This is a genomic window from Lentzea sp. NPDC003310 (assembly GCF_040610935.1).
Taxonomy (GTDB): domain Bacteria; phylum Actinomycetota; class Actinomycetes; order Mycobacteriales; family Pseudonocardiaceae; genus Lentzea.
Genome location: NZ_JBEXNC010000005.1, coordinates 1 through 418,983, shown reverse-complemented (window position 1 = coordinate 418,983; position 418,983 = coordinate 1). Strand labels below are relative to the sequence as shown.

General features: G+C 70.7%; 386 protein-coding genes and 2 pseudogenes. 192 read left to right on the top strand and 196 right to left on the bottom strand.

What is annotated here, in order from left to right:
• Positions 1-92: 92 nt before the first annotated feature.
• From ABZX02_RS12045 to ABZX02_RS12010, 8 genes are all read right to left on the bottom strand, one after another.
• On the bottom strand, positions 93-1,700 hold the full coding sequence (locus ABZX02_RS12045) for an alpha/beta hydrolase (RefSeq protein ID WP_355297427.1): 1,608 nt from the start codon (positions 1,698-1,700) through the stop codon (positions 93-95).
• A gap of 84 nt (positions 1,701-1,784) precedes the next feature.
• Positions 1,785-3,386 carry an alpha/beta hydrolase gene (locus ABZX02_RS12040; RefSeq protein WP_355297425.1) on the bottom strand — a complete coding sequence of 534 codons (1,602 nt, stop codon included), beginning with the start codon at positions 3,384-3,386 and terminating at the stop codon, positions 1,785-1,787.
• Between the two features lie 63 nt (positions 3,387-3,449).
• Positions 3,450-4,421: an L-histidine N(alpha)-methyltransferase gene (egtD, locus tag ABZX02_RS12035; RefSeq protein WP_355297423.1), complete on the bottom strand. Its 972-nt coding sequence runs from the start codon at positions 4,419-4,421 to the stop codon at positions 3,450-3,452.
• Positions 4,418-5,143, bottom strand: coding sequence for an ergothioneine biosynthesis protein EgtC (gene egtC / locus ABZX02_RS12030; protein ID WP_355297421.1), 726 nt, complete (start codon positions 5,141-5,143; stop codon positions 4,418-4,420). Before egtC ends, egtD begins: the two co-directional genes overlap by 4 nt.
• Positions 5,144-5,146: 3 nt before the next feature.
• On the bottom strand, positions 5,147-6,436 hold the full coding sequence (gene egtB, locus ABZX02_RS12025) for an ergothioneine biosynthesis protein EgtB (RefSeq protein ID WP_355297419.1): 1,290 nt from the start codon (positions 6,434-6,436) through the stop codon (positions 5,147-5,149).
• Positions 6,433-7,632, bottom strand: a complete 1,200-nt coding sequence (locus ABZX02_RS12020) for a glutamate-cysteine ligase family protein (RefSeq protein WP_355297417.1) — start codon at positions 7,630-7,632, stop codon at positions 6,433-6,435. The genes egtB and ABZX02_RS12020 overlap by 4 nt, the downstream gene beginning before the upstream one ends.
• A 137-nt stretch (positions 7,633-7,769) precedes the next feature.
• Positions 7,770-10,643 carry a PQQ-dependent sugar dehydrogenase gene (locus ABZX02_RS12015; RefSeq protein WP_355297416.1) on the bottom strand — a complete coding sequence of 958 codons (2,874 nt, stop codon included), beginning with the start codon at positions 10,641-10,643 and terminating at the stop codon, positions 7,770-7,772.
• A 223-nt stretch (positions 10,644-10,866) separates the two neighbouring features.
• Positions 10,867-11,019 carry a hypothetical protein gene (locus ABZX02_RS12010; protein ID WP_355297414.1) on the bottom strand — a complete coding sequence of 51 codons (153 nt, stop codon included), beginning with the start codon at positions 11,017-11,019 and terminating at the stop codon, positions 10,867-10,869.
• A gap of 154 nt (positions 11,020-11,173) precedes the next feature.
• On the opposite strand from ABZX02_RS12010, the gene ABZX02_RS12005 reads away from it, so the two are divergent.
• Complete coding sequence (locus ABZX02_RS12005) at positions 11,174-11,767, top strand: helix-turn-helix domain-containing protein (protein ID WP_355297412.1); 594 nt, start codon at positions 11,174-11,176, stop codon at positions 11,765-11,767.
• A gap of 31 nt (positions 11,768-11,798) precedes the next feature.
• Positions 11,799-13,079 carry a cytochrome P450 gene (locus ABZX02_RS12000; protein WP_355297410.1) on the top strand — a complete coding sequence of 427 codons (1,281 nt, stop codon included), beginning with the start codon at positions 11,799-11,801 and terminating at the stop codon, positions 13,077-13,079.
• Positions 13,080-14,078: 999 nt separating this feature from the next.
• Here ABZX02_RS12000 and ABZX02_RS11995 read toward each other — a convergent pair.
• Positions 14,079-15,548 (bottom strand): peptide MFS transporter, encoded by a 1,470-nt coding sequence (locus ABZX02_RS11995; RefSeq protein WP_355297408.1) that lies wholly within the window; start codon positions 15,546-15,548, stop codon positions 14,079-14,081.
• Positions 15,549-15,698: 150 nt separating this feature from the next.
• On the opposite strand from ABZX02_RS11995, the gene ABZX02_RS11990 reads away from it, so the two are divergent.
• Entirely contained in the window at positions 15,699-16,262 is a 564-nt protein-coding gene (locus tag ABZX02_RS11990) for a TIGR03086 family metal-binding protein (protein ID WP_355297406.1), read from the top strand.
• 147 nt (positions 16,263-16,409) lie between these two features.
• On the opposite strand, the gene ABZX02_RS11985 is transcribed toward ABZX02_RS11990, so the two are convergent.
• The gene (locus ABZX02_RS11985) at positions 16,410-16,895 is read right to left on the bottom strand and encodes a GNAT family N-acetyltransferase (RefSeq protein WP_355297404.1); all 486 of its coding nucleotides are present in this window, start codon (positions 16,893-16,895) and stop codon (positions 16,410-16,412) included.
• A complete protein-coding gene (locus ABZX02_RS11980; protein ID WP_355297402.1) occupies positions 16,892-17,392 on the bottom strand; it encodes a DUF4262 domain-containing protein in 501 nt (166 codons plus the stop codon). Before ABZX02_RS11980 ends, ABZX02_RS11985 begins: the two co-directional genes overlap by 4 nt.
• Positions 17,393-17,519: 127 nt before the next feature.
• On the opposite strand from ABZX02_RS11980, the gene ABZX02_RS11975 reads away from it, so the two are divergent.
• Both ABZX02_RS11975 and ABZX02_RS11970 read left to right on the top strand, forming a co-directional pair.
• A complete protein-coding gene (locus tag ABZX02_RS11975; protein WP_355297400.1) occupies positions 17,520-18,356 on the top strand; it encodes a helix-turn-helix transcriptional regulator in 837 nt (278 codons plus the stop codon).
• The gene (locus ABZX02_RS11970) at positions 18,353-18,532 is read left to right on the top strand and encodes a DUF397 domain-containing protein (protein WP_355297398.1); all 180 of its coding nucleotides are present in this window, start codon (positions 18,353-18,355) and stop codon (positions 18,530-18,532) included. The genes ABZX02_RS11975 and ABZX02_RS11970 overlap by 4 nt, the downstream gene beginning before the upstream one ends.
• On the opposite strand, the gene ABZX02_RS11965 is transcribed toward ABZX02_RS11970, so the two are convergent.
• Positions 18,500-19,078, bottom strand: coding sequence for a TetR/AcrR family transcriptional regulator (locus ABZX02_RS11965; RefSeq protein ID WP_355297396.1), 579 nt, complete (start codon positions 19,076-19,078; stop codon positions 18,500-18,502). The two genes, ABZX02_RS11970 and ABZX02_RS11965, sit on opposite strands and share 33 nt — an antisense overlap.
• A gap of 116 nt (positions 19,079-19,194) precedes the next feature.
• Here ABZX02_RS11965 and ABZX02_RS11960 point away from each other — a divergent pair, with 116 nt between their 5' ends.
• A complete protein-coding gene (locus ABZX02_RS11960) occupies positions 19,195-20,076 on the top strand; it encodes a chlorophyllase (protein ID WP_355297394.1) in 882 nt (293 codons plus the stop codon).
• A gap of 53 nt (positions 20,077-20,129) precedes the next feature.
• Here the strand turns inward: ABZX02_RS11960 and ABZX02_RS11955 are convergent, their stop codons facing one another.
• From ABZX02_RS11955 to ABZX02_RS11940, 4 genes are all read right to left on the bottom strand, one after another.
• Positions 20,130-20,879: a YebC/PmpR family DNA-binding transcriptional regulator gene (locus tag ABZX02_RS11955; RefSeq protein ID WP_355297392.1), complete on the bottom strand. Its 750-nt coding sequence runs from the start codon at positions 20,877-20,879 to the stop codon at positions 20,130-20,132.
• Positions 20,876-21,499: a pyridoxal 5'-phosphate synthase glutaminase subunit PdxT gene (pdxT, locus tag ABZX02_RS11950; protein WP_355297390.1), complete on the bottom strand. Its 624-nt coding sequence runs from the start codon at positions 21,497-21,499 to the stop codon at positions 20,876-20,878. The genes ABZX02_RS11955 and pdxT overlap by 4 nt, the downstream gene beginning before the upstream one ends.
• A 50-nt stretch (positions 21,500-21,549) precedes the next feature.
• Positions 21,550-22,893 carry an amino acid permease gene (locus ABZX02_RS11945; RefSeq protein WP_355297598.1) on the bottom strand — a complete coding sequence of 448 codons (1,344 nt, stop codon included), beginning with the start codon at positions 22,891-22,893 and terminating at the stop codon, positions 21,550-21,552.
• 140 nt (positions 22,894-23,033) lie between these two features.
• The gene (locus ABZX02_RS11940) at positions 23,034-24,221 is read right to left on the bottom strand and encodes a PLP-dependent transferase (protein WP_355297388.1); all 1,188 of its coding nucleotides are present in this window, start codon (positions 24,219-24,221) and stop codon (positions 23,034-23,036) included.
• 74 nt (positions 24,222-24,295) lie between these two features.
• On the opposite strand from ABZX02_RS11940, the gene ABZX02_RS11935 reads away from it, so the two are divergent.
• Entirely contained in the window at positions 24,296-24,736 is a 441-nt protein-coding gene (locus ABZX02_RS11935; RefSeq protein ID WP_355297386.1) for an Lrp/AsnC family transcriptional regulator, read from the top strand.
• Here the strand turns inward: ABZX02_RS11935 and ABZX02_RS11930 are convergent.
• Together ABZX02_RS11930 and ABZX02_RS11925 are read right to left on the bottom strand one after the other, a co-directional pair.
• Entirely contained in the window at positions 24,733-25,041 is a 309-nt protein-coding gene (locus ABZX02_RS11930) for an AzlD domain-containing protein (RefSeq protein ID WP_355297384.1), read from the bottom strand. The two genes, ABZX02_RS11935 and ABZX02_RS11930, sit on opposite strands and share 4 nt — an antisense overlap.
• The gene (locus ABZX02_RS11925) at positions 25,020-25,721 is read right to left on the bottom strand and encodes an AzlC family ABC transporter permease (protein WP_355297382.1); all 702 of its coding nucleotides are present in this window, start codon (positions 25,719-25,721) and stop codon (positions 25,020-25,022) included. The genes ABZX02_RS11930 and ABZX02_RS11925 overlap by 22 nt, the downstream gene beginning before the upstream one ends.
• Before the next feature lie 58 nt (positions 25,722-25,779).
• On the opposite strand from ABZX02_RS11925, the gene ABZX02_RS11920 reads away from it, so the two are divergent.
• From ABZX02_RS11920 to ABZX02_RS11910, 3 genes are all read left to right on the top strand, one after another.
• Positions 25,780-26,334, top strand: coding sequence for an XRE family transcriptional regulator (locus tag ABZX02_RS11920; RefSeq protein ID WP_355297380.1), 555 nt, complete (start codon positions 25,780-25,782; stop codon positions 26,332-26,334).
• Positions 26,335-26,491: 157 nt separating this feature from the next.
• Positions 26,492-28,675: an RNA polymerase recycling motor ATPase HelR gene (gene helR / locus ABZX02_RS11915; protein WP_355297378.1), complete on the top strand. Its 2,184-nt coding sequence runs from the start codon at positions 26,492-26,494 to the stop codon at positions 28,673-28,675.
• Positions 28,672-29,256: a hypothetical protein gene (locus ABZX02_RS11910; RefSeq protein WP_355297376.1), complete on the top strand. Its 585-nt coding sequence runs from the start codon at positions 28,672-28,674 to the stop codon at positions 29,254-29,256. Before helR ends, ABZX02_RS11910 begins: the two co-directional genes overlap by 4 nt.
• Positions 29,257-29,310: 54 nt before the next feature.
• Here ABZX02_RS11910 and pdxS read toward each other — a convergent pair whose 3' ends face one another.
• Positions 29,311-30,204, bottom strand: coding sequence for a pyridoxal 5'-phosphate synthase lyase subunit PdxS (gene pdxS / locus ABZX02_RS11905; RefSeq protein ID WP_355297374.1), 894 nt, complete (start codon positions 30,202-30,204; stop codon positions 29,311-29,313).
• A 237-nt stretch (positions 30,205-30,441) separates the two neighbouring features.
• Here pdxS and ABZX02_RS11900 point away from each other — a divergent pair, with 237 nt between their 5' ends.
• The gene (locus ABZX02_RS11900) at positions 30,442-32,496 is read left to right on the top strand and encodes an elongation factor G-like protein EF-G2 (RefSeq protein ID WP_355297372.1); all 2,055 of its coding nucleotides are present in this window, start codon (positions 30,442-30,444) and stop codon (positions 32,494-32,496) included.
• 34 nt (positions 32,497-32,530) lie between these two features.
• On the opposite strand, the gene ABZX02_RS11895 is transcribed toward ABZX02_RS11900, so the two are convergent.
• A complete protein-coding gene (locus ABZX02_RS11895) occupies positions 32,531-34,012 on the bottom strand; it encodes a CoA-acylating methylmalonate-semialdehyde dehydrogenase (protein ID WP_355297370.1) in 1,482 nt (493 codons plus the stop codon).
• The gene (locus ABZX02_RS11890; RefSeq protein ID WP_355297368.1) at positions 34,009-35,292 is read right to left on the bottom strand and encodes an aspartate aminotransferase family protein; all 1,284 of its coding nucleotides are present in this window, start codon (positions 35,290-35,292) and stop codon (positions 34,009-34,011) included. Before ABZX02_RS11890 ends, ABZX02_RS11895 begins: the two co-directional genes overlap by 4 nt.
• Positions 35,293-35,399: 107 nt before the next feature.
• On the opposite strand from ABZX02_RS11890, the gene ABZX02_RS11885 reads away from it, so the two are divergent.
• A complete protein-coding gene (locus ABZX02_RS11885; protein ID WP_355297366.1) occupies positions 35,400-36,992 on the top strand; it encodes a PucR family transcriptional regulator ligand-binding domain-containing protein in 1,593 nt (530 codons plus the stop codon).
• Positions 36,993-37,023: 31 nt separating this feature from the next.
• Here the strand turns inward: ABZX02_RS11885 and ABZX02_RS11880 are convergent, their stop codons facing one another.
• Entirely contained in the window at positions 37,024-37,467 is a 444-nt protein-coding gene (locus tag ABZX02_RS11880) for a hypothetical protein (RefSeq protein ID WP_355297364.1), read from the bottom strand.
• A gap of 127 nt (positions 37,468-37,594) precedes the next feature.
• On the opposite strand from ABZX02_RS11880, the gene ABZX02_RS11875 reads away from it, so the two are divergent.
• Genes ABZX02_RS11875 through ABZX02_RS11860 form a run of 4 tightly spaced genes read left to right on the top strand, consistent with a single transcriptional unit; the run spans position 37,595 to position 41,238 of the window.
• On the top strand, positions 37,595-38,302 hold the full coding sequence (locus ABZX02_RS11875) for a MerR family transcriptional regulator (RefSeq protein WP_355297363.1): 708 nt from the start codon (positions 37,595-37,597) through the stop codon (positions 38,300-38,302).
• Positions 38,303-38,319: 17 nt separating this feature from the next.
• Positions 38,320-38,928 carry a class I SAM-dependent methyltransferase gene (locus ABZX02_RS11870; RefSeq protein WP_355297361.1) on the top strand — a complete coding sequence of 203 codons (609 nt, stop codon included), beginning with the start codon at positions 38,320-38,322 and terminating at the stop codon, positions 38,926-38,928.
• 52 nt (positions 38,929-38,980) lie between these two features.
• Complete coding sequence (locus ABZX02_RS11865; RefSeq protein ID WP_355297359.1) at positions 38,981-39,490, top strand: hypothetical protein; 510 nt, start codon at positions 38,981-38,983, stop codon at positions 39,488-39,490.
• Positions 39,487-41,238, top strand: a complete 1,752-nt coding sequence (locus tag ABZX02_RS11860) for a hypothetical protein (RefSeq protein ID WP_355297357.1) — start codon at positions 39,487-39,489, stop codon at positions 41,236-41,238. Before ABZX02_RS11865 ends, ABZX02_RS11860 begins: the two co-directional genes overlap by 4 nt.
• Here the strand turns inward: ABZX02_RS11860 and ABZX02_RS11855 are convergent.
• Positions 41,235-41,930, bottom strand: coding sequence for a hypothetical protein (locus tag ABZX02_RS11855; RefSeq protein ID WP_355297356.1), 696 nt, complete (start codon positions 41,928-41,930; stop codon positions 41,235-41,237). The two genes, ABZX02_RS11860 and ABZX02_RS11855, sit on opposite strands and share 4 nt — an antisense overlap.
• Before the next feature lie 150 nt (positions 41,931-42,080).
• Here ABZX02_RS11855 and ABZX02_RS11850 point away from each other — a divergent pair, with 150 nt between their 5' ends.
• The 7 genes from ABZX02_RS11850 to ABZX02_RS11820 all read left to right on the top strand — a co-directional run bounded on the left by ABZX02_RS11850 (position 42,081) and on the right by ABZX02_RS11820 (position 50,292).
• Entirely contained in the window at positions 42,081-43,589 is a 1,509-nt protein-coding gene (locus ABZX02_RS11850; RefSeq protein WP_355297354.1) for an NCS1 family nucleobase:cation symporter-1, read from the top strand.
• A complete protein-coding gene (locus ABZX02_RS11845) occupies positions 43,586-44,428 on the top strand; it encodes a nitrilase-related carbon-nitrogen hydrolase (RefSeq protein ID WP_355297353.1) in 843 nt (280 codons plus the stop codon). Before ABZX02_RS11850 ends, ABZX02_RS11845 begins: the two co-directional genes overlap by 4 nt.
• Complete coding sequence (hydA, locus tag ABZX02_RS11840; protein WP_355297351.1) at positions 44,425-45,810, top strand: dihydropyrimidinase; 1,386 nt, start codon at positions 44,425-44,427, stop codon at positions 45,808-45,810. The genes ABZX02_RS11845 and hydA overlap by 4 nt, the downstream gene beginning before the upstream one ends.
• 15 nt (positions 45,811-45,825) lie before the next feature.
• Positions 45,826-46,818: a TIGR03842 family LLM class F420-dependent oxidoreductase gene (locus ABZX02_RS11835; protein WP_355297349.1), complete on the top strand. Its 993-nt coding sequence runs from the start codon at positions 45,826-45,828 to the stop codon at positions 46,816-46,818.
• A 44-nt stretch (positions 46,819-46,862) separates the two neighbouring features.
• Positions 46,863-47,075, top strand: coding sequence for a hypothetical protein (locus tag ABZX02_RS11830; RefSeq protein WP_355297347.1), 213 nt, complete (start codon positions 46,863-46,865; stop codon positions 47,073-47,075).
• Positions 47,076-47,084: 9 nt separating this feature from the next.
• Entirely contained in the window at positions 47,085-48,074 is a 990-nt protein-coding gene (locus ABZX02_RS11825; RefSeq protein WP_355297345.1) for a DUF4241 domain-containing protein, read from the top strand.
• A 73-nt stretch (positions 48,075-48,147) separates the two neighbouring features.
• The gene (locus ABZX02_RS11820) at positions 48,148-50,292 is read left to right on the top strand and encodes a tetratricopeptide repeat protein (protein ID WP_355297343.1); all 2,145 of its coding nucleotides are present in this window, start codon (positions 48,148-48,150) and stop codon (positions 50,290-50,292) included.
• 3 nt (positions 50,293-50,295) lie between these two features.
• Here ABZX02_RS11820 and ABZX02_RS11815 read toward each other — a convergent pair whose 3' ends face one another.
• The 8 genes from ABZX02_RS11815 to ABZX02_RS11780 all read right to left on the bottom strand — a co-directional run bounded on the left by ABZX02_RS11815 (position 50,296) and on the right by ABZX02_RS11780 (position 58,411).
• Positions 50,296-51,246 (bottom strand): NUDIX domain-containing protein, encoded by a 951-nt coding sequence (locus ABZX02_RS11815; protein ID WP_355297341.1) that lies wholly within the window; start codon positions 51,244-51,246, stop codon positions 50,296-50,298.
• A complete protein-coding gene (locus ABZX02_RS11810; RefSeq protein WP_355297340.1) occupies positions 51,243-52,355 on the bottom strand; it encodes a glycosyltransferase family 4 protein in 1,113 nt (370 codons plus the stop codon). The genes ABZX02_RS11815 and ABZX02_RS11810 overlap by 4 nt, the downstream gene beginning before the upstream one ends.
• Positions 52,352-53,254, bottom strand: a complete 903-nt coding sequence (locus tag ABZX02_RS11805) for a phosphatidylinositol mannoside acyltransferase (protein WP_355297338.1) — start codon at positions 53,252-53,254, stop codon at positions 52,352-52,354. Before ABZX02_RS11805 ends, ABZX02_RS11810 begins: the two co-directional genes overlap by 4 nt.
• A complete protein-coding gene (gene pgsA, locus ABZX02_RS11800; protein WP_355297337.1) occupies positions 53,251-53,853 on the bottom strand; it encodes a phosphatidylinositol phosphate synthase in 603 nt (200 codons plus the stop codon). Before pgsA ends, ABZX02_RS11805 begins: the two co-directional genes overlap by 4 nt.
• An 83-nt stretch (positions 53,854-53,936) precedes the next feature.
• The gene (locus ABZX02_RS11795) at positions 53,937-54,776 is read right to left on the bottom strand and encodes a helix-turn-helix transcriptional regulator (protein ID WP_355297336.1); all 840 of its coding nucleotides are present in this window, start codon (positions 54,774-54,776) and stop codon (positions 53,937-53,939) included.
• Between the two features lie 515 nt (positions 54,777-55,291).
• On the bottom strand, positions 55,292-55,840 hold the full coding sequence (locus ABZX02_RS11790; protein ID WP_355297335.1) for an HIT domain-containing protein: 549 nt from the start codon (positions 55,838-55,840) through the stop codon (positions 55,292-55,294).
• Positions 55,837-57,843, bottom strand: coding sequence for a threonine--tRNA ligase (gene thrS / locus ABZX02_RS11785; RefSeq protein WP_355297597.1), 2,007 nt, complete (start codon positions 57,841-57,843; stop codon positions 55,837-55,839). The genes ABZX02_RS11790 and thrS overlap by 4 nt, the downstream gene beginning before the upstream one ends.
• A gap of 76 nt (positions 57,844-57,919) precedes the next feature.
• Positions 57,920-58,411, bottom strand: a complete 492-nt coding sequence (locus ABZX02_RS11780; protein ID WP_355297333.1) for a GNAT family protein — start codon at positions 58,409-58,411, stop codon at positions 57,920-57,922.
• Positions 58,412-58,554: 143 nt separating this feature from the next.
• Between ABZX02_RS11780 and ABZX02_RS11775 the strand changes: the two genes are divergently transcribed.
• Entirely contained in the window at positions 58,555-58,869 is a 315-nt protein-coding gene (locus ABZX02_RS11775; RefSeq protein WP_355297331.1) for a hypothetical protein, read from the top strand.
• Positions 58,866-59,411: a hypothetical protein gene (locus ABZX02_RS11770; protein WP_355297330.1), complete on the top strand. Its 546-nt coding sequence runs from the start codon at positions 58,866-58,868 to the stop codon at positions 59,409-59,411. The genes ABZX02_RS11775 and ABZX02_RS11770 overlap by 4 nt, the downstream gene beginning before the upstream one ends.
• 137 nt (positions 59,412-59,548) lie before the next feature.
• Here the strand turns inward: ABZX02_RS11770 and ABZX02_RS11765 are convergent, their stop codons facing one another.
• From ABZX02_RS11765 to ABZX02_RS11740, 6 genes are all read right to left on the bottom strand, one after another.
• The gene (locus ABZX02_RS11765) at positions 59,549-61,192 is read right to left on the bottom strand and encodes an AMP-binding protein (RefSeq protein ID WP_355297328.1); all 1,644 of its coding nucleotides are present in this window, start codon (positions 61,190-61,192) and stop codon (positions 59,549-59,551) included.
• Between the two features lie 185 nt (positions 61,193-61,377).
• Positions 61,378-62,076, bottom strand: a complete 699-nt coding sequence (locus ABZX02_RS11760) for a GntR family transcriptional regulator (protein ID WP_355297326.1) — start codon at positions 62,074-62,076, stop codon at positions 61,378-61,380.
• A 2-nt stretch (positions 62,077-62,078) separates the two neighbouring features.
• A complete protein-coding gene (locus tag ABZX02_RS11755) occupies positions 62,079-62,846 on the bottom strand; it encodes a 3-oxoacyl-ACP reductase (RefSeq protein WP_355297324.1) in 768 nt (255 codons plus the stop codon).
• 27 nt (positions 62,847-62,873) lie between these two features.
• Entirely contained in the window at positions 62,874-64,226 is a 1,353-nt protein-coding gene (locus ABZX02_RS11750) for an aldehyde dehydrogenase family protein (protein ID WP_355297322.1), read from the bottom strand.
• Positions 64,223-64,918 carry a gamma-glutamyl-gamma-aminobutyrate hydrolase family protein gene (locus tag ABZX02_RS11745; protein ID WP_355297320.1) on the bottom strand — a complete coding sequence of 232 codons (696 nt, stop codon included), beginning with the start codon at positions 64,916-64,918 and terminating at the stop codon, positions 64,223-64,225. Before ABZX02_RS11745 ends, ABZX02_RS11750 begins: the two co-directional genes overlap by 4 nt.
• A complete protein-coding gene (locus ABZX02_RS11740) occupies positions 64,905-66,245 on the bottom strand; it encodes a glutamine synthetase family protein (protein ID WP_355297318.1) in 1,341 nt (446 codons plus the stop codon). The genes ABZX02_RS11745 and ABZX02_RS11740 overlap by 14 nt, the downstream gene beginning before the upstream one ends.
• A gap of 111 nt (positions 66,246-66,356) precedes the next feature.
• Between ABZX02_RS11740 and eat the strand changes: the two genes are divergently transcribed.
• The 4 genes from eat to ABZX02_RS11720 all read left to right on the top strand — a co-directional run bounded on the left by eat (position 66,357) and on the right by ABZX02_RS11720 (position 70,500).
• Positions 66,357-67,781: an ethanolamine permease gene (eat, locus tag ABZX02_RS11735; protein WP_355297316.1), complete on the top strand. Its 1,425-nt coding sequence runs from the start codon at positions 66,357-66,359 to the stop codon at positions 67,779-67,781.
• Between the two features lie 206 nt (positions 67,782-67,987).
• The gene (locus ABZX02_RS11730; RefSeq protein ID WP_355297314.1) at positions 67,988-68,737 is read left to right on the top strand and encodes an IniB N-terminal domain-containing protein; all 750 of its coding nucleotides are present in this window, start codon (positions 67,988-67,990) and stop codon (positions 68,735-68,737) included.
• Between the two features lie 13 nt (positions 68,738-68,750).
• The gene (locus ABZX02_RS11725; RefSeq protein WP_355297313.1) at positions 68,751-69,644 is read left to right on the top strand and encodes an NAD-dependent epimerase/dehydratase family protein; all 894 of its coding nucleotides are present in this window, start codon (positions 68,751-68,753) and stop codon (positions 69,642-69,644) included.
• A complete protein-coding gene (locus ABZX02_RS11720; protein WP_355297311.1) occupies positions 69,637-70,500 on the top strand; it encodes a 3-hydroxybutyryl-CoA dehydrogenase in 864 nt (287 codons plus the stop codon). Before ABZX02_RS11725 ends, ABZX02_RS11720 begins: the two co-directional genes overlap by 8 nt.
• A 46-nt stretch (positions 70,501-70,546) precedes the next feature.
• Here the strand turns inward: ABZX02_RS11720 and ABZX02_RS11715 are convergent, their stop codons facing one another.
• The 10 genes and pseudogenes from ABZX02_RS11715 to ABZX02_RS11670 form a co-directional block, all read right to left on the bottom strand.
• The gene (locus ABZX02_RS11715) at positions 70,547-71,122 is read right to left on the bottom strand and encodes an ATP/GTP-binding protein (protein ID WP_355297308.1); all 576 of its coding nucleotides are present in this window, start codon (positions 71,120-71,122) and stop codon (positions 70,547-70,549) included.
• Complete coding sequence (locus tag ABZX02_RS11710; RefSeq protein ID WP_189155883.1) at positions 71,103-71,468, bottom strand: DUF742 domain-containing protein; 366 nt, start codon at positions 71,466-71,468, stop codon at positions 71,103-71,105. The genes ABZX02_RS11715 and ABZX02_RS11710 overlap by 20 nt, the downstream gene beginning before the upstream one ends.
• Entirely contained in the window at positions 71,468-71,902 is a 435-nt protein-coding gene (locus ABZX02_RS11705; protein WP_090066952.1) for a roadblock/LC7 domain-containing protein, read from the bottom strand. The genes ABZX02_RS11710 and ABZX02_RS11705 overlap by 1 nt, the downstream gene beginning before the upstream one ends.
• Complete coding sequence (locus ABZX02_RS11700; protein WP_355297305.1) at positions 71,899-74,256, bottom strand: nitrate- and nitrite sensing domain-containing protein; 2,358 nt, start codon at positions 74,254-74,256, stop codon at positions 71,899-71,901. The genes ABZX02_RS11705 and ABZX02_RS11700 overlap by 4 nt, the downstream gene beginning before the upstream one ends.
• 214 nt (positions 74,257-74,470) lie before the next feature.
• Complete coding sequence (locus tag ABZX02_RS11695) at positions 74,471-75,370, bottom strand: superoxide dismutase (RefSeq protein WP_355297303.1); 900 nt, start codon at positions 75,368-75,370, stop codon at positions 74,471-74,473.
• Positions 75,371-75,467: 97 nt separating this feature from the next.
• Positions 75,468-76,310 (bottom strand): helix-turn-helix transcriptional regulator, encoded by an 843-nt coding sequence (locus tag ABZX02_RS11690; RefSeq protein ID WP_355297301.1) that lies wholly within the window; start codon positions 76,308-76,310, stop codon positions 75,468-75,470.
• Between the two features lie 122 nt (positions 76,311-76,432).
• Entirely contained in the window at positions 76,433-77,167 is a 735-nt protein-coding gene (locus tag ABZX02_RS11685) for a hypothetical protein (protein ID WP_355297299.1), read from the bottom strand.
• A gap of 50 nt (positions 77,168-77,217) precedes the next feature.
• Positions 77,218-77,541: a hypothetical protein gene (locus ABZX02_RS11680; protein ID WP_355297297.1), complete on the bottom strand. Its 324-nt coding sequence runs from the start codon at positions 77,539-77,541 to the stop codon at positions 77,218-77,220.
• Positions 77,542-77,607: 66 nt separating this feature from the next.
• Positions 77,608-77,847 (bottom strand): annotated as a pseudogene (locus ABZX02_RS11675) (hypothetical protein); the annotation flags it as partial.
• A gap of 24 nt (positions 77,848-77,871) precedes the next feature.
• A complete protein-coding gene (locus tag ABZX02_RS11670) occupies positions 77,872-79,311 on the bottom strand; it encodes a PucR family transcriptional regulator ligand-binding domain-containing protein (protein WP_355297295.1) in 1,440 nt (479 codons plus the stop codon).
• Positions 79,312-79,439: 128 nt separating this feature from the next.
• Here ABZX02_RS11670 and uraH point away from each other — a divergent pair, with 128 nt between their 5' ends.
• From uraH to ABZX02_RS11615, 11 genes are all read left to right on the top strand, one after another.
• A complete protein-coding gene (gene uraH / locus ABZX02_RS11665; RefSeq protein WP_355297293.1) occupies positions 79,440-79,754 on the top strand; it encodes a hydroxyisourate hydrolase in 315 nt (104 codons plus the stop codon).
• 2 nt (positions 79,755-79,756) lie between these two features.
• Entirely contained in the window at positions 79,757-80,617 is an 861-nt protein-coding gene (locus tag ABZX02_RS11660; RefSeq protein ID WP_355297291.1) for a xanthine dehydrogenase family protein subunit M, read from the top strand.
• Positions 80,608-81,069, top strand: coding sequence for a (2Fe-2S)-binding protein (locus ABZX02_RS11655; protein ID WP_355297289.1), 462 nt, complete (start codon positions 80,608-80,610; stop codon positions 81,067-81,069). Before ABZX02_RS11660 ends, ABZX02_RS11655 begins: the two co-directional genes overlap by 10 nt.
• Positions 81,066-82,418, top strand: coding sequence for an 8-oxoguanine deaminase (locus ABZX02_RS11650; RefSeq protein ID WP_355297287.1), 1,353 nt, complete (start codon positions 81,066-81,068; stop codon positions 82,416-82,418). Before ABZX02_RS11655 ends, ABZX02_RS11650 begins: the two co-directional genes overlap by 4 nt.
• On the top strand, positions 82,415-84,601 hold the full coding sequence (locus tag ABZX02_RS11645) for a molybdopterin cofactor-binding domain-containing protein (protein ID WP_355297285.1): 2,187 nt from the start codon (positions 82,415-82,417) through the stop codon (positions 84,599-84,601). The genes ABZX02_RS11650 and ABZX02_RS11645 overlap by 4 nt, the downstream gene beginning before the upstream one ends.
• Positions 84,602-84,620: 19 nt before the next feature.
• Complete coding sequence (locus ABZX02_RS11640) at positions 84,621-85,082, top strand: nucleoside deaminase (protein ID WP_355297283.1); 462 nt, start codon at positions 84,621-84,623, stop codon at positions 85,080-85,082.
• A 91-nt stretch (positions 85,083-85,173) separates the two neighbouring features.
• Positions 85,174-86,580, top strand: coding sequence for an NCS2 family permease (locus ABZX02_RS11635; protein ID WP_355297281.1), 1,407 nt, complete (start codon positions 85,174-85,176; stop codon positions 86,578-86,580).
• Between the two features lie 54 nt (positions 86,581-86,634).
• Positions 86,635-87,717 carry an XdhC family protein gene (locus tag ABZX02_RS11630; protein ID WP_355297280.1) on the top strand — a complete coding sequence of 361 codons (1,083 nt, stop codon included), beginning with the start codon at positions 86,635-86,637 and terminating at the stop codon, positions 87,715-87,717.
• Entirely contained in the window at positions 87,683-87,931 is a 249-nt protein-coding gene (locus ABZX02_RS11625; RefSeq protein ID WP_355297278.1) for a hypothetical protein, read from the top strand. The genes ABZX02_RS11630 and ABZX02_RS11625 overlap by 35 nt, the downstream gene beginning before the upstream one ends.
• 4 nt (positions 87,932-87,935) lie before the next feature.
• The gene (locus tag ABZX02_RS11620) at positions 87,936-91,364 is read left to right on the top strand and encodes a S8 family serine peptidase (protein ID WP_355297276.1); all 3,429 of its coding nucleotides are present in this window, start codon (positions 87,936-87,938) and stop codon (positions 91,362-91,364) included.
• 216 nt (positions 91,365-91,580) lie between these two features.
• The gene (locus ABZX02_RS11615; protein ID WP_355297274.1) at positions 91,581-92,318 is read left to right on the top strand and encodes a methyltransferase domain-containing protein; all 738 of its coding nucleotides are present in this window, start codon (positions 91,581-91,583) and stop codon (positions 92,316-92,318) included.
• 1 nt (position 92,319) lies between these two features.
• On the opposite strand, the gene ABZX02_RS11610 is transcribed toward ABZX02_RS11615, so the two are convergent.
• From ABZX02_RS11610 to ABZX02_RS11600, 3 genes are all read right to left on the bottom strand, one after another.
• Positions 92,320-92,829: a hypothetical protein gene (locus tag ABZX02_RS11610; RefSeq protein ID WP_355297272.1), complete on the bottom strand. Its 510-nt coding sequence runs from the start codon at positions 92,827-92,829 to the stop codon at positions 92,320-92,322.
• 76 nt (positions 92,830-92,905) lie between these two features.
• Complete coding sequence (locus tag ABZX02_RS11605) at positions 92,906-97,255, bottom strand: hypothetical protein (RefSeq protein ID WP_355297271.1); 4,350 nt, start codon at positions 97,253-97,255, stop codon at positions 92,906-92,908.
• A gap of 345 nt (positions 97,256-97,600) precedes the next feature.
• Entirely contained in the window at positions 97,601-98,674 is a 1,074-nt protein-coding gene (locus ABZX02_RS11600) for a hypothetical protein (RefSeq protein ID WP_355297269.1), read from the bottom strand.
• A gap of 212 nt (positions 98,675-98,886) precedes the next feature.
• On the opposite strand from ABZX02_RS11600, the gene ABZX02_RS11595 reads away from it, so the two are divergent.
• Positions 98,887-100,914, top strand: coding sequence for an RICIN domain-containing protein (locus ABZX02_RS11595; RefSeq protein WP_355297267.1), 2,028 nt, complete (start codon positions 98,887-98,889; stop codon positions 100,912-100,914).
• Between the two features lie 103 nt (positions 100,915-101,017).
• Positions 101,018-101,665: a hypothetical protein gene (locus tag ABZX02_RS11590; protein WP_355297266.1), complete on the top strand. Its 648-nt coding sequence runs from the start codon at positions 101,018-101,020 to the stop codon at positions 101,663-101,665.
• A gap of 108 nt (positions 101,666-101,773) precedes the next feature.
• Here the strand turns inward: ABZX02_RS11590 and ABZX02_RS11585 are convergent, their stop codons facing one another.
• Positions 101,774-103,435, bottom strand: coding sequence for a DEAD/DEAH box helicase (locus ABZX02_RS11585; protein WP_355297264.1), 1,662 nt, complete (start codon positions 103,433-103,435; stop codon positions 101,774-101,776).
• A gap of 440 nt (positions 103,436-103,875) precedes the next feature.
• Here ABZX02_RS11585 and ABZX02_RS11580 point away from each other — a divergent pair, with 440 nt between their 5' ends.
• Positions 103,876-104,724 (top strand): hypothetical protein, encoded by an 849-nt coding sequence (locus ABZX02_RS11580; RefSeq protein ID WP_355297262.1) that lies wholly within the window; start codon positions 103,876-103,878, stop codon positions 104,722-104,724.
• A gap of 215 nt (positions 104,725-104,939) precedes the next feature.
• On the opposite strand, the gene ABZX02_RS11575 is transcribed toward ABZX02_RS11580, so the two are convergent.
• On the bottom strand, positions 104,940-105,242 hold the full coding sequence (locus tag ABZX02_RS11575; RefSeq protein ID WP_355297609.1) for a hypothetical protein: 303 nt from the start codon (positions 105,240-105,242) through the stop codon (positions 104,940-104,942).
• Positions 105,167-105,484, bottom strand: coding sequence for a zinc finger protein (locus tag ABZX02_RS11570; RefSeq protein WP_355297260.1), 318 nt, complete (start codon positions 105,482-105,484; stop codon positions 105,167-105,169). The genes ABZX02_RS11575 and ABZX02_RS11570 overlap by 76 nt, the downstream gene beginning before the upstream one ends.
• A gap of 19 nt (positions 105,485-105,503) precedes the next feature.
• On the opposite strand from ABZX02_RS11570, the gene ABZX02_RS11565 reads away from it, so the two are divergent.
• The 3 genes from ABZX02_RS11565 to ABZX02_RS11555 are packed head-to-tail and all read left to right on the top strand — an operon-like array spanning position 105,504 to position 107,368.
• A complete protein-coding gene (locus tag ABZX02_RS11565; RefSeq protein WP_355297258.1) occupies positions 105,504-106,313 on the top strand; it encodes a helix-turn-helix transcriptional regulator in 810 nt (269 codons plus the stop codon).
• A 10-nt stretch (positions 106,314-106,323) separates the two neighbouring features.
• Entirely contained in the window at positions 106,324-106,485 is a 162-nt protein-coding gene (locus ABZX02_RS11560; protein WP_355297257.1) for a DUF397 domain-containing protein, read from the top strand.
• Between the two features lie 25 nt (positions 106,486-106,510).
• Positions 106,511-107,368 carry an ornithine cyclodeaminase family protein gene (locus ABZX02_RS11555; RefSeq protein WP_355297255.1) on the top strand — a complete coding sequence of 286 codons (858 nt, stop codon included), beginning with the start codon at positions 106,511-106,513 and terminating at the stop codon, positions 107,366-107,368.
• A 98-nt stretch (positions 107,369-107,466) separates the two neighbouring features.
• Here ABZX02_RS11555 and ABZX02_RS11550 read toward each other — a convergent pair whose 3' ends face one another.
• Both ABZX02_RS11550 and ABZX02_RS11545 read right to left on the bottom strand, forming a co-directional pair.
• On the bottom strand, positions 107,467-108,651 hold the full coding sequence (locus tag ABZX02_RS11550) for a family 16 glycosylhydrolase (RefSeq protein WP_355297595.1): 1,185 nt from the start codon (positions 108,649-108,651) through the stop codon (positions 107,467-107,469).
• Between the two features lie 251 nt (positions 108,652-108,902).
• Positions 108,903-110,345 (bottom strand): trypsin-like serine protease, encoded by a 1,443-nt coding sequence (locus ABZX02_RS11545; RefSeq protein ID WP_355297253.1) that lies wholly within the window; start codon positions 110,343-110,345, stop codon positions 108,903-108,905.
• A 135-nt stretch (positions 110,346-110,480) separates the two neighbouring features.
• Here ABZX02_RS11545 and ABZX02_RS11540 point away from each other — a divergent pair, with 135 nt between their 5' ends.
• Both ABZX02_RS11540 and ABZX02_RS11535 read left to right on the top strand, forming a co-directional pair.
• A complete protein-coding gene (locus tag ABZX02_RS11540) occupies positions 110,481-111,044 on the top strand; it encodes a WHG domain-containing protein (RefSeq protein WP_355297252.1) in 564 nt (187 codons plus the stop codon).
• A complete protein-coding gene (locus ABZX02_RS11535; protein WP_355297250.1) occupies positions 111,041-111,604 on the top strand; it encodes a hypothetical protein in 564 nt (187 codons plus the stop codon). Before ABZX02_RS11540 ends, ABZX02_RS11535 begins: the two co-directional genes overlap by 4 nt.
• Here ABZX02_RS11535 and ABZX02_RS11530 read toward each other — a convergent pair.
• Together ABZX02_RS11530 and ABZX02_RS11525 are read right to left on the bottom strand one after the other, a co-directional pair.
• Positions 111,560-111,982, bottom strand: coding sequence for a nitroreductase family deazaflavin-dependent oxidoreductase (locus ABZX02_RS11530; RefSeq protein ID WP_355297248.1), 423 nt, complete (start codon positions 111,980-111,982; stop codon positions 111,560-111,562). The genes ABZX02_RS11535 and ABZX02_RS11530 overlap by 45 nt on opposite strands.
• On the bottom strand, positions 111,983-112,744 hold the full coding sequence (locus tag ABZX02_RS11525) for a LuxR C-terminal-related transcriptional regulator (RefSeq protein WP_355297247.1): 762 nt from the start codon (positions 112,742-112,744) through the stop codon (positions 111,983-111,985).
• Positions 112,745-112,839: 95 nt separating this feature from the next.
• Between ABZX02_RS11525 and ABZX02_RS11520 the strand changes: the two genes are divergently transcribed.
• From ABZX02_RS11520 to ABZX02_RS11510, 3 genes are read left to right on the top strand one after another with little or no spacing between them, the layout of a single operon-like run.
• Complete coding sequence (locus ABZX02_RS11520; protein ID WP_355297245.1) at positions 112,840-114,495, top strand: AMP-binding protein; 1,656 nt, start codon at positions 112,840-112,842, stop codon at positions 114,493-114,495.
• A 37-nt stretch (positions 114,496-114,532) separates the two neighbouring features.
• A complete protein-coding gene (locus ABZX02_RS11515; protein ID WP_355297243.1) occupies positions 114,533-115,348 on the top strand; it encodes an SDR family NAD(P)-dependent oxidoreductase in 816 nt (271 codons plus the stop codon).
• Positions 115,349-115,351: 3 nt separating this feature from the next.
• A complete protein-coding gene (locus ABZX02_RS11510; RefSeq protein ID WP_355297241.1) occupies positions 115,352-116,530 on the top strand; it encodes a hypothetical protein in 1,179 nt (392 codons plus the stop codon).
• On the opposite strand, the gene ABZX02_RS11505 is transcribed toward ABZX02_RS11510, so the two are convergent.
• Together ABZX02_RS11505 and ABZX02_RS11500 are read right to left on the bottom strand one after the other, a co-directional pair.
• Positions 116,508-117,371: an AraC family transcriptional regulator gene (locus tag ABZX02_RS11505; RefSeq protein WP_355297239.1), complete on the bottom strand. Its 864-nt coding sequence runs from the start codon at positions 117,369-117,371 to the stop codon at positions 116,508-116,510. The two genes, ABZX02_RS11510 and ABZX02_RS11505, sit on opposite strands and share 23 nt — an antisense overlap.
• Before the next feature lie 29 nt (positions 117,372-117,400).
• A complete protein-coding gene (locus ABZX02_RS11500; RefSeq protein WP_355297237.1) occupies positions 117,401-118,069 on the bottom strand; it encodes a nitroreductase family protein in 669 nt (222 codons plus the stop codon).
• 71 nt (positions 118,070-118,140) lie between these two features.
• On the opposite strand from ABZX02_RS11500, the gene ABZX02_RS11495 reads away from it, so the two are divergent.
• Positions 118,141-119,046: a LysR family transcriptional regulator gene (locus tag ABZX02_RS11495; protein ID WP_355297235.1), complete on the top strand. Its 906-nt coding sequence runs from the start codon at positions 118,141-118,143 to the stop codon at positions 119,044-119,046.
• Here the strand turns inward: ABZX02_RS11495 and ABZX02_RS11490 are convergent.
• Positions 119,043-120,023 carry a hypothetical protein gene (locus tag ABZX02_RS11490; protein WP_355297233.1) on the bottom strand — a complete coding sequence of 327 codons (981 nt, stop codon included), beginning with the start codon at positions 120,021-120,023 and terminating at the stop codon, positions 119,043-119,045. The genes ABZX02_RS11495 and ABZX02_RS11490 overlap by 4 nt on opposite strands.
• 319 nt (positions 120,024-120,342) lie before the next feature.
• Here ABZX02_RS11490 and ABZX02_RS11485 point away from each other — a divergent pair, with 319 nt between their 5' ends.
• From ABZX02_RS11485 to paaZ, 6 genes are all read left to right on the top strand, one after another.
• Positions 120,343-121,626 (top strand): LuxR C-terminal-related transcriptional regulator, encoded by a 1,284-nt coding sequence (locus ABZX02_RS11485; protein ID WP_355297231.1) that lies wholly within the window; start codon positions 120,343-120,345, stop codon positions 121,624-121,626.
• Positions 121,626-122,810, top strand: coding sequence for a LuxR C-terminal-related transcriptional regulator (locus ABZX02_RS11480; protein WP_355297230.1), 1,185 nt, complete (start codon positions 121,626-121,628; stop codon positions 122,808-122,810). The genes ABZX02_RS11485 and ABZX02_RS11480 overlap by 1 nt, the downstream gene beginning before the upstream one ends.
• Positions 122,811-122,841: 31 nt before the next feature.
• Entirely contained in the window at positions 122,842-123,594 is a 753-nt protein-coding gene (locus ABZX02_RS11475; RefSeq protein ID WP_355297228.1) for a thaumatin family protein, read from the top strand.
• A 28-nt stretch (positions 123,595-123,622) separates the two neighbouring features.
• The gene (locus ABZX02_RS11470) at positions 123,623-124,006 is read left to right on the top strand and encodes a cysteine/serine endopeptidase inhibitor (RefSeq protein ID WP_355297226.1); all 384 of its coding nucleotides are present in this window, start codon (positions 123,623-123,625) and stop codon (positions 124,004-124,006) included.
• A 161-nt stretch (positions 124,007-124,167) separates the two neighbouring features.
• Complete coding sequence (locus ABZX02_RS11465; RefSeq protein WP_355297224.1) at positions 124,168-124,638, top strand: CAP domain-containing protein; 471 nt, start codon at positions 124,168-124,170, stop codon at positions 124,636-124,638.
• Between the two features lie 194 nt (positions 124,639-124,832).
• On the top strand, positions 124,833-126,854 hold the full coding sequence (gene paaZ, locus ABZX02_RS11460) for a phenylacetic acid degradation bifunctional protein PaaZ (RefSeq protein ID WP_355297222.1): 2,022 nt from the start codon (positions 124,833-124,835) through the stop codon (positions 126,852-126,854).
• A gap of 45 nt (positions 126,855-126,899) precedes the next feature.
• Here the strand turns inward: paaZ and ABZX02_RS11455 are convergent, their stop codons facing one another.
• Positions 126,900-128,372, bottom strand: a complete 1,473-nt coding sequence (locus ABZX02_RS11455) for an FAD-dependent oxidoreductase (protein WP_355297220.1) — start codon at positions 128,370-128,372, stop codon at positions 126,900-126,902.
• A gap of 78 nt (positions 128,373-128,450) precedes the next feature.
• Between ABZX02_RS11455 and ABZX02_RS11450 the strand changes: the two genes are divergently transcribed.
• The 4 genes from ABZX02_RS11450 (at position 128,451) to ABZX02_RS11435 (ending at position 132,325) form a co-directional block, all read left to right on the top strand.
• Positions 128,451-129,710: an NAD(P)/FAD-dependent oxidoreductase gene (locus ABZX02_RS11450; protein ID WP_355297218.1), complete on the top strand. Its 1,260-nt coding sequence runs from the start codon at positions 128,451-128,453 to the stop codon at positions 129,708-129,710.
• 26 nt (positions 129,711-129,736) lie between these two features.
• The gene (locus ABZX02_RS11445) at positions 129,737-130,648 is read left to right on the top strand and encodes an SRPBCC family protein (RefSeq protein ID WP_355297216.1); all 912 of its coding nucleotides are present in this window, start codon (positions 129,737-129,739) and stop codon (positions 130,646-130,648) included.
• A 130-nt stretch (positions 130,649-130,778) separates the two neighbouring features.
• Positions 130,779-131,606, top strand: coding sequence for an extensin family protein (locus tag ABZX02_RS11440; RefSeq protein WP_355297214.1), 828 nt, complete (start codon positions 130,779-130,781; stop codon positions 131,604-131,606).
• Positions 131,607-131,776: 170 nt separating this feature from the next.
• Positions 131,777-132,325, top strand: coding sequence for a hypothetical protein (locus ABZX02_RS11435; protein ID WP_355297212.1), 549 nt, complete (start codon positions 131,777-131,779; stop codon positions 132,323-132,325).
• A gap of 86 nt (positions 132,326-132,411) precedes the next feature.
• Here the strand turns inward: ABZX02_RS11435 and ABZX02_RS11430 are convergent, their stop codons facing one another.
• The 4 genes from ABZX02_RS11430 to ABZX02_RS11415 form a co-directional block, all read right to left on the bottom strand.
• Complete coding sequence (locus ABZX02_RS11430) at positions 132,412-133,038, bottom strand: DUF4360 domain-containing protein (RefSeq protein WP_355297210.1); 627 nt, start codon at positions 133,036-133,038, stop codon at positions 132,412-132,414.
• A gap of 273 nt (positions 133,039-133,311) precedes the next feature.
• Positions 133,312-133,824: an ATP-binding protein gene (locus tag ABZX02_RS11425; protein WP_355297208.1), complete on the bottom strand. Its 513-nt coding sequence runs from the start codon at positions 133,822-133,824 to the stop codon at positions 133,312-133,314.
• Between the two features lie 814 nt (positions 133,825-134,638).
• Positions 134,639-135,919, bottom strand: coding sequence for an ATP-binding protein (locus ABZX02_RS11420; RefSeq protein WP_355297206.1), 1,281 nt, complete (start codon positions 135,917-135,919; stop codon positions 134,639-134,641).
• Positions 135,916-136,581 (bottom strand): response regulator transcription factor, encoded by a 666-nt coding sequence (locus ABZX02_RS11415; protein WP_355297204.1) that lies wholly within the window; start codon positions 136,579-136,581, stop codon positions 135,916-135,918. The genes ABZX02_RS11420 and ABZX02_RS11415 overlap by 4 nt, the downstream gene beginning before the upstream one ends.
• Positions 136,582-136,606: 25 nt before the next feature.
• Between ABZX02_RS11415 and ABZX02_RS11410 the strand changes: the two genes are divergently transcribed.
• The gene (locus tag ABZX02_RS11410) at positions 136,607-137,167 is read left to right on the top strand and encodes a hypothetical protein (protein WP_355297202.1); all 561 of its coding nucleotides are present in this window, start codon (positions 136,607-136,609) and stop codon (positions 137,165-137,167) included.
• Here the strand turns inward: ABZX02_RS11410 and ABZX02_RS11405 are convergent, their stop codons facing one another.
• The 3 genes from ABZX02_RS11405 to ABZX02_RS11395 form a co-directional block, all read right to left on the bottom strand.
• The gene (locus tag ABZX02_RS11405; RefSeq protein WP_355297201.1) at positions 137,168-138,307 is read right to left on the bottom strand and encodes a glycoside hydrolase family 88 protein; all 1,140 of its coding nucleotides are present in this window, start codon (positions 138,305-138,307) and stop codon (positions 137,168-137,170) included. It abuts the gene before it with no gap.
• A 270-nt stretch (positions 138,308-138,577) separates the two neighbouring features.
• The gene (locus ABZX02_RS11400; protein WP_355297200.1) at positions 138,578-139,489 is read right to left on the bottom strand and encodes a GNAT family N-acetyltransferase; all 912 of its coding nucleotides are present in this window, start codon (positions 139,487-139,489) and stop codon (positions 138,578-138,580) included.
• Between the two features lie 85 nt (positions 139,490-139,574).
• Positions 139,575-140,558: an alkaline phosphatase family protein gene (locus ABZX02_RS11395; protein ID WP_355297198.1), complete on the bottom strand. Its 984-nt coding sequence runs from the start codon at positions 140,556-140,558 to the stop codon at positions 139,575-139,577.
• A gap of 109 nt (positions 140,559-140,667) precedes the next feature.
• Between ABZX02_RS11395 and ABZX02_RS11390 the strand changes: the two genes are divergently transcribed.
• Complete coding sequence (locus ABZX02_RS11390) at positions 140,668-141,552, top strand: exopolyphosphatase (protein ID WP_355297196.1); 885 nt, start codon at positions 140,668-140,670, stop codon at positions 141,550-141,552.
• Here ABZX02_RS11390 and ABZX02_RS11385 read toward each other — a convergent pair.
• The 3 genes from ABZX02_RS11385 to ABZX02_RS11375 all read right to left on the bottom strand — a co-directional run bounded on the left by ABZX02_RS11385 (position 141,541) and on the right by ABZX02_RS11375 (position 142,607).
• Positions 141,541-141,888 (bottom strand): STAS domain-containing protein, encoded by a 348-nt coding sequence (locus ABZX02_RS11385; protein WP_355297194.1) that lies wholly within the window; start codon positions 141,886-141,888, stop codon positions 141,541-141,543. The two genes, ABZX02_RS11390 and ABZX02_RS11385, sit on opposite strands and share 12 nt — an antisense overlap.
• A gap of 72 nt (positions 141,889-141,960) precedes the next feature.
• A complete protein-coding gene (locus tag ABZX02_RS11380; protein ID WP_355297192.1) occupies positions 141,961-142,191 on the bottom strand; it encodes a DUF6480 family protein in 231 nt (76 codons plus the stop codon).
• 29 nt (positions 142,192-142,220) lie between these two features.
• A complete protein-coding gene (locus tag ABZX02_RS11375; RefSeq protein WP_355297190.1) occupies positions 142,221-142,607 on the bottom strand; it encodes an ATP-binding protein in 387 nt (128 codons plus the stop codon).
• Positions 142,608-142,733: 126 nt separating this feature from the next.
• Here ABZX02_RS11375 and ABZX02_RS11370 point away from each other — a divergent pair, with 126 nt between their 5' ends.
• Positions 142,734-143,081, top strand: a complete 348-nt coding sequence (locus tag ABZX02_RS11370) for an STAS domain-containing protein (RefSeq protein ID WP_355297188.1) — start codon at positions 142,734-142,736, stop codon at positions 143,079-143,081.
• A gap of 520 nt (positions 143,082-143,601) precedes the next feature.
• Here ABZX02_RS11370 and ABZX02_RS11365 read toward each other — a convergent pair.
• Complete coding sequence (locus ABZX02_RS11365) at positions 143,602-147,747, bottom strand: HAMP domain-containing protein (RefSeq protein ID WP_355297187.1); 4,146 nt, start codon at positions 147,745-147,747, stop codon at positions 143,602-143,604.
• Positions 147,748-147,884: 137 nt separating this feature from the next.
• On the opposite strand from ABZX02_RS11365, the gene ABZX02_RS11360 reads away from it, so the two are divergent.
• Positions 147,885-149,270 carry a PP2C family protein-serine/threonine phosphatase gene (locus tag ABZX02_RS11360; RefSeq protein ID WP_355297185.1) on the top strand — a complete coding sequence of 462 codons (1,386 nt, stop codon included), beginning with the start codon at positions 147,885-147,887 and terminating at the stop codon, positions 149,268-149,270.
• 71 nt (positions 149,271-149,341) lie between these two features.
• A complete protein-coding gene (locus ABZX02_RS11355; RefSeq protein WP_355297183.1) occupies positions 149,342-150,967 on the top strand; it encodes a PHP domain-containing protein in 1,626 nt (541 codons plus the stop codon).
• On the opposite strand, the gene ABZX02_RS11350 is transcribed toward ABZX02_RS11355, so the two are convergent.
• Positions 150,934-151,791 carry a helix-turn-helix transcriptional regulator gene (locus ABZX02_RS11350; protein WP_355297181.1) on the bottom strand — a complete coding sequence of 286 codons (858 nt, stop codon included), beginning with the start codon at positions 151,789-151,791 and terminating at the stop codon, positions 150,934-150,936. The two genes, ABZX02_RS11355 and ABZX02_RS11350, sit on opposite strands and share 34 nt — an antisense overlap.
• 133 nt (positions 151,792-151,924) lie before the next feature.
• Between ABZX02_RS11350 and ABZX02_RS11345 the strand changes: the two genes are divergently transcribed.
• Entirely contained in the window at positions 151,925-152,869 is a 945-nt protein-coding gene (locus tag ABZX02_RS11345; protein WP_355297179.1) for an SDR family oxidoreductase, read from the top strand.
• Here the strand turns inward: ABZX02_RS11345 and ABZX02_RS11340 are convergent.
• Both ABZX02_RS11340 and ABZX02_RS11335 read right to left on the bottom strand, forming a co-directional pair.
• Complete coding sequence (locus tag ABZX02_RS11340; RefSeq protein WP_355297177.1) at positions 152,835-153,443, bottom strand: alpha-ketoglutarate-dependent dioxygenase AlkB; 609 nt, start codon at positions 153,441-153,443, stop codon at positions 152,835-152,837. The genes ABZX02_RS11345 and ABZX02_RS11340 overlap by 35 nt on opposite strands.
• A 37-nt stretch (positions 153,444-153,480) precedes the next feature.
• Entirely contained in the window at positions 153,481-154,020 is a 540-nt protein-coding gene (locus ABZX02_RS11335) for a TetR/AcrR family transcriptional regulator (RefSeq protein ID WP_355297175.1), read from the bottom strand.
• A gap of 48 nt (positions 154,021-154,068) precedes the next feature.
• Here ABZX02_RS11335 and ABZX02_RS11330 point away from each other — a divergent pair, with 48 nt between their 5' ends.
• A complete protein-coding gene (locus ABZX02_RS11330) occupies positions 154,069-155,667 on the top strand; it encodes a long-chain fatty acid--CoA ligase (RefSeq protein WP_355297173.1) in 1,599 nt (532 codons plus the stop codon).
• 99 nt (positions 155,668-155,766) lie between these two features.
• Here ABZX02_RS11330 and ABZX02_RS11325 read toward each other — a convergent pair whose 3' ends face one another.
• The 3 genes from ABZX02_RS11325 to ABZX02_RS11315 all read right to left on the bottom strand — a co-directional run bounded on the left by ABZX02_RS11325 (position 155,767) and on the right by ABZX02_RS11315 (position 159,569).
• A complete protein-coding gene (locus tag ABZX02_RS11325; RefSeq protein ID WP_355297171.1) occupies positions 155,767-156,564 on the bottom strand; it encodes a PRC and DUF2382 domain-containing protein in 798 nt (265 codons plus the stop codon).
• 127 nt (positions 156,565-156,691) lie between these two features.
• Positions 156,692-158,380, bottom strand: a complete 1,689-nt coding sequence (gene ilvD / locus ABZX02_RS11320; RefSeq protein WP_355297169.1) for a dihydroxy-acid dehydratase — start codon at positions 158,378-158,380, stop codon at positions 156,692-156,694.
• Positions 158,381-158,399: 19 nt separating this feature from the next.
• Complete coding sequence (locus tag ABZX02_RS11315; RefSeq protein WP_355297167.1) at positions 158,400-159,569, bottom strand: alginate lyase family protein; 1,170 nt, start codon at positions 159,567-159,569, stop codon at positions 158,400-158,402.
• A gap of 135 nt (positions 159,570-159,704) precedes the next feature.
• On the opposite strand from ABZX02_RS11315, the gene ABZX02_RS11310 reads away from it, so the two are divergent.
• On the top strand, positions 159,705-160,154 hold the full coding sequence (locus tag ABZX02_RS11310; RefSeq protein ID WP_355297165.1) for a DUF6210 family protein: 450 nt from the start codon (positions 159,705-159,707) through the stop codon (positions 160,152-160,154).
• Between the two features lie 72 nt (positions 160,155-160,226).
• Here the strand turns inward: ABZX02_RS11310 and ABZX02_RS11305 are convergent, their stop codons facing one another.
• Both ABZX02_RS11305 and ABZX02_RS11300 read right to left on the bottom strand, forming a co-directional pair.
• On the bottom strand, positions 160,227-161,717 hold the full coding sequence (locus ABZX02_RS11305; protein WP_355297163.1) for a DUF1996 domain-containing protein: 1,491 nt from the start codon (positions 161,715-161,717) through the stop codon (positions 160,227-160,229).
• A gap of 107 nt (positions 161,718-161,824) precedes the next feature.
• The gene (locus ABZX02_RS11300) at positions 161,825-162,721 is read right to left on the bottom strand and encodes a DUF4142 domain-containing protein (RefSeq protein WP_355297161.1); all 897 of its coding nucleotides are present in this window, start codon (positions 162,719-162,721) and stop codon (positions 161,825-161,827) included.
• A 137-nt stretch (positions 162,722-162,858) separates the two neighbouring features.
• Here ABZX02_RS11300 and ABZX02_RS11295 point away from each other — a divergent pair, with 137 nt between their 5' ends.
• The 7 genes from ABZX02_RS11295 (at position 162,859) to ABZX02_RS11265 (ending at position 169,892) form a co-directional block, all read left to right on the top strand.
• Positions 162,859-163,617: an SGNH/GDSL hydrolase family protein gene (locus tag ABZX02_RS11295; RefSeq protein ID WP_355297159.1), complete on the top strand. Its 759-nt coding sequence runs from the start codon at positions 162,859-162,861 to the stop codon at positions 163,615-163,617.
• Positions 163,618-163,757: 140 nt separating this feature from the next.
• Positions 163,758-165,149 (top strand): ABC transporter substrate-binding protein, encoded by a 1,392-nt coding sequence (locus ABZX02_RS11290; RefSeq protein ID WP_355297157.1) that lies wholly within the window; start codon positions 163,758-163,760, stop codon positions 165,147-165,149.
• A 28-nt stretch (positions 165,150-165,177) separates the two neighbouring features.
• Positions 165,178-166,992, top strand: coding sequence for an ABC transporter permease (locus tag ABZX02_RS11285; protein ID WP_355297155.1), 1,815 nt, complete (start codon positions 165,178-165,180; stop codon positions 166,990-166,992).
• On the top strand, positions 166,989-167,681 hold the full coding sequence (locus tag ABZX02_RS11280; protein ID WP_355297153.1) for an ABC transporter ATP-binding protein: 693 nt from the start codon (positions 166,989-166,991) through the stop codon (positions 167,679-167,681). The genes ABZX02_RS11285 and ABZX02_RS11280 overlap by 4 nt, the downstream gene beginning before the upstream one ends.
• The gene (locus ABZX02_RS11275; RefSeq protein WP_355297151.1) at positions 167,678-168,331 is read left to right on the top strand and encodes an ABC transporter ATP-binding protein; all 654 of its coding nucleotides are present in this window, start codon (positions 167,678-167,680) and stop codon (positions 168,329-168,331) included. The genes ABZX02_RS11280 and ABZX02_RS11275 overlap by 4 nt, the downstream gene beginning before the upstream one ends.
• Positions 168,328-169,578 (top strand): choice-of-anchor P family protein, encoded by a 1,251-nt coding sequence (locus tag ABZX02_RS11270; RefSeq protein ID WP_355297149.1) that lies wholly within the window; start codon positions 168,328-168,330, stop codon positions 169,576-169,578. Before ABZX02_RS11275 ends, ABZX02_RS11270 begins: the two co-directional genes overlap by 4 nt.
• Entirely contained in the window at positions 169,575-169,892 is a 318-nt protein-coding gene (locus tag ABZX02_RS11265) for a hypothetical protein (RefSeq protein WP_355297147.1), read from the top strand. Before ABZX02_RS11270 ends, ABZX02_RS11265 begins: the two co-directional genes overlap by 4 nt.
• Here ABZX02_RS11265 and ABZX02_RS11260 read toward each other — a convergent pair.
• Positions 169,879-170,622 (bottom strand): methyltransferase domain-containing protein, encoded by a 744-nt coding sequence (locus tag ABZX02_RS11260; protein WP_355297593.1) that lies wholly within the window; start codon positions 170,620-170,622, stop codon positions 169,879-169,881. The genes ABZX02_RS11265 and ABZX02_RS11260 overlap by 14 nt on opposite strands.
• 299 nt (positions 170,623-170,921) lie before the next feature.
• On the opposite strand from ABZX02_RS11260, the gene ABZX02_RS11255 reads away from it, so the two are divergent.
• Both ABZX02_RS11255 and ABZX02_RS11250 read left to right on the top strand, forming a co-directional pair.
• Positions 170,922-172,217 (top strand): cellulose binding domain-containing protein, encoded by a 1,296-nt coding sequence (locus ABZX02_RS11255; RefSeq protein WP_355297591.1) that lies wholly within the window; start codon positions 170,922-170,924, stop codon positions 172,215-172,217.
• 171 nt (positions 172,218-172,388) lie between these two features.
• Positions 172,389-173,408, top strand: a complete 1,020-nt coding sequence (locus ABZX02_RS11250) for an MFS transporter (protein ID WP_355297145.1) — start codon at positions 172,389-172,391, stop codon at positions 173,406-173,408.
• Here the strand turns inward: ABZX02_RS11250 and ABZX02_RS11245 are convergent.
• Genes ABZX02_RS11245 through ABZX02_RS11235 form a run of 3 tightly spaced genes read right to left on the bottom strand, consistent with a single transcriptional unit; the run spans position 173,402 to position 176,087 of the window.
• Positions 173,402-174,346, bottom strand: coding sequence for a DUF1152 domain-containing protein (locus tag ABZX02_RS11245; protein WP_355297144.1), 945 nt, complete (start codon positions 174,344-174,346; stop codon positions 173,402-173,404). The two genes, ABZX02_RS11250 and ABZX02_RS11245, sit on opposite strands and share 7 nt — an antisense overlap.
• Positions 174,286-175,011, bottom strand: coding sequence for an LLM class flavin-dependent oxidoreductase (locus ABZX02_RS11240; RefSeq protein WP_355297142.1), 726 nt, complete (start codon positions 175,009-175,011; stop codon positions 174,286-174,288). Before ABZX02_RS11240 ends, ABZX02_RS11245 begins: the two co-directional genes overlap by 61 nt.
• Positions 174,987-176,087 (bottom strand): MFS transporter, encoded by a 1,101-nt coding sequence (locus tag ABZX02_RS11235; RefSeq protein ID WP_355297140.1) that lies wholly within the window; start codon positions 176,085-176,087, stop codon positions 174,987-174,989. Before ABZX02_RS11235 ends, ABZX02_RS11240 begins: the two co-directional genes overlap by 25 nt.
• A gap of 210 nt (positions 176,088-176,297) precedes the next feature.
• Between ABZX02_RS11235 and ABZX02_RS11230 the strand changes: the two genes are divergently transcribed.
• Together ABZX02_RS11230 and ABZX02_RS11225 are read left to right on the top strand one after the other, a co-directional pair.
• Entirely contained in the window at positions 176,298-177,155 is an 858-nt protein-coding gene (locus ABZX02_RS11230; RefSeq protein ID WP_355297138.1) for a bile acid:sodium symporter family protein, read from the top strand.
• Positions 177,156-177,188: 33 nt separating this feature from the next.
• Positions 177,189-178,619: a carboxylesterase family protein gene (locus tag ABZX02_RS11225; protein ID WP_355297136.1), complete on the top strand. Its 1,431-nt coding sequence runs from the start codon at positions 177,189-177,191 to the stop codon at positions 178,617-178,619.
• 131 nt (positions 178,620-178,750) lie between these two features.
• Here the strand turns inward: ABZX02_RS11225 and ABZX02_RS11220 are convergent, their stop codons facing one another.
• The gene (locus ABZX02_RS11220) at positions 178,751-180,262 is read right to left on the bottom strand and encodes a M28 family peptidase (protein ID WP_355297134.1); all 1,512 of its coding nucleotides are present in this window, start codon (positions 180,260-180,262) and stop codon (positions 178,751-178,753) included.
• 102 nt (positions 180,263-180,364) lie between these two features.
• On the opposite strand from ABZX02_RS11220, the gene ABZX02_RS11215 reads away from it, so the two are divergent.
• Complete coding sequence (locus tag ABZX02_RS11215) at positions 180,365-181,108, top strand: lipopolysaccharide kinase InaA family protein (RefSeq protein WP_355297133.1); 744 nt, start codon at positions 180,365-180,367, stop codon at positions 181,106-181,108.
• On the opposite strand, the gene ABZX02_RS11210 is transcribed toward ABZX02_RS11215, so the two are convergent.
• On the bottom strand, positions 181,025-181,804 hold the full coding sequence (locus ABZX02_RS11210) for an ABC transporter permease (RefSeq protein WP_355297131.1): 780 nt from the start codon (positions 181,802-181,804) through the stop codon (positions 181,025-181,027). The genes ABZX02_RS11215 and ABZX02_RS11210 overlap by 84 nt on opposite strands.
• Positions 181,801-182,754 carry an ATP-binding cassette domain-containing protein gene (locus tag ABZX02_RS11205; protein WP_355297129.1) on the bottom strand — a complete coding sequence of 318 codons (954 nt, stop codon included), beginning with the start codon at positions 182,752-182,754 and terminating at the stop codon, positions 181,801-181,803. The genes ABZX02_RS11210 and ABZX02_RS11205 overlap by 4 nt, the downstream gene beginning before the upstream one ends.
• Before the next feature lie 100 nt (positions 182,755-182,854).
• On the opposite strand from ABZX02_RS11205, the gene ABZX02_RS11200 reads away from it, so the two are divergent.
• Both ABZX02_RS11200 and ABZX02_RS11195 read left to right on the top strand, forming a co-directional pair.
• A complete protein-coding gene (locus ABZX02_RS11200) occupies positions 182,855-183,604 on the top strand; it encodes a TetR/AcrR family transcriptional regulator (protein ID WP_355297127.1) in 750 nt (249 codons plus the stop codon).
• A gap of 207 nt (positions 183,605-183,811) precedes the next feature.
• On the top strand, positions 183,812-184,570 hold the full coding sequence (locus tag ABZX02_RS11195; protein ID WP_355297124.1) for a zf-HC2 domain-containing protein: 759 nt from the start codon (positions 183,812-183,814) through the stop codon (positions 184,568-184,570).
• A 66-nt stretch (positions 184,571-184,636) separates the two neighbouring features.
• Here ABZX02_RS11195 and ABZX02_RS11190 read toward each other — a convergent pair whose 3' ends face one another.
• Genes ABZX02_RS11190 through ABZX02_RS11175 form a run of 4 tightly spaced genes read right to left on the bottom strand, consistent with a single transcriptional unit; the run spans position 184,637 to position 190,154 of the window.
• Positions 184,637-186,046: a High-affinity nickel-transporter gene (locus ABZX02_RS11190; protein ID WP_355297122.1), complete on the bottom strand. Its 1,410-nt coding sequence runs from the start codon at positions 186,044-186,046 to the stop codon at positions 184,637-184,639.
• Positions 186,043-187,344, bottom strand: coding sequence for a tetratricopeptide repeat protein (locus tag ABZX02_RS11185; protein ID WP_355297121.1), 1,302 nt, complete (start codon positions 187,342-187,344; stop codon positions 186,043-186,045). The genes ABZX02_RS11190 and ABZX02_RS11185 overlap by 4 nt, the downstream gene beginning before the upstream one ends.
• Entirely contained in the window at positions 187,341-188,939 is a 1,599-nt protein-coding gene (locus ABZX02_RS11180; RefSeq protein WP_355297119.1) for a DUF4331 domain-containing protein, read from the bottom strand. Before ABZX02_RS11180 ends, ABZX02_RS11185 begins: the two co-directional genes overlap by 4 nt.
• 39 nt (positions 188,940-188,978) lie before the next feature.
• A complete protein-coding gene (locus ABZX02_RS11175) occupies positions 188,979-190,154 on the bottom strand; it encodes a histidinol-phosphate transaminase (RefSeq protein WP_355297117.1) in 1,176 nt (391 codons plus the stop codon).
• Between the two features lie 442 nt (positions 190,155-190,596).
• Here ABZX02_RS11175 and ABZX02_RS11170 point away from each other — a divergent pair, with 442 nt between their 5' ends.
• Positions 190,597-194,103, top strand: coding sequence for an ATP-binding protein (locus tag ABZX02_RS11170; RefSeq protein WP_355297116.1), 3,507 nt, complete (start codon positions 190,597-190,599; stop codon positions 194,101-194,103).
• 21 nt (positions 194,104-194,124) lie between these two features.
• The gene (locus ABZX02_RS11165) at positions 194,125-196,605 is read left to right on the top strand and encodes a DNA topoisomerase (ATP-hydrolyzing) (RefSeq protein WP_355297114.1); all 2,481 of its coding nucleotides are present in this window, start codon (positions 194,125-194,127) and stop codon (positions 196,603-196,605) included.
• Positions 196,606-196,632: 27 nt separating this feature from the next.
• On the opposite strand, the gene ABZX02_RS11160 is transcribed toward ABZX02_RS11165, so the two are convergent.
• Entirely contained in the window at positions 196,633-200,340 is a 3,708-nt protein-coding gene (locus ABZX02_RS11160; protein ID WP_355297112.1) for a patatin-like protein, read from the bottom strand.
• 105 nt (positions 200,341-200,445) lie between these two features.
• Here ABZX02_RS11160 and ABZX02_RS11155 point away from each other — a divergent pair, with 105 nt between their 5' ends.
• From ABZX02_RS11155 to ABZX02_RS11140, 4 genes are all read left to right on the top strand, one after another.
• Positions 200,446-201,435 (top strand): hypothetical protein, encoded by a 990-nt coding sequence (locus tag ABZX02_RS11155; protein ID WP_355297110.1) that lies wholly within the window; start codon positions 200,446-200,448, stop codon positions 201,433-201,435.
• A gap of 44 nt (positions 201,436-201,479) precedes the next feature.
• A complete protein-coding gene (locus ABZX02_RS11150; RefSeq protein ID WP_355297108.1) occupies positions 201,480-201,968 on the top strand; it encodes a MarR family transcriptional regulator in 489 nt (162 codons plus the stop codon).
• A gap of 102 nt (positions 201,969-202,070) precedes the next feature.
• On the top strand, positions 202,071-202,403 hold the full coding sequence (locus ABZX02_RS11145) for a hypothetical protein (RefSeq protein ID WP_355297106.1): 333 nt from the start codon (positions 202,071-202,073) through the stop codon (positions 202,401-202,403).
• Complete coding sequence (locus tag ABZX02_RS11140; RefSeq protein ID WP_355297104.1) at positions 202,393-203,406, top strand: methyltransferase; 1,014 nt, start codon at positions 202,393-202,395, stop codon at positions 203,404-203,406. The genes ABZX02_RS11145 and ABZX02_RS11140 overlap by 11 nt, the downstream gene beginning before the upstream one ends.
• Here the strand turns inward: ABZX02_RS11140 and ABZX02_RS11135 are convergent.
• The gene (locus ABZX02_RS11135; RefSeq protein ID WP_355297102.1) at positions 203,390-205,717 is read right to left on the bottom strand and encodes a pyruvate dehydrogenase; all 2,328 of its coding nucleotides are present in this window, start codon (positions 205,715-205,717) and stop codon (positions 203,390-203,392) included. The two genes, ABZX02_RS11140 and ABZX02_RS11135, sit on opposite strands and share 17 nt — an antisense overlap.
• Before the next feature lie 130 nt (positions 205,718-205,847).
• Here ABZX02_RS11135 and ABZX02_RS11130 point away from each other — a divergent pair, with 130 nt between their 5' ends.
• The 3 genes from ABZX02_RS11130 (at position 205,848) to ABZX02_RS11120 (ending at position 208,447) form a co-directional block, all read left to right on the top strand.
• Positions 205,848-206,291: an Lrp/AsnC family transcriptional regulator gene (locus ABZX02_RS11130; RefSeq protein WP_355297101.1), complete on the top strand. Its 444-nt coding sequence runs from the start codon at positions 205,848-205,850 to the stop codon at positions 206,289-206,291.
• Between the two features lie 201 nt (positions 206,292-206,492).
• Positions 206,493-208,193, top strand: a complete 1,701-nt coding sequence (locus ABZX02_RS11125; protein ID WP_355297099.1) for a diguanylate cyclase — start codon at positions 206,493-206,495, stop codon at positions 208,191-208,193.
• Positions 208,190-208,447 carry a hypothetical protein gene (locus tag ABZX02_RS11120; protein WP_355297097.1) on the top strand — a complete coding sequence of 86 codons (258 nt, stop codon included), beginning with the start codon at positions 208,190-208,192 and terminating at the stop codon, positions 208,445-208,447. The genes ABZX02_RS11125 and ABZX02_RS11120 overlap by 4 nt, the downstream gene beginning before the upstream one ends.
• Here ABZX02_RS11120 and ABZX02_RS11115 read toward each other — a convergent pair.
• Complete coding sequence (locus ABZX02_RS11115; protein ID WP_355297096.1) at positions 208,444-209,190, bottom strand: SDR family oxidoreductase; 747 nt, start codon at positions 209,188-209,190, stop codon at positions 208,444-208,446. The two genes, ABZX02_RS11120 and ABZX02_RS11115, sit on opposite strands and share 4 nt — an antisense overlap.
• Before the next feature lie 154 nt (positions 209,191-209,344).
• Positions 209,345-209,896: a DivIVA domain-containing protein gene (locus ABZX02_RS11110; RefSeq protein WP_355297094.1), complete on the bottom strand. Its 552-nt coding sequence runs from the start codon at positions 209,894-209,896 to the stop codon at positions 209,345-209,347.
• A gap of 95 nt (positions 209,897-209,991) precedes the next feature.
• Between ABZX02_RS11110 and ABZX02_RS11105 the strand changes: the two genes are divergently transcribed.
• The 4 genes from ABZX02_RS11105 to ABZX02_RS11090 all read left to right on the top strand — a co-directional run bounded on the left by ABZX02_RS11105 (position 209,992) and on the right by ABZX02_RS11090 (position 214,399).
• A complete protein-coding gene (locus ABZX02_RS11105; protein WP_355297092.1) occupies positions 209,992-210,360 on the top strand; it encodes a YchJ family metal-binding protein in 369 nt (122 codons plus the stop codon).
• A complete protein-coding gene (locus ABZX02_RS11100; RefSeq protein ID WP_355297091.1) occupies positions 210,357-211,025 on the top strand; it encodes a hypothetical protein in 669 nt (222 codons plus the stop codon). The genes ABZX02_RS11105 and ABZX02_RS11100 overlap by 4 nt, the downstream gene beginning before the upstream one ends.
• A 117-nt stretch (positions 211,026-211,142) precedes the next feature.
• Positions 211,143-213,551, top strand: coding sequence for a hypothetical protein (locus ABZX02_RS11095; protein ID WP_355297089.1), 2,409 nt, complete (start codon positions 211,143-211,145; stop codon positions 213,549-213,551).
• A gap of 59 nt (positions 213,552-213,610) precedes the next feature.
• Positions 213,611-214,399, top strand: coding sequence for a carboxylesterase family protein (locus ABZX02_RS11090; RefSeq protein ID WP_355297087.1), 789 nt, complete (start codon positions 213,611-213,613; stop codon positions 214,397-214,399).
• Here the strand turns inward: ABZX02_RS11090 and ABZX02_RS11085 are convergent.
• From ABZX02_RS11085 to ABZX02_RS11075, 3 genes are read right to left on the bottom strand one after another with little or no spacing between them, the layout of a single operon-like run.
• Positions 214,396-215,592: a hypothetical protein gene (locus ABZX02_RS11085; protein ID WP_355297085.1), complete on the bottom strand. Its 1,197-nt coding sequence runs from the start codon at positions 215,590-215,592 to the stop codon at positions 214,396-214,398. The genes ABZX02_RS11090 and ABZX02_RS11085 overlap by 4 nt on opposite strands.
• The gene (locus ABZX02_RS11080) at positions 215,589-216,014 is read right to left on the bottom strand and encodes a cupin domain-containing protein (protein WP_355297084.1); all 426 of its coding nucleotides are present in this window, start codon (positions 216,012-216,014) and stop codon (positions 215,589-215,591) included. The genes ABZX02_RS11085 and ABZX02_RS11080 overlap by 4 nt, the downstream gene beginning before the upstream one ends.
• 45 nt (positions 216,015-216,059) lie before the next feature.
• Positions 216,060-217,064, bottom strand: coding sequence for a GDSL-type esterase/lipase family protein (locus ABZX02_RS11075; protein ID WP_355297082.1), 1,005 nt, complete (start codon positions 217,062-217,064; stop codon positions 216,060-216,062).
• 105 nt (positions 217,065-217,169) lie between these two features.
• Between ABZX02_RS11075 and ABZX02_RS11070 the strand changes: the two genes are divergently transcribed.
• The gene (locus ABZX02_RS11070; protein WP_355297080.1) at positions 217,170-218,108 is read left to right on the top strand and encodes a DJ-1/PfpI family protein; all 939 of its coding nucleotides are present in this window, start codon (positions 217,170-217,172) and stop codon (positions 218,106-218,108) included.
• Positions 218,108-218,728: a DJ-1/PfpI family protein gene (locus tag ABZX02_RS11065; protein WP_355297078.1), complete on the top strand. Its 621-nt coding sequence runs from the start codon at positions 218,108-218,110 to the stop codon at positions 218,726-218,728. The genes ABZX02_RS11070 and ABZX02_RS11065 overlap by 1 nt, the downstream gene beginning before the upstream one ends.
• Here the strand turns inward: ABZX02_RS11065 and ABZX02_RS11060 are convergent.
• The gene (locus ABZX02_RS11060) at positions 218,714-219,358 is read right to left on the bottom strand and encodes a response regulator transcription factor (protein WP_355297076.1); all 645 of its coding nucleotides are present in this window, start codon (positions 219,356-219,358) and stop codon (positions 218,714-218,716) included. The genes ABZX02_RS11065 and ABZX02_RS11060 overlap by 15 nt on opposite strands.
• The gene (locus tag ABZX02_RS11055) at positions 219,355-220,404 is read right to left on the bottom strand and encodes a histidine kinase (RefSeq protein ID WP_355297074.1); all 1,050 of its coding nucleotides are present in this window, start codon (positions 220,402-220,404) and stop codon (positions 219,355-219,357) included. Before ABZX02_RS11055 ends, ABZX02_RS11060 begins: the two co-directional genes overlap by 4 nt.
• A 99-nt stretch (positions 220,405-220,503) precedes the next feature.
• On the opposite strand from ABZX02_RS11055, the gene ABZX02_RS11050 reads away from it, so the two are divergent.
• Positions 220,504-221,364 (top strand): ABC transporter ATP-binding protein, encoded by an 861-nt coding sequence (locus ABZX02_RS11050; RefSeq protein WP_355297073.1) that lies wholly within the window; start codon positions 220,504-220,506, stop codon positions 221,362-221,364.
• Positions 221,364-222,179, top strand: a complete 816-nt coding sequence (locus tag ABZX02_RS11045) for a hypothetical protein (protein ID WP_355297071.1) — start codon at positions 221,364-221,366, stop codon at positions 222,177-222,179. Before ABZX02_RS11050 ends, ABZX02_RS11045 begins: the two co-directional genes overlap by 1 nt.
• Before the next feature lie 428 nt (positions 222,180-222,607).
• On the opposite strand, the gene ABZX02_RS11040 is transcribed toward ABZX02_RS11045, so the two are convergent.
• From ABZX02_RS11040 to ABZX02_RS11025, 4 genes are read right to left on the bottom strand one after another with little or no spacing between them, the layout of a single operon-like run.
• Positions 222,608-223,645: a molybdopterin-dependent oxidoreductase gene (locus tag ABZX02_RS11040; protein WP_355297069.1), complete on the bottom strand. Its 1,038-nt coding sequence runs from the start codon at positions 223,643-223,645 to the stop codon at positions 222,608-222,610.
• Positions 223,642-224,241 carry a methyltransferase domain-containing protein gene (locus ABZX02_RS11035; protein WP_355297067.1) on the bottom strand — a complete coding sequence of 200 codons (600 nt, stop codon included), beginning with the start codon at positions 224,239-224,241 and terminating at the stop codon, positions 223,642-223,644. Before ABZX02_RS11035 ends, ABZX02_RS11040 begins: the two co-directional genes overlap by 4 nt.
• Positions 224,238-224,873, bottom strand: a complete 636-nt coding sequence (locus ABZX02_RS11030) for a DUF2064 domain-containing protein (RefSeq protein WP_355297065.1) — start codon at positions 224,871-224,873, stop codon at positions 224,238-224,240. The genes ABZX02_RS11035 and ABZX02_RS11030 overlap by 4 nt, the downstream gene beginning before the upstream one ends.
• Complete coding sequence (locus ABZX02_RS11025) at positions 224,870-225,508, bottom strand: glycosyltransferase family 2 protein (protein ID WP_355297063.1); 639 nt, start codon at positions 225,506-225,508, stop codon at positions 224,870-224,872. The genes ABZX02_RS11030 and ABZX02_RS11025 overlap by 4 nt, the downstream gene beginning before the upstream one ends.
• Positions 225,509-225,629: 121 nt before the next feature.
• Between ABZX02_RS11025 and ABZX02_RS11020 the strand changes: the two genes are divergently transcribed.
• The gene (locus tag ABZX02_RS11020; RefSeq protein ID WP_355297061.1) at positions 225,630-226,811 is read left to right on the top strand and encodes a hypothetical protein; all 1,182 of its coding nucleotides are present in this window, start codon (positions 225,630-225,632) and stop codon (positions 226,809-226,811) included.
• On the opposite strand, the gene ABZX02_RS11015 is transcribed toward ABZX02_RS11020, so the two are convergent.
• The 4 genes from ABZX02_RS11015 to ABZX02_RS11000 all read right to left on the bottom strand — a co-directional run bounded on the left by ABZX02_RS11015 (position 226,798) and on the right by ABZX02_RS11000 (position 231,135).
• Complete coding sequence (locus ABZX02_RS11015) at positions 226,798-227,838, bottom strand: NAD-dependent epimerase/dehydratase family protein (protein ID WP_355297060.1); 1,041 nt, start codon at positions 227,836-227,838, stop codon at positions 226,798-226,800. The two genes, ABZX02_RS11020 and ABZX02_RS11015, sit on opposite strands and share 14 nt — an antisense overlap.
• A gap of 54 nt (positions 227,839-227,892) precedes the next feature.
• Positions 227,893-229,218, bottom strand: coding sequence for an ATP-binding protein (locus ABZX02_RS11010; protein ID WP_355297058.1), 1,326 nt, complete (start codon positions 229,216-229,218; stop codon positions 227,893-227,895).
• Positions 229,215-229,871: a response regulator transcription factor gene (locus ABZX02_RS11005; protein WP_355297056.1), complete on the bottom strand. Its 657-nt coding sequence runs from the start codon at positions 229,869-229,871 to the stop codon at positions 229,215-229,217. Before ABZX02_RS11005 ends, ABZX02_RS11010 begins: the two co-directional genes overlap by 4 nt.
• A gap of 97 nt (positions 229,872-229,968) precedes the next feature.
• A complete protein-coding gene (locus tag ABZX02_RS11000; protein WP_355297055.1) occupies positions 229,969-231,135 on the bottom strand; it encodes a beta-1,3-glucanase family protein in 1,167 nt (388 codons plus the stop codon).
• A gap of 83 nt (positions 231,136-231,218) precedes the next feature.
• Between ABZX02_RS11000 and ABZX02_RS10995 the strand changes: the two genes are divergently transcribed.
• Positions 231,219-232,190 carry an alcohol dehydrogenase catalytic domain-containing protein gene (locus ABZX02_RS10995; protein ID WP_355297054.1) on the top strand — a complete coding sequence of 324 codons (972 nt, stop codon included), beginning with the start codon at positions 231,219-231,221 and terminating at the stop codon, positions 232,188-232,190.
• Here ABZX02_RS10995 and ABZX02_RS10990 read toward each other — a convergent pair.
• Both ABZX02_RS10990 and ABZX02_RS10985 read right to left on the bottom strand, forming a co-directional pair.
• On the bottom strand, positions 232,108-233,370 hold the full coding sequence (locus ABZX02_RS10990) for a YbfB/YjiJ family MFS transporter (RefSeq protein WP_355297052.1): 1,263 nt from the start codon (positions 233,368-233,370) through the stop codon (positions 232,108-232,110). The genes ABZX02_RS10995 and ABZX02_RS10990 overlap by 83 nt on opposite strands.
• On the bottom strand, positions 233,310-233,597 hold the full coding sequence (locus ABZX02_RS10985) for a muconolactone Delta-isomerase family protein (protein WP_355297050.1): 288 nt from the start codon (positions 233,595-233,597) through the stop codon (positions 233,310-233,312). The genes ABZX02_RS10990 and ABZX02_RS10985 overlap by 61 nt, the downstream gene beginning before the upstream one ends.
• A gap of 85 nt (positions 233,598-233,682) precedes the next feature.
• Between ABZX02_RS10985 and ABZX02_RS10980 the strand changes: the two genes are divergently transcribed.
• The 3 genes from ABZX02_RS10980 (at position 233,683) to ABZX02_RS10970 (ending at position 235,751) form a co-directional block, all read left to right on the top strand.
• The gene (locus tag ABZX02_RS10980) at positions 233,683-234,600 is read left to right on the top strand and encodes a LysR family transcriptional regulator (RefSeq protein WP_355297048.1); all 918 of its coding nucleotides are present in this window, start codon (positions 233,683-233,685) and stop codon (positions 234,598-234,600) included.
• A gap of 108 nt (positions 234,601-234,708) precedes the next feature.
• Positions 234,709-235,413, top strand: coding sequence for an SDR family oxidoreductase (locus ABZX02_RS10975; protein ID WP_355297046.1), 705 nt, complete (start codon positions 234,709-234,711; stop codon positions 235,411-235,413).
• Positions 235,414-235,415: 2 nt separating this feature from the next.
• Complete coding sequence (locus ABZX02_RS10970; protein WP_355297044.1) at positions 235,416-235,751, top strand: hypothetical protein; 336 nt, start codon at positions 235,416-235,418, stop codon at positions 235,749-235,751.
• On the opposite strand, the gene ABZX02_RS10965 is transcribed toward ABZX02_RS10970, so the two are convergent.
• From ABZX02_RS10965 to ABZX02_RS10950, 4 genes are read right to left on the bottom strand one after another with little or no spacing between them, the layout of a single operon-like run.
• On the bottom strand, positions 235,748-238,081 hold the full coding sequence (locus tag ABZX02_RS10965) for a glycosyl hydrolase family 65 protein (protein ID WP_355297042.1): 2,334 nt from the start codon (positions 238,079-238,081) through the stop codon (positions 235,748-235,750). The genes ABZX02_RS10970 and ABZX02_RS10965 overlap by 4 nt on opposite strands.
• Positions 238,078-238,755: a beta-phosphoglucomutase family hydrolase gene (locus tag ABZX02_RS10960; protein ID WP_355297040.1), complete on the bottom strand. Its 678-nt coding sequence runs from the start codon at positions 238,753-238,755 to the stop codon at positions 238,078-238,080. The genes ABZX02_RS10965 and ABZX02_RS10960 overlap by 4 nt, the downstream gene beginning before the upstream one ends.
• 7 nt (positions 238,756-238,762) lie before the next feature.
• On the bottom strand, positions 238,763-238,984 hold the full coding sequence (locus ABZX02_RS10955; protein ID WP_355297038.1) for a hypothetical protein: 222 nt from the start codon (positions 238,982-238,984) through the stop codon (positions 238,763-238,765).
• Positions 238,985-239,009: 25 nt separating this feature from the next.
• A complete protein-coding gene (locus tag ABZX02_RS10950; protein ID WP_355297036.1) occupies positions 239,010-239,711 on the bottom strand; it encodes a VIT family protein in 702 nt (233 codons plus the stop codon).
• A gap of 167 nt (positions 239,712-239,878) precedes the next feature.
• Between ABZX02_RS10950 and ABZX02_RS10945 the strand changes: the two genes are divergently transcribed.
• Positions 239,879-240,523, top strand: coding sequence for a hypothetical protein (locus ABZX02_RS10945; RefSeq protein WP_355297034.1), 645 nt, complete (start codon positions 239,879-239,881; stop codon positions 240,521-240,523).
• Between the two features lie 433 nt (positions 240,524-240,956).
• On the top strand, positions 240,957-241,259 hold the full coding sequence (locus ABZX02_RS10940) for an iron-sulfur cluster biosynthesis protein (RefSeq protein ID WP_355297033.1): 303 nt from the start codon (positions 240,957-240,959) through the stop codon (positions 241,257-241,259).
• A gap of 78 nt (positions 241,260-241,337) precedes the next feature.
• Here ABZX02_RS10940 and ABZX02_RS10935 read toward each other — a convergent pair whose 3' ends face one another.
• From ABZX02_RS10935 to ABZX02_RS10900, 8 genes are all read right to left on the bottom strand, one after another.
• Complete coding sequence (locus ABZX02_RS10935; protein WP_355297032.1) at positions 241,338-241,898, bottom strand: LysM peptidoglycan-binding domain-containing protein; 561 nt, start codon at positions 241,896-241,898, stop codon at positions 241,338-241,340.
• Between the two features lie 161 nt (positions 241,899-242,059).
• Positions 242,060-243,004: a C40 family peptidase gene (locus tag ABZX02_RS10930; protein ID WP_355297030.1), complete on the bottom strand. Its 945-nt coding sequence runs from the start codon at positions 243,002-243,004 to the stop codon at positions 242,060-242,062.
• Positions 243,005-243,268: 264 nt separating this feature from the next.
• Positions 243,269-244,237, bottom strand: coding sequence for a C40 family peptidase (locus ABZX02_RS10925; protein WP_355297028.1), 969 nt, complete (start codon positions 244,235-244,237; stop codon positions 243,269-243,271).
• A gap of 63 nt (positions 244,238-244,300) precedes the next feature.
• Positions 244,301-244,453, bottom strand: coding sequence for a hypothetical protein (locus tag ABZX02_RS10920; RefSeq protein WP_355297026.1), 153 nt, complete (start codon positions 244,451-244,453; stop codon positions 244,301-244,303).
• A 50-nt stretch (positions 244,454-244,503) separates the two neighbouring features.
• Positions 244,504-244,821, bottom strand: a complete 318-nt coding sequence (locus ABZX02_RS10915) for a hypothetical protein (protein WP_355297024.1) — start codon at positions 244,819-244,821, stop codon at positions 244,504-244,506.
• A 31-nt stretch (positions 244,822-244,852) separates the two neighbouring features.
• Complete coding sequence (locus ABZX02_RS10910) at positions 244,853-246,037, bottom strand: MFS transporter (protein ID WP_355297022.1); 1,185 nt, start codon at positions 246,035-246,037, stop codon at positions 244,853-244,855.
• Positions 246,034-247,077 (bottom strand): PLP-dependent cysteine synthase family protein, encoded by a 1,044-nt coding sequence (locus ABZX02_RS10905; RefSeq protein WP_355297020.1) that lies wholly within the window; start codon positions 247,075-247,077, stop codon positions 246,034-246,036. The genes ABZX02_RS10910 and ABZX02_RS10905 overlap by 4 nt, the downstream gene beginning before the upstream one ends.
• 53 nt (positions 247,078-247,130) lie before the next feature.
• Positions 247,131-247,466: a hypothetical protein gene (locus ABZX02_RS10900; protein ID WP_355297018.1), complete on the bottom strand. Its 336-nt coding sequence runs from the start codon at positions 247,464-247,466 to the stop codon at positions 247,131-247,133.
• Positions 247,467-247,542: 76 nt separating this feature from the next.
• Between ABZX02_RS10900 and ABZX02_RS10895 the strand changes: the two genes are divergently transcribed.
• Genes ABZX02_RS10895 through ABZX02_RS10880 form a run of 4 tightly spaced genes read left to right on the top strand, consistent with a single transcriptional unit; the run spans position 247,543 to position 251,114 of the window.
• On the top strand, positions 247,543-248,538 hold the full coding sequence (locus ABZX02_RS10895) for an ABC transporter substrate-binding protein (protein ID WP_355297016.1): 996 nt from the start codon (positions 247,543-247,545) through the stop codon (positions 248,536-248,538).
• Positions 248,539-248,542: 4 nt separating this feature from the next.
• Positions 248,543-249,742, top strand: coding sequence for an MFS transporter (locus ABZX02_RS10890; protein ID WP_355297015.1), 1,200 nt, complete (start codon positions 248,543-248,545; stop codon positions 249,740-249,742).
• 50 nt (positions 249,743-249,792) lie between these two features.
• Positions 249,793-250,710: a prolyl aminopeptidase gene (gene pip / locus ABZX02_RS10885; RefSeq protein ID WP_355297014.1), complete on the top strand. Its 918-nt coding sequence runs from the start codon at positions 249,793-249,795 to the stop codon at positions 250,708-250,710.
• Positions 250,707-251,114, top strand: coding sequence for a DUF1992 domain-containing protein (locus tag ABZX02_RS10880; RefSeq protein ID WP_355297013.1), 408 nt, complete (start codon positions 250,707-250,709; stop codon positions 251,112-251,114). Before pip ends, ABZX02_RS10880 begins: the two co-directional genes overlap by 4 nt.
• Here ABZX02_RS10880 and ABZX02_RS10875 read toward each other — a convergent pair whose 3' ends face one another.
• Positions 251,115-251,630 (bottom strand): lytic polysaccharide monooxygenase auxiliary activity family 9 protein, encoded by a 516-nt coding sequence (locus tag ABZX02_RS10875; protein WP_355297011.1) that lies wholly within the window; start codon positions 251,628-251,630, stop codon positions 251,115-251,117.
• A 416-nt stretch (positions 251,631-252,046) separates the two neighbouring features.
• On the opposite strand from ABZX02_RS10875, the gene ABZX02_RS10870 reads away from it, so the two are divergent.
• Positions 252,047-254,068, top strand: coding sequence for a LuxR C-terminal-related transcriptional regulator (locus tag ABZX02_RS10870; protein WP_355297009.1), 2,022 nt, complete (start codon positions 252,047-252,049; stop codon positions 254,066-254,068).
• A 297-nt stretch (positions 254,069-254,365) separates the two neighbouring features.
• Complete coding sequence (locus ABZX02_RS10865) at positions 254,366-255,487, top strand: LuxR C-terminal-related transcriptional regulator (protein ID WP_355297007.1); 1,122 nt, start codon at positions 254,366-254,368, stop codon at positions 255,485-255,487.
• On the opposite strand, the gene ABZX02_RS10860 is transcribed toward ABZX02_RS10865, so the two are convergent.
• Positions 255,474-256,103 (bottom strand): DedA family protein, encoded by a 630-nt coding sequence (locus ABZX02_RS10860; RefSeq protein WP_355297005.1) that lies wholly within the window; start codon positions 256,101-256,103, stop codon positions 255,474-255,476. The two genes, ABZX02_RS10865 and ABZX02_RS10860, sit on opposite strands and share 14 nt — an antisense overlap.
• 23 nt (positions 256,104-256,126) lie before the next feature.
• Between ABZX02_RS10860 and ABZX02_RS10855 the strand changes: the two genes are divergently transcribed.
• The 3 genes from ABZX02_RS10855 to ABZX02_RS10845 all read left to right on the top strand — a co-directional run bounded on the left by ABZX02_RS10855 (position 256,127) and on the right by ABZX02_RS10845 (position 257,809).
• The gene (locus ABZX02_RS10855; RefSeq protein ID WP_355297003.1) at positions 256,127-256,918 is read left to right on the top strand and encodes a cytochrome c biogenesis protein CcdA; all 792 of its coding nucleotides are present in this window, start codon (positions 256,127-256,129) and stop codon (positions 256,916-256,918) included.
• 8 nt (positions 256,919-256,926) lie between these two features.
• The gene (locus ABZX02_RS10850; RefSeq protein ID WP_355297001.1) at positions 256,927-257,400 is read left to right on the top strand and encodes a redoxin domain-containing protein; all 474 of its coding nucleotides are present in this window, start codon (positions 256,927-256,929) and stop codon (positions 257,398-257,400) included.
• A 118-nt stretch (positions 257,401-257,518) separates the two neighbouring features.
• On the top strand, positions 257,519-257,809 hold the full coding sequence (locus tag ABZX02_RS10845; RefSeq protein ID WP_355296999.1) for an HPF/RaiA family ribosome-associated protein: 291 nt from the start codon (positions 257,519-257,521) through the stop codon (positions 257,807-257,809).
• Positions 257,810-257,837: 28 nt separating this feature from the next.
• On the opposite strand, the gene ABZX02_RS10840 is transcribed toward ABZX02_RS10845, so the two are convergent.
• A complete protein-coding gene (locus ABZX02_RS10840) occupies positions 257,838-260,066 on the bottom strand; it encodes a PEP/pyruvate-binding domain-containing protein (RefSeq protein WP_355296998.1) in 2,229 nt (742 codons plus the stop codon).
• Positions 260,067-260,126: 60 nt separating this feature from the next.
• Here ABZX02_RS10840 and ABZX02_RS10835 point away from each other — a divergent pair, with 60 nt between their 5' ends.
• Together ABZX02_RS10835 and ABZX02_RS10830 are read left to right on the top strand one after the other, a co-directional pair.
• Positions 260,127-260,477, top strand: a complete 351-nt coding sequence (locus ABZX02_RS10835) for a YciI family protein (protein WP_355296996.1) — start codon at positions 260,127-260,129, stop codon at positions 260,475-260,477.
• A complete protein-coding gene (locus ABZX02_RS10830; RefSeq protein ID WP_355296995.1) occupies positions 260,474-261,670 on the top strand; it encodes a DUF6596 domain-containing protein in 1,197 nt (398 codons plus the stop codon). Before ABZX02_RS10835 ends, ABZX02_RS10830 begins: the two co-directional genes overlap by 4 nt.
• Here the strand turns inward: ABZX02_RS10830 and ABZX02_RS10825 are convergent.
• Both ABZX02_RS10825 and ABZX02_RS10820 read right to left on the bottom strand, forming a co-directional pair.
• On the bottom strand, positions 261,611-262,171 hold the full coding sequence (locus ABZX02_RS10825) for a copper resistance CopC family protein (RefSeq protein WP_355296993.1): 561 nt from the start codon (positions 262,169-262,171) through the stop codon (positions 261,611-261,613). The genes ABZX02_RS10830 and ABZX02_RS10825 overlap by 60 nt on opposite strands.
• Positions 262,172-262,210: 39 nt before the next feature.
• Complete coding sequence (locus tag ABZX02_RS10820) at positions 262,211-263,404, bottom strand: MFS transporter (protein WP_355296991.1); 1,194 nt, start codon at positions 263,402-263,404, stop codon at positions 262,211-262,213.
• Positions 263,405-263,532: 128 nt separating this feature from the next.
• Here ABZX02_RS10820 and ABZX02_RS10815 point away from each other — a divergent pair, with 128 nt between their 5' ends.
• Both ABZX02_RS10815 and ABZX02_RS10810 read left to right on the top strand, forming a co-directional pair.
• A complete protein-coding gene (locus tag ABZX02_RS10815; RefSeq protein WP_355296989.1) occupies positions 263,533-263,928 on the top strand; it encodes an ATP-binding protein in 396 nt (131 codons plus the stop codon).
• An 82-nt stretch (positions 263,929-264,010) separates the two neighbouring features.
• On the top strand, positions 264,011-264,412 hold the full coding sequence (locus ABZX02_RS10810; RefSeq protein WP_355296988.1) for an ATP-binding protein: 402 nt from the start codon (positions 264,011-264,013) through the stop codon (positions 264,410-264,412).
• Here the strand turns inward: ABZX02_RS10810 and bla are convergent.
• Positions 264,405-265,307 carry a class A beta-lactamase gene (gene bla, locus ABZX02_RS10805; protein WP_355296986.1) on the bottom strand — a complete coding sequence of 301 codons (903 nt, stop codon included), beginning with the start codon at positions 265,305-265,307 and terminating at the stop codon, positions 264,405-264,407. The two genes, ABZX02_RS10810 and bla, sit on opposite strands and share 8 nt — an antisense overlap.
• Before the next feature lie 67 nt (positions 265,308-265,374).
• On the opposite strand from bla, the gene pdxY reads away from it, so the two are divergent.
• Positions 265,375-266,226, top strand: coding sequence for a pyridoxal kinase PdxY (gene pdxY, locus ABZX02_RS10800; RefSeq protein ID WP_355296984.1), 852 nt, complete (start codon positions 265,375-265,377; stop codon positions 266,224-266,226).
• Here pdxY and ABZX02_RS10795 read toward each other — a convergent pair.
• Together ABZX02_RS10795 and ABZX02_RS10790 are read right to left on the bottom strand one after the other, a co-directional pair.
• Positions 266,204-266,845: a GntR family transcriptional regulator gene (locus tag ABZX02_RS10795; protein ID WP_355296982.1), complete on the bottom strand. Its 642-nt coding sequence runs from the start codon at positions 266,843-266,845 to the stop codon at positions 266,204-266,206. The genes pdxY and ABZX02_RS10795 overlap by 23 nt on opposite strands.
• A gap of 10 nt (positions 266,846-266,855) precedes the next feature.
• Entirely contained in the window at positions 266,856-270,299 is a 3,444-nt protein-coding gene (locus ABZX02_RS10790; RefSeq protein WP_355296980.1) for a BTAD domain-containing putative transcriptional regulator, read from the bottom strand.
• A gap of 114 nt (positions 270,300-270,413) precedes the next feature.
• Here ABZX02_RS10790 and ABZX02_RS10785 point away from each other — a divergent pair, with 114 nt between their 5' ends.
• Genes ABZX02_RS10785 through ABZX02_RS10765 form a run of 5 tightly spaced genes read left to right on the top strand, consistent with a single transcriptional unit; the run spans position 270,414 to position 275,132 of the window.
• Positions 270,414-271,775, top strand: coding sequence for an extracellular solute-binding protein (locus ABZX02_RS10785; RefSeq protein ID WP_355296978.1), 1,362 nt, complete (start codon positions 270,414-270,416; stop codon positions 271,773-271,775).
• Positions 271,768-272,634 (top strand): sugar ABC transporter permease, encoded by an 867-nt coding sequence (locus ABZX02_RS10780; RefSeq protein WP_355296976.1) that lies wholly within the window; start codon positions 271,768-271,770, stop codon positions 272,632-272,634. The genes ABZX02_RS10785 and ABZX02_RS10780 overlap by 8 nt, the downstream gene beginning before the upstream one ends.
• On the top strand, positions 272,631-273,452 hold the full coding sequence (locus ABZX02_RS10775) for a carbohydrate ABC transporter permease (protein ID WP_355296974.1): 822 nt from the start codon (positions 272,631-272,633) through the stop codon (positions 273,450-273,452). Before ABZX02_RS10780 ends, ABZX02_RS10775 begins: the two co-directional genes overlap by 4 nt.
• The gene (locus ABZX02_RS10770; RefSeq protein ID WP_355296972.1) at positions 273,452-274,435 is read left to right on the top strand and encodes an ABC transporter ATP-binding protein; all 984 of its coding nucleotides are present in this window, start codon (positions 273,452-273,454) and stop codon (positions 274,433-274,435) included. Before ABZX02_RS10775 ends, ABZX02_RS10770 begins: the two co-directional genes overlap by 1 nt.
• A 4-nt stretch (positions 274,436-274,439) precedes the next feature.
• On the top strand, positions 274,440-275,132 hold the full coding sequence (locus tag ABZX02_RS10765; protein WP_355296970.1) for a phytanoyl-CoA dioxygenase family protein: 693 nt from the start codon (positions 274,440-274,442) through the stop codon (positions 275,130-275,132).
• Here ABZX02_RS10765 and ABZX02_RS10760 read toward each other — a convergent pair.
• The gene (locus tag ABZX02_RS10760) at positions 275,108-276,241 is read right to left on the bottom strand and encodes an enolase C-terminal domain-like protein (RefSeq protein ID WP_355296968.1); all 1,134 of its coding nucleotides are present in this window, start codon (positions 276,239-276,241) and stop codon (positions 275,108-275,110) included. The genes ABZX02_RS10765 and ABZX02_RS10760 overlap by 25 nt on opposite strands.
• Before the next feature lie 75 nt (positions 276,242-276,316).
• On the opposite strand from ABZX02_RS10760, the gene ABZX02_RS10755 reads away from it, so the two are divergent.
• From ABZX02_RS10755 to ABZX02_RS10735, 5 genes are all read left to right on the top strand, one after another.
• Positions 276,317-277,132, top strand: a complete 816-nt coding sequence (locus ABZX02_RS10755) for an ABC transporter permease (protein WP_355296967.1) — start codon at positions 276,317-276,319, stop codon at positions 277,130-277,132.
• 2 nt (positions 277,133-277,134) lie between these two features.
• Positions 277,135-278,142: an ABC transporter substrate-binding protein gene (locus tag ABZX02_RS10750; protein ID WP_355297589.1), complete on the top strand. Its 1,008-nt coding sequence runs from the start codon at positions 277,135-277,137 to the stop codon at positions 278,140-278,142.
• Positions 278,139-278,933 carry an ABC transporter ATP-binding protein gene (locus ABZX02_RS10745; RefSeq protein ID WP_355296966.1) on the top strand — a complete coding sequence of 265 codons (795 nt, stop codon included), beginning with the start codon at positions 278,139-278,141 and terminating at the stop codon, positions 278,931-278,933. The genes ABZX02_RS10750 and ABZX02_RS10745 overlap by 4 nt, the downstream gene beginning before the upstream one ends.
• A gap of 337 nt (positions 278,934-279,270) precedes the next feature.
• Positions 279,271-281,307 (top strand): PQQ-dependent sugar dehydrogenase, encoded by a 2,037-nt coding sequence (locus tag ABZX02_RS10740; RefSeq protein ID WP_355296964.1) that lies wholly within the window; start codon positions 279,271-279,273, stop codon positions 281,305-281,307.
• Positions 281,304-282,233 (top strand): hypothetical protein, encoded by a 930-nt coding sequence (locus tag ABZX02_RS10735; RefSeq protein WP_355296963.1) that lies wholly within the window; start codon positions 281,304-281,306, stop codon positions 282,231-282,233. Before ABZX02_RS10740 ends, ABZX02_RS10735 begins: the two co-directional genes overlap by 4 nt.
• Before the next feature lie 15 nt (positions 282,234-282,248).
• Here the strand turns inward: ABZX02_RS10735 and ABZX02_RS10730 are convergent, their stop codons facing one another.
• The 5 genes from ABZX02_RS10730 to ABZX02_RS10710 all read right to left on the bottom strand — a co-directional run bounded on the left by ABZX02_RS10730 (position 282,249) and on the right by ABZX02_RS10710 (position 288,797).
• Positions 282,249-282,818, bottom strand: a complete 570-nt coding sequence (locus tag ABZX02_RS10730; RefSeq protein WP_355296961.1) for a hypothetical protein — start codon at positions 282,816-282,818, stop codon at positions 282,249-282,251.
• Positions 282,815-286,033 carry a CHAT domain-containing protein gene (locus ABZX02_RS10725; RefSeq protein ID WP_355296960.1) on the bottom strand — a complete coding sequence of 1,073 codons (3,219 nt, stop codon included), beginning with the start codon at positions 286,031-286,033 and terminating at the stop codon, positions 282,815-282,817. The genes ABZX02_RS10730 and ABZX02_RS10725 overlap by 4 nt, the downstream gene beginning before the upstream one ends.
• A gap of 1 nt (position 286,034) precedes the next feature.
• Entirely contained in the window at positions 286,035-286,826 is a 792-nt protein-coding gene (locus ABZX02_RS10720) for a hypothetical protein (protein WP_355296959.1), read from the bottom strand.
• Between the two features lie 88 nt (positions 286,827-286,914).
• Positions 286,915-287,478: a DUF4232 domain-containing protein gene (locus ABZX02_RS10715; RefSeq protein WP_355296958.1), complete on the bottom strand. Its 564-nt coding sequence runs from the start codon at positions 287,476-287,478 to the stop codon at positions 286,915-286,917.
• 143 nt (positions 287,479-287,621) lie between these two features.
• The gene (locus ABZX02_RS10710) at positions 287,622-288,797 is read right to left on the bottom strand and encodes an SGNH/GDSL hydrolase family protein (protein ID WP_355296956.1); all 1,176 of its coding nucleotides are present in this window, start codon (positions 288,795-288,797) and stop codon (positions 287,622-287,624) included.
• A gap of 58 nt (positions 288,798-288,855) precedes the next feature.
• On the opposite strand from ABZX02_RS10710, the gene ABZX02_RS10705 reads away from it, so the two are divergent.
• Positions 288,856-289,404, top strand: coding sequence for a class I SAM-dependent methyltransferase (locus ABZX02_RS10705; RefSeq protein WP_355297587.1), 549 nt, complete (start codon positions 288,856-288,858; stop codon positions 289,402-289,404).
• A gap of 3 nt (positions 289,405-289,407) precedes the next feature.
• Here the strand turns inward: ABZX02_RS10705 and ABZX02_RS10700 are convergent, their stop codons facing one another.
• The gene (locus ABZX02_RS10700) at positions 289,408-289,791 is read right to left on the bottom strand and encodes an STAS domain-containing protein (protein WP_355296954.1); all 384 of its coding nucleotides are present in this window, start codon (positions 289,789-289,791) and stop codon (positions 289,408-289,410) included.
• A 190-nt stretch (positions 289,792-289,981) separates the two neighbouring features.
• On the opposite strand from ABZX02_RS10700, the gene ABZX02_RS10695 reads away from it, so the two are divergent.
• A complete protein-coding gene (locus ABZX02_RS10695; protein WP_355296953.1) occupies positions 289,982-290,311 on the top strand; it encodes a hypothetical protein in 330 nt (109 codons plus the stop codon).
• A 17-nt stretch (positions 290,312-290,328) separates the two neighbouring features.
• Here the strand turns inward: ABZX02_RS10695 and ABZX02_RS10690 are convergent, their stop codons facing one another.
• A complete protein-coding gene (locus tag ABZX02_RS10690; protein ID WP_355296951.1) occupies positions 290,329-291,165 on the bottom strand; it encodes a LysR substrate-binding domain-containing protein in 837 nt (278 codons plus the stop codon).
• An 82-nt stretch (positions 291,166-291,247) separates the two neighbouring features.
• Here ABZX02_RS10690 and ABZX02_RS10685 point away from each other — a divergent pair, with 82 nt between their 5' ends.
• Positions 291,248-292,117, top strand: a complete 870-nt coding sequence (locus tag ABZX02_RS10685) for an MBL fold metallo-hydrolase (protein WP_355296949.1) — start codon at positions 291,248-291,250, stop codon at positions 292,115-292,117.
• Positions 292,118-292,127: 10 nt separating this feature from the next.
• Entirely contained in the window at positions 292,128-293,288 is a 1,161-nt protein-coding gene (locus tag ABZX02_RS10680) for a hypothetical protein (RefSeq protein ID WP_355296948.1), read from the top strand.
• Here ABZX02_RS10680 and ABZX02_RS10675 read toward each other — a convergent pair.
• Positions 293,285-293,635: an MmcQ/YjbR family DNA-binding protein gene (locus ABZX02_RS10675; protein WP_355296946.1), complete on the bottom strand. Its 351-nt coding sequence runs from the start codon at positions 293,633-293,635 to the stop codon at positions 293,285-293,287. The genes ABZX02_RS10680 and ABZX02_RS10675 overlap by 4 nt on opposite strands.
• A gap of 335 nt (positions 293,636-293,970) precedes the next feature.
• On the opposite strand from ABZX02_RS10675, the gene ABZX02_RS10670 reads away from it, so the two are divergent.
• The 3 genes from ABZX02_RS10670 to ABZX02_RS10660 all read left to right on the top strand — a co-directional run bounded on the left by ABZX02_RS10670 (position 293,971) and on the right by ABZX02_RS10660 (position 297,333).
• Positions 293,971-294,705 (top strand): carbonic anhydrase family protein, encoded by a 735-nt coding sequence (locus ABZX02_RS10670; RefSeq protein WP_355296944.1) that lies wholly within the window; start codon positions 293,971-293,973, stop codon positions 294,703-294,705.
• A gap of 157 nt (positions 294,706-294,862) precedes the next feature.
• Entirely contained in the window at positions 294,863-296,074 is a 1,212-nt protein-coding gene (locus ABZX02_RS10665) for an MFS transporter (protein WP_355296942.1), read from the top strand.
• 32 nt (positions 296,075-296,106) lie between these two features.
• On the top strand, positions 296,107-297,333 hold the full coding sequence (locus ABZX02_RS10660) for an MFS transporter (RefSeq protein WP_355296940.1): 1,227 nt from the start codon (positions 296,107-296,109) through the stop codon (positions 297,331-297,333).
• Here ABZX02_RS10660 and ABZX02_RS10655 read toward each other — a convergent pair.
• A complete protein-coding gene (locus tag ABZX02_RS10655; protein ID WP_355296939.1) occupies positions 297,240-297,833 on the bottom strand; it encodes a DedA family protein in 594 nt (197 codons plus the stop codon). The genes ABZX02_RS10660 and ABZX02_RS10655 overlap by 94 nt on opposite strands.
• Before the next feature lie 131 nt (positions 297,834-297,964).
• On the opposite strand from ABZX02_RS10655, the gene ABZX02_RS10650 reads away from it, so the two are divergent.
• Together ABZX02_RS10650 and ABZX02_RS10645 are read left to right on the top strand one after the other, a co-directional pair.
• On the top strand, positions 297,965-299,317 hold the full coding sequence (locus ABZX02_RS10650; protein WP_355296937.1) for a gamma-glutamyltransferase: 1,353 nt from the start codon (positions 297,965-297,967) through the stop codon (positions 299,315-299,317).
• 64 nt (positions 299,318-299,381) lie between these two features.
• Positions 299,382-300,584 carry a sugar efflux transporter gene (locus ABZX02_RS10645; protein WP_355296936.1) on the top strand — a complete coding sequence of 401 codons (1,203 nt, stop codon included), beginning with the start codon at positions 299,382-299,384 and terminating at the stop codon, positions 300,582-300,584.
• Here ABZX02_RS10645 and ABZX02_RS10640 read toward each other — a convergent pair.
• Positions 300,537-301,652, bottom strand: a complete 1,116-nt coding sequence (locus tag ABZX02_RS10640) for a hypothetical protein (RefSeq protein WP_355296934.1) — start codon at positions 301,650-301,652, stop codon at positions 300,537-300,539. The genes ABZX02_RS10645 and ABZX02_RS10640 overlap by 48 nt on opposite strands.
• 438 nt (positions 301,653-302,090) lie before the next feature.
• On the opposite strand from ABZX02_RS10640, the gene ABZX02_RS10635 reads away from it, so the two are divergent.
• Both ABZX02_RS10635 and ABZX02_RS10630 read left to right on the top strand, forming a co-directional pair.
• The gene (locus ABZX02_RS10635) at positions 302,091-302,999 is read left to right on the top strand and encodes a hypothetical protein (protein WP_355296932.1); all 909 of its coding nucleotides are present in this window, start codon (positions 302,091-302,093) and stop codon (positions 302,997-302,999) included.
• Positions 302,996-303,526, top strand: a complete 531-nt coding sequence (locus ABZX02_RS10630; protein ID WP_355296930.1) for a histidine phosphatase family protein — start codon at positions 302,996-302,998, stop codon at positions 303,524-303,526. Before ABZX02_RS10635 ends, ABZX02_RS10630 begins: the two co-directional genes overlap by 4 nt.
• Here ABZX02_RS10630 and ABZX02_RS10625 read toward each other — a convergent pair.
• A complete protein-coding gene (locus ABZX02_RS10625) occupies positions 303,513-304,667 on the bottom strand; it encodes a metallophosphoesterase (RefSeq protein ID WP_355296928.1) in 1,155 nt (384 codons plus the stop codon). The two genes, ABZX02_RS10630 and ABZX02_RS10625, sit on opposite strands and share 14 nt — an antisense overlap.
• A 187-nt stretch (positions 304,668-304,854) precedes the next feature.
• Between ABZX02_RS10625 and ABZX02_RS10620 the strand changes: the two genes are divergently transcribed.
• Complete coding sequence (locus tag ABZX02_RS10620) at positions 304,855-305,244, top strand: hypothetical protein (RefSeq protein WP_355296926.1); 390 nt, start codon at positions 304,855-304,857, stop codon at positions 305,242-305,244.
• 310 nt (positions 305,245-305,554) lie between these two features.
• A complete protein-coding gene (locus tag ABZX02_RS10615; protein ID WP_355296924.1) occupies positions 305,555-308,563 on the top strand; it encodes an amidohydrolase family protein in 3,009 nt (1,002 codons plus the stop codon).
• 45 nt (positions 308,564-308,608) lie between these two features.
• Here ABZX02_RS10615 and ABZX02_RS10610 read toward each other — a convergent pair whose 3' ends face one another.
• Entirely contained in the window at positions 308,609-309,046 is a 438-nt protein-coding gene (locus ABZX02_RS10610; protein ID WP_355296922.1) for an NUDIX domain-containing protein, read from the bottom strand.
• Between the two features lie 54 nt (positions 309,047-309,100).
• Between ABZX02_RS10610 and ABZX02_RS10605 the strand changes: the two genes are divergently transcribed.
• Positions 309,101-310,036, top strand: coding sequence for an aminoglycoside phosphotransferase family protein (locus ABZX02_RS10605; protein WP_355296920.1), 936 nt, complete (start codon positions 309,101-309,103; stop codon positions 310,034-310,036).
• Here ABZX02_RS10605 and ABZX02_RS10600 read toward each other — a convergent pair.
• The 3 genes from ABZX02_RS10600 to metH form a co-directional block, all read right to left on the bottom strand.
• On the bottom strand, positions 310,027-311,949 hold the full coding sequence (locus ABZX02_RS10600; protein WP_355296918.1) for a bifunctional diguanylate cyclase/phosphodiesterase: 1,923 nt from the start codon (positions 311,947-311,949) through the stop codon (positions 310,027-310,029). The genes ABZX02_RS10605 and ABZX02_RS10600 overlap by 10 nt on opposite strands.
• Positions 311,946-312,980: a sugar ABC transporter substrate-binding protein gene (locus ABZX02_RS10595; RefSeq protein ID WP_355296916.1), complete on the bottom strand. Its 1,035-nt coding sequence runs from the start codon at positions 312,978-312,980 to the stop codon at positions 311,946-311,948. The genes ABZX02_RS10600 and ABZX02_RS10595 overlap by 4 nt, the downstream gene beginning before the upstream one ends.
• 128 nt (positions 312,981-313,108) lie before the next feature.
• Complete coding sequence (metH, locus tag ABZX02_RS10590) at positions 313,109-316,681, bottom strand: methionine synthase (RefSeq protein ID WP_355296914.1); 3,573 nt, start codon at positions 316,679-316,681, stop codon at positions 313,109-313,111.
• Positions 316,682-316,838: 157 nt separating this feature from the next.
• Between metH and ABZX02_RS10585 the strand changes: the two genes are divergently transcribed.
• From ABZX02_RS10585 to ABZX02_RS10570, 4 genes are all read left to right on the top strand, one after another.
• On the top strand, positions 316,839-317,669 hold the full coding sequence (locus ABZX02_RS10585) for a patatin-like phospholipase family protein (protein WP_355296912.1): 831 nt from the start codon (positions 316,839-316,841) through the stop codon (positions 317,667-317,669).
• Between the two features lie 123 nt (positions 317,670-317,792).
• On the top strand, positions 317,793-319,472 hold the full coding sequence (locus tag ABZX02_RS10580; protein ID WP_355296910.1) for a glycosyl hydrolase family 8: 1,680 nt from the start codon (positions 317,793-317,795) through the stop codon (positions 319,470-319,472).
• Positions 319,473-319,634: 162 nt separating this feature from the next.
• On the top strand, positions 319,635-321,323 hold the full coding sequence (locus tag ABZX02_RS10575) for a glycosyl hydrolase family 8 (protein ID WP_355296908.1): 1,689 nt from the start codon (positions 319,635-319,637) through the stop codon (positions 321,321-321,323).
• Between the two features lie 80 nt (positions 321,324-321,403).
• Positions 321,404-322,708, top strand: a complete 1,305-nt coding sequence (locus tag ABZX02_RS10570) for a serine hydrolase domain-containing protein (protein ID WP_355296906.1) — start codon at positions 321,404-321,406, stop codon at positions 322,706-322,708.
• Here the strand turns inward: ABZX02_RS10570 and ABZX02_RS10565 are convergent.
• Positions 322,705-323,400, bottom strand: a complete 696-nt coding sequence (locus ABZX02_RS10565) for a MerR family transcriptional regulator (protein ID WP_355296904.1) — start codon at positions 323,398-323,400, stop codon at positions 322,705-322,707. The two genes, ABZX02_RS10570 and ABZX02_RS10565, sit on opposite strands and share 4 nt — an antisense overlap.
• A 12-nt stretch (positions 323,401-323,412) precedes the next feature.
• A complete protein-coding gene (locus ABZX02_RS10560; protein WP_355296903.1) occupies positions 323,413-324,477 on the bottom strand; it encodes a class I SAM-dependent methyltransferase in 1,065 nt (354 codons plus the stop codon).
• Between the two features lie 59 nt (positions 324,478-324,536).
• Between ABZX02_RS10560 and ABZX02_RS10555 the strand changes: the two genes are divergently transcribed.
• The 3 genes from ABZX02_RS10555 to ABZX02_RS10545 all read left to right on the top strand — a co-directional run bounded on the left by ABZX02_RS10555 (position 324,537) and on the right by ABZX02_RS10545 (position 329,364).
• Positions 324,537-325,421 (top strand): DUF5829 family protein, encoded by an 885-nt coding sequence (locus tag ABZX02_RS10555; RefSeq protein WP_355296901.1) that lies wholly within the window; start codon positions 324,537-324,539, stop codon positions 325,419-325,421.
• Positions 325,422-325,458: 37 nt separating this feature from the next.
• Positions 325,459-327,945 (top strand): AAA family ATPase, encoded by a 2,487-nt coding sequence (locus ABZX02_RS10550; protein ID WP_355296899.1) that lies wholly within the window; start codon positions 325,459-325,461, stop codon positions 327,943-327,945.
• Between the two features lie 438 nt (positions 327,946-328,383).
• Positions 328,384-329,364, top strand: a complete 981-nt coding sequence (locus ABZX02_RS10545; RefSeq protein WP_355296897.1) for an alpha/beta hydrolase — start codon at positions 328,384-328,386, stop codon at positions 329,362-329,364.
• A gap of 13 nt (positions 329,365-329,377) precedes the next feature.
• Here ABZX02_RS10545 and ABZX02_RS10540 read toward each other — a convergent pair whose 3' ends face one another.
• Entirely contained in the window at positions 329,378-330,451 is a 1,074-nt protein-coding gene (locus tag ABZX02_RS10540) for a sugar ABC transporter substrate-binding protein (protein WP_355296895.1), read from the bottom strand.
• Between the two features lie 109 nt (positions 330,452-330,560).
• Here ABZX02_RS10540 and ABZX02_RS10535 point away from each other — a divergent pair, with 109 nt between their 5' ends.
• Complete coding sequence (locus ABZX02_RS10535) at positions 330,561-332,516, top strand: EAL domain-containing protein (protein ID WP_355296894.1); 1,956 nt, start codon at positions 330,561-330,563, stop codon at positions 332,514-332,516.
• Here the strand turns inward: ABZX02_RS10535 and ABZX02_RS10530 are convergent.
• From ABZX02_RS10530 to ABZX02_RS10515, 4 genes are all read right to left on the bottom strand, one after another.
• Positions 332,503-333,834: a M28 family peptidase gene (locus ABZX02_RS10530; protein ID WP_355296892.1), complete on the bottom strand. Its 1,332-nt coding sequence runs from the start codon at positions 333,832-333,834 to the stop codon at positions 332,503-332,505. The genes ABZX02_RS10535 and ABZX02_RS10530 overlap by 14 nt on opposite strands.
• 55 nt (positions 333,835-333,889) lie before the next feature.
• Positions 333,890-334,909, bottom strand: a complete 1,020-nt coding sequence (locus tag ABZX02_RS10525) for a YbaB/EbfC family nucleoid-associated protein (protein ID WP_355296890.1) — start codon at positions 334,907-334,909, stop codon at positions 333,890-333,892.
• Positions 334,910-335,039: 130 nt separating this feature from the next.
• Entirely contained in the window at positions 335,040-336,335 is a 1,296-nt protein-coding gene (locus tag ABZX02_RS10520) for a PepSY domain-containing protein (protein ID WP_355296888.1), read from the bottom strand.
• A gap of 62 nt (positions 336,336-336,397) precedes the next feature.
• Positions 336,398-336,910 carry a hypothetical protein gene (locus ABZX02_RS10515; protein WP_355296886.1) on the bottom strand — a complete coding sequence of 171 codons (513 nt, stop codon included), beginning with the start codon at positions 336,908-336,910 and terminating at the stop codon, positions 336,398-336,400.
• 72 nt (positions 336,911-336,982) lie between these two features.
• Here ABZX02_RS10515 and ABZX02_RS10510 point away from each other — a divergent pair, with 72 nt between their 5' ends.
• A complete protein-coding gene (locus ABZX02_RS10510; protein WP_355296884.1) occupies positions 336,983-337,375 on the top strand; it encodes a GNAT family N-acetyltransferase in 393 nt (130 codons plus the stop codon).
• Here ABZX02_RS10510 and ABZX02_RS10505 read toward each other — a convergent pair.
• Both ABZX02_RS10505 and ABZX02_RS10500 read right to left on the bottom strand, forming a co-directional pair.
• Positions 337,372-337,680 carry a hypothetical protein gene (locus ABZX02_RS10505; protein ID WP_355296883.1) on the bottom strand — a complete coding sequence of 103 codons (309 nt, stop codon included), beginning with the start codon at positions 337,678-337,680 and terminating at the stop codon, positions 337,372-337,374. The two genes, ABZX02_RS10510 and ABZX02_RS10505, sit on opposite strands and share 4 nt — an antisense overlap.
• Positions 337,681-337,695: 15 nt before the next feature.
• Positions 337,696-338,268 carry a PadR family transcriptional regulator gene (locus ABZX02_RS10500; RefSeq protein WP_355296881.1) on the bottom strand — a complete coding sequence of 191 codons (573 nt, stop codon included), beginning with the start codon at positions 338,266-338,268 and terminating at the stop codon, positions 337,696-337,698.
• A gap of 57 nt (positions 338,269-338,325) precedes the next feature.
• On the opposite strand from ABZX02_RS10500, the gene ABZX02_RS10495 reads away from it, so the two are divergent.
• Positions 338,326-338,721, top strand: a complete 396-nt coding sequence (locus ABZX02_RS10495; RefSeq protein WP_355296879.1) for a nuclear transport factor 2 family protein — start codon at positions 338,326-338,328, stop codon at positions 338,719-338,721.
• Here ABZX02_RS10495 and ABZX02_RS10490 read toward each other — a convergent pair.
• The 3 genes from ABZX02_RS10490 to ABZX02_RS10480 are packed head-to-tail and all read right to left on the bottom strand — an operon-like array spanning position 338,701 to position 341,716.
• Positions 338,701-340,440 carry a hypothetical protein gene (locus ABZX02_RS10490; RefSeq protein WP_355296877.1) on the bottom strand — a complete coding sequence of 580 codons (1,740 nt, stop codon included), beginning with the start codon at positions 340,438-340,440 and terminating at the stop codon, positions 338,701-338,703. The genes ABZX02_RS10495 and ABZX02_RS10490 overlap by 21 nt on opposite strands.
• Positions 340,441-340,500: 60 nt before the next feature.
• A complete protein-coding gene (locus ABZX02_RS10485; protein WP_355296875.1) occupies positions 340,501-341,223 on the bottom strand; it encodes a class I SAM-dependent methyltransferase in 723 nt (240 codons plus the stop codon).
• A gap of 10 nt (positions 341,224-341,233) precedes the next feature.
• Positions 341,234-341,716 carry a hypothetical protein gene (locus tag ABZX02_RS10480; protein ID WP_355296873.1) on the bottom strand — a complete coding sequence of 161 codons (483 nt, stop codon included), beginning with the start codon at positions 341,714-341,716 and terminating at the stop codon, positions 341,234-341,236.
• A gap of 163 nt (positions 341,717-341,879) precedes the next feature.
• Between ABZX02_RS10480 and ABZX02_RS10475 the strand changes: the two genes are divergently transcribed.
• From ABZX02_RS10475 to ABZX02_RS10460, 4 genes and pseudogenes are all read left to right on the top strand, one after another.
• Positions 341,880-342,782, top strand: a complete 903-nt coding sequence (locus ABZX02_RS10475; RefSeq protein ID WP_355296871.1) for an AraC family transcriptional regulator — start codon at positions 341,880-341,882, stop codon at positions 342,780-342,782.
• A 71-nt stretch (positions 342,783-342,853) separates the two neighbouring features.
• Complete coding sequence (locus ABZX02_RS10470; protein ID WP_355296869.1) at positions 342,854-343,222, top strand: STAS domain-containing protein; 369 nt, start codon at positions 342,854-342,856, stop codon at positions 343,220-343,222.
• An 11-nt stretch (positions 343,223-343,233) separates the two neighbouring features.
• Positions 343,234-344,499 (top strand): tannase/feruloyl esterase family alpha/beta hydrolase, encoded by a 1,266-nt coding sequence (locus tag ABZX02_RS10465; protein WP_355296867.1) that lies wholly within the window; start codon positions 343,234-343,236, stop codon positions 344,497-344,499.
• Positions 344,500-344,811: 312 nt separating this feature from the next.
• A pseudogene (locus tag ABZX02_RS10460) lies at positions 344,812-345,075 on the top strand (macro domain-containing protein); the annotation flags it as partial.
• Here ABZX02_RS10460 and ABZX02_RS10455 read toward each other — a convergent pair.
• Positions 345,051-345,605, bottom strand: coding sequence for a hypothetical protein (locus ABZX02_RS10455; RefSeq protein WP_355296865.1), 555 nt, complete (start codon positions 345,603-345,605; stop codon positions 345,051-345,053). The pseudogene ABZX02_RS10460 and the gene ABZX02_RS10455 sit on opposite strands and share 25 nt — an antisense overlap.
• Positions 345,602-346,591: a LacI family DNA-binding transcriptional regulator gene (locus tag ABZX02_RS10450; RefSeq protein WP_355297585.1), complete on the bottom strand. Its 990-nt coding sequence runs from the start codon at positions 346,589-346,591 to the stop codon at positions 345,602-345,604. Before ABZX02_RS10450 ends, ABZX02_RS10455 begins: the two co-directional genes overlap by 4 nt.
• Before the next feature lie 125 nt (positions 346,592-346,716).
• Between ABZX02_RS10450 and ABZX02_RS10445 the strand changes: the two genes are divergently transcribed.
• The 6 genes from ABZX02_RS10445 to ABZX02_RS10420 are packed head-to-tail and all read left to right on the top strand — an operon-like array spanning position 346,717 to position 354,967.
• The gene (locus ABZX02_RS10445; protein WP_355296864.1) at positions 346,717-347,757 is read left to right on the top strand and encodes an ABC transporter substrate-binding protein; all 1,041 of its coding nucleotides are present in this window, start codon (positions 346,717-346,719) and stop codon (positions 347,755-347,757) included.
• The gene (locus ABZX02_RS10440) at positions 347,747-349,273 is read left to right on the top strand and encodes a sugar ABC transporter ATP-binding protein (RefSeq protein ID WP_355296862.1); all 1,527 of its coding nucleotides are present in this window, start codon (positions 347,747-347,749) and stop codon (positions 349,271-349,273) included. The genes ABZX02_RS10445 and ABZX02_RS10440 overlap by 11 nt, the downstream gene beginning before the upstream one ends.
• Positions 349,218-350,195 (top strand): ABC transporter permease, encoded by a 978-nt coding sequence (locus ABZX02_RS10435; RefSeq protein ID WP_355296860.1) that lies wholly within the window; start codon positions 349,218-349,220, stop codon positions 350,193-350,195. The genes ABZX02_RS10440 and ABZX02_RS10435 overlap by 56 nt, the downstream gene beginning before the upstream one ends.
• Complete coding sequence (locus tag ABZX02_RS10430) at positions 350,192-351,160, top strand: ABC transporter permease (RefSeq protein WP_355296858.1); 969 nt, start codon at positions 350,192-350,194, stop codon at positions 351,158-351,160. The genes ABZX02_RS10435 and ABZX02_RS10430 overlap by 4 nt, the downstream gene beginning before the upstream one ends.
• A 7-nt stretch (positions 351,161-351,167) precedes the next feature.
• Positions 351,168-353,885 (top strand): AbfB domain-containing protein, encoded by a 2,718-nt coding sequence (locus ABZX02_RS10425; protein ID WP_355296856.1) that lies wholly within the window; start codon positions 351,168-351,170, stop codon positions 353,883-353,885.
• Positions 353,886-353,893: 8 nt separating this feature from the next.
• Positions 353,894-354,967, top strand: coding sequence for a S1 family peptidase (locus ABZX02_RS10420; RefSeq protein ID WP_355296854.1), 1,074 nt, complete (start codon positions 353,894-353,896; stop codon positions 354,965-354,967).
• Positions 354,968-355,014: 47 nt separating this feature from the next.
• Here ABZX02_RS10420 and ABZX02_RS10415 read toward each other — a convergent pair whose 3' ends face one another.
• Entirely contained in the window at positions 355,015-356,301 is a 1,287-nt protein-coding gene (locus ABZX02_RS10415) for an ABC transporter substrate-binding protein (protein WP_355296853.1), read from the bottom strand.
• Between the two features lie 358 nt (positions 356,302-356,659).
• On the opposite strand from ABZX02_RS10415, the gene ABZX02_RS10410 reads away from it, so the two are divergent.
• Positions 356,660-357,079 carry a hypothetical protein gene (locus ABZX02_RS10410; RefSeq protein ID WP_355296851.1) on the top strand — a complete coding sequence of 140 codons (420 nt, stop codon included), beginning with the start codon at positions 356,660-356,662 and terminating at the stop codon, positions 357,077-357,079.
• Here the strand turns inward: ABZX02_RS10410 and ABZX02_RS10405 are convergent.
• Positions 357,072-358,103, bottom strand: a complete 1,032-nt coding sequence (locus tag ABZX02_RS10405) for an NAD(P)/FAD-dependent oxidoreductase (RefSeq protein ID WP_355296849.1) — start codon at positions 358,101-358,103, stop codon at positions 357,072-357,074. The two genes, ABZX02_RS10410 and ABZX02_RS10405, sit on opposite strands and share 8 nt — an antisense overlap.
• A gap of 138 nt (positions 358,104-358,241) precedes the next feature.
• Between ABZX02_RS10405 and ABZX02_RS10400 the strand changes: the two genes are divergently transcribed.
• From ABZX02_RS10400 to ABZX02_RS10390, 3 genes are read left to right on the top strand one after another with little or no spacing between them, the layout of a single operon-like run.
• A complete protein-coding gene (locus ABZX02_RS10400) occupies positions 358,242-359,018 on the top strand; it encodes a Tat pathway signal sequence domain protein (protein ID WP_355296847.1) in 777 nt (258 codons plus the stop codon).
• A gap of 41 nt (positions 359,019-359,059) precedes the next feature.
• Complete coding sequence (locus tag ABZX02_RS10395; protein ID WP_355296845.1) at positions 359,060-359,425, top strand: hypothetical protein; 366 nt, start codon at positions 359,060-359,062, stop codon at positions 359,423-359,425.
• On the top strand, positions 359,422-359,853 hold the full coding sequence (locus ABZX02_RS10390; protein WP_355296844.1) for a hypothetical protein: 432 nt from the start codon (positions 359,422-359,424) through the stop codon (positions 359,851-359,853). Before ABZX02_RS10395 ends, ABZX02_RS10390 begins: the two co-directional genes overlap by 4 nt.
• Here ABZX02_RS10390 and ABZX02_RS10385 read toward each other — a convergent pair.
• Entirely contained in the window at positions 359,850-360,236 is a 387-nt protein-coding gene (locus ABZX02_RS10385) for a RidA family protein (protein WP_355296842.1), read from the bottom strand. The genes ABZX02_RS10390 and ABZX02_RS10385 overlap by 4 nt on opposite strands.
• A gap of 85 nt (positions 360,237-360,321) precedes the next feature.
• On the opposite strand from ABZX02_RS10385, the gene ABZX02_RS10380 reads away from it, so the two are divergent.
• On the top strand, positions 360,322-360,699 hold the full coding sequence (locus tag ABZX02_RS10380; RefSeq protein ID WP_355296840.1) for a helix-turn-helix domain-containing protein: 378 nt from the start codon (positions 360,322-360,324) through the stop codon (positions 360,697-360,699).
• Here the strand turns inward: ABZX02_RS10380 and ABZX02_RS10375 are convergent.
• A complete protein-coding gene (locus ABZX02_RS10375; RefSeq protein ID WP_355296838.1) occupies positions 360,681-364,148 on the bottom strand; it encodes an ATP-binding protein in 3,468 nt (1,155 codons plus the stop codon). The two genes, ABZX02_RS10380 and ABZX02_RS10375, sit on opposite strands and share 19 nt — an antisense overlap.
• A gap of 121 nt (positions 364,149-364,269) precedes the next feature.
• Between ABZX02_RS10375 and ABZX02_RS10370 the strand changes: the two genes are divergently transcribed.
• Positions 364,270-365,208: an NmrA/HSCARG family protein gene (locus ABZX02_RS10370; RefSeq protein WP_355296837.1), complete on the top strand. Its 939-nt coding sequence runs from the start codon at positions 364,270-364,272 to the stop codon at positions 365,206-365,208.
• On the opposite strand, the gene ABZX02_RS10365 is transcribed toward ABZX02_RS10370, so the two are convergent.
• The 5 genes from ABZX02_RS10365 to ABZX02_RS10345 form a co-directional block, all read right to left on the bottom strand.
• A complete protein-coding gene (locus tag ABZX02_RS10365) occupies positions 365,205-365,618 on the bottom strand; it encodes a MarR family winged helix-turn-helix transcriptional regulator (RefSeq protein ID WP_355296835.1) in 414 nt (137 codons plus the stop codon). The two genes, ABZX02_RS10370 and ABZX02_RS10365, sit on opposite strands and share 4 nt — an antisense overlap.
• 85 nt (positions 365,619-365,703) lie before the next feature.
• A complete protein-coding gene (locus ABZX02_RS10360; RefSeq protein ID WP_355296834.1) occupies positions 365,704-366,039 on the bottom strand; it encodes a VOC family protein in 336 nt (111 codons plus the stop codon).
• 67 nt (positions 366,040-366,106) lie between these two features.
• On the bottom strand, positions 366,107-367,327 hold the full coding sequence (locus tag ABZX02_RS10355; protein ID WP_355296832.1) for a sigma-70 family RNA polymerase sigma factor: 1,221 nt from the start codon (positions 367,325-367,327) through the stop codon (positions 366,107-366,109).
• Positions 367,324-367,695, bottom strand: coding sequence for a YciI family protein (locus ABZX02_RS10350; protein WP_355296830.1), 372 nt, complete (start codon positions 367,693-367,695; stop codon positions 367,324-367,326). The genes ABZX02_RS10355 and ABZX02_RS10350 overlap by 4 nt, the downstream gene beginning before the upstream one ends.
• Positions 367,696-367,767: 72 nt before the next feature.
• On the bottom strand, positions 367,768-368,613 hold the full coding sequence (locus ABZX02_RS10345) for a YhjD/YihY/BrkB family envelope integrity protein (RefSeq protein ID WP_355296828.1): 846 nt from the start codon (positions 368,611-368,613) through the stop codon (positions 367,768-367,770).
• Positions 368,614-368,630: 17 nt separating this feature from the next.
• On the opposite strand from ABZX02_RS10345, the gene ABZX02_RS10340 reads away from it, so the two are divergent.
• Complete coding sequence (locus ABZX02_RS10340; protein WP_355296826.1) at positions 368,631-369,353, top strand: CDP-alcohol phosphatidyltransferase family protein; 723 nt, start codon at positions 368,631-368,633, stop codon at positions 369,351-369,353.
• On the opposite strand, the gene crtI is transcribed toward ABZX02_RS10340, so the two are convergent.
• The 5 genes from crtI to ABZX02_RS10315 form a co-directional block, all read right to left on the bottom strand.
• Positions 369,315-370,787 (bottom strand): phytoene desaturase family protein, encoded by a 1,473-nt coding sequence (gene crtI / locus ABZX02_RS10335; RefSeq protein WP_355296824.1) that lies wholly within the window; start codon positions 370,785-370,787, stop codon positions 369,315-369,317. The genes ABZX02_RS10340 and crtI overlap by 39 nt on opposite strands.
• A 1-nt stretch (position 370,788) precedes the next feature.
• Positions 370,789-371,907, bottom strand: a complete 1,119-nt coding sequence (locus tag ABZX02_RS10330) for a glycosyltransferase family 2 protein (protein WP_355296822.1) — start codon at positions 371,905-371,907, stop codon at positions 370,789-370,791.
• Positions 371,904-372,749, bottom strand: coding sequence for a carotenoid biosynthesis protein (locus ABZX02_RS10325; RefSeq protein ID WP_355296821.1), 846 nt, complete (start codon positions 372,747-372,749; stop codon positions 371,904-371,906). The genes ABZX02_RS10330 and ABZX02_RS10325 overlap by 4 nt, the downstream gene beginning before the upstream one ends.
• Positions 372,746-374,263 (bottom strand): NAD(P)/FAD-dependent oxidoreductase, encoded by a 1,518-nt coding sequence (locus ABZX02_RS10320; RefSeq protein WP_355296819.1) that lies wholly within the window; start codon positions 374,261-374,263, stop codon positions 372,746-372,748. The genes ABZX02_RS10325 and ABZX02_RS10320 overlap by 4 nt, the downstream gene beginning before the upstream one ends.
• A gap of 200 nt (positions 374,264-374,463) precedes the next feature.
• Entirely contained in the window at positions 374,464-374,673 is a 210-nt protein-coding gene (locus ABZX02_RS10315; protein ID WP_355296817.1) for a DUF2795 domain-containing protein, read from the bottom strand.
• Positions 374,674-374,868: 195 nt separating this feature from the next.
• Between ABZX02_RS10315 and ABZX02_RS10310 the strand changes: the two genes are divergently transcribed.
• Positions 374,869-375,375, top strand: a complete 507-nt coding sequence (locus tag ABZX02_RS10310; protein ID WP_355296815.1) for a MarR family winged helix-turn-helix transcriptional regulator — start codon at positions 374,869-374,871, stop codon at positions 375,373-375,375.
• 147 nt (positions 375,376-375,522) lie between these two features.
• The gene (locus ABZX02_RS10305) at positions 375,523-376,269 is read left to right on the top strand and encodes an SDR family oxidoreductase (protein ID WP_355296813.1); all 747 of its coding nucleotides are present in this window, start codon (positions 375,523-375,525) and stop codon (positions 376,267-376,269) included.
• An 8-nt stretch (positions 376,270-376,277) separates the two neighbouring features.
• Here the strand turns inward: ABZX02_RS10305 and ABZX02_RS10300 are convergent, their stop codons facing one another.
• Both ABZX02_RS10300 and ABZX02_RS10295 read right to left on the bottom strand, forming a co-directional pair.
• Positions 376,278-378,278, bottom strand: coding sequence for an ATP-dependent Clp protease ATP-binding subunit (locus ABZX02_RS10300; protein ID WP_355296811.1), 2,001 nt, complete (start codon positions 378,276-378,278; stop codon positions 376,278-376,280).
• A gap of 70 nt (positions 378,279-378,348) precedes the next feature.
• On the bottom strand, positions 378,349-379,689 hold the full coding sequence (locus ABZX02_RS10295; RefSeq protein ID WP_355296810.1) for a deoxyribodipyrimidine photo-lyase: 1,341 nt from the start codon (positions 379,687-379,689) through the stop codon (positions 378,349-378,351).
• Between the two features lie 89 nt (positions 379,690-379,778).
• Between ABZX02_RS10295 and ABZX02_RS10290 the strand changes: the two genes are divergently transcribed.
• Positions 379,779-380,351 carry a hypothetical protein gene (locus ABZX02_RS10290; protein WP_355296808.1) on the top strand — a complete coding sequence of 191 codons (573 nt, stop codon included), beginning with the start codon at positions 379,779-379,781 and terminating at the stop codon, positions 380,349-380,351.
• Between the two features lie 11 nt (positions 380,352-380,362).
• Positions 380,363-381,712, top strand: a complete 1,350-nt coding sequence (locus tag ABZX02_RS10285) for a DUF2867 domain-containing protein (protein WP_355296807.1) — start codon at positions 380,363-380,365, stop codon at positions 381,710-381,712.
• Here ABZX02_RS10285 and ABZX02_RS10280 read toward each other — a convergent pair.
• From ABZX02_RS10280 to ABZX02_RS10255, 6 genes are read right to left on the bottom strand one after another with little or no spacing between them, the layout of a single operon-like run.
• Complete coding sequence (locus ABZX02_RS10280) at positions 381,693-382,445, bottom strand: adenylyltransferase/cytidyltransferase family protein (RefSeq protein WP_355296805.1); 753 nt, start codon at positions 382,443-382,445, stop codon at positions 381,693-381,695. The genes ABZX02_RS10285 and ABZX02_RS10280 overlap by 20 nt on opposite strands.
• Entirely contained in the window at positions 382,442-382,729 is a 288-nt protein-coding gene (catC, locus tag ABZX02_RS10275; RefSeq protein ID WP_355296803.1) for a muconolactone Delta-isomerase, read from the bottom strand. Before catC ends, ABZX02_RS10280 begins: the two co-directional genes overlap by 4 nt.
• A 2-nt stretch (positions 382,730-382,731) precedes the next feature.
• Positions 382,732-383,850: a muconate/chloromuconate family cycloisomerase gene (locus tag ABZX02_RS10270; protein WP_355296801.1), complete on the bottom strand. Its 1,119-nt coding sequence runs from the start codon at positions 383,848-383,850 to the stop codon at positions 382,732-382,734.
• Positions 383,847-384,674 carry a dioxygenase gene (locus tag ABZX02_RS10265; RefSeq protein ID WP_355296800.1) on the bottom strand — a complete coding sequence of 276 codons (828 nt, stop codon included), beginning with the start codon at positions 384,672-384,674 and terminating at the stop codon, positions 383,847-383,849. Before ABZX02_RS10265 ends, ABZX02_RS10270 begins: the two co-directional genes overlap by 4 nt.
• 8 nt (positions 384,675-384,682) lie before the next feature.
• Entirely contained in the window at positions 384,683-386,227 is a 1,545-nt protein-coding gene (locus ABZX02_RS10260; RefSeq protein ID WP_355296798.1) for a 4-hydroxyphenylacetate 3-hydroxylase N-terminal domain-containing protein, read from the bottom strand.
• Between the two features lie 2 nt (positions 386,228-386,229).
• Entirely contained in the window at positions 386,230-386,796 is a 567-nt protein-coding gene (locus ABZX02_RS10255) for a flavin reductase family protein (protein WP_355296796.1), read from the bottom strand.
• Positions 386,797-386,906: 110 nt separating this feature from the next.
• On the opposite strand from ABZX02_RS10255, the gene ABZX02_RS10250 reads away from it, so the two are divergent.
• The 5 genes from ABZX02_RS10250 to ABZX02_RS10230 are packed head-to-tail and all read left to right on the top strand — an operon-like array spanning position 386,907 to position 391,153.
• Entirely contained in the window at positions 386,907-387,704 is a 798-nt protein-coding gene (locus ABZX02_RS10250) for an IclR family transcriptional regulator C-terminal domain-containing protein (RefSeq protein WP_355296795.1), read from the top strand.
• 20 nt (positions 387,705-387,724) lie between these two features.
• Complete coding sequence (locus ABZX02_RS10245; protein ID WP_355296793.1) at positions 387,725-389,029, top strand: NAD(P)/FAD-dependent oxidoreductase; 1,305 nt, start codon at positions 387,725-387,727, stop codon at positions 389,027-389,029.
• A 25-nt stretch (positions 389,030-389,054) separates the two neighbouring features.
• Positions 389,055-389,486 (top strand): XRE family transcriptional regulator, encoded by a 432-nt coding sequence (locus ABZX02_RS10240; protein WP_355296791.1) that lies wholly within the window; start codon positions 389,055-389,057, stop codon positions 389,484-389,486.
• A complete protein-coding gene (locus tag ABZX02_RS10235) occupies positions 389,483-389,983 on the top strand; it encodes a hypothetical protein (RefSeq protein WP_355296790.1) in 501 nt (166 codons plus the stop codon). The genes ABZX02_RS10240 and ABZX02_RS10235 overlap by 4 nt, the downstream gene beginning before the upstream one ends.
• The gene (locus ABZX02_RS10230; RefSeq protein WP_355296788.1) at positions 389,984-391,153 is read left to right on the top strand and encodes an MAB_1171c family putative transporter; all 1,170 of its coding nucleotides are present in this window, start codon (positions 389,984-389,986) and stop codon (positions 391,151-391,153) included.
• On the opposite strand, the gene ABZX02_RS10225 is transcribed toward ABZX02_RS10230, so the two are convergent.
• A complete protein-coding gene (locus ABZX02_RS10225; RefSeq protein WP_355296786.1) occupies positions 391,140-391,646 on the bottom strand; it encodes a DinB family protein in 507 nt (168 codons plus the stop codon). The two genes, ABZX02_RS10230 and ABZX02_RS10225, sit on opposite strands and share 14 nt — an antisense overlap.
• Before the next feature lie 85 nt (positions 391,647-391,731).
• Here ABZX02_RS10225 and ABZX02_RS10220 point away from each other — a divergent pair, with 85 nt between their 5' ends.
• Together ABZX02_RS10220 and ABZX02_RS10215 are read left to right on the top strand one after the other, a co-directional pair.
• Positions 391,732-392,598, top strand: coding sequence for an RNA polymerase sigma-70 factor (locus tag ABZX02_RS10220; protein ID WP_355296784.1), 867 nt, complete (start codon positions 391,732-391,734; stop codon positions 392,596-392,598).
• A 66-nt stretch (positions 392,599-392,664) separates the two neighbouring features.
• Positions 392,665-393,411: an SDR family oxidoreductase gene (locus ABZX02_RS10215; RefSeq protein ID WP_355296782.1), complete on the top strand. Its 747-nt coding sequence runs from the start codon at positions 392,665-392,667 to the stop codon at positions 393,409-393,411.
• A 355-nt stretch (positions 393,412-393,766) separates the two neighbouring features.
• Here ABZX02_RS10215 and ABZX02_RS10210 read toward each other — a convergent pair whose 3' ends face one another.
• Complete coding sequence (locus tag ABZX02_RS10210; RefSeq protein WP_355296780.1) at positions 393,767-396,718, bottom strand: hypothetical protein; 2,952 nt, start codon at positions 396,716-396,718, stop codon at positions 393,767-393,769.
• A 105-nt stretch (positions 396,719-396,823) separates the two neighbouring features.
• Entirely contained in the window at positions 396,824-399,496 is a 2,673-nt protein-coding gene (locus tag ABZX02_RS10205) for an AAA family ATPase (protein WP_355296779.1), read from the bottom strand.
• A 107-nt stretch (positions 399,497-399,603) separates the two neighbouring features.
• Between ABZX02_RS10205 and ABZX02_RS10200 the strand changes: the two genes are divergently transcribed.
• From ABZX02_RS10200 to ABZX02_RS10175, 6 genes are all read left to right on the top strand, one after another.
• Entirely contained in the window at positions 399,604-400,050 is a 447-nt protein-coding gene (locus ABZX02_RS10200; RefSeq protein WP_355296777.1) for a VOC family protein, read from the top strand.
• Entirely contained in the window at positions 400,047-401,393 is a 1,347-nt protein-coding gene (locus ABZX02_RS10195; protein ID WP_355296775.1) for an NAD(P)/FAD-dependent oxidoreductase, read from the top strand. The genes ABZX02_RS10200 and ABZX02_RS10195 overlap by 4 nt, the downstream gene beginning before the upstream one ends.
• Positions 401,390-401,986 (top strand): VOC family protein, encoded by a 597-nt coding sequence (locus tag ABZX02_RS10190; RefSeq protein WP_355296773.1) that lies wholly within the window; start codon positions 401,390-401,392, stop codon positions 401,984-401,986. Before ABZX02_RS10195 ends, ABZX02_RS10190 begins: the two co-directional genes overlap by 4 nt.
• Positions 401,987-402,164: 178 nt before the next feature.
• Positions 402,165-403,133, top strand: coding sequence for an NAD(P)-dependent alcohol dehydrogenase (locus ABZX02_RS10185; RefSeq protein WP_355296771.1), 969 nt, complete (start codon positions 402,165-402,167; stop codon positions 403,131-403,133).
• A 65-nt stretch (positions 403,134-403,198) separates the two neighbouring features.
• On the top strand, positions 403,199-404,659 hold the full coding sequence (locus tag ABZX02_RS10180) for a carboxylesterase family protein (RefSeq protein WP_355296769.1): 1,461 nt from the start codon (positions 403,199-403,201) through the stop codon (positions 404,657-404,659).
• A gap of 54 nt (positions 404,660-404,713) precedes the next feature.
• Positions 404,714-405,151, top strand: coding sequence for a tetratricopeptide repeat protein (locus ABZX02_RS10175; protein WP_355296768.1), 438 nt, complete (start codon positions 404,714-404,716; stop codon positions 405,149-405,151).
• A gap of 43 nt (positions 405,152-405,194) precedes the next feature.
• On the opposite strand, the gene ABZX02_RS10170 is transcribed toward ABZX02_RS10175, so the two are convergent.
• Genes ABZX02_RS10170 through ABZX02_RS10160 form a run of 3 tightly spaced genes read right to left on the bottom strand, consistent with a single transcriptional unit; the run spans position 405,195 to position 408,564 of the window.
• Complete coding sequence (locus ABZX02_RS10170; protein WP_355296766.1) at positions 405,195-406,808, bottom strand: SDR family oxidoreductase; 1,614 nt, start codon at positions 406,806-406,808, stop codon at positions 405,195-405,197.
• Positions 406,809-406,810: 2 nt separating this feature from the next.
• Positions 406,811-407,707 carry a PDR/VanB family oxidoreductase gene (locus ABZX02_RS10165; protein ID WP_355296764.1) on the bottom strand — a complete coding sequence of 299 codons (897 nt, stop codon included), beginning with the start codon at positions 407,705-407,707 and terminating at the stop codon, positions 406,811-406,813.
• Positions 407,707-408,564 carry a metal-dependent hydrolase gene (locus ABZX02_RS10160; RefSeq protein ID WP_355296763.1) on the bottom strand — a complete coding sequence of 286 codons (858 nt, stop codon included), beginning with the start codon at positions 408,562-408,564 and terminating at the stop codon, positions 407,707-407,709. Before ABZX02_RS10160 ends, ABZX02_RS10165 begins: the two co-directional genes overlap by 1 nt.
• Before the next feature lie 72 nt (positions 408,565-408,636).
• On the opposite strand from ABZX02_RS10160, the gene ABZX02_RS10155 reads away from it, so the two are divergent.
• Complete coding sequence (locus ABZX02_RS10155) at positions 408,637-409,248, top strand: TetR/AcrR family transcriptional regulator (RefSeq protein ID WP_355296761.1); 612 nt, start codon at positions 408,637-408,639, stop codon at positions 409,246-409,248.
• On the opposite strand, the gene ABZX02_RS10150 is transcribed toward ABZX02_RS10155, so the two are convergent.
• Complete coding sequence (locus tag ABZX02_RS10150) at positions 409,193-411,817, bottom strand: BTAD domain-containing putative transcriptional regulator (RefSeq protein WP_355296759.1); 2,625 nt, start codon at positions 411,815-411,817, stop codon at positions 409,193-409,195. The genes ABZX02_RS10155 and ABZX02_RS10150 overlap by 56 nt on opposite strands.
• Before the next feature lie 63 nt (positions 411,818-411,880).
• On the opposite strand from ABZX02_RS10150, the gene ABZX02_RS10145 reads away from it, so the two are divergent.
• On the top strand, positions 411,881-412,444 hold the full coding sequence (locus tag ABZX02_RS10145) for a DUF4386 domain-containing protein (protein WP_355296758.1): 564 nt from the start codon (positions 411,881-411,883) through the stop codon (positions 412,442-412,444).
• Here ABZX02_RS10145 and ABZX02_RS10140 read toward each other — a convergent pair.
• From ABZX02_RS10140 to ABZX02_RS10110, 7 genes are all read right to left on the bottom strand, one after another.
• Positions 412,385-413,338, bottom strand: coding sequence for a class I SAM-dependent methyltransferase (locus tag ABZX02_RS10140; RefSeq protein WP_355296756.1), 954 nt, complete (start codon positions 413,336-413,338; stop codon positions 412,385-412,387). The two genes, ABZX02_RS10145 and ABZX02_RS10140, sit on opposite strands and share 60 nt — an antisense overlap.
• A 113-nt stretch (positions 413,339-413,451) precedes the next feature.
• Complete coding sequence (locus ABZX02_RS10135) at positions 413,452-414,288, bottom strand: GDSL-type esterase/lipase family protein (protein WP_355296754.1); 837 nt, start codon at positions 414,286-414,288, stop codon at positions 413,452-413,454.
• Between the two features lie 7 nt (positions 414,289-414,295).
• Complete coding sequence (locus tag ABZX02_RS10130; RefSeq protein WP_355296753.1) at positions 414,296-415,138, bottom strand: GDSL-type esterase/lipase family protein; 843 nt, start codon at positions 415,136-415,138, stop codon at positions 414,296-414,298.
• A 63-nt stretch (positions 415,139-415,201) separates the two neighbouring features.
• Positions 415,202-417,394 (bottom strand): heavy metal translocating P-type ATPase, encoded by a 2,193-nt coding sequence (locus tag ABZX02_RS10125; RefSeq protein ID WP_355296751.1) that lies wholly within the window; start codon positions 417,392-417,394, stop codon positions 415,202-415,204.
• A complete protein-coding gene (locus ABZX02_RS10120) occupies positions 417,384-418,217 on the bottom strand; it encodes a hypothetical protein (RefSeq protein ID WP_355296749.1) in 834 nt (277 codons plus the stop codon). Before ABZX02_RS10120 ends, ABZX02_RS10125 begins: the two co-directional genes overlap by 11 nt.
• Positions 418,218-418,219: 2 nt before the next feature.
• Positions 418,220-418,426 (bottom strand): heavy-metal-associated domain-containing protein, encoded by a 207-nt coding sequence (locus ABZX02_RS10115; RefSeq protein ID WP_355296747.1) that lies wholly within the window; start codon positions 418,424-418,426, stop codon positions 418,220-418,222.
• 18 nt (positions 418,427-418,444) lie between these two features.
• Positions 418,445-418,726, bottom strand: a complete 282-nt coding sequence (locus ABZX02_RS10110) for a metal-sensitive transcriptional regulator (protein WP_355296745.1) — start codon at positions 418,724-418,726, stop codon at positions 418,445-418,447.
• Positions 418,727-418,983: the final 257 nt, after the last annotated feature.

Here is a 418,983-nt window from a genome sequence, read left to right as displayed (position 1 = left end):
TTTTGTTTGTGGGGGGTGTGCACCCGGGCGGTGTTGTCGGGCCCCCCGGGGGGGGCGGTGCTGCACGAGCACCGCCACCGCTTCCGGCGAGGTCAGGCGAACGGCTGAACGTTCGGCTGGAACACCTGGCCGTTCTCCGGTGCGACGAGGTCCACCAGGTACTTCGCGACCGCCGCGTCCGTGCCCGCCGAGCGGCCCAGGATGCAGTGGCCGAACGCGTCCACGCTGATCAGCCGCGCGTTGCCGAGCTGCTTGGCCATGCGCTGCGCGAACAGGTACTGCGTGGCCGGGTCGTAGTAGTTGCCCACGACGACGATCGGGTTCTTCGTCTTGCGGTTCCACGGGCCGATCCAGCGGTCCGGGTGGCGCGTCGGCCACGTCGCGCAGGTCAGCAGGTCCGACGCCGCCTGGTAGCGGCCGAACGTCGGCGACTCCTTCTCCCACTTCGCCGCCGTGGCCGCCCACGTGCGGGTGGTGCGGGCGAACGGCTTGTCGATGCAGTTGACGCCGTAGTACGAGTCGTCCGCGGTGTACGGGGTGTCGCCCAGCGGGTCGACGTCCCAGCGACCGCCCGCGTTGTTCAGCGGCGCTTCGAGCTCCACAGTGGACTGGATGCTCATGGTGGTCGCCACCGACGGGTTCAGCGCCACGTGGATCGACTGCAGCCACGCGGCCAGCGGCGCGATGCGGGCGATCGAGTACAGGTCACCGGCCACACGGCCGACCACGTCCGACAGCGTCACCTTCGTGCCGTTCGGCAACGTCGCCGGTCCCTTGGCCAGCGCGGCCTTGAGAGCCTCGAACTTGCCGCGGGCGTCCCCGGCGAACGCGCACTTCTCCGCACCGACGGAGTCGCAGCGCTTCAGCATCGCGTCGAGCGCGATCTCGAACCCGCGGGCGCGCTCGCGGTCGTACTGCGCGCCGTCGGTCAGGCGCAGGCGCGGGTCGACGTTGCCGTCGATCACCATCGCGCGCGTCTTCTGCGGGAAGATGTTCGCGTACGTCGAGCCGAGCAGCGTGCCGTACGAGAAGCCGACGAAGTTGAGCTGCTTGTCCCCCACGGCTTCGCGCATGACGTCGAGGTCGCGGGCGACGGCCTCGGTCGACATGTGGTCGAGCAACGGGCCGGCGTTGATCTTGCAGTAGTCCGTGTAGGCCTTGGACTGCCGGATCGAGCTGGAGATCTCGTCCGCGGTGATCGGCAGCGAGTACCAGCCCTCGTTGACCGCGTCCGCTTCCTCCTGGGTGCGGAAGCAGCGCATCGGCGCGCTGCGGGCCACGCCGCGCGGGTCGAAGCCGATGACGTCGAAGCGGTCGAGCACCGACGGCTGGAAGTAGTTCTTCGACACGGCGCCGCGCAGCAGGCCGGAGCCGCCGGGGCCACCGGGGTTGAGGAAGATCGACCCGATCTTGCGCGACGGGTCGTTCGCGGGCCGCTTCATCATGGCGATGCCCGTCTTCTCCCCGCGCGGGCGCGAGTGGTCGACGGGCACCTCCTGAACGGCGCAGGTGAGCCTGGCGCGCTCCTCGGGCGTCACGGTGGCGGGCAGACCGGCGAGCACGTCCGCCGCGCACGGGCCCCAGGCGGCGGGTCTGACAGACGGGTCGGCCTGGGCGGTGGACGCGCCCAGGCCGGAGGCGATGGTGCCGAGCACGAGCGCGCTCGCGAGCAAGGCACGCACGGAAGAGGATGACGTCACGGAAGCACCCCATCACCGACCGTGCACCGTTTGTACCCGCCTATCGTCGGGTTGTGCGCTGACGACAGGCGGGCACGGCACGCGTCAGAACGGCTGCGTGTTCGGCTGGAAGACCTGGCCGTCGGCCGGAGCGGTGAGGTCGACGAGGTACCTCGTCACCGCCGCGTCGGCACCGGCCGAGTCGCCGAGGATGCAGTGCCCGAACGCGTCCACGCTGATCAGCCGCGCGTTGCCGAGCTGCTTCGCCATTCGTTCCGAGAACAGGTACTGCGTCGCCGGGTCGTAGTAGTTGCCCACCACGACGACCGGGTTCTTGGTGTGGCGGTTCCACGGCCCGATCCAGCGGTCCGGGTTGCGGGTCGGCCACGTCGGGCACGTCAGCAGGTCGGACGCGGCCTGGTAGCGGCCGAACGTCGGCGACTCGTTCTCCCACTTCTGCGCCGTCGCGGCCCAGTTCTTGTTGCTGCGGGAGAACGGCTTGTCGGTGCAGTTGACGGCGTAGTACGAGTCGTCGCTCGTGTACGGCGTCTCCGGCAGCGCGCGGACGTCCGCGCGACCACCCAGGTTGTTCAGCGCCGGAACGTCCACAACGGACTGCACGCCCAGCGCGGCGGCCGAGGGGTTCTGCGCGGCGTGGATCGACTGCAGCCACGCCGTCAGGGCCTTGAACGTGGACGGGCTGTAGAGGTTGCTCGCCGTGCGGCCGACGACGTCGGTCAGCGTCACCTGCGCGCCACCGGGCAGCGTCGTGGGGCCGTTCTTGCGCAGGTTGTCGCGGATCTTGTCGAACTTGCCGCGCGCACCACCGGCGAACGCGCACTTCTCCACACCGACGGAGTCGCAGCGCTTCAGCATGGCGTCGAGGGCGATCTCGAACCCGCGGGCGCGTTCGCGGTCGTACTGCGCGCCGTTGGTCAGGCGCAGCTGCGGGTCGACGTTGCCGTCGAGCACCAGCGCGCGGGACCGGTGCGGGAAGATGTTCGCGTAGGTGGCGCCGAGCAGCGTGCCGTACGAGAAGCCGACGTACGTGAGCTGCCTGTCCCCCACCGCTTCGCGCATGATGTCGAGGTCGCGGGCGACGGCCTCGGTCGACATGTGGTTGAGCAGCGGGCCGGCGTTGATCTTGCAGTAGTCCGTGTAGGCCTTGGACTGCCGGATCGAGCTGGAGATCTCGTCCTTGGTGATCGGCAGCGCGTACCAGCCGACGTTGACCGCCTCGGCCTCCTCCTGGGTGCGGAAGCAGCGCAGCGGCGCGCTGCGGCCGACACCGCGCGGGTCGAAGCCGATGAGGTCGAACTTCTCGAGGATCTCCGGGGTGAAGAAGCTTCCGCCGTAGGCGCTGTAGATCAGGCCGGCGCCACCGGGGCCGCCGGGGTTGATGAACAGCGAGCCGATCTTCTTCGCCGGGTCGCCGGCGGGGCGCTTCATCATGATCACGCCGGTCGAGTCCCCGCGCGGCCGCGAGTGGTCGACGGGCACCGCCTGGACGGCACAGCTGACCTTCGTGCGTTCGGCGGCGGGGATCTCGGCGAGCACGTCCGCCGCGCACGGGCCCCAGGCGGCGGGTCTGACGGCGGAGGCGGCTTCGGGCTGGGCGGACGCGCTGCCGAGGCCGGTGATGACGGTGCCGAGCGCGAGAGCGCTGACGAGCGCCACGCGCACGGCACGCGTTGATGCAGGAGTCATCGACCCAGCCCACCACTCGCGGTGAGCCGCCAGTACCCGCCTTTCGTCGGGTCGTGACCTGGGTTACACCGCTCGGGCCAGCGAGAGGGCGAACCGCCCGGCCTCGTCGGTCCACCACCGGTGCAGCGAAAATCCGGCATCGTCCAGCTCGCGCCGCACGCCGTCCTCGCGGAACTTCGCCGACACCTCGGTCCGCAGCTCCTCGCCCTCGGCGAACTCCACCGTCAGCCCGAGGTCCGCGATCGTCACGGTCATCGCCCGCGTGGCCCGCAGGCGCATCTCGATCCACTCCTGCTCGGCGTTCCACAGCGCCACGTGCTCGAACGCCTCGACGTCGAAGTCGCCGCCGACCTCGCGGTTGAGCACGTTCAGCACGTTGCGGTTGAACTGCGCCGTCACGCCCTGCGCGTCGTCGTACGCCCGCACCAGCGTCTGCTCGTCCTTGACCAGGTCGGTGCCGAGCAGCAGCCACTCCCCCGGCTCCAGCACGTCGCGCACGGTCCGGAAGAACTTCTCGCGCTCCTCGGGGATCAGGTTGCCGATCGTGCCGCCGAGGAACGCGACCACGCGCGGCGAGTCACCGGGCAGCAGGCTCAGGTGCTGGGTGAAGTCGCCGACCACGCCGTGCACCCGCAGGCCCGGGTAGTCCGCCAGGATCGCGTGCGCGGCCTCGGTCAGCGCTGTCACCGACACGTCCTGCGGCACGAACTGCTCCAGCGTCCCGTGCTCGCGGAACGCGCTGAGCAGCAGCCTCGTCTTCTCCGACGACCCGGACCCGAGCTCCACCAGCGACCGCGCGCCCGTCGTGGCCGCGATCTCGCTCGCCCGTTCGGCGAGCACCTCCCGTTCGGCGCGGGTCGGGTAGTACTCGGGCAACCGGGTGATGTCCTCGAACAGCGCGCTGCCGACGGCGTCGTAGAAGTACTTGGGCGACACCCACTTCGGGTCCGCGGTCAGCCCGGCCCGCACGTCGGCGCGCAGCGCGTGTGCGGCGTCCTCGGGCTCGAGATGAACGTCCAGCACCGGCTCGGTCATAGCGGTCGAACCTCCACAGTGGATGGAACAGCGGTGACCACGTGCCGGTCGGGGATCTCCCGCCAGGCAGGGTCGTCGTCGAGCGGCTCGGACGCGAGTGTCACGCCCTCGCCTTTCTGCAGCACCCACAGGGCGTGTGTCCACGTGGTCCCCACGAGCACTTCTCCGTTGGTCAGCAAGAAGTTCAGGCGCGACCTCGGCGCCGCGTCCGCCACCTCGTGCACCAGTTCAACGAGGACCTGCGCCGGATCCTTCCCGGTCTCCAGGCGGCGCCGGAGCACCGTCCACAAGAGTGCGGAGTCGGTCGGCGCGTCCATCGTGAGCAGGTCGGTCACGTCGAGGGTCTTCGCGAGGCCCGCGACGGTGTGCGGCCAGCCGTCCACGCGGCCGTTGTGGCTGAACAACCACGTGCCGTCGGTGAACGGCGCGCACGCGGCGTCGCTCACCGGCATGCCTGTGGTGGCCGACCGCACCGCCGCGAGGAACGCCGTGGACTCGACCGCGGCCAGCTGGCGCAGGTTCGGGTCGCTCCACAACGTGCCGGCACGCCGGTACCGCACCGGGCCGGGGAACCAGCCGACGCCGTAGCCGTCGACGTTCACGGTTCCCCCGGCCCGCATGTCGCCGGGCGCGTACGACTGGTGCTCCAGCGAGTGCGGCGCGTCGTAGAGCGGTCCGGCGACGGGCACGGCGGTGCCCAGGTAAGCCAGGTGGCGGCACACCGCTCAGGCGTCCCTGGCGCAGCGGAAGCCGGAGAAGATCTGCCTCCGGATCGGGTAGTCCCAGTTGCGGAACGTCGACCGGACCGCCGAGCGGTCGGTGCCGAACGAGCCGCCGCGCAGCACCTTGTAGTCCGGTCCGAAGAAGACCTCGGAGTACTCCTTGTACGGGAACACCTCGAAGCCCGGGTACGGCCCGAAGTCGCTCGACGTCCACTCCCACACGTCACCGATCAGCTGGTGCACGCCGCTCGGCGTCGCCCCCGCCGGGTACGCGCCGACCGGGGCCGGGCGCAGGTGCCGCTGGTCGAGGTTCGCGTGCTCCTCAGTCGGTTCCTCGTCACCCCAGGGGTAACGCCGGGTCTTGCCGGTCGCGGTGTCGAAGCGGGCCGCCTTCTCCCACTCCGCCTCGGTCGGCAGGCGCTTGCCCGCCCACGTCGCGTACGCCTGGGCCTCGTGGAACGACACGTGCACCACGGGTTCGTCGGCGACCACCGGCTCGGTGACGCCGAACGCCGTGCGCACGAACGAGTTCTCCTCGCGCTGCCAAAACCTCGGCGCCACGAGCTTCGCGGTCGTCCGGTGCTCCCAGCCCTCGTCCGTCCACAGGCGACGGTCATCGTACCCGCCCGCCAGGATGAACTGCGCGTACTCGCCGTTCGTCACGGGCGTGGTGTCGATGAAGAACGAGTCGACGTGCACGGCGTGCGCGGGCCGTTCGTTGTCGAGCGCCCACGGTTCGTCCGACGTGCCCATCTCGAACGGGCCGCCGGGGACGAACACCTCCGTCGTGGGCACCAGGTTCCCGGACGGCGGTGGCGGCGCGTGCAGCACCGGTTCGCCCTTGCGCAGCTGGTGCGTGGCCAGCATCGTCTCGTCGTGCTGCTGCTCGTGCTGCACGATCATGCCGAACGCGAACCCGTTCTCGACGAGCCGGCGGCCTTCCAGCGGCACCTTCTCCAGCACGTCGAACACCTTGCCGCGCACGTCCCCGACGTACTGCCGGGCCTCGCGCGGGTTCAGCAGCGGCAGCTCGGGCCGGACGGACCGGCTGAACTTGAACGCGTCGTAGTACTCGTCGATGTCGCTGCGCACCGGTTCGCGTCCGCCGACGTCGCGAACGAGCCACAGCTCTTCCTGGTTGCCGATGTGCGCCAGGTCCCAGACCAGGGGCGACATCAGTTTCGAGTGCTGCCGGACGAGGTCGTGCTCGTCGACGGCGTCGGTCAGGGCGGTGGAACGCGCGCGCGAGCGCAACAGTTCCCCCGCCACCTGCTCGCGGAGTTCTTCGGTCACAGCTTCCCCTCAAGCTCCCGGCTGATGGCGCCGATCTGGTCGTGGGAGAGTCCGGTGCGGGGCAACGCCTCGATGCCCAGCGCCACTACGTCCTTCGCGGCACGCGCGATGCGTTCGTCCGCCAATCCGTGCCGCGCGGCGACGAGCCACCGCCCGGCGGCCCGTTCGGTCGCCGCCAGCACACCGTCCACAACGGACGGGTCGCTGAACAGCGCGACGAGCAGTGCGCTCGGCGCGATCCACCCGCCCGGCGCGGGTGTGTCGAGGTAGCGGATCTCGATGTACCCGCGTGGCCGGACCGGCGGGAACATCAACGACATGTGGTAGTCCAGGTCATCGCTCGTCGGGACGCGGTCGTGCGCCCCTTCGATCCAGTCCGCGAACGTGAAGCGGCGCTCGGGAATCCAGTTGGGACCTGGACCGCGCACGACGATGACTGGGGTGTCGAGGACTCTTCGCGCGTAGGCGGCGGCCGGATCGGCGCACACGGCACTGGGTCTGGTGCGCACGGGATCACAGCCGTACAGCGCTCTCATCCGCGCCGAGGCCCAGCCCTCGTGCAGGCCGCCGATGCTCGGCGAGTTCGCGAACAACGCGATCATCACCGGCCCGAGCCAGTGCACGGCCGCCCACCTGTCCTGCAGGTGCTTGGCCTCGCCGAAGTCGAGGCAGACCTGCAGGCCCGCGGTGTTGCACATCATCGAGATGCCGTCTTCGCCGAGCTCGCCGAACGCGTGCTCCATCGCGGCGTAGCGCGGGACCCGCAGCAGGCGCGCGGGACGGCGGTGCTGGTCGGCACCCCGATCGCCGAGCACGAGGCCGTGGTCCGCCAGCATGGCGGTGAGCTGGGAGATGTCCTGGGTGACCGTGCGGAAGAGGTCCGGGAGGCTGGTGCAGGGAGGAGTGGAGATCTCGACCTGCCCGCCCGGTTCGACGGTCAGAGGGGTGCCGCTGGGAAGCGGCCGCTGGGGGCTGTCCGGAACGAGTGTGGGTGGTGCGTGGTCACCGAGTGCCGCGGCGAGGCGGTGGCGATCGAGGACCCTCGACGGATCGTCGGCGTGGTGGACGGTCCACTCCAGCTCCACGCCGAAGAGCCTCGGAGGTCCGTGTTTGAAGCAGACCGAGGCCACATATGCCTCGGCCTCGGCGCGGTCGGCGAACCTCGCCGGCGCCGGTTGATTACGCAACGCAGTCACGCTGCCACACTCCCCGTGATCGTCTGGCCCGTTCGACGCTACACGCGGGGTCTGACAGTTGCAGTACTCAAATCCTTACGAAACAAGTGAAGCGCCCGTGCGCACGCGTGCGCACGGGCACCTTTTCCGTCAGGCCGTCACGAACGGCGAGCGTTGGAACGGCCGCGCAACACCGTGTTGGCGGTTGACGCGTTCTTGATGGCCGTCTCGATCTGCGCCATCGACGACCCGGAGGTGATTCCCGGCACCGTCGCGGTGTTCAACGCGTACAACGTGAACGTGTACGGGTTGGTCGATCCGCCAGGGCACGGCCCGAAGTACTTGAGCGAGTTCGCGCCCGATTCCATCGCCTTCTGCTTCGCCGCCCCCTGGCCGGGAACCGCGAAGCCCGAACCGAGGTTCTCCGGCAACGCACGCGCGTTGCCCGGAATGTCCCAGATCGCCCAATGCAACTTATTGCCATTGTTCACACGGTCCGCGAAAACGATCGCGTACGCCTGGGCACCGGCCGACTCACCCCACGCGAACGGCGGCGACGGGTCCTGGCCGGGCACGCCGTCCCCGGCGCACGTGTGCCGGGCCGGGATCATCGCGTCGTCCGCGAAGGCGGTGGACGAGAGCGTGAAGGCGCTCCCGCCCTCGTAGACGACGTCGATGTGCAGGATCCGGTCGTTGCCCGCCGACCCGTCCTTGTCGGTGGTGGTCGTCAGCCAGATGTCGCCCTCGGCGTCCACCTCGACCGTGCGCAGCCGGTTGTAGGTGCCCTGGAAGTAGATCTGCTGGTCGACGAGGTTGCCGTTCGCGTCGATGCGCATCCGGTAGATCCGCTGGCCGACGGTCGTGGCCACGAAGACGTGGTCGTTGATGATCGTCAGGCCCGACGGTGAGGCCTGCGACGTCGACCAGGTCTTCTTCGGCGGCACGGTGCCGGCGCAGTTGCCGATCGTGCCCTCGCAGGGCTCCCAGCCGTAGTTGCCGCCCTTGGTGATCAGATTGACCTCGTCCTGCTGCGAGTTGCCGAACTCCGAGGCCCACAGGCGGCCCTGCGAGTCGAAGTCGAGGCCCTGCACGTTGCGGTGGCCGTAGCTCCAGATCGCCTTGCCGGGGAACGGGTTGTCGGACGGGATGGAGCCGTCCGCGTTGAGGCGCAGGATCTTGCCGGCGTTGGTGTTGAGGTTCTGCGCGTTGTTGCCGTTCTGCGCGTCCCCGGTCGAGACGAACAGGTACCGGCCGTCCGGGCTGAACCGCAGGCGCCCGCCGTTGTGGTAGCGGTTCTTCGGCACGCCGTCGAGCAACGTGGTCCAGCCGGAAAGCTGCGAGCCGTCGAACACGGCCCTGACCAGCCGGTTTCCGCCGCTGTAGGTGTGGTAGACGTAGACGAACCGGTCGGTGGCGAAGTTCTTCGACACCTCGATGCCGAGCGCGCCGCCCTCGCCGTTCGTGCCCATCGCGCCGGGCACCTTGCCGATCACGGTCTTCGCGCCGGCCTCGGTCACCCGCAGGACGTTGAACGTCTCGCGCTCGGTCACGAGCCCCGAGCCGTCCGGCAGGAACGCGAGGCCCCACGCCACGTCGACTCCGGACGCGATCTGCTTCACCGTGCCGGGGTTGGGCACGCCGGTGCCGCCGCCCGCGGTGGGCTTCACGGAGATCTCGTTCGAGAACGACGACAGGTTGCCCGCCGCGTCCTTGGCCCGCACCTTCACCGCGTACGTCTGGCCGGTGACGAGGCCCGCAACGGTCGCGCTCGTGGCCGAGCCGTCCGCGGTCTGCTTCAGCGCGCCGTCGAAGTGGATCTCGTAGCCGGTCACGGCCACGTTGTCCGTCGAGGCGCCCCACGCGATCGACACGCTGGTCGAGGTGGCACCAGTGGAGCGCAGCGTGCCCGGGGTGGTGGGCGCCTGGCCGTCGACGGGGGCGGGCTTGGTGCGGCCGGGGACGTTGTTCGAGGCCTGCGAGACGTTGCCCGCGCGGTCCTTGGCGAACACGGTCCAGTCGTACTCGGTGTCGGCGCGCAGACCGGTTGCCGTGGCCTCCAGGACGTTGCCGACGCTCGTGACGAGCTGGCCGTGCTGGTAGACGTCGTACCCGGTGACGCCCACGTTGTCCGTGGCCTCCTCCCACCTCAGCGTCACCGAGTTGTGCGTGGAGCTCACGAACTGCAGGTTGCGCGGGGGCGTCGGCGCCTCGTTGTCCGGCGGGCCGACCAGCACGGCGGAGAGCTTGTCGGCGTTCGGGCCGCCGTTCGCGGTCGTCGCGGTCGCCTTGATCCGGTTCGCGCCCGCGTGCAGCACGACCCGCAGCGTGCGCGTCTGCCACGTCGTCCACGCGCCCGTGCCGGGGAACGAGACGGTTTGGGCGTTCGCGCCGTCGACGGTCACCGAGACCGGGCGGTCGGCGGTCGTGCCGTTGGCGTAGCGGAACGTCAGCTCGTGCTCGCCGCCGGACTCGGCGTTGATCGTGTACTCGACCGACGAGCCGATGACGTTGTCGTAGTTGACGAAGCCGCGGCCGGAGAAGCCCGTCCAGTTCGACTCGACGACGCCCTGGCTGATCGTCGCGTCCTCGGCCTCCTGCTCCAGGGCCGGGACGGACGCGATCTCCTCGACCTCCAGGTAGTCGAGGTTGGGGCCGCCGGTGGCGCCGGTGGACGTGAGCTTGATCTTGTTCGAGCCCGCGTTCAGAGTCACCGTGTTCTCGGCTGACACCCACGTCGTCCAGGCGCCCGTGCCGGCGAACGCGCGTTCGTCGACGGCCAGGGCGTTGTTAACGCTCACGTCGACCGGCCGGTTGTCGGCGGTCCCGTTGGCGTAGCGGAAGACCAGCTTCGCCTGGCCCGCCCTGGTGGCGTTCACCGCGAACTCGACGGACGAGCCCACCACATTGTCGACGTTCACGAACCCGGCCCCGGAGAACCCGGCGTGGTTCGACTCCACCACGCCCTGCGAGATCGTCGCGCTCTCCGCTTCGTACCGCACCGGCGCCGCGAGGGCCGACTCCGGGACTGACATCACTGCGACGGCTGTTGTGCAGGCAACACCCATCGTGCCGAACGCGCGCAACGCCCGGCTTCTGCTCGGTGCCACTGTTGTGCCTCCCACGGGGGACCACGACGGAGCGGCGGCGGGGTATTCAGACTAGAAACTTTCCTGACTGTCGCGCAGATCACACCACTGCGCGGCAGATGAGTCAACCCCGTCCAGGACGTGCCGGAAAGCGCTTACCAGAAACCCGTTACCTATCCCGGTTCTCGGCCAGTGCGGCGATGAGGTCCGTGACGCTCCGGCTGAGTAGCAGGTCGACGACGTGGACGCCGGTGGACTCGCGCCGCTGCCACCCAAGGCGCTCGGCGAGCACCGACAGCTTGACGATCTCCTGGGTGTCCATGGCGGCAGAGGATATGGCCGGCGCCCCGCCCGTTCGCGCAGGCTCGGCCGATGATCCACACGAATGGGGGCGAGGTCGAAGATCACACCGATGGACGTGTCCAATCCGTACGTACGGATTGGATTTCCCACCCCCACCCTGCGACCATCTACAGGTGCCCAGGGTGAGTCAGGACCACCTCGACGCCCGCCGCCGTCAGATCCTCGACGGCGCGCGTGCCTGTTTCGCGCGACACGGCTACGAGGGTGCCACGGTACGCCGTCTGGAAGAGGCGACGGGACTCTCCCGCGGCGCCATCTTCCACCACTTCCGCGACAAGGAGTCGCTCTTCCTCGCGCTGGCCGAGGACGACGCGCTGCGGATGGCGGACGTCGTCGCCGAACAGGGTCTCGTGCAGGTGATGCGCGACCTCCTCGACGAGCCGGAGAAGCGCACCGAGGAGCACGCCGCCGACTGGCTCGGCACCCGCCTCGAGGTCTCCCGCCGCCTGCGCACCGACCCGGACTTCCGCGCGCGGTGGGCGGAGCGGTCCGAGCAGCTGACGGCCGCGACCCGGCAGCGCCTCATCCGCCAGCGCGAGGCCGGCAACCTGCGCGACGACGTCGACGTGACGGTGCTGACCAACTTCCTGGAACTGGTCCTCGAAGGTCTCGTCTCACACCTCGCGATGGGCCTCCCGGCCGACGACATGGAACCAGTACTCGATCTAGTGGAGGAAACCGTGCGCCGGCACCGCCGGAGCTCTTGAGTCTTCCCCGCTTTCACCTCACTGTGGACGCATGTCCCAGCTGAAGACCGCCGCCCAGTTCTTCGCGCTGCGCACGCTCGTCCGCGGCTATGCCCTGCTCGGCGACCCGTACGCGGGCGTGATGGCCTCGCCGCCGAACCGCGACCCGTACCCGATGTACGAGAAGGTGCGCGCCAAGGGCGACATGGTGCGCAGCCGCATGGGCGCGTACGTCACGGGTTCGCGCGAGATCTGCGACTCGGTGCTGCGCGACAACAGGTTCATCACCGCGACGTTCGACGAGGCGTCGATGGTGCCGATCACGCTGGTGCGCGACGGAGAGAAGATCGTCAACCCCGTGCAGGACTCGTTCCTGATGAAGAACCCGCCCGACCACACCCGCCTGCGCAAGCTCGTCCAGCCGTTCTTCACGCCCCGCGCCCTGAAGGACCGCGCGGAGTCCATCCAGAAGATCGTCACGCGGTACCTCGACGGCCTCGACGACCACTTCGACGTCGTCACGGACTTCGCCTCGCAGGTGCCGATCCAGGTGATCGCCGACCTGCTCGGCGTGCCCGACGACCACAAGGACGTCTTCGCCCGCTGGGGCTCCGCCCTCGCCGAGACCTTGGACGGCGTGTGGTCGTACAAGCAGCTGAAGAACCTGCACGCCACGATCGTCGAGTACAACGACTTCATCGACGGCCTGATCGCCGAGCGCCGACGCCACCCGCAGGACGACATCGTCAGCCACCTCGTGACGCAGCACGAGGACCTCAGCCGCGAGGACCTCGTCGCCACCACGGGCCTGCTGCTCTTCGCGGGCTTCGAGACGACCGTGAACCTGATCAGCAACGGCGTCCTGAAGGCGTTCGAGAACCCGCACACCGTCGCACCGCTGTCCCAGAGCCCGGAGTACGCCGAGGGTTTCGTGGAGGAGGTGCTGCGCCTCGACCCACCCGTGCAGTACACGATCCGCTGGCCGCGGGAGCGGGTTGAGCTGGCCGGCGTCTCGCTGCCGAAGGGCATGCCAGTGATGCTGATGCTGGCCGCCGCGAACCGCGACCCGCGCGTGTTCGCCGACCCAACCCGCTTCGACCCGACCCGGTCCAACGCCCGCGAGCACCTCGCGTTCAGCGCCGGAATCCACTACTGCATCGGCGCGGGCCTGAGCCGGATCGAGGGCGCGCTGGCGTTGCACGGCCTCTTCAAGCGCTTCCCGGGGCTGGCGGCGGATGGCCCGGTGACCCGTCGTCGTTCGAAGCTGATCCGCGGCGCGTTGCGACTTCCGGTGCGGACCAACGAAACCAAACGGTCACTGGCAGTGAAGTAACGCTGACCTGGGGCTAGATTTGTTGCGTCGAGTGCTCGACTTCACCCGCGTGGAGCAATGTTCGTACCCCAATGACGTTTCTCCGTAGTGCATCCTTAGGGACGAGAGGGAGACCCGCCGCACCGCCGCCGCGACGGGCCTCCCTCTCACCTTGTCTCTGGAGCCTGGGTGGGGGTTCGGGGCGGGAGGCGACGCGCGCACGGTGCTTCTCGCGCACACGGCAGGCCACGCGCGCTCGGTGAGCCACGCGCACAGCGGGCTTCTCGCGCACAGCAAGCCACGCACGCATAGCAGGCCACGCGCGCACGTTGGGCCAAGCGCGGAAGGTAGGCCACGCACGCACAGCGGGCTTCGCGCACAGCGGGCCACGCGCAGATAGCGGGCTTCTCGCGCACGGCAAGCCTCTCGCGCACGGCGGGCCTCGCACGCACAACGGGCCACGCGTGCATAGCGGGCCTCTCGCGCACAGCAGGCCACGCGCACACGGCAAGCCACGCACGCATGGCGGGCCTCGCGCGCATGGCGGGCCTCGCGCGCACGGCGGACCACGCGCGCACGGCGGGCCACGCAAGCACGGTGAGCCACGTGGGCACCCCACCAACTCAATCACCGTGCGGCTAAGCGCATAGTCGCCCAACGCGCGCACGCCCGCCCTCCGAGCCCGCAGCCAACGCGCGCACGGCAGGCCTCGCGCGCACGGCCCGCCTCACACACACGGACAATCTCTCGCGCACGGCCCCCGCCTCACACGGCGCCCGCCTCACACACGGCGAATGCTTCGCCCCACAGGCCCCACGCATGCCCCGCGCGTATGCACCACCATCCCGCGCACCCTGGCCACCACCATCGCGCGCACCCCGGACATCCCCAGCGCCCCGCGCCCACCCGAGCACCCGGCCCTCACCCCGGCCGCACCTCAACGAAAACGGCCCCGACCCCCAGCCCCGCATCACCGATGCGGAGCCGCGGAGGCCGAGGCCGCCAACCGAACCCGAGCGCTTACTCCACCCCGGCCATCAGCTTCCGAATAGCCGGCGCAGCCACCGCCAGCCCCAACCCGAGCACCACAGCCGCCCCACCCAGCGTGAAGAAGTAGGCCGAAGGACTGGTCGTGTAGAACTTCACGAGCTGCGCCGCCACACCCGTACCGGCCGACACCGCCAGGAACCACAGGCTCATCGTCTGCGAGGCGAACGCCTTGGGCGCGAGCTTCGTCGTCACCGACAGACCGACCGGCGACAGCATGAGCTCACCGCAGGTCATGATCAGGAACATCACCACGAGCCACAGCGGCGTCACCTTGCCGTCGGCCGCCGAGTTGCTCGCGAAGTACATGAGCACGAACGACAGGCCGACCAGCACCAGCGAGCCCGCGAACTTGCGCGGGGTCGAGGGGGCGCGGGAGCCCAGCTTCAGCCACAGCCAGGCGAAGACCGGGGCCAGGGCGATGATCATGATGGGGTTGATCGACTGGAACCAGGCGACCGGGAACTCCCAGCCGAACACGTGGTTGTCGACGTGCGAGTCCGCGAACTCCGCGATGACCGACGCGCTCTGCTCGAAGATCAGCCAGAACATCGCCGCCGCGATGAACAGCGGGATGTACGCGAGGACGCGCGGCTTCTCCTCCGGCAGCGTCTTCTTGCTGCGGTACATGACGGTGAAGTAGATGATCGGCAGGACGATCGACATGATGCTGATCATCAGGATGACGCCGTCGACGTCGTCGAGGACGTACGCCAGCACGCCGAGCGCGGCGATCGCGAGGGCCACCACGGCGATGAGGCCGTAGACGCGGCCCTTCTCCTGGTGCGGCAACGGGTTCGGCGCCACTGCGGCCGAGCCCTTCAGGTACTTGCGGCCGAGGCGGTACTGGACCAGGCCGAGGGCCATGCCCACCGCGGCGACCGCGAAGCCCGCGTGGAAGCCCGCGCCGTCGGCGAGGGCGCCGGTGATCAGCGGGGAGATGAAGCCACCGATGTTGATCGCCATGTAGAAGACCGTGAAGCCGGCGTCACGGCGCTGGTCGTCGCGGCTGTAGAGGCCGCCTACGACGGTCGAGATGTTCGGCTTGAGCAGGCCCGTGCCGAGCACGATCAGGATCAGGCCGAGGTACACGCCCGCGATGCCGATCGGCAGGGCCAGTGCGATGTGACCGCACATGATCAGCACGCCGCCGATGAACGTCGCGCGCTGGCCGCCCCAGACGCGGTCGGCGAGCCAGCCGCCCGCCACGCCGGACATGTAGACCGCTGTGCCGTAGATGGCGACGATCGACAGGGCGAGCGCCTTGTCGACGCCGAGGCCGCCCTCGGACACGGCTGTCCACAGGTAGAGGCCGAGGATGGCCTTCATCCCGTAGAACGAGAACCGTTCCCAGAGTTCGGTGAAGAACAGCGTGGACAGGCCTCGGGGGTGCCCGAAGAATCCCTTGTCCTGCTCGGAGATGCTGGCGCTGGGTGCGCTCACAGTCATCGTCCTCTCGTGTCAACGATGTCACGGCGGAGATCGGTCGAGATTACGCCGAACGCGTGTACGGCTGGCAAATCGGGTTGCGCCCAAGTGGCCCAGCTCTCACGTCGGGGTGCGCACCTGGGCGGAATTTGATGCACTGCTGGGATGGAGTTGATCCAGGCGCACGGCGTGGCGATGACGGAGTTCGACCGGCGAGTGCGGCAGATCGCGCCCGACCAGTGGTCGCTCGGCACCCCCTGCCGGGAGTGGTCGGTCAGAGACCTCGTCGGTCACCTCGTGTACGAACAGCTCTGGGCCCCAGAATTGCTCGCCGGCTGCACGGTCAAACAGGTCGGCGACCGGTTCGACCACGACAACCTGGGTGACGACCCGCTCGTGTCCTGGGTCGTGGCGGCCGCGGCGGCGCGCGAGGCCTGGCTCGGGCCGCACGCGCTGGCGAAACCCGTGAGCGCGTCGTCGGGCAAGCTCGACGCCGAGGAGTACTGCTGGCAGATGACCACGGATCTCGCGGTCCACGCCTGGGACCTCGCCCGCTCGATCGGTGCGGACGAGCGGATCGATCCCGGACTCGCGTCGGCGGTGCTGGCGTACGTCGAGCGCAGCATCGACGACTGGAGCGGGTCGCCGATGTTCGACTCGCCCGTGCCGGTCGCGGGCGACGCGGACGACCAGACGCGGCTGATCGGGCTCCTGGGGCGCAAGCCCTGACCGGTTCCGAAGCGCCCCGAAGCGCCACCCCCTGTGCCTCCCTGCGTTGCGGGGCGCTCCTCCCCCCTCCGGCCTCCCGGGTCCCCCCGGACCGGTCGGCCGCACGGCAGTTCTACACGGAGATCGTTGTCCGGTGTCGGTGGCTGATCAGCGGACAACGTCCAGCGGACAACGTTTCCGCTCCAGGGTCACGCACCGGATGCCGACCGCGTCGAGGTGCTCGTGGACCCGGACGAAACCGGCGCTCTCGTAGAACCCGATGTTGCCGTCGCTCTCGGCCCCGGTGAACAGCCAGACGACGCTCACGCTCTCGGGCGCCCGTTCGCCGATCGCCTCCAGCAGCCGGCGCCCGACTCCCCCGCCCTGCACGTCCGGCGCCACGGCCAGCCGGGCGACCTCCATCCGTTCCCCCTCGACGCGGCTGCGCACCGACCCGACGAGCCGCGTCCCGTCGAACGCCCCGAGCGCGGGCGTGCCGTCGGACAGGTGCGCTTGGATCGCCTCCAAGGTCTCGACGAGCGGCGGCAGGTCCCACGCGCCGTAGCGCCGGGCCTCCGCCAGGTACGCGGCGCGCTGGACCGTCATGACCTCGCCGGCGTGCGCGGGCGTCAACGGTCCGATGTGGACGTTCACGGCCCCGTGACCCCCGGCGTCCAACTCTCCGGCAGACCGCTCTCGGTGAGGATCATCTGGTGGTCGTGGAACCCCTCCGGCGCGTCCGGCTGCCACGGCCAGTGCCCCTGCGGCGTCGCCACGATGATCTGCACGGCCGCGAACTCCGACCCGTCGTAGAGCAGGTACGCGCTCCCGAAGAACTCCGGGTAGAACCCCTTGTAGACCCGCTCGAACGTGACCGGCACCCCGTCGAAGAAGTCGTCGTAGAGCTTGCCCGGCTGGAACCGCTCGCCGCCGCTGGCCCGCGCCACGTACATGTTGATCAGGTTCTCGCCCATGCCCTGCGGCAGCCCGATCACCACCGCCTCGGCCACGCCGAACCGCCGCCAGGCCCCCACCGAGAACACGTACCCGGGCCCCTCGGCGTCCGGGTTCACAACGATGTTGGTGTGGCCGAACCGGTCGGCCGCGGACAGCAGCCGCGCCCGCAGTTCGATGTCTTCGTCGGAAAGCACGACACCCACCCTACGGCACTCCCGAAGCGCCTTATCCCAGCTTGGAGCTGGTCCAAGGCTCCCACCTTCAGGCAGATTTGACCGGAAACGATAGGGGTTTCGCGGACGTCGGCCCTACCGTCCGTCCATGCCCAAGAGATCGTCCAGCGTGGTGGGCCGCGAGTTCGGCGGAGGCGTCCGCGCCGCCGTCGAGAGCACCGGCATGACCCAGCGCCAACTCGCCGAGGCACTCGGCTGGCAAGAGGCCAAGCTGTCGGACATGCTCGCCGGCAAGGGCGGCGTGAACGAACTGGAAGTCGCCACCCTGCTCGCCTACTGCCGCGTGCCGCTCGCCGAACGCGACCGCCTCCTGGACCTGTTCCACGAGTCGGGCAGCTTCTACGCGCAGTTCACCGACGACGGCGTGCCGGACCAGGTGCGCACGCTGATCAACCAGGAGAAGGAAGCCACCGAGATCATCGACTGGTCGATGATCCTCGTGCCAGGGCTGCTCCAGATCCACGAGTACATCGAGGCCGTCACCGCCCAAGCCCAGACCGTCTCCGCCGAGAACGTCCCGAAAACCGTCGCCGCACGAGCCGCCAGGGCCGAGATCCTCGAATACAGCCGGTCGTTCACCTTCTACATCCACGAGCAGGCGCTGTGGCTGCCGGTCGGCGGCGAGGAGGTGTGGCGCGAGCAGCTCGCCCACCTGCTGCGGTTGTCGGTGCGGAAGTACATCAGCATCCGCGTTGTCCCGCGATCGATTGGCGTACACGCAGGCGTTACCGGCGACTTCCGGCTGATGAGGTTCCCGAAGTACCCGCCGGTCGTCTACATCGACAGCGTCAGGTGCAGCTTGTTCTTCGACGACAAGGAAACCGTCGAGACCTACGAGAACATCCTTAAGGGCCTCGCTGCTGTCGCCTTGGATGAGGAAGAATCGAGGGCGGTGATCAACAGCATCTTGGAGGGTCTCCAATGACCAACTGGCGCAAGAGCAGCTACAGCGGAGACAGCAACAACTGCGTCGAAATCGGCCGTGGCGTGGGCATCCGCGACAGCAAGGCGCCGTCGACCCACCTGCCGGTCTCCGCCGCCGCCTGGTCCGCGTTCCTGCACCTCGCCTCAGCCGGGGTAACGGCACCCGTCGAGCAGTAGTCCGATGGTGATCTTCGGGTCGTAGCCGGGGTCGGTCCGCTCCGCCCCGGCCGCGATGTCCCCGATCGCGCGGAGCAGTTGCAGGGGCGTGACGTCGACCGTGATCTCGCCTGCTCCGCGCGCCGCCGCGAGGATCTCGTCGAGCACCGGCAGCAGCCGGTCCAGGAAGAGCCCGTGCAACGCGCCGAAGCCCTCGGGGTCGTTGCGCGAGGCGGCGGCCAGGCCGTGCTTGGTCACGAGGAAGTTCACGAAGAGGTCCACCCAGTCCCGCAGCGCGGCGAACGGCGACTCCGCCGACGCGAGCAGCGCGGGTCCTGCCTCGGCGCACGCGTCGACCTGGTGCCGGTAGACGGCCACGACCAGGTCCGCGCGGGTCGGGAAGTGCCGGTAGATCGTCCCCATGCCCACGCCCGCCTCGGCGGCGATGCGGCGCACCGGCGCGTCCACGCCGTCGGTCACGAACACCGCCGCGGCGGCGTCGAGCAGCGCTTTCTCGTTGCGCCGCGCGTCCGCGCGCTTCGCGGTCGCCGACTCCCCTGCACCCACGCGGGCACTCCTCTCCACCTGCACGCTTGCCAAGCGGAACGCTGCTCCGTATATTCGGAACTGCGCTCCGGTTAGGAGCTTATCAGCCTCTCCTCGCCTCCCAGGAGGACTTTGTCATGCCCGGAATCATCAGCGTCAAGCCGGTCGTGCTGCCCGCGCCCGACCGCGGCGACGACCTCCAGGTGCGCGTCTCCGCGCCTCTGACCGGCACGAACCTGCCGATCGTCGTGCTGGCCCACGGGTTCGGCGGGTCGATGAGGTACTACGACCCGCTCGTCGACCACTGGGCCGCCAACGGGTTGGTGGTCGTGCAGCCGACGTTCCTCGACTCGCGCACCCTCGACGTCACGCCGGCGGACCCCCGCTACCCGGACATCTGGCGGTTCCGCGTCCGGGACGTCACGCGGGTGCTCGACGACCTCGACGTGCTGCTGGCCGCCGTACCAGGGCTTTCCGAGCGCGTCGACCGCGACCGCCTCGCCGTCGCGGGCCACTCGTGGGGCGCGCAGACCGTCGGCATGCTGCTCGGCGCGGGGCTCGCCGGGGTCGAGGGGGCGGCGCCCGACCCGCGGGTGAAGGCCGGGGTGCTGTTCGCGGCAACGGGGTTCGGCGGCGACGACCTGACTCCGTTCGCGCAGGAGAACTTCGGCTCGTTCATGTCCCCGGACTTCGCGGGGCTGACCACGCCGTTCCTCGCGGTCGCGGGCGACGCGGACCAGTCGCTGCTCGGCAAGCGCGGCCCGGACTGGTTCACGGACGTGTACCACCACGGACCTGGTGCGCGCGCTCTGCTCACGTTGTTCGGCGGGGAGCACTCCCTCGGTGGCATCCACGGCTACAACGCCGCGGACACGACCGACGAGAACCCCGAGCGCGTGGCGTTGATCCGCCGCACGGCCTGGGCGTTCCTGCTGGACGCGCTCGGCGTCGACGACGTGCCGTGGAAGCAGGTGCGGGACGAGGACCTCGCCCCTGTCGGGCGCCTCGACCTCAAGTAACGCGAAGACGCCGGTCACGAACTCGTGACCGGCGTCTTCGGGCGTTGCGAGGGTCAGCCGACCTCGGCCATGACCTCGTCCGACACGTCGAAGTTCGCGAAGACGTTCTGCACGTCGTCGCAGTCCTCCAGCGCGTCGATCAGCTTGAAGATCTTCTTGGCGCCCTCGGCCTCGAGCTGCACCGAGACGGACGGCAGGAAGCTCGACTCGGCCGACTCGTAGTCGATGCCCGCGTCCTGCAGCGCCTTGCGGACCGGGATGAGGTCACCGGCCTCGGAGACGACCTCGAAGGCCTCGCCCAGGTCGTTGACCTCCTCGGCACCGGCCTCGAGCACCGCCAGCATGACGTCGTCCTCGCTCGTGCCCGCCTTCGGCACGATCACGACGCCCTTGCGGCTGAACATGTACGACACCGAGCCGGGGTCGGCCATCGAACCGCCGTTGCGGGTCATCGCCGTGCGGACCTCGGTGGCGGCGCGGTTGCGGTTGTCCGTGAGGCACTCGATGAGCACCGCGACACCGTTGGGGCCGTAGCCCTCGTACATGATGGTCTGCCAGTCGGCGCCGCCCGCCTCCTCGCCACCGCCGCGCTTGCGGGCGCGCTCGATGTTGTCCAGCGGCACCGAGTTCTTGCGGGCCTTCTGGATCGCGTCGAACAGCGTCGGGTTGCCGTCGGGGTCGCCGCCGCCCGTGCGGGCCGCCACCTCGATGTTCTTGATCAGCCGCGCGAAGAGCTTGCCGCGCTTGGCGTCAATGGCGGCCTTCTTGTGCTTGGTGGTCGCCCACTTGGAGTGGCCGCTCATTTCTCCTCCGTCGAACCGCGAACCATGTCAACGAACAGGCGGTGAACACGTTCGTCACCCGTGAGCTCCGGGTGGAACGCCGTCGCCAGCACGTTGCCCTGCCTGACCGCGACGATCCTACCGGCGGCGTCTCCCGCCTCAGCCGTAACAGGCACCGTAGCGAGGACCTCCACCTCGTCGCTCACCGCCTCCACCCAAGGTGCCCGGATGAACACGGCGTGAATCGACTCGCCGGCGAGGTCGAGGTCGGTCTCGAACGAGTCGATCTGCCGCCCGAACGCGTTGCGGCGCACGGTGACCTGCAGCCCGCCGAGCTGCTCCTGGTCGTCCCGGCCGTCCAGCACGGTCTCGGCCAGCAGGATCATGCCCGCGCACGACCCGTAGGCGGGAAAACCGGCCTTGATCTTGGCGCGGAGCGGTTCGAGCAGCTCGAAGTTGACGAGCAGCTTGCTCATGGTCGTCGACTCGCCGCCGGGGATGACGATGCCGTCCAGCTCGTCCAGCTCTTCGACCCGGCGCACGGGCCGTGCGGTGACATCGCACTTGGCGAGCGACACGAGGTGTTCCTGAACGTCGCCCTGAAGGGCGAGCACGCCGATGACGGGTGGGGCAGCAACCATGCCCACCAGCATATTCAAGGCTGGTGGGCACGGTTGACCAGGGCCGGGCGTCAGTCGACCGGGACGAGCTTTTCCCGCGCCGGTTCGACGGGCTGCCGCGACTTCACGAACTTCCAGCCGAGGAACAGCACCAGCGCGACCACCGGAATCGACCAGAACGCAATCTTCTCGGCGGTTCCGGCAAATGCCATTTGTCCGATCACCAGCGCGAGGAACGCCAGCGTTCCGTACGAGGTGTAAGGCGCACCGGGCATCCGATAAGAGGGCCGCTCGATCTCACCGGCCAATGCCTTCTTACGCAATCGGAGCTGGCAGATGATCAGCGTGGCCCACGTGGACACGACGCCCAGGGAAGCGACGGCGATCGCGATGTCGAACGCTTCCTTCGGCACGGTGTAGTTGAGCACCACGCCGAACAGGTAGGCGACACCGGTGAACAGAATGCCGCCGTACGGCACGTGGCGGGAGTTCATCTTGGCGGTGATGGCCGGGGCCTCGCCCTTCTGCGCCAGCGACCGCAGGATGCGGCCGGTGGAGTAGAGGCCCGAGTTGCACGAGGAGAGCGCGGCCGTCAGCACCACGGCGTTCATGATGTCGCCGACGACGGGGATGCCCAGCGCGGAGAACACCGTGACGAACGGCGACTCGGTGCCGGTGAAGTGGTCCCACGGCAAGAGCATCGTCAGCAGCAGCACGGAGCCGACGTAGAAGACGGCGATGCGGTAGACCACGCCGTTGATGGCGCGCGGCATGACCTTCTCGGGGTCCTTGGTCTCGCCCGCGGCGATGCCGACGAGCTCGATGGCCGAGTAGGCGAAGACCACTGCCTGCAACGTCATCAGCGCGATGCCGATGCCCGCCGGGAACAGGCCGCCATGGCCCAGGGTGTTCGACACGGACGCCGTGCTGCCGCCGATGTCGGCGTTGCCGATGACCAGGCCGGTGCCGACCACCAGGAAGACCACGATCGCGGTCACCTTGATGACGGAGAACCAGAACTCCAGCTCGCCGAAGAGCTTGACCGACAGCATGTTGATCGCGACGAGCACGACCAGGGCGACGAGCGCGGTGATCCACTGCGGCAGGTCCGGGAACCACTTGTGCATGTAGATCGCGACCGCGGTGATCTCGGCGATGCCCGTCATGGCCCAGTTGAGCCAGTAGAGCCAGCCCGACGTGAAGCCGGCCCACGGGCCGATGAACTCGCGGGCGTACTCGACGAAGCTGCCCGACACGGGGCGGTGGAGCACGAGTTCACCCAACGCGCGCATGACGAAGAACGCCGCGAGACCGCACACCGCGTAGGACAGGATCAGCGACGGCCCCGCTGTGGCGAGGCGTCCGCCCGCACCCAGGAAGAGGCCGACGCCGATCGCGCCACCGATTGCGATCATCTGCACCTGGCGCTTGCTCAGCCCCTTGGCGTAGCCGTCCGCATCAGTTTCTGCAGAACTCACGAGGAGGTTCCTTCCGAAAACGGAAAAATGCTCGCGTCGGAACCTCCCGCGCCCCGACGCGCCGATGTCGGGGAACCCTAGCGAGTGGCGGTCATCACCAAGAAATCACCTGGGGAAGACTTAACGTAAGCGACGTCACAGAGCGCCGCGTTCAGGTCGGACCAAATGTCCTCGACGTGCTCCAGACCCACGGAAATGCGCAGCAAATTGTCCGGAACGCCAGAGGCGCGCAGTTCTTCGCCCGGAACGAGTCGGTGCGTCAAAGCCGAGGGGTGCTCGATAAGCGTGTCGACCGAACCCAATGAGACGGCCGGCGTGATGAGCTTCAAACGCCGCACGACCTCGACAGGGTCGCCGTGCACGCCGAACGCGATCATGGCTCCCGTGCCGCGCATCTGCCGTGAGGCGTTCGGGTAGCGCACGAACTCCACGGCGTCGTGCTCGGCCAGCCGCGCCGCCAGCGTCGCCGCCGACTTCGAGGCCGCCTCGACGCGCAACGGCAGCGTGGCGAGCCCGCGGTGCAGCAGGTAGCCGCCGAGCGGGTGCAGCACGGCGCCGGTGATGATCCGGACCTGCCGCAGCGCCGCCGCCCGTTCCTCGGAGCAGGCCACGACACCGCCGAGCACGTCACCGTGCCCGCCCAGGTACTTGGTGCCGGAGTGCAGGACGTACTCGGCGCCGTGCAGCGCCGGGTTCTGCAGGACCGGCGTGGCGAAGGTGTTGTCGACCATGACCGGCACTCCCCCGGCCTGGCGCACGACGTGCTCGATGTCGACGAGGTCGAGGTTGGGGTTGGCCGGGGTCTCGACGACCACGAGCCCGGTGTCCGGCCGGATCGCGGAGGACACCAGACCCGCTTCCACGTACGTGGTCGTGACGCCCAGCAGACCGGACGACAGCAGGTGGTCGGTGCCGCCGTACAACGGTCGCACGGCTACGACGTGCGGTTTCCCCGCCATCACGCAGGCGGCCTGGACGACGGCGGTCACCGCTGCCATGCCGCTGCCGAACGCCACGGACGTCTCGGTGTGCTCGAGAGCCGCGAGTCCCTGCTCGAAACGGGCCACGGTCGGGTTGTGCAGCCGCGCGTAGACGGGCGAAGTGGCCCGCGCGGCCCCCGTGGCCCACTCACCCAGCGCTTCCCCGCCGAGCGCCTGGTCGGGCACGGGGTAGGTGGTGGACAGGTCGATGGGAGGAGCGTGCACGCCGAGTTCCGCGAGGTCGTCGCGGCCGCCGTGCACTGCGATGGTCTCGATGCGCGTCATGGCCCGAATGGTGGAGACTTCATCGGGAGAGCGGGCGACGAACCGCAGGCGATTCGGTGGAACGGAGAAGAGCCGTGCTGGATTCGATCGACGAGGCCATCGTGCGGGAGTTGCGGAAGGACGCGCGGCTGCAGAACAAGGACCTGGCCGACCGCGTCAACGTCGCGCAGTCCACGGCGGTCGTCCGGCACCGTGCGCTGCGGGAACGCGGCGTGATCACCGGCTACCACGCCGAGATCGATCCAGCCGCGCTCGGGCAGCACGTGCAGGCGATGCTCGCGGTGAAGATCCGGCCGCACACCAAGGAGATCGTCGACCCGTTCATGGCGTACGTCCTGAGCCTGCCGGAGACCCTCGCGCTGTCACACGTGACGGGTCCGGAGGACTTCCTCGTGCACGTGGCGGTGTCCGACGTAGGTCATCTCCAACGGCTCGTGCTCGACAAGTTCACCTCACGGCGCGAGGTGACCGAAGTGCACACGAACCTGCTCTTCTCTCACGTGCGCAAGCACTAAGCGACGCCGAGGAACCTCAAACCCGCCGTAGTGGCCGCAGCGAGTGCGATGACCGCCACGAACGGCAGCTTCCGCCACGCCGCGAGCCCGCCGACGGCCACCCCGGCCGCCAGCGCCCAGCCGCCGAACTGCTTGCCGTTCGTCAGCGCCGACACCGCCACCAGGGCGACCAGCAGCACGGTCGCACTGGCGGACATCAGTTCGTTGACCTTGTCCGGCAGGGTGACGCGGTCGCGCAGCAACGGTCCGGCGATGCGGATCGCGAAGGTGCCGGCGGCCAGGATCAGGACTGCGGTGACGGGCACGGCTCCTCCTTCTTCTTAGTGGTGCGGAACGCGAACAGTCCGGCCAACGCGAGCAGCACGGGCACACCGGCGGGCAGGAACGGCGTCGTCGCGAGGGCGATCACGGCACCGGCGAGGGCCGCGTTGCGCGTCGCCGCGTCCTTCAGCGCGGGCAGCGTGAGCGCCAGCATCGCCGCGGGGAACGCCGCGTCGAGCCCGAACGTCATCGGATCGCCGATGGCCTGTCCCACGAGCGCACCGATGAGCACGCCCGTGTTCCAGCTGAAGAACAACGCGACGCCGCACGCCCAGTAGGCGGCACGCGCTCTCGCGGGATCCTTCTGCGACATGGCGAACGCGGTCGACTCGTCGATCAGCAGGTGGCTGCCGACAACCCGTGCGAGAGGGCTCTTGCCCAGCACGTCCCCGATCGCGAGCCCGAACGGCAGGTGCCGGGCGTTGAGCACCAGCCCGGCCACCACCGCGGCGGCGGGGCTGCCCCCGGCCGCGACGATCCCGACCGCCATGAACTGCGAGCCGCCCGCGAAGATCAGCAGCGACATCAGCACCGGCATCCACCACGGCAGCCCGGAGCCGACCGAGATCGCACCGAAGGAGGCACCGGTCACCGCGGCACCGAGGGCCACCGCCGCCACGTCGCGCAGCAGAGCCGCGTCAAGAGTTCGCCATATCGAACGCACCACCCATTAAGATGAACACTTCGGATCGGTGTTCGTCAAGACGAACGGATGGACTTCTGTGTCGAACGCACCACTCGACCTGATCGCGGCCAACCTCCGCCGCGAGCGGGAGCGCACCGGCATGTCGCTGAGCGAGGTCGCCAAGAAGGCCGGCGTGGCGAAGTCGACGCTCTCGCAGCTGGAGTCCGGCGCCGGGAACCCCAGCGTGGAGACCCTGTGGGCACTGGGCGTGGCCCTCGGCGTCCCGTTCAGCCGGCTCGTCGAACCGGCCGTGCCGCGCGTGCAGGTGATCCGCGCGGGCGAGGGCCCGGTCATCCACTCCGAGCTCGCGCACTACTCGGCCACGCTGCTGGCCGCGTGCCGTCCGGGCACCAAGCACGACCTCTACTGGGTGTCCCTCGAACCGGGCGGCGCGCGCGAGTCGCTGCCGCACGTGCCGGGCAGCGTCGAGCACATGATCGTGGCGACGGGCCGCTGCCTGGCGGGGCTCGCGGAGGACCCGATCGAGCTCGGGCCCGGTGACTACATCGTGTACCCCGGCGACGTGCCGCACATCTGCAAGGCGCTGGAGCCGGGGACGACGGCCGTGATGGTCATGGAGCACACCGTCTAGGTGAGTGGAGATCCACAATGCCTGTCGCACGGAAAAGGGAGCGGAACACCGCTCCCTGCCACAACAACCATATAGCAGACGGGGGGCCTTGCCACAAGACCCCGTCCATCGTTCACACTCATCGCCTCAGCGAGAACACAGGGGCACTGGGGAGCACGTGGGTTACGAAGAAGAACTGCAGTCCGAGCGTGATTACGTGGCCGGTCTCTACGCACGGCTCGATGGCGAACGTGCGCGTGTGAAGGCCGCGTACCAGTCAGCGCTGGGTGGCACCGGCGAGACCGCGATGGACCGCGACAACGAGGTGCGTGCCCGCCACCGCGAGATGAAGCGCCTGAACGTGGCCGACTACGGCCTGTGCTTCGGCCGGCTCGACGGCGTCGACGGTGCCATCTCCTACATCGGCCGCATCGGCCTGTTCGACGAGTTCGACGACTTCGAGCCGTTGCTGCTCGACTGGCGTGCGCCGGCCGCGCGTCCGTTCTACACCGCTACCGGTGCCACGCCCGAGGGGCAGCGTCGGCGCCGTCAGTTCCTCACGCGCCGTCGCTCCGTGGCCGGGTTCACGGACGAGGTGTTCGGTCAGCTCGGTGAGGAGCAGGGCGACGTGGCCCTGCTGGAGGCGTTGAACGCGCCGCGCGGCGAGGGCATGCGCGACATCGTGGCGACGATCCAGTCCGAACAGGACGCGATCATCCGGCTCGACCACCCCGGCGTGCTGGTGATCGAGGGCGGTCCGGGTACGGGTAAGACGGTCGTGGCGCTGCACCGCGTCGCATACCTCATGTACACGCAACGAGAGCGCATGGAACGCCACGGCGTGCTCGTCGTCGGTCCCAACCCCGCGTTCCTCAACCACATCAGCCGTGTACTGCCCTCGCTCGGCGAGTCGGACGTGGTGTTCGCGACCGCCGGCACTCTGCTGCCCGGTCTGCGCGCCACCGCCGAGGACACGCCGGAGGTCGCGAAGCTCAAGGGCTCGCGCACGATGGTCGACGTGTTGAAGGCGGCCGTCGCGTCGCGCCAGCGCGTGCCGGAGGACCCGATCCCGATCGGCATGAAGGACGTCGTCGTCGGGATCGGCGCGGACGTCGCCGAGTGGGCCCGGCAGGAGGCGCGCGACAGCGGCCTGCCTCACAACGAGGCCCGCGCGGTGTTCCGCGAGATCGTCACGTACGTGCTGACCGAGCGGGCGATCGGCCGGATCGGCAAGGGCTGGATGTCCCGGTCGGACAAGCAGGCCTGGGAGGACATGCGGGCGGGTCTCGTGAAGGACCTCGCCGACGACGACAACTTCATCGCAGCCCTCGACGCGCTGTGGCCGATCATGACGCCGTACGAGCTGCTGAGCGGGCTGTACTCGTCGGCGGAGGAACTGGCCGCGGCGGGCGCGGACCCGGCGCTGTTCCGCGCCGATGGCGAGGCGTGGACGGTGTCGGACGTGCCGCTGCTCGACGAGCTGCACGACCTGCTCGGCAAGGACGGCACCGAGCAGGCGCAGGACCAGGCCGCCGCGGCCGAACGCGCCGCCGAGGCCCGGTACGCGTCCGAGGTGCTCGACGGCATGATCGGCCGCACCGACCACATGGACGACGAGGACCACCTGTTCGCGTCGGACATGCTGTTCGCCGAGGACCTGGCCGAGCGCTTCGAGGAGCACGACCAGCGCACGCTCGTCGAACGCGCGATGGCCGACCGAGGCTGGACCTACCGGCACGTGGTCGTGGACGAGGCGCAGGAGCTGTCCGAAATGGACTGGCGCGTGCTCATGCGCCGCTGCCCCGGCCGTTCCTTCACCGTGGTGGGCGACCTGGCGCAGCGCCGCGCCCCGGCCGGTGCCACGTCGTGGGGCCAGATGCTCGACCCGTACGTGCCGGACCGCTGGGAGTACCGCTCCCTGACGGTCAACTACCGCACGCCCGCCGAGATCATGGCCGTCGCCGCGCAGGTGCTGGCCGAGTTCGCCCCGGACGTCCGCGCGCCGGAGTCGGTGCGCGCCAACGGGGTGCAGCCCTGGGCGCGCCAGGTGACGGCCGACGAGCTGCCGGCCGCCATCGAGGAGTTCACGTTGCGGGAGAAGGAGTTCGAGGGCACGAGCGTGGTCATCGGACCGCCCGGCGTCCCCGGCACCGTGCCCGCCTCGGAGACCAAGGGCCTCGAGTACGACTCGGTGCTCGTCGTGGCGCCGGAACGCATCCTCGCCGACGGGCCGCGCGGCGCGGCGGAGCTCTACGTGGCGCTCACCCGTGCCACGCAACGGCTCGGCGTGCTGCACCACGACCCGTTGCCCGCGGCGCTGTCCGGCCTCGCCGAACCGGCCCCCACCGGGCACACCTCGTGACGACCCCGCTCGAACCGCGGGACGAGCCGGCCAACCCGTGGGCACCGTCCACCCACGGGTTGCCGCCCGGCCCTCCGCTCAAGAAGTCGCGGGCAGGCCTCGTCGTCGCGTCCGTCTTCGGCGTCCTATTGCTCGTGGCCGTGTCCACGGCCGTCTACCTCACCAAGGACTCAGGCACGGCGGTGGGCGATTGCCTGCAGCTGACCGGCACCGAGGCCCGCATGAGGTACGAGGAGGTGCCCTGCGGGGACGGACGGCACAACTACACGGTCAGCAAGGTCCTGAGCTCGGAGACCGAGCTCTGCGGCACCTACCACGGTGACTACGCGACCTACAGCGGCGGCTGGTTCAGCGACGAGAACCTGTGCCTGATCCCGGTCTACGTCGACGGCCAGTGCTACGACTTCACCGGCGGTGAGCTGCACATCGACAACAGGACCGTCGACTGCGGCGCGCCCGAGGCGATCAAGGTGCGCGTCGTGCCGGACACCTCGGACGCGTCGGTCTGCGGCATAACGGCCGAGGTGGCGCTGGGTTACCCGGAGACGAACACCTCGTACTGCTTCACGCCCGGCTCCTGACAACGCGAAAGGCGCGTCCCCCGGCGTGGGGACGCGCCTTTCGCATGGGGAGGCCTACCAGCCGCGCTCGGCGAGGCGGTGCGGCTCCGGGATGTCGTCCACGTTGATGCCGACCATGGCCTCGCCCAGGCCGCGCGAGACCTTGGCGATGACGTCGGGGTCGTCGTGGAACGTCGTGGCCTTCACGATGGCCTCGGCGCGCTGGGCCGGGTTGCCCGACTTGAAGATGCCGGAGCCGACGAACACGCCCTCGGCGCCGAGCTGCATCATCATCGCGGCGTCGGCCGGGGTCGCGATGCCGCCCGCGGTGAACAGCACGACGGGGAGCTTGCCGTTCTGCGCGACCTCCTTGACCAGCTCGTACGGCGCCTGGAGCTCCTTGGCGGCGACGTAGAGCTCGTCCTCGGGGAGGTTCTGCAGGCGGCGGATCTCCTGGCGGATCTTGCGCATGTGCGTGGTGGCGTTCGAGACGTCACCGGTGCCGGCCTCGCCCTTGGAGCGGATCATGGCCGCGCCCTCGGTGATGCGGCGCAGGGCCTCGCCCAGGTTCGTGGCACCGCAGACGAAGGGGACCGTGAAGGCCCACTTGTCGATGTGGTTCGCGTAGTCGGCCGGGGTGAGCACCTCGGACTCGTCGATGTAGTCGACGCCGAGCGACGCGAGGACCTGGGCCTCGACGAAGTGGCCGATGCGGGCCTTCGCCATGACCGGGATGGAGACGGCGTCGATGATCCCGTCGATCAGGTCGGGGTCGCTCATGCGCGCGACGCCGCCCTGGGCGCGGATGTCGGCGGGCACGCGCTCGAGGGCCATGACGGCGACGGCGCCCGCGTCCTCCGCGATCTTCGCCTGGGTGGCGTCGACCACGTCCATGATCACGCCGCCCTTGAGCATCTCGGCCATGCCGCGCTTGACGCGGGCGGTGCCCGTGACCTGATCAGTGCTCACCGGGGCAACCTTTCACGAGGGGAAGTTCTGGTGAACTCACGGTACGACCGCTGTGGCCCCCTCGCCCAAGCCACTGGCGCGCCGTTTCGGAAGGCCACTTTCACGATCAACGCAGGTCGGTGATGTGGGTCACCCAGAAGTGGTGTGAACACCGGTCGGCGACCAGACGGGTCTGCGGGGTTGTGACGAGCCGTCAACGGGTGTGAGATCGAACACTACGACTTGACGGAGGTCGCCATGGGAAGCAAGCACTCCGACAACGGGTCATCGGCAGGCGCGGTCGCTGTGGACGACCCGGCCAAGGTCCGCAACGTCGTGCTCGTCGGGCCGTCCGGCGCGGGCAAGACGACGCTCACCGAGGCCCTGCTCGCCGCCACGGGCGTCGTGACCCGGGCGGGATCGGTCACCGAAGGCACCACGGTCTGCGACCACGACCCGGCCGCCGTGCGACAACAACGGTCGGTAGGCCTCGCCGTGGCCCCGGTCCAGCACGGGGACATCAAGATCAACCTGATCGACACCCCCGGCTACGTCGACTTCGTGGGTGAGCTCAGGGCAGGACTTCGGGCCGCGGACGCGGCCCTTTTTGTTGTCAACGCTTTCGAGGGCGTCGACGCGGCCACCATCGCGTTGTGGGAGGAGTGCGCTCTCGTCGGCATGCCTCGCGCCGTGGTCATCACACGCACCGATCACCACCGCGCGAACTTCGGCAACGAGGTCATCGAGTGCCAGGCCGCGTTCGGCGCGGGCGTCGTGCCGTTGTACATGCAGGAAGGCGACTCTCTCGTTGGCCTCCTCACGTCCGGGGACAACTACCCGGACGAACGCGCGGCGTTGATCGAGGGGATCATCGCCGAGAGCGAGGACGAGACCCTCATGGACCGCTACCTGGCGGGCGAGGAGATCGACCAGGACACGCTGATCACCGATCTGGAGACCGCCGTCTCGCGCGGCGCGTTCCACCCCGTGATGCCCGTGTGCGCCGCAACGGGCATGGGCCTCAATGAACTGTTGGACGGCATCGCGCGCGCGTTCCCGTCACCGCTGGAGCACCAGGTTCCCGACGTGACGTCCGTGGAGGGCATTCCGCAGCCCCGCATGGCCGCCGACCCGGACGGGCCACTCGTCGCCGAGGTGGTCCGCACCGCCGTGGACTCCTACGTCGGCCGCGTGTCGCTGGTCCGCGTCTTCTCCGGCACCCTGCGCCCCGAACGCCCCGTGCACGTCTCCGGTCACGGCATGGCAGACCGCGGCCACGAGGACCACGACGCCGATGAGCGCGTGGCCCACATCTACTCGCCGTTGGGCTCCTCACTCCGTGAGGTCCCGTACTGCGTCGCGGGTGACCTGTGTGCGCTCACCAAACTCACCACAGCCGAGACCGGTGACACCGTGTCCGCGCCCGAGCAGCCGTTGCTCATGGCGCCGTGGGACATGCCAGAACCGTTGCTGCCCATCGCCGTCGTGCCCCGCACACGCAGCGATGAGGACAACCTGGCCCGCAACCTCAACCGCCTCGTCGCCAGCGACCCGACCCTCCGCCTGGACCGCAACGCCGAGACGCACCAGATGGTCCTGTGGTGCATGGGCGAGGCGCACGCCGACGTCGTGCTGGCCCGGCTGCGCGCGGGCGGTGCGGAGATCGACACCGAACCGGTGCGCGTCCCGTTCCGCGAGACGTTCGCGGGCACGGCGAAGGGCCACGGACGGCACGTCAAGCAGTCCGGCGGCCACGGCCAGTACGCCGTGTGCGACATCGTCGTCGAACCGCTCCCCCGCGGCTCCGGCTTCGAGTTCGTGGACAAGGTGGTCGGCGGCTCGGTCCCCCACCAGTTCATCCCCTCCGTCGAGAAGGGCGTGCGCGCCCAGCTGGAACGAGGCCTGCGCGACGGCACACCGGTGGTCGACGTCCGCGTGACGCTCGTGGACGGCAAGGCCCACTCGGTCGACTCGTCCGACGCGGCTTTCCAGACAGCGGGCGCGCTCGCCTTGAAGGAAGCCGCGTCCGCCGCGCGCACCCAACTGCTGGAACCGATGGACGAGGTCGCGATCCGGCTGCCCGACGAGCACCTGGGCACGGTGCTGGGCGACCTGTCCGGCCGCCGCGGGCGCGTGCTCGGCACGGAGGCGGACGAGGGCGGGCGCACGGTGATCCGCGCCGAGGTGCCGTCGTCGGAACTGCTGAGGTACGCGATCGAGCTGCGGTCGCTGACGTCGGGCACCGGCACGTTCACGCGCCGCTTCTCCCGGTACGACCCGGTGCCGGAGGCGTTGGCGGCACGGGCGAAATGAGGGCGGGGGCGGGCCGTCTCCGGCCCGCCCTGCTCTACGTGTTCTGCGGGAACCCTAGGTTCACGCCACCGTGCGATGGGTCGAGCCAGCGCGAGGTGACGACCTTGGACCGTGTGAAGAAGTGCACGCCGTGCGGGCCGTACGCGTGTGCGTCGCCGAACAGCGATTCCTTCCAGCCGCCGAACGAGTAGTAGGCGACGGGCACGGGGATCGGCACGTTCACGCCGACCATGCCCACCTCGATCTCGTTCTGGAACCGGCGGGCCGCTCCCCCGTCGTTGGTGAAGATCGCGGTGCCGTTGCCGTACCGGTTGGAGTTCACCATCTCCACGGCGTCCTCGTACGTCGAGGCGCGCACGACCGAGAGCACCGGGCCGAAGATCTCGTCGGTGTAGACCGTCATGTCCGTGCCGACGTGGTCGAAGAGGGTCGGGCCGAGCCAGAACCCGCCGTCGTCGCCGTCGATCGGGTGGTCGCGGCCGTCGACCGCGAGCACGGCGCCCTGCTCGACACCGGCGTCGAGGTAGGACGTCACCTTGTCCCGGTGCACGCCGGTGACCAGTGGTCCCATCTCGCAGGACGAGCTGGAGCCGACCTTCACGTCCGCGATCCGCGACTTGATCCGCTCGATGAGCGAGTCGCCGACGTCGCCGACGGCCACGACGACGGAGATCGCCATGCAGCGTTCGCCGGCCGAGCCGAAGCCCGCCGAGACGGCGGCGTCCGCGGCCAGGTCGAGGTCGGCGTCGGGCAGCACGACCATGTGGTTCTTGGCGCCGCCGAGGGCCTGCACGCGCTTGCCGTGCGCGGTGCCCGTCTCGTAGACGTAGCGGGCGATCGGGGTGGAGCCGACGAACGAGATCGCCTTCACGGTCGGGTGTTCGAGCAGCCGGTCGACGGCCACCTTGTCGCCGTGCACGACGTTCAGCACGCCGTCGGGCAGTCCTGCCTCGGCGAACAGCTCGGCGATGAAGTTCGACGACGACGGGTCCTTTTCGGACGGTTTGAGCACCACCGTGTTGCCGCAGGCGATCGCCGTCGGCACGAACCACAGCGGCACCATCGCCGGGAAGTTGAACGGCGAGATCACGCCGACGACGCCGACCGGTTGCTGGATCGAGTAGACGTCGACGCGGGTCGAGGCGTTCTCGCTGAACCCGCCCTTGAGCAGCTGCGGGATCCCGCACGCGTACTCGACCGACTCCAGCGCGCGCTGGATCTCGCCGCCGGCGTCGGACACGACCTTGCCGTGCTCCGCCGAGACGATCTTCGCCAGGTCGCCCTTGCGGTCGTTGAGCAGCTCGCGGAACTTGAACATCACCGTCGTGCGCTGGGCCAGGGACGCGTTGCGCCAGGACGCAAACGCTTCCGCGGCGGACGACACGGCCGCGTCCACTTCGGACACCGACGCGAACGCGACCTGCTGGGCCACCTTGCCGGTCGTCGGGTCGTAGACGTCGCCGGCGCGTTCCGGGGTCTCGTCCCAGGGCTTGCCGTTGATCCAGTGTTTGATCACGCCTTCTCCACCGCCTGCGCCAGGATTCCCAACGCCTCTTCGAGCTCGTCCTCGGTCAGGGTCATCGGCGGGGCCAGGCGGATCACGTTGCCGTAGAGGCCGCCCTTGCCGACGAGCAGGCCGCGGGCCTTCGCCTCGGCGAGCACGGTCGTGGCCGCGGCGCCGTTCGGCTCGCCCTCGGGGCCGACGAACTCGACGCCGACCATCAGGCCCTTGCCGCGCACGTCGCCGATCACCGGGTGCTTCTCGGCGAGCTCGCGCAGGCCGCTCAGCAGTCGCGAGCCGAGCTTGGCCGCGTTGGCCTGCAGGTCGTGGTCGAGCAGGTAGTCGACGGTCGCGAGCGCGCCGGCCGTGGAGATCGGGTTGCCGCCGAACGTGGAGATCGAGTTGGCGGTGATGGTGTCCATCAGGTCGCCGCGGGCCACGACGCCGCCGATCGCGAGGCCGTTGCCGAGGCCCTTGGCGAACGTCATCGCGTCCGGCACCACGTCGTGCGCCTGGATGCCCCAGAAGTGCTCTCCGGTGCGGCCCCAGCCGGTCTGCACCTCGTCGGAGATGAAGAGGATGCCGTACTCGTCGAGTACGTCCTTGAACGCGCGGAACAGGCCGTCGGGCGGGGAGGTGAAGCCGCCGACGCCCTGGATCGGCTCGGCGATCATGCACGCGACGTCGCCGGACGTGGTGGTCTCGATGATCTCGCGCAGGTCGTCGACGCAGGCCTTGATGTAGTCCTTGTCGTCCATCGCCCGGAATGGGCTGCGATAGCGGTAGCCGCCGTGCACCCAGCTGACCTTGATCGGCGACAGCGCGGAGGCCGACCAGCCGCGGTTGCCGGTGATGGCGATCGTGGCGAACGCACGGCCGTGGTAGCTGTTGCGCAGTGCGAGAACCTGTTCGCTGCGGCGCGCCTGAGTGGCGAGCATGAGCGCCGTCTCGTTGGCCTCGGTGCCGGAGTTGGTGAAGAACACCTTGGCGTCCGGGATGCCGGACAGCTCCGCGATCTTCTCCGCGAGCTCGACCTGCGACCGGATCAGGTAGAGCGTCGAGCTGTGCAGCACGCCGGTGTCGAGCTGCGAGCGGATCGCGTCGCTGATCTCCGCGACGTCGTAGCCGATGGCGTTGGTCAGGATGCCCGCGAAGAAGTCCAGGTAGGTCGTGCCCTCGCGGTCGGTCACCCGGCGCCCGCTCGCGCTCGCGATCTCGATGGGCTCGTCGTAGTAGAGGGCCAGCCACTTCGGCATCACCGCGCGGTGACGTGCCAGCAGCTCCTTGTGGGCCATCTCGCCTCCAGGGGTTCTACTCCTGACCTGGGAGTCTGCTGGCGCGCGAGGTCCGCCGCCATGCACAACCTGTACCCGGATCGGCTGGTTGGCATTACGTTGTGTCCATGTACCCGACGGTCGCCGAAGTCGTCGCTCTGCCGGTGATCCGGCAGGGGAAACCTCGTCTCGTGGCGGGCTCGGCGGGGCTGTCGCGCCGTGTGCGGTGGGTGCACGTGGCGGAGATCGCGGACATCGCGCCGTTGCTGCGCGGCGGCGAACTCGTGCTCACGACCGGTGTGATGCTTCCGGAGTCCGGGCTCGCACGGTACGTGGAGGAGCTTGCCGCCGTGGGGTGCGCCGGACTGGTTGTCGAGTTGGGCAGGCGGTGGCGCGACGACGTGCCGGCCGCGCTGGTCACCGAGGCGGAGCGGCACGGGTTGCCACTGGTCACGCTGACCGAGGAGACCAAGTACGTGGCCGTGACCGAGGCGGTCGTGGGGCTGATCGTCGACGCCCAGCTGGCCGAGCTGCGGGCCGCGGAGCAGGTGCACGAGACGTTCACGGCGCTGACGGTCGCGGGGGCCGAACCCTCCGAGGTGCTGCGCGAGGTCGCGCGGACGTCCGGGCTGGCGGTCGTGCTGGAGACGCTCGGCCACGACGTGCTGGCCTACGACGCGGCCGGGCACGACCCCGTGACGTTGCTGGACGACTGGGCGGCGCGCTCGCGGGCGGTCACGGTCACCGAGCGGACCGCCTACGACACGGCGTCGGGCTGGTTGATCACGATCGTCGGCGCGCGGGGTGCGGACTGGGGGCGGCTCGTGATGGTCTCCCCTGAGCCACCACCGCACCGGCACGTCGTGGTCGCGGAACGCGCCGCGTCGGCGTTGGCGGTGCACAGGCTCGTGGCGCGCGACCGGGAGTCGTTGGAACGGCAGACGCACCGGACTCTGCTGGCGCAGTTGCTCGGCCAGGCCCCGCAGTCACCGGACCTGGGTGCGCGGGCGGCGGCCTTGGGCGTGCCGCTCGAACGGCGTCAGCTGATCGGTGTGGCGGTGCGGCCGGTGTCCGTGCTGCAGGGGCAAACGCTTGCCACCCAAGAGGTCCTGCGCGATCTCGCCGAGGCAACGGCACTGGCCGCACGGCGCGTGACGGTCGCCGCGCTGGTCGGCGTCGTGGACGACACCTCGGTCCGTGCGCTGCTATCGGTGCCGATGACCATTGGTGTGGAAGGGGTTCTGCGCAAGGTCGCGCGCGAGGTCCACCGGACGGCGGCCTCGTCGGTGGTCATCGCCGTCGGCACGACCGTGTCGTCCACAACGGACGTTCGCCGCTCCCTGGGCGAGGCCGCGCACGTGGCCGGGGCGGCGTTGCGCGCGCCCGGAACCCAGCTCTACCACCGGCTCGACGACGTGCGGCTGCGCGGACTGCTGCACCTGCTGCGCGAGGACGAACGGGTGCGCGCGTTCGCCGACCGCGAGCTCGGGCCGTTGCTGGCGAGGGACACCGCGCAGGGCTCCCGGCTCGTGGAGCTGCTGCGGTGCCTGTGCGAGAACGGCGGCAACAAGTCGGCGGCGGCCGCGGCGGCACACCTGTCGCGGACGGCCTACTACCAGCAGCTCGGGCGGATCGAACAGGTCCTCGGCGTCTCGCTGGAGGACCCGGAGTCCGTGCTGTCTCTTTATGTCGCCCTGCTGGTGCACGAAATGGGCCCGTGAGCGCGCACGGGCCCATTGTCGACGTGGGAACTCAGCCGTTGATCGTCGGGTGAACACCCGAGAGCACAGCCGGGTTCGGCACGACGCCGTTGGTCGGCAGGTCCTGCAGGCTCGGGGCCTGGAGGTCGCCGACGTGCGCGTTGCTCGTGATGTCCTGCGTGTGCGGCAGCGACGGCAGGGTGCCGAGCTGCGGCGCGACGGGCGCGGGGATGGTGCGCTCCTGCGCGGCACCGGGCAGCGCGGGAACCGGCAGGTCGGAGGCGACGGGCGCGCCGACGTGCGGCAGCTGCACCGCGCCGGCGGACTCGAGCGGGTTCGCGAGCTGCGAGGCGTCGGCGACCAGCTTGTCCGCACCGACCTCGGGAACGCCCGCGCCGACCTGCGGGAGCTCGGCGGCGCTGGCCGAACCCGCGAGGAGCGGGGCGGCGCTGGCGGCGAGCAGAGCGGCGGCGCGGAACAGTCCGGAACGAGACACAGTTTTCCTCAATCTGGTTTGGGGACCGATCTTCGATTTCATCGGCGCGTTCGGTTCGCGAATTAACCCGCTCGATCGGGTGTTCAGGGCTTGAACCTCACGCCACGGGAGGTCCTACGGTCGTGGAGTGACCCGTTGGAGCATCGGTGACCTGGCCAAAGCGAGTGGACTGACCGTCCGCACGCTGCACCACTACGACGAGATCGGGTTGGTCGTCGCATCGGAGCGCACGACCGCCGGTCACCGTCGGTACACACCGGACGATGTCCGGCGCCTCTATCAGGTGAGATCGCTGCGCCAGCTCGGCCTGTCGCTGGAGGAGGTCCGATCGGCACTGTCCCGTTCGGACTCGCTGCGCCCGCTCTTCGAGGCCCAGCTCGCCGCGCTGACCGCGCAGGCCCGGCAGGTGGAGGCGCTCCGGTCCCGGCTCACCGCCCTGCTCGACGGCCACACCACCGAATCCCTTCTGTCCACTTTGGAGATGATGTCCGTGCACGAGAGCTACTTCACCGCGGACCAGCTGTCCGACCTGCGCTCGCGGGCCGCCGCGCTGGGCCCGGAGGCCGTGGAGTCGCTGAAGGCCTCCTGGCTCCAGCTCGTCGGGCAACTGCGGCAGCACATGGCCGACGGCACCCCGCCCTCCGACCCGCGCGTGGTCGACCTGGCGCGCCAGTGGGACGAGGTCGGCGCGAAGTTCACCGGCGGCGACCCGGCGGTGCAGGCCGCGGCGCAACGGTCGTGGAACGAGAACAAGGCGACGATCAGCACGCAGATCGGCTGGCCCGCCGACGACGGCCTGGTGGATTACGTAACTCGGGCGCGCGCCGCCCGCTGAGCTGAAAAGGTGTCGTCATGTCCGCAGATGACGACGCCCGCCGCCTGCAGGCGGCAGACCCCACCGGTTGGTTCGAGAAGCTCTACGCGGAGGCCGACGCCGGCACGGCCTCCGTCCCGTGGGACATCCCGACCCCGCAACCGCATCTCGTCGACTGGGCCGCCGGAGTGGACGGCACCGGCCGGCGCGCGCTGGTCGTGGGCTGCGGCTACGGCCGCGACTCCGAGTTCCTCGCCACCCTCGGCTTCGAGGTGACGGCGTTCGACATCTCCCCCACCGCCGTGGCGGCCGTCCGGCAGCGCCACCCGGACTCGTCCGTCGACTACGTGGTGGCCGACCTGCTCGACCCGCCCGCCGAGTGGCACCACGCGTTCGACCTGGTCGTGGAGAACATGACGGTCCAGGCCCTGCCCGTGGACCTGCACGCCGACGCCATCGCGCGCGTGGCGTGGCTGACGGGCTCGACGCTGCTGGTCCTCGCCGTGGCGCGCGAGGACGGCTCGGACGTGACCGGACCGCCCTGGCCGCTGACGCCGTCCGAGATCAGGGCCTTCGAGACCGACGGCCTGACCGCGCTGAAGGTGGCCCGCGACGGGGCCCGCTGGACCGCGGAGTTCGTGCGGTGAACTGACCATGAACTGACCACTTATCACGGTCTTCCGCCGCTTAGCGTGAATCATGCTCGTTCGTCGGCTGATGGCCCGCCTGCTCGACTGGCTCCTGGTGCTGGTCGTGTCGTGGCCGTTGGTCCACGAACCCGTGCTGGTGGTGCTGTGCGCGGTGGTCTACGACGCCCTGCTGCTGCGCCTGAACACCCTCGGCAAGGTCCTGACGGGCCTGCGGGTCGTGGGTCCGGCGTCCGGCCTGACCACGCGGCGGGTGCTGACGCGCACGCTCGTCACGACCGCGCTGCCCGGCGCGGGCGTGGTGCTGGTGATGACGGGGCTGGGGTGGCGGGAGCCGTCGCTGATGGCGGGCCTCGGGTGGCAGCAGCCGTGGGTCGTCGTCGGGGAGCACATCGGGGCGGGGTCGGCCGGGTGGTTGTCGTCGCTGCTGCTGGTGGGCGGGTTCGTGCTGCTGGTGTTGTCCGTGGTGGAGGCGTTGGACCTGCGGGGGACGCGGACGTGGCACGACCGCAAGGCGGGGACGGCCGTGGTGAGGCTGAAGGTGGCACACTTGCAGCGGTGAACGAGTCGACCGGCGACGTCCAGAACCTCCTCCAGGTCGGCACGGCTCAGACCGTCAACGTGTCCATGCCCTCCGCACCGGTGTCGGCGCTGCGCGGGACGCGTTCGTCGACACCGTCGTTCACCGGACGCGAAGCCGAGCTGGGTGAGCTGGGAGCCGCGGAGTTCGTGGTCGTCTCCGGCATGGCGGGCGTGGGCAAGACCGAGCTCGCGCTGCGGTTCGCCGAGGGGTTCGCGGGCGATCGCCTGTTCTGCGACTTCCACGGCTACGACAGCCGCAGCCGTACCGCCGGTGAGGCGCTGGAGAAGCTGCTGGTCGACCTCGGGGTGCGGGAGGTTCCGGCGGACGAGGGCAACCGGGAGGCGTTGTTCCGCACGTGCCTCGCCGACCGCGACCCCGTGCTCGTCGTTCTCGACAACGTCTCCAGCGCGGCCCAGGTCCGCCCGCTGCTCGTGCCGGGCCACCGGATCGTGGTCACGAGCAGGCACCGGCTCACCGGGCTCGACGGCGCGCACCACCTGACGCTGCCGGTGCTGCCGGCCGAGGAGGCCGCCGAGCTCGTCGGGTCGGAGGAACTGGCGTCGCTGTGCGGGAACCTGCCGCTGGCGTTGCAGATCATGGCCGCGTTGCGGCGGTCCGATCCGGACAACGACTGGACAGCCGATCTCCGCGACACCCAGCTCGGCACGCTGGACCACGACGGCGAGACCGTGCGCGCCGCGTTCGACCTGTCGTGCCGGGCGTTGCCCGCCGCGCACCGCAAGGCGTTCCCGTACCTGGTGGTCCTGCCGGACGAGGCGCGGACGGCGGAGGTGGTGTCGGCTCTGCTGGACCGCTCCCCCGCCGAGACGCGGAAGCTGCTGCGCGACCTGCGCACCGCGCACCTGCTGGAGTCCGGCAACGCGATCCACGACCTGGTGCGGTGCTATGCGCAGGAGCTGCTCGCGGAGGAACCCGAGGCGAGGGTGGACGCGGCGTTCGACCGCGCGCTGCGCCACTTCGCCACGCGTTCGGGCACGGACGCCGACGCGTACACCGCGTCCTTCTCCGACCTCGTCGACGCCATCGAGGGAGGCGGCGAGACGAGGCTGGAGGCCCGCGCTCTCGCCCTGAGACTCGCGGCGGCGGGTGCTCTGCTCGACCAGCAGGACGCCGCGTCGATCACCATCGAGGTCGGCGGCGACCAGAGCCCGCGCGTGGTCATCGAAGAAGCGCTCGCGGCCGTCGCCGAGGCCGAGGAGTCCGACGTGCGCGCCCACGACGCGATCATCCGGGCCGAGGAGCTGATGAACCTCGGCCGGGCGGGCGAGGCGGTACCGCTGCTGGTGGAGGAGATCGACAGGGCCGAGCAGCGCGGACACAGGCCGATCGTGTTGTCGCTGACGGTGTGCCTGGGCGTGGCTCTGGTGGACGACGAGCGGTTCGGCGAGGCGATCGCCTGTCTCACGCGGGTGGTGGACGAGTCGGAGGACGCCGCGGACGTCCACTACAACCTGGGCAAGGCCCACTTCCACACGGACGCCCTGCCGGACAGTGCGCACCACTTCGCCCGAGCGGCCGCGTTGATGCGCGCCGGGAACCGGCTCGACGGTGAGGCGGTCTCGCTGGCCCTTCTCGGGAACACCCTCCACCTGCTGGGGCGGTTCGACGAACGCGACCACGCCTGGCGCGACGGGCTGACGGCGGCCGAGGCGTGCGGCCTGGACGACCTGGTCGTGATACTGCGAGAAAACCTGGACGACCTCTAGACCCTGTCCCCGATGAACCTCAACGCCTCCGGCAGCACCCTGCGCCAATAGCCGTCGCTGTGTTCCCCGTGCTCGAACGACCCCACGGCGCCCACGGCCCGTGCGAGCTCCACGGCCGGATCGTGGAACGGGTCCTCTCGCCCGCACCACACCCCCACGGGTGACGTGATCCTCTCCCTGTGCCGCAACGGTTCGTGCGCCTCCCACACCTCACGCGACGCGAACCCGTCGATCCGCTCGGCGTCCTCCCAGCTCGGGAACAACGCCGGACTGATCGCGGCCACGGCCTTCAACGACCGCCTCGTGGCCAGGTCCAGCACCCCGAAGCCACCCATCGAGATCCCGAGAGCGGCCTCGAACGGCACCGGCGGGTCGAGGTTCACCCAGTAGTCCTCACCGCCGTTGACCACCGCGCACCGGAACCCGTGCCCGTTGAGGAACCGCGGCAGCCCGAGCTCCTCCCACCACCGCACGCTGCCGCCCCGCCCGTGCAGCACGAGCACGACCGGCCCGGCCACACCCGTCCACGCACCCCACGGCATGGGCTGAACGGGTACAGGTTCGACGGCGGGCACCACCCCGTCGGGCCCGGTCCACCCCAGCAGCCGACGCCCGCGCGGACTCAGCGCGCCGTACGTCCCCGCTGCTCCCGCCAGCCCCAGGCCGCCCAGCACGACGGCTCGCCGTGACATCCCCACGTCCACCAGTGGAACACAATGTGCGCCGATCATGACAAGCGTGGACACTCTGACACTGCCACACCTGCGGCGGCGGACCCAGGATTCCGGGATGGAATCCGACCGGGTTGGCGTTGTTTCAGCAGCGTAACAGGGGGTTGAACGATGGCAGTCGAGTCCTCACCGCCCCAGGTCACACCTGATGGCCGCGTCGAACTGAGCGACGCAGGTCCCATCAAGGACAGCAGGTTCTTCAACCCCGAACTCGCCCCCGTGCCCGTCGAGCAGCGGACGTGGACGACGTACAACTTCTTCGCGCTGTGGATGGGCATGGCGCACAACATCCCCAGTTACACGCTGGCCGCGTCGTTGATCGCGATCGGCATGGACTGGGTGCAGGCTTTCCTCACCATCACCCTCGGCAACCTGATCGTGCTCGTCCCCATGCTGCTCAACAGCCACGCGGGCACGAAGTACGGCATCCCGTTCCCCGTGTTCGCCCGCGCGTTCTACGGCATCCGGGGCGCCAACCTCGTCGCGCTGCTGCGGGCGTTCATCGCGTGCGCCTGGTTCGGCATCCAGACGTGGGTCGGCGGCAAGGCGCTGCACGTGATCATCGGCCGGCTGGCGGGCGACGGGTGGACCAAGGCGTCGTCCGTCGCGGGTCAGCCGTGGACGTTGTGGTTGTGCTTCTTCGGTTTCTGGGTCGTGCAGATGCTGGTGATCTGGCGCGGCATGGAGGCCATCCGGCGGTTCGAGAACTGGACGGCGCCGCTCGTCAGCGTCGGGTTCCTGATCCTGCTGGGCTACGTGGCGGTGAAGGCCGGCGGGTTCGGGCCGATCCTGCACCAGCCCAGCAGCCTCGGCTGGGGTGCCGACTTCTGGAAGGTCTTCTTCCCCGCGCTGATGGGCATGATCGCGTTCTGGTCGACGCTGTCGTTGAACATGCCGGACTTCACGCGGTTCGGCGGCAGCCAGAAGAAGCAGGTGACCGGGCAGATCCTCGGCCTGCCGACCACCATGTCGTTCATCGCGATCGTCGCGATCCTGACGACGTCGGGCGCGCAGGCCCTGTACGGCGAGGCGATCTGGGACCCGGCGGACCTCGCGTCGCGGTTCGACAGCACGCTGCTGGTGATCGTCGCGCTGATCTCGCTGGTGCTCGCCACGATCTCGGCGAACCTCGCGGCGAACGTCGTCAGCCCGTCCTACGACTTCTCCAACGCCTTCCCGAAGCGCATCACGTTCGCGGTCGGCGGCCTGATCACCGGCGTGATCGGCATCGTGATCCAGCCGTGGCGGCTGATCTCCGACCCGAACATCTACATCTTCGCGTGGCTGGGCTTCTACGGCGGTCTGCTGGCATCGGTGGCCGGTGTGTTCGTCGCCGGGTACTGGGTGATCAAGAAGACGCACCTGGAGCTCACCGACCTCTACCTCGACGGCCGGGGCGCGTACTGGTTCAACGGCGGCTGGAACTGGCGCGCGGTCGTGGCGACGCTCGTGGGCTCGCTGCTCGCGGTCGGCGGCGCGCACGGCGGGCCGTTCCCCGAGGGCGGGCTGATCCCGTTCCTCAAGCCCCTCTACGACTACAACTGGGTCGTCGGCTTCGCGGCCGGCTTCCTGGTCTTCCTCGCTCTGAAGGACAACTCGGCAAAGGAGACGACCAGGTGAGCAACATCATCCGGGCGGCGCTCGTCCAGCAGAAGTGGACGGGCGACAAGGAGTCGATGATCGCGAACGCGGTCGAGCACATCCGCACTGCCGCCTCCCAGGGCGCGCAGGTGCTGTGCCTGCAGGAGCTCTTCTACGGCCCGTACTTCTGCCAGGTCCAGGACGCCGACTTCTACTCCTACACCGAGTCCATTCCGGACGGTCCGACCACCCGGCTGATGCAGGAGGTGGCCGCGCAGAACAACATCGTGCTGATCGTGCCGATGTACGAGGTCGAGCAGCCGGGCGTCTACTACAACACCGCGGCTGTGATCGACGCGGACGGCACGTACCTCGGCAAGTACCGCAAGAACCACATCCCGCAGGTCAAGGGCTTCTGGGAGAAGTTCTACTTCAAGCCCGGCAACCTCGGGTACCCGACGTTCGACACGGCGGTGGGGCGCATCGGCGTCTACATCTGCTACGAGCGCCACTTCCCCGAGGGCTGGCGCGCGCTGGGCCTCGCGGGCGCGAAGATCGTGTTCAACCCGTCGGCGACCTCCCGTTCGCTGTCCGAGTACCTGTGGAAGCTGGAGCAGCCGGCCGCGGCCGTCGCGAACGAGTACTTCGTCGGCGCGATCAACCGCGTCGGTGTGGAGCCGTTGGGGGACAACGAGTTCTACGGTCAGACGTACTTCGTGTCGCCGCGCGGCCAGCTCGTCAGCGACGCGGCGTCCGACACCGAGGAGGAGCTCGTCGTGCGCGACCTCGACCTCGACCTGCTCACCGAGGTCCGCGACACGTGGGCGTTCTACCGCGACCGCCGCCCCGACACCTACGAGGGCCTGGTGACGCCGTGAGCACGCTGATCAAGAACGGCCTGGTGATCAACGCGACGGGCTCGCACGCCGCCGACGTGCTGATCGACGGTGAGCACATCGCCGCCCTCGTCACGCCGGGCTTCGAGGTGCAGGCCGACGAGGTGATCGACGCGGCCGGCAAGTACGTCATCCCCGGCGGCATCGACGCGCACACGCACATGGAGATGCCGTTCGGCGGCACCCAGTCCGCGGACACCTTCGAGACCGGCACGACCGCCGCGGCGTGGGGCGGCACCACCACGATCGTCGACTTCGCCGTGCAGCCCAAGGGCTCCTCGCTGCTGTCCACACTGGACAAGTGGCACGCCAAGGCGGACGGCAACTGCGCCGTGGACTACGGCTTCCACATGATCATCTCCGACGTGACCGACGAGTCGCTCAAGGAGATGGAGTCGTGCATCGCGGCCGGCGTGAACAGCTTCAAGATGTTCATGGCCTACCCCGGCGTCTTCTACGCGACGGACGGCGAGATCCTGCGCGCCATGCAGAAGGCGCGCGAGACCGGCGCCACGATCATGATGCACGCGGAGAACGGCATCGCGATCGACCAGCTCGTCGCGCAGGCACTGGCTTCCGGTCTGGGCGATCCCGTGCAGCACGGCCTGACCCGCCCGCCGGAGCTGGAGGGCGAGGCCACCTCCCGCGCGATCCAGCTGGCGAAGGTCACCGGCTCGCCGCTCTACATCGTGCACCTGTCGGCCGCGCAGGCGCTCGACGCCGTCACGGCCGCGCGGGACACGGGCCAGAACGTGTTCGCCGAGACGTGCCCGCAGTACCTCTACCTGTCGCTGGAGGACCTGGCCAAGCCCGGTTTCGAGGGCGCGAAGTACGTGGCCTCGCCTCCGTTGCGCCCCAAGGAACACCAGTCGTCGCTGTGGCGCGGCCTGCGGACGAACGACCTGTCCGTCGTGAGCACCGACCACTGCCCGTTCTGCTTCAAGGACCAGAAGCAGCTCGGCCTGGGCGACTTCTCGAAGATCCCGAACGGCATGCCCGGCGTCGAGCACCGCGTCGACCTGCTGCACCAGGGCGTGGTGAAGGGCGAGATCACCCGCGAGCGCTGGGTCGAGATCGTCTCCACCACCCCGGCGCGCATGTTCGGCATGTACCCGCGCAAGGGCGTGATCGCACCGGGAGCCGACGCCGACGTGGTCGTCTACGACCCCACGGCCACCCAGACGATCTCCGCCGAGACGCACCACATGGCCGTGGACTACTCGGCCTACGAGGGCTTCGAGGTCACCGGTCGGGTCGACACGGTGTTCTCCCGCGGCCGCAAGGTGATCGCGGACGGCGCCTACCACGGCTCGACGGGCCACGGCCGCTTCGTGACCCGCGACCTCAACCAGTACCTCGTCTGAGAAAGGAGGTCCACTGTGGACTTCGGCGTTGTGCTCCAGACCGACCCGCCCGCGAGGGACGTGGTCGAGGGCCTCCGCGCGGCCGAGGACTGCGGCTTCCGCTACGGCTGGACGTTCGACTCCTGCGTGCTCTGGCAGGAACCGTTCGTCATCTACTCGCAGGTCCTCTCCGCCACCCGCGACCTGGTGGTCGGCCCGATGGTCACCAACCCGTCGACGCGGGACTGGTCCGTCACGGCCTCGCTCTTCGCGACGCTGAACGACATGTTCGGCAACCGCACCGTCTGCGGCATCGGCCGAGGCGACTCGGCCCGCCGCGTCATCGGCCAGAAACCCGCCTCACTGGCGACCCTGGGCTCCGCGATGCACGTCATCAAGGAGCTGGCCGAGGGCCGTTCCGTGGAACACCACGGCACACCCGTGCAGATCCCGTGGGTGCGCAACGGAAAGCTCGAGATGTGGATGGCCGCCTACGGCCCGCGCGCGTTGAAGATGGTCGGTGAACAGGCCGACGGCTTCATCCTGCAGACCGCCGACCCGGACATCGCGCGCTGGACGATCGGCTCGGTCCGCGAGGCCGCGGTGGCCGCCGGCCGCGACCCGTCGGCGATCACGATGTGCGTGGCCGCGCCCGCGTACGTGGGCACGGACCTGGCCCACCAACGCGACCAGCTGCGGTGGTTCGGCGGCATGGTCGGCAACCACGTGGCGGACCTCGTCGCGCGGTACGGGGACTCGGGCGTGGTGCCCAAGGCGCTGACCGACTACATCAAGGACCGCGAGGGCTACGACTACTCGCACCACGGCAAGGCGGGCAACCGGTCGACCGACTTCGTGCCGGACGCGATCGTGGACCGGTTCTGCCTGGTCGGGCCGGAGTCGGCGCACGTCGAGCGGTTGCAGGAGCTGAAGGAGATCGGGGTCGACAACTTCGCGCTGTACCTGATGCACGACGAGAAGGACAAGACGCGGGACGCGTACGGGTCGGCGGTGATCCCGGCGGTCTGAGCGACCGCCGAAAACTGTCAGACCCCGTCAGTAGCGTGTCGGACATGACGGATTCTCTGACGGTGGTCCACTGCGAGGGCTGGGATCCGGCCCGGCGGGCGATCGCGGGCAGGCTGCCGGTGGCGGTCGCGCAGGAGCGCGACCGCGCCGGCGAGCAGTACGCGTTCTGCCTGGTCGACGGGTCCGGCCGGGTGGTGCGGGTCGGTGAGATCGCGTGGTCGGCGGGCTTCGCCCGCCTGTGGTTCCTCGACGACTAGGGCCGCCGGGTGAGGTCGCTCGAATACCGCGTGCTCGACGACCGGCTGTTCCTGCTGAACAGTCGCGAGTGGACGTACTTCTCGGCGGACCAGCCCGAGTTCGACGAGAACGCGGGCCTCGCCAAGCGGTCGTACTCCCCGGACGGCACCACGGTCCTGTCCGACGAGCCGCAGGGCCGCAGAGGTGGTTCGTCCCGCGAGCACACGACGACGGACGTCAGCGGGCTGTACCGCGCCTTACCGAGCTTCCCCGACTGGGCCGAGTTCGCCGAGGTCTCCGCCACCCTGGTGCTGGAGGACCCGCCCCAGGAGTCCGCCGAACCGCCGTGGCGTCCCAGCGCGCCCCTGGCGGCCGAGGGCATCGAGTCCGCGTTCACCTCGGGCACCCGCTGGAAGCTCCACGACAGGGTGGTCACCACCGAGGTGGTGGAGGCGGGCACGCTCAGGATGCCGAGCGGCCAGGTCGCCGTCTCCGACCCCGGCTGGCTGGACGGCCACGTCAAGCCGTTCACCGTCACCGTCGCGCCCGGCGAGTACCGGGTGGACCTGGGCCTCGTCCGCTTCGAGGCGAACCCTGAGCACGTCCGCGTCACGGCGGCGAAGCTGGTGGTCTCCAACGCCCAGGTCGTGTCGTGGGAACCGGCCCTGACAGCGGGCCAGGACGCCCGCGTCCTCGGCGCGGACGAGTACTACGGCTTCGGGGTGGACGCCGGCGCCGGCTGCTTCTTCGACGCCGCGGCCCTGGGCGCGTTCGAGCAGCTCCTGGACGAGGACGGCTTCGAGGACCTCCTGATCGATCCCCTCGGTGACGACGACCTGGCCGTGGTGACCGATCCGGAGTCGGGAGCGACGCTGGTCGCGTACTCGTCGGGCTGGGGCGACGGCTCCTACCCGACCTGGATCGGCCGCACGGCGACGGGCGAGGTCGCCTGCTTCGTCTCGGACATGCTGATCCTGCGCTACGCCACGCCGGCAGACGAGGAGGTGCTGATGAGCTGACGCACTGCTCCGTCCGGGGCATGTCGGCGTTGCACTCACGCCCAGCCACCTGTCGCGAACCGATACTGCTTTGATGCCGCACGACGACGTGTCCAACAAGGTCGACCAAGCCTCCGGGCAGGTCGTGCAGGCGGGCACGGTCAACGAACTGCACTTCCACCAGTCGTCGGCAGCGCAGCCGGGAGCGGTGCTTCCTCTTCGGGTCGGCCTGGTGCCGCAGCTGGCGGCGTCCTTCCAGACACGGGCGACCAGCGATCTGGTGACGAGCGCGCTGGATGGTGGTGGTACCGCGGTCCTGACGTCCGACGGTGCTCACGCCGCCGTGCTGTCCGGCATGGGTGGCGTGGGCAAGACCCAGATCGCAGCCGAGTTCGCCGAACGCACCTGGGCGTCCGGTGAGATCCGTCTGCTGGTCTGGATCACAGCAGGGTCCCGCGAGGCGATCGTGGCGGGCTACGCGAACGCATCCGCCAAGCTCACCGGCAGAGAGGATCCGGATCCGGAACGCGGCGCGACGACTCTGCTGGAGTGGCTGGCGCAGACCACCGAACCCTGGCTGGTGCTGCTCGACGACCTCCAGGCCCCGGCTGACCTGGCCGGACTGTGGCCACCGTCGACGGCACACGGCCGGACGGTCGTGACCACCCGACGACGCGACGCCGCACTCCGAGGTCATCGCAGGAACATGGTCGAAGTGGGGGTCTTCAGCGAAGCCGAGGCCCTGACCTACCTGCGGACGGTGCTCGCCGATCACCCGCTCGCGGCGGACGGTGCCGAAGACCTGGTGCGAGACCTCGGACGGTTACCGCTGGCGCTTGCCCAGGCGGGCGCCTACATCAGGGACCGGCACCTGTCGTGCGCCGAGTACCGCAAGCGTCTCGTGGACCGCCGCCTCGCGACCGTACTGCCGGATCCGGCCGAACTGCCGGACGAACACCGGGCGACGGTCGCCGCGACCTGGTCCCTGTCCGTGGAGCAGGCCAACCGGCTGGAGCCGCGCGGCGCCGCGCGGCCGCTGCTCGACATCGCGAGCACTCTGGACGCGAACGGCATTCCAATCGGAGTCTTCACCTCCCCGGCGGTGCTGGTGTACCTCTCGCACGTGACAGAGCGGGAGTTCACCGCCGACGATGCGCGGGACGGACTTGCTTGCCTGCACAGGCTGAACCTCCTCACGCTCACGACGACGTCGGTGTCGCGCGAAGTTCGTGTGCACGCACTGGTGCAGCGCGCCACCCGTGATGTCTGGTCAGACACGCAGCTGAGACTCATAACGCACCTGGCAGCTGAGGCTCTGGGGGAGATCTGGCCTGCCAGAGGTGCAAACCGGTTGCTGGGTCAGGTCCTGCGCGCCAACGTCGACGCGATCATGGGGATCGGCGCGGAGCACTTCTGGACACCGGGATGTCACGTGGTGCTGTTCCTCGTGGGCCAAAGCCTTGGCGAAAGCGGGTTCGCCACCGAAGCCAGGAACTACTTCAAAGATCTGCACGAGGCCACCGCCAGGCGGTTGGGACCTGATGACTACTACACGCTGTCCACCCGGTACAACCTCGGGATCTGGCTCGACGCGACCGGTGACCGGGCCGGCGCGATCGCGGAGTACGAACAGTTGCTGGCCGACCGGATTCGAGTATTCGGTCCAGACCACCGAGACACGCTCGTCACGCGCAGCCGGTTGCTCGGGTGGCGAGCGGAATCCGGTGATCTGCCCGAGGCACCCTCCGAACTCGATCGGCTCGTCAAGGACTTCACGCGGGTGCTCGGAGCGGACGACTCCGACACGTTGGTCGCTCGCAACCGCCTCGCCGCATCACTGGTCGACGACGCCGGGCGGGCGTTGGCCGCGTTCGAGTCGCTTCTCGCCGATCGACTACGTGTACTCGGTGCAGACCATTACGACACGCTGGTGACGCGTGGGCACCTCGCTGCCACGCGTAGCCGGGCAGGAGACCCGAACCGCGCAGTCGCGGATCTCGAGCGGCTCGTCGCCGACGACATCCGCGTGCTCGGGCCTGATCACCCCAACACCCTCATGGACCGCAACAACCTAGCGTTCCACAGCCACATGGCGGGCGACTCCGAGGGGGCGCTCAGCCTCTTGGAGGCCCTACAACCCGATCTGATGCGAGTTCTCGGCCCCGATCACCCGTATACGGGACTCGCGCTCTCAAATCTCGAGTACCTGCGCAAACAGATATCCGACGCCGGGTCCTGAGGGTCAGCGGACCGTACGGGTCTCGCCGTCCCACCCAGCGCTCAGCGTCGGGAGGAGTTCGGCGAGCTGCACCGGGTAGACGGTGTCCTCGGCGGCCTCGAGCTCCGCCGCGCTCCACCACCGGTGTGCGGTGATGGAGGACTCTTCGACGTCGTTGAACCCCGAGGTGTCGATGGTCAGCTCACCGTCCACGGTGGCGTGGAAGAACCACTCCTCCGCGTCGAAGGTCTCGCCGTCGAAGGAGAACACCGCACGGCGACGCCAGATCGGGCCGACCAACGAGTCCGGCGGCAGCTTCAGTCCGGTCTCCTCAAAGGCCTCGCGCACGGCCGCGTCGACCAACTCCTCGCCGTCCTCGACACCGCCACCGACGGTGAACCAGAACGACTCTTGAGGCCGAGCGGGGTCGAAGCCCTGGAACAGCAGCACACGACCCGAAGCATCGGTCAGCACCACACGGGCGGACGGACGAGGTCGCAGCATCACGGCGTCGGACGGCGCGGCCGGCTCGGCGATCTCGAAGTACGACGGTTGCGGGGCGGTGCCGGCCAGCCGCAACCACCGCGCCACCCGGCGGCGGCGCTGGAGCAGGGTGTCGCGGACCGCGTCGTTGTGGACTCGGCGGGCCAGGACCACGCGTTCCTCGGCGTCGGCGAGCTCGAAAGCCAGTGCCGGGGCCAGAGTGGAACGGTCCAGGGCTCCCAGCAGACTCGACAGTTCGTTCTCCGCCAGTTCGCGGTCCGCACGCGAGGCGGACTCGGCGCGGGAGGCCGCGGCGGACAGGGCCGGGTCGAGCAACGCACGCACGACCACTGCTCGGCGGGCCAGGGCCGCGTCGAGGGCTGCCCAGGCCGCGTCGGTGCGGACGTGGAGGCGGTCCAGGCGGTTCGCGATGGAGAGGATCCAGGCGGCCAGCAGCAGGGCGACCACGACTACGACCAGGACCGTGGTCATGCCTCGCTCACCCGGCGGGGGTCGGCGGCGATCGCGGTCTCGTAGACGCGCAGCACCTGCGAGGCGACCACGGACCAGTCGAAGGTCTGGACTCGTTGCGAGGCAACGGTGACGTACTCGGCGCGCAGGGCCGAGTCGCGGAGCACGGAACGCAGGGCGTCGGCCAGGGCGGCGGCGTCGCCCACCGGGAACAGGACGCCTGCCTTGCCGTCGTCGAGGACTCGGCGGAAGGCGTCCAGGTCGGAGGCGACCACGGCGGTGCCGGCGGACATCGCCTCGGTCAGGATGATGCCGAACGACTCGCCGCCGGTGTTCGGGGCGACGTAGACGTCCAGGGAGCGGAGCATGCGGGCCTTGTCCTCGTCGCTGACCTGGCCGAGCAGGTCCACGCGATCGGAGAACCTGCCCTCGAACGGGTTCTCGCCACGGCCCACGACCAGCAGGCGGAGGTCGGGGAACTCGTCGGCGATCAGGCCGAACGCCTCCCACAGCAGGGGCATGCCCTTGCGGGGCTCGTCGTAGCGGCCGACGAAGCCGATGGTGCCGCCGGGACGGGGGTAGCCGTCCAAAGTGGACGCGGAGGCGAAGAAGTCGACGTCCACGCCGTTCGGGATCTCCACGGCGTCGCCGCCGAGGTGCTCGACCTGGACCCGGCGGGCCAGGGCCGAGACGGCGATGCGGGCGGTGACCTTCTCCAGGAACGGTTGCAGGACGCCCTGGAACGCCGCGAGCATCTTCGAGCGCGGGGTCGAGGTGTGGAACGTGGCGACGATCGGGCCGTCGGCGACCATCAGGGCCAGCATCGACAGGGACGGCGCGGTCGGTTCGTGCAGGTGCAGGACGTCGAACTGGTGCTCGTCGATCCAGCGGCGGACCCGCGCGTACGAGACGGGGCCGAAGGACAGGCGCGCCACCGAGCCGTTGTACGGGATGCCGACAGCGCGGCCCGCCGACGTGACGAACGGCGGTAGTTCCTGGTCGTCGTCGGCCGGGGCCAGGACGTTCACGGTGTGGCCCAGGGAGATCAGGGCGCGCGCCAGGTCGACGACGTGCGCCTGCACTCCCCCTGGCACGTCGAAGGAGTACGGGCAGACGATGCCTACCTTCACCGCGCGAGCCTCCTGGCGAGGGCGGCGCGGCGCTTCTCCGGCAGGTCGGCGAGCCAGAGCTGCTGCAGCATGTGCCAGTCGGCCGGGTGGGCGGCGATGTCGGCGGCGAAGACGTCCGCGACGGCCTGGGTGGCGGCCTGGACGGTGCTCACCTTGATCGGCGGGTGGATGCGGAAGTGCCAGCCGTCCCCGGTGAACCAGCAGCCGACCGGGAGCAGGGCGGCGCCCGTCGTCGCGGCCAGGTGGGCCGGGCCCGCGGGCATCAGGGTCTGCTCGCCGAAGAACGTCACGGGCACGCCGGACGACGTCAGGTCGCGGTCGGCGAGCAGGCACACGACCTTGTTGTCGCGCAGGCGTTCGGCCAGCACCGTCGCGGGTGGACGGTCGCCGCCGTTGAGCGGCAGCACCTCGAAGCCGAGCGTCTCGCGGAAGTCCAGGAACTTGCGGTACAGCGACTCGGGCTTCAGGCGTTCGGCGACCGTCGTGAACGTGCCGGAGTGCCCGACGAGCCACACGCCCGCCATGTCCCAGTTGCCGCTGTGCGGCAGCGCCACGACGGCGCCGGTGCCGGCGGCCAGGGCGGCGTCGAGGTTCTCCACGCCGGACACCTGCGAGTCGCACTTCTCGTAGGCCGCGCGCAGGTCCATCGACGGCAGCCGGAAAGCCTCGCACCAGTAGCGCGCGTAGGAGCGCAGCGAGTCGCGGACCAGGTCGTCGAGCTCGTCGTCGCCCGCCTGGGGCACGACCCGGCGCAGGTTGCGGCGCAACTGCTCCACCCCGGCGCCGCCGCGGCGGGCCGCGTAGTCGGCGCCCGCGCGGAACAGGCCGCGCGCCCACGACTCCGGCAGCAGGCGGATCAGCCGCCACCCGGCGGTGTAGCCGAGGGTCGCGAGGTTCACGCGGCCTCCCGCGCCGAGCGGGCGACCGCGAAGATCCGCTGCAGCACCGTCACCACGGTCATGGCCGCGAGCAGCCACAGCGAGATGTCCATCAGGTGCGGCACGCCGAGACCCTGCACGCCCGCGCCGATCAGCGCGACGATGAACCGCTCCGCCCGCTCGGCCAGGCCGCCGTCGGCGGACAGGCCCGACGCGTCGGCCCGGGCCTTCACGTAGGAGATCACCTGCGAGGCCACCAGGCAGATGAACCCCGCCGCCGCCGTCCACCGGTTGCCGGTGTCGAACGCGTACCAGGTGAGCGCCGCGAACAACGCCCCGTCCGCGATGCGGTCGCAGGTGGCGTCGAGGACGGCGCCGAACTTCGTGGGGCCCTGCGCGCGGGCCATGGCGCCGTCGATCAGGTCGAGCAGCACGAAGACCGTCACCAGCGCGCAGCCCAGGAACAGCTGCCCGCGGGGGATGAACCACAACGCGCTCGCCACGGCGCCGATCGTGCCGACGACGGTCACGGCGTTGGGGGTGAGGCCACGCGCCAGCAGCCACGCCCCGATCGGATCGGTGACGCGCGAGACGGACGCGCGAGCGAAGATGTTCAGCATGGCAGTCGCAGCCTAGCTGGACTGGTGAAACACCCGGCTCGCGGGTGACACGGCACCCGCGAACCCCCCTCGGTGAACCCTCTCTAGCCGAGCCGGCGGTGGTCTTCGGCGATGCGCTTGAGCAACCCCTGCAACTCCTCCCCCCGCACCGCCAGCCGCTCCAGCCGGCCGAACAGCGCGAGGTACTCGCGCACGTCGAGCGGGTCGGTGATGGTGGCGTTGCCGGTCAGCACGCTGACCGTGACGACGCGCTCGTCGTAGATGTGGAAGCCGTGCAGCGCGACCACGTTCGCGTCCGCCGACCACGGCACCACGCCGAGCCGCACGTTCGGCCGGCGCTGGATCGCGGCCAGATGCTCGACCTGTTCCGCCATCAGCTCCGCCGAGCCCATCCGCCAGCGCAGCGCGCTCTCGGAGAGCACGAACACGAACTGCTTCGCCAGGTCGTCCATCCGGGCACGGCGGGTGCGCAGGGCGGCCACCGCGGCCTCCTGCTCGGCGTGCGGCATCGTCCCCAGCACGATCCGCAGGTAGGACTCGGACTGCAACAGCGAGGGCACCAGGTTGACCTGGAAGAACCTCGATGTCGCGGCGCGGGCCTCCACGCGGCTGATCGTCTGCTGGTGGCGGTGCGCTCCTCGGTGCAGCACGACGCGACGGGTCTCCGCCTCGGCGTGCAACGACTTGGCGAGTTCGACCAGTTCGATGCGCGTCTCCCTCGCGGCGGCCAGTTCCGCCACGAGTCGCTCCACGTCCGTCACGGACGGGAGCAGCATGCCGTTCTCGATCTTCGACAGCTTTGATTGGCTCATCCCGGTGGCACGGGCGGTGGCCGTGCCGGTCATCTTCGCCTCGGTGCGCAACCGGCGTAGTTCACGCGAAAGCCGCTCTCTCGCTAATCGCGAACGCTCAGGTGCGGTCATGTTCGCACCGTAACCATTCGCGCACAGTGAGACGATCGGCCATAGGCGGGGACTTGACTCGCAGTTGACACCTCCAGGTGGGTGATCTCACCTACCTGGAATCGCTTTGTGCTGGCGTTACGTCTCGATCGAAGGGTGAAATGCACCCAAAAGAAGTAACCCAAAACCTATTCCGCACCACGTGGAAACCAGGTCGATTGTCCACCCCGGACAAGCTGAGTGGTTTTTGTCACTCTTTTGTCCAAGAATTAGTACGGACTTCAATCACAGTGAGGTCGACTAAACGCCTCGTTTAGCGTGCAAAACCGACCGAACAGCTAGTCCGATGGCGCCGAAAATCAGCACGAACGCGATGAGTCCCAGTCCGGGCGCGTCGTCGTGCTGGGCGTACATCAGAGCGCCCACTCCGAGCGCGGCGAGCAGGACACAGCCCAGCAGGGGCAGCAGAAGTCGAGGCACAGATCGACTATCGCTCGCGATCTATCGAAAGTCAACAGATAGGCATCGTGCAGCGATCAGTCGACGGCCTTCCACCCGTCCGCCAGCAGCTGCCGGGTCTCCCCCAGCAGCTGCGGGAGCACCTTGGTGTGCCCGATGACCGGCATGAAGTTCGCGTCCCCGCCCCACCGCGGCACCAGGTGCTGGTGCAGGTGGGCGGCGATGCCGGCGCCCGCGACGACGCCCTGGTTCATGCCGATGTTGAACCCGTGCGGCGCCGCCACGTGCCGCGCGACCCGCATGGCCTTCTGCGTGAACGCGGCCAGCTCGGCGGTCTCGGGGACCGTCAGCTCGGTGTAGTCCGCCACGTGCCGGTACGGCAGCACCATCAGGTGGCCGGGGTTGTACGGGTACAGGTTCAGCAGCGCGAACACCTCGGCCCCGCGCGCGACGATCAGACCGTCCTCGTCGGACAGTTCGACCACGCGGCAGAACGGGCAGCCGGCGGGCTCGTCGCCGTCGGCCTTGCCCGCGCCCTGCACGTACGACAGGCGGTGCGGGGTCCACAGACGCTGCAACGCGTCCGGGACCCCGACACCGGCCTGTTCGGAGAACTCAGGCGTCACGAGAGCAGTTCCGCCGTGGGCGAGGCGTTCTCGCGACGGCCGACCCACTCCACGATCTGCTCGACGGCCCGCTCCACCGGCACGCCGTTGATCTGCGTGCCGTCGCGGAACCGGAACGACACCGCGTTCGCCTCCACGTCCTTGGCACCGGCCAGGAGCATGAACGGCACCTTCTGCATGGTGTGGTTGCGGATCTTCTTCTGCATGCGGTCGTCGGAGGCGTCGACCTCGACGCGGATGCCGGCCTTCTTCAGCGTCTCGCGGACCGCGAACAGGTGGTCGGCGTTCTCCGAGGTGACCGGGATGCCCATGACCTGCACCGGCGCGAGCCACGCCGGGAACGCGCCCGCGTAGTGCTCGGTCAGCACGCCGAAGAAGCGCTCGACCGTGCCGAACAGGGCGCGGTGGATCATGACCGGGCGCTGGCGGGAACCGTCCGGACCGGTGTACTCCAGTTCGAACTTCTCCGGCAGCATGAAGTCGAGCTGGATGGTCGACATCTGCCAGGTGCGGCCCAGCGCGTCCTTCGCCTGCACGGAGATCTTCGGGCCGTAGAACGCGGCGCCACCGGGGTCGGGCACGAGGTCCAGGCCGGACTCCTCGGCCACCGAGGCGAGCGTCGCGGTCGCCTCCTCCCAGATGTCGTCCGGTCCGACGAACTTCTCCGGGTTCTTGGTCGACAGCTCCAGGTAGAAGTCGTCGAGGCCGTAGTCGCGCAGCAGGTCGAGCACGAAGTTCAGCAACGACTTCAGCTCGTCGCGGATCTGGTCGCGGGTGCAGAAGATGTGCGCGTCGTCCTGCGTCATGCCGCGCACGCGGGTGAGGCCGTGCACCACGCCGGACTTCTCGTAGCGGTAGACCGAGCCGAACTCGAACATGCGCAGCGGCAGCTCGCGGTAGGACCGGCCGCGCGACTTGAAGATCAGGTCGTGGAACGGGCAGTTCATCGGCTTGAGGTAGTAGTCCTGGCCCGGCTTGCGGACCGTGCCGTCCTCGTCGACCTCGGCGTCGAGGTGCATCGCCGGGTACATGCCGTCCTTGTACCAGTCCAGGTGACCGGAGACCTCGAACAGCTTGCCCTTGGTGATGTGCGGCGAGTAGACGAACTCGTAGCCCGCCTCGGTGTGCCGCTGGCGGGAGTAGTCCTCCATCGCCTTGCGGATGATGCCGCCCTTGGGGTGGAACACCGCGAGGCCGGAGCCGATCTCGTCCGGGAACGAGAACAGGTCGAGCTCGACGCCCAGCTTGCGGTGGTCGCGGCGCTCGGCCTCGGCCAGGCGCTCCAGGTACGCGTCCTGCGCCTCGGCGGACTCCCACGCGGTGCCGTAGATGCGCTGCAGCTGCGGGTTGTTCTCGTTGCCGCGCCAGTACGCGGCGGCCACGCGGGTGAGCTTGAACGCCGGGATGTGCTTGGTGGTCGGCACGTGCGGGCCGCGGCACAGGTCGCCCCAGACCTGCTCGCCGGAGCGCGGGTCGACGTTGTCGTAGATCGTCAGCTCGCCGCCGCCGACCTCCATGACCTCGCTGGTGTCGACGTCGCTCTTGATGTCGACGAGCTCCAGCTTGAACGGCTCGGACGCGAGCTCGGCCTTCGCGGAGTCGATCGACTCGACGACACGGCGGGAGAACCGCTGCGAGGACTTGATGATCTGCTTCATGCGCTTCTCGAGCGCCTGCAGGTCCTCGGGCGTGAAAGGCTTCTCGACCTGGAAGTCGTAGTAGAAGCCGTCCTTCACGGGCGGGCCGATGCCGAGCTTGGCCTCGGGGAACTGCTGCTGCACGGCCTGCGCCAGCACGTGCGCGGCCGAGTGCCGGATCACGCTGCGGCCGTCCTCGGTGTCCGCGGCGACGGCCTCGACCTCGACGTCGACCTGCGGGGTCCACGACAGGTCGCGCAGGTGGCCCTCGGCGTCGCGCACGACGATGACCGCGTCGGGGCCCTTGCCCGGCAGACCCGCCTCGCGCACGGCCGTGCCCGCCGTCGTCCCAGCCGGAACCACCACGCGTGGCGGGTTCTGGGCGACTGCTGGGCGCGACTCGGACACGGTGACTCCTACGTTCGAAGATGGTGGTTGCGGATCAGATGTTATCGGTGCTCAAGATGGACATGACGATCGCGTCGTGGAAGACGCCGTCCCAGAGCAGGGCGTCGCGCAGGCGGCCCTCCTCCTGGAAGCCGAGCTTCTTGTAGACGTGGATGGCCCGCTCGTTGAAGTCGTACACCTCCAGGTCCACCCGGTGCAGGCCGCGCTCGTGGAACGCGTGGTCGAGGACGTGCCGGAGGGCGGCCGTGCCGTAGCCCTTGCCGAACCCGTCCCACAGCGCGATCCGCACCCCCGCGGACCTGTTGTGCGGGTTGATCGTGAGCACGACCTCGCCGAGGAACCTGCCGTCCTCGGTGATGGCACGGGTGTAGCGGTTCGGGTCGCTCAGCGTCCGCTCGATGTACGCCTCGTAGTCCGCGAGCTCGAACGTCCCGTGGGTGCCCGTGAGCCGGTCGACCTCGGCGTCGTTCGGCCGGGACGCGGCCATCTCGGCGGCGAACTCCTTGCGCAACGGTACGAGTTCCATACCCCCGATTGAAGCCGGTCGCCGCAACCGGATTCCCGGTCGCGGCACCTACGTACACGCTTCTGAGTGGTTTTTCGGATGCGGTCACGCCCGCGGGGCGAGCACCCTGGTCCTCTCCCGGCCCGCCGAACGGAGCCACCGCCATGCCCGACCTGGTCGTCGAATGCCCGGTCCGCCTCACCGAGTCCAACCGGGACGAACTCCGCCTCCTCTACGCCGACCTGCGCGACCACTACGCCCGCCGCGACGCGCGCGACGGCACGCGCACGACCCTGCACTTCCTGTGGACCGGCACCCTCGACGCCGAGCTCTTCGGCGCGACCTACGCCGACCAGAGGCACGTTTTCGCTGGTTCCAGGCCTGTGATGAACTCCAGCCGCGATCCCGGCGGGCTTCAGGAAACGAACAGGTGGCTGTCAGCCCCACCTCAGCCGAACGGCGCATCGTTGAGGACATGAGCGAGCAGGGACAGACGCCTCCACCGCGGGAGCCGTCGCAGAACGAGCCGCGGGCCGCCCAGCCCGCACCGGACCAGGCCACGACCCCGCTGCCGGCCGAAGCACCGGCCACGCCTGGTCAGCAGTCCACCGCCGAGCTCCCGGCCCAGCCGGCGGCGGCCCCCACACCCCAGCAACCCGCACCCCCGCACCCCGCACCGGCCGACACACCCGCGGCCACCTCGGCCGAGGCACCCGCGGGACCACCTCCGCCCCCACCGGCGGCGACCCCTTCGGCTGCTGTGCCGACACCTCCTGGCCGTGGGAGGCGTTTCGTGCGGCACCGCGCCACCCAGCTGGTCGCGGTGGGTCTGCTGGGGCTCGTCCTCGGCGGCGGCATCGTGGGAGCGATCGCGGCTAACCGGTTCGACCACCGCGGCGGTCCCGGCCACGTGCGGATGTACGACCGAGGCGAGCGCGGCCCCGACCGCGGCGGCGACCGCTTCGAGCAGCGCGGCCCGTTCGGTGAACGCGGCGACAGGAGTGACCGCTTCGAGCGGTGACCGACCGAGCGCACGACCCGTGTCATCCGAATCCCCGACGACCGACACGGGCCGTGCGCTCCCCACAGCCAGGAACGCGCGGCACGGCCGGATTAGTCCCCCTCGTTCTGCCGTGCCGTGCGTTCCGCCCTAAAGCACTAGTGCGGCTGCGGTCCGAGCCGGATCGCCAGCAGCTGACGCCGCAGCACCTTGCCCGTAGCGTTGCGCGGCAGCTGCGGCACGACCACGACCTCGCGCGGGACCTTGTGCCGTGCGAGCCTCGTGCGCACGAACTCGCGCAGCTCCCGCACGTCGATCCGCGTGCCCGCCACCGGCACCACGAACGCGCGCAACCGTTGCCCGTACTCGGCGTCCGGCACGCCGAGCACCGCCGCGTCGCGCACCCGGTAGTGCGTCATGAGCAGGTTCTCGACCTCGACGGGGTACACGTTCTCGCCGCCGGACACGATCATGTCGTCCTCGCGGCCGTCGAAGTACAGCCGGCCGCTCGGGTCGAAGTGGCCGAGGTCGCCGGTCGCGACGAGCCCGTCGATCGACTCCTTCTGCGTGCCGTCGGTGTACAGGTCGACGGTCAGCGAGCCGCGCACGTAGATCCGGCCCGTCACGAACGAGCGCGTGACGCGGTTGCCGTTGTCGTCGTAGATGCGCACGAGGCAGTTGTGCGGCGGCAGGCCCACGCTGGACGGCGCCGCGGCCAGGTCCTCCGGCGTCGCGACGGTGGCGACGGCGACTTCCGTCGAGCCGTAGAGGTTGTAGAGCACGGGGCCGAGGACGGCCTGGGTGCGCTCGACGAGGTCCGGGGAGATCGGGGCGCCGGAGGAGAACACGACGCCGAGGTGCGAGAGGTCGAACGAGTCGATCACGTGCCTGTCGAGCTCCATGATCCGCTGCAGCATCGTCGGCACCAGGACGAGCGTCGTGCAGCGCTGGCCCTGCACCGACCACAGCGTCTTGCGCGGGTCGAAGCGGCGGTGCAGCACCGCGCGCGAGCCCAGCGACATCGCGAGCGTCAGGTGCGAGTAGCCGACGGAGTGGAAGATCGGCGCGGCGATGAACGTCGACTCGCCCGAGCGCATCGGGATGCGGTCGAGGAAGTCCGACGCGGTGAGCACCGACTTGATCTCGCGGGCCGTGCCCTTGGGCGTCCCGGTCGTGCCGGACGTCAGCTGGATGACGACGCCCGGTTCGCGCGGCGGTTCCAGTTCGCCGCGCGGGGCCTTGGCCACCAGCTGGTCGAGCGTCGGGGTGCGGCGGTCGAGGCCGTCGCGCGACCAGCCGAGGTACCGCGGGATCGACGGCGGCAGCTGGTGGAACAGCGGGGTGAACTCCTCGTCGTGGATGACGAGGGACGCGCGTTCGCGTTGCAGGAGGTCGAGGATGACCGGGGCGCCGAAGCCGGTGTTCACCAGCAGCACGCGCACGCCGAGCTTGGCGCACGCCAGCAGCGACTCGACCATGCCGCGGTGGTTGCGGCACATCAGCGCGACGACGTGCATGTGCTGCACGCCGAGCGCGCGCAGGCCCTGCGCGATCGCGTTGGAGCGCCGGTCGAGCTGCCGGTAGGTGACCGAGCCCCGTTCGTCGACGATCGCGACGCCGTCGGGGTTCAGCCGGACGGAACGGCGCAGCGCCGTCACGTTCGGCCCCCAGATCTTGACCTCTCTGAGCGCCTCCACGGACATCTTGAAGTTCGTGAGGCTCACCATGCCCGCGGCGGACAGAACACGGAGTGAGTGCACCCGGCCCATGGCGTCGCGAAACACCTTGCGCAACCCTGGCATCAACAGCTCCTCGCGCTGCAAGTCCCCGAGGTATTCGGACGGTAACTGTCCGCAAGGCTCACGCCAAGGGTTGTTCCATGCGGAATGTGCATGACAACACGACATTCTACCTTGCAAACGTTTACAGCTCGACCGCTTCACAACCGTGACCATTCCCACTGGGCCACCTGCGGGAGTCTGACCGGTCAGACCAGGAATCCGCGCAACAACGACGCCGTGCCGTCGAGGTGCTCGGCCATCGCCTGCCGGGCCGCGGCGGGGTCTCCGTCCAAAATGGAGGCGATGACGCGCTCGTGCTGGGCGTTGGAGTGCGCGAGGTTCGGTTCGAGCAGGGGGATGTGGTCCAGCAGCTCGTTGGCGCGCATCCGCGACTCCGCGACGGCGGCGGTCAGCGCGGCGGACCCGGTGGCCTCCGCGATCGCGAGGTGCAGCCGCGAGTCCTTGCGGCGGTATTCCGCGAGCGTGGAAGTGGACGCCTCCTCCAGGCGGGCGCGCAGACCGCGCCGTTCGGCGGGGCCGAGCGACCGACCCGCCGCCGTCTCCGCGGCGCCGGTCTCCAGCACCCTGCGCAGCGTCAGCACGTCGTGGAGGTCGCCGAACTCCTTGCCCGGCGCGGGCTTGGGCAGCACCTCGTTGACGAACGTGCCGCCGTACCGTCCCCTTCGGGACTCCACGAAGTGGTTCTCCTGCAACGACCTGATGGCCTCGCGCACGGTCACCCGGCTCACGCCGAGCCGGGTGGCGAGCTCCCGTTCGGACGGCAGCTTCTCCCCCGGCGCGACGACGCCGAGCCGGATGGACTGCATGAGCCGTTCGACGGTCTCCTCGAAGGCGTTGCCCGCCCGCACCGGGCGGAACAACGCCTCCTGCGCGTGCTCCACCATCCCTAGAGCGGTGTCACGTACGCGCCGGCGATGCCGCCGTCCACGAGGAAGTTCGACGCGGTCATGAAGGACGAGTCGTCGGACGCCAGGAACGCGACAGCCGCAGCGATTTCCTCGGGTTCGGCGAACCGACCGAGCGGTACGTGGACGAGACGCCGTGCCGCGCGCTCCGGGTCCTTGGCGAACAACTCCTGCAGCAACGGGGTGTTGACCGGGCCGGGAGACAGGGCGTTGACGCGGATGCCCTCACGCGCGAACTGCACGCCGAGCTCGCGCGACATCGCGAGCACGCCGCCCTTCGACGCCGTGTAGGAGATCTGCGACGTCGCCGCGCCCATCGTCGCCACGAACGACGCCGTGTTGATGATGGAGCCCTTGCCGTTCGCCTGCATGTGCGGGATGGCGTACTTGCAACACAAATAAACCGACGTGAGGTTCACCTTCTGCACGCGGTCCCACGCCTCGATGCCCGTGGTGAGGATCGAGTCGTCGTCGGGCGGCGAGATGCCCGCGTTGTTGAACGCGACGTCCAGCTTGCCGTAAGTGTCCACAGTGGTCTGGAAAAGCGCTTTGACCTGTTCCTCGTCGGTCACGTCGACCTGGACGAACAGCCCGCCCACCTCGTCCGCGGCGGCCTTGCCGGTGGCCGGGTCGAGGTCGGCGACGACGACCTTCGCGCCCTCGCTCGCGAACCTGCGCACGGTCGCGAGTCCGATGCCGCTGCCGCCACCCGTCACGACGGCCACGCGGCCCTCGAGTCGCTGCACCATCTTTGTTCTCCTCGGTTTCAGACTTGCTCAGGTCGCGATGAAGACGTTCTTGACTTCGGTGAAGGCGTCGAGCGCGTCGGGGCCGAGCTCGCGCCCGAGCCCGGACTGCTTCACGCCGCCGAACGGCGTCCAGTAGCGGACGGACGAGTGCGAGTTCACCGACAGGTTCCCGGCCTCGACGGCACGGGAGACGCGGATCGCGCGGCCCACGTCGTTCGTCCAGATGGAACCGGACAGGCCGTACTCCGAGTCGTTCGCGATCCGGATCGCGTCGGCCTCGTCGGTGAACGGCAGCACGACGACGACCGGGCCGAAGATCTCCTCGGTGACCGTCGCGTGGTCCGCGGGCGGCGTCAGGACCGTGGGCGGGAACCAGAAACCGGGACCGTCCGGCGCCGAACCGCGGAAGGCGACGTGCTCGTCGTCTGGGACGTAAGACGCCACCTTGCCGAGGTGCGCGGCCGTGATGAGCGGCCCCATCTCGGTCGCCTCGTCGCCGGGCTCGCCGACCTTGACGCCCCGGACGGCGGGCTCCAGCAGTTCCATGAACCGGTCGTAGACGCTCGCCTGGACCAGGATGCGCGACCGCGCGCAGCAGTCCTGCCCGGCGTTGTCGAACACCCCGTACGGCGCGGTCGCGGCGGCCTTCTCCAGGTCGGAGTCGGCGAAGACGATGTTCGCGGACTTGCCGCCGAGCTCCAGCGTCACCCGCTTCACCTGGTTCGCGCAGCCCGCCATGATCTGCTTGCCGACCTCGGTCGAGCCGGTGAAGACGACCTTGCGCACCAACGGGTGCGTGACGAACCGGTTGCCGACGACGCTGCCCTTGCCCGGCAGCACCTGGAACACGCCCTCGGGGATGCCCGCCTCCAGCGCGAGCTCGCCGAGGCGGATCGCGGTCAGCGGCGTCACCTCGGCGGGCTTGAGCACGACCGTGTTGCCGGCCGCGAGCGCGGGCGCGAAGCCCCAGCCCGCGATGGGCATCGGGAAGTTCCACGGCACGATCACGCCGACGACGCCGAGCGGTTCGTGGAACGTGACGTCGAGTCCGCCCGCGACCGGGATCTGCTTGCCGAACAGGCGTTCCGGCGCGGCGGCGTAGTACTGCAGGACGTCGCGGACGTTGCCCGCCTCCCACCGCGCGTTGCCGATGGTGTGGCCGGAGTTCTCGACCTCCAGCAGGGCGAGTTCCTCGATGTGGGCGTCGACGACCTCCGCGAACTTCCGCAGCAACCGGGCGCGATCGCCGGGGGCGACGTGGCGCCAGCTCTCGAACGCCTTCTGCGCCCGGCCGATCGCCGCGTCCGTGTCGCCGAGGGTGGTGTGCGGGACGGACCGCACGACCTTCTCGGTGGCCGGGTTGATGACGTCAAAGGTCACAGCGCTTTGCTCCTTGCCACGTCCACGAGTGCTTCGAACAGCCTCAGGTCCTCGATGTCCTGCTCCGGGTGCGACTGCACGCCGACGACGAACCGCGCGCCCTCCAGTTCGACGGCCTCGACCGTGCCGTCCGGCGCCCGGGCGGTGACGCGGAGCCCGTCCGCGACCCGGTCCAGGGACTGGTGGTGGTGGCACTGAACGGTCGTTCGACCGCCGAGGACCCGGTGCAGCGCGGAGCCTTCCGCGACGGCGATCTCGGTGTGCTCGAACACGGCCGGCGCGGGGTTGTGGCCCTCGACGTGCTGGTGCAGCGTGCCGCCGAGCGCCACGTTGAGCACCTGCATGCCCCGGCACACCCCGAGCAGCGGCAGGTCGAGCTTGAGCGCGGCCTCGACCAGCGCGAACTCGGCCTCGTCGCGGGCGGGGTGCGCCTCCCCGGTCTTCTCGTGCCGCTCGGCGCCGTAGGCGGCGGGGTCGATGTCCGCGCCGCCCGCGATCACCAGTCCGTCCAGGAACGCGATGGTCTCGGCGTTCCAGGCGCCGACCGGCGGCAGCATGACGGGGTTGCCGCCCGCCTGCACCACGCAGTCGAGGTAGCCGCGGTAGAGCACCGCGGCCTCCACGTCCCAGTGCCCGAAGCGCGTGCGCTCCAGGTACGTGCTGATGCCGATGAGTGGCTTAGAGGCGCTCAAACCCGCGCACCTTCTCCCAGTCCGTGACCGCCGCGTCGAACGCCGCCAGCTCGACCTTGGCCGCGTTCAGGTAGTGGTCGACGACGTCCTTGCCGAACGCCTCCTGCGCGATCTTGCTGCCCGCCAGCAGGTCCGCGGCCTCGCGCAGCGTCGTCGGCACGGTCGGCCGGTCGGACGCGTAGGCGTTGCCCACGAACTCGTCCTCCAGCTCCAGCTTCTGCTCGACGCCGTGCAGGCCGGCCGCGATCAGCGCCGCCACCGCGAGGTACGGGTTGACGTCGCCGCCGGGCACCCGGTTCTCGAACCGCAGCGACTGGCCGTGGCCGACGACCCGCAGCGCGCACGTGCGGTTGTCCCGTCCCCACGCGACGGCGGTCGGCGCGAACGAGCCCTGCACGTAGCGCTTGTAGGAGTTGATGTTCGGGGCGAGGAAGTAGGTGAGCTCGCGCAGCCCGGCGAGCTGTCCGGCGAGGAAGTGCTTCATCAGGTCGGACATGCCGTGGCCCTCGGCGAAGACCGGCTCGCCGTCCTTGGAGCGCAACGAGAGGTGGATGTGGCAGGAGTTGCCCTCGCGTTCGTTGTACTTCGCCATGAACGTGAGCGACTTGCCCTGCTGCGACGCGATCTCCTTCGAACCGTTCTTGTAGATCGCGTGCTGGTCGCACGTGCGCAACGCCGTCGTGTAGCGGAAGGCGATCTCGTGCTGGCCGGGGTTGCACTCCCCCTTGGCCGACTCGACGACCATGCCGGCGCCCGTCATGCCGTTGCGGATGGCGCGCAGCAGCGGTTCCACGCGCGCGGTGCCGAGCAACGAGTAGTCGACGTTGTACTGGTTGGACGGCGTGAGGTTGCGGTAGCCCGCGTTCCAGGCCTGTTCGAAGGTGTCGTCGAAGACGATGAACTCGAGCTCGGTGCCGACGTAGCAGTCGAGGCCGAGCGCTTCGAGGCGGTCGAGCTGCTTGCGCAGGACCTGCCGCGGCGAGGCGACGACGGGGTCGCCGTTCTCCCAGACGACGTCGCACATGATCAGCGCGGTGCCCTCCTGCCACGGCACCCGGCGCAGGGTCTCGACGTCCGGCTTCATCACGAAGTCGCCGTACCCGCGCTCCCAGCTCGACATCTCGAAGCCGCTGACGGGGTTCATCTCGACGTCGACGGCGAGCAGGTAGTTGCAGCCCTCGGCGGAGTGGCCGAGGACCTCGTCGAGGAAGTACTGCGCGGCACAGCGCTTGCCCTGCAGGCGGCCCTGCATGTCCACGATCGCGACCAGGACGGTGTCGATCTCACCGGTCTCCACGGCCTCGCGCAACTCCTCGACGGTCAGCATCTCCGCGTTCCTCCAAAGGTATGTCTGCGAGCCATTGGCGGCACCATCTTGACACCACCGGGTGACGAGCGCCACCCTCAACCACCGCTTAAAGGACTATTAGGAGTCCATATGGCCAAGCACGTCGAGTACGAGAAGGTGAGCAGCGACTACCTGGAGCACCGACAGCTCAAACGTGGCGCGGCGGGGTGGGTCCTGCTGGCCGGGCTGGGAGTCTCGTACGTGATCTCCGGCGACTTCGCCGGGTGGAACTTCGGCCTCGCCCAGGGTGGCTGGGGCGGGTTGCTGATCGCCACGATCCTGATGGCGACGATGTACACGTGCATGGTGTTCGGTCTGGCGGAACTGGCGTCGGCACTGCCCGTGGCGGGCGCCGGCTACGGCTTCGCGAGGCGCGCGCTCGGCCCGTTGGGCGGGTACGCGACAGGAATCGCGATCCTCATCGAGTACGCCATCGCTCCCGCGGCGATCTCGGTGTTCATCGGCGACTACGTCAAAGCTCTCGGCCTGCTCGACGCGACGTGGCCCGTGTACCTGGCGTGCTACATCGTCTTCGTCGGCATCCACCTCTACGGCGTCGGCGAGGCGCTGCGGGTGATGTTCGTGATCACCGGTGTCGCGGTCGTGGCACTGGTGGCGTTCGTGGCGGGCATGATCCCGAAGTTCGACTCCGCCAAGCTGTTCGACATCGGCGACGGCTCGTTCCTGCCGATGGGCGTGACCGGGGCGTGGGGCGCGATCGTGTTCGCGATCTGGTTCTTCCTCGCGGTGGAGGGCGTGCCGCTGGCCGCCGAGGAGGCACGGGATCCCAAGCGGGACATGCCTCGCGGCATCATCGGCGCGATGGTGGTGCTGCTGGTGTTCGCGGCGGCGATCCTGCTCGTGGCGCCCGGCGGCGCGGGGTCGAAGGCGCTGGAGGCGTCCGGCAACCCGTTGCCCGAGGCGGTGCGCGCGGCCTACGGCGGGGACACGTTCCTGGCGCAGCTCGTGAACTACGTCGGCCTCGCGGGTCTGGTGGCGTCGTTCTTCTCGATCATCTACGCGTACTCGCGGCAGCTGTTCGCGTTGTCGCGCGCGGGATATCTACCGCGCTGGCTGTCGAAGACCGGCAAGCGCAAGACGCCGTACCTCGCGTTGATCGTGCCCGGCACCATCGGGTTCGCGCTGGCGACGATCATGAAGTCGGTCGACCCGGTGACCGGTGGCGCACGGCTCATCAACATCGCCGTGTTCGGTGCGGCGTTGTCGTACGTGCTGATGATGGTGTCGCACATCGTGTTGCGGAAGACGGCGCCGGACCTGCCGCGTCCGTACCGGACCCCGGGCGGTGTGGTGACCACGAGCGTGGCGCTCGTCCTCGCCGTCGCGGCGGTCATCGCGACGTTCTTCGTGGACGAGATCGCGGCCGCCGTCACGGCCGGGATCGTGGTCGTCGCCGTGGCGTACTACTGGTTCTACAGCCGTCATCACCTGGTGGCGAACGCTCCGGAGGAGGAGTTCGCCGCGATCGCGAAGGCGGAGGCGGAGCTCGACTGAGCGGACGTTCTGGCGGCGGCACGGTCCTCGCGGACCGTGCCGCCGCCGTCCCCTAACGACGTGGGGCATCCCCCTAACGGGTGACCCTCGGCCCCTAGGGTGCCCGGCCGGCCGAAACCTAGGGTTCGGACCCGATGCCGGGGGGATGTTGATCTCACTACGGTTCCGGGAACATTCCCCCGACCCGCCGTAGGAGCGCCACTCCCATGATGCAGCAGGACATCCAGCCGGCCACCCCGCAGCAGACCGCGCAGCCCGCCGCGCCCGAGGCGACCGCCCCGGTCACCCCGGCCGCCGTGCCGCAGGAGGCCCAGCCGGCCACGCTGCAGGAGTTCGCCCTGAACCTCCTGAACGACCCGGCGGCCCTGTCGGCGTTCACCCTCGACCCCGAGGGCGTGCTGAGCTCGTGCGGCCTGAGCGACATCACCCCCGGTGACGTGCAGGAGATCCTGCCGCTGGTGCTCGACGCCGCCTCGATCGCGGACGTCGACGGCCTCGCGAACCTCGACTCCGTCGCCGGCCTCGCGGGCGACCTGGGCGGTCACTGCGACGTGTCGGGCACCCTCGACGGCGTCACCGGCTCCGTCCACGGCCTCGGCGACGTGGCCGGTCTGGGCAACGTGGCCGGTCTGGGCGGCATCGCGGACCTCGGTTCCGTCACCGACCTCGGCGGCGTCACCGACCTGTCCGGTGTCACGGGTCTCGCCGGCACCGGCGACGTGCTCGGCACGGTCACCGGCGTGACCGAGGTCGTCTCCGTCACGACGGTCACCGACGTGGTGCACGAGACCGTCCCGGACGTCGCCCCGGTCAGCGACGTGCACGACACGGTCCACAGCGTCGTCGACGGCACGGTCGGCAACGTGCTCGGCGGCGACGTCCTCGGTGGCGTCACCGACCTCGACGTGCTCGACGGCGTCGGCGGTCTGACCGAGGGCCTCGGCCTCGGTCTCTGATCTGATAGCTCGTGTGAGCAAGCGAGCGTTGATCCTCGGCGGCACGGGCCTCATCGGCCGTGCCGCCGCTCGGCGTCTGCGGCAGGCGGGCTGGACCGTCGACGCCCCCGGCCGCGAGGTAGACCGCGGTGATCCCGAGGCCCTGGCCACCGCGATGGGCGACGGCGCCGACCTGCTGGTCGACACCCTCTGCTACTCGGCCGACGACGCCCGCACGCTGCTCCCGTTGGCGCGCAAGGCCGTCTCGACCGTGATGATCTCGGCCAAGGCGGTCTACGCGGACGCGCACGGCCGCCACGCCAACTCGGCCGAGCCGCCCCGGTTCGACGGCCCGGTCACCGAGGACCAGCCGACGCTGGCGCCCCTCGACTCGGACCCGTTCACCCGCGAGGGGTATGGGCCGAACAAGGTCGCGGCGGAACGGACGTTGCTCGACAGCGGCCTGCCGATCACCGTCCTGCGACCGTCCAAAGTGCACGGTCCGGGCAACAAACGCCCGCTGGAGCGGTACTTCGTCGACCGGATCCTCGCGGGCAACAAGGTCGTCGTGCTCGCGGCACGCGGCGAAGGCGTCGACCACCCGACCGCCACCGCGAACCTGGCCGCACTGATCGAGACCGCCGCGGAGCACCCCGGCGCGCGCGTCCTGAACGCCGCCGACCCGGACGCCCCGAACGGCCTTGCGATCTCCCGGATCATCGCGGGCTCGCTCGGCTGGTCGTGGCACGAGATCCTGCTGGACCACTCCGAGGCGGGCCTGCACCCGTGGCACCGCGGCTTCGTCCTGGACACCTCGGCCGCCCTCGCCCTGGGCTACCGCCCGGTAGGCGACTACGCCTCCACCGTGCAGGAGACGCTGCGCGACCTCGTTCCGAGCGGCTCGTGGCAGGATCGGTCGCGTGAGTGACATTCAACGTGTGGGAGTCGTCGGTTCCGGCCTCATGGGCTCCGGGATCGCCGAGGTGAGCGCCCGTGCCGGCCTCGACGTCATCGTCGTCGAGGTCAACGCGGGCGCGGCCGAGGCAGCGCAGGGGCGGATCGCCACCTCGCTCGCCAGGGGCGTCAAGTCGGGCAAGCTGAGCGAGGAGGACCGCGACGGCGCGCTGGGCCGCATCCGGTTCACCACCGACATCGGCGAGTTCGCCGACCGCCAGTTCGTGGTCGAGGCGGTCGCCGAGAACGAGCAGGTCAAGACCGAGATCTTCGCCTCGCTCGACAAGGTCGTGACCGACGAGGACGCCATCTTCGCGTCCAACACGTCGTCCATCCCGATCATGAAGCTCGGCATGGCCACCACCCGGCCCGAGCAGGTCATCGGCGTGCACTTCTTCAACCCGGTCCCCGTGCTCAAGCTCGTGGAGATCGTGCCGTCGCTGCTGACGGGCGCCGCCACGCAGGACCGCGCCGAGGCGTTCGTGACGGAGACCCTGCACAAGGAGGTCATCCGCTCGCAGGACCGCGCCGGCTTCGTGGTCAACGCGCTGCTGATCCCCTACCTGCTCTCCTCGATCCGCATGCTCGAGTCCGGCTTCGCGTCGGCCGACGACATCGACAACGGCATGGTGCTCGGCTGCGCGCACCCGATGGGCCCGCTGCGCCTCACCGACCTGATCGGCCTCGACACCACGAAGGCGATCGCCGAGTCGATGTACGACGAGTTCAAGGAGCCGCTGTACTCGCCGCCGCCGCTGCTGCTGCGCATGGTGGACGCGGGGCTGCTGGGCAAGAAGTCGGGGCGCGGGTTCCACAACTACGCCAAGTGACCTGACGCGGAAGGCCCGCTCCGAGGAGCGGGCCCTCTCCATGCGGCTAGACCGCTGCCAGCCGGTTCATCGAGTGCTGGATCAGCTCCACCAGCACCGCCTTCGACGACTCCCGGTCCCGCGCGTCGCACAGGATCACCGGGATCGCCTCGTCGATGTCGAGGGCGTGCCGCACCTCGTCCACCGTGTACAGCTGCGCCCCGTCGAAGCAGTTCACCGCGACGATGAACGGGATCTGGCGGTGCTCGAAGAAGTCGATCGACGGGAACGACGAGTCGAGCCGGCGCGTGTCCACGAGCACCACGGCGCCGATCGCGCCGGTGGCCAGCTCGTCCCACATGAACCAGAACCTGTTCTGGCCCGGCGTGCCGAACAGGTACAGCACCACCTTGGTGTTGATGGTGATGCGGCCGAAGTCGAGGGCGACGGTGGTGGTGTCCTTGCCCTCGATGCCCGCGAGGTCGTCGACGTGCACGCCGGCCTCGGTGAGCAGTTCCTCGGTCCGCAGCGGCGGGATCTCGGACACCGACGCGACCATCGTGGTCTTGCCGGTGCCGAACCCGCCCGCGACGACGATCTTGACCGCGGTCGGCACGGTCAGCTCAGATCCCACGAACACCATCCAGTACGGCCTGCAGGAGATCCCTGTCCGGGATCTTGGGGGTGGAGGTCTGCACGAGCACGTCACCCCGCTCGATGAGGTCCGACAGCAGGACCTTCACCACGACGAGGGGCACGTCGAGGTAGGCGGCGACCTCGGCGACGGAGAGCGGGCGTGCGCACAGGGCCATGATCTCGCGATGTTCGACCGTCAGCGACGTCTGGTCGGACGCAAACGAGGAGGCCCGCACCTGCGTCACGAGGTGTAGGTCAGGCGCGTTCGGCCGGGTGCGGCCGCGCACCATCGCGTAGGGCCGCACCAGCGGCCCCGCGGCCTCGTCGTACCACCAGTCCTCGCGCGAGGTCATCAGCGTGACTCACGCGCCGAGGGCACAGTCGCGGTCTCCGCGCGCGGAGCCGACGAGAGGTACGTGCCGACTCGCTTGACCAGCATGTTCATCTCGTACGCAATCATGCCCATGTCAGCATCTTCCTCGCCCAGCACGGCAAGGCAAGCCCCGTGACCCGCTGCGGTGACGAAGAGGTACGCGTGCTCCATCTCCACGATGGTCTGCCGGACGGCCCCGCCGCCGAAGTGCCGTCCGGTGCCGCGGGCGAGCGACTGGAACGCCGACGCCATGGCGGACAGGTGCTCCGAGTCGTCGCGGGACAGCCCGGCGGAGCGGCCGAGCAGGAGCCCGTCCGCCGACAGCACGACCGCGTGGCGGGCGCCGACCACTCGCTGGATCAGGTCCTCCAGCAACCAGTTCAGTTCGCCGTGCTGGCTTGCGTTGTCCTTCATGACGAGGGGGCTCCTTCTGATCTCCAGTCGTCGGTCAGCCGGGCGTCACGGGTACCGCGCTGGAACGCGGCGAAACCGTCACGGGTCCGTTCGGCCGACCGATCGCCGGTCACCGGCTCGGCGTGGTGCGGCTCCTCCGAGGGCTGCATGAGCTGCGGCGCGAGGTTCTGCCGCCGCTTCCTGCGGGGAAGAGGGGTCTTCCCGTCCTGGGCCGGAGGTGCCACGGGGGTCGGTTCGTCCACCGATGCCTCTGCTGCGGGTGCGGTTGCGCTCATATCAGGATCTACGAGCGCTCTGAGCCCCGCGTTCACGGCGTCCAGCACTTCGGGATTCACCTTCACGGGGAAGCTCGGGTGGTCCTCGACGTGCCCGTGGTGCGTGTCGTGGAACGACCGCACCGGCATCTGGGTGGTCTCGGTGATGTCGCCCGCGTCGTTGTGCGGGGCGACGATGGCCGGCGGCAGCACGCACAGCGCGACCGTGCCGCCGTAGGGCGAGTCGCGCAGCTCCACCTTGATGCCCCGCCGTGCGGCGAGCCTCGCGACGACGAACAGCCCGAGGCGGGACTCGCCCCGGAACGCCATCGTCTCGAAGTCCGGTGGGTTGGAGAGCTTCGCGTTGGCCTGCAGACGCTCTTCCTGCGTCATGCCGAGGCCGTGGTCCTCGATCTCCACCACGAGGCCGTGCGGCGCGGCGCTCGAGTGGACGATCACCTCCGAACGCGGCGAGGAGAACGCCGTCGCGTTGTCGACGAGCTCCGCGAGCAGGTGGATGGTGTCGGCGACGGCCACCCCCACGAGCGCGCGGTCGGGCACCGGGTTGACCCTCACCCGGACGTACTGCTCGGTCTCGGCGACGGCGGAGCGGATCACGTCGCTCAGCCGCACCGGCTTGCGCCACTGCCGGCCGGGCTGCTCGCCGGCCAGGATGATCAGGTTCTCCGCGTTGCGGCGGGCGCGGGTGGCCAGGTGGTCGAGCTGGAACAGGGAGTCGAGCCGCTCGGGGTGCTCCTCCTCGCGCTCCAGCTTGTCGAGGATCTTGATCTGCCGGTGGACGAGCCCCTGGTTGCGGTGCGCGATGTCGAGGAAGACCCGGTTCACGCCCTCGCGCGCCTGCGTCTCCTTCACCGCCGCCGCGACCGCCGTGTACTGGGCGGCGTTGAACGCGTCGGCGACCTGCCCGATCTCGTCGTTGCCGTAGTCGAGTGGCGGCATGTCGCGGTGCACGTCCACCTGCTCGCCGCCGCGCAGCCTCGCGACGATGTGCGGCAGCCGTTCCTGGGCGAGCCGCAGGGTGTCCTCCCGCAGCGACGCGAGACGCGTGACCAGCGCCTTCGACACGAGCCGGTTCGAGATCCGCAGGGCGAGGACGATGCCGACGACGACCGCGAGCAACGCGATCAGGCTGCCGATCAGGACCGCGGCCACCCGGCTGTCGGCCTTGTCGAGGCCGAGGTCGGTGGCGTTGCGGGCCTGTGTGACGGCGAGCCCGACGAGGTTGTCGTGCACGGGGCTCGCGACGCCGCGCCACTGCGCGTCGGTGACGCCCGACTCGCCGTTGACCAGCTTGCCCTCGAGGTCGAGCAGCGACCGGTACTCGGTGCTGCCGCGCAGCTCGTCGTACTGCAGGCGCGGCTGCTCCAGCGCGAACGGGATGGTGGCGTCGAGGCTCGAGTGGTAGGCGCCGGTCAGACGGGCGAACTCGACCCGTTCGGGCGCGGTGAAGCCACCGTTCATCAGCCCGCGCGAGCCGATCGTGGCGGCCCGGGAGAGCCAGTCGGAGGTCTGGAAGATCGTGACGGCCTGGACGTTCGCCTGGCTCGCCTCCGAGTCGGGCACGAGGCGCGCCTGCCGGCCGAGCAGGCCGACGCCCGAGTCGAGCAGGCCGTTGTAGTAGTCGTAGACCGCCTGGGGGTTCGCCGAACCCGCGTCCACGCCCGACCGCTGCTTCGGCAGCTCGTCCAGCACGGAGTTGAGCGCGTTGATCCGGTCGACGGTGTCCTGGGGCGCGTTCTCGGACAGCTCCGCGAACGCGTCGCGCATCTTGCTCACGGCCTCGTCGGTGACGCCCTGCTGCCGCTTCAGCCCGGCCTTGTCGACGCCCTCGGCACCGCCGAGGACCTCGAGGGTCATCTGTCGTTCTTTCTGCAGTCCGGCGAGCGCCTCGACGGACGGGATCGTCGCGCCCTTCACCCCGGCCGCGACCGACCGCATGTAGAAACCGTCGAAAAGGGTGTACGAGGAGAAAACGGCCCACATGACCAGCAGCACCACGCTGGGAACGACCACGACACCGGCCAGCCGCGACCGAATGGTCCGGTAGTTGGTCGGTGTGTACCCGCTCTTCTCGTTCACAGCGCTCTCACGGTCTCCTGTGTCCCACGGCTAGCGCTGCGGGTTACCTGAGTAACTCCTTCGGCTGTAATTAGGTTACGGCGAGAGATCATCGTTACCCAATGACAGCGATCACACGCTCTACGCGGTTGGCAGGCTACCCAGTCGAGTGACCGGAGCAACACCCGGTACGGGGGTTCTTGCGTGGTGAGAACCCCCGTACGGGCTAGTTCTCCTACGGTCGTTCCACCGCCACGACGGTGTAGGTCGTCTCCGGCGTCGGCGGCGTGCTGAACCGGGCATTCGGCAGGTAGAGGCGCTTGCCGAACGCGGCGACCGTCGTCGGGACGTCGAACCGCGCGTCCGTGCGTTCCGCCGCGAGCGTCGCGCCGTCACGACTCAGCGTGTAGCGCGCGACTTTGTTGAGGCGGTTTTGCACCACGTACAACTGCCGCCCCTCACGCAACAGTCCGTCGCCATTGGTGAGTGTTTGACCGCTCAAATTGATCTCGGCCGTTTTTCCGCTCCGCGGATCGATCCCGAACAACTTTCCGGTGTTGCTCTGCACGGCGATCAGACCGCCGTCGAGCCCGGTGACGATCCCGTTGAGGTTGACCGCGCCGGGGGTGATGACGAGATCGCCGGTCAGCTGCAGCGTGCGGTGCGGTTTGAGGCTGAGCGGCACCTCGTAGAGCACCGCCTTGCGCGAGTCGGTGAACCACGCGGACTTCTCGGTCAGCACGACGTCGTTGACGAACGTGTCCGCCGTGGCGAACTGGAACTTCGCCAGCAGCGCCCCCGACCGCGTGTCGTAGACCCGCGCGTCGCCGCCCGTGCCGCCCGCGACCCACAGCCGCTTGCGGCTGTCGACCTTCAGGCCCAGCGAGGGCGTGCCCGGCCCCTTGGCCAGCACCTTGCCGGCACCGGTGCGCAGATCGGCCGCGTAGATCGACCCGTCGGCGCGCGACCCGAAGTAGGCCGTCTTGCCGGAGATCGCGATGCCCTCCGGCTGCCAGCCGTTCGGCAGGGAGAACTCGGTCGGGAAACTCTTCGAACCGTCTGCGGTGGCCGGCGCCGCGGCGACGAGCGTGACGCCCAGGACCGCCGCGAGCAGGACACCGGATCTGCGGTACATGCCGCCTCCTAACCAGGGGAACTGTTTCGGTCGGGTGCGTCCCCGATCCTTCTCCACGTGGCGGCCGAACAGGAGTTTTCTCAGGAATCCGACATCTCTACAGGTCAGCGGCGGCCTCGGCGATGAGCTCCAGCGACTCCCCCGCTCCCAGCGCCGCCGCCTGCAGGCCCGCGAACCGCTGCGCGCACCGTTCGGTCAGCCCCGGCTCCTCGACGTACTCGCCCTTGACGAACGTCTCCAGGTACGCCACGTCGTTGTGCTGCCGGTGCGGGAACCCGAGCAGCGTGAACGGCGATCCCATCGCCGGGTAGGCGCCCGCCGAGCGCGGCACCACCTGCACGGTCACCGTCTCGTGCTCGCTGACCTCCATCAGGTGCAGCAGCTGCGCCTTCATCGCCCGTGGCCCGCCGATCACGTGCCGCAGCACCGCCTCCGGGAACACCGCGTGCACCGCCGGCGGGTCCCGGTCCTTCAGCCGCGCCGACCACGCCTCGCGCACCATCGCGAGCCGCGCCGTGCGCACCGGGTCGTCCGACCGCATCACCTCGGCCGTGTAGCCGGGCAGCTGGAAGACCGGCGGCACCAGGTCGGTCGTGAACACCTTCAGCACCGTCGCCTCGAACACCAGGTTCGCGAAGTCCGCCGCCGCGTCGAAACGCACGCCGTGGTGCGCCGCGCGCGCCCGGACCCGTTCCGCGTGCTGCGCGCGCAACACCACGGCCTGCCACTCCGGGGTGGGCACCTTGTAGACGTACCCCAGCGCCATGACGTCGACCGGCGCCGACGGCTGCACGGCGTTCTCCATCATGGAGAGCTTGGCGCTGCTGAAGCCCACGCGCTGACCGGCCTCGGTGAGGCTCAGCTCGCGCTCGCCGCGCCACCCGGCCAGCTGCCGCCCGATGGCGCGTTCGAGCGTCGTGGCCCGGAAATCCTTCGGCATGGACCGAAGGATAGGACCGATTCGGATTCCCGAAAGGGACGGGTCGGTGTGGATAACCCTTTACTGGCAAGGAAGTTCGTTAGACGGAGTGCATCGCGTTAAACAGCCGTGCACACATTCCGCTACTGATAACGCTTCGCGCGCGCATGCGCTCGCACGAGCTCATGGAACCGAAACGCGTCGTCCCCCACCTCGGTCAGCAACGCCTTCTCCACCAGGTCGTCCAGCGCGTCCTCGACGTCGCACTCGGGCTCCCCCGCGATCGCCGCGGCCACCGGTACGCCGAACGCGTCCGGCTCCCACGCGCACAGCCGGTAGAGCCGCGCCTGCCGTTCCGGAAGCTCCACATAGGACCGGTCGAGCAACGGCCCGAGCCGCTCGTCGTCGGGCAGCGGGCCGACCGCGATCTCCCGCGCCTGCGGCAGGTCGAGCCTCGACCGGCTGGTCACGAGCACGGTCCCGGACGCGGGCAGCAGCGGCGTCACCTGCTCGGCCGAGGCCGCGTTGTCCAGCAACAGGGTGAACTGCCGCCGCGCGACGAGCGCGCGGAACACGGCCTGCTCGTCCTCCGGCTCGGTGCGCAGCCCGAACGCCCGCAGCACCCGCCCCAGGTCGTGCGCCGCCAGGTCCACGCAGAGCTGGTCCCCGGACCCCTTCTCCCGCAACCACTCGAGCGCCAGCGCGGTCTTGCCCACCCCGCCCGGCCCGTGCAGCACCGTCACCCCGGCCCTGATCCGCGCGAGCTCGGTGTCGCGCCCCACGAAGTGCCTCGGCGGCAACGGCGGCCGGAAGCGCGGCGGCACGTCGCCGCGACCCCTGATCCCCCCGGCGGCCCTGGCGGCCAGTACTTCTCGCATCACCCGCACCTCCCCGACACGTCGAAGCTACGGGCTTTCCCCCACTTTCATCAGACGGCCATCGAGTGATCGCACGTGAGCGCCACTCCGGTCTTCGAGGTTGAAGAGCGCACCTGCCGGCCGTTGACGATGATCTTGCACGTCAGCTCGCCGTGCACGCCCTCCAGCCGCACGACGACCCGTCCCTTGCGCTTGCCCACGCGCTCGAACGGCAGGTCGGGGTTGCGCAGCGTGCGTTCCTCCTCGCCGGGGAAGGTGTAGGTGAGGCGGTCGGTCGTGCCCGTTCCCTCGACCACGACCTGGATGCTGGGCGCCACCGCGCAGCCGGTGGTCCCGGCCAGCAGCACGCCCACGAGTAAAGCGGCGGTTCTCACGTGAGGAACGGTAGGAAGCGGGGTCGTGTGGATACATCAGCCTGAAGGCCCAAGAGGTATCAGCCATCAGAATGACAACCCGAAATCCCTCAGCCGCTCCTCGACCCGCAGCCGCTCGATCTCGCGGTCCATCCCCTCGGGCAGCGAGAGCAACCGGTGCTCGACCTCCAGCGCCGCACACGCCTGCACGAGCAACGCGTCGTACGCCTGCCGGGCACCGATCTTCTTGGCCGCCGACGCGCCGGGCGCGAACCCCGCCCGAACCCGGCGCACGCGACGGAGGTCGGCCGCGATCCGTTCGATCGGCCGGTGGTCGGGCACCAGCCCAAGCTACCCCGCCTGCAACGCCAGGAAGAGGTCCACGCGCGCCTCGAACTCCGCCAGGTCCGTGCCGAGCAGTTCCTCGACGCGGCCCACCCGGTAGCGCAACGTGTTCACGTGGACGTGCAGGCGGGCGGCGGCCGCGGTCCACGAACCCGAGCAGTCCAGGAACACCTTCAGCGTGCCGACGAGGTCCGAGCCGTGCTCGGCGTCGTAGTCGAGGACGGGGCCGAGCAGGCGGCGGCGCAACGAGGTGCGCAGCTCCTCCGGCACGCCCGCGAGGAGCAGTTGGTGCAGCGCGATCTCCTCGCCCGCCACCACGCACGTGCGGCCACCGCGGCGTTCTCCGAGACGACGCGCGTGCGTGGCCTCCTCCAGGGCGCCGCGCAGGCCCCGGGACGTGACGGGTGAGCTGATGCCGACGAGCACGCGGGACGAGCCGAGGCCCGGTTCCATCACGCGCATCGCCTCGCGGAGGTCGTCGGGCCGGGCGTCGCCCGCCTTGGCGACGGCGTAGACGGTGTCGCCGACCGGGGTCACGAGGGCCTGCGGCAGGGCCTCCTCCAGCACGGCGGCGGCCAGGTCGGTGCGCTGGTCGGAGGTGACGGCGCTGATGACGCGGAGCTGCGCGTGCTCCAGACCGGCGGCGGCGAGCCGGGACTCGAGGTCGGGCGAGCCGCTCAGGACGGCCGACACCAGCGGGGCGGCGGTGCGGTTCTCGATCTGGCGGCCCTGGGCCTCGCGCAGTCGTTCCAGTGCCACGAGGGACGCGAGCTCGGCGGCGGCCTCGGGGGGCACGGAGCCGCCGACGACGAGGACCCAGCTGGTGAGCCTGGTGCCGCCGCGTTCGGAGACGGGCACGAGGGTGACGCCCTTGACCGTCTTCGGCAGGCGGTCGGCCTGCAGGAACTCCTTGACCAGCGAGAGCCGGTCGGGCAGTTCGCCGCCTGCGACGACGCGGCCCGCGGTGGAGAGGACCCAGCAGGACGCGCCGAGTTCGTGGCCGCCGGCGAGCAGCAGCGCGGGCAGGCCGGAGCCCTCGGCGACGACGTTCAGCAGGCGGCGGTGACGGGACAGGCCGACCAGTTCCATCGAGACGCGTTCGGTGATGGTCGCGAACGAGAGGTCGACGGGGACCTCGAGCAACGGGACGTGGTGGCGCTCGCAGGCGTCGACGAGGTCCGGTGGCAGGTCCTGGTGCCCGGTGTCGCTGGCGGCCAGCCCGGCCACGTGCGCCGTGGCGAGCGAGCGGACGAACGTCTCGGAGTCCTGCGGGCCGTGGTGCCAGAGCAGGCCGGACAGCACGAGCTCCCCGCCGGACAGGTACCGGCTGGGGTCGGGCAGCTCCGTTCCGTACACGCGGGTGACCGTGCGGTCGAGCTGGTCCTCACCGGTGTGCAGGCTCAGGCGCAGTTCCGGCATCTGCAGCAACGTCCGCAGCAGCAACATGACAGGTCACTTTCGTCCATTCGTGTTTGTAGGAAAGCACAAATCCTCGTCGTGCAGGGGCCTGGCGATTCATGTACTTCTGCCGTAGAGGAACACAGCCGTGTCTCTGTGTACTGGCTCACAACCAGATGGGAGGGCGAGTGACGATCTCCACGCACGTGCTGGACGCGGCGCGAGGCAAACCGTTCGCGGGCATCGCCGTGTCGCTGCAACGCCGCGACGGGACCGAGGTGGCGAACGCCGAGACGAACACCGACGGCCGGATCACCGGATGGGGTGAGGGCCTTCCGGCCGGGGTGTACCGGCTGGTGTTCGACACGGCGCAGGCCGCGCCGTTCTTCCCCGAGGTCGTGCTCACCTTCGACTACTCCGATCCGGCGCAGCACTACCACGTGCCGCTGCTGCTGTCGCCGTTCGCCTACTCCACCTACCGAGGTAGCTGACGATGGACTTCCTTCGACCGGAAACGCTTGCGGAGGCGTTGGAGCTCAAGGCCCAGCGCCCTGACGCCGTGCCGATCGCCGGCGGCACGGACGTCATGGTGGAGCTGAACTACGACCACCGCCGGCCCTCCGCGCTGCTCGACCTGACCCGGATCCCCGAGCTGCGGCAGTGGTCCGACGGCCTGCGGGTCGGCGCGGGCGTGCCGTACGCGCGGATCATCGCCGAGCTGGGCGCCGAGCTGCCCGGCCTCGCGATGGCGTCCCGCACGGTCGGATCGCCGCAGATCCGCAACCGCGGCACGGTCGGCGGCAACCTCGGCGCCGCCTCCCCCGCCGGGGACACGCACCCGGTGTTGCTCGCGTCGGACGCGGTCGTCGAGGTGGCCTCCACGCGCGGCACGCGGATGATCCCCGCCGCCGAGTTCTACCTGGGGGTGAAGCGCAACGCGCTGGAGCCCGACGAACTGATCGTGGCGGTGCACCTGACACCTGCCAAGGGGCCACAGCAGTTCTCCAAGGTCGGCACGCGCAACGCGATGGTGATCGCGGTGTGCTCGTTCGCGATCTCGTTGTTCCCCGAGGAGAACCGGGTGGGCGCGGCGGTCGGGTCGGCGGCTCCCACGCCGCGGCGGGCGCCCGAGGCGGAGGCGTACCTGGCCGCGGAGCTCGACTTCCGCGACCCGAAGCCGTTGCTCGACTCGGTGAAGCGCGAGTTCGGCGAGCTGGTCTCGCGGGCCGCGTCGCCGATCGACGACGTGCGCGGGTCGGCGGCGTACCGCAAGCACGCCCTCGCCGTGATGGCACGCAGGACTCTGGGCTGGGCCTGGCAGGAACTTCTGGACGGGGAAAAGCAATGCGCGTGAACGTGACGGTCAACGGCGAGCAGCGGCAGGCCGACGACGTGTGGGAGGGCGAGTCACTGCTCTTCCTGCTGCGCGAGCGGCTCGGGCTGCCCGGCTCGAAGAACGCCTGCGAGCAGGGCGAGTGCGGTTCGTGCACGGTGTACCTCGACGACGTGCCGGTGTGCGCGTGCCTGGTCGCGGCCGGGCAGGTGCAGGACCGCGAGGTGCGCACGGTCGAGGGGCTCGCGGACGGGGACGCGCTGGACCCCGTGCAGGAGGCGTTCGTCGAGGCGGGCGCGGTGCAGTGCGGCTTCTGCACGCCCGGTCTCGTGGTGCAGGCGCACGACCTGCTCGACCGCGTGCCGAACCCGTCCGACCCGGAGATCCGCGAGGCGCTCGCCGGGAACCTGTGCCGCTGCACGGGGTACGAGAAGATCCTGGACGCCGTGCGATTGGCGGCGTCGCGCCGATGATCGTCCTCGACCGCTGCGCGGTGTCCACTGTGGACGATGCTGGGACGGAGCACGCGTCCGGGCACGTCGTGGTCGAGAACGGGCGGATCTCCTCCGTCGCCTCCGGCCCTGCGCCCCGCCCGTACGAGTCGCACACCTACGTCGACGCGTCCTCGTGCCTGGTCACGCCCGGCCTGATCAACACGCACCACCACCTCTACCAGTGGGCGACGCGCGGGCTCGCGACCGACGCCACGCTGTTCGAGTGGCTGACGACGCTGTACCCGGTGTGGCGCGGGCTGGACGACACCGTGACGCACGCGGCGGCGTCGGCCGGCCTCGCGAAGCTCGCGCTGACCGGCTGCACGCTGGCCGCCGACCACCACTACGTCTTCCCGTCCGGGGGCGGCGACGTGTTCGACGCGCTGGTGTCGGCGGGGCGGCGCGTCGGCATCCGGCTGGAGGCGATCCGCGGGTCGATGGACCGCGGCCAGTCGCACGGCGGGCTGCCGCCGGACAACCTGGTCGAGGACACCGAGGCCGCGTTGATCGCGACCGAGCGGGCGATCGGCGACTACCACTCGACGGCGGACGACGCGCTGGTCCGGGTCGCGGTCGGGCCGTGCTCGCCGTTCTCGGTGTCGCGCGAGCTCATGACCGGCGCGGCCGCGCTGGCCCGCCGCCACGACGTGCGGCTGCACACGCACCTCGCCGAGACGCTGGACGAGGAGGAGCAGTGCCTGGCGGAGAACGGGTGCACGCCGACCGAGTACGCCGAACAGCTCGGCTGGCTCGGCCCGGACGTGTGGCTCGCGCACACCGTGCACCTCAACGGGGACGCGGTGAAGCGGCTCGGCGCCACGGCCACGGGCTCGGCGCACTGCCCGACGTCGAACGGGCGGCTGGGCACCGGGATCGCCCCGGTGCGCGACCTGCTCGACGCCGGCGCGCCGGTCGGCCTCGGGGTCGACGGCGCCGCGTCCAACGAGGACGGTGGCCTGGTCGTCGAGCTGCGGTCGGCGCTCTACCAGGCCCGGCAGCGCGGCGGCCCGGCGGCGATGACGGCCCGCGAGGCGTTGCGGATGGGCACGATGGGCGGCGCGCGGGTGCTGGGCCGAGCCGACTCGCTCGGTTCGATCGAACCGGGCAAGGTCGCGGACCTCGCCGTGTGGGACCTGACCGGTTTGGACTACGCGGGGATCGCGGACCCGGTGGCGGCACTGGTGATGGGCACTCCCCCGCCGTTGAAACTGTTGATCGTGGGCGGTGAGGTCGTGGTGCGGGACGGGGTCCTGCTCACGGCGTCCACCGACGAACTGGCGCGGGACCTCTCCGCCGCCAGCGCCAAGCTCCAGGAGGCTGCGCGATGACCCTCACTCCCGCCGAGCTCACGTCCGCGGTGTCGGGTGGCATCGGGACGTCGCCGCAGCGACCGGACGGCAACCTGAAGGTGCGCGGCGAGTTCGCCTACGCGTCCGACCTGTGGCACGAGGACATGATCTGGGGCGCGACGCTGCGCTCGCCGCACCCGTACGCCCGCATCACGTCGGTGGACATCACCGAGGCGTTGAAGGTGCCCGGCGTGTACGCGGTGCTGACGCACTCCGACGTACCAGGCCGCAACCTGTACGGGCTGGAGCACAAGGACCAGCCGGTGCTGGCCGTGGACGTCGTGCGCTACCAGGGCGAGCCGATCGCGCTGGTCGGCGCGGACCACCCGGAGACCGCGCAGCGGGCGATGAAGAAGATCGTCGTCACCTACGACGTGCTGGACCCCGTGGTGGACATGGAGACCGCGGTCGACGACACCCCGTTGCACCCCGGTGGGAACCTGGTGCGGCACGTGCCGATCCGGCGCGGCTCGCAGGACGTGACCGCCGACGTCGTGGTGACCGGGCGGTACGAGGTCGGCATGCAGGACCAGGCGTTCCTCGGGCCGGAGTCCGGGCTCGCGGTGCCGGCGACCGACGGGTCGGTGGACCTCTACATCGCGACGCAGTGGCTGCACGTCGACCGCGACCAGATCGCGGCCGCATTGGGTCTGCCGCAGGAGCAGGTGCGGCTGACGCTGTCCGGCGTCGGTGGCGCGTTCGGCGGCCGCGAAGACCTGTCGATGCAGGTGCACGCGTGCCTGCTGGCGCTGCACACGGGCAAGCCCGTGAAGATGGTCTACAACCGCGAAGAGTCGTTCTACGGTCACGTGCACCGGCATCCGGCCGTGCTGTACTACGAGCACGGTGCCGATCACACGGGCAAGCTCGTGTACGTCCGGACTCGCATGTACCTGGACGGTGGCGCGTACGCGTCGTCCACGCCCGCTGTCGTGGCCAACGCGGCTACGTTGGGCGTCGGTCCGTACGAGGTCGACAACGTCACGGTGGACGCGTACGGCGTCTACACGAACAACCCACCGTGCGGTGCGATGCGCGGATTCGGTGCCGTGCAGGCGGGATTCGCGTACGAGTCCCAAATGGACAAGCTCGCCGAGGCGCTCGGCATGTCGCCGGTCGACGTGCGGGTCCGCAACGCGATGACCGAGGGCTCCGTGATGCCGACCGGTCAGGTCGTCGACTCGGCCGCGCCCGTCGCGCAGTTGCTGAAGCTGGTGCAGGACAAGCCGTTGCCCGCCGGCACGTCGGCCGACATCCGCGAGCTCCCCGGTGGCGTCTCGAACACCACGCACGGCGAGGGCGTCGTCCGCGGCGTCGGCTACGCGGTCGGCATCAAGAACATCTGCTTCTCCGAGGGCTACGACGACTACTCGACGGCCCGCGTGCGGGTGTCGATGGTCAACGGCGAGCTGGCCGCCGCGGTGCACACCGCCGCGTGCGAGGTCGGCCAGGGCCTGGTGACGATCATGCAGCAGATCGTGCGGACCGAGCTCGGCATCGAGCGCGTGACCGTGCTGCCGATGGACACCACGATCGGCAACGGCGGCTCGACGTCCGCCTCACGTCAGACGTACGTCACCGGTGGCGCCGTGAAGGCCGCGTGCGCGTTGGTGAAGGCGAAGCTGGACGGCCGCGCCGACATCGGCGACGAGGTGATCGACGAGACGACCGAGTGGCGGCACCGCGCGACTGAGGCCCTCGACCCCGAGACCGGCCAAGGAAACGCGCACGTCCAGTACGGGTTCGCTGCCCACCGCGCCGTCGTCGACGTGGACGTCGACCTCGGCCTGGTGCGCGTGGTGGCCCTGGACTGCGCGCAGGACGTGGGGCGCGCGCTCAACCCGCAGGCCGTGGTGGGTCAGATCCAGGGCGGCTCCGCCCAGGGCCTCGGCCTCGCGGTGATGGAGGAGATCCAGACCTCCGGCGGCAAGGTGCGCAACCCGTCCTTCACCGACTACCTCATTCCCACCGTGCTCGACATGCCGCCGATGAGCATCGACGTGCTCGAGCTCGCCGACCCGCACGCCCCGTACGGGATCCGCGGCGTCGGCGAACCGCCCACCATCTCGTCGACCCCGGCGATCGTGGCGGCGATCCGCGCGGCGACCGGCCTGGCGCTCACCCGCGTCCCGGTCCGCCCGGAACACCTCACCGGTACCTGAGTTTCTGGAGTTTGTTGCTGTGAACGCACATCTGCTCGCCACCATCGACCTCGCCACCCGCAACGTGGCCTCCGGTGGAGGCCCGTTCGGCGCGATGATCGTCCGTGATGGCGAGGTCGTCGCCACCGGCGTGAACCAGGTGACGCCGACCCTCGACCCGACCGCCCACGCCGAGGTCGTCGCGATCCGCGCGGCCTGCCAGGCGCTCGGTGATTTCCGCCTGACCGGCTGCACGCTGATCTCGTCGTGTGAGCCGTGTCCCCTCTGCCTGTCCGCCGCGCTCTGGGCGCGCGTGGACAAGGTGATCTACGCCGCCGACCGCCACGACGCGGCGGCGGCAGGGTTCGACGACCGGGAGTTCTACGAGCTGTTCAGCAAGTCGCGCGACGACTGGGAACTGCCCGTGCGCCAGATCTCCACGGGCGAGGACAACGCCCCGTTCACCGCGTGGATGTCCCTCGCGACCCGTATCGACTACTAGGCCACAAGCCTTCTTGCTGACCGGAGCTCGCATCGCATAAACGCGTTCCGGCGTTGGAACGCGCCCACCGGCATGGGAAAGGCCGTCCTCCATGACCCAGTTACGGAGCCGACAACCGACGTCGGCCCTCGACCAGTTCTTCCGCATCACCGAACGCGGCAGCTCGCTCGGCCGTGAGGTGCGCGGTGGCATCACGACGTTCGTCGCGATGTCGTACATCGTGCTGCTGAACCCGTTGATCCTCGGCGCGTCCGCGGACATCACCGGCGCGAAGCTCACCATCGCCGAGATCACCACCGCCACGGCGCTGGCGGCCGGCGTGATGACCGTCCTCATGGGACTGGTCGGCAACGCTCCTCTCGCGATCGCCGCGGGTCTCGGCGTGAACGGCGTGGTGGCCTTCCAGATGGCACCGGAGATGACGTGGGCGCAGGCCTTCGGTCTCGTGGTGCTGGAGGGCGTCTGCATCGTGATCATGGCCGCGTCCGGCGTTCGCGAGCGGATCATCAACGCGATCCCGGAGCCGTTGAAGATCGCGATCACCGTGGGCATCGGGCTCTACATCGCGCTGGTGGGACTGGTCTCGGCCGGTTTCGTGACCCGCACGCCGGACGCGGCAGGGTCGACCGTGCCGGTGCGGATGGGGATCGACGGCCACCTGAGCGGCTGGCCGATCGCGATCTTCTGCCTCGGGCTGCTGCTGATGATCGTGCTGCTGGCGCGGGGCGTGCCCGGTGCCGTGCTGATCAGCATCGTGGTGGCGACCGTCGTCGCGATCGTCGTGAACGCGGTGTTCGACGTCGAGGGCTGGGGCCTCGTGACCCCGTCCCTGCCGTCGTCGGTGGTGAGCTCACCGGACTTCGGGTTGTTCGGGCGGGTGGACCTGTTCGGCGGCTTCGTGTCGGCGGGCGTGATCGCGGCGACGATCTTCCTATTCACGCTGGTGCTGTCCGGCTTCTTCGACGCCATGGGCACGATCACGTCGGTCGCCGACGAGGCCGGTCTGAAGAAGGACGGCAAGGTCGAGGGGATGGGCAAGATCCTCGTGGTGGACGGTGCCGGCGCGATCGCCGGTGGTGTCACGGGGTCCGCCCCGAACACGGTGTTCCTGGAGTCGGCCGCGGGCGTTGGCGAAGGCGCCCGGACCGGCCTGGCCTCGGTGGTGACCGGCGGACTGTTCCTCGTCGCGCTGCTCTTCACTCCACTCGCGACGGTCGTGCCCGCCCAGGCGGCGGCGCCGGCACTGGTGGTGATCGGCGGCCTGATGATGACGCAGATCCGCCGGATCCCCTGGCAGGACACGGACTTCACGATCCCCGTGTTCCTGACCGTGTCGATCATCCCGTTCACCTACTCGATCACCAACGGCATCGGCGCGGGCCTCGTGTCCTTCGTCGTGCTGCGCGTCTGCAAGGGCCAGTGGCCCGGCTGGCTGATGACCGGCCTCGCGCTGATGTTCGCCGTGTACTTCGGCGTGGACCTGATCAGCGGCAAGTGACGTGCGCCCGGCCGGGCGGCCACCCGGCCGGGCCACCTTCTCCCTGGAGGCTCGATGCGTGACCTCGCTTCGACTTTGCTGTCGTGGGACCGGTTCGCGGTCGCCTCGGTGGTGGGAGTGCGCGGCAGCGCGCCCCGCCCGGTCGGCGCCGCGATGGCGGTCGGCCCGTCCGGCGAGGTGATCGGCAGCGTGTCCGGCGGTTGCGTGGAGGCCGAGGTGTACGACCTGGCGTGCCAGGTGCTGGAGTCCGGCGTCCCGGCGCTGGCGTCGTTCGGCTACTCCGACGACACGGCGTTCGCGGTCGGCCTCACCTGCGGCGGCTCGCTGGACGTGCTGGTGCAGCGCGACAGCCCACCGCTGCGGGCTGCCCTGTCCGCGTCTCTCGACGGCGTCCCGGTGTCGGTGCGCTTCGAGGCCGAGGGCCGCGTGTTCACCGAGTCATGGCTGCCGCCGCCACGCCTGCTCGTGTTCGGCGCCATCGACCACGCCACCGCGGTGGCCGAGATCGGACGCTTCCTCGGCTACCACGTGACCGTGTGCGACGCACGCCCCGTGTTCGCCACTCCAGCTCGTTTCCCAGCGGCGCACTCAGTGGTCGTCGACTGGCCGCACCGCTACCTCGCGTCGACCCACACCGACGACTCCACCGCCGTCGTGGTGCTGACCCACGACCCGAAGTTCGACATCCCAGTGCTCGTGGAGGCCCTGTCCCGCCCACTGGCGTTCGTGGGCGCGCTCGGCTCCCGCCGCACCCACGCGGAACGCCTCGCCCGCCTGCGCGCCGAGGGCGTCCCGGAGTCGTCGCTGGCCCGGCTCCGCTCCCCCGTCGGCCTCGACCTCGGCGGCCGCAGCCCGGCCGAGACGGCCGTGTCGATCGCGGCCGAGCTCGTGGCCGTCCGGCACGGCGGGTCGGGACTCCCGCTGACCGCCCTGTCGACCCCCATCCACCGAACCCTGGAGAGTCATGGCACTGATCTTCCTCAACGGCGGCGGCATGAAGGGCGGACCGCTGCACGCGCAGCTGCAGGGCACGCCGATGGTGTGCAAGGCGCGCAGTGCGGCCAGGTACCGGTACTTCTCGGTGCGCGGGAGGTTCCCCGCGATGCACGAGTCGGGCTCGGCCTCGGTGGTCGGTGAGCTCTACGACCTGCCGCTGAAGATCCTGCGCGACCACCTCGTCCCCGCCGAACCGGCGGAGCTCGAGATCGGCGTCATCGAGCTGGAGGACGGCAGCGCGGCTCTGGCGACCGTCCTGCGCGACGCGATGGTCGACCCGTTGCTCCGATCGGGTGACATCCGGGACATCTCGTATCTCGGGGACTGGCGGGAGTTCCTTCATCGCGAGGGGTGAGGGAGTGGCATCGGGGGGTGCCACCGGCAAGGGGGAGTTGCCGCAGGCGGCGGGGGCCGGTGGGGGCGGGCCCCCCCCGGGGGGGCGCGGGCGCCGGGGGGCGGCCGCGGCGGAACCGGCCGGCCCGCCGCGGACGTCGGCCATCACGCTGATCAGCGGGGACAGGGTCGTCGTCGGCGAGCGGGGAGAGCTCGTCCGGGTCGAGGGACGGCCCGGCGCGCAGTTCGCCCAGTACGTGGAGAACGGCCACCAGTACGTGGTGCCGGCGGACGCCGTCGAGGCGGTGGTGCGGGACCGCGTCGACAAGCGCTTCTTCGACGTCACCTCGTTGCACGCCTACGGCTACACCGATGACGAGATCGACCGGATTCCGTTGCTGAGCAGCGGTTTCCGGGCAGCGGGGGCCGTGGCGAAGAAGGACGCCGCCCAGCAGTGGACGGCGCGGCGGATGAGCGCCCTGAGGTCCGAGAAGCTCTGGCTCGACGGGAAGTCGCGGCTCTCGCTGGCCGAGAGCGTGCCCATGGTCGGCGCGCCGGCGGCGTGGGAGGCCGGGTTCGACGGCACCGGCGTCACGGTCGCCGTGCTCGACACCGGCTACGACCAGAACCACCCGGAGCTCAAGGGTGTCGTCTCGGTGGCGAAGGACTTCACGCCGTCCGGCATCCAGGACGACATCGGGCACGGCACGCACGTCGCGTCCACCGTCGCCGGGCGGGGCAGCCGGTACACCGGCGTCGCGAAGGGCGCCTCCCTCGCGGTGGGCCGGGTCTGCGAGGCCTCGTACTGCTACGACAGCGCGGTGATCGCCGGCATGGAGTGGGCGGCACGCGAGGTCGGCGCGAAGGTCGTCAACCTGTCGCTGGGCGGCGACCAGTCCGACGGCACGGACCCGTTGTCGCTCAAGGTGAACGAGCTGACCGCCGAGACCGGCGCGCTGTTCGTCGTCGCCGCGGGCAACGCGGGCACGTTCCGGCAGGTGTCCTCGCCGGCCGTCGCGGACTCCGCGCTCGCCGTCGCGAACCTGACCAAGCAGGGCGCGGTCGAGGAGATGTCGTCGCGCGGCCCGCGGCTCGGCGACTTCGCGGTGAAGCCGGACATCGGCGCACCGGGCACGGACATCGTGGCCGCCCGCGCCGAGAACACGTTGTGGGACAACGTGGTCGACGACCTGCACGCGCGGCTGACGGGCACCTCGATGGCCGCGCCGCACGTCGCGGGAGCGGCCGCGGTGCTGGCGCAGCGCCACCCGTCCTGGACCGCCGCCGAGCTCAAGGCGCACCTGATGGCGACGGTGCGGCCGGTCGCGGACTCGCCCGTGAACACCGGCACCGGCCTGCTCGACGTCGGCCGCGCGGTGACGCAGCAGGTGCGGGCGTCGACCGGCAGCCTGTCGTTCGGGTTGCTGGAATGGCCGCACACCAGGACGTCCACGAAGACGATCACCTACTCGAACGCGGGCACCGGCCCCGTGACGCTCGCCCTGCGGCACGACCTCGGCGCGGACTTCGAGGTGCCGGCGTCGGTGACCGTGCCGGCCGGGGGCAGCGCCGCCGTCGACGTCGTCCTCGACCCGCGCAAGGGACTGGGCAAGTTCTTCGGGCACGTCAAGGCTTCCGGGCCGGGCGTCGAGCTGACGACCTCCGTCGGCGCGTACGTGCAGGAGGAACGGCACGAGCTCAAGCTGTCGATGACCGGTCGCGACGGCAGGCCCGTGCCGAACGAGTTCGCCGTCGTGGTCGACCTGACGACGAAGCAGGCGTCGGTGGTCGTGCTCGGCCCGGACGGCACCGGCTCCGCGCGGCTGCCGGTGGCGGACTACGCGGTGCTGGCCCGCATCGACGAGCTGACGCCGAACTACGACTGGTTCGTGCCGGTCGCCGCGACCGAGGTGGCGGGCCGCGTCTCGCTCACCGAGGACGTGTCCGTCGCACTGGACGCGAGGCAGGGCAAGGAGATCCGCGTCGACCTGCCCGACCGCGACGCGGTGGTCTGGTACCGCGACGCCCAGCTGCGCGTGCCGTTCGCGCCGGGCAAGGTCAGCGGTGTCGCGAGCATCATCGACGGCCGCGTCCCGCTGCACGGCCTGTCCTTCGGCGCGCCGCTGCCCGAGCTCACCTACGACTCCGGGCTCAAGGGCGGGCAGCCGCTGGTGTCGGTGCCCGGCGGGTTCCCGGTGCGGTACTACGAGAGCAGCAAGTACCTCCCGTCCGGCGTGCACGAACTCGACGTGGCCGAACGCGGTGCCGACGTCCGCGGCAAGCTCGCTCTCGTCCGGCCGGTAGGCGAGGACATCTACGTGGTCGCGCAGGCGATGGCGGACGCCGGGGCCGCCGCCGTGCTGTGGGCGGGACCGGTGCCGTTCGGGTACGAGGAGCAGACGGCGATCCCGGTGGTCGCCGTGGCCGAGCACCACGTCGCCGTCACGCCGGCGAAGCTCACGTTGCGCGCCATCGCGGGCTCCCCGGTCTCGTACACGTTGTTCCTGCCGCACAAGGGTTCGCTCCCGTCCGGCGTCAAGAGGTTCCGGCACGCGGAGCTCGCCTCGGTCAAGGCGCGCTACCACTCCTCCGGCGGCGACGGTTCGGTCAACCAGCGCAACTACCCGGTCGTCGGCGGCGTGGTCGGCATGACCCTCGACGAACGACTCGCCGCGCCGGCCGAGCGCACCGAGTACTTCACGCCCGGCACCTGGTTCCAGGAGGGCTTCGACGGCCGCGCGAACGGCGCCGGCGACGACCCGATCACGACCTCGTGGGCACACGTCGCCCCGGTGACGCTGCAGGCGGGCAAGAAGTACGAGCGGGCGAACCTGCGCGCCGTCACCTCGCCCCGCCTCACCGGCGCCTCCCTGGTGCAGTGGGCCGACGGCGGCGGCGTCGAACGGGCGGGCGACCTGATCAACGCCCGCATCTCGCCGTTCGGCGGCTCCGGCTGGGTCGAGAACTGGCGGCAGACCGGCGGCGGACAGTTGGAGCTGTTCCACGACGGCGTCTCGCAGGGCTTCACCGACGTCCGGCGGGGCACGTTCCACGCCCCGGCGCGCGACGGCCGCTACAAGCTCGTGCTCGACGCCTCCCGCGACACGCTCGCGTTGTCCACCAACGTGAAAACCACGTGGGAGTTCTCAGGTTCCGCAGACGGCAAGCTGCCGTTGCTGGAAGTCGACTACGCGCTGCCGCTCGACCTGCGCAACAGCGCACGGGCGGGAGCACCGCTGCCGGCGAAGTTCACCGCGCAGCGCCAGGACGGCAAGACGGCCCGCTCGCTGCGGGCGTACGCGTCGTTCGACGACGGCGCGACGTGGGTGCCGGTGAACTCGGTCGTGCCACCCGGCGGCAAGGCGGGCGGCTTCGTGTCGTTGCGCGTGGTGGCGTCCGACGCGGACGGCAACACCGTCGACCAGACCGTCCTGAGGGCTTACCGGCTGCGATGAGTTCCCTCTAGCGAGTGACAGTTCCCCACTGGGCCGAACGGTCGTGCTTGTGTTGCGTCTTAGGGCGTAACCGCGCGACCGTTCGGTCGTTGTAAACCCCTGCGGCACCTGCCCCGCCGTGCGCGAGACGAACTAGGGACGCGGCGTCTCAGCGCCCGGGGCAGGTGCCGCATTCTCAGTGGCCGCACCGCCGCGTCTGTGGTGGCATTCCCGACCATGGGGACTTTCGAGGAACTGGTGGCCGAGGGCGCCGCCGTGCCGCTGGAGGGCTGGGACTTCTCCTGGTTCAAGGGCAGGGCCACCGAGGAACGCCCGCCGTGGGGCTACGCCTCGCAGATCGCCTCGCGGCTCGCGACCGTGTCGTCCGCGCTGGACCTGCAGACGGGCGGGGGAGAGGTGACGGCGTCGGCCCCGGCGCTGCCACCGCTGATGGCCGCGACCGAGTCGTGGCCGCCGAACGCCCTGGTGGCGTCGTCGAACCTGCCGTTCGTGGTGCGCGCGCCGGACGAGGGCCCGCTGCCGTTCCGCGCGTCGTCGTTCGACCTGGTGATCTCGCGCCATCCTGTCGTGACGCCGTGGGAGGAGATCGCGCGGGTGCTGCGGCCCGGCGGGACGTACTTCTCGCAGCAGATCGGGGCGGGGACCAACCGGGAGCTGACCGACTTCATGATGGGGCCGCAGCCGGTGAGCCCCGAACGCGGTGTCGAGGTGGCCCGTGCGCGGGCGCGGGCGGCCGGGTTGGAGGTGCTGCGGCTGGAGTCGGTGTCGCTGCGGGTGGCGTTCTTCGACGTGGGGGCGGTGGTGCACTTCCTGCGGAAGGTGCTGTGGACCGTGCCGGGGTTCACCGTGCGGGGGTACCGGGACCGGCTCCTGGACCTGCACGCGCACATCCAGGAGCACGGGGAGTTCGTCAGCACCTCGACGCGGTTCCTGGTGGAGGCGCGCAAACCCTGACTCAGCCGCGGGCCTCGATGAGCCGCAGGGCGGCTTCCTCGGTGATCGGCACCAGTTCGCCGCGCTCGCGGCCGTCGAACATGTCCATCTGCAGGTGGCTCGTCTTCCAGCCGTAGCCGGGCCCGCCGATGTGCTGCTGTTCCATGCTGTTGCCGTTCGGTGCGGTCCACGTGCGGACCACCGATGTCGGGTTGTCGACCGAGGCGTCGCCTTCCACCTGGGCGAAGTAGGAGTACCGGCCGTCCGCCGGGTCGTTGGCGTGGACGCGGGCACGGGTCGACGCCTCGTACGCCGCGACAGCCTCCGCTGAGATCGGGTGCGCCTTCGCCCTCCACTCGCCGCTCTCGATCATGGCGAGGTCACGGGTGCTTTCCCAGACAAGCCGTTGCGAGTAGCACTCGTCGTGGACGTGACCGGCCTCGTCGGTCCACCGGCGCACGACTCCGCCCGGCTCGTCGAGCTGCGGGTGGAAGTCCGTCAGCAGGGCGTAGTACTCGTACTGCGGGCTCAATCCGATCCTCGTTCCGCTGGAGAAGGGCCGTGCTTCCGGATCGTGATCCCGGAAGCACGGCCGACCTGTGTCACGACTACTTCTTGTACTTCTTGCCGACCTCGTGGGCCCTCGACGGAAGGGTCACGGCCTTGTAGAGCCGTTCGGCATCCGCTTTCCTGGCGAGGAGCTCGAGTTCGAGGAGTTCGGCCATCGCCTTGCGAGCTTCCGGGGTGATGTCGTCTCGCATGAGGTTGTAGGCCTCGGCGGCCCGGGCCTTGCGCCTCTTGTCGTAGTTCTTGTCCTCGTCGACCTTGACGCTGAGGCTGTGTTCCGTGTGGAACTGCACCTCGAAGACAACCCCGTTCGGGGCTTTGAACGACACGTTGACGCCGGCGAACGTCCCGGTGCCCTGCGTCTGCGGCCAGAAGTTGTTGACCTTCACCGGCTCGCCGTACTCCTTCACCAGTCTCTCGATCGCGGCGTCCGCCTTGGACGAGTAACCGTCCTCCGGGTAAACGATCGTGTACCGGAGTGCGTCGTTCATCTTCGCGTGCACTTCCTCCGGAGTCTTCCACCTTTCGCCCGGCTTCGTCGGCATGCGCTCCTCGTAGAACTTGCGCAGCGTGGACGCGGAGGGTGTGCCCTCGCCTCCGACGGCGCGCTTGTCCTTGAGCCTCTCCTCGAACTTCTCCGTGCGGCCTCCGTCGTGCGCGATCTCCTGGATGACGGAAGAGACTTCGGGCTCGGCTTCCCTGGCCTTCTTCACCAGGTTCTCCATGACCCACTCGACGTCGGTCTTGGACGCGGTGATCCGGAACATGCCGAGGTCGTGCCACTTGCCACGTTCGTCCTGGACGAACCTGAGGTCGACCGTCTCCTCGTAGTTGCCGCCCTGCTTGATCTCGCCCTTGATCCCGCGTTGCGGGGTGGTCTCGTTCGGGTCGCCCTCGACGCCGCTGTCGCCACAACCAGGGTCCGCCGCCGCGCGCGACAGGACACCGGCCACACACGTCTTCGGAGGAACGACCTTCACCTGGACGTCGTCGAGCTTCGCCACGCCGTTCTCGAGGCGGAGCGTGCCGCCCTCCAGCCTGATCGTGGCACCGTTGGGCAGGCCGGCACCGCCGGGCACGTTCACCGTGAACGAGTCGACGCGGTAGAGCTTGCCGTCGACCAGGGCGATCGAGCCGTCGAACTTCGCCTGGTCGCCCTCGAACCTGGTGCGCAGGTTGAGGATCTCGCCCAGCGCGTTCGGCAGGACGTCGCGGAAGGAGTTGTGCAGCTTGACCGCGATGGCGTCCAGCTCGGCGATCTTGTCCGTCAGCGTGCCGCGCCCGCCGTCGATCTTGCGGGCGAGGGTCCTGATCGACTTCCAGGCCGCACCGCCGACACCGCCCGTCTCGAACGTCAGCGCCGTGACACCGATGTCGAAGAGGGTGCCGCCCAGCGCCTTGCCCGGCCGGGTCTGCCACTCCTCCAGGTTGATCCAGGTGTACGGGTTCTGGAGGTTGAACTTGACCGCGTTGTACATGTCCCAGCACTTGGACCAGTCGCTGTCGGCAACGCCCTTGTAGGCGCACTTGGCGACCTCGATGCCCGACATGATCGGGCTGATCGCGGCCTCACCGATGCCGATGGCGATGTCGAGCTGGAACTGGAACAGCTTCTCGGAGGTGGCGATGTACCGCTCGCAGGCCTCCTTGTTGCCGTTGGCCACGCACTCGTAGGCATCACCGAGGTGCTCGGTGGCCGCGTCGATCCCGGCACCGATCTTGTCCATGGCCCAGTTGCGCAGCTTCGTGCAATAAGGCCCGTTGAGGCGGTCCGTGCACTCCAGCAGGCCCATGATGCCCTCGAGGGTCTGCCGGTTCATCTCGTCGCGCTTGGCCTGCGCCTCCGCCGCGAGACGCCGCGCTTCCTGGTACCGGTCGTTGATGTCGGTGACCTGGACGAGTCGTTCGGCGATCTTGTCCTTGAACTCGGTGAGCTTCGTCGCCGTGTCGTGCGCCCACGCACGAATGCTCTCGGCCTGGTCCGCCGCGGCGCGGGCGGTCGAGGCGGCCGCGGTGGCCGCGTTCGCCGCGTCTCCGGCCTGGGCCGCGTCCGAACGCGCCGAGCTCGCCCATTGCGACGCGGTGGCGGCCGACTGCGACGCCTGGCCCGCGTACTGGGCGGCCGCGTTCGCCGCGTCGTTGGCCGAGACCGCGAGACCCGCGGCCCGGTTCGCCGCGTCGGCCGCCTTCGACGCCGCCTCGTAGGCGGGCTTCACGGCTGCCTCGGCGGCGTCGGCGTTCTGGCGCGCGCGGATCGCCGCCGCCGCGGCCTCCGCGGCCTTCTCCCGTGCCGACCGTGACTGCTCCTCACCGATGAGCAGCGCCTCGGACGTCGCCTGGAGAGCCCGGCGGGCATCGGCGTTGATCGCCGCGAGAGGCTTGAGCACCGCCTCCGCCGTGCTCGCCGAGTCGACGATCAGCTCGGCGGACGCGCCGGCGGCCGATGCCGCACGGTCCGCGACCACGGACTGGTAGACGGCCTCGTTGGCCTCCGCCATGGCGGCTTCCGCTTCGTTGCGGACCATGTCGGCCGCGTCCTTGGAGGAGATCGCCGCGTTGGCGGACTCCACCGCGAGACGATGCGTGTCGTCAGCCGCACGGCGTGCTTCGGTCGCCGCCTTGCCCGCCTGCACCGCCGCCGCGTTGGCATCGCTGGCCGCCTTCGTCGCGGCCGCCGCCTCGGCCTGCGCGGCCGCGGCCGAGGCACGTGCCCGGCTCGCCCAGCCCTCGGCCTGGTCGGCGGACGCCTTGGCGGCATTGGTCTGCCGCTCGATCGCGTAGTACTCGTCCCAGGCCGCGCCGCCGTTCTCCTCGGCCTTCTTCTTGGCCGCGGTCAGCTCCCGCTGGAGCTGGTTGTAAGCGGTGACGTGCTTGCCGAAGACGTACTCGGCGCGTTGCACGTCCTTGCCGATCGCCTCCGCCTTGGCGATCGCCGCGTCCATGGTGAGCTTGTGCTTCAACGCGTTGTTGTTCGCGTTGATGGCGTTCTGCGCCGCGGCGTTCGCGTTGTTCGCGGCGCCCTGCGCGTTCACTCGGTGGTTGCGGGCGGCGGCGGCGTGGTTGCGTGCCGCAGCCGCCTTCGCCGCGGCGAGGTCCTTCTGCGCCTTCGCCCGGTCACGCGCCGCGATCGCGATGTCGTGCTGCACCTGAGCCGCGTCGGCGAGCGCCTCTGCCCTCGCCTGCTGACGTTTGGCCTCTTCCAGGTACTTCTTCGCGTTCTCGGCGTGTTCCTGCGCGTTGCGGTCGGCGTCGAGCGCGCGGCTGTCGGCCAGCGTGGCCTCGGCGGCGTGCTGCGACGTCTTGGCCGCCTGCGCCATGGCCTCGACCGCTTCGGAGATGCCGAAGGCGACCCTCGCCCAGTCACGGCCGTTCGTCATGCCGGTCTCGACGAGCCTGACGGCGGCGTTGAGCGCACGGCCCGAGGCCTCCTGGGCGCGCTGCGAGATCTGAGCGGCCTTGACGGCCTCCTCCTCGGCGCGGGCCCGCTGGACGTCGATGTCGCCGTTGCGGCCCATCTGGCCGTGCTCGCGGCCAGGCTTGTCCTCGCGGTAGATCTCGTCCGCGCGGTGAGCGGCCTTGACCGCGCGGTGCATGGCGTAGACGCCGTCCTCGAGCGTCTGGACCGCGTCGATGTTCGCGCGCATGATCTCCGCGCGAGCCTTGGCGGCCGCCTCGGACTTCCTGGCCAGCTGGTCGAGTTCGGTGATCGCCCTGTTGCGGTCCTCCAACGCCTTCAGGATGACCGCTTCCAGTTCGTGGTCGCGCTGGTTGGCCGTGTGGTAGCCGGTCAGGTAGAACTCGCGGATCAGCGGGTAGTCGCGGGTGGCGAGGGCCGCCTCGCCCTCGACCTTCACCTGTGGGCCGCCCGCCGCGACCATGTCGCGTACGCGGGCGATGATGCGGTCCTGCTCGGCCTTGTCGTCCTCGGCCTGCTGCTTGTCCTTCTTCAACGCGATCTCGTAGCCGTAGGCGACGAAGTCGCGGATCGCGCGGTCGCCGGCGGCGAGCGCGGCCTCCGCGCCGGCCTTGACGTTCGGGCCGCCGGTGCGCGCCCACTCGGTGACCTTGCGGCGGTTCTCCGCGTTCTCCGCGGCCTTGCGCTGGTCGGCACGTGCCTGCGCCTCGGCCTGGCCGTGGTCGAGGAACCAGATCAGCTTCTCTTTCGTGCCGACGGCGAGCGCGGCCTTCGCGGCGTCACGGACCTCGACGTCCTCCGCGTGGTCGGCGATGTCCTGCACGAACTGCCGGTAGAACTCCAGTTCCTCGTCGACCGGGTCGGACGGAGGCGGGTCGTTCGCGGCGAGCAACTGCGGCGAGAGCGGTGGTGGTGCCGCGATCGCCGGTGCGGTGCTGCCCAGCAGCGCCAGCACCACCGTGATGATGACGGCCATCACTGACCGGTGCCGCACGGAGGCGGCACTGGATGGTGATCTTCTCATTTGGTTGTACTTCCCCCAGGTCGCGAGCGGCCGTGACGACCGCCCGCTCATGTCGGCGATTGCCTGTCAGCAGGCGGTCTGCCCGGCCGGTGCCGCACTAACCGACAGTCCACTGTGGACTTGACGGGTCCGGGCCGGCTCGCTCGGGCGCGGTGACTTCGACGCTCCACGACGTTCCCCCCAGGAAGTGCGATGGCAGCCGGGCTCGTGCGCCCACGGCTTTCTAGCACGGATTTCACATCTGCTCGCGAGAACCGGACGCAGTTGCCGGAACCGTGCGCCGTCCGGGTGAACCGGTCAGCTGGTGCGTTCCTTGGCCTCGTCGGCCTTCTTGCGCATCTCGGCGGCCATCGCCTTCCAGGTGTCCGCCCACCGCAGAGCCTCGGCGGCCTCTTCCTGCCAGGACGCGTTGCCCTCCCCGGCGCGCCTGATCACCTCGTTCCAGTCCTGTTCGGACTGTGCGGTGCGGGCGTACTCGGCCACGCGCAGCCAGGCGGCCGCGTTCTCGTCGGACCTGGCCTTCTCCGCGAGCCAGTCGACGGAGTTCCCCTCGGCGGCCCGGTCGGCGGCCTCCCAGTTGGCGATCGCATCCTGGCGGTGCTTGCGCGCCAGTTCGCCGCTCGCCTCGCGTTCGGCGGCCTCGGCGGCGAGCGCGGCCTGGCGCAGCGCCTCGACGTCGAGCAGGAACGCCTGGTTGAGCTCCTGCGTGCGGGTGCGGAAGCGCTCGTCGTCGAGCTTCGCGCCGATGGCCCAGTAGTACTTGAAGAACAGGCCGATCGAGGCGTCGTCCCCGCCCTCGAGCGCTCGCCGGGCGGACACCTTCACCTGCAGGCCCGGATCGTGCTCCGCCAGGTAGGTGACGTAGTCCCTGTCCTCATTGGACAGACGGGCCAGCCGCTCGTCGCGCTTGTTGTCGTTGATCCGGTCGAGCTCCTTGGCCTTCTCGTAGGCGACCCGGACGAAGTGGTCCTTCTCGTTGTCGCCGCCCTCGACAGCGATCTTCGCCTCGTGGTGCACGTTGCTGCCGGGGATCGCGAACCGGTAGATGTCGTTGACGTACCAGTTGTTCATGTCGATCCGCTGCTGCGCGCGCTTCAGCGCCTTGGCCCAGCCCCCGTCCTTGACGAGGAACTCGTTGATCGCCTCGTCGCCGCGGTTGCTCAGCAGGGCGCTCCACGCGTCCGCGCTCACCTCCGGAACCGGGTTCTCGAGCGCAAGCCGGCGAACCATGTCGCGCTTGATGGTGGCCAGGTCCGTCGCGGCGGCGGTGATGCTCGCCTCGGCCATCGCGGGTGTCGCGCCGGATGCGAGAACCGCTCCGAAAGCGAGTGCCGCGGCCAAAATCGCGCGCAGCAAACTATGACGCCCCATGTGACTTCCCCCAGGAAAACAGCTGATGGTGGCGGGCAGAACTGCCCAACCGGTTCTAGCACGGTGCCGCCACGCCACCCAATGTGATCCAGATCACCAGCCTTGCGGGCGGTGATCTGGCCGTGGGACAGTCCTGCTCGGCATCCGGCAGGCTGGGGGGTCTGGCCACAAACACCGTTGTGATGCCCTACAAGTCCTGGGGGATTTGAAACTTGTCCAGATCCAGTCTGGGCGGCCGCTGCATGCGCGCAATCGCCGCCCTCGCGGTCGTTTCCACTTTCGTGTCAGGGCCGGGCGTCGGCAGCGCGTCGGCCGATCCACGCCTCGCGCTCGCCGTGCAGGCGGCGCCGGAGACGAGCGTCGAGCAGAAGGCCGCCGCCGCCCGCCTGCTGAAGATCCAGGTGACGCCCGAGATCGCGCGGATGACGGACCAAGACTTCGTCATCCTGTTGTGGGACACCGCACAGGAGCCCGACAACTCCAGGGTGAAGGCCGCCGCGGCGGCCGCGTTCACGGCCCAGTCCCGTGACAACACCTCCTGCTACCGCTTCATCACCGAGGGGATCTTCGCCGCTCATCAGGCCGACAACATCGACCGGCTCAACCGGGCCGAGCGCATCAAGGAACGGCGTGCCGCGGCCCAGTTCGTGAGCTGGACCCTGGACGCGACCGACGAGCAGGTCTCCCTCAAGGACTTCGTCTTCCGCCTGTGGACGAAGGCCAAGGAAGACGTCAACCCGGAGATCCGGTCCGCCGCGCTCGCGATGCTGGCACCGGAGGCCACCGACGAGCAGCGCCAGGAGTTCGTCGCCACCGGCGTCAAGGCCGCGAACGACCGCGACATCGTCCTGCGCACCGAAAAGGCAAGGCTGGAAAGGGAAGCGGCCGAGCGCAAGAGGATCGACGAGGCGAGGCGCGCCGACGCGTGGAGCGTCGTCACCAGGGGCGAGGCGTTGCCGCCGAACAAGCTGAACATCACCTACCGCGAGTTCACCTACGAGCTCGTCGGCAAGGCGGCGACCGGCAGCATCGTCAAGGCCGACGCCCAGACCGCGGTGGACACCTGCGGTGCCGACGCGGCGCAGCAAGCCTGCAAGGACTTCATCTACACCGGCGTGCACCGCTCGCACCAGCTCGACCTGGAGGAGCGCGACCGCCTGGCCGCGATCCAGACCGAGAAGGACATCAAGCGGATCCTCGCCGAGGCCGAGAAGGACGGCTACCTGCCGTTCCTGGTGGTGGCGGCCAAGACCGCGCTCGCGGGTGACCTGGTGGCACGCAACAGGTTCCTCAACACCGGTCAGTTCGAGGCCCGCAAGCGCGACCGGATCAAGCCCGAGAACCGCCGCGTGATCGAGCTGAAGGGCGCGGCGTCCGGTCTCTGCATCCAGACCGTTGGCCTGGCCGACTCCGACGCGCACCAGGCCAACCAGGTCATGGAGCTGTGGGAGTGCCTGCGCGGCGGCAAGCAGGTCTGGGAGCTCTACGACCTGGGCGATGGGCACTACCTGCTGCAGAACCTGAACTCCAAGAAGTGCCTGACGGTCGTCAACGACAGCAACCTCGCGCAGAACAACTGCGACGCGAACGTGCAGTCGATGCGGTGGAAGTTCATCGAGAACGAGTCCGACGGCACGTACCAGCTGCAGAACATCGGCACGGGCAGGTTCGCGGCGGTCGCGGGCGGCGGTCTCGAGAACGCCGCGCTCGTCGTCCTCGCGGGCAACACCAACGACGGTCACCAGCGCTGGCGGATCATCGACCCGAGCCACCGCTCGGGCATCGCGACCGTGAACGCGGGTGTCGCGCTCGTCAAGGGCGTCGAGTCCGGCCGCTGCATGCAGACCGCCGGTTACTGGGACACGCCGGGTGAGGGCGCGCTGGCCGACCTCGCCGCGCAGGAGCTCTGGGACTGCGTCGGCGGCGGCAAGATGTCCTGGACGATCGAACCGCTGGGCAACAACAAGTACGCGCTCAAGAACGTCATGTCCGGCAAGTGCCTCGACGTGAAGTGGGGCGAGTTCGCCAACGGCACCCAGCTCGTCCAGTTCAGCTGCCACTACGGCGGTACGCAGCAGTTCGTGTTCACCGACGCGGGCAACGGCCAGTACGGCCTGCAGAGCGTGCTGACCGCGCAGTACGCCGACGCGGAGGGCCACGCCGTCCACAACGGCGCGCTCGTGAAGCAGTGGGACTACACGGGTCTGTCGAACCAGAAGTGGACCCTGCACTACGCGTGACCCGATCGGCCTTCGGCGCTGAACGGTGAACCCGGCCTCCTCCGGTGAGCCTCACCGGAGGAGGCTTTTCTCTGCTGTCCAACAGATTCTGGGGGAATCTCACATGTCCGGTTCCGGCCTGAACACCCGCGGTGCGGGCGCCTTCGCCGCTGTGGTCGTCGCGTCCGCCGTCATCACAGGGCCTTTCGCGCCGGCGGCGTCCGCCGAACGCGCCACAGCGGTCGTCCAGCAGCAGGGCACGGTGTCGACGGCCGAGGAGAAGACCGCGGCACTGCGCGTGATCGGCCTGCAGCTCTCGCCCGACGTGGCGGCGTTCTCGGATCAGGACTTCGTCATCCACCTGTGGGAGAGGTCGGACAGTCCACAGCTCGGCCGGGTGCGCGCCGCGGCGGCCCGTGCCTTCACCCGCCAGAGCACGGATCCGAACGCCTGCTACGAGTTCATCGTCCGCGGTGTCTTCGAGGCTCACCGCGCGGACCTCGAGGACGCGCTGAAGAAGGCCGAGCGCGACCGCCAGAGGACGGCGGCCGCCGCGGTCGTCGGCTGGACGGAGCTCTCGGCGGAGGACCTCGGCGTCGACGTCAAGGAGTTCGTGTTCCGCATCTGGCACCGTTCCGCCGCCGACACCCGCGTGCGGGCGGAGGCGGAGGCCCTGCTGGCTCCCGAGGCCACCGACGAGCAGCGCCTGGCGTTCATCGTCACCGGGATCTTCGTCGCTCGTGACGCGGACCGGCAGGACCCACCGCGCTAGGCGCGGACCGGCGAGTCCGCTAGACGTCCCTCGCGCAACACGACCTGGGCTCCGACGCCGAACGGCCCCCTCCGGAAGTTCCGGAGGGGGCCGTTCGGCGTGCGGGGACTAGCGGGGCTGGCGCTCGCGGCGGATCGTCACGCGCTTGCCCTTGATCGTGGCGTCGCGCAGCTGCTCGATCACGTCGTTCGCGGCCGGGCCGGGCACCTCGACCAGCGAGAAGCGGTCGGCGATCTCGATCGCGCCGATGTCGCGACCCTTCAGCTGGGTCTCGCCGGTGATCGCGCCGACGATGTCCTGCGGGCGGATGCCCGAGGAGCGGCCCGCGCCCAGGAACAGCCTGGTCATGCCTTCCGACGGGCCGCGGCGCTCGCGGCGGGGGCCCGCGGGCGCGCCGTCGCGCCTTGGGCGGTCCTCGCGTGGGCGGACCTCCGGGATCTCCTCCTCGTCGGCGGCGGCGCCGGAGGCCTCGTGCGCGAGCTTGACGGCGGCGAGGGCGATGTCCATGACGTCGAACTCGTCGGCCAGCGTCTCGACGACGACGCGGAAGCGCGAGAGGTCGTCCTCCATCAGCGACTCCTGCAGCGAGGAGCGGGTCAGCTCCAGCTGCCGGGCGCGCAGGTCGGCGACCGTCGGGACCTTCTCCATCGGGATCTTGGTCTTGGTGACGCGCTCGATCGTCTTGAGCATCGAGTTCTCGCGCGGCTCGACCAGGGTGATCGCGACGCCCTCGCGGCCGGCGCGGCCCACGCGGCCGATGCGGTGCGTGTACGCCTCGGGGGCGGACGGCACGTTGTAGTTCACGACGTGCGTGAGCTGCTCGATGTCGAGGCCGCGGGCGGCGACGTCGGTCGCGACCAGCAGGTCGGCCGTGCCGGAGCGCAGGCGGGACATGACGCGGTCGCGCTGCTCCTGGCTGATGCCGCCGTGCAGCGACTCGGCGCGGTAGCCGCGGCCGTTCAGCGTCTCGGTGAGCTGGTCGACCTCGTCGCGGGTGCGGCAGAAGACGACGGCGGCCGTGGGCGACTCGACGTCGAGCACGCGGCCGAGGGCGGCGGGCTTGTGCTCGCGGCGCACCAGGTAGGCGGTCTGCCGCACGCGCGGCGCCTCGCCCGGCTCGGTCTTCTCGCGCTCGATCTGGATCAGCGTGGGGGTGCGCAGGTGGCTCTTGGCCATGCGGTCGATGCGCGGCGGCATCGTGGCCGAGAACAGCACCGTCTGCCGTTCCGCCGGCGCCTCGGCGAGGATCGCGTCGATGTCCTCCGCGAAGCCCATGTCGAGCATCTCGTCGGCCTCGTCGAGCACGACGACCTGCAGCTCGCTCAGCTGCAGCGTGCCGCGCTGGAGGTGGTCGATGGCGCGGCCCGGGGTCGCGACCACCACGTCGACGCCGCGGGACAGCTCGCGCAGCTGGCGGCCGATCGGCTGGCCGCCGTAGATCGGCAGGACGCGGGCACCCATGTGGCGGCCGTACCGGTGCACCGCCTCGGACACCTGCACGGCCAGTTCACGGGTCGGCGCGAGGACGAGGGCCAGCGGCTTCTCCTCCTTGCCGATCCGGTCGGCGATGCGCTCGAGCAGCGGCAGCGCGAACGCCGCCGTCTTGCCCGTGCCCGTCGCCGCCTGGCCCAGCAGGTCGTTGCCCGCGAGCAGGGGCGGGATCGCTTCGCTCTGGATCGGCGTCGGCTCCTCGTAGCCCAGCGTGGTGAGTGCGTTGAGGATGTCGGGCCGCAGCCCCAGGTCGGCGAAACCGTTGTCGGCGGTGGTCATGGCGAGTATCTTCCCCCACCGCCTCACATCGCACTCACCCAGACCAGCCCAGGCGGTCCCTTCCGCCTCCGCACGCACGTCCGTGCTGCTCGGGGCACCGCCGACCGTGCTCGAGATCTTCGCCTGACCAGGCCTGATCCGCTGAGGACACCGCTGTCCGGTTCAGACCGTCCGACGCACGCACCACGTGACCCTCCCCACACCCCCGGCCGCCGCGATCCCTGTTTCACCGTCGCCGCAACTGTTTCCGCCGAGCCGGACCTGGAGCCGCTCCACATGGGTCGGAGCCGTCCACAGTGGACGGATTGGTGCGGCGGGTCCGTCTCGTTCGGACGGCGGGCGACAGGGCTTCGTGCGCGTCGAAACCGTTGACGCGCAACGGGTGTCGGCGATGACGACGAGCACCGCGCGTCCGTGCCCCGAGAACCTAGACTGGCCCGATGGACACCCGTCTCACGGTCTGCGCCTCGCACCTGATCACCCTGCCCAGCGCGCCCCACGGCCCGGTCCGGGAGGCGATCGGCACCGCCCGCGACGCCGTGACCGCGTTCGACCCGGACCTGGTCGTCTTCTTCGGCACCGACCACCGCCGTGCCTTCCGCGCCGTGGTCCCGACCTTCGCGGTGGTGCTGTCGGCCACCGCCCAGGGCGACGTCGCCGGCCCGGTCGGCGCGTACGACGTGCCGTCCGACCTGGGACGTGCGCTGGTCGCCGACCTGGTGGCGGCGGAGTTCGACATCGCCACGGCTTACGAGGCGGCGCTGGACCACGCGTTCGGCCACACGGCACGCGACCTGCTGGGCTCGATCTCGGCCAAACCGGTCCTGCCGGTCTTCGTCAACTGCGCCTCGCCGCCGCACGCGACCTTCCGCCGCGCGGCGGCGCTGGGACGCCGGGTGGGGGAGTTCTTCGCCGACCGCCGGGTGCTGTACGTCGGGTCAGGCGGGCTGGCGCACGACCTGCCGGGGTTCCGCGAGCCGGAGACCGGGGTGGTGCTGTCGGAGGAGGAGCGGCAGGCGTGGATCCGGTCGGTGAACGAGCGGGCCAGGGCCGAGGGGACCGTGCGCGACCTGGTGCGCGCCTGGGACGAGGCGTTCCTGGCCGGGATCGGCGGGACCTCGTGGGAGTGGCTCGACTCGATCGGGGTGGACCTGGTGGAGCGCGGGGGGAACGGGGCGGCGGAGTGCCTGACGTGGACCGCGGCGTGGGCGGCCGGGGGACGGCCGCTCACGACGGTGGCGCACGAGTTCGACACCAGCGGGCGGGCGGTGGCGATGTCCGGGGTGTGAGTGGTGGGACGGGCTCGGGTGTGGGGGAAATGAGGGGCAGGGGATGTGAGGGTTCGCGGGCGGCGTCGGCGGGTCGGGTGCGGTGGGCGTGGTGGCGTGCGGCGGGTGAGGCTCGCGGGGCGGGCGCGTGAGGGTCTCGGGTGTGAGGTCTCGCTGAGCGGCGGCGTGTGAGGTCTCGCGGGACGGCCACGGTGGCGTGAGGGTCGCGCCCCGGCTCAGTGAGGCATCTCGACCGTCGTCAGCTCGTCCGCCTCCGCCAGGTACAGCCGCCCCAGGTCGATCAGCAGCGTCCCCAGTTCCCGGTAGTGCGCCGCCCGCTCCGGATCCGGAATGAGCCCGCACGTCCGCAACATATTCTGCGCGAGCAGCTCACCGAACTGTGGATAAGTCTTCACCACCTCACGCGAGAGGCGTTGAAGAGATATCCTCAGCAGGTCTTCGGTCAGAATTTCCGCGGCCACGGCCTGATCCCCTCGGTCTCGCGCCAGATGCCGTCGCAGTCCCAGCAGGTCGGCCACACCACCTTGTCCCGCCACAGGTCAAGCTCTTGTGGCACGAAGGGGTCGCCGCATAGAGTTTCGATGAGTCCTTCTTTCACGGGTTCGTCGTGGATGGCGTGTCGTCGGCCCTCGTGGGCTGTCCAGCGAAATCTCACAGCATTATTGTGTGTCTTGGAAAGGCTCCAAGCCACCGCCCTTTTGGGTTGTGTTGCGGGCGGGTGTCCGGGAATGCGCGGAAATGGGGCTACGGTCCTCGCCATGCCTAAAAGATTTTCCACTGTGAGGGGCCGTGAGTTCGGGGAAGGCCTGCGCGCGGCCATCACCGCCACGGGCATGACGTCGCGCGCCGTCGCGGAGCTCGTCGGGTGGCAGGAGGCCAAGGTCTCCGACTTCGTCAACGGCAAGGGCGGCGCCACCGAGATGGAACTCGCTTTGCTGCTCGGGGTCCTCCGCACGCCGCCGCAGGAGCGCGACCACCTGCTGTCGCTCTACAGCGGCACCGGTGTGCGCGGGTGGTGGCAGGAGCACGGGACGTGCGCGCCCATCAGCCCGCGCACGCTGGTCGAGCACGAGCGGCTGGCCGACAAGCTGGTCAGCTGGCAGACGATGTTGTTGCACGGCACGCTCCAGACGCCGGACTACGGGCGTGCGGTGATCACGGCCTGCGTCAACGCGCCGGCGGACGAGCTCGAGGAACGGGTCGAGGCACGCGCGCAGCGGCGCGAGGTGCTGGGCAGCGGGATGAAGGCCGTGTTCTTCGTGCCCGAGGCGGTGCTGCTGAACCAGGTCGGCGGGGCCGAGGTGATGCGGGAGCAGCTCGCGCACCTGGACAGGCTCGCCGGACGGCCCAGCGTCGTGGTGCGGGTGGTGCCGCTCGGCGCCGGCGCGCACGCCGGGATGGCCGGGTCGTTCGACCTGATGACGTTCGACCGGTACGAGGACGTCGTGTTCCTGGAGGCCGAGAACTCCAGCCTGGTCATCGAGGCGCCGGAGGCGGTCAGGGCGTACGCGCGGATCGCCAAGGCACTAGAAAACACCGCGTTGGATGCGGAACAATCGCGTGAGCTGATCAAGAAGCTGCTGACGTGAGGAGTTCTCGATGGCCGCGTGGCGCAAGAGCACCCACAGCGCGAACGCCAGCGCGTGCGTCGAGGTGGCCGCGGGGGTCGGCATCCGGGACACCAAGTCGCCCGCCGTCCACGTCGAGGTGGGTGCGGCGGCCTGGTCCTCCTTCCTCGCCACCGTCAAGCGGTCGGGCTGATCCGCCGGTCGTTACGATCCCGGGCATGACGATGCCCGCAGCGATCGAGGCAGTGCGAGAAGCGTTCGTCGGGCTCGCCGCGGAGGAGTTCGAGCTCCCGCCGCGGCAGGCGTTCAGCGACAGCCGCTCGCTCGTCATGGCCGCGCACCACCTGCCCACGCGGTCCACCGCGGTCAAGGTCGTCAGCATCGAGGTCGAACGCGACCCGGTGATCACGGGCACCCTCGTGTACTCCCACCCGGACGGCCAGTTCGTGACCGACGCGGTGTCGCTCACGACCCTGCGCACGGGCGCTGTCGTCGGCGTGGCAACGGATCTGCTCGCCGACGAGCACGCCTCGCACCTCGCGCTCCTCGGTGCCGGGGCGCAGGCCGCGGACCAGGTCCGGGCCGTGCACGCCGTGCGGCCGTTGAAGAAGCTCGTCGTGTTCAACCGCAACGCCGAGAAGGCCGAGGCGTTGCTGGAGAGCCTGAAGGACGAGCTGCCGGACACGGTGATGGACGTGGCGGCCACCGCGGACGAGGCCGTCGAGGGCGCGGACGTCGTGTGCTGCGCGACGGCGTCGACCGTGCCGCTGTTCCGCTGCGACGCGCTCGAGGAACGGGTGCACGTCAACGCCATCGGGTCGTACCGGCCGGTGATGCGCGAGCTGCCGCAGGAACTGCTGGAGACCGCCGGAGTCGTGGTGGTGGACCAGGTCGAGGCGGCGCTGAGCGAGGCGGGCGAGATCATCCGCGCCGTGCAGTCGGGGGTGCTCAGACTGGAGTCGCTCGTCGAACTCGGTGCGGCGCTGGGGAACCCGCCGCTGCGCGAGGGCCGCACCGTGTTCAAGTCGGTCGGCGTCGCGGTTCAGGACTGGGCCGTGGCAAGGCTTCTGGCGTGAAAAGCGCTGGACGTGAACCCATCCGCCGCGGGGGTTCACGTCCAGCGCTTTCGCTTCTCCCCGTCAGGTCGTGCGCGACCCGGCGGGGAGAGACCTCATCAGACCTGCCACTTCTGGCTGGCGACGCCGAGGCATTCCCAGATGTGGGTTCTCGTGCCGTCGGCCGAGGAGCCGCCGATGGTGTCCAGGCACTTGTTGGCCTGCGGGTTCACGATGTCCTGTGCCCCGCTGACGGCCCACTGCTGGGCCGGAGAGCCGTTGCAGTCCCAGAGCTGGACCACTGTGCCGTTCGCCGTTCCTCCACCGCTGACGTCGAGGCACTTGCCCAGCGCGCGGATCGTGCCGTCTCCTGGACGGCTCCACTTCTGGGCCGCGTTGCCGTTGCAGCCGACGACCTGGATGGGCGTGCCGTTGGCCGTGTTGGCCCAGGGCACGTCGAGGCACTTGCCGCCGATGCCGCGGATCTCCGAACCACCGCTGGGAGGCGGGGTGTCGGTGGTCGACGCGCGGACCCAGTCGATCACGAGCTGCTGCGGGAACGTCGTGCTGGCGTCCGGGTAGCCGGGCCACTCACCACCGACCGCGAGGTTGATGATGATGAAGAACGGCTTGTTGAACACCCACGGGTTGCCGTTGACGTCGGTGGGGGTGTTGCGGGCGTAGACGTTGCCGTCCACCGACCACGTGATCTCGCCCGGCTTCCAGTCCACGGCGAAGTTGTGGAAACCGTCCGAGAAGTTCGGGCCGTTGTAGGCGTGGGACTTGCCGCCCGCGCCCGAGTAGCCCGGTCCGTGGATCGTGCCGTACACGGTGTTCGTCTGGTGTCCCAGGAACTCCATGATGTCGATCTCGCCGGAGCCCGGCCACGGGTTGCCGGTGTTGATGTCAGCGCCGAGCATCCAGAACGCGGGCCAGATCCCCTTGCCGCGCGGCATCTTCATGCGCGCTTCGAACCGGCCGTAGGTCTGGGTGAACTTGTTCGCGGTGTTGATGCGCGCGGACGTGTACTGACACCTGCCGTACCAGCAGTTGTAGTTGCCGGGGTTCTCCTTCTTGGCGGTGATGACGAGGTTGCCCTGGCCGTCGTGCGCCGCGTTGGAGGTACCGGCCTGGTACCACTGGTGTTCCCTGTTGTTGCCGTTGTTGTTGCCCACTTCCATGTTCCACTTGCCACCGTCGACGCCTGCGCCGGCGGGAGCGTTGAACTCGTCGGCCCAGGTCACCGCCGCGTTGGCAGGGGGAGCTTGGCTGGTGGTGGCGACGGTGATCCCTGCGGCCACCATCAAGGCGGCGGCAAGGGCCGTCCCGATGCGTCGCTGCATCGAACCGACCTTTCCGGGTGTTGAGTTGTGCGCCCAGTGGTTCGGAAGTGTTGTCGCGCCGTGACCCTCGGTCAACGTGTAAAGGTTTTCACGAATTTGTCAGATGAGAGCGCTCTCAAGTGATCGAGCTCGCTACCAGTGGATTTAAGGCTGGTTAACTCGAACTGCGTCGCTGGAGAGGTCTGGACGACCCCTCCAGTGACACGGGAACGTCAGCCCTGCGGCGTCGTGATCACGGAGAAGACCGAGCCGCCACTGGCCTGGCGGGCGCTGAGGTCCTCGAGGATCGTCGAGAGCGGGGCGTAGTTGTTCAGCTCGCCGAGCTGGCAGGCGCCGCTGCGGGCCTGCTGGCTGCCCTCGAGGATGCCGAGCCCGGCCTTGGTGACCTGGCTGAACAACGGGCTGCCGCTGTCGCCCGCGCGGGCGCAGATGTCGGTGTTGATGCCGACGTCGGTCGACAGCACGCGGCCGCACCGGGTGCCGACGAGGTAGCCCTCACCGGCGCCGCTGTCGTAGGAGTCCGGGTAGTTCACCGCGCTCGACCCGGATCCCGTGGCGCAGACGACCGCGCCCGCGAGGATGCCGGACAGCGGCGTGACCGAGGTGATCTCCTGGTTCTGGGAGGTCGCCTGCGGGCCGCACGGGGTGTCGCCGTTGCTGTCCAGACCGCCGTTGCGGCAGTACTTCAGCACCGTGTTGCGGTTGGTCTGGCCCTCCAGCCACGTGGTGGCGGTGGCCGCGTCGACGTACCGCACGGCGGCGTAGTCGTAGGGGTAGAAGTTCTTCTCGATGCCGTGCTGGTTCAGGATCGCCTGGCGGTTGTGCTCGGTCGGCACGTTGTTGGTCTTGGTCGCCATGCAGTGGCCCGCTGTGAGCACCCACGGCACACCGGGGAACGCGCCGCCGGTCGTGCGCAGGTTGAAGCCGCTCGTGCAGCCACCGGTGGTGCCGTTGTCGCGCCTCATGTCCAGGCGCAGGCCGCCGCGCATGGGGCCGTAGTTCGTGCAGTAGAGCGGGTGGCAGAAGCCCCAGTCGACCGGGTCGGCCGAGTACGGCGTCGGCTTCTGCAGCACGCGAGCCGTGACCACGTTCGGGTCGGCGTCGAACGCGCGCTGCTCCTGTGCCTGCGCGGACGCGCCGGGCTGCCTGAGCCAGGAGCGTTCCCAGACGACGACCTTGTTCTCGGTCTGGCTGACGGCCGGCAGGTACACCGACTCGGCGCCCGCGCCGACCTGCTGCCGGATCCGGTCGTAGGTCGTCTGGAGCGACGCCAGGGAGTTCTTCACCGTGCGCACGGTGACGTTGGCGCGGTCGGGCAGTGCGGCGACATGTCGTTGCGCGGCAACGGGTCGCGTCATGGCGACGACGAGCTTGCCGCCCGCCTGCTGGTCGATCCACATGCCGCCGTACTCGCCGGCGGCCTCCTTCTTCAACGTCGCGTCGAGTCTCGCCGCGTCGTCCTGGAGCTGGAGTCTGCGCAGTGCCTCGCGTTCGCTGACGCGGTAGGTCTGCTTCAGGTAGTCGATCGACTCGCGGACCGAGGCCGGGTCGATCGTGATCTGGAGAGTCGGGCCGGCCGTGGCCGGTGCGGTCGTGATGGTCGACGCGAACAGCGTGCCCGCGGCGACCACCCCCAGGATCTTGACTAATCGCAATGGATTCCCCTTGTCCTGTGCGAATGACCTGACCTTCATAGCCGTGCGCGGACCGCCTCCGCCGGGAAATCCGCAAGATCTTCACAGAATCTCCGCGCTTGACGTTGCCGGGCTAATAGCGTTAGCTTTTGAGCTATGGCTGTTCGTCCTCGTCTCACCACCGCCAAGGTCGTCGACGCCGCACTGGAGCTGCTCGACGAGCAGGGCGCCGACGCGCTCACGCTCGCCGCCGTCGCCGCGCGGACCGGTGTCGCCACCCCGTCGCTGTACAAGCACGTCGCGAGCCTCGGCGAACTGCGCGCACACGTCGGCGTGCGCGTGCTGGAGGACATGACCGAGCGGTTCACGGCCACGGTCCTGGGCCGGTCGGGCGACGAGGCGGTGGCCGCGCTCCTGCACGCGTACCGCGCGTACGTCCGCGAGCACCCGCACCGCTACGCGGCCGCGCCGATGGACCCGTTGCACGACGAGCTGCAGCAGGCGGCCGGGCAGAAGCTCATGGAGGTCCTGTTCGCCACCCTGCGCGGCTACGGCCTGGAGGGCTCCGCCGCGGTGCACGCCACCAGGAGGCTGCGGGTGATCGCGCACGGCTTCGCGTCGATCGAGTCGAGCGGCGGGTTCGGCCTGCCCGAGGGCCTCGACGACACCTACGACCAGCTGGTCCGGATGTTCCTGGACGATCTCAGGGGGAAATCGTGAAGTGGACGCTCACCGCGGCAGGCCTGCTCTTCCTGCTGTACCCGGCGTGGAGACCGTGGCACGACGAGACGACGGCCGCGGGCGCGGCGGCCTCGATGGGCTCGACCGCGTGGGTGCTGTCGCACCTGTTCGCGATGATCGGCTTCATCCTCGTGCCGATCGCGCTGCTGGAGGTCCACCGCACCGCCGCGATCACGTTCTGGGTCGGCGCGGGCCTCACGCTGCCGTACTACGGCGCCGAGGACTTCGGCCTGCACGCCGTCGCGGGGCAGCCGAACGTCCTCGAGCTCGCCGAAGCCGTGCGCTACAACCCGTTCGCCGTCACGATGTTCGGCATCGGACTGGTCACCATGGGCGTCGCGGCGGTCTTGGTCGCGCTGAGGCTGCGCACGCCGGCGGCGATCGTGTTCGCCGCCGGGTTCGCGTTGTTCCTGCCGCAGTTCTTCACGCCGCCCGCGGTGCGGATCGCCCACGGCGTGCTGGTGATCGTGGGCTGCGTGTGGCTGGCGTGGGCGTCAGCGCGCCGTGAGGCGGAAGACCCGCAGCTCGCGGCCGCCTGACCGTTCGACGTAGTCCTGGAACGCGGGCCAGGCCGCCACCATTCGCGACCAGGCGGCCTCCCGCTCCGCGCCTTCCAGCAACGTGCCGCGCACGTTCCGGACGTCGCCGCGCACGTTCACCTGGATGTCCGGGTTCTTCAGCAGGTTCGCGGTCCAGGCGGGGTGGTTCGGCTTGCCCCAGTTGGACCCCACGACGAGCATCGAGTCGCCGTCGGCCACGTACTGGACCTGGTTCTCGCGCTTCTCACCGCTGCGGGCGCCGGTGGTGATCAGGGTCAGGCCGGTCTGCCTCGACAACGACACGAGGGTGAACTTGCCGCCGGTCAGCTTGTAGAGCAGGCGATCGGTCCCGATCACGGCCTTCTCCAGCAAGGACATTCAGAGCGCTCCCGTCGACCTCGCCGCGTGGACCGCGGCGGTTCTGTTGTGCACCCCCAGCTTGCGCATCGCGCCCCGGAGGTAGGCCTTGACGGTCTCGGTGCTCAACCCGAGCTCGGCGGCGATCTCCCGGTTCGAGGCCCCGACCGCGGCCAGCCGCAGCGTATCGAGTTCGCGCGGGGTCAGGCCGCTCGGGACGCTGACGGGGGTCTCGCCACCGAGGTTCTGGTGCACCTTGCGGAGTCGTTCGCGCAACACGGGGTCGCCGACGAGCTTGGTGACCTCCGCCAGTTCGCGGAGCGCGGCCTGCATGTGAATGGAAGGCATGTCCAGGTCCTGTGCGAATCCCTGCGCGATGGCGCCGGCCATCCTGATCGCCCGGTCGCCCACGGTCGCCTGCCCGCGCACGGCCCCGTAGAGGACGCCGCGCACGGTGCCGCGCACCGTCACCGGGTAGGCGAACACCGAGGTCAGGCGTTCGTCAACGACCACCATCTGGTCGAACTCGTGGGTGATCGCCTTGGTCGTGGCGTAGTCGTTGACGCGGACCGCGGTGCCCATCGCGATCGCCGTGCCGCCGAGGCCGCGGCCGGCGCCGATGCGCAGGCCGTGCAACGACGTGCCGTGCGTGCCCTGGAAGCTGCTCAGCAGCAGGTCGCGGCCGGGCGTGACGGCGCCGCCGAACACGACGGGCAACCCGGTGGCTCGGCGGAGCATGTCCAGGCGCTGCGGCAACAGTGCCTGGAATCGGTCTGGCAGCACATCCAGCAGTCTCGCTGACGGTCGCACCCCCGAAAAGGGGTGCACCCCCGTCCGGGGGTATACCGGCGGCCCCCGGCGCTCGCACCCTCTGCCCCATGTCCAGTCACGACACCTACCGCGCGGCCCGCGACCTGATGCTCGCGGATCCCGAGTCGTTCGCCTGGCCGAGCTTCGGCAGCAGCTTCAACTGGGCGCACGACTGGTTCGACGTCATCGCCGAAGGCAACACCGCGACGGCGTTGCACCTCGTCGAGGAGGACGGGTCCGAGCGCGCCTACTCGTTCGACGACCTGCGGCGCCGGTCCAACAGCGTCGCGCGCTGGCTCGCGTGGCACGGGGTGGGCAAGGGCGACAGCGTGATGATCATGCTGGGCAACCAGGTCGAGCTGTGGGAGTCGATGCTCGCGGTGATGAAGCTCGGCGCGGTGATCATGCCGACCACCACCGCGCTGGGACCGGCCGACCTCGCCGACCGACTGCGACGGGGCGCCGTGCGGCACGTCGTCGCGCGGGTCCAGGACGCGGACAAGTTCGAGGACGGACCCGTGCTGATCTCCGTCGGCGGTACCGCGGCGGGCTGGCTGGACTACGCGGAGACGGCCGAGGCGCCCGACAACCCGGTGCCGCACCCGAGGACGCGGGCCGACGACCGGCTGCTGCTCTACTTCACCTCCGGCACGACCAGCCGCCCCAAGCTCGTCGAGCACACCCAGACCTCGTACCCGGTCGGGCACCTGACGACGATGCGCTGGATCGGCGTGCGGCCCGGCGACGTGCACCTCAACATCAGCTCGCCCGGCTGGGCCAAGCACGCGTGGAGCTGCTTCTTCGCGCCGTGGATCGCCGAGGCGACGATCTTCGTCTACAACTACTCCCGCTTCGACGCGGCCGCGTTGCTCGGCCAGGTCCGCGCGAAGGGCGTCACCACGTTCTGCGCGCCGCCGACCGTGTGGCGGATGCTGATCAAGGCCGACCTCAGCGGCGGGCCCGGTGCGCTGCGCGAGGTCGTGGCCGCGGGGGAGCCGCTGAACCCCGAGGTGGTCGAGCAGGTCCAGCGGCAGTGGGGCCTCACGATCCGCGACGGCTTCGGCCAGACCGAGACCACGCTGTCGGTCGGCAACGTGCCGGGCGTGCCGGTGAAGCCCGGTTCGATGGGACGGCCGCTGCACGGCGTCCCGGTCGTGCTGGTCGACCCGATCACCGGCGAGCAGGCCGACGAGGGCGAGATCTGCGTCGACCTGGGGCAGCGGCCGATGTCGCTGATGGTCGGCTACCACGGCGACGAGGAGCGCAATGCCGAGGCGATGGCCGGCGGTTACTACCACACGGGCGACATCGCGAGCCGCGACGAGGACGGCTACCTGTTCTACGTGGGGCGCACCGACGACGTGTTCAAGGCGTCGGACTACAAGATCTCGCCGTTCGAGCTGGAGAGCGTGCTGATCGAGCACCCGGCCGTCACCGAGGCCGCCGTCGTGCCCGCGCCGGACGCGGTCCGGCTCGCCGTGCCCAAGGCGTACGTGGCGCTGAGCCCCGGCTGGGCACCGGACCGCGAGACCGCGTTGCAGATCCTGCGGCACGCGCGCGAGAACCTGGCGCCCTACCAGCGGATCCGCCGCCTGGAGTTCTACGAGCTGCCGAAGACCGTGTCGGGCAAGATCCGCCGCGTCGACCTGCGCGAGCGCGAGGAGGCGGGTGTCGAAAGTTCCGTCGAGTGGCGGGACGACCAGTTCCCCGAACTCCGCCGCTAACGTGGAGGCTCCGCCGTCCTCGACGACAGGAGCAGACATGGTCCGCAGGATCTCCGGACGTCCGGCGGTGATCACCGGGGCGGCCTCGGGGATCGGCCGCAGCCTCGCGCAGCGGTTGTCCCGCCACGGTTCTCCCGTGGTCATCGCCGACGTCAACGAGATCGAGCTGGAGAAGACCGCCGCGTCGCTGCAGGGCCCCGTGCTCAGCCGGGTGCTCGACGTGCGCGACGCGGAGGACGTGCGGCGGTTCGTGGGCGAGGTGAAGGACTGGCTCGACCTGCCGATCGCGGCGGTGTTCAACAACGCGGGCGTCGCCACGTCCACCAGCGTGCTGAACACCGTGGCGGAGGACGACTCCTGGCTGTTCGACATCAACTACTGGGGCGTCGTGAACGGCACGCGCGCGTTCCTGCCGTTGCTGGTCGCGCAGAACTACGGCGTCGTCGTGAACACCTCCAGCGTCTTCGGCCTGTGCGGCATGCCGAACCAGAGCGCCTACTGCGCCGCCAAGTTCGCCGTCCGCGGGTTCACCGACTCGCTGCGCCAGGAGCTGCGCGGCACCGGCGTCTCGGCCGTCGCCGTGCACCCCGGCGGCATCAAGACCAACATCGTGCGCAACGGCCGCATCCACGCCGAGCTCGACGAGCGGGGCCGGTCGGCGGACCAGATCGCCGCGGACTTCGACAGGATCGCCCTGACCACGCCCGACAAGGCCGCCGAGGTCATCCACCGCGGCGTCGAGAAGGGCAAGGCGCGCATCCTCGTCGGACCGGACGCCTACGTGTTCGACGCGCTCGCCCGCATCACGCCGACGCACTACTACTCCGTGATGGCGCGCCTGTTCGAACGGTGAGGCATGATCCTCGCCGTGGCTTCGGAGACGGTCCTGCGGCGGACCGAGCAGTGGTTCGTGCGGCAGGGCGCGCCGACGATGATCGAGGGCTACGGCTTCCGGTCGCACGTGCTGCCGCGGATGCTGCCCGCGCTGACGTTCGTGGCGGTCGGCAGCCTCGCCTGGCTCGTGCTGCTCCGGTCCGCCGGGCTGTCCAAGTGGGTGCTGCTGGGCGTGATCGTCGCGGTGATGGTGACCGCGTGGGTCCTGCTCTCGGTGCTCGGGCGGAGGCTGCCCGAGTTCTCGCGGGGGTCGACCCTGCTGGTGCTGGTCGCCTACGCGGCGATGCCGGTGATCGTACCGTTGCTGCAGCTCGCGATCGATGACGAGGTGACCACGCCGGGTGCGGAGGGCGCCGAGACGCCGTGGTGGGTGACGGCGCTGTGGTTCGTCGTCTTCTTCGGGGTCGCGTTCGTGGCGACGATGCTCGCCACGACGTACGGGCTGGGGTCGTTGCTGCGCGCGGCCATCCGCCACGTGATCGCCGACCTGGGCAACAGCGTGCACCTGATCGGCCGGGCGTTGCCGCCCATGCTGTTCGTGACGCTGTTCCTGTTCTTCACCGGCGAGCTGTGGCAGGCGATGGACAAGCTGCCGTGGCCGCGGGTGAGCCTGATCGTGCTGCTGTTCGCCGCGATCACGGTGCTGGCGGCCGCGGCCCGGCTGCGCGACGAGATCGGCCGCGTCGAGCAGGACCTGCGCCCGGAGATCCTGAGCGTCGCCTGCAAGGGCACGCCCCTGTCGGGCGTCGAGATCACCGAACCGTTGCCGCCCAAGCGGTTGAACGGCCGCCAGACGCGCAACCTGCTGGTGATGCTCGCGATCCGCCAGCTCGTGCAGGCCGCGGTGGTCGGCCTCGCGCTGTTCGCGTTCTTCGTGGTGCTCGGCCTGATCGTCGTGACGCCCGCGATCGCCGAGCAGTGGATCGGGGAGCCTCCGAAGCTGTCGTGGCTCGGCGTCCCGCAGGCGATGCTGCGCAACGCCACGCTGTTCGCGGCGTTCGGCAGCATGTACTTCTCGGTGATCTCGATGAGCGACGCCGAGCACCGCCGCCAGTTCTTCGCGCCGGTCATCGAGAAGGTCGAGCGGACGCTGGAGGTCCGCGCCGTGTACCTGAACGTCAGAGAGCGGGCTGGGGTGTGAGCTTCGCGTCCTGGCTCGGCGGCGCGCCGAACTGGCGGCGGTACTCGCGGCTGAACTGCGACGGGCTGTCGTAGCCGACCCGGTGGCTCACGCTCGTCACGTCCCGGGTGGTCGCGAGCAGCAACCGGGCCTCCTGCAGGCGGATCTGCTTCTGGAACTGGATCGGGCTCATCGCCGTGACGGCCTGGAAGTTGCGGTAGAACGCAGACTCGCTCATGCCCGCGATCCGCGCGACGTTCTCGACCTTGAACGACTCGGCGTAGTTCTCCCGGATCCACCGCACGGCCCGCGCGATGTGGCTCAGGCCGCTGTCCTGCGTGCCGAGGTGGCGCACGGCCGCGCCCTGCTCGCCGGTCATGACCCGCCAGAGGATCTCCTGCTTGACCAGCGGGGCGAGCGCCCGTGCCTCCGCCGGCCGGTCGAGCAGCCGGGCGAGCCGCGTCACGGCGTCGACCAGCTCGGGGGAGGCGTCGCTGACGGCGAGGCCCTCCGGGATGCCTGCGGGTTTCGGGAAGTCGTGCGCCAGCAGGAGGTCCGCGACCGCCGGGGGATCGAGGACCAGGCCGAGCCCGAGCGCGGGTTCGGACGGGCTGATGTCCACGTAGTTGCCGGTGATCGGCATGTCGATCGAGGCCACCAGGTACTGGCCGGCGCGGTAGTCGTAGACGCGCTCGCCCAGCGCGATGCGCTTACGACCCTGGGCGACGAACGCGAGGATCGTGCCGGTCATCGACGGGGCGGGCGGGCCGCCGGCGGTGGTCCGGGACACCAGCACGCCCGGGATGGCCGTGGTCAGGTCCGGGCGGGCGTGCTTGGCGATCAGCGCGCGTAGTTCGTCCACGGCCTCGATGCTCCCCGGTGGTGGGACGATCAGGCAAGCCCGCCCTCGAACGTGAGCGCCTCCTCCAGCGTCTTGCGGCGCAGGTCCGGCACCTCGCAGTCGTCCGCCGGATACCCGATCGGGAACAGGATGTACGGCCGTTCGCCGGGGCGGCCCAGGAGGTCGGTCAGGAACGTCATCGGGTTCGGCGTGTGCGTCAGGGTCGCGAGGCCCATCGAGTGCAGTGCCGCGATGAAGAACCCGCAGGCGATGCCGACGCTTTCGCTGGTGTAGTAGGTCTTCCGGCCGTCTTGCTGCTTCTGCGCGAACGCGACCACGAGCCACGGCGCGACCTCGAGGAATTCCTTGTGGGCGTCGGTCTCCAACCGTGCCAACGCTTCACGCCACTCCGGGATCTCGCGCTCGTGGTAGAAGCGGTGTTCCTCCTCCTCGGCCGCCACGCGGATGCGCCGCTTGAGGTCCGGGTCCCGCGTCGCCACGAACCGCCACGGCTGCTGGTGCGCGCCGCTCGGGGCGGTGTTCGCGGCCCTGACCGCGAGCTCGATCGCCTCGGCCGGCACGGGATCGGGGGAGAACCAGCGCACGGAACGGCGTTCGTCGAGCAGCTCGCACCACGCCCTGCCGCGGGCGAGCCCGTCCTCGATCGGCAGGCGCGGCGGCGTGTACGGGACGAACGGGTGCGTGTGCTTCCTGGTCACCGTCCGGACGATGCCGGGAAACAATTGTTTTGGCCAGTTCACGTTTCTGCTGCGAGTTATAAGCTCGACTCATGAATCTGCCGAACGTGACGCTGCGGCAGCTGGAATATCTGATCGCGGTGGCCGAAACGGGATCGCTCACCTCGGCCGCCGCGCGGTGCCACGTCTCGCAGGGCGCGATCTCGCTGGCGCTGACCGAACTGGAACGGGCGCTGGACCTGAGGCTCGTCGTGCGCTCACCGCGCCGGGGCGCGGCGCTGACGGCGGCGGGCACGCGGGTGCTGGCGGACGCGCGCCGCGTGGTCGGGGCGATGGGCGACCTCGGCGCCGAGGCGCGCGGGCTGAGCAACCAGGTCGGCGGCGTGCTGACGGTCGGCTGCTACGCGCCGATCGCGCCGTTCCACCTGCCCGCGGCGATCGCGACGTTCGAGCGCGCGCACCCGGAGGTGTCGGTGCGGTTCGTGGAGGGGAGCCTGCCGGAGATCGGGGAGGACCTGCTCGCCGGGCGGTGCGAGATCGCGTTCCTCTACGACCAGGACCTCGCACCCGGCATCGCCACGGCGACGCTGTACGACCTGCCGCCGAAGGTGCTGCTGCCCGCCGGGCACCGGTTGCGCCGGCGCCGGGCGGTGTCGCTGGCCGAGCTGTCGGGCGATCCGTTCGTGCTGCTGGACGTCCCGCCGAGCGAGCGCTACTTCCGGTCGGTGTTCGCGGCGGCGGGCGTCGAGATGGTCGTGACGCACCGGGCCCGCAGCTTCGAGCTGGCGCGCTCGCTCGTGGCCCGCGGCATCGGGTACTCGATGACCGTGCAGCAGCCGGTTGTGACGTCGTCGTACGAGGGGCTGGAGGTCGTGGCGGTGGGGGTGCGCGACGCCGTGCCCACCACACCCGTGGTGCTCGGCTGGGCGGCCGGCGGCCCGCTCACGCGCCGCGCGCAAGCGTTCGCCGAGCACTGCGTCGCGCTGTTCGCCGCCTAGATCGCCTGGGCGATGGCGATGTTGCCCGCCAACCGGTCCCCGGCCTCGTAGATCATGTACTCGCGGCCCTGGTACGTGCCGAACGACGGCGCGGCCGCCCTGCCGTTGTCCGGCGACCCGGACAGCGAGTCGTGGAAGACGCCGAGGTGGTTGCGCTTGCTGAAGTCGAGGCCCACCTCGGTGATGAGGATGTTGCCGCCGCTGCCCTTGTCGGTGTTGTAGACGACGTAGACGCTGTTGTTGCGGAACAGCAGGTGCGGGCCGCCGATGTTGACCGCGCCCACGTCCTGGTGCCGCACGAGCGGGGTCTGCGCGAACGTCCAGTCGCGGGCGTTGGCCGACCAGCCCCAGCCGATGTCGCGGTGGTTCGTGGTGTTGTTGATCATGAAGACCATCACGTACCGGGCGCCACGCGAGGGCAGGTCGTGCCGGAACACCCTGGCGTAGGAGGTCTCGGTGGTGCCGGCGGGCATCAGGCGCGTGGAGAGCACCTCCTTCTCGTAGGAGAAGTGGATGCCGTCGGCGGAGCTGGCCAGCCGCGTCACGGTGTTCTCGCCGTGGAAGTACAGGTACATGCGCTTGGCGTCGTCGTTCCACATCGCGTGCGGCGACGACACGTGGGACACGCTGTACTCGCCGGGCCAGCTGCGCGTGATGATCGGGTTGCCGGCGTACTCGGTGAACTCCTCGTCGAGCGAGTTCGCGTACGCCAGGCAGATGCCGCCGGGCGCGTCGTGCGGCGCGTAGTAGAGGTAGTACGCGGCGAGCGCGCCGGGGATGCGGTTCTTCGTGCCGCGGATGGTGGGGAAGATCAGTTCGCCGGTCGGGTTGTAGCGCAGCTTGCTCTTGACCAGTGCGAGCCTGCGGTACCGGTAGTCGGGGAATCCCGCGGGCGCGGCGGCGGCCTCCGTCGCCCCCGCGCTCGTCGCCAGCAGGGCCGCGGTTCCGAGCAGCAGCTGTCGGCGGTTCGGTGCCATGGGAACGCTCCTTTGCGTCGTGGTCTCCGCGTTGGGCGACGGTAGGGGCTGTCCCGGCGGCGGAACAAGGCTGTAATACGAATTATCAACTTGATGTTCGTCGATCGGCGGGAGTGGGAGCGGCCTTCGACTACTCCTGTCGCGGTGATTTGCCAAGTGTCGAAAGAAAAAGAATTCGCGATTCTGTCGAAAGGCATTCAGCGGTAAGGTCCAGACCAGCTGGCAGTCCAATTGAGACAGTGTCGCGAGGAGTCGGCCATGTCCCTTCTCCCGCTGTGAACGTGTCGCACCGCGTATCGATTGGAAGGACGTCGTCGACATGATGGAGGAACTGTCCCGCGCGGTGGCGGCGGCCGAGCGCGGTGCCGGACGGGCCGAGGCGGTGAGCGTCGCCCGGCGTGTGCTGGAGGGGGCGTGCGGCGACGACGCGTTCTGGCGGGCGTCGCTGGTGCTGGTGCACGCTGGTGAGATCGCTCTCGCGCATCGTCACTGGGGTGCGGCGGTGGGGGTCGACCGCGACGTGCACGCGGTGCTGGGTGGGCGGATCATGCTGCTGCGCGGTGAGGTGTGTGCGGCGGTGCGGTTGCTGGACGGCGCGGTGAGCCGTGGTGTGCGGCCCGCGCTGCGGACGAATGCCGTCGCGTGGCTGGCCCGCGCGCTCGTCGAGGCGGGCGAACTGGGTGGGGCGCGCGCCGTGCTGGAGGACGGGCACCCGCGCGGTGCCGTGCTCAGGAGCAGGCACCCGGACAACGCCAGGCTCGACAACGCGCACCCGCATGCTGCCGTGCTCGGGAAACGCCGCCCGGACAGCGCCAAGCTCGACACCGGTCGCCCCGATGGCGCCACGTTCGACACCGGTCGCCCCGATGGCGCCAGGCTCGGCACCGGTCGCCCCGACGGTGCCACTCCCGGAAGCAAGCACCTGGCCGGCGCCGAGCTCTGCTTCGCGCGCGGGTGGCTGCTCCTCGCGGAAGGGCAGGGCGCGGCGGCGCTGGACGAGTTCCTCGACTGCGGCCGGCTGTTGGAGGCCGGCGGCGTCGTCAACCCCGCGGTGCTGCCCTGGCGCTCCGCCGCCGCCCTGGCCGCCGCCGACCGCGGCGACCTCGTGCTCGCCCGCATCTGCGCCGACAAGGAACTGGTGGCGGCACGACGCTGGGGTGCGCCGCGGGCCGTCGGACTCGCCCTGCACGCCTCGGCACTGGCGCGCGGCGGTGACGTCGTGCTGCTCGAACAGGCGATCGCCTGCCTGGGGCACGCCCCGGAGGCGCTGAGAGCGCGCCACGACCTCGCCCAGGTCCTGCTCGCCCGCGGCGAGGTCGACCGCGCCCGCCGGCACACCCGGCAGCTGCGCGACCATCCACAGTGGACGAGAGCGGCGGACGTGCTGGCGTCGCGGCTGCTGCGCAACGACGGCGAGTCCGCGCTCAGCGGACGGCAGCGCCGGATCGCCCTGCTGGCGAGGGCGGGGCGGTCGAACCGCGAGATCGCCGCCGAGCTGAGCCTGACGCTGCGCACCGTCGAGTTCCACCTCACCGCCGTCTACCGCAAGATGGGGGTGGCGGGACGGGCCGGTCTGCGCCGGGCGTTCGTCCCCACCTCCTGATGGGCGGATGGGCGGCCGACCCCGGCCACGAGTGCCCGGCGGCCCTCGCGTCGGGCCTGCTCGCGGCGGGGGAGAGCTGGACCGAGGCCGTCGAGGCGGCGGAACGGGCGCTGGCGTCCCCGGTCTGCCGGGAGAACCCCTGGTGCGTCTCGTGGGCGTTGGTGACGCTGGTGTGCGCGGGGGAACTGGTCGCCGCCGACGAGCACAGCCTCGCCCTGCTGGAGTCGCACCCCGGTGACCACGTCCTGCTCGCCCGCGCCTGCCTCGCCCGGTGCACCGGCGACCTGGTCACGTGCTCGGCGCTGCTGGACCTGGTGCGGCACAACGGGACCGTGGAGATCCGCTCGGCGGTGCTGTACTGGACGGTGGAGCTGCTGGTGGCCCGCGACGAGCTGGACGCCGCCGGGGCCGTGCTGCTCGACGACGGCCTCACCGGACCGCTCCTGCTCGCCGCCGAGGCCGTCGTGGCGATGGCGGCGGGCCGTCCCCGCGACGCGCTCGCCGGCCACCTCGCGTGCGGCGAGGCGCTCACCGCGAGCGGGGTGCTCAACCCCGCCGTGCTGCCCTGGCGGTCGTCGGCCTCCCGCGCGGCGCTGGCGTGCGGGGACACCGAGCAGGCGCTGCGCCTGGCGCTGGAGGAGCACACCGCCGCGGCCCGCTGGGGTGAGCCCCGCGCGCTGGGCCGGTGCCTGGCCGCCGTCGCCGGCGCGAGCCCGCCCCACGGCGAGGACCTCCTGATCTACGAACGCGCGATCCGCCTGCTGGACATGGCACACGCCAGGTGGGAACTCGCGGAGGTGCTCTGCGACTACGGCGACCGCCTCACCGCGCACCGCAAGCAGGCGGCGGCGGGGGAGATGTACGCGCGCGCCGCGGCCGTCGAGATCGGCGACACCGTGCTGCGACGGCGGATCGACGCCGCCACGAGCGGTGCCGCCGCCCGCGAACCGGTGCTGACCCCCGTCGAGGCCGAGGTAGCGCGACTCGTGTGCGCCGGCCTGAACAACCGGGAGATCGCGGCCCGGCTGGCGATGGCGACGCGGACCGTCGAGCTCCACCTCACGCGGGTCTACCGCAAGCTCGGGCTGGCGGGCCGCCGCGAGCTGCGGGCCACCCGGTGGGCCTGGCTGCACCGGGAAACCTTGCGGACCGACCGTGAAGCCACCGGGGGAGGGCGCGGGTGATCGTGGAGCTCTGAGGGAAAGGAGCCCGCAGATGCCCACACGATCACCCGTCCGCTGGATCGCGGCCCTGTTCGCGCTCGCGTTCGCCCTCGCCGGCGTGCAGACGGCGAACGCCGCGGTCGACCACACGGTCACCCTGGTCAACAACACCGGCCAGACGATCTGGGTCGGCAGCACCGTCAACGCGGACGGGTCGCGTGCCCTGACGAACCTGCCGAGGCTGACCAACGGCCAGTCGGCCACCATCACGATCCCCGAGACCGCGTCGCCCGGTCACTGGCGCGGCACGTTCTTCGCCCGCCAGGGGTGCACCGGCACCTCGGGCGTGGACTTCCGGTGTGCCGTCGGCGACTGCGGCGTCCAGGCCGCCCGGTGCGTCACCGGCGAGCAACCGGCGAGCCTCGCGGAGTTCAACTTCGACACCCGCGACCGGCTGGCGCCCTGGTACAACGTCAGCTACGTCAACGCCTTCTCCGTTCCGGTGAGCATCGCCGCGGTGAACGCGAGCCCGCCACCGGGGTCCACCTCCTGCGCCACCGCCGGGTGCACGCAGAACCTGTTGCCCTACTGCAACCCCGCCTACGTCAAGTACGGCGCGAACGGTCAGCGCGTCAACTGCGTCAACCCGAACAGGGACGCGCCGACCGACTACAGCAACACCATCAAGTCCCGCTGCCCCAAGGCCTACGCGTGGTCCAAACAGGACACGGAACCCGGCAACCAGACCGTGTTCCAGTGCGCGAACTGCAGCGGTTTCCGGGTCACCTTCCACTCCGTGGCCTGAAGCGGTCCCCACCCGTGAAAGGAAGCACATGAAGTCCACCGCCAAGGTGCTCGGCGCCGTCGCGTCGGCCGCGGTCCTGTCGTTCGTCTTCTCCGGCACCGCGGCCGCGGTGAGCGGCACCGCCAGCTGGTACAACGACGCCGGCTACGGCGCGTGCGGCACGCAGATCAACGCGGCGACGCAGATGCTGGTCGCGGCTCCCGCCGCACTGTGGACCACGCCCAACCCGAACAACGACCCGTTGTGCCGCAAGTCGATCCGGGTCACCCACAACGGCAGGACCATCACGGTGCCGATCAGGGACAAGTGCCCGAGCTGCCCGAGCAACAAGATCGACCTCAGCCAGCCCGCGTTCTCGAGCCTCGCCAACACCTCGGTGGGCATCATCAACGTGACATGGCAGATCGTCTGAGCCACGGCACGCGAGGGGGAGCCGGAGCACCGGCTCCCCCTTTTCTGTCCGGTGGACAAGGCGTCTCAAAAGGACTGGGGCCGAACCCCGTCCCGCTCGCACCACGTTTGCCTCAAGAGGGGCCCTGCAGACCCCTTCCCCGCACGCACAGGAGATCACCGATGCTCGCGTTACGCGCCACCCTGCTCACCGCCACGACCCTCGCGCTGGCGGCCACCCTCGCACCCCAGGCCTCGGCGGCCACGGTGCAGGAGGACGTCATCGCCCTCACGAACGCCGAACGCGCCAAGGCGGGCTGCCCGGCCCTGCGCGCCAACTCGGCGCTCAACACCGCCGCCCAGCGCCACTCGGCCGACATGGCCTCGCACAACTTCATGGGCCACACCGGCTCCGACGGCAGCACGATGGTCGTCCGGATCGAACGCGTGGGCTACCGCGGCTGGACGCGCGCCGCGGAGAACGTGGCCGCCGGGTACGCGACCCCGGCCGCCGTGGTGAAGGGGTGGATGAACAGCTCCGGGCACCGGGCCAACATCCTGAACTGCGCGCTGAAGGAGATCGGGGTCGGCCACCAGCACCGGTCGGGCACGACCTACGGCCACTACTGGACGCAGAACTTCGGCACGCGCTGACGAGCGCGCCGCGGTGGCCCCGCCGAACAGCGCGGCCACCGCGGTCGGCGCCCTGACCTGCGGCTTCGCTCGCCGACCCGTCCAGGGTCGCTCCACCTCCGCTCAGCTCTGCGCCACCCCCGCCCGCCCCTGATACGTTGCCTGGTGGTCGGGTCGCTGAGGATCCAGCGCCCCCAGCGAGAAGGGTTGGCTCGATGAGCTTGCTGCGCAGCTACGTGTCGGGTGGGTGGCACACGCCGACGGCGGAGGGCGCTCCGCTGCACGACGCCGTGACGGGCGAGGAGATCGCCCGGATCTCGTCCGCGGGCGTCGACATGGGGGCGGCGCTGCGGTACGGCCGCGAGGTCGGCGGACCCGCGCTGCGCGAGCTCACGTTCCACCAGCGCGCGCAGCTGCTCAAGGGCGTCGGGCTCTACCTCAAGGAGCACAAGGCCGAGCTGTACGCGCTGTCCGCGCGCTCCGGCGCGACCCGGTCCGACTCGTGGATCGACATCGACGGCGGCTTCGGCGTGCTGCTCGGGTACGCGTCCAAGGCCAAGCGCGAGCTGCCCAACGACAAGGTCTACGTCGAGGGCGCCGTCGAGCCGCTCGGCCGCGGCGGCACGTTCGTCGGCCAGCACATCTGCACGCCCCTGCGCGGCGTCGCGGTGCAGATCAACGCCTACAACTTCCCCATGTGGGGCCCGCTCGAGAAGTTCGCGCCCGCGTTCATCGCCGGCGTGCCGTCGCTGATCAAGCCCGCGTCGCAGACCGCGTACGTGACCGAGAAGATGGTCGAGCTGATGCTCGCCTCCGGGTTGCTGCCGGAGGGGTCGCTGCAGCTCGTCTGCGGGTCGGCGGGCGACCTGCTCGACCACCTGACCGAGCAGGACCTCGTCGGGTTCACCGGCTCCGCGTCCACCGCCCAGCACCTGCGCACGCACCAGGCCGTGATCCGGTCGTCGGTGCGGTTCAACGCCGAGGCCGACTCGCTGAACTGCTCGATCCTCGGTCCGGACGCGGTCGCCGGCACGCCCGAGTTCGACCTGTTCGTCGGGCAGCTGGTGGCCGAGATGACGACCAAGGCCGGCCAGAAGTGCACGGCGATCCGGCGCGCGCTGGTGCCCGCGAACCTGATCGACGAGGTCGGCGAGGCCGTGTCCGCGAAGCTCGCCGAGGTCGTGATCGGCAACCCCGCCGACAAGTCCGTGAAGATGGGCGCGCTGGCCGGGCTGGAGCAGCGCGAGGAGGTCCAGCGGTCGCTGAAGGCGTTGCGGGAGAGCGCGTCCGTCGTCTACGGCGACGGTGCTCTGTCCCTTGTGGACGCCGACGCCGAGCGCGGCGCGTTCATGTCGCCGATGCTGCTGCGCGCCGCCGCCGACGCCGTGCAGCCGCACGAGGTCGAGGCGTTCGGGCCGGTCTCGACGCTGATGCCGTACGACTCGGTGGACGACGCCGTGGCGCTGGCCGCGCGCGGCGCCGGGTCGCTGGTGGGCTCGATCGTCTCCGCCGACACCGACTTCGTGCGCGACGTCGTGATCGGTGCCGCGCCGTGGCACGGCCGGTTGCTGGTGCTCGACCGCGACGACGCCGCCGAGTCGACGGGCCACGGCTCGCCGCTGCCGATGCTCGTGCACGGAGGTCCCGGCCGGGCCGGCGGCGGTGAGGAGATGGGCGGCATGCGCGGCGTGCTGCACCACATGCAGCGCACGGCCGTGCAGGGCAGCCCGCGCGCGTTGGGCGCCATCACGAACCGCTGGGTCACCGGTGCTCCGCGCCGCGACGACGCCGTGCACCCGTTCCGCAAGACGCTGGCCGAACTGCGGATCGGCGACACGGTCACCGCCGGCCCGCGCGAGGTGACGCTGGAGGACATCGAGCACTTCGCGTCCTTCACCGGCGACACGTTCTACGCGCACATGGACGAGGAGGCGGCCGCCGCGAACCCGTTCTTCGGCGGCAGGGTCGCGCACGGCTACCTGGTGGTCTCGTTCGCGGCGGGACTCTTCGTCTCGCCGGAGCCCGGCCCGGTGCTCGCGAACTACGGCTTGGAGAACCTGCGGTTCGTCACGCCCACGTTCCCCGGCGACCAGCTCACGGTGACGCTGACCGTCAAGCAGATCACGCCGCGTGAGGACCAGGAGTACGGCGAGGTCCGCTGGGACGCGGACGTGACGAACCAGAAGGGCGAGTCGGTCGCGAAGTACGACGTGCTCACCCTGGTCGCCAAGAGCTAGTGGCGCGGCTAGCGACGGCGTCCGGCGTCGTCGCGAGCCCCACCGCTAACGGGGTTCCTTGCGGGGGAGGGGCCGGGTCGCCGGTCCCTCCAGCACGCTGCCGTCCACGTCGAACCGCGACCCGTGGCACGGGCAGTCCCAGCTGCGCTCGGCCGCGTTGAACCGCACCAGGCACCCGAGGTGCGTGCAGCGCAACGACACCCCGTGCAGCTGTCCGTCGTCGTCGCGGTAGACGCCGGTCTTGCCCAGGCCGTCCCGGACGACGTGGGCCTGGCCGCGCGGCAGGTTCTCGCTGGACGTCGCGTCGGCCGGCACGATCCGGTCGCCGACCATCTCCACCGCGACCTCGGCGTTCTTGCGCACGAGCGTGGGCAGCGACTTCAGCGACATGCGGTGCGGGCTGAACCGGTCGGCCAGCTCGTTCGGCTTGCCGGTCACCAGGTCCGCGAGCAGGGTGGCGGCGAACGTGCCGCTGGTCAGGCCCCACTTCATGTACCCGGTGGCGGTGAGGATCGTGTCGTTGCCCGGCAGGTAGGTGCCGATCATCGGCAGGTGGTCGTAGGAGGTCGGGTCCTGCGCCGACCAGCGGTGCGTGATCTCCTCGACCTTCCAGTGCTTGCGGGCGAAGTCCTCCAGGCGGCGGAACGGTTCCACGGCGGGCTTGCCGGTCTGGTGGCTCTGACCGGCGAGGATCAGCTTGTCCCGGTGCGCGGAGATCGACCACGACGGGCTGCCGGTGCTGATCGCGAGCGCCTGCGTCGGCGCGTGGACGCGGGCAGCGATGCAGTAGGCGCGGGTCAGTTCGAGGCGCGGGAAGTACAGGCCCCGGTCCAGCGTCGGGTAGTGCGTGGCGATCACGATCTTGTCGGCGCGCACCCGGCCGTCCGCTGTGGACACCTGGTTCCCGCTGACGTCCAGCACGCGGCTGTGCTCGCACACGAGGCTTCCGTCGCCGTCGACCTCGTCGGCGAGGCCCCGCAGGTACTTGACCGGGTGCAGCGCGATCTGGTCGTCGAGCCAGACCGCCGCGTGCACCTCGAACGGCAGGTCGACGTTCTTGGCGTCACGCACCGGCAGGCCGACCTGGCGCGCCACGATCAGCTCGTTGGCGACGTCGCGCACCTCGTCCTCGGTGTACGCGTAGGTGACGGCCGGGGAACGGCGCAGGTCGCAGTCGATGCCCTCGGCCAGCGCGGCGACCTGGGCCACGGCCGCGACGGACGCGGCGGCGTAGTCGGTGGCGGCGGCCAGGCCGTGCCTGCTCCGGATCTGCGAGTACACAGTGGACTGCAGCGCCGTTACCTTGGCGGTGTTGTTGCCCGACACGCCGGACGCCACCCGGTCGGCCTCCAGGACCACGACCTTCAGCCCGCGGCGCTTGAGCAGCACCGCGGTGGTCAGGCCGGTGATGCCGCCGCCGACCACGGCCACGTCGTACGTGTGCTCGCCCGTCAGCGGGGGACGTACCTGATCGGGCAGTGCGGCGAGCCAGAGGGACTGGTCAGCGGTGGTGGTCATGGGCGGCGGTTACCCCGGTTCGGGTCGGGTATGCGACGCGCCGGATACGTGCCGCCCGCAGTGGGTATGCGTCAGGGCATGAGCAAGCACCGGGTAGTCGTCGTCGGAGGCGGGTTCGGCGGACTGGGTGTCGTGCGCGGCCTGAAGCGCGCGGACGCCGAGGTCACGTTGATCGACCGCACGAACCACCACCTGTTCCAGCCGCTGCTCTACCAGGTGGCGACCGCGTTGCTGCCCGCCGGGGACATCGCGCCCGCGTTCCGGGCGATCCTGCGCAGGCAGCGCAACGCGCACGTGCTGCTGGGTGAGGTGACCGGCTTCGACACGGCCGCCAAGCGCGTGCACGTCGACCTGCCGGACGGGAGGTCGACCCAGGTCGAGTACGACACCCTGGTCGTGGCGGCCGGATCGCGCGACAGCTACTTCGGCCACGACGAGTGGGCCGAGTCCGCGCCGCCGATGAAGACCCTCGAACAGGCCGTGGACCTGCGGTCGAACCTGCTGCGGGCGTTCGAGACGGCCGTGGCGGCGGACGACCCGAAGCAGTGGCTGTCGTTCGCGGTCGTGGGCGCGGGACCGACCGGCGTGGAGCTCGCGGGCCAGCTCGCGGACCTCGCCCGGCGCGCGCTGAAGGGCCAGTTCCGCGAGATCGACCCGCGCGACGTCCGGATCACGCTGATGGACGCGGTGCCGCACGTGCTGCCGCCGTTCTCGCCGGAACTGCGCGAGCACGCGAGGGTGAAGCTCGAGAAGCTCGGCGTCACGGTGATGACGAACGCGATGGTCGAGTCCATCGACGCGGAGGGCCTCACCACCAAGGACGGCGACCGGGTCGAGGCGCGGACGATCATCTGGGCGGCCGGGGTCCAGGCCTCGCCGCTCGCGCGCGAGCTCGCCGAGGCGACCGGCACCGAGACCGACCGCAAGGGCCGGATCCGGGTCAGCCCCGTCGACTGCTCGGTCACGGACGACATCTTCGCCATCGGCGACATGGTGAACCTCGACGACCTGCCGGGCATCGCCGAGCCGGCGCTGCAGGAGGGCCACCACGTCGCCCGCGTCATCAAGGCGCGCCTGAACGGCCGCCGGGCCAAGCCGTTCCGCTACCTCGACCTCGGCACGATGGCCACGATCTCGCCCGGCGACGCCGTCGCGGACATCAAGAAGCTGCGGCTCAAGGGCCTGATCGGCAAGGCGGCGTGGGCGGGCGTGCACATCGCGTTCCTCGTCGGGTGGCGCAACCGGGTCGCGGTGCTCGCGCAGTGGGCGTGGAACCTCGTCACCGGCCGCCGCGCGCAGCCGATCATCCTGCAGCCGGTGCGGGCGCACCGCCGCTGAGGTTTGGCCACGGGTAACCGGACCACGTGAACACCGAGCTGCTGGGCATCTACCTCAACGACCACCTGGCCGGGGCGATGGCGGGCACGGAGCTCGCTCGTCGCATCAGCCGCACGCACCCCGAGCTGCGCGTCCTCGCGGACGACATCGAGGCCGACCGCAAGGAGCTGCTCGACTTCATGCGGGAGGTCGGCGTCGAGTCGCGCCCGCACAAGGAGGCGATCGGCTGGCTCACCGAGAAGGCGGGCAGGCTCAAGCTCAACGGCAGGGTGCTCGGCCGGTCCCCGCTGAGCGACGTGCTGGAGCTGGAGACCCTGCGCGTCGGCATCGAGGGCAAGGCCGCGCTCTGGCGGACGTTGCGCGCGCTGGGGAGCTTCGACGAGACGCGCCTGGAACGGCTGCAGCGCCGCGCCGAGAGCCAGGCCGAGCTCGTCGACTCCTACCGGCTCGGCCTCGCGTCGCGGGCGTTCCACTCGCCGCACGTGTCCGGCGTCGACGTCGAGCGCACGTTCACCGTCGCCTCCACGCCCGAGGGCGTCGTGGAGTACCTGCGCGACTTCTCCCGCGCCGAGCAGTGGGACCCCGGCACCGTGTCGTGCACACGCCTTGACGACGGCCCGGTCGCGGTCGGCTCGCGCTGGCGCAACGTGTCGCAGTTCCTCGGCCGCAAGACCGAGCTCGTCTACGAGCTGACCCGCGACGACGCGACCGGGCTGCAGTTCGTGGGCCGCAACGACACCGCCACCTCGACCGACGACATCTCGATCACGCCGGGCGACGCGCCGGGCACCGCCCGCATCGCCTACCACGCGCACGTCGAGTTCAACGGCCTCGCGAAACTGGGTGCGCCGGTCGCGAAGCTCGCGCTGGAGAAGCTCGGCACGGACACCGAGAAGAACCTGGTCCGCGTCCTCGGCCCCGTACCGGCAGCCCGGTAAAGGCAAAGGAAAAACGCAGGTCAGACGCGATTCCGCCGTTCGGACGAGATCCCTAGACTCCCTCGGGCCGGTGGGTGAGACAGGCCCTTCCTCCTGCCGCCGCCGGCTTGGACGCAGAGGGAGTACTGGGGTGTTCGAGAACAACGTCACCAGGCGCGGCTTCGTCACGGGCGCGGCGGCCGTCGCCGGTCTCGCCGGTCTGTCCGCCGTCGCGCCGGGGCTGGCCGGTGCCGCCCCCACGCCCACCGACCAGCACACGCCCGCCGAGATCGAGGCCGCCGAGGTCGGCGCGCTCGCGATGATGACGTTCCAGAAGATCGACGGCACCCCCGTCTACTACTGGCGTTCGAACCGCGGCAACACCACCGCGCGCAACTGGCAGGCCACCGACGCGTTCTACAACGCGCTCGTCGCCTGGATCCGCGACCTGCGCTCGCTGTCGTCGAGCTACGGCTCGATCAGCTACATCGTGTCCGCGGGCTTCTACGTCAACAAGGCGGGCCAGCACGGCGCCGGCACCGCGATGGACCTCGACCACGTCCGCTGGTCCGGCGGCAACACCATCTCGCCGCTCGACAAGGCCCACGCCTCCGGCACCGCCTCCGTCCGCAAGCGCTACCTCGCCACGGAAGCCGTGTGCCGCCGCCGGTTCCGCTACGTGCTCGACGGCTGGTACAACGCCGACCACGCCGACCACATCCACGCGGACTTCGGCGGCATGCCGGTGCGCGCGGTCAAGGACTCCGAGTCCGACACCAAGTTCGTCCAGGCGGTGTGCAACAACTTCCGCGGGTCCGGTCTCGCCATCGACGGGATCTGGGGGCCGGCGACGACGAGCGCGTTCAACGGGCTCAAGTCGGCGCTCGCGGTGACCGGCGACCCGCACACCAGCTCGTCGGTGTGGCAGGGGATGTTGTCGAAGATCGCGACGAAGGGGTTCGCCAACCAGAACATCTGAGCCGGCGGTCCGTTCCGACCGGCGAAGGCCGGAGCCCATGCCTCCTGGGCTCCGGCCTTCGCCGTGCGAGTGGACAGATCGTGGTCAACTCGTCGGCTCGGCTAACAGCCTGTTGTTTCGACGCGACAAGCGGGTCTGATCGCTGAAAGCCGATGTTGAGGACCTTCCAGATGAACCGCTTTGTCGCCGGCGTTGTCGCCACCTTGCTGCTGGTGCCCGTCGCAGCGTGCAGCTCGTCGCCTTCGACCGACACCGATCCGTCCGCCGGCAGCACGACTGCCGCCGATCTCCGGTCGCAGGCCGAACCCCAGGTCTCGACGCCGCGGACCGCGGAGGAGGTGACCACCGCGCTCGCCGCGAAGATCCCGAGCTTGAAGCTGACGAAGGTGTTCAGCGCCGAGGACGACCCGAACAAGCAGCTCGGCCGCCCCAACGGCTACACGTCGAAGTCCGCGTTCACCGACACGCGCATCGCGGTCGAGGGTGCGGTCGCGATCACCAAGGAGAACGACACCCTGCGTGGTGGAGGCGTCGAGGTGTTCCCCGACGAGGCTGGGGCCAAGGCCCGCATGGAGTACATCCAGCAGTTCGGCAAGCAGACGCCGATGCTGGCCGAGTACGACTACGTCGTGGGTGGTGTCCTGCTGCGGGTGTCCAAGGAACTGACCCCGACGCAGGCGAAGGAGTACGAAACCGCCCTCAGCGACGTCCTCGGCTGAGCCGGCGGTCCGTTCTGACCGGCGAAGGCCGGAGCCCATGCCTCCTGGGCTCCGGCCTTCGCCGTGCGAGGGCGCGTCCTACTTGCCTACTTCGGGCACTTCTTCCAGGCGAAGTGGTAGATGGTCTCGATCGACCCGTCCGTCGAGTCCATCGCCATGAAGCTGGTCTTCTTCGGGTCGGACGTGCCCTTGTCGACCCGCAGCTCCGTGTTGATGTTGAAGTTCCGCTTCGCCCCGCACGGGTGGTAGATGATCGAGGCGACGTCGGTCTTGTGCGTGACCTGCCAGTCGTCGCTCAGCGCGCCGCTCCAGGTCTTGGACCTCTGGTCGTTGTCCGACATCCCCTGGAAGTAGTAGCTCGCCCTCTGCGTGCCCTTGGCGCCCCTTTCCAGGTGTGCGAAACCTCTGTAGTCGGCCTGGGCGATGCCGTAGGTGAATCCGCCTGGCACGTTCACCTTCAGGTTGAGCTGGCAGTTCTTGCGGAAATCGGTCGGCGCGGACGACGGACCGACCTGGGCCAGGTAGTCGCTGTAGGTGACCGTGAACGCCTTGTTGTCGGGGGAGACTGCGACGGCGGCGGTGCCGATGCGGCAGCCCGATCCGTTGACCGTCACGACGTCGATGGTGATCTGGCCCGTCGGGGGCGGGTCCGCGACCGGGGGAACCACAATGGTGGACAGGGCCAGGCCGGCTGCGGCCAGCGTGCTGATCATCGGTACACCTCTCCGAATGTGCTGGACAGTTCGGGCGGCGTGGTACGAGACCGTATCGGAAAGGCGTTTGACGAACCGTCCGCCAACCAGAGCAACATTTCGGACTGTGGCGTCGAGAATGCATTCAGGACTGGTGAGTTAATCGCAGTCCAGGCCCATGGAGAAATGGTTATTCCTGCGTGCGGAACCCTATCCGTGAAGCGTCCACCGGGTGGGAGCGCGCACACGACGAAGGCGCACCCCGGCAAAGGGATGCGCCTTCGAAGGAAAGAGCTAGCGCTGGTGTCCGCTGCCCATCGAGCCGCCGAGACCGAACAGGATGCGCTGGATGAGCTCGGGATCGACGTCCGGCTCGTCGCCCAGCGCCTCGGCTGCGGGGGAGCGGCGCTTCTCGCGCCGGGGGAGCGGCACGGCGTTCGCGTTCACGCCGGTCGGCAGGGCGAGCTCGCACCAGATCAGCTTGATGCCACCGGCGAGCTGGAGCTCGCCCGTGCGCAGGTCGGGCGAGGTCGGCGGCATGATGAACCTGGCTGCCTCCAGTTCGACGACCAGGTAGTCGCCGCTCAGTCGCAGTCGCAGCGTGATGAGCCGCGAGGTCTTGGGGTCGGCTGACTCGATGGCGGCTTCGACCAGCGCGCATGCGACGGCCGAGCACTCCGCGGTCATGTTGCGCAGGCGCCATTCACCAAGGGTGAAGCGCACGAACAGATCCGCGCAGTTCACCGCGGTGGGCAGCGCGATGAGTGTCAGGTCGTCGACCTGGGCGGTCTGGGCGTTCGCCTGCATGCTGCCTCCGTTTCGCGTGCGGCGCGCGAGCCGCGGCGGTCACCCGAATGGCCGTCGCGGTGAGCGGGAATCTACATGGGTATACGCGGGAAGCAATGGCCTGGTTGACTCGCCCGTCAAAAGTCACGTCAGTGTCACGACGAGAGGGCCCGACGCTCACTGTGAGTATAGCGTCCGGCCCCCTGTGTGATCGTTCTGGGTCTGCATCGCTTCCGGGCGAACTGGTGGCGGGTGTCGATGTCTCGGCCCGTGGAATCGGCACGGACGCCGGCTGGAGCCGAGTTCGTGAAAGCCTGCGCCTCCGCGTTCACGTTCAGGTGTCAGACGGCCCTCGCACGGCACGAGCGCGATCTTCCCGTGTGAGATCGCGGTTGTCGGCTTTCGTGAACCGGAATTCGAATTGTGCGAGTAAGGCGCACTGCGGGCGCCAGCTTAAATCGAATTAAGTCGCGGACGATCGACCGGCGCGAACTTAAGCGAATTTAAAACCGATTAATCGTCTGAACGGGGGATGGGCGGCGATCAGTGGTCGGCTAACTTCATGTCAGATCGCACGAACCGAGACCCACTGAATACGCCGGTCCCCACACCTGGCGCCGAGAGCCCCGGCTGAGATCCACCTCGTAACACCGGTGTGGGAAGGCGAGCGCGCACTGCTCATCGGGTTCCTCCCTCCTGCTCGGAACTCGGTGGTGCGGCAGCGGTGCCGCGCAGCCGGCCGGTGCCCGCCGGCGGCGCAGGACCCGTCCCACGGTCCGCGCCGCCGGCGGTGCTCGTTCCCGGGCCCCGAACCCGTGGACGCCGGCCCAGCCCCCTAGACCCTGCGGAGCCTCAATTGCACGCGTGCACCGCCCAGCGGACCGCGGTCGACGTGGAGAGACCCTCCCGTGCTCTCCGCAGCACGGCGGGCGATGTCGAGCCCCAGCCCGGTGGAACCACCACCGCTGGCGCCACGCCGCACCGCCGCGGCACTGTCCGCGATGCCCGGTCCGGCGTCCTCGACCACCAGCGCCACCAGGTCGGCCTGGTGCACCAGCGTCACGGCGAACCGCGTGCCCTCCGGCGTGTAGCGGAAGACGTTGCCCAGCAACGCGTCCAGCGCCGCGGCGAGGTCGGAGCGGGACAGCGGCACGGGAGCCGGCCGGTCGGCGCCGCGGACGGTCCAGGGGCGTTCCTGGTCGTCGGCGAGCGCGGACCAGAACACCAGCCGGTCACGCACGACCTCCGCCGCGTCCGCGCCGCTGTCGTCGGGCTGCAGACCGGAGCGGGCCACCTTGATGATCTCGTCCACCTCCCTCTCGAGGCCCTGGACGGCCTCCCGGACGCGGTCCGCCCCCGGACCCCGTCCGAGGGTGTCCGCGTCCAGGAGAAGGGCCGTGAGGGGCGTTCTGAGGCGGTGCGAGAGGTCGGCGACCACCTCGCGTTCGGCGGCGAGCAGGTGCCGGACGCGTTCGGCCATCGCGTTGAACGCCTTGGCGGCCTCCTTGAGCTCCGGAGGTCCCTTCAGCGGCACGCGGGCGGTGAGGTCGCCCTGGCCCATCCGGCGGGCGCTCTCGGCCAGCGTCCTCGTGGCCTGGACGGCCCGCGCGCCCAGCCGGTCGGCGACCAGCACCGACCCGGCGACCAGGCCGACCGCGACGCCCGCCAGCACCCACCAGGTGCCGACGACGCCGTGGGTCAGCTGCTCGTTCGGCACGAACGCCTCGACGATCACGACCCCGCTCTCGCTGGTGGCGAGCGGTTGCAGGTACGCCACGCCGTCCGGGCGTTCGATCGTGGACGCCGTGGCGAGCTTCTGCGCCTCCTGCAGGTCCGCGGCGGTGATGTGCGAGTAGCCGAACGTGCCCGCCGGGGCGGCGAGGTGCACGGCCAGCCGCTGCTGGCCGCCGTAGCGGGTGCTCCGGATCGCCTGCCGGATCTCCTGCGGCTTGCGGGTGATCAGCAACGCCGGCGTCATCGCGTTGGCCTGCTTCTCGGCCTCGCTCAGCGCGCGGGTGTACGCGGAGTCCTTCACGACGATCGCCAGCGGGACGAGGAAGGCCAGCGCCACCATGCTGGTCGCCGCGAGAGCGACCAGCACGAGTGAACGCCTCACCTCGGGTCGACCAGACGCACGCCCACGCCCCGCACCGTGTGCAGGTACCGGGGCTGCGCCGCCCGCTCGCCGAGCTTGCGGCGCAACCACGACAGGTGGACGTCGAGCGTCTGGTCGTCGCGGTTGGACGGCCAGAGGCTCGCCAGGATCTCCGCTCGCGGCACCACTTCCCCCTGCCGTGCCGCGAGGTAGGAGAGCAGCTCGAACTCCTTGTGGGTCAGCGAGAGCTCCTGGCCGTCCACTGTGGCCCTGCGGAGGTTCACGTCGATCTCCAGGCCGCCGATGACGAGCTGCCGCTTGTCGCGGGCGCGCCGCAGCACCGCCTGCAGGCGGGCCTCCAGGATCGCGCCGGAGAACGGTTTGACGAGGTAGTCGTCGGCGCCCGCGTTGAGCAGCCGGACGATCCCGGCCTCGTCGTCGCGGGCGGTCGCGATGACCACCGGGGTGTTCGTGACGCCTCGGATCATCCGCAGCGCGTCACCGCCGTCGAGGTCGGGGAGCCCGAGATCGAGCACCACGACGTCGTAGTCGTTCGCGGTGACTTCGCGCAAAGCCTCGATCGCGAGCGCGACACCGTGCACGATGTGGCCCTGGCCGGTGAGGGCGCGCGTGACCGCCGCCCGCACCACCGGGTCGTCTTCGACCAGCAGAACTGATGCCATGAGCCGCTACGGGAGGATTGCCGCAGTGAGACGGTCCGTCGGATACCTGGTCGCCTGGGCACTGGTGACCACGGTCGCCATCGGCCTGTCCTGGTTCGGCATCCGGTGGGCGATGGAACCCGCGCCGGTCGCCGCCGTGGGGGACTCCACGACCAGCTCGGCCGTGCTGCCCATGCCGACCATCACCTCGATGACGGTCCCGGTACCCGAGCCGGGCGCCTCCGTCGACACCACCGCGCCACCTGTCACCACTACTTCCACCAGGCCTCCTGTCGTCACCACGTCCGCACCCGCTCCTCCCAGTAGTACGGATGCGCGTCCCACCTCGGCTCAATCGCCGCAGGGAGAATGGCAGGCGGACGGGTCCTATGTGCACGCTTTCCACCTGCGGGGCGGCGATGTGGTGGTGCGCTACCGGCCGCAGGGCGTGCAGGCGCTGTCGGCCACGCCCGCGGACGGGTACTCGGTGAGGGTGGAACAGCCGGGCGGGCCGCTGGTGGTGAACTTCCAGAACGCCGCCGGCCGGTTGTCCAGGCTGGAGGCCACCTGGGACAACGGGCCGACGGCGAAGGTGGTCGAGCAGTGACTACAGGCCGATGGCCTTCGCGATCTGCGTGGGCTTGAGCACCCGCAGGACCGCCTCGTACAGGTAGTAGTCGCCGTAGGGCAGCGAGACCTCGACGCCGTCCTCGGCCGGGCGGTTGCGCGTGCCGCGGGCCAGGATCGCCTCGGCACGCGTCGACCTCGTGGTCAGGCACGTGGCGACCAGGCCGTCGAGGATCCGCAGCGCCCGTTCCCGGTAGCGGTCGGTGCCGGTCGCCTTCGCGAGGTCCAGCAGGCCGCACGCCATGATCGCGCCCGCCGACGAGTCCTTGATGTCGTTGGCCCCCAGCGGGGAGCGGTAGTCCCACACCGGCACGCTGTCCGGCGTGAGCACCGACAGCGCGTAGTCGGAGAGCTTGCGCGCGGTGTCGCGGAACTCGCGCAGGCCCGTGCGGCGGTACATGGTCGTGAAGCCGTAGATGCCCCAGGCCTGGCCCCGAGCCCAGCACGACGTCGGGCTGTAGCCCTGGACCGTGTTCGGTCCGATCGCCGCGCCGGTGTCCGGGTTGAAGTCGAACACGTGCGGGGTCGAGCCGTCCGGGCGCACGAAGTGCGTCTGGGTGGTCCGCGCGTGGGCGATCGCGATGTCGAGGTACTTGCGGTCACCGGTCTGCTCGGTCGCGAACGCGAGCAGGTCCAGGTTCATCATCGTGTCGATGATCACGCGGCCCGCGTTGCCGGGAGTGCCGAGCGCACCCCAGGCCCGGATGAACCTGCCGACCGGGTTCCAGCGCTGGATCAGCGTGTTCGCGGCGTCGATCGCGCCGTCGCGCCACTTCGTGCCGCCGGTGAGCCGGTACGCCGTGACCCAGGACGGGTAGAAGAGGAAGCCCAGGTCGTGGTCGCGCGGCTGGAGCCGGCGCGGGGCCAGCCGGTCGTTGGCCGCCTCGGCGAGCGAGCGGAACCGGTCGTCGCCGCTGTCGAGGTGGGCGAGCCAGAGCGTGCCCGGCCAGAAGCCGCCGATCCAGCCGCCGTCGGCGACGTAGGTCCACTTCTCGGCCCTGGTGATCTCGGGGAACGAGGTGATGCCGGGCGCGACGGCTTTCAACTTGGCGTTGCCGTAGTCGAGGGCCGCGCGGAGGGTCGCGGGTGAAGCGGCGGCTTCTCCCGCACCGATGGTCACGCCTGCTCCGGTGAGCAGGGGAGTGGCCGCTGCGGACGCCAGAAGGGTGCGTCGAGACAGATTCACGAGACCGTCCAGTCCCTTTCTTGTGCCTTGCGCCCGGCGCCACCCTGCCAGATCGGATCGCGGCGTGTAAAGGTGCGTTGAAAATTGATTCCTGCACCTTGCTTCGGGGGCGCTGACCGGCTTAAAGGGGATGATCACGTACGTGAATCCGCTGGAATCCGACGTTGTAAAGAGCATTGTTCACAAGGATGAACAATGCGCGGTTCAGGTGCGGAGCAGAACTGCGTCCAAATGGCGGGGGCCGAGTCCGTGCCGGCGTTTGAAGGCGGCGTTGCCCCGGCCTCCCTCGAGGGTGGACTTGCCCAGGCGGGCCGCGACCCGGACCGACTCGGCGAACAGCACGCCGTACGGGCTGTAGTTGCCGTCCACGGCGTAGTCGACGCCGCAGGTCCAGGTGTGGAAGCGGGTGCTGTCGGTGAGGCAGACGCCGGCCGCGACGAGCCTGCCGTGCTGGCGGACCTCGATCACCCGCGCCAGGTCGCCGAGCGCCGTCACGAACCGGCCGAAGGTGGGACCGGGGTGGTACCCGGTGTTCTCGAAGCGGCTGGCGGTCTTGACGCACAGCAGGGTGATCTCGTCGAGCGCGGCCTGGTCGGCCGGGAGGGTCTCGGTGGTGACGCCGGCCTCGGCCGATCTTCGTTCGTTGCGGCGCAGGTTCGCCCTGGCGCGCGGGCTCAGCCCGGCCAGGTAGTGCTCGTAGGTGGTGATGCCGGCGGCCCACCGGTCGGTCAGGTGGCGCGCGGGCAGGCCGGCGGCCCGCAGCGCCGACGAGAGGGCACCGCCGCGCTGGACGTTCGTGAAGCCGCACCAGCGCGCGCCGAGGATCGACGCCGTGCGGATCATCGCGTCCAGCACCCGCGGCAGCACCTCCGCCGTGGCGGGCACGTGCGCGTCGTAGCAGTGCCAGGTGTGGCTGAGCAGCGCGCGTTCGCCGGCGGCCTCCGGGTAGACCTGGTGCAGGCGGCGCACCGGGGGCGGGGCCTGCTGGAGGTAGGCGGGCAGCACGGCGATCGCCTCGCCGGCGAGCTTCTCGCGCACCACGAAGTACGCGAAAGCCTCCACGGCCGTCAGCGGCGTCTGTTCGTACGCGCTGACGTACGCGTGTCGGTAGAACACCGGTGCACCTGCTCGGTGCACCACCGCGTCCCAATCGGCAGAATCGATTTCCCTTATGGTGTTTGAGAATTCGACGTGCACGCACTCACTGTACGGCGTGCCAGACGGCGAAGGGGACGTCGATCTCGTCGCGGCTCAGACCGCCGTGCTCGTAGCGCGCCGACGGGTCCGGCACGGGGAAGCGCGGCGACGCGGCCACGGCGACGACCGGACCGGCCTCCGGCTGCGGCAGGCCGAGGTCGGTGGCGTGGTGCACGGTCGCCGAGTCGCCCAGAGTCGTTGCCACGCGGTCGAAAACCGCCTCCAGCCGGTCGGGCTTCGGGTAGAGCCACCGCAGCCGTCCGGCGCCACCGGAGGGGATCACGCACTCCTCGCGCACGATCGCGTCCCAGGCCTCCACGAGCGCGGGGTCGGGGTCGACCGGGACCATGCCGTGGTCGGAGTGGGCCACGACGGTCCACCCCGCTGCGGCCCAACGGGAAGCGTGCGCGTCCAGGCGGAGCATCGCCTCGTGCACCGACTCGTCGTACCCGTGGCGGTGCACGTGGTCGTCGAGGTTGACGTACGTCCAGAGGAACCGCGCGTCCGGCAGCGCCTTGTCGAGGTCGGCCACGACGTTGGCGACGAGCAGCGGCGGATCCTCCGACTGCGCCGCCAGTTTGTGCGCGGCGGGCGCGGGTATCCGGGTGCACCCCCGGAGCAGTGCCCGGGCCCAGGTGCCTTCGAGGTGGTCGAGTTCGCGGGCCAGCACGGTCGCGCCGTGGCGTTCGAGCACGGTCGGCAGCGCGGGGATGGCGGGCGTGCCCTTGACGGCGTGCACGAGCCCGGATCCGTTGCGGTACACCGTTCCCGGCACGCGGTGGACGTCGGCGGGCACCCCGGTGAGCGCCGTCAGCAACGCCGTCGCGGATGTGGACGGCACCGTCGAGGAGAGCGTGGAGACGGAGGCCGACAGCCACGACTGTTTGGCCACGTCCGAGGAGAGACCGTCGACCGACAGCACGATCACGCCGGAATGTGCCTTGCTGAAGGCGTGTTCGAGCCGGGAAGGTATCTCCGCCAGTGACATTCGGTGACTGTAACGCATCTCATCGGGTCAAGATTGCCCGATCGGGGGCTGAGTTCCGCACAATGACGGCCGATGGGGTAAAGAAGACTTGGTAGAAGGAAGGTGGCGGATGTCGGTCGGTGTTCTGGACGTCGGGTGCTTCAGCGCACACCTGGTGGTCGTGGAACGAGACCTGATGCGTCCGCTGGTGTCCCACAAGGTCCGCCTGCGGCTGGACCGGGAGCTCGACGCGGACGGTGCCATCAGCCGCGCCGGCGTCGAGTCGCTCTGCGCCGCCGTCCTCACCGCCCGCAAGAAGGCGGGCGACGTTCCGTTCCTGCCCTTCGCCACCTCCTCCGTGCGGGACGCGTCGAACGCCGCCGAGGTCATGCGCAAGGTCGCCCGCCGCACCGGCGTCGAGCTGAAGGTGTTGTCCGGCAAGGAGGAGGCCCGCCTCTCCTACGCCGCGGCGCGGCACTGGTTCGGCTGGAGCGCGGGCCCCATGGTCGTGCTGGACGTGGGCGGCGGCACCGTCGAGCTGGCCGCCGGCTCCGGCACCGAACCGGAGCGCGCCGTGTCGTTGCCTTTGGGGGCAAGGACTCTGACGCGCACCGGTCTCACCGTCGCGGACATGCGGGCCGAGGTGGCGCAGCGGCTCGCCACGGCGTTCCCCTGGGATGAGAGCGCTCGCGCGGTGGGGTGCTCGAAGGTGTTCGAACAGCTTGCCCGCCTCGCCGGCTCGCGCAGCGGTACCTATGCGCCGCGCCAGTTGCGGCTCAAGGACCTGGAGAAGTGGATTCCGCGCCTCGCGAAGCTCTCGGTGCGCGAGCGGGCGGCGTTGCCGGGGATCTCGCGCCACCGGGCCCAGCAGTCGCTGGCGGGCGCGGTGGTCGCGGAGGGTCTGATGCGGGTCTCGGGGCACGACGTCGTGGACATCTCCCCGTGGTCCACCAAGGAGGGCCTGCTGCTCTCGCTGGTGGAGCGCTCCCGTGCGCGGAGCTCGTCAGCCGCTTAGGGCGGTGACGGCGTCGTCGACGTCGGCGAACACCAGCAGCAGCTGGTCGACGGCCGTCATCTCCAGTGGGCGCAGGACGATCCTGCTGTCGCTCACGACGCCGAGCTTGATGCCGAGTTCGTCGGCCTGGTGCTGCGCCTCCACGAGCGCGCGGATGCCCTCGGACCCGAAGAAGCGCACCTCGCGCAGGTCGACGACCAGGGCGGGCGGCTTGCGGTCGAGCAGCTCGGCGAGCCTGCTGGTCACCGGTGCCGAAGACATCATGTCGATCTCACCCGTGAGGGCGACGATCGGGATGGACTGGACGTAGGTAGTTCTCTGTCGAAGTTGGTTCATAAGGACTCCCGTCCGCACCGACCGTACGCGCCATCGGCGGACGACCACAACCTGACGGGGCCCGCGGCGCGGCTAGACGAGCAGGAAAGCTCTGGTCAGCAGCATCGCCGCGACGAGCACGGCGAAGAGCACGATGAGCCCGATCACGATGCGCGCGGCGGTCAGCGACGGCGGCTTGGGCTCGTGGTGCGACAGCCCCGAGGTCTGCCCGGAGTCCGGCGGCGTGTCACCCGGCTGCACGCCGCCACCGGGTTCGAGGCCGGGTGTGCGCAGCGGGTCGGGGTCGGGCGGTGTGGCGGTCATACGGGGTGAGGTACCCCGTTCGCCGCTTTCTAACTTTCGAGCTGCGCCCAGACGACCTTGCCGTCCCGCTGCGGCTTCGTGCCCCACCGGACGCTCAACGCCTGCACGAGCTGCATGCCCCGGCCCCGCGCGCTGTTCGGATCCACCGGTCTGAGCTGCGGCGTCCGCGACGACTCGTCGTGGACCTCGACCAGCATGCCGGCCGGCGTCCTGCTCACCGTGAGTGTGATCGGTCCCTCACCGTGGTCGATGCCGTTGGAGACCAGTTCGGTGACCACGAGCTGGGCGTCGTCGGTGAGATCCTCGGACAGCTCCCAGGAGGCCGCGGCCTCGCGCACCACCTGACGTGCACGAGCACACGACCCGCCCTCGGGGGTCAGGGTCACCCGCACCTCTGCCAGTGGGTCGTTCAACACAAGGCGCATCGTCGCACATCCGGCGCGTCGTTCGGATCTTTCAGCCCCCCGGTGGTCGCATGGTCAGACGTCGTGCTGCACGATTTGGGTCGCACGAGTCGGGCGTGGCGGAAGGAAACGGCGACGATGGAGCTCAACGTCGGCAGCGAGGTCCAGCAGGGGTGGCGTGTGCTCGCCGTCGCCGGTGAGCTGGACATCGACACCGTCCCCGTGTTGTCTGCGCGGCTGGACGCGGACGTGACCGGTGCGCATGCCGTGCTGGACCTGGCGGAGTTGGCCTTCATGGATTCGACCGGGCTGGCGTTGGTGCTGGACTGGCACCGGCGGCTGGCGGAGGCTGGGGGGCAGTTGCGGATCGCTGCTGCTCAGGGGCCGGTTCGGCGGTTGTTCGAGTTGGCTGACGTGGCTCAGGTGCTGAGTTTGCACGGGTCTGTGGAGGAAGCCGTGTCCGAGGCGGCCGGGTCTGCTCGGTAGCGTTTGGCGCGGGTCGGCTTGCGTTGTCGCGTTGCGTTCCAGCGGGGTGGGCGAGTGCCTTGCGTCCTGTCACCTTGCGAGGGTGGGCGCCTTGGGCCATATCGAGCCGGGTCGTTTCATCGCCGCTGACGCGTCGATAGCGATTGGGGCTTGACTTCGGGGCCCTTGCGAGACGCTGGTCGGCCTTGAAAAGCCGGGCTGAAAAGAGCCCGGCCGATCCGTGCGAGGGTAGCGTCTCGCACCCAAAGTCAAGCCCCAATCGCCATCGTGCGTGGTTGCGTTGGCGGGGCACGTCACCGTTACCGCTGACTAGGGCCGCAGAGGTAGGTACGCCTCGGCTTCGCCATTGCGTTGGGGCTCGGGGTGGCTCGCCTTCGGCTTTGCCGTTGCGTTGGCTTGGGGGCGCTCGCTCACATGTCGTGCGGCCTGCCTCTGCCCGTTCTGCCCTGCCCCACCCCTTCTGTGGGCGGGTCAGGTTCTGCCGACACCCCAGGTCTGCCCCACCCCCTGCTGTGGCGCGTCAGGCCTCCGCCGACACCCCCAGGTAGTACGCGATCAGCCGGATCAGGTGTTCGGTGTCCACCGGCTTGGTCACGTAGTCGGTCGCGCCCGACGCCAGCGACTTCTCGCGGTCGCCCTTCATCGCCTTCGCCGTCACGGCGATGACCGGGAGGTCGGCGTAGCGTTCCATCGCTCGGATGGCGGAGATCGTCGCGTTGCCGTCCAGCTCCGGCATCATGATGTCCATCAGGACGATCGCCACGTCGTCGTACTGCTCCAGGGCGCGCACGCCCGTGATGCCGTTGTCGGCGTAGATGGCTTCCAGGCCTACCAGTTCGAGGACGCTGGTCAGGGCGAAGACGTTGCGCAGGTCGTCGTCGACGACCAGGACCTTTTCGCCGTGGAAGCGGATCGAGCCCGAGTTCGCCGTGACCGGGGCCGGGGTGACGATCGGGGTCGGTTCGGGGAGGACCACCGCGTCGGAGACGACCTTGCCCAGGGGGAGGCAGAGGGTGAACGTCGAGCCGATGCCCGGTTCGGAGCGGACCCGGAGGGCGCCGTTGAGGAGTTGTGCCAGCTCACGGCTGATGGACAGGCCCAGGCCCGTGCCGCCGTACTTGCGGGAGGTGGTGCCGTCTGCCTGTTGGAACGCCTCGAAGATGACGGCGAGTTTCTCGGCCGGGATGCCGATGCCCGTGTCGTGCACGTCGAACGCGACGGTGGACGGGTCGTCCATGCGGACGTGCAGGCGGATGCCGCCGTCGTGGGTGAACTTGACGGCGTTCGAGAGCAGGTTCCTGAGGATCTGCTGAAGCCTGTGCTCGTCGGTGTGGAGGGTTTCCGGCACGTTCGGGTCGACCCGGACGGAGAACTCCAGGTTCTTCTCGGCTGTCAGGGGGAGGCAGAGGGTCTCGACGTAGCGGACCAGCTCGTCCAGGCGGACCGGGTCCTCGTGCAGCGTCATGTGGCCCGCCTCGACCTTGGTGAGGTCGAGGATGTCGTTGATGAGCTGCAGGAGGTCGGAGCCGGACGAGTGGATCGTGCGGGCGAACTCGACCTGCTTCGCGTTGAGGTTGCCGTCGAGGTTGTCGGCGAGCAGTTTGGCGAGGATCAGCAACGAGTTGAGGGGGGTCCTCAGTTCGTGCGACATGTTCGCCATGAACTCGGACTTGTACTTCGACGCCGTCTGCAGCTGGCGGGCGCGGTCCTCCAGTTCCTCGGAACCGGCCCTCAGCTCCGTCGTGAGGCGCTGGGACTCGACGAGGAGGGCGTCGGTACGGGAGTTGGCCAGGAGCGTGTTGACGTTGACGCCGATGGCCTCCTTCAGCTGGTCCAGGAGGTCGAGGTGGACCTCGGTGAACTCGTTGAGGGAGGCGAGCTCGATCACGCCCAGGGTCTCGCCCTGGAACAGCACCGGGAGGATCACGAGGTTGACCGGGGCCGACTCGCCCAGGGCGGACGACACGGTCAGGTAGGTGCCCGGCACCTCCTTGACCAGGATCGTCTTCTTCTCGAGCGCGGACTGGCCGACCAGCGACTCGCCCATCGCCACGTGCGTGGTGCGGGCGGCGTCCAGGCGGAAGCCGTACGTCGCGGTCAGCTCCAGCGTCTGCTTGGAGTCGTCCTCCTCGATCTGGAAGAACGCGCCGTGGTGGGCGCTGACCAGCGGCGTCAGCTCGCTCATGATCAACGACGCCAGCGCGCGCAGGTCGCGGTGGCCCTGCATCAGGCCGGACAGGCGAGCGAGGTTCGTCTTGAGCCAGTACTGCTCGCGGTTGGCCCTGGTGGTTTCTTTCAAGTTCGCGATCATCTGGTTGACGTTGTCCTTGAGCTCCGCTAGCTCGCCGGACGCGTCGACGGTGATCTGCCTGGTCAGGTCGCCCGCGGTCACGGCGGTGGCGACCGCGGCGATCGCGCGGACCTGGGTCGTGAGGTTCGAGGCGAGCTGGTTCACGTTGTCGGTCAGCTTCGACCACGTGCCGGCCACACCGTCCACTTCGGCCTGACCGCCGAGCTTGCCCTCGGTGCCGACCTCGCGGGCGACGCGGGTGACCTCGTCGGCGAACGAGCTGAGCTGGTCGACCATCGTGTTGATCGTGGTCTTGAGCTCCAGGATCTCGCCGCGCGCCGAGACGTCGATCTTCTTCGTCAGGTCGCCCTGCGCCACGGCGGTGGTGACCTGGGCGATGTTGCGGACCTGGTTCGTCAGGTTGTCCGCCATGAAGTTCACCGAGTCGGTGAGGTCCTTCCACGTGCCGGCCACGCCGGACACGCGCGCCTGACCGCCCAGGATGCCCTCGGTGCCGACCTCGCGGGCGACGCGGGTGACCTCGTCGCCGAACGCGCGCAGCGTGTCGACCATGCCGTTGAGGGTGTCGGCGAGGGTCGCGACCTCGCCCTTCGCGTCGACGGTGATCTTCTTCGAGAGGTCGCCGTTCGCGACGGCGGTGGCGACGGCGGCGATGTTGCGGACCTGGTCGGTCAGGTTGTCCGCCATCAGGTTGACGTTGTCGGTCAGGTCCTTCCACGTGCCGGCGACGCCCTGCACGCGGGCCTGGCCGCCGAGGCGGCCGTCGGTGCCGACCTCGCGGGCGACGCGGGTGACCTCCTCGGCGAACGACGACAGCTGGTCGACCATCGTGTTCAAAGTGGACTTGAGCTCGAGGATCTCGCCGCGCGCGTCGACCGTGATCTTCTGCGACAGGTCGCCGTTCGCGACCGCCGTGGCGACGTGCGCGATGTTGCGGACCTGGTTGGTCAGGTTGTTCGCCATGAAGTTGACGTTGTCGGTGAGGTCGCGCCACGTGCCCGCGACGCCCGGCACCGTCGCCTGACCGCCCAGCCGGCCCTCGGTGCCGACCTCGCGGGCCACGCGCGTGGCCTCGTCGGCGAACGAGCTGAGCTGGTCGACCATCGTGTTGATCGTGGTCTTGAGCTCGAGGATCTCGCCGCGGGCGTCGATGGTGATCTTCTGCGTCAGGTCGCCGCGCGCGATGGCGGTGGTGACCGAGGCGATGTTGCGGACCTGGGTCGTCAGGTTGTTCGCCATGACGTTCACCGACTCGGTGAGGTCGCGCCACGTGCCCGCGACGCCCGGCACCTGCGCCTGACCGCCGAGGCGGCCGTCCGAGCCGACCTCGCGGGCGACGCGGGTGACCTCGTCACCGAACGACGAGAGCTGGTCGACCATCGTGTTGATCGTGGTCTTGAGCTCGAGGATCTCGCCGCGGGCGTCGACGGTGATCTTCTGGGTCAGGTCGCCCTGCGCGACCGCGGTCGTGACCTGGGCGATGTTGCGGACCTGGGTGGTCAGGTTCTCCGCCATGAAGTTCACGTTGTCGGTCAGGTCGCGCCAGGTGCCGGCGACGCCGGGCACCTTCGCCTGACCGCCGAGCTTGCCGTCCGTGCCGACCTCGCGGGCGACGCGGGTGACCTCGTCGGCGAACGAGCTGAGCTGGTCGACCATCGTGTTCAGCGTGTTCTTGAGCTCCAGCATCTCGCCGGAGACGTCGACCGTGATCTTCTGGGTCAGGTCGCCGTTCGCGACGGCGGTGGCGACCGAGGCGATGTTGCGGACCTGGTTGGTCAGGTTGTTCGCCATCGAGTTGACGTTGTCGGTCAGGTCGCGCCAGGTGCCGGCGACGCCGGGCACCTTCGCCTGACCGCCGAGACGGCCCTCCGTGCCGACCTCGCGGGCCACGCGGGTGACCTCGTCGGCGAACGACGACAGCTGGTCCACCAGGCCGTTCACCGTCGAGCCGAGCGTGGCGAACTCGCCGCGCAGGGTCTGGTCGGACATGCGCTTGGTCAGGTCGCCCTCGGCGACGGCGGCGAGCACGCGGCTCAGCTCGGTCGTCGGCCGCATCAGGTCCTCGACCAGCCCGTTCACCGAGTCGGCGATCAGCGACCAGCCGCCGGCGGTGCCCGCGGGCGCCACCCGTTCGGTCAGCCGGCCCTCCTGGCCCACCGCCTGGCGGACCCGGCCCAGCTCACCGGCGAGCCACTGGTTGCGTTCGGCGATCTCGTTGAACACGTCGGCGAGTGCGGAGACGGGCCCGTTCCCCGGCACGACGAGCCTGCGGCGGAAGTTGCCGTCCCGCAGGTCGCGCATGGCGGAGAGAACCCGTTCGAGGGTCGCGTCCGTCTCTTCGTTGGCCGTGGTCACTCCAAGCCTCCGTGCCTCGGTGGTCGCAGCCAAGACTGCCACGTTAGGTTGGGAGCGAGGTAACTTGATGCCGCGATGCACGCAAACGACCCGCAGGAGGCCGTGATGATCCGGCCGAATGCGCAGGACAAGAGCGGATGAGCAGCGTCGTGGGCATCGACCTCGACGGCTGGCAGCGCCTGGTGGACGGGCTGCGCGAAGCCGTCTTCGTCGTGGACCCGGCCGGAGTGGTGCGCGTGCGCAACGCCGCGGCCGCCGCCCGGTTCCCCCGCCTCGGCGTCGGCGGGCAGTTCGACGTGCACGTCGCGGGCCGCCAGCACGACCTCGGCGAGGGCTGGAGCGCCTGGTACTTCACCGATTCCACGCTCGACCACGCACACCTGCGGCTGGCCGGCGGCACGTCGCGCGAACTGACGCTGAAGACGATCGTGCAGCTCGCGGCGGAACTGCTGGGGGAGCACTGCGTCGCCGTGGTGCCCGCCACGCGCGACCGGCTGGAGTGGTGGCGGTGCGGGGGCGGCGAGCCGACGGTCACGCGGACGCCGCGCCGGGCCTCGGCGATCTCCGAGGTGCTGACCGGCACGTCCACGTTCGCCAAGATCACCTCTTTGGGTGAAGGCGCCTGGGACGTGCCCGACGACTTCGGCTGCGCGCTGGCCGTGCCGCTCGGTGTCGGCGGCGCGCTGGTCGTGGTGCGCAAGGGCGACTTCGCGCCGAACGACGTGGAACGCGTGCGGCTGTTCGGCAAGCACGCGGCGGTGGCGCTGGAGTCGTCGTCGAAGCTCACCGAGCAGCAGCGCACGATCGAGGTGCTGCGGTCGGCGCTGCTGCCGTCCCCGCTGCCCGAGGTGCGCGGTGTGACGCTCGCCTCGGTGTTCATCCCCGCGCACCAGCGGGCGCTGGTCGGCGGCGACTTCTACGACGTGCACCCGCGCACCGACGGCTCGGCGACGTTCGCGCTGGGCGACGTCTGCGGCCACGGCCTGGAGGCCGCGGTCCACAGTGGACGGGTCCGGCAGTCGCTGCAGGCCCTGTCGCTCGTCGAGACGAACCCGGTGCGGCTGCTGCACCTGCTGAACACCTCGTTGCGCGCCACCGGGTCGAAGCTCTTCACCACGCTCGTCGTCGGTGAGCTCGTGCCGCTGGCCACCGGGGGAGCGCGGCTGTCGCTCGCGTCCGGCGGCCACCCCGTGCCGCTGGTGCTGCGGGCGGACGGCACCGTGCACGAGGTGAGCACGACCGGTGCGATCGTCGGCATCCTCGCGGACGTCCGGTTCTCCGGCGAGCAGGTCACGCTCGCGCCGGGCGACACGCTGGTGCTCTACAGCGACGGGTTCACCGAGGCCCGCGCGCACACCGACCGCACGGAGCTGTTCGGCGAGCAACGCCTGCGGGCCGTGCTGAAGGAGTGCAAGGGGCTCTCGGCCGAGGAGATCGCGCGGCACTGCGAGCGGGCCGTGCTGAAGTGGCTCGACCGCGACGACCACGACGACCTGGCGCTGCTGGCCGTCCAGGCCGTGTGAACGAATTTCCCGGTACAAGGGTTCACCGGCCGTTCGTTTGCCAGGACAGCTTCACGGGCTGAGATCGGCGCATGTCCCACTCCCACGATCACCCGCACGGTGATCACACGCACCACGAGGTCGAGCCGGTCGAAGGCAGCTGGCTCGACCCCGAGGACGACCGCCCGTCGTCGGTCGAGCGCCGCAGGTTCCTGGCGGGCCTCGGCATCGCGGCCGGAGCCGCGGGCGCCGTCGCCGTCGGCACGGGCCAGGCGCGGGCGCACGTGCCGGTCAACCCCTGGGGCGGCGGCGAGCGCTACTACGCCGGTGACCACCACATCCACACCCAGTACTCCGACGACGGCCAGTACACGATCGCGCAGCAGGTCGCGAAGGCGCACGAGTTCGGCCTCGACTGGGTCGTGATCACCGACCACGGCGGCCCCGCGCACCAGAAGTTCTCGATCGACCAGGTGACGCCCGACATCGAACGCGTCCGCCGCTCCCAGCGCGACGTGCTGGTCTACCAGGGCCTCGAGTGGAACATCCCCGGCGCCGAGCACGCCACCGTGTTCCTGCCGCCCGGCAAGCACACCGTCGACATCCTCAAGGCGTTCGAGCTCGCCTACGACGGCCGCGTCGCGGGCAACGGCGAGCCGCTCGCCCTGGCCGCGCTGCGGTACCTGGAGGCGCAGGTCCTCTCCGGACGGACCGAGATCGCGCTGATGTTCGCGAACCACCCGTCCCGGCGCGGTGTCGACAGCCCCCACGAGATCCGCGGCTGGCGCGACGCGGCCCCCGGCGTCGCGGTCGGCATGGAGGGCGCTCCCGGCCACCAGGCCGCCGGCATCCCGAAGTCCGCGGGCGGTCCCGGCCGGGCGCGCGGCTACTACGACACCGCCGCCCCGCTGCCCGAGTCGTTCCCCGGCTACCCGGCCGAGTCCTACCGCACGCACGGCGGCTTCGACTGGATGACCGCGACGGTCGGCGGCCTGTGGGACTCGCTGCTCGCCGAGGGACGCCCGTGGTGGATCACCGCGAACTCGGACGTGCACCAGGTCTTCCAGGACACTTTCACGCCCGGCAAGCAGGACTACGCCACGACGGGCTCCAAGGGCGCGCCGATCGACTCGGGCGTGCGGCAGACCGGGTACGGCGACTTCTTCCCCGGCCAGTACGGCGCGAACCTCGTCGGCTCCCGGTCGAAGTCCTATGTGGACGTCATGCGCGGCCTGCAGGCGGGCAAGGTGGTGACCGTGCACGGCCGGCTGATCGACGGCCTGGAGGTGCGCGTGCGCTCCCGCGACGACCTGCGCGGCGTGACGCTCGGCGGGCGGACGTTCGTGCGCAGGGGTGGCGACGTCGAGGTCACGATCGAGATCGACCGCACGGACGGCCCGAACTTCTCCGGTGCCGTGCCGGTGCTCGCGAAGGTCGACCTGATCTCCGGGCCGGTGACGGGTCCGTCCGCCGACCGGGACCTGTTCGTGGCGCCCGGGACGGCCGTCGCGAAGACGTTCGAGGTGCCGCGCAAGGGCAAGATCCGGTTCACGCACACGTTCACCAACGTCGAGCGGTCGTTCTACCTGCGGCTGCGGGGCAGCGACGGCAAGCGGCTCACGTCGTCGGGCGACCCGGTGATCGACGAGATCGCGAACTCGGACCCGTGGGGCGACCTCTGGTTCTACGCCAACCCGGTGTTCGTGGACGTGATCTGAGTGCCGACGACGGACAGCAGCCGCAGCTTCTCGTAGCTCTCACTGCCCGGCGTCGCCGTGTAGACGAGCAGGAAGTGGTGCTGGTCGGGGTCGAGCAACGTCTGGCACTGCAGCTCGAGCGCGCCGACGCTCGGGTGGACGTACCGCTTGACCTCGCGCGGGCGCAGGCCGATCTCCTGCCGGGCCCAGACGGTCCGGAACTCCTCGCTGGTCGCCAGCAGGAGGTCGGCGTAGTGCGCGGCCCGCGAGCCCGGTCCGCGCCGGGTCAGGGCCTCGCGCAGGCCCGAGGCGAACATGCGGCCCAGGAACTCGTGGTCTGCGGGCTCGTACAGCGCCCGTGACGAAGGGTCGCTGAACCAGCGGAAGCCGAGGCTGCGTTCCGGACCGGTGTAGGTGGCCGAGTCCCCGGTGAGCGCGACGCCGAGCGGGGTCTGCCGCAGGGTTTCACCCAGTTCGGTGACGACCTCGGCCGGGGTGTCCTGCAACCGGTCGAAGATCCGCGCGAGACCCGGGCTGACGTGGTCGCTGATGCCGCCGCGGCCCGGCGGGGTGTGGCCCGCGAGGCGGAACAGGTGGTCGCGCTCGTCGAGGCTCAGGTGCAGGCCCTGCGCGATCGCCGCGATCATCTGCTCGGACGGGTGCGGGCCGCGTTCCTGTTCCAGGCGTGCGTAGTAGTCGGCGGACATGCTGCACCGGGCGGCGACCTCCTCGCGGCGCAGGCCGCTGGTCCGCCGCCGCTGCCCGCGCGGCAGGCCGATGTCCTCCGGTTGCAGGGCCTCCCTGCGGTGCCGCAGGAACGCGGCCAGCCCGGCTCGGTCGATCACGGTGACTCCTCTCGCCACCCCATTTCTAACGCCCGCGCCCCGCGGTAGCCACGGACTGTCAGGTCCTGGATGTGCGCGCGCCGTCCGTCCACGGTGGAATCGAGAAGGCACGGACGAGCCAGGGGAGTGTGCGATGAGCGGGAAGTACGACGTCGAGGTGCCGGACCTGACCGGGAAGCGGGCGGTCGTCACCGGCGGCAGCGACGGGGTCGGGCTCGGCATCGCCGGGCGGCTCGCGGCGGCGGGGGCCGAGGTCGTCCTGCCCGTCCGCAACCCGCGCAAGGGCGAGGCCGCGATCGCCGCGATCCGGCGGCGGACGCCCGGCGCGGACGTGTCGCTGCGCTCGCTCGACCTGTCCTCGCTGAGCTCGGTCGCCGCGGTGAGCGCCGAGCTGCTGGAGGAGGGCAAGCCCGTGCACATCCTCGTGAACAACGCGGGCGTCATGACCCCGCCCGAACGGCAGACGACCGCCGACGGGTTCGAGCTCCAGTGGGGCACCAACCACCTCGGCCACTTCGCGCTCGTGACGGCGCTGCTGCCGCTGCTGAAGGCCGGCCGTGCCCGCGTCACCTCGCAGGTCAGCATCGCCGCGAACGAGGGCGCCATCAACTGGGACGACCTCAACTGGGAGCGCTCCTACAGCGGGCGCAAGGCGTACAGCCAGTCGAAGATCGCCTTCGGCCTGTTCGGGCTGGAGCTCGCGCGGCGCAGCGAGGCGGGCGGCTGGGGGATCACGAGCAACCTGGCCCACCCCGGCGTGGCGCCGACGAACCTGCTCGCCGCCCGTCCGGAGGTCGGGCGCTCCAGCGACACCCTCGGCGTGCGCCTGATCCGGGTCGCGTCCGCGATCGGCGTCCTCGGCACCGTGGAGTCCGCGCAGCTGCCGGCCCTGCTGGCCGCCACCGCGCCGCACCCCGCGCCGTTCTACGGCCCGAGCCGCTTCCGGCACCTCAGCGGCCCGCCCGCCGAGCAGGCGCTCTACAGCCGCCTGCGGTCCGCCGACGAGGCCCGGCGCGTCTGGGAGGTGTCGGAGGAGATGGTGGCTAGCGGACTCCGTGCGGGCGGAACTGGACGCTGATCCGCGGCCCGACGACCTTCGTGGTCTTCGGCACGGCGTGCTCCCAGGTGCGCTGGCACGAGCCGCCCATCACCAGCAGGTCGCCGTGGCCCAGCGCGTACTTGTGCGTCTCGCCGCCCCCGCGCGGCCGCAGCAGCAGGGCGCGCGGGGTGCCCACGCTCAGGATGGCGACCATCGTGTCCTCGGTCTGGCCGCGGCCGATCGTGTCGCCGTGCCAGGCCACGCTGTCGCGGCCGTCGCGGTAGTAGCAGAGGCCGGCCGTGGTGAACGGCTCGCCCAGCTCGGCCCGGTAGTGGTGGGACAGCGCCTCGCGGGCCGTGGTGAGTACGTCGAACGGCAGGGCGCCGCCGTAGAAGCAGAGCAGGCGCGGCACGTCGACCACCGAGTCGTACATCTGGCGGCGTTCGGCGCGCCACGGCACCTCGGCGACGAGCCGGTCGAACAGCGCGTCGGCGCCCGCGAGCCAGCCCGGCTGGACGTCGATCCACGCACCGTGGTCCAGCTCGGTGCGGCGTGGGGCGAGCGGAGCCAGGTCCGGCTCCGCCGCCAGGTCGAACAGCGATCCCTGGCGCATGGACCGCAGCATAATCGAACACGTGTTCTAGGGCGACCTAAGGCTTGAGCACGGCCCACACGGCGTCGGCGACCAGGTCACGCGCCTGCGTCAGGTCGAACACCCCGAGCAGGAACCGGCGCACCGACTCGTGCGCCGGACCCATCGCGACGGTCTCCAGCGCCCACGGCGGCACCGCGCGCAGTTCGCCCGCCGCCATCCGGTCGAGGAACCAGGCGAGCACGGGCGCGAACTCCGCGGTCTTGACCGCCGGGTCGGCGTGGTCGGGGGCGGCGTAGAGGAAGCGCGCCCGGCTCGGGTTCGCGGCGACCCAGTCGAGGTAGCTCAGCGTCAGGCCGCGCACGCCCTGCTCCGCCGACTCCGCTTGCAGCGCGGGCAGCATCGCGGCGACGCACCGGCCGTAGCTGTCGGCGTAGAGCTGGGCGAACACGCCCGCGCGGCTGCCGAAGTGGTGGTAGATGCTGCCGTTCGACATGCCCGACCGCTCGGTCAGGGCCGCGATCGTCACGGCGTCCAGCCCTCCCTCCTCGACGAGCCGCAGCGCCGCGGAGAGGAGAGACTGTCGTCGGTCGGCCATGCGGGTTAGAGTACCGCTCTGGAGCGACGCTCTAGAGGAGGACGAGCAATGGCGCTGTCGATTCCCGGCCTGCTGCGCGATCGGGTCGCGCGCACCCCCGACGCCGAGGCGATGCGGTACCGCGACGGCGGTGGCTGGGTCTCGCTCACGTGGTCCGAACTGCAGGAACGCGTTGCGGCGGAAGCGTTCGGACTCGCGCGGCTCGGCCTGCGCAAGGGCGACCGCGTGGCGTTGATGGGCCGCACGAGCATCGAGTGGATCGTCACCGACCTCGCCGTGCTCGCCGCCGGTGGCGCCACCACGACGATCTACCCGAACAGCACGCCCGAGGAGGTCGCGCACATCCTGGGCGACTCGGGCAGCCGGCTCGTGGTCGTGGAGACCGACGAGCACGCCGCGATGGTGCCGGACGGCGTCGAGGTGCTGCGGTTCGGCGCGGTGCCCCGCGACTCGGGCGACTACGAGGCGTTGATCGGCGACCTGGCCCCGGACGACCTGGCGACGTTGATCTACACGTCGGGCACGACCGGCACGCCGAAGGGCGTCGAGCTGACCCACGAGAACTGGCTGACGACCGCGGAAGCCATTGCCTCCCTGGGCATCCTGCGACCGAGCGACCTGCACTTCCTGTGGCTGCCGCTGTCCCACGCCTTCGGCAAGGTGCTCACGATGGCGATGATCGCCGCGGGCGTCCCGACCGCCGTCGACGGCAGCGTGGAGCGGATCGTCGACAACCTGGGCGAGCTGCGCCCGTCGATCGTGGCCGCCGCACCGCGCATCTTCGAGAAGATCCACGGCCGCGTCGTCGCGGGCGCCAGGGAGAAGGGCGGCGTCACCGAGAAGATCTTCAGGTGGGCCGACCGCGACCACGGCCCGGCGACGCGCTGGCTGGCGGACCGCCTGGTGTACCGCAAGCTGCGCGACCGAGTAGGCGGCCGCATCCGCTACTTCGTCTCGGGCTCAGCCCCACTGGCCCCGGAGATCGCCGAGTTCTTCGACCGCGCGGGCATCACGATCCTGGAGGGCTACGGCCTCACCGAGTCCTCCGCGGCCACGTTCTTCAACCGCCCGGGCATGATCAGGATCGGCACGGTCGGCCCGCCGATCCCAGGCATGGAGGTCAAGATCGCCGAGGACGGCGAAGTACTCCTGCGCGGCCCCGGCGTCATGCGCGGCTACCACAACCGCCCGGACGCGACCGCCGAGTCGCTGGTCGACGGCTGGCTGCACACCGGCGACATCGGCGAGCTCGACGACGCGGGCCGGTTGATGATCACCGACCGCAAGAAGGAGCTCATCAAGACGTCGGGCGGCAAGTACGTGGCACCGACCAGGATCGAGAGCATGATCAACGCCGCGTCGCCGTACATCAGCAACGTGATCGTGCACGGCGACCGCCGCAAGTACTGCGTGGCCCTCGTGACGCTCGACCCGGACACGGCCTCGGGCCTCGCGGACGCCGAGTCCGAAGTGGACGGCGCGATCAAGGCGGTCAACGCCCAGCTGGCCCGGCACGAGACGATCAAGCGGTTCGCGGTGCTGGAGCACGACTTCAGCGTGGAGGACGGTTTGTTGACCACGTCGCTGAAGCCGCGCCGGCGGGCGATCGAGAAGCGCTACGCGGACGTCCTCGACAGCCTTTACTAGACCGGTCGCACGCAGCCGGACACTCCGCTTCCCACGCGTGCCGACTCAAAGCAAACCGCCCGCCGACGGAAGTGGGCGGGCGGTTCACCGGACCTTCGATCAGCGGCGCCCACGCGGTTCGTCGTCGCGCTCCACCTCGACGCGCTCCTTGCGCACCTGCCCCTTGACGTCCCGCTGCTCGGTCACGGCCTCCTTCTCCAGCCGGACCCGCTCGACCGCCTCGGTCCGCTTCTGCACGACCGGTTCCTCGCGGTGCAGCGTGACCTCGGCCTGCTCGTCGGCGAACGCCTCGCCGGCCTCGCCCCGAGCCGGCTCGCGGACCACGCGGACCTCCTCGTGCGTCACGGGCACGGTGATGTTGCGCTGCTCGGTGACCGTGTGCTTGACCAGCCGCACCCGCCCGGTCTCGACGTTGCGCGTACCGACGTCGAGCTTCTCCTCGGAGAGCGTGACCTCGGCCGCGTCGTCCCGCTTGCCACCCCGCATCCCGGCACCGTCCCGCATGCCGGCACCGTCCTGCGCCGCGGCCCGCTTGCGGTCCTGCCGCCCGTCGATCCGGTCGTGCTCGCCGGTCTTGGCGTGGGGGATCATCCCGTAGTGCCGGTAGAGCGCCTCCTGCTCCTCGTCCGACATGCGGTTGTCGTCGGTGTGCACGCTCGGCGCGTCCTTCACCTGCTCCTTGGACACCGGGACGGTGATCCCGCCGCCCGCCACCTCGCCCTGCTGGATCGGGACGAAGCTCTGCCGCATGCCGAACAGTCCGGTGTGGACCTCGGCCCACATCGGCTTGCCGGTGCCGTCCTCCAGCCAGATCTGCTTGACCGAACCGATCTTCTCGCCCCTCTTGTCGATCACGTCGCAGTCGTACAGAGCCTCAACGTGCGTCTGATCGATCATTGTGCCGTCCCTCCGCCTTGGCCTGGTTGCCTGTGCAGGCGAGGTACCCGGCACGGCGGGCGGATCGCGGGTCACCCACCGACCGGGTGACCCGCTCCCGCCTGGCAGTTCAGCCGTGTGGGCGACGTCAGTCGCAGACGGCGCCGCGTGAGGCCGAGCCGACCAGCTTCGCGTACTTGGCGAGCACGCCGCGTTCGTAGCGCGGGGGCAGCGGTGCCCAGCCCTCGCGGCGGCCCTCCAGGTCCGCGTCGACGTCGAGCGTGCCTTCGGCGACGTTCAGCGTGATCTGGTCGCCGTCGCGCACGAACGCGATCGGGCCGCCGTCGACCGCCTCCGGTGCCACGTGCCCGACGCACAGGCCGGTGGTGCCGCCGGAGAACCGGCCGTCGGTGAGCAGCAGGACGTCCTTGCCGAGACCCGCGCCCTTGATGGCGGCGGTGATGGCGAGCATCTCGCGCATGCCCGGTCCGCCCTTGGGGCCCTCGTAGCGGATGACGACCACGTCGCCCGCGGTGATGGTGCCGTCCTCCAGGGCGTCCATCGCGGCGCGTTCGCGGTCGAAGACGCGGGCGGTGCCGGTGAAGACGTCCGAGTCGAAGCCCGCGGACTTGACCACGGCGCCCTCCGGGGCGAGCGAGCCCTTCAGGATCGTGATGCCGCCGGTGTGGTGGATGGGCTTGTCCAACGCGCGCAGCACGAGACCGTCAGGGTCGGGCGGGGCGATGTCGGCGAGGTTCTCCGCGACCGTGCGGCCGGTGACGGTGAGGCAGTCGCCGTGCAGCAGACCGGCGTCCAGCAGCGCCTTCATCACCACGGGCACGCCGCCGATGCGGTCGACGTCGGTCATGACGTGCCGGCCGAACGGCTTCACGTCGGCCAGGTGCGGCACGCGCGCGCCGATGCGGCTGAAGTCGTCCAGTGACAGCTCGACGCCGGCCTCGTGCGCGATGGCGAGCAGGTGCAGCACCGCGTTGGTGGAGCCGCCGAACGCCATGACGACGGCGATGGCGTTCTCGAACGCCTCGCGCGTCATGATCTGCCGCGCCGTGATGCCGCGCCGCAGCATCTCGACCACGGCCTGGCCGGAGCGGCGCGCGAACCCGTCGCGGCGCCGGTCGGTGGCCGGGGGAGCGGCACTGCCGGGCAGCGACATGCCCAGCGCCTCGGCCGCGCTCGCCATCGTGTTCGCGGTGTACATGCCACCACACGCGCCCTCACCGGGGCAGATCGCGCGTTCGATCAGGTCGACGTCCTCACGGCTCATCAGCCCCCGCGAACAGGCCCCGACGGCCTCGAACGCGTCGATGATCGTGACTTCCTTCTCCGTGCCGTCGGTCAGCGTGACCCGGCCGGGCAGGATCGACCCGGCGTAGAGGAACACGCTCGCGAGGTCGAGCCGCGCCGCCGCCATCAGCATGCCGGGCAACGACTTGTCGCACCCCGCCAGCAGCACGGAGCCGTCGAGGCGCTCGGCCTGCATGACGGTCTCGACGCTGTCCGCGATCACCTCGCGCGAGACCAGCGAGAAGTGCATGCCCTCGTGGCCCATCGAGATGCCGTCCGACACGGAGATCGTGCCGAACTCGAGCGGGTACCCGCCCGCCGCGTGCACGCCGTCCTTGGAGGCCTTGGCGAGGCGGTCCAGCGACAGGTTGCACGGCGTGATCTCGTTCCACGAGGAGGCGACGCCGATCTGCGGCTTCTCCCAGTCCTCGTCCCCCATGCCGACGGCCCGGAGCATGCCGCGCGCGGCGGTGCGCTCCAGGCCGTCGGTCACGTCGCGGCTGCGTGGCTTCACGTCCGGTGTCTCGGTCATGGAGGCACGCTAGTACGACTTACGAGGGATTGGCTGCGTGAGTCAGCGTCTCCCACGCGATGAACAGGTTGTCGGTCCCGTGTGGACGCTTGGACTCCGTGTAGATCTTGGTGTTCGCCATCGCGATGCCCATGCGGTTGCCCAGCGCGTTGTAGCTGACCTCCGGCGTCGGCCCGAGCTCCCGGCTGAACGAGCCACCGCAGAACCACGACGGCACCGGCTCGCCGTTCTGGTACTTGGCGTGCAGGCCCCACGCGTGCCGCATCCGGTCCTTGATCTCGCTCCAGATGTCCTGGCCCTGGATCCACGCGGTCTCGGCGAGGTGCGAGGCTGCGGAGAGTCCGTAGGCCGTGTGGGCGAAGTCGCGGCAGGTCTCCTGGGTGATCCCGTCGACGAACGTGGACTGGTTGTGCCAGTAGGAGATGATCTCGGCCCTGGTGTCGATGCCGCTGCCCGGTGGCGTCTTCGGCAGCGCGCCGTCGGTGGTCAGGTAGATGAAGGCCTGGATGCGCGTCCGGAAGATGCTCACGGCCTTGTCGTAGGCCGCTCGGTCCTCCAGGAACACCGCGATGCCGATGGACGCCTCCATCATGCTGAGCTCCCAGTTGCCGTTGGTGTTCGCGCGGCCGTTCTGGATCTCGGGCAGGTAGACGGTGCGCAGCATCGTGCCGAACCGGGCGCTGTTCGGCCAGTTGCCGTAGACGTGCTTCATGATCTCGGCGGCCTTGGGCCAGCTGCTCGCCGACCACGCGGTCTGCAACGGGGCGTTCGAGTTGGTGTGGTCGCGGATGGTGTTCGACCAGGCGTCCATGATCTGGATCGCCTTGGTGGCGTACCGGGCGTCGCGGGTGACGTACCAGGCGAGGGACAGGGTGTAGGCGGCGATCGCGTCTTCGCGTTCGTCGGTGCAGCCGTTGTTGGGGTTGCTGACCGGGCCGCACTCCACGACGGCCCGCGGCTTCGGGGTGCGGTTCAGGTCGGCGTACTTCGACGCCATCATGCGGTCGTAGGCGGTCTTCCACGGCTGGGCGCCCGCGAGGACCTTGGTGCGCATGAAGTCCAGCTGTGGCTTGGAGACCACTACTCCGGGGTGGACGAACGTGGCGGGGGCGGCGTGGGCCGAGCCGGCGACCGGCACCAGGAGCGATGCCAGCAGGGCGATCAGAACCGCGCAGGAACGGGTGACCATTTGGCCAGTGTTAGTGGTCTATACCTATGCGTCAAACATTCCGGAACAAGGTTCATGCTGGTGAAACGGTTCATCGTTGTGAACGGCGGTGGGCGATGGGTTGGTCTCGGGCTCGCGGCGGGCAAGACTGCCGCCATGACCTCGAAGCGGTACGTCTCACTGAACCTCGACGACACGAGCGGCGACTGGCTGTACGTAGTGATCGAGGCGGAGACCGGGGTCCACTACCTGCTGCAGTACGGCGGAACCGCCTGTCGCCAGGGCGATGTGCAGGGATACCTGGTTCCGCTGGAAGAGGTGAGCGCGGAACTGCAGGCGCTGTGCACGCTGTTCGAAGTGGACTACGGCGGCGCCGGGAAGTGGAACCACGGTTGGCCCGAAGAAGAACGGGTCAAGCTGCGTGAGATCGTCGACACCATCGAATACAACCAGGTCGTCCGGTACGGGGCGGCGCCGCACGAGTACCACGAGGAGCAGCACCCTCTGCGGCTCGACGAGAGCCGGATGCGGGAGGCCGACGAGGCGTGGATCCCGGTGATCACGCCGGACGGCCCCGGAATCCTCGTGTGGTGCAACTCCGACTGACCGTCCCAGGACAGCGAGAAGCCCCGGTGCGCGGGAGGTGCACCGGGGCTTCTCGGTCCTGCGGTCAGAGCGTCACTCGCGGCACTTCTTGCCGGAGTTCACGCAGTTGACCAGGCGGTTCATGATCTTCTGCGACATCACGTTGGCGAAGTCGTCGTGGTCGGTGAGCGGGTTGTGCTCCTCCTCCGGGAAGGAGTCGACCAGGTAGCGGCCTTCCTGCTGGACCTGCCTCGGGATGTTGTAGGTCAGCGAGATGCGCAGCTGCGGCACGGCCTTGAAGCCCTGCTTGCACTTGCCGTTGGCGTCGGGGAACACGATGTGGTCGCGGTGGTTCGCGGAGTCGATGTTCTTGCCGTCCCAGCAGCTCGGGAAGTCGTGCACGCGCTTGACCTTCGAGCCCTGCGGGCAGATCGGGTACTTGTCCATCAGGACCTTGTCCTCGAAGCCCGTGCAGGTCCAGGAGGCCTTGGCGTTCTTCGGGCCGTTCTGGCCGGCCTTGGCGTCGCCGTAGAGCACGCGGAGGAACTTGGGCATCGCGACGACCTTGCCGGTCGGGCTGCCGCGGAACGTCAGGTCGACGACGGCGGGACGCTGGATCTCGCCCTCGTTGCCCTCGAGCTCGTTCTCGGCGTTCTCCTCGGCGTTGTTCTGGTTCTGCTTGTCCTCGGTGCCCTCGGCCTGGGCGGCGTCGCTGTTCTCGCCACCGTTGTCGAGGCCTTCCTCGCCCGCGGCCTTGTCCTTGACCGCGCAGGCGGCGGCCGGGTTCAGGTCGGGGGCCTGCTGGCCCTGGCGGCTGAACGCCAGCATCATCCGGTTGAGGATGGCGGCGCGCTTCTCGCGCGTCGGGCCGACGATGACGTTGTCACGGTCCTGGGCCTTGGTCGAGGCGACCTTCTTCGCGGCCTCGTCGGTCACCTTCTCGATGTTCTCGAGCTCGCGGTCGATCTCCGCCTGGGCCGCGTCCGGCACGTCCTCGGGCAGCAGCGACGCGACGTCGGGGCACTCGAGCTGCGGCGCGTTCTTGGCGGCCTTGTCCTTGTCCTGCTGCGCCTTGTCGTCCTTCTTCGGCGGGGCCTGCTCGCCGGCCTCGGCGCCGCCTTCCTCGGCTGCGCCCTCTTCCTCGGCCGCCTCGTCGGTGATGCGCACGACGGGCCAGAAGTAGGCGGACTTGTCGCCGTTCTTGCAGGTGGTGCCGGCGGCCTGGAGCGACTGGTTGTTCGAGTCGGCGTTGGTGGAGAGGTTGCCGACGTAGTCGTGCAGGTGCTGGGCGCCGTTGCGCACGCCGGGCTGCGCGATGAAGTTGTCGGGGTTGAAGTGCCCGTTCTCGTTCCGCCCGCAGTCGACGGTGAACGTGCCTGTGGTGGCATCGTTTTCCGGCCTGGGTTTCTTGACGTTCGGCTTCACCTTGGTGATGTCGACGAACAAGCTCTTGTCCGGCCCGTCGGCGAGCGCGGCGCCATCAGAAGAACTGATGGCCACCACCGCGGCACCGCCCGCGACCACGGCCATCGCCGCAGCGGCGGCGGTGAGCCAGATCGTGGATTTCCTCCGGTGAATAGCCATTTGCCACCTCGTGGTAGTCCGGTAAAACGGCATGGCGAAGCTGACGGCGGTATGGGGCCGCTATCTTCGGGATGAACCTGGGTGTGTTGTTTTGCGCTGTGTGTCAGCTAGAACGAACGGGATTTCCGTCGTGACTTCTTCGATCTGGAGATGAAGCGCATGCCCACCAGCGCGAGCGCGAGCACCGCGATGGCGCCGAAGAAGACACCGTTGTTCTCACCGAACACGCCTTGCTCGGCGGTGCGGGTGAACCGGGTGCCCTCCGGCACGGTCGGGATGACGCCGTCGGTCGGGTTCGTGGACTCCTCGGTGACCGCCGGGTCCGCGGTGCCGGTGTTGCCGTCGGCAGGAGGCGGAGGCGCGAGCGGCTGCGGTGACTCGAGTCCGGCGAAGTCGACGCGACCCGTGTCCTCGAGGACCTTCATGTGGTCGAAGACGGTGATCATCGCCTGCGTGGACAGGATGCGGACGAGCTCGTTCTTGGTGCCGGCCCTGATCTGCGCGGCGTACGCGTAGACCTTGCCGTGGGCCGCGCGGAGCCGGTTGGCGAAGACGGCGTCGAACTCGTCGCCGTTCGCCGCGTCCATCTCGGCGAGCCAGCCCTTCTGCTCGTCCGAGGCCTCCGTCGGCAACGTGTGGCCGAGCAGCAGTCCCGCCCGGTTCACCACGTTGTCGAGGAGGGTGTGCCCCTCGATGAGGTGCTTGCAGGCCTCTTGGATCTTGGGCTGGTCGGCGCGCTTGGCCTTGCCCTTCTCGCCCGCGGGCTTCTCCCACAGCCCGGCCTGCTTGACCCTGTTGAGGAAGTCGCGGTCAGCCGGTCCGAGCGGGCCCCACTGCGTCTGGACGACCTCGTCGCCCTTGCCGCCGCTGTCGGGCGGCGGCGTCGAGATGGGGGCGGACGGCGTCGTGCTGGGCTGGCCGATCGCACTCCCGGTGTTCAGGAAGACGGCCAACGCGCAGCCGGCCAGCGCGACCATCAGTCGCGTCGGCCGGGCCAAGTCCATGGGGAGTCGCACGAACGGGGATACGGCCAGGAATGGGCAGCCGCCTCAGTTCGAGACGTCGCCGTTACCGAAACGTTATCGTCGTGGCCGCAACCCCGGGAGAACTTGCACCAAATGCTCGACATAGGGTCGTGAGCATGAGCAAGCGTTTTGTGGCGTTGGGGGACTCGTTCACCGAAGGGGTGGGCGACGAGGACGCCGGCCGTCCCAACGGCGTGCGGGGCTGGGCGGACCGCGTGGCCGACGTGCTGGGCGCCGTCGATCCCGAGTTCACCTACGCCAACCTGGCCGTGCGCGGCCGGTTGCTGCCGCAGGTGCTCGGCGGGCAGCTCGAACCCGCGCTCGCGATGAAGCCCGACCTCGTCTCGCTGTACGCGGGCGGCAACGACCTCATGCGGCCCAAAGTGGACATCGACGCGTTGATGCGCCGCTACCGCGCGGCCGTCGCGCGCGTGTCCAACGCGGGCGCGCGCGTGATCCTGTTCACCGGCGTCGACGGCGCGGACGACCCGGTGTTCCGCAGGATGCGCGGCCGGGTGGCCATCTACAACGAGCACGTGCGCGCGATCGCGGCCGAGCACTCGTGCCTGCTCGTCGACATGTGGAACATGCGGCAGCTGCGCGACCGTCGCATGTGGTCGGCCGACCGGCTGCACCTCAACTCGCTCGGGCACACCGAGGTCGCCATCTCCGTGCTGGAGGCGCTGGAGGTGCCGCACGCGCTGGAGCGGACGCTGCTGGGCGTCGCCCCGCTCGTCGACCGCCGGGTCCGGCGCGCGGAGGACTGGAGGTGGGCGCGCGAGCACGTCGTGCCGTGGGTGGTGCGCCGGGTGCGCGGCGAGTCGTCCGGCGACGTCATCAGCGCGCGCCGCCCGGAACCCCTCCCGCCGTCGTAAAGTAGAACGTGTTCCTTGCAGGGCGCGTTAACGACCGGGCAGCGAATAGGTGACGCGTTTCCGCGTGATTCTTTGCATGTAGAACGCGTTCTAGAAACAGCCTGGACCTGGATGGATGCAGAGCCCTAGCGTCCAGACGCATGCGCCGCACCGCACTGATCGCACTGACGATCTGCGCGTTGATCGCCGGATGTGGGAGCAGGCTCACCGACGAGCAACGCGCGGCACTCGTCGTGCCGCAGGGAGCGTCCGCCGGCACCCAGGACGGGGCGGTGACCGGTGAGGACCCCGCCGCGTCCGAGGGCACCGCGCAGCAGCCCGGTGCCGCGAACCCGCAGGAGGCGGTGAAGCAGCCGAACCCGCCCGGCAGCATCGCGGGCGGGTGCCAGGGCACCGGTGGCGCCACGGACAAGGGCGTCACCGCGGGCGAGATCACGATCGCCAACATCTCCGACATCAGCGGCCCGGTGCCCGGCATCTTCCAGTCCGCGCAGCAGGCCACCAAGGCGTTCGTCGAGTACTTCAACGCCACGCAGGGCTCGGTGTGCGGCCGCAAGCTCAAGCTCGTCTCGTTCGACTCGCGCACCGACAGCGGCGGCGACCAGCAGGCCACCTCCCAGGCCTGCGAACAGGCCTTCGCGCTCGTCGGCTCGATGTCGGCGTTCGACCAGGGCGGCGGCCCCGCGGCAGCCGGCTGCGGCATCCCCGACCTGCGCGCCTCGACCGTCACCGCGCAACGCCAGCGCACGCCGGTGAGCTTCGGCGTCGCGTCGAACGTCGTGAACCTCGTGTCGTCGGCCGGCCCGGACCTGGTGAAGTCGAGCTTCCCCGGCGGCGTCGGCGCCGCGGCCTACCTCTACCTCAACGCGGACGCGAGCGCGCAGAACGCGAAGAGCATGCAGAAGGCGGCCGAGGCGCGCGGCATCAAGTTCGTGTACTCGCAGGCCATCGACATCACCGACGTGAACTACGCGCCGTACGTGGCGAAGCTGAAGGAGACCGGAGCCAAGATCGTGTACTGGATCGGCTCGGCCCAGTACGCGGTGCGGCTGCAGCAGGCGATGCGGCAGCAGGGGTACACGCCGGAGGCGTTCATCACCGACCCGTCCGCCTACGACCCGGCGTACGTGCGGCAGGGCGGCGCCGCGGTGGACGGGACCGTCGTCTACACCAACGGCGCGCTGTTCGAGGAGTCCAACGCCCAGGTGGCGCTGTACAAGCAGTGGCTCGGGCGGGTGGCACCGGGCGCGGCGCCGTCGTACTTCGGGATGTTCGCGTGGTCGGCGGCACGGCTGTTCGTGACCACCGCGGCGAAGGTCGGGCCGCAGCTGACGCGCAAGGCGATGCTCGACGCGGTGCGGCAGGTGCACGACTTCACGGCCGAGGGGATGGTGGCGCCGCAGGACGTCGGCGGGAAGCGGACGTCGGCGTGCATGACGCTGGTGAAGCTGAAGGGTGGGGCGTGGTCGCGGCTGGCGCCGGCATCGGGGTACTCGTGCGGGCAGCTGATCGACACGGGGGTGGGCGGATGACCCGGACGTTCGCCACCGGGAGCGGCGCATGACCGCCCTCCTCGCCTACACCATCTTCGGCCTCGTGACCGGCGGTGCCTACGCCGTCGTCGCCGGCGGCCTCGTGCTGACCTACAGCACCTCCAAGGTGTTCAACGTCGGCCACGGCGCGATCGGCATGGTCATGGCGTTCCTCTACTGGGAGCTCGCCGAGAACCGCGGCCTCCCGCAGTGGCTCGCCCTGCTGCTCGTCGTCGGGGTGTGCGCGCCGCTGTTCGGCCTGGTCGTCGAACGCTTCATCATGCGCCGCCTGGTGGGCGCACCGGTCGGGATCACGCTCGTGGCCGGGGTCGGCGTGCTCGTGGGGCTCATCGGGGTGGCCCAGGTGATCTGGCCTCCGCAGGCGCGTCCGGTGCGGCCCTTCCTCGACCAGCTGGGCGTCCACATCGGACAGTCATTCGTCAGCGGGCACGACCTGGTGACGCTGGTCTGCGCGGTGCTGGTGGCGGGCGGGCTCTACGTGCTGCTCAACCGGACGCGCACCGGGCTCGCGATGCGGGCCTGCGTGGACGCGCCGGAGCTGGCCTCGTTGTACGGCACGCGGCCGCACCGGCTGTCGGCGCTGAGCTGGGCGATCGGGTCGGCGCTGGCGGCGCTGGGCGGGATCCTGCTGACGCCGGTGGTGCAGCTCGACTACGTGACGATGACGTTGCTCGTGATCACCGCGTACACGGCCGCGCTGGTCGGGCGGTTGCGGAGTCTGCCGTGGACGTTCGCCGGGGCGCTCGGGCTCGGGCTGGTGCAGTCGTACGCGGTGGCGTACCTGCCGTCGTCGCCGTTCTGGATCTCGTTCCGGGCGGCGATCCCGGCACTGCTGCTGTTCGTGGTGTTGCTCGCGATGCCGCAGTCGCCGTTGCGCATCGGCGGGGTGCGGGGGCAGCGCGGGGTGGCCACCCCGACCGCGCTCACGACCGGTGTCGCGGCCGGGTTGTTCGGGGCCGTGGTCGTGGTGCTGGCGCTGCTGGTCGACCCCGTGGTGGCCGGGCAGCTGGCGCTCGCGCTGGTGTTCGGGATCGTGCTGCTGTCGATGGTGCTGCTCACCGGGTACGGCGGGGTGGTGTCGCTGGGGCAGTTCACGTTCGTCGGCGTGGGCGCGGTGACGGTCGCGCGGCTCGGTGGATCGCCGGTCACGCTGCTGATCGGTGCGGTGGTGTCGGCGGCGGTCGGAGCGCTGATCGCGTTGACGGTGCTGCGGGTCAGCGGGCTGTACCTCGCGCTCGCGACGCTGGGGTTCGCGCAGCTCATGGACAAGCTCGTGCTGCAGTCGCCGGTCGCGTTCGGCGTGCGGGGCAGCCTGCAGGTGCCGAAGCTGGTCGACTCCGGTGCCGCGCAACTGGTGCTGGCCGCCGTCGTGTTCGCCGCCGTCGGGATCGGGGTGCTGGCGATCCGGCGCGGCCGGCTGGGGCGCAGGATGATCGCGGTCAAGGACAGCTCGGCGGCGTGCGCCACCCTCGGCCTCAACGTCCGGTGGATCCGGGTCTGGGTGTTCTCGCTGTCGGCGGCGATCGCGGGGCTCGCGGGCGGGATGTTCGCGCAGCTGCGGGAGACCGTGGCGGCGAGCGACTTCCAGCTGTTCAACAACCTGCCGCTGCTGCTGTTCGCGGTGATCGCGGGCGTCACGTCGGTGTCCGGCGCGCTGCTCGGCGGGGTGCTGCTGATGCTGCTCCCCGTGCTGCAGAGCGGTTTCCCGGCGTTCGCGGGCGTGGCGGTCGTGCTGCTCGGCGTGGCCGCGGCCGGGCTCGCGCGCGATCCGAACGGACTGGTCAGCTGGGGTTTTCGGGCCTGGTCCTGGCGGCGCGCATGAGCACCGTGCGGGTGGAGGGCGTGACGGTCCGCTTCGGCGAGGTGGTCGCCGTCAACGACGTCTCGCTCGTCGTCGAACCCGGTGTCACCGGGCTGATCGGGCCGAACGGCGCGGGCAAGACCACGTTGTTCGACGTCGTCAGCGGGTTGCGCAGGCCCACCGCCGGCCGGGTCGTGCTGGACGGCGAGGACGTCACCGCCAAGGGACCGCACCAGCGGTCGAGGCTCGGCATCGCCCGCACGTTCCAGCGGCTCGAGGTGTTCGGGTCGCTGACGGTCTGGGAGAACGTCGTGGTGGCACTGGAAAGCCGCCGCCGGTCGCCGAAACTCGCGGGCGAACTCCTGGAACGCGTCGGCATCGCGGAGTTCGCGGGCAACCAGGCCGACACCGTGCCGACCGGCGCCGCGCGGCTGCTCGAACTGGCCCGCGCGCTCGCCACCGACCCGTCGGTGCTGCTGCTCGACGAACCGTCGTCCGGCCTCGACCGCGCCGAGACCGACGCGTTCGGCGAACTGCTGCGGCAGCTGAGCGCCGAGGGCCGCGCGGTCGTGCTGGTCGAGCACGACATGGACCTCGTCATGGGCTACTGCGACCACGTGCACGTGCTGAACCTCGGACGGCTGCTGGTGTCCGGCACCCCGGACGTCGTCCGTGCCGACGAAGGTGTCCGGGAGGCGTACCTCGGATGATCGACCTGGTGGACGTCCACGCCGGCTACGGCCGGATCGAGGTGCTGCGCGGAGTCTCGCTGAACGTCCCGCGCGGCACCGTCACGGCGTTGCTCGGCCCGAACGGAGCCGGCAAGTCCACGCTCGTCAAAGTCCTCAGTGGACAGATCAGGGCCACCTCCGGCCACGTCCACCTCGGCGGCGTGCACGTCAACGACGCCCCGCCCGACGAACTCGCCCGCGCCGGCCTCTGCACGATCCCGGAGGGCAGGGCGATCTTCCCGAACCTGACCGTCGCGGAGAACCTGCGGCTGATGCGCGGCGACGCCGAGATCGTCTACGAGCGGTTCCCGAAGCTCAAGGCGCGGCAGAAGCAGCTCGCGGGCTCCATGTCCGGCGGGGAGCAGCAGATGCTCGCGTTCGCCCGCGCGCTGATCACCGACCCGGCCGTGCTGGTGGTCGACGAGCTGTCGATGGGCCTCGCGCCGGTGATCGTCGCCGAGCTGTACGAGGTCGTGGGGGAGCTCGCGCGCTCCGGCGTCACGATGCTGATCGTCGAGCAGTTCGCCGAGACCGCCTCGGCCGTCGCCGACCAGGTCGTCGTGATGACGCACGGCGAGATCTCCGCCGGTGAGGACCTGGCCACCGTCTACTTCGGAGGGACGTCATGAGGTACGCGCTCGTCCTGCTGCTCCTCCTGCTGTCCCCGGCCCCCGCGCGGGCGGCCGACATCGGCGGCTTCACGCTCTCCGCGCACGCCGCGCCGGTGTCCGTGCTGCTGCACTCCGACCTGATCCCGGTGCCCGCCGAGCCGCAGGGCGAGGTGCACCTGTCCTACACGCAGACGGAGCTGGGCTCGGGCCCGATCGGCCGGTCGGTCGCGAGTTCGCTCTGGCCGGGCGCGGCCGTCGGCACCGGTCTGCCGCAGCTGGTCGGGTTCGCCTACCCGGTGCAGGCCAACGCCGCGCACCCCGGCGGCCCGGCCGAGCAGTCCCAGCCGGGCATGAAGGCCGCCGCGGGGGCGTCGAAGGCCGAGTCGTACGCCGGCGCCAAGCAGGAGGTGCCGTTCCTGCTGACCGTCGACGGGCTGTCGTCGAGCAGCGTCAGCTCGGTCAGCGCGTCCGAGGCGAGGTCCACCGCCGTCACGTCCGCGCAGACGATCTCACTGCTGGCGGGCCTGGTCGTCGTGTCCGGGGTGAAGTTCGAGTCCGTGGCCGTGAGCGACGGCGGCAAGGGGAGCGGCACCAGCACGTTCGCGGTCGCCGAGTTCACCGTGCTGGGCCAGAAGTTCCCCGTCAAGGCCCCGGACGCGCCACCGGACGGACTGCTGAAAGCGTTGGCGCCACTGGGCATCACCGTCGACTGGCCGACGTCGTCGACGAAGCTCGAAGGCACGCAGGCGACCTCCACGAGCCGTGGCCTCACCCTGACGGTGGACGTGCTGACGTTGCGCACCAAGCTCGGCCTCGGCGGCATTCTGGACGGCATCGTCGCTCCGTTGCTGCCCAAGGAGCTCGTGCCACTGCTCAACCCGCTGCGCAAGATGGTCGTGGTCGTCGGCGACACGGAGGCCGTCGCGAACGCCTCGGTCGCCGAGCCCCTGACCCCGCCGGACGCACCGGCACCCGTCGCACCGCCGCCACCCGTCGCCGACGCGCCACCGCCCGCGCTGGGCGCCCCGCCGGTGGCGGGCGTGACCCCGCCGTCGAAGGGCGTCACGCCGGTCGCGTCCGCCCGCACCAGGCCCCGCTCGCTGCTGGACTTCCCCGGCGTCCCGGCACTGCTGGTGCTCACCGGCCTCGGGGTCGCCGCGGCCGGGGCGTTCGGCATGAGGTCGTTCGGCGCGTTCCTGCTGGGCGGCGCCCCCTGTCCCTCCGGACACCCGACCGGTGTCCCCGACCTGAGGGTGAACCCATGACGATCCAGGACCGGCGCCGCGCCCGGATGCGCAGCGGACTGGGGCTCGTCGGCACGATGCTGATGACGGCGGGCATCGCGGCGATCCTGTTCGCCTGGTGGGGCGTCGCGCACACCGGGTACACGTTCGAGCAGATCCCGTACGTGGTGTCCGGCGGCATCCTGGGCGTCGGGCTGATCGGAGTCGGCGGTTTCCTCTACTTCGGCTCGTGGCTCACGAAGCTGCTGGAGGAGCAACGCCAGACCACCTACGCGCTCCTCCAACTGCTGGAGGAGCGCGACAGGGAACGGGCGGAGCGCACTAGCGTGCTGTGAGCGCGTACGCCGGCAACGGCACGTTGCCGCGCTCCCGTGCGACCTGGCGCAGCAGGTCCTTGGCCAGGCCGTCCGGCGCGTCCTGCAACGCGATCGCGATCTCCCAGTCGGCATCCTGCAACGAGTTGGTGTCCACAGTGGACACCGACTCGACCTCCCAGCCCGCCCGGCCGAGCGCGTCGAGCAGCGTCGTCCTGGTGAGCGGGGACCGCACGTTGAGCTCCGTGTCGCCGGCGATCCGGTCCTGCGCGAGCACGGCCAGCAGGTGCGGGACCTGGTCCGGATGGGCGGGCTCCGGGTCCCACTCCGCGAAGCACAGCCGCGAGCCGAGCTCCCGCGCCTTCGCCAGCGTCCGCTCCAGCAGACCCGCGGACGCGAAGTACCAGGAGCAGTGGGCGAGCACGACGACGTCGTACCCGGTGCCGACGTCGTCGGTGAGCACGTCCGTGCCGAAGCGGATGCTGATGCGGGAGCCCAGGGGACCGTCGAGCAGGTGACGCGCGGACTCGCCGAGGGTGACCGGGGAGCCGTAGCCGGGCTGGGCGACGTCCGTGCCGACGACCGTCCCGTGAGGACCGACCTCGGCGGCGAGCACCGCCGTCATGTCCCCTTGGCCGCACCCGATCTCCAGGACTCCTGCGCCCTGGGGGATCTTCCAGGTACGGGCCAATTGGGAGCGATAGGCGGTCTGCGTTACCTGAATGTCCAGATCCAGACTGGAACTCGCCATGAGGCGGGCGATCTCTAGTGCGTTCATATGCTGCGCAGAGTAGGAGAGCGCGGCACGGTCGCGGTACCGGTTTCAGCCACGTCACCGACTTCCATCGGTGGTCAACTGACAACCATGTCAAGTGGACTGGACGTGAGAGCGTTCTCGCGCAATGCTCTGACGAGCACGAACGATGTCCGGTTCATCCCCTTGAACGGGTGGTTTAGACCAGTTAACGTCGGCTTCATCACGTACCCCCTGCACGTGAATGGAGCACCATGAAGAAGTTTCGCTGGCAGATCCTGACCCTCGGGCTGGCGATGGCCACCGTGGTCGGAGGCGTCGTGGCCGCGCCCGCGAGTGGCGCGTCGGGCGTGACGGCGGCGTTCACGAAGACGTCGGACTGGGGCAGCGGCTACGAGGCCAAGTACACCATCTCCAACAGCGGCGGGTCCGCGCTCACGTCGTGGACCGTCGAGTTCACGCTGCCGGGCGGGCAGTCGATCGCGTCGCTGTGGGACGGCAGCTACGCCGCCAACGGCCAGAACATCACCGTCCGCAGCACCTGGAACGGCAGCGTCCCGGTGGGTGGCAGCACGAGCTTCGGCTTCACCGTCAAGGGTTCCGGCGGCACCCCGTCGAACTGCAAGGTGAACGGCGGTTCGTGCGACGGCACCGGCAACCCGCCGACGTCGACCACGACCACCACCACGACGACCACGACGTCGAACCCGCCGCTGCCCGGCACCGGTCGCGGCGCGCCCTACCTGTACCTGGGCTGGGGCAACCCGCAGAACGCCACGCAGGTCATGAGCCAGACCGGCGTCAAGTGGTTCACGCTCGCGTTCGTGCTGTCGAGCGGCGGCTGCAACCCGGCCTGGGACGGCACCCGTCCGCTGACCGGCGGCGTCGACCAGCAGACGATCAACGCCATCCGCGCGGCCGGTGGTGACATCGTCCCGTCGTTCGGTGGCTGGAGCGGCAACAAGCTCGGCCCGAACTGCTCGACCCCCGAGGCGCTGGCCGGCGCGTACCAGCAGGTCATCAACGCCTACGGGCTCAAGGCGATCGACATCGACATCGAGAACACCGACGAGTTCGAGAACGCCGAGGTCGCCGACCGGATCCTCAACGCCCTGCGGATCGTGAAGCAGAACAACCCGGGCATCCAGACGATCGTCACCTTCGGCACCGCGACCACCGGCCCGAACTTCCACGGCAACCGGCTGATCGACCGGGCCAAGGCGCTGAACGCGAACATCGACGTGTTCACGATCATGCCGTTCGACTTCGGCAGCTCCAACGTCCGCCAGGACACCATCAACGCGGCGACGGGGCTCAAGGACAAGCTCAAGTCGACATTCGGCTGGAGCGACGCCGAGGCGTTCAAGCACGTCGGCATCTCGGGCATGAACGGCCTGTCGGACCAGCGCGAGCTGACCTCCGTCGACGACTGGACCGCGATCCGCGACTGGTCGAAGAGCAACGGCCTCGGGCGACTGGCCTTCTGGTCGGTCAACCGCGACCGCGGTGGCTGCGACGGCCAGGTCTCCGCGAGCTGCTCCGGCATCCAGCAGTCCGAGCTGGCGTTCACGAAGATCACCGCCGGCTTCTGATCACGAGCGGTACCCGCACGACCACGAGCCGTCAGCGCCATTTATTCGGTGGCGCTGGCGGCTTAGTCTTGTGCCATGCGTCGACGACATTGATCTTCAACCGATCTCTCCCGAACCGCGACGGCGTGGGCGTGGTGTTCGCACCTGGTCCCGATCTACGCGCTGTACGCGTTGCTCTTCGCCGACAGCGGGCTGTCGGACGCCTCCATCTCGGTGCTGCTCGCGATCTGGTCGCTGACCTCGGTCGTGTTCGAGGTGCCGTCGGGTGCGCTCGCGGACCGGTTCTCGCGGCGGAGCTGTCTGGTCGCCTCCGGTGTGCTGCAGGCGCTCGGCCACGCGGCGTGGGTGGTCTTCCCGTCGTTCTGGGGCTTCGCGGCCGGCTTCGTGCTGTGGGGTCTCGGCGGCACGCTGCAGTCGGGCTCGTTCGAGGCGCTGCTCTACGACGGACTCGCGGCCAACGGTGACGAGGACCGGTACGGGCAGCTCAACGCGCGGGTCGACACCATCGAGCTGATCTCCCAGGTGCCGGTCGCGGTCATCGCCACGGTGCTGTTCTCGCACGGCGGCTACGAGCTGGCCGGCTGGATCTCGGTCGTGATGTGCCTCGGCGCGTCGGTGATCGCCCTGTGGTTCCCCGAACCCGAGCGCGGCGGCGACGAGGACGACGGCGAGCTCGGCTACCTCGCGACGCTCAAGGAGGGCCTGCGGGCCTCCGTGCCGATCAAACGCGCCGTGCTCGCGGTCGCGCTGGTGTATGCCATCGACGCGTTCGAGGAGTACTTCACGCTGCTCGCGCAGGACTGGCACGTGCCGACGGTGTGGGTGCCGATGGCGACGATCGGCGTGCCGTTGATGGGCGCGGCCGGTGCCTCGCTCGGCGGCCGGCTGCCGTTCCGCGGTTGGGTGCTGTTCGCCTCGGGCGCGTTGCTGATCGTGGCGGCGTGGCTGGCCGTCCCGCTCGCGATCGTCCTGTTGGGACTGTTCTACGGCCTCTACCGGTTCGTGCTGGTGCACGTGGAGACCGAGCTCCAGCACCGGATCTCCTCGGACGCGCGCGCCACGGTCACGTCCGTGGCCGCGATCGGCTCGGAGTTCGTGGCGTTCGCGGTCTACGGGCTCTGGGTGCTGGGCTCGGCCTTCGCGGTCGGCGTGCTGGTCCTGGTGGTGGCTTTCGTGGTCCGGCGTCAGTGAGGAAGAGCGCGCGCCGGACGGCGGTCGTCCACGCTCTCGCGGTACTCCTCGATCGCGAGCGCCACGTCGAACGCCGTCCGCGTGTTCTCCAGCGCCGGCAGGTAGTGCACGCTGCGGGCCAGCGCGTCGAGGTCGACGCTGAAGTACACGCCCATCAACGGGTTCACGAACAGCTCGCTGCCCTGCGTGCGCGTGGTGAACTGCACGTCCCCGAACTCGCCGCGCAACGAGGCCGCGATCTGGCCGTTCACGATGCTCGGCGACAACGGCGTCGCGTCCTGCGCCTGCTGCACCGCGGTCGTGTACGCGCGGGCCTCGAAGCTGTCCGACGGGATCGACAGCGCGCCGAGGTACGCGCCCTGCTTGTCCAGTGCCGCCAGGTTCTCCAGCACGTGCGCGTGGCACACGCCGTGGTGGGCGTCGACGCCGAAGCCGAGGCTGGTCACGATCTTCACCACGCCGTCGAGTCCCGCGGCGGCGGCGAGGCTCGTCATGTCCTCGGTCGGGGTGCCGAGGTGCTGTTCGTCGCCGCGCAGCAGGATGTCCGTGCCGCCGTCGACGAGCACGACCGCGTCGACCGCGTGCTTCTCGATGATCCGGCGGTACGCGCCGCGCAACGGCCGCACACCCGTGCGCGGGAACGCGTAGACGGTGTCACCGAGGAACCGCGCGAGTTCGCGTTCGGGGAAGTACGCGTCCTCGCCGGAGGTCTCCGGTTCGACGGCGGCGAGGCCCGGTTCGAGCCACGCGTCGAGGTCGAGGCGTTCCAGGTCGCTGAAGCTGAGGCTCGCGTAGTGCACGCGCTTGCCCTGCTCGCGCAACGCGACCCCGAGCGGGATGCCCGCGAACACGTCGAAGCCGCCACCGGCTCCGGCGATCAGGACGGTGCGGGCGTCGCGGAGCCGTGCGAAGAGCGGCGGTGTGGCAAGGCTGAACACACCGCCGACCCTAGCTCTCGGACGTCGGCGGGGCTGCCGACTTTCACCAGCAGGCGGTCGGGCTCGTGCGCGAGGCCCTCGTCGAGGTGCTCGGCCAGCACGCCGAGCCGGGGACGCGCGGCCTGCTCGCGGTACCGGCGCACGTGCCCGGCCTGCCCGGCGAACACGAACAGCCCGTCGCCGTGCTCCGCGGCCAGGTCGGCGATCTCGGGAGAGCGCGTGCAGGCGTGCCAGACGTCCGCGCCGGGCGACAGGGCGCGGAACGCGGCGTAGTTCTCGATCGTCAGCGGCAGCCCGTACTCGATCTCCTTGCCGAACCAGCCGAACACCCGCGCGGTGGTGCCGCGCCCCAGCACGAGGTCGGTCCGGCAGGGGGCGAGCAGGGCGAGGGTGCCGTACTCGGCGGCGAGCCGCACCGGGTCGTTCGTGGTGATGAGCGTGGTGGCGGTCGACAGCCGCAACGACGTCCGCGCCGCGATGTGCGCGAGCAGCGTGGCGGGACTGGACGAGCAGTAGGGCGGATTGTGGTGCTCGCCGACCGCGAAGACGTCGAAACCCGCCTCGTCGGCCGCGAGCGCCAGCGCGACGATCCCGGCCGGATCGCCCTCGCCCGCGGTGAAGACGCCGATCTGCACGACGATCAGTGTCGCAGCCGCAGCGTCCACAGGCAGCCGAGCACCGCGACGAGGCCCGCCGCGGCCAGGGCGGCGGAGGTGGAGATCGTCGCGACGAGGCCGAGCAGGATCGGCCCGCCCCCGATCCCGACGTCGAGGAACGCGCTGGCCGTCCCGGACGCCGCCCCGCGCTGGTGCGGCTGGGCGGTCGCGAAGACGGCGGCGAAGAACGCGGGCGTGCTGAACGTGACGCCCAGCGCGAGCACCACGCTGCCGGCGAGCAGGCTGACCGGCGTGAGGAACAGGCCCGCCGCGATCACCGCCAGCGCCAGCGCGCCGAGCCGCAACGGAGGCAGGCGGTCCGGCACCTTCGCGAAGACCACCCGCGCCACGACGACCGTCGCCCCGTAGAGGAAGAGGGGCAGGCTCGCGTTGCCCATGCCGGTCTCCTGCGCGCGCAGGGCGGCGAACGCGAGGAAGCCGCCGCTCGCCGCGACCGCGGCACAGAGCGCGATGCCAGGCCCGATCGCGGGCCGGTGGATCAGCGCGGTGCTCCTCTGCTCGGCGTGCGCGCCGGTCTCGCCGACGAACGCGATGACGACCCCGGACGCGACGCAGAGCGCGGCGGCGGCGAGCCAGGCCGCGGGGAACGACCGCTGCGCGAGCACCTCGCCCAGCGGCGGTCCGAAGGCCAGGCCGAGGTAGAGGCCGAGGGAGTTGAAGCTCAGCGCCTCGCCGAGGCGGTCCGGCGGGGCGATGTCGACCAGGGCGGCGAACGCGGCCACGAAGAACGCGGCCTCGGCGACGCCGAGTAGCAGGCGCAGCGCGAGCAGCGCGGGCAGGTCGGGCCCCAGCGCGGTGAGCGCGAAGCTGAGGGCGGCGCCCGCGGCACCGCCGACGAACAGGGGCCGCCGGCCGAGGCGGTCGGTGAGGCGGCCCGCGACGGGGCGCAGCAGCAGCGCGGAGACCGCGAACGCGCCGAACGCGAGGCCCGCGGCGGCCTCGGACCCGTGCAGCGGGCCGGTGACGTAGAAGGGGACCGCGTAGACGGAGATGCCCGCCGCGGTGAAGTAGCTCAGCTCGGCGGCGGTGAGGAGGGCGAAGCGCGGGGTGAGCAGGCGCGCCATCGCACCAGGGTGCGCCGGCCGCGCGCGTCGGACAAGAAGTGCGCGCCTCGATGCCGACGGTGCGCGACTCGGGGTGGTCCACTTGGAACTGTCCGTGCGCGACGGCGGGTCCGCGGTACCGCCACCTGGCCGATTCCCTCGGCGCGGGCGTAACGCCAGGATCTTCCGAACAGATCAAACTGCACAAGCTGGACATCCGCGGAGGCCGCCGTGCTCGTCGTACAGATCTTCCTGCCGCTGGCGCTGGGCCTCGTCATGTTCGGCCTCGGCCTGACCCTCACGGTCGACGACTTCGCGCGTGTCGCGAAGTACCCCAAGGCCGCGGTGATCGCGTTGGTCTGCCAGGTGGTCGTGCTGCCCGCGATCTGCCTCGGCCTCGTGCTCGCGTTCGGGCTCAAGGGGGTGCTGGCGGTCGGCATGATGCTGCTCGTCGCGTCACCGGGCGGCACGTCGGCGAACCTCTTCAGCCACCTCGCGGGCGGCGACGTCGCGCTCAACATCACGCTCACCGCGATCAACTCGGTGCTGGCGGTCTTCACGCTGCCGCTCGTGGTGGGCCTGAGCATGGCGCACTTCATGGCCGACAACGCCGAGGTCGGGCTGCAGCCGGCGAAGTTCGTGCAGGTCTTCGCGATCGTGCTGGTGCCGGTGGCGATCGGCATGCTGGTGCGCCGGAGGTTCGAGGCCTTCGCGCTGCGCATGAACGACCCGGTGCGCATCGCGTCCGTCGTGGTGCTGGTGCTCGTCATCATCGCCGCGATCGCGCAGGCCTACGAGCAGCTGATCGACAACATCGGCACGCTCGGCCCGGTCGCGTTGCTGCTGAGCATCCTCAGCCTGCTGATCGGCTACTACGTGCCCAGGGCGTTCCACGTCGAGCGCAAGCAGGCGATCGCGAGCGCGATGGAGATCGGCATCCACAACGCCACCATCGCGATCACGCTGGCGCTGACGGTCCTCAACGACGAGACGATGGCGATCCCGCCCGCCGTCTACGGTGTGCTCATGTACGTGCCGGCGGCGGTGGCGGCGCGGCTGCTGTCGCGGGACAGGACCGCTGCTGTGTAAAGCGTTTGCGGCCGGGGTTAGGTTGATCGTGACATGCGTTCAACCTCAACCATCGTGCTCGCGGCCGCACTGATCGCCGCCACCGCCGTTCCCGCCCACGCCGCGGGAATCGTCCGCACCGACACCGGATTCGTGTCGGGAACCGCCACCTCGTCCCTGCGCTCGTTCCAGGGCATCCCGTTCGCCGCCCCGCCCGTCGGGGAGAACCGCTGGCGCGATCCGCAGCCCGCGCAGCCGTGGCGCGGCGTCCTGCGCGCGGACCGGCCCGGTCCTCGGTGCGAGGACTCGGAAGACTGCCTGTACCTCGACGTGACCGCGCCGGAACGTGCTGCCGACCGCCCGGTCCTGGTCTGGCTGCACGGCGGCGGCTTCACCAGCGGCGCCGGTTCCGACTACGGCGCGCAACGACTGGCGCGCAACGGTTCCGTGGTCGTCACGATCAACTACCGGCTCGGCGCCTTCGGCTACTTCGGCTTCCCGGGGCTCGCCGGCTCCGGCGCGTTCGGGCTGCGCGACCAGCAGGCCGCGCTCGAGTGGGTCCAGCGCAACATCCGCTCCTTCGGCGGCGATCCGCGCTCCGTCACGCTGTTCGGGGCGTCGGCCGGCGGCCTGTCGACGTGCGCGCAGCTGACCTCGCCGCGCACGCGGGGCCTGTTCCAGCGAGCGATCATCCACAGTGGACCCTGCCAGTTCGGCACGCCGGCGGGGGAGGCCCGGGTCCAGCACGCCTGGGCTGCGCGCGAGGACGTCGAACGGGCCGGAGCCCAGGCGACCTCCTGCACGGACGTGGACTGCCTGCGCCGCCTCGCCTTCGCGGAGATCGCCGCGCTGACACCGCGGTTCGCGTCGCCCGCGTACGGCACGGAGGCGTTGCCGGAGAACCCGATCACGGTGGTCCGAGAAGGCCGCCACCACCGCGTTCCGATCCTCGCGGGCACCGCGCGCGACGAGTTCTCGGTGTTCGCCGCGATGTTCTACCCGGTCCTCGACGCCGCCGGCTACGAGCAGGCGCTGACCGAGGGCTTCGGTGCCGCCAAGGCACAGCGGATCCTCGCCGCCCACCCGCCGCGCGGCGGTGACGAACGGGTCGCGCTGTCGGCCGCGCTCTCGGACATGACCTCGTACTGCCCGAACGCCGAACTGCGCGCGCAGACCCGCGCGTTCGGCTACGAGTTCGCCGAACCCGAGCCGCCGATGATCTTCCCGGGAATGCCGGAGTTCCCGTACGGCGCCTACCACGGCTCGGAGCTGCCGTTCCTGTTCTCCTACGGCGGCGTCGAGCTCACCGCGGAGCAGCAGCGGCTGTCGGACGAGATGGTCGGCGCGTGGACCCGGTTCGCGCGGACCGGACATCCCGGCTGGGCACGCCAGGACGTCCGGCTCTTCGCGACCGTCGAGGTCGCACCGGCCGATCACCGGTGCGACCTCTGGGCCAGCGATGTGGAGCGGCCCGCGGGCAGGTGAGTTCACGCTCAGCAGGGCGCCTCGCGGCACCGCCCCCACACCCCCGTACAACCAGTACGAGGGTGTGGGGGCGGCACCACGACGCACCCGTCTGACCGCGAACTCACCGGCTCACGGTCCGCACCACACCGCTAGCTAGCGGAACCCTGCGGCGCGCGTCCGTGCGACTTGCCGGGCGCGCGCACGCCGTTCACCGTCGACGTGTCGAACGCGAACGTGATCACCGCGGTGGCGATGGCGTCGGCGTTGACGTCCAGCGCGGTCAGGTTCAGGTTCGACCTGTCGTCGCACGGCTGGTGGTAGCACGGGTCGAACGCGATCCCGGCCGTGCCGCCGTACAACGCCGCCTGCTGGGCGGTCTTCACCCCTTCCGCGCCGGTGAACAGGCCACCGGCCGGGATGTTGACCGCGATGAACGGCCCGTAGTCCGACCGGCCGGAGAAGTCCGTGTCCTCCGACGGCAGGCCTCGGCCGGCGTAGAACTTCTCGAACACGTCCTCGATCTCCGCCGAACCGGGCGGGATCGGGACCGGTGCCGTACCGCTCGAGTCGTCACCGTCGTAGATGCCGAAGAAGTGGTTCGGCGAGCCGACCATGTCGAAGTTCAGGTACAGCGCGATCTTGTCCTGCTCGGCCTGCGGCAGCGTGGCGACGTAGTGCTCGGACCCGAGCAGGCCCTCCTCCTCGGCGCCCCACCAGGCGAAGCGGACCTTGGCGTTGGGCTTGACCCCGCTCATCTGGATCGCGGTCTCGAGCAACGCGGCCGTGCCGCTGCCGTTGTCGTTGATGCCCGGCCCGTCCTGGACGCTGTCGAGGTGCGCGCCGGCCATGACGACGTTGTTCGCGTTGCCGGACTTGGTCTCGGCGAACACGTTCCACGCCTTGCGCGTCTCCTCGGTGAAGTCGACCTTCACCGTCACGGTGGCGCCGGGCAGGAGCGACAGGTCCACACCGGCGGCGAAGGTCGCGAACACGACGGGGATCGCGAGGCCCGGCGTGTCACCGATCGGCGTGGACAGCCCGGTGCGGCCGGGCTGGCCCTCGTTGAACAGCACGACGGCTGCCGCGCCCGCGGCCTGCGCGTTGAGCGCCTTCACGTTGAACCCGCACGTGCCGCGCTGGATCAGCGCGACCGAGCCCGGCAGGAACCCGGCGAAGTCGGCGGCCTCGCAGCCGCTGGTGCTGGAGTTCGCCACCGGGCCGGGCGGGATCATCACGTCGACCGGGCGCAGCGGGCCCGTGGCGGTCCCCTCGTACGTCGGCGTGAAGTTGTTGCGGGTGAACTCGGAGTCGCGGACGTAGGAGCGCGGGACCGGCGAGACCCGCAGGAGCTCCGAGTTGTCCTCCACGTACGGGAAGTCGAACTCCTGCACGGTCGGTGAGTAGCCGGCCGCGTTCAGCCGCGAGACCACGTAGTTCACCGAGGCCTGGTATCCAGGACGTCCGGCCGCGCGGTCGCCGTAGGTGTCCGCGATGGACTGGAACGCGTCGAGATGTCGGAGAACCCCGTTCAGGGTCACGGCTCTGGTGAGCTTCGCCGGGGAGTTGTTGTTGGGATCAGCGAGTGCCTGTCCGGTCACGGCCAGTGGTAGAACCAGTGCCAGGACCGACAACAGCGCCAAGCGCCGGGGACGTTGGACCATCGGTGTGCCTCCATGCGTGCTTCGCCGCCGAATGCATCCCCCGACGTTCCTTATCTGTCCGATGTGTCCCGCGTTACACCGATCGCCACTGGAGGTAGGTGTTTGTTCCGCCTGCTGGAGACCGCCGTCCGCGTCGAACCGCTGGAAGGGGACGGTCTGACCAACGTCCTGCACCTCGTGACGCTGGCCGACGGGCGCAAGGCCGTGCTGCGGCAGCCCAAGGTGGCGCGCGACCTGCCGAAGTTCGTCGTGCCCGGTGCGCCGGAGGTCCTCGCGCAGAACGGGCGCGGCGACGTGCTGGTCGAGTACGTCGAGGGACGGACGCTCGCGGACGCGCTGCCGGTGTCCGACGAGGTGTGGCGCAGCATCGGCCGGGCGTTCCGCAAGATCCACCGCGTCGGCCTGCTGCACAACGACGTGAACCTCTACAACATCATCGTCGGGCGGGGGAAGGCCACGCTGATCGACTGGGACAACCCCGGCCAGGGCAACCCGCTCGACGAGCTGGCGGCGTTCGAGGAACACCTCTACCTGCACGGAACCGCGCTGCCGCAGGAGTTCTGGATCGGTTACGGCACCAGGCCGGACGCGGAACTGCTGCGGGTGCACCGGATCGCGGGCTGCATCGGCTGGCTCGCGAGCGAGGACTGGCGGGAGTGGGAGGACGACCCGACGCTGCGGCCCGAGCTGCTGGCCCGGGTCCGGAACTGGCGGCGGCTGCTCGCGCGGTGGCTCGCCGACCAGCTCCGGACCGATCTGGCGCTAGCGGCTCAGGTTGCGGTACTTCAGGACCGACAGCGGCCAGAAGATCGCCACGAACACCGCGGGCCACAGCACGGCCAGTAGCAGCGAGTGCTGCGCCGCCCACGAATCGCCGCCGACCCCGGGGTTGCCGAAGAGCTCACGCGCGGCCGCCACGGTGGACGACAGCGGGTTCCACTCCGCGACGAACCGCAGCCAGCCCGGCATCAGCTCCGGCGAGACGAACGTGTTCGCGAACATCGTCAGCGGGAACAGGAACATCCAGGACGCCTGCGCCGCCTCGGGCTTCACCAGCAGGCCGAGGTAGATGCCGACCCACACGAGCGCGAACCGCAGCCACAGCAGCAAAGCGAACGCCACCAGCGCGTTGAGCAGCCCGTCGTGGAACGACCAGCCGATCACCAGCCCGCACAGCGCGAGCACCAGCAGCTCGAGCGACGAGTTCACCAGGTCCGCGATGCTCCGCCCGGCCACGACGCCGGTCTGCGACATCGGCGAGGCCCGGAACCGGTCCGTCACGCCGCGGTCGGCGTCCATCGACACCATCATCAGCGTGGTGCCGACGCCGAACGCGATGGTCTGGCCGAACATGCCCGGCAGCAGGAACTCGATGTACTCGCCGCCGCCGAAGACGTTCATGGCGCTGCCGAACACCAGGCCGAAGATCAGCACCGAGATGATCGGGTAGGCGAGGTTCGCGAACACCCTGACCGGCTCGCGCACCCAGTGGATCAGGTCCCTCTTCGCGACGACCCACGAGTCGACGACCGCGTACCTCATGCCCGTCCCCCAGAAGAAGTCTCGACCGCCTTGTGTCCCGTGATCGCCAGGAAGACCTCGTCGAGCGTCGGCCGCCGCAGCGCGATGTCCTCGGCCTCCACGCCCTTCGCGGCGAGCGCCGACGTCACCCGCGTCAGCGCCGCCACCCGGTCGGTCACCGCCGCGCTCACCCGGAACGAGTCCTGGTCCACCTCGGCGTCCGGCCCGAGCACGTCCGCCACGACCGGCAGCGCGTCGGCGGTGCGCACCACGACCTCGATCCGGTCGCCGCCGAGCTTGGACTTGAGCTGGTCCGGCGTGCCCTGCGCGGCCACCCGGCCGGTGTCGAGCACGACGATCTGGTCCGCGAGCTGGTCGGCCTCGTCCAGGTACTGCGTGGTCAGCAGCACCGTCGTTCCCTCCGCGACGACCCGCTTCACCTCCCGCCAGACCTCACCGCGGTTGCGCGGGTCGAGGCCGGTCGTCGGTTCGTCGAGGAACAGCACCGACGGCCGCATGATGAAGCTCGACGCGAGGTCCAGGCGCCGCCGCATGCCGCCCGAGTAGTGCTTGGCGCGCTTGTCCGCCGCGTCGGTGAGCCCGAACTGCTCCAGCAGCTCGTCGGCCCGTTGTCCCGCCTGCCGCTTCGACAGGTGGTAGAGCCGCCCCCACATGACCAGGTTCTCCCTGCCGGTCAGCACGTCGTCGACCGTCGACTGCTGGCCGTTGAGCGCCACCTGCCGCCGCACGGCCGGTGCCTCCCGCGCCACGTCGTGCCCCGCGACCTCGGCCCGCCCGCCGTCCAGGCGCAGCAACGTGGCCAGGATGCGCACGGCCGTGGTCTTGCCGGCGCCGTTCGGACCGAGCAGCCCGCACACCGTTCCGGCGGGCACCGCCAGGTCGAACCCGTCGAGCGCCCAGTTCTTGTCGAACCTCTTGCGCAGGCCTTCCGCGAACACCGCGTGTCCCACGACTTCACCCCCGTGGCTTAACTGCTTACGTCGTACACAGGGTGTACGTTGTACACGGTTCTAAGATTCACAGCAAGCAGGTTGTGAAAGAGGGGGCTCGGTGAAGAGCGATCGTGATCGGAGCGTCCGGCTGCTGTGGGAGCCGCCGGCCGAGCCGACCAGGGGACCCAAGGCGGCGCTGAGCCAGTCGCGGGTGGTCGAGGCGGCGATCAAGGTGGCCGACGCCGAGGGTGTCGACGCGCTGACCATGCGCCGGGTCGCCGAGACCCTGGGCAACACCGCGATGTCGCTCTACCGGCACGTGCCGGGCAAGTCCGAGCTGCTGGACCTGATGGTCGACGCGGTGTGGGGCGAGACCGAGCACACGCCCAAGGGGGAGTGGCGGGCCGGGCTGGAGTTCTACGCCCGGCAGGTGTGGGCGATGTACCGCGCGCACCCGTGGATGCTGCAGCTGACGACCTCGCGCCGGATGCCCGGCCCGCAGGCGATGACCCGCACCGACGCCGCCTACGCCGTCGTGTCCGAGCTCGGGCTCTCGGGCGAGGAGATCGTGGCCGTGGTGACGACGGTGGGCCACTTCGTCGACGGCGTCGGCCGCACGATGGCGGACCGCGTGCAGGCCGAGCGGGAGACCGGGGTGTCCGAGGAGGAGTGGTGGAACGGCCGCGACGCCCTCTGGGAGCACTTCACGCCGGACCGGCTGCCGATGATGACCCACCTCTGGAACTCGGGCTCCTTCGAACGCCCGCTCGACGAGTTCGAGTTCGGTCTCGCACGCGTGCTGGACGGCCTCGCGGCGTTCATCGAATCCGAGGAACGACCGCTGGTTCGTACACGGACGTGCTTGTAGTCGTGCGGGCCGACTTGAGTCGTCCGATCGAGTGAAAAGGGCAGCTCAGGACCGCGGTGAAGGGTAGTTGAGCGGTTACGTAATGCCATTGTTATGCGATATCAGAATGAACTCGTTCGAACGCTGAACCGACCACTCCTATCTGCCCGTTTTCCTTCGTGACACCGTTTCGCCGCGGGGGTCGAATCGGGACGACGAGGAGGTCGTATGACAGCTGGCGCGCACGACGCGGTCACCCTTGGCTGCTACGCGCTCGGCGTTCTGGACGCGAACGAGAGCTTTGGCGTGGAGCAGCACCTCCGGGGCTGTCCGTCCTGCCGTGCGCAGGTCGCCGACTTCCATCGGATCCGAACAGCACTTGACGACGTGCCTCGTGAGGCATTTCTGCACGAGCTCGAGGACGACCTGCCCATGCCGTCGGACCTGCTGCTGCAACGCACGTTGCGGCAGATCAGGCAGGAGTCGGTCATCCCGCAGCAGCGGGAGGCCACACCCCGCCCGAGACCCGGTCCGCTGCCGGTGGAGGACCTTCCCGAACCGCAGCACGCCAAGCCCCGGCGCTGGCCGGGCTATCTCGCCGCCGCGGCAGTAGCCGCGGTGGTCGCGTTCGGGGGTGCGGCGGCGTTGATGCAGAACCAGGCGCCGGGCACGTCGGTCGCCAGCTCTCTCACGGGAGAGGGCACGGCGGCCGGTGGGATCAGGATGGTCGCCGAGGTCAAGCAGTCGTCGCAGGACCGCTACCAGGTCACCGCGAAGATCAACGGCCTGCCGGCGGCGCAGAAGTGCAAGCTGGTCGTGATCGGCAAGGACGGCACCAAGACCGAGGCCTTCGCGTGGACGTCCACCGAGAAGGCCAGGGTCGAGGGCGGCGAGGTGACCGGCATGGTCAGCGTCCCGCTGGACGCCGTGAAGTCGGTCGCGGTCGAGAACGCCGAAGGCAAGGCGTTCGTGGTGGCGAACCTGTAGGCACGAAAACAGTCGAAGGGCCCGGATTCCGAGAGAATCCGGGCCCTTCGACTTACAGGGGTGTAATTAAACGGCCTGCAATGCGAGCCAGGCGCCGACGACCACGACCATCGCGGCCGTGCCGACGGGTGCGTAATGGGACAGCAGGCGGGTGGCGCGGCCGTCGAGGATTTTCTCCACGCGGTCGCGGGCCTTCACGAGCAGCAGCCCGACCGCGGTGAGCGTGCCGGCCATGCCGACGCCGTAGCCGACGACCAGCAGGACGCCGAACCACGTGCGGCCCAGCGCCATCGCGCCCAGCAGGACCACGAGCGCGGACGGCGAGGGGACCAGGCCGTTGGCCGCGCCCATGCCGACGAGGCTCGCGCGGCTGTAGCCGTGGCCGTGCCCATGTCCGTGGCCGTGCCCATGACCGTGCCCGTGGCCATGCCCGTGACCGTGTCCGTGTCCCGTGGTGGCTCCGGCGAGCGCGGGTTCGCGGGTCGTCGACAGGGCCGACCGCAGCAGCATCACCCCGATCATCGTGATCAGCACACCGCTGACCAGTCCGAGCCAGCGCAGCACCTGCTCGCCGGCCAGCGCGCTGGAGGCGCTGATGACCAGACCGAGGACCAGCACGCCACCGGTGTGCGTGGCCGTGACCGACGCACCGACGATGAACGCGTCTCGCGGCGTGCCCTGCCGTCCCGCGAGATAGGCCGCGATGAGCGTCTTGCCGTGACCGGGCAACGCGGCGTGCGAGGCGCCGAGCACCAGCGACAGCAACAGGGCCAGGAACCCGAGCCACGGCGTGAGGTCGTCGCTGCCCAGGATGTCGTTGAGCTTGGCCGCCGTGACGCTGAACGACTGCACGGGGGAGCCGGATGCCTGCTTGGGTTCGGACCCGCTGCCCGGTTCGGCGGTGAAGGCGACGGCCCGCACGTCGAGGGGGCTGCTGAGCAGGTCCTCGGGGTAGGTCCGCAACTCGTCGCTGATGCTCTGCGTCGGCACCGGCGAGTCGGTGATCCGCACGCCGGTGCCGGCGGCGGTGATCTCGCGCCAGCCGACCCGGTCGGCGTTCGACTGGTCGGAGAACTCGAGCCGCGCGGGCCGGTCCAGGTCCACCTTGGCGGTGAACTCGCAGACCAGCCGGGTCGTGCTCAGCTCGGCCTGGCCGAGCGGGTGGTCCTTGGTCGAACTGGAGAGCGTCCACGAGATCCGCCGTCCGTCCACAGTGGAACGATCGGTGCGGGACACCTCGTCGCACCACTGCCGCGCGTCCCGGGTCTTCAGGTTCTCCTGCAGCGTCGGGATCTCCGCCACGTCGACCACGGACCTGAGGTCGATCCGGTCGGGGTGCAGGTGCAGCCCGTGGTAGTGGTTGACGCTGAAGTTGCCGAGCGGGTGGGCGGACGCCTCGCCGTTGATGAAGAAGATGCCGGCGAGCAGCAGGGCGACCACCAGCAGGGGCCGCACCACCCAGCTCGACAGGCTCACCTGCCGCCTCGGAGCTCCGCGAGCTTGCGGCCCGCCTTCAGCGCCTGCAGCGGGGAGAAGTTCGCGTTCAGCCGCAACGCCTGCACCAGCGCCTCCTGGGCCTCGACGACCCGGCCGAGCGCGGCGAGGATCATGCCGCGGTGGTAGGAGAACGTGGCGTTCTGCCAGCCCAGCGCCACCGCGCGGTCGGAGTAGCTCAACGCCTCCGCGTCCCTTCCGTTGACGTGCAGTGCCCACGCCATGGCGTCGGCGACGAAGACGCTCTGCCGGCGTCCCCACTCGGCTTCCGCACGGCGCAGCGCCTGCATGCCATCACCGCGGTCCGCGGCGACGAGGGCCGCGGCCAGATCGTCGGAAGCACCCTGGGACTCCATCAGTCGTTGCTGCTCGGTGAGCACGGCGTACTGCCGGCCGGCCTCCTCCGTCCTGCCGGAGGCCTCCAGCATCTCCGCGTACTCCTGCAGGTACTGGGGCAGGGGAGCGCGTGCCACGAGCCTGCGGTAGGACTCCAGCGCCACCGGGACGTCGCCCCGTGCCGCCGCGACCTTCGCCATGCCTTGGGTGAGAGTCATGTCGTCTCCTCTCGCCGCCAGTCCCTGCTCGTAGTGCCCGGCGGCAACGTCCAACTGGTTGTGGTCGAACGCGAGTTCGCCCAGCCGGTAACGGCAGAACGCGATCTCCTCGGGCGTCGTGGAGGACTTCAGCGCGCGCTGCATCGCGTCGCGGGCGCCGTCGACGTCGCCGTGGAGCTCGAAGTGGAAGGAGGCGCGGGCGAACGATGCCGTGTTCGGCTTGAGGTCCAGCATCTTCTGCACCGCCTCCTGCGCGCCCGCGTCGTCGCCGAGCTGCGTCAACGCGTCCGCCAGCACGCCGTGGGCCTCCGCGGAGGACGGCAGCGCGGCGATCGCCTTCAGCGCCCAGTCGCGGGCCGCGTGGAAGTCGTGGCGGGCGTTGGCCAGCGTGCCCATGCCGATGGCGGCGAGGCCCGTGTCACCCGCGTTCTTCAAAGCACCTTCGGCCTTCGCGTAGTACGCCGGGTCGGCCGTGACCCGGGCCAGCTCCACGTAGGACGAGCCGAGCCGAGCCCAGGAAGCCTTGTCCTGCGGGAGTTCGTGCAACCGCCGCTGCAGCTGGTGGACCACCTTGTGCATCTGGTTCTGCTGCGCCACGGCGGGAACGACGGGTTCGAGGGGCGCGCCCCCGGCCCTGCTGTCGGCAGGACCGGAGGCGGCTAGGTGGGCAAGCGCCGCGGTGACCAGGAGAACCACCGCGACGGCCTGCCGTTGTTGGTACTTCACTTCGAGTGCGATCCGTACTTGCGGATCTGCTGCTGACGCTTGCGCCAGATGAGGAATCCGGCGCCGAACACGACCGCCGAGCCGACCGCGGTGGTCATGGCCATCGGGTCGATGTTCCCGATCTTGCCGACCGGGTTGACCGCGACCTCGGCGGTGGTGCCCGAGGCGTTGACCGCCGTGCCGTTGCGGGGCAGGCCCACGTACGGGAAGGCGGCCTCGAACGGCTGGTCGTTCGCGTCGACCTTGTCGCCGGTGGCGAGCGCCTCCACGAGCTTGCCGGACGCCGCGGCGCCCTCCATCGCCTGCACGGCGATGTCCACGACGTCGTCGGTGAGGCGGCGGCCGTTCGGGAAGCCCTGCGTGTCGCCGGCGAGCAGGCCCAGGCGGTTCGGGTTGGGGTTCGGGGCGATCATCATGTTCAGCCGCAGCATCTCGGACGGCCGGAACCGGTTCTTGTCCGCGTCCTGGTTGTCGACCTGCGAGTTCAGGTCGGCGTTGATCTGCGCGCCGAGCTTCTTCGTGATGCCCGTCAGGAAGATCTCCGCCAGGTCGTCGCGCTGGCCCTGCGGCGCCGGGATCTTGTAGATCGCCTCGACGAGCTTCGGCAGCTCCGGGTTCACGACCCGGTCGACGAGCTCCTTCACGCCGGCGTCCTGGTCGGGGCGCAGGCCGTTGAACGCGTCCTTGAGGCCCGCGGGCGCCACGACCTCGTTCACCAGCGGGTTGCCCAGGCGCGAGACCTGCACGAAGTCACCGACCGGCTGCGCCTTGCCCGGCGAGAGCTGCAGCGACCGGCGCTGCGTGGTGCTCCAGATGCCGATGTTCGGGTTGCGGTGCATGTCGTTCTTGAGCGCCAGCGCGTTCTTGGGCAGCTGGATCGCGATCGTGTTGACGTTGTAGCCGCGCAGCGTGTCCTGGCCGACCTCGCTCAGGTTGCCGCCGTAGAGCAGGTCGAACACCCGCAGGTCGGCGAAGAACGCGTCCTCGGACGGGCCGACGTAGACCTTGCCGCCGCCGGGGATCGCGACGACCGCCTGGTCGCGCAGCTTCTTGAAGTCGGGCATCGACGCCGGGCCGTTCGGGGACGGCGCGACCGGCGCGTTGCTGGCCAGCTTGACCTTCTGGCCGTTCTCGTAGATGGCTTCGAGGTCGTAGCGCTGCCGGAACAGCAGGTTCTCGTCGTCGAGCGAGTCCACCACGCCGTTGGTGTAGAGGAACGTGTTGTTCTTGCGGCGGTCGTCGTCGCGGAACTGCCAGCGCAGCGTGATGTCCGGCTTCGCGTCGCCGTCGTTGTCGATGTTGAAGTCGTACTGGGCGTCCTCGGCGAACGGGAAGAAGTTGGGGCCGCCGTTGGGCTCCTGGAAGCCGGACCAGTTGCCGACCAGCGTCACGGTGTCCTTGTGGTCGGGACTCACGAACGCGTACAGGTCCGTGTTGTCCACGGCCGGGTCACCCGCGATCAGCGGAGCCTCGCGGTGAGACGACGCCGTGGCGCCGGTACCGCCGAACATGGCCGCGTTCAGCAGTGTGGCGGCCACCAGCGCGGCCGCAGCCACCTGGCCGCGCCGACCGCTGAGGGCGTGCGGTGATGACATCTCTGGGCAACCTTTCGGAGAGGTGGAACGGGTGCGCTGTCAGGCGCTGTGCATCAGCAGCGACGGTTCGCTGGAATGGCTGGAATGGCTTGCGTGGTCGTTCGTCCACCTCGCTTGGGTGAAGTCGCGGATGCCCTCGACGAGCCGGTCCACGTCGTGTTCCGGCCGCACCACCAGGCGCGCGAACTTGCTGCTCATGCCGAGCTTGTTGCCGCACTCGCGGATGAAGACCTGGTGACGGGACAGCAGGTGGTCCCGCAACTCGCGGCCGTCGATGCCGCCGCCGAGCTTGACCAGCAGGAAGTTGGCCTGCGAGGAGTAGACCGTGAGGTCCGGGATCCGCGAGAGCTCCATGCCCATCCGGTACCGGTCCCGGGACAGCAGCCGCAGGCTTTCGGCGTACTCGGCCTCGTGCTCGGCCAGCATGAACACGACCGTCTCGGCCAGGGAGTTGAGGTTCCACTTCGGCAGGATCTGGCGCATCTTCCCGGCGAGGCCGGGGTTCGCGACCAGGTAGCCGAAGCGGATGCCGTGCAGGCCGAAGTTCTTGCCGAGGCTCTTCAGCACGACCACGTTGGGCCGGATGGAGGCCTCGGCCGCGACCGACGGAACCCGTTCGACCTCGACGAAGTCGATGAACGACTCGTCGATCACGATGAGGTCGAGGTCGGCGAGCTCGTCCATGAAGCGGACGATCTCCCGGCGCGGCAGGTAGCCGCCGTCGGGGTTGTTGGGGTTGCAGATCACGGCGACCTTGCTGCCCCTGGCCCGGATGAACTTGATGTACTCGTCGACGTCCAGCTCGAAGTTGGTGCTCTCCTGGAGCAGGAACATGTCGACGCGCTTGTTGCTCTCCATCGGCTGGTCGGTCCAGCGGCCGAAGGTCGGGATCGGGATCGCGACGCTCTCGTGGATCCACATGTGGTCCATCCACGTGATCAGCTCGGTCGACCCGTTCGACATCGCGATCGTCGCCGGGTTGAGGCCGAGCACGCTGGAGAGCTGGGCCGCGATCTTCGAGGAGTCGCTGGGGTAGAACTTCAGGACCGCCTCGAGGTTCTTCGAGAGCTCCTCGAACATCTGCGGCGTCGGGAAGTACGGGTTGCACGGGATGCAGAAGTCGACGAGCTCGCCCGCACCCGTCCGCGACAGCTCGAAGTAGGACGGGCTGTGCGCGGTCTGCTGGAAGAGACCCGAGTCCACACCATGCCGCACGCGATCACTCCGTCCCTCGGTCCGTTTCCGACACCGGGGCATACGTGCCGTTGTTCACCACGGTTCACGGGTCCGTTTCGGGAAGGTCTCGGAAAGGTCTCGCGCGCAACCCGGGCCCCTCCCGCCGCCGACCTGCTGCCGAGGTGGCCTGCGGTCCACATAGGACAGACCAATCACGCAGATCGGGACCTCGGGTTGCGGTCGCACGTGCTCGGGTATCCGGCCTCGAGGCCCACTCGCGCGCGTGACGTTCGCCAAACGGTCTCGTTTGGGCCTGATTTGGCACAAATAGCAGGTCAGAACGGCTGCGGTGGTGGTTTTCGACGTGGTGCGCCGCGCCTTTCGAAGCGATTTCCACTTCCGTGACGGGCGTCCTGCGAAAAATTGTCAGAGCAGGCGGATACCCTCCTGGTAGTCCGCACACGACCAGGGAGCAGTACCCGTGACCGCAGAGACCCTGTACGGGGCCGACGACCTCACCCACCTGGAAGGTCTGGAGGCCGTCCGCAAACGGCCAGGCATGTACATCGGGTCGACCGACAGCCGGGGCATCAACCACCTCTTCAGCGAGATCGTCGACAACTCGACCGACGAGGGCGTGGCGGGCCACGCGACCAAGATCGTCGTCACGCTGCACGCCGACGGCAGCGTCCAGGTCGACGACGACGGCCGCGGCATCCCGACCGACGTGCACGCGAAGTCCGGTCTGTCCGGTGTGGAACTGGTCCTCACGAAGCTGCACGCCGGCGGCAAGTTCGGCGGCTCCGGCTACAAGACCTCCGGCGGCCTGCACGGCGTCGGCGCCTCCGCCGTCAACGCGCTGTCACACCGCTACGACGTCACGGTCCGCCGCGGCGGCAAGGTCCACCAGATGTCGTTCGCGCACGGCGTCCCCGGCGTCTTCGACGGACCCGGCCCCAAGGCGAAGTTCACCCGCCAGGCGGGCCTGCAGGTCGTCGGCAAGATGAAGCGCAGCGAGTCGACCGGCACCTCGACCCGCTACTGGCACGACGCGCGGTACTTCGAGAACGGCGCGGCCCTCGACGTCGAGGTGGTGCGCCAGAAGCTGCGCAACACCGCGTTCCTCGTCCCCGGCGTCACCTACGTGCTGCGCACGGCGCTGGAAGACGCGATCTCCGAAGAGGTCTTCCACTACCCGCACGGCCTCACCGACATGGTCGACTTCCTGGCCCCGTCCGGCGACCGCGCCGTCTCCGGCACCCTGGTCATCACCGGCAGCGGCACCTACTTCGAGAACGCCGCCGACGAGAACGGCGTGATGCGGTCCAAAGTGGAGCGTCAGGCCGAGATCGAGGTCGCGCTGCGCTGGGGCACCGGCTACGAGCGCACCGTCGAGTGCTTCACCAACACCATCCGCAACATGCACGGCGGCACCCACCGCCGCGGCTTCGACCGCGCCGTGCTGAAGTCAGTCCAGGACGCCATCTCCAAGACCCGGGGCCTGCTCAAGCCCAAGGAGGAGATGCCGACCCTCGACGACGTGCTCGAGGGCATGACGGCCGTCATCCACGTCCGCATCCCCGAGCCGCAGTTCACCTCGCAGACCAAGGACGAGCTGTCCACCGCGGGCATCACCAAGGTGCTGCAGGGCATCGTCGACCAGCAGGTCCGCGCGTGGACCGAGGACCGCAAGTCCAAGGTGGAGGCCAAGACCGTCCTGCAGAAGGTCGTCGACGCCTCCCGCGTCCGGCTCACGCAGAAGCAGCAGAAGGACGCGGCCCGCCGCAAGACGGCGCTCGAGGGCGCGGCGATGCCCGCGAAGCTCGTCGACTGCCGCACCACGGGTGTTTCGCGGTCCGAGCTGTTCCTGGTCGAGGGGGACAGCGCATTGGGCTGTTTCGTGAAGGAAACTCGCGTTTCGCTCGCGTCTGGCAAGTCGTTGTCGTTCGGGGAGCTGGTCGACGACTGGAGTCGTGGCGTCACGCACTTCGGTTACGCCACCAACAAGGCGGGCAGGGTCGTCGTCGTCCCTCTGGTCGAGCCCCGGCTGACCAAGAAGAACGCGTCGCTGGTCCGCGTCACGCTGGACAACGGCGAGTCCGTGCGGTGCACGCCGGACCACCTGTTCCGGCTGCGCGACGGTTCCTACCGGCGGGCCGACGCGCTGGAGCCCGGCGACTCGCTGATGCCGCTGTACCGGTCGGTGTCCTCGAAGGCCGGGGGCGACAAGCTCGACGGCTACGAGCGGGTCTGGATGAACGACCGGCAGGAGTGGGTCTACACCCATTACCTGGCCGACTCGTACAACCTGCGCCACGGCTTCGACAGCGCCGAGAACGGCAACGTCCGCCACCACGTCGACGTCGACAAGCGCAACAACGACCCGCGCAACCTCAAGCGGATGACGTGGGAGGACCACGCCGCTCTGCACGCCGCGATGATGGGCGAGCACGTGCACGAGGGGTACCGCGCGTGGCTGGCGGCGGGCGGCACCGAGTTCAAGTCCGCGATGCTGTCCGAGCAGTGGAAGAACCCGGAGTTCCGCGCCTCCTGCCTCGCCCGTCTCGCCGAGCGCAACCAGGACCCGCAGTTCCGCGCCCGCATCGAGCAGGGTTTCCGCGACTGGTACTCGGCTCTGAGCGCTCAGGAGAAGGTCGCCTACGCCGAGCGCCTGCGTGCGGTGCAGGCCGAGTACTGGGCCGAGCCCGGACACCGCGCCGCGGCGGCCGAGCGGGTGCGCGCGTTCTTCGCCCAGCCGGGTAAGCGCGAGGAGTGGCGCGAGCGCGCGCTGGCGCAGTGGCAGGACGAGGAACTGCTGGCATGGCGCTCCCTCTCGACCGCCGAGCAGTTCTCCGACCCCGCCGAACGGCAGCGCCAGCGCGACGCGGTCGTCGCCTGGCACGAGGCCAACCCCGCGTTCGGCCGCGAGCATTCGGCTCGGATGAAGCAGCGGATGGCCGACCCCGCCACCGGCCACCTGGAGAAGATCCAGGACGGGCGTCGCCGGTACGTCGAGTCCGTCTCCCGTGACGAGAAGGTCGCGCGGCAGAACGAGGGGCGCAGGATCGCCGCGCTCAAGCGCATGGCTCCGATGCTGTCCACGCCGTCGAACTTCGAGCTGGCGCTGGCCTACGAGCTCGACCGCAGGCAGAACGCGAAGACAGGGCTGAAGTTCGCGAAGGTGCTGGCGCACTACGACGACGACTTCGCGCGGCTGCGCGAGGCGGCGTCGATGGTGAACCACTCGGTCGCGTCCGTCGAGGCGTTGCCCGAGCGCGAAGACGTCTACGACCTGACCGTCGACGGCTACCACAACTTCGCCCTCGAAGCCGGGGTGTTCGTCCACAACAGCGCCCGCATGGCCCGCGTCTCCGAGTACCAGGCGCTGCTCCCGTTGCGCGGCAAGATCCTCAACGTGCAGAAGGCCTCCCTCGCCGACACCCTGCGCAACGCCGAGATCGCCTCCATCGTGCAGGTGCTCGGCGCCGGCACCGGCCGCACCTTCGAGCTGTCCCAGATGCGGTACGGCCGGGTGATCCTGATGGCCGACGCGGACGTCGACGGCAGCCACATCCGCACGCTGCTGATCACCCTGTTCGCCAAGTACATGCGCCCGGTGATCGAGGACGGCCGCCTCTTCGCGGCCATGCCCCCGCTGCACAAGGTCATGACCCGCGGCCGCAACGCCGAGACGCACTTCACCTTCACCCAGCGCCAGATGGAGCAGACCGTCGCGCGGCTGGAGAAGGCCGGCAAGACGGTCGTCACGCCGGTGCCGCGGTTCAAGGGCCTGGGCGAGATGGACGCGGACGAGCTGTGGGAGACCACGATGAACCCGTCCACCCGGTCCGTCCGGCGCATCACCATGGACGACGCCGAAGCCGCCGAAGGCGCGCTCGAACTCCTGATGGGCGAGAAGGTCGAGCCGCGTCGCAACTGGCTCATCGAGTCGTCCGCACGGGTCGACCAGTCGGCCATCGACCTCTAACGAGAAAGACCAACAAGACTCATGGCACGCCGCAAGGGATCCACGACCAAGGTCGACCCCGCCGCGTTCGACCGGGCCGGCGCCACGGTGCTCGACAACTCGCTGCAGACCGAGATCGAGGACTCCTACCTGGAGTACGCGTACTCGGTCATCCACTCGCGGGCACTGCCGGACGCGCGGGACGGCTTGAAGCCGGTGCACCGCCGCATCCTGTTCTCGATGCACGAGCAGGGGTACCGGCCGACCCACGCGTACGTGAAGTCGGCGCGCGTGACAGGCGACTGCATGGGCAAGTACCACCCGCACGGTGACACGGCGATCTACGACGCGTTGGTGCGTCTCGCGCAGGACTTCAGCCTCAACGAGCCGCTCATCGACGGTCACGGCAACTTCGGTTCGCCGGACGACGGGCCGGCCGCGGCGAGGTACACCGAGTGCCGCATGTCGCCGGTCGCCATGCAGCTGGTCGGTGAGCTCAACGAGGAGACCGTCGACTTCCGGCCGAACTACGACGGGTCGCTGGAGGAGCCGTCCGTGCTCCCGGCGGCGTTCCCGAACCTGCTGGTCAACGGCACGTCCGGGATCGCGGTCGGCATGGCCACGAACATGATCCCGCACAACCTCCGCGAGGTGGTCGGGGCGGCGCGGTGGCTGATCACGCACCCGGACGCGAGCCTCGACAAGCTGATGGAGTTCGTGCCGGGCCCCGACCTGCCGACCGGAGGCATGCTGCTGGGCCTCGACGAGGTGCGGAAGGCCTACGAGACCGGGCGCGGTGTGGTCCGGATGCGCGCGAAGGTCGAGATCGGCCTGCTCGAGGGCAGCCGGGGCCGTCAGGCGATCACCGTCACGCAGCTCCCGTACGGCGTCGGCTCGGAGCGGATCGTCGAGAAGATCACCGACGAGGTCAACAAGTCCAAGCGCCTCACCGGCATCGCGGACGTCAAGGACCTGACCGACCGCGAGAACGGCATCCGCCTCGTCATCGAGTGCAAGGTGGGCGTCAACCCGCAGGCGCTGCTCGCCGACCTCTACCGGCTCACGCCGATGGAGCAGTCGTTCGGCATCAACAACCTGGTGCTGGTCGACGGCCAGCCCCAGACGCTCGGCCTGAAGCAGCTGCTGGAGGTCTTCCTCCAGCACCGCTACGAGGTCGTCACGCGCCGCACGAAGTTCCGCCGCCGCAAGCGCGAGGAACGCCTGCACCTGGTCGACGGCCTGCTGATCGCGCTGCTCGACATCGACAAGGTCATCAAGCTGATCCGGGGCAGCGAGAACGCCGCCGCCGCCAAGGACGGCCTGATGAAGCAGTTCAAGCTGTCGGAGATCCAGGCTTCCTACATCCTCGACACTCCGCTGCGCCGCCTCACCCGCTACGACAAGCTCGAGCTCGAGAACGAGCAGGAGAAGCTGCGGGGCGAGATCGCGGAGCTCACCGCGATCCTCGACGACGAGGGCGTGCTGAAGAAGCTCGTCTCGTCCGAGCTCGCGACCGTCGCGAAGGAGCTCGGCGGCGACCGCCGCACCAGCCTCATCGACGGTGACCTCAAGGAGGTGCTGGCGGCGTCGAAGCCCGCCGGCCCGCTGGAGGTCGCGGACGACCCGTGCCAGGTGATCCTGAGCGCCTCCGGGCTGGTCGCGCGCACCGCGGCCGAGTCGGAGGAGGCGTCCGAGGGCAAGCGCCGCGCGGGCCGCGTGAAGCACGACGCGGTGTCCGCGGTCGTGCACTCCACGGCCCGCGGCCAGGTCGTCCTGATCACGAACCTGGGCCGTGCCTTCAAGACCGACGTGCTGCCGCTCCCGGTGCTGCCGGAGCAGAGCGGCACGGTCTCGTTGCGGGGAGGCATGGCCGCCTCGGAACTGGTGCCGCTGGAGAAGGGGGAGCGGGTCGTCGGCATCGCGCCGCTCGACCCGAAGGACTCACCCGGCATCGCGCTGGGCACGAAGCTCGGCACGGTGAAGGTGTGCGTGCCGGAGTGGCCGGTCCGCTCCGACGAGTTCGAGGTCATCACCCTCAAGGACGGCGACGAGATCGTCGGCTGCACCTGGCTCACCGACGGCAGCGAGACGCTGGCGTTCGTCAGCTCCGACTCGTCCCTGCTGCGCTACGACGCGAAGCTGGTCCGCCCGCAGGGCCTCAAGGGCGGCGGCATGGCGGGCATCAACCTGAGCGGTGACGCCCACGTGGTCTTCTTCGGCGCGATCCGCACCGACGACGCCGAACACGGCGAGCCGATGGTCGTCACCTCGTCCGGCCAGAGCGTGAAGGTCACCCCGTTCAGCGAGTACCCGCCGAAGGGCCGCGCCACCGGCGGCGTGCGCTCGCAGCGCTTCCTCAAGGGGGAGACCCACCTGGTCCTCGCGTGGATCGGCTCCCGCCCGGCGGGCGCCGACGACAAGGGCTCGCCGGTGGAGCTGCCGGACATCGACCCGCGCCGCGACGGCTCGGGCCACGCCCACCCCGGCCCGGACGTGATCGGCCACCTGATCGAACGCGACTAGGTCGTGCTGTGGCGCCAGGCCTGGACCTCAGGCCTGGCGCTGGGCGAGCCGCGCCTCGATCCGCCGCACGAGCCGGCGTGCCCGCCGTCGCGGGACGAGGGTGGTCCCGTCGAGCTTCAGCAGGTAGCTGTAGGTCATGCCCTTGTGCCGCAGGCGATCGACGAACCCCGCCGACACCTGCCCTGGGTAGACGATGCGGTCGGCCTCGTCGACCAGGACCCGTTCGATCCGGCGGCGGGCCTGGCGGGGCACCCACCACGGCGTCACCAGCAGCAGGACCGCGGCGAACACCCAGGCGGTGATCAGCGCCGCGGTCAGCACCGGGTCGCCTTGCCACGGCAGCGCGAGTCCGGCCGTGCCGGCCGCGAGGAACACGACGCCGTAGGCGACGGCCCAGCCCGCCGTCGCGGCCGCCGGGTGGTCGGTGCGCGTCAGCTCCCACCTCGTGGTGGTGCGCTGCCAGCGCTTGAGACCGCGGCCCTGCCGGTGTGCGGTGGGGATGGCGACGACCGCCAGCGCCACCGCCACCAGGACGGCGGAGAGGGTGCGGTGCTCCCGCACGAACTCGACGGCCCTGGCCGCGGGGTCGGCGAGCAGCAGTCCGATCTGGGCGGCCGGCAGGGCGAGGAACAGCGCGGCGAACAGCCAGCCGAGCAGCTTCGGCAGCACGTCCGCGAGCAGGGCGAACGGCGTCCGGCGGATCACCGGGATGCTGCCCAGGACCATCAGCACCACGACGACGGCGGCGACGCCGGCCAGGGAGACGACGCCGGCCTTCTGCTCCGGATCATCGGGGTCCACCCTCGTGACGGCGTGGGTCACCAGCGGTATGACCGGGCTCAGGAGCACGAGGCCGTGCAGCATCGTCCGGGAGCGCAGGGCGGCGTAGCCGAACGCGGTCAGCACCATGCCGGCGCCGAGTGCGGCGGCGGGGGCGAGCAGTCCGTCGGGCAGCAGGTCGAACAGCGAGAGCATCAGCAGCGCGGCGCCGAGGACGACGGCCAGCAGGCCGCCCGCCTGGGCGATGCGGTTGCCGCGGGTGAGGCCGTTGACGGCCCAGTAGGGCAGCAGTGACGCGCCGCGCAGGGTCCGGGTGACCGGTTTGGCGACGCCGAGGCCCGACCTGTCGCTGTCGAGGACGCTCACCGCGACGGCGGCCGCGGTGGCGGCGGTGCGGATCATCTGGTCGCCCGCCAGTTCCTCGCCCAGCGGTTCGCGGCCGATCCTCGCCTGGTCGAACGCGTCCAGCGCGGCGAACGCCCGCTCGACCTTCTCCGGGGTGGTGTCGAAGCCGCCCTGGCGTTCGAGGTCGTCCAGGAGCGTCCGGTGCTGGATGACGAACAGCGCGCCGGCCGACCGCCGGTTCGCGCCGTCGAGGGTGTCGGCCTCGATCGCGTCGCGCAGCGCGCCGAGCTCCTCGGTGACGATGCGCAGGTGCAGCCCCCATGCGACGAGCCTCGCCAACGCGGGCGCGGTGGCGGGCACGTCGTCCGGGGACTTGCTGGTGTAGATGCGCACGAGGTCGTTCGTCGCGGCGGCGGCGAGGCCGCTCAGCCGCTCGGGCTCGGTGCCGAACAGGGTGCGCACGAGGTCGTCGACCTTGCGCTGGGCGCACTCGCGCACGCTGCCCGCGGCCTGGTCCTCGATCTTGCACTGGCGGTACAGGCGTTCCGGGGAGAGCACGACCTGGCTCAGCGTGGTGGCGGCGTCGAGCCTGCCCCAGATCCAGTCGTTGACCCGCCAGGACCGCTTGAGGAAGCCCGAGAACCGCCCGAGCGACGCGCCCGCGGCCTTGTCGTCCGGGGTGCGGGACTGGCGGGCGAACGGGTTCTCGGCGCGCAGGCTCACCTGCATGAGCTCCACGGGCTGGTCGAGTCCTGTCGGCGCGACCTCGCTGACGCACGTCGCGGAGATCTCCAGCGCCAGCAGGCGGGACAGCAGGAAGTCGGCGCCGGACCGGAGGTGTTTCTGCTCGGTGCAGGTGAGCGGGGCGGTGAGCAGGGCGCGCCAGGCCGCGAGCTCGGACATGTCGTCGTGTTCCGGGCCGACGGCGGGCAGCACCTCCTCCGTGATCCGCCGCAGGATCACGCCGATCTCGACGACCTGCTCCCGCACGGCGGCACCGATCTCGTTGCCGGGCACCGTCAACGCGGCGTGGTAGTCGCGCAGGCGGCCGGCCCAGTGCCGCTGGTTCGGCGGTCCGGGGTCGACGCCCTCGTCGAGCCGCCTGCGCTGCTTGCGGATCGCCGCCCGGCATTTGTGGAGCTGCTTGCGAAGTGCGGCCAGCTCCTGCGCGTGCGGGTCGGCGTCCGGCACCACCCAGATCAGCCGCTTGAGCAGGTCGAGGGTGGCCGCGGCGAGCCGTTCGGCCATGGTGAAGCCCCACGGCCAGCAGCCTTCCTGGCCGAGCACGGTCTGGGGCGGCGGCGCGGAGGGGACGTAGGGGAGCGGCTGGTCCGCGGGCCACGCGCGCTGGGCTGCCTCGGCGGCGGCGCGCACCCGTTCGAACGTCATGCCGCGCGCGTCCGCTTCCGGCGCGTCGAACAGCCGCCCGGCCAGTTGGGTTGCGGCATAACGGATCCGGACGTCGCGGTACTGCCCGTACAACGTCCGGGAGAGCCGGTACAGCTGCGGTACCAACGACTTCCGGTCCTGCCCGTACAGCTGGTTGAGCATCGCGTTGCGCCCGCTGCGCCGGGACGCGGCGGCGCGGTTGTGCGCCTCGACCCTGTCCACGTAGGTCCGGCCGCTCTGGCTGTACAGCGCGCCGAGCAGCTTGCCGCCGAGGCCCGCCACCGTCGGTCCGCCGCCGAGCTCGTCCTGGACGTCCTCGCCGGACCCGCCCGGCGCGTGCGGGAACACCAGCAGCATGACCCGCCGCACCCGTGCCTCGGCGGGCATCCGGTCGATGGCCTCCAGTGCCTCCTTGGTCGGGGTGTTGACCAGCACGCCGCCGTCGACGGCGAACCGGGACCGCTGCCTGCCGTCGCGGTACCAGCTGGCGCCCTTGCCCATGCCCGACTCGTCGTCGCCCGCCACCGGCACGTAGGAGGGTTCGAAGGCGAACGGGAACGAGGCCGTGGAGCGGGCCGCCAGCGCGAGCCGTTCGACCAGGTTCGCCTTGACCTGCTTGTCCCGCACAAAGTCGTCGCGCTCGTCGCCGCACGAGGAGGGGTCGCGCCGGAAGGAGAAGCTGCCCTGGTGGACCGTCTGCGGCAGCTGCTGGCCGAGGTCGTCGTAGCTCACCTTCGGCACGCCGTTGAGCAACGTCGTGGTGATCCGCAGGTCGATCGGCGCCTCGTCCGCCGGCACCTCCTCGAAGTCGGCGGTGAGCCCGCTCAGGGCCTCCTCCAGCTTCGGCAGGAAGTACTCGTCGCCCTGCAGCAACGACTGGGGCTGCCCGCTGAACGGCTGCCGCAGCAACTGGTCGATCCGCCCGTGCTCGACCCACAGCCCGCGCAGTGCGCTCAGCCGCGCCGCCCTGTTCACCTGGGACAGTGCCAGCGCGGCCCCGTTGATGCCGCCCGCGGACGTGCCGGTGATGACGTCGGCCCGTGCGGTACCGCCCACCAGGTCGAGCACGGCGCGGTAGGCCGCGTCGCCGTCCTCGCCCCTCGCGCGGGTGAGGCGGTCGAGCTCGAGCACCACGCCGCCCATCCACACCGCGAGGCTGACCCCGCCGTTGAGGACGACGGCGAAGCGGATCTCCTCGGGATGGGCGCTGTCAGTGGTCATGCACGGGAGTCGCGTTCGGCCCAGCGCGGGTTACGCTTTCCGCCTACATCGATCGGGTGAAACCCCCACCTCACGGGCGAAGACGCGGGTTCCTACGATGCCGCCATGGTCCGCACGACTCCGCCGCGCCCGGTCGACCTCACCGCCCACCTGCCCGAACTGGCACCGCTGGCCCGCACCGCCGTGCGCCTGCACCCCAGGCCGGGCAATCCGTCCACCGCGGACAGCTCGTTCGGCGGCCCGCTGCTGTGGCCGGCCGCCGAGCCGTGGCCGACGTGCGCCGAGCACGTCGACTCCTTTGTGGACGGTGCCAGCCCCGCGAACGTCGTCGCGCGGCGCCGGATCCTGACCGCGGCGTGGGCGCGGCCGCGCGAGGAAGGCGCGGACCTGTTGACGGCGGCCGAGAAGGTCGTCCTCGACAGCGTGTCGGAGGAGGAGCGGATCTTCCAGGAAGAGCCGCTGCCGCTGGTGCCCGTCGCACAGCTGTACGCGCGGGACGTGCCGGGGCTGCCCTGTCCCGGGGGCGCGGACCTGCTGCAGGTGCTGTGGTGCCCGTTCGACCACGAGGACGAGGGGTGTGTGCCGCGCACGTCGCTGCACTGGCGCGTCGCCGCCGACGTGACGGATGCGTCGGCCGGCGCTCCACATCCCGCGCTGGTCGACGAGAACTACCTCCCCGAAGCCTGCGTGCTGCACCCGGAAGAGGTGACGGAGTACCCGGCACCCCTCGAGCTGCCTCGGGATCTGGCCGCGCGGGTGCGGGGGTGGGAGGAACGGGAGGGCGCGCAGTACCAGTACGACCTGTCTGTCGCGCCGGGGTGCAAGGTCGGCGGGTACGGGCCGTGGAGCTTCTCCGACCCGTTTCCCCTGTCCTGTCCCGATTGCGGCGCTGCGGTGGGGCCGTTGCTCACCATCGCCAGCGGGGAGTGGGACGGCAACAGGAGTTGGCGGCCGGTCGAGGAAACCGATGGCGCGTCGACGATCTACCCGTCGCCGTCCGAGCCCACGATGGTGTCGATCGGGCGCGGTTACAACCTCCAGCTCTACACCTGCGTTGCCGCGCCGGGGCACCGGCACGTCGCGAACATGCAGTGACGCGACCGGTGATTGAAAGTTCAACGCGCCCGTAGGATGGCGCCATGGCGAAGACCCGGTGGCTGGACGACGAGGAACAGGCGACCTGGCGGAGTTTCCTGCTGGCCAGCAGGATGCTGATGGACCGGGTCGAGCGTGATCTGAAGCAGGACGCGGGCCTGTCCTTCGCCTACTACGACGTGCTGTCGCGCTTATCCGAGGCGCCGGGCAGGTCGATGCGGATGGCCGACCTGGCGGCGGCCTGCGTGTTCGACCGGAGCAGGACGAGCCACGCCGTCGACCGGCTGGTCCGGGACGGCTGGGTGCGCCGGGAGGAGGCGGCCGGCGACGCCAGGGGGCAGTTCGCCGTGCTCACCCCGGAGGGCGTGAAAGAGGTGCGGCGGATTGCTCGCAGGCACGTCGAGCAGGTCCGTTCGCTGGTGTTCGACCGGCTGAGCCCGGCGCAGCGGGACTCCCTGCGGGAGATCAGCGGTGTGCTCGCGGAGGGGATGGCCGACGACGCCGCCCTGGCCCGGATGGGCTGGCCCGGCTGAGCTGCTCGTACGGCCCCAGATAGTTGAAACTTCAGCGCACTGCTATCGTCGCGCTCCGCGCTGAAACTTCAACTACTTCCCGTGTTCTGGAGGCATGCCTTGATGAAGCACGCTCTGGCCACCGTCCTCTCGCTGACGTTGTGCGGGGCGACCGCCACGCCCGCGGTGGCCGGGCCGCCGATCGCCACGGGGTGCAGACTCGGGCTCGCGTGCTTCTACGACAGCGTCTGGGCCAACACCAGACCGCAGAGCTACGAGGACCCCGCCACGTCGTGCACGGCCCTGCCGTTCATCGCCAAGGCGCTCATCAACAACACCAGCCGCCCGATCGCGCTTTACAGCGACCCGCACTGCCGGCACTTCCTGCTCGTGGAGCCGTCGCTCGAGTTCCACAGCTACCCGGTCCACGACGTGCGAGCGTTCCGTGCGCGCTGAGCCGATCACCCCCGAGGCTTCCGCGGTGCACCTGATCTCGGAGGCGCACGCGTACCTGAAGTCCGCCGCGTTGCGCGCCGTGGCACGCCTCGGCGTCGCCGACCACCTCGGCGACGGGCCGCGGCCCGCACGGGAGCTCGCCGCTGCGGTCGGTGCCGACGCGGACTACCTGAGCCGGGCGTTGCGCCTGTTGTGCACCAACGGGATCTTCCGGCAGGACGCCGACGGCGCGTTCGCGCTGACGCCGCTCGGGCAGGGGCTGCGCACGGACTCGCCGTACTCCGCGCGGTGGGGCGTGGTCATGAGCACCATGCACACGCACTGGTCCAGCGCCTTCGAGCTGGAGCAGTGCCTGCGCACCGGCACGCCGTCGTTCCCCGCGCTCTTCGGCAAGCCGTTCTTCGACTACGTCGCGGGGGACGCGCGCGCCGAGTTCCACGGCGGGATGGGCAGCTTCTCCGGGGCCGCCCGCAGGCTCGCGCTGGACGCGTACGACTTCCCCGCCACCGGCACGGTCGTGGACGTCGGCGGAGGGGCCGGCGGCTTCCTCCGGGACGTGCTGCACGCCCACCCCGGTCTGCGCGGCGTCCTCTTCGACCAGGAGCACGTGCTGCCCGGCGAGGTCCCGCCCGGCATCGCGCCCGGACGGTGGACCGAGGTCGCGGGCGACTTCTTCGACGAGGTGCCGCCCGGCGACCTGCACGTGCTCTCGTACGTGCTGCACGACTGGAACGACGACGAGTGCGTGCGCATCCTGCGCAACTGCCGTGCGGCGATGCGACCGGGCGGGAAGATCGCGGTGGTCGACGCGGTCGTGCGGCCGGGCGACGAGCCGGACGACGCCAAGCTGCTCGACCTCGTGATGATGATGCTGGTCAGCGGCAGGGAACGCACGCGAGAGGAGTTCGCGCGCGTATTCGCGAGAGCGGGACTGCGGCTCGGCCGGGTCGTGCCTTCGGCCGGGCCGCTGTCCGTCGTCGAGGCGGTCACGGACGAACGGTGACGTCCAGTGCCGCGCCGACGATGCTGTCCGTGTCGATCCCGTGGTGCCGGTAGACGCTGTCGAGGTCGCCGGACTGCCCGAACGCGCTGACCCCGAGGTGCGCCGCGCCGTGCCGGGTGAGGCCCGCCAGGAACGCGAGGGTGTGCGGGTGGCCGTCGAGCACCGTGACCAGGGGCGCGGTGCGGGCCGCGGGGAACAGGGTGTCGAGGATCCACGTCGGCGCGTTGCCGCGGCCGGCACGAGCCTGGACCGCGCGGAACACCAGGTCCGGGCTTGTGAGGCAGACGACGTCGGCGGCCACGCCGAGCGCGTCGAGCCGTGTGGCGGCTTGCAGTGCTTCGGGCACGAGGGCCCCCATCGCGACGAGGGTGACGTCCGGAGTGCCTGAAGCACGTCGCAGCGCGTAGCCGCCGGCGACGACCTGGCGGCGCCGGCGTTCGCGGGCGGCCGGGTCCGCGGGCACGGCGGCGAGGGTCTGGTCGACCGGGCGGGTCGACAGGCGCAGGTACGCGGACGAGCCGTCCGGAAGGCCCAGCTGCCCCAGCGCGGCCAGCAGGCACCACTCGGTGTCGAGCGCGAAGGCGGGCTCCCACGTCGTGCAGCCCGGTTGTTCCAGGCCGATCGACGGCGTGCCGATCGACTGGTGCGCGCCGCCCTCGGGGGCCAGCGTGACCCCGGACGGCGTGCCGACGAGGATCGACTGCCCGCCCGCGTAGAGACCGAACGACCACGGCTCGAGAGCCCGCGAGACGAACGGGTCGTAGAGCACGCCGATCGGCAGGAGCGGTTCGCCCCACCGGCTCCAGGTCGCGCCCAGCTCGCCCAGCAGGCCCACGAGGTTGGTCTCGGCGATGCCGAGCTCCACGTGGCGCCCGGTCGGGCGTTCGCGCCAGTGCAGGATCGTCTCGGCGTCGTCGGCGAACCAGTCGACGCCCTCGGCGGTGGACCAGATGCCGACCTTGTTGACCCAGCCGCCCAGGTTGGTGCTGGAGCTGACGTCCGGCGAGACGGTGACGACCCGCGCGCCCGCCTCCGGTGCGACGCGGTTCAGGTCGAGCAGGGTGCGGCCGAGCGCCGACTGCGTGGTCGCGGTGCCGGACGGGGTGCGGCCGAGATCCGCCGGCACGGCCGGGGGCGCCGCGAGCCGGACGGGGTCGCGGCGCAGCCTCGCGGCGGCGCGCCCGCACGCCTCGTGCGCGGGCGTGCCCGGCTCGAACCGTTGCCAGGGCTCGGAGGACGACGTGCCGCAGCGGGCCGCCAGCTCCTCGAACTGGCCGGCGGTCAGCAGCGCCGAGTGGTTCTGCGGGTGGCCTTCGGTCGGCAGGCCGTGGCCCTTCACGGTGTAGGCGATGACCACCGTGGGACGGGAGTCGTCGATCTCGTGGAACGCGGCCCGCAGCGCGGCGTGGTCGTGCCCGCCGAGGTCGCGCAGCGCGGTCGTCAGCGCCACGTCGTCGAGTGGGTCGATCAGCGCCGCGATGCGCGCGGCGTCCTCGCCGGTGCCGGGCAGCAGCGCGCGCAGCTTCTCCGGCGTGTGCCGCAGCAGGCGCTGGTACTCGGCGTTGGTCATCGAGTCGATCCGGTTGCGCAGGGCCTCGCCGCCGGGGCGGCGGAAGAGCTCCTCCAGCGCGGCGCCGTACTTGACGGTGATCACCTGCCAGCCGGCGGCGGTGAACAGCGCGCGCAACCGGTCCGCGCCGAGCACCGGCACGACGCGGTCGAGCGACTGGCGGTTGAAGTCGACGATCCACACGATCTCGCCCAGGTTCTGCACCATCGGGTCGAGGACGGCCTCCCAGACCGCGCCCTCGTCCAGCTCGGCGTCGCCCACCAGCGAGTACTGGCGCCCCTGCGGCTGCTCGCCGAAGTGACCGCCGACGTACCGCCGCGACAGCGCTCCCCAGATCGGCGCGGTCGCCCCGATGCCGACCGAGCCCGTGGAGTAGTCGGCGGGCACCGGGTCCTTGGTGCGCGACGGGTAGCTCTGCAGGCCGCCGAACGAGCGCAGCGTCGTCAGGTGCTCCTCGCCGAGCTGCCCCAGCAGGAACTCGATCGCGTGCAGCACGGGGGAGGCGTGCGGCTTGACCGACACCCGGTCCTGCGGCCGCAGGTGCTCGAACCACAGCGCGGTCATGATCGAGGTGATCGACGCGCTGGACGCCTGGTGCCCGCCGACCTTGAGGCCGGACGGGTTAGGCCGCACCCGGTTGGCGTGGTCCACGACCGCCGTCGACAGCCACAGCACCCGCTGCTCCACCGCTTTCAGCACGTCGAGCCCGACCGTCGTGCCGCTCTCGTTCAGCGTCGTCATGGGAGGCAGTGGAACGAACGGCCGTTCGGGCGCGCAACTATCACGCGTGGAACCGCACCGCCTGAGCAGCTTTCGTTCGCTGAGCGCCTCTGCAACGGCGGAAAAGTGCGCGGAGGTCTACAGTTCCGGCGTGGCCGACACTGGGACGATCGACGACCTGGACCGCCGGATCCTCGCGCTGCTGATCGAGGACGGACGCCGTTCCCTCGTGGACATCGCCGAGCGCGTCAGCCTCTCGCCCGCGCCCGTGAAACGGCGGATCGAACGCCTCGAACGGCTCGGCGTGATCACCGGCTACACCGCGCTGGTCGACCACGGCAAGCTCGGCGCGGGCCTGGAGGCGTTCGTGGAGCTGCGGTTCGCGGGCGACATCAGCGTCGAGGAGGTCACCGACTCGATGATGCGCATCCCGGAGGTGCAGGAGATCGTCACCGTCGCGGGTGATCCGGACGCGCTCGCCAGGGTGCGCCTGCACGACGTCGCGCAGGTGCGGGACGTGATCGACCGGATGCGCGAGGGCGGCCGCGTGATCGGCACGAAGACGTTGATGGTGCTCGGCCGCAAACGGCGCTGAGAAGACCGAACCGGTAGTCTTTCCGTCCCGAACGTCCAGTGGGGAACAGCGGGAAAATTCCTCCTGACCTGGTAAATCTGGCCGGTGGACACGCGAGCGGGCGGTGGTGGCGGTGGACTTGGGCATCGATGTCACCCCATCGGCGCAACGGGCCCGGAATCGCTCTTGTGCCGCCGGAACGCGCTGGTGTGAGGTGTCGCAGTGACGACCGACGCCCAGCGGTTCGACGTGTTCTTCCGCGCCTGCCCGGCCGCAGCCGTGATCACCGATCCCGAGGGGGTCGTGCGGGGGACGAACCCGGCGTTCGCGGAGCTCGTCGAGGGCACCGAGTTCGAGGTGAAGGCCGGCTTCGGCATCGGCGACGTCGCGGCCACGAGCACGAGCGAGCTGTTCCTGGCCGACGCGGTGACGAAGCTGCGCCGCGACCGCGACCTGGTCGTGCGCGGCGAGGTCGAGGTCGTCTCGGGCGAGGCGCAGAGCAGGTTCGCGCGGGTGTCGGCGACGGTGCTGCCCGGAACCGAGGACGGCCTGCTGTTCCTGCTGGAGGACGAGCAGGAGCTGCGGCAGCTGCGCGAGACGTTCCGGCACCAGACGCTGCACGACGCCCTCACCGGCCTGCCCAACGACGCGTACTTCCGGTCGAAGCTCGAGGGCATGGTCGCCACGGCCGCCGCCGGGGACCGCATCGCCGTGCTGTTCCTCGACGTCGACGGGTTCGGCGTGATCAACGACGGGCTCGGAGCGGATCTCGCGAACCGCGTGCTGCGCGCGACCGCCGGCACGTTGCGCGAGGTGTTCACCCGCGACAACGCCTTCATCGCACGCCTGTTCCGCGACGAGTTCGCCGTGGCGCTGTGCGGCGACCTCACCCGCCAGACCGTGGTGTCCCAGGTCGAGGAGATGATCGAGAGGCTCGCGCAGCCCGTCTACCACGACGGCGGCGTCGGGGTCGGCGTGAGCGCCAGTGTGGGCGTCGTGGTCGCGGACGCGGCCACCGCCGAGCACCACGCGCTGGCCCGTTCCGCCGAGGTCGCGCTGCACCGGGCCAAGGAGCTCGGCAAGTCCCAGTGGGTGCTCTACGACCCGGAGACCGACCGCGCGGCGCGCGACCGGTACTACCTTGCGGCCTCGCTCGCGGGCGCGATCGAGACGGGCGAGGTCGGGTTCGTCTACCAGCCGCAGGTCGTGCTGCCCGACGCCCCGGTCGTGACGTCGCTCAAGGCGAGCCTGTGCTGGCGGCACCCGTCGCTCGGCCGGCTGCGCGCGGACGACGTGTACGCGCTGGCCGAGCTCACGGGCATGACGATGCCGCTGGGCAGGCACCTGCTCGCGGAGGCGGTGGAGACCGCCGCCGACTGGCACGCCCGGCTCGCCGACGGAGCACCGACCGTGTGCTTGAACCTGCCCCAGCGCATGGCGATCGACGCCGACCTCGTCAGCATCGTCCGCACCGAGCTGGAGCGGCACGCCCTGGAACCCGGCCGACTCATGCTGTGCATGAACAGCGCGTCGCTGCTGGACGCCCGCGGTGACCTCCAAGAGGCCATGGGGGTGCTCGCGCGGCTCGGCATCGTGTTCGTGATGGACGTGGCCGGCCTGCCCGACCTCGAACTGGTCGCCGCCCGCGGCCTGCCGGTCCCCGGCGTCATGCTGTTCGGCCCGATCGTGGCCGCCCTGAGCACCGGGGACGCCCCCGAGTGGGCCCGCCGCCAGGTCCGGTACCTGGTCGAACGGGCACAGGAGCTCGGCATCGTGGTGGGCGCGCACGGCCTGGTCACGCAGGCGCACGCCGACCTGCTGCACTCGCTCGGCGTGCTGGTCGGGGCCGGGCCGTACCTGCCCGAGTACGAGAGCAGGGAGGCCGCCGAGGTGTGGGCGGGCCGCGTGTGGTCGGCGGGATGAGCGCCCCCGAGTGCGACCTGTGCTCCGGCTCGGGCGAGATGACCTGGCGCCAGCCGACGGCGGGCCCCGACGGCGTGTTCCGGCTGGTCGAGATGAGCCACCCGTGCGTCAACGGGTGCTCGGGCTGGTACCGCCTGCCCGCCGCCGAACGCGCGGACGTCGTGGACGGCCCGTCCGGGGAGATCGGGAACGTCGCGCGGGCCAACGCCGAGCACCGCACGGAGTGGTTCCTCCCGCCCGGCGTGGCCGACTAGAGCCCGAACCCGCCGGACACCTCGACGTCCTGCGCGGTGATCCACCGCCCGTCCGCACCCGCCAGCGCCGCGATCGCCACGGCCACGTCGTCCGGCTCGCCGACCCGTCCCAGCGCGGTCTGCGCGGCGAGCGCGGGGATCACCTCGGGGAACTTCTCGAACGCGTCGCCGCCCAGCCTGGTCCGGGTGGCGCCGGGGGAGACGGAGTTGACGCGGATGCGGCGCGGGCTCAGCTCCTTGGCGAGGTACCGCGTCAGCACCACGAGCGCGCCCTTCATGCTGGCGTAGCCGGAGTAGCCGGGTTCGGCGCTCTCCGTGGAGCTGCTGGTGGTGTTGATGACCGCGCCGCCGTCGGCGAGCAGCGGGAGCAGCGTCTGGGTGAGGAAGAACGGGCCCTTGAGCAGGACGCGGTAGAACCGGTCGAAGAGGTCCTCGGTGGTGTCCTGGAAGAGGGCGGTCTGGGCGAAGCCCGCGTTGTTGACGAGGACGTGGAGCTCGTCGTCCCACGCGCGCAGGGTGTCGGCGACCCGGGTCTTGAACGCCTCGAAGGTGTCGCTGCGGCCGAGGTCCAGGTGGAGGGCGGTGGCCCGGCCACCGTTCTGCTCGATGGTCGCGACCGCCTGCTTGGCCCCGGCCTCGTTGGAGCCGTAGGTGAGGATCACGGACGCGCCGCGCCGGGCCAGTTCGACGGCCGTGCTCCAGCCGATGCCGGAGCTGGCACCGGTGACGAGTGCGACTGACATGTTCCTACCGCCTTCGTGGTCTCGTGGTTTCTCGATGAACCAATGAGACCAGTGGTGGCAGGGTGTTCAGGAGATCGAAGCTCTCGACTTCTTGCCTGATCCTCCCGCGTGCCGGACGGGCCCGGCCTGACTCCTCAGACCGGGCCCGCCGCTCTCACTCGATGTGCAGGTTCTGGATCTTCGCCTCCGCCACGATGCGCTCCGCCTCGTCCTTGGCCACGGTGCGCAGCTCGGCCAGCGCCCGCATCGCCTCGGCCCGGCGGGCCGACATCGCGAGCCGGAAGTCCTCGCGGATGCCCTCGCGCTTCTCGGCCGCCTCCTCGTCGAGGCGGCGGGCGCGCTGCTCGGCCTCTCCCACGATCATCAGCGCCTTGAGCTGGGCGTCCCGCACGACGTCGCGGCGTTCCTCCTCGGCCAGGGCGACCATGCGGGCGAGTCTCTCCGGCAGGCCCTTGGGGTCGATCGGGGTCAGGCAGATGCGGTGCAGGCCGTCCTGCAGGGCGGCGTTCTCCTCCTGGACGGTCACCAGTCTGGTGGCCAGGGCCTCCGCGCGGGCCTCCGAGGCGTCCCGGTCTGCCGTGACCAGGCGGAGCTCGGCTTCCAGCTCGGCGACGTAGTCGTCCACCTCGTCGCGGTCGTAGCCGCGCCATCGGAGCCCGAACCACGTGCGCAGCGGTACGAGCTCGGTCCTGCTGTCGACACTCACTGCCGTCTCCTCTGCCTCCCGCGAGTCAGTCTTGACAAGGGGTACGTACGGGGCGCGGCATCGGTTCTAACGGGTTCACCAGGCACAATGTCGGCGTGACCAACAAACTGTGCCCCTGCGGTACCGGCCAGTCCTATGTGGACTGTTGCGGAGCGCTGCACTCCGGGGCCCGCAAGGCGGCCACCGCGGAGCAGCTGATGCGTTCTCGCTACAGCGCTTTCGCCGTGTCCGACGAGGACTACCTGCTGCGCACGTGGGCCGCGAAGCACCGCCCGTCGAGCGCCGGGATCGACTCGACCGACCGGTGGCTGAAGCTCGAGATCCTGGCCACCGAGAACGGCGGGATGTTCGCGAACGAGGGCGTGGTGGAGTTCCGGGCGCACTACGTCGGGGGCGTGGTGCACGAGCGGAGCCGGTTCGTCCGGGAGAACGGCCAGTGGGTGTACGCGGAGGGCCTCGAATGATCGTCGCGAGCAGGTTCAACGGCCCTCCGGGGATGGGCAACGGCGGGTACTCGGCCGGGTTGCTGGCCGCGCACGTCGGCAGCGCCGCGGTGAGCGTGCGGCTGCGCAAGCCGGTGCCGCTCGACCGCGAGATGCGCGTCGAGGACGGGCAGCTGCTCGACGGTGACGTCGTCATCGCGTCGGCCGAGGCCGCGGAGCTCGACCTCGACGTGCCCGCGGCGCCGACCCTGGACGAGGCGCTGAAGGCCTCGGCGAAGGTGCCGTGGCGCGACCGGCACCCGTTTCCCACCTGCTTCGGGTGCGGTCCCGGTCGCGAGGACGGCATCGCCGCGCTGCTCGGGCCGCTCGACGGCCGTGCCGAGTGGGCGGGCGTCTGGACGCCGGCGGACGTGCTGCCGAACGACGGTGACGCCGTCCTGCCCGAGATCGTGTGGGCCGCGCTCGACTGCCCGTCCGCGCAACCCGTCGCGCCCGACGGCGGGCCGGCGTTCGTGCTCGGCACGTTCGTCGCGCAGGTGGAACGGCCGGTCCGGCTCGGCGTCGACCACGTGCTGCTGGCCTGGGAGCTCGGCAAGGAAGGGCGCAAGGCGTACTCGGCGTCCGCGATCATCGGGCCGGACGGGGTGTGCGGGCGAGCGCGGGCCGTGTGGGTCTCGATCGGATGACGTCAAAAGAACCCGACTGGGTGACGGAAGTGCGGAGCGTCTTGATAGCGTGCACGACCGTTGCCCGATTAAGCCGAAAGGGCGAGTGACCGGGATGGCACGGAGGTGATCAGGCGCTTGTTGGGCCGACGTGCCGCCGCCCAAGGCGAGCAGCAACCACAGATCCAGCAGACCCAGCAGAGTTCTGGCCAGAGCAGTTTCGGAGTTCAGACCATCACGAGCACCGACCAGGACCTGGATCTGTACCCCGTCGAGCAGCCCCCGGCAGCAGCGCCGCAGCCGGAGCCCGCACCCCAGCGGACGCCCTTCGCGGCGAACACCGTGGGGTCGACGCTCGTCGTCTCCGCCCCCGAGGGCCCGAGCCAGGGTGCCGCGGGACTCGCCCGCGCGCTGCCGGCCGACGCCGGCCGCACCGTGGTCGTGGTCGACTTCCCGAGCGGGGACCAGAGCACCTTCTGGCCGCACGTCGTGACGGCGCTGCACGGCCGCGGGCCCATCCGGCTCGCGGTCTCGCACGCCGGCTCGATGCGGCCGACCGCGCCCGCGCAGTGGCTCGCCGAGCAGCTGCAGGCCGAGGTCGTCGCGCCGGACGGCGTGCTGACCACCGTGCCCGGTGCCGCGTTCGTCGTCGGCACCCAGGGTTACGGCAGCTGGCTGCGGTTCCAGCCGAACGCGTCGCCGATGCCGTACGGCCGCCGCTTCCCGGTGCCGCAGTGGGAGGCCATGGACCCGAACTCGCCGTGGCCGACGGGCGAGATCGGCATCTCCGAACCCATCCCGTCCGGGCTCTGGCTGCGCGCGCAGAACCCGCCGTTCGACCCGGCCGCGCCGGACTCGCGGCCGATCGTCGCGCTGCCGTGCCGCGACAACGTGCTGACGGTCGTCGTCGGCGGTCCCGGCCAGTCCTCGATCCCGATCGAGGAGGTCTGCCGCCTGCTCACGGCGCTGCCCCAGGCGGCCCGCTCGCGCGTGCGGCTCGTCCCGTACGGCATCGACGCGGGCATCGGCAGCCTCGTGGCGGACCAGATCGGCGAGCCGATCGCGATGTTCACCGGCATCCCGGTGGGCAACGTGCGTGGCGGCGGTCCCGCGGTCGTCGCGGTCGACCCGCGCGGCCAGCAGACGTGGCGCCCGTTCGTCACCGAGGTGACGTGCGTGCCCAACGAGTCGGTGCCCGTCGTCTCGGGCTACCGGACGCCGGTGCCGGGTCTCTCCGAGGTCGCGCCCGGTGTCTTCTCCCTCGGGGACGGCGTCGTGCTGGAGGTCGTGCCCTCAGGCCTGTGGGTGCGCGAGCAGGACGAGCCGTACAACGCCGCAGAGGTGCGCACGCTGCCGTTGGACCCGGAGTGGGCCCGTCTGACCGTGGGCACGCCCGGACGCACCACGCCCGGCGCGGTCGCGGTGCACGGCGCTGCTCTCGTGGAACGCCTCGAGCCCGAGGTCCGCAAGCTCCTGCGCCTGGTGTTCTGCGACTCCAAGGTGATCGCGCCACCCCCTCCGCCTCCGCCCGCGCCTCCGTCGACGAGCTCGTCGCAGATCTCCTCGGCCCTCAGCACGGCCGCACACGCGCTCTCGACCCGTGACTCCTCGGACAACGGCACGGGCTTCTTCACCGCCGTGACGCCTGCGGAGCCCGAACAGCCCGCGTACGCGAGCATGGGTTCCGCGCCGGCGCACGCGCTGGACGACCCGGACGAGGCCGCGTTCCCGTCCGACGACCCGGACTCCGCCCCCGTGCGGTTCCGCGTCGACGGCCCGCTGCCGCTGCAGCCACTCGCGATGTGGGAGGCCCCGCCGGAGAACACCGGCGAACGCGAGTTCGTCGACGCCGACCACACCAGCTCCGACGCGGAACGCGACACGGTCCGCCGCGCCCTCGGCGAGCGCTACGGCGTGCACGCGGCGACGGTCTGCCGCCTGCTCGCCCAGCGCCCGGACGCGGAGGAGGACCCGGCCGCGTTCGAGGCCATGGTCACCGACCTGACGGCGTTGCTGGCGTGCGTGTCGCAGGACGAGGAGATGGTCGTCGAGACGCTGCGCATGGGACGCCTGGGCCGCCTGCGCCCGTACGTCGCGTGCATCGTCTCTGGCCTGAACCGCCTGCCCGTGCACAGCGGCGTGGCGACGGTGTGGGGCGTCAGCGGCCAGACCGGCCCGCGCCGCTACCGCAGCGGCGACGTCCTGGTCGAGCACGGCCTGCTGGACGCCGTCGCGAACCCGTCGCAGCGCATCGACGGCGTCACCGAGTACCTGATCTGGTCGGTCACCGGCCGCCGGGTCGAGGTGGCCGACCGGGTCGCCGTGTCCACCGAGGAACGCGTGCTCTTCGCGCCCGGCACGCCGTTCCGCGTGCTGGCCGTGGCCGAGGCCGAGGGCGACCACCCGCAGCAGGTGCTGCTGCAGGAGATGGCCGGCCCGGCGTCGGACCAGGAGATCGCGAACCTGCGCCCGAGCGCGCTGTCCCAGCTCGAACGGGCGGCGGCGAACCTGCGCGTCCTCCCGGTCTCGCACCAGGTGACCGCCTGAAGCACCTGGGCATCCCGTACGCGTACCCCGCGGCCGGCCCGCTGCGCCTCCACCCGCCGGTGGACCGCGACGGCGAGCCGGCCGGCGCGTTCGGTGACAGCCACACGCTGAACGTCTGGTCCACAGTGGACGCGGACGCGCCGGTGCTGCTGTGGGTGCACGGCGGCGCGAACACCGTCGGCTCGTCGTCGCAGCCCGAGTACGCGGGCGACGTCCTCGCGTCGCACGGGATCGTGTTCGTCAGCTGCAACTACCGGCTCGCCGTCGACGGATACGGTGCCCTGGAAGGGGTTGCGCACAACCGGGGGCTGCTCGACGTCGTCTCCGCGCTGAGGTGGGTCCACCGCAACATCGGGCGCTACGGCGGAGACCGCTACAACGTCACCGTCGCCGGCCAGTCCTCCGGCGCGCAGACCGTGGCGAGCCTGATGGTGATGCCGTCGGCCGCGGGCCTGTTTCACCGGGCGATCGTGCACAGCCTCGCCGGACGGTTCTTCACCCCGGCCGAAGCAGCCGAGGTGCAGCGCGCCGCGGACCCGGACGTCGTGCGGTACCAGCCGATCGTCGACGGCGACACGCTGCCGCGCAGCCCGTTGGAGGGTCCGTACGACGTCGAGCTGATGGTGTGCCACACGGCCGACGAGGACGTGGAGCTGTTCCAGCGCCCCACGGCGAGGCTCGCCGACGAGCACGGCGGGGCGTTCCGGTCGATCTACGCCAGGGAGCCCGCGCACCACGGCGCGGACGTGCCGGACATGTTCCGCGGCGACATCGCGCGGGCGTGGGCGGAGTTCGCGCGCACGGGCGATCCCGGCTGGCCGCGCGACGAGCTCAAGCTCTGGACCTAGTCGGCGGTGCCGAGGTTGTCGAGGCTCAGCTGCAGCCTCGCATGCCTGCGACCCGAGGCACGACGTCCGAACGCGTAGAGGAACGGCCACTGCGGGCCGGCGTAGGGCACCGCGACGTACCCCAGTCGCTGGGCCAGGCTCTTCCCGATCGCGTACGCGCCGGCGGCGAGCCCTACCGCGCCGTAGACCGTCAGCTCGGAGACCACGGCTTCGGTGACCCCCGCCGAGGTGCCGATCGACCCGATCATCGAGTCCGGGGTGCCGAACGTCCGCGGCCAGCTGTTCTCCAGCCGGTTGCTCTCGAACTCCTGCTGCAGCCGGGCGATCACCTCGCCGCGGACGCTCGTCGCGCTCGTGCGCCCGATCGACTCGCAGCTGTTCCGCATCCACGTGGCCAGGAGCCGGTGTCCGTCGCCCTTCACGAACTTCGCGACACCGGTGGTGGACCCGTTCTCCAGATGCGCGAGCACCTTCAGCACCTCGGAGGTGAGCTCGGCCATGTCGGAGGGGGACAGCGCGGCGGCGGGAACCGGGGCAGGGAACTCGACGTCCGACGCGTCGCGCACCGATCGCAGCAGTTCGTTGAACCGGCTTTCCCGACGCTCCAGCAGGAAGGGCGTCCTGCTTCCTGCCTGCGCGATGGCGGCGTCGTGGTTGTAGGCGTCGCGGGTGATCTGTTCGGCGAGTTCGACCGGATCCTCGGAGAGCCGCTGCGCCTTCTCGACCACGCCGACCGGAAAGTGGTGTGTGGCGTTCGGCGCCAGGAGCGTGTCTCGCAGGAGAGCGGCCAGCGCGGGGTTTTGCGCCACATACGCGCGTCCCCACGTGTCTCCCCGTTCGTCCTCGGCGATCAGGACGCGTCTCGAGTTTCGCGGCAGGCCGGCGTCCTGCAAGGCCATCGCCCTGATCGCGTCGTCGACCGGCGGTGTCCAGGCCGCGCCCTCCCACGAGTGGCCGTCGCGGCTCGCGCGGTCGGTCAGCCACCACTCCCGGCCGATGATCCGCACCGTGCCGCGTTCGACCAGCGAGACGAACTCCCGCTCGGTCACGCGGCACTCCGGTGAGCCGAGCAGTCTGCTCGACGGCGCCCAGAGCACCAGCGGCGAACTCGTCGCGATCATCCGGTGCAGGTTCGCGTACCCCGCCTCGCCGTACTCGCTGATGTGGCAGAACGTGCGGAAGACGTCGGTCACGGCCGCACGACCACTCTTCGCACCGCGTCGCGGGCGACGGGATCCGGGTCGTGCCGGTCGTAGGTGGCGTCGCTCGCGGCGTAGATCCACATGCTTTCGTCGCCGTCGTTCTTCACGGCGTGCGACCAGCCCCGAGGAGGTACGACGGCCACCGCGCCGTTCCCGTCGAACGAACGGCTGTGCACCTCCGTGCCCTCGCCGGTGTCCCAGTGGACCGACCACCTGCCGGTGGCGACCACGGCGATCAGCTCACCCCGATGCGCGTGGAAGTGGTTGCCGCGGACAGCGCCTGGCCGTATCTCGGCGATGTGCACGTCCTGGATCGGGCCGATCAGTCCGAGCTGGTCCCGCAGGACCGAGAAGCTGAACCCGCGGTCGTCGGTCGAGCAGTCGAGCTCGACGATCTGCATCCGGTCGACCATCCGTGCTGCCTCCTGAAACGAACGCGACGAACAGTGAACGCGCGACTAGCCCTCCGTGTTGAGTCCGAGCGTCCCGTCCAGCTTCGGCAGGCACGCGCCGTCGCGCTTGTCCGACGCCAGGAACTCGCTCAGACACCGCGCGACCTGCGCGTGCCCGCGCGCGTTGGGGTGGAACGACTCCTGCAACGCGTGCGACGCCCGCCGCTGGTCCCGCAGCCCGTCCCAGTCGACCGACAGCCGCGTGAACCACTCGGTCTCCGGCTTCGACCCGCCGACGCACGCCTCGTGCCCCTCACCGGCCCGCGCCAGGTCGAGGAACCGCGCGTTCACCTTGCCGGCGGCGGCGCGCAGGCCGTTGGACAGCTCCGGCACGGCCTCCTCGACGACCCACTCCAGGTCGGCGGTGCGCAGCGGGCAGCCGGACAGGTTCTGCAGCGACTGCGGCATCTTCGGCGACACCGGGGCGGCGTAGGACTGCACGACGAGCTGGTAGGAGGAGTCGAGGTAGCCGGAGTCGCGCAGGGTCTGGCGGATGGCGTTCAGCGTGTTCTCGACCTTCGGGACCATCCGCCGCACGCGCTTGGTCCACTCGGGAGCGACGGACGACGTGCAGTCGCTGCGCTTGCCCCAGCCCTCGAAGCACTTGTTGAGGATCTCGGAGAACCTCGGGTCGTCGTTCGCGCCGATGGCCACGACGACGGCGGTGACCTGGTGCGAGCCGGCGATCTCGCGCAGGCGCGGGAGCTGCTCGGTGCGCAGCTTGTCCGAGTTCGCGCCCGAGCACGCCAGGTTGAACCGGAAGTCGGCCTGGAAGGAGATCTTCATGATCTCCGCGTCGCGCGAGCGGTGGCACCAGTTGCCGCCCTCTTCGCCGTCGGTGCCGTCCTCGTAGCGGCCGGCGCCCTCGCCGGACATCGTGCTGTCGCCCAGCGCGACGACCGCGGTCCTGGTCTCGCGGTCGGGGGCCGAGGGAGGCGGGAACACGTGGTCGCTCATGACCAGCACGATCGTGAGCAGGCCGATCGCCGCGAGGAAGAGCACTTTGCGCATCGCGGACCAGTTTACGGGGGTGGCCGAATCCGAGGGGGACATGTCGTTGCCGCCGCACCCTCGGATCGGGACAGTGGAGGAGTGGGGAATCCGAGGGAAGTTGTCGTGGTGGGGTACGACCGCACGGCGTTGCTGGACCTGGCGGGTCCGATCGAGGTGTTCCAGGCGGCGAACTACGGGCAGCAGCGCTACGACGTCACCGTCGCCACGCTCGGGGGAGGGTCGTTCACCGCCACGGCGGGGGTGCGCGTCGAGGCGGGGGCGGACCTGCGCACGCTCGACCGCCCGATCGACACGCTGCTCGTCGTCGGCGGCTGGGGGTACGACGAGGCCGCGGCCGACCCGGTGCTGACGACGCACCTGCGGCGGCTCGCGCTGCGGTCGCGGCGGGTCGCGGGCGTCTGCACGGGCGCCGTGGTGCTGGCCGGGGCCGGGCTGCTCGACGGCAAGAAGGCGACGACGCACTGGGCGTTCACCGGCGAGCTGGAGAACCGGGGCGTCGAGGTCGAGCCGGACGCGATCTTCGTCTGCGACGGCCAGGTCGCCACGTCGGCGGGGGTGACGGCGGGCATCGACCTCGCGCTCGCCATGGTGGAGCAGGACCACGGTCCGGCGCTCGCCCGCCGGATCGCGCAGTACCTGGTCGTGTTCCTGCAGCGCTCCGGCGGACAGTCGCAGTTCAGCGTCCACACCCGCGCGAAGCCGGTGAAGGACGGCTCGCTGCGCGCGCTGCTGGACGACATCCACGCCGATCCGACGCGGGAGTGGACGGTGCCGGTCATGGCGCGCAAGGCCATGATGAGCGTGCGGCACTTCGCGCGCGTCTTCTCCCGCAGCGTGGGCGTCTCGCCCGCGCAGTACGTCGAACGAGCCCGCGTCGAGGCCGCCGCCGACCGGCTGGCCAGCAGCGGCGACTCGCTCGACCTCGTCGCCCGCCAGTCGGGGTTCGGCTCGGCCGAGACCCTGCGCCGGGCCTTCCTGCGCGTGCTCGGCGTGTCGCCGGGCAGCTACCGCGCCCGTTTCAAGACCACTGGGGTTGCCTGATGGACGCCACTTTCGTGCTCTACCCGAACATGACCGCGCTCGACTTCGTCGGCCCGTTCGAGGTGATCGCCAGCGTGCCGGTCGTCTCCGCGCGGTTCGTCGCCGCGACGCTCGACCCGGTGAAGTCCGACAACGGGCTGGTCGTCACGCCCACGGACACGTTCTCCAGTCTCAAGTCCACCGACATCGTCGTGGTGCCGGGATCGGGGCACTGGAAGGAGCTGCTGAAGGACTCCGGTGGCGTCGTCGAGTGGCTGCGCGAGGTGCACCCGACGACGAAGTGGACCACGTCGGTGTGCACGGGCTCGACGCTGCTCGCCGAGGCCGGGCTGGTCTCGAAGGCCACCACGCACTGGGCCGCGCGGGAGGACCTGGAGGCGCGCGGCGTCGAGGTCAGCACCGACCGGGTCGTGTTCGACGGCAAGGTCGTCAGCGGCGCGGGCGTGTCCGCGGGCATCGACATGGCGTTGCGGCTGGTCGAGGCCGAGTTCGGCGAGGTGGTGGCGCAGGCCGTGCAGGTCGGCATCGAGTACGACCCGCAGCCGCCGCGCTCGTACGACTCGATCCCGCCGGAGATCGCGCAGGGCCTCAAGGCCGCGTTCGACTCACGTCAGGCCTGACTGGACGGCGAACACCACGAGCTGGGCGCGGTCGCGCGCGCCCAGCTTCACCATCGCCCGCGACACGTGCGTGCGCACCGTCGCGGGCGAGATCACCAGCACGGCGGCGATCTCGTCGTTGGACGCGCCGGACGCCACGTGCCGCATGATCTCCCGCTCGCGCTCGGTCAGCTTGTCGAGGTGCGGCACGGGCCGCGCGGACGCTCCGGACGCGAACCGGTCGATCACCCGCCGCGTCACGGACGGCGAGAGCAGCGACCCGCCGTCGGCCACCACGTGCACGGCGCGCAGCAGGTCCGTCGGGTCGGAGTCCTTGACCAGGAACCCGGACGCGCCCGTGCGCAACGCCTCGAACACGTACTCGTCGAGGTCGAACGTCGTGAGCATGACGATCTTCACCTCGGCGCACGCCGGGTCGGCGCTGACGCGGCGCAGCACCTCCAGGCCGTCGAGCAGCGGCATGCGGATGTCGAGGAACACCACGTCCGGCCTGGTGGCCTGGATCAGCGCCAGCGCCTCACGTCCGTCGGCGGCCTCCCCGGCGAGCTGGACGCCGTCCTCGGTCTCGATCAACGTCCGCAGTCCCATCCGGACCAGCGGCTGGTCGTCCGCCACCACCACGCGAATCATGACGGCAACGGTATCCGGGCGAGCACCGAGAACCCGTGCGCGCCGCTGACCTCCAGCGTGCCGCCCAGCGCCTCCGCCCGCGACCGCATGCCCGTGATGCCGTGGCCCTCGACGAACGCCGCGGGCGTGCCGGTGTCGGTGACGTGCACGACCAGGTCGCCGCGCACGGTGTAGACCTGCACCGACGCCGTGACGCCGGGCGAGGAGTGCCGCAGGACGTTGGTCAGCGACTCCTGCACGATCCGGTAGGCCGCGAGCTGGTACGTCCCGGGCAGCTCGACCTCGGCCACCTCGACCGACACATCGAGGCCCGCCTCGCCCATCCGCGCGGCCAGCGCGGGGAGGTCGGCGAGGGTGATCGTCGGGGTCAGGGGTGCGCTGCCGCGCAGTGTGTCCAATTCGGACCGCAGCCCGTCCAGTGCTTCCTTCGACGTGTCGCGGATCGCTTCGAGCGACGCGCGCGCCTTCGCCGGGTCCTTGTCCAGCACGTAGAGCGCGACCCCGGCCTGCATGGCGATCACGGACAGGCCGTGCCCGACGACGTCGTGCACCTCCTGGGCGAGCCGCAGCCGTTCGGAGATCACCGCCCGCTCGCGGGTGTCCACAGCGGACTTGCGGCGCAGCCTCATCAGCACGCCCGCCGCGGCGGGCAGCAGGATCCAGCCCGCGGACCAGGTGATCCACGACGTGAGCGAGTCGTTCCACCACGGCAGGATCGCCAGCGCGTAGATCAGCGCGGACGCGGCGGCGAGCTCGATGCGCGCGTACAGCGCCACCGCGTACACCGCCGCCACACCGCTCATCAGGATCGGCCCGAACGGGTAGCCCTGCGCCAGGTAGGCGGCGATGGCGGCGGTCGTGACACCGACCGTCCACAGCGGACGCACCGAGCGGAGGAGCAGGCCCACCGCCGCCACCGTGATGAGCAGGTAGGCGAGGACGTCGAGCTGCTCGGCACCCTGCAACCGGGCCGCGAACCGCGTGCCGCCCAGTCCGAAGAACACCAGCGCCACTGCCAGCGCGATGTCCTGCCACTTGATCCGCATGGTCCCGACCATACGACCGGCGGCGTACGCAGATGTGCGTATCTTCATGACGCTCCGGAGCGGACGCCCCGGCGCCCTCGCGGGAACACGATGGTCGCCATGATCGTGACGACGGAGAAGCTGACGAAGCGCTACGGCGACCGCGCCGTGGTGGACGAGGTCAGTCTGTCCGTGCGGCGGGGCGAGGTCTACGGGTTCCTCGGTCCGAACGGCGCGGGCAAGACGACCACGATCCGCATGCTGCTGGGGCTCGTGCGGCCGACCAGCGGTTCCGCCTCCGTGCTCGGCGAGGCGCCGGGCACCCCGAAGGCGTTGCTCAGGGTCGGGTCGCTGATCGAGGGGCCCGGCTTCTACCCGTACCTCTCCGGCCGCGACAACCTGCGCGTGCACGCCCATCGGCGGGGCGTCGGCAAGGGGGAGGTCGAGGCGGCGCTGCAGCAGGTCGACCTCGTGGGCGCCGCCGGCGAGAAGTTCCGCCGGTACTCGCTCGGCATGAAGCAGCGGCTCGGCGTCGCCGCGGCCCTGCTCGGCCGGCCGGAGCTGTTGATCCTCGACGAGCCGACCAACGGCCTCGACCCGGCGGGCATGGCCGACATGCGCGACCTGGTGCGGGCGCTCGCGGCCCAGGGCCAGACGGTGCTGCTGTCGAGCCACCTGCTGGGCGAGGTCGAGGAGATCTGCGACCGGGTGGGCGTGATCTCGCAGGGCCGGCTGGTCGCGGAGAGCACGGTCGAGCAGCTGCGCGGCGACAGCGTGCTGCTGATCCGGGCGGACCCGGTAGAGAAGGCGCACGTGCTGATCGAGGGCAGCACCCTGCACGGCGACGTGCTGCACGTGCGCGAGACGGACGCGGGCGCGCTGGTGCGGCTGCTGGTGGCGGCCGACGTGGACGTGCAGGAGGTCCGGCCGCTGCGCCGGACGCTGGAAGAGGTCTTCTTCGAGATGACGGGAGCGGCGTGATGGGCAGCGTGAAGGCGGAGCTGCTGCGGCTGTGGAAGTGGCCCGCGACCTGGGTGCTGATCGGCGTGTGGCTGGTGATGACGCTGACGTTCGGCTACGTGTTCAACTACCTGGCGCTCGAGGGCGGCACGAACACGCGCGGCATGTCCGAGCAGCAGCTGATCGGTGCGATGCAGCCGGAGAACGTCGGCGCGGCCGTCGTGCGCGGCCTGCCGATGTTCGGCGGCGCGATCATCCTGGTGCTCGCCGCGCTCGCGGTCGGCAGCGGCTACGGCTGGGGCACCTGGAAGACGACCCTGACGGCCGGCCCTCGCCGGGTCGCGGCGATGGCCGGCACGCTCGGGGCGCTCGGGATCATCGTGGTGCTGCTGGTGGCGCTGACGTTCGCCGTGGACCTCGGCGCGGCCGTGACCATCGCGTCCCTCGAAGGCTGGGACTGGAGCCTGCCCGGCTCGGGCGTGTGGAAGCCGCTGGTCGCCTCACTGCTGATCGCCGCGATGTGGACGGGGTTCGGGGTGTTCCTCGGCGTCGTGACCAAGGGCCCCGCCCTGGCCGTCGGCCTGGGCCTGATGTGGGCGATCGTCACCGAGAACCTGTTGCGGGGCGTGGGTTCCCTGCTCGGCCCGGTCGAGTCGCTGACCGAGGTCCTGCCGGGCGGCTCCGCCGGCAACCTCGCCGGTGCCGTCGGCGGCTCGGGCGCCCCCGGCGTCCTGACGTCGGTGAGCGGCACCACCTCGGCCCTGTTCCTCGTGGGCTACGTCGTGGTGTTCGTGGGCACGGCGACGCTGCTGAAGGCGCGCCGCGACCTCGTGTAGGGCCACGCCGGCCCAGACCAGCCCCAGCACGACCGCGACTCCGGTGGGGTAGTCGCGGTCGTGCAGGCCGGGGTTGACCGGGCCGCTGTGCTCGCGCCACAGGAGCGGCACCGCCAGCAGGCTGACGACGCCGGTGGTGGCGAGGCCGATGGCGACGGACGGGCGTTTCACCGCGAAGCCGGTCACGCCGACCAGCGGGGCGATGAGGAAGTCGTGCAGGACCACGCCGCCGCCGAGCCAGAGGAGGAGCTCGAGGGTGACCTGGGGGAGGAGCAGCCAGGCGCCCCACGCGCCGAGGCCGACACCGGCGGCGCCGAGGACGAGCCGCGCGACGAACGAACCGCGCCCGCCCACCACCGCGCTTCCGGCGTCACCGAGGCCGTTCACGCCACCGCCCACTTCCGCGCTACCAGCACCACCGAGGCCGCTCACCCCATCACCTCCAACGACGTGACCCACTTCGTCTGCAGCACACCCGGCCGGTTCGGCGCGATCAGCCGGCACGGGTACCCGTGGTCCGGGCTGAGCTCCTCCCCGTCGAGCCGCAACGCCAGCAGCGTCAACGGGTCCCGCGCGAACGCCTCCGGCAACGTCGAGGCCCGGTACAACCCGTTCTCCTCCAGCGACGAGACCCGCACGTCCCCGCCGCTCACGAGCTCCGACACCCGGACCCCGGTCCACGTCGCGGTCTGGCTCCACCCCTCGACGCACGCGATCGGCAGCTCCACGGTGGTCTGCGGCATCGCCTGCAACTCGGCCAGCGAGTAGCTCCTCGCACCCGCGCGCAGCCGCCAGTCCGGCGGCACCACGATCCCGGCCGCCTGGGCAGTGCGGTTGACCGGCAGCGCGCCGTCCGACCGCCAGGCCAGCACCGAGATCTTGCGCAGCCACGGCACCGTCACGCCCGCCGTCGCCACCACCGCGACGCCGGTCGTCAGCGCGGTCGTGCGCAGGAAAGCCCTGCGGGACAACAGGGGCTGGTCAGGCGAAGCCGGTTCCAGCGAGCGGCGGATCACCGGGATCTTCACCGCGATGTGCACGAGCAGGGCACCGGTCACGATCCACGCCACCGCGTAGTGGGCGGTGGGGAAGTAGAACGACCACGGGTAGTTCTGCGCCGCGTTGAACAGGCCGGTGACGAGCTCGAAGAACGACGCCGCGACCAGCACCAGGATCGAGCCGCGTTCCAGGGCGTGCGGTACCGACTTCACCAGCGGCCGCTCGAACAGCTTCGGGTAGACGCTCCACAACTTGGCCAGCAGCAACGGGATCGAGGCGACGCCGGAGATCACGTGCACGCCCTGGGTGACGCGGTAGAGGTCGACCGGGCGGGTCGGCCACGCCCAGTCGTGCTGCACGCCGTGGCTGAGCAGGCCGGTGACGAAGCACAGCCCGAACGTGATGCCGAGCCACGTGCCGAGCCGGCTGGTGACGCCCGGGTGGTGGGCGGGGGAGCGGAACCTCACAGCTTCTCCCAGCACGCGAACCAGCGACCGGCGCGTTCTCGCTGCCACAGCAGGAAGAACCCGTCGGCCTCGACGGACTCGGCGTCGCTCCACGCCCACGGGAACCAGTGGCTCTCGGTGCCGGCGGCCCGCACCCTCGCCTGGCCGACCGACAGCCCGGCACCCGGCGGCTCGACCTCGACCACGACGGTGCCGCTGGGCCGCAGCAGTTGCCGCACGCGCCGCAGCAGGGCGGCGGGGTCGCCGCCGATGCCGATGTTGCCGTCGGCGAGCAGCACGTGCTGCCAGCGGCCCTCGCCGGGCAGCAGGTCGAAGACGTCCCGGCGGATCGCGACGCCGCCGCGTTCGGTGGTCCGCCGCACCGCCTCCGGTGACACGTCGACGCCGAGAGCCCGGACCCGCCGGGCCAGCAGGGCGGCCACGAGCCGGCCGGGACCGCAGCCCACGTCGAGGGTGGGGCCGGTGCAGGAGTCGAGGAGGACGTCGTCGCCCCCGCCGGCGTCGGCGTGCCAGCGGGCGACGGAGAGCTCGCGGGCCTCGGTGCCGGAGAGGTCGAGCCAGCTCGGCCGGCCCTGGAGAGCGAGGTCGAACATCATCGCGTCACCGCCGCGATGTCCAGCAACGCCGCGGCGAACCGGCTGCCGGGAACCTGCGCGGCCACCGCACGCGCGTCCGCCATCGTGTCCACATCGGACAGGACGGGGAGCGGGCGTACCCGCAGCCCTTCCAGCGCCTCCGACGTCCGCGCCCCGGTGTCGGCGCGCGACATCGGCACTTCTCGCAAAACGCTCGCCCGCAACGGGTCCCGCAGCCCGAGTGCCCACCAGCCGCCGTCCTCCGCGAGCCCGAGCGCCGCCTCGTCGAACTCGGCGCACGACCGCAGCAGCTCCGGAGTCACCTGCGGCGTGTCCATCCCGATCTGCAGCACCGGCAGCCGGAACCGCGCGATGTCGGCGTGCGCGTGCACCAGCCGTTCGGCGAACGTCTCGCCGCGCTGCGGGATCACCACGCACTGCGCCAGCGCGTCCCGCACGTCCTCGCGCCGCACCACCCCGGCCAGCGCCACCACGGGCACGGCACCGGGCGTGTCCAGCGCGGCCGACAGCGTGTCGAGCAACGCCGCCGCCGCCACGTCCGCCGCCTCCTCGGCCGACAACGGCGGGCACAGGCGCGTCTTCACCTGTCCCGGCACCGGTGACTTCGCCATGACCAGCAGGCAGAACCTCATCGCAGCACCCCCGCCATGTCCCGCGCCGCGCGCAGCGTGCCGCGCACCGACCCCGACACCTTCGACCTCGTCCCCGCCGCACGGGGCCGGTAGGCCACGTCGACCTCGCGCACCCGCCAGCCCGCCTCGGCCGCGCGCACCAGCAGCTCCAGCGGGTAGCCGAACGCGCGGTCCCGGACGTCCAGCGCCAGCAACGCCTCCCGCCGGCACACCCGCAGCGGCGCGATGTCGTGCACGGCCAGCCCCCTGCGCCGCAACAGGGACGAGATCACGGCGTTGCCCGCCCGCGCGTGCCACGGCCACACCCCCGCCCGCACGGGACGGCGCCGCCCCACCACGAGATCGGCGTCGGCGAGCAATGCCGCCATCGCGGGAAGTTCGGCCAGGTCGAGCGATCCGTCCGCGTCGGCGAACGCCACGAGGTCCGAGGTGGCCGCGAGCAGACCGGTGTGCACGGCGGCGCCGTACCCGCGCGCGGGTTCGTGCACGACGAGCGCGCCGCACGCGGCGGCCACCTCCGGCGAGCCGTCGGAGGACCCGTTGTCCACGACCACGGCGCGGTATCCGGGAGGCAGGGAGGCGAGGACCGCGGGCAGTGCGGCGGCCTCGTCCAGGCAGGGCAACACGACATCCATGCGTCCACCCTGGACCATCGGAAAATGTTGTGGTGCTTACGGAATTGTGACGCACGAAAGAGTTCTTACGATTGTCTTGCAGGGCGCGCGGGCACCTCCCCGACCCCCTAGGTTGGGCGCGGTGCGTCTGGTCATCGCAGGGCTGCTCGTCGCGGCCGCCGTCCTCACCGGGATCGTCCTCAACCTCCGCGATCCCGGCCTGCTCGTCGCCGCCGCGGCGCCGCTCTTCGGCGACTGGCAGCCCCACGTGGGTCCCGGCACGCCCGCGGCGGTCCTGATCGCGTTCCTCGTGGTGGCCAAGGGACCCGAGCTCGCCGAGCACCGGTTCGCGCTGCCGATCGCCTACGCGGCGTCGGTGGCGTTCACCTTCTCGCTGGCGATGGTGGACGGCTGGCAGAGGTTCGTCACCCGGCTCACGACCGAGGACGAGTACCTGCACGAGGTCCCCGGTGTCACCGACATCCCCGCGATGCTGCGCGGGTTCGCCGCCCGCATCCAGGACTTCCAGCCCGACTCGTGGACCACGCACGTCTCCGGACACCCGCCGGGCGCGCTGCTCACGTTCGTCGCGCTCGACCGCGTGGGGCTCGGCGGGGGAGCGGCCGCGTCGCTCTTCTGCGTCCTGGTCGGCTCGCTCGCCGTCGTGGCGATCCCCAAGGCGATCGGCACCAACGCCGTGCTGCCGTTCCTGGTGCTGTTCCCCGGCGCGGTGTGGGTCGGGGCGTCGGCGGACGGCATGTTCATGGGCGTCGCGGCCGTAGGGATCTACCTGCTCACCCGGAAACCGTTGCTGGGCGGGATCGTGCTGGGCTGGTGCCTGTTCCTGTCCTACGGCCTGGTGCTGCTGGCACCGCTCGCGCTCGTCGCGGTCGGCAGGAGGTTCGGCTGGGCGAGGATCGGCTGGGCGCTCGCGGGCGTGCTCGCGGTCGTGGCGGCGTTCGCGCTGAGCGGGTTCTGGTGGCTCGACGGCTACGAACTCGTGAAACTCCGCTACTACCAGGGCATCGGCGACAGCAGGCCGTACTGGTACTGGGTGTGGGCGAACCTCGCGGCGCTCGCGTTGGTCATCGGCCCCGCCGGGATCAAGGGGCTGCGCCGGGACAGGTGGGTCCTCGCCGCCGGTCTCGCGGTCCTCGCGGCGGACCTGTCGGGCTTGAGCAAGGCCGAGACGGAACGGATCTGGCTGCCGTTCGCGATCTGGCTGCTCGCCGGCACCGCGCGGCTCGACCACCGCAGGAGGTGGCTCACCGCCCAGGCCGTCACGGCCCTGGCGGTGAACCACCTCGTGCTCACGAACTGGTGACCGGCTCCCGCTGAGCAGCGGAGGCGAACTCCCGCACACCCTCCTCGAAGCCCACCCGTGCCTCGAAACCCAGCACCTCCAACGCCTTCGCGGGCGACGCCACGACGTGCCGGACGTCGCCCGGCCGCGCGCCGCCGACGATCTCGGGCGTCGGCCCGTCGCACGCGTCGGCCAGCGCGAACGCGAGGTCGCCGATCGTGTGCGGGGTTCCGGAGCAGACGTTCACGGCCTCGAACCCCGGCCGTGGCGACGCGAGCGCCAGCGCGTTCGCCCGGGCCACGTCGGTGACGTGCACGAAGTCGCGCCGCTGCCGCCCGTCCTCCATCACGCGCGGCGCGAGGCCGTTCTGCAGCGCGGACCGGAAGATCGACGCCACCCCGGCGTACGGGGTGTCGCGCGGCATCCGCGGGCCGTAGACGTTGTGGTAGCGCAACGCCCACACGCTGCCGCCGGTCTGCCGCGCCCACGCCAGCGCGAGGTGCTCCTGCGCCAGTTTCGTCGCCGCGTACGTGCTGCGCGGTTCCAGCGGCGCGTCCTCCGGCACGAGCTCGGACACCACGAAGTCGCCGCACGGGCAGCGCGGCTCGTACAGGCCGCGGGCCAGGTCGGCGGCGGTCCGCTCGGCCTTGACGATCCCGTGCGACAGGCAGCGGTACCGCCCCTCGCCGTAGACGACCATCGACGACGCCAGCACCAGCCGCGACACCCCGGCCCGGTGCATCTCGGCGAGCAGCACCGCCGTGCCCAGGTCGTTGTGGCGCGCGTAGGACGGCGCGTCCGACGGGTCGACACCGTGCCCGACCATCGCGGCCTGGTGGCAGACGGCGTCCACTGTGGACAGCAGAGGTCGCAGCGCCTCGGCGTCGGTCACGTCCCCGACGACGAGCTCGTGCTCCAGCTCCGGAACCCCGCCGTGCGCTTCGGGCAGCAACGCGTCGAGGACCACGCAGTCGTGGCCCTGGGAGGTCAGCTCGTCCGCGACGTGCGACCCGATGAACCCGGCCCCGCCGGTGATCAGTACTCGCATGCACCCGACCGTAGGACCGCGACGGCGGGCCGCGCGCGGTCGGACGGCATCACGTCACGACTTCGTAAGGGCCGGGAGCTCGACCACGAACCGCGCGCCGCGGGGGAAGCGGTCCTCGACCCAGACGCGGCCGTGGTGGCGGTGCACGTGCTCGCGGACGAGCGCGAGCCCCAGCCCGCTGCCGGAGTCGTCGCCGCGACTGCCCGGCCTGCCCCGCGCGAACCGCTCGAAGACCTGGTCCCGCAACGCCTCCGGCACGCCGGGACCGTCGTCCTCGACCTCGATCCGTGCCCGCGAGCCGTGCCGCGACAACGCCACGGAGATCGCGCCACCCGCGTGCCGTTCGGCGTTCTCCAGCAGGTTCGCGAGCACGCGGTCGAGCCGTCGCCGGTCGCCGAGCACGCGCACCGGCCCCGCCTCGACCGGAACAGCGCTCCAGCGCGTCGCGACCACGTTGCGCACCAACGCGCCCAGGTCGAGCTCCTCCGGCTCGCAGTCGTCGGTCTGGTCCGCGCGCGAGATCTCCAGCAGGTCCACGACCATCCGGGCGAACCGGTCGACCTCCGAGGTGAGCAGCTCGAGCGCGGTGCCCGCCGTGCCGGGCAGGTGCTCCCGCCGCCGGCGCAGCACCGCGCCCGCGTTCACCATCGTCGTCAGCGGCGACCGCAGCTCGTGCGAGACGTCCGAGGCGAACCGGGCGTCCCGCAACGCCCTCTGCTCCAGCGCGTGCGCCGTCGAGTTGAACTTCGCCGCCAGCGCGGCGAGATCGGGGTCGTCCTGGTCGGGCAGCCGGGCGTGCAGGTCCCCGCCCGCGATGCGGCCGGCCGCGCAGCTGAGCTCCGCCAGCGGTCTCAGCGCCCGCTTCGACGCCCACGAGCCCAGCGCCGCCCCGAGCAGCGCCGACCCGATCGTGCCCGCGATCAGCACGGCGCTCAGGACCGCGAACGTGCGCTCCAGCTGCTGCAGCCCGACTAGTTCGACGTAGACGGCGTCACCGGCCACCGGCCGCGCCACGGCGAGCATCGGCAGCCCGTCGACGGTGACCCGTTCGGTGCCCGGCGGGTGCCGCACCAGCCCGGCGGGCAGCTGTGACGGCTCGACCTCGCGGCCCGCCCGCACCAGCCCGTGCGGGCTCAGCAGCAGGATCGACGAGTCGGGCCCGGTGACGAGACCCGTGAGCAGCTCGCCGAGCGCGGGGGAGGAGAGCGACCTCTCGACCAGCCGCACGTTGACCTCGGCCTGCCGCGACGCGCTCGCCTCCCGCTGCCGCAGCATCGAGCCGGAGGCGAGGTTCCAGGTGGCGAACGCCAGCACGCTCGTCACGACCAGCAGGCCCAGGCCGAACGAGAGGGTGAGCCGGCAGCGCAGCGTGAGCCTCACGAGCGGATCCGGTAGCCGGAACCGCGCACGGTCAGCAGCAGGTCCGGCTCGTCCGGATTCGCCTCGATCTTGCGCCGGAGCCTTCTTATGTGCACGTCGAGCAGCCGCGTGTCACCGAAGTAGTCATATCCCCAAACCTTTTGCAGCAACTGTTCCCTGGTGACGATTCGGCCGCCCGCACCAGCGAGTTCCAGCAACAGCCGGAATTCGGTCCTGGTGAGGTGAACGCGTTCCCCCGCCCGGTGCACGACCCCTTCCTGCGGACGGATTTCCAGTTCCCCTATCCGCACGGCTTCGCGACCCGGTCCGCGGCGGCGCAACAACGCGCGGACGCGCGCGGCGAGAACGCCCGCGAGTGGCGGTTTCGTGACGTAGTCGTCCGCTCCCGCCTCGAGTCCGGCGATCACGTCCCGCGCGTCCGTCCGCGCCGTGACCACGATGATGGGCAGGTCACCGCGTGATCGGAGGGTCCGCACGACCTCCAGCCCGTCCACCCCGGGCAACGTGAGGTCGACCAGCACCACGTCGAACGATTCCTTCTCCAAACGGTGCAACGCCACTTCGCCCGAACCCGCCTCGTCCACCGAGAAACCCTCGTCGGACAAGGCGAGGCTCAACGCCTGCCGGATTCGCTCGTCGTCTTCGACCAGCATCACCCGTACGCACACAACGACTCCACTGTGTGAGAGCCGCGGCGACGGCGCCTCACACAGTGGAGTGAAAGTCGATCAAAATCAAGATTGCTTCGGTTTAAAATCCGGTCAGCGTGATTTTTGCCGAACGCGGGTTCGGTTCGTGGACAAGTGACTCGAAGCCGCCGACGTCGTCGAAGGCGAACCCGTAGGCCCGTCCGTCGACCATGTTGGCGTGCACGATCTTCGAGAAGTGGTTGGTCGTCGCGCGCGTGTAGAACTGGCTCGCGTTGTACGTCGGCTGGGTGTGCAGGAAGCCGAGCGTCGACCGGTTGAGCGCCGCGCACAGCGAGCGGGAGATCGCGCCGAGCTCGTTGTTCGGCGCCGCGAGCCGGCCGTCGCAGTTCAGCACGTCCCGGGTGGACGGCTGCTGGAACTCCGCCACCTGCTGGCCCGCCGTGTTGGTGAACCGCATGACGCCACCGCTCACGCGGCCGGTGAACTTGCGGTTCGGCTCGGCCTGGAACGGCACGACCGTCAGCGGCGTGCTCTGGTAGGTCGACCAGACGGTGTTGACGTAGCTCTGGAAGTACGTGCTGGAGAACAGGCCCGCGTCGAGGCCCTTGCTCGGGTTGAGCACGCGCAGCCGGGTGCCGTCCGAGCGGCTGTGCGCGAGCCGTGCCCAGTCACCGCCCATCTGCTGGTGCTGGTCGAAGATCCGGTTGCGCCCGTTCGCGACGAGCTGGCCCGCCTTCTTCGTGGCGCCGCCCTGCGACGTCGCCTCGACCGCGTGCGGGACCGCGAACATGTCCACCTGGGAGCTGTTGAGCCACAGACCGCCGCCGTCGTAGCTGAACTCGCTCCAGTCGAACAGGATGTCGCGGTTCGGGTCGCCGCCCGCCCACGGCGCCGGCTGCACGAGCCCGCCGGGCACCAGACCGAACTTGAGCTTGTCCCGGAACGACATGTAGATCCGGCCACCCGCGAAGTTGAGCGGGATGTTCACGGTCCGGCTGGCGCCGTTGGCGGGACCGGGGATCGAGAAGTCCGGCGCGGGCACGGGCGGGACACCGCCGCCCGTCCACGGCGTGAACTGGCCGCTGCCGTTCAGGTAGCCGAGGCGGCCGTTCATGATCCCGGTGATGTAGAGGTGCACCGCGTCGCCGCGGCCGGAGTTGTTGGTGACGGTGAGCGGGAGTTGGCTCGGGGGAGCCGCTTGTACCGGTGCGGACATCGTTGTCAGCCCTAGCAGGGCCGATGTCGCGAGCAGCAGGAGCTTGCGCATCGACTATCTCCTCACTGAGACAGGGTTGCGTGAGAGCGCTCTCATACCAGCGCGTCGCTGTTGATATGTCAAGAATGGTTCCCATGCGCGCACTGACGGTGGATCTTGCCCGGGCCGGGTCCCTGACGTTGTCCGACCTGCCCGATCCCGTACCGGGCCCGGAGGACCTGCTGGTCGAGGGGGTGGCGATCGGCATCTGCGGGACGGACCGCGAGATCGTGCGCGGCGAGTTCGGCGTCGGCGGCACCCTCGTGATCGGCCACGAGTCGCTGGGCCGCGTCGTCAGCGGCCCGGGCTTCGCGCCGGGCACGCTGGTAGCCGGGGTCGTCCGCCGGCCCGACCCGGTCCCGTGCGAGGCGTGCGCGCGCGGCGAGTTCGACATGTGCCGCAACGGCCGCTACACCGAACGCGGCATCACCGGCCTGGACGGCTACGGCTCGACGCTGTGGACCGTGCCGGCTCATTACGCCGTGGAGGTCGGCTCGGAAACGGGCGTGCTCGTCGAACCCGCCTCCGTGGTGGTGAAGGCGTGGGAGCGGATCGACCGCCTCGCGCCGTACCCGTTCGAGAGCGTGCTGGTGACCGGCGCGGGCCCGATCGGCCTGCTGGCGGCGTTGATCGGCGTGCAGCGAGGCCTCGACGTGCACGTGCACGACCTGGCGTCCACCGGCCCGAAACCCGCCCTGGTCGAGTCGCTGGGCGCGACCTACCACCGCACCCTGCCCGACATCCCGGTGGTGATCGAGGCGACCGGTGCGCCGGGCTTGGTCGCCCGCCTGCTCGGCCGGGACCTCGTCTGCCTGACCGGCGTGCCGTCCACCGAGGTGATCCCGGCCGACATCGGCCAGATCAACCGCGACCTGGTGCTGCGCAACGGAATCGTGTTCGGCACGGTCAACTCGAACCCGCGCCACTACCGCGAGGCCGCCGCCGTGCTGGACCGGGCCGACGACGCCTGGCTGTCCGCGATGATCACCCGGCGCGTGCCGCTCGACGACTTCGCCGCGGCGTTCGAGGTGCGGCCCGACGACGTGAAAGTGGTGCTGCAGCTGTGATCGCTGCCAGCGCGACGATGCCGGCTGCGAGTAGTAGGGCGTGGTGGTAGCCGTTGTGCAGCAGTGGGGCGGCTAGTAGGGGGCCGGCGATCTGGCCTGCGGAGTAGCCGGCGGTGAGTATTGCGGCGGCGTTGGGGATGCCCAGGTCGGTGCCTTGTTTGAGGGCGGTGGCGGCTATGCCTATGAAGGTGCCGCCGAACAGGAGGGTGGCGGGGAGGGCGGTGTTGTCGATCAGGGTGGGGAGGGCTATGCCTGCGGCTTGGACCGCCAGCGCTGCGGGGAGGGTGTGGCGGGCTGGTTTGAGGAGGATGGGGGAGAGGGCTGCCGAGGCGCCCACGAGGATCCAGGCTGTGTTGCCTTGGGGGCCGGGGATGGCGGCCACCAGGAAGGTGGCGGCGATGATGTAGCCGACGCCTTCGAGGGTGTAGGCGGTGAAGAGCAGAGCGAAGGCGCGACGGCCCTGGTGCGGGTCGCGCTGGTCTTGGAGCGGGTCGCGCTGGTTCTGACCCGGGCCGGGCCGTTCCTGACCTGGGCCGGGCCATTCCTGTTCGTGCCCGCGGCGGCCCTGGACCGATTCCGACTCACCGGCCCCCAGGGGGCGTCGAGTCCCCACTCCTATCGTCCCAGGCAGGTCTGACACTCCCGGCGCGTCCAGCCCCCACCCGACGGCCGCGAGCACCGCGCAGACCACAGCCGCCGCCCACCACGCCGCCTGCCACTGCCCCCACCCCAGCACCAGCAGCCCCGACAGCGCGATCCCCACCCCGACCCCGCTCATCCCCCACCCCGGCCGCGCGTTCACCGCCGCCACGAACACCACGGCGCTAGCAACCCCAGCCACCGCCCGCAGCACGAACCACGCCACCACACCGTGCGCCAACGGCATCCCGACGAGCGTCACCACCAGCAGCACGAGCGAGACCCGCCACCCCAACCGCGACGGCGGCCGGACGACCGTGGCCAGCGCCCCGGCGAAGTAGCCCAGGTAGTTCGCGGTGGCCAGCGACGCTCCCGCCGCGGGGGACAGGCCCGCCTGCGCCGTCATCAGCGGCAGGATCGGCGTGTACGCGAAGCGGCCCACGCCCATCGCCGCCGCCAGTGCCGCCGCGGCCCGGAGCTTCACGAGCGGCCGGGGTCGTTCGGGTGGGGCTGCACGGCCGTGACGGTGAACGTCATCCACGGGCTGAGCGGAAGCGTGCCGAGCACGGTCGCGTGCAGGTCGGTCTCGTCACCAGCGCGCCACAGGCCGATGCTGCGCATCGAGCCGACCGGGCGCCAAAGGCGGACCAGGTTGCCGCTTGCCGCCAGTTCACGAGCGCGCAAGGCTTCCGCTGCCCGCAGGGAGTCCACTTCGGACTCGGGAAGGCCGGCGAGGTCGGTCGTGATCTCGACGATGAACTCTCTCATGGCCTCATCGTGCGACCGCGGAGCCGAGCGGCGCCACGACCGGCTTGCTCCTGCGTGGGAGGTTCAGGCTCCTAGGATGCGGGGTGTGGAACTGCGTCAACTCCGGTACTTCCTCGCGGTCGCCGAGGAGCTGCACTTCGGGCGGGCGGCGGCGCGGCTGCTGATCGCGGGACCGTCGTTGTCCCAGCAGATCAAGGCGCTGGAGAAGGACCTCGGCGTGGCGTTGTTCGAGCGGGACCGGCGCTCGGTCGCGCTCACGTCCGCCGGGGCCGCGCTGGTGCCCGAGGTGCGGGCGTTGCTGGAACGGGCCGACGAGTTGCAGCGGCACGCGCGCCAGCTGTCCGGGTCGCGGCCGGTGCGGATCGGGTACGTCAACTGGCTGCCGCCGGACCTGACGAAGCGCACGGCCGGCGTCGCGCAGCTCTACGTCGACGCGTGGGTCGTGCCGTCGCACCAGCAGGCGGCACGGGTGGCGGACGGCAGTCTCGACCTCGCCGTGTGCTGGATCCGCAAGACCGAGGCCGCCGCGCTCGGGTTGCGGGCACAGCTGCTGGGCGCGGACCGGCTCTACGCGGTGGCGGTGGGCACCGACTCCAGCCCCGTCAAAGCGCAGGACATCGCGGTGCTCGTGGACGACGACGTGACGTCGTGGCAGTCCTGGAACGACTACGCCGAGGAGTTCGCGCGCGACACCGGCTGCAAGGTCCGGCGCATCCACAACGGCGCGATCACCGGGCCGGCGTTCTTCGACCACGTCCGGGTGTGCACGACGCCGGTGCTGAACTCGCCCAAGGGGCAGACCACGCCGTTGCCGCCGGACCTGGTGGCACGGCCCGTCGTCGACCCCGAGGTGCTCTGGACGTGGTCGCTGGTGCGCCGCGCGGACGAGGAGCGCGCCGACGTCGTGGCGGCGGCCGACGCCATCGTGCGGAGCGTGGGCGACCTCGGCCTGGGCGGCGCGTGGCTGCCCGCCGACGACCCCTACCGCGCACTGGGAGGCTGAGCCTCTCACGAGGGAGGAAACGGGTCGCAATTCCGCGAAATGAAATCTCGGGCGCGGGTCGTTGTGGCTGTCAGTTCCACTTCTCCTCCTTCGAAAGCGAGCAGGACAATGACCAGCAAGGTGGCAATCGTCACGGGAGCGTCGCAGGGAATCGGTGCGGCACTCGTGCCCGCGTACCGCAAGCTCGGCTATTCGGTCGTCGCGGTGTCGCGGTCCGTCGAGGACTCCGGCGACCCCGAGGTGCTCGCGATCCGCGCCGACCTCTCCGTGCCCGGCGAGGGCGCCCGCGTCGTCCGGGAGGCGCTGGCGCGGTTCGGTCGCGTCGACGCGCTCGTGAACAACGCCGGCGTCTTCGTCGCCAAGCCGTTCACCGAGTACACCGACGAGGACTACGCGGCCGTCACCGGCACCAACCTCGTCGGCTTCTTCGACATCACCCGCAGCGCCGTCGCGGCCATGGAGCAGGTCGGCTCCGGCCACGTCGTGAACGTGTCCACCACCCTCGTCGAGCACGCGCTGTCCGCGGTGCCGTCCGCACTCGCGTCGCTGACCAAGGGTGGTCTGACCGCCGTCACGAAGTCGCTGGCCGTCGAGTACGCGGCCAGGGACATCCGCTTCAACACCGTCGCGCTCGGCATCATCAAGACGCCGATGCACGCCCCGGAGACGCACGACGCGCTGGCCGGGCTGCACCCCGTCGGCCGCATCGGCGAGATCTCCGACGTCGTCGACGCGATCACGTTCCTCGAGCAGGCCGGCTTCGTGACGGGCGAGGTCCTGCACGTCGACGGCGGCCAGAGCGCGGGGCACTGATCATGGTCCTCGAAGACGTCATGGACCGGTGGAAGGCCGCCGTGGACGCGCACGACCCCGAGGGCGTCGCGGCCGTCTTCACCGAGGACGCCATTTTCCAGGGCCTCAAGCCGTACGGGGTGGGAAAGGCCGCTGTCGCCGCCTATTACGATTCTCAGCCCCTCGGTCTGAAAGCCGAGTACAAGGTTCTGGAAACGCGTCGGCTGGCCGAAGAAATCACCCTCGGTTATCTGAGCGTCGATTTCTCGTTCGTCGACCGGCCCCCGATCACCGTCACTCTCGGCGTGATCGTGCGGGGAGACCTGATCGCGCACTACCAGGTCTCCCGGCTCGACTAGTGCCTGCGCGGCTCCCGGCCGAAGGGCGACTTCGGTCGCTCCAGGTCGGGGGCCTTCGGGATCGGCCTGGTCACCGGCGCGTCCGCGGTGATGGTGATCGCCTCACCGTGGTGCCTCGTGGTCAGCTCGGTGCCGTCCACGACCCGATAGGTCGCCTCGCCCTCCCGCACGTCCACGGCGATCCTCGTGCCCTGGAACACCATCCGGAACGAGAAGCGTGTCAACGCGTCCGGCAGCCGTGGCGCGAACGTGAGCTCACCGCCGTGGTCGCGCATGCCGCCGAAGCCCGCCACGAGCGCCGTCCACGCACCGGCCAGCGACGCCATGTGCAGGCCGTTGTTGACGTTCCCGTGCAGGTCGTGCAGGTCGGTGAACGCCGCCTCGACCAGGTAGTCGAACGCCAGCCCGAGGTGCCCGACCTCGGCCGCGAGCACCGCCTGCGTCCCCGCCGACAACGACGAGTCCCGCACCGTCCTCGCCTCGTAGTAGGCGAAGTTGCGGGCCTTCTCCTCGTCGGTGAACGCGTCACCGCGCACGTGCATCGCCAGCACCAGGTCCGCCTGCTTGATGACCTGCTTGCGGTAGAGGTCGAAGTACGGGAAGTGCAGCAGCAGCGGGTACTTCTCCTCCGGCGTGTTCTCGAAGTCCCACTCCGCGTGCTTGGTGAAGTTGTCCGACTGCGGGTGCACCCGCAACATCTCGTCGTACGGGACCGACATCGCGTCCGCGGCCCTGCGCCACGTCGCGATCTCCTCCTCCGTCGCGTCACACGGGTTGCGCTCGGCGGCGTCGGCGGCGGCCCACAGGTTCTGCTGGGCGATCAGGTTCGTGTAGACGTTGTTGTCGACGATCGCCGAGTACTCGTCCGGCCCCGTCACGCCGTCGATGCGGAACCCGTCGTGCGGGTCGTGGTGCCCGAGAGAGGTCCACAACCGTGCTGTCTCCACGAGGATCGACGTCGCCTCGTCGCGGTCGAAGTCCTCGTCCCCGGTCGCGTTGAGGTACTGCTGGACGGCGTACGCGACGTCGCCCGACACGTGGAACGCGGCTGTGCCCGCCGGCCAGTACGCGCTGCACTCGGCGCCGTTGATCGAGCGCCACGGGAAGGCGGCGCCCTCGAGCCCCAGGACCTTCGCGCGTTCGCGAGCCTTGTCCAAAGTGGAGTAACGCCAGCTCAGCGCGTCCCTGGCGGCGTCCGGGACCGTGTAGGTGAGCACCGGCAGCACGAACATCTCGGTGTCCCAGAACGCGTGCCCGTCGTAGCCGGGTCCGGTGAGGCCCTTGCCGGGGATGGCCCGGGTCTCGCCGCGGGCACCGGCCTGCAGGATGTGGAACAGCGCGAACCTGATCGCCTGCTGGAGCTCGTCGTCGCCCTCGATCTCGATGTCGGCGACGGTCCAGAAGTCGTCCAGGAACGCCTTCTGCTCGGCGAGGAGCCCGTCCCAGCCGGTCTGGCAGGCACCCGCCAGCGCCGCCTCGACCTGGGCGCGCAGCGCCGGCGTCGAGCGCTGCCCGGACCAGCCGTAGGCGAGGTACTTGGTGAGCCGCAGGCGCCCGCCCGCCGGCACGTCCACGGCCGCGGTGAACCGCGCCAGGTCGTCCTCCGCGCGGATCTCGGTGCGCGGCTCGTCGTGCAGCTCGTTCTCCGAGCGGCTGACGGCCACCTCGTGGTCCATCGCGGCGGCCATCCGCAGGCCCGACACCTTGGTGTGGTGGCACAGCACGGCCCGGCTCTTCTCGGCCATCGTGAAGTCGGTGACCAGCGGGGCGTCGAGCGCGGCGGCGACGCGCGGGTCGTTGCTGCGGCTCTTGACCGGTTCGTTGGCGAGCAGGTCCGACTGCACGACCAGCTGCAGGTCGTCCTCCGGCTCCACCTCGTACCGGATCGCCGCGACCGCGCGCTGCGTGAACGACACGAGCCGTTCGCTGCGCACGGTCACCCGGCGTCCGGTCGGCGACTCCCAGACCGTGCGGCGGCGCAACGTGCCCGTGCGGAAGTCGAGGGTGCGCTCGTGCTCGATCGCGGTGCCGTACCGCATGTCGAGCGGCTCGTCCTCGACCAGCAACCGGATGATCTTGCCGTCGGTGACGTTGACGACGGTCTGGCCCGCCTCGGGGTAGCCGTAGCCGCCCTCGCCGTACGGGAGCTGGTGCTCCTCGTAGAAGCCGTTGAGGTACGTGCCGGGCAGCCCGCGCGGCTCGCCCTCGTCGAGCGTGCCACGCAGCCCGATGTGGCCGTTGGCCAGCGCGAACGTCGATTCGGTCTGGTGCAGGTCGTCCACGGACAGGCCCTGCCAGGTCAGCTGCCACGGCTGCACGGTGTAGCTCATGAGAGCAGCTCGTCGAGCTCGTCGACGACCACGTCGGCGCCGTGGGCCCGCAACGCGTCCCGCTGGTCGCCGCGGTCGACGCCGACGACGAACCCGAACCCGCCGTCGCGCCCCGCCTGCACGCCCGCCAGCGCGTCCTCGTAGACAGCCGCGTTCTCCGGGGCCGTCTTGAGCCGGCGCGCGCCCTCGACGAACGAGTCCGGCGCGGGCTTGCCCTTCAGGTTCGACGCGGTGATCACGTTGCCGTCGACCAGCGCGTCCACGAAGTCGAGCAGGTTGCCCGCGCGCAGCACGCGCAGGGCGTTGGCCGAGGACGTGACGACGCCGATCGGCATCCCCGCCGCCCTGGCGGCCTTCAGGTAGTCGACCGAGGCGGGGTACGGCGTGATGCCCTGCTCGTCGATGATCGAGTTGACCAGGTCGTTCTTCTGGTCGCCGATGCGCCGGACCTCGTCCTCGGACGGCGTGAGGCCGCGCGAGGTGAGGAAGCTGCGGACGCCGTCGTAACGCGGCTTTCCGTCCACGTAGGCGAGGTAGTCCTGTTCGCTGAACGGCTGGCCCATGGCTTCGAACGTCTGCCGCCACGCCTGCCGGTGCAGCACGGCGGTGCTGGTGAGCACGCCGTCGAGGTCGAACAGCAACGCGGTGATCTTCTCCGGGATGCCGAGGCTCATAGGTCGATCATGCACCCGTCTCGTCGGCCTCGCCGCGTTCTTCGGCGAGACGTTCGTCGAGGGGACGCGGGTGGGCCTGCTCGTACTCGGTCATCCCGTACTTGGTGGCCTCCGACCAGCCCTCCGGCGGGTCCATGCCCTCCTCCAGCGGGTCCTTCTGGAGGTTGTCCTCGTCGAGGCCCTCGAAGTCCAGGTCTTCGGGGACGTAACCGCTGCGTTCTTCGCTCATGTCCGACGCAATACCCAGTTCGGCCCTATCCGATGCTTTGACCCACCAGTGAACCGATCGCGTAGGTGACGCCCATGGCGATCAAGCCGCCCGCGACGTTGCGGACGACGGCCCTGCGCTTGCCCGCGCCGCTGAGTCGCGCGCTGATGAACCCCGTGAGCGCGAGAGTGAGGATGGCGGCCACGACTGTGATCGGCACACGAAGCGTGGTCGGCGTCAGCGCTATCGCGGCGAGGGGCAGCAACGCGCCGATGGTGAACGAGATGAAGCTCGCGATGGCGGCGCCCCACGGGTTCGTGAGCTCGTCGGGGTCGATGTGCAGCTCGGCGTCGGCGTGCGCGGCCAGGGCGTCGTGCTCCGTGAGCTGCTTCGCGACCTCTCCGGCCGTCTGCTCGTCGAGGCCCTTGTTCTCGTAGATCTCCTTGAGCTCTTCGAGCTCCTCTTCGGGGGTGTCCCTGAGTTCCTGGCGTTCCTTGGCGAGCAGGGCGCGTTCGGCGTCGCGCTGGCTGCTGACGGACACGTACTCGCCGCTCGCCATGGACATCGCGCCCGCGAACAGGCCGGCGAGGCCCGCGACGAGGATCTGGGCCCGGTCCGTGGTGGCGCCCGCGACGCCGACCACGAGGCTGGCGGTCGACACGATGCCGTCGTTGGCCCCGAGGACGCCGGCGCGCAGCCAGTTCATCTTGTCGCCGGTGACCTCGTCGTGGGGCTCCTGGTGGCTCATCAGCGCAGGTTAGCGCCGTGATCGCGGCTGCGCGCGGACGTGCGGGTGATGCTGCTGAACGGGTGAGTTCTGCCTGGTCAACCGCTGGAGGCTCATTTTTTGTCAGACCCCCGTGGCAGCATGTCGAACAGGTGTTCGTGTACGTGCTGAGAGGAGGTCAGTTCCCGATGCAGATCGAACCCAACCGCTGGCCAGGCCGCGTGGTGCCGTCCACCGACTCGGACGTGGACGTCGCCGTGGAGTCCCTGTGCGTGCGCGCGTCGTGGGCCGACGCCGACCGCCGCTGGGTGCGGCGCCTGCTCGAACCGTGGTTCCGCGCGGGCTGGAGCGTCGACGCCCTGCTCGTCGCCATCGACAAGAAGCCGGACGGCACCAGCCAGGGCCGCCCCCGCTCGCGAGCGCAGGTGGCGCACGAGTTCCTGCGGGCCCGCCTGCGCACCTGGACCGCGGATGGCGCCGGCCTCACCAAGCCGCCGCTGCCCGGCGTCACCCTGGGCGAGTGGTACCGCGTCAACCGCCGCAACGCCGCCCTGAACGCCCCGCGCCGGGGCCGCGGCCTCACGGCGGAGGGCCGTCAGGCCCGCGCGGAGACCCGAGCGCTCGCGCACCGGCGCGACCCGGTGGAGCGCAGCCGGGAGAAGGGGCGCCGGCGGCAGGAGGTGCTCGACAGCCTGCTGGTGCCGGGGCAGGAGGTGCCGTCGTTCGCCGACTCGTGGCGGCTGGTGGCGGAGCTCGTGCCGGTGCCGCGGGTGTGTTCGGCCTGCGGGCACGTGCGGAACGAGGTGTCGCGGCCGGCGCACCGGGTGGCCTGAGGCCGAGCCTTGAGGGCGGGGCGCCGAGCTGGGGTGCGGCGACCCTGGGGGCGGAGGGAATTTCGCCCTGCCCGCAGGAGCGAGCCTCCCGCGGCCCGGCACGAGCGCGCGAACCCGCAGCGTGCCTCGGAGCGCCCGGCAGGCATAGGCCAGCGGAAGCGCTCTTTGTTCCCCAGAGGGCCTGGGAGGCGCGGGCCGGCGGAAGCGCTCTTCGTGTCTCGGAGGCCTGGCAGGCGCGTCCGAAGGGAGCGGTCGTCCTGCCTGCCACCCATAAGCGATCCGCATACCTCGGCGATCTCCGCGGCCGCGTGCCACACCAGCCCGCGAGCCCCCGAAAAGGGCCATTCACCTGCGACTTCCGCGAGCGGTGGTTGAAACCGGGCCACCCCGGGAACTCGGAACGAGTTTCTTGTTTCCGATGTAAGGGGCCGACATGCTCGAAGTGACGCCGATGGCCGCCGAGGTCATCAACGAACTGACGTCACAGTCAGAGGGCACCACAGACGACATCGGCCTGCGTTTCGCCCTGGCCGCCGAGCAGAACAGCCAGGCGGCGCTGGAGCTGTCGCTCAGCGAGGCCGTCGACGGCGACCAGGTGGTGGCCGCCCCCGCGGGTGCCAAGGTCATCATGGAGCCGGCGGCCGCCCAGTACCTGGACGACAAGGTCCTCGACGTGCGCCAGGACGACGAGGGCAACCCCGCGTTCGCCATCGCGCGCCAGGACCAGCCCGGCTGAGCGCCAGGCCTGGACACGCGGATCGGGCCGGACCCCTGAGCAGAGGGTGTCCGGCCCGATTCGTGAGAAGTCCCCAGGTCAGGGGATGGTCAGCACCTGACCCGGCTGGATGAGGTCCGGGTTCGCGATGCCGTTGGCGGAGGCGATCTCGCCGTAGCGGTTGCCGTCGCCGTAGAAACGCTCGGCGATCGCCCAGAGCGAGTCGCCGCCCTCGACGGTGTAGGTCTGCACGGCCGGGGCGGCGGGCGCGGCCGGCGCCTGCTCGACGACCGCGGGCTCCTCGGCCGCGGGGGCCGCTTGCGGCGAGTCGGTGTTGGTGTTCGAGGCCCAGCGGGCGCCGCCGTCGGCGCCGAAGACGACCAGGTTCCGGTCGTCCTGCAGGACCAGGCGCGAACCCTCGTTGCCCTGGGTGCCGGTGGACCACACGGCGCTGTCCTCGCTCGTGTAGAGCACGAAGTTGCCGTCGTCCTGCAGCGTGGCGCGCACCGCGCCCTTGCCGTCGGTGCCGCTGGCCCAGACGGTGCCGGTGTTCTCCGACAGGACCAGGTTGCCGTCGGACTGCAGAGTCAGCACGTACCCGTTGGCACTGGTGAGCTGCTGGCCGCGGGTGAGTTCCTGCCCGGCTTGCAAGGTGTCCACAGAACGCTCCACTTCGCACGATGACGACCGCCGGACCGGCGGCGCCCGAAGCGGAACGTAGTGAAGGCCGGGCGGTGGCGCCGGGTCAGCGGCGCACGTGCACCCGAAGGAGCGAAAAACGCCCCCGGCCCGGAGGCCAGGGGCGTTTCACGGAGAGACGGTCAGCCCTCGATGCGGCGGATCACGGAGATCGGGCCGATCGAGTCGATGTCGGCGATCTTCACCGGCACGCCCTCGGTCGACGCGTGCACGGCGCGGATGCCGTCCACCGCCATCGCCACGTGGGACTGGCTCGAGTAGTAGACGATGATGTCGCCGGCGCGGACCTCGCCACGACCCACGGAGCGGCCGGCGGCCGCCTGGGCGTAGCTGGTGCGGCCGATGGTCACGCCCGCCGAGCGGTACGCGGCCTGGATCAGCGACGAGCAGTCCCACGAGTCCGGGCCGTTCGAGCCGTAGACGTAGGGCTTGCCGCGCTGGTTGAGCGCGAACTGCAGGGCCTGGCCCGCGGCGCCGGCCGGAACCGAGATGTTCGACATGTCACCGGACTGCGCGAGCTGGTTCTTCACCGTGGTGCTCAGCGACCGGTACTGGTTCTGCGCCTCGGTGAGCTGCTTGTCGAGATCGGCCTTCTTCTGGTCCATCTCGGCGAGGAGCTTCTTCGACGCCTCGGTGGCGTCCGTGGCGGTCTTCGTCGCCGCGTCGGCCGCGTTGACGGCGTCGGTCAGCTTCTGCAGCGCCTCCGCGTTGTCGGCCGCGAGGATGTTGATGGCCGACATGCGGTTGAGGAAGTCCTGCTGCGAGTCGCTCACCAGCAGCGCGGAGATCTGGCTGAAGTTCGCGCCCGAGTTGGTGGCCTCGGTGAGGAGGTCGACCTGACCGCGCAGCGCCTCCTCGGCCTTCTGGGCGTTGGCCAGGTCGCCCTTGGCCTTGTCCAGCTCACCCTGCTTGGCCTTCAGGTCGTCCTGGGCCTTGAGGTGGTCCTGGTTGAGCTTCGACGCCTGCTCGGACAGCTCGTTGTACTTCTTGAGCGCGTCCGCGGCGTTCGGCTGTGCGGTGGCCGGAGCCGTGGGGAGAGCGGCCGCGACGACGGCAGCCGTCGCCACGAGAGCTCCACGCACGATGCGGCGTGAGGGTTGCGACACCACGTCGCGGTTCCTCCTTTTTCCTGGCAGTCGCCCACACGAGAACTACTCCGCGTGAGGCGACAACCTTGGCGTGTGCCCCGACTGGGTTAACTGCTGGGCCGAAGGTCTCGGACAGGTTACGGAATGACCTTGTCCTCGTCCAGCACCGGGTCCCGGCAAGTCACCGGCCAGCACGCTCTCACAGTCGTCTACGTCGGTGTATCGCGGGGTAGGAGAGACGCGTCACCCGACCACGCGGCGAATCACCGAAATGGGTCCGATGGAGTCGATGTTCGCGACCTTCACGGGCACGCCCTCGGTCGACGCGTGCACCGCGCGGGTGCCGTCGATGGCCATCGCGACGTGCGACTGACCGGAGTAGTAGATGATCAGGTCGCCCGCCGTGACCTCGCCGCGGCCGACCCCGCGGCCGACCTTCGCCTGGTCGTACGTCGTGCGCGGGATGGACACCCCGGCGGCCCGGTAGGACGCCTGCATCAGCGACGAGCAGTCCCACGAGTTCGGTCCGTTCGACCCGAACACGTACGGCTTGCCCTGCTGGCTCATCGCGAAGTTGAGAGCCGTGCCCGCCGCACCGGCCGGCGCCGTCACCGTCACCTTGGGGCCGGTGCTCGCGAGCGTCTGCTGCTGCGGCCGCGACAGCGACTGGTACTTGGCGCGCGCGGTCGACACCTGCGCGTCCATCGCCACCTTGCGCGTCGACACGTCCGCGGCGATCTTCTCGGCGGCGGCAGCGGCGTTCGTGGCGTCGCCACGGGCCTTCTGCGCGGCCTCGAGCGTGGCGCTCATCCGCGCCACCGCCTCGTTCTGGTCGGCGGCGATGATGTTCATCGCCTGCATCCGCTCGAGGAAGTCCTGCTGGGACGACGACGTGAGCAGCGCCGAGATGTTGTTGAACCGGGCGCCCTCGAACGAGGCCTCGGTCAGCACGTCGACCTGGCCGCGGAACTGCTCCGACTCGGCCAGCGCCTTCTTCTCGGCCTCGGTGGCGGCCGCGACGACCCCGTTCGCGGTGGACAGGTCGCCCTGCGCCTTGAGGTGGTCCTGGCTGAGCTTCTCCGCCTCCCGCGTCAGGTCGTTGTAGGCCTTCAGCGCGTCTTCGGCGGGCTGTGCATGCGCCGAGGGCATCGACACCACCGTCGCGGCGATCACGGCGGCGAGAGCGGTGGTCCTTGCAGCACGGCCGGGCACGCGGCCTCCTCAGGAGTCGGAATCGGCTTCTGAGGAGGCGTACGGCCTAACGGGTGAAGAGGTTCAGTCGAACTCGACGAGCGGTCCCTCGACGACGACCAGGGGAGCGTCGACCTCGACGTCCACGAGCTCGTCGGCGAGCACGGGCGACGCCGTGACGAGGGCGATTCCGGCCGCGGCGGCCAGGGTGGTGGCGATGCGTGAAGAAAGGGACACGCACAGCAACCTAACGAACCAAATGCCGCAAATCGGGCGAACTCACTCGATCAGGCGGCCCGGTGTGCCTCGATCGAGGCACGGCACGCGGCGATCAGGCGGGCGGTGGCGGTGCTGCCCCCGCGCCCGCAGCGGGGGCAGCACATCGCGACGTCCCCGGCGAACTCGTCCACCACGACGCCGAGCGGCGTGTCGCAGCCCCGGCACCAGCGGTGCCGCGTCACGGGGTTGACGTGCACCGGCGACGAGACGCACTGGTGGATCCACCTGCCGTGCACGTGGCAGGTCAGCCGGTCGTCGGGCGCCAGGAAGCCGTCGTCCTCCGCGTGGTCCTCCTCGGCCAGTGTGGCGATGAGCATGGCGATCATGGCGACCCTCCGATCCGGAACCTGCCTTCTGCTAGGACGTCGAACCGGCCGCCACGGAATCGACACGGGCCGCCAGCTTCTTCAGCGCCCACGCGCAACCGAGCCCCACGGCCACGAGAACGAGCCACGGCGCCCACGGCACACCCGCGCGCGCTGCGGCGTCGAACCCGACTCCGGTGAGCAGGTTGCCGAGCAGGATCCCCACGCCCACGACCGTGTTGTAGAGGCCGTAGTGCGTCGCCACCAGGTGATCGCCCGACAACGCCACGATCTTGTCCATCTCGAACGGGAACACGACCATCGTGCCGAGAGCGAGCAACGCCGCGCACAGCACGAGGCCGGGCCATCCGCCGTAGATCGCCGGGAGGAACGCGAGGCCCAGCACCGCCATCCCGGCGACCAGTGACCGGTCGGGTCCGAACCGGGCGCGGGCGAACGCTGTCACCCGCAGCTGGCCCACGACCGCGAGCACCCCCGACACGGCGAACAGCACCGCGGTCAGCACCGCCGACCCCGAGGCCAGCGGCAGCGCCAGGTAGACCTGGAACGAGAGCACGTACGAGCCGGTCATCGCGAGCGCGAACAGCACGAACCGCCGGTTCGAGAACACCCGCCGCCAGTCGGCGAGCACCGAGTCGCCCGACGGCGTCCCGGCGCGCGCGGGCAGCGACCGCCACTGCAGCACCGTGAGCACCAGGAACACGCACGCCGCCACCAGGCAGGTCAGCCGGAAGTCCACCGCTGTCAGCGCCAGTCCGAGCAGCGGACCCACCAGGATCCCGGTCTGGTAGAAGACGTTGAACAGCGCGAACGCCTCCACGCGCCGTGGACCGGCATCGGCGGCGACGTAGGCCCGTACCGCCGGGTTGAACAACGCCCCGGCGAACCCGGTGGCCGCCGACGCGAGCACCAGCGCCGGCACGCCGTCCACGAACCCGAGCAGCGCGAACCCGCCGGTCCGCAGCGCGCAGCCCGCCACGATCAACGGCTTGTACCCCAGCCGGTCCGCGAGCGTGCCGCCGATCAGGAACATGCCCTGCTGCGCGAAGTTCCGCACGCCCAGAACGAGTCCCACGGCCCATCCGGCCAGTGCGAGCGTCACGGACAGATGCGCGGCGAGGTACGGCATCAGCATGTAGAAGCCGACGTTGATGCTGAACTGGTTGAGCAGCAACAACTGCACGCTGCGGTCGAACGAACGGAAACGTGCGATCACACCGTCACCGCCATGGGGTCCACAACGGACCGGCACATGCTCCACGACAGCACTTCCCGCTCTCCGGGCGAAGAGATCTCCTCGGGGTCCACGGCGGGAACGACGTCCAACAGCCCGTGCGCGGCGCAGTACTCGTCGCTGTACACGGTGTCGAAGTACCGCTGTGGCCCGTCCGGGAACACGGCGGCGATCCGCGTGCCGGGCGGCGACGTCCGCGCCAGCCACGACGCCACCAGCGCGACCGCACCCACGCTCCAGCCACCGCTCGCGTAGTGCCGCGCGGCCAGCGTCCGGCACGCCCACACGGCCTCGCCGGGGTTCACCCAGTGCACCTGGTCGAACGCCGCGTAGTCGACGTTGCGCGGGAAGATGCTCGACCCGAGCCCGCGCATCAGCCGCGGCCGCGCGGGCTGGCCGAAGATGGTCGAGCCGATCGTGTCGACCCCGGCGAGCCGCAACGCCGGGAAGTGCCGGCGCAGCACCCGCGACACGCCCGCGCTGTGCCCGCCGGTGCCGACGGCGCAGACGAGCACGTCCACGTGGTCGAGCTGGGCGGCGAGCTCGTGGGCCAGCGAGGCGTAGGCCGAGACGTTGTCGGGGTTGCCGTACTGGTCGGGGCAGTACGCGCCGGGCAGGGCCGTCACCAGCTCGGCGACCCGCCGCCGGCGCGCTTCCTGCCAGCCGCCGGTCGGGTGCGGGCGGTCGACGACGTCCACGGTCGCGCCGTGCGCGCGCAGCATCCGCCGCACGATCGGTTCCAGGCCGGGATCGGTCACCAGCGTGACCGGGACGCCGTGCGTCAGTCCGGCGAGCGCGAGGCCCAGGCCGAGCGTGCCGCTGGTCGACTCCACGACGTGGCCGTCCGGGCGGAGGTCGCCGCGCTCCAGGGCGCGGCCGATCATGTGCAGCGCGGCGCGGTCCTTCATGCCACCGCCGGGATTCGCGCTCTCGAGCTTCGCCCAGAAGCCGGTGGGACTGGTGCGGGACAGCTCGTCGATCCAGAGCACGGGCGTGCTCCTGTCCAGCATGGGAACAGACATGGGTTTCCTCGGGAAAAGGTGTGGTCGGACCGGTGAAGGGGGCGGGGGCCGGCCTAGGTCCGCGAGATCCCGAGATCGAGCAGGAGTGTGCGCCCGGCACTGCCGTGCGGGGAGGGGAGCGGGCACGCCGATGCCGCCGCGACGGCCCGTGCGGGTGGCTCCGCGTCCGGTGCGGCAGGGGAGTGCGGCGTGGTCTGCACGGCGGCCTGGACGGGCGCGGCGGGTGCCGCGTGGTGGGTCTCGCCGTGGTGGCAGACCTCGCCGGAGATCCCGGGCGCGGCGTGGTGCGCGGGCTCCGGCGGGCAGGCGGGGTGCAGTGCGAACACCGCGAGCAACAGCAGTGCGACGACGACGAAGCGGCGACGCCCCGTCGTCGAATGATTCCGCACGGTGACAACCTACCGCAGATTCTCGTTTCCCGGTTCCTCTTGGTAGGTTAGGCAAGCCTAAACAGGAGGTGGACAGGTGCGCAGGACAGTCGCCGCGGTTCTGCTGCTCGGCCTAGTGGCCGGGTGCGGTGGAAACGCTCCCACGGAGCAGTCGGGAAGTGGCCAGTGGTCCTTCAAGGACGATCGCGGCAAGGAGGTCACCGCGCCGAAACGGCCTGAACGCGTCGTCGCGCAGGTGTCCGCCGCGGGCGCACTCAAGGACTACGGCATCAACGTCGTCGGCACCTTCGGCCCGCTCAAGCGCGCGGACGGCACGACCGACCCGGAGGCCGGCAGCATCGACCCGAGCCAGGTCACCGACGTGACCGGCCCCGGCTACGGTGAGATCGACTTCGAGAAGTTCGCCGCGCTGAACGCCGACCTGGTCGTCGCGGGCTACTACCCCGAGGTCTCCGGGCTCTGGCACCTCACGGCCGAGTTCGAGGAGAAGGTCGCCAAGATCGCCCCGACCGTCGGCATCGGACAGTCGAAGATCCAGCTGCCGGACGGGATCAAGCGCTTCAAGGAGCTCGCGAAGTCCCTCGGCGCCGACGTCGACTCGGCGAAGGTGAAGGCCGACGAGGAGGCGTTCACCAAGGCAGCCGACCGGCTCAAGGCCATCGGCAAGAAGATGACGGACGCGCAGCAGAAGATCCAGGTGGTCGGCGCGGACCCGAAGCTCTTCTACGTCGCCGTGCCCGCCCGCAACCCCGACCTCGACTGGTACGTCAAGGAGCTGGGCCTGCCGCTGCTCACGCCGGACAAGCCCGACACCGAGGGCGGCGGCTACTTCCAGTCGCTGTCGTGGGAGAACTCCGGCACGTACAAAGAGCACGTGATCATGTGGGACACCCGCCAGCACGTGCTCAACCCGGAGCAGATGAAGGAGGGCCACCCGGTCTTCCAGGGGCTGCCCGCCGTGCAGGCCGGCCGGTTCGTCGAGTGGAACGCGGTCGCCCCGCTGAGCTACTCCTCCTACGCCGGGATCATGAACAAATTGGCTGACCAGCTGGACCAGGTGTTGGCAAAGTAGCCATGTGCTGACGCTTTTGAAGGACAACGGCCCGTTGCGCGTGCTCAGCACCGCACGGGTCGTTTCCGTTGTGGGGGACGCGCTCAGCCTCGTCACGCTGATGGTGCACGTGCAGTCCGTGCTCGGGAAGGCCATCGCAGTGGCGGCGCTGCTGCTCGTGGGCGACTTCGCGCCGTCGTTGCTCAGTCCGCTCACGGGTGTCATCAGCGACCGGTTCGACCGGCGCACGGTCATGATCGTCTGCGAGCTGACGCAGGCCGTGCTGCTGGCGGTCATCGCGTTCACGCTGCCGCCGTTGCCGGTGCTGCTCGCGCTGGTCGGTGTGCGGGCGGTGGTCGGGCAGGTCTTCATCCCGGCGTCGCGGGCGGCGGTGCCGTGCCTGGTCGCGGAGAAGGACCTCGCGCAGGCCAACACCGCGCTGGGGCTGGGCAGCAACAGCGCCGACGTGATCGGGCCGTTCCTCGCCGCCCTGCTGCTGCCGTTCCTGGGGGTGCGCGGTGTGCTGTTCGTGGACGCCGCGTCGTTCGCGCTGTCGGCGTTGTTGTTGCTGCGCCTGCCGAAGCTCGTCGTGCCCGCGGAGCCGGGGGAGACGGTGCTCGGCGACGCGAAGGCGGGGCTGAGCGAGATCTGGCGCAACCGGGCGCTGCGGATCGTGTTCCTGGGTTTCTGCGGGGTCGTCGCGTGCACGGCGATCGACGACGTGGCGGTCCTGCAGCTCACGGTGGTGGTGTTCGGGGAGTCCGAGAGCGTCGCCGGGATCCTGCTCGGGGCGGTCGGCGTCGGTCTGCTGCTGGGGTACGCGCTGCTGGCGCGCGGGAGCGCGCGGTGGGGCATGGTCGCGCTGCTCGTCACCGGGTTCGTGATCAGCAGCGCCGGAAACCTGCTCACCGGCCTCGCGTGGGGCGTCGCGTCGGCGTTCGCGCTGCAGGCCGTGCGGGGACTGGGGATCGCGGCGATGGACGTCGCGCACAGCACGCTGATCCAGCGGCTCGCGCCCGCCGACCGGACGGGCAGGGTGTTCGGCAACTTCTACGGCGGGATCGGTGTGGCGGCGGCGATCTCGTACGTCGCGGGCGGTCTGCTCATCGACGTCCTGGGGCCGCAGCTGATCCTCGTGCTGTCCGGTGGTGCCGGAGTCCTGGTGGCGTTGTGGGTGGTGGCCGCTTCACGCGCGAGAGGTGTCGAGTGGGAACCGGCCTCTTGAGGTGACCGACCTGGACGATCTTGTCGGTGCGGGTCGCTAGTCTCGTTCGCATGGAGCCCTACGAGCACGGCCTGCTCGACGTCGGTGACGGCCACCACGTCTACTGGGAGACCGTCGGCAACCCCGCCGGCAAGCCCGCCGTGTTCGTGCACGGAGGTCCGGGCAGTCCCGCGAAGGGCGCGCGGAAGGCGCTCGACGCCGAGAAGTTCCGCATCGTGATCTTCCACCAGCGCGGCTGCGGGCTGAGCACGCCGCACGCGAGCGACCCGGCCGCCGACCTGGGCGTCAACACCACCGACCACCTGATCGCGGACATGGAGCGGCTCCGCGAGCACCTCGGCGTCGAGAAGTGGTTGCTGTACGGCGGTTCCTGGGGCACCACGCTCTCGGTCGCGTACGCGCAACGGCATCCCGAAAGGGTGTCGGAGATGATCCTCATCGCCGTCACGCTGTCGTCTCAACGCGAGATCGACTGGTTGTACCGGGGTGTGTCGCGGTTCTTCCCGGAGGCGTGGGCCCGGTTCAGCGCGCACACCGGCGACGCGCCAGACGTTGTGCGGGCGTACGCGGAGCTGATGGAGAGCCCGGAGCGCGAGGTGCGTGAGCGGGCGGCCGCGGAGTGGTGCCGGTGGGAGGACACGGTGTTGTCGCTGGAGGACTTCGGCAAACCCGTCGTGTTCGCGGGGCGCGCGAACGAGGAGACGGTCGCGCTCGTGCGGATCGTCGCGCACTACTACTCGCACGGCGGTTTCGTGGACGACCTGCTGGGTGGCGCGGGCAAGCTCGCCGGCATCCCCGCCGCGCTGATCCACGGCAGGCGCGACCTGAGCTGCCCGGCCGACACGGCGCACGCGCTCGCGCAGGCGTGGCCGGACGCCGAGCTGACCCTCGTGGACGACAGTGGCCACAAGGGCAGCCCCGCCCTCACAGCGGCGATCGGAGCCGCGGTCAGGAGGTTTTCCCCATGACGCAACGGAAACCGCCCGGGATGGGCTTCGAGTCGTGGATCGACAGGCAGATCCGCGAGGCCCAGGAGCGGGGTGAGTTCGACGACCTGCCCAGCGCCGGCAAACCGTTGCCCGACGCGGGGAAGGCGCTCGAGGAGGACTGGTGGATCAGGAGGAAGGTCCGGGAGGAAGAGGGCACGACAGGGTTGCCCCCTTCCCTGGTGTTGCGCAAGGAGGCCGAGACCGCCAGGGCACGGGCCCTGGCGGCCGCGACTGACGACGAGGCGCGCGCGATCATCGGTGAGGTGAACGCGCGAATCCTCGACGCGTTGCGGAAACCGTTGTCCGGTCCGCCTTTGACGCTGATGCCGTTCGACGTCGACGAGCTGCTGCGTGAGAGGAAGGGGACCTCACGCGGCCGGTGATCAGCTCGCGTTGATGTCGATGCAGGAGTAGAACGCCATCGCGGTGTCGCCGATGTTCCACACGGCCAGGACCTTGTGGCGACCGGCGGAGCCGACGTTGACGGTGTGCTGCACGGTGGCCGGCGGCTGCTGGTTGTTGCCGCTGAACGTCGCGACCTTGCGGCCGTCGACGAAGTAGTCGTAGTCACGCGTGCGGTGCCGGGCGGTGAAGGTCCAGTTGAAGGTCACCGAACGGCCGGTGTTCGTGACCCGCCAGCCCTTGTTGTCGTTGCTCAGCTCGGAGAACTGCGACAGGTTGGCGTGGCAGCTCTGCAGGCCCTTCGGGCCCTCGACGGACTGCGGTTCGTACTGGATGTTGCCGCAGGAGACGGTGCGCGCGGCACACTGGGCCTGGCGGCTCGGCGGTGAGTTCACATAGCCGTGGGCGAACGCCGTGCCGCTGGGGAGTGCCACGACGATCAACGGTGCGGCGAGAACGCCGGCCATCGCGGCCGTAGCTTTGCGTCCGATCTTCATGTGACTTCCTTTGCCTTGATGTGTGCGTACTCCCGTTACATCGCGGCGGCGATTGAAGGTCTAGACCATACCGCGCGTAATCGCAGTGCCACAAGGTGTGTCCGATAGATCAGTCAGGTAAGCGGTTGGGGACCGACTTCGTACAAGCCCGAAACACCGGGCGGAAGTGCGTGAAGTCGTTGGGTTCTGTGCGGGTTCGGGCTTCGGGGCGAGTACCGCGCGTGGGTTTCCGTCGGCTTCGGGGAAACCGGGACGGCGACCGGAACTCCACCGGAGCGTTGACGGAGGGTGATCACCAGCGTCTCGGCAGGTGGGCGGTCACGGCCGCGTTCGCGCAGTTCACACCGGTTGTTGGGCGGTGCCGCGTTTCCGGAACGACATTTCTTCACACCGCGTCCGCTCCTAGAATCGCGCGCATGTGGTGGTCGGTGGACGCACGCTCCCGTCTGGTGGGACGGGAGCGGGAGCTGACCACCGCGCGGCGGCTGCTGCGGCGGCACCGGCTGGTGACCCTCGTCGGGCCCGGCGGCGCGGGGAAGTCGCGGCTCGCGGCCGAGCTGAGCCCCGATGACGCCGTGGTCGAGCTGGAGCCGGTGCGCCGTCCCGACCTGCTGTGGCACGTGATCGCGTTCGCGCTCGACGTGGGGGAGGAGCCGGGTTCCCCGGTGCGCGCCGTGGTGAAGCGCGCCCTGGCCGGGCACCGCGTCCTGGTGTTGGACAACTGTGAGCACCTCGTCCACGAGGCCGCCGAGGCGGTGGCCGAGCTGCTGGCCTGCTGCCCGCGCCTGAAGGTCCTCGTGACGAGCCGCGAACCCCTCGACCTGGCCGGGGAGATGTGCGTCGAGATCGGCCCGCTGTCCCCGGCCGACGCGCGGCAGCTGTTCGTGCAGTGCGGTGGCGCGCCCGAGCTCGCCGACTCGGTGCGCGACCACCTGCCGCTCGCGATCGAGCTCGCCGCGGCGAGGACCGACGTGCCCGCCCGCCACCGCACGCTCGACGCGGTCATCGGGTGGAGCTACGACCTGCTGACCCCGGCCGAGCGGTCCGCGTTGCGCAGGCTCTCGGTGCTGATCGGCGACTTCGACCTGACCCTGGCCGCCGCGGTGTGCGGTGAGGGAGCGGACGTCGTGGGACTGATGGCCTCGCTGCGCGCCAAGTCCCTGGTGGTGCGGTCGCCGTCGTCGTCGAGCGCGCGGTTCCGGGTGCTCGAGTCGATCCGCCTGTTCGGCCTCGCGCGGCTGGAGGAGAGCGGCGAGGCCGACGCGGCGTTCGACCTCCTCGTCGACTCGCTGGCCGGCAGGATCCGGTCCATCTCGGCGGCGCCGGTGGCCACGCCCGACATGGAAACGTGGCTGACGAGCCAGGAACACCAGCTGTCCCAAGCCATCGCGCGTGTGCCACGCACGGACCCACGGCACACATGGCTGGTCGCGGGCGCCGTGTACGTGTGGTCGCTACACGGCTCGTACAGCGAAGCCATGCGCATGGCCGAGGCCGCGTTGGCACACGGCCCGTTGACGTCGCACGCGGAGATGCTGCTCTTTCGCGCGGCCTGGCTCGCCGGCGCCACCGGCGACGAGGCGGCGGCGCTGCGGTACGCGGAGGCCCTGGTGGCCCACCCGGCGATGAGCCTGCCCGCGTGGGAGGCGCGCGGCTGGAACACCCTGGGCTACGCGCGCGGGATCAACGACGACCTCGCCGGCGCCCGCACCGCCACCGAACGATCGCTGGCGGCGGCGAGGTCGCTGGGCGACGCGGCGTTGCTGATGACGTTCCTCAACAACCACGCCTGGCTCCTCATGCGCCTGAACGACCTCCCCGCCGCACTGGCGGCAACTCTCGAGTCGCTGTCGTTCGGCGTCCGCGACGGCTTCCGCCTGATGGCCTGCCGCCACACCGCGGGCGTGATCGCCCTGGCCGCCGGCGACGTCGACCAGGCAGAGCACCACTTCACGATCGCGCTGCGCGTCGGTGCCCCCACGACATCGCTGGCAGGAGTGGTCGAGGGCCTGGGCATCGTGGCGGCCCGCCGCGGCGACCCGGACCGCGCCGTGGTGCTGATGACCGCCGCGGCCGCCACCCGCGAGACCCGCGGCTCCCGGCCGCAGGAACCCTGGAACAGGGTGGTGGCCGACGCCCGCGACCGCGCACTCGCCCAGGCGGGCCCGCGGCGGGCGTCCCGGGCCCGGTCGCTGGGGGAGCGCCTCGACCACGCCGCGCTGCTGGCGTACGTGAGCGCGACGAGGTCCGGCGAACCGCTGACCGCGCGGCAGCGGCAGATCGCGGACCTCGTGGCCGACGGGCTGACGAACACCGAGATCGCTGTGCGGCTGGGGATCTCGGTCGCGACGGTGCGCACACACGTGACGCAGATGTTGTCGCGGCTGGGGTTGAGCTCGCGTACGCAGCTGGCGGCCCGGATGGCGAGGGCGCGGTGAGCGGGTGCGGGGAGTGCGGCGCCGGTCTGGTGGGGCGGGTGGCTTGTGGCGGCGCGCTGAGCGGGTGCGGCGCGCTGTTCGCGGCTTGGGTGGCGAGGGTGGCGTGGTGAGCCGGTGCGGTTCGCGGCTTGGGTGGCGCGGTGTGCGGGTGCGGCGCGTGGATCGCGGCCCGGACGGCGAGCGTGGCACGGTGAGTGGGGGCGCGGAGCGTGGTGCCGGTCTGGCGGGGCGGGTGCAAGGCGGCGCCGTGAGTGGGTGCGGCGCGCTGCTCGCGGTCCCGGCTGGGAGCGTGGCGCGGTGAGCCGGTGCGAGGAGTGCGGTGCCGAACTCTCCGCGACCGCCAAGTACTGCTCCGGCGCGTGCCGCCAGCGCGCCTACCGCCGCCGTGCCCGCGACGTCGTGCCGGCCTCCCCTCGCCTCGACACGTTCGCCGGCCGCACCACCGAGCTCGCCGAGCTCACCACCCTGCTGGCGCGCAACCGGATCGTCACCGTGACCGGGCCGCCCGGCGTCGGCAAGTCGCGGCTCGTGCACGAGGTCGTGGCGAACCGGCAGCACGTGCTGGTGGTCGGGCTCGCGGGCCTCATGCGGGTGCCGGACGTGCCCGCGGACGTGCCGGGGCTGCTGGTGCTCGACGGGTGCGAGCACGTGCTCGCGGACTGCGCTCGCCTGCTCGCCGCGCACCCCTCGTGGCGTGTCCTCGCCACGAGTCACGTGGCTTTGGGCGTGCCGGGGGAGCAGGTGTACCGGCTCGGGCCGCTCGCCGCGCGGGACGCGAAGCGGCTCTTCCTCGACCGCGCGATGGCGCTCGGCGGAGGGTTCGACGAGAACGCGTCGCTGCTCGACGTCGTCTGCGCTCGCCTCGACCGGTTGCCGCTGGCGCTGGAGCTCGCGGCACGGCTGGTGCGCGTGCTGACGCTGCAGGAGATCGCGGAGAGGCTCGACGACCGGTTCGCGGTGCTCACCACGGGGCCGCGGGACGCGCCGGCGCACCACCGGTCGTTGCACGCCGCGTTCGACCGGGCCTACGCGCTGCTGGGCGAGGACGAGAAGGTCGCGCTGCACACGTTCGCGCTCCGGCCCGGTTCGGTCGAGCCGGAGGTGGCCGAGCGGCTGCGGGCGCGGTCGTTGCTCGAACCCGGTTTCACGATGCTCGAGTCGGTCCGGCAGTTCGCGCTGCCCGGGGTGTCGGTCACGCCGCCGCGCCCGCCGGCGGAGCCGGAGGAGACCGCGCTGTCGTGGCGGGACGAACGGCTGGTGCGGGTTGCGGCGATGGTCGCGGAAGGTCTGACCAACAGGCAGATCGCGGACGGGCTGCACGTGTCGCTGCGGACCGTGGAGGCGGACGTGCGCGACCTCAAGTCCGTGCTGGGAGTGCGGTCACGCGCGCAGATCGCCGCGTGGACTACGCGGTCGTGACGTCTTCCTCCTCGGCGGCCTTCGCGAGTCGTTTCTTCACCACGAAGACGCCGACGACGCCGAACACCACGGCGAGCGCGAGACCGGCGTAGGAGAAGCCCTTCAGCCACTTCTCGGCGACCACGCCGAGGTAGTAGACGGCCGCCGCCGTCCCGCCCGCCCACACGACGCCGCCCAGTGCGTTCGCCACCAGGAACTTGCCGTAGTTCATGTGCAGCGACCCGGCGAGAGGACCGGCGAGAATGCGCAGCAACGCCACGAACCGGCCGAAGAACACCGCCCACGCGCCGCGTTTCTGGAACACCCTGCGCGCGTGTTCGAGCTGCGTTTCCCCGAAGTGCTTCGGGAATTTCCGGCCCATCCACGCGAACAACCGCGGTCCGCCGCGCCGGCCGATGAGGTAGCCGAAGTTGTCGCCGATGATGGCGCCCGCGCTCGCCCACACGCCGATCCACAACGGGCTCAGCTCGTCGTGCTGCGACGCCAGCAGCGCGGCCGTGACCAGCACGATCTCGCCGGGCAACGGGATCCCGAGCGACTCGAAACCGATCACCAGGCCGACGACCAGGTACACGAGCAGAGGGGGGATGGCTTCGAGCCACTGTTCGACCGGCACCCCGCAACTCTAGCCTCAGCGCCGTGAACGAGCTCGCCCTCGCGGTCCTCGCGGGAATGGTCGCCACGGTCAACCCGTGCGGATTCGCGATGCTGCCCGCCTATTTGGCACTGGTGGCACGCGACAGCCCCGCCAGAGCCTTTATGTCCGGTTTGGTGATGACGGCCGGATTCGTCACTTTCTTCGGCGCATTCGGCATTCTGGTCGCCCCCGTCGCCGCGACCCTGAAGCGTTATCTGCCGTTCGTGACGGTCGTGATCGGGCTCGCGATGGTCGTGGTCGGAGTGCTCCTGCTGCTGGGCAAGGACCTCTACGTCCGGCTGCCGAAACTGCGCGCGGCACCGAAGAGCCTCTGGTCCATGTACGGCTACGGCGTCGCGTTCGCCATCGCCTCTCTCTCGTGCGCGATCGGCCCGTTCTTCGCTGTCATCGGCGCGTCACTGCAGACAGGCGTGATGGCGTTCCTCGCCTACGCACTGGGCATGGGTCTCGTGGTCACCGTGCTCGCCGTCGCGGGCTCCGCGCTCGCACCGCGCATCAGGACGTTGCTGCCGCACGTCGGTCGCATCGGTGGCGCGGTCCTCGTGGTCGTGGGCGCGTACGTGACGTACTACGGCGTCTACGAACTGCGGTTGTTCCTGGCCGGTGCCAGCGCGGTCGACCCGGTCGTGCGGGGTGCGGGGCGGTTCCAGAACCTGCTCGTGAACCTGGTCGGGACGCTCGGACCGTGGCCGTTCGCGGTGGTGCTGGTGATCGCGGGCGCTTGGTGGCTGAACCGGAGGAGGCGCCGGGCCGTACGCCCCGACGGGAGGTGAGGAGCCGAATGCGCATCCTCGGACTGCTGCTGGGAGTCCTGCTGCTCGCCGGCTGCGCGGAGCAGGCGCCGCCGCCGGAGAAGTTCCGGTTCACCGCCAAGACCCTCGACGGCGCGGAGTTCCGCGGCGACAAGCTCGCCGGCCAGCCCGCCGTGCTGTGGTTCTGGACGCCGTGGTGCCCGTCCTGCAACGCCGAGGCCGAGAAGGTCGAGGCGCTCGCCGAGCGGCACGGCGAGGTGCAGTTCGTCGGCGTCGCGGCGGAGGACCAGCTCGACGCCATGAAGAAGTTCGTCGGCGACCACGAGATGACCGCCTTCCCCCACCTCGCGGACCTCGACGGCGCGGTGTGGAAGCGGTTCGGCGTCACCGCGCAGCCGACTTTCGCGTTCGTGCGCGTCGACGGCTCGGTGGAGCTGCTCACCGGCTCGCCCACCGAGGAGGAGCTCGACGAGCGCGTTTCCTCTTTGGTGCCAAAGACTTGAGCCCAGGACAAAGGCCCTGCCCGCTCGGGACCAACGCCCGGTTCGGCACGGCGCGGGAGACCGTACCGTCGAACCGGCCGCGCGGCGCTGTCGCGCGGCCCCGAGGAGGCAGGTGCCGATGGACTACATCCAGGTCTCGCTCGCGGAGGCCATTCCCGAGCAGGCCAGGGACTACGCGTCCGCGCGGATCGGCTCGCTGGACAGGTACGCGCCGGACCGCGTCGACTTCGCGTGGGTCAACCTGACCTCGGACAGGTCCGTGATCCACGCGCACGCCCGGCTCGACCTGAAGTGGGTGGAGGTGCAGGCGTACGCGGAGGGGGACACGGTCACCGAGGTGATCGACCTGGTGCGGGAACGCGTGCGGCGGCAGCTCGTCTCGATGCGCCGCGTGCCCGTCCACAACTGACTCCGCGCCACGTCGTCCGCGGAGGGTTTCACCGCACCTTCCGCACGGTTCCCCGCGCGCCGTCCACCTGGACCACGTCTCCCGTGGCGATGCGGGTCGTGGCGTTGCCGCAGCCCACGACGGCCGGGATGCCCAGCTCCCGCGCCACGATCGCCGCGTGCGACAGCGGCGCGCCGACATCCGTCACGACGGCCGCGACGGTCGTGAACCACGGCGTCCAGCCGACGTTCGTCACCGGCGTCACCAGGACCTCGCCCGGCCGCAACGCCCCGCAGCCACCGATGTCGGTGACCACCCGCGCCACCGCCTCCACCACGCCCGCCGAGCCGGGGAACCCGGTGACCTCCGCCGGCATCGGCACCGCGGAGGTCGCGTCGTGCAGGTCGGCGCGCCGGTCCGGGGAGGCTGCCCAGGACTCCGGGTCGAACCGGCCGCGGATCACGGCGGGGTACGGCGGCAGCGCGCGATAGCGCTCGTACGCCTGCCGTTGCGCGGGAACCCGCTCCAGCAACGAGGTCTCGCCGGCCAGCACGCGCAGCACGTCGTCGATCGGCAGGAAGAACAGGTCGTCCCCGGACGACGTCAGCGCGCCGGCCCGCAGCACGAATGCCCGCACCACCCCGAACGCGCGCACCATCTCGGACCTGGCCTGCTCCCGGGCCCGTGCGCTCGCGCCGACCTTCGCGAGCCGGCGCTCGATCCCGCGCGCCCGCCGGGGGTGCGCGGCGACGAGCCGGTCCCACGCGGCCGCCCGTGCCGCGGACTGCCGCTCCAGCAACGCCAGGGGATCGCCCAGCGCCTCCAGTTGTCCCGCGATCCACTCTGGGTCCTCGGCGGGCCGCGGCACGGAGATCTCGAACTCGTTGTGCGACCGGTGACCCCACCGCCGCGCGTACTCGTCGCGCCCCAGTTCGCCGGACCGCACCCGCGCCAGTCCGACCAGCGGTCCCAGGCTCGACAGCCCGCCGCCCGCGTGGAACCCCGTCACCAACGTCGCCGCGTCCTCCTCGCCGACCAGCGCCACCAGGTCGCGCCGCAGCGCCGCGGGACCTCCGCCGATCATCCGCGCGCCGGCGTCGAGGACCGGGCACACGAACCGCAGCAACCGGTCGAGGTCCTTGTGCCACAAGGCGAGCAACGCGGCGGGGGTGTCACACGCGGCGATGGCCTCGTGTGCGGCACCGCAAAGATCGGGGTTCGCACGGACGAGCGCGGGCAGCCGCGTGCGGTACAGGACCTGCTGCTTCAGCGGCTCGCCCGCGCCGCGCGCCAACGCCGTCAGAAGAGCCGCGCGGGACATCGGCAGCGGCGGCACGACGACCCCGGCGGGAAGGCGCCCGAACGTCTCCGCGCCCGAGCGCAGCACCTCGTCGGCCTTGCCGACGGCGGCACCGAGCGCGGCGAAGGTGCTGAGGTTGAGGTAGAAGCGGCCGCCGATGTTGCCGGAGATCCGGTGCGGGCCGATGGTCATGCTCGACAGGACCCGCACCAGCGACCACGTCACCGGCGTCATCACCTCGGGCAGCGCCTCGCCGACGTTGCCGTTGGACCAGAGGTAGTCGCCGTCGAGGCTGTCGTTCCACTCGACCCGCAACGCCGTGATCGGTCGCGCCTGCAGGAGGTGGAACTCGCCTCCCGCGAACGCCCACTCGACGTCCACCGGCGTGCCGAAGAGGGCCTCGACCCGCTCGCCGAGTGCGACCAGCACGGCCCGTTGGGCGGGGGTCAGCAGGTCGGCCGGGTTCTCCTCGCCGCCGACGAGCGCCTCGCCGAGGCCGCGGACCGCGTTGACGACCGGCTCGGGCCGCCCGGTCACCGGGTCCGCGGTGAACAGCACGCCGGAGATCTCCGCGGGCACCATCCGCTGCACCACGACCGCCATCTCGGCCGAGGCGATCCCGGTGCGCTCGCGGTAGGCGACGGCCCGCTCGGAGCGCAGCGAGTCCCAGCACCGCAGGACCGCGTCGAACAAGGCGTCCTCGGCCACGTCGAGCACGGTGTCGTGCTGGCCCGCGAACGACAGCCCCGGCAGGTCCTCCGCCGTGGCCGACGACCGCACCGCCACCGGGCCGCCGAGCGCGCGGAACGCCTCCAGCAGGCCCTCCATCGACCGTTCGCGGTAGGCGCGGGTCGTCAGGTGGAACCCGGCCGGCACCGGCAGGCCCGCCCGGACCAGCCTCGCGAGCGAGGCGCCCTTCCCGCCGGCCGCGGCGAGCACAGCGCGCGGGTCGTCGAGCGGCAGGATCAACGGGATCATGTCGCCATGGTCGTCGAAACGGGCCGGGCGCGTTCGTACAACGGGTGAAAGGAGTGCACCATGACCCAGCAGTATCTGCTCAGCATCTACCAGCCCGACGGCGAGACGCCTCCGCCCGAGGTGCTCGACCCGATCATGGCGAACCTGGCCGCGTTGAACGAGGAGATGCAGGCCAAGGGGGTGTGGGTGTTCGCCGTCGGCCTGCACCCGCCCTCGACCGCGACCGTGGTGCGGGCGAAGGGCGACGACGTGCTGCTGACCGACGGCCCGTTCACCGAGGGCCGGGAGCACATCGGCGGCTTCACCGTCATCCGGGCGGCCGACCTCGACGAGGCGCTCGAGTGGGGGCGGCGGCTCGCGGGCGTGCTCAGCCCGTTGGCGATCGAGGTCAGGCCGATCGCGTTCGGATGATCGAGGAGATCTTCAGGGCCGAGTACGGCCGTGCGGTGTCCGTCCTGACCCGCGTCCTCGGCGACCTGGACCTCGCCGAGGAGGCGGTGCAGGACGCCTTCGCCACGGCCGTGCTGCGCTGGCCCGCCGACGGCGTCCCGCCCTCGCCCGCGGGCTGGATCATCACCACCGCCCGCAACCGCGCGATCGACCGGCTGCGGCGCGAGGCCAAGGGCCGCGAGAAGCAGGCGCAGGCCGACCTGCTCGCACACGAACCGGAACCGCGGGAGGTGGGGGTCGTGCCGGACGACCGGCTGCGGCTGATCTTCACCTGCTGCCACCCGTCGCTCGCGCTGTCGGCGCAGGTCGCGCTGACGCTGAAGCTGCTCGGCGGCCTGACGACGGCGGAGATCGCCAAGGCGTTCCTGGTGCCCGAACCCACGATGGCGCAACGGATCGTGCGCGCGAAGGGCAAGATCCGCGCGGCCCGCGTGCCGTACCGGGTGCCGCGCGACGCCGACCTGCCGGACCGGCTGAAGGCCGTGCTCGCCGTCGTCTACCTGATCTTCAACGAGGGCTGGCTCGACCGCCCCGAGCTCGCGGACGAGGCCGTCCGGCTCGGCCGGGTGCTCGCGGAGCTCATGCCGGACGAGCCGGAGGTGTGGGGACTGCTCGGGCTGATGCTGCTCGTCGCCTCACGCCGGGAGGCGCGGCTGCGCGACGGCGCGATCGTCCTGCTCGCCGACCAGGACCGGACGTTGTGGGACGCGGACCTCGTGCGGGAGGGCCAGGACGTGGTGCGCCGCTGCCTGCGGTGGAACCGGCCGGGGCCGTACCAGGTCCAGGCCGCGATCAACGCCGTGCACAGCGACCCGCCGACCGACTGGCACCAGGTCGTCGCCCTGTACGACCAGCTGATGGCGCTCGCGCCGAGCCCGGTCGTGGCGCTGAACCGGGCCGTGGCCCTCGCCGAGACGGAGGGGCCGGAGCGGGCGCTGGCCGAGGTCGAGGCCCTGGACCTCGACCGGTACCACCTGTTCCACGCCGTGCGCGCGGACCTGCTGCGGCGGCTCGGCCGGGATCCGGGCGAGGCGCTGCTGACCGCGTACGACCGGGCCGACCACCCGGCCGAACGCGCGTTGCTGCGGGACCGGTTAGGTGTTCTCGGGCTTGCGCCGCCGGACCAGGAGGATCGCGCCGACCACGACCACTAGCCCGACCAGGACCCACACCCAGACCGGCACGCCGCCGGACTCGGCGGGCGTGGTCGACGGGGGAGCGTTCGAGACCGGGGTGCTCGGTGTCGCCGACGACGGCGGCGGTGCGCTGGCCGACGTGGTCTGCGCGGCCGCGGTCATCGTGAAGGCGATCTTGCCGGTGATCGTGTCGCCGTCGTCGGACTTGGCCGCCCAGGTGATCGTGTGCGCGCCCGACTTCGCCGTGGCGGTGTCCACGATCGCCGTGATCGTCCTGTCGACCGCCTGCACCTGGGTGACCGGGAGCTTCGCGCCGTCGGCGGCGGTGATGGTCACCGCGTCCCCGTCCGGCAGCTGGATCGCCTCGCTGAACACCAGCTCGACCTGTTTCGGCGGGGCGTCCAGGGCCGCGCCTGCCGCCGGGGTGCTGCTCTTGAGCTCGGCGTGCGCCTGCGCGGGGACGGCCACGGCCGTCGCGGCGAGCAGTGCCAGCACGAGCGCGCTCAGGTAACGGGTCACGTGCGCAGCGTAACGGCAGAGTCGATCAGCGCGGCAGGCTCAGTTCGCACCGGGATATGGCCCCGCCACCTGCGTGACCGGCGCTGCGGGCACGAACGCCAGACCGGTCGCCACCAGTGCCGCCGCCCCGGCCGCGACCACCGGCGCCACCGGGTCCACGTCGTACAGCAGGGTGGTCAGCATGGGCGCGGCGAGGAACGTCAGCCCGCTCGTCGTGGTGACCAGCCCGGCGACCACGCCCTGGTGCCGCGACCCGGTCCCGAGCGAGGCCGTCGCCGCGAAACCGGTCAGCGCGAGGCCCGCCCCGATCGCCGCCACCAGGAACGCGAGCGACATCAGCGCCGCCGACGGCGCCACCGCGAGCAGCGCGTACCCCGCGAGCGACAGGGGTCCGCCGATCTTCATCAACCGGGAGGGCGACCACTTCAGCAGCGGCACGAGCAGGCCCTGCGTCAGCACGAGTCCCAGGCCCCCGGCCAGCAGGACACCGCTCAGGGCACCGGACGGCATCCGCAGCCGGTCCGACGCCAGGTGGACGACCACGGTCTGGGCGAGGCCGAGTGCCAGGTACGCGAAGAACCCGGTGCCGAACGCGGGCAGGAGCAGCACCGGCGAGGTCCGCACCGGCGGGTCCAGTCGCGGCAACTCGGCCGAGGGCTTCACGACCACGAGCACCACCAACGCCGCCACCAGCGCGATCACCGGCGACACGTACAGCGGCACCAGCAGCGATCCCGCTGCGAGCGCGCCGCCGACCACCGGGCCGAGCACGATCCCGAGTCCCTGCGCCGCCCCGACGAACCCCACCCCGCGGGTCCGCGCGGTCTCGCCCGAGGTCTCCCGCCCGACCGAGGCCAGCGCGAGCACCAGCAACGCGGCGATGCCCGCGCCCAGCACGACGCTGCGGAACACCAGCACGAACGCGAACGCGAGGTCGGGCGTCAGCGTCTCGTCGAGGCCGAACGCGACCGCGGCGGCGAACCCGGCGGGCCCGGCCACGCAGAGCAGCAGCCCCGCGAACAGGATGGGACGCGGCCCGGTGAAGTCGAAGAGCACTCCCCAGAGCAGGCTCGTCACGGTGATCGTCACGGAGGTGACGGTGAACACGAGGCCGATCTGGAACGTGGTGATCCCGAGCTCACCGACCAGCGGTGCGATCAGCGTGGAGATCATCTGGTAGACCGAGTACATGACCAGCAGCGCGGCGAGCAGCGGCGTCGAGTGTCTGGGCACGCGGAGTTCCCCCCGGGGTTGCGGCGGAGCAGTGAGGGTAGTTGACGTCGGTGAACGGCGGGTTTGGTTTGGACGTCGATCTACCCGGGTACCCGGCGCCCGAACTGATCAACTGACCGAGGAGCGGTTTGGCGCGCGACCAGGCAGCGATGACGGGTGAGGCGGCGGACCTGCCACTGGGCAGGCAGAGGCCGACCCTCGCGGCCGTCCGGCGCTGGGTGCGGCTGGAGCTGGTCGACGAGGACACCGACGCGGTGGCGGACGTGTTGCTGGTGGTGAACGAGCTCGTCAGCAACGCCTACCGGTACACGTCGGAGCCGTCGTTCCTGCGGGTTCTCGTGGCGCAGAAGAAGATCCGCGTCGAGATCACGCACGACGCCCGCGCCCATCCACCACTGCGCAAGGTGTCGCGTCCTCAGCGGGGTTATGGTCTGGTCCTGGTGGCCAGGTTGTCCGACCGCTGGGGCGTCGACAGGGTTCACGGCGGCACCGTGGTGTGGGCCGACCTGCCTAGGACGCCGTGAGGGAAGTTCGTACGGTTTCGATGTGCGCGCTCTGGGGTATGGCACCCATTGCCTTGAGCGAACAGGGCGCGGGGAGATGCTGATGGGTATTGCAGGACGGTCCAGCGAACGACTGGACCTCGTCCTACCGGAGGGTGTTCTGCCGCTCGCGGACGTGCGCGCGGAAGTTCGCCGCCTGCTGCGGGGGATGCACCAGAACGTGGTGGTCGACGTCATGGTCGTCGCCACGGAGCTGGTGAGCAACGCCTACCACCACGCCGCGCCCGGCCGCCGTGCCCGGATCCTGTGCCTGCCCGAGCGGGAGGTGGTGCGGGTCGAGGTCGACGACGGCACCCCCGGCCGGTTCCCGCAGCTCGGCCGGATGGGCTTCCTCGGCCGGCGACAGCGGGGGCTGCTGCTGGTGAACGGCCTCGCGCAGGTGTGGGGGCACAACCGGTTCCCCGACTCGAAGACCGTGTGGGCGGACGTGTCGTCCGTCAGGTGAGGGTCTTCAGGACGTAGGCCGCGGCGTCGGCGACGAGAGCCTCGTCGTACCGCGCGTCCGCGGTGGCCTTGCTGGACATGACCGCGACGAGCAGCGGCCCGCGGTTCGGCGGCCACACGACGGCGATGTCGTTGACGGTGCCGTGCCCGCCGGTGCCGGTCTTGCTCGCCACCTTGCTGCCCTGCGGCACCCCGGCCCGGACGCGCTTCGCGCCGGTGACCGAGCGTTCGAGCAGGTCCTTCAGGAAGTCGCGCTTCGCCGGCTCCAGGGCGTCGCCGAGCACGATCCGCCGGTAGTCCGTGCCGAGCGAGCGCGGGGTGGCGGTGTCGCGCGGGTCGCCGGGCGTGGCCGAGGTGATGTCGGGCTCGACGCGGTCCATCCGGGTCTCGGCGTCACCGAGCTCGCGCAGGTACCGGGTGAGCTCCGCCGGGCCGCCGAGGTCGCGCAGCAGCAGGTTGCCCGCCGTGCCGTCGCTGTGGCGGACCGCGGCGTCGCACAGGTCCCGCAGCGTCATGCCCGTCCGGACGTGCTGCCGGGTGATCGCCGAGCTCTTCATGAGGTCGGCTTCGGTGTAGGTGACGACGGTGTCCAAGTGGGACAACGGGTTGCGGTGCAGCACGGCCGCCGCGGCGAGGCCCTTGAACGTCGAGCAGAACGCGAACCGCTCGTCGGCGCGGTGCTCGATCGAGCTGCCGGTGTCGCTCACGGCGTAGACGCCCAGCCGCGCGTCGTACTTCTTCTCCAGCTCGTACAACGCGTCGTGCCGCACGGGCGCGGTACTGGTGGTCGTCGTTGTCGTGGTCGTCGTCGGAACGGCCTGAGGGGCGGGTGGCGCGGCGCACCCGGCGAGCGGCAGCAGGGCCAGGGATTTCAGGACGGTGCGTCGATCAGCCACCTGACCACACTATTTGATCTCGGACACGTCTTCGGCGGTGGTCAGGCGAGCGTTCTAGGGTGGGCGGATGAAGGTTCTGTCCATCCAGTCGGTCGTCGCCCACGGCCACGTCGGCAACTCCGCCGCCGTGTTCCCGCTGCAGCGCATCGGGGTCGAGGTCGTCCCGATCCCCACGGTGAACTTCTCCAACCACACCGGGTACGGCGCGTGGCGCGGTCCGCTGCTGCCGCCGTCGGAGGTGGCCGAGATCCTGCTCGGGGTGGAGGAACGCGGAGTCTTCCCGCAGGTCGACGCCGTGCTGTCGGGCTACCAGGGCGGCACGGGCATCGCCGACGTGATCATCGACGCGGTCGGCAGGGTGAAGGCCGCGAACCCGGACGCGCTCTACGCGTGCGACCCGGTGATGGGCAACGCCAAGTCCGGGTGCTTCGTCGCGCCCGAGATCCCCGTGCTGCTGCGCGACCGGGTCGTGCCGGTGGCCGACATCATCACCCCGAACCAGTTCGAGCTGGGCTTCCTCACCGGCACCGAGCCCGCGACCGTCGAGGAGACGCTGGCCTCAGCCGACCTCGCCCGCGCGATGGGCCCATCGACCGTGCTGGTCACGAGCGTCGAGCGGCCCGACCGCGAGGAGGGCACGATCGAGATGCTCGTCGTGGACACCTCCGGGTCGTGGCTCGTGAGCACGCCGCACCTGCCGTTCAAGGCGAACGGGTCCGGCGACGTGACGGCCGCGCTGTTCACCGCCCACTTCGTGCAGACGAAGGACGCGGCGCTGGCGCTGGAGCGCACCGCGTCGAGCGTCTTCGACCTGATCGACCTGACCTACCGCTCCGGCGAGCGCGAGCTGCGGCTGGTGCAGGCGCAGGAGTTCTACGCGACGCCGCGGATGCAGTTCAAGGCCGAGCAGGTGCGCTGAGCCCGAGGCGGGCGCGGTCGCCGCGCAGGACGACCCACGACCGTTCGACCGCCACCCCGCGCAGGTCCGTGCCGAGCCACGAGACCGCCAGCACCGGGGTGGCGGGCCGGACGCCGAGCAGCCCGGCGACGCGCGGGGTCGCGCGGGCGGTGGTGCACGACGGGTCCGGCTCGCGGAACCGGACGTCGTAGGCGGTGGCGAGGAACGCCCGCAACGGCGTGTCGTCGTACCGCTGCGCGAAGCCGGGGAACCGGTCGGCCCGCAGGTACGCCGAGCGCACGCCGACCGGCTCGTCGCCGCGGACGAGGACCGCCTCGACGGTGACCAGGTCCCCGGAGGTCCGCACGACGGCGCGGTCGCGGTCGGCGAGGTCCCGCACCAGCGCGTCGAGGCCGATCCGGCAGACCTTCCCGCGCGGGGCGACGAAGGTGCCCTGGCGGCCCGTCCCCCGGACGAGCCGGCCCTCCAGCACGAGCTCCTCCAGCGCCTTGCGGATCGTGGTGCGGGACATGCCGAACACGTCGGAGAGCTCGCGCTCCGGCGGGAACGCGCTGTTGCCCGGCAGGTCGCCGAGCAGGTCGAGCAGCCGCGCTTTCGCCTGGTAGTAGCGGGGGATCACGCTCCGGACGCTAGGGGCCGCCGATAACCAGCGACTCATCGTCCGGCGTCGACCCGATCTCCCGGTAGATCGCCCGCGCCCGTTCCACGTCGCCGCCGAGGAAGGCGACAGCGGCGTCCTTCCAGCGCGACCACGGCGCCTCGGCGAGGCACTCGGGGCCGAGTCCCGCGGCGGCGAGGACGAGCGGCAGGCTCGCCCCGGCCGTGGCGGCGACCTGGTGGCACGGAAGCAGATCGGCGGCCTCGACCGGGTCGCCGCGCAGCAGTGCGAGGTGGCCCGCGAGGACCGGCGAGTGCGCGGCGTCCTCGGCGGCACCGCGGAGGTCACCGGTCAGCAGCCGGGCGCGGCCGCGGACGGTGTGCAGCGGGGACTGGCCGGGCGAGCGGGCGATCGTCTCGTCCAGCACCTCCAGCGCCTCGGGGTACCGCCCGTCCCAGAACAGCTCCAGGTACCGGGACGAGTCGAGCCAGGCGATCGTGTCGTCGTCACCGTGCCGGCGGGCCGACGCCCGTGCCTCGGCCCGGACCGCGAGGCGTGTCTTCGTGTCGCCTAGCACGGTGTGGGCGGTGCTCAGGTTGAACAGGCACAGACCCGTGGAGACGCCTGCCTTCACGCGTTCGTCCACGGCACGGCGCATGTCGGCGATGCCGTCCGGGTCGCCCAGCTTGACCCTCGCGAGGCCCAGCGCCTCCAGTGCGACGGCCCGGTCGACGCCGGTGGCGCCGCGCAACGCCTCCCGCGCCGCGGTGACCGCCTCGGGCAACCGGTCCACGAGCGTCAGGGAGTGGGCGAGGTACGCCTGCACGTCGTGCGCCGGACCGGCGAGCGCGAGGAACTCGGCCGCGCGGTCGAGGTGCCGTTCCGCCTCGGCGTGGTCGCCCCGCTGCCACACCGCCCGCCACGACGCGCGTGCCGCCCGTGCCGCACCCGTGAAGTCGTGGGCGGCGCGGTGGAGTTCGACGGCCTCGGCCAGTTCCTCCAGCCCGTCGCCGGTCAGGGCGAGGCTCGACCCCAGCAGCGTCAGCAGCTCGGCCCGGTCCGGGTGGCCGGGCGGGCAGACCGCCAGTGCCGCGCGGTAGCAGCGGATCGCAGTGTCCTTCGCGGCCAGCGCGGTGGCGCGGCGACCGGCGTCGGTGAGAGCCGTGCGCGCCTTGCGGCCCATGATGTCGCACGGCCGTCCGGAGGCTTCGGCGATCCACACGGCCTCCTGGAAGTGGTGCGCCAGCAGGGGAACGTGCTCCAGCGGCAACGCCCGCACCCACTCGGCCGCGTGGTAGTGCTTCATCGCCTTGGTGCCGCGCGGCACGCGGTCGTAGGCGACGTCGCGGACCAGCACGTGGCTGAACGCGTACTCGACCTCGCCGACGACGGTGCTCGTGCTCTGCCGCCGCAGGAAGTCGCGCTGTGCCAGCACTTCGAGGCAGCGGCCGACCTCGGCGACGTCCCGTTCGGCGACGGCCGCGACCACACCCGGCCAGACCCGCTGACCGATGACCGCCGCGTCCTGCAGCACCGACCTCTCCTTCCGCGGCACCGAGTCGAGCCGTGCGCCGATGACGTTCTGCACCGTCTCGGGCAACGCGTCCGGCGCGCCGTCGCGCAGCATGCGGACGTACTCCCCGGCGAAGAGCGGGTTGCCGGCCGCGCGCCGCAGCAGTGCCGGCAGGTCGGCGGTCACGTCGTGGCGGCGCAGCAACTCCTCCAGCAGCACGCGGGTGTCCTCTTCGGACAGTGGGCTCAGAGTGATCGACTCGCCGCGGACCGGCGGTGCGGAGCGGGTGGTGAGCAGCACGAGCAACGGCACGTCGTCCGCGGTGTCGGCGAGGTCGCCGAGAAAGCCGAGCAGCAGCTCGTCCGCCCAGTGCACGTCCTCGACGACGACCACCAGCGGTTCCTCGGCGAGGTGCTCGACCAGCCTGCGCCACGCCATCAGCACGTCGCTGCCCTGCGGGCCGACGCCGACGAGCGCGCAGAGCTGGGTGACGAGCCACGGGTCGTCGCCGATCGCGCGGATCTTGGCGGTGACCTCCTCGGCGGTGTCGGTGTCGAGGATCCCGGCGTGACCGCGCACGATCTCGGCGAGCGGGGCGAAGACGTCGTCGCGCGCGAACGGGGGAGTGCGGCCGGTGAGCGTGCGGCGGCCGGTGGCGAACTCCCGCACGAGCCTGCTCTTGCCCGCGCCCGGTTCGCCGGCCACGGTGATCAGCCGCGGCTTCCTGGAGACCCTGACCTCGTCGTACGCCGCGACGAGCCGGGCCACCTCCGCGCCACGACCGACGAACGGCGCGTCGTCCCCGGCGGGCGTGACGGCGCGGTCGGTCACCGGGCAGGTCCTGACCTCGCCCGCGCGGGCCTGCGCGAGCAGGCGCAGACCGGCGTCGAGCACCGTGCCGCCGACCTCGACCCGGTCGCCGGACGTGACGAGCGCGGGCCCGGTGGCGACGGCGGCCGCGGCCGGGTGCGCACCGGTGATCTCGAGCGCCGCGCGCACCGCCCGTGCCGCGTCGTCCTCGCGGGTGACCGGCGCCCCGAACGCCGTGCAGACGGTCGATCCCAGCGTCGACACCGCGGTGCCACCCAGGCTCTCGACCTGCCGGAGCACCCCGGCCACCGCGTGCTCCAGCCGTTCGTCGGCCGCCTCGTCCTCGCCCGGCAGCTCCAGCCGCACCACGAGCACGCTGACCTTCTTGCGCTCCAGCATGGCGGGCGCCGGGGCCTGGTCCGGCGCGAGCGCCGGGTCCTGCGTGAGGATCGCGCGTTCCAGCCGGACCAGCTCGGGTCCGGGGTCGAGGCCGAGCTCGGCGGCGAACCGCTCCCGCGCCGCCCGGAAGACCGCGAGCGCGTCGGCCTGCCGCCCGCACCGGTAGAGGGCGAGCATCAGCTGGCCCTGGAGCCGTTCGCGCAACGGCTGGTCGCCCGCCAGCGCCTCGATCTCGGCGACCACCTCGCGGTGCCGCCCGCACGCCAGCTCGGCGTCGAACCGGTCCTCGACCGCGCCGTCCCGCAGCTGGGTGATCTCCACGAGCGCCGGCCAGGAGACCCCGTCCGCGACCAGGTCGGCGAGCACCGGCCCGCGCCACAACGCGAGCGCGTCCCGCAGGACCGCCGCGACCTGCTCCGGGCCGTGCGCGGCGGCGGCCCGGCCGAGCGCGGCGCGGAACCGGTGCAGGTCGAGCCGGTCCGGCTCCACCCGCAGCAGGTAGCCGGGCTTGCGGGTGACGATGTCGAGCCCGGCCTTGCGCAACGCCGACACGGCGTTGAGCAGGATGCCGCGCGCGGTCGCCGGGTGACCGCCCGGCCACAACGCCTCGGTGAGCTCGCCGATCGACACCACGCGGCCCGCGTTGAGCAGCAGGAAACCCAGCGCGGCGCGGCGGGTGAACCCGCCGACCCGGTGCTCCCTGCCGTCGACGCGGACCTGCAGGGGACCGAGCACCGCGAACTCGACAGACATCGGTCTGGACCATACCGCCGATCACCGCGCGGGACGGACGCCTTCGTGCCGCCCCGTGGTGGTGCCGGGCGGCGAGGGGTTGTGGGCCCGGTGATCCGGTGCCAGGTTGGGGAGATGGGGCGAACAACGGCGTTCGGACTGCTGGCGGTGTGCGGGGTGCTGGCGGGGTGTCTGGGGCAGACGCAGAACGGCGATCAGGCGCGCAACGCCGACGCCAAGGAGATCACGCTGACGATCGTCGCCAACGCGGCGGTGGGCGGGAAGAACGCGCGCGGGGCGAACTGGATCCAGAACTGGGTGATCCCGAAGTTCACCGAGGCGCAGAAGGCCAAGGGCGTCACGGCGACGATCGAGTTCGAGCAGAACGGCACCGGCGACGAGGACTACAAGACCAAGGTCGCGCTCGACCTCAAGACCGGCGGTGGCGGCGACATCGTCGAGATCGACGGCATCTGGCTCGGCGAGTTCGCGCAGGCCGGGCTGATCAAGCCGCTCGACGAGGTCGCGGGTGACATCGGCTGGAACGGCTGGGACCAGATCCCCAAGGCGGTGCAGGGACTCGGCGAGTTCGAGGGCAGGCGCTACGGCGTGCCGATGGGCACGGACGGGCGCGTGCTGTTCTTCAACAAGAAGCTCTTCGCGCAGGCCGGGTTGCCCGCCGACTGGCAGCCGAGGTCGTGGCAGGACGTGCTCGACGCGGGCGCGCGGCTCAAGGCGCTGCCGGGCGTCACGCCGATCCAGCTCAACGCCGGGTCCGCGATGGGCGAGGCCACCACCATGCAGGGCGTGCTGCCCGCGCTGGCCGGCACCGGCAAGGCCATCCACGACAACGGGAAGTGGCAGGGCGACACCCCGCAGATCAGGGACGTGCTCGGGCTCTACCAGCGCATCTACGGCGGCGGACTCGGCGATCCGGTGCTGCAGCAGGAGGCCAACGGCCGGCAGCGCTCGTTCACGCTGTTCAGCGAGAACAGGATCGGCGTCCTGCTGGAGAGCGACTACTTCTGGCGGTCCGTGGTGGAGCCGGCCAACGGCGTCGCGAAGATGGCGGACCGGGACGCGGCGGTGGGCTGGGCGCTGATCCCGGCCAAGGACCCCGGGTCGTTCGTCAGCATGTCCGGCGGTGGCGTGCGGGTGATCAACCCGAACACCCGGTACCCGCGCCAGGCCTGGGAGTTCCTGCAGTTCCTCAACTCCGCAGAGGCGGTCAAGGAGTCGCTCGCGGGGACCGCGCAGCTCACCCAGCGCCAGGACGTCAACGACCAGGTGCTCGGCGGTGACCCGATGCTGTCGTTCGTCGCGGAGAAGGTCCTGCCGGTCACCCGGTACCGGCCGGGTCTCGCCGACTACCCGAAGGTGTCGGCGGCGCTGCAACAGGCGACGGCGGACGTGGTGTCCGGCAAGAGTCCCGACGACGTCGCGAAGTCCTACAGAGAGGCGTTGGTGAAGGCGGTCGGCGAGCAGAACGTTGGATAGCGCGGGGCTGGGCGTCCGGCGCGCGGTCGGGTTCGTCGCGCCGGCGCTGGTGCTGATCGGGGTGTTCCTAGTTTTCCCCGCGCTCTGGACGCTCTACATCGGCATCACGGACTACCAGCTCACCGGGCCGGCGGCGGCGAACCCGCGGGTGGTCGGGGCGGACAACCTCGTCGAGGCCGTGCGCGACCCGCTGTTCACGAACTCCGTGTGGCTGACCGCGTTGTTCGTGCTGTTCTCGGCCGTGATCGGGCAGAACGCGCTCGGGTTCGCGCTGGCGTGGCTGCTGCGGTCGGTGAGCCCGTGGCTGCGGCGCACCACCGAGGGCCTGGTGCTGCTGTCGTGGATCCTGCCGAGCACGGTGGTGGCGTTCCTGTGGTTCGCCGTGCTGAGCCGCGACACCGGCACGCTGGGGCTCCTGTTCGGCTCGCCGCAGACGTCGTGGCTGGTGGAGTACCCGATGACCAGTCTGATCGTCTTCAACGTCTGGCGCGGCACGGCGTTCTCGATGCTGCTCTACACCTCGGCGCTCGCGGCGGTGCCGCCCTCGCACCTCGAGACCGCGCGGCTCGCGGGCGCGTCGGGGTGGCAGACCGTGCGGGACGTGGTGTTCCCGCACATCCGCGGGCACGTGCTGACGAACACGCTGCTGATCAGCCTGTGGACGGCCAACGACTTCACGCCGTTCCTGCTGACCTCCGGCGGGCCGAACCACCAGTCCGAGGTGCTGCCGGTGCTCATCTACCGGCAGGCGCTGGAGGGCGGGCAGCTCGGGTACGCGTCCGCGATGTCGATGCTGTTGCTGGTGGGCAACCTCGTGGTCGCCCTGGTGTACCTGCGGCTCCTGCGGAGGCGCGGGTGAGTCCACTGTGGATCGTCCGGCGGATCGGCTTCTACGTGCTGGTGTCGGTGGTGCTGGCGTTCTTCGCGGTGCCCATGCTGTGGCTCGCCTCGGCGCCGTTCGACGAGAAGCCCGGCCTCGGGCTGCGCTGGCCGGACTGGACCCTGGGCAACGTCGCGACGACGTTCGACCACCCGTACGCGCTCACGTCGCTGGTGAACTCGGTGGTGCTGTGCGTGATCGCGACCGTGGTGACGACGGTCCTCGCGGCGCTGGCGGCGTACGCGTTGTCCCGTGTGCGGATTCCCGGCCGGGACCTGCTGCTGTACCTGCTGTTGCTGCTGTCGAGCGTGGTCACGGGCACGGCGGCGATGGTGCCGATCTTCGTGATGATGCTGCAGCTCGGCCTGATCGACTCGCGGTTCGGCACGGCGCTCGTCATCGCGGGCGGCATGCTGCCCGCGGCCATCTTCATCCTCAAGGACTTCGTGGACGCCGTGCCGCGCTCGTACGAGGAGTCCGCGCGGGTGTTCGGCGCCTCGCCCCGGCAGGTGCTCGCCCACGTCGTGCTGCCGGTCGCGCGGCCCGGGGTGGCGACGATCTTCGTGTGGGCGTTCGTCAACGCCTGGGGCAACTTCCTGCTGCCGTTCCTGCTGCTGCGCGACGTCGGTCAGCAGCCGGCGGCGGTGCTGCTGCGCACCCTGTACGACGAGGGCGGCAGCGCCAACCTGACGGTGATCCCGGTGTTCTCGCTGCTGTACTCGATCCCGGTGGTCGTGCTGTACCTGGTCGTGAGCAAGCGGTACGGGTTCCGATTCCACGGAGGCATCAAGAGCTGATGGCGGCCATCACTGTCGAGGGTCTGTCCACTGTGTACCCGGGTGGTGTGCGGGCGGTGGACGAGCTGGACCTGGAGATCGCCGACGGCGAGCTGTTCGCCCTGCTCGGCCCGTCCGGCTGCGGCAAGACCACGCTGCTGCGCACGATCGCCGGGCTGGAGACCGCCGCCGGCGGCACCGTGCGCATCGGCGGCAGGGACGTCACGCGGCTGCAGCCCGGCGACCGCGGGGTGGCGATGGTGTTCCAGGACTACGCGCTGTTCCCGCACATGACGGTGGCCGAGAACATCGCCTACCCGCTGCGGGTGCGCGGCGCCGCCAAGGCCGTGCGACGGGAGACGGCCGCCCGCACCGCCGACGGGCTCAGCCTGGGCGGGCTGCTCGACCGGCGGCCAGGCCAGCTCTCGGGCGGCCAGCAGCAACGGGCCGCGCTGGGCCGCGCCGTCGCCGCCTCGGCCGACGTGCTGCTGCTCGACGAGCCTCTGTCCAACCTGGACGCCCGGCTGCGGCTGGAGGCGCGGACGTTCCTCAAGAAGCTGCAACGGGAACTGGCGCTGACGACGGTGTTCGTGACGCACGACCAGGCGGAGGCACTGGCGCTGGCCGACCGGATCGCGGTGATGGACGCGGGCCGCATCCGGCAGCTCGGCACGCCGCGCGAGGTGTTCCAGCGGCCCGCGGACACGTTCGTCGCGCACTTCATCGGCTCGACGCCCATGAACCTCGTGCCGCGCGGCGCGGAGATCATCGGCGTGCGGCCGGAGTACCTGTCGCCCGCGGCCGAGGGCCTCTTCACCGGCGAGGTGTCCGTGGTGGAGAACCTCGGCGTGACGTCGCTCGTGACGCTCGACTGCGGCGACGACCAGATCGGCTACGTCGTGCCCGAGGACGACGAACCCGCCGTCGGCACGACCGTGACCGTGGACGCCCCGCCCGCCCGCGTCCTGCGCTACGACGAGGAGACCGGCCAACTCGTGAGGTGACCCGATGTTCCAGACCGACGGCTACGAGACGCGCTCCACCCTGCTCGCCCCGGCGAGGTTCGAAGCGCTCGCCGCGCACTTCGAGGCCAAGCTCGCCGCCCTGCCCGAAGGACAGCGGCCCGAGCACATGGACGTGCCGCACCTGACCGACCCGGCGCTGTTCGAGTGGCTGCTCGACCCGGACGTGCTGGACCTCGTCGAGTCGCTGATCGGGCCGGACATCGCGCTGTTCTCGTCGCACTTCATCTGCAAGCCCGCCGGCGACGGCAAACCCGTGCCGTGGCACCAGGACGCGCACTTCTGGCGCGACAGCATCGCACCGGCCGGTGACGCGGTCACGGTGTGGCTCGCGATCGACCCGTCCACGGTGGAGAACGGCTGCCTGCGCGTGATCCCCGGCAGTCACCGCGCGGCCGCCGAGCACACCGGCACCGACGACTCGTTCTTCAACCAGGAGACGGCCGTGGACGAGTCACGCGCGGTCGACGTGGAGCTGGAGCGCGGCGCGTGCAGCGTGCACTCGGCGATGCTGGTGCACGGCAGCCCGCCGAACCACAGCACGAAGCGGCGCTGCGGCTACACCATGCGGTACATGCCGACGACGGTCCGGTTCCTGCGGCCGGACGGCCACCGGATCTACCTCGCCCGCGGCCGTGACCACGCGGGCAACACCTACAGCTCGACCGACAGCGCTTGAACCGCGGCCTCGTCCACCTCGACGCCCAGCCCCGGTCCCGTGGGCACCTGCGCCCTGCCGTTCGCCACGGTGATGCCGGAGGCGTACGGCGAGGCGATGAACTGACGCCCGTTGAGGTCGGCGGGACCGGCGATCCCGTGCGCGGAGAACAGGTGCAGCGACGCCGCGAGCCCCACGTCGGAGTCGGTGAGGCCGGAGCCGAGCAGCCGCACGCCGCAGTCCTCGGCGAGCTGGCAGAGCCGCCGCGAGAGCGTGAGGCCGCCGGAGCGCTGCACTTTCGCCACCGCGACGTCGACCGCGTCCAGCTTCACGAACGTGGCGAGATCGCTGGGGTGGCGCAGGCTCTCGTCCAGCGCGACGGGCAGGGGAGAGGCGGTGCGGAGGCGGCGTTGGCCCACGACGTCGTTGGCGGGCAGCGGTTGTTCGAACGCGAACACGTCGAACTCGCTGATGTTGTTGGCAATCCGCACTGCCTGGTCGACTGTGTAGGCCTGGTTCGCGTCGACCCACAGCGGTGCTTCGGGTGCTGCCTCGCGCACGGCCCGCACGACGCCCACGTCCGTGCGTTCGTCGTGCAGCCCGATCTTCACCTTGAACGCCCGGTAGCCGTTCTCGACGCCTTCGGCCACGCACTCGGCCACCTCGGCGGGCGTCTGGCCGGAGACGATCCACGCCAGCTCGACCTCCTCGTGCCGGCGCTGTCCCCAGAGCACACCGAGCGGAACTCCGAGCGCGCGGCCGACCAGGTCGTGCAGCGCCACGTCCACGGCGGACTTGGCGAGCGGCGCGCCGATCGAGAAGCCGCGGTTGATCGTGCGGTCGAAGATCCGGCTGATCCCGTCGAACCGCCACGCGGGCTGCCCGGTGATCGCCGGCGCCAGATAGCGCGTGATGGTGGAGAAAATCGATTCAGCGGTCTCGTAGGTCCAGGCCGGGATGGGCGTCGCCTCGCCCCAGCCGCACAGGCCGTCCGCGCTCACCTTGACGAGGACGCGGGTGCTCGGACGTCCCGCGACGGCGACGGAACCACCGGACACGCCGAACGACCGGAGGGTGGGCAGCGCGACCGCGAAGGCCTCGACGCGGTCGATCGTCAGATCCAGCTTCATCGATCCTCCACCTTGACCGGCCCGTAGAGCGGACATAGCGTACCTGGAAAGCGCTTTCCGACCCGAAGGAGCTTCGTGGACAAGGAACAGGCGGATCGCTGGCGCGGAGTCGTGGAACGGGCGTGGCGTCCCGCCGCGTTGCTCGCCGCGTGCCTCGCCCTCTGGCACCTCGTCACCGCGACCGGACTGGTCGAGGCCTACCTCGTGCCGTCGCCCGCCGAGACCTTCGGGCTGCTGGCCGACAAGTGGTCCTACCTGTGGGGCCACACCTGGGTGACGACCTACGAGACCATCCTCGGCTTCGTGATCGCGGGCCTGCTCGGCGTCCTGGTGGCCGTCGCGATGGTCTACTCGCGCACGGTCGAGAGCACCGCGTACCCGATCCTGCTGTTCGCGCAGGTCATCCCGAAGATCGCGATCGCGCCGCTGTTCGTGGTGTGGCTCGGCTTCGGCTTCGAGCCCAAGGTGATCGTGGCCGTGCTGATGGCGTTCTTCCCGGTGGTGATCTCCACGGTCACCGGCCTCAAGTCGGTCGACGCGGAGATGCTCGAGCTCGCCGCGACGATGGGCGGCGGCCCGCTCAAGACGTTCGTGAAGATCCGCTTCCCGGCCGCGCTGCCGCACCTGTTCGCGGGCCTGAAGGTCGCCGTGACCCTGGCTGTGACCGGTGCCGTGGTGGGCGAGTTCGTCGGGTCCAACGAAGGCCTCGGGTACGTGATCCTGCAGGCCAACGGCAACATGGACACCCCGATGCTGTTCGCGGGCCTGATCGTCGTCTCGCTCGTCGGCGTCCTGCTCTTCCTCCTGCTCGACCTCGCCGAAAAGCTGATGCTGCCGTGGCACTCCAGCAGGCGCGGCGCCGCCGTCACGACCCTTCTCGCGAAAGGCTGATGATGAAGAGAGTGCTCGCAGGACTGCTTCCCGCGATGCTGCTGCTCGCCGCCTGCGGCGGGGACGGCGGTACGACGACCGGGTCCGGCGGTGAGGCCCGCGAGGTCACGCTGACCCTCAACTGGTACCCGTACGGCGAGCACGCGCCGTTCTACTACGGGGTGAAGCAGGGCATCTACGACAAGCACGGCATCAAGCTGAAGATCCAGGCGGGCCAGGGCTCCGGCAAGACGGTGACCGCCACCGGCGCCGGCCAGACGGACTTCGGCTGGGCGGACACCTCCGCGCTCGCCACCGCCGTCGAGCAGGGCGTGCCCGCGAAGAGCGTCGGCGTGTTCCTGCAGACCACCCCGGCGTCCGTGCAGTTCTTCACCGAGAAGAACATCAAGAAGCCGGAGGACCTCAAGGGCAAGTCGGTCGCCACGACGGCGGGCGACGCGCTGACGAAGACGTTCCCCGCCTTCCTGAGGCAGAACGGCATGCGGGAGTCCGACGTCTCCGTCCAGAACATCGACCCCGCGGGCAAGATGGCCGCGGTCATCTCCAACCGCACCGACGTGCTGCTGGGTTTCGCGTCCGACCAGGGACCGACCATCAAGGAGAAGGCCGGCAAGGACGTCGGCTACCTGCGCTTCTCCGAGTTCGGTCTGAACTACTTCAGCAACGGCCTGCTGACGTCGAAGTCCATGCTGCAGAAGGATCCCGAGCTGGTGAAGAAGATGGTCGCGGCGACGCAGGAGGCGTGGGCCGAGGCCGAGAAGGCACCGGAGGCCGCGGCCGAGTCGATGAAGGGCGCCGCCGAGCAGCTGCCGTCGCCGACCGTCGTGCTGGAGCAGTTCAAGACCACGCTCACGTTGCTGCACACCGACGCCACGAAGGGCAAGGCGCCGGGCGTGAACTCCGTCGACGACTGGAAGAGGACCATCGAGACGTTCAAGGAGACGGGGATCATCAAGGAGGCGTCGGAACCGTCGGCGTACTGGGAGGAAAGCGTGGCCCCGAAGGGATGAGCGCGACACTGGGAACCACCACCTCCGCGGTGCGGATCAGCGACGTGTCCGTGCGCTTCCGGTCGAAGCGCACGGAGGTGACGGCGATCGAGCGGGTCTCGCTCGACGTCGCGCCGGGCGAGTTCGTGTCGATCGTCGGCCCGTCCGGCTGCGGCAAGTCGACGCTGCTGAAGCTGGTGTCCGGCCTGCTCACACCGTCGGCGGGCACGGTGACGCTGCTCGGCTCACCGGTGAACGGCCCGCGCCACGACATCGGGTTCGTGTTCCAGCGGGCCGCGTTGCTGGAGTGGCGGTCGGCACGCCGCAACATCCTGCTGCAGGCGGAGATGCGCGGCATGAGCTCCGCGGAGGCGGGCAAGCGGGCCGACGAGCTCATCGAGATGACCGGCCTCACCGGGTTCGAGAACGCCTTGCCGCACGAGCTGTCCGGAGGCATGCAGCAGCGGGTGGCGCTGTGCCGGGCGTTGCTGCACCAGCCGCGCGTGCTGCTGATGGACGAACCGTTCGGCGCGCTGGACGCCCTGACCCGCGAGCAGATGAACGTCGAGCTGCACCGGGTGTGGCGCGAGACCGGGACGACGGTACTGCTGGTGACGCACTCGATCGCGGAGTCGGTGTACCTGGCCGGCCGGGTGGTCGTGCTGACGCGGCGGCCGGCCGTGGTGCACGAGGTGATCGAGGTGGAGCTGCCGGGGGAGCGGGAGTACTCGGCGACGCTGGCCCGGCCGGAGTTCGCCGCGGCCACCGCGCGGATCCGGGACCTGCTGGGAGCGGCGACGGGGCAGGAGTGAGGGTGGCGGTGTGGCCCGGCCGGGGTGCCGGGCCACGCAGTCCGCTGGCTGTCGGGACTCAGGGCGGTGTCCTGAGGTTTCGCGCTGCCCGCAGGACTCCGGTTCGTCGTGCCGGCGGTTCGCTGTCCACCGCGAGCCCGGCCGCCGTGCTCCGCGGTCCAGCACCGACCCCCGAAATTCCGGTGCGTGCGTCCCACCATCCTCCCGACGCAGGGTTGTAACCGCATTATTAGCTCGGTAAGTTCCCCTGCAACCGCCGCTGGAAAGCGCTTTCCGCTGCCGTGCTGCCACGGCCTGGCCCACAGGGTGGTGGGGAATGACCAGACGCTCGCTTCGTTTGGCAGTCACAACATTCGTGCTCTCCGCGTTGTTCGTGCCCATCGCGTCGGCCCAGGCCGACACGCCGATCGCCGACCCGCTGCCGACGCCAGGTCCGTCCGGTGTCGGCCTGGAGCTGACCGAGGTGGCGCAGCTGCCGAAGTCGCAGCCCGTGCCACCGCCGACCGACACCAGGCTGGTGCGGTACAACAGGATCAACTACCTGGGCGAGCTGCCCGACGGCTCCGGCCGGCTGTTCGTCCCCGACATGAACGGCACGCTCTACCTGCTGGACCAAGGTGTCCAGCACGCCTACCTCGACCTCGGCGCGGCGGTCGGGCCCGACTTCCACACGCACCGCGGGCTCGGCAGCGGCTTCGGGTTCGCCGCGTTCCACCCGGACTTCCGGCGCAACGGCAAGTTCTACACCGTGCACACCGAGACCGGGTCCGCGCTCACCGCCAAGAAGCCCGACCTGCCGTCGCCCGCCGACACGCAGGTGCACGGCGTGATCACCGAGTGGACCGCGGCCGACCCGCGCGCGGACGTCTTCGCCGGCACGCGCCGCGAACTGCTGCGGGTGGGCTTCGCGTCGTTCATCCACGGCTTCCAGGAGATCGGCTTCAACCCGACGGCGCGCTGGTGGGACGAGGACCACCACCTGCTCTACATCGCGTCCGGGGACGGGGGCATCGGCTTCTCGACCACGGTGCCGCAGGACCTCTCGCTGCCGCAGGGCAAGATCCTGCGTGTCGACCCGGCCGGGACCGACGGCGTGAACGGGCGGTACGGCGTGCCGCGCTCGAACCCGTTCGTGGGCAGGGCGGGCGCGCTCGGCGAGATCTACGCCTACGGCATGCGCGACCCGTACCGGTTCAGCTGGGACGACGTCACGCGCCGGATGTTCATGGGCCACATCGGTGAGAAGGCCGTCGACGCGGTCTACGAGGTCCGCAAGGGCGCGAACCTCGGGTGGAGCGAACGCGAGGGCATCTGGGAGTACCGCCGCGGCGACCCCTCGTGCGGGGTGTTCCCGCTGCCCGCCGACGACGCCAAGTACGGGTACACGTACCCCGTCACGGCGTTCGACCACAACCGCCTCTCGTCGCAGCGGCCGTGCGCGGACAGCGGCAACGCGTTGATGGGCGGCTTCGTCTACCGCGGCACCAAGATCCCTTCGTTGCGCGGCAAGTACATTTACGGCGAAGGCGTGAAGGGCCTGATATACTCCGCCGACGAACGGGAGATGCGCGCGGGCAGGCCGATGGCCGTGTCGCGCGAGCTGATGGTGTACGCCAACGGCGAGCTCACCACGATGAAGGCCCTCGTCGGCGACCCGAACCGCGTCGACCTGAGGTTCGGCCGGGACGCCGCCGGCGAGCTTTACGTGCTGGCCAAGGCGAACGGCAAGGTCTGGAAGGTCACGGGCGCCCGCGCCTTCGCCTCCTGCGACCAGGGCCACGACCGCGTCTCCGGCGCCACGGCGGCGAGCTCCTGGGCACCGGTGACGCCCGAACTCTGGCAGTTCCCCGGCCGCGAGGTCGTGCTGGCCCGGCCGGGTGTGGCCCGACCCGGCCCGCGCCGCCCGTTCGAGTACGCGGTGCTGCGGAAGGGACCGGCGTTCGGCTCCGTCGTGGTGGACGCGCAGGTGCGTCTGGACACGCCCGTCGCGGAGTCCAACCGGGACGTGATCATCGTGTTCGGCCACCGCTCCGACACCGAGTTCTACTACGCGCACCTCTCGTCGGACAACAAGATCTACCCGCACAACGGCATCTTCGTCGTGAACAACGCCGACCGCCTGCGCCTCGACCACCAGTGGGACGAGGCACGGTCCGTGGGCGCGCCACCGGCGGTCACCGACACCGCCTGGCACAGCGTGAAGGTGAAGCACTGCGCCGACTCGGGCGAGATCGCCGTCTACGTCGACAACTCACCACACCCATTGATGACCGCGGTGGACACGACCTTCGCCTCGGGTCGCGTCGGCTTCGGCTCGTTCGACAACGTCGGCCGGCTGCGCGACCTGCGCGTGCAGGGCAAGGGGATCCGATGAGGCGACTGCTCGTCCTGGCCCTGGTGGCGGTGTTCGGCTCCGGCGTGACCGCACCGGCCCAGGCCACGTCCGGCACGGTCCTGCCCAGCCTGAAGCACGATCTGGTGTCGTACTACGACTTCGACCACCCGGTCCCCGGCGACCCGGCCCTGGAGCAGGACCGAGGCCGTTCCGGCACGCGGCTGCACCTGATCAACGGCGGCGCCGGCATGCGCGTGCGCGACGGAGCGTTCCGCCACAGCCGCAACTCGCTGCAGCTCAAGCAGATCAACCCCCTGAGCACTGGCAACGACGACTGGAAGGCGGGCCTGTACAGCGAGTCCGGCGTGCCCACGCTGACCGCGTTCAACGGCGCCCGCCAGGCGTCGATCCTGGGCTGGGTGAAGATGACGGGCCAGAACCCGGCCCCGAACTCGAACACCGCGACCCCGGACGACCTCTACGGCGCCATCGGCCTCGCCGGCGTCCTGTCCGGCGACTCCAACGGTCACGCGGTGCGCGCGCTGCTCGAACTGATCCAGGTCGACGGCGAACTGAAGCTCGTCGCCCTGGCCCGACGCCTCGACGGCGGCGAGTCGCAGACGTTCGCGGCGGACGACGACTGGCGGGAGTTGTTGCCGCAGGGCGAATGGGTGTTCCTCGCGGCCACGTTCGACTTCGACACCGGCGCGATGGCCCTGTACCGCGACGGGAAACCGGTGCGGGGCAGGTACGTCGCGGCCGGTGACCCGTGGCGGCTCGAAGGCGAGCCGGAACCGGACCTCGCCTCCGCCACGGACCCGCGCGGCCTCAAGATCGGGGGCAGCTACCCGCAGAACACCCGCGAGGGCAACGCCTGCAACTGCCGGATGGACAGCCTCATGTTCCTGGACCGGGCCGTCCACCCGTGGGAGGTGCGCCTGCAGCACCTGTGGATGAAGGGCTGACCGGGGAACGGCAGGTCATCCGCTGCTGATCGCGAACAGCTTCATCTTGTCCGCGTCGGTGTTCTGGAACGGCCTGCCGCTCCACCGCTGGTGAGCGTGCGCGCAGTCCCGCGGCGTGCTCTGCACGTTGTTCTTGACCATGTTCAGCACCCAGGTGCCGATCCTGGACACGGCCGGCGAGTCCGGGTTCGCCCACCACGCCTCGAACAGCGTGCCGTGGTTGAACGTGTCGTAGACGACGGCGCACATCGAGCGGTCCTGGGTGATCGCGCTGTAGTACTTGCCGATCCGCAGCGGGCGGTTCAGCTCGTTGACCCACTCGACGGTCTCGCTCACCTCGGGCGCGTCGACGGTGATCCCGGTCGAGATCTGCATGCTCCAGTTGCCCGGCTGCGCCTCGGTCGTCTCCACGTACGCGAGGGTCAGCGCGCCGCCGTGGTGGACGGTGAACCCCTCGAAGGTCGGCAGGACGTTCAACGGGTGGTCGCCCACGCAGCCGGGGTACATCCGTTCCAGGTACCCGCGGCAGAACTGGACCGACCGGGCGACCAGGTCGGCGAGCCGCGTGTCCGGTGCCGTCGTCATCGATGACCCTCCTGAGGTCCACTGTGGATGAAAGCCGCCCACGAGAACACCGGGCGTTCGAGGTCGGAACCGCGGCGACCGTTGCGCACGGCGCACATCGCGTGGTGCAGGGCCGCCGCGCAGTCGCGGCGCGGATCGGCCACGAGAGCGCGGTAGAACCGGGTGGCGACCTCGCGGGCGGGGCTGTCCGGGACCGGCCACCGGGTGGAGACCACCGACCGGAACCCGGCCTGCTGGAAGGCGCCCGCGACGTGGATCGGCTCGTCGGCGAGGTCGAGCCGCCCGCGCCCGCTGTCGCACGCGGACAGGTAGGCGAGCTCACCGGTCCCGCGGGCGAGACCGGCGATCTGCAGGCTGGTGAGCGGGCCGGTGCTGACGTCGTCGAACGGCATCAGCAGCGCGCTGTCGGCCCGGTCCTCGTCGAGCTTGCCGTGCCCGGCGAAGTGCACCCACCGGTGCCGGCCGATCTCCCGGCACAGCCGGGCGTGGTGCGCCTCCTCGTCCAGCAGGACAGTGCCCGCGCCGACCGCCTCGGCGACCGCCAGCGCCTCGGCGCGGGCGTCGGCGAGGCCACCCCCGCTCTCCGTGACCGACAGCCCGACCGCGAGCACGGCGGGATCGCCCGCCGGGGGAGCGGGCGTGGCGAGCGCGTCCACGAGCATGCGGATCGTCGGCGTGTAGGACGAGACGACCTGGTCCATCGTGGACTCACCAGGCACGCGCCGGCCCGTCCACCTGCCCGGTGCCGCGTGGTACCAGCCCGCCGCGTGCAGGGGCAGGGAGTGCAGGAACCCGGTGGGACACCACCAGATCCGGTCGAGCCGGCCGTCGGGCAGGGGCAGCCCGAGCTCGGTCAGCACCGGCTGCACCGCCGTGCGCCACAGCCAGGTGAGCACGGCGTGGGCGGCGCGCTGGTCGTCGGTCTCGAGGCAGTCGAGGAACAACGCCGTCTGCCGCAGCACCGCCTCGAAGGTCAAGGCGGGCAACGGCACCACGCGGACGGTCCCGCGGCCCACCAGGACGGCGTCCGACCCGGCGCGGGCGACGTTGAGCACGACCACCTGCCGGTCGCCGAGCAGCGACACCAGCTCCCCGCACGCCGGTGGCAGGAGGAACCGTGCGAAGTCGCCGCCCAGCGCCCTGATCCGGCCCACCACCGCGGTGTGCCGGCGCTGCACCCGGAGGCGGTGCTCCGCGTCGAGCGCCGGAGCGAGGGCGCCGGCGTCCGGGACACCGAACCGGCCGAGCTCGTGCACCACGGCGGCGTACTCGGACGCGAGCCCGGGGTTCGCCCGCCGCAGCCGCGACAGCGCCTCCCGGTCGAGGTGCGGGTGCTCGACCAGCACCGCCCGGCCCTGCTCCAGCAGCTCCACGGCGAGCTCCGGCCGTCCGGCGCGGAGGGCGCAGGCCGCGGCCTCCGAGGCCAGCGCGAAGACGCTGGGCAGCTTGCTCAGCCGGTCGGACCGCCGCCACGTGGCCGGGGCGAGCTCGGCGATCAGTTCGATGGCCGCGCGGTAGTGCCCGGTGGCCGACTCCCACCTCCGCGCGGCGGCGTCCGAGCGCCCCAGGTCGGCGTACCTGCTGATGCGCACACCGGGCGCGGTGACGGTGGTGGCCGCGATGGCCTGCCACAGCTCCCGCAGCTCGGCGGCCAGCGCCGCGTCGTCCGGCGTGGCGCCCAGCCGGTGGGAGAGGATCTCGGCCAGCTTGTGCCGGAACACGGCCTTGGCGCGGTCGTTGCGCGGGGTGGCGGCGAGCAGCGCCCGCACCCGGTGTTCGGTGAGGTCGAGGACGGAGAGCGGTGCCCCCGCCTCGACCCGGCGCAGGGCGGCGGTCGCGAGCACGTTCACCAGCAGGTCGTGGCCCCGGCCCTGCGGGCCGAGCGTGGCCAGTTCCGCGCCGGCGATCCGTTCCGCCTCGTCCAGGAGGGCCGGGTCCTGCTCCTCGTCGTGGACGTCGAGCAGCCCGGTCGCCAGGTTGGAGACCAGGATCGGTCGCAGCGAACCCCGGCCCGGCGCCGCCGCCAAGGCCGCGCGCAGGTGCTGGAGCCCCTCTCGGCGGTCGTCCTCGGCCCGTTGTTGCTCGAAGCGGACGTCCGCGCGTGCGACCAGGTGCCCGCCCAGCGCGGTCAGCACGGCCGGCTTGAACGAGTCGGTGTCGGGCAGCGCGTCGGCGCCGCGCGCCAGCACGTCGATGACGGCGTCGAGCGTCGCCGGGGCACCGGTGATCTCGTAGCGCTGGTACAGCACGATTCCGAGCGCGTGCAGGCAGCCGCCGTGGTCGACCGAGCCGGGCGCGACCAGGCCGAGCGCCTCGGTGGCCAGCGCGATGGCGGAGTCGAGGTCGGCCAGGTCGCCGGACCGGCCGAAGCGGTGGCCCACCACGTTGCTCAGCCCGACCAGCGCTCCAGGTCGCAGCCGGTGGCGTTCGGGCAGCAGTGCGAGGGACTTCCGGAACGCCTGCTCGGCCTCCGCCAGCACCGTCTCGTCGGCGGTCTCCGAGTACAGCTCCACGAGCGCGGTGCCCCAGTTGGTGCAGCTCGCCGCGCGGTTCTCGAGCGAGCCCTGGTCGCAGCGCGCCGCGGCCGCAGCCGTGCGGACCGCCTCCTCCAGCAGCGGGAGCCCGCCCTGCAGCTGGTGCTGGAGGACCAGCGCGGAGCTGAGCGTGCCCAGGACGTTCGCGAGGTCCGCCGGCTCGGCGGCGGGGGCGGCGACCGCCAGCCGGCACAGCGCGACCTCTTCATCCACATAGGACTCCAGGCCGGTCAGGTCGTACCGCGCCTTGACCGTCATGGCGAGTCCCGCGAGCGCGAGCTGGCAGTCGGGAAACAGCCCGAGCGCTCTGCGGTACGTGTCTTCGGCGGCGTCGAGGTCGGTGGCGTTGCGCGCGGCGTCGTACCTGTCCAGCAGCACGTTGCCCAGGTTCGTCCGCGCGACGACGACGGCGCCGAGCGGTGCGCCGGGGCACTCCGCCGCCTGGGTGAGGACGTGCACGGCCTGGTCCAGCACGTCTTTGCGGCCGGTGCAGCCGCTCAGTTCGCGGAGCACCATGCCCAGGGTGCTCAGGCGCTCGCTGCGGTAGCGGTCACCGGGCGCCATGGCGGCGATCTCCCGATCGAGGAGGTCGCGCGCCCGGTCGAGCGCCGCGAAGTCGTGGGTGTACCGGGCGTGGTCCAGCAGGCGTTCCGCCTCGGCCACCACCGGGTCCTCGAACACCTCAGTCCTCGTCGTCCCAGCGGGGCAGCTCGTCCCCGCACGTCCACAGGAAGCTGTGCGGCCCGGTCATGTGCTCGTGGAACCGCGCGACCATGCGCCGCAGAGCGTCGTGGCAGAACGGGTTCCACTCCCAGAGGAAGTCGATCATCTCGTCGGGCATCCGCAGCAGGGTCTCGCCGTCCTGCCCGCGGTCCACCAGGAACCGGTCGTGGAACCGCGCCCGCGCCCGCTCGTCACCGGTCTGCTCGAAGAACGGCAGGGCGCCGCCGCCGACCACGGCGCGCCGGGTGCGGTCGACCAGCTCGACGACGTTCTCCGCCGTCTCCGGTTTGCCGGTGTCGCGCAGGATGCCCAGGTAGAAGTCCGGGAACAGGATCGGGATGTCCCGTTCGCCCGGCGGTTTCCCGACGAGGTAGGAGTCCACCGCGCGGCACAGCCGATCGGCTTCCTCCTTGCGCAGGAACGTGATGACGTGCAGGCCGGTGCCCTCGACGGAGACGAAGTAGTTCCCGTTGGGACGCAGGAACATCTCCGTGCCGCGGATCTGCGCGGCGGCCGCCTCTGCGGTCACCCTGCCGCGCTTGAGCTGGAACACCCGGCTCGTCGTCACCGCGGTGACACCCGAGTTGCCGGCGACGTCGACGCCCGCCGCGACGAGTCGTTCGTGGTCACCGAGGTGGTTCAGCAGGGCTTCCTGCTCGCGGGCGAGGATGCGGCGTCCGTACCTGTCGTCGTTGACGAGTGCGGTGTGGACGGCGGGCATGAGATCGGGCGTCGAGCTGAAGAGACCCATGTGTCCTCCGTGGCGGCGTGCTTGGGACTTCGCCGCCGCCCCGGCGGGCGTTACTCGGAATTCCTTTCTGCGCCAAGTGGAATCGGCGTCAGTCGAACACCAGGACGCCCTGGGTGGCCGGCTGCATCGTGCCGACCTTCGCCTCGCTCACCTTGAGCTTGGTCAGGTCCGCGACCGGCTGGCCGTCCGTCCCGATGACCGTCACCTTGACCGGCACCATGCCGGGCAGCTCGGCGGTGATCTCGTTGACGGCGAACGAGTTCGCGTCGCCGTCCACGTCGAGCTGCACGCCGGCGAACGCCGTCTGGCCCGGCTGCAGCGTGATCGACGGGCCCTCGCCCGGCACCAGCTCCTGCTCCACCGGGATCGCGGCCGGCTCGCCGGCCGGGTTGGTGAAGGCGAGCTTCGGCCAGCCCTGGAACGTGATCGGCGCGGTGCCCTGGTTCGTCGCGGCGAGCAGGCCGAGGCCCGGCTTGCCCTGCATGGTCAGCTCGGCCTTCACCGCGGGCTGCTGCTTGTCGCTCGACGCGGCCGAGCCGCTGGTCCCGGTGGACGGAGCCGTGGTGGCCGCCTGGCCCTGCGGTGCCGGGTCGGACGACCCGCAGGCCGTGGCGCCGACCGCGAGGACGGCGGCGACGATCGTGAGACGCATGCGTGGACCCCCTGCTGGTGGTTCGTGGTGATCTCCGCCGAATTGCCGGGAGCGGGGGACGGGTAAACCCCCGGTCGCCCGATCGTGTGCTGGAGCACGATCGACGGCTCACGGCCGAGCCGGTCGTCCTGCCGGAGCAGCGGTCAGAGCGTGGCGATCCGCACCGCCTTCGCCATCGCCTCGAAGCCCTTGTCACCGGGGTGCAGGTGGTCGCCCTGGTCGTAGTCCGGCCTGATCCGCTGCGGGTCGGACGGGTCCCGGATCACGGCGTCGAAGTCCACCACGGCGTCGAAGTCGGCACTGCCCCGGATGAACGCGTTCACGGCCTGCCGCACCTGCTCCAGCTCGGGGGTGTAGCTGTTCCAGCCCTTGAACGGGGTGATGGTCGCGCCGACCACGCGCAGGCCCCGGTCGTGCGCGCGCTGGGCGATCTGGCGGAGCGCGGCGATGATCTTGGCCGGGTCCGTCTCGTGCGGCGTCTGCTGGATGTCGTTGATGCCCTCGAAGACGATGACCGTGCGCACGCCGGACTGCGTGAGCACGTCGCGGTTCAGCCTGGCCAGGGCGTTGGGGCCGGCCCAGTCGCCGTCGAGCAGCAGGCGGTTGCCGCTGATGCCCGCGTTCAGCACGCCCAGGCGGGTGTTCACGCGGTCGGCGAGCTGGTCCGGCCAGCGCAGGTTGGCGCCCCAGGTGGAGTTCGCGCCGTCGGTGATCGAGTCGCCGAGCGCGACGACGCTGCCCTTCAGGGTGGAGGAGCGGACGTCGACGCCGGAGACGTAGTGCCAGTTCGTGGTGCGTTCGCGGTAGGCGACGGCGGACTCGTCGGCCGTGTGGTCGCCGTCGCGGGTGAAGTACGAGTTCTGCATCGCGAGGTTGTGGTGCGTGACCGGGCCGCCCGGCGACGGGGTGAAGACGCTCACCAGCAGGTCCGAGTCGGCGGGAACGCTCAGCGCCACGCCGTCGCTCACCACGTCGGCGCCGGGCGGGGCGGTGATCGACTGCGCGCCGCCGAACGTCAGCGTGCGCATCGTGCCGGGCAGCGCGAGGGGCGTGTCGGGACCGGCGGCGCGCGCCACCGTGACCCGGCCGAACACGACCGGGGTGCGGCCGTAGGCGTTGGAGAGCCGCACGCGGATCTCCTTGCCCCCGGCGCTGACGTGCACGATGTTGCGGATCGAGAAGTTCGGGTAGCCGTTCTCGGTGCCGGGGACCGCGGAGGACGGCGCGGCCGCCCAGGTGCCGACCCACCGCGCGGGTGCGGCCTGCGCGGGGGAGGCCGCCGTCACGAGCAACGCCACCGCCAGCAGAAAGCGCGTCATGTCCTCGACCTTGGCAGCGCTCCCACACGTCCGGTATCCGCCGATCTTCGGTTCTATGATGCGGACCGTGTGGAACGGGGCGGAGTACCAGCGCAGGTTCGACTCGCTCGCCGCGTCCGGGGTGGACGTGCACGGCGAGGCGACGTTCGTGCGCGCGTTCGAACCGGCGTCGGTCCTGGACGCCGGGTGTGGCACCGGCCGGGTCGGCATCGAGCTCGCGCGGCACGGGATCGAGGTCGTCGGGGCGGACCTCGACGAGTCGATGCTGGCCGTCGCGCGGCGGCAGGCACCGGACCTCACCTGGGTGCGGTCCGACCTGGCCGAGCTCGACCTGGGCCGGACGTTCGACGTCGTCGTGATGGCGGGCAACGTGCCGCTGTTCACCCCGCCCGGCACGCAGGGCGCGCTCGTTGCGGGCGTCGCCCGGCACGTCGGTGAGGTGCTGGTCGCCGGGTTCAGCCTCGACCGCGGGTACACGGTGGAGCAGTACGACGAGCACTGCGCGCAGGCCGGGCTCACGCTCGTCGAGCGGTTCGCGACGTGGGACCGCCGGCCGTTCGAGGGCGGCGACTACGCGGTGACGGTGAGCCGTCCCGACCGGGCGTGAGTTCTAGCTGATCAGTGCGCGCACCGCGTTGGCCAGGTCCTCGTAGACGTCCAGCAGCAGGTCGCAACCCGTGCTCTCCAAGGGCTTCATGACCGCGTCCTGTCCGGCCACCACCGCCAGCCGGACCCCCGCGCCGGTGGCGACCTCGTCGGTGCTGACCAACGCCTTGATGCCGGCGGCGTCCAGGTACGTGACCGCGCGCAGGTCCGCGATCACGCCCGGCGGCGTGAGCGCGACCTGGTCGAGCACGGCGGCCTCCACCAGCCGCGCGCTGCGGTGGTCGATCTCGCCGGTCACCCCCACCACGGGCAGCGCGTCGTCGAAGCTGTGGTGGCTGGTGCGGACGGTCAGGGACAGCGTGGCGTGGTGGCGGAAGCGGGCGTGCATGCGGGCTGCTCTTCCCTGCCGGCTTCCGCGGTGAGGAGCCTGCGTGGTGGGGTTCGTGCCGATCGGGGACCGATCGCGGGGACGGTCCTCGTGCCTACGTTAGGGGTGGCCTCGGGGGAGCGACAACCGCGCCCGGTGGTGCTACCCCGCGAGGACGTCACCGCTGCGCCGCCTCTGCGACGATGATCTCGTGGCCACCGTCGTCATCGAGATCCACGTGCCCCTGCGACCGGCGCCGGCCGTGGAGGAGGACGAGTACCCCTTTCCCTGGATCGACGTGATCGAGGAGTTCCTGGGCGGACTGGAGGAAGACGGCGAGCTCGAGGTCTTCGACGACGGCGAGGAGTCCGGGGACGAGTACGTCTTCTTCGTCACCGGCGCGGACGAGCAGGAACTGCTGGCTGCCGCATCACGTGTCGCGCGGCTCGACGACGTTCCCACCGGCGCGTACGCCGTCGTCAGTGACAGCGAGGCAGCGGAGTGGGGGCTCGGTCGTCGGGTGACTCTGCCGCTGGGCTGACTTCGTTCTCCGTGGGGCTACCGCCGCGGGTGGTCCGCGGCCCCGTGCACCAGCGCCGCCGCCTCGACGAAGTCCCGCGTCAGCGGGTCGTCCTCGGCCCAGGCGACCACGACGGGGCTCGGTGCCATGTCGGTCAGCGGCACCACGACGAGCTCGCCCAGGTCGTGGCCGAGCGGCGCCAGGCCGACGGACCCGTTCCACAGCACCGACTGCACGCACTCCTGCACCGCCCGGACGGTCGGTCCGGTGCGCGCCTTCCCGCCGTTCCAGTAGTTCCGCCAGATCTCGTCGGTGCCGTCGGGGAACTGGAACCAGTCGCGCCCGGCCAGGTCCTCGGTGCTGATCCGCTCCCGCGCGGCGAGCGGGTCGTCGCGCCGCAGCACGGCGCCGACCGGGTCCTCGCGCAGCACGAGGGTCTTCAGGCCGGTCTCGTCGAACGGGCCGCGGGTCAGGGCGACGTCGACCTGCCCGGTGCGCAGGCCGCAGGTCGGGTCGGCCAGGTCGGTCTCGCGGACGCGGATCTCCACGTGCGGGTGCCGGCGCCGGAACGCCTCGGCGAGGCCCGTGGCGTGGTCGCCGAGCACGCCGACGGTGATCGTGGTCCTGGCGAGCTTCGCGCGGATGCGTCCGGCGTGGTCGAGCAACGCCCTCGCCTCGGTGAGCAGGAGGCGGCCCGCGTCGGTCAGCGCGACGCCGGCGGGGGAGCGGTGCAGCAGCGTGACGCCGAGGTCGTGCTCCAGCTGCCGGATCGCGCGGCTCAGCGGCGGCTGGCTCAGGTGCAGGCGTCGCGCGGCTCGGCCGAAGTGGAGCTCCTCGGCGACCGCGACGAAGTACCGCAGGGTGCGCAGCTCCATGATCAGGCACGATACTCGCGCGGTATCGGGGCTGCGCAGACGGTCTTGGACGCGCGCCCGCGCCGCGGGTGGAGTTGCGGGCATGAACCTCCCCGATCCCGTCGTCGACCCGTCGAAGGCCACCGAGGTGGCCCCCGGCGTCCTGGTGATCCCCAACGAGCACGTCGGCCTGGTGCCCAACATCGGTGTCGTCGGCGGCAGCGAGGCCGTGCTCGTCGTGGACACCGGACTCGGCCTGGCCAACGCGACCCGCGTGCGCGCGTTCGCCGAGGAGGTGGCGCGCGGCCGCCGCGTCCACCTGACGACCACGCACTTCCACCCCGAGCACGCGTTCGGCGCGTCCGTGTTCGACGAGTCCTATGTGGTCAACCGCGCCCAGGCGGACGACCTGCGCCGCAAGGGATCCGGTTACCTGGAGATGTTCCGCGGCTTCGGCGGCGCGGTCGCGGAACGGCTGGCGGACGTCGAGGTCCCGGTGCCGCACGAGGTGTTCGACGGCGTCCGCGCGCTCGACCTCGGCGGCCGCACGGTGCTGCTGCGGCCCACCGGCCGCGGGCACACGCTGGGCGACCAGGTGGTCGAGGTGCCGGACGCGGGCGTGCTGTTCACCGGCGACCTGGCCGAGACGGGCCAGTTCGCGATCTTCCCGTGGTTCCCGCCGCACGACACCGACGTCTCCGGGCTCGCCTGGATCGGCGTGCTGGACCGGTTGATCGCGGGCGGGCCGCGGATCGTGGTGCCGGGCCACGGGTCGGTCGGCGACGTCACCGTGCTGCACGGCGTCCGGGACTACCTGGGGGAGCTGCGGGACGAGACGTGGCGGCGGCGCGACTCCGCGATGGCGGTCGCCGAGATCGTGGCCGAGGTGCGGGCCGTGCTGGTCGAACGGCATCCGGAGTGGACCGGGCAGGAGTGGATCGAACCCGGTGTGAGCTGCCTGTGCGCTGAGTAGCCTCGATCTTGTGAAGGTGCTGGAGTGCGGCCATGCGGCCGTGGTCGGTTCTCTGCGCGTGTGCGAGCACATGCTCGTGGAGGAAGGACCGGACTACTACCGCGTGCTGACCGGCTCCGGCGTGAGGTACGACGTGGCGTGCATTGAGTGCGTCGAGAAGCCGCTGCTGACCGTGTGCGAGGGGTGCGTCGACCGGGTCGAGGACTGGGGCGAGAACCTCGGCTGGAAGGGCACTCCCGAGGTCCGCCACGAGGACCGGTTCGTGGCGGGCACGGTCCGCGCGGAGCCCTGCGACGTCCGGCCGATCAACGACCGCTGCCTGGTGCTCGTGCGGGACGGCTGGCTGGCGCTCACCGGCCACGGCCTGACCGGGTCGGACGGGACGCGGTACGACGTCCCCCTGGTGCTGCCGGGGGAGGGGCGTCCGAGTCCCGCTCTGCACGCGTCGGACGACGGCCGGTACGCCGCCGTGGTCCACGACCGCGGAGAGCGGGCGGTCGTGCTCGACCTGCGGTCGGGCGAGGTGGTGCTGCGGCTCGACCGGGGCGGCTACCACGTCGACCAGACGCCGTACCCGCTCGCGTTCCTGCCGGGGGACCGCGTGGTCGCGGCGACCTGCTGGAACCGCCTCGACGTCTTCGCGCTGCCCTCCGGGGAGTTGCTGACCGGACGTGAGCCGGAAGGCCGGCTGTTCGAGGGTGGTCTCCTCCTGAGCCCCGGTGGCCGGTGGCTGTTCGCGGACCGGTGGGCGTGGAGTCCCGCCGGGGTGCCGGAGGTGGTCGACCTGGACGCGTGGGCGAGGGAGGGCGGCGAGCCGGGCGGAGAGCGGCTCGCCCAGCGCTGGTACGCGTGGGACCAGCCGGTCGCCTGGGTGTCCGACGACGTCGTGGCCGTCCAGCGCCTCGGTGAGGACGACGAGTCGATGATCGACGGAGTGGCGCTCTACGAGATGCCCGGTGGACGGCAGGTGGGTGCGTTCGCCGGGCCGTCCGGACGGATGTGGGGGCGCGCGGGCAGGCTGCACGTCGTCGGCACCGGCGGGCTGGAGGTCTGGGACCCCGCCCGTGGTGCCCGCGTCGGCGTGGTGGAGGGGTTCCGGCCGATCGCGCACCGGGACGGCACGTTCGCCGCCTTCGGTGATGGTGTGCTCGATATCTTCAGTGTTGACTAAAGAAAATCCTCGCCGAGTCGCTCGCGGATGAGCTTCTTGGGCACGCACATCGTCCAGGCGCCGATGACGAGCTCGGTCATCTCCTCGACGTCCAGCTCGGCCATCGAGGCGTGCACCCACTGGAAGCGCATGTCGGACTCGCTCGGGAGCGAGAACTTCACCGGGTCGCTCGCGACGAGCGCCTCCCGCTCCTCGCGCGGGTAGCCGAAGCCCAGCACGGTCTCGTCGCGGGACAGGGCCGCGTAGACGATCTGGCCCACGCGGAACTTCACGCGGTCGCGGACGAGGTGCTCGGTGGTGCGCGGCAGCGTCAGTGCGACGGCGCGGATGTCGGCGACGGTCACCATCGGCCCATCGTGCCGCACACTCCCGGTCGGCGGAGTCGCTCCAGGCAAATTCAGCAATAGCCGCGAATCGGACAATAGTGATCGAGAACGGGTTCGTTCTTCAATTCTCGCCTCCACTCGACTGCGTCTCAATTCGAATTTGCGTGGTCAACGAAACGGCCTCGAATTGCCTTGTTGCACACTATTTGCAGGCATGCTGACCTGCATATACGCATGTCCTGGAGCTGAAGTGCTTCAGTCTTGTCCTGATGGGGGTTGCGGGAATATTTCCGGTGGATGAGAGCGCGAACACACTCCACTTCCTCATTTCACCCGATCGGGTGAAAAGTGACGCCATGAACCTCAAGCGGTCCCTTCCGGCGCTTCTTCCTCTCGTGCTCACCGCGACCTTTTTCGCGAGTGGCGCGGCCGAGTCGGCGACGCCGAAGCAGAGTCCCGTCAACGTCACGCCCAACGCGATCCGGTTCGACCCGCACGCGGCGAAGCTGGACGTCTCGTACGGGCACTCCGCACTGGAGCTGAAGTACATCCGCAAGGACGCGGACAAGGCCGACGGCTGCACCACCCGCGACCACGAAGAAACGGAGGAGGCGGAGGTGGAGCCCGGCGCCGGCCACGTCACCGTGGCGGGCACCAGATACGACCTGGTCCAGTTCCACTTCCACACGCCGTCCGAGCACGCGTTCGGCGGCCGCCACACCCCGCTCGAGATGCACCTCGTGCACCGCAGCGCCGAGGGCAAGCTCCTCGTCGTCGGCGTGCCGCTGGTCGTCGGCTCGCACTCCGTCGTGGACGACGTGCTGGCCAAGCTGTCGCCCGAGTGCGGTGCGCCGGTCGACATCGAGCCGATCGACCTGAACCGGCTGCTGCCGGCGGGTCACCACACGCTGCACTACACGGGTTCGCTCACCACGGCGCCGTTCACCGAGGGCGTCGAGTGGTACCTGACCGGCGAGCAGCACGTGTCGGCCGCGACCATCGCGCGCTTCAAGGGTCTGTTCACCGCGGGCAACGCTCGCGCCGTGCAGCCGCTCAACGGCCGTACGTTCGTGGACGTGCCGCGCATCTGATAGCGCGCTTCTGACGGAAGGCCGGCCCTCATATCCGAGGGTCGGCCTTCGTCGTGTTCGGGGTGACGAGCTTCACCGATTCAGGAGTCCCAGGCAATTGCCCGCGTGTGCAACTATTGCTCACGCCGACAACCTCCGACCTCAAGGACTGTGTGACATGCCTGTCGCTCTGCTCGCCCTCGCGATCAGCGCCTTCGCCATCGGCACGACCGAGTTCGTGATCATGGGCTTGCTCCCCGAAGTGGCGGCTGACCTCGGCGTTTCCATCCCGGGTGCGGGACTGTTGATCTCCGGCTACGCGCTGGGCGTCGTGATCGGCGCGCCGCTGCTGACCGTGCTCGGCGGGCGCCTGCCCCGCAAGAAGATGCTTCTCGGGCTGATGGTGCTTTTCATCGCGGGCAACCTCGTGTCCGCACTCGCGGGCACCTACGGCGTGCTGATGAGCGGCCGTGTGGTCGCGGCGCTGGCGCACGGCGCGTTCTTCGGCATCGGCTCGGTCGTCGCTGCGGATCTCGTTGCGCCTCACCGCAAGGCGAGCGCCATCGCGTTGATGTTCACCGGGCTGACCGTGGCGAACGTTCTGGGCGTGCCGATGGGCACGGCGCTAGGGCAGGCCCTCGGGTGGCGCTCGACGTTCTGGGCGGTGACCGCTCTCGGGGTGATCGGGCTTCTCGGCATCGTGTTCCTCGTGCCGAAGCAGGAGGCCGCCGCGGGCAACCTGCGCGGCGAGCTCGCCGTGTTCCGCAACCCGCAGGTGTGGCTCGCACTGCTGATGACCGCGTTCGGCTTCGCGGGCGTCTTCGCGTCGTTCACCTACATCGCGCCGATGATGACCGAGGTCGCGGGCTTCTCGTCCGGTGCCGTGACGTGGCTGCTGGTGCTGTTCGGCGTCGGCCTGGTCGCCGGCAACCTGCTGGGCGGCAGGGCGGCGGACCGGTCGGTCATGAAGAGCACCGTCGTCATCCTGATCTCGCTGGCCGCCGTGCTGACCGCGTTCGTGTTCACCGCGCACTCGCCGGTCCTGGCCGCGATCACCATCGTGCTGTTCGGCGCCGCCGGGTTCGCCACGGTGCCGCCGCTGCAGACGCGGGTGATGCAGACCGCGGCGGGCGCCCCGGCGCTCGCGAGCGCGGCGAACATCGCGGCGTTCAACCTCGGCAACGCCGGTGGGGCGTGGCTCGGCGGTCTCGCGATCGAGCGCGGCCTCGGCTACACCGCGCCGAACTGGATCGGCGCCCTGCTCGCGCTGGGCGGCCTGATGATCGCCGGAGTGTCCGTATTCCTCGAACGGCGTGTGAGCACCCGCACTGGCCAGGAGCCTTTTGAAGCGCTTCAGAAGACCCCTAAAATCGATGCGGTAGCTAACTAGTCCGCGCTGCTCATCCACCCATTGGGGAAGCCTTGAACACCACCCGCGCCATGACCGCGCTCGCGCTCGGCGGGTTCGGCATCGGGACGACCGAGTTCGCGACGATGGGACTGCTGCCCCAGATCGCGGAGACGTTCGGCATCCCCGACTACGAGGCGGGGCACGCGATCAGCCTCTACGCCGCCGGGGTCGTCGTCGGGGCGCCGCTGATCGCGGTGCTCGGCGCCAAGCTGCCGCGCAAGGGCATGCTGATCGGCCTGATGCTCGCGGTGGCCCTGGGCAACGGGCTGTCGGCCGCCGCGCAGGACAAGACGTTGCTGCTCGTGGCGCGGTTCGTGGCGGGACTGCCGCACGGCGCGTTCTTCGGCATCGCGGCCGTTGTCGCTGCCACGCTCGTTGCTCCCGATAGGCGCGGAACGGCCGTGGCGCGCGTGATGGTCGGTCTGACCGTGGCGAACCTTGTGGGCGTGCCTCTCGCAACGGCGGCGGGGCAGCAGATCGGGTGGCGCACGGCGTACCTCGCGGTCGCGGTCATCGCGGTGGTCACCGCGCTGGCGATCGCGGCGTGGGTGCCGAGGGTGCCGAAGGTCGAAGGCGCGTCGATGAAGGGCGAGGTGCTCGCGTTCGGCCGGCCGACGGTGTGGTTCGCGATCTTCACCGGCATGATCGGCTTCGGCGGCATGTTCGCCGTCTACTCCTACGTCGCCCCGCTGACCACCGAGGTCGCCGGCCTGCCCGCGAGCGCCGTGCCGTGGATCCTCGCGGTGTTCGGTCTCGGGATGACGCTCGGCGCGACGTTCGGCGGCCGGTTCGTGGACCGGTCGGTGACGGGGTCGGTGTTCGGCGGCCTGGTCGCGGTCTGCGTGATCCTGACGCTGTTCGGGCTCACCGCGACCGTGCCGGTGTTCCTGTTCGTCTTCCTGTTCCTGCTGGGCTTCACCATCCAGATCCTGGCGGCGGCCCTGCAGCTGCGGCTGATGGACGCCTCGCCGGACGCGCCGTCGCTGGCCGCGTCGTCCAACCACTCGTCGCTCAACGTCGCGAACGGCGCGGGCGCGTGGCTCGGCGGTCTGGCCATCGCGGCGGGCTGGGGTTACACCTCGACCGCGTGGGTCGGCGTCGCGCTCTCGGTCGCGGGCCTCGCCATCGCGGTGGCGTCCGTGCTCTACGAGCGGCGTGCCTTCACGCGGGAGACCACGAACCAGACGATGGCGATGGCCAGCGCCGCGAGCACCACGGTCGAGACCCAGCCCAGGTAGCGGTCCACGAGCTCGTAGTTGTCGCCCAGCGCGTACCCGGCGAGGATCAGCGCGGTGTTCCACACCAGGCTGCCCGCCGCCGTGTACAGGGTGAACTTGAGGATCGGCATCCCGGACACCCCGGCCGGGATGGAGATCAGGCTCCGCACCACCGGCACCATCCGCCCGATGAAGACGGCCTTGTTGCCGTGCTTGTCGAACCACGCGTCGGACTTGTCCACGTCGTCCGCGGTGACGAAGGGGATCTTGTCGGCGGCCTTGCGCAGCCGCTCGACACCGAGCCACGCGCCCAGGCCGTAGAGCAGCAGGGCACCGACGACCGAGCCGGCGGTGGTCCACAGGATCGCGGCGACCAGCGAGATCTTGCCCTGCCCCGCGGTGAACCCGGCCAGCGGCAGGATCACCTCGCTGGGCACGGGCGGGAACACGTTCTCCAGGGCGACCGCGATCCCGGCGCCGGGCGAGCCCAGTGCCTCCATCAGCCGTGTGATCCACTCCATGGTTGTCGAATTACCCGTTTTGCCCGGACGTTCAACCTCCGGGTACCGCAGGGGTGACGGCAGGCGGGCCGAGTGGTCGGCACCCGCCGCACGGGTCTACCGTTGTTCGCCTTCCCTTTCTGGAGGTCGACGTGCGAGGCGCGATCGCGGCAGGCCACCCGCTCACCGCACAGGCCGGCGCGGCCCTGCTGCGCGACGGCGGCAACGCCGTGGACGCCGCCGTCGCGGCGATGCTCACCTCCTGCGTCACCGAGCCGTTGCTGACCGGTCTCGGTGCTGCCGGGTACATGATGATCGCGCCGGCGGGCGAACCCCCTGTGCTGCTGGACTTCTCGGCCGTCGCGCCGGGCCGGGGCAGGGCCGGCGACCGCGCGCCGCTCGATCCCATCACCGTCCACTTCGGTGACGCGGAGCAGGAGTTCCACGTGGGACCGTCGTCGGTCGCCGCGTACGGGATGCCCGCGGGGGCGGCCGCGGCGGCCGCGTACGGGCGCGCGCCGTTGCGCGAACTGGTGGCCACGGCGGCGATGCACGCCCGTGAAGGCCATCGGGTGAACCGGTACCAGGCGTACGTCACGGCGTTGCTGCTGCCGCTCGCGCGCAGTGCGGGCCTCACCGCGTTGGAGGAGGGCGAGGTCCTCGTGCAGCCCGAGCTCGCCGACGCGCTCGACCGGCTGGGCGCGGACGGAGCGGAGCCGTTCTACCGCGGGGACATCGCCACGGCGATCACGGACTGGATCGCGAGCAAGGGTGGCGACCTCACCAAAGCCGATCTGGCGGCGTACGAGGCCGTGGAGCGCGAACCGTTGCACGTGCGGCATCGGGGGCGTGACATCCACACGAACCCACCGCCCGCGGCGGGCGGTGGGTTGCTCACGCAGATGTTGGAAGCGTTGCCGGACAACCCGTCGCAGCAGGATCTCGTCCGTGCGCTCGCCGCGCCCAAGACGCACCTGAACCGCCTCGGCTCCACCACGCACATCTCCGTGCTCGACGCGGACGGCACGGCCTGCAGCGTCACGACGACCAACGGCGCGGGCTCGGGGATCTCCATCGCGGGCGTGCACCTGAACAACATGATGGGCGAGGAGGACCTGTCTCCGGACGGGTTCTTCAGCCACGCGCCCGGCGACCGGCTGCCGTCGATGATGGCGCCGACCGTCGTGACGCGGCACGGGCAGGCCGAGCTCGTCCTCGGCAGCGCCGGGTCGAGCCGGATCTGCGGCGCGATCCTGCAGGTGCTCGTCAACGTGCTCGACCGCGGCATGCCCGCCCAGGACGCGGTCGACGCGCCGCGCCTGCACCTGTCCGGCGACCACCTCCACGTCGAACCGGGAATTCGACCGGAAAGCGAGCTGCCGGTCACCCGCTTCCGTGCTCCGAACATGTTCTTCGGCGGGTGCCAGGTGGTCGAAATGACCGGATCGGGCCTGCTCAGGGGTGGTGCGGATCACCGTCGCGACGGTGCGATCGTCGTCGTGTGAGAGATTGCCCGCATAATGGGATATTTCGTTTCCTGATCGAGTGCGCGAAGAGCACCATGGCGGGGTGACGGCACTCCGCGAGAGAACATCCTCGCCGCTCCTGTCCCGTACGTTCCTCCAACTCTCCGGCATCAGCGTCGTCAGCGGCGTGTCGATGGCGTTCGCGCTGCCGTTCGGCTCGCTCTTCCTCACGAGCGAGATCAGGGTCACGCCGTTCCAGCTCGGCTTCTTCCTGATCGTCAGCCCGGTCGCCCAGGTCGTGGCGAGCACGATCATGGGCAGGCTGTCGGACGGGCGGGTGCAGCGCCGGTACCTGCTCGCCGCGGGCGGTGTCGCCGGAGCGGTCGGCTACGGCCTGTTCGCCGTCCTGCGCGACTACTGGTTCCTGCTCGGCACGTCCGTGGTGTTCATCGCGATCACGGGCGCTCTGCTGCCCCAGCTCTTCGCGTACGGCCGCCAGGTCAGCCAGGGGCCGTCGATGGTCGTCAGCGTGCTGCGGACGCTGCTCTCGGTCGCGTGGGTCGCCGGACCGCCTGTGGCCGCGCTGCTCGTCGCGAAGACCGGCTGGGTCGGCCTCTTCGCCTCCACCGCGCTGCTGCAGCTCGGTGTCGCGGTGCTCGCCCTCACGCTCCCGGTGCCTCCCACCCGGCAGGAGGACGAGGAGAAGACCGAGGAGGCGGCGGGACCGGCCGGCGGCAACATGATGGTCGTGTCGGCGGCTTTCCTGTTCCTGCAGGGGGCCGTGGCGCTCGCGGTGAGCGGCCTGCCGCTGTTCATCACGTCCGAGCTGCGCGGCACGGCCGGGGACGCGGGGCTCGCGATGGGCCTGTGCGCGGCGCTCGAGATCCCGATGATGCTGTGGTTCGGCTCGCTGGCGAACCGGATGTCGCAGCACCGCCTGGTGGTCATCGGCGCGGCGATCTCGTTGAGCTACCACGGGTTGATGGTGTTCACCGACTCCGTGTGGCAGGTGATGGCCGCGCAGCTGCTGCACGCCACCGTCATCTCGTTGATCATGGGCGTCGGCATCACGTACTTCCAGAGCCTCGACCCGCTGCGGCCCGGCCACGCCACGACGATGTTCAGCAACACCCAGATCGTCGGCGGCATGGTCGCGGGCGCGTTGCTCGGCGTCTCCCAGCAGCTGGGGTTCCGCTGGGTCTACGGGTTCAGCCTCGCGATGTGCGTCGCCGGCCTCGCGCTGCTGCTCGTCGCGGGGTCACTGGATCGTCGAGCCGCTGACCTTCGGCTTCTCGGACGAGCCTAGGTAGAAGATCCCCTTGACGGTCTCGAAGCCGAGGCTGGGGTTGCGGCGCAGCGTCGAGCCCTCGACCGACATCGAGCCGGACCTGTCGTTGCTGACGAAGAACACCGCGCCGCCGCCCTCGTTGGCCTGGTTGTCCTCGAGCAGCGAGCCCGCGATCCGCAGCGTGATCGCGTTGCCGTCGTTGTAGATGGCACCACCGCTGCCGCCACCGGGCGTGCCGCCGCGGGCGGGGTTGGCGCCGCGGCCGATGGCCTTGTTGTTCTTCATGAGGCTGTTGAGCACGACCCACGACGCGCCGATGCTGCTGAGCGCCGCCCCGTTGGAGCACACGCCGCCCTCGAACGTGCTGGACGTGACGTAGACCGGCACCTTGTCGGCCCAGTCCGTCACGCGGATCGCGGCGCCACCGAGGTCGGGACCGTTGGCGTCGCACTTGTTGTTCGCGAAGCGGGAGTTCACGACCTTGAGCTGACCCCCGCGCACCATGATCGCGCCGCCGCCTCCGCCGTCCGCGGTGTCGCCGGTCGAGTTGCCGTCGGCGAGGGTGATGTTCTGGACGACGAGCCGCGGCGCGTTGTGGTCGAGCACGCGGCGCTGTCCTTGGCCGCTCAACGTGATCCGGCCGCCGCCGTCGAGCACGGTGCGCGCGCGGACCCTGGCGGTCGCGGCGAGGGGGATGGTGTGGGGCTGCGGACCGCAGTTGAAAGTGATCACGCCGCCGGCTCCGACCGCGTCGACCACGGCCTGCGACGTGCAGGACGCGGGCGTGCCGGTGCCGATCACGCGGGTGGGCTTGGAGGTGTCCTCGGCGGCGGCCGCGGCCGGGACCGCGGCGGTGCCGGCCGGGTTGCCGAACTTCGCGACGGGAGGCGGCGGGGGCGGGGGAGCGGGCGGCGGGGTGGCGCTGCTGCTGCTCGGCGGAGGGGTCGTCGTCACGACGGTGACGGTCTGCGACGCCGAGGTCTGCGGTGACTGCTGGGGTGCCGCGGCGGGGGAACCGGCGATCGTCGTGCCGCAACCCGCCACGAGGGCGGCAAGCAGCACGACGGCCTGTCTGGCTGGGGGCATGGCGGGCACCCTAGGCGGGCGGGGGGAGCTTGGCTACCGCCGCGAGAAGTCGATCGACCTGGTGCGGCAACCGTCCTGCCGCTGGGGCCGGCGCCGCCCGATCTTGCGGCGTTCGCGCCCGTACCCCGGAATTCCGGTGCGGAACCGGTTCCACCGCCTTGTGGTGCAACGAGATCAAGGCGTTCTGCAGGCGTTTTCGTTCCGTGACACGGAAACCGGGAAAAGATCCGGTCCTTCGGGGCTGCGGCGCAGGTGCGGACCGGTGCTTGGCCTGACTCACGAGTCAGGAATCGGCGGTTCTTGCGCCGGTTGTCGTCACGATGCGTAGACGGAAAGGGCTAAGTGCTTGCACAGCGCGCGGTCCATTGAAGTCAAACAACCCGTTCGTGAAAGAACCACACGTTCGGGTGGCCCTGTGTCCCTGGCACACTGCGCTCCGTGCCGACCCAGTTCCCCGACGACCCGACCGAGCGCCACCTGGCGCCCGACCCGGCGCTGATGGAGGCCGCCCGCGCCCGGGGTGCCGCCCGCTGGGCCGCGGCCGGTGACCGGTCGCAGCAGGAGGAGAAACCGCCGGCCGGTCCGTTCAAGCCCCGCGCGGCCGCGATCGCCGCCACCGCCGCGCTCCTCGTGCTCGGCGGGATCGCCATCGTCACGTTCAACGGGGGCTCGGGCGACGGCGCCACCGACATCGCGCAGCCGTCGCACAGCTACATCCCCGGCCTGATCACCCCTCCGGAGGAACTGCCGGAGGAGTCCTCGCAGAGCCGGAACCCGACCCTGGCCTCGTCGGCGCTGGGGTTGATGCCCACGACCACGCCTCCGGCCGCGCAGCCGCCCGCCGGCGACACCGCGCGGGCACCCGGCGGCGCCAAGTCGTTCACCACGGGTCCGGGCTGCGGCGGCTACAGCAGCGTCGGTTCCTACCGTGACGGCCGCAAGGGCTGGGTCGACCACGGCGACGGCCGGTGCGGCTCGACGTTCGTGTCGATCCCGATGTCCGGTGACGCCCGCCGCGACGACACCTCGGCGTACGGCATGTGGACGTTCGCGGTCACCGGCACGTGCGAGGTGTCCGTGCACATCCCGGACGGCGACCTTCAGTCGGTCGGGGGTAACCCGACCGTGTACTACGTGTTCGACCGCAACGGGGTCGGCGGCACCCCGATGGCCTCGTTCGCGATCAAGCAGGTCGACAAGCGCGGCCAGTGGGTCGGCGCGGGGAAGTTCAAGGCCAGCGGAAACCTGACCGTGCAGCTCCTCACCCGAGGTCAGGACTGGAACAGCTCCGGACCCACCTACGCCCATCACGCCGCGAGTGCCGTCAAGGCAGACTGCACGGCGTGACGAGAGATCTCCACCTGGTCCGGCACGGCGAAGCCACGAAGGACGAGTCCCGGCTGACGGCACGAGGGCGCAAGCAGGCCGAGGCACTCGCGGAACGGTTGCGGGGCACGGGGTTCGCGGCCGTGCACCACGGTCCGCTGCCCCGTGCCACCGAGACCGCGTCCATCATCGCCGAGGTGCTGAAGGTGCCCTGCCGCGTCGAGGCGGCGGCCGACGACTTCGTGCCGCACTTCGTCCCCGACCACGACGAGTTCTTCGGCCAGTTCCCCGAGTCCGAACGCACCCGCGGCCCGGCTCTCGCGCACGAGGCCGAGACGCGGTTCGCCCGTCCCGGCGACGGCCCGGTGCTGGTCGTGACGCACTCGTTCCTGATCGGCTGGCTCGTGCGGGACGCGCTCGACGCCCCGCCCGAGAGCTGGCTGACGCTGAACCACGACAACGCGGCGCTGACGGTCATCCGCTACACGACCGGCAGGTCACCGCGCCTCGTGCGGTTCAACGACTCAGGCCACCTCAGCTCGCTTTGAGCGTCAGCAGACTGATCTCGCTGGGCGCGAAGACGCGCATCGGCGGGCCCCAGAAGCCGGAACCGCGGCTCGTGTAGAGCTGGGTGCGGTCGCTGTGCCTCGACAGGCCCGCGACCACCGGCTGCTGCAGGCGCACCAGGTAGTGGAACGGCCAGATCTGCCCGCCGTGCGTGTGCCCGGACAGCTGCAGGTCCACGCCGGCCTCGACGGCCTTCGTGATCTCCGACGGCTGGTGCGCGAGCAGCACGACCGGCGCCGTGGAGTCGGCGCCGTGCAACGCGTGCGCGAGGTCCGCCGCGTGACCGGGCTCGCCGGAGTGGCTCGCGGTGATGTCGTCCGTGCCCGCGAACACGAGCTTGGCGTCGCCGCGTTCGAGCGTCGCGTGCTCGTTGCGCAGCGCCTTCCAGCCGAGGCGGGTCATCAGGTCGACCCAGCCCTGCCCGTTCGAGTAGTACTCGTGGTTGCCGGTGATGTAGAAGCGGTGCGGCGTGTTCACGTCGCCGAGCGGGGTGGCCTGCTCCAAGCGCTGCTCGGCGGTGCCGTCCGCGATGTCCCCGACGTGCACGGCGACGTCGGCGTTGAGCCCGTTGACCGCGTCGACCATGCCGCGCGACCACTTGGCGCGGTTGATGGCGCCGTAGTGAGTGTCGGTGATGACGGCGACCGTCAGTCCGTCGAACGCGGGGTCGAGGCGCGGGATCGTCACGTCCTGCCGCTTGATCCGAGGCACGCGCATCGCCTCGTACACCCCGTAGACCGTCACGGTGACGATGAGGACCGCGAGCAGCACGGCGATGAAACGGGAGCGGAACGGGTTCTCGACGCCGGCCAGCGCCATGGCGAGCCGGACCAGGTCCGTCAGCAGCGTCCACACGAACGCGATCCACACGAACCCGAGCAGGAACTGCGAGATCCGCGCCGCGCGGTCGCTGGAGCGCTGCGTGAACAGCACGATCATCGAGACGGCCGCCGCGACGAACACGACGGCGGCGATCGGCCGCACCGGGTCCGGCCACTCCGCGCTCGCCGCGAAGAGCCCCTCGAACGGCACCCAGAACAGCAGGGTCGTCACGGAGAAGAGGACGAGCGTGAACACCACCCGCCGAACCGTGACGCGGGGCCGGGCAGCGGTGGTCGTCATGCGGGCATCCTCCTGCTTGGGGTCTGTATCCGAGTTCAACGCGCAGACCGGTCAGTTTGTTCGCTCCGGCCGCGATTGACCTCCGTCACAGGCGTTCTCGCAGCTCGGACGCAACCACTCGGGCGCTGGGGAGTCTTCTAGTCAACACCGGAACAGCCGCCTGACCCGACGACCTAGAGTGGGCCACATGATCTTCTACACCGACGAGGAAAGCCGCACGATCCGCACCGCCGTGTACGGGGCGATGCTGCTGGTTTCCCACGCCGACCCCGGCCCCGTGCTGGAGGAACGCTTCGCCGGCCTGCGCGCGCTCTCGAACCTGTCGCCCGACCTGCGCGGCGTCGTGGGAGGCGCCCGCCCGTCCGTGCCCGCCGGCACCGACGAGGAGATCGAGCCGGTCGTCCTGGAGGCGCTGCGCTCGTCGATGAAGACGCTGACGGCCAAGTCGCCGGAGGACGCGGCGGACTTCCCGCGCGCGGTGCTGGCGATCTGCCGCGAGGTGGCCGAGGCGGACGGTGTCGTGGTGGACGCCGAGGACGCGATGGTGGCCCGCATCGAGGGCGCGCTCGCTCTCTGAGCCGTGAGGGCCGGTGTGGCTCGGCCACACCGGTGTGCGGTTTTGACGGAGGGGTTCGGAGCTCGGTGCTTCGGGCTCGCCGCGGCTGACCGGAGCGCGTCACGTGCGTCCGCTGCTGACCGGGGCGCGCCGCGCGTGCCCCGTCGCTGACCGAGAGCGCGGTGCGGACGCGCGGCCGGACAACGCTTTCCCTCCTATCGGGAACCGGTGTCCCACCTGGTGGGCGCTGGGCCGAACGGCCGATGGCGCGCGGCCGGGGCGGTGCCAGGGTGGATCTCCTAGGGGAGACGACACTGGGGAGTGTGCCGCCATGGAACTGTCGCGCCGCGAGCTGCTGACCCGCACCGGCCAGGCCGCCGCCGTCGCCACCGCAGCCTCCGCGCTCACGCCCGGCGCTGCCCAGGCCGAGTCCGGCGCCAGAGTCACCCTGACGCAGGGCACCAACATCTCGGTGGCGCGGTCGCGCGACGGCGAGTGGCTCGCCATCGACCTCGTCACCGCCATCTGGGTGCTGCCGTCCGGAGGCGGTGAGGCGCGCAAGCTCACCGACGAGCTGCAGGACGCCACCCTGCCGTCGTTCGGTCCCGGCGGCCAGATCGCGTTCCAGTCCTATCGGGACGGCAACTACCACCTCTACGTCATCGGCTTGGACGGCAAGGGGCTCAGGCAGCTCACGCGGGGGAGGTACGACCACCGCGAGCCCGCGTTCTCGCCGGACGGCCGGCACCTCGCGTTCGTCAGCGACCGGGCCGGCAGCTACGGCGTGCACCTGCTGGAGCTCGCCACGGGCACGATCACGCAGCTCACCGGGGTGCCGGACGAGGCGGCCGCGCCGCAGTGGTCCAGTGACGGCACGCGGATCATCTTCACCGTCGGCAACGCGGCGGTGGACGTCGTGGCGCTGGACGGGACGCGGGAGCGGCTTGTCACGGCGCCGGCCGGGACGCAGGTGTTCGGCGCGGCGTTCGGGCCCGGCGGGCAGCCCAGCTACACGCGGATGCGGCCCGGGCTGGCCGAGTTGGTGCTCGGGACGAGCGTCGTGGTGACCGGGGAGGACGTCTTCGGGTTCGCCCCCGTCTGGGACGGCGAGCGCGTCCTCTACACCGCGGACGGCCGGATTCGCAGTCGTGCCAGCGGAACCGTGCGGGACATCCCGTTCCGCGCGACGGTGCCGGTCCGCACCGAGCGCCGGCAGCACCGGACCCGCAACCTCACGGGTGGTGCGGTCAAAGGCATCGCGAGCCCGGTGGTGTCGACGGACGGCAGGATCGCCTTCCGGGCGTTGAACGCGCTCTACCTGCTGACCGACGGCAAGGCCACCAAGCTCACGGACGGGAGGTACTTCGACTCCGACCCCGACTTCTCGCCCGACGGCAAGAAGATCGTGTACGCGAGCGACCGCACCGGCGTTGCGCAACTGTGGCTTCGCGACCTGAGCACCGACAAGGACGAGCTGTACGCGCCGGCCCCGCACGCGCAGACCACGCCGCGCTTCTCACCGGACGGCACCAAGGTCGCCTACCTGGACCAGGACGGCCAGGTGTGGATCACGGACCGGCAGGCGCGCAGGCAGGTCACGCCGACGCTGTTCCAGCCCGGCCGGCCGACGTGGTCGAAGGACGGCACCGTCGTCGCACTCGCCGCGGTGAAGCCGTTCTCGCGCCGGTTCCGCGAGGGGACGAGCCAGGTCCTCAGCGTCGACCTGGTGAGCGGTGAGCTCCGGTACACCGAGCCCATGCCGTTCCGGTCCATCGCCACGCGCGGCGACGACGGGCCGGTGTGGTCGTCGGACGGCAAGCGCATCGCGTTCGTCGTCGAGAGTGTCGCGTGGGTCGTCGACGTGGACGCCAAGGGCACCTTCCTGGGCGAGCCGCGGCAGGTCACCCGCGAGGTCACGGACTCGCTGGCATGGCACGGCAAAGAAACGTTGGTGTACCTGAACAACGGCAGGCTTCGAAAGTCCACACTGGACGGCAGGACGACGACGATCCGGCACGGACTGACCTGGCGCAGGCCGAAAGCGCCGGACCGCGAGGTGATCCGCGTCGGGGCGTACTGGGACGGCGAGGCGCACGAGCTCAGGCGGGACGTCGACATCGTCGTGCAGAACGGCGCCGTCCAGGAGATCCGCCCGCAGCGCGGCAAGGCCGACGTCGACAACAGCGGCCTCACCGCCATCCCCGGCCTGATCGACGCCCACAACCACTGGCACCTGCGCGGCCGCCAGTGGGGCGCGCGGCAGGGCAACGCCTGGCTCGCCTACGGCGTCACGACCGTCCGCTCGCCCGGCGACCCGGTCTACCAGATGATCGAGACCAGGGAGGCGCTGGCGGCCGGAACCCTGACGGGGCCGAGGTTCTACGCCACCGGCGAGGCCGTCGACGGGTCGCGCGTCTACTACAACTTCATGCGCCCCACGCTGAGCAAGGTACAGCTCGACCTCGAACTGCGCCGCGCTCACGAGCTGGGCTACGACCTGGTCAAGACCTACGTCCGCCTGCCCGTCGAACTGCAGCGCGCCGCCGTGCAGCGCTCCCGCGTGCCGCTGTCGAGCCACTACCTCTACCCGGCGGCGAACCTCGGCATGGACGGGCAGGAGCACGTCGGCGCCACCAACCGCCTCGGCTACTCGCACACGATCACCAGGCAGGGCAAGGCTTATCAGGACGTGGTGGCGCTGTTCACCGCCTCCGGCATGTCCGTCACGCCCACGCTGTTCCAGTCGCGCGCCCTGTACGACACCGACAAGTCGCTGGTCACCGACGAACGCACCCGCGTGCTGTACCCGCCGTGGGAGTACGAGCGGTTCGTGGCCGACGCCGCCACGCAGGGCACCCCGGCGGCGACGGCGTCCCGCGCGGTCCTGAAGGGCTGGGTCGAGCTGGCGCTGAACGTCCACCGCGGCGGCGGGCTCGTCATCACCGGCACCGACGCGCCGCTCGACAGCCCCGCGACCGCCACCCACCAGAACCTGCGTGCCCTCGTCGAGTACGGCTTCACCCCGAGGGAGGCGCTCGTCACCGCGACCCGCAACCCCGCGAGGTGGCTCGGCCTGCCGCTCGGCGCGATCAGGCCGGGCGCGCCCGCCGACATCGCGTTCGTCCGGGGCAACCCGCTCGCCGACATCAAGGCCGCGGCGAACGTCGAGCAGGTCGTGGTCGGCGGTGTGCGGCACCGCGTCCCGGACCTGCTCGCGCCCTACCGCGACCGGCCGCAGACGTTCGCCACGACGGCCGCGCTCGACCCGTTGCCCTCGGCGGAGAACAGGCACTGGTGGCACGAACCGGAGTGGGCCGAGCGGGTCTGCTGCGATCACTGAGCCGGGGACGCTCCCGAGCGGGAGCCGCCCCTGGCGGGCTCCCCGCTACTCCCAGCCCAGCAGCCCGAACGTCTCCCCGGCCAGGTACCCGGTGATCCCCGCGGCGGAGTAGGCGATCATGTCCGCGGGCAGCGCCCGGAGCCCGAACCACCGCACCTCCGAACACTTCCCGGGCTCGCGGTTCACCGGCTCGCCGCTCCACCGCCGCACCTCGAAGAACAGCCCGAGCCGCGGCTCCACACCGGACCCGTTGGCGTGCACCGTGTGCACGTGCCGCAGGTCGCCGGGCGCGATCACCACCCCGACCTCCTCCGCGGCCTCCCGCGCGGCCCCGGCGAGCACCGACTCGCCCGCGTCGAGCTTCCCGGACGGCAGGTGCCACAGCCCGTCGAACCGCGGATCGGTGTCCCGGCGGAGGATCAGCAGCACGTCCTCCCCGCGCACGAGCAGCACGTGGACGTCGATCAGGTGCCGGTCGGCCATGACCCCACCGTAAATGATCTGCGTCGGGCCACCGGGTCGTGACACGATCGTGCCATGAACGCCTTCGCGACCCCCGAGGACATCGCCCGCCGCACCACCGCCGCCCGCGACGCCGCCGTGGCCGCCGGACGCGAGCTCGGCCTCGAGATCACCGAGGGCAGGGTGCTCTACGAGCTGTTCTCGGTCGTCGTGCACCTCGCGCCCGCGCCGGTCGTCGCCCGCGTCCCGACCGTCCTGCCGCACACCACGACCCTCGACAGCCTCGCCCGGCGCCAGCGCCAGGAGCTCGACGTCGCGCAGTGGCTGCACGACCAGGGCACCCCGGTGATCCCGCCGAGCCCGCTCGTGCCGCGCGAACCCGTGCAGCGCGACGGTTTCTCGATCACGTTCTGGCCGTACACCGAGGAGGACAAGTCCTCGGAACCCGACTACGTCAAGAACTCCGAGCTCGCCGCCGACCTCCACCTGGCCCTGCGCGACTACCCCGGCGAGCTCGAGTTCCTGTCGTCCGCCGAGCCCCGGTTCGTCCGCGAAGGCCTCCAGCGGCTCCAGGGCGTCGACATCGTGACCGAGGCGGACCTCCGGCGCGCCCAGGCCGAGTGGGAGGTCCTGGAGCCGCTTGTCAGCGACGAGGCCGCGTTCCGCGCCCGGTTCCCCGGTGTCGAGCTCCAGCCGATCCACGGCGACTCCCCGCCCGCGAACATCTTCGCGGGCGTCGACGGCCCGTTGTTCTCCGACTTCGAGCTGATCACCCGCGGGCCGGTCGAGTGGGACCTCGGCGGCCTCGGGCCGGAGCTCGAAGCCGCCTACAACCGGGGCGCGCGCAAGAACGGGCTGCGCGAGCTCGACGCGGAGGTGCTCCGGTTCGTCAACGCCGTGGGCGCGATCCGGGTCATGGCCTACCTGTCGTGCGCGGACCAGCTGCCCGCGATGCTCGAGTTCATGAAGCCGTTCATCGCGCAGTGGCGGGACACCGACCCCTACGCGTGAGCGGCGGCCCGGTCTCCCAGCCAGGACACGACTTCCTCGGCGGGCAACGGCTCGCTGAGGAAGTACCCCTGCACCACGTCGCACCCGGCCTCGGCCAGCGCGGTCCAGGTGTCCTGGTCCTCCACGCCCTCCGCGACGGCCTGCAGCCCGAAGTTGCGGGCCAGCGCCACCAGCGCGTGCACGATCGCCGAATCGCCCGCGTCCGTGCACATGTGCGTCACGAACGACCGGTCGAGCTTCATCTCGTGCACCCGCATGCTGCGCAGGTACGAGATCGACGAGTACCCGGTGCCGAAGTCGTCGATCGACAGCCGCACGCCCAGCTCCGTCAGGCCGCGCAGCACCTCCACCGCGCGGTCCGGGTCCGAGATGATCGCGGACTCGGTGATCTCCAGCGTCAGCAGCCGCGCCGGCAGGCCGTGCCGCTTGATCAGGTCGGCCACGTCGCCGGGGAACTCGGTGTGGTGCAGGCAGGCCGCGCCCACGTTCACCGACACCGGCACCTCCCAGCCCGCGTCCGACCAGGCCCGGCACTGCCGCAGGGCCGCGTCGATCACGTACCGGGTCAGCGGCTCGATGAGGCCGTTCTCCTCGGCGACCGGGATGAACTCGTCGGGACGGACGAGTCCGCGCGTCGGGTGCTGCCAGCGGGCCAGCGCCTCGACGCCGCACACCGCGCCCGTGTTCGCGAGCGCCTTGGGCTGGTAGTGCAGGAACAGCTCGCCGCGGTCGATCGCGTGCCGCAGCTCCGTCACGGCCGTCAGGTGCGCCGCGCCGCGGTCGTGCAGGCGGGCGTCGTAGACCGCGACACCGGACTTCTCGCGCTTCGCCGCGTACATCGCGATGTCCGCGTGCCGCAGCAGTTCGTGGCCGTCGCCCGAGTCCGCCGGGCACAGCGCCACGCCGACGCTGCCCGCGATCTCCAGCTCCAGGCCCTCCAGCGTCACCGGCATCGCCAGCGCCTGCAGGATCTTCTCCGCGACCATGCTCGCGTTCTCCGCCGAGCCGACGCCGGGCAGCAGCACGGCGAACTCGTCGCCGCCCAGCCGCGCCACCAGGTCCGTGTCGCGCACCGCCCACGACAGGCGGTTCGCCACCTGGCGCAGCAGCAGGTCGCCGGTGTGGTGCCCGAGCGAGTCGTTGACCTCCTTGAACCGGTCGAGGTCCACGATCAGCAACGCGAGCGGCTCGTCCTTCTTGCGCGCCTGGTCGACGGCGTGCTCCATGCGCCGCGCGAGCAGCGCCCGGTTCGCGAGGCCCGTCAACGTGTCGTGGTGCGCCTCGTGCTCGTTCTTCGCGGCCTGGCGCAGGATCATCCGCCGCTGGCCCACCAGCACCATGCCGAACAACGCCACGAGGGCCACGTCCAGCACGAACACCACGATCTGCGCGATCCGCAGCCGCGCGTTCTCCGCGTCGGCCGTGCGCAGGTACTCGTTGGTGTCGAGACGCACGGTCCCGATCGTGGAGGTGATCTGGCGCTGGAGCGACGAGTGCGCGAGCGAGGCCTGGACCGCCTGCGCCTGGTCGCCGCCCTCGACCACCTTGCGCAGCATGTCCGAGCTCTGGTCGTAGAGCGGCAGCAGCTTGCCGACCTCGTCGGCGTCGGACGGCCTGCCGTTGGCGCGCAGCCAGTCCAGGTCCGCGCGGGCGGACCCGACGGAGTTCCGCAGCGGCTCGACGGTCTGCGGTGTCCGCGCGACCTGCAGGTCCCGCAACGCGTTGTCGGCGACGTTGATGTGCTCCAGCACGCGGCTCCACCGCTCGCTGGTGTCGTTGAGCTCGCGCACGTGCGCGGTCGTCGACCGCGCGTTGATGCTGCTCCAGAGCGCCAGTCCCGCGAGGACCAGCAGCCCGAACGTCAGCCCCGCCGTCGCCACCCGTGCGGTGGCGCGACCTTCCCAAAAGCTCACCGTGCCTGCTCCAACGGTCGCACCCAGCTCGCCGGGTCCTCGGCGAAGCTGTCGATCTGAGGCTGGAAGTACTCCCTGCGCGCCTTCTCCGACTCCTGCCGGCGCAGGACCTGCTCCAGGTTCGCGGTCGTGACCGTGAGCCCGGGCGTCTCGATCCAGCCCTCCGGCAGCACGCCGCCGCCCTTCGCGTGCCGTGCGAGGAGCCAGCCTGCCACAGCGCCCTTGAGGTAGTGCTCGGGCGAGACGGACGCCACCATCGCGCCGTCCCGCACCGCCTGCAACGTTCTCGGGTCGACCCCGAACCCGCCCACCAGCCACCTCGCCGACTTCTCGGTCCTGAGCGCGGCGAGGTTCACGCCGTCGCAGTCGCCCGTTCCAACGAACGCGAGGGCGTTCGGGTTCGCCTCGACGAGACGTCTCCACGTGACTCGATTCGCGGCGTCGTCACGTTGCGTGTCGAACGGCCCCAGCACCACTACCCCCGGTAGCTTTTCGGCGAACCGACCCCGGATTCCCTCGGCCCGGTCGTCGAACCCGGCGAGTCCCGGAGCGGTGTTTCCCAGCACCACTGTTCCGGTCGCATCCGCCGGCAAGCGGCGCATCAACTCGTCAGCCAGCTTTTCGCCGAGTTCGTAGTCGTCGTTACCGATGTGGAGCCGCACTCCGGAACTCGCGGTGAGCCGCATGTCGACACCGACCACCGCGACGCGCTGACCCAGTGCCTCCCCGATGGACGGTGCCATCAGCGCGGGCTCCGAGGTCGCCACGGCGATTCCGCCTTTCGCGGTCGTCGTCAAATCCCGGAACAACTCGACTTCCTTGTGCCCGTCCTGGCCGGGAGGCCCGGTCACCGTCGCGCTGACCCCGCCGACCCTCCCGACGCCCTCGTGGAAACCGCTGGTCATCTCCTGCGCGAAGGAGCCACCCGTGCGCTTCACGACGAAACCCACGTGCGGCAACGCCGCCGAGTCGCCGGCGGCACCGCATCCCGCCACCAGCACCAGACCCAGCGTCAGCGCCGCAGCTCGCATCGATGACCTCGGGCTCGCTCTACCTACGGGGGTGATTGATCTCCAGAGCGGCCGATGCTACATCGGTTGACACCAAACCGGACAACGCCCACCGGTAACCGGCAAGCGCTTTCACGTTCCGGAACCGGTCAGGCGGGGTCGTACCCGAGGTTCGGGCGCAGCCACTGCTCGACCTCGGCGACCGGCTTGCCGTACCGCCGCGCGTAGTCCTCCACCTGGTCGCGCCCGAGCCGCCCGACCGTGAAGTACTTCGCCCCGGGGTGCTGGAAGATCAGGCCGCTCACGCTCGCCGCCGGGTTCATCGCGAACGACTCGGTCAGCGAGACCCCGATCTCCTCCGCGCCCAGCAGGTCGAACAGCTCGCGCTTCACCGTGTGGTCCGGGCAGGCCGGGTAGCCGAGCGCCGGCCGGATGCCGCGGAACTTCTCCGCGTGCAGGTCGGCGAGCTCCGGCTGGGCGTCGGGCTCGAACCAGTCGCGGCGCGCGCGCAGGTGGATCCACTCGGCGAACGCCTCGGCGAGGCGGTCGGCCAGCGCCTTCACCATGATGGCGCGGTAGTCGTCGTTCTTGGCCTCGTACTGCCCGGCCAGCTTCTCGGCGCCGAGGATCGTGACGGCGAATCCGCCGATGTGGTCGCCGGACGGCGCGACGTAGTCGGACAGGCAGCGATTCGGGCGCGAGAGCGGCTTTTGCGTCTGCTGGCGCAGCATCGGAATGCGCACGCCGTTGTCGAGCAGGATGTCGTCGCCCTCGGAATGCGCGGGCCAGTAGCCGTAGACGCCCTTCGCCTCGAACAGTTCGCCCGCGACGATTTCGTCCAGCAACGCGGTCGCGTCGTCGTAGAGCTCACGCGCGACCGGCTGTTCGAGAATCGCCGGGAACTTGCCCTTGAGTTCCCACGCGAGGAACAGGAACGTCCAGTCGATGAACTCGCGCAGTTCCGCCAAAGAAGGCGTCAGCACGCGGGTGCCGGTGAACTCCGGCGTCGGCAACTCGGAGAAATCGACCTTTTCCGCGTTCGCGCGCGCGTCCTCCACCTTGAGCAGCGGGACGGACCTGCGGTTCTCGTGCTGCTCGCGCAGGCGGGCCTGCTCGGCGCGGTTGGTGAGGTTCAGCTCGTGGCTGCGGCGGTCGTCGAGCAGGTCGGAGACGACGCCGACGACCCGGGACGCGTCGAGCACGTGCACGACCGGCTCGTCGAAGACCGGGGCGATCTTCACGGCGGTGTGCTGCTTCGACGTGGTGGCGCCGCCGATCAGCAGCGGCAGCTTCATGCCGCGGCGCTGCATCTCCTCGGCGACCGAGACCATCTCGTCCAGCGACGGGGTGATCAGGCCGGACAGGCCGATGACGTCGGCGTGCTCCTTGATCGCGGTGTCGAGGATCTTCGCCGCCGGGACCATCACGCCGAGGTCGATCACCTCGTAGTTGTTGCAGCCCAGCACGACGCCGACGATGTTCTTGCCGATGTCGTGGACGTCGCCCTTGACGGTGGCGAGCACGACCTTGCCGTTGCCGCCCGCGGTGGCCTTCGGCTCGGCGTCCATGAACGGCTCCAGGTACGCGACTGCGCGCTTCATCACGCGGGCGCTCTTCACGACCTGGGGCAGGAACATCTTGCCGGAGCCGAACAGGTCGCCGACGACCTTCATGCCGTCCATCAGCGGGCCCTCGATGACGTCGAGGGGGCGGGGCAGCGCCTGGCGGGCCTCCTCGGTGTCGGCCTCGATGAAGTCGACGACGCCGTGCAGGATCGCGTGCTCCAGGCGCTTCGCGACCGGGGCCTCCCGCCACGACAGGTCGACCACGCGCTTCTGGCCGGGGCCCTTGACGGTCTCGGCGTGCGCGACGAGCCGGTCGGTGGCGTCCTCGCGGCGGTTGAAGATGACGTCCTCGACCAGTTCCAGCAGCTCGGGCTGGATGTCCTGGTAGACGACGAGTTGGCCCGCGTTGACGATGCCCATGTCGAGACCCGCCTTGACGGCGTGGAACAGGAACGCCGAGTGCATGGCCTCGCGGACGACGTCGTTGCCGCGGAAGGAGAACGACAGGTTCGAGATGCCACCACTGATGCGGACGCCCGGACAGCGCTCCTTGATCCGGGGCAGGGCGTCGATGAACGCCTTGGCGTAGCCGTTGTGCTCCTCGATGCCGGTCGCGACGGCGAGCACGTTGGGGTCGAAGATGATGTCCTCGGCCGGGAAGCCGGCCTGCTGCGTGAGCAGGTCGTAGGCTCGGGCGCAGATCTCGACCTTGCGGTCGGTCGTGTCGGCCTGGCCGGTCTCGTCGAACGCCATGACCACGACGCCGGCGCCGTAGTCGCGGATCGTGCGGGCCTGGTGCAGGAAGGGCTCCTCGCCCTCCTTGAGGCTGATCGAGTTGACCACGCCCTTGCCCTGCACGCACCGCAGGCCCGCCTCCAGCACGGTCCAGCGGGAGCTGTCGATCATCACCGGGATGCGGGCGATCTCCGGCTCGGTCGCGATGAGGTTCAGGAACGTGGTCATCGCCTGCTCGCCGTCGAGCAGGTCGGCGTCCATGTTGACGTCGAGCAGGTTCGCGCCGCCGCGGACCTGCTCCAGCGCCACGTCGAGCGCGGCCTGGTGGTTGTCCGCCTCGATCAGCCGGCGGAACTTGGCGGAGCCGGTGACGTTGGTGCGCTCGCCGATCATCACGAACCCGGTGTCGGGGCCGATCTCGAACGTCTCCAGGCCGCTGTAGCGGGTGGTGTGGCGCGGCTGGACGACCTCGCGCGCGTCGATGCCCTTCACCGCGTCCGCGACGGCCTTGATGTGGGCGGGGGAGGTGCCGCAGCAGCCGCCGACGACGTTGACGATGCCCTTGTCCGCGAAGTCCTTCAGCAGGGCGGCGGTCTCGTCGGGGGTCTGGTCGTAGCCGCCGAACGCGTTGGGCAGGCCGGCGTTGGGGTGGCAGGCGACGTAGGTGTTCGCGAGGCGCGCGAGGTCCGTGACGTGCGGGCGCATCTCCTCGGCACCGAGGGAGCAGTTCACGCCGACGACCAGCGGCTCGGCGTGCGCGATCGAGTCCCAGAACGCCTCGACGGTCTGGCCGGAGAGCGTGCGGCCGGACAGGTCGACGATCGTCACCGAGATCCACAGCGGCAGGTCGGGCGCGACCTCGCGGGCGGCGGCGATGGCGGCCTTGCAGTTCAGCGTGTCGAAGATCGTCTCGATCAGCAGCAGGTCGACGCCGCCCTCGTGCAGCGCCGCGATCTGCTCCGCGTAGGAGGCCTTGACCTGCTCGAACGTGACGGCGCGGAACGCCGGGTCCTCGACCTTGGGCGACAGCGAGAGCGTGACGTTGAGCGGGCCGACCGAGCCCGCGACGAACCGGCCGCCGAACTCGTCCGCGGCCTGCCGGGCGAGGCGGGCGCCGGCGATGTTCATCTCGCGGACGCGGCTCTCGAGCCCGTAGTCGGCCTGGCCGATCGAGGTGGCGGTGAAGGTGTTGGTGGTCGTGATGTCCGCGCCCGCCGCGAGGTACCGCCGGTGCACGTCGAGCACCAGGTCCGGGCGGGTGAGGTTGAGCAGGTCCGGGTCGCCCGCGACGTCCGGGACGTGGCCGGAGTACTCGTCGCCGTAGTAGTCGGCGGGGGAGAGCTGGGCCTGCTGGAACATCGTGCCCCAGGCACCGTCCAGCACGGCGATCCGCTGGTCCAGCAGGGACTTGAGTCCACTCACGCGCGCTCCCGAAAAGTCGGAAGCGCCCTTGTTCGTGGTGGAACGAAGCCGAGCGTGGCAGGCTTGCTGGCCCGTTGCAGCGCTTCTCGGTTTCACCGCACAGGCTACCAAGAGTGACCATGGACCAGGAACTCGTCTCACTCCATAGGATGGCCGGGTGACGGGACAACGCGCGTTGGTGCTGGGTGGCGGCGGAGTGACCGGAATCGCCTGGGAGACGGGGATTCTGCACGGACTGGCCGAGCAGGGTGTCGACCTGACGGGCGCCGACCTGTTCGTGGGCACGTCGGCGGGATCGGTCGTGGCGACGGAGCTGGCGGGCGGCGGTGTGCTCGCCGACCTGTACGCGGGACAGCTGGCGCCGCCGGAGGGGGAGATCCCGGCGCGTCTCACGTCGTGGATGGTCGTCCGGTACGCGCTTTCCTACGTGATGCCGGGGACGCCGGCGCAGAAGCGGGCACGACTCGGCAAGGCGGCGCTGAAAGCCCGCACTCCGTCGGAGGAGTCGCGTCTCGCGGTGTTCGACTCGCGACTGTCCACGAAGGACTGGCCGGAGCGCCCGCTGAAGGTCACCGCCGTCGACACCGCGACCGGGAAGTTCGTGGCGTTCGACCGGGACAGCGGGGTGCCGCTGGTGAAGGCGGTCGCGTCGAGCTGCGCGGTGCCGCTGGTGTGGCCGCCGGTGTCCGTCGACGGCAGCCGGTACATGGACGGCGGCATGCGGTCGGTGGCCAACGTGGACCTCGCCGCCGGCTACGAGAGGGTCGTCGTGATCGCGCCGCTGACGCGGTCGGCCAGTCCGGCGGCGACGCCGCAGGCGCAGGCCGCGAAGCTCGGCGTGCCGTCGATCGTGATCAGCCCGGACGCCGCCGCGCTGGCCGCGATCGGCAAGAACCTGCTGGACCCGGCCCGGCGCGGGCCCGCCGCGGAGGCGGGACGGACGCAGGCCGCGTCGATCGCCGAGTCCGTCCGGGAGGTCTGGAACTAGTCCCGGTCGCCGATCTGTCCGGGACAACTGGTCCGCACCTCTTGTCCGAACTCGACCCACCCGCCTATGGTCGCCGCGATCCAGACATTAGGCAGGTTTGTTAACAATTGGGTGGAGGTGGGTGTGGACAGACGATCGGCTTGGGCGGCGGTCAGTGCCTGCGGTCTCGTGGCTGGTCTCCTGGTGGCGGGGACGACCAGCGCGACGGCGGCGGATCCGCTGGTGTCGCAGGGCAGGGCGGTGACGGCGTCCTCGGTCGAGGCGGCCGGGCTGGAGGCCGCGAAGGCGGTGGACGGCAGCGCGTCGACCCGCTGGGCCTCCGCGGAGGGCAGCGACCAGGAGTGGCTGAGGGTCGACCTCGGCTCGACGCACTCGGTGAGCCGCGTGCGTCTCAACTGGGAGGCCGCGTACGCCAGGGGTTACCGGGTGCAGACGTCGCCCGACGACTCGGCGTGGACGGACGTGTACTCGACGGCCGCCGGTGACGGTGGCGTCGACGACCTCACTGTCTCCGGGGCCGGCCGGTACGTGCGCGTGCTCGGCACGGCCCGCGGCACCGCGTGGGGCTATTCGCTGTGGGAGCTGGAGGTCTACGGCGTGGCGGGCGGCACCCCGCCGACCACGACCACGACAACCACCCCGCCGTCGAACGGGCTCGGGTACGCGTTCGGCAGCAGGAAGACCCCGTACGCGTCGGGGGTGCTGCGGCCTTCGGGGTCGACGTCCACCCTGGACGCGCAGGTGGTGGACTACTACCAGCGCTGGAAGTCCGCGTTCGTGCGGCAGAACTGCGGCAACGGCTGGTACCAGGTGATCTCGCCCGACGCCGACCACCCGTACGTCGCCGAGGCGCAGGGCTACGGCATGGTCGTCGTCGCGACGATGGCCGGCGCGGACCCGGACGCGAGGAAGATCTTCGACGGCCTGGTGAAGTGGCGCAACGACCACCCGTCCTCGATCAACCGCGACCTCCTCGCGGCGGAGCAGGACGTGAACTGCCGCAGCGTCAACGGCGGCGACGGCGCCACGGACGGCGACATGGACGTGGCTTACGGGCTGCTGCTCGCCGACCGGCAGTGGGGAAGCACCGGTACTCACAACTACAAGCAGCTGGCGATCCGGCACATCAACGCGATCAAGGCCAGTGAGGTCAACCCGCAGACCAACCTGCTCAAGCTGGGCGACTGGACCAGCGCGGGCGACCAGTACTACTACCTCTCGCGGTCGTCGGACTGGATGGTCGACCACTTCCGGGCGTTCCGGAAGGCGACGGGGGACGGCGCGTGGGACACGATCCGCGCGGCGCACCAGAACCTGATCGGGCAGCTGCAGCAGAACTACGCGCCCGGCACCGGTCTGCTGCCCGACTTCGTGGAGAACACGAACTCCTCCGCGCGCCCTCCCGCCGGGCAGGTGCTGGAGAGCGCGAACGACGGCAGGTACTACTGGAACGCCTGCCGCGTTCCGTGGCGCATCGGCGCGGACGCGGTGACGAGCGGCGACTCCCAGTCGCTGACGGCGGCCCGCAAGCTCAACACGTGGGTGAAGTCCAAGACCGGCGGCAACCCGAACACCATCGCGATCGGCTACCAGCTGAACGGCACGCAGCTCTCCGGTGGCAGCGCCGCCGCGTTCTTCGCGCCGTTCGCCGTGGTGGCCGCGACCGATCCGGGCAGCCAGGCGTGGCTGGACGCGTTGTGGACCAAGATGGTGCAGACGCCGATCGACGGCGGCAGCTACTTCTCGGCGAGCATCCAGCTCCAGGTGATGATCACGGTCACGGGCAACCACTGGGTGCCCTGACCTGAGCACGACGCGGCCCCGGAGGTGGTTCAGACCTCCGGGGCCGCGTGCTGTCCGAACGCGCAACTACCCGCCGGTAACCTTGTGAGCTGCGCAGATGCCTGCCTACGGTCGCCCTCCACTTGTATTGACACCTTTGTTAACTAATTGGTGGAGGCGGTCGTGGGCGGCAGAACGACGGCGTTGGGAGCGGCCGGGCTCGTGCTCGGCCTGCTCGTGGCGGGGACGACCATCGCGGTGGCGGCGGACCCGCTGGTCTCGCGCGGCAAGGCGGTGACCGCCTCCTCGGTCGAGGGCAGCGGGTTCGAGGCCGGCAAGGCGGTCGACGGCAGCACGTCGACGCGCTGGGCGTCCGCGGAGGGCCACGACCCCGAGTGGCTGCGGGTCGACCTCGGCACGGCGCACGCGGTCAGCCGCGTGAAGCTCAACTGGGAGGCGGCCTACGCCCGGTCCTACCGGGTCCAGACCTCACCCGACGGTTCCTCGTGGACCGACGTCTACTCGACGGCCAGCGGCGACGGCGGCACCGACGACCTGACGGTGTCCGGTTCGGGCCGGTACGTGCGGGTCTACGGCACCGCACGCGGCACGACGTACGGCTACTCGTTGTGGGAGCTCGAGGTCTACGGCGTCAGCGGCGGCACCCCGACGACCACCACGCCGCCGACGACCACGACCACGCCGCCGTCGAACGGCCTCGGCTACCCGTTCGGCAGCAGGCAGACCCCTTACGCCGCCGGGATCCTGCGCCCGTCAGGCAGCACGTCCGCGCTGGACGCGAAGATCGTCGACTTCTACCAGAGGTGGAAGGCCGCGTTCGTGAAGCAGAACTGCGGCAACGGCTGGTACGGGATCTACTCGCCGGACGCCGACCACGCCTACGTCGCGGAGGCCCAGGGCTACGGCATGGTGATCACCGCGCAGATGGCGGGCGCCGACCCGGACGCCAAGAAGATCTTCGACGGCCTGCTGAAGTTCAAGCTCGACCACCCGTCGATCTACAACCCCGACCTGCTCGCGTCGGAGCAGGACGAGAACTGCCGCAGCGTCAACGGCAGCGACAGCGCGACCGACGGCGACATGGACACCGCCTACGGCCTGCTGCTCGCCGACCGCCAGTGGGGCAGCACCGGCACCTACAACTACAAGCAGATCGCCATCAGGAACATCAACGCGATCAAGAAGAGCCTCGTCAACCCGAACACGAACCTGCTGCTGATGGGCGACTGGTCCAACTCCGGCAACAGCAGGCAGTACTACGGCTCCCGGTCGTCGGACTGGATGTCCGACCACTTCCGCGCGTTCCGCAAGGCGACCGGCGACGCGGCCTGGGACACCATCCGCGCCAAGCACCAGGACCTGATCGCCACCCTGCAGTCGAAGTACGCGCCGAACACCGGCCTGCTGCCGGACTTCGTGCAGGACACCAACTCGACGCCGAAGCCGGCGGTCGGCAAGCTGTTGGAGAGGGACGACACCGACGGCAAGTACTGGTACAACGCGTGCCGCGACCCGTGGCGCATCGGCGCGGACGCGGCGCTGACCGGGGACGCGAAGTCGCTGGCGGCGGCCCGCAAGATGAACTCGTGGATCAAGGGCAAGACCGGTGGTGACCCGAACAGGATCGCGACCGGGTACACCCTGTCCGGCACCCAGATCCAGAGCGGCGGCGACGCGGCGTTCTTCGCGCCGTTCGCGGTGGCGGCGTCGACCGACCCCGGCAGCCAGGCGTGGCTGGACGCGTTGTGGGCCAAGATGCTGAGCACGCCCGTCGACACGAACACGTACTTCGGCGCGAGCATCCAGCTGCAGGTGATGATCACGGTGTCCGGCAACCACTGGATCCCGTAGGCCCCTGTCCGCTCGGTCCCCGGACGCGGGGACCGAGCGGGCTTGACCTTGACCCTGGGTCAGGGTTCGAGGGTGGGCGCATGGACAACGACTTCCTCGCGCAGACCGCCACCCGCTTCACCATCCCCGGCGCCGCCGCGGGCGTACTCCACGACGGCCGCGAGCACTTCTTCACGCACGGCGTCACGAGCGTCGAGAACCCGTTGCCGGTCGACGAGAACACGCTCTTCCTGCTCGGCTCGGTCACCAAGACCTACACCGCCACCGCGGTCATGCGGCTGGTTGCGCAGGGCCGGGTCTCGCTGGACGCCCCGGTGCACCGGTACGTACCGGAACTGCGGCTGGCCGACGGCCGCACGGTTACCGTCCGCCAGCTGCTCAACCACACCTCCGGCCTCGACTGGGGCACGTTGACCGACACCGGCGAGGGCGACGACGCACTGCGCCGCCACGTCGAGGGGCTGGCCTCGCTGACGCTGGTCGGTGCCGCCGGGGAACGGCCGTCCTACAGCCAGTCCGGGTTCAACCTCGCCGGCAGGATCATCGAGAACGTCACCGGGCAGACCTACGAGCAGGCCGTGACGGCGCTGGTGCTGGAACCGCTCGGGCTGCGGAACACGCACTTCGACCGGGACGCGGTGATGACCCGCCGGTTCGCCGCCGGGCACGAGAAGGGTGAGATCGCCCGGCCGTGGCGGCACTGGCGGGCAGGCAACCCCGGCGGTGGGATCGCGGCCTCGGTCGCGGACCTGCTGGCGTGGGCACGGTTCCACCTCGGCGACGGCGATGGTGTCGACCTCGCCGAGATGCGCCGGGCCACGGCGGTGCTGCGCGGCAGCAACCTCGGCGAGGCGATCGGCGTCGGGTGGTTCCTGCGGACCGTCGACGGCGTGCCGGTGATCGGGCACGGCGGGTCGTCCAACGGGCAGTTCGCGGAACTGGTGGTCGTGCCGTCGCTCGGGTTCGCCGTCGCGTCGGTCGCGAACCAGGGCCCGGACGGGATCCCGTTCAACCAGGCGGTCGTCCGGCACGCGCTGGAACACTTCGCCGGACTGGTCGACCGCGACCCGGAACCGTTGCCGTACCGGGCTTCCGCCGCCGCCGAGGTGGCGGGCCGCTACGACAACGACGCGATGGTCATGACGATCGACGACACCGGGTCGGGGCTGGTGCTGGAGGTGCTGATCCGGCCGGAGATCCGCGCGTCCGCCGAGGTGGAGCTGCCGGCCGACCACGCGCCGTTCCCGCTGGGGCTGCTGCCGGACGACGAGTACGTGCTCACCTCCGGGGCGTTTCGCGGGCAGCGCGGGTTCTTCACCCGCGACCCCTCCGGCGCGATCGTCGGGGTGGACCTCGCCGGGCGGATGTTCGGGCGGCGCTCCTAGACGCGCGCCAGCCGCTCCCAGGCGGGGGAGGTGGCCCCGGCCGCCGCCATGGCCAGCCGGGTGATCTCCGGATCGGCGAGGGGCAGGGCGGGCCTGCGGGATAGCCACGCCCCCGCCCGCCGCGCCAGGTCCGGCAGCCGCGGGTCGTCGGCGGCGAACTCGAAGGCCTCGTCGTGGTCCAGGTAGATCCGCCGGAACTCGGGATCGGCCAGCGACTCGACCTTGTCCGCGAGCCACACCTCCGCCTCCCGCGGCGCCACGGCCTGCATCAGCACCCAGACCTCGCGTTCGATCCGGACACCCCGTTCGCTGACTCCCATCTCCCGCAACGACTCCAGCATCGCGGCGGCCCGCGGGGAGACCAGCAGGGCGGTGCCCGCCCGCAGCCGCAGCACGCGGTCGCGGGCCTGCCGGATTTCCTCCTCACGGCGGCGCAGGGCCTCGTCGATCTCCGCGACGGCCGCGGCGAACTCCTCCTCGTCCGCCCCGAGCAGATCGCGCACGCGGGCCAGGGGGACGCCGGCGGCGGCCAGCGTGCGGATCTTGACCAGGTCGATCGCGTCCTGCGCGGTGTAGCGCCGGTAGCCGGAGTGGTCGCGCTCGGGTTCGGGCAGCAGGCCCACCTTGTGGTAGTGCCGCACCGCCTTCACCGTCACGCCCGCGTACCGGGCGAGCTGCCCAATCGTGATCACCCCGGCATGATCTCAGCCCAGGGCGCGCAGGAACGCGGGCCCGCCCTCCTCGGCGTTCAGCCCCTTCTCCACGAACGCGATGTTGTGGTGGAACGAGATCCCGCTGATGTTGCGCTCCAGGTGCGAACCCCGGCCCCGCGGATCGCCCACCTCGGCGCGGTTCAGGCCGTCCACAAAGGACTTGAGCAGCCCCATCGAGGTGTCCGGGGTCGACCCGGGGTGGCCGCCCCAGCTGGGCCAGTACGAGGTCTGCAGGTCCTCCACCACGTAGAGGCCACCCGCGCGCACGTGCGGGAACAGCGCGTGGAACGACGTGCGCACGTGGTCGTTGCGGTGGCTGCCGTCGTCGATCACCACGTCGAACGGCCCCAGTTCGCGGCCGAGGCGGTCGAGGAAGTCCGCGTCGGACTGGTCGCCGCGGACGGTCGTGACGCGCGGCCCGGTGACGTTCTTGCGGACGATGTCGAGACCGACGACCAGGCCGCGCGGGAAGTACCGCTGCCACATCCGCAGCGAGCCGCCGCCGCTGTCCGGGTCGTCCCAGCCGCCGATGCCGATCTCCAGCACCCGCACCGGTTCGGTGCGCAGGCGGGCGAAGTGGCGTTCGTAGTGCTGCGTGTACCAGTGCAGGTCACCCCACTTGTCCGAACCGAACTCGACGGCGAGCTCACCCAGGTCCCGCCGCACGGGCTTCAGCGCGGACAGCAGGTCCTGGACGGATTGCGCGAGTCCTTTGCGGTCGTGGAACCAACCGCTGATGCCGCGTTCGTCCAGATCGGGGTCCGGGGTCGTGACGGCGAGGCTCGGCCACGGCCGCGCGTCGGTGCCGTAGAGGCCGCGCACGGCGTCCGCGAGGTCGAGTGCGACCACCACGTCGGCGTCGGTGCTCAGGTGGGCGGTCGTGCGGCCGTCGAAGGTCAGGTCCAGGCGCACGTCGTGCTCGCCGATCTCCCGCACGACCTCCGCGGCGACGGCGTCCGGCCCGAGCCGGCGGATCGTGTCGTCCAGCAGGTCGCGCCCGGCGGTGGCGGCCTGCAACAGCGGTGCGAGAACCGCCCACCCGGTGGTGTCGAACACTGGGTCCCCTTCGTCCGGCTTGAGTCTGACTCGAGCGTGCCCGTCCTACGATCGAATCTATGGGGATCCGACGGGTGGCGTGCATGATCTTGGCCGTACTTCTGGTCGTGGCGGGCTCGGGCCCGGCGCAGGCCTCGGAGCGGCAGTTGCTGTTCTACAACCACGCTTGGGGCACGTTCGACCGCGCGACCGCCGACGCCGTCGAGCACTCGCCTTACCTCAAGGAGTTCGCGGACGTCGAGGTGCGCACGACGACCGGCGCCGACGGCCGCGTGTGGACGGGGCGCTACCTGCGCGGCCGTGAGACGTACCTCGAGGTCTTCGGCCCAGGGGACGTGCCGGGCCAGGACGGGGAGATCGGCGCCGCCGGCCTCGGCCTGTCCACCGAGCGCGACGGGGACGTCGACCGGCTGCGCGACCGGCTGCGGGCCGCGGGCTCGACGCCGATCGACTTCCTGCAGACCCGCGACTTCGGCGACGGCAAGCCCGTGCCGTGGTTCGACTCGGTGTTCGTGATCCAGGAGTACGAGCGGTTCGGCGCGTGGGCCATGGAGTACCGCGACGAGTACATGAGCGACCCGCGCAGCAAGGTGGGGCCCGCCCGGTTCCCCGGTGACGTGTCGCGGCTGCGGTACCTGCCGGACGCCTACGAGCACAAGATGATGCGCGACATCACGTACGTCGGGTTCGCCGTGACCGCCTCGGACCTCGCCGACACCGTGCCGTTGCTGCGGGCGGGCGGCTTCACGCTGCGCACCGGCCCCGGCGCGGTCGTGGCGACGCGGGGTGGCACCACGATGCGGTTCGACGAGGTGCCGCTCGGGCAGACCGGGCTGAAGCGCGTGGAGTTCGAGCTGAACCGCGGGGTGGCGCGGCACGTCGAGCGGCTGGGCACGTCGACGCTGGTGGTGGGTCCGGGCAAGCGCGCGGTCTGGACTTTCTGACACAGTTGGTCCGGACGGATCAACGAACGGGGTGCCGGTGTCGCTCGTCGGGCGGGAGCGGGAACTGCAACGGCTGGCCGCGCTGGTGACGAGCGGCGGGTCGCTGCTGGTCGTCGGAGAGCCCGGGGTGGGCAAGTCGGCGCTGCTCTCGTGCCTCGACGGGCACCGGGTGGTCGGGGTCGAGGCCGAGCGCGACCTGCCCTACGCCGGGCTGCACCAGGTGCTGCACCCGTTCCTCGACCTGTCCACTGTGCCCGGTGTGCGGCGGGCGGCGCTGGAGGTCGTGTTCGGACTGTCCGAAGGCGCCGTGCCACCCGTGCACCTCGTGGGGCTCGCCGCGCTGGACGTGCTGACCGCCGCGCGGTCCGTCGTGGTGGTGGACGACGCGCACTGGCTGGACCAGGCGAGCCAGGACGTGCTCGGGTTCGTGGCGCGCCGGCTGTCCGCCGGGGTGCTGGTGGTGGCGGCGCGCACGCCGGTGTTCGACGGCGTTCCACTGCTGTCGCTGGAGCCGCTGGCCGACGCGGACGCGGGCGCCGTGCTGGACGCCGTCGCACCCGGTCTGGACGCCGGGCGGCGCGCCGCGGTGCTCGCGCAGGCGGCCGGGAACCCGTTGGCGCTCACCGAACTGCCGTTCGGCGGCGGGTCGCTGGAGGAGGCGTTCGCGGCGCGGGTGGCCGGGCTGCCCGCAGAAGTGCGGTCGGCGTTGCTCGTGCTGGCGCTCGGCGGCGCGGCCGACGCCGATCTCGCGCCGGCCGTGCGGGCACGGCTGGTCGACGACTCCGGCGCGTTCCGGCACCCGGTGATCAGGTTGGCCGTCGTGCGGTCGGCTGGTGCCGCGGAGGTCCGGGAGACCCACCGCCGCCTGGCTTTCGCGACCACCGAACCGGACCGGCGCGCGTGGCACCTGGCGGGCGCCGCCGACGGTCCCGACGAGAACGTGGCGTGCCTGCTGGAGAAGACGGCGGACCGGGCGCTGCGGCGCGGTGGCGCGGCGGCCGCGGTGAGCGCGCTGGAACGAGCAGCCGCGGTGGGCGACGGCACCGATCGGGCCCGGAGGTTGTTGCGGGCGGCCGAACTCGCGGCGGAGGCGGGCCGCCGTGCCGACGTCGAACGCATCCTGCTGGACGTGCGCGGCCTGGACCTCACGCCCCGCGAACGCGCGCTCGTGACGTGGCTGCCCACGGCGTTCGACGACGGCGTGGGAGTGGCGGGACCGGGTGAGCTGGTCGGGCTGGCGGAGTCCGTGGTGGCGGACGGCGACGTGGAGCTGGGTCTGCGGATCTTCTGGAGCGTCGCGATGCGGTGCTTCTGGGTGGAGCCGGGAGCCGAGGTCCGCGAACGGATCGCCGCCGTCGCCCGCACCCTGCCGATCGACCCGCGCGACCCCCGGATGCTCGCGATGATGGCCTACGTCTGCCCGGTGCAGCAGGGCGACGCGGTGGTGGCCGGCCTGCGCGCCGCCGACCACGCCGACGACCCCGCCACGCTCCGCCTGCTCGGCAGCGCCGCGCTCCAGGTGGGCGCGTTCGCCGACTCCGTCCGGTTCTCCCTTGCCGCGCAACGGGGTTTCCGCGCCCAGGGCCAGTTCGCCCTGCTGGCCAGAGCGCTGGCCGTCGAGGCCTGGAGCCGCACCCGCCTGGGCGACATCGCGTCCGCCGACCCCGTCGCGGCAGAAGCGGCGCGCCTGGCCGAGGAGACCGCCCAGCCGTACATGCACGGCCTGGCCGTCGCCGTCCAGGCCGAGATCGCCGCCCTGCGAGGCGACAGCTCCGAGTCGTTGGCCGCCGAAGCCGAACGCACAGGCCTGGCCGCAGGCGCGCGCCCGGTGCTCGCGACCGTCCAGCTGGCCAGAACCCTGGCCGCCCTGGGCGAGGGCCGCTACGCCGACGCGTTCGCCGCGATCCGCCGAGTCCACGACCCGGCCGACCCCGCGTACCAGCTGGCGCTGCGCCGCTACGTGCTGCCCGAACTGGCCGAGGCCGCGACCCGCAGCGGCCACGCCGACGAGGCCCGCAAGATCGTGGAGGAGCTCTCCGGCACCACCCGCTCGCCCGCCCTCGCGGCCGGCCTGCGCCACGCCCGGGCCCTCCTGGCGTCCGACGACGAGGCCGAGTCCCTGTTCGAGGCCGCACTGGACGCCGACACCTCACCCTGGGACCGCGCGCGGGTGCAGCTGGCGTTCGGCGGGTGGCTGCGCCGGCAGCGCCGCGCGACGCAGGCCCGCCCGCACCTGAAGGCGGCGGCGGAGGCGTTCGAGGCGTTCGGGACCCGCGACTGGGCGGACCGGGCCCGCGAGGAGCTGCGGGCGTCGGGGGAGTCGCGGGGTGGCGGCGGCGAGCTGACCGAGCACGAGCTGACGATCGCGCGGATGGCGGCGGACGGGTTGACGAACAAGGAGATCGGGGAGCGGCTGCACCTGTCGCACCGGACGGTGAGCACGCACCTGCACCGGATCTTCCCGAAGCTCGGGGTGGCGGCGCGGGCGGAGTTGGGGGCTGCGTTGGAGGAGTACGGCGGCTGAGGGGGCTACCGGGTGGATGGGCGGTGGTGCGGCAGGCCTGCGGAGGGCGGGGACGGGCCGGCGGGCCTGGGGGTGGCTGGGCTGGCGGTGCGTGCGGCGGGCCTGTGGAGGGCGGCGGGTGAGGGACGGGGCGGCGGCCCTGGCGGTGGCTGGGCTGGCGGGTGGCAGACCCTCGGAGGCCGGCGGCCGCGGGTAACGACGGGCCGGCGGGCGGCGGCCGCAGCAGGCCCGCTGTGAGTGGGCAGGCCTGCGAGGCTGTGGTGGGCGGGCGGTGCACCGGCGCGACTTGGGCTGGCTGCGGCGGGTGAGTCAGCCGCAGCGGGCTGGCTGGTAAGCCAAGCGGGCCGCGCCGCGACACCCGCTGCGAGCCGATGACGTACCCCTCCACCGTCACCTGACGCTCGCGGCCCCCGCCCCACCCCTCCTACCGTCACCCCCATGATCAGCAGGCGACAGTTCTCCCAGGCACTGGCCGTGGCCGGCCTCGCGGCTCCCGTCCTCACCGCGACCGCCCACGCCTCCCAGCCGTCCTGGGGCCCGATCAAGCAGGTCCGGGCCGGCCTGCTCGACATCGGCTACGCGGAGCTCGGCCCGGCGGACGGTCCGGTCACCATCCTGCTGCACGGCTGGCCCTACGACATCCACAGCTACGTCGACGTGGCACCGCGGCTGGCCGCGCAGGGGCGCCGCGTCCTGATCCCGTACCTGCGGGGCTACGGCACGACGCGCTTCCTGCACTCCCGCACCACGCGCAACGGCCAGCAGTCCGCGCTGGCGGCGGACGTGATCGCGTTCATGGACGCGTTGAAGATCCGCAAGGCGGCCGTCGCCGGGTTCGACTGGGGCGCGCGGACGGCGTGCATCACGGCGGCGCTGTGGCCGGAGCGGGTCACGGCGCTCGTGTCGGTCAGCGGGTACCTGGTGGTGAACCTCCAGCAGAACCAGGAACCGCTGTCGCCGCAGGCCGAACTGGGCTGGTGGTACCAGTACTACTTCGCCACCGACCGCGGGGTGAAGGGGTACGAGCAGAACTCCTACGAGTTCAACAAGCTCATCTGGAAGCTCGCGTCGCCGCAGTGGAACTTCGACGAGGCCACCTACGCCCAGAGCGCGACCGCCTGGAAGAACCCCGACCACGTCGCCATCGTCATCCACAACTACCGGTGGCGCCTGCAGCTCGCGCCCGGCGAGCACCGCTACGACGGGTTCGAGCGCAGGCTGCAGGCCAAGCCGGTGATCAGCGTGCCGACCATCACGATCGGCAGCGACTTCGACGGGCCCAACAAGGACGGCGCGGCCTACCGCAAGCAGTTCGGCGGGCGGTACGAGCACCGGGTCCTCGACGGCATCGGGCACAACGTGCCGCAGGAGGCACCGGAGGCGTTCGCGAAGGCCGTCCTCGACGTCACGGCGGGGTGAGGATTCCCCCGGCTCAGCGCGCCTGGTCGAGTGGCCGCAGGTGCTCGTCCGCGAGCAGGGCGTCGATCCGCGGGCGCGCCGCGGCGAAGCGGTCCGCCTCGCTGGACTGCCGCCGCAGCACCTCGTCGACGTTGGCCGCCTGCACGAGCAGGCCCGGCACGACCAGCCAGCCCTCCGGCAGCGCGCGGCCGTCCCGCGCGTGCGACGCGAGCAGCCACCCGGCCACCGCGCCCTTGAGGAAGTGCTCGGCCGACACCGACGCGAACAGGTGACCGTCCTTCACGCCCTGCAGGGCCTTCGGGTCGACGCTGAACGCCCCGGCGAGCCACGTCGCGTTCTTCGCGGCGTGCACGGCGGCGAGGTTGATCGCGTCGACGTCGCCCGCGCCCAGCAGCGCCACCGCGTCGGGGTTCGCGTCGGCGAGCCGCTGCCACGTCGCGAGGTTCGCGGGCAGGTCGCGCCCGGTGTCGAGCGGGCCGATGACCTGCAGCTTCGGCAACCGTTCCGCGAGCCGTTCGCGCAGGCCCAGCGCACGCAGGTCGAGTGCGGGCATGGCGGGGGAGTTGCTGCCGATGACCACCTTGCCCGCGCTGTCGGGCGGCAGCCGTTCCGCTGTCGCGTCGGCGAGCATGCGGCCGAGCTCGTAGTTGTCGTTCTCGATCAGCAGCCGCACGCCGCTGCCGGGCGCGACCTGGCCGCCCGCGACCGCGATCACCGGCACGCCGTCGTCCGCGACCCGCGCCATCGGCTCGGCCACCAGCTCCGGGGCCACCGCGGACAACCCGATGCCGCCCCTGGCGCGTTCGGCGAGGTCGCGCAGCAGCTCGGCCTGCCGGATGCCGTCGTGGGTGTCCGGCCCGGTCGTCTCGGTCCTGACCCCGCCGACGACCGCCGCGCCGGCCCGGAACCCCTCGGCCATCTCCCGCGAGAAGTCGCGGCTGGTGTTCTGCGAGACGAAGCCGATCGTCGGCGGGTCGTCGGACGTCTGGTCCCCGCCGCATCCGCCGAGCCCGGCCGTCAGGAGCAAAACGGCTGGTAGTGCCAGTCGGGCGAAGCGAAGCATGGAGGAGCCCTGTCCGTCGGTCATCGGAAGGCGAGGAGGCTATCGCACAGCGTCACGAGGTGTCGGCTTGCGTGATGTCCTTTGGCTGCGTACCAATAGCAGCTTCGCAGCGAAGCGACGTGAGGCGCCTTTGATGCTTTCCAGTTGGGTCGAGGCCCGCACCACCGTCCAGACGACCGTGGTCAGTCTGACGGTCGGTCTCGCCGCGCTGGCCGGTCTCGCGCTGTGGACCAGCCTCAGCATGCAGCAGGCCGCCGCGCACCTGCACGAGCTGAACGAGGTCAGCGACCGGTGGGGTCTCGTCGTGCAGAACGTCGACGTCGCCGACCACGCCCTCACCGACTACGTCCGCTCGGGCACGCCGGTGATGAGCCAGCCGCTCGCCACCGCGGCCGGCGCCGCGAACGACAGCCTGCTGTGGCTGCGGGAGAACGGCGCGCCCGCGGACGTCCGCGCCGCCACCATCGTCACCGACCTCTACCGCGACTTCAGCGTGCTGCTGCGGCAGACCGTCGGGGCACCGGACACCGCCACGGCGATGCAGAAAGCGGACCAGGCGGAGCTCACGCTCGCGTCGCTGCGCAAGCAGCTCTCCACGGTCGTGCAGCTCAAACGCCTGGAGACCAGCGACTACCTGCGGTCCGCCGAGCTGCGCAACGGCAACCTCCGCTTCGCCGCGCTGGTCGCGTTCCTCGTCGACCTCGGCCTCGTCGGGCTGTGCGGCGTGGTGCTGCTCGGCCACCGCCACCACATCCTGCGCCAGGCGGCCAAGAGCGAGCACGAGGCGATGCACGACGCGCTGACCGGGCTCGCCAACCGCACGCTGCTCACCCAGCGCACCACGCAGGCCATCCGCCGCAGCGACCAGACCGGCGACCCGCTCGGCCTGTTCCTGATCGACCTCAACCGCTTCAAACCCGTCAACGACACCCTCGGCCACGCGTTCGGCGACCGGCTCCTGCAACTGGTCGCCACCCGCCTCACCGGTGCCGTCCGCGAGGTCGACACGGTGGCACGGCTCGGCGGCGACGAGTTCGCGGTGCTGCTGCCGTCGGTCAGCACGGCCGCGAACGCCCTGCTCGTCGCCGAACGCGTGCACCGCGCGCTCGACGAGGCCGCCACCCTCGACGGGCTGTCGGTCGACGTCGGCTGCAGCATCGGCGTGGCGCTGTACCCGACGGACTCCGCCGACGCGCACGAGCTGCTCAAGCACGCGGACATCGCGATGTACGCGGCCAAGCGAGCCCGCGCCGGCACGACCGTCTACGAACCCGGCCTGGAGCAGCACGGCGAGGCCCAGCTCACCGTGATCAGCGACCTGCGCCGCGCCCTCGACCAGGCCGAGCTCGTCCTGCACTACCAGCCGAAGGCCGACGTGCGCACCGGCGAGGTCTGCGGCGCCGAGGTCCTGTGCCGCTGGCAGCACCCGCGCCTCGGCCTGCTCGGGCCCGACCGGTTCATCCCCGCGGCCGAGGAGACCGGCTTGATCGAACCGCTCACCCGCTACGTCCTCGACCACGCGCTGGCCCAGTGCCGCAGCTGGCACCTCGACGGCCGGGACGTGCCGATCTCGGTCAACGTCGGCGCGCAGTGCCTGCAGGACAGGACGTTCCCGGACCAGGTCGTGGACTCGTTGCGGCGCCACGGGCTCCCGCCGGACCTGCTGACCCTGGAGATCACCGAGAGCGCGATCATCGCCGACCCCCACCGCGCCACCGACGTGCTGACGCGGCTGCGGGAGCTCGGCGTGCGGCTGTCGATCGACGACTTCGGCACCGGCTACTCGTCCATCGCCTACCTGCGCACGATGCCGGTGCACGAGATGAAGATCGACCGCTCGTTCATCACGAACATGCGCTCGGACCCCAGCAGCAGCGCGATCACCCGCTCGTTGCTGGGACTCGCGCACAACCTCGAGCTGGAGGTCGTGGCCGAGGGCGTCGAGGACGACCGGACGTGGGCCGCCCTCGCCGCACTGGGCTGCGACATCGTGCAGGGCTACGGGCTGAGCAAGCCGTTACCCGCGGCCGAGTTCGCCGCGTGGCTGGAGAACCGGGTGCTCGCCGAGCTGATCACTACCGCTGACTAGCGAGCCGGTAGGCGGCCGCGCCGATCAGCTCCAGCGACACCTGCAACCGCTCCAGGCTGATGTTGTCGCGGATCGTGTCCTCCGGCGTGTGGTAGATCGGCTCCAGCTGGGCCGGCCCGCCCTCGCCGCGCCAGCTGAAGTTGGCCGACGCCATGCCCTTCTCGTGGAACGGCACGTGGTCGCTCGACCCGCGCGCCACCGGCCCGTGCACCCTCGGGTCGTAACCGAGCCGCTGCGCCGCGGCCCGTACGGCGGCCGTCGTGGCGTTGTCCGCGCCGTCCACCGACAGCAGCCAGTACGCCGTAGCCGGGTCGTGGCTCGTGGCGACCATGTCGTTCTGGAACACGCCCTTGATCCGCGCGATCTCCTCGGGCGGCAGCTGCGAGACGTAGTGCCGCGAGCCCAGCAGGCCCTGCTCCTCCGAGCCCCACAACGCGAACCGCAGCGCCTTGTTCGTCGGCAGGTGCCGCAGCACGCGCGCGAGTTCGAGGCAGAGGACAGTGCCGCTGCCGTCGTCGTTGGCACCGGGGGAGCCCGGGACGCTGTCGTAGTGCGCGGTGACCATGACGACCCCGTTGTCGCGCCACGGGAACGTCGCCGGCCGGTCCGCGATCACGTTGTAGGACGTCAGGTTCGGGTGGTGGGTCGTGGTGATCGTGAGCTCGCCGGAACCCTGCGCGCGCAGCTTCTCCGTGTGCACCTGGGCGAGGCCGATCACCGGCACGGCGACCTCGCGGTCGAGCGTGGGGGAGAAGGCGCTCGACCGGTTGGCCGTCGCGGAGATCCGGCCGAGGACCACGGCGACCGCGCCGCGTTCGATGGCCGCGTGCGTGGGCGCGGACCCCGCAGGGGCGTTGACGTAGAACGCGATCTTGCCGGTCAGGTCGGGCAGCTGGCCGTCGACGACCTCGACGAACGGGGCCTTGACCGTGACGCCGAGCGTGCCGAAGCGGGACGCGCCCGCCTGCCATCGGCCGTTGACGTCGGCGAGGTACTTGTCCGGCACGGTGAACGGCTGCGTCGTCACCTGGTACCGCAACGCCTTGAGCTCGCGGACGAGGTAGTCGCGGGCCTTGAGCTCGGACGCGGTGCCGCCGATGCGCGGCCCGATCCGGTCACTCAGGACCTTGAGGTGTTCCAGCGCGTTGCGCGCCCGGACCCGTGCCACGACGGGGAAGTCGCCGAGGTTCAGGTCCGGTGCGTGCGAGGCGCCCGGTCGCTGCCCGGTGGCCGCGAGGGCGCTCGCGGGGTTGGCCACGACAGCGGCCACTCCGGCCGCCGCTGCGAAGAAGTCACGTCTGCGCAAGTCGTCCCCCATCTCCCGAAATGTCTCCGGCCGAACCTAGGCAGGGCGACGGGCGACGGGCAACCGACTAGTGGGTGGCTTTCGCCAGCTGGTCGTCCGCGTGGTCGAGAACCAAGTCCTGCACCTGCCTGCGCGCGTGCGCCCGCGCCTTCTGCACGCACGCCATCAGTTGCGCCGCGAGGACTTCCGGGTCGAGCTCGCGGATCTCGGGGCTCAGCTCGATGCCCGTGGTGAGGCCGTTCGAGTCGACGGTCACGGTGATGCCGCCGCGGCTGGCCTCGCCGCTGATGGCCGCGAGCAGCGTGACGAGGTCGAGGTACCGGCGCTGCTCGCGTTCGGAGGCGGCGTCGCGGCACTCCTCCCACCACGCGATCCGGCGGCGCAGCAAGGCCTGCGCGGCCTGCGGGTCCGCCACCGGCACCGTCCACGACCCGGACGCGGTGTGCACGGCGATGGCGTGCGCGTGCGCGGTGACGCGGAGGATCCGGGCGAACGAGACCCCGGCGTCGACCCTGCTCCCGCCGCGCGTCGTCCAGTCGACGCGGTCGGTGCCGATCACGACCCGCGCGCCGGAGGAGTCCAGCACGAGCGGGAACGCGGTCGAGCCGAGCTCGAGCACGGGCGCGGAGAGCAGCGAGCGGTGGGCCAGCCGGGCGAGCGCGCTGGCCGACCCGGCGCCCAGCACCCCGGCCGCGCACAACGCCTTCACCGCGATCGCCGCGCCGGGGCTGAGCCGCAGCGCGATGCCCGAGCCCGGCAGCACACCGAGCACGAGTTGCGCACCGGTCATCAGCGTGGTGGCGGGCAGCCACGAGTGCGGGTCGCTCAACCCGTTGCGCCGCAACCAGGTCAGCAACGCCCACGCGCACGCCGCCGCGGCGACGGCGGGGATCGCCGACCACCACGGCATGATCTGCTGCCCGGCCGAGGACATCCCGGCGAGCACGACGCAGACGATGCCGATGGCGACGGGCAGGACCCCGGCGGAGAGCAGGAGCAACGTCCTCGTGCGGCGCCACCTCGCGGCGAGCGCCTGCACGACCTGGGGATCGTTGATCAGAGGGATGGCTCGGGGAATGAGAGTCATGCGGGCACCCCTCGTCAGCTCTCCGCCGCCACCTGGTGTGGACGTGCGGGCCGACCAGACTTCCCGGCTCACCTGACCGTTAATATGCCGTAAATGTCCAGATCAGGCAAGCTTTGTCCACTGTGGACGATCAGGAGGTGGTCGTGGTGGACCGCCTCCCGAGCAGCACGTCGACGGCCAGGAACACCAGCAGGCTGATCCCGAGCAGCGGGGCGAACCAGCCCGCGACCAGCGCGCCGATCCCGAGCCCGATCAGTGCGCCGCGAGGAGCCTTGCGCCACTGCCCGCGCGGCGTCGGACGCCCGAAACCACTGGTGGGCCTGCGCTTCCACCACATGCGGTAGCCGAGCAGGACCGAGGCGACCAGCCCGCCGCCGATCAGCAGCAGCACCAGCTGGTTGGGCCAGCCGAACAGCACGCCCATGTGCGCGTCGATGCCCCACCGGGTCAGCTTCGCGCCCAGCGGGAAGTCGGCGAAGTTCAGCGAGCTGACCACCTCGCCGCCGTGGACCGCGACGGAGTCGTTCTGGGTCGGCAGGCCCTTCTCGATCTCGGCGACCTTCCACGCGCCCCCGGACTCGATCGGCAGGTTGATCTCGACGGCCTTCGCGTCGAGCCCGGCGCCCCGCGCGGCACCGAAGACCTCGTCGATCTCACCGTGCCCCCCGGCCGAGGTCGTGCTCGACCCGTGGTCGCCGTGGCTCTCGCCCGCGCCGGGCATCTTCAACGTCGGCGTGGACCAGCCGACCGCCGTGCGGAGCATCGCGACGTTCTCGCCCGCGTACGCCGACCACGTGAGACCGGTGGCGGACAGGAACAGCGCGCCCGCGAGCACCCAGACGCCGATCAGCCCGTGCGTCCTGATGCGCTTGCTGTTGCGCGCCCGGGAGATCCACAGCACCAGGCCGCCCAGCGCGACCACCCACAGCCAGGAGGCGGCGAGCTCGCTGTAGAGCCGTCCCGGTTCGCCGAGCATCAGGTTGCGGTGCAACTGGTCCAGGGTCGTGCGCAGCGGCAGCACGCCGCTCGACCCGTAGACGACGAGATCACCGGTGACGCGGCCGGTGCCGGGGTCGACGAAGACCGCGCGGCGTTCGGACTCGCCCAGTCCCTCCTCCGCGAACAGGACCCGCGTCGTGGCACCGGGTTCGGGTGCCGGCCGGACCGCGACGAGCTCACCTCGCGGCGAGGTGGCGAGCGCGGCGTCGACCTGCTTCGACAGCGGGAGCTGTTGCTCCGTCGCGGGAACGCGCAGCTGGTCGGAGTAGACCCACGACTCCAGCTGCGGGGTCAGGGCGTAGAGCACGCCGGTCAGCGCGGCGATGAGGATGAACGGGCCGACGAGCACGCCGGCGTAGAAGTGCAGGCGCAGGAAGAGTCCCCGCCACGCGAACGATGTGCGTGACGGAGCGGCTGTGGTGGTCATGGCGCTCCAAAAAGGCGTGAACAGGGGCAGGACCGCTCGGCGAGCGGCCCTGTGAAGGGACTTCAGACCTGTTCAGCCGGAGGACCGCGCCACGACAGCACGTCCAGGAGGACCACGGCGGCCGGCGCGAGCGATGGCGTGGCGACGACCAGGGGAGCGCTCGCGGGCAGTGCGGTGATCCTGCGGGGCAGGGTCGCCGCGACCGCGCGGGCGAGCGCGAGGACGGTGCGTTCGGCGGTGGCGAGCACGGCGACCGTCAGCACCGTGGCCAGGACGTGGGACGCGAGCATGCGCGAGGGCTCGGCCTCGTGCGCGTGCCGGAACGCCGCCAGGGACACCAGGACGTGCATCGCGAGCTGCCCGCCGCCGATCAGCAGGAGCAGCCGCTGCCAGGTGAGCTCGTGCCGGGCGAACCCGGTCGTCGCCCACGTCAGCAGTGCGACCAGCGAGAACACCAGTCCGGCGTCGGGCAGCCGCCCGTCCGCGCTGGAGTGCGCGAGGACCGCCAGCGACCCGTTGACCACGCCGACGGCAGCGCAGCGCGCACGGCGCAGCGGAGCAGTCGGCAGGGTCATGACCAGGAGCTTAGCGTCCGGAATGGCCGAAACCACCCCACGCAATTTCCCAGTGAACGGTTCAATGTGGCGGTGATCTCCTACCGCACCGATCTCGACGGTCTCACCGAAGCCGATCTCGCCGGGTTCTTCGTGGGCTGGCCGAAGCCGCCCTCGCCCGCCCAGCACCTCGCCGTCCTGCGCGGCAGCTACCGCGTGGTGCTCGCGCTGTCCGGGAACGAGGTGGTCGGCTTCGTGAACATGATCAGCGACGGCGTGCTGACCGCGTTCGTCCCGTGGCTCGAGGTGCGGCCCGAGTTCCAGGGGCGGGGGATCGGCACCGAGCTGATGCGGCGGGTCGTCGCCGAGGCCGGCGGGATGTACTCCATCGACCTCGTGTGCGATGAAGAGCTGAGGCCGTACTACGAACGCCTCGGCATGATCGCGTTCACCGGGATGGGGCTGCGCGACCGCGCCGCCATCTAGATCCCTTCGAGGTCCAGCGTCTGCTGGTGCGGCCCGCCGGTGAACGAGCTGGTGAGCAACCCGGCGCTGCGGCACCGCCCGCACGTCACCGGGGAGGTCGTCGCCTTGAAGCGGGTGAAGTCCCAGCTGCCCGTGCCGACGTGGCAGCCGGGGCCCGGCACCTCCAGCCCGAGCCAGCCCTGCAACCGCACGGCGTGCACGACGTCGGAGCCCTCGAGGTACCCGTTGAGCCGCCCCGCGAACCGGTTGCGCGCCTCGGCCGCGGGCGCGCTGAGTGCCTCCTGCAGGAGCGAGATGCCGTTCATGAACCCGATTCAACCTCACCCGGACGCGTCGAGCCGGGCACCACGCCGCTCCAGCACGGTGAGGCTCCGGGCACACCACCGGACGTTGTCGCGCTCGAAGGACAAGCCGCGCAACAACGTCAGGTACGGCCCGACCCGGTCGGCGGTGGCGAGGAAGTCCTCCTCGGTGCGGTCGCCGAGCAGCTTGGCCCGCAGCCGTTCGTAGCGCGCGATCTTCGCCTCGGCCCACTGCTTGCGCTCGCGGATCGAGGCCTTCACCGCCTCCACGTCCCCGTGGTCCGCCGCCAGCACCGCGACCAGCAGCTCGTCGCGGATGGCGGTGGGCTTGTGCGGGGCGGCCGTGAAGTCCACCAGCTCCGCCCGGCCCCGTCCGGTGAGCGAGAACAGCCGCTTGGTCGGCCGACGCTCCTGCTCGACCGTGCGCGCGACGATCAGGCCGTCCGCCTCCATCCGGTCGAGCTCCCGGTAGAGCTGCTGCGGGGTGCAGATCCAGAAGTTCGCGACGGACGCGTCGAACGCCTTGGCCAGGTCGTACCCGGACGACTCCCCGTCGAGCAGGGCGGCCATCACGGCGTTGCGCAGCGACATAGCAGCAGGTTACGGTGCATCCACCTAGTCAACAAGTTGAGTATGTGGGGAGTGGTCGTGCACGCATTCCGCAAGGCCGTCGAGGCACGCGACACCGACGCCATGGCGGCGTGCCTGGCCGACGACGTCGTGTTCACGAGCCCGGTCGCGTTCGCGCCGTACCCCGGCAAGCCGATCACCGCGGCGATCCTGCGCGGCGTGATGCGGGTGTTCGAGAACTTCCGCTACGAGCGCGAGATCGTCGACGGGCAGAACCTCGCGCTCGTGTTCCGGACCGAGGTGGACGGCAAGGAGATCCAGGGCTGCGACTTCCTGCACCTCGACGAGAACGGGCTCATCGACGAGTTCACGGTCATGGTCCGGCCGCTGTCCGGCGCCCACGCCCTGTCGGAGGCGATGGCGAAGCAGTTCGACCGGATCAAGGCCGAGGCGCTAGAAGCGTTCGACTCCTAACGCGGTCAACGCCAGGTCGAGATTGCCCAGGTGCTGCAGGTTGCGGCCGGTCTGCGCGTGCAGCTCGACGATCGCCACGTTGCGCTGGTCGTCCGCCGACATCTTCTTCAACGCCTTGTCGTCGCGCAGCCCGGTCTCCCGCAGGAACACCATCACCGCGCCGGCGCCTGCCAGGTCCGCGTCGTCGTAGGCCTGGTAGTTCGTCTGGTTGCTGAGCGAGGTCATCACCACGATCAACGTGTTGCGCATGTCGTCGCGCGACATCGTGTTGAGCTGGTGCTGCGTGCGGAAGTGCCCGGCCAGCAACACGCCGCGACCGTAGAACGGCGTCGACCCCGGCCGTCGCCCGCGCGTGGCGAGGTCGCTGCCCAGCGCGATCTGGGCCAGCTGCAGGTTCGTGAAGCCCTGCAACGCCTGTCCCGCACCGGTCTGCGCGTGCAGTTCGACGATGGCCACGTTGCGCTGGTCGTCGGCCGTCATCTGCTTCAGCGCGGCGTCGTCGCGCAAACCGTTGCGGCGCAGGAAGACCATGACCGCGCCCATGCCCGCGAGGGTGTCGTCGTCGTAGCGCTGGTAGTCGTCCTGCTTGCTGAGCGAGGTCATCACCACGATCAGCGTGTTGCGCATGGCGTCGCGGGTCATGCCGTTGAGCTGGTGCTGGGAGCGGAACCCGCCCGCCAGCAGCACCCCGCGGATCGGGAACGAGACCACCGACTCGGCGCGCACCTCGACGTCCGCGTGGTCGGCGTCGATCCCGGTGTACCGCAACGCGAAGTTGCCCGCGGGACAGGCCCACTCGGTGTCGCGGAGGTCGGCCACGCCGTCGTAGCGGACGCGGCCGTCGGGGTTGAGCGAGTGCACGACCAGACCCTCGACACCGATGCCCTGGTCGTAGGCCTTGTCCGCGGCGCGGCGGTACTCGACGAGGAACATCCGCCCGTCACGCCGTTGCGAGGGCACGGCGAGCAGCACGGGCTTGCCCGAGTCGGCCGACGTGTAGTCGGGTTTGTGCAGCCGGACCTTCGCCGGCAGGTCGCGCAGGTGCACCACCGACGAGCTGTCGCGGAACCGCGCGTCCGGGTACAGGTGCGCGCCGGGCACCCGCGGTCCGACGATCCGGTTGGCGGGGATGCCCAGGTGCGGTGCCTCCATGTTCGGCCCGCCGTCCGGCAGCGCCGCGACGGACGGGCGTACCCAGCTCTGGATCCCCGGCGCCGTCGGGCCGTAGCCGCGTGAGCTCATCGCGGAGTACGGCGAGGCGTACTCGCGCCCGGCGGCGTCGACCTCGTGCTGGAGCCCGAAACCGTGCCCGAGCTCCTGGCACGCCGCGTCGAACGGCGTGACCGAGTCGACCACCGTCACGCGGATCTTCTTCGGCTGTCCGCCGGGACCCGGCACCCACACCTCGCCGCCACCCCACCACCCGGTGGGCCGGGCGCACCAGATGAGCAGGACGTCGGTGTGCACCCAGTCGACGTGCGGAGCCGCCTTCACGACGGCCTCCTGCAGCTTCGGCCGGTCGGCGTTGGACACCGGGAGCGGGTTGGGGATCTCCACCGGGTCGTACACCTGGCTGCTCACGTCGTACAGGCCGCGCGAGCAGCGCCACCAGAAGTCTCCGAGGCCGTGGGCGATCCCCGGCCTCATCCAGTTCTCGAACTGCTCGCGCGACCAGACGCTGTCCGCGGCCGCGTACCGCACCGGAACGACTGCGATCATCGTCGCCTCCTCCGTGCCGCCAGAGTGGACACAGAGGAACTCGGTCGCGGCCGCGGAACGTTACGCGGCTCTTCCGTACACGCTCACGTGCCGCGTGCTGTCCGCCACGAACGGCTCGCCGTTCCAGCCGCCCCACCGGTCGCGCAGCCGCAGCCCCGCGATCCGCGCCATGAGGTCGAACTCGGACGGGTACGACAGCCGCTGCCGGATCGCGCCGAACCGGATGCCGTCCGCGCCGATGTGCACGTGGTTCTCGTCGAGGATCTGGGTGACGGGGTCGTAGCGGTTGACGTCGAGGTCGACGTGGTCCACCTCGACCGCCTCCACGTCGACGAACTGGTGGCGTTGCCGCGCCGCCCAGCTCGGCACCCCGCACTCGATCACGAACACGCCGTCCGGCGTGAGGTGCCGTGCCGCGTTCTCGAAGCAGCGCACCTGGTCGTCCTGCGTGAGCAGGTTCGTGATCGTGTTGAAGACCAGGTACACCAACGGGTACGTGCGGTCCGTGCCGGCGGTGGACATGTCGCCCAGCACGACGTCGACGCTGCCGCCGCCGGGCTTCTCCCGCATGCGCGCGACCATGTCGGGGGAGAGCTCGACGCCGTCCACGTCGACGCCGGACTCCTTGAGCGGCAACGCGATCCGGCCGGTGCCGATCGCGAACTCGAGCGCGCTGTCCCCGAACCCCCTCAGGAACCGCACGGTGTCGGCCTCGTCGCCGCGCGGTGAGTTGTCATAGTTCCTCGCTGTCTCCGGACCGAAACTCGGGTCGAATCCCTTCACCCGACCCACGCTAGCCAGCGTGGCCACCGAGTTTTCGGCGCAGCAGCGCGAGGTCGTGCAGGTCCTGCTCGCGGGGCTCGTAGCCCTGGTGGAAGAACCACTGCTGGTCGGCCGACAGGCACGGCACCGTCGTGCCGAGCACCGTTCCGGTGACGAAGCAGTCGGCGGGGTAGTGGAACGGCGCACCGGGCGTGAGCGAGGACTGCTCGGCGCTGCCGTCCTCGGCGAAGCGCAACGGGTGCAGGTCGATCTCGCGCCCGCCGGGACCGGTCAGCACGAACCGGACCGGCCGCCACGACAGCGTTTCGGTGAACCCGCGCGCCGTCAGCACCGCGAGGACGGCGGGTTCCTGCTCCTCGCGGTGCATGAGGTCGAGGTCGCCGTGCGGGCGCGTCTGCGTGCCCACCAGCGCGTCGACGCCCCAGCCGCCGCCCACCCAGACGTCGAAGTCCCGCAGCGCGGCCAAGATCTCCAGCACGTCCTCACCGGTCACGGACGCAGCCTGCCGGGCGGGCCGGAGGGCCGCCACCGGGTTTCCCCGCTGAGCTGGCGGTCACGCGGACGAGCTCGCCCCGGCCCGGCACCCCGAAGTGCACCGCCGGAACCGATCGTTTGGCCGGTGGACATTCCCGGTACGGGCGAGGATCCTGCTGCTCGTGGAACAGGTCGTCGAGGCGACGGACTTGGACGCGGCGCACGAGGTGCTCAACGCCGCCTACGGCCAGATGCGCGTCAAGACCGGCACCGAGCACCCGCACATGTGGATGTCGTCGCAGGTGAACGAGCGCGTCCGGTTCGACGAGCTGCACGGCCGCATCGGCATCGAGGTCAAGGTCGACCCGATGCGCAACTGGGTGTTCGGGCACGCGGGCGCCGGAACGGTCTACTACGGCTCCGGCGGCGAGGACCGGTTCTGGCTGCCGGGGGAGTCGTTCCTGACCGCCCCGCCCGACAGCGCGTTCGTCGGGGCGGTCCTCGACCCGAGGCTCTCCACCGTCACGCTGCCGCAGTCCGTGGTGGACGAGGTGGCCGACGGGGCCCGGTTCACCGGGTTCCGGGCGATCTCGCCCCAGGCCGCCGCGACGTGGTGGTCCACCTGCGTGCACCTGCGCGACGAGGTGTTCCCGGCCTTCGGCGACAACCCGCTGGTGGTGGCGAACGCCCAGCGCCTGCTCGTGGCGAGCACCCTCGCGACGTTCCCGAACACGACCACGGCCCTGCCCGCCGACCGGCGTGACGCGCACCCGCGGAGCCTGCGCCGGGCGATCCGGTACATCGAGACCAACGCCGCGACCGCCCTCTCCGCCGCCGACATCGCGTGCGCCGCCCGCGTGTCCATCCGCGCGTTGCAGCTCGCGTTCCGCCAGCACCTCGGCACGACACCGATGGCCTACCTCCGGCGCGTGCGCCTGTCGTGCGCCCACGACGACCTGAGCGCGGGCGACGGGACCGTCACCGAGATCGCGGCCAGGTGGGGGTACGCCCGCCCGAGCGTGTTCGCCGCGCACTACCGCGCCGCGTACGGCGTCTCACCGTCGCGGACCCTCAGGTCGGGCTGAGCTTCGCTTTCCCGGCCGCGCCTGCGTTTGCGCTGCTATCGTTCGGGCCCCGCAGTGCGGTGAAGTGGGTCATGACCGCCTGCGAGACCAGCCCGTTCGCTGTCCGGACGCACCGGTCCGGCACCCGGTTCGTGGCCACGTGCCAGGGCGAGTTGGACATGACCGCGTGCGACCTGGTGTTCGCCGCCGTGCTGCCCGGCATCAACGACGTCACCACCGAGCGCGTCTCGGTGGACCTCGCCGACGTGACGTTCCTGTCCGCGGGAGGCCTGCGCACCCTCCTGCTCCTGCTCTGCGCGGCCCACCACAACGGCAAGTCGTTCTCCCTGCACGACACCCAGCCGCAGGTCCGCCGAGTGCTCGACCTGTTCGGCTTCACCACCTTCAAAGCGGGCCTTGTGTGGGGCAGCACCATGTCGCGCGGGAGCCACCGCAACTAGCTTGACCAGCTATGTTGCTGCCGCTGGTACTGGTGCTCGCGCTGACCCCGCCACCGTCCGCGATGACGGTCCCGGGCGCCGAGCACCAGCAAGTCGCCCGCCTCGCCGACCTCACCACCACGGGCCTCGTGGCCACCGGCCACACCGACCCGGCCGACTGGGCGGGCCTCACGAGCGCCGCCCTGCCCGTCCCGCCCGCCGTGCCGGGAATCCAGATCGACGGCTACTTCCCGGACACCTCGCGCACCAACACCAACCACAGCGGGCACGACTCCCAGTTCGTGGTCAGGCTCCCGGACCGCTGGAACGGCGGCCTCGTCGTCACCGGCGCCCCCGGCGTGCGCGAGCAGTACGCCAACGACCGCGCCATCTCCGACTGGGTCCTCTCCCGCGGCTACGCCTTCGCCTCCACCGACAAGGGCAACACCGGCGCCCAGTTCTACCGCGACGGCCGAGCGATGGAGGAGTGGAACCGCCGCTTCACCGAACTCACGATCGCCGCCAAGTCCGTTGTCTCCCAACGCTACGGCCGGGCCCCGCGCCGCACCATCGCCACCGGCATCTCCAACGGCGGCTACCTGGTGCGCTGGCAGCTCGAGAACCGCGCGCACCTCTACGACGGCGGCGTCGACTGGGAAGGGACACTGTGGACGGAGCGCGGTCCGAACCCGTTGACGTTCCTGCCGCCTGCTCTGCGGGCCTATCCGGCGTACGTGGCCGGAGTGCCCGGCGCGCACGAGGCGATGGTGGCGGCCGGGTTCCCCGCCGGCACGGAGTTCTTGTGGGACTACCACTACCGGTACTACTGGGACCTGACGCAGCGGATCTACCGGGAGGAGTTCGATCCCGGCTTCGACGGTTCGGTGGAGGCCGGGGTGCCGTTCTGTTCGTCCGGCACGCCTTCTTGCGACGCGGACTACTCGTACGCGGATCGTCGTCGGGTGGCTGGGCCGGCTGTGTCTCGGGTTGCGTTGACGGGCAAGGTGAAGCGGCCTTTGCTGACGGTGCACGGGACTTATGACGTGTTGTTGCCGATCGGGCAGGACTCGGATGTTTACGCCGCTATGACGCCTGATCGGGTGCACCGGTACTACCGGGTGGAGCAGGGGACGCACGTGGACGGGCTGGTGGACGCGTACCCGGATCGGTTGCGGCCGTTGGCTCCGTGCCACCGGGAGGCGTTCCTGGCGTTGGAGCGGTGGTTGGACGGGGTGCAGCCACCGGCGTCCGCGACGCTGCCGCGACCGGCCGACGTGTCGACCTGTCCGTTGTCGTGACCGGGGGCTACGGCCCGAATCCGATGGCCGCCCACTCGTGATCGTGATCCGATCGAGGACGAGGCCCCGCCCACCCTGGGGGCAGGCCACCACACCACCCAGCAACGACATTATCGTCGCGCCGCCCTGTCAAGCCCCTCCCGCGCGGATCTGTGGACAACTCGATCGGCCCGCACGGCCGGCCCGGAGTTGTCCACAGATCGCCGAGCGGTGCCTTGACAACGCCGCCACGGCGCTAAGTTGAGTGGAGGTCGGTGGCCTGCCCCCTTGGGTGGGCGGGGCCTCTCGCCAGGCTCGCGATCTTCCGCCGACCCGGTCTGGTCGGCCACCGAGGACCGCTCCCAGCTCCTCACCGCCTGCCACCACAACTCTCTGGCCACAGCAGCCGAACTGGCCACAGCAGCCGAACTGGGCGCCCGCACCATCGCGTTCCCCGCGATCTCCACCGGCATCTACCGCTGGCCGGTCGACGACGCCGCCCGCATCGCCAACGATGCCGTCCGAGCCGCCCCGCTGGACCTGGTCAGGTTCGTCCTGTTCGACCAGCGGACCTACGACGCCTTCGCCCGCCCGTAGTCCGCGATCCCCATCGCCCACCGGTAGACCTCGCTCAGATCCCCCAGCCGAGCGGGCAACACCGGGTCCACCAACGTGCCGTTCAACGCTCGAAGCAGGTCGAAAAGCCCGAGGTGCGTCCACTCCCACAACATGCTGTCGAAGTTGTACGACTCCATCAACGGCGCGAACCGCTCCCGGATCGACGAGACCTCGCCCCGCGCCAGCCCGGCCGCGACCAGGCGCGAGACACAGGCCTCCTGGTCCTCGACGCCGAACTCGGTGTCGAGGAACGGCTCCAGCAGGTCGCCCCACACGTCGTACCGCGCCACCTCCGCGATCCCGTGCCGCAGGCAGAACGAGACCAACCCCGGCGCGTCGTCGGCGGACAGGAACAACGTCTCGCCCGAGACGGTTCGGATCTCCGGCTGGAACGCCGTCGACACGTCGCGCACCCGCGCCGCCGGCAGCACGCCGTGCGGGTGCAGACCGGACCACGGGAACTCGTACGAGACGAACACGATGTGGTCCGGGCCGAACGTGACCGTCATCGGGCCACGGTGCTTTCCCTGACCTGCAGGGAGAACGGCGTCTCCACGCTCTCGACGGGCTCGGTGGACTCGACTCGGCGGTGCAGCAGGTCGACCGCCGCACGGGCGATCGCGGCCTTGTCCGGGGCGATCGACGTGAGCGATGGGGAGCTGTAGACGCTCTCCTCGTTGTTGTCGAAGCCCACCACGGCCAGGTCGGCGGGGACGCGCACGAAGCGTTCCGCGGCCGCGCGCATCGCGCCGATGGCCAGCAGGTCGTTGAAGCAGAACACGGCGTCCGGCGGGGTGCGCAGGTCGAGGAGCGACTTCATCGCGGCGGCGCCGTCGGCGCGGTGGTAGTTCAGGGCCGGGACCACCAGTTCGTCGACGAACGGGAGGCCGGCCTCGGCCAGGGCTCGGCGGTAGCCCTCCAGGCGCAGCGCGGCGGTACCGCGGTGGGGGTGGGCGCCGATCGCGGCGATGCGGCGGTGGCCCAGGGAGACCAGGTGCCGGACGGCGGCCTGGGCGGCGGCGACGTTGTCGATGCCCACGCGGGCGATCGGGACGTCGACCGCGTGCTCGCCCAGCAGGACGGACGGCACGGCCAGCTGGAAGTCGTCCACCTGCAGTGCCTCGGGGCTGAGGATCGCGGCGTCGACCAGGTGCGGGCCCAGCGCGGCGAGTGCCGACCGTTCGCCGGACAGGGTGCCGAAGGTCTGCTCGATGAGCACGTTCCACTCGTGCTCCTGGGCGGCGGCGATGACGAGGCCCGCGAGCTCGGCGAAGTACGGGATCGACAGCTCGGGCAGCACGAGGGCGATGAAGCCGGTGCGACCGCGGCGCAGGTTGCGCGCGCCGAGGTTGGGCCGGTAGCCGGTCGCCTCGAGCGCCTCCTCGACGCGGCGGCGGTTGTCCGGCTTCACGAACGAGTAGCCGTTGACCACGTTCGACACGGTCTTGACCGACACGCCCGCGAGCCGGGCGACGTCCTTGAGCGTGGCCAACAGAGCCTCCACAAAAAGTACCGGGAAAAAAACCGGGCGTGTTCCGGGTCTTTACATCGTTGGAACAACGATGCAAATCTAACGCCTGAGAGCGCGTCCACGCCAAGCCCGCCGTGTAGGAGCCAACGATGTCTCGCATGTTGACCATCGCCGTCGCCGCCTTGCTCGTGACGGGGTGCACGAGCAGAGAAACCCCGACGACCAGCAGCAGTGAGGGGCCCGCCGCGTCCGCGGCGCAGAACCAAAGCGCAGGTCCGGGCTGTGCGCGGAGCAAGACCGGGTACCCGCAGATCGACCTCAAGGGTGCCGTGGTCGGCTTCTCCCAGTCGGAGAAGGAGGCCAACCCGTTCCGCACCGCGGAGACCCAGTCGATCAGGGACGAGGCCGCGAAGCGCGGGGCCGAGCTGCTCTACACGAACGCGCAGAGCGACCTGAACAAGCAGATCAGCGACATCAAGTCGCTGATCGACCGCGGCGCGAAGCTGCTGATCGTGGCGCCGCTCAACTCCGACGGCCTGCAGCCCGCGTTCGACGCCGCGAAGGCGAAGCAGGTGCCGGTCGTGACGATCGACCGCAAGGTCACCTCGCAGCCCTGCACGGACTACCTGACCTTCATCGGTTCCGACTTCGTCAAGCAGGGCGAACGCGCCGCGCAGCAGATGATCAAGGCGACCGGCGGCACCGGCAAGGTCGCGATCCTGCTCGGCGCCTCGGGCAACAACGTGACGGTCGACCGCACCAAGGGCTTCAAGGACGGCATCGCCGGCACGCCGGGCCTCACCGTCGTCGCCGAGCAGACCGGTGAGTTCGACCGGTCCAAGGGCCAGGCCGTGATGGAGCAGCTCATCCAGAGCAACCCCGACATCACCGCCGTCTACGCCGAGAACGACGAGATGGGCGTCGGCGCCGTCACCGCCCTCAAGGCCGCGGGCAAGCAGCCGGGCAAGGACGTCAAGGTCGTCTCCATCGACGGCACGCGCAACGCCGTGCAGCTGATCGCCGACGGCAGCTACACCGCCGTCGTCGAGTCCAACCCGCGCTTCGGCCCGCTCGCGTTCGACACGCTGGAGAAGTTCGGCAAGGGCGACGAGATCCCGGCGACCATCGTGATCTCCGACGACGAGTACGACACGACGAACGCGGCGCAGAAGCTCGGCAATGCCTACTGATCCCGTGATCGAGGTCGCCGGCGTGACGAAGACGTTCGCCGGCGTCCGGGCCCTGTCCGACGTCGACTTCACGCTCCAGCGCGGCGAGGTCCACGCGCTGGTCGGGGAGAACGGCGCCGGCAAGTCGACGCTCATCAAGGTGCTGACCGGCATCCACACCCCGGATGCCGGCTCCATCACCCGGAACGGGCACATCTCCACGATCTACCAGGAGGTGAACCTCGTCCCGTTGATGAGCGTGTCGGCGAACCTGTTCCTCGGCCGCGAGCCGCGGACCAGGTTCGGGCTGATCGACCGCGCCCGCCGGGACGCCGACGCCGCGGAGCTGTTGCGCGGCTACGGCATCACGGCGGACGTGAGCGCTCCACTCGGGACGCTCGCGGTCGGCGAGCAGCAGATGGTCGCGCTCGCGAGGGCGGTCGAGGCGAACGCGGACGTCGTGATCATGGACGAGCCCACGTCGTCGCTGGAGCCGCGCGAGGTCGAGACGCTGCTCGGCGTCGTGCGCAAGCTGCACGAGCAGGGCATCGCGATCATCTACGTCAGCCACCGGATGGACGAGCTCTACCGGATCTGCGACACCGTCACGGTGCTGCGGGACGGGGTGAACGTGCACAGCGGGCCGCTGGACGAGCTCCCGCGCATCGAGCTCGTCTCGCTCATGCTCGGCAGGTCGGTCAAGGAGATCGAGAGCCACGGCACCACCGCGTTCGGCGAGGACCACCACGCCGACGCGCAGCCGGTGCTCGAGGCGCGCGACCTGACGAGCAAGCCGCGCATCAACGGCGTGAACGTCTCGATCAGGCCCGGTGAGGTCGTCGGCCTCGCCGGCCTGCTCGGGTCGGGCCGCACCGAGACCGCGAAGGCGATCATCGGCGCGTTCCCGATCTCCGGGGGCACGGTACTCGTCGGCGGGAAACCCGTGGCGCACAGCGTGAAGGCGTCGATGCGGGCGGGCATCAGCATGCTCGCCGAGGACCGCAAGACCGAGGGGATCATCCCCAACCTGTCCGTGCGGGAGAACATCGTGCTGGCCGCGCTGCCGAGGCTGAGCAGGTTCGGCGTGACCAGCAGGTCCAAACAGGACCGGATCGTCGACACGTTCGTCAAGCGGTTGCGCATCAAGGTGTCGAGCCCGGAGCAGAAGGTCGCGGAGCTGTCCGGCGGCAACCAGCAGAAGGTGCTGCTGGCCCGGTGGTTGTGCACCGAGCCGAAGATCCTGCTGCTCGACGAGCCGACGCGCGGCATCGACGTCGGTGCCAAGGCGGAGGTTCAGGCGCTGATCGACGAGCTCGCGCGGGAGGGCCTGGCGGTGCTGCTGATCAGCTCCGAGCTCGACGAGCTGCTCGACGGCGCCGACCGGTTGATCGTGCTGCGCGACGGGTCCGTCGCGGGCGAACTCGAAGGAGATCGGCTCACCCGTGAGCACGTGCTCGAAGCGATCGCGGCGGAGGTGAAGGATGACGCGGACCGCACCACAGCCGGCCACGCGGCCGGTCAGCAAAGCGGCCACTAGTGCCGCGCGGACGAGGTGGTTGCAGGACAACGGTGTCTACGTCGCCGTCGCCGTCCTGCTGCTGTTCAACGCCCTGTTCACGAGCAACTTCCTGACACTGGGCAACTTCACCACCCAGCTCGTGCAGGCCGCGCCGGTGCTGATCGTGGCGCTCGGCATGGCGCTGGTGATCGGCACCGAAGGCGTCGACCTGAGCGTGGGCGCCGTCATGGCGCTGGCCGCCGCGGTCATCCCGCTCTACCTGGGCGCGGGACCGCTGATGGCGATCACGATGGCGCTCGTCGTCGGCGTGCTGGCCGGGGCGTTCAACGGGTTCCTGGTCGCCAGGGTCGGCATCCAGCCGATCGTCGCCACGCTCGCGCTGCTGGTGGGCGGACGGGGTCTCGCGCTGGTGATCGCGGACGGCCAGCTCGTGCAGCTGCGCGACCCGTCGTTCCTGGAGCTCGGCGCCGGGAACGTGGCGGGCATCCCGATCAGCGTGCTGATCGCGGGCGCGCTGGCGCTCGTCATCGCCGCCGTCACCAACCGCACGACGTTCGGGCGCCAGCTCGTCGCGATCGGCGGCAACCGCAAGGCCGCCACGCTCGCCGGACTCCCGGTCACCAGGGTGCTCATCGGCGTGTACGCGATCTGCGGGGTGCTGGCGGCCGTGGCGGGCGTGATCGCCACGTCCCGGCTCGCCGCGAGCGACCCGGCGGACATGGGCCTGCTGATGGAGCTGTCCGCGATCACGGCGGTGGTCGTCGGCGGCACCCCGCTCACCGGTGGCAAGGTCCGGGTGCTCGGCACGGTGTTCGGCGTGGTCCTGATGCAGCTCGTGCGGGCGACCCTGATCAAGCACAACCTGCCCGACTCGATCGCGCAGATGATCCAGGCCGCGATCATCGTCGCCGCCGTGTACGTGGCACGGGAGCGCCGATGACGACCACCCTGACGAAGTCGCCGCTGTCCAGGGCGACCCGGACGAAGGTCCTGCAACGGCAGGGCGCCGCCGTGGCGCTCGTGCTCATGGTCGCGGTGTCGTGGCTGGTGTTCCCGCGCTTCGGCAGCCTCGACAACCTGCGCGACCTCGCGTTGCAGGGCTCGTTCCTCGCGGTGATCGCGATCGGCATGACCTTCGTGATCATCACGGGCGGCATCGACCTGTCCGTCGGCTCGCTCTACGCCCTCGGCGGCGTGCTCGCGGCCTGGGGCTCGCAGTACGGGTTCCTGGCCGCACTCGTGCTGCCACTGGTGGTGTGCGGGCTGATCGGACTGGTCAACGGCCTGCTGATCGCGAAGACGAACATGGCGCCGTTCATCGTGACGCTGGCGTCGCTGCTGTTCGCCCGCGGCCTGCTGCTGGTGATCACCGACGAGGGCGCCACCACGTACCAGATCCCGCCGGACAGCGCGTTCGTGGAACTGGGCCGGGGCACGGTCTTCGGCTTCGGCTACCCGATCTTCGTCGCGGCCGTGCTCGCCGTCCTCGGCGGCCTGGTCCTGAACCGCACCAACTTCGGCCAGAACGTGTTCGCCACCGGCGGCGCCGAGCAGTCGGCGGTCCTGCTGGGCGTGCCCGTGGCGAAGACCAAGATCCTCGTCTACACGATGAGCGGCACGCTGGCGGGTCTCGCCGGCGCCCTGACCGCCGCTTACCTGCAGTCGGGCGTGACGGTCATCGGCGTGGGCCTCGAACTGGACGCCATCGCGGTCGTCGTCATCGGCGGAACCCTGCTGACCGGTGGCATGGGCACGATCCTCGGCACCGTGATCGGCGTGGGCCTGATCAAGGTCATCCAGAACGTCATCAACCAGATCGGCACGCTCGACAGCAACTACCAGTCAGTGGTCAGCGGCGTGTTCCTCCTCATCGTCGTTGTCCTCCAAAGGATATTGCGAAGATAGGAGAGCCATGACCAGACGCGTCCTGGGCGTATTGGTCGGAATCCTCATCACAGCGACGTTTCTGACACCGACAGCGGCGCAGGCGGCGGAGTGGGTCCCCAAGACCCCTCCGCTGGCCACGCCGTGGACCTCGCAGGTGTCCCCGACGAACGCCCTGCCCGAGTACCCGCGCCCGCAGCTGCAGCGGCCGGAGTGGCAGAACCTCAACGGTGTCTGGGAGTTCGCCGGAGCTCCCAACCTCTCCACCCCGCCGATCGGCCGCCCGCTGGCCGAGGGCGTGCTCGTGCCGTACCCGATCGAGTCCGCGCTGTCGGGGATCAAGCGGCACGAGGACAACATGTTCTACCGCCGCACCTTCACCGTCCCGTCCGCCTGGAACGGCCGCCAGGTCAAGCTCAACTTCGGCGCCGTGACCTGGGAGACGCGGGTCTGGGTCAACGGCAGGCAGGTCGGCACGCACACCGGCGGCTTCGACGCGTTCTCGTTCGACATCACCTCGGCCCTCAACGGCGGCACCAACGAGATCGTCGTCGGCGTCACCTCGACGATCGACGGCAGCCGGTACCCGATCGGCAAGCAGCGCCGGTCGCCGAGCGGCATCTTCTACACCGCCGCGTCCGGCATCTGGCAGACCGTGTGGCTGGAACCCGTGCGAGCGGCGCACATCACGCGCCTCGACACCACGCCCAACGTCCCGGCGGGCGCGCTCGACCTGGTCGTGCAGGGCACCGCGGGTCAGGCCGTGACCGCCGAGGTGCTGAGCGGCGGGCAGGTGGTCGGCCGGCAGACCGGCACCACCGGGACCTCCCTGCGGGTGCCGGTGCCGAACGCCCGGCTGTGGTCGCCCGACGACCCGTTCCTCTACGACCTGCGGGTGACGCTGGGCAGCGGTGACTCCGTCGCCGGCTACTTCGGCATGCGCTCGCTCGGCAAGGCGATGGTCGGCGGCGTCATGCGGCCGTTGCTGAACGGGAAGTTCGTCTTCCAGAGCGGCACGCTGGACCAGGGCTACTGGCCGGACGGCATCTACACCGCGCCGACCGACGAGGCGCTGCGGTTCGACCTCGAACGCCAGAAGGCCTTGGGGTTCAACATGGTCCGCAAGCACATCAAGGTCGAACCCGCGCGCTGGTTCTACCACGCGGACCGGCTCGGGCTGATGGTGTGGCAGGACATGCCGTCCGTCGACTCGATCGACGAGGCGCCGAACTCGCACGCCAACTACGAGTCCGAGCTGCGCCGGATGATCGACCAGCTCAAGGGCATCACGTCGATCGTGCAGTGGGTGCCGTTCAACGAGGGCTGGGGCGAGTACGACGCGGGCCGGATCGTGAACCTGATCCGGTCGATCGACAACACCCGTCTGATCAACCACAACTCGGGGTCCAACTGCTGCGTCTCGGACCCCGATCCGGGCAACGGCGACGTGATCGACGACCACCACTACCAGATCTCGGCGAACACCCGGCAGCCCGACGCGAACCGGGTCGCGATGCTCGGCGAGTTCGGCGGCCTCGGCCGGCGCGTCGTCGGCCACGAGTACCAGCCCGGTGCCGGGTTCGCCTACGGCGCCCTGTACCCGGACGAGGCGTCGCTGACCAAGCGCTACGAGGAGGTCATCAAACAGGTCCAGCGGCTGATCCACACCCGCGGGCTGTCCGCGATGGTCTACACCGAGCCGTACGACGTGGAGAACGAGGTCAACGGCTTCTACACCTACGACCGGCGCGTGCTGAAGATGACCGAGTCGCGGGTGCGGGCGGTCAACCTCGGCGTGCTCGCGGTCGCCCGCGGCACGGCGGTCACGCCGGACGACGTGGTGTCGTTGCGCGTCACCACGTCCGGCTACACCGACCGGTACCTGCGGCACCAGTCGTCGCTGGCCCGCACCGACGTGATCGGCACCGACCTGGGCAAGCTGGACGCGACGTTCACCCTGCGCCCCGGCCTGGCCGACGCGACGTGCCTCTCGTTCGAGTCGCGGAACTTCCCCGGTCAGTTCCTGCGGCACAGTGCCGGACGCATTCGCCTCGACGTGAACAACGGCTCGATCGCGGGCGACGCCACGTTCTGCGCCCGCGAGGGTTCCGGTGGCACCGCGCTGGAGTCGTACAACGTGCGCGGCTCGTTCATCCGGCACTACAACGAGCTCGTGCACCTGGCGCGCTCCGGTGGCCCGAACCCCTGGGACACCGCGAACTCGTTCGCCGCGGACACCACCTGGGCGGTCGGCACCGGCCTGTGGCGCAGCGGCGCGGACCTGCCGCTCGACCAGGCGCGGTCGTTCCGCGTGACCACCCCCGGCTTCACGGACCGCTACCTGCGGCACCGGGAGTCGCTGGCGCGCACCGACGTCGTGACGAGCGGCTCGGACGCGCTCACCAAGGCGGACGCGACGTTCGTCGTCCGGCGCGGCCTCGCCGACCCGACCTGCTACTCGTTCGAGTCGCGCAACATCGCCGGCCAGTTCCTGCGGCACGCGGACTTCCGCGTCCGCCTCGGCACCAATGACAACACCGACCTGTTCCGCCGGGACGCCACGTTCTGCGCGCAACAGGGCACCGGAGGCGTCCGGCTCGAATCGGTCAACGAGCTCGGGACGAACATCAGGCACTACGCGGAGGAGGTCTGGGTCGCCTCGAACGGCGGCGCGCACACGTACGACAACCCTGCCTCGTACAACCAGGACGTGAGCTGGGCCGTCAGCTCGCCCTGGACCCCGTAGGAGAGAACATGCTGCTACGAATCGTTTCCGTGTCCGCGATCGTGCTGAGCACGATCACCATCCCCGCCGTGACGGCGTCGGCCGACGTCGTCGAGGCGATGAGCCGCGACTTCGGCATCACCCAGGCCGAGGCGCTGACCCGCATCCGCGCCGAGAAGACGGCATTGAGGATCGCCCCGGCCGCCGAACAGGCCGCGGCCGCCGCTTTCGGCGGTAGTTGGTACGCCGACGGCAAGTTGAGGGTCGCCGTCACCGACCCGGCCCGCGTCGACGCCGTCCGCGCGACCGGTGCGGAACCGGTGCTGCGGACGAAGTCCCTGGCATCACTGAATTCCGTGAAGGCCGGCATCGACAGGCTGTCGAAGGCGGGCGGGGTGTCGAAGGACGTCGCCGGGTGGCGGGTCGACGTCCAGCGCGGCACCGTCGTGGTCGACGCCCTGCCCGGAGCCGACCTCTCGGCCCTGCCGAAGGACGTCGTCGTGAACACCGAGGGCGTCCAGAAGCCGCAGACGTACGCGGCCGGCACCGTGGGCGGCGACCCGTTCTACACGGGCAACGTCCGCTGCTCCATCGGGTTCTCGGTCCACGGCGGCTACGTCACCGCGGGCCACTGCAACGTCGGCGCCTGGCACGTCTACGGCTGGGACCGCTCCTGGCAGGGCGAGTTCGTCGGCTCGTCGTTCCCCACCAACGACTACGGCTGGGTCCGCACCGGCGGCGGCTGGTGGAACGTGCCCGTCGTGCTCGGCTGGGGCCAGGTGAGCGACGCCCTGGTGCGCGGTTCGTGGGAGGCCCCGCCCGGCACCTCGGTGTGCCGCTCGGGTTCGACCACGCACTGGCACTGCGGTGTCGTCCAGGGCCGCAACGAGACCGTGAACTACCAGCAGGGCGCGGTCTACGAGATGGTCGGGACGTCCGTGTGCGCCGAGCCCGGCGACTCGGGCGGTTCGTTCATCACCGGTGACCAGGCGCAGGGCGTGACGTCCGGCGGCTACGGCAACTGCGCGAGCGGCGGCCGCACCTGGTTCCAGCCGGTCAACGAGATCCTGCGCGTCTACGGGTTGACGCTGCTGACCGCCTGATCGAGGTCCACCGGGACGCGTGCTCCCGCGCGCGTCCCGGTGCCCGGTCAGCCGGCGGCCTTCTTCGCCTCCTGCACCGCCGTGCGCCACGCGTCGTCCGCCCGCTTGCCCTGCTCGACCGACTGCAGCGCCGGGCCGAACACGTTCTCCTGCAGCTGTCCGTCGGCGGGGCCTTTGTACTGCGCGGCCCTGACCTTCTGGACCTGCGCGGCGAACAGCGCGCCCGCCTTCACGTTGCCGAAGTACGTGTTGACGTGCTCCACCAGCGCCCTGTTCTCGAGCGCCTCGACCTGGCTCGGGAACGTGCCCCGGGACTGGAACGCCTTGATCTGCTGCTCCGGCGCGGTCAGCCACGCCGCCAGCTCGGTGGCCTCCTTCGGGCTCTTGCTCTGCTTCGGCACGGTCAGGTAGGAGCCGCCCCAGTTGCCGCCGCCGTTGGGGAACGCGTCGGTGACGGCCCACTTGCCGGCGTTCTCCGGCCCTGCCTGGGTCTCGATGACGCCGAGCATCCACGACGGGCACGTCTTGGTGGCGAACCTGCCGAGCTTGAACCCGGTGTTCCACTCGTTGCTGAAGGCGGCGAGCTTCGCCGACTGTCCTTTCGCGACGGCGGCCGTGACGGCGTTCCAGTCGTTGCGGATGTCTGGATTGGACTCCACGACCAGCGTGTCGGAAGTGTCGAAGTACCCGACGTCGTGCTGGTTGTGCATGGCGTTGAAGATCTGCGCCGCGCTGTCGAACCAGGCGACACCGGACACCTTCGCGACGAACCTGTCGCCCGCCGCGAAGTAGCTGTCCCACGTGGCGAAGAGCTGCCGCACCTGGTCGGGTTCCTGGGGCAGCCCGGCCTCGGCGAAGAGGTCCTTGCGGTAGCACATGGCGAGCGGGCCGATGTCCGTGCCGTAGCCGATCAGCCTGCCGTCGCGGGTGGTGGCGGCGTCGGCCTTCCACTTCAGCCAGCGGTCCGCCGTCACGTCCTTCGGGCCGATCTCCAGGAGGTTGTGGAACTGGCCCGACTTGTCCATCACCTGGCTGAGGTAGCCCTCCTCGACGGCCTCGACGTCGGCGAGCCCCGACCCGGCACCGAGCTTGGTGAAGAGGTTCTGGTGGTGCGGGGCGCCCTGCCCCGTCTTGCGCTGGGTGATCTTGATGTTCGGGTGTTCGGCCTCGTAGGCGGCGAACAGCTCCTCGTACCCGAACTCGTTGAACGTGGCAACGGTCAGTTCGGTCCTGCCGTCGGCGGTCCGGTTCGCCGCTCCGCCCGCGCCGCACGAAGCGACGGTGACGGACGCGACGACACAGACCGCCACTCTGACCCAGTGGCGGCGGCGCACGGTGGAACTCCCTCTAGCGGCGGCGGTAGAGCTGGGAGCGTTCCCAGGTTTTCGGGGGAGTGTTATCTCGCTGAAGCGAAGTGTCAAGCACCTCTGCGCGCGGGTCGAAGTCGTTCGATGCCGTCGCCGTTCGGCACGATCAGGGCTTGAACAGCGTCAATGCCGCCGAAAACCGCTTTAGTGCCCGATCGATCGACCGAGCTCCTCCACTGTTCGGTTCCCTAAATCTGGGAACGCTCCCAGGAGCGTGGGCGCCAGCTGAGGTGAAGGCGTCGTTCCCTCAGCTGGAGTTGACATGCGCTGCCGGCAGACCCAAACATACGGCTGCGTATGTTTCGCTCGTAGAGGGGGAAGTGCAATGCCACGAACGTTTCTGGTCGGCGCGTGGGCGTGGATCGTGACCGGGGTGGGTCACCTGTCGCTCATGGGGGTCATGGAGCTCGGGGACGGGAACCCTGCGGACGACCGCGCCGTCGCCGCGGCCGAGCAGGTGGAGTTCGCGCTGGGCGGGATCCAGCGCACGCTGCACGAGGTCAACCTGGGGATCAACTTCGTGATGTCGATCGCCCTCGTCTTCGGCGGTCTGGTCTGCCTGGTCGCGGCGAAGGCCGCGCCGGTGCCGCGAGCGCTCGCCGGCCTGGGGCTCGGCACGTCGCTGGCGCTGCTCGCGGTCGCCGTGCTCCTGCTGCCGTCGCCGCCGATCGTGCTGTTCGCGGTGGCATCAGTGGCTTTCGGTCACGCGTTCGCCGTCACCGGGCGGACCCGGGTCGCTAGTTGAACAGGATCTTCTTCGCCACGGCCTTGCCCGGCGGCGTCCGCAGCAGGCCGAACGCGAGCTCGGCGACGCTCGGGCGCCGCACGAGCGACAGGCCCCGCCGCAGCTGCGAGCGCACCCGGTACCGGCGCCGCATCGCCGCGCCGTCGTAGTGCTCCAGCACGTACCTGTTGCCGCTGCGCAGGTAGTCGAACGTGACCGACGCGGCGAGCTCCGACATCCGCATGCACGGGTCGAGCCCGCCCGCCGTGAGCGGGGAGACCGCGCCCGCCGCGTCCCCGACGAGCAGGCCCTGCGGTGACACGATCCGGCGCAGCAGCCCGCCGACCGGGATGGGACCGCCCCGTCTCCTCACCGGTCCGGTGGGTGCGGGGGTGGGGAAGCTGTCGCGGAACCGTTGCAGCAGCTGGGGGAGCGGCGCGGTGAACCGGTCCGCCCGGCCGGCGAGCCCGACGTGCGCGTGCTCGCCGTCGTCGATGACCCAGGCGATGTAGCCGGGGGCGAGGCGCGGGTCGACGACGCAGTGGAACGTCGGCGTGGAGCCCGTCCGGACCGGGTAGACCTCCTCGATACCGGTGATCAGCTGCCGGTTGACGTCGAGGCCGAGCGTCTTCGCGACGGTGGAGCGGGCGCCGTCCGCGCCGATCGTGAAGCGGGCCCTGGTCGACCTGGCCGGGTAGCTCGAGCTCAGCGAGACCCGGGCGCCCGCCCGTTCGGCCTCCGCGACCGCGGTGGCGTAGATGCTCTCCATGTCGCCGACCCGGAACTCGTCGCGGTCGCTGACGAGCTCCACCGGGTTCTCGTGCGACGGCGGGTAGAGCAGCACGCGCCGGACCGCCGGGCCGAGGTGGGGCAGGTCGTAGTCGTCGAGCGTGCGCCGCACGAAGATCCCCGTCGTGCGGATGCCGGTCTCGAGGCTCGTCCTGCGCTCGCACACGGCGACGTCGAGCCCTGCCTCCGCGAGCAGGCGCGCGGTGGTGAGGCCGGCGAGCCCGGCGCCGACGACTAGCACGTCCACGGTGTCCATGGCAGGCCACGCTAGAACCGCCGGCCCGCCGGATTTTCGTTTCCGGCAACACCTTCACCGGATCTGCACCGTTCCTCCACAACTGTGGCATGGTGTGCCCACCGCTGCCTCGAATCCCCGGTTCGAGGAGGAACACCGATGGAGATGCTCAACCGCCGCACCGCGATGCGAGGCGCACTCGCTCTCGCGGCCACGCCACTGGCCGCGGGTGTGGCATCAGCAGACGTGGGTGCGATGGCGTTCGTGCAGAAGTGGGCTCCGAACCCCGGTACCGCCGGCCTCGGCGCGTTCGCCGGCATCGAGGACGACCGCTCGAACTCGCACCCGTCCGCCACGCACATCTTCGCCGAGAGCGACCAGTACCGGTTCGTGATGCACAGGTCCGACCGCGACGGTGCCGACCGGCAGCGCAACGAGGTGCGCGCGATCCGGACCGGCGCCACCCGGCACGACATGAAGAAGGGCGAGACCTGGCGCTACACCTACCAGATGTACCTGCCGACGTCGTTGAAGGGCACCACCAGCTTCTCGCACATCTTCCAGGTCAAGCACACGGGCGTGGACTCCCCGGTGGTGACGATGTCGTTGTTCCGCACGGGCTCCCTGGAGACCGTCGAGATGAGACTGTTCGGCGCCGGCCAGGCGAAACTGGGCAGCACACCGCTGGCGCCGTTGCGCAACCGGTGGATCGACGTCGAGATCGAGATCAAGGTCGCCGACTCCGGCAGCCTCCGCTTCACGCTGAAGGACGCCGGCACGACCGTCGTCACCGCCTCGCGCTCCGGCTTCGACACGTGGCTGGGCGGTGACCAGGCGCATCCGAAGTGGGGCATCTACCGCAGCGTCAACGACTCCGCGCAACTGCAGGACACCTATCTGTTGCTGCGCAACATGAAGGCGTACCGGAACGAATAGTGGGTGTTCCCTCCGGGCGCTCCGGCAGCGAGAATGCCCGCGTGGGGGATCTTCACGGACGAACCGTCGAGAGCAGGGCCGGAGTCGCCGCCTTCCTGGCAGGCGTGTGGCTGATCGCCGCACCACCGGTCCTGCACTTCGGCGCGTCACTGCACGCCTTCCGCCCGTACTGGGTCTCCATGGGCCTGGCCGTCGTCATCATGCTGCTGGGCATGGTCCGCGCGATGGCGCCGCTGGACGTGCCGTTCATCAGACACCTGACCATCGTGCTCGCGGTGTGGCTGGTCGTCGTGGCACTGCTGCGAACGGACGGAGGCCTCGCCATCGTCTGGCTCAACCAGTTGGTCGTAGCGGGCGTGGTCGCCCTGTCGGCCGGCGTGGCACTGCTGGTGAGCATGCGGCGATGAGTTCCTACTCCGACCTCTGCCTGATCTGCTCCGGCCAGCAGGACTTCGTGGTCAACATCCACGAAGCGGGCCCGTACGACCGCTCGCACGACTACACCCGAGTCCTCTACTGCAGGGCCTGTGCGCTGGGCGAGCTGCGTTCGTTCAGCTACGACGGCTTCGTCGTCTTCGGCGAGGAGGACGAGGTCATGGTGTGGTCCGCCGTCCTCTCCACCGCCGACGTCGACGTGGTGCGCTCCGCCTTCACCTGCTCGACCCCGTTGGCGGGCATCTGCGAGTGCCCGCTGCACGTCCGCGCCTACGACACGAGCGTGCGCGTGCACAAGACGCGCCTGCCCGAACACGGCCCCGACCGCCACAGCCCGGCCGGCCGCACCACCGCGGTCGTCGAGGTGGTGGACGGCCTGGTGGAGTTCCGCTCGGCCTAATCGACCACCGCGGTGGCCTCGACCTCGACCAGGTGCTCCGGCACGTCGAGACTCGCGACCCCGATGAGCGTGGCGGGCGGCGTGGCCGTCTCGCCGAGCTTGGTCATGGCGTTCTCGATGCCTTTGAGCAGCTCGGGCATCTTGTCCGGCGTCCAGCCCACGACGTACACGCGCACCCTCGTCAGGTCCTTGAAGCTCGCGTTCGCGGCTTTGAGAGCGGTGTGCACGTTCGTGTAGGCCTGCTCGGTCTGCGTGGCGAGGTCGGGAACGGAGTCCCAGGCGACCTGCCCGGCGACGTAGACGGTCCTGCCGCTGGCGACCGCGACGTGGTGGTAGACGTCGATCTGCGGCAGGCCGTCGGGGTTGATGAGCGTGACCGCCATTGCTTGCTCCTCGCTTGCTCTCTTGTGGTTACTCGCTCACCGTAGGAGAGTGCGTCTCGACCTGGAAGAACGCACTTTTCCGAGAGTGGGGCACCTGAAGGTGAGCAAGCAGCTCAGCGGGGATCTGGCGCGTGCGGACTCGTTGGCGCGCGAGATCTTCTCGGACATCGCGAACAAGTGGGCGCTGCTGATCGTGGAGACGATCGGGGACTCGACGAAGCGGTTCACGGAGTTGAAGACGGAGGTGGACGGGATCAGCCACAAGATGCTGACCCAGAACCTGCGGCTGTTGGAGCGCAACGGGCTGGTGTCGCGGGTGGTGCATCCGACCGTGCCGCCGCGGGTCGACTACACGTTGACGGAGCCTGGGCAGGCTTTGCGGGCGACGGTGGATGCGATGTGCGCTTGGACGAGCCGGTATCTCGGCGACATCGAGGAGGCGCGTCAACGGTTCGACGCCTGAGCAGTCAGCTCGTCCAACACGGCCTGTTCGCCGGCGGTGGCTCCTACCGTGCGGTGTTCCAGGTAGCAAGCGACGAACCGGGCGCGCGCCCCAGCGCCGGTCGAGCCCGCGAATCTCCCTGTCAACTTCAGGATGGTCTGGGGGCTCACGTCATCGGCGGCGCCGACGAAGAGCGAGCTGAGCTGGCTGAGCGTTGAGTCGTCGATACGAGGCTCGATCGCGCGCGGCTCAGCTAGGTACTCGAATACCTCGATAGGCAGGTACATCGTCGAGAGATAGTCAGCGTGCGGCGCTGCGGCCTGTCTGACCATCCTCGCTAAGTCTTGGAAGGAATCGTCCAGTCGACCCTCGGAGGACCTCGAAACCGCCCACACCAGGATCACCGAACCAATTGCCGACCCCATCCACTGCCTGAACCTCCTGGACAACAGCTGGGAGGAGATCTCGCCGACGTCGGCGAGGGCTGGATGAGCGCACAAGATCGATACCAGTTCGAACGGACCTAACCACTCCGCGTCGAACTCCTCTCTGAAGCGGGGCAAAAGATGTCCCAGCACGCGTTCCACGACCCGGTGGGGAAGCCTTGAAGCATCTCTGGAGAGTGCGTTCCACAGGTATGATGCGGTGTCGCGGCTCATCCGGGTGCCGGTGTCCAGCCTGTTGACGATTTCGTGCAGCGCGCGGACACCGGCGGGCAGGACGCGGCCTGTACTGCCGGATCCCAGGATCCTGGACTGCCAGCGCGCACACCTGCCGACGAGGTGCTGTTCTTGGCGATCGGGGGTGGCATCTTGACCGTAGAAGGCGGCGCCGCCGTACAGGGCCGATTCCAGCGCGGCGTTGCCGAGTAGACGCGCCTCTTGGACGACGTCTATGTCGTTATCTCGTTCTTCCACGATGAACCAGTTGTTGTCCTCCAGGAGGGTGATCTTGCTGATCACCTCCTGCCAGCTTTCCTCGCCCAGTCCTGCTCTCCACAGGTGCACGGTGGCCCGCCAGTCCGCCAATGAGCCGATGATCGGCGTCGGCACGTTGGTGTCCAGCAGCACGCGCAAGCAGACGAGGTTGGCGGAGTAGTGAGCGATGCGGTTGATGATCGTGGACGGCGTCGGACGGTAGCGCAGGTAGGGGTCGTTCGGCGGACGGTGCTGGCAGGTCCGGATCAGGTCGTCGAGCGTCTGGAGCACGCCAGCCCGTTCGGTGTCCGTCAACGCGCTGAACAGCCCGCGGCCGAACTCGATGATCGGCTTCCGCTTGATGAACGCCTGGTGGGAGATCAGGGCATACAGCAGCGAGTCGTCAGGCGGAGCGGCCACCTCGTACGGATTGGCGGCGGGGAGCGCGCGAGCGGCGGCAAGCTGACGCAACAGCTTCATCGTCACCTCGGCGATGAGGTACTCGCCGAACGTGGCGTGCAGGAACTCGTACGTGCGTTGTTCGGGTGTCGCACCGTCGTTGCGGCTCGGTGAGTGGATGAAGAAGAAGTTCTCGACTGTGCGGTCGGCGTCATCCACGGGAGTGTCGAAGGTCGTGCTTTGGCCTGCGGCGGCGGGTTTTCGCGCGAACACCGCCAGGTCCTCGTTCAACTCGGGCGCGGTCACGTACTGGTGGCCGCGGTTGAACATCGCGAACGCGGCGATGCCGAGCTGCCACGAACTTTCGGCTGAACGCTGCTTGACCACGGCCGGAGCGAGTTGCTCGCGGCCCTTCTGGCTGACCTGTCTGGTGACGAACATGGCTATGAGCCGTCGGTACAGCTCCGAGTTCGACAGGCTCGCGTCGTCGAGCGGCGGCTGGTCCGGATCCGCGGCGTAGATCGCGAGCATCAGGAGCAGGAGTGGCTGCCGGGCGAGTTCGCTGTGCTGACCCAGCGCAGCCGGTTCCAACGGATGAAAGCCCGCGGTGTTGCAGTTGGTGGTGTTCCAGGTGTCCAGCCAACGTGCGATGCGATCGTCGTCGAACTCCTCCAGCTTCACGATCGGGACGCCGTCCGGGATGCGTGCCCGGTCAGCGACGAGCATGCGGGAGGTGACCACGACCGCGACCGGCCGTCCGCGGTCGACTTGGAGCTGCTGGAAGTCCCGCACCTGCTTCAAGTAGTTGGACTGGTGCACACCGCTCGCCTGGATCAGCTCGTCGAACCCGTCCAGCAGCACGACGGGAACGGTGTCGCCGCACGAGTCGGCGAGCCGCACCCAGTCGACGCCCTTGCCGAGGACGGGACCGAGAGCTGTCTCGACCTGGTCCTGGATGCCGTCTTCGGCCCGGACCTTGCGGAGCTGCACGTTGACCACGGTGAACCGGTCGGCGGGCAGCCGGGAGGCGAGCACCTCCATGAGGAGCGACTTGCCGGCGCCGGGGTTGCCGAGCACGAGCAGTGGACGTCGGGTGCTGTCCGCGCCGGTGAGGTGCGCGGCCAGGAACAGGTCCAGGTCGTCGCGGAGGAGAGTGCGGTCCTCCCACCAGGTCTTCGACGACGCCTGGGTCTTGTCGTCCTGCACCGCCAGGCGGAATCCGGGGACGATGAACCCGTCCTCGACTGTGGGGAACACCGCGTCGACCGAGGCCGGATCGATGTTCGAGCCGATGATCGGTCTGCTGAGCACGGCCTCGGCGACGTTCCTGAGCGACTTGCGGTACCCCTCGCCGGGCGGAGCGAGGGCAGGCGAGAGTCGGCTCAGCAACTGGGCGAACAGCTCCAGCGATTCGGTGCGGGCGGCCGTGATCTCGATGGAGAGCTTCGCGTTCCTCTGCTCGATCAGTTCACGGGTGGCGGCGTGCTCTCCCAGGAAGGTCCAGACGCGGAACTCGGGGATGTCGGAGGCGACCCCGAGGTAGTGGTCGTAGTACACGTTGCGCGCCCTGAGCACGACAGCCGACGCGAAGTCACCGGTGTTGAGGCGAGGTGCCCTGGCGTCCAACTTGTTCAAGAACCGGCGCACTTCCTGCACGGACTTGGTGAAGAAGTGGCTGAGAGAGCCGCTGAGGTTCTCGTAGAAGCCGCTGACGGCGTTCGGCGCCGGCACCTCCAGCGAGGTGAGAGACGGCAGGGCTGAGGACTCCTTGCGGTTCTCCGGGGGTTCGGCGTGCAGGATGCGGAACTTCTCGCTGTCGCTGATCTTCAACTGTTGGAAGTCGTCACCGATCTCCTCGCTGAACGCCTCGAAGACCGAGGTGACGACGATGATCGTGTGGGCTGCGGCGATCAGGTCCTGACGGCGTTGGCCCGAGAGACCCGTGAGCCGGTCGGTGACCCCGTTCAGGATCTTGCGGAGGCAGTTGGTGGCCTCGTTCTTCGGGTCCACCAGGCTGAGGATGTTCGGTTCGACCGCGCCGCCCACCAGGATGCCGACGCCGAGGAACGTGTCGGTCTTATCCAGCCACGGGTGGTTGTACTGGCCGAGCACCCGAAGAGCGCCTTCGTAGGAGAACAGGTCCGGGCGCGACATCCACACACCTTCCGCTGGGGCGACTCAAAGGCCTATCGCGGACTTTGTGGTGTGGGTTACACCCAAACGACTTGGTCACTAAACTTGTTAGTCACTAATCAGTGACTATATGCTCGACGGTATGAGTGAGAAGAAGATCATTGCTGTGGTGGGGGCTACCGGCGAGCAGGGTGGGTCGGTGGCGCGGGCGTTGCTGGCCGACGGGGAGTTCGCGGTGCGTGCCCTCGCCCGCAACCCCGAGTCGGACGCGGGCAAGAAGCTCGCCGAGTTGGGTGCCGAAGTCGTGAAGGCCGACCTCTACGACGTCGAGAGCCTCAGGAAGGCGTTCGGTGGGGCGTATGGGGCCTTCCTGGTCACGCCCTACTTCACGCACATGACGCCCGCCAAGGAAGTTGAGGAGGTGCGCAACCTCGTCGAGGCGGCGCACGGGTTGAAGCACGTCGTGTGGTCGACGTTGGAGGACACGCGGGAGGCGATCTCGCTCGACGACGACCGGATGCCGACGCTCGAGGGGAAGTACAAGGTGCCGCACTTCGACGTGAAGGGTGGCGAGGCGGACCCGTTGTTCGCGGAGGCCGGACTGCCCACCACGTACGTGCGGAACTCGTTCTACTGGAACAACCTGTTGCAGGGGTCGGCGCCGTACCGCGCGGGGGACGGGGCGCTCCGGCTGGCGTTGCCGATGGGGGAGAGCAGGATCTCGGGGATCGCGGCCGAGGACATCGGCAAGGCCGTGGTGAGCATCCTCAAGCAGCCGGAGAAGACGATCGGGCAGACGATCGGGCTGGGTGCCGAGCACCTGACCGGGCAGGAGGTCGCCGAGGTGTTCAGCGAGGTGCTGCAAGAGAAGGTCGTCTACGAGCCCATGTCGCACAACGACTTCCGCGCGCTCGGGTTCCCGGCGGCGGAGGACCTCGGCAACATGTTCCAGTACTACACCGAGTTCGCCTCGCACATCCTGCCCCGGCGCGACATCGGGCAGACGCGGGAGCTGGTGGCGGCGCCGTTGACGCTCAAGGAGTTCCTCGTCGCGCACCGCGAGGAGATCGTGCTCGGCTAGTAGCCGCGCGAGATCTCCTCGAAGACCTGCTTGAACTCGGTGAAGCGGTCCTTGCCCACCAGCGAGGCCAGGCGGCCCTCGATGTCGGCGATGATCCGCTGTGCCTGGACCATCTGGTCACGGCCCTGGTCGGTGGGGACGACGAGTTTCGCGCGGCGGTCCGCCGGGTCGGGTTGGCGGGTGACGTAGCCGAGGCGTTCCAGTTCGTCGATCAGGGTGCCGATGACCTGCTTGTGCTGGCCGGAGCGGTCGGAGAGTTCGCTCGCCCTGGTGCCTCCGGTGGCGATGTGGGCCATGACGGCGCCGTGGCGCGGGCGCAGGTGCTCGTGGCCCGCTTCGGCGAGGCGGGTGAAGAGCTCCTTCTGGAACACGGAGAGCAGGTGCGCGGAGAGCACGCCGACGTCGGGCATGGTGCGATGGTAACCCGGTCGCGGTCCGGTCCGAAGAGGACGGACGGATCGCGTGGCCCGCCAGGGGAGGCGGGCCACGCGGGGATCAGGCCTGCGGTTCGTACAGGCTGAACGGCGTGCCCTGGTCGTCCGTGCAGTGGGCGATGCGGCCGACCTCGGGGACGGTCTGGACGTCGTCGGCCTTGCCGCCGAGCTCGGCGACCTTGCGCGCGGACGCGTCGATGTCCGCGGTGTGGAAGTAGATCCGCGGCTGGGTGAGCTGCACGTCGCGCACCGCGATGGCGCCGGCCGCGCCGGTGGTGATCACGTGGTAGTCCTCGCCCATGGGGCTCGTGTCCCAGCCGAACACGCCCGCGTAGAACGCGCGGGCCCGCTCGGTGTCGTCGGCGGGCAGTTCGAACCAGTTGACCTGTCCGGACATCTCGATCGCTCCTTCGGTTTCTGCGAGCTGACGAGCGGAGGACGAGCGGGTCGGACGGAACTCGACATCAGTCCGCGAGATTTTTCCGCGACTCGGTGGAGACCTCCAGGGAACGCAGGCGGGCGGCGAGGAACCGGCGGTCGGCCGCGCTGACGGCCAGCTCCAGGGCGACCCGGTACGCCGCAACGGCTTCGGGCCGCCGGTCCAGGCGCCGCAGCAGGTCGGCGCGGGCCGAGTGCAGCAGGTGGTACGAGTCGAGACCGGTGATCCCGTCCATCAGCTCCAGGCCCGCGGCAGGCCCCCGGGCCATCGCCACGGCCACGGCGTGGTTGAGCTCGACCACGGAAGTCGGTGCCACCGAAAGGAGTTCGGCGTACAGGGCGACCACGCGCTCCCAGTCGACCGGGTCCTGCACGTGCAGCGCGGCGATCACGGCGTGCAGCACGTACGGGCCGGGCGAGCCGAACCGCAGCGCGCGGTCCAGCAGCGCCATGCCCTCGGAGATCTTGTCGGTGTCCCAGAGCGTGCGGTCCTGGTCTTCGAACAGCACGAGGTCGCCGTCGGGCGTGAGGCGTGCGGCGCTGCGCGAGTCGTGCAGCAGCATCAACGCCACCAGGCCGTGCGCTTCCGGTTCGTCGGGCATCAGCGCGGCCACGAGCCTGCCCAGTCGCAACGCCTCCGCACGCAACGGGGCGTCCGCCGTGGTGTAGCCGCGGGTGAAGATCAGGTAGAGCACGCCGAGCACGCCCTGGAGTCGTTCGGGCAGCAGGTGGTCGGCGGGCACCTCGAACGTGATCCCGGCGTCGCGGATCTTGCGTTTGGCCCGGACCAGGCGCTGGGCCAGCGCGGACTCGGCGACGAGGAACGTCCTGGCGATCTGCGCGGCGGTGAAGCCGGCCACGGCCTGGAGGGTGAGCGCCAGGCGCGCGTCCTCGGCCAGGGCGGGGTGGCAGCAGGTGAAGATGAGCGAGAGGCGCTCGTCGCCCAGGTCGACGAGCTGCTTCTCGGTCATGGTCACGGGTGCGGGCGGCGTCGGCAGCTTCGTGCGGGCCATGCGAGCGTGCCGCAGGCGGTCCAGCGCGTGGTTGCGGGCGACCGTGAGCAGCCAGGCGAACGGGTCGTCGGGCACCGACGTGCGGGGCCACTTGCGCAACGCCTGCGAGCACGCCTCCTGCAGCGCGTCCTCGGCCAGTTCGAAGTCGCCCAGCGCCCGCACCAGTGCCGCGAGCATCCGGGCCCGGTGCTCGCGGTAGACCCGCTCGACCGCGGCCGAGGCGAGGTCGCTCATGCCACCCCGTGGTTCAGGCCGGGGATGTGGTCGACCGGGCGCACCTCGATGGTCGCGCCGAAGTGCGCCTGCGGGACCATCTCGGCGAGCTCCAGCGCCTCGTCCAGGTCGCGGCAGTTCAGCAGGTAGTAGCCGCCGAGGTGCTCGTGCGTCTCGGCGAACGGGCCGTCGGTGAGCAGCGCCTTGCCGTCACGCACCCGCACGGTCGTGGCCGTGGTCGTGGGCTTCAGCGGGTCGCCCGCCACGAACACACCGCGGCGACGGCACTCGTCCGCGAAGGCGTTGACCCGGCCGAGGATCTCCTCGAACCGCTGGTCACCGGGCTGCGGCCGGTTCTCGCAGTTGTAGATCAGGAACATGTAGTGCACGGATGACCTCCAGTCGTCGTCCCGAGGACGAACGAGACCTCTGGAAGTCGACATTCGAGCACGCCCTGTTTCTCACGGCGAGCGGAGCACGTCCCACGTGCTGAGGGTGATCCGGTAGCCGACGAGCAGCAGGGCGTGCAGCAGGAACAACCACAGGCCCACGGCCGCCACGCCGCCGGGCACCGCCAGCCCGCCGTACGGGATCGCCCAGTCCACGGGGATCGCGAGGAACACCACGAACCCGTGCAGGAAACCCGTCAGGACGGCGCCGAGCCCGACCCCGGCCGCCGCGACCACCTTGAGCGGCAGCGAGACCGGTCCGACGAACGCGAACACCAGCGCCACGGTGACGCAGATCGGGACCATGTCGAGGTGGAACGACAGCACGACGCCCAGCACCGCGGACCAGCCGCCGCCCTCGTAGAGCGCGCCGACCTCCGGGGCGAACGCCAGCGGGAGCGCGACCAGCAGCGGCGCGAGCAGCAGGACGGGCAGGAACGCGATCCGCCCCGCCCAGCCGGTCCACTTCGTCACCCGTTCCCCGGCCGCCTGCACCAGTCCGCGGCGCAGGCCCTCGCCGTAGAGCGTGGCGGGGAACAGCGCGGCGGCGAGCAACGGCCAGGACGTGGTCGTCGCCGCCTCCGCCAGCTGGACCAGCGCCCCGGTGGGGTCGTGCGCGTCGGGCAACGCCCCACCGGCTGTGCGCGCGCCGTCGACGACGAGCTCCGGGCCGAACAGCACGGCGACACCGCGCAGGGCGATCAGCAGCAACGGCACCAGTCCCAGCGCCGAGAAGAACGTGAGTCCCGCGGCCCACAGCAGGAGGTCCCGGCCGCGCAGTGCGCTCGACGTGGCCGCCGCCACGGCGCGGAGTACGTGCATGATCGGGTGTACCCGAACCTGCACGGGCTCATCCACCCGCTTACGGTGGTGAGGTGACCGGTGACGAGGCGAACCCAGTCGTGGGCTGGTCCCGGCTGCACGGCGAGGACGTGTCCGCCAGCAGGCTCGTCGTCGGCTGGCTGCGGTTCGTGCACGCGCTGGCCCGGCTGTTCGACCGCGTGCACCCCGACGTCCTGTCCGCGGCCGGGGTGGTGGTCGCGGGCGGCGCGGTGGTCGCCGCCGGCGCGGGCGGGCGCTGGGCGTTGCTCGCACTGGTGCTGGTGGTCGCGACCGGAGTGTTCGACGGACTGGACGGCGCCGTCGCCCTGCGCACGGGCCGGGTCCGGCCGCTGGGCGCGGTGGTGGACGCCGTGGCCGACCGGCTCACGGACCTGTTGCTGGTCCTCGTCCTGCTCGTCCTCGGCGCCGGCGCGTGGTGGTGCGCGGCGATCGGCGCGGCGGTGCTGGTGCACGAGTACGCGCGGGCGAAGGCGCAGGCCGTCGGCATGAGGTCGGCCGGCGCGATCACCGCGGCGGAACGGCCGACGCGGGTGATCGTCGTCGCGATCGCCTGTCTCGGAACGGGTCTGGCGCCCGGCGGCACCCCGGTCACCGGGTGGAGCTGGGCCGTCGTGTCGGCCGTGGTGTGGGCGGGGTGCACCCTGGTCGGGTTCGGCCAGCTCGCCGCCGGTGTGCGGCGCGAGCTCTCCGGCCGTCCGTGGACCGGGCCGTTCGCGTCAGGCCGGTCCGACCAGGCGGGCGACGATCCGCGCTGACATCGCCACGAGCGGCAGCCCGCCGCCGGGGTGCGCCGAGCCGCCGACGAGGAACAGGCCGGGCACGGGGGAGCGGTTCGCCGGCCTGAGCAGAGCGGCGCGCGGCCCGTTCGACGACGAGCCGTAGATCGACCCGCCCACCGATCCCGTGTCGCGCTCCCAGTCGGCCGGCGTGCGGATCTCCCGCCACCGCACCCTGTCCCGGACGTCCAGGCCGCGCTCGGCCATCACCCGCAGGACGCGGTCGGCGTAGGACTCGGCGAGTCCGGGTGCCGTCCAGTCGACGTCTCCCTGCCGCGGCGCGTTGACCAGCACGAACCACGCCTCGTCGCCGTCGGGCGCGACGGTGGGGTCGTCCGGCGCGCACACGTAGACCGTGGGATCGGGCACCGGTCGTGGAGCGCGGCCGAAGATGGAGTCGAACTCGTCGTCGTAGTCGGCGGGGAACAACACGCGGTGGTGCGCGGGGTTCGGCGTCTTGCCGCGCAACGCGAGCAGCAGCACGAAACCGGACAACGAGGGCTGGGTCTTGCGCAGTGTCCTTCGTGGACGGTGCGAGCGCCGATCGCCGACCAGTTCGCCGTAGAGGTGCTCGGCGTCCACATCGGACACGACCACGTCGGCGCGCCGCCGTTCCCCGTCCCGCAGGCGCACGCCGGTGACCCCGCCGGCACCGGCCTCCACGGCGGCGACCGCCGCGTCGAACCGGAACCTCACACCGAGGTCGACGCACCGCTCGAACAACGCGTCACCGAGCTTGCGCAGCCCGCCGCGCACGTACCAGCCGCCGAACCGCTGCTCGATGAACGGCACCACCGTCATCAACGCGGGCGTGCGGCGCGGATCGGACCCGCTGTAGGTGGCGTAGCGGTCGAGCAGCATGCGCAGCCGCGGATCGGTCAGCCGCCGCTCGCCCACGCCGCGCAACGTGCGCCACGGCGCGATCGCCATCAGGTCACGGACGCTCGCCGAGCGGCGCAGCAGGTCCCGCACGCCGCCGAGCGGGTTCTGCAGCACCGGTTCGCCGACGAGGTCCCACAACCGTTCCGCGTCGGTGAGCACCGCACGCCACTGCCGTGCGGCCTCGACGCCGAACGCGTCGGTGAGCGCGGCCTCGACGCGGTCCTCGGCGTGCGGCATGTCGAGCTCGCTGCCGTCGGGGAAGCGGTAGCGGCAGGTCGGCTCCACCGGGACGATCTCCACGAGCTCGTCGAGCGGTGCCCCGGTGGCGGCGAAGAGGTCGCGGTAGACGTGGGGCAGCGTCAGCAAAGACGGCCCGGTGTCGAACGTGAACCCGTCGCGCCGCAACACGCCGAGCTTGCCCCCGTGGCCGCTCGCCTGCTCGTACACCGTCACGGCGTGCCCGGACGCCGCCAGGCGCGCGGCGGCGGCCAGCCCGCCCATCCCCGCACCGATGACCGCTACCTCTGCCACGTCAGCTGCTCTCCCGCAACGATCGGCCTTTCCAGTGCAACCGCCCGGTCAGCCGGGCCCGCCACGACCGCGCGACGAGGCCGAGCAGCACCCCCACCGACACCGGGTGCGCGAGGGCGTCGGGCCAGACCCGTCCGCCGGTGTGCCGCGCGGTCACGACCCTCGTCAGCACGCCGGCCGCGTACCCGGCCGCACCGGCGCGCGACCCCGCGAGCGCGGCGACCGGCGGCAGGACGTACAGCCAGGCCAGCAGGAGCGAGAGCGCGACGGCGCCCGCCGGGCTGCCGGTGGCCGACCAGAGCGACTTCTCGTACCCGTGGCGGACCTCCACCCAGTCCGAGTACATCCGGCAGGCCGCGAGGGTGCTGCCGTCGACGACCACACCGCGACCGCCGCTGCGCTTGACCGCCCGCATCAGCGCGATGTCGTCGAGCACCGCCGTGGCGATGCCCGCGAAGCCCCCGCTGCGGTGGTACGCGCGGGCGTCCACGACCAGGAACTGCCCGTTGGCCGCGGACAGCGACGGCCGCGGCGAGCGTTCGGCCAGCCGCAACGGCAGGAACACGAGCCACGACCACTGCAGCAGCGGTTGCACCAGACGCGTCCCGGTGCCGTCGGCGAGCTGGCGGGGGAACGGCGACACCACGTCGAGACCGTTGTCCCGCAACAACGCGACGGCCGCGGCGACCGCGTGCGGGGCCAGCACGACGTCCGCGTCGACGAACACCAGCACCTCGCCCCGTGCCAGCTCGGCCAGCTGGGCGCAGGCGTGCGGCTTGCCGGGAACACCGTCCGGCGGGGACGTCCCCGTGACGACGCGGATCCGCTCGTCGTCCCCGGCGACGCGGCGCACCACGTCCGCGGTGCCGTCGGACGAGCCGTCGTCGAGCACCACGACCTCCAGGTCCGGGACGCCGGTCTGCAACCGCAGCGACCTGATGGTGGGCGCGATCCGGTGCGCCTCGTCCCGGGCAGGCAGCAGGATCGACACCTTCTCGCGGCACCAGGGCGGAGCGGCGGCGGGAACCCGCATCAGCCGCGCGTTCACGAGGGCGTGCGCCGCGGCGATCGCGGCACCGACGGCGGCACCGCGCACCGCCGCGTCGAAGAAGTGCTTCACCGGTGCGCCCGCCACACCGCGACGGCGAACGGGATCGCCACCAGTCCCATGAGCAGGCCGGCGACCACGGACACCGCGGGACGGCCGAAGAACGCCGCGTGCGCCCACACCGAAGACCCGTAGGTCCACAGGTACAGCACCGGCGCCGGACCCACGCGCAGGTCGAGCTCACGGGTCACGCGCGGACGGCCGACACCGCGCTGCAGCACCGTCATCATCACGACCGACACCAGCACCCAGCCCGCGTAGTTCGTCAGCGGGACACCGTCCACCCCGGGCAGCGCCGGAGCGGGGGAGGACCACACCCAGTGGCCGGCGTCGACCATCTGCGGGTCGAGGAACACGTCCCACGACGCCAACGCCCACGCGCCGACCGCGACCACCGGCCACATCGGACGGTCGCCGCGCGACCAGCCGGTGAGCGACCGGCCGACGAGCAGCGCGGGCCAGCACATCATCACCCACGCCAGCGGCACGACCGCCGGAACGCCGGCCAGTTCGAGGCCGAGCGAGCCGGTGTAGCGGTAGTCGCCGAACGGGAAACCCGTGTGCACGCCGATGGTCTCGGCCAGCAGCCCGCCGCCTCCGGCGACCACCACCAGCAGGACGGCCGCGCGCGGTCCGAACCGGGCCAGGGCATCGCACACCGACGCCACCGCGAAAGCGATCACCGAGGCCACCGTCGTGAAGATCCGGTCGTCCGGCTCGGTCATCGAGTAGACGATCTGCGCCAGCACGACGAGCGCACCGCAGAGCCACGCCACCGCCGCCAGGGCGCGCACACCGCCGGCAAGCCCGCGAACGGGAGATCTCGTGACGTCCGGCCGCACTTCGACGCTCACGCCGACCTCCTGCGACGCGCCGCCGTGCGCAGCAGGGGAACGCGGCCTTCGAGCGGGACCGACCAGAGGTCCGTCCCCGCGACGCCCCACTGCCCGAGCAACCGGTTGGCCGCGGCGAACCCGGTCGTGGCCGCGCGTTCCATCAACGCCACCGGCAGGTCGATGCGCACCAGGTCCCCGGCCAGCACCAGGAAGTCGTCCGGAGTGCCGACCCGCGGCCGCTTCTCGTACCCGCCGGCGGGGAACAGCGGGCAGTCCGAGCGCCACTCGTGCCGTTCGTCGATCACCTTGGCGCCCTTGGTCTCCGGGTAGACCTCGGTCAGCTGGTCCCACAGCCGCTGCCTGGCCGACTCTTCGTCCACATCGGACGGTATGGCGTACCCGTGCAGCTCCACCACCGAGCCGCCGGTGCGCGCCGCCCACGCCCTCGCCTCGTGCTCGTAGTCGTCGAGCACGCTCACGTTGTCGAGCAGGTCGTAGCCGCTGGTGCCGATGAAACCGGGGCGGTCGACCCGCCGGTCGAGCCAGTACCGCGACACCAGGAACGGTGGCGCGGTGCGCAGTTCCGCCACCCGAGCGCGCCACTGCGCGTCACCCAGTTCCGGTGACGACTGCACGATCGCGCGCAGCCCGTTCACGTCGGCGGCGAGCACCACGGCGTCGGCGTCGAGCGCGCCGTCGCCGGTGGTGACGGTGAACCGCTTCGCCCCGCCCGTGCCGATCGACCGCACGTCCACGCCGGTGCGCACCTCGGCGCCCAGGTCGGTGAGCCGCTGGCCCAGCGGGTCCCACAGCCCGTGCGGGAACGGGTCCGCCGCCACGTCGAAGAGCAGTCCCTCGTTCGACCCGAGGAAGTAGATGTGGAACATCACCGCGAGCTCGGCGGCCGACATGTCCCGCGGGTGCGCGAAGAAGCTGCGGGAGAACACCTCGAACGCGAGCGCGTGCGCCGCCTCGGGGAACCGGACCCGCCGCAGGTACTCGGCCGCGTCGATGCCGTCGAGCTCGTCGTAGACCCCCGGGACGGACACGTCGAGCAGCTTCAGCGCCGCCTCCGGGTTCATGTCCGGCAGGTCGCGCCAGCGGAAGGTCGGGCTCCGCCGCAGGAAGGCCAGCACGTTCCACGGCGCCGTCGTGGGCATGCCGGCGAACGAGTCGCGGGCGCCGCGCGCGTGCCACAGCGGGTAGTCCGGCATCGCCGTCAGCGCGCGCCCGTCCGGGTCGACCCGCCGCAGCAACACGCGGAGGTTGTAGTACTGCCGGAAGAACGCGTGGAAACCGCGGGTCATCGTGACGTCGCTGCCGTCGGCGAGCCGCGTGTGCCAGCCACCGACCCGTCCGCCGAGGTAGGTCTCGCGTTCGTGCAGCACGACCCGCGCACCGCGTTCCGCGAGCAGCGTGGCCGCCGAGAGACCGGCGATGCCGCCGCCCACGACGGCCACGACCGGCGCGTCACCCGCGAACCCGGGACGTCCCGCCGGCGCGGGGATCCGCACCGCCTTGCGATCCTTCATCGGTGCTCCCGTTCCGGCCCCCGGCCGTCGGCCCGAGCGGTCCCGGGCGCGCTCCAGCCCCGTGACGGCACGCGGCGTCACGACCAGTGCGTTCCGGATCCGTTCGAAGCGAGTGGGACGGCGCCTCAGCTCCGGCGCCGTCGTGGCGAGTTCTCCGCCTCTTCGACCGTATGGGCAGCCCGCCCGGCGTGCATGACGAGTCAGGCCTCGCGGCTCTGGTCGACGGCGACCACGTCGAGCACCTCGTCGAACGACCCGTAGGCGTGATCGGGGATCGAGTGCAGCGCGTGCACGGTGTCCTCGTCGGCGTTGTTGCGCGAGGCGTGGTCGACCAGCTGCCCCTTGTCCGCAGGGTAGGCCACGTCGGCCAGCACCGTCCTCAACCGGTCGACGGTGGTCGTGTCGCTCATCGCTCTCCTCGGGTCGGCGTCTCCGAAGCCACGGCTACCCGCGCTGGGCAGCCGAAAACGCGCCGTCCACCGCAAGACGTCCGGTGCGCCGGTCCCGCTCAGCACCACGGCCCCGGGGTTTTTTACGTGACATGTCATTCGATCTGCGGGCTCGCCCCGGATGTTCCCGGAGGTGGCGGCGTTATAGTGATCGCGATGGCGGGTGAAGCGCGGGACCAGCGGTGGCTCGACGACGAGCAGGCGCGCGCCTGGCTCGCGTTCATGCGCGTGCAGCTGCGCCTCGCGTACGAGATGAACCGCCAGTTGCAGGCGGACAGCGGGCTCTCGCTCTCCGACTACGACGTGCTCAACGCGCTGAGCCAGGCCCCTGCCGGGTGCCTGCAGGTCACTTCCCTCGCCGCGACGATCGGCTGGGAGCGCAGCCGGCTGTCGCACCACGTCAAGAGGATGAGTCGCCGGGGCCTGGTCACCTGCGACCTCGCGCCGTCCGATCGGCGCGTCACCGAGGTGACCCTGACCGTGGAGGGCCGGCACACCCTGGCCGCCGCGGCGCCGGGGCACGTGGCGCTCGTCCGGCGCCTGTTCTTCGACGGTCTGCCGGAGGAGTCGTTGCCGCAGATCAGCGGGGCGCTCGAGGCCATCTACGAGAACATCCTGGCGAACGGCACCCTGCCGCGCCCGGACCTCGAATCCCGCCGCTGAACCGCTCGGTTCGCTGAAGCCCGTCCGGTCGGGACGGGTACCTGTGGCCGCTGTCACCGCATCCTTCGCGACCGCGCCGGAATGCGCCGACCGCCCGGCCAGTTACATGACATGTCACGTAACTGCACCGATCGGAGAAGGACAGCCATGGGCACGTTCGAAGGCAAGACGGTGGTCGTCACGGGTGGAACCAGCGGCATCGGCCTGGCGGTGGCCAGGCGGTTCGCGAGCGAGGGCGCCCACGTCGTCGTGACCGGCCGCCGCAAGGAGGTCCTGGACGAGGCGGTCGAGCACATCGGGAACGGCGCGACCGGCTTCCAGGTCGACAGCGCCGACCTGAGTGATCTGGACCGGCTCTACGAGGCCGTCCGCGAGCAGGGCCGCGGGATCGACGTGCTGCACGTCAACGCGGGAGGCGGCGAGTTCGCGACCCTGGAGGAGGTGACCGAGCAGCACTTCGACGAGACGTTCGGCACCAACGTCAAGGGCACGGTGTTCACCGTCCAGAAGGCGCTGCCCCTGCTCAACGAGGGCGCCTCGGTGATCCTCACGGGGTCGACGGCCGGCACGCGGGGCAGCGCGGCGTTCGGGATCTACGGGGCGACCAAGGCCGCGATCCGGTCCCTGGGCCGGACCTGGGCGAACGAGCTCGCCACCAGGGGCGTGCGGGTGAACACGATCAGCCCCGGCCCCATCGGCACCCCGGGGCTCGACGGACTCGCCGCCGAGGGCGCGACCGACGAGCTGAGGAACGGTCTCGCGGCCGGCGTGCCGCTCGGGCGGCTCGGCTCGCCGGACGAGGTCGCCGAGGTGGTGCTGTTCCTCGCCTCCGGGCGGAGCTCCTTCGTCACGGGCGTCGAGCTGTTCGTCGACGGCGGCATGAACCAGGTCTGACCGCGAACTCACGCCGGCGGGTCGGTGACCACCAGTGCCAGCTCCCCGTCGGCGACGGTGACGAGGACGTGCTGCCCGCCGCGCAGCTCGTCCCCGAGCAGGGCGCGCGACAGCCGCCGGTCGAGCTCCTTGGCGATCGTGCGGCGCAACGGCCGGGCGCCGTGCTCGGGCACGTACCCGCGGGCCGCGAGCCAGTCCACGGCCTGGTCGTCCACCTCGAGGGTGATGTCCTGCTCCCGCAGCCGCAGGCGGGTGCTCTCCAGCAGCAGCACGGTGATCCGGCGCAGCTGGCCGGCGTCGAGGCCGCGGAACAGGATGATCTCGTCGACGCGGTTGAGGAACTCGGGGCGGAAGCAGCGGCGGACCGCGGCCATCAGCGGCCCGCGCAGCTCCTCGACGTCCGCACCGGACAGCAGCTCCTCGGCGCCGATGTTGCTGGTCATGATGATCACGGTGTTGGCGAAGTCGGCGGTGCGGCCCTGGGCGTCGGTGAGCCTGCCCGCGTCGAGCACCTGCAGCAGGGTGTTGAAGACGTCGGGGTGCGCCTTCTCGATCTCGTCCAGCAACAGCACCGAGTACGGCACGCGCCGGACCGCGCCGGTGAGCTGGCCCGCGTCCTCGTAGCCGACGTACCCCGGTGGCGCGCCGATCAGGCGGGAGACCGTGTGCTGCTGCCCGAACTCGCTCATGTCGAACCGGATCAGCCGGTCCTGCGAACCGAAGAGCGCCTCGGCCAGCGCCCGCGCGACCTCCGTCTTGCCCACCCCGGTGGGGCCGAGGAACAGGAACGAGCCGATGGGCCGGTGCGGGTGCTTGAGGCCCGCCCGGCCCTGGCGGACCGCGTCGGCGACCGCCTCGACCGCCTCGTCCTGACCGACGATCCGCTGGTGCAGCAGGTCCTCCAGGTGCAGCAACCGGTGCCGTTCGGCTTCGGTGAGCTGGGCGACCGGGATGCCCGTGCTGCGCGACACGACCTCGGCGACGTCGTTCGGCCCGACCTCGGGCGCGGCGGCCAGCGCGGCGCGGGCGGCGTCCAGCTCGGCTGACGCGCGGCGCAGTTCGTCGTCCAGGAACGGCAGTTCCTCGTCCGGCGCGCCGTCCCGCTCCCGTTCCAGGCGGTGGATCCGCTGCTCGAGTGTCACCGGGTCCGGTGGCAGCGGTGCCTTCTCCCGCAACCGGACCCGCGCGCCCGCGCGGTCCACCAGGTCGACCGCCTTGTCCGGCAGGAACCGGTCGGTGACGTACCGGGCCGACAGCTCGACGGCCGCCACGACCGCCTCGTCGGTGATCCGCACGCCGTGGTGCGCCTCGTACCGGGCGCGCAGGCCGCGCAGGATGGCGATCGCCTCGCCGGGCGACGGTTCGGCGACGTGCACGGGCTGGAACCGCCGTTCGAACGCGGCGTCCTTCGCGATGTGGCGGCGGTAGTCCTCGGCCGTGGTCGCCCCGATCACCTGCAACCGCCCGGAGGTGAGCACCGGCTTGAGGATGTTCGCCGCGTCCATCGGCGCGTCCTCGGCACTGCCCGCGCCCACGACGGTGTGCAGCTCGTCGATGAACAGGACCACCATCCGGTTCGACGCGGCCACCTCCTCGACGACGCCCCCGAGCCGTTCCTCGAACTCGCCCCGGTACTTGGCCCCGGCCACCATCCCCGCCAGGTCGAGGGAGACCAGCCGCCGGTCCCGCAGCGTCGCGGGCACGTCACCGGAGGCGATCCGCGCCGCGATGCCCTCGACGATCGCGGTCTTGCCGACCCCTGGGTCACCGATCAGCACGGGGTTGTTCTTCGTGCGCCGCGACAGCACCTCGAGCACCTCGTCGACCACGTCGTCCCGCCCGATCACCGGGTCGAGCAGGCCGTCGCGCGCCGCGGCGGTGAGATCGCGCCCGTAGTGGTCGGTGCGCCTGGTCGCGGACGGAGGCCCGCCGAGCCCGCCGAACAGCTTGCCGACGAGGTCCTCCCACGACGTGGAGCCGAAGCCGAACACCCAGTCGTCACCGCTCACGGCCTACCCGCCTTCACCCGGTCGAGGGACTCTGCCCCCGATCCTCCTCCGCGCACGCCGCGGGCACAGGTCAGCGCTGGTGGCGGGCGGCCGCGAACCGGTCGGCCGCCTCGCGCAGGTCCACGATCGGCGGCGGGTAGTCGAGGGCCTTGACCTCGTCCTCGGGCAGCGTCCACGGTTCGTGCACGTGGGCAGGGTCCACCTCGGCCAGCTCGGGCAGGTAGCGCTTCACGTAGGCGCCGTCGGCGTCGTAGCGCTTCGCCTGCGCCACCGGGTTGTGCACGCGGTTCGGGCGCGTGTCGGTGCCCGTGCCGGCGACCCACTGCCAGTTCATCTGGTTGTTCGCGAGGTCGCAGTCCACGAGCAGGTCGACGAAGTGCCGGGCGCCCCGCCGCCAGTCCAGGTACAGCGTCTTGCACAGGAAGCTCGCCGTGACCAGCCGGGCGCGGTTGTGCATCCAGCCCTCCCGCGCGAGCTGGCGCATCCCCGCGTCGACCAGCGGGTAGCCGGTGCGGCCGTCCCGCCACGCCGCGAAGTCGCGGTCCGACCGGCGCCACCGGTCGCCGCGGGTGCGGTAGTCCTTCGTGGCCGACTCCGGGCGGGCGGCCAGCACCTGGTGGTGGAAGTCGCGCCACGCGAGCTGCCGGGTGTAGGCGCGGGCACCCTCGGACGCGGTGCCGACGCGGTCCAGCAGCTCGGTCACCGACACCGTGCCGAAGTGCAGGTGCGGCGACAGGCGGGAGGTGGCGTCGTCGGCCAGCGCGTCGTGCACGTCGGCGTAGTCGGCGACGCCCGTGCGCGCCCAGGCCGCCATCAGCTCGCGGCCCGTGGTCTCGCCACCTTCTGCCAGCTCCGGCGACGGCGTGCCGTGGCGCAGATCGGGCACGTCACCGCTGATCCGCGGCGTGGTCAACCGCTGCGGCGCGCGCAGGACACCGCGCCGGTGCACCGTCTCCCACTTGCGGAAGTACGGAGTGAACACCGCGAAGTGGTCGCCGCCACCGGACGGGGTGAGCGAGAGCGGCGGGACCGCGTTGACCGACATGTCGTGCACGTGCAGGTCGGCCCCGAGCCCGCGCAGCGCCTCCTCCCGGCGGCGGGCGTACCGGCTGACGTCGGCGGCGACGTGGATCTCGGTGACGTCGTGGTCCCGGACGATCCGGGCGACCTCCTCGGCGACCTGCCCGCGGCGCACCACCAGCCTGCCGCCGCGCTCCCGCAGCGCCGCGTCCAGGTCGGTCAGGCTGTCCACGAGGAACGAGGCCCGGTTGGAGTTGAAGAACGACGAGGAGACGATCGCGTCGTCCACGACGAACAACGGCACGCAACGGTCCGCAGTGGACGCGGCGTGCAGCACGGGGTTGTCGTGAACCCGCAGGTCGCGGGTGAACAGCGCGATCGACGTCGTCATCGGACAGCGGTACCCGGTGTCCCGGTCCCGCAACCGCCGGTCACCCGTTGGTGGACGGACGGTTGCGCTCACCCGAAAACGGGCAGTTGATGCGGGTGACGATCGACCACGGCGAACCGCAGCACCTCGACCGCGAGGCGCAGGAGTTACTCGACCCGCACCACCACCGTGCGAGCCTGCACGTCGGCGACCAGTTCGTCGTCGATCCCGACCAGGTCCTCGAGAACGTCGCGATGGCGATGGAGCGGCTCGACCTCGACACCAGCACGCCGGTCAGCATCGAGGAGGACGTCGCGACCCTGGAGGAGCTGGTCGCGATGGTCGACCACTTCGACAGGGGACCGCAGCTCGTCGCCCACACCCTCAACACCGCGGCACGCGTGATGAACGCCCGCTACCCCGCGGAGCTCGTGCACCACCCGCTGCCCCCGGACTGCGACCTGCGCCGGCTGTTCCACGCCGACGTCGACGAGCGCAGCCAGGACGTCGCGCGGGCGCTGTTCAACCAACGGCTGGTGCGGGCCTCGGCCGTGCGCGAATCCGAGATCGCGATCGACCTCGACGACCTCACCTCGCAGCAGCGCATCGAGGTCTTCATGGCGCTGTTCTTCCTGTACGGCATCAAGGTCGGAGCGCTGCAGAACCGGACCGGCATCCGATGAGGTGCCTCGTGATGGGCGCGACCGGCCACCTCGGGTCGCGTCTCGTGCCGGAGCTGCTGGCGCACGGGCACGACGTGTCCGTGCTGGTCCGAGACAGCACCCAGGCGACGAGGTTCCCCACCAACGTGATGGTGCACGTCGGCGACGCCGCGGACGCGTCTTCCGTCCGCGAAGCCCTGGCGGGCAAGGACGTCGTGTACTTCCTCGTGCACTCGCTGGAGCGGCCGGACTTCGCCGACGTCGACCGCGGGGCCGCCGCCGTGCTGGCGGCCGCGGCGGCCGAGGCCGACGTGCGGCAGGTCGTCTACGTCGGCGGGCCGCGCCCCGGTTCCGCCGGGCTCTCCGCGCACCTCGCCTCCCGCGCCGAGGTCGGCGACCTCGTGACCGCCGGCCGGGTGCCCGCACTCGTGCTGCAGGCACCGATGATCATCGGCGCCGGGTCGACGAGCTTCGAGCTGCTGCGGTCGTCCGCGCGGATCACGCCGTGGGTGCCGGTGCCGTCGTGGATGCACAACACCAGCAGGCCGGTCGCGGTCGCCGACGTCGTGCACTTCCTGGTGGCCGCGGCGAACCTCCCGGAACCGGTCGACGGCGTGTACGACGTGCTCGGCCCGGAACGGCTGAGCTACCTGGACCTCGTGCAGCGCTGCGCCCGCGTCCTGGGCCTGCCGGTCCGGCTGCCGCTGCCGTCCCCGCTGTGGTCGCACAAGCTCGCGGCGCAGGTCGCGGGCTGGGTCACGCCGGTGCCCGCGGCGGTCGCGGAACCCCTGTTCGCGTCGCTGGACCACGACCTCGCGAAGTCCGGCCCGCCCGTCACCGAGGTCCTGCCGCCCCCGCCGGACGGCCCGACGAGCCTCGACAACGCCATCCGGGCCACGGTCGCCGAGGAGACCGCGACGGCCGACGGCGAGGTGTTCACCGAGGAACGCACCGTGCTCACCGAGGCCTCGCCGCAGGAAGTGTGGCGGGCGGTGAACACCTTGGGAGGCAAGGACGGCTGGCACACGATCCCTCTCGTGTGGACGGTCCGGGGCGCGATCGACCACCTGTTCGGCGGCGTCGGGCTGTACCGGGGCCGGGCACCCGAGATCGGCGAGGGTGACGTGGTCGACTTCTGGACGGTGGTGCACCGCGACGACGACGCGCGGCGCCTGGTCCTGCGCGCGGACATGAAGATGCCCGGCCACACGTTGCTGGAGATGCGCGTCGACCGCCGGGGAGAGCACACGCGCTACCGGCAGAAGGTCACCTTCACCGCCGACGGACTGCTCGGCCAGCTGTACTGGATGGCGCAGAAACCGTTGCACGACATCGTGTTCGCGACGATGGCGCGGGGCATCGTCAGGAAGGCGTCGACGTAGTGGACCGCTCCAGGAACTCCACGGCGGCGGGTCCGTCCGGCCCGTCCACGAGCACCGACCCGGACGCCACGACCACCCGGGCCGACCGGCCGCCGAGCGTCCCGAGGTACGGACCGTCCGGCGGCAGTGCGGTCCCCAGAGGTACGGCCAGGACACCGCCGGCCAGCACGCCCTCCACCCGGTGCGGCCGCCCCAGCACGGCTGCGGCGGCCCGGACGTCCCCGCGCCGCACCAGTTCCCGCACCCGCGTGGACGAGCACCCGTCCACCAGGTCGACCCCGTGCGCCTCCAGTCCCAGCTCCCGCAACGTCCGCACGGTCCCGGCGCCGCGGTGGCCGAACGTGAAGTTCGCCCCGACCACGACGGCCTCGGCGTGCAGCGCCCCGACCAGGACCTCGGACACGAACGCCGCCGGTGACAGCGCCGCGAGCGAGCGCGTGAACGGCAGCACCAGGATCGCCTCCACGCCGAGGGAGTGCCCGAGCTCGGCCCGCCGGTCCACGGTGCTCAGCGCGGACGTGTCGCGGGGCAGGCCGAGCACCCGAGCCGGGTGCGGGTCGAACGTCACCAGCACCACCGGCCGGGTGCCCGCCACCTCGCGGGCCGCCGAGATGAGGTGCGCGTGCCCGCGGTGCACGCCGTCGAACACCCCGATCGTCACCACGCACCCCGGCCAGTCGCCGGGCACGTCCGCCGGCGACCGCCAGACCAGTCCCTCCCGGACGGCGGTCATGGTTGCGCGGCCAGGTCGGACGGATGGGTCGCGAGCGGCGTGACCTGCACCCGCATGTACTCCCAGAGGGGCAGCGACGACAGGAACGCGTGCAGCTCGTCGTTGGACGGCACGTCGAAGACGCTGATGTTGCTGTACTGGCCGACGACCCGCCACAGGTGCGGCCACACGCCGAGCTTCTGCAGCTCCAGCGCCCGTTCCTTCTCGGCGCGGACCAGTTCGGCCCGGTCGTTGGGGTCCATGTCGTGGGGCAGGGACACGTCCATCCGCACGTGGAAGAGCATGGTCACCTCCGGGTGAAGGCCGCGACGGCCGCGGGGTCCAGCTCGACGCCGAGCCCCGGACCGACCGGCAGGTGCAGGTCACCGCCGTCGTAGCGCAACGGCGTGGTGAGCAGCTCCTCGCGCATGAGCAACGGCCCGAACAGCTCGCTGCCCCACGTCACGGCAGGGGAGGCGCAGGCGAGGTGCAACGACGCCGCCGTGCCGACCGGGCTCTCGATCGAGGTGCCACCGTGGCAGGGAATACCCGCCGCGGCCGCGATCGATGCGATGGCCGCCGTGGCGCGCAAGCCGCCGCTCTTCGTGGTCTTCAGCGAGAACACGTCCGCGGCGCGCAGGCCGGCGAGCCGCAGGGCGTCGGACGGCGTGCGCAGCGACTCGTCCGCCATCACCGGGATCGGCAGCGCCCGGTTGATCTCCGCGAGCCACTCGGCCTCGGCTCCCGGAACGGGTTGCTCGACCAGTTCCACGCCCGCGTCGGCGAGCCGGGGCAGGTGCCGCAACGAGGTCAGCCGGTCCCAGCGCGCGTTGAGGTCCACCCGCACGCCCGCGACCCCGGCGAGCTTCTCCGCGATCGCGCACACCCGCCGCACGTCGTCGGCCGGATCCTGCGCGCCCATCTTGAGCTTGAAGCTGCGGTGCCCCAGGTCGAGCTTGGCCATCGCCTCCTCGATCACCACGTCCGCCGGTTCGGTGCCGAGCGCCCACGTCACCGGGACGGACGTGCGCGCGAGCCCGCCGAGCAGCGTGTGCACCGGCACGCCCAGCGACCTGGCCCACGCGTCGTGCAACGCGACCTCGACGGCGGCCTTGGCGTAGAGGTTCGCGTTGACGACGTCACCGACGGCCTGCTGGATGCCCGCTATGTCGTCGACCCGGCGTCCCAGCAGCAGGGGGGCGATGTACCGGTCGACGACGACCTTCATGGTCTCGACCGACTCACCGCCCCACCACGGCCCGCCCGGCACGACGCCCTCGCCGAGGCCGACCACCCCGCCCGCGGTCCGGACGTGGACGAGCAGCACGGGCTGCGCGTCCATCCCGGTGCGGGCGAAGCGGTGCGGCCGGACGAGCGGGACGTCCAGCAGGACGGTGTCCACGCCGTCGATCAGCAGGTCGTTCATGCGGGCTCGAGCACGAAGTCGTAGGAGACCCGCTGGCCGGAGGGCGTCAGCACGAGCTCGGGCTTCACGGCCTCCGCGACGTCGCTGTCGACGTACTCACCGCCCGCGAAGTAGAGCTGCGTCGTGATCGGCCGGTGGCCGGGAGCCCGCACGACCAGGTGCAGGTGCGCAGGCCGCCACGGGTGCCAGCCGGCCGCGTCGATCAGCCGCCCGGTCGGTCCGTCGGTCGGGATCTGGTACGGCGCGGGCTGCACCGTCGTGATCTCGAACCGGCCGCCGGCGTCGGTCGTCACGACCCCGCGCAGGTTGCCGGCGGGGATGCCCGGCGCGAACCCCGAGTAGTAGCCCTCGGCGTCGGCGTGCCAGATGTCGAGCTCGGCGCCGGCGAGCGGCCGCCCGGCCAGGTCGGTCACCCGCCCGGAGAACGTGAGCGGGTCGCCCTGCTCGTCCGGGCGCCGGGGCAGCGTGCAGACGGACGGGAGCGAGACCTGGTCCGGCAGGTAGTACGGGCCGAGGATGCTGCCCTTGGTGCCGTCCTGGGTGCGGGCGGCGACCTCCTCGACGACGTGCTCCACGAAGACGTCCAGGAACAACGGCCACTCGCCGCCCTCGCCGAGGTCCATCAGCCACCGCTTCGCGGCCTGGAACTCGAGGTAGGTGACGTCGTGCTCGCGGATCGCCGAGTGCACGGCGTGCAGCACCGCGGTGACCACTGTGGACACCCGCTCGGGGGAGACGGCGAGCCCTTCCCTTGCCGTGGAGCGGAAGTTCGCGCTGGCGGACGCGCCGGAGTCGGCGGCGGTGGGGGAGTGAACGGCAGTCATCGGGAGGGTCACCTTCCGTTCAGGACGGTCGCGCCGGGGTTGTAGAGGTCGGGGACGGTCCAGCCGTCCAGGTCGTACTCGGCCATGCACTGCTCGGCGAAGCCCTTCATGGAATCAGCCAGGCCGGACTGCTGCGCGGCGAACAGCATCTCCGCGCGCACGCCCTCGTGGTTGCCCGAGTAGTTGCGCTCGTACAGCTCGTGCCGGCCGCCGAACTCGCTGCCGATCGAGTCCCAGATCAGCTTCATCAGCTTCACGCGCTCGACGGCGTCCACGCCGTTCGACCCGCGCACGTACTTGTCGAGGTACGGCCGCGTCTCGCCGGACAGGAAGTCCTTGGCCGACGACGGCAGGTAGATCAGCGCGGATCCCATGTCCTGCATGATGATCTCGCGGATGCGCGGGTAGCCGACGGTCATGAACCACCGGTAGGCGAGGCCGAAGTCGAGGTGCGGCAGCACCGCGCCGTCGACCCACTCGTCGGGCTTCGCGCACATCGCCTCGGACAGGCCGTGGAACAGGTTGCGCCACCCGATGACCTCGCCGACGCGGGTCTGGATGCCGCGGAAGTCCTTGACGCCGGTGGCCTCCACGCCCTTGAGCAGCAACCCGGCGATGAAGTCGAGCTTCACCGACAGCCGCGTGACGCCGTGGAACGTGAAGCGGTGCAGGAACCCGGAACCGGGGAAGAACGTGCTGGCCTTGTCCGCGTCGCCGTAGATGAAGACGTTCTCCCACGGGATCTTCACGCGGTCCAGCACGAAGATCGTGTCGTTCTCGTCGAACCGCGACGAGAGCGGGTAGTCGAACGGCCCTGTGGTCCGGTCCACGTTGTACGCGTAGGAGTTGCGGCAGATCAGCTTCATGCCCGGCGCGCCCATCGGCACCGTGCACACCAGCGCGAACTCCCGCTTCTTGATGGGCAGGCCGTAGTGCGCGATGAAGTTGTAGTTCGTGATCGCCGACCCGGTGGCCACGACCTTGGCGCCGGACACGATGAGACCGTCGTCGCGCTCCTCCTCGACGTGCATGAAGACGTCGCTGACCTCGTCGGGGTCGCGGTTGCGGTCGACAGGCGGGTTGATGATCGCGTGGTTCCAGTACAGGACCTTCTCCTGCGACTCCTGGTACCAGCGGCGGGCGTTGTCCGCGAAGGGGTTGTAGAAGTCGGCGTTGGCGCCGAGCGTGCCGAGGAACGCGGCCTTGTAGTCGGGGCTGCGGCCCATCCAGCCGTACGTCATGCGCGCCCACTCCGCGATGGCGGCGCGGTCGGCGTAGAGGTCGGCGCTGCTGCGGGGCGTGCGGAAGAACGGGTGCGTGAAGCCGCTGCTGCCGGTGTCGGTCGGCGCGGTGAGCACGGCCTGCCGGTCCGGGTCGTGCAGCGCGTCGTACAGACGGGCGGTCATCCGGACGGAGTTGCGGAACGCCGGGTGCGTGGTGACGTCGTCGACCTTCTCGCCACCGAGGAAGATCTCACGTCCGTCCCGGATGGACTCGACGTACTCCTCGCCGGTCATCGGCCGGGTGGTGCGTTGCTGCTGCTGCGTGGTCATGCCTAACCCTTCAGCGTCGAAGTGGTTCGCAGTGGGGCGAAGTCCGTGCCGAACCACCCGATGTCCGGGCAGTCGACCGAGCTCATCCAGTGGTCCGCGGTGCGTCCGGCGATCTCGCGGAACGCGCCACCGAAGAACAGCAACGGATCGGCGTCGCTGGTGTGCAGGTGTGCGACCTCCCCGATGACGATCAGGTGGTCGCCGCCGTCGTACGTGCGCCAGGGCAGGCACGAGATGGTCGCGGCGGTGCCGAGCAGGACGGGGGCGGTCGGCCCGTCGGCCCAGCGGGGTGCGGGACGTCCCTGCGGACGGCCCGCGAAGGTCCAGGCCGCGTCGATCTGGTCGGCGGCGAGGACGTTGACGGCGAACGGCTTGGCGTCGAGGAACCGGCAGGCCTTGGACTCGCGGGTGAGCGTGACCTGGCACAGCGCCGGTTCGAGCGAGACGGCCGTGAAGGCGTTGACGGTCGCGCCGTGCGGCTCTCCGTCGTCGTTGCGGCAGGTCACGACCGTGACGCCGGTGGCGAACCTGCCGAACCCGGTGCGGATTGTGCGGTGATCCAAGGTCATCTCCCGCTCCTCCTGTACGCTATGCGTACAATCTGTACGCTTTGCGGTTACATGAGAGTGCACCGACGCTGCGGCCGTGTCAACGGGGTGCGGTGCGGAAAGATGGGGCGATGACCAGCGGGCCGGACGAGCGCGACTTCATCCAGAGCATCGAGCGCGGGTTCGCGGTGCTGCTCGCGTTCGACGAGGAGAGGACCAGCCCGAACCTGGCCGAGCTCGCGGCCGCGACCAACCTCTCGCGCCCCGCCGTGCGCCGGATCCTCCTCACCCTGCAACGACTCGGGTACGTCCGGAACGAGGGCACGCGGTGGACGCTGACGCCGCGGGTGCTCAGCATCGGGCAGCACTACTCGGCGTCGCACGCGATGATCGAGATCGCCCAGCCGCACCTGCTGGAGCTGTCCGCGAAGACGGGGGAGTCGGCGTCGCTGGCCGAGCTGGACGGACGGGACGCCGTCTACGTCGCCCGCGTGCCGGTGCGGCGGATCATGAGCATCAACGTGTCGGTCGGCACCCGCATCCCGGCGTTCGCGTCGTCCATGGGCCGGGTGCTGCTCGCCTGGGCACCGGACGCCGTGGTCGACGACGTCATCGCGGCCGGCCTGCCCGCGCTGACCCGGCACACGCTGACCAACGGCGACGAGTTCCGGGCGAACCTGCGCCAGGTTCGCTCGGACGGGTGGTCGATCGTGGCGGAGGAGCTGGAGATCGGGCTGCTCTCGGTGTCCGCGCCCGTCCGCGACCGCACCGGGGAGGTGGTCGCCGCACTCGCGTCCTCCACCTCCGCTGGGCGATCCTCTGTCGAGGAGATTCGCGGTGAGGTGGTGCCGTTGCTGCTCGGCGCCGCGGAACGGATCAGCGCCGACCTGGGGCACAAGAGCTCCACGAGGCGTGAGGGCTTCTACTGACGGTCGCACGAGGAGGACGCATGTCCGCTCGGCCGCGGGTCCTGGTGGTCGGCACCGGGTTCGCCGGATTCCACTGCCTGCGCACGCTCGAACGCACGCTGCCCGAGGAGGCCGCCGACCTGGTCGCGGTCAACCCGGTCGACTACATGCTCTACATCCCGCTGCTGCCCGAGGTCGCGGGCGGGGTGCTCGACCCGCGCCGGGTCGCCGTGCCGCTGCGCAACAAGCTCAAGCGCACGAAGCTCGTCCTGGGTGCCGCGACCGGCATCGACCTGGCGCGCCAGTGCGTCCAGGTGACGGACGTGGAGGGCCGGTCGTCGGCGATGTCCTACGACCGGCTGCTGATCACGTCCGGCAGCGTCACGCGGCTGCTGTCCATCCCGGGGGTCGCCGAGCACGCGAAGGGCTTCCGGACCATCGCCGAGGCCATCCACCTGCGCGACCACGTGCTGCGGCAGCTGGAGCTGGCCGACCAGTCCGACGACCCCGAGGAACGCCGTGCGCGCTGCACGTTCGTGGTGGTGGGTGCGGGCTACACGGGCACCGAGGTGCTCGCGCAGACCCAGCTGCTGACCCGGGACGCGTGGCGGCACCTGCCCGGCCTCCGCGACGTGCCGCCCCGGTGGATCCTCGTGGACATCGCGCCGCGCGTGCTGCCCGGCCTCGACCCGCGGCTGTCGGGCCCGACGAAGAAGGTGCTGCTCGAACGCGGTGCCGAGGTCAAGCTGGAGACCAGCCTCCAGGAGATGACCGCCACCTGCGCGCGGCTCTCCGATGGCAGTGAGATCCCCACACGGACCGTGGTGTGGTGTGTAGGCGTGCGGCCCGATCCGCTCGTGAGCACTTTGAACAGGCCCGCGACCAACGGCCGCATCGACACCGACACGTACCTGAAGGTCTGCGACGACGTGTGGGCCGCCGGCGACGCGGCCGCCGTGCCGGACCTGGTGCGGCCCGGCGAGATCACCGCCATGACCGCCCAGCACGCCGAACGGCAGGGCAGGACCGCCGCGCGCAACATCGCGGCGTCGCTCGGGCACGGCACCGCCCGCGAGTACAGGCACAAGGACCTGGGGTTCGTGGTCGACCTCGGCGGCTGGCAGGCCGTCGCGAACCCGCTCGGCGTGCCGCTCACCGGCCTGGCGGCCAAGGCCGTGACGCGCGGCTACCACCTGATGGACCTGCCGTACGGGCGGTTCCGGACCGCGGCCAACTGGGTCACCGAGCTCGGCGCGGGCCGGCAGATCACGCACTTCGGCGTGGTCCCCGACCGCGGCATCAGCCTCGCCCAGGCAGACCTGCCCCCGGCGGCGGCCGGGCACTGACGGTGAGGTCGACTACGATGGGCGGGTGGTAGCCCAGGGGGAGCACCCGGCCACGCTGGCCGCACGGCTGGACCGGCTGTTCAAGTCGGTGCGACCGGGAGGCCAGCGCGAGTACACCTACGAAGAGGTGGCCGCGGCGATTCGCGAGAACGGGATCTCGATCTCGCACACCTACGTCTGGCAGCTGCGCAAGGGCATGCGCGACAACCCGACGAAGCGCCACCTCGAAGGCCTCGCGCAGTTCTTCGGCGTGCCCACCTCGTACTTCCTCGACGACAACAGCGGCATCGAGGACCAGCTGGAGCTGCTGGTCGCGTTGCGCGACAGCGACGTGCGCTCGCTGGCGCTGCGCGCGTCGGGCCTGTCGCCCGCGAGCATCAAAGCCGTGCTCGGGATGGTCCAGCACGCCCGGTCGATCGAGGGCCTGCCGCCCGCCGAGGACGACGGTGACGCGTGAGGTCGTGGCGGCGGCTGCGCCGGCGGTCGCTGGCGCGGCTCGCGGGTTTCGAGGTGCCGACGCCGTTCTCGATCGAGGCCCTCTGCGCTCAGGTCTCCGCCGCGCGAGGGCGTGACCTGCACCTGCACCCGTTGCCGTACACCGGGGCCGCGGACCTCCCCTGTGGACTGTGGATCTGCACGGTCGAGGCGGACCACGTCTTCCACGCCCGCGGCGCCTCCGCGTCGCACCAGCAGAACATCGTCCTGCACGAGATCGGCCACATGCTCTGCGACCACTCGCTCGCCGACGACGACAACGGCCTCACCGCCCTGCTCGGCGACCTCGACCCGGCGGTGGTGCGGCGAGTGTTGCAGCGCACCCGGTACTCGACGCCGGAGGAGCAGGAGGCCGAGATGGTCGCCGCGCTGATCCGCGAACGGGCGGGGTGGGGCACCGCACCGCCGCGCCCGGACGGGGCGCTGGGCACGCTCGACGACGTCTTCGGGGACAGGTAGATGATCAGGTTTCCCGGGCTGGAGCTGCCCGTGCCCGTGTTCGCTGTGCTCGTCGTCCTGTGGGGGCTCGTGCTCTTCCGGCTCCGCACGGTCGCCCGCTCGCCGCAGAACCGCGTGGTCGCGTTGGCCTACCTGTGTTTCGCCGTCGCCGCCACGCTGGTCGTGCGCGACCTCAGGTACGGGCTCGACCGGGTCACCGGGGTGCCGGACCTCGCGATCGCGGTCGGGCACCTGGCCGGGCTCGCGGGCATCGCGTTCGTCCTGCGGTTCGGGCTCATGGTCCTCGGGACGAACGCCCGCGCGGTGACGGTCGGCCGGGTGGTGCTGATCGGTGCCGGCGCGGTGATGGTCGCGGCGTTCGCCGTGATCCCGCGCCGGATGGACGAACCGGACTTCGGCTACTGGCAGCCCTCGCACCCCGCGACGATCGTCTACCAGCTGGTCGACCTCGCCGTGATGTCCGCGGGCGTCGTCGCCGGCGCCGTGCTGCTGTTCCCGTTGTGGCGCCGCGGGGCGCGCGGCCCGTTGCGGGTGGCGTTGTTCCTGCTGTGGCTCGGATGCCTGTCGCTGGTCGTCTACGCGGGCTGCCGGTACTGGTACGTGATCTGGTACGGCTTCGAGTGGGTGCCGCGCGGCGCCCGGTACGCCGCCTACGGCCGGTTCACGGAGATGGCCCTGTTCCTGGGGGTGCTGCTCTGCGTGCTGGGCGGGTTGATCCAGGCGGGGCTGAGCACCGCGCGGTGGTTCCGGCGGCTGCGCGGGTATCGGCTTCTCGGTCCGTTGTGGACGGAGCTGACCGGGGCGGTGCCGACGGTCGTGCTGGGGGAGCCGCCGCGCTGGTTCGCCGGGTCGCTGGAACTGCGGCTGTACCGGCGGACCGTGGAGATCCGCGACGCCCAGCTGGAGGTGGCCGGCCGGGTGTCACCGGACACCCGCGCGTTCGCCGCGATGACGCTGGAGGAGGCGGGCACCACGTCGCCGCTCGCGCTGGACGCGTGCGTGCTGCGGATCGGCCTGGCCTCCCCGGACGCGCTGCACCCGGCGGAGACGTCGGCGTGGGCGGCGGGGTCCGACCTGGACGAGGAGCTCGCCGCTCTGCTTGCCCTGCAAGAGGAATTCCGCGATCCGGCCGTGGTCGCCGCCGCGCGCCGGAGCCTCACGCCCCGGTGACGCCGTCGATCCCCTCGCGCAGGAAGTCCGCGTGGCCGTTGTGCCGCGCGTACTCGTGGCAGAGGTGGTGCATCACCAGGCGCAGCGACACCTGCTCGCCCCAGCGCGGCTGGTAGCCCGTGACGTCGAGCGACTCGGCCTCGCGTTCGATCCGGCGCGCGTGCTCGACCTCCGCCTGCCACGCCTCGAACGCCTCGGACCGCGTCGAGGCCGAGGCGTCGTAGGCGACCTGGTAGTCGTTGTCCGGCGACCACACCAGCGGGATGTCCTCGCCGTTGATCACCTTGCGGAACCAGGTGCGCTCCACCTCCGCCATGTGCCGCACCAGACCGAGCAGCGTGAGCGTGGACGGCGGCATCGAGCGGTGGCGCAGGTCCTCGTCGGACAGTCCGTCGCACTTCATCGCGAGGGTGGCGCGGTGGAAGTCGAGGAACGCGCGCAGGGTCTCGCGTTCGCCCGCCTGCAGCGGCGGGCTCGGGCGTTCGGTGGTCACGTGATCAGTCTGCCTCCCGTGGGTGGCGCCACAGCTCGCCCCTGCCCGATCGGCGCTACCGTTGCCATGAGGGAAGGGGTGGCGGATGACCCAGCGGCTCGACGAGGCCGAGGCGGTGTTCGCGGCGGCCAGGCCGAGGCTGTTCGGCATCGCGTACCGCATGACCGGCAGCGTGGCCGACGCCGAGGACCTGGTGCAGGAGGTGTGGCTGCGCTGGCAGCTCGCCGACCGCGCCGCCGTGCAGCACCCCGAGGCCTACCTCGCCACCGCGATCACCCGGCTCGCGATCAACGAGTCGCAGACCGCGCGGGCCCGCCGCGAGACCTACGTCGGCCCGTGGCTGCCCGAGCCCGTCGACACCGCGGCCGACCCGCAGGTGGGCGCGGAGCAGGGCGCGGTGCTGGAGCTCGCCGTGCTGATGCTGCTGGAGAAGCTGACCCCGACCGAACGGGCCGCGTACGTGCTGCGCGAGGCGTTCGACTACCCGTACCGCGAGATCGCCGAGATCGTGCAGACCAGCGAGGTCGCGACCCGGCAGCTGGTCAGCCGCGCCCGCAAGCACCTGGCCGACGAACGCCGCGTGCCCGTCGAGCGCGCGGACCAGCTGCGGCTGCTGGAGGCGTTCGTGGCGGCGGCGCAGGCAGGTGACCTGGCGGCGCTTGAGAAGCTCTTCGCGCAGGACGTCGTGAGCTGGTCCGACAGCAACGGCGCGATCCGCGCGGCCGGCCGTCCGCTCGTCGGCGCGGCCTCGCTCGCCAAGATCGTCAGCGGCTGGGCGCCGTCGTTCTGGGCGGGCGCCGAGATGGCGTTCGTCGAGGCGAACGGCGTGCCCGCCGTGCGGCTGCGCAAGGACGGCGCCACCTTCGCGGTAATCACCGTGGTGGCGTCCGCCGAGGGCATCGACCAGGTGTTGTGGCTGGTCAACCCGGAGAAGCTGCGCGCGTTCGAATAGGCCTGTCACAACTTCGGGGGCTGTCCTGTCTTAACTCGTGAACACCCACACGAGAGGGATGGACCCATGAGGATCGTTGTCATCGGCGGCACCGGGTTGATCGGCAGCCAGGTCGTGAAGCGGCTCGGCGAGCACGGCCACGACGCCGTGCCCGCGTCCCCGAACAGCGGCGTGAACACGCTGACCGGAGAGGGCGTCGAGGAGGTGCTGAAGGGCGCCGACGTGCTGGTGGACGTGTCGAACTCGCCGTCGTTCGCCGACGACGACGTGATGAACTTCTTCACCACGGCCACCACGAACCTGACCAAGGCCGCCGCGGCCGCCGGCGTCGGCCACTACGTCGCGCTGTCCATCGTCGGCACCGACGAGCTGCCGGAGTCCGGCTACCTGCGCGCGAAGGTGGCGCAGGAGAAGCTCATCCGCGAGTCCGGCCTCACGTACTCGATCATCCGCGCCACCCAGTTCTTCGAGTTCGCGGGCGCCATCGCGAACTCGGCCGAGCGGGACGGCGCCGTGCACCTCCCGCACGGTGGCGTCCAGCCGGTCGCCGCCTCCGACGTGGCCGCCGTGGTCGCGCGGACCGCCGCCACGGCGCCGGTCGGTGGTGTGCTGGAGATCGGCGGGCCGGAGGAGTTCACAATGGACGGTTGGATCCGCGCGGTGCTGACGCGGCGCGGGGACGCGCGCGAGGTCGTGAGTGACCCGGAGGCCCAGTACTTCGGGACCGCGCTGACCGGCAAGCAGCTTGTGCCGAACGAGGGGGCGCAGTTGCAGCCGACCAGCCTGGAGGCCTGGTTCGCCGCGGGCAACTGACGCCGCTCAACCCCGGAGGTTTCTCGCTGGCTTGGTGCGGCTGGACCGAGAAACCTCCTAGGGGAAGTTCACGTGTGTACAAGACGGGGTCTCCTGCTGTCCGCGGCGTTGCCGACGGCCTGCCTGGTGGCCTCTACCGCGGCGCGCTTGCGATCAACGACGCTGGCGTGGCGGTGGGCAGGTCCCGCGTAGACACCGCCTGCGAACACGGTGACCGCTACGACGACGCGGTGACCGAGGCACCCGGTCCTGCCGGAAAGACCACCAGGCTGACGTCGGGCAAACAATTCCAAGAATCGCTTGGAACACGAACTGGCTACGCTCCTCGAACCGCCCGGATGGCCGAACTGTTCGCTCAGGGCCAGCGTGCCTTGAGCACGGCAGTGCTCGACAACTCGCGTACCCGTTCGGAGGTGGCAAGGCTCGACAGCAGGCCCGGACGCCTGCGGTCGAACCTCATGATCCAGTCGCGGAACTCGGGTACCTCGAACTCAGGAGCGAATCGCCACAACCCTTCTTTGAGAGGCTTGTTGACGGCTTCCGGCATGGTGTCGGAAACAAAGGCGAGCAAGCTGTCCAGGTCTTGAAAGAGGGCTGCGGCGGAACGCATCGCTCCTGGCTCGGTCGAGGCCGCCGTTGCCAGGAGTCGCGTGATCGCGGCGCCACTGGCGTTGAAGCTTGCTTTCAGTTCCTCCAGAACCTCCGCCTCGTCGAGCGAGGACAGGTGATTGCGGTCCCAGCGGAGCCGACGCCATGAGGTTGATCTCTTCAACGGCGTGGGGCCGAGCAGGGTTATGACGGCGGCGATCGCAACGAGTATGAACAGCCCCTTCACCGCATTCTGAGCTTCCTCTGCGAACGGGAGGTTCGTGGACAGGACGATGGTGGTCGCGCCGCCGATCGCGGCGGCGGCGACACGTTGCGGACTGATGAGCAACGGTAGATGGTGACGTACCGAGCTGGTGACGGTGGTGTCCAAGCTCGAGCCGCGCAACGCATCGAACAGCTTCCGGTGTGCCAGCAACCACTTCCGATCGCAGATGGGCGAGATGGCGACGTACAGGATCACGGCGATCGGCCACGTCTGGAACCATGCGACTGCCAAACTGGTGAGGGCGTTGGCAACGTTGGTCTCGAGTAGAAGCACGATCGCCTTGACGAAGGTGACGACACCGCCGAAGCAGAACAGCATCGCTGTCAGCGTGAGGCCACCGGCTGAGATGCCCCAGCCTTGTCGCCCTAGTCGCCAGCGGGAGAAGCTGAGCGAGTAGGTGACGGAGACCGCCATGACTGCGGCCGCGATGGCCCAGGTGCCGGGTTCGATCTTGATGGCGGCCAAGGAATAGGTGAAGGCGATCGTGGCGGTGATGTGGCCGGCGTGGACCATGTCCTTGGTCGCGACTGCGAACGAGTTGGCACCGTTTGTCGCGATGGCCGCTCGCTCTGCGATCGCCGGCGCGACGCCGAACCCGAACGCCTGGGCGAGCAGACGCAAACGGGTGCTGAAGGGGACTGCGGTGAAGAAGTCGTCGGCTTCGGCGAGTTGGCGGAGTGACGGCGCGACGAGTATCCGGTTCGCCTTCATCGTGAGCATTCTGTCCACGATGGCGATCAGGGCACGCGTCCTTCCCAACGGAATGATCGTCACACCGGCCCGCTGCTGGGCCTGGCCGCCGCTCAGCATCGAGGCGCGGATGAACGCGTCGACCACTGTGCGCGTTGCGTCCGGCAGTTCGTTCACGCGTGTTCGAGACAGTCCTGCCTGCAGTACCTGCAAAGCGTGCAACGCCGCAGTCGGCCAGCGGAAGGTCGCTGGCAACGGAACTGCGTCTTCAGAAGTCGAGAGGCTCAGGGAGTTCGCTTCGTCGACCAGGATCGTCGTGACATCACGGACGAAGGTCGAGCGGAACGTGTCGTCTTCGCTGCGCAACGCGGCGACGAGCAGTGAACGCCACCGTTCGGACTCCAGAGCAACCACGAGTGAGTAGGGCTCACCTCCTCTCAAGAGGTGATCTGCGGCGAGGTGAGCGAGCACGACGTCGTTGCGGAACACGAAGACCCCGTGCTCGGCGTGGCCGAGCCCGGTGAGGGCCAACTGGTGTGTCTCCGCCGTCATCGTGTTCTGACTGGCCACGATGTTCTGGAACGCTGTCGCTTCTGCGCTGGTGCGCACGACGTCGACGGCAACACCCAACGAGTCGGCGTCGCGCAAGCACGCCTCGATGGTCGAAGCGACCATGTCACGTGCCGAGCCGGACGGGTCGATGGCGTCAATGCGCTCGGTCAGCAAAGCCAGGAGGTCGACATTGGTAGCAAGATCGCTCAGCGTGGGGTCGTTGTCGAGTCGGTGAAGCAGCATGGCGTTCACGGGCTTGTGCACGCCACGGCGTGCGAGCATTGCGCGTCGGGTCCGTGCCGTAGGAGTTGCGATTTCCAGGTGCGGCTCCTCGCCGCCGGGACTCGATCGAATGGCAACGATCGCCCGGTCGTTGGGTCTGCGGCTTACCAGGTGGGTCAGGGCGTCGATGTACTGCCGTTCTTGGTCGGCGGTCAGCGTCGAACCCAGATCGACGGCATAGGACCAGCGCCAGGATGCGTCGTCGAATTGGGCCGCGAGTAGGTCACGGAGGTGCAGATCAGGCCCCAAGGCCGTTAGGAGATGTTCGCGGACCGTCGCCTCTGTGATCGGCTCGACGATGTCAGTGACCTTGCCCAGGTCCACGTACAGAACCAGTTCATCGGGTCGGCGCATGTGGCTGATCTGGTTGGACGTGCGGCGGACGTACGCGCGCAGCGCTGTGCTTTTGCCGGAGCCCGCCGCCCCCTGCAACACGGTTATCTTGCCCGCGGCCAGCCTCGCCGAACTCAGTCGCCGCGGGCGGCCACCTGGTCGATCGGAGGGCCGGACACCGAACTCGACGTACTGACGTGGTTCCGATCCGGTCCGGCGCTCGGCCTGGACCACGAACTGTTCCACGCGCCGTGCGGCAGACACCATGAGTTGACGTTTGGCCGATGGGACCAGGATTGCGAGCAACGTGCCGCCGACGAGTAGGAGCAGGCCGACGCCGCAAACGATTCCGTACTGACGTCCGTCAGCCGAGAACGGCGACTTCTTCGCGAGCCAGAGCGCGGCTGCGGCCAAGATCGCCATGGTCCCGCCGATGAGCGCGATGATCCAGCCGATCATGGGACGGAACGACTTCTCGGAGTTCCTGCCGCGAATGTACTCGTACAGGAACATGAGCAGTGCGATCAGACCCCCGACGACGGAAAACAGGAGTCCGCCCAGGTTCAGGATTTCCACTTTTTGGCCTGTTCTCGAGAGCCTCGTTCATCCAGACTCTCTTGTCGACCGTTTCATGGAACCTGTTACCGCCGCTGGCTCTCTTTCCTGACTGATCCGTTCTTGTCAGAACCTCGCGTCGCGCAACTGCCGGCGCGAGGTCACGCCGACCTTCCCGAACACCTTGCGCAGGTGCCACTCCACGGTGCGCGGGCTGATGAACAACCGCGTCCCGATCTCCGGGTTCGAGAAGCCCTCCCGCGCCAGCCGCGCGATCTGGTACTCCTGCGCGGTCAGCTCGTCCGTGGGCTCGGCGCTCCGCTTGCGCGCCGTCTCGCCGGTCGCCTGCAGCTCCCGCGTCGCCCGGTCCGCGAACGCCGGCATGCCCGACTCCACCAGGAGTTCGTGCGCGGTGCGGAGGTGGTCGCGGGCCTCGACCCGCCGGCCCTCGCGGCGCAGCCACTCGCCGTGGAGCAGGTGCGCGCGGCCGAGTTCGCCGCGCAACTCGGTCTGCTCCAGGAAGGCGATCGACTCGGCGAACGCGTCGGTGTCGCCGTTCAGCGCGCGCAGGCGGGCCTTGAGGCCCAGAGACCACGGGGTGTCGACCCAGTCGGCGGAACTCGCCAGCGCCTCCGCGACCAGCGCGGTGTCACCGGTGCGGGAGGCGGCCTCGGCCAGTTCGGTCGCGATCAGGCCGCGGTAGACCAGGGTGTCGGTGGCGTTCACCCGCAGCGCGGCGTCGCGGGCCAGGTCGTGGCGGCCCAGTCCGTTGTGGAGGATCGCGAGCGCCCAGTCGGCGATCACCGCGAGCCTGCCCTGGCCCGCGGCCAGGGAGTCCGCGCGGACGCCGGTGGCCAGGTCCTCGCCGCGGAAGGCGGCCTGCAGCACGACGGCGTAGCCGACCGGCGGGGTGCCGGTGACCTCCGAGATGCGCTGGTCCTCCTCGATCAACGCCTGCGCGGCGGCCGGGTCGCCGGCGAGGAGTTCGTTGTCCGCCAGGAAGTTCAGCGCGAACTGCAGCTGCACGAGCGCGCCGGCGTCCCGGGACAGGCGGACCTGCCGGCGGGCGAACTCGCGGCGGGTGTCGAAGTCCCACAGCTCGCTCGCGACGATCCCGCCCGCGCGGTTTCCGAAGAGCCACGGCACGCGGCTGATGTCGTCGGCGCCGACCTTCAACGCCCGCACGGCGTCCAGCGCGCGCGTCATGGGCTCGACCGCCGCGGTGTAGCCGGCGGTGATGCGGGTCGTCAGCGCGTCGAGCACCAGGTCCAGGGCGCACGGCGGGGTGCGCGGCGGGGGAGCGGTGCGGGCCGCGTCGGCGAGCGGCGAGCCCGCCCAGATCGCGGCCGACAGCGCCTCCAGGTGCGTCTCGCGGGCGAGGTCGGCGTCGAACGGGGTGAGCCTGCGGGCCGCGCCGAACAGCAGCGGTGCGGCGTCGGCGACGCGGCGCTGGTCGAACGCGATGTGCCCGCGCAGGTGCTCGACCTGGGCGCTGCGGTGCTCGTCGGGCGGACCGGCCTCGACCGCCGACAGCAGCCGCAGCGAGGCCTCCAGCGCGCCCGCGTCGCGCTTGGCCCGCGCGGCGGCGAGCTCGCGGGACGCGCGGCGGCCGGGTTCCGGGGTCAGCACGGCGGCCTGTTCGAGGAACGCGGCCGCGGCCAGCAGACCGCCCCGGGCCTGCGCGCGGCCCGCCGAGTTCTCCAGCGCCGCCGCCACCTCCTCGTCCGGTGCGGCCGTGCCCTGCGCCCGGTGCCAGGCGCGCCGGTCCGGGTCGATCGCCGGGTCGGTCACGTCGGCCAGCGCCCGGTGCACGCGCTGCCGGTCCGCGGCGGACGCCGAGCGGTACACGGCGGAGCGCACCAGCGGGTGCCGGAACCGCACGCGGGCGCCGAACTCGATCAGCCCGGTGCCGAGCGCCGCGGCCGCCGGGTCGGCGCCGAGGCCGAGCAGTCCGGCCGCCTGCCACAGCAGCGTCGCGTCGCCGAGCGGCTCGGCCGCGGCGGTCAGCATCAGCAGCCGGGTGTGGGCGGGCAGCGGTTCGACCTGCCGGACGAACCCGGCCTCGATGCGGCTGGTCAGCGGTCCGGCGTCGAGCCCGTCGGCGAGCTCGGCGGTCGTCCAGGCGCGGGGCAGCTCCAGCAGGGCGAGCGGGTTGCCGCGCGACTCGGCGACGATCCGGTCGCGCACCCGTCCGTCCACCGGGCCCTTGATCACCGACTCCAGCAACGCGCGGGCGTCGGCGTCGTCGAGGCCGCGCACCTGCAGCTCGGGCAGTCCGTCGAGGTAGTCGTTGGTCTCGCGCAGCACGAAGACCAGCGCGATCCGTTCGGCGAGCAGGCGGCGGGCGACGAACCCGAGCACGGCCGACGACATGGAGTCGAGCCACTGCGCGTCGTCGACCAGGCACACCAGCGGCTGCTCGTCGGCGACCTCGGCGAGCAGCGTCAGCACCGCGAGGCCGACCATGAACCGCGTCGGCCGCGGCCCGGAGGCCATCCCGAACGCCGTGCCCAGGGCCTCGCGCTGCGGGGCGGGCAACCGGTCCAGCCGGTCGAGGAACGGCAGGCAGAGCTGGTGCAGCGCCGCGTACGGAAACGCGCTCTCGGACTCGACCCCGGCGGCCCGCGCCACCCGGAACCCCGAGGCCCGCGCCGACACGCGGTCGAGCAGCGCGGTCTTGCCGATCCCGGCCTCACCCCGCAGGACCAGCACCTGACCTGCACCGGACCGCGCCTGCACGAGCAGCTGGTCCAGGGCCTCGCCCTCCACGCGTCTGCCGAGCAGACCTTCCTCCGACACGGGTCGAAGCCTAACCACCAGGGACCGACCAGGGAGTTCCACGGGTTCGAGCGACCCCCGTGCGGGAGCAGTCTCGTGTCATCGGGACACACGAGAGAGGAACCGAGATGGACTACAAGTTCGAGGTGACCGTCATCCCGGTCAGCGACGTCGACCGGGCCGTGCACTTCTACAAGGCGCTGGGCTGGCGCTTCGACGCCGAGTTCGCCGACGACGAGGGCTACCGGCTGGTCCAGTTCACGCCGACCGGTTCGCCCGCCTCGATCATCTTCGGCACCGGCGTCTCGCACGCCGAGCCGGGCAGCGCCGAGGGCCTGCACCTCGTCGTCGACGACGTCGAGGCCGCCCGCGAGGACCTGATCGGCCGCGGCGTGCAGGTCAGCGAGGTCTTCCACGACAAGACCGGCGTCTTCCACCACGCGGGCACCGAGGGCAGGGTCGCCGGACCGGACCCCGCCCGCGCCAGCTACGGCTCGTTCGCCTCGTTCAGCGACCCGGACGGCAACGGCTGGGTGCTGCAGGAGGTCACGACGCGCCTCCCGGGACGTGTGTGATGGCCGTCGACTACGACGTGATCGTCATCGGCGGCGGATCGCCCGGTGAGCACTTCGCCGCCGCCGTCGCCGAGGGCGGCAAGACCGTGGCCCTGGTCGAGCGCGAGCTGCTCGGCGGCGAGTGCTCGTTCTGGGCGTGCATCCCGTCCAAGACCCTGCTGCGGGCCGGTGAGGTCCTGGCGGCGGCCCGGGAGGTTCCCGGCGCCCGCGAGGCGGTCACCGGCGAGATCGACGTGAAGGCCGTGCTGGCGTACCGGGACTTCATGGTCTCGTCCTACGACGACACGGGCGGCGAGAAGTGGGCCGAGAGCGCCGGGATCACCGTGCTGCGCGGTCACGGCCGGATCGCCGGGCCGGGCCGGGTCTCGGTCGGCGATCGGACCTACACCGCTCACGACATCGTGGTCGCCACGGGGTCGTCGGCGTTCCTCCCGCCCATCCCCGGCCTGAGCGACCTGGACGTGTGGACCAACCGCGAGGCCACCGGCGTCGAGGAGGTCCCGCGCCGGCTGCTCGTCCTGGGCGGCGGACCGGTGGGCGTCGAGATGGCGCAGGCGTTCCGGAGCCTCGGCTCCGAGGTCGCCCTGGTCGAGGGCCACGACCGGCTGCTGCCGCGCGAACCGGAGGCGGCGGGCCGCGCGCTCACCGAGGCGCTGGCCGCGGACGGCGTCGAACTGCACCTCGGCGTGCACGCCCGCCGGGCGTCGTTCGAGGACGGCGAGTACGTGCTGGACCTCCCGGACGGCACGCGGTTGCGCGGCGACAAGCTCCTCGTCGCCACCGGCCGCCGCCCCCGCGTCGAGGACATCGGCCTCGAGACCGTCGGGATCGAACCGGACCCGCGCGGCCTGCACACCGACGAGCGGATGAACGTGGCGGACGGCCTCTGGGCGGTCGGCGACGTCACCGGCCAGTGGAACCTGACCCACGTCGGCAAGTACCAGGGCCGGGTCGCCGCCGCGAACATCCTCGGCACACCCGCGCGCGTCGACTACACCGCCGTCCCCAGGGTCGTCTTCACGTCCCCGGAGGTCGCCGCGGTCGGTGCGGCGGAAGGGAAGCACACCGCCACCGCCCATCTGTCCGGCGTCGCGCGCACCGCCACCTACACCCGTGACTACGCGACGAAGCCCGGGTTTCTGACGCTCGTGTCCGACGGCGAGGTCCTCACCGGCGCTTACGCCGTCGGTCCGGAAGCCGGCGAGTGGCTGCAGCAGGCCACCGTCGCGATCCGCGCGAAGGTCCCGCTCTCCGTCCTGCTCGACGTCGTCCAGCCGTTCCCCACCTTTTCTGAGGCGTTCCTCAACGCGCTCCGCGACCTGGCGAAGGAAGTAGCGAAGTGAAGAAGCTCAGCGACGTCGACATGAAGCTCGAAGTCACCGTCATCCCCGTGACCGACGTGGAGCGCGCCAAGGAGTTCTACTCCGGGCTCGGCTGGCGCCAGGACGTCACGCCCCCGTGGGTCGTGCAGTTCACGCCGCCCGGCTCCGCCGCGTCCATCCACTTCGGTGCGGGCGTCACGACCGCGGAACCCGGTTCCGGCAAGCACTTCCTCATCGTCTCGGACGTCGTCGAGACGCACGAGGCTTTGCTCGCGGCGGGAGTGGAGGTCGGCCCGCTCTACCACCCGACCCCGGACGGCCCGGTCGAGGGCGCCGACCCCGAGCGCCGCAGCTACGTGACCCGCGCCGACCTGGTCGACCCCGACGGCAACACGTGGGTGCTGCAGGAGGTCACGACCCGCCTGCCCGGCCGCGTCGCCGCCGACGACACGTCGTACGGCTCGATCACCGACCTGGCCGCGGCGCTGCGCCGGGCGGCCGTGGCGCACGGCGAGCACGAGGCGCGCAACGGTGGCGTGCACGACGAGAACTGGCCCGACTGGTACGCCGAGTACATGGTCAAGGAGCAGACGGGCGAGCAGCTCCCGCTGTAGGTACGTGAAGAGAGCGCTGCGCGGAACGCCGAACCCCTCGGCGTTCCGCGCGCTTCGCGTTGCGCAGGACGCGGTTCCTCCCACCGCGGCGCGAGATGGGTGGGCTCCCTAGGGACCGTCCCTGATGTGCCGGGTGGTCGTCGCCGCTTACCTTCTCCCGCAAGCGAGGGAGGCCGCGATGAAGGCGATCGTCCAGGACAGGTACGGCTCGGCGGACGTGTTGGAACTGCGGGAGGTCGACCGGCCGGTGCCCGGTCCCGGCGAGGTGCTGGTGCGGGTGCGGGCGTCGTCGGTGAACGCCGCCGACTGGCACATCATGCGCGGCGACCCGTACTTCGCGCGGCTGGTCCTGGGGTGGAAGGGCCCGAAGGCGCGGATCCGGGGGATGGACTTCGCGGGCGTGGTCGAGGAGACCGGGCCGGGTGTGGGCGGCATGGTGCAGGTCGGGGACGAGGTGTTCGGCGAGGTCGAGGGGTCCTTCGCCGAGTACGTCCGGGTGCGCGCGGACCTGGTGCAGCACAAGCCGTCCACGCTCTCGTTCGAGCAGGCGGCGACGCTGCCGATGGCGGGCAACACGGCGTGGATGGGGCTGCGGGAGCTGCAGGCCGGGCAGAAGGTGCTGATCAACGGTGCGTCCGGCGGCGTGGGGCTGCTGGCCGTGCAGATCGCCAAGGCGCGCAAGGCGGTCGTCACCGGGGTGTGCAGCACCCGCAACGTCGACCAGGTCCGGTCGGTCGGCGCCGACCACGTCGTCGACTACCGCACCACCGACTTCACCCGGTCCGGGCAGCGCTACGACGTCGTGTTCGACCTGGTGGGGAACAGGTCGATGAGCGAGCTGCGGTCGGTGCTCACCCCGGACGGCACGCTGGTGCTCTCCGGCGGCGGCAGCTTCACCGGCGGTGTGCTGCTCGGGCCGTACCGGCTGATCTTCCAGGCCCGGCTCCTCGCGCGGTTCACCCGGCAGCGGCTCGTGGTGCTGGAGGCCAAGCCCAGCAAGGAGAACCTGGGCGCGCTGCGCGACCTGGCCGAGGCCGGGAAGCTCGTGCCGGTGATCGAGCGGACCTACCCGCTGACCGACGCGCCCGCCGCGATCCGGCACGTCGAGGCGGAGCACGCGCGGGCGAAGGTCGTCGTCACCGCGTGAGCGCCCCGGTCCGCTGAGCGGTAAATCCCTGGCTTTCGCACGCGAGGTGCGCCGACGATGCCGCCATGGTCGAGGTTCGAGTCACCGGCGGAACGGTTCGCGGCATCACCGAGCAGGGGCTGGCGGTGTTCCGCGGCATCCCGTTCGCGGCACCGCCGGTGGGGTCCGCGCGGTTCGCCGCGCCGCAACCGGTGCGGGAGTGGGACGGCGTGCGGGACGCGGTGGAGTTCGGGCCGCCGCCCCCGCAGGCCGCGGTGTTCGGCATGGACGGCATCGGCGCCGCCGGGGACGAGTGGCTGACGGTCAACGTCTGGTCGCCCGACGTGCGCGGCGGCCTGCCCGTGCTGGTGTGGATCCAGGGCGGCGGTTACGCGGTGGGCATGTCCGGGCTGCCCGACTACGACGGGGCGCGGCTCGCCTCCGGAGGTGCCGTCGTGGTGACGTTCAACTACCGCGTGGGCATCGAGGGGTTCGGGCTCCTCGAGGGCACCCCGGCCAACCGCGGGTTGCTGGACCAGGTCGCGGCACTGGAGTGGGTGCGCGACAACATCGCCGCGTTCGGCGGGAACCCGGACCGCGTGACGGTCTTCGGGCAGTCCGCGGGGGCCGGGTCGGTGGCGGCGTTGCTCGCGATGCCACGGGCGGCCGGGTTGTTCGGGCGCGCGATCGCGAGCAGCGTGCCGTCCGTGTTCTTCGCGCCCCCGCTGGCCGCCGACATCGCCGCGGTGTGCGCCGCGGAGCTGGGCCTGCGCCCGACCGCCGCCGACCTGTCCACTGTGGACCCCGGGCTGCTGACGGTCGCGGGGGACGAGGCCATGATGAAGATGCGGCAGTTCACGCGCTGGGGTCAGGCGGCGCACAAGCGGATCCCCTTCGCGCCGGTGGTCGACGGGGACGTGCTGCCGGTGACGCCGTGGCAGGCGGTGCGGGCCGGCGCGGCCAGGGACGTCGAGCTGCTCGTCGCGCACACGCGGCACGAGCAGCGCCTGTTGTCCGTGCTGGACGGCCTGGTGGGCACGGTGACGCCGGAGCAGGCCGCCACGGCGCTGGAGGTGTTCGCGCCCGGTCTCGCCTACCCGGACCTGCCGGCGGAGGAGCTGTTCGAGCTGGTGCTCTCGGACTGGCTGTTCCGGATGCCGTCGCTGCACCTCGCGGAGGCCCAGGTGGCGGCGGGCGGCCGGGCGCACGTCGGCGTGGTGGCGTTCGAGCCGACCGAGACCTTCCAGGCGTGCCACGGGCTCGACGTGCCGCTGGTGTTCGGCAACCTCGACCGGGGCGGGTCGGCCGCAGTGCTCGGGGAGATCACCCCGGTCGTGGAGCAGGTGTCCGCCCGGATGCGGGCGGCGTGGACGGGGTTCGCCGCCACCGGCGACCCGGGCTGGCCCGCCTACGGGGCCGGCCGTCCGACGCGGGTGTTCGACGTGGAGGACGAGGTGGTGCCGTACCCGGAGGAGCGGTCGCGGCTGCTGTGGGAGGAGCACTCGTTCGACGCGCTTTCCCTTGGTTCGCACCGCGTCGAACCGTGACGGGAATACCTGTCCGCCCGCGACGTTGCAAGCGAGCGGAAGGGAGGTTCTCCGATGAACGAGTTCTCCGTGCACGACAGCACGATGTTCAACGCCTACCAGCCGAATGGTGAGGTGGCGGCAGATCGCTGGGTGACGGTCCGGCACCTGTTCGACCCCGGCCACGTGGAGACCCCCGCCGACAAGTGGGAGCGCGGGCAGCTGCTGTTCACCTCGGGCGACTACATCCGGGCCGCCGAGGTGCTGGCCGAGGTCGCCGACGAGGTGCCGTTCCAGACGGACCTCTTCCTGCTGCTGGCGCGCGCCTACTACCACTCGGCGCAGCTGGGCAGGGCCGAGGCGCGGCTCCGCGTGATCGTGGAGCGCGACCCGGTGGAGCACTACGCGCACCTGCTGCTCGGCCGCACGCTGGAGCGGCAGGGCCGGGCCGAGGAAGCCGTGCCGTGGCTGCGGCTGGCCGCCGCGTTCGGTGGCGAGCTGACCGAGGTGTGATCGTGCGGGAGGGCGGCCTTTCTCGGGCTGCCCTCCCGGTTTTCTAGCCCACGTCCAGCTTCGCGAACGCCCGCAGCAACCCCGGTGCCGCCCGGCTCGCCAGCCGGGCCGCCTTGGCCTCGGCCGTCACCGGCACGACCGGCCTGTTGCGCCGCACCGCCCGGACGATCTCCCTGGCCACGCCCTCCGGCCCGAACCCGCGCCGCGCGTAGAGCCGTGACGCCCGGTCCTGCTTGCGGCGCTCCTCCTCACCGCTCACCCCGGAGAACGTCGTGGTGGCGGTGATGTTCGTGTTCACGATCCCGGGACAGACGGCGCTGACCCCGATGGCGTGCGGCGCGAGCTCGGCCCGCAGGCAGTCCGAGAGCATGAACACCGCGGCCTTGCTGGTCGCGTACGCGGACAGGATCTTCGACGGCAGGTAGGCCGCCGCCGAGGACAGGTTCACGACGTGCCCGCCCTCGCCGCGCTCCACCATCAGCTCGCCGAACGCCCGGCAGCCGTGCACGACGCCCCACAGGTTGACGTCGAGCACCCGCCGCCACTGCTCGGTCGAGGTCGACAGGAACGACCCGGAGTGGCCGATCCCGGCGTTGTTCACGACCACGTCGGGCACGCCGTGCTCGTCCGCGACCTGCCTCGCCCAGGCCCGCACCGCGTCCTCGGAGCGCACGTCGACCTCGTAGGCGTGTCCGCCCACCAGTTCGGCGGTCTCCTCCGCGGCGGGGAAGTCCACATCGGACACCACGACCTTCGCGCCCGTCTTCGCGAAGGCCACCGCGGTCGCCTTGCCGATGCCGCTGCCGGCACCGGTGACGACGACGAGCTCGCGCCGGGGTACCGTGCCCGTGACGAACTCGCTGATCATCCGCGCCACCTGCGCCGGGTGGCTGAGCGGCGCCCAGTGCCCGGCGGCGAGCCTGCGGCGGGTGAGCGACGGCACCCAGCGTTCGAGGTCGAGGGGTTCGGTGCGGATGTAGCGGTCGTCCAGCGGCTGGACCACCTGCACCGGCATCGGCGCGAAGCGCTGCCGGGGCGAGCGCATGATCCGCCGGATGTTGGCCCGGTACAACGAGATCCCGCGCACCGCGTCCGACGTGATCGTGCGCGCGGGCGTCACCCGCACGCCCTCCAGCCGCCGCAGCACACCGCCCCAGCGCGGGCCGAGGTAGAGCCGCCAGAACAGCGGCGCGAGCACCGGCACGTGGAACGCGCCGATGTACCAGGAGCGGACGAACTGCCGAAGGTGTGCGAGCGACAGGCGCTTGCGCGACCAGTGGCCCATGTGGTCGAGGCACGGCCCGGAGATCGACGTGAACGTGGCGATCCGCGCGCCGGGCGTGGTCACGGCCTCCCAGGACTGGATCGAGCCCCAGTCGTGGCCGACCAGGTGCACCGGTTCGTCCGGGCTGACCGCGTCGACCACCGCGAACAGGTCCGCCGCCAGCCGGTCGATCCGGTAGCCGTCCTCTGTGGACGGCGCGGTCGACTCGCCGGCGCCGCGCACGTCGTAGGTGACGACGCGGAAGTCCTTCTCCAGCAGGGCTGCCACGCGGTCCCACACCTCGTGCGTGTCCGGATACCCGTGCACCAGCACCACTGTCGGGCCGGACGTCCCGCGCACCTGCACGGCGAGGTCGACCTCCCCGGAACGCACCTTCACAGCTCCTCCAAGACGAGTCGGTCACCGCTGGGCCGGTCCACGCAGATCCGCACACCGCCGACGTCGCACGTGCCGCAGAACCCCTGCCGGCACGAGTAGGCGACCGCCGGCCGGAAGTCCCTGATCACGTCGAGCGCCGACCGGTCGGCCGGCACGTCGAGGGATACCCCGCTGCGCCGCAGCTCGACCGTGAACGGGCGTCCGCCGACGATCGGCGGCGGGCTGAAGCGCTCGAAGTGCAGCCAGCGCGAGGAGAACTCGGCGCGCACCTGTGCGAGCATCGACGCGGGCCCGCAGCAGTACACCGCGCCGTGCGGCGAGGCGTCCGCGAGCAGGGGAGTGCCGCGGCCGATCCGCACGTCGACCCGGCCGATCGGCAGTTCCTCCAGGAACGGCATCGCCGCCGTCGAGCGCCCGCAGTACACGAGCCGCCAGTCGAGGCCCGCCCGCGCGGCCGCGTGCACCATCGGCAGGACCGCGGTGATCCCGATGCCGCCCGCCACGAACAGCACGGGACCGATCCCGGCGAACGGGAACGCGTTGCGCGGCCCCCGAACCTGGATCCGGTCGCCGACCCGCAGCGCCTGCACCTCGCGGGACCCGGCGCCGACCTCGCGGACCGCGATCCGGTAGGTGTCGTCGGCCGGGTCACCGCACAGCGAGTACTGCCGCCGCAGCCCGGACGGCAGGTGCAGGTCGACGTGGCAGCCGGGCTGCCAGGCGGGCAGCCCGGGACCGCCGAGCCGGAGAGCGATCACGCCGTCCGCGACCCGCGCGCGGTCGACGACGGTGAGCCACAACGCGTCCCGTGCGGCACCGGGCCGCGCGCGGCCGCCGAACCGGGTGACGGCGGCGTCGTAGAGGTTCCCGAAGCGGGTCAGGCCGGTGAGCATCAGTGCGCCTCGCGGGCGGCGGGGGAGGAGGCGAGGTACGCGATCGCCTGCGCCGTCGACCCCTCCTGCTTCGGGTGGTACGCGGGGTGGAAGTAGCGCAGGAACGCCCGGAAGATCTCCGACAACCTCGGCAGCAGCCCGCGCCGCCCGGCCCGCATCGCCTCGCGCCAGGTCAGCCGCGTCCTCGTGGTCCGGTCCGCGCGCACCATGAACCGCGCGCCGCGCACCCACAGCCAGAACAGCACCGGCGCGACCAGCAGCATCGTCCGCGCCCGCCGCACGTACCGGCGGTCCAAGTGGCACATCAGGTCGTAGGCGACGCTGCGGTGCTCGACCTCCTCGGCCGCGTGCCAGCGCAGCAGGTCCAGCATCACGGGGTGGATGCCCGCGCGGTCGAGCGCGTCGGCGTTGAGCATCCAGTCGCCCAGGTAGGCCGTGAAGTGCTCGACGGCGGCGACGATCGCGACCCGTTCGATCAGCTGCTCGCGCGCCTGCGCCGCGGTCAGCCCCGGCTGCGGCCCGAGGATCCGCCCGAACACGTGCTCCATCTGCCGCGTGAACGGCCGCGGGTCCAGCCCGTTCGCGAGCAGGTGGTCGAGGACCTCGCTGTGCGCCTCGGCGTGCATCGCCTCCTGCCCGATGAACCCGAGCACGTCCTCGCGCAGGGTGTCGTCGGTGATCAGTGGCACGGCCTGCTGGAACGTCCGCACGAACCACCGCTCGCCCTCGGGCAGCAGCAGGTGCAGGACGTTCATGACGTGCGTGGCGACCGGTTCGTCCGGGACCCAGTGCATCGGCAGGGTCGACCAGTCGAACCGCACGTCACGCGGCTGCAGGACGAGGTTGTCCGGCTCCATCCACACCACCTCCGCCAATTGCTACGGCACCGTAGCTTTGTGAAAGCTACGCCACCGTAGCAATATGGTCCGGTGAGCACAACGCGTCGCAAGTACGCCCGCCGCCTGCCGCCCGAGCAGCGCCGCGAGCAGCTGCTCGACGCCGCGCTGAGCCTCATCCCGGCAGGCTTCGACACCGTCACGATGGAGTCCGTCGCCAAACAGGCCGAGGTCACCAAGCCTGTGCTCTACGACCTGTTCGCGAACCGGGCCGAGCTGATCGGCGCCCTGCTCGAACGCGAGGCGGGCCGCGCCACCGAACAGGTCCTCGCCGCCCTGCCGACGGACTTCGCCACCCGCTCCCCGGACGACGCCTTCGCCGACGCCGTCCGCGTCTTCGTGACCGCGGTCGTCGAGGCCCCGGACCGCTGGCGCCTCGTGCTCCTACCGCCCGAGGGGACCCCTCACGAGTTCCGCGCGCAGGTCGAACTCGTCCGCGCGGGCGTCCTGGCTCAGATCGAGGACCTGGCCGCCCTGGGCCTGAAGGAACTGGGCCGCCTCGACGACCTCGACGCCACCCTGCTCGGCCACGCGATGCTGGCCCTGGCCGAGATGTCCGGCCGCCTGGTCCTCACCGACCCGGAGAAGTTCACGCCGGACCGCTTGGCCGCGTTCGTGACCCGGCTCGCGCACGGCCTGCGCTGAGCGCGGACCGCATGTACCGCAACGCTTCTCGATCGTCCATTCCGGACTCTTGTGCAGTGAGCCCGTCGACCAGCCGGGCTGCCGCCATGGCTCCGAAGTCGCCGGCGTTCTGGAGGTACCCGAGGACCCGCCTGGCCTCGTCGGGCAGCACGTCGCGGGTGATCGCGATGAACTCGACCGCGACGACGCTGGCGGCCACGACGTTGCCGGTGTCCAGCAAGTCGTCGACGTGTGCCTTTAAGGCGGCGAAGGCTGTGTCGACGTCGCCTTTGCGGAACGCGCGCCGTGCCTCGGTGGTCTTGTTGGCGGACAACGTGCCTGGCGGTAGCTCGATTTCGGCGGCCTCGTCGAAGAAGGCGTCCGGGCTGCGGCCCTGGAACATCGCGCTGTAGCCGAGGGTTTGCAGGGCCCAGTGCAGGAGCGTTGGTGGGCCTTGGTGGCGGTAGTGCGTTGCCAGGTCCTTGACTTCGCGGTCGACGTGGGCGAACTGGGCGGCTGCCAGGAGGGTGCCTGACGGCATCAGCTTGAGGAACGCGCTCAGGTGTGGCTCTGGGGTGGAGGCGGTTGCTTCGGGGAGGCAGGCTGTCAGGGCTTGGGCGTTGCCGGAGGCGTAGGCCTGGGCGTACCTGGCCAGTGGGGTGTCGGGGGTGTCCGGGAGGGTGGCGGGTCGGGAGCTTTGGACGTTGCGCTCGGCCACCCACAGCAGCCAGAAACCGTCAGACCCAGTCGCTATTGTTGAATTTGGGGGTACCCGGGCTGGGTCGTGTGTGTGGTGTGCGCGCACGGCAAGAAGCAGCGCCTCCGCCCAGTCGCCGATCTCCCGCCGCCCCCGCAGCGGCAGCTCGGTCACGACCGGCCGCACCAACGCCTCCACCAGCCGCAGGTCCCCGCTCTCCAGCCCCCACCGCACCGCCACCCGCAGGTTCGGCCACAACTCCGCCAGCCGCCCCACCCCCTCGACCTCGGCCTGCCCACGCAGCAGCTCACCGACGACGAGAACCTGCCGCAGACACCACTCCGCGTGCGCGGCCATCGCAGCAGCACGGTCCATAAGCAACGAGGAAGCGAACTGCCGCAACGGTTCCAGCATCCGGAACCGCCGCCCGAACGGTCCGTCAGAGACAGTCACCATCGACCGCTCCACCAGGTCCGCGAGCAGCGAGTCCGGGGCCGCCGACAGGTCGAACGGCGCCACGAACACCGACAGCCGGCAGAACAGCTCCTGCTCGCCAGGCGACAACAGGTCGTACGACCACCGCACCGCCGCGGCCACGGAGCGGTGCCGCGCAGCCCCCGTCCGCCGCGCCCCGATGTCGAGCCGCGGCAGCAACTCGGCGGGCCGGTGGCTGCGCATCCGTGCCGCCGCCAGTTCGATCGCCAACGGGATGCCGTCCAGCAGGCGGCAGAGTTCCGGCACCGAGGAATCGCCCACGTACGAAGGATCCGCGGCGCGCGCACGAAGCGAGAACAGCTCGACGCCAGACGCCGCGTCCAAGGGCTCCACGACCACCACGCGCTCGTCGGCCACCGAAAGCCGTTCCCGCGAGGTCGCCAGCACCCGCACCGACCCGCACACCGACGCGACGAACGCCGCAGCGCCCTCCAGCACGTGCTCGCAGTTGTCCAGCACCAGCAACGACGGGTGCGCCGCCACCACCGCCTGCACGACCGAGACCCCAGGCCGCACGACGATTCCCAAAGCGTCCGCCACCGCCTGCGGTACGTCCGTGGAGGACGTGATCTCGGCCAGCGACACGAAGGTGCCGTCCAGTGCCGCGGCCAGGCGGGTCTTGCCGATGCCGCCCGGCCCGACGAGCGTCACGACCGGGGCCAGCCGCAGCGCCTCCGTCACCTGTGCCAGCAGGGCGTCCCGGCCGACCAGCACCGGAGCGGGGACCGGTGCGTGGGCGAGGACCGCCTGCTCGGCCGCGCGCAGTGCGACCCCCGGTTCCACGCCGAGCTCGTCGACGAGGTGTCGCCGGGTCCGGTGGTACACCGCGAGGGCGTCCGCCTGCCGGCTCGTCCGGTGCAGTGCCATCATCAGCAGCGCCGCCAGTGCCTCGCGGGTCGGGTGCTCCGCCACCAGCGCCGACAGCTCGCCGACGACGGCACCGGGGTCGGTCGCTAACCGTCGCGCGCAGTCCTTCTCGACCGCGCCCAGCCACTCCTCGGTCAACGCGACGACGGCCGGCTCCAGCGCGGGCGCCGTCAGGCCGGCCAGCGGAACGCCCCACACCGCGACCGCGCCCGCGAAGTCACCGGTTCGTACGCACTCCACGAACTGTGCGACGTCGGTGGGCACGTCGAGCCGATAGGCGGCGCCTACCCGTGCGATGGCCTCGGCGCCGAGGGACTTGCGCAGCCGCGCGATGTGCCACTGCAGTGCTTTCGGGGCGGTGGTCGGGGGAGTGTCGCCCCACACCAGGTCGATCAGCCGCGGCACCGGCACCGGTGCGCCGGGGGACAGCGCGAGGGCCGCCAGCACGACCTGCGAGCGGGGTGACCCGACGTCGACCGGCTCGCCGTCGTCGGTGGTGGCGCGGACACCACCGAGCACACCGATCCGCACCGGCGAATTCTCACACACCGCGCGCACACCGGACGCACACCGAGACGGGCCAGCCTCGGCGCTATGACAGCACGTGTTGTTGGTTCCCTCTTCGTCATCGCCACCGCCTCGGGCGTGGTCAGCGCGGCCACCCAGGGCACGACCCGAGGCGTGATGGTGTTCGTCATGGCACTGGCCATCGCGTTCATCGCGCCGACTTGGTTCCCGGCCCTCAAGCGGCACGGCGAGGGCATGGCCCTGGGCTACGTCGTCGCCAGGACCCTCGAGGTCGTCTTCCTGATGTCCGCCGTCGCGCCGATCGCGCGCCTGCACGTCGAAGAGCTGTGGGGCCACGCCAGCGCGATCTGGTTCTGCGCCGGCGTGGTGCTCCTCAACGTCCTGCTCTTCAGGTCGGCGCTGGTGCCCAGGTGGATCTCGGTGTGGGCCCTCGCCGCCGTGGTGCCCTACCTCGCCGGCGCCGTCCTCGTCCTGCTCGGCGTGCTCACGCAGACGCAGGCAGGAGCGCTCTACGTGCCGTTGGCGCTCAACGAGATGGTGCTCGCCTTCTGGCTGCTCACGCGCGGGATGTCAACGCCGGGTGCGGACGTGCGCGAGCAGGGCGAGCCCGGTCTGGTCGAAGCCCACTGACACGTCGCACCCCGGCAGCAGCGCGCGCACGGCGGCCTCGTCCCGCTCGATCACCTGCCACTCCATCAGGTACTCGAGCGCCCAGCGGAACGGGTTCCCGCCGGTGAGGCTGGAGAAGTGGAACAGGCCGCCCGGCCGCAGCAACTTGGTCAGCACTGCCTCGGTCAGCCGCACGGCCGCGCGGTCGTTGAGGTACTCGTAGAGGCCGTTGACGAGCACGAGGTCGAACGGGCCGTGCTCGGCGATCTTCGGGATCGCGCGGAACACGTTGCCGCTGAACGTGGTCGTGACCTCGCCCAGCGGCCCGAGGCGCTGCTCGGCGAGCTCCAGGGCGTCCGGGTCGACGTCGGTGAGCACGAACCGGTCGCCCGGCCGCACGATGTTCGGCGGGATGCGCCGCAGGTCCGGGGCGGTGCCGGAGGCGATCAGCAGCACCGAGCGAGGGCCGTTGCGCTGCGCGGTCAGGGTGTCGCCGATCAGCCGGGTCTGGTGCTGGACGCGGTTGCGCAGCTGGTGGGTGATCGCGACGCCCTGCAGGTGGGTCTCGACGTGCCAGGCGAGCGTGCCCGGCGTCGCCTCGTTGGCCTGCGCCAGGACGTGCTCGATGAGCCGGAAGTCGCTGGGGTAGCCGCGCGCCCACTCGTTCTCGTCGCGCATGAACGGGGACCGCGCGCACGCCGACCGCGCCGGCTGCACGATCGCCGCGATGTCCTCCTCCGGGAGTCCCGCGAGCACGCCGGCGTGGATCTGCACGCCGAGCGCGTGCAGCCGCCCGCCGACCATCATGTGCGCGGACGGGTCGCTGAGGTTCAGCTCCCTCTCCCCGCGCAGGAAGCCGTCGACGGCGTCGCTGATCCGGTGCAGGGCGTCAGTGGTGTGCGGGAGCACGGTCATCAAGCACTCTTCCTCGTTGCGGCAACGGTTCCAGAGCTTCCCAGGTGCGCGAGCTGATCAACAGGGTCTTTCGGGTAATACGAGGAAAACCACGCTTTGGTTCGCGTGTCGGGTCACCGGCGCGTCCCGGCGACCGCCTCCGCGACGGCCGCGGCGATCGCCTGGTGACCGGCGGGCGTCGGGTGCACGTCGGCCTCCTCGCAGAAGTAGGTGAGCGCGCAGACCTTGGCCACGGGGGCCGGGATCTCGCCGTAGCGCGGGTCGCGGGTCAGGTCGGTGAGGGCGTCGTAGCCGCCGGTCGCGCGGGTGACGTCCACGAACGTCGCGCCGAACTTCCCGTACTCCGCGGCGACCTGGGCGTTGAAGTCCTCGTACAGCGCGACCGACGTGCGCGCGAGGCTCTCGCCGTTCGGCAGTGACGGGTCCACCCACGCGCCGAGGTACACGTCCGGGTAGCCCAGCCCGACGATCCGCACGTCCGGCGCCACCTCGCGGAACCGGGTGAGCGCGGTGGCGATGTTCGTCCTGGTGGCGGTGACCTCGGCCGCCGCGCACTCCGCCGGGTTCTCGGCGACCGCGCACGGTTCCAGCAGGTCGTTGCTGCCGATCACCACCGTGACCAGGTCGACCCGGCCGGAGCGCAGCACGTCGACGGCCTCGTCGACCTGGGTCCTGCCTGCCGACTCCGGCTCGCAGGCCTCCCCGGAGAGCAGGTCGGCCGAGGTGGCGCCGTTGCAGGCGAGGCTGACGAGACCGAGCCCGGACTGCCCGGCGACGATCCGCGCGAAGCTCTCGGTGGTGCCGTTGGGGCTGAAGCCGGTGGCGTAGGAGTCGCCCAGCGACAGGTACAGCCGCTGGTCGGGGTTGGACGGGGCGTCCTGAACGGGTGACGCCGTCGCACACGCGGCCAGCGCCAGCGCGGAGACCAGGACCAGGGGGAGCGTCCGCACGTCGTGATCAGCGCCCGGCGGCGGTGACGGCGTCCGCGATCGCCTGGTGACCGGCAGGGGTCGGGTGCACGTCGGTGCGGTCGCAGAAGTAGGTGAGCGCGCACACCTTGGCCACGGAGGCCGGGACCTCGCCGTACTTCGGGTCTCGGGTCAGCTCGGTGAGGGCACCGTAGCCGCCGGTCGAGCTGGTGACGTCGGCGAACTTCGCGCCGAACCGGCCGTACTGGGCCGCGATCCTGGTGTTGAAGTCCTGGAACATCGTGACCGACAGCCGGGCGAGGTTCTTGCCGTTGGGGAACGACGGGTTCACCCACGCGCCGAGGAACACGTCCGGGTAGGTCAGCCCGATGATCCGCACGTCCGGCGCGGCCTCACGCAACTCGGTGAGCGTGCCGGCGACGTTGGTCTGGATGTCGGCGACGGTCCTGGTCGCGCACTCCAGGGGTTCCTGCGACAGCGCGCACGGCGCCAGGTCGTTGCCGCCGATCACCAGCGTGACCAGGGCGGTCTTCTTCCCGCGCAGCACCTCGACGGCGGCGTCGAGCTGCGTTTTACCGCCCGCGTCCGGCCCACAGGCGGGTTTGGTGGCGAGGTCGGCGGACGTGGCGCCGTCGCAGGCCAGGTTGACGAGCTTCAGGTCGGCCTGCTTCGCGACGATCTGGGCGAAGCTCTCGTTCTTGCCGCCGGGGGCGAAGCCGGTGGCGTACGAGTCGCCGATCGAGAGGTGGACCTGCTGCTCGTCCGGCGGCGGCGTGCTGCTCGGCGCGGGCACCGGGGTGGACGGGGGCGGTGTCGACGTGCACGCGCCCAACGCCACCAGAAGCGCCAGGACCAGTGCGAACCTCGGCACAACCGCTCCTTGCTGCTGGGAAGCTGATGTGCCGAGGTTACGGACCGGTCCGTGAGAGCCCTGTCAGCGGAAGGCGCGCAGCCGCAGGCTGTTCGTCACCACGAACACCGACGAGAACGCCATGGCCGCCCCCGCGATCATCGGGTTGAGCAGGCCCAGCGCCGCCAGCGGCAGCGCCGCGACGTTGTAGGCGAACGCCCAGAACAGGTTGCCCTTGATCGTGCCGAGCGTGCGCCGGGCCAGCCGGATCGCGTCGACCGCGGCCCGCAGGTCACCGCGCACCAGCGTGAGGTCGCTCGCCTCGATCGCCGCGTCCGTGCCGGTGCCCATCGCGAGACCGAGGTCGGCCTGGGCGAGCGCGGCGGCGTCGTTCACGCCGTCCCCGACCATCGCGACGACCCGGCCCTCGTCCTGCAGCCGCTTCACGACGTCGACCTTGTCGGCCGGCAGCACCTCGGCGATCACCTCGCCGATCCCGACCTCCGCGGCCACCGCCTCCGCCGCGGCCCTGTTGTCGCCGGTCAGGAGCACCGGGCGCAGGCCGAGCCGGCGCAGGCCCTCGACCGCCTCCTTCGACGTGGGCTTCACCGTGTCCGCGACGACCAGCACACCCCTGGCCTGGCCGTCCCACGCGACCAGCACCGCCGTGCGGCCCTTCCGCTCGGCCGCCTCCCTGGCCGCGGTGAGGTCCGCGTCGAGCGGGACGCTCCAGTCGGTCAGCAACCTCTGCCGGCCGACCAGCACCGCGTGGCCGTTCACCACACCCTGCACGCCGAGGCCCTCGACGTTCTGGAAGTCCTCGACCTCGGGGAGTTCGCCGGCCGCCTGGACGATCGCCCTCGCGATGGGGTGCTCGGACGCGTTCTCCAGCGCCGCCGCGAGCTCGAGGACCTCGTCCTCGTCCTCACCCTCGGCGGTGTGCGCGCTCACCAGGCTCATCCGTCCGGTCGTCACCGTGCCGGTCTTGTCGAGCACGACGGTGTCGACGCGGCGCGTGGACTCCAGCACCTCCGGCCCCTTGATCAGGATGCCGAGCTGGGCGCCCCGCCCGGTGCCGACCAGCAACGCGGTCGGCGTCGCGAGGCCGAGCGCGCACGGGCAGGCGATGATCAGCACCGCCACCGCGGCGGTGAACGCGGCCCCCACCCCGCCACCGGTGCCGAGCCAGAAGCCCAGCGTGCCGACGGCGAGCGCGATCACGATCGGCACGAACACCGCCGAGATCCGGTCCGCGAGGCGCTGCGCCTCGGCCTTGCCGTTCTGCGCCTCCTCGACCAGTCGCGCCATCTGCGCGAGCTGCGTGTCCGACCCGACCCGCGTGGCCCGCACGACGAGCCGCCCGCCCGCGTTGACCGTCGCGCCGGCCACGCCGTCACCCGGCCGCACCTCGACCGGCACCGACTCGCCGGTGAGCGTGCTCGCGTCGACCGCGGAGGCACCCTCCTCGACGACGCCGTCCGCCGCGATCCTCTCCCCGGGCCGCACGACGAACCGGTCACCGACCGCGAGCCGTTCCACCGGGATCCTGACCTCGCGGCCGTCCCGCAGGACCGCGACGTCCTTGGCGCCGAGCTCCAGCAGCGCCGTCAGCGCCGCCCCGGCCCGCCGCTTGGACCGCGCCTCGAAGTACCGCCCGGCCAGGATGAACGTCGTCACACCCGCCGCGACCTCGAGGTAGACGTTGCCGGTCCCGGCCGTCCGCTCGATGGTGAACGTGAACCCGTGCGTCATGCCCGGCGTGCCGGCGGTGCCGAGGAACAGCGCGTACAGCGACCACAGGAACGCCGCCCCCACACCGATCGAGATCAGCGTGTCCATCGTGGCGGCGCCGTGGCGGAGGTTCGTCCACGCCGCCTTGTGGAACGGCCACGCGGCGTAGGTGACGACCGGTCCGGCGAGCGCCAGCGACAGCCACTGCCAGTACGTGAACTGGAGCGCGGGGACCATCGCGAGCACGACGACCGGCACCGACAGGACCGTGGAGGTGATCAACCGCTGCCGCAGCGTCCTCATCGGGTCGTCGGGCGCGGTCTCCGGTGCGGCGGTGGGCAGTGCTGCGGTGTAGCCGGTGTCCTCGACGACCTTCACCAGGTCCGCGGGCGTCAGCGTGCCGGGGAACGTGACCTTCGCCTTCTCGGTCGCGTAGTTGACCGAGGCCTCGACGCCGTCCAGCTTGTTGAGCTTGCGCTCGATCCGCGCGGCGCAGGACGCGCAGGTCATGCCGCCGATCGAGATCTCGATGGTGTCAGTGGCCATGACCGCCCTCCTCGTGCGTCGTGAGCGTGAACTCCGCGGTGCGGACCTGGTCGCCGTGCTGGAAGTCGAGGAACAACCGGTACTTCCCGGCCGTCGGGACCTCCACCGCGAACTTGACCTGGTCGCCCTCTTCGGGGTGCACGTGCAGGTAGGCCAGGTCGTCGGCGCGCAGGGCGACCAGGTGGCCCTTGGCGCCCAGGTAGTCCTGCAGGTCGGTGACCGGCTTGCCGTCCTTGGTGACCGTCGCGGTGACGGTCGACGACTTGCCCGCCGTCAGGTCGCCGTCGAGGGTCACCTCGTAGCCGTCTGTCTCGAACGTGCTGCTGTTCGCGTAGGTCTTCGGGCGGAGGTCTCCTGCCTGGTGCAGGTCGGTGCCCAGCGTCAGCTTCGGGCCGTTGGCCGGCTTGAAGTCGGCGAAGATCCGGTAGCTGCCGGCTTCGGGCAGTCGAAGGGGGATCTGCCAGGTGCCGTCCTGGGCCATCTGCGGGTGGACGTGCTGGAAGTGCGCGCCGTCCCGCCTGACCGCGATGAGGTGCAGGCGCTTCTCGTGCTCCACGTCGAAGGCGGTGACGGGCTTGCCGTCCGGGCCCTCGATCTGGAACGCGAGCGGCTGGTCTTGCTTGAGTCGCAACGTGTAGCCCTTGTCCGAGACGGACAGTCCTGGTGGGACATGGGCTTCGGGTTCCTTCGCGTGGCCGCCGTGCGCTTCCTGTTGGGGCGCCGGTGTTTCCGGCGGTCCCGCGGCTGCTCCCGCCGCCCAGGTGCCGCCGAAGACCACGGCGAGTGCGGTGGCGTAGAGCGCGACCTTGTGTCCCGTCCTCATGGTCAGCTCACCAGCTCGTAGCCGGCCTCGGTGACGGCGGCGCGCAGGGCGGGGAGCGGAACGGGGGTGGTGCTGGTGATCGTGACCGCACCGGTGGGCAGGTCCACCGCCACGTCGGTCACGCCGTCCAGTTTCGTGATCTCCTCGGTGACGCTGGAGGCGCAGTGGCCGCAGGTCATGCCGGTGACGGTGTGGACGGACTCGGTCATGGGTCTTCTCCTCGCGGGTTAGGAGCGGACCAGGCGGGCGATGGCGTCACTGGCTTCCGCGATCTTCGCGTCGGCTTCGGTGCCGCCCTCGGTGATGGCCTGGCTCACGCAGTGCTTGAGGTGCTCGTCGAGCAGCCCCAGTGAGACCGCCTGCAACGCCCTGGTGGCGGCGGAGATCTGGGTGAGGACGTCGATGCAGTACTCGTCGTCCTCGATCATCCGTCGCAGGCCGCGGACCTGGCCCTCGATTCTGCTGAGGCGGCGCAGGTGGGCGGCTTTTTGCGGGGTGTAGCCGGGCATGTCTCGCTCCTTCTCCGGCCACCGCTCGGCCGGGTTGTCAGGCCGGGGGTGCGGTGGGCTCGCCCTGCTTTTATACCCTAGGGGGGTATGTGTATGTCAAAGGTTCCTTTTGCGTTGGCGCGTCGGTTCCGTTGGTGGTTCCGTGCCGTTGGCGGGTTCGCCTTGCGTGCTTCCCCTGGGGGCTCTGCCCCCAGACCCCCGGCAATCTGATCAGGGGGCCAGCGCTGCCCGTGGGCTGATGGCACGCCTGTTGCTTA

What these genes read in the sequence shown, in the direction of transcription:
- ABZX02_RS11050 (WP_355297073.1), top strand. Translation starts at nt 220,504, where the DNA reads ATGATCGTGACGACGGAGAAGCTGACGAAGCGCTACGGCGACCGCGCC.
- ABZX02_RS10965 (WP_355297042.1), bottom strand. Translation starts at nt 238,081, where the DNA reads ATGAGCTACACCGTGCAGCCGTGGCAGCTGACCTGGCAGGGCCTGTCC.
- ABZX02_RS10555 (WP_355296901.1), top strand. Translation starts at nt 324,537, where the DNA reads ATGGGGATCCGACGGGTGGCGTGCATGATCTTGGCCGTACTTCTGGTC.
- ABZX02_RS10605 (WP_355296920.1), top strand. Translation starts at nt 309,101, where the DNA reads ATGAACGCCTTCGCGACCCCCGAGGACATCGCCCGCCGCACCACCGCC.
- ABZX02_RS11820 (WP_355297343.1), top strand. Translation starts at nt 48,148, where the DNA reads ATGCCGCACGACGACGTGTCCAACAAGGTCGACCAAGCCTCCGGGCAG.
- ABZX02_RS10735 (WP_355296963.1), top strand. Translation starts at nt 281,304, where the DNA reads ATGAGGCGACTGCTCGTCCTGGCCCTGGTGGCGGTGTTCGGCTCCGGC.
- ABZX02_RS11490 (WP_355297233.1), bottom strand. Translation starts at nt 120,023, where the DNA reads ATGGCACCGAACCGCCGACAGCTGCTGCTCGGAACCGCGGCCCTGCTG.
- ABZX02_RS10765 (WP_355296970.1), top strand. Translation starts at nt 274,440, where the DNA reads ATGTTCCAGACCGACGGCTACGAGACGCGCTCCACCCTGCTCGCCCCG.
- ABZX02_RS11385 (WP_355297194.1), bottom strand. Translation starts at nt 141,888, where the DNA reads ATGAACCAACTTCGACAGAGAACTACCTACGTCCAGTCCATCCCGATC.
- ABZX02_RS11850 (WP_355297354.1), top strand. Translation starts at nt 42,081, where the DNA reads ATGGCAGTCGAGTCCTCACCGCCCCAGGTCACACCTGATGGCCGCGTC.
- ABZX02_RS11510 (WP_355297241.1), top strand. Translation starts at nt 115,352, where the DNA reads ATGATCCTCGCCGTGGCTTCGGAGACGGTCCTGCGGCGGACCGAGCAG.
- ABZX02_RS11300 (WP_355297161.1), bottom strand. Translation starts at nt 162,721, where the DNA reads ATGGACTTGGCCCGGCCGACGCGACTGATGGTCGCGCTGGCCGGCTGC.
- ABZX02_RS10285 (WP_355296807.1), top strand. Translation starts at nt 380,363, where the DNA reads ATGGGCGCGACCGGCCACCTCGGGTCGCGTCTCGTGCCGGAGCTGCTG.
- pdxY (WP_355296984.1), top strand. Translation starts at nt 265,375, where the DNA reads ATGAAGGTTCTGTCCATCCAGTCGGTCGTCGCCCACGGCCACGTCGGC.
- ABZX02_RS11955 (WP_355297392.1), bottom strand. Translation starts at nt 20,879, where the DNA reads ATGAGCGGCCACTCCAAGTGGGCGACCACCAAGCACAAGAAGGCCGCC.
- ABZX02_RS11650 (WP_355297287.1), top strand. Translation starts at nt 81,066, where the DNA reads ATGATCGTCCTCGACCGCTGCGCGGTGTCCACTGTGGACGATGCTGGG.
- ABZX02_RS10705 (WP_355297587.1), top strand. Translation starts at nt 288,856, where the DNA reads ATGCGGACCGTGTGGAACGGGGCGGAGTACCAGCGCAGGTTCGACTCG.
- ABZX02_RS11740 (WP_355297318.1), bottom strand. Translation starts at nt 66,245, where the DNA reads ATGCTGACCGTCGAGGAGTTGCGCGAGGCCGTGGAGACCGGTGAGATC.
- ABZX02_RS11265 (WP_355297147.1), top strand. Translation starts at nt 169,575, where the DNA reads ATGACGATCCAGGACCGGCGCCGCGCCCGGATGCGCAGCGGACTGGGG.
- eat (WP_355297316.1), top strand. Translation starts at nt 66,357, where the DNA reads ATGGCCAAGCACGTCGAGTACGAGAAGGTGAGCAGCGACTACCTGGAG.
- ABZX02_RS10165 (WP_355296764.1), bottom strand. Translation starts at nt 407,707, where the DNA reads ATGCTCACCGGCCTGACCCGCTTCGGGAACCTCTACGACGCCGCCGTC.
- ABZX02_RS11585 (WP_355297264.1), bottom strand. Translation starts at nt 103,435, where the DNA reads ATGACCACCGCCGACAACGGTTTCGCCGACCTGGGGCTGCGGCCCGAC.
- ABZX02_RS11120 (WP_355297097.1), top strand. Translation starts at nt 208,190, where the DNA reads ATGAGCGCCCCCGAGTGCGACCTGTGCTCCGGCTCGGGCGAGATGACC.
- ABZX02_RS10525 (WP_355296890.1), bottom strand. Translation starts at nt 334,909, where the DNA reads ATGACTCTCATTCCCCGAGCCATCCCTCTGATCAACGATCCCCAGGTC.
- ABZX02_RS10305 (WP_355296813.1), top strand. Translation starts at nt 375,523, where the DNA reads ATGGGCACGTTCGAAGGCAAGACGGTGGTCGTCACGGGTGGAACCAGC.
- ABZX02_RS11635 (WP_355297281.1), top strand. Translation starts at nt 85,174, where the DNA reads ATGACCCAGTTACGGAGCCGACAACCGACGTCGGCCCTCGACCAGTTC.
- ABZX02_RS10185 (WP_355296771.1), top strand. Translation starts at nt 402,165, where the DNA reads ATGAAGGCGATCGTCCAGGACAGGTACGGCTCGGCGGACGTGTTGGAA.
- ABZX02_RS10500 (WP_355296881.1), bottom strand. Translation starts at nt 338,268, where the DNA reads ATGTCGCTGCGCAACGCCGTGATGGCCGCCCTGCTCGACGGGGAGTCG.
- ABZX02_RS10970 (WP_355297044.1), top strand. Translation starts at nt 235,416, where the DNA reads ATGGTCCTCGAAGACGTCATGGACCGGTGGAAGGCCGCCGTGGACGCG.
- ABZX02_RS11560 (WP_355297257.1), top strand. Translation starts at nt 106,324, where the DNA reads ATGGCCGCGTGGCGCAAGAGCACCCACAGCGCGAACGCCAGCGCGTGC.
- ABZX02_RS11530 (WP_355297248.1), bottom strand. Translation starts at nt 111,982, where the DNA reads ATGTCCTTGCTGGAGAAGGCCGTGATCGGGACCGATCGCCTGCTCTAC.
- ABZX02_RS10835 (WP_355296996.1), top strand. Translation starts at nt 260,127, where the DNA reads ATGACCCAGCAGTATCTGCTCAGCATCTACCAGCCCGACGGCGAGACG.
- ABZX02_RS10215 (WP_355296782.1), top strand. Translation starts at nt 392,665, where the DNA reads ATGAGGATCGTTGTCATCGGCGGCACCGGGTTGATCGGCAGCCAGGTC.
- ABZX02_RS11270 (WP_355297149.1), top strand. Translation starts at nt 168,328, where the DNA reads ATGAGGTACGCGCTCGTCCTGCTGCTCCTCCTGCTGTCCCCGGCCCCC.
- ABZX02_RS11690 (WP_355297301.1), bottom strand. Translation starts at nt 76,310, where the DNA reads ATGCCGAAGGATTTCCGGGCCACGACGCTCGAACGCGCCATCGGGCGG.
- ABZX02_RS10570 (WP_355296906.1), top strand. Translation starts at nt 321,404, where the DNA reads ATGGACAACGACTTCCTCGCGCAGACCGCCACCCGCTTCACCATCCCC.
- ABZX02_RS10120 (WP_355296749.1), bottom strand. Translation starts at nt 418,217, where the DNA reads ATGAGGACGGGACACAAGGTCGCGCTCTACGCCACCGCACTCGCCGTG.
- ABZX02_RS11480 (WP_355297230.1), top strand. Translation starts at nt 121,626, where the DNA reads ATGGGCGGATGGGCGGCCGACCCCGGCCACGAGTGCCCGGCGGCCCTC.
- ABZX02_RS11485 (WP_355297231.1), top strand. Translation starts at nt 120,343, where the DNA reads ATGATGGAGGAACTGTCCCGCGCGGTGGCGGCGGCCGAGCGCGGTGCC.
- ABZX02_RS10125 (WP_355296751.1), bottom strand. Translation starts at nt 417,394, where the DNA reads ATGGCCACTGACACCATCGAGATCTCGATCGGCGGCATGACCTGCGCG.
- ABZX02_RS10790 (WP_355296980.1), bottom strand. Translation starts at nt 270,299, where the DNA reads ATGTCTGTCGAGTTCGCGGTGCTCGGTCCCCTGCAGGTCCGCGTCGAC.
- ABZX02_RS10180 (WP_355296769.1), top strand. Translation starts at nt 403,199, where the DNA reads ATGGTCGAGGTTCGAGTCACCGGCGGAACGGTTCGCGGCATCACCGAG.
- ABZX02_RS10520 (WP_355296888.1), bottom strand. Translation starts at nt 336,335, where the DNA reads ATGACCACCACAGCCGCTCCGTCACGCACATCGTTCGCGTGGCGGGGA.
- ABZX02_RS12010 (WP_355297414.1), bottom strand. Translation starts at nt 11,019, where the DNA reads ATGGACACCCAGGAGATCGTCAAGCTGTCGGTGCTCGCCGAGCGCCTT.
- ABZX02_RS11255 (WP_355297591.1), top strand. Translation starts at nt 170,922, where the DNA reads ATGGCCACCGTGGTCGGAGGCGTCGTGGCCGCGCCCGCGAGTGGCGCG.
- ABZX02_RS11960 (WP_355297394.1), top strand. Translation starts at nt 19,195, where the DNA reads ATGCCCGGAATCATCAGCGTCAAGCCGGTCGTGCTGCCCGCGCCCGAC.
- ABZX02_RS11970 (WP_355297398.1), top strand. Translation starts at nt 18,353, where the DNA reads ATGACCAACTGGCGCAAGAGCAGCTACAGCGGAGACAGCAACAACTGC.
- ABZX02_RS10255 (WP_355296796.1), bottom strand. Translation starts at nt 386,796, where the DNA reads ATGACCTTGGATCACCGCACAATCCGCACCGGGTTCGGCAGGTTCGCC.
- ABZX02_RS11035 (WP_355297067.1), bottom strand. Translation starts at nt 224,241, where the DNA reads ATGATGTTCGACCTCGCTCTCCAGGGCCGGCCGAGCTGGCTCGACCTC.
- ABZX02_RS10405 (WP_355296849.1), bottom strand. Translation starts at nt 358,103, where the DNA reads ATGGACACCGTGGACGTGCTAGTCGTCGGCGCCGGGCTCGCCGGCCTC.
- ABZX02_RS11550 (WP_355297595.1), bottom strand. Translation starts at nt 108,651, where the DNA reads ATGGTGGCCGCAGGGATCACCGTCGCCACCACCAGCCAAGCTCCCCCT.
- ABZX02_RS11000 (WP_355297055.1), bottom strand. Translation starts at nt 231,135, where the DNA reads ATGCGCAAGCTCCTGCTGCTCGCGACATCGGCCCTGCTAGGGCTGACA.
- ABZX02_RS10110 (WP_355296745.1), bottom strand. Translation starts at nt 418,726, where the DNA reads ATGCCCGGCTACACCCCGCAAAAAGCCGCCCACCTGCGCCGCCTCAGC.
- ABZX02_RS11100 (WP_355297091.1), top strand. Translation starts at nt 210,357, where the DNA reads ATGATCGTCGCGAGCAGGTTCAACGGCCCTCCGGGGATGGGCAACGGC.
- ABZX02_RS11855 (WP_355297356.1), bottom strand. Translation starts at nt 41,930, where the DNA reads ATGTCACGGCGAGCCGTCGTGCTGGGCGGCCTGGGGCTGGCGGGAGCA.
- ABZX02_RS10985 (WP_355297050.1), bottom strand. Translation starts at nt 233,597, where the DNA reads ATGAGAGAGTTCATCGTCGAGATCACGACCGACCTCGCCGGCCTTCCC.
- ABZX02_RS10880 (WP_355297013.1), top strand. Translation starts at nt 250,707, where the DNA reads ATGACGCAACGGAAACCGCCCGGGATGGGCTTCGAGTCGTGGATCGAC.
- ABZX02_RS11150 (WP_355297108.1), top strand. Translation starts at nt 201,480, where the DNA reads ATGGCGAAGACCCGGTGGCTGGACGACGAGGAACAGGCGACCTGGCGG.
- ABZX02_RS11380 (WP_355297192.1), bottom strand. Translation starts at nt 142,191, where the DNA reads ATGACCGCCACACCGCCCGACCCCGACCCGCTGCGCACACCCGGCCTC.
- ABZX02_RS11355 (WP_355297183.1), top strand. Translation starts at nt 149,342, where the DNA reads ATGTCCCACTCCCACGATCACCCGCACGGTGATCACACGCACCACGAG.
- ABZX02_RS11765 (WP_355297328.1), bottom strand. Translation starts at nt 61,192, where the DNA reads ATGCCAGGGTTGCGCAAGGTGTTTCGCGACGCCATGGGCCGGGTGCAC.
- ABZX02_RS10545 (WP_355296897.1), top strand. Translation starts at nt 328,384, where the DNA reads ATGATCAGCAGGCGACAGTTCTCCCAGGCACTGGCCGTGGCCGGCCTC.
- ABZX02_RS11945 (WP_355297598.1), bottom strand. Translation starts at nt 22,893, where the DNA reads ATGATCGCAATCGGTGGCGCGATCGGCGTCGGCCTCTTCCTGGGTGCG.
- ilvD (WP_355297169.1), bottom strand. Translation starts at nt 158,380, where the DNA reads ATGACCGAGACACCGGACGTGAAGCCACGCAGCCGCGACGTGACCGAC.
- ABZX02_RS10595 (WP_355296916.1), bottom strand. Translation starts at nt 312,980, where the DNA reads ATGCGAGCTGCGGCGCTGACGCTGGGTCTGGTGCTGGTGGCGGGATGC.
- ABZX02_RS11360 (WP_355297185.1), top strand. Translation starts at nt 147,885, where the DNA reads ATGAGCAGCGTCGTGGGCATCGACCTCGACGGCTGGCAGCGCCTGGTG.
- ABZX02_RS10675 (WP_355296946.1), bottom strand. Translation starts at nt 293,635, where the DNA reads ATGGTGACCGTCGCCGACATCCGCGCCGTCGCACTGACGCTGCCGCGC.
- ABZX02_RS11330 (WP_355297173.1), top strand. Translation starts at nt 154,069, where the DNA reads ATGGCGCTGTCGATTCCCGGCCTGCTGCGCGATCGGGTCGCGCGCACC.
- ABZX02_RS10870 (WP_355297009.1), top strand. Translation starts at nt 252,047, where the DNA reads ATGTGGTGGTCGGTGGACGCACGCTCCCGTCTGGTGGGACGGGAGCGG.
- ABZX02_RS11115 (WP_355297096.1), bottom strand. Translation starts at nt 209,190, where the DNA reads ATGTCAGTCGCACTCGTCACCGGTGCCAGCTCCGGCATCGGCTGGAGC.
- ABZX02_RS10850 (WP_355297001.1), top strand. Translation starts at nt 256,927, where the DNA reads ATGCGCATCCTCGGACTGCTGCTGGGAGTCCTGCTGCTCGCCGGCTGC.
- ABZX02_RS11435 (WP_355297212.1), top strand. Translation starts at nt 131,777, where the DNA reads ATGAACCGCTTTGTCGCCGGCGTTGTCGCCACCTTGCTGCTGGTGCCC.
- ABZX02_RS10400 (WP_355296847.1), top strand. Translation starts at nt 358,242, where the DNA reads ATGGAGATGCTCAACCGCCGCACCGCGATGCGAGGCGCACTCGCTCTC.
- ABZX02_RS11555 (WP_355297255.1), top strand. Translation starts at nt 106,511, where the DNA reads ATGACGATGCCCGCAGCGATCGAGGCAGTGCGAGAAGCGTTCGTCGGG.
- ABZX02_RS11225 (WP_355297136.1), top strand. Translation starts at nt 177,189, where the DNA reads ATGCGTTCAACCTCAACCATCGTGCTCGCGGCCGCACTGATCGCCGCC.
- ABZX02_RS10385 (WP_355296842.1), bottom strand. Translation starts at nt 360,236, where the DNA reads ATGGCGGTCACGCTCATCAACCCCGACGGCCTGCCGCAGATCGACGTC.
- ABZX02_RS10940 (WP_355297033.1), top strand. Translation starts at nt 240,957, where the DNA reads ATGCTCGAAGTGACGCCGATGGCCGCCGAGGTCATCAACGAACTGACG.
- ABZX02_RS11830 (WP_355297347.1), top strand. Translation starts at nt 46,863, where the DNA reads ATGACGGATTCTCTGACGGTGGTCCACTGCGAGGGCTGGGATCCGGCC.
- ABZX02_RS12015 (WP_355297416.1), bottom strand. Translation starts at nt 10,643, where the DNA reads ATGTCAGTCCCGGAGTCGGCCCTCGCGGCGCCGGTGCGGTACGAAGCG.
- ABZX02_RS10655 (WP_355296939.1), bottom strand. Translation starts at nt 297,833, where the DNA reads ATGGAGTGGATCACACGGCTGATGGAGGCACTGGGCTCGCCCGGCGCC.
- ABZX02_RS11155 (WP_355297110.1), top strand. Translation starts at nt 200,446, where the DNA reads ATGGTCCGCACGACTCCGCCGCGCCCGGTCGACCTCACCGCCCACCTG.
- ABZX02_RS11005 (WP_355297056.1), bottom strand. Translation starts at nt 229,871, where the DNA reads ATGCTGGTCGAAGACGACGAGCGAATCCGGCAGGCGTTGAGCCTCGCC.
- ABZX02_RS11660 (WP_355297291.1), top strand. Translation starts at nt 79,757, where the DNA reads ATGGACTTCCTTCGACCGGAAACGCTTGCGGAGGCGTTGGAGCTCAAG.
- ABZX02_RS10315 (WP_355296817.1), bottom strand. Translation starts at nt 374,673, where the DNA reads ATGAGCGACACGACCACCGTCGACCGGTTGAGGACGGTGCTGGCCGAC.
- ABZX02_RS11865 (WP_355297359.1), top strand. Translation starts at nt 38,981, where the DNA reads ATGCTCGTTCGTCGGCTGATGGCCCGCCTGCTCGACTGGCTCCTGGTG.
- ABZX02_RS11315 (WP_355297167.1), bottom strand. Translation starts at nt 159,569, where the DNA reads ATGGTCACCCGTTCCTGCGCGGTTCTGATCGCCCTGCTGGCATCGCTC.
- ABZX02_RS10975 (WP_355297046.1), top strand. Translation starts at nt 234,709, where the DNA reads ATGACCAGCAAGGTGGCAATCGTCACGGGAGCGTCGCAGGGAATCGGT.
- ABZX02_RS10905 (WP_355297020.1), bottom strand. Translation starts at nt 247,077, where the DNA reads ATGTCTGTTCCCATGCTGGACAGGAGCACGCCCGTGCTCTGGATCGAC.
- ABZX02_RS10690 (WP_355296951.1), bottom strand. Translation starts at nt 291,165, where the DNA reads ATGGAGCTGCGCACCCTGCGGTACTTCGTCGCGGTCGCCGAGGAGCTC.
- ABZX02_RS10515 (WP_355296886.1), bottom strand. Translation starts at nt 336,910, where the DNA reads ATGACCCTGCCGACTGCTCCGCTGCGCCGTGCGCGCTGCGCTGCCGTC.
- ABZX02_RS10230 (WP_355296788.1), top strand. Translation starts at nt 389,984, where the DNA reads ATGATCAGGTTTCCCGGGCTGGAGCTGCCCGTGCCCGTGTTCGCTGTG.
- ABZX02_RS10250 (WP_355296795.1), top strand. Translation starts at nt 386,907, where the DNA reads ATGACCAGCGGGCCGGACGAGCGCGACTTCATCCAGAGCATCGAGCGC.
- pip (WP_355297014.1), top strand. Translation starts at nt 249,793, where the DNA reads ATGGAGCCCTACGAGCACGGCCTGCTCGACGTCGGTGACGGCCACCAC.
- ABZX02_RS11060 (WP_355297076.1), bottom strand. Translation starts at nt 219,358, where the DNA reads ATGATTCGCGTGGTGGTGGCGGACGACCAGCCGCTGGTCCGGATGGGA.
- ABZX02_RS10950 (WP_355297036.1), bottom strand. Translation starts at nt 239,711, where the DNA reads ATGAGCCACCAGGAGCCCCACGACGAGGTCACCGGCGACAAGATGAAC.
- ABZX02_RS11305 (WP_355297163.1), bottom strand. Translation starts at nt 161,717, where the DNA reads ATGGCTATTCACCGGAGGAAATCCACGATCTGGCTCACCGCCGCCGCT.
- ABZX02_RS11775 (WP_355297331.1), top strand. Translation starts at nt 58,555, where the DNA reads ATGCCCGACCTGGTCGTCGAATGCCCGGTCCGCCTCACCGAGTCCAAC.
- ABZX02_RS10945 (WP_355297034.1), top strand. Translation starts at nt 239,879, where the DNA reads ATGCAGATCGAACCCAACCGCTGGCCAGGCCGCGTGGTGCCGTCCACC.
- ABZX02_RS10840 (WP_355296998.1), bottom strand. Translation starts at nt 260,066, where the DNA reads ATGATCCCGTTGATCCTGCCGCTCGACGACCCGCGCGCTGTGCTCGCC.
- ABZX02_RS10295 (WP_355296810.1), bottom strand. Translation starts at nt 379,689, where the DNA reads ATGACGACGTCGATCGCGCTGTTCACCCGCGACCTGCGGGTTCACGAC.
- ABZX02_RS11450 (WP_355297218.1), top strand. Translation starts at nt 128,451, where the DNA reads ATGAGCAAGCACCGGGTAGTCGTCGTCGGAGGCGGGTTCGGCGGACTG.
- ABZX02_RS10490 (WP_355296877.1), bottom strand. Translation starts at nt 340,440, where the DNA reads ATGATCGCAGTCGTTCCGGTGCGGTACGCGGCCGCGGACAGCGTCTGG.
- paaZ (WP_355297222.1), top strand. Translation starts at nt 124,833, where the DNA reads ATGAGCTTGCTGCGCAGCTACGTGTCGGGTGGGTGGCACACGCCGACG.
- ABZX02_RS11280 (WP_355297153.1), top strand. Translation starts at nt 166,989, where the DNA reads ATGAGCACCGTGCGGGTGGAGGGCGTGACGGTCCGCTTCGGCGAGGTG.
- catC (WP_355296803.1), bottom strand. Translation starts at nt 382,729, where the DNA reads ATGCTCTTCCACGTGCGGATGGACGTGTCCCTGCCCCACGACATGGAC.
- ABZX02_RS11235 (WP_355297140.1), bottom strand. Translation starts at nt 176,087, where the DNA reads ATGGCGCGCCTGCTCACCCCGCGCTTCGCCCTCCTCACCGCCGCCGAG.
- ABZX02_RS12040 (WP_355297425.1), bottom strand. Translation starts at nt 3,386, where the DNA reads ATGACTCCTGCATCAACGCGTGCCGTGCGCGTGGCGCTCGTCAGCGCT.
- ABZX02_RS10730 (WP_355296961.1), bottom strand. Translation starts at nt 282,818, where the DNA reads ATGACGACGGCACCGGACACGCGGCTCGCCGACCTGGTCGCCCGGTCG.
- ABZX02_RS11290 (WP_355297157.1), top strand. Translation starts at nt 163,758, where the DNA reads ATGCGCCGCACCGCACTGATCGCACTGACGATCTGCGCGTTGATCGCC.
- ABZX02_RS11900 (WP_355297372.1), top strand. Translation starts at nt 30,442, where the DNA reads ATGGGAAGCAAGCACTCCGACAACGGGTCATCGGCAGGCGCGGTCGCT.
- ABZX02_RS10280 (WP_355296805.1), bottom strand. Translation starts at nt 382,445, where the DNA reads ATGACCGCCGTCCGGGAGGGACTGGTCTGGCGGTCGCCGGCGGACGTG.
- ABZX02_RS11285 (WP_355297155.1), top strand. Translation starts at nt 165,178, where the DNA reads ATGACCGCCCTCCTCGCCTACACCATCTTCGGCCTCGTGACCGGCGGT.
- ABZX02_RS12000 (WP_355297410.1), top strand. Translation starts at nt 11,799, where the DNA reads ATGTCCCAGCTGAAGACCGCCGCCCAGTTCTTCGCGCTGCGCACGCTC.
- ABZX02_RS11295 (WP_355297159.1), top strand. Translation starts at nt 162,859, where the DNA reads ATGAGCAAGCGTTTTGTGGCGTTGGGGGACTCGTTCACCGAAGGGGTG.
- ABZX02_RS11415 (WP_355297204.1), bottom strand. Translation starts at nt 136,581, where the DNA reads ATGGCATCAGTTCTGCTGGTCGAAGACGACCCGGTGGTGCGGGCGGCG.
- ABZX02_RS11515 (WP_355297243.1), top strand. Translation starts at nt 114,533, where the DNA reads ATGGTCCGCAGGATCTCCGGACGTCCGGCGGTGATCACCGGGGCGGCC.
- ABZX02_RS11990 (WP_355297406.1), top strand. Translation starts at nt 15,699, where the DNA reads ATGGAGTTGATCCAGGCGCACGGCGTGGCGATGACGGAGTTCGACCGG.
- ABZX02_RS11165 (WP_355297114.1), top strand. Translation starts at nt 194,125, where the DNA reads ATGGCACGCCGCAAGGGATCCACGACCAAGGTCGACCCCGCCGCGTTC.
- ABZX02_RS10625 (WP_355296928.1), bottom strand. Translation starts at nt 304,667, where the DNA reads ATGACGACCACCGCTGCCCGGCCCCGCGTCACGGTTCGGCGGGTGGTG.
- ABZX02_RS10310 (WP_355296815.1), top strand. Translation starts at nt 374,869, where the DNA reads ATGGCGGGTGAAGCGCGGGACCAGCGGTGGCTCGACGACGAGCAGGCG.
- ABZX02_RS10220 (WP_355296784.1), top strand. Translation starts at nt 391,732, where the DNA reads ATGACCCAGCGGCTCGACGAGGCCGAGGCGGTGTTCGCGGCGGCCAGG.
- ABZX02_RS10530 (WP_355296892.1), bottom strand. Translation starts at nt 333,834, where the DNA reads ATGGGGGACGACTTGCGCAGACGTGACTTCTTCGCAGCGGCGGCCGGA.
- ABZX02_RS10200 (WP_355296777.1), top strand. Translation starts at nt 399,604, where the DNA reads ATGGACTACAAGTTCGAGGTGACCGTCATCCCGGTCAGCGACGTCGAC.
- ABZX02_RS11335 (WP_355297175.1), bottom strand. Translation starts at nt 154,020, where the DNA reads ATGGCCGACCGACGACAGTCTCTCCTCTCCGCGGCGCTGCGGCTCGTC.
- ABZX02_RS11760 (WP_355297326.1), bottom strand. Translation starts at nt 62,076, where the DNA reads ATGGTGGAGCACGCGCAGGAGGCGTTGTTCCGCCCGGTGCGGGCGGGC.
- ABZX02_RS11030 (WP_355297065.1), bottom strand. Translation starts at nt 224,873, where the DNA reads ATGAGGTTCTGCCTGCTGGTCATGGCGAAGTCACCGGTGCCGGGACAG.
- ABZX02_RS10810 (WP_355296988.1), top strand. Translation starts at nt 264,011, where the DNA reads ATGGGTATTGCAGGACGGTCCAGCGAACGACTGGACCTCGTCCTACCG.
- ABZX02_RS11695 (WP_355297303.1), bottom strand. Translation starts at nt 75,370, where the DNA reads ATGTACCGCAGATCCGGTGTCCTGCTCGCGGCGGTCCTGGGCGTCACG.
- ABZX02_RS11630 (WP_355297280.1), top strand. Translation starts at nt 86,635, where the DNA reads ATGCGTGACCTCGCTTCGACTTTGCTGTCGTGGGACCGGTTCGCGGTC.
- ABZX02_RS10715 (WP_355296958.1), bottom strand. Translation starts at nt 287,478, where the DNA reads ATGCGTCTCACGATCGTCGCCGCCGTCCTCGCGGTCGGCGCCACGGCC.
- ABZX02_RS10420 (WP_355296854.1), top strand. Translation starts at nt 353,894, where the DNA reads ATGCTGCTACGAATCGTTTCCGTGTCCGCGATCGTGCTGAGCACGATC.
- ABZX02_RS11325 (WP_355297171.1), bottom strand. Translation starts at nt 156,564, where the DNA reads ATGATCGATCAGACGCACGTTGAGGCTCTGTACGACTGCGACGTGATC.
- ABZX02_RS10245 (WP_355296793.1), top strand. Translation starts at nt 387,725, where the DNA reads ATGTCCGCTCGGCCGCGGGTCCTGGTGGTCGGCACCGGGTTCGCCGGA.
- ABZX02_RS11260 (WP_355297593.1), bottom strand. Translation starts at nt 170,622, where the DNA reads ATGGCGAGTTCCAGTCTGGATCTGGACATTCAGGTAACGCAGACCGCC.
- ABZX02_RS11755 (WP_355297324.1), bottom strand. Translation starts at nt 62,846, where the DNA reads ATGGTGCAGCGACTCGAGGGCCGCGTGGCCGTCGTGACGGGTGGCGGC.
- ABZX02_RS10535 (WP_355296894.1), top strand. Translation starts at nt 330,561, where the DNA reads ATGCTTTCCAGTTGGGTCGAGGCCCGCACCACCGTCCAGACGACCGTG.
- ABZX02_RS10435 (WP_355296860.1), top strand. Translation starts at nt 349,218, where the DNA reads ATGACGCGGACCGCACCACAGCCGGCCACGCGGCCGGTCAGCAAAGCG.
- ABZX02_RS10365 (WP_355296835.1), bottom strand. Translation starts at nt 365,618, where the DNA reads ATGCCCGACGTCGGCGTGCTCTCCGCGCACCTGCTCTCCGTGTTCCAG.
- ABZX02_RS10505 (WP_355296883.1), bottom strand. Translation starts at nt 337,680, where the DNA reads ATGAACGGCATCTCGCTCCTGCAGGAGGCACTCAGCGCGCCCGCGGCC.
- ABZX02_RS10390 (WP_355296844.1), top strand. Translation starts at nt 359,422, where the DNA reads ATGAGTTCCTACTCCGACCTCTGCCTGATCTGCTCCGGCCAGCAGGAC.
- ABZX02_RS10440 (WP_355296862.1), top strand. Translation starts at nt 347,747, where the DNA reads ATGCCTACTGATCCCGTGATCGAGGTCGCCGGCGTGACGAAGACGTTC.
- ABZX02_RS11670 (WP_355297295.1), bottom strand. Translation starts at nt 79,311, where the DNA reads ATGTTGCTGCTGCGGACGTTGCTGCAGATGCCGGAACTGCGCCTGAGC.
- ABZX02_RS11065 (WP_355297078.1), top strand. Translation starts at nt 218,108, where the DNA reads ATGGACGCCACTTTCGTGCTCTACCCGAACATGACCGCGCTCGACTTC.
- ABZX02_RS11770 (WP_355297330.1), top strand. Translation starts at nt 58,866, where the DNA reads ATGAGCGAGCAGGGACAGACGCCTCCACCGCGGGAGCCGTCGCAGAAC.
- ABZX02_RS10700 (WP_355296954.1), bottom strand. Translation starts at nt 289,791, where the DNA reads ATGCACGCCCGCTTCCGCCACCACGCCACGCTGTCCCTGACCGTCCGC.
- ABZX02_RS10685 (WP_355296949.1), top strand. Translation starts at nt 291,248, where the DNA reads ATGAACCTCCCCGATCCCGTCGTCGACCCGTCGAAGGCCACCGAGGTG.
- ABZX02_RS11715 (WP_355297308.1), bottom strand. Translation starts at nt 71,122, where the DNA reads ATGGTGTTCGTGGGATCTGAGCTGACCGTGCCGACCGCGGTCAAGATC.
- pgsA (WP_355297337.1), bottom strand. Translation starts at nt 53,853, where the DNA reads ATGCTGAACATCTTCGCTCGCGCGTCCGTCTCGCGCGTCACCGATCCG.
- egtD (WP_355297423.1), bottom strand. Translation starts at nt 4,421, where the DNA reads ATGACCGAGCCGGTGCTGGACGTTCATCTCGAGCCCGAGGACGCCGCA.
- ABZX02_RS10620 (WP_355296926.1), top strand. Translation starts at nt 304,855, where the DNA reads ATGATCTTCTACACCGACGAGGAAAGCCGCACGATCCGCACCGCCGTG.
- ABZX02_RS11655 (WP_355297289.1), top strand. Translation starts at nt 80,608, where the DNA reads ATGCGCGTGAACGTGACGGTCAACGGCGAGCAGCGGCAGGCCGACGAC.
- ABZX02_RS11590 (WP_355297266.1), top strand. Translation starts at nt 101,018, where the DNA reads ATGTCCGGTTCCGGCCTGAACACCCGCGGTGCGGGCGCCTTCGCCGCT.
- ABZX02_RS11885 (WP_355297366.1), top strand. Translation starts at nt 35,400, where the DNA reads ATGTACCCGACGGTCGCCGAAGTCGTCGCTCTGCCGGTGATCCGGCAG.
- ABZX02_RS11470 (WP_355297226.1), top strand. Translation starts at nt 123,623, where the DNA reads ATGAAGTCCACCGCCAAGGTGCTCGGCGCCGTCGCGTCGGCCGCGGTC.
- ABZX02_RS10445 (WP_355296864.1), top strand. Translation starts at nt 346,717, where the DNA reads ATGTCTCGCATGTTGACCATCGCCGTCGCCGCCTTGCTCGTGACGGGG.
- ABZX02_RS11025 (WP_355297063.1), bottom strand. Translation starts at nt 225,508, where the DNA reads ATGGATGTCGTGTTGCCCTGCCTGGACGAGGCCGCCGCACTGCCCGCG.
- ABZX02_RS10375 (WP_355296838.1), bottom strand. Translation starts at nt 364,148, where the DNA reads ATGTCGCGCCCGGACCTGTTCTCCTACGAAGGCGCTCTTCGGGTGCTC.
- ABZX02_RS10915 (WP_355297024.1), bottom strand. Translation starts at nt 244,821, where the DNA reads ATGATCGCCATGCTCATCGCCACACTGGCCGAGGAGGACCACGCGGAG.
- ABZX02_RS11045 (WP_355297071.1), top strand. Translation starts at nt 221,364, where the DNA reads ATGGGCAGCGTGAAGGCGGAGCTGCTGCGGCTGTGGAAGTGGCCCGCG.
- ABZX02_RS11705 (WP_090066952.1), bottom strand. Translation starts at nt 71,902, where the DNA reads ATGAAGGACAACGCAAGCCAGCACGGCGAACTGAACTGGTTGCTGGAG.
- ABZX02_RS11275 (WP_355297151.1), top strand. Translation starts at nt 167,678, where the DNA reads ATGATCGACCTGGTGGACGTCCACGCCGGCTACGGCCGGATCGAGGTG.
- ABZX02_RS10370 (WP_355296837.1), top strand. Translation starts at nt 364,270, where the DNA reads ATGAGTGAGAAGAAGATCATTGCTGTGGTGGGGGCTACCGGCGAGCAG.
- ABZX02_RS10720 (WP_355296959.1), bottom strand. Translation starts at nt 286,826, where the DNA reads ATGGGTCTCTTCAGCTCGACGCCCGATCTCATGCCCGCCGTCCACACC.
- ABZX02_RS10615 (WP_355296924.1), top strand. Translation starts at nt 305,555, where the DNA reads ATGGAACTGTCGCGCCGCGAGCTGCTGACCCGCACCGGCCAGGCCGCC.
- ABZX02_RS10875 (WP_355297011.1), bottom strand. Translation starts at nt 251,630, where the DNA reads ATGAAGATCGGACGCAAAGCTACGGCCGCGATGGCCGGCGTTCTCGCC.
- pdxT (WP_355297390.1), bottom strand. Translation starts at nt 21,499, where the DNA reads ATGGTTGCTGCCCCACCCGTCATCGGCGTGCTCGCCCTTCAGGGCGAC.
- ABZX02_RS11390 (WP_355297196.1), top strand. Translation starts at nt 140,668, where the DNA reads ATGTCGGTCGGTGTTCTGGACGTCGGGTGCTTCAGCGCACACCTGGTG.
- ABZX02_RS11455 (WP_355297220.1), bottom strand. Translation starts at nt 128,372, where the DNA reads ATGACCACCACCGCTGACCAGTCCCTCTGGCTCGCCGCACTGCCCGAT.
- ABZX02_RS10640 (WP_355296934.1), bottom strand. Translation starts at nt 301,652, where the DNA reads ATGCCCCCAGCCAGACAGGCCGTCGTGCTGCTTGCCGCCCTCGTGGCG.
- ABZX02_RS11080 (WP_355297084.1), bottom strand. Translation starts at nt 216,014, where the DNA reads ATGGTCGACCGGATGCAGATCGTCGAGCTCGACTGCTCGACCGACGAC.
- ABZX02_RS11540 (WP_355297252.1), top strand. Translation starts at nt 110,481, where the DNA reads ATGGCTGTTCGTCCTCGTCTCACCACCGCCAAGGTCGTCGACGCCGCA.
- ABZX02_RS10270 (WP_355296801.1), bottom strand. Translation starts at nt 383,850, where the DNA reads ATGAACGACCTGCTGATCGACGGCGTGGACACCGTCCTGCTGGACGTC.
- ABZX02_RS11940 (WP_355297388.1), bottom strand. Translation starts at nt 24,221, where the DNA reads ATGACGCGCATCGAGACCATCGCAGTGCACGGCGGCCGCGACGACCTC.
- ABZX02_RS10175 (WP_355296768.1), top strand. Translation starts at nt 404,714, where the DNA reads ATGAACGAGTTCTCCGTGCACGACAGCACGATGTTCAACGCCTACCAG.
- ABZX02_RS10785 (WP_355296978.1), top strand. Translation starts at nt 270,414, where the DNA reads ATGGGGCGAACAACGGCGTTCGGACTGCTGGCGGTGTGCGGGGTGCTG.
- ABZX02_RS10455 (WP_355296865.1), bottom strand. Translation starts at nt 345,605, where the DNA reads ATGACGGTCACGTTCGGCCCGGACCACATCGTGTTCGTCTCGTACGAG.
- ABZX02_RS10670 (WP_355296944.1), top strand. Translation starts at nt 293,971, where the DNA reads ATGAACCTCAAGCGGTCCCTTCCGGCGCTTCTTCCTCTCGTGCTCACC.
- ABZX02_RS10465 (WP_355296867.1), top strand. Translation starts at nt 343,234, where the DNA reads ATGTTGCTGCCGCTGGTACTGGTGCTCGCGCTGACCCCGCCACCGTCC.
- ABZX02_RS10610 (WP_355296922.1), bottom strand. Translation starts at nt 309,046, where the DNA reads ATGGCCGACCGGCACCTGATCGACGTCCACGTGCTGCTCGTGCGCGGG.
- ABZX02_RS11570 (WP_355297260.1), bottom strand. Translation starts at nt 105,484, where the DNA reads ATGGCGAGGACCGTAGCCCCATTTCCGCGCATTCCCGGACACCCGCCC.
- ABZX02_RS11310 (WP_355297165.1), top strand. Translation starts at nt 159,705, where the DNA reads ATGACCTCGAAGCGGTACGTCTCACTGAACCTCGACGACACGAGCGGC.
- ABZX02_RS11015 (WP_355297060.1), bottom strand. Translation starts at nt 227,838, where the DNA reads ATGCGAGTACTGATCACCGGCGGGGCCGGGTTCATCGGGTCGCACGTC.
- ABZX02_RS10140 (WP_355296756.1), bottom strand. Translation starts at nt 413,338, where the DNA reads ATGACCGTGCTCCCGCACACCACTGACGCCCTGCACCGGATCAGCGAC.
- ABZX02_RS11075 (WP_355297082.1), bottom strand. Translation starts at nt 217,064, where the DNA reads ATGCGCAAAGTGCTCTTCCTCGCGGCGATCGGCCTGCTCACGATCGTG.
- ABZX02_RS11795 (WP_355297336.1), bottom strand. Translation starts at nt 54,776, where the DNA reads ATGACCGCACCTGAGCGTTCGCGATTAGCGAGAGAGCGGCTTTCGCGT.
- ABZX02_RS11870 (WP_355297361.1), top strand. Translation starts at nt 38,320, where the DNA reads ATGTCCGCAGATGACGACGCCCGCCGCCTGCAGGCGGCAGACCCCACC.
- ABZX02_RS10425 (WP_355296856.1), top strand. Translation starts at nt 351,168, where the DNA reads ATGACCAGACGCGTCCTGGGCGTATTGGTCGGAATCCTCATCACAGCG.
- ABZX02_RS11730 (WP_355297314.1), top strand. Translation starts at nt 67,988, where the DNA reads ATGATGCAGCAGGACATCCAGCCGGCCACCCCGCAGCAGACCGCGCAG.
- ABZX02_RS11195 (WP_355297124.1), top strand. Translation starts at nt 183,812, where the DNA reads ATGACAGCTGGCGCGCACGACGCGGTCACCCTTGGCTGCTACGCGCTC.
- ABZX02_RS11600 (WP_355297269.1), bottom strand. Translation starts at nt 98,674, where the DNA reads ATGGGGCGTCATAGTTTGCTGCGCGCGATTTTGGCCGCGGCACTCGCT.
- ABZX02_RS10160 (WP_355296763.1), bottom strand. Translation starts at nt 408,564, where the DNA reads ATGGAGCCGGACAACCTCGTCCTGCAGCCGCGTGACGTGCGGTTCGAC.
- ABZX02_RS11710 (WP_189155883.1), bottom strand. Translation starts at nt 71,468, where the DNA reads ATGACCTCGCGCGAGGACTGGTGGTACGACGAGGCCGCGGGGCCGCTG.
- ABZX02_RS11425 (WP_355297208.1), bottom strand. Translation starts at nt 133,824, where the DNA reads ATGCAGGCGAACGCCCAGACCGCCCAGGTCGACGACCTGACACTCATC.
- ABZX02_RS11055 (WP_355297074.1), bottom strand. Translation starts at nt 220,404, where the DNA reads ATGCGGATCAAGTGGCAGGACATCGCGCTGGCAGTGGCGCTGGTGTTC.
- ABZX02_RS10145 (WP_355296758.1), top strand. Translation starts at nt 411,881, where the DNA reads ATGACAGCACGTGTTGTTGGTTCCCTCTTCGTCATCGCCACCGCCTCG.
- ABZX02_RS10265 (WP_355296800.1), bottom strand. Translation starts at nt 384,674, where the DNA reads ATGACTGCCGTTCACTCCCCCACCGCCGCCGACTCCGGCGCGTCCGCC.
- ABZX02_RS10470 (WP_355296869.1), top strand. Translation starts at nt 342,854, where the DNA reads ATGACCGCCTGCGAGACCAGCCCGTTCGCTGTCCGGACGCACCGGTCC.
- ABZX02_RS11975 (WP_355297400.1), top strand. Translation starts at nt 17,520, where the DNA reads ATGCCCAAGAGATCGTCCAGCGTGGTGGGCCGCGAGTTCGGCGGAGGC.
- ABZX02_RS11370 (WP_355297188.1), top strand. Translation starts at nt 142,734, where the DNA reads ATGGAGCTCAACGTCGGCAGCGAGGTCCAGCAGGGGTGGCGTGTGCTC.
- ABZX02_RS10760 (WP_355296968.1), bottom strand. Translation starts at nt 276,241, where the DNA reads ATGAAGCTGGATCTGACGATCGACCGCGTCGAGGCCTTCGCGGTCGCG.
- ABZX02_RS10845 (WP_355296999.1), top strand. Translation starts at nt 257,519, where the DNA reads ATGGACTACATCCAGGTCTCGCTCGCGGAGGCCATTCCCGAGCAGGCC.
- ABZX02_RS11145 (WP_355297106.1), top strand. Translation starts at nt 202,071, where the DNA reads ATGAAGCACGCTCTGGCCACCGTCCTCTCGCTGACGTTGTGCGGGGCG.
- ABZX02_RS10770 (WP_355296972.1), top strand. Translation starts at nt 273,452, where the DNA reads ATGGCGGCCATCACTGTCGAGGGTCTGTCCACTGTGTACCCGGGTGGT.
- ABZX02_RS11780 (WP_355297333.1), bottom strand. Translation starts at nt 58,411, where the DNA reads ATGGAACTCGTACCGTTGCGCAAGGAGTTCGCCGCCGAGATGGCCGCG.
- ABZX02_RS10745 (WP_355296966.1), top strand. Translation starts at nt 278,139, where the DNA reads ATGAGCGCGACACTGGGAACCACCACCTCCGCGGTGCGGATCAGCGAC.
- ABZX02_RS10830 (WP_355296995.1), top strand. Translation starts at nt 260,474, where the DNA reads ATGATCGAGGAGATCTTCAGGGCCGAGTACGGCCGTGCGGTGTCCGTC.
- ABZX02_RS10410 (WP_355296851.1), top strand. Translation starts at nt 356,660, where the DNA reads ATGCCACGAACGTTTCTGGTCGGCGCGTGGGCGTGGATCGTGACCGGG.
- ABZX02_RS11625 (WP_355297278.1), top strand. Translation starts at nt 87,683, where the DNA reads ATGCACGAGTCGGGCTCGGCCTCGGTGGTCGGTGAGCTCTACGACCTG.
- ABZX02_RS10430 (WP_355296858.1), top strand. Translation starts at nt 350,192, where the DNA reads ATGACGACCACCCTGACGAAGTCGCCGCTGTCCAGGGCGACCCGGACG.
- ABZX02_RS11580 (WP_355297262.1), top strand. Translation starts at nt 103,876, where the DNA reads ATGGACACCCGTCTCACGGTCTGCGCCTCGCACCTGATCACCCTGCCC.
- ABZX02_RS10960 (WP_355297040.1), bottom strand. Translation starts at nt 238,755, where the DNA reads ATGAGCCTCGGCATCCCGGAGAAGATCACCGCGTTGCTGTTCGACCTC.
- ABZX02_RS11465 (WP_355297224.1), top strand. Translation starts at nt 124,168, where the DNA reads ATGCTCGCGTTACGCGCCACCCTGCTCACCGCCACGACCCTCGCGCTG.
- ABZX02_RS10360 (WP_355296834.1), bottom strand. Translation starts at nt 366,039, where the DNA reads ATGTCCGGACAGGTCAACTGGTTCGAACTGCCCGCCGACGACACCGAG.
- ABZX02_RS11890 (WP_355297368.1), bottom strand. Translation starts at nt 35,292, where the DNA reads ATGGCCCACAAGGAGCTGCTGGCACGTCACCGCGCGGTGATGCCGAAG.
- ABZX02_RS10710 (WP_355296956.1), bottom strand. Translation starts at nt 288,797, where the DNA reads ATGACGCGCTTTCTGCTGGCGGTGGCGTTGCTCGTGACGGCGGCCTCC.
- ABZX02_RS11340 (WP_355297177.1), bottom strand. Translation starts at nt 153,443, where the DNA reads ATGCGCCAGGGATCGCTGTTCGACCTGGCGGCGGAGCCGGACCTGGCT.
- ABZX02_RS11430 (WP_355297210.1), bottom strand. Translation starts at nt 133,038, where the DNA reads ATGATCAGCACGCTGGCCGCAGCCGGCCTGGCCCTGTCCACCATTGTG.
- ABZX02_RS10955 (WP_355297038.1), bottom strand. Translation starts at nt 238,984, where the DNA reads ATGAGCGAAGAACGCAGCGGTTACGTCCCCGAAGACCTGGACTTCGAG.
- ABZX02_RS10290 (WP_355296808.1), top strand. Translation starts at nt 379,779, where the DNA reads ATGCGGGTGACGATCGACCACGGCGAACCGCAGCACCTCGACCGCGAG.
- ABZX02_RS10260 (WP_355296798.1), bottom strand. Translation starts at nt 386,227, where the DNA reads ATGACCACGCAGCAGCAGCAACGCACCACCCGGCCGATGACCGGCGAG.
- ABZX02_RS11395 (WP_355297198.1), bottom strand. Translation starts at nt 140,558, where the DNA reads ATGTCACTGGCGGAGATACCTTCCCGGCTCGAACACGCCTTCAGCAAG.
- ABZX02_RS11815 (WP_355297341.1), bottom strand. Translation starts at nt 51,246, where the DNA reads ATGACCACGGTCCTGGTCGTAGTCGTGGTCGCCCTGCTGCTGGCCGCC.
- ABZX02_RS11685 (WP_355297299.1), bottom strand. Translation starts at nt 77,167, where the DNA reads ATGCGAGAAGTACTGGCCGCCAGGGCCGCCGGGGGGATCAGGGGTCGC.
- uraH (WP_355297293.1), top strand. Translation starts at nt 79,440, where the DNA reads ATGGGAGGGCGAGTGACGATCTCCACGCACGTGCTGGACGCGGCGCGA.
- ABZX02_RS10115 (WP_355296747.1), bottom strand. Translation starts at nt 418,426, where the DNA reads ATGACCGAGTCCGTCCACACCGTCACCGGCATGACCTGCGGCCACTGC.
- ABZX02_RS11180 (WP_355297119.1), bottom strand. Translation starts at nt 188,939, where the DNA reads ATGTCATCACCGCACGCCCTCAGCGGTCGGCGCGGCCAGGTGGCTGCG.
- ABZX02_RS11210 (WP_355297131.1), bottom strand. Translation starts at nt 181,804, where the DNA reads ATGAGGTACGCGGTCGTCGACTCGTGGGTCGTCGCGAAGAGGGACCTG.
- ABZX02_RS10540 (WP_355296895.1), bottom strand. Translation starts at nt 330,451, where the DNA reads ATGACCGACGGACAGGGCTCCTCCATGCTTCGCTTCGCCCGACTGGCA.
- ABZX02_RS11615 (WP_355297274.1), top strand. Translation starts at nt 91,581, where the DNA reads ATGGGGACTTTCGAGGAACTGGTGGCCGAGGGCGCCGCCGTGCCGCTG.
- ABZX02_RS11520 (WP_355297245.1), top strand. Translation starts at nt 112,840, where the DNA reads ATGTCCAGTCACGACACCTACCGCGCGGCCCGCGACCTGATGCTCGCG.
- ABZX02_RS11135 (WP_355297102.1), bottom strand. Translation starts at nt 205,717, where the DNA reads ATGACGACGCTGAACGAGAGCGGCACGACGGTCGGGCTCGACGTGCTG.
- ABZX02_RS10320 (WP_355296819.1), bottom strand. Translation starts at nt 374,263, where the DNA reads ATGAAGGATCGCAAGGCGGTGCGGATCCCCGCGCCGGCGGGACGTCCC.
- ABZX02_RS11160 (WP_355297112.1), bottom strand. Translation starts at nt 200,340, where the DNA reads ATGACCACTGACAGCGCCCATCCCGAGGAGATCCGCTTCGCCGTCGTC.
- ABZX02_RS11645 (WP_355297285.1), top strand. Translation starts at nt 82,415, where the DNA reads ATGACCCTCACTCCCGCCGAGCTCACGTCCGCGGTGTCGGGTGGCATC.
- ABZX02_RS11605 (WP_355297271.1), bottom strand. Translation starts at nt 97,255, where the DNA reads ATGGCCGTCATCATCACGGTGGTGCTGGCGCTGCTGGGCAGCACCGCA.
- ABZX02_RS11345 (WP_355297179.1), top strand. Translation starts at nt 151,925, where the DNA reads ATGAGCGGGAAGTACGACGTCGAGGTGCCGGACCTGACCGGGAAGCGG.
- ABZX02_RS10750 (WP_355297589.1), top strand. Translation starts at nt 277,135, where the DNA reads ATGAAGAGAGTGCTCGCAGGACTGCTTCCCGCGATGCTGCTGCTCGCC.
- ABZX02_RS10995 (WP_355297054.1), top strand. Translation starts at nt 231,219, where the DNA reads ATGCGCGCACTGACGGTGGATCTTGCCCGGGCCGGGTCCCTGACGTTG.
- ABZX02_RS11495 (WP_355297235.1), top strand. Translation starts at nt 118,141, where the DNA reads ATGAATCTGCCGAACGTGACGCTGCGGCAGCTGGAATATCTGATCGCG.
- ABZX02_RS11475 (WP_355297228.1), top strand. Translation starts at nt 122,842, where the DNA reads ATGCCCACACGATCACCCGTCCGCTGGATCGCGGCCCTGTTCGCGCTC.
- ABZX02_RS10665 (WP_355296942.1), top strand. Translation starts at nt 294,863, where the DNA reads ATGCCTGTCGCTCTGCTCGCCCTCGCGATCAGCGCCTTCGCCATCGGC.
- ABZX02_RS11220 (WP_355297134.1), bottom strand. Translation starts at nt 180,262, where the DNA reads ATGGTCCAACGTCCCCGGCGCTTGGCGCTGTTGTCGGTCCTGGCACTG.
- ABZX02_RS10355 (WP_355296832.1), bottom strand. Translation starts at nt 367,327, where the DNA reads ATGAGCGACCTCGCCTCGGCCGCGGTCGAGCGGGTCTACCGCGAGCAC.